Annotated in this window: 375 protein-coding genes, 7 tRNA genes and 1 pseudogene (2 of these 383 running past the window's edge); 169 read left to right on the top strand and 214 right to left on the bottom strand. The window is 42.6% G+C overall.

Annotation, left to right across the window (positions count from 1 at the left end; all coding sequences use genetic code 11):
- The 17 genes from EAH55_RS13110 to EAH55_RS13030 form a co-directional block, all read right to left on the bottom strand.
- Positions 1-3,702, bottom strand: partial view of a non-ribosomal peptide synthetase gene (locus EAH55_RS13110; RefSeq protein ID WP_121809994.1) — the start only. 10,551 nt of this gene lie to the left of the window's left edge; only the first 3,702 of its 14,253 coding nucleotides appear in the window; its start codon is at positions 3,700-3,702; its stop codon lies off the left edge, out of view.
- Positions 3,703-3,758: 56 nt separating this feature from the next.
- A complete protein-coding gene (locus tag EAH55_RS13105; RefSeq protein WP_121809993.1) occupies positions 3,759-10,052 on the bottom strand; it encodes a non-ribosomal peptide synthetase in 6,294 nt (2,097 codons plus the stop codon).
- A 34-nt stretch (positions 10,053-10,086) separates the two neighbouring features.
- Positions 10,087-11,709 carry an MBL fold metallo-hydrolase gene (locus tag EAH55_RS13100; RefSeq protein ID WP_121809992.1) on the bottom strand — a complete coding sequence of 541 codons (1,623 nt, stop codon included), beginning with the start codon at positions 11,707-11,709 and terminating at the stop codon, positions 10,087-10,089.
- Between the two features lie 2 nt (positions 11,710-11,711).
- Positions 11,712-12,431, bottom strand: a complete 720-nt coding sequence (locus EAH55_RS13095; RefSeq protein ID WP_121809991.1) for a thioesterase II family protein — start codon at positions 12,429-12,431, stop codon at positions 11,712-11,714.
- A 16-nt stretch (positions 12,432-12,447) separates the two neighbouring features.
- Positions 12,448-13,020: a WcaF family extracellular polysaccharide biosynthesis acetyltransferase gene (locus tag EAH55_RS13090; RefSeq protein WP_244228167.1), complete on the bottom strand. Its 573-nt coding sequence runs from the start codon at positions 13,018-13,020 to the stop codon at positions 12,448-12,450.
- Between the two features lie 42 nt (positions 13,021-13,062).
- Entirely contained in the window at positions 13,063-14,145 is a 1,083-nt protein-coding gene (locus EAH55_RS13085) for an acyltransferase family protein (protein ID WP_121809990.1), read from the bottom strand.
- 27 nt (positions 14,146-14,172) lie between these two features.
- The gene (locus EAH55_RS13080; protein WP_121809989.1) at positions 14,173-15,336 is read right to left on the bottom strand and encodes a glycosyltransferase; all 1,164 of its coding nucleotides are present in this window, start codon (positions 15,334-15,336) and stop codon (positions 14,173-14,175) included.
- A gap of 3 nt (positions 15,337-15,339) precedes the next feature.
- Complete coding sequence (locus EAH55_RS13075) at positions 15,340-16,467, bottom strand: glycosyltransferase family 4 protein (RefSeq protein WP_162996855.1); 1,128 nt, start codon at positions 16,465-16,467, stop codon at positions 15,340-15,342.
- Positions 16,468-16,570: 103 nt separating this feature from the next.
- The gene (locus EAH55_RS13070) at positions 16,571-17,956 is read right to left on the bottom strand and encodes a hypothetical protein (RefSeq protein ID WP_121809987.1); all 1,386 of its coding nucleotides are present in this window, start codon (positions 17,954-17,956) and stop codon (positions 16,571-16,573) included.
- Positions 17,957-17,967: 11 nt separating this feature from the next.
- Entirely contained in the window at positions 17,968-19,131 is a 1,164-nt protein-coding gene (locus tag EAH55_RS13065) for a glycosyltransferase family 4 protein (RefSeq protein WP_121809986.1), read from the bottom strand.
- A gap of 4 nt (positions 19,132-19,135) precedes the next feature.
- Positions 19,136-20,179 (bottom strand): glycosyltransferase family 4 protein, encoded by a 1,044-nt coding sequence (locus EAH55_RS13060; protein WP_121809985.1) that lies wholly within the window; start codon positions 20,177-20,179, stop codon positions 19,136-19,138.
- 48 nt (positions 20,180-20,227) lie between these two features.
- The gene (locus EAH55_RS13055; protein WP_121809984.1) at positions 20,228-21,349 is read right to left on the bottom strand and encodes a glycosyltransferase family protein; all 1,122 of its coding nucleotides are present in this window, start codon (positions 21,347-21,349) and stop codon (positions 20,228-20,230) included.
- 33 nt (positions 21,350-21,382) lie between these two features.
- Positions 21,383-22,351: a hypothetical protein gene (locus EAH55_RS13050; RefSeq protein WP_121809983.1), complete on the bottom strand. Its 969-nt coding sequence runs from the start codon at positions 22,349-22,351 to the stop codon at positions 21,383-21,385.
- Positions 22,352-22,358: 7 nt separating this feature from the next.
- Entirely contained in the window at positions 22,359-22,916 is a 558-nt protein-coding gene (locus EAH55_RS13045) for an acyltransferase (protein ID WP_167468585.1), read from the bottom strand.
- Positions 22,913-24,217: an MATE family efflux transporter gene (locus EAH55_RS13040; protein WP_121809982.1), complete on the bottom strand. Its 1,305-nt coding sequence runs from the start codon at positions 24,215-24,217 to the stop codon at positions 22,913-22,915. The genes EAH55_RS13045 and EAH55_RS13040 overlap by 4 nt, the downstream gene beginning before the upstream one ends.
- 83 nt (positions 24,218-24,300) lie before the next feature.
- Positions 24,301-26,634: a GumC family protein gene (locus EAH55_RS13035; RefSeq protein WP_121809981.1), complete on the bottom strand. Its 2,334-nt coding sequence runs from the start codon at positions 26,632-26,634 to the stop codon at positions 24,301-24,303.
- Between the two features lie 32 nt (positions 26,635-26,666).
- Complete coding sequence (locus tag EAH55_RS13030; protein ID WP_244228166.1) at positions 26,667-27,413, bottom strand: polysaccharide biosynthesis/export family protein; 747 nt, start codon at positions 27,411-27,413, stop codon at positions 26,667-26,669.
- A gap of 242 nt (positions 27,414-27,655) precedes the next feature.
- Here EAH55_RS13030 and EAH55_RS13025 point away from each other — a divergent pair, with 242 nt between their 5' ends.
- Positions 27,656-27,901 carry a hypothetical protein gene (locus EAH55_RS13025; protein ID WP_121809979.1) on the top strand — a complete coding sequence of 82 codons (246 nt, stop codon included), beginning with the start codon at positions 27,656-27,658 and terminating at the stop codon, positions 27,899-27,901.
- Between the two features lie 3 nt (positions 27,902-27,904).
- Here the strand turns inward: EAH55_RS13025 and EAH55_RS13020 are convergent, their stop codons facing one another.
- On the bottom strand, positions 27,905-28,294 hold the full coding sequence (locus EAH55_RS13020; protein ID WP_162996854.1) for a response regulator: 390 nt from the start codon (positions 28,292-28,294) through the stop codon (positions 27,905-27,907).
- 173 nt (positions 28,295-28,467) lie between these two features.
- Here EAH55_RS13020 and EAH55_RS13015 point away from each other — a divergent pair, with 173 nt between their 5' ends.
- Positions 28,468-28,689 (top strand): hypothetical protein, encoded by a 222-nt coding sequence (locus tag EAH55_RS13015; RefSeq protein ID WP_121809977.1) that lies wholly within the window; start codon positions 28,468-28,470, stop codon positions 28,687-28,689.
- A gap of 12 nt (positions 28,690-28,701) precedes the next feature.
- Here the strand turns inward: EAH55_RS13015 and EAH55_RS13010 are convergent, their stop codons facing one another.
- Positions 28,702-30,003 (bottom strand): WcaI family glycosyltransferase, encoded by a 1,302-nt coding sequence (locus tag EAH55_RS13010; RefSeq protein ID WP_121809976.1) that lies wholly within the window; start codon positions 30,001-30,003, stop codon positions 28,702-28,704.
- 831 nt (positions 30,004-30,834) lie between these two features.
- Between EAH55_RS13010 and EAH55_RS13005 the strand changes: the two genes are divergently transcribed.
- Together EAH55_RS13005 and EAH55_RS13000 are read left to right on the top strand one after the other, a co-directional pair.
- Complete coding sequence (locus tag EAH55_RS13005; RefSeq protein WP_121809975.1) at positions 30,835-31,365, top strand: UpxY family transcription antiterminator; 531 nt, start codon at positions 30,835-30,837, stop codon at positions 31,363-31,365.
- Positions 31,366-31,467: 102 nt separating this feature from the next.
- Positions 31,468-31,836 (top strand): hypothetical protein, encoded by a 369-nt coding sequence (locus tag EAH55_RS13000; RefSeq protein ID WP_121809974.1) that lies wholly within the window; start codon positions 31,468-31,470, stop codon positions 31,834-31,836.
- Positions 31,837-32,015: 179 nt separating this feature from the next.
- Here EAH55_RS13000 and EAH55_RS12995 read toward each other — a convergent pair whose 3' ends face one another.
- On the bottom strand, positions 32,016-32,582 hold the full coding sequence (locus EAH55_RS12995) for an inorganic diphosphatase (RefSeq protein WP_114937382.1): 567 nt from the start codon (positions 32,580-32,582) through the stop codon (positions 32,016-32,018).
- 845 nt (positions 32,583-33,427) lie between these two features.
- Here EAH55_RS12995 and EAH55_RS12990 point away from each other — a divergent pair.
- Positions 33,428-33,760 (top strand): helix-turn-helix domain-containing protein, encoded by a 333-nt coding sequence (locus EAH55_RS12990; protein ID WP_121809973.1) that lies wholly within the window; start codon positions 33,428-33,430, stop codon positions 33,758-33,760.
- Positions 33,761-34,040: 280 nt separating this feature from the next.
- Here EAH55_RS12990 and EAH55_RS12985 read toward each other — a convergent pair whose 3' ends face one another.
- The 3 genes from EAH55_RS12985 to EAH55_RS12975 are packed head-to-tail and all read right to left on the bottom strand — an operon-like array spanning position 34,041 to position 38,043.
- Entirely contained in the window at positions 34,041-35,636 is a 1,596-nt protein-coding gene (locus EAH55_RS12985) for an MFS transporter (RefSeq protein WP_121809972.1), read from the bottom strand.
- Positions 35,637-35,644: 8 nt separating this feature from the next.
- The gene (locus tag EAH55_RS12980) at positions 35,645-36,700 is read right to left on the bottom strand and encodes an HlyD family secretion protein (protein WP_121809971.1); all 1,056 of its coding nucleotides are present in this window, start codon (positions 36,698-36,700) and stop codon (positions 35,645-35,647) included.
- Between the two features lie 2 nt (positions 36,701-36,702).
- Positions 36,703-38,043 carry a TolC family protein gene (locus tag EAH55_RS12975; protein ID WP_121809970.1) on the bottom strand — a complete coding sequence of 447 codons (1,341 nt, stop codon included), beginning with the start codon at positions 38,041-38,043 and terminating at the stop codon, positions 36,703-36,705.
- Positions 38,044-38,104: 61 nt separating this feature from the next.
- Here EAH55_RS12975 and EAH55_RS12970 point away from each other — a divergent pair, with 61 nt between their 5' ends.
- Positions 38,105-38,923 carry an AraC family transcriptional regulator gene (locus EAH55_RS12970; protein ID WP_121809969.1) on the top strand — a complete coding sequence of 273 codons (819 nt, stop codon included), beginning with the start codon at positions 38,105-38,107 and terminating at the stop codon, positions 38,921-38,923.
- Here the strand turns inward: EAH55_RS12970 and EAH55_RS12965 are convergent, their stop codons facing one another.
- The 8 genes from EAH55_RS12965 to EAH55_RS12930 form a co-directional block, all read right to left on the bottom strand.
- A complete protein-coding gene (locus tag EAH55_RS12965; RefSeq protein ID WP_121809968.1) occupies positions 38,924-42,025 on the bottom strand; it encodes a DUF5107 domain-containing protein in 3,102 nt (1,033 codons plus the stop codon).
- A 9-nt stretch (positions 42,026-42,034) separates the two neighbouring features.
- Positions 42,035-45,019: a glycoside hydrolase domain-containing protein gene (locus tag EAH55_RS12960; protein WP_121809967.1), complete on the bottom strand. Its 2,985-nt coding sequence runs from the start codon at positions 45,017-45,019 to the stop codon at positions 42,035-42,037.
- Positions 45,020-45,197: 178 nt separating this feature from the next.
- Positions 45,198-46,211, bottom strand: a complete 1,014-nt coding sequence (locus EAH55_RS12955) for a c-type cytochrome (RefSeq protein WP_121809966.1) — start codon at positions 46,209-46,211, stop codon at positions 45,198-45,200.
- Between the two features lie 10 nt (positions 46,212-46,221).
- Positions 46,222-47,622, bottom strand: a complete 1,401-nt coding sequence (locus EAH55_RS12950; RefSeq protein ID WP_121809965.1) for an aryl-sulfate sulfotransferase — start codon at positions 47,620-47,622, stop codon at positions 46,222-46,224.
- A gap of 88 nt (positions 47,623-47,710) precedes the next feature.
- On the bottom strand, positions 47,711-49,231 hold the full coding sequence (locus tag EAH55_RS12945) for a RagB/SusD family nutrient uptake outer membrane protein (protein ID WP_121809964.1): 1,521 nt from the start codon (positions 49,229-49,231) through the stop codon (positions 47,711-47,713).
- 40 nt (positions 49,232-49,271) lie between these two features.
- Positions 49,272-52,382, bottom strand: a complete 3,111-nt coding sequence (locus EAH55_RS12940) for a SusC/RagA family TonB-linked outer membrane protein (protein WP_121809963.1) — start codon at positions 52,380-52,382, stop codon at positions 49,272-49,274.
- Between the two features lie 507 nt (positions 52,383-52,889).
- Positions 52,890-54,239: a Gfo/Idh/MocA family protein gene (locus tag EAH55_RS12935; protein WP_121809962.1), complete on the bottom strand. Its 1,350-nt coding sequence runs from the start codon at positions 54,237-54,239 to the stop codon at positions 52,890-52,892.
- Positions 54,240-54,263: 24 nt separating this feature from the next.
- Positions 54,264-55,574, bottom strand: coding sequence for a DUF3472 domain-containing protein (locus EAH55_RS12930; protein WP_121809961.1), 1,311 nt, complete (start codon positions 55,572-55,574; stop codon positions 54,264-54,266).
- 430 nt (positions 55,575-56,004) lie between these two features.
- On the opposite strand from EAH55_RS12930, the gene EAH55_RS12925 reads away from it, so the two are divergent.
- From EAH55_RS12925 to EAH55_RS12915, 3 genes are all read left to right on the top strand, one after another.
- Positions 56,005-57,036 (top strand): LacI family DNA-binding transcriptional regulator, encoded by a 1,032-nt coding sequence (locus tag EAH55_RS12925; protein WP_121809960.1) that lies wholly within the window; start codon positions 56,005-56,007, stop codon positions 57,034-57,036.
- A 75-nt stretch (positions 57,037-57,111) separates the two neighbouring features.
- Positions 57,112-58,197 (top strand): phosphotransferase enzyme family protein, encoded by a 1,086-nt coding sequence (locus EAH55_RS12920; protein WP_121809959.1) that lies wholly within the window; start codon positions 57,112-57,114, stop codon positions 58,195-58,197.
- 127 nt (positions 58,198-58,324) lie between these two features.
- A complete protein-coding gene (locus tag EAH55_RS12915) occupies positions 58,325-60,184 on the top strand; it encodes a DNA topoisomerase 3 (RefSeq protein ID WP_121809958.1) in 1,860 nt (619 codons plus the stop codon).
- 202 nt (positions 60,185-60,386) lie between these two features.
- On the opposite strand, the gene EAH55_RS12910 is transcribed toward EAH55_RS12915, so the two are convergent.
- The 12 genes from EAH55_RS12910 to EAH55_RS30875 all read right to left on the bottom strand — a co-directional run bounded on the left by EAH55_RS12910 (position 60,387) and on the right by EAH55_RS30875 (position 74,626).
- Positions 60,387-61,970, bottom strand: coding sequence for an arylsulfatase (locus EAH55_RS12910; protein WP_121809957.1), 1,584 nt, complete (start codon positions 61,968-61,970; stop codon positions 60,387-60,389).
- An 8-nt stretch (positions 61,971-61,978) separates the two neighbouring features.
- Positions 61,979-62,710, bottom strand: a complete 732-nt coding sequence (locus tag EAH55_RS12905) for a thioredoxin domain-containing protein (RefSeq protein WP_121809956.1) — start codon at positions 62,708-62,710, stop codon at positions 61,979-61,981.
- Positions 62,711-62,712: 2 nt separating this feature from the next.
- Entirely contained in the window at positions 62,713-64,593 is a 1,881-nt protein-coding gene (locus tag EAH55_RS12900) for an arylsulfatase (RefSeq protein ID WP_162996853.1), read from the bottom strand.
- Positions 64,594-64,613: 20 nt separating this feature from the next.
- Complete coding sequence (locus EAH55_RS12895) at positions 64,614-66,449, bottom strand: arylsulfatase (protein ID WP_121809955.1); 1,836 nt, start codon at positions 66,447-66,449, stop codon at positions 64,614-64,616.
- Positions 66,450-66,460: 11 nt separating this feature from the next.
- Entirely contained in the window at positions 66,461-66,937 is a 477-nt protein-coding gene (locus EAH55_RS12890; protein ID WP_121809954.1) for a hypothetical protein, read from the bottom strand.
- A 183-nt stretch (positions 66,938-67,120) separates the two neighbouring features.
- Complete coding sequence (locus EAH55_RS12885; protein WP_121809953.1) at positions 67,121-68,677, bottom strand: RagB/SusD family nutrient uptake outer membrane protein; 1,557 nt, start codon at positions 68,675-68,677, stop codon at positions 67,121-67,123.
- A gap of 24 nt (positions 68,678-68,701) precedes the next feature.
- On the bottom strand, positions 68,702-71,791 hold the full coding sequence (locus EAH55_RS12880; RefSeq protein ID WP_121809952.1) for a SusC/RagA family TonB-linked outer membrane protein: 3,090 nt from the start codon (positions 71,789-71,791) through the stop codon (positions 68,702-68,704).
- Positions 71,788-71,964, bottom strand: coding sequence for a hypothetical protein (locus EAH55_RS30880; RefSeq protein WP_154402336.1), 177 nt, complete (start codon positions 71,962-71,964; stop codon positions 71,788-71,790). Before EAH55_RS30880 ends, EAH55_RS12880 begins: the two co-directional genes overlap by 4 nt.
- A gap of 194 nt (positions 71,965-72,158) precedes the next feature.
- On the bottom strand, positions 72,159-73,301 hold the full coding sequence (locus EAH55_RS12875) for a formylglycine-generating enzyme family protein (RefSeq protein WP_121809951.1): 1,143 nt from the start codon (positions 73,299-73,301) through the stop codon (positions 72,159-72,161).
- Positions 73,301-74,266, bottom strand: coding sequence for a sterol desaturase family protein (locus EAH55_RS12870; protein ID WP_121809950.1), 966 nt, complete (start codon positions 74,264-74,266; stop codon positions 73,301-73,303). Before EAH55_RS12870 ends, EAH55_RS12875 begins: the two co-directional genes overlap by 1 nt.
- Positions 74,259-74,456, bottom strand: coding sequence for a hypothetical protein (locus EAH55_RS12865; protein ID WP_112574246.1), 198 nt, complete (start codon positions 74,454-74,456; stop codon positions 74,259-74,261). The genes EAH55_RS12870 and EAH55_RS12865 overlap by 8 nt, the downstream gene beginning before the upstream one ends.
- Complete coding sequence (locus EAH55_RS30875) at positions 74,453-74,626, bottom strand: hypothetical protein (protein ID WP_162996779.1); 174 nt, start codon at positions 74,624-74,626, stop codon at positions 74,453-74,455. The genes EAH55_RS12865 and EAH55_RS30875 overlap by 4 nt, the downstream gene beginning before the upstream one ends.
- 466 nt (positions 74,627-75,092) lie before the next feature.
- On the opposite strand from EAH55_RS30875, the gene EAH55_RS12860 reads away from it, so the two are divergent.
- Positions 75,093-75,704 (top strand): hypothetical protein, encoded by a 612-nt coding sequence (locus tag EAH55_RS12860; protein WP_121809949.1) that lies wholly within the window; start codon positions 75,093-75,095, stop codon positions 75,702-75,704.
- Between the two features lie 102 nt (positions 75,705-75,806).
- Here EAH55_RS12860 and xth read toward each other — a convergent pair whose 3' ends face one another.
- Complete coding sequence (gene xth, locus EAH55_RS12855; protein ID WP_114937356.1) at positions 75,807-76,589, bottom strand: exodeoxyribonuclease III; 783 nt, start codon at positions 76,587-76,589, stop codon at positions 75,807-75,809.
- 110 nt (positions 76,590-76,699) lie between these two features.
- Positions 76,700-76,891, bottom strand: a complete 192-nt coding sequence (locus EAH55_RS30870; protein WP_162996852.1) for a hypothetical protein — start codon at positions 76,889-76,891, stop codon at positions 76,700-76,702.
- Positions 76,892-77,014: 123 nt separating this feature from the next.
- Here EAH55_RS30870 and EAH55_RS12850 point away from each other — a divergent pair, with 123 nt between their 5' ends.
- From EAH55_RS12850 to EAH55_RS12825, 6 genes are read left to right on the top strand one after another with little or no spacing between them, the layout of a single operon-like run.
- On the top strand, positions 77,015-77,863 hold the full coding sequence (locus tag EAH55_RS12850; protein ID WP_121809948.1) for an ABC transporter ATP-binding protein: 849 nt from the start codon (positions 77,015-77,017) through the stop codon (positions 77,861-77,863).
- The gene (locus EAH55_RS12845) at positions 77,856-78,626 is read left to right on the top strand and encodes a hypothetical protein (protein ID WP_121809947.1); all 771 of its coding nucleotides are present in this window, start codon (positions 77,856-77,858) and stop codon (positions 78,624-78,626) included. The genes EAH55_RS12850 and EAH55_RS12845 overlap by 8 nt, the downstream gene beginning before the upstream one ends.
- Positions 78,627-78,638: 12 nt before the next feature.
- Complete coding sequence (locus EAH55_RS12840) at positions 78,639-79,046, top strand: GntR family transcriptional regulator (protein WP_121809946.1); 408 nt, start codon at positions 78,639-78,641, stop codon at positions 79,044-79,046.
- Complete coding sequence (locus EAH55_RS12835) at positions 79,030-79,770, top strand: hypothetical protein (protein ID WP_121809945.1); 741 nt, start codon at positions 79,030-79,032, stop codon at positions 79,768-79,770. The genes EAH55_RS12840 and EAH55_RS12835 overlap by 17 nt, the downstream gene beginning before the upstream one ends.
- Positions 79,771-79,787: 17 nt before the next feature.
- A complete protein-coding gene (locus EAH55_RS12830; protein ID WP_121809944.1) occupies positions 79,788-80,675 on the top strand; it encodes an ABC transporter ATP-binding protein in 888 nt (295 codons plus the stop codon).
- A gap of 22 nt (positions 80,676-80,697) precedes the next feature.
- Positions 80,698-84,336, top strand: a complete 3,639-nt coding sequence (locus tag EAH55_RS12825) for an ABC transporter permease/M1 family aminopeptidase (RefSeq protein ID WP_121809943.1) — start codon at positions 80,698-80,700, stop codon at positions 84,334-84,336.
- 200 nt (positions 84,337-84,536) lie between these two features.
- Here EAH55_RS12825 and EAH55_RS12820 read toward each other — a convergent pair whose 3' ends face one another.
- The 5 genes from EAH55_RS12820 to EAH55_RS12800 all read right to left on the bottom strand — a co-directional run bounded on the left by EAH55_RS12820 (position 84,537) and on the right by EAH55_RS12800 (position 92,984).
- Positions 84,537-86,165: an alpha-L-fucosidase gene (locus EAH55_RS12820; protein ID WP_121809942.1), complete on the bottom strand. Its 1,629-nt coding sequence runs from the start codon at positions 86,163-86,165 to the stop codon at positions 84,537-84,539.
- A gap of 74 nt (positions 86,166-86,239) precedes the next feature.
- On the bottom strand, positions 86,240-87,772 hold the full coding sequence (locus EAH55_RS12815) for a SusD/RagB family nutrient-binding outer membrane lipoprotein (protein ID WP_121809941.1): 1,533 nt from the start codon (positions 87,770-87,772) through the stop codon (positions 86,240-86,242).
- Between the two features lie 18 nt (positions 87,773-87,790).
- Positions 87,791-91,231: a SusC/RagA family TonB-linked outer membrane protein gene (locus EAH55_RS12810; RefSeq protein ID WP_121809940.1), complete on the bottom strand. Its 3,441-nt coding sequence runs from the start codon at positions 91,229-91,231 to the stop codon at positions 87,791-87,793.
- Positions 91,232-91,251: 20 nt separating this feature from the next.
- Positions 91,252-92,283, bottom strand: a complete 1,032-nt coding sequence (locus EAH55_RS12805) for a FecR family protein (protein ID WP_121809939.1) — start codon at positions 92,281-92,283, stop codon at positions 91,252-91,254.
- An 80-nt stretch (positions 92,284-92,363) separates the two neighbouring features.
- Positions 92,364-92,984: an RNA polymerase sigma factor gene (locus EAH55_RS12800; RefSeq protein WP_121809938.1), complete on the bottom strand. Its 621-nt coding sequence runs from the start codon at positions 92,982-92,984 to the stop codon at positions 92,364-92,366.
- A gap of 257 nt (positions 92,985-93,241) precedes the next feature.
- Here EAH55_RS12800 and EAH55_RS12795 point away from each other — a divergent pair, with 257 nt between their 5' ends.
- Entirely contained in the window at positions 93,242-94,270 is a 1,029-nt protein-coding gene (locus tag EAH55_RS12795) for a LacI family DNA-binding transcriptional regulator (protein WP_121809937.1), read from the top strand.
- 4 nt (positions 94,271-94,274) lie between these two features.
- Here EAH55_RS12795 and EAH55_RS12790 read toward each other — a convergent pair whose 3' ends face one another.
- On the bottom strand, positions 94,275-95,039 hold the full coding sequence (locus tag EAH55_RS12790; protein WP_121809936.1) for a DeoR/GlpR family DNA-binding transcription regulator: 765 nt from the start codon (positions 95,037-95,039) through the stop codon (positions 94,275-94,277).
- Between the two features lie 151 nt (positions 95,040-95,190).
- On the opposite strand from EAH55_RS12790, the gene EAH55_RS12785 reads away from it, so the two are divergent.
- The 4 genes from EAH55_RS12785 (at position 95,191) to EAH55_RS12770 (ending at position 101,655) form a co-directional block, all read left to right on the top strand.
- The gene (locus EAH55_RS12785) at positions 95,191-96,771 is read left to right on the top strand and encodes a glycerol-3-phosphate dehydrogenase/oxidase (protein ID WP_121809935.1); all 1,581 of its coding nucleotides are present in this window, start codon (positions 95,191-95,193) and stop codon (positions 96,769-96,771) included.
- Positions 96,772-96,826: 55 nt separating this feature from the next.
- On the top strand, positions 96,827-98,341 hold the full coding sequence (gene glpK / locus EAH55_RS12780; RefSeq protein ID WP_121809934.1) for a glycerol kinase GlpK: 1,515 nt from the start codon (positions 96,827-96,829) through the stop codon (positions 98,339-98,341).
- A gap of 25 nt (positions 98,342-98,366) precedes the next feature.
- Positions 98,367-99,095, top strand: coding sequence for an MIP/aquaporin family protein (locus EAH55_RS12775; RefSeq protein WP_121809933.1), 729 nt, complete (start codon positions 98,367-98,369; stop codon positions 99,093-99,095).
- Between the two features lie 664 nt (positions 99,096-99,759).
- Positions 99,760-101,655: a gliding motility-associated C-terminal domain-containing protein gene (locus EAH55_RS12770; protein WP_121809932.1), complete on the top strand. Its 1,896-nt coding sequence runs from the start codon at positions 99,760-99,762 to the stop codon at positions 101,653-101,655.
- A 175-nt stretch (positions 101,656-101,830) separates the two neighbouring features.
- Here EAH55_RS12770 and EAH55_RS12765 read toward each other — a convergent pair whose 3' ends face one another.
- From EAH55_RS12765 to EAH55_RS12745, 5 genes are all read right to left on the bottom strand, one after another.
- Positions 101,831-103,666 carry an alkaline phosphatase gene (locus tag EAH55_RS12765; RefSeq protein ID WP_121809931.1) on the bottom strand — a complete coding sequence of 612 codons (1,836 nt, stop codon included), beginning with the start codon at positions 103,664-103,666 and terminating at the stop codon, positions 101,831-101,833.
- A gap of 58 nt (positions 103,667-103,724) precedes the next feature.
- Positions 103,725-105,239, bottom strand: a complete 1,515-nt coding sequence (locus EAH55_RS12760; protein ID WP_121809930.1) for a RagB/SusD family nutrient uptake outer membrane protein — start codon at positions 105,237-105,239, stop codon at positions 103,725-103,727.
- 33 nt (positions 105,240-105,272) lie between these two features.
- Positions 105,273-108,626 (bottom strand): SusC/RagA family TonB-linked outer membrane protein, encoded by a 3,354-nt coding sequence (locus EAH55_RS12755; RefSeq protein ID WP_121809929.1) that lies wholly within the window; start codon positions 108,624-108,626, stop codon positions 105,273-105,275.
- Between the two features lie 110 nt (positions 108,627-108,736).
- Positions 108,737-109,675, bottom strand: a complete 939-nt coding sequence (locus EAH55_RS12750; RefSeq protein WP_121809928.1) for a FecR family protein — start codon at positions 109,673-109,675, stop codon at positions 108,737-108,739.
- A 48-nt stretch (positions 109,676-109,723) separates the two neighbouring features.
- A complete protein-coding gene (locus EAH55_RS12745; protein ID WP_162996851.1) occupies positions 109,724-110,332 on the bottom strand; it encodes an RNA polymerase sigma factor in 609 nt (202 codons plus the stop codon).
- Positions 110,333-110,517: 185 nt separating this feature from the next.
- On the opposite strand from EAH55_RS12745, the gene EAH55_RS12740 reads away from it, so the two are divergent.
- Both EAH55_RS12740 and EAH55_RS12735 read left to right on the top strand, forming a co-directional pair.
- Complete coding sequence (locus EAH55_RS12740) at positions 110,518-111,171, top strand: FadR/GntR family transcriptional regulator (RefSeq protein ID WP_121809926.1); 654 nt, start codon at positions 110,518-110,520, stop codon at positions 111,169-111,171.
- Positions 111,172-111,228: 57 nt separating this feature from the next.
- Positions 111,229-112,461 (top strand): MFS transporter, encoded by a 1,233-nt coding sequence (locus EAH55_RS12735; protein ID WP_121809925.1) that lies wholly within the window; start codon positions 111,229-111,231, stop codon positions 112,459-112,461.
- Positions 112,462-112,649: 188 nt separating this feature from the next.
- Here EAH55_RS12735 and EAH55_RS12730 read toward each other — a convergent pair whose 3' ends face one another.
- From EAH55_RS12730 to EAH55_RS12705, 6 genes are all read right to left on the bottom strand, one after another.
- Positions 112,650-113,420, bottom strand: coding sequence for a 3-keto-disaccharide hydrolase (locus EAH55_RS12730; protein WP_121809924.1), 771 nt, complete (start codon positions 113,418-113,420; stop codon positions 112,650-112,652).
- Between the two features lie 82 nt (positions 113,421-113,502).
- A complete protein-coding gene (locus EAH55_RS12725) occupies positions 113,503-115,467 on the bottom strand; it encodes a c-type cytochrome (protein WP_121809923.1) in 1,965 nt (654 codons plus the stop codon).
- A gap of 12 nt (positions 115,468-115,479) precedes the next feature.
- Positions 115,480-117,315, bottom strand: a complete 1,836-nt coding sequence (locus tag EAH55_RS12720; RefSeq protein WP_121809922.1) for a family 16 glycoside hydrolase — start codon at positions 117,313-117,315, stop codon at positions 115,480-115,482.
- Positions 117,316-117,591: 276 nt separating this feature from the next.
- Positions 117,592-119,211 (bottom strand): RagB/SusD family nutrient uptake outer membrane protein, encoded by a 1,620-nt coding sequence (locus EAH55_RS12715; protein ID WP_121809921.1) that lies wholly within the window; start codon positions 119,209-119,211, stop codon positions 117,592-117,594.
- A gap of 27 nt (positions 119,212-119,238) precedes the next feature.
- On the bottom strand, positions 119,239-122,418 hold the full coding sequence (locus tag EAH55_RS12710) for a SusC/RagA family TonB-linked outer membrane protein (protein WP_121809920.1): 3,180 nt from the start codon (positions 122,416-122,418) through the stop codon (positions 119,239-119,241).
- Positions 122,419-122,835: 417 nt separating this feature from the next.
- Positions 122,836-124,122: an esterase-like activity of phytase family protein gene (locus EAH55_RS12705; protein WP_121809919.1), complete on the bottom strand. Its 1,287-nt coding sequence runs from the start codon at positions 124,120-124,122 to the stop codon at positions 122,836-122,838.
- Positions 124,123-124,510: 388 nt separating this feature from the next.
- On the opposite strand from EAH55_RS12705, the gene glmS reads away from it, so the two are divergent.
- The 31 genes from glmS (at position 124,511) to EAH55_RS12550 (ending at position 161,445) form a co-directional block, all read left to right on the top strand.
- Positions 124,511-126,349, top strand: coding sequence for a glutamine--fructose-6-phosphate transaminase (isomerizing) (glmS, locus tag EAH55_RS12700; RefSeq protein ID WP_121809918.1), 1,839 nt, complete (start codon positions 124,511-124,513; stop codon positions 126,347-126,349).
- 310 nt (positions 126,350-126,659) lie between these two features.
- Complete coding sequence (locus tag EAH55_RS12695; protein WP_121809917.1) at positions 126,660-127,418, top strand: polysaccharide biosynthesis/export family protein; 759 nt, start codon at positions 126,660-126,662, stop codon at positions 127,416-127,418.
- A gap of 33 nt (positions 127,419-127,451) precedes the next feature.
- On the top strand, positions 127,452-129,764 hold the full coding sequence (locus EAH55_RS12690; protein ID WP_121809916.1) for a GumC family protein: 2,313 nt from the start codon (positions 127,452-127,454) through the stop codon (positions 129,762-129,764).
- A gap of 626 nt (positions 129,765-130,390) precedes the next feature.
- The gene (locus tag EAH55_RS12685; protein WP_112574281.1) at positions 130,391-130,951 is read left to right on the top strand and encodes a UpxY family transcription antiterminator; all 561 of its coding nucleotides are present in this window, start codon (positions 130,391-130,393) and stop codon (positions 130,949-130,951) included.
- Positions 130,941-132,239, top strand: coding sequence for a Vi polysaccharide biosynthesis UDP-N-acetylglucosamine C-6 dehydrogenase TviB (gene tviB, locus EAH55_RS12680; RefSeq protein WP_317127569.1), 1,299 nt, complete (start codon positions 130,941-130,943; stop codon positions 132,237-132,239). The genes EAH55_RS12685 and tviB overlap by 11 nt, the downstream gene beginning before the upstream one ends.
- A gap of 5 nt (positions 132,240-132,244) precedes the next feature.
- Entirely contained in the window at positions 132,245-133,684 is a 1,440-nt protein-coding gene (locus EAH55_RS12675) for a lipopolysaccharide biosynthesis protein (RefSeq protein WP_121809914.1), read from the top strand.
- Positions 133,681-134,856 carry a DegT/DnrJ/EryC1/StrS family aminotransferase gene (locus EAH55_RS12670; RefSeq protein ID WP_121809913.1) on the top strand — a complete coding sequence of 392 codons (1,176 nt, stop codon included), beginning with the start codon at positions 133,681-133,683 and terminating at the stop codon, positions 134,854-134,856. The genes EAH55_RS12675 and EAH55_RS12670 overlap by 4 nt, the downstream gene beginning before the upstream one ends.
- The gene (locus EAH55_RS12665; RefSeq protein WP_121809912.1) at positions 134,853-135,710 is read left to right on the top strand and encodes a glycosyltransferase family 2 protein; all 858 of its coding nucleotides are present in this window, start codon (positions 134,853-134,855) and stop codon (positions 135,708-135,710) included. Before EAH55_RS12670 ends, EAH55_RS12665 begins: the two co-directional genes overlap by 4 nt.
- Before the next feature lie 23 nt (positions 135,711-135,733).
- Positions 135,734-136,903, top strand: a complete 1,170-nt coding sequence (locus EAH55_RS12660; RefSeq protein WP_121809911.1) for a glycosyltransferase family 4 protein — start codon at positions 135,734-135,736, stop codon at positions 136,901-136,903.
- 17 nt (positions 136,904-136,920) lie between these two features.
- Positions 136,921-137,688, top strand: a complete 768-nt coding sequence (locus EAH55_RS12655; RefSeq protein ID WP_121809910.1) for a DUF2334 domain-containing protein — start codon at positions 136,921-136,923, stop codon at positions 137,686-137,688.
- Positions 137,689-137,705: 17 nt separating this feature from the next.
- Positions 137,706-138,950 carry a DegT/DnrJ/EryC1/StrS family aminotransferase gene (locus EAH55_RS12650; protein WP_121809909.1) on the top strand — a complete coding sequence of 415 codons (1,245 nt, stop codon included), beginning with the start codon at positions 137,706-137,708 and terminating at the stop codon, positions 138,948-138,950.
- Between the two features lie 8 nt (positions 138,951-138,958).
- Positions 138,959-139,549 (top strand): sugar transferase, encoded by a 591-nt coding sequence (locus tag EAH55_RS12645; RefSeq protein ID WP_121809908.1) that lies wholly within the window; start codon positions 138,959-138,961, stop codon positions 139,547-139,549.
- A 12-nt stretch (positions 139,550-139,561) separates the two neighbouring features.
- Positions 139,562-140,791 carry an O-antigen ligase family protein gene (locus EAH55_RS12640; protein ID WP_121809907.1) on the top strand — a complete coding sequence of 410 codons (1,230 nt, stop codon included), beginning with the start codon at positions 139,562-139,564 and terminating at the stop codon, positions 140,789-140,791.
- 26 nt (positions 140,792-140,817) lie between these two features.
- Positions 140,818-141,879: a glycosyltransferase gene (locus EAH55_RS12635; RefSeq protein ID WP_121809906.1), complete on the top strand. Its 1,062-nt coding sequence runs from the start codon at positions 140,818-140,820 to the stop codon at positions 141,877-141,879.
- Between the two features lie 28 nt (positions 141,880-141,907).
- The gene (gene asnB / locus EAH55_RS12630; protein ID WP_121809905.1) at positions 141,908-143,749 is read left to right on the top strand and encodes an asparagine synthase (glutamine-hydrolyzing); all 1,842 of its coding nucleotides are present in this window, start codon (positions 141,908-141,910) and stop codon (positions 143,747-143,749) included.
- A gap of 14 nt (positions 143,750-143,763) precedes the next feature.
- A complete protein-coding gene (locus EAH55_RS12625; RefSeq protein ID WP_162996850.1) occupies positions 143,764-144,495 on the top strand; it encodes a hypothetical protein in 732 nt (243 codons plus the stop codon).
- Entirely contained in the window at positions 144,492-145,409 is a 918-nt protein-coding gene (locus tag EAH55_RS12620) for a glucosamine inositolphosphorylceramide transferase family protein (protein WP_121809903.1), read from the top strand. Before EAH55_RS12625 ends, EAH55_RS12620 begins: the two co-directional genes overlap by 4 nt.
- A gap of 8 nt (positions 145,410-145,417) precedes the next feature.
- Positions 145,418-146,479 (top strand): glycosyltransferase, encoded by a 1,062-nt coding sequence (locus tag EAH55_RS12615; protein WP_162996849.1) that lies wholly within the window; start codon positions 145,418-145,420, stop codon positions 146,477-146,479.
- A 55-nt stretch (positions 146,480-146,534) separates the two neighbouring features.
- Complete coding sequence (locus EAH55_RS12610; protein ID WP_112574295.1) at positions 146,535-146,969, top strand: hypothetical protein; 435 nt, start codon at positions 146,535-146,537, stop codon at positions 146,967-146,969.
- 200 nt (positions 146,970-147,169) lie between these two features.
- Entirely contained in the window at positions 147,170-148,246 is a 1,077-nt protein-coding gene (locus tag EAH55_RS12605; RefSeq protein WP_121809901.1) for an NAD-dependent epimerase, read from the top strand.
- 80 nt (positions 148,247-148,326) lie between these two features.
- The gene (locus EAH55_RS12600; protein ID WP_121809900.1) at positions 148,327-149,457 is read left to right on the top strand and encodes a glycosyltransferase family 4 protein; all 1,131 of its coding nucleotides are present in this window, start codon (positions 148,327-148,329) and stop codon (positions 149,455-149,457) included.
- 26 nt (positions 149,458-149,483) lie between these two features.
- Positions 149,484-150,287 carry a phytanoyl-CoA dioxygenase family protein gene (locus tag EAH55_RS12595; protein ID WP_121809899.1) on the top strand — a complete coding sequence of 268 codons (804 nt, stop codon included), beginning with the start codon at positions 149,484-149,486 and terminating at the stop codon, positions 150,285-150,287.
- A 31-nt stretch (positions 150,288-150,318) separates the two neighbouring features.
- Positions 150,319-151,293, top strand: coding sequence for a hypothetical protein (locus tag EAH55_RS12590; protein WP_121809898.1), 975 nt, complete (start codon positions 150,319-150,321; stop codon positions 151,291-151,293).
- Complete coding sequence (locus tag EAH55_RS12585) at positions 151,290-151,796, top strand: GNAT family N-acetyltransferase (RefSeq protein ID WP_121809897.1); 507 nt, start codon at positions 151,290-151,292, stop codon at positions 151,794-151,796. The genes EAH55_RS12590 and EAH55_RS12585 overlap by 4 nt, the downstream gene beginning before the upstream one ends.
- A 27-nt stretch (positions 151,797-151,823) precedes the next feature.
- Positions 151,824-152,849, top strand: coding sequence for a GNAT family N-acetyltransferase (locus tag EAH55_RS12580; protein WP_121809896.1), 1,026 nt, complete (start codon positions 151,824-151,826; stop codon positions 152,847-152,849).
- A 25-nt stretch (positions 152,850-152,874) separates the two neighbouring features.
- The gene (locus EAH55_RS12575; RefSeq protein ID WP_121809895.1) at positions 152,875-154,827 is read left to right on the top strand and encodes a polysaccharide biosynthesis protein; all 1,953 of its coding nucleotides are present in this window, start codon (positions 152,875-152,877) and stop codon (positions 154,825-154,827) included.
- Positions 154,828-154,964: 137 nt separating this feature from the next.
- Complete coding sequence (locus EAH55_RS12570) at positions 154,965-156,452, top strand: PAS domain-containing protein (RefSeq protein ID WP_121809894.1); 1,488 nt, start codon at positions 154,965-154,967, stop codon at positions 156,450-156,452.
- A gap of 608 nt (positions 156,453-157,060) precedes the next feature.
- Positions 157,061-157,498 carry a helix-turn-helix domain-containing protein gene (locus tag EAH55_RS12565; RefSeq protein ID WP_121809893.1) on the top strand — a complete coding sequence of 146 codons (438 nt, stop codon included), beginning with the start codon at positions 157,061-157,063 and terminating at the stop codon, positions 157,496-157,498.
- A 198-nt stretch (positions 157,499-157,696) separates the two neighbouring features.
- A complete protein-coding gene (locus EAH55_RS12560; RefSeq protein WP_121809892.1) occupies positions 157,697-159,148 on the top strand; it encodes an MBOAT family O-acyltransferase in 1,452 nt (483 codons plus the stop codon).
- Between the two features lie 3 nt (positions 159,149-159,151).
- Positions 159,152-160,105: a hypothetical protein gene (locus tag EAH55_RS12555; protein WP_121809891.1), complete on the top strand. Its 954-nt coding sequence runs from the start codon at positions 159,152-159,154 to the stop codon at positions 160,103-160,105.
- A 215-nt stretch (positions 160,106-160,320) separates the two neighbouring features.
- A complete protein-coding gene (locus EAH55_RS12550; protein ID WP_121809890.1) occupies positions 160,321-161,445 on the top strand; it encodes an alpha/beta hydrolase in 1,125 nt (374 codons plus the stop codon).
- Between the two features lie 77 nt (positions 161,446-161,522).
- Here EAH55_RS12550 and EAH55_RS12545 read toward each other — a convergent pair.
- A tRNA-Pro gene (locus EAH55_RS12545) sits at positions 161,523-161,596 on the bottom strand.
- Between the two features lie 96 nt (positions 161,597-161,692).
- Positions 161,693-161,766 (bottom strand) — tRNA-Pro (locus EAH55_RS12540).
- A gap of 254 nt (positions 161,767-162,020) precedes the next feature.
- Between EAH55_RS12540 and EAH55_RS12535 the strand changes: the two genes are divergently transcribed.
- From EAH55_RS12535 to EAH55_RS12525, 3 genes are all read left to right on the top strand, one after another.
- Positions 162,021-162,458 carry a helix-turn-helix domain-containing protein gene (locus EAH55_RS12535; RefSeq protein ID WP_121810060.1) on the top strand — a complete coding sequence of 146 codons (438 nt, stop codon included), beginning with the start codon at positions 162,021-162,023 and terminating at the stop codon, positions 162,456-162,458.
- A gap of 50 nt (positions 162,459-162,508) precedes the next feature.
- A complete protein-coding gene (locus tag EAH55_RS12530; RefSeq protein WP_121809889.1) occupies positions 162,509-162,922 on the top strand; it encodes a VOC family protein in 414 nt (137 codons plus the stop codon).
- A gap of 107 nt (positions 162,923-163,029) precedes the next feature.
- A complete protein-coding gene (locus tag EAH55_RS12525; protein ID WP_121809888.1) occupies positions 163,030-163,563 on the top strand; it encodes a DinB family protein in 534 nt (177 codons plus the stop codon).
- Here the strand turns inward: EAH55_RS12525 and EAH55_RS12520 are convergent.
- Entirely contained in the window at positions 163,537-164,949 is a 1,413-nt protein-coding gene (locus EAH55_RS12520; RefSeq protein ID WP_121809887.1) for an MFS transporter, read from the bottom strand. The genes EAH55_RS12525 and EAH55_RS12520 overlap by 27 nt on opposite strands.
- 125 nt (positions 164,950-165,074) lie before the next feature.
- Between EAH55_RS12520 and EAH55_RS12515 the strand changes: the two genes are divergently transcribed.
- Positions 165,075-165,563 (top strand): Lrp/AsnC family transcriptional regulator, encoded by a 489-nt coding sequence (locus EAH55_RS12515; protein WP_114937292.1) that lies wholly within the window; start codon positions 165,075-165,077, stop codon positions 165,561-165,563.
- 174 nt (positions 165,564-165,737) lie between these two features.
- Complete coding sequence (locus EAH55_RS12510; RefSeq protein ID WP_121809886.1) at positions 165,738-166,829, top strand: pepsin/retropepsin-like aspartic protease family protein; 1,092 nt, start codon at positions 165,738-165,740, stop codon at positions 166,827-166,829.
- A gap of 27 nt (positions 166,830-166,856) precedes the next feature.
- Here EAH55_RS12510 and EAH55_RS12505 read toward each other — a convergent pair whose 3' ends face one another.
- The 7 genes from EAH55_RS12505 to EAH55_RS12475 form a co-directional block, all read right to left on the bottom strand.
- Positions 166,857-167,573 carry a LytR/AlgR family response regulator transcription factor gene (locus tag EAH55_RS12505; RefSeq protein WP_121809885.1) on the bottom strand — a complete coding sequence of 239 codons (717 nt, stop codon included), beginning with the start codon at positions 167,571-167,573 and terminating at the stop codon, positions 166,857-166,859.
- Positions 167,570-168,583: a sensor histidine kinase gene (locus EAH55_RS12500; protein ID WP_121809884.1), complete on the bottom strand. Its 1,014-nt coding sequence runs from the start codon at positions 168,581-168,583 to the stop codon at positions 167,570-167,572. The genes EAH55_RS12505 and EAH55_RS12500 overlap by 4 nt, the downstream gene beginning before the upstream one ends.
- A 56-nt stretch (positions 168,584-168,639) precedes the next feature.
- Entirely contained in the window at positions 168,640-169,059 is a 420-nt protein-coding gene (locus EAH55_RS12495; protein ID WP_121809883.1) for a c-type cytochrome, read from the bottom strand.
- A gap of 7 nt (positions 169,060-169,066) precedes the next feature.
- On the bottom strand, positions 169,067-169,621 hold the full coding sequence (locus tag EAH55_RS12490) for a YceI family protein (protein WP_121809882.1): 555 nt from the start codon (positions 169,619-169,621) through the stop codon (positions 169,067-169,069).
- The gene (locus tag EAH55_RS12485; protein WP_121809881.1) at positions 169,621-170,640 is read right to left on the bottom strand and encodes a metallophosphoesterase family protein; all 1,020 of its coding nucleotides are present in this window, start codon (positions 170,638-170,640) and stop codon (positions 169,621-169,623) included. The genes EAH55_RS12490 and EAH55_RS12485 overlap by 1 nt, the downstream gene beginning before the upstream one ends.
- A 235-nt stretch (positions 170,641-170,875) precedes the next feature.
- Entirely contained in the window at positions 170,876-171,676 is an 801-nt protein-coding gene (locus EAH55_RS12480; protein WP_121809880.1) for a hypothetical protein, read from the bottom strand.
- A gap of 51 nt (positions 171,677-171,727) precedes the next feature.
- The gene (locus EAH55_RS12475) at positions 171,728-172,555 is read right to left on the bottom strand and encodes a hypothetical protein (RefSeq protein ID WP_162996848.1); all 828 of its coding nucleotides are present in this window, start codon (positions 172,553-172,555) and stop codon (positions 171,728-171,730) included.
- A gap of 272 nt (positions 172,556-172,827) precedes the next feature.
- Here EAH55_RS12475 and EAH55_RS12470 point away from each other — a divergent pair, with 272 nt between their 5' ends.
- Both EAH55_RS12470 and EAH55_RS12465 read left to right on the top strand, forming a co-directional pair.
- The gene (locus EAH55_RS12470) at positions 172,828-173,019 is read left to right on the top strand and encodes a hypothetical protein (RefSeq protein WP_121809878.1); all 192 of its coding nucleotides are present in this window, start codon (positions 172,828-172,830) and stop codon (positions 173,017-173,019) included.
- A gap of 50 nt (positions 173,020-173,069) precedes the next feature.
- Positions 173,070-174,842, top strand: coding sequence for a tetratricopeptide repeat-containing sensor histidine kinase (locus EAH55_RS12465; RefSeq protein ID WP_121809877.1), 1,773 nt, complete (start codon positions 173,070-173,072; stop codon positions 174,840-174,842).
- Here EAH55_RS12465 and EAH55_RS12460 read toward each other — a convergent pair.
- The gene (locus EAH55_RS12460) at positions 174,837-175,478 is read right to left on the bottom strand and encodes a response regulator transcription factor (protein WP_162996847.1); all 642 of its coding nucleotides are present in this window, start codon (positions 175,476-175,478) and stop codon (positions 174,837-174,839) included. The two genes, EAH55_RS12465 and EAH55_RS12460, sit on opposite strands and share 6 nt — an antisense overlap.
- Positions 175,479-176,785: 1,307 nt before the next feature.
- On the opposite strand from EAH55_RS12460, the gene EAH55_RS12450 reads away from it, so the two are divergent.
- From EAH55_RS12450 to EAH55_RS12440, 3 genes are read left to right on the top strand one after another with little or no spacing between them, the layout of a single operon-like run.
- Positions 176,786-180,025 (top strand): SusC/RagA family TonB-linked outer membrane protein, encoded by a 3,240-nt coding sequence (locus EAH55_RS12450; protein WP_121809874.1) that lies wholly within the window; start codon positions 176,786-176,788, stop codon positions 180,023-180,025.
- Positions 180,026-180,055: 30 nt separating this feature from the next.
- A complete protein-coding gene (locus tag EAH55_RS12445) occupies positions 180,056-181,519 on the top strand; it encodes a SusD/RagB family nutrient-binding outer membrane lipoprotein (protein ID WP_121809873.1) in 1,464 nt (487 codons plus the stop codon).
- Between the two features lie 14 nt (positions 181,520-181,533).
- Positions 181,534-182,427: a BT_3987 domain-containing protein gene (locus EAH55_RS12440; RefSeq protein ID WP_121809872.1), complete on the top strand. Its 894-nt coding sequence runs from the start codon at positions 181,534-181,536 to the stop codon at positions 182,425-182,427.
- 253 nt (positions 182,428-182,680) lie between these two features.
- On the opposite strand, the gene EAH55_RS12435 is transcribed toward EAH55_RS12440, so the two are convergent.
- The gene (locus EAH55_RS12435) at positions 182,681-183,904 is read right to left on the bottom strand and encodes a CehA/McbA family metallohydrolase (protein WP_162996846.1); all 1,224 of its coding nucleotides are present in this window, start codon (positions 183,902-183,904) and stop codon (positions 182,681-182,683) included.
- A gap of 216 nt (positions 183,905-184,120) precedes the next feature.
- Here EAH55_RS12435 and EAH55_RS12430 point away from each other — a divergent pair, with 216 nt between their 5' ends.
- Together EAH55_RS12430 and EAH55_RS12425 are read left to right on the top strand one after the other, a co-directional pair.
- A complete protein-coding gene (locus EAH55_RS12430) occupies positions 184,121-185,056 on the top strand; it encodes a DUF5996 family protein (RefSeq protein ID WP_121809871.1) in 936 nt (311 codons plus the stop codon).
- Positions 185,057-185,160: 104 nt separating this feature from the next.
- Positions 185,161-185,409: a hypothetical protein gene (locus tag EAH55_RS12425; protein WP_121809870.1), complete on the top strand. Its 249-nt coding sequence runs from the start codon at positions 185,161-185,163 to the stop codon at positions 185,407-185,409.
- Here EAH55_RS12425 and EAH55_RS12420 read toward each other — a convergent pair whose 3' ends face one another.
- Both EAH55_RS12420 and EAH55_RS12415 read right to left on the bottom strand, forming a co-directional pair.
- Positions 185,410-185,964 carry a hypothetical protein gene (locus EAH55_RS12420; RefSeq protein WP_121809869.1) on the bottom strand — a complete coding sequence of 185 codons (555 nt, stop codon included), beginning with the start codon at positions 185,962-185,964 and terminating at the stop codon, positions 185,410-185,412.
- Between the two features lie 137 nt (positions 185,965-186,101).
- A complete protein-coding gene (locus EAH55_RS12415) occupies positions 186,102-186,650 on the bottom strand; it encodes a fasciclin domain-containing protein (RefSeq protein WP_121809868.1) in 549 nt (182 codons plus the stop codon).
- A 220-nt stretch (positions 186,651-186,870) separates the two neighbouring features.
- Here EAH55_RS12415 and EAH55_RS12410 point away from each other — a divergent pair, with 220 nt between their 5' ends.
- Complete coding sequence (locus tag EAH55_RS12410) at positions 186,871-187,101, top strand: helix-turn-helix domain-containing protein (protein WP_112574379.1); 231 nt, start codon at positions 186,871-186,873, stop codon at positions 187,099-187,101.
- Positions 187,102-187,206: 105 nt separating this feature from the next.
- Positions 187,207-187,599 carry a DoxX family membrane protein gene (locus tag EAH55_RS12405; RefSeq protein WP_121809867.1) on the top strand — a complete coding sequence of 131 codons (393 nt, stop codon included), beginning with the start codon at positions 187,207-187,209 and terminating at the stop codon, positions 187,597-187,599.
- A gap of 27 nt (positions 187,600-187,626) precedes the next feature.
- Here EAH55_RS12405 and EAH55_RS12400 read toward each other — a convergent pair whose 3' ends face one another.
- Entirely contained in the window at positions 187,627-188,238 is a 612-nt protein-coding gene (locus tag EAH55_RS12400) for a TetR/AcrR family transcriptional regulator (RefSeq protein ID WP_121809866.1), read from the bottom strand.
- Between the two features lie 55 nt (positions 188,239-188,293).
- Positions 188,294-189,841, bottom strand: a complete 1,548-nt coding sequence (locus tag EAH55_RS12395; RefSeq protein ID WP_121809865.1) for a DHA2 family efflux MFS transporter permease subunit — start codon at positions 189,839-189,841, stop codon at positions 188,294-188,296.
- A 244-nt stretch (positions 189,842-190,085) separates the two neighbouring features.
- Between EAH55_RS12395 and EAH55_RS12390 the strand changes: the two genes are divergently transcribed.
- Positions 190,086-191,774: a hypothetical protein gene (locus EAH55_RS12390; RefSeq protein WP_208644831.1), complete on the top strand. Its 1,689-nt coding sequence runs from the start codon at positions 190,086-190,088 to the stop codon at positions 191,772-191,774.
- Between the two features lie 68 nt (positions 191,775-191,842).
- Here EAH55_RS12390 and EAH55_RS12385 read toward each other — a convergent pair whose 3' ends face one another.
- The 3 genes from EAH55_RS12385 to EAH55_RS12375 all read right to left on the bottom strand — a co-directional run bounded on the left by EAH55_RS12385 (position 191,843) and on the right by EAH55_RS12375 (position 194,035).
- Positions 191,843-192,205, bottom strand: a complete 363-nt coding sequence (locus tag EAH55_RS12385; protein WP_114937495.1) for a VOC family protein — start codon at positions 192,203-192,205, stop codon at positions 191,843-191,845.
- A gap of 90 nt (positions 192,206-192,295) precedes the next feature.
- Complete coding sequence (locus tag EAH55_RS12380) at positions 192,296-192,742, bottom strand: GNAT family N-acetyltransferase (RefSeq protein ID WP_112574375.1); 447 nt, start codon at positions 192,740-192,742, stop codon at positions 192,296-192,298.
- Positions 192,743-193,051: 309 nt separating this feature from the next.
- A complete protein-coding gene (locus tag EAH55_RS12375) occupies positions 193,052-194,035 on the bottom strand; it encodes an aldo/keto reductase (protein WP_121809864.1) in 984 nt (327 codons plus the stop codon).
- A 176-nt stretch (positions 194,036-194,211) separates the two neighbouring features.
- Between EAH55_RS12375 and EAH55_RS12370 the strand changes: the two genes are divergently transcribed.
- On the top strand, positions 194,212-195,108 hold the full coding sequence (locus EAH55_RS12370) for a helix-turn-helix domain-containing protein (RefSeq protein WP_121809863.1): 897 nt from the start codon (positions 194,212-194,214) through the stop codon (positions 195,106-195,108).
- Between the two features lie 70 nt (positions 195,109-195,178).
- Here EAH55_RS12370 and EAH55_RS12365 read toward each other — a convergent pair whose 3' ends face one another.
- The 15 genes from EAH55_RS12365 to EAH55_RS12300 all read right to left on the bottom strand — a co-directional run bounded on the left by EAH55_RS12365 (position 195,179) and on the right by EAH55_RS12300 (position 213,895).
- Positions 195,179-195,853 carry a peroxiredoxin gene (locus EAH55_RS12365; RefSeq protein WP_121809862.1) on the bottom strand — a complete coding sequence of 225 codons (675 nt, stop codon included), beginning with the start codon at positions 195,851-195,853 and terminating at the stop codon, positions 195,179-195,181.
- Between the two features lie 21 nt (positions 195,854-195,874).
- Complete coding sequence (locus EAH55_RS30865) at positions 195,875-196,036, bottom strand: hypothetical protein (RefSeq protein WP_162996845.1); 162 nt, start codon at positions 196,034-196,036, stop codon at positions 195,875-195,877.
- A gap of 84 nt (positions 196,037-196,120) precedes the next feature.
- Positions 196,121-196,762, bottom strand: coding sequence for a Crp/Fnr family transcriptional regulator (locus EAH55_RS12360; protein WP_114937264.1), 642 nt, complete (start codon positions 196,760-196,762; stop codon positions 196,121-196,123).
- Positions 196,763-196,883: 121 nt separating this feature from the next.
- Positions 196,884-198,092 (bottom strand): FAD-dependent monooxygenase, encoded by a 1,209-nt coding sequence (locus EAH55_RS12355; protein WP_121809861.1) that lies wholly within the window; start codon positions 198,090-198,092, stop codon positions 196,884-196,886.
- A gap of 139 nt (positions 198,093-198,231) precedes the next feature.
- Complete coding sequence (gene ppsA / locus EAH55_RS12350; RefSeq protein ID WP_121809860.1) at positions 198,232-200,838, bottom strand: phosphoenolpyruvate synthase; 2,607 nt, start codon at positions 200,836-200,838, stop codon at positions 198,232-198,234.
- 136 nt (positions 200,839-200,974) lie between these two features.
- Positions 200,975-201,985 (bottom strand): phosphotransferase, encoded by a 1,011-nt coding sequence (locus EAH55_RS12345; RefSeq protein ID WP_121809859.1) that lies wholly within the window; start codon positions 201,983-201,985, stop codon positions 200,975-200,977.
- Positions 201,986-201,998: 13 nt separating this feature from the next.
- Positions 201,999-202,430 (bottom strand): MarR family winged helix-turn-helix transcriptional regulator, encoded by a 432-nt coding sequence (locus EAH55_RS12340; protein WP_208644830.1) that lies wholly within the window; start codon positions 202,428-202,430, stop codon positions 201,999-202,001.
- 124 nt (positions 202,431-202,554) lie between these two features.
- Positions 202,555-203,736 carry a GAF domain-containing sensor histidine kinase gene (locus EAH55_RS12335; RefSeq protein ID WP_112574367.1) on the bottom strand — a complete coding sequence of 394 codons (1,182 nt, stop codon included), beginning with the start codon at positions 203,734-203,736 and terminating at the stop codon, positions 202,555-202,557.
- A 148-nt stretch (positions 203,737-203,884) separates the two neighbouring features.
- Entirely contained in the window at positions 203,885-205,321 is a 1,437-nt protein-coding gene (locus EAH55_RS12330) for a DUF3863 domain-containing protein (protein WP_121809858.1), read from the bottom strand.
- Between the two features lie 21 nt (positions 205,322-205,342).
- Complete coding sequence (locus tag EAH55_RS12325) at positions 205,343-209,905, bottom strand: DUF3320 domain-containing protein (protein ID WP_121809857.1); 4,563 nt, start codon at positions 209,903-209,905, stop codon at positions 205,343-205,345.
- 163 nt (positions 209,906-210,068) lie between these two features.
- A complete protein-coding gene (locus tag EAH55_RS12320) occupies positions 210,069-210,842 on the bottom strand; it encodes a tRNA(His) guanylyltransferase Thg1 family protein (protein WP_121809856.1) in 774 nt (257 codons plus the stop codon).
- On the bottom strand, positions 210,832-211,278 hold the full coding sequence (locus EAH55_RS12315; RefSeq protein WP_121809855.1) for an AAA family ATPase: 447 nt from the start codon (positions 211,276-211,278) through the stop codon (positions 210,832-210,834). The genes EAH55_RS12320 and EAH55_RS12315 overlap by 11 nt, the downstream gene beginning before the upstream one ends.
- A gap of 207 nt (positions 211,279-211,485) precedes the next feature.
- Positions 211,486-211,572: transfer RNA gene (locus EAH55_RS12310), tRNA-Ser, on the bottom strand.
- A gap of 83 nt (positions 211,573-211,655) precedes the next feature.
- Positions 211,656-211,742 (bottom strand) — tRNA-Ser (locus EAH55_RS12305).
- Positions 211,743-211,825: 83 nt separating this feature from the next.
- On the bottom strand, positions 211,826-213,895 hold the full coding sequence (locus EAH55_RS12300; protein WP_121810057.1) for an HD family phosphohydrolase: 2,070 nt from the start codon (positions 213,893-213,895) through the stop codon (positions 211,826-211,828).
- Positions 213,896-214,009: 114 nt separating this feature from the next.
- On the opposite strand from EAH55_RS12300, the gene EAH55_RS12295 reads away from it, so the two are divergent.
- From EAH55_RS12295 to EAH55_RS12245, 11 genes are all read left to right on the top strand, one after another.
- Positions 214,010-214,867 carry an SPFH domain-containing protein gene (locus EAH55_RS12295; protein ID WP_121809854.1) on the top strand — a complete coding sequence of 286 codons (858 nt, stop codon included), beginning with the start codon at positions 214,010-214,012 and terminating at the stop codon, positions 214,865-214,867.
- A gap of 4 nt (positions 214,868-214,871) precedes the next feature.
- On the top strand, positions 214,872-215,399 hold the full coding sequence (locus EAH55_RS12290) for a hypothetical protein (RefSeq protein WP_121809853.1): 528 nt from the start codon (positions 214,872-214,874) through the stop codon (positions 215,397-215,399).
- A gap of 1 nt (position 215,400) precedes the next feature.
- Positions 215,401-215,574: an Arc family DNA binding domain-containing protein gene (locus tag EAH55_RS12285; protein ID WP_112574358.1), complete on the top strand. Its 174-nt coding sequence runs from the start codon at positions 215,401-215,403 to the stop codon at positions 215,572-215,574.
- Between the two features lie 235 nt (positions 215,575-215,809).
- On the top strand, positions 215,810-216,988 hold the full coding sequence (locus EAH55_RS12280; RefSeq protein WP_121809852.1) for an acetyl-CoA C-acyltransferase: 1,179 nt from the start codon (positions 215,810-215,812) through the stop codon (positions 216,986-216,988).
- Between the two features lie 99 nt (positions 216,989-217,087).
- Positions 217,088-218,014, top strand: coding sequence for a hypothetical protein (locus tag EAH55_RS12275; RefSeq protein WP_112574356.1), 927 nt, complete (start codon positions 217,088-217,090; stop codon positions 218,012-218,014).
- 217 nt (positions 218,015-218,231) lie between these two features.
- On the top strand, positions 218,232-219,614 hold the full coding sequence (locus EAH55_RS12270; RefSeq protein WP_244228164.1) for a POT-type proton-dependent oligopeptide transporter: 1,383 nt from the start codon (positions 218,232-218,234) through the stop codon (positions 219,612-219,614).
- Between the two features lie 113 nt (positions 219,615-219,727).
- The gene (locus EAH55_RS12265; protein ID WP_121809850.1) at positions 219,728-220,459 is read left to right on the top strand and encodes a polyprenol monophosphomannose synthase; all 732 of its coding nucleotides are present in this window, start codon (positions 219,728-219,730) and stop codon (positions 220,457-220,459) included.
- Between the two features lie 153 nt (positions 220,460-220,612).
- The gene (gene ruvB, locus EAH55_RS12260; protein WP_112574353.1) at positions 220,613-221,635 is read left to right on the top strand and encodes a Holliday junction branch migration DNA helicase RuvB; all 1,023 of its coding nucleotides are present in this window, start codon (positions 220,613-220,615) and stop codon (positions 221,633-221,635) included.
- Positions 221,636-221,664: 29 nt separating this feature from the next.
- Positions 221,665-222,867 (top strand): Gfo/Idh/MocA family protein, encoded by a 1,203-nt coding sequence (locus EAH55_RS12255; RefSeq protein ID WP_121809849.1) that lies wholly within the window; start codon positions 221,665-221,667, stop codon positions 222,865-222,867.
- Between the two features lie 17 nt (positions 222,868-222,884).
- Positions 222,885-223,763 (top strand): hypothetical protein, encoded by an 879-nt coding sequence (locus tag EAH55_RS12250; RefSeq protein WP_121809848.1) that lies wholly within the window; start codon positions 222,885-222,887, stop codon positions 223,761-223,763.
- A 109-nt stretch (positions 223,764-223,872) separates the two neighbouring features.
- Positions 223,873-224,766: a polysaccharide deacetylase family protein gene (locus EAH55_RS12245; protein ID WP_121809847.1), complete on the top strand. Its 894-nt coding sequence runs from the start codon at positions 223,873-223,875 to the stop codon at positions 224,764-224,766.
- 98 nt (positions 224,767-224,864) lie between these two features.
- Here EAH55_RS12245 and EAH55_RS12240 read toward each other — a convergent pair whose 3' ends face one another.
- Positions 224,865-225,053: a hypothetical protein gene (locus tag EAH55_RS12240; RefSeq protein ID WP_121809846.1), complete on the bottom strand. Its 189-nt coding sequence runs from the start codon at positions 225,051-225,053 to the stop codon at positions 224,865-224,867.
- Positions 225,054-225,063: 10 nt separating this feature from the next.
- Complete coding sequence (locus EAH55_RS12235; RefSeq protein ID WP_114937245.1) at positions 225,064-225,432, bottom strand: SpoIIAA family protein; 369 nt, start codon at positions 225,430-225,432, stop codon at positions 225,064-225,066.
- Positions 225,433-225,592: 160 nt separating this feature from the next.
- Here EAH55_RS12235 and queG point away from each other — a divergent pair, with 160 nt between their 5' ends.
- Positions 225,593-226,525, top strand: a complete 933-nt coding sequence (gene queG, locus EAH55_RS12230; RefSeq protein ID WP_121809845.1) for a tRNA epoxyqueuosine(34) reductase QueG — start codon at positions 225,593-225,595, stop codon at positions 226,523-226,525.
- A gap of 227 nt (positions 226,526-226,752) precedes the next feature.
- On the opposite strand, the gene EAH55_RS12225 is transcribed toward queG, so the two are convergent.
- Positions 226,753-227,778 (bottom strand): 3'-5' exonuclease, encoded by a 1,026-nt coding sequence (locus EAH55_RS12225; protein ID WP_121809844.1) that lies wholly within the window; start codon positions 227,776-227,778, stop codon positions 226,753-226,755.
- 125 nt (positions 227,779-227,903) lie between these two features.
- Here EAH55_RS12225 and EAH55_RS12220 point away from each other — a divergent pair, with 125 nt between their 5' ends.
- Positions 227,904-229,877 carry a DUF3857 domain-containing protein gene (locus EAH55_RS12220; RefSeq protein ID WP_121809843.1) on the top strand — a complete coding sequence of 658 codons (1,974 nt, stop codon included), beginning with the start codon at positions 227,904-227,906 and terminating at the stop codon, positions 229,875-229,877.
- A complete protein-coding gene (locus EAH55_RS12215) occupies positions 229,877-231,787 on the top strand; it encodes a DUF3857 domain-containing protein (protein ID WP_121809842.1) in 1,911 nt (636 codons plus the stop codon). Before EAH55_RS12220 ends, EAH55_RS12215 begins: the two co-directional genes overlap by 1 nt.
- On the opposite strand, the gene EAH55_RS31395 is transcribed toward EAH55_RS12215, so the two are convergent.
- From EAH55_RS31395 to mutS, 3 genes are all read right to left on the bottom strand, one after another.
- Positions 231,774-231,902, bottom strand: coding sequence for a hypothetical protein (locus EAH55_RS31395; protein ID WP_262707299.1), 129 nt, complete (start codon positions 231,900-231,902; stop codon positions 231,774-231,776). The genes EAH55_RS12215 and EAH55_RS31395 overlap by 14 nt on opposite strands.
- Before the next feature lie 47 nt (positions 231,903-231,949).
- The gene (locus tag EAH55_RS12210) at positions 231,950-232,516 is read right to left on the bottom strand and encodes a C40 family peptidase (RefSeq protein WP_114937240.1); all 567 of its coding nucleotides are present in this window, start codon (positions 232,514-232,516) and stop codon (positions 231,950-231,952) included.
- Positions 232,517-232,787: 271 nt separating this feature from the next.
- Positions 232,788-235,397, bottom strand: a complete 2,610-nt coding sequence (gene mutS, locus EAH55_RS12205) for a DNA mismatch repair protein MutS (RefSeq protein WP_121809841.1) — start codon at positions 235,395-235,397, stop codon at positions 232,788-232,790.
- Between the two features lie 313 nt (positions 235,398-235,710).
- Here mutS and EAH55_RS12200 point away from each other — a divergent pair, with 313 nt between their 5' ends.
- Positions 235,711-236,400, top strand: a complete 690-nt coding sequence (locus EAH55_RS12200; protein WP_162996844.1) for a hypothetical protein — start codon at positions 235,711-235,713, stop codon at positions 236,398-236,400.
- Between the two features lie 3 nt (positions 236,401-236,403).
- Here the strand turns inward: EAH55_RS12200 and EAH55_RS12195 are convergent, their stop codons facing one another.
- Entirely contained in the window at positions 236,404-238,338 is a 1,935-nt protein-coding gene (locus tag EAH55_RS12195; protein ID WP_121809839.1) for an LTA synthase family protein, read from the bottom strand.
- 232 nt (positions 238,339-238,570) lie between these two features.
- Positions 238,571-239,134, bottom strand: coding sequence for a KilA-N domain-containing protein (locus EAH55_RS12190; protein ID WP_162996843.1), 564 nt, complete (start codon positions 239,132-239,134; stop codon positions 238,571-238,573).
- 210 nt (positions 239,135-239,344) lie between these two features.
- Here EAH55_RS12190 and EAH55_RS12180 point away from each other — a divergent pair, with 210 nt between their 5' ends.
- Both EAH55_RS12180 and EAH55_RS12175 read left to right on the top strand, forming a co-directional pair.
- Positions 239,345-239,743, top strand: a complete 399-nt coding sequence (locus EAH55_RS12180; RefSeq protein ID WP_121809836.1) for a ribosomal maturation YjgA family protein — start codon at positions 239,345-239,347, stop codon at positions 239,741-239,743.
- A 1-nt stretch (position 239,744) separates the two neighbouring features.
- On the top strand, positions 239,745-240,515 hold the full coding sequence (locus EAH55_RS12175) for an oxygenase MpaB family protein (RefSeq protein WP_121809835.1): 771 nt from the start codon (positions 239,745-239,747) through the stop codon (positions 240,513-240,515).
- Between the two features lie 11 nt (positions 240,516-240,526).
- Here the strand turns inward: EAH55_RS12175 and EAH55_RS12170 are convergent, their stop codons facing one another.
- Positions 240,527-241,078: a sugar O-acetyltransferase gene (locus EAH55_RS12170; protein WP_121809834.1), complete on the bottom strand. Its 552-nt coding sequence runs from the start codon at positions 241,076-241,078 to the stop codon at positions 240,527-240,529.
- Between the two features lie 210 nt (positions 241,079-241,288).
- Here EAH55_RS12170 and EAH55_RS30860 point away from each other — a divergent pair, with 210 nt between their 5' ends.
- The gene (locus EAH55_RS30860) at positions 241,289-241,747 is read left to right on the top strand and encodes a hypothetical protein (RefSeq protein WP_162996842.1); all 459 of its coding nucleotides are present in this window, start codon (positions 241,289-241,291) and stop codon (positions 241,745-241,747) included.
- A gap of 66 nt (positions 241,748-241,813) precedes the next feature.
- Here EAH55_RS30860 and EAH55_RS12160 read toward each other — a convergent pair whose 3' ends face one another.
- Complete coding sequence (locus EAH55_RS12160) at positions 241,814-242,380, bottom strand: DUF6252 family protein (RefSeq protein ID WP_162996841.1); 567 nt, start codon at positions 242,378-242,380, stop codon at positions 241,814-241,816.
- A gap of 164 nt (positions 242,381-242,544) precedes the next feature.
- On the opposite strand from EAH55_RS12160, the gene ppnP reads away from it, so the two are divergent.
- From ppnP to EAH55_RS12145, 3 genes are all read left to right on the top strand, one after another.
- Positions 242,545-242,826 carry a pyrimidine/purine nucleoside phosphorylase gene (gene ppnP / locus EAH55_RS12155; RefSeq protein WP_121809832.1) on the top strand — a complete coding sequence of 94 codons (282 nt, stop codon included), beginning with the start codon at positions 242,545-242,547 and terminating at the stop codon, positions 242,824-242,826.
- Positions 242,827-243,505: 679 nt separating this feature from the next.
- Complete coding sequence (gene gltB, locus EAH55_RS12150; RefSeq protein WP_121809831.1) at positions 243,506-248,023, top strand: glutamate synthase large subunit; 4,518 nt, start codon at positions 243,506-243,508, stop codon at positions 248,021-248,023.
- Between the two features lie 3 nt (positions 248,024-248,026).
- Positions 248,027-249,505 carry a glutamate synthase subunit beta gene (locus EAH55_RS12145; protein WP_121809830.1) on the top strand — a complete coding sequence of 493 codons (1,479 nt, stop codon included), beginning with the start codon at positions 248,027-248,029 and terminating at the stop codon, positions 249,503-249,505.
- 136 nt (positions 249,506-249,641) lie between these two features.
- Here EAH55_RS12145 and EAH55_RS12140 read toward each other — a convergent pair whose 3' ends face one another.
- Complete coding sequence (locus EAH55_RS12140; RefSeq protein ID WP_121809829.1) at positions 249,642-250,064, bottom strand: SRPBCC family protein; 423 nt, start codon at positions 250,062-250,064, stop codon at positions 249,642-249,644.
- A complete protein-coding gene (locus tag EAH55_RS12135; RefSeq protein WP_121809828.1) occupies positions 250,061-250,399 on the bottom strand; it encodes an ArsR/SmtB family transcription factor in 339 nt (112 codons plus the stop codon). The genes EAH55_RS12140 and EAH55_RS12135 overlap by 4 nt, the downstream gene beginning before the upstream one ends.
- 278 nt (positions 250,400-250,677) lie before the next feature.
- Here EAH55_RS12135 and EAH55_RS12130 point away from each other — a divergent pair, with 278 nt between their 5' ends.
- On the top strand, positions 250,678-250,971 hold the full coding sequence (locus EAH55_RS12130) for a DUF3892 domain-containing protein (protein WP_121809827.1): 294 nt from the start codon (positions 250,678-250,680) through the stop codon (positions 250,969-250,971).
- 7 nt (positions 250,972-250,978) lie between these two features.
- Here the strand turns inward: EAH55_RS12130 and EAH55_RS12125 are convergent, their stop codons facing one another.
- On the bottom strand, positions 250,979-251,446 hold the full coding sequence (locus tag EAH55_RS12125; protein ID WP_121809826.1) for a CYTH domain-containing protein: 468 nt from the start codon (positions 251,444-251,446) through the stop codon (positions 250,979-250,981).
- Positions 251,447-251,533: 87 nt separating this feature from the next.
- Here EAH55_RS12125 and EAH55_RS12120 point away from each other — a divergent pair, with 87 nt between their 5' ends.
- The 6 genes from EAH55_RS12120 to EAH55_RS12095 all read left to right on the top strand — a co-directional run bounded on the left by EAH55_RS12120 (position 251,534) and on the right by EAH55_RS12095 (position 258,463).
- A complete protein-coding gene (locus EAH55_RS12120; RefSeq protein WP_121809825.1) occupies positions 251,534-252,514 on the top strand; it encodes a hypothetical protein in 981 nt (326 codons plus the stop codon).
- Between the two features lie 51 nt (positions 252,515-252,565).
- On the top strand, positions 252,566-253,528 hold the full coding sequence (locus tag EAH55_RS12115) for a hypothetical protein (protein ID WP_121809824.1): 963 nt from the start codon (positions 252,566-252,568) through the stop codon (positions 253,526-253,528).
- Between the two features lie 160 nt (positions 253,529-253,688).
- Entirely contained in the window at positions 253,689-256,412 is a 2,724-nt protein-coding gene (locus tag EAH55_RS12110; protein WP_121809823.1) for a carboxypeptidase regulatory-like domain-containing protein, read from the top strand.
- Between the two features lie 177 nt (positions 256,413-256,589).
- Entirely contained in the window at positions 256,590-256,994 is a 405-nt protein-coding gene (locus EAH55_RS12105; RefSeq protein WP_121809822.1) for a DUF1761 domain-containing protein, read from the top strand.
- A 100-nt stretch (positions 256,995-257,094) separates the two neighbouring features.
- Complete coding sequence (locus EAH55_RS12100; protein ID WP_121809821.1) at positions 257,095-257,958, top strand: aldo/keto reductase; 864 nt, start codon at positions 257,095-257,097, stop codon at positions 257,956-257,958.
- Between the two features lie 103 nt (positions 257,959-258,061).
- A complete protein-coding gene (locus EAH55_RS12095) occupies positions 258,062-258,463 on the top strand; it encodes a hypothetical protein (protein WP_121809820.1) in 402 nt (133 codons plus the stop codon).
- A 113-nt stretch (positions 258,464-258,576) separates the two neighbouring features.
- Here the strand turns inward: EAH55_RS12095 and EAH55_RS12090 are convergent, their stop codons facing one another.
- On the bottom strand, positions 258,577-258,867 hold the full coding sequence (locus EAH55_RS12090) for a YciI family protein (RefSeq protein ID WP_112574323.1): 291 nt from the start codon (positions 258,865-258,867) through the stop codon (positions 258,577-258,579).
- Between the two features lie 149 nt (positions 258,868-259,016).
- Between EAH55_RS12090 and EAH55_RS12085 the strand changes: the two genes are divergently transcribed.
- Entirely contained in the window at positions 259,017-260,183 is a 1,167-nt protein-coding gene (locus tag EAH55_RS12085; protein ID WP_121809819.1) for a galactokinase, read from the top strand.
- 115 nt (positions 260,184-260,298) lie between these two features.
- On the top strand, positions 260,299-260,829 hold the full coding sequence (locus tag EAH55_RS12080; RefSeq protein ID WP_121809818.1) for an RNA methyltransferase: 531 nt from the start codon (positions 260,299-260,301) through the stop codon (positions 260,827-260,829).
- 124 nt (positions 260,830-260,953) lie between these two features.
- Here the strand turns inward: EAH55_RS12080 and EAH55_RS12075 are convergent, their stop codons facing one another.
- Positions 260,954-261,631, bottom strand: a complete 678-nt coding sequence (locus tag EAH55_RS12075; RefSeq protein WP_121809817.1) for a GNAT family N-acetyltransferase — start codon at positions 261,629-261,631, stop codon at positions 260,954-260,956.
- A gap of 101 nt (positions 261,632-261,732) precedes the next feature.
- Between EAH55_RS12075 and EAH55_RS12070 the strand changes: the two genes are divergently transcribed.
- Entirely contained in the window at positions 261,733-262,392 is a 660-nt protein-coding gene (locus EAH55_RS12070; protein ID WP_121809816.1) for a YdeI/OmpD-associated family protein, read from the top strand.
- 76 nt (positions 262,393-262,468) lie between these two features.
- Here EAH55_RS12070 and EAH55_RS12065 read toward each other — a convergent pair whose 3' ends face one another.
- The 4 genes from EAH55_RS12065 to EAH55_RS12050 all read right to left on the bottom strand — a co-directional run bounded on the left by EAH55_RS12065 (position 262,469) and on the right by EAH55_RS12050 (position 265,502).
- Entirely contained in the window at positions 262,469-262,684 is a 216-nt protein-coding gene (locus tag EAH55_RS12065) for a hypothetical protein (RefSeq protein ID WP_112574318.1), read from the bottom strand.
- A gap of 140 nt (positions 262,685-262,824) precedes the next feature.
- Positions 262,825-263,376, bottom strand: coding sequence for a GNAT family N-acetyltransferase (locus EAH55_RS12060; protein ID WP_121809815.1), 552 nt, complete (start codon positions 263,374-263,376; stop codon positions 262,825-262,827).
- A gap of 22 nt (positions 263,377-263,398) precedes the next feature.
- Positions 263,399-264,550, bottom strand: coding sequence for a M28 family metallopeptidase (locus tag EAH55_RS12055; protein ID WP_121809814.1), 1,152 nt, complete (start codon positions 264,548-264,550; stop codon positions 263,399-263,401).
- 7 nt (positions 264,551-264,557) lie between these two features.
- Complete coding sequence (locus tag EAH55_RS12050; protein ID WP_121809813.1) at positions 264,558-265,502, bottom strand: hydroxypyruvate isomerase family protein; 945 nt, start codon at positions 265,500-265,502, stop codon at positions 264,558-264,560.
- A 359-nt stretch (positions 265,503-265,861) separates the two neighbouring features.
- On the opposite strand from EAH55_RS12050, the gene EAH55_RS12045 reads away from it, so the two are divergent.
- The 4 genes from EAH55_RS12045 (at position 265,862) to EAH55_RS12030 (ending at position 268,064) form a co-directional block, all read left to right on the top strand.
- Complete coding sequence (locus EAH55_RS12045; RefSeq protein ID WP_114937212.1) at positions 265,862-266,053, top strand: hypothetical protein; 192 nt, start codon at positions 265,862-265,864, stop codon at positions 266,051-266,053.
- Positions 266,054-266,165: 112 nt separating this feature from the next.
- On the top strand, positions 266,166-266,651 hold the full coding sequence (locus EAH55_RS12040; RefSeq protein ID WP_121809812.1) for a hypothetical protein: 486 nt from the start codon (positions 266,166-266,168) through the stop codon (positions 266,649-266,651).
- Positions 266,652-266,695: 44 nt separating this feature from the next.
- On the top strand, positions 266,696-266,893 hold the full coding sequence (locus tag EAH55_RS12035) for a hypothetical protein (protein ID WP_112574311.1): 198 nt from the start codon (positions 266,696-266,698) through the stop codon (positions 266,891-266,893).
- A gap of 310 nt (positions 266,894-267,203) precedes the next feature.
- Positions 267,204-268,064 carry a collagen-like protein gene (locus EAH55_RS12030; protein ID WP_121809811.1) on the top strand — a complete coding sequence of 287 codons (861 nt, stop codon included), beginning with the start codon at positions 267,204-267,206 and terminating at the stop codon, positions 268,062-268,064.
- A gap of 69 nt (positions 268,065-268,133) precedes the next feature.
- Here the strand turns inward: EAH55_RS12030 and EAH55_RS12025 are convergent, their stop codons facing one another.
- The gene (locus tag EAH55_RS12025) at positions 268,134-268,463 is read right to left on the bottom strand and encodes a YbjQ family protein (protein ID WP_112573541.1); all 330 of its coding nucleotides are present in this window, start codon (positions 268,461-268,463) and stop codon (positions 268,134-268,136) included.
- 242 nt (positions 268,464-268,705) lie between these two features.
- Here EAH55_RS12025 and EAH55_RS12020 point away from each other — a divergent pair, with 242 nt between their 5' ends.
- From EAH55_RS12020 to EAH55_RS11965, 12 genes are all read left to right on the top strand, one after another.
- Positions 268,706-269,197, top strand: a complete 492-nt coding sequence (locus tag EAH55_RS12020; RefSeq protein ID WP_121809810.1) for a D-glycero-alpha-D-manno-heptose-1,7-bisphosphate 7-phosphatase — start codon at positions 268,706-268,708, stop codon at positions 269,195-269,197.
- Between the two features lie 191 nt (positions 269,198-269,388).
- Positions 269,389-270,903 carry a hypothetical protein gene (locus tag EAH55_RS12015; protein WP_121809809.1) on the top strand — a complete coding sequence of 505 codons (1,515 nt, stop codon included), beginning with the start codon at positions 269,389-269,391 and terminating at the stop codon, positions 270,901-270,903.
- Positions 270,904-271,418: 515 nt separating this feature from the next.
- On the top strand, positions 271,419-272,270 hold the full coding sequence (gene hisG, locus EAH55_RS12010; protein WP_112573545.1) for an ATP phosphoribosyltransferase: 852 nt from the start codon (positions 271,419-271,421) through the stop codon (positions 272,268-272,270).
- 82 nt (positions 272,271-272,352) lie between these two features.
- Positions 272,353-273,639 carry a histidinol dehydrogenase gene (hisD, locus tag EAH55_RS12005; protein ID WP_121809808.1) on the top strand — a complete coding sequence of 429 codons (1,287 nt, stop codon included), beginning with the start codon at positions 272,353-272,355 and terminating at the stop codon, positions 273,637-273,639.
- A 129-nt stretch (positions 273,640-273,768) separates the two neighbouring features.
- The gene (gene hisC, locus EAH55_RS12000) at positions 273,769-274,815 is read left to right on the top strand and encodes a histidinol-phosphate transaminase (RefSeq protein ID WP_121809807.1); all 1,047 of its coding nucleotides are present in this window, start codon (positions 273,769-273,771) and stop codon (positions 274,813-274,815) included.
- A gap of 24 nt (positions 274,816-274,839) precedes the next feature.
- Positions 274,840-275,982 (top strand): bifunctional histidinol-phosphatase/imidazoleglycerol-phosphate dehydratase HisB, encoded by a 1,143-nt coding sequence (gene hisB, locus EAH55_RS11995; protein ID WP_121809806.1) that lies wholly within the window; start codon positions 274,840-274,842, stop codon positions 275,980-275,982.
- A 40-nt stretch (positions 275,983-276,022) separates the two neighbouring features.
- Positions 276,023-276,679 carry an imidazole glycerol phosphate synthase subunit HisH gene (hisH, locus tag EAH55_RS11990; protein WP_121809805.1) on the top strand — a complete coding sequence of 219 codons (657 nt, stop codon included), beginning with the start codon at positions 276,023-276,025 and terminating at the stop codon, positions 276,677-276,679.
- A 5-nt stretch (positions 276,680-276,684) separates the two neighbouring features.
- On the top strand, positions 276,685-277,434 hold the full coding sequence (locus EAH55_RS11985) for a 1-(5-phosphoribosyl)-5-[(5-phosphoribosylamino)methylideneamino]imidazole-4-carboxamide isomerase (protein WP_121809804.1): 750 nt from the start codon (positions 276,685-276,687) through the stop codon (positions 277,432-277,434).
- 135 nt (positions 277,435-277,569) lie between these two features.
- Complete coding sequence (gene hisF / locus EAH55_RS11980; RefSeq protein ID WP_121809803.1) at positions 277,570-278,325, top strand: imidazole glycerol phosphate synthase subunit HisF; 756 nt, start codon at positions 277,570-277,572, stop codon at positions 278,323-278,325.
- Between the two features lie 211 nt (positions 278,326-278,536).
- Positions 278,537-279,124, top strand: coding sequence for a bifunctional phosphoribosyl-AMP cyclohydrolase/phosphoribosyl-ATP diphosphatase HisIE (gene hisIE / locus EAH55_RS11975; protein ID WP_112573557.1), 588 nt, complete (start codon positions 278,537-278,539; stop codon positions 279,122-279,124).
- A gap of 99 nt (positions 279,125-279,223) precedes the next feature.
- Positions 279,224-280,135: a WD40 repeat domain-containing protein gene (locus tag EAH55_RS11970; protein ID WP_121809802.1), complete on the top strand. Its 912-nt coding sequence runs from the start codon at positions 279,224-279,226 to the stop codon at positions 280,133-280,135.
- Between the two features lie 387 nt (positions 280,136-280,522).
- The gene (locus EAH55_RS11965) at positions 280,523-283,816 is read left to right on the top strand and encodes a T9SS type A sorting domain-containing protein (RefSeq protein WP_121809801.1); all 3,294 of its coding nucleotides are present in this window, start codon (positions 280,523-280,525) and stop codon (positions 283,814-283,816) included.
- Positions 283,817-283,828: 12 nt separating this feature from the next.
- Here the strand turns inward: EAH55_RS11965 and EAH55_RS11960 are convergent, their stop codons facing one another.
- Together EAH55_RS11960 and EAH55_RS11955 are read right to left on the bottom strand one after the other, a co-directional pair.
- Positions 283,829-284,590 carry a C40 family peptidase gene (locus EAH55_RS11960; protein WP_112573563.1) on the bottom strand — a complete coding sequence of 254 codons (762 nt, stop codon included), beginning with the start codon at positions 284,588-284,590 and terminating at the stop codon, positions 283,829-283,831.
- 196 nt (positions 284,591-284,786) lie between these two features.
- On the bottom strand, positions 284,787-285,140 hold the full coding sequence (locus EAH55_RS11955) for a 4Fe-4S dicluster domain-containing protein (protein WP_091210659.1): 354 nt from the start codon (positions 285,138-285,140) through the stop codon (positions 284,787-284,789).
- A gap of 101 nt (positions 285,141-285,241) precedes the next feature.
- Here EAH55_RS11955 and EAH55_RS11950 point away from each other — a divergent pair, with 101 nt between their 5' ends.
- The 10 genes from EAH55_RS11950 to EAH55_RS11905 all read left to right on the top strand — a co-directional run bounded on the left by EAH55_RS11950 (position 285,242) and on the right by EAH55_RS11905 (position 294,875).
- On the top strand, positions 285,242-286,267 hold the full coding sequence (locus EAH55_RS11950) for an acyl-CoA reductase (RefSeq protein WP_121809800.1): 1,026 nt from the start codon (positions 285,242-285,244) through the stop codon (positions 286,265-286,267).
- A 119-nt stretch (positions 286,268-286,386) separates the two neighbouring features.
- Positions 286,387-286,590: a fructose-6-phosphate aldolase gene (locus tag EAH55_RS11945; RefSeq protein ID WP_114937198.1), complete on the top strand. Its 204-nt coding sequence runs from the start codon at positions 286,387-286,389 to the stop codon at positions 286,588-286,590.
- Between the two features lie 5 nt (positions 286,591-286,595).
- On the top strand, positions 286,596-287,276 hold the full coding sequence (locus EAH55_RS11940; RefSeq protein WP_121809799.1) for a cell division ATP-binding protein FtsE: 681 nt from the start codon (positions 286,596-286,598) through the stop codon (positions 287,274-287,276).
- A 195-nt stretch (positions 287,277-287,471) separates the two neighbouring features.
- A complete protein-coding gene (locus EAH55_RS11935) occupies positions 287,472-288,074 on the top strand; it encodes a nucleotide exchange factor GrpE (protein WP_244228162.1) in 603 nt (200 codons plus the stop codon).
- 126 nt (positions 288,075-288,200) lie between these two features.
- Positions 288,201-289,364 (top strand): molecular chaperone DnaJ, encoded by a 1,164-nt coding sequence (gene dnaJ, locus EAH55_RS11930; RefSeq protein WP_121809797.1) that lies wholly within the window; start codon positions 288,201-288,203, stop codon positions 289,362-289,364.
- A 320-nt stretch (positions 289,365-289,684) separates the two neighbouring features.
- Positions 289,685-290,827, top strand: coding sequence for an exo-alpha-sialidase (locus EAH55_RS11925; protein ID WP_162996840.1), 1,143 nt, complete (start codon positions 289,685-289,687; stop codon positions 290,825-290,827).
- 138 nt (positions 290,828-290,965) lie between these two features.
- Positions 290,966-291,625: a hypothetical protein gene (locus EAH55_RS11920; RefSeq protein ID WP_121809795.1), complete on the top strand. Its 660-nt coding sequence runs from the start codon at positions 290,966-290,968 to the stop codon at positions 291,623-291,625.
- Between the two features lie 53 nt (positions 291,626-291,678).
- Complete coding sequence (locus tag EAH55_RS11915; RefSeq protein ID WP_121809794.1) at positions 291,679-292,599, top strand: ABC transporter ATP-binding protein; 921 nt, start codon at positions 291,679-291,681, stop codon at positions 292,597-292,599.
- Complete coding sequence (locus tag EAH55_RS11910) at positions 292,592-293,845, top strand: ABC transporter permease (RefSeq protein WP_121809793.1); 1,254 nt, start codon at positions 292,592-292,594, stop codon at positions 293,843-293,845. The genes EAH55_RS11915 and EAH55_RS11910 overlap by 8 nt, the downstream gene beginning before the upstream one ends.
- Before the next feature lie 94 nt (positions 293,846-293,939).
- Positions 293,940-294,875 (top strand): Ppx/GppA phosphatase family protein, encoded by a 936-nt coding sequence (locus tag EAH55_RS11905; protein WP_121809792.1) that lies wholly within the window; start codon positions 293,940-293,942, stop codon positions 294,873-294,875.
- Here the strand turns inward: EAH55_RS11905 and EAH55_RS11900 are convergent.
- From EAH55_RS11900 to EAH55_RS11885, 4 genes are read right to left on the bottom strand one after another with little or no spacing between them, the layout of a single operon-like run.
- Positions 294,872-295,186, bottom strand: coding sequence for a hypothetical protein (locus tag EAH55_RS11900; RefSeq protein WP_121809791.1), 315 nt, complete (start codon positions 295,184-295,186; stop codon positions 294,872-294,874). The genes EAH55_RS11905 and EAH55_RS11900 overlap by 4 nt on opposite strands.
- Positions 295,186-296,583: a radical SAM protein gene (locus tag EAH55_RS11895; RefSeq protein WP_121809790.1), complete on the bottom strand. Its 1,398-nt coding sequence runs from the start codon at positions 296,581-296,583 to the stop codon at positions 295,186-295,188. Before EAH55_RS11895 ends, EAH55_RS11900 begins: the two co-directional genes overlap by 1 nt.
- On the bottom strand, positions 296,576-297,328 hold the full coding sequence (locus EAH55_RS11890) for a prolipoprotein diacylglyceryl transferase (RefSeq protein WP_121809789.1): 753 nt from the start codon (positions 297,326-297,328) through the stop codon (positions 296,576-296,578). The genes EAH55_RS11895 and EAH55_RS11890 overlap by 8 nt, the downstream gene beginning before the upstream one ends.
- A gap of 18 nt (positions 297,329-297,346) precedes the next feature.
- The gene (locus EAH55_RS11885; RefSeq protein WP_162996839.1) at positions 297,347-297,997 is read right to left on the bottom strand and encodes a carboxypeptidase-like regulatory domain-containing protein; all 651 of its coding nucleotides are present in this window, start codon (positions 297,995-297,997) and stop codon (positions 297,347-297,349) included.
- A gap of 174 nt (positions 297,998-298,171) precedes the next feature.
- On the opposite strand from EAH55_RS11885, the gene EAH55_RS11880 reads away from it, so the two are divergent.
- Both EAH55_RS11880 and EAH55_RS11875 read left to right on the top strand, forming a co-directional pair.
- The gene (locus EAH55_RS11880) at positions 298,172-300,157 is read left to right on the top strand and encodes a M1 family metallopeptidase (RefSeq protein WP_121809787.1); all 1,986 of its coding nucleotides are present in this window, start codon (positions 298,172-298,174) and stop codon (positions 300,155-300,157) included.
- Positions 300,158-300,599: 442 nt separating this feature from the next.
- Positions 300,600-306,974, top strand: coding sequence for a LamG-like jellyroll fold domain-containing protein (locus tag EAH55_RS11875; RefSeq protein ID WP_162996838.1), 6,375 nt, complete (start codon positions 300,600-300,602; stop codon positions 306,972-306,974).
- Positions 306,975-307,365: 391 nt separating this feature from the next.
- Here the strand turns inward: EAH55_RS11875 and EAH55_RS11865 are convergent, their stop codons facing one another.
- The 6 genes from EAH55_RS11865 to EAH55_RS11840 form a co-directional block, all read right to left on the bottom strand.
- Complete coding sequence (locus EAH55_RS11865) at positions 307,366-308,040, bottom strand: DUF4136 domain-containing protein (RefSeq protein ID WP_112573599.1); 675 nt, start codon at positions 308,038-308,040, stop codon at positions 307,366-307,368.
- A gap of 206 nt (positions 308,041-308,246) precedes the next feature.
- On the bottom strand, positions 308,247-308,819 hold the full coding sequence (locus EAH55_RS11860; protein ID WP_121809784.1) for a Maf family protein: 573 nt from the start codon (positions 308,817-308,819) through the stop codon (positions 308,247-308,249).
- Positions 308,820-308,961: 142 nt separating this feature from the next.
- On the bottom strand, positions 308,962-309,483 hold the full coding sequence (locus EAH55_RS11855) for a KdsC family phosphatase (RefSeq protein WP_112573603.1): 522 nt from the start codon (positions 309,481-309,483) through the stop codon (positions 308,962-308,964).
- A 97-nt stretch (positions 309,484-309,580) separates the two neighbouring features.
- Positions 309,581-309,823 (bottom strand): Fe-S cluster assembly protein IscX, encoded by a 243-nt coding sequence (gene iscX, locus EAH55_RS11850; protein ID WP_091171429.1) that lies wholly within the window; start codon positions 309,821-309,823, stop codon positions 309,581-309,583.
- 90 nt (positions 309,824-309,913) lie between these two features.
- On the bottom strand, positions 309,914-310,246 hold the full coding sequence (locus tag EAH55_RS11845) for a 2Fe-2S iron-sulfur cluster-binding protein (protein WP_091211301.1): 333 nt from the start codon (positions 310,244-310,246) through the stop codon (positions 309,914-309,916).
- Positions 310,247-310,265: 19 nt separating this feature from the next.
- Positions 310,266-311,048, bottom strand: a complete 783-nt coding sequence (locus EAH55_RS11840) for a Rossmann-like and DUF2520 domain-containing protein (protein WP_121809783.1) — start codon at positions 311,046-311,048, stop codon at positions 310,266-310,268.
- Positions 311,049-311,129: 81 nt separating this feature from the next.
- On the opposite strand from EAH55_RS11840, the gene EAH55_RS11835 reads away from it, so the two are divergent.
- Both EAH55_RS11835 and EAH55_RS11830 read left to right on the top strand, forming a co-directional pair.
- The gene (locus tag EAH55_RS11835) at positions 311,130-312,050 is read left to right on the top strand and encodes an alpha/beta fold hydrolase (RefSeq protein WP_121809782.1); all 921 of its coding nucleotides are present in this window, start codon (positions 311,130-311,132) and stop codon (positions 312,048-312,050) included.
- A gap of 29 nt (positions 312,051-312,079) precedes the next feature.
- Positions 312,080-312,787 carry a hypothetical protein gene (locus EAH55_RS11830; RefSeq protein WP_112573611.1) on the top strand — a complete coding sequence of 236 codons (708 nt, stop codon included), beginning with the start codon at positions 312,080-312,082 and terminating at the stop codon, positions 312,785-312,787.
- Here EAH55_RS11830 and EAH55_RS11825 read toward each other — a convergent pair.
- The 13 genes and pseudogenes from EAH55_RS11825 to EAH55_RS11765 all read right to left on the bottom strand — a co-directional run bounded on the left by EAH55_RS11825 (position 312,781) and on the right by EAH55_RS11765 (position 326,466).
- Entirely contained in the window at positions 312,781-313,491 is a 711-nt protein-coding gene (locus EAH55_RS11825; protein ID WP_121809781.1) for a phytanoyl-CoA dioxygenase family protein, read from the bottom strand. The two genes, EAH55_RS11830 and EAH55_RS11825, sit on opposite strands and share 7 nt — an antisense overlap.
- Before the next feature lie 10 nt (positions 313,492-313,501).
- Positions 313,502-315,964 (bottom strand): cytochrome c biogenesis protein CcsA, encoded by a 2,463-nt coding sequence (gene ccsA, locus EAH55_RS11820; RefSeq protein WP_121809780.1) that lies wholly within the window; start codon positions 315,962-315,964, stop codon positions 313,502-313,504.
- Positions 315,965-315,973: 9 nt separating this feature from the next.
- Entirely contained in the window at positions 315,974-316,384 is a 411-nt protein-coding gene (locus tag EAH55_RS11815) for a cytochrome c maturation protein CcmE domain-containing protein (protein WP_112573615.1), read from the bottom strand.
- 219 nt (positions 316,385-316,603) lie between these two features.
- Positions 316,604-317,056 carry a hypothetical protein gene (locus tag EAH55_RS11810; protein WP_162996837.1) on the bottom strand — a complete coding sequence of 151 codons (453 nt, stop codon included), beginning with the start codon at positions 317,054-317,056 and terminating at the stop codon, positions 316,604-316,606.
- A 195-nt stretch (positions 317,057-317,251) separates the two neighbouring features.
- Positions 317,252-318,688, bottom strand: a complete 1,437-nt coding sequence (locus EAH55_RS11805; protein WP_112573619.1) for a Glu/Leu/Phe/Val family dehydrogenase — start codon at positions 318,686-318,688, stop codon at positions 317,252-317,254.
- 152 nt (positions 318,689-318,840) lie between these two features.
- Complete coding sequence (locus EAH55_RS11800) at positions 318,841-319,050, bottom strand: CcmD family protein (protein WP_112573621.1); 210 nt, start codon at positions 319,048-319,050, stop codon at positions 318,841-318,843.
- A gap of 1 nt (position 319,051) precedes the next feature.
- Positions 319,052-319,735, bottom strand: a pseudogene (gene ccsA / locus EAH55_RS11795) (cytochrome c biogenesis protein CcsA); the annotation flags it as partial.
- 107 nt (positions 319,736-319,842) lie between these two features.
- The gene (locus EAH55_RS11790) at positions 319,843-321,027 is read right to left on the bottom strand and encodes a carboxypeptidase-like regulatory domain-containing protein (protein ID WP_121809778.1); all 1,185 of its coding nucleotides are present in this window, start codon (positions 321,025-321,027) and stop codon (positions 319,843-319,845) included.
- Positions 321,028-321,439: 412 nt separating this feature from the next.
- Complete coding sequence (locus tag EAH55_RS11785) at positions 321,440-322,813, bottom strand: di-heme oxidoreductase family protein (RefSeq protein WP_208644829.1); 1,374 nt, start codon at positions 322,811-322,813, stop codon at positions 321,440-321,442.
- Between the two features lie 8 nt (positions 322,814-322,821).
- On the bottom strand, positions 322,822-323,898 hold the full coding sequence (locus EAH55_RS11780; RefSeq protein WP_121809777.1) for an imelysin family protein: 1,077 nt from the start codon (positions 323,896-323,898) through the stop codon (positions 322,822-322,824).
- Positions 323,899-323,906: 8 nt separating this feature from the next.
- Positions 323,907-324,332 carry a QcrA and Rieske domain-containing protein gene (locus tag EAH55_RS11775; protein ID WP_121810055.1) on the bottom strand — a complete coding sequence of 142 codons (426 nt, stop codon included), beginning with the start codon at positions 324,330-324,332 and terminating at the stop codon, positions 323,907-323,909.
- Positions 324,333-324,343: 11 nt separating this feature from the next.
- Positions 324,344-325,585: a hypothetical protein gene (locus EAH55_RS11770; protein WP_121809776.1), complete on the bottom strand. Its 1,242-nt coding sequence runs from the start codon at positions 325,583-325,585 to the stop codon at positions 324,344-324,346.
- 197 nt (positions 325,586-325,782) lie between these two features.
- Complete coding sequence (locus EAH55_RS11765) at positions 325,783-326,466, bottom strand: heme exporter protein CcmB (protein WP_121809775.1); 684 nt, start codon at positions 326,464-326,466, stop codon at positions 325,783-325,785.
- Positions 326,467-326,559: 93 nt separating this feature from the next.
- On the opposite strand from EAH55_RS11765, the gene EAH55_RS11760 reads away from it, so the two are divergent.
- Complete coding sequence (locus EAH55_RS11760; RefSeq protein WP_121809774.1) at positions 326,560-327,045, top strand: methylated-DNA--[protein]-cysteine S-methyltransferase; 486 nt, start codon at positions 326,560-326,562, stop codon at positions 327,043-327,045.
- Here the strand turns inward: EAH55_RS11760 and EAH55_RS11755 are convergent.
- From EAH55_RS11755 to EAH55_RS11715, 9 genes are all read right to left on the bottom strand, one after another.
- Positions 327,042-328,970, bottom strand: a complete 1,929-nt coding sequence (locus EAH55_RS11755; RefSeq protein ID WP_112573637.1) for a hybrid sensor histidine kinase/response regulator — start codon at positions 328,968-328,970, stop codon at positions 327,042-327,044. The two genes, EAH55_RS11760 and EAH55_RS11755, sit on opposite strands and share 4 nt — an antisense overlap.
- A gap of 27 nt (positions 328,971-328,997) precedes the next feature.
- Positions 328,998-329,585 carry a chemotaxis protein CheB gene (locus EAH55_RS11750; protein ID WP_162996836.1) on the bottom strand — a complete coding sequence of 196 codons (588 nt, stop codon included), beginning with the start codon at positions 329,583-329,585 and terminating at the stop codon, positions 328,998-329,000.
- Positions 329,575-330,405, bottom strand: a complete 831-nt coding sequence (locus tag EAH55_RS11745; protein WP_208644828.1) for a CheR family methyltransferase — start codon at positions 330,403-330,405, stop codon at positions 329,575-329,577. Before EAH55_RS11745 ends, EAH55_RS11750 begins: the two co-directional genes overlap by 11 nt.
- A gap of 2 nt (positions 330,406-330,407) precedes the next feature.
- On the bottom strand, positions 330,408-333,863 hold the full coding sequence (locus EAH55_RS11740) for a response regulator (protein ID WP_121809773.1): 3,456 nt from the start codon (positions 333,861-333,863) through the stop codon (positions 330,408-330,410).
- Between the two features lie 87 nt (positions 333,864-333,950).
- The gene (locus EAH55_RS11735; protein WP_121809772.1) at positions 333,951-334,388 is read right to left on the bottom strand and encodes a hypothetical protein; all 438 of its coding nucleotides are present in this window, start codon (positions 334,386-334,388) and stop codon (positions 333,951-333,953) included.
- Between the two features lie 10 nt (positions 334,389-334,398).
- Positions 334,399-334,731, bottom strand: a complete 333-nt coding sequence (gene gldC, locus EAH55_RS11730) for a gliding motility protein GldC (protein WP_090524371.1) — start codon at positions 334,729-334,731, stop codon at positions 334,399-334,401.
- An 8-nt stretch (positions 334,732-334,739) separates the two neighbouring features.
- Positions 334,740-335,006 (bottom strand): hypothetical protein, encoded by a 267-nt coding sequence (locus EAH55_RS11725; RefSeq protein ID WP_091211280.1) that lies wholly within the window; start codon positions 335,004-335,006, stop codon positions 334,740-334,742.
- A gap of 9 nt (positions 335,007-335,015) precedes the next feature.
- Entirely contained in the window at positions 335,016-336,368 is a 1,353-nt protein-coding gene (locus tag EAH55_RS11720) for a DEAD/DEAH box helicase (RefSeq protein WP_121809771.1), read from the bottom strand.
- Between the two features lie 263 nt (positions 336,369-336,631).
- Positions 336,632-337,516, bottom strand: a complete 885-nt coding sequence (locus EAH55_RS11715; protein WP_121809770.1) for an NmrA family NAD(P)-binding protein — start codon at positions 337,514-337,516, stop codon at positions 336,632-336,634.
- Positions 337,517-337,597: 81 nt separating this feature from the next.
- Here EAH55_RS11715 and EAH55_RS11710 point away from each other — a divergent pair, with 81 nt between their 5' ends.
- Together EAH55_RS11710 and EAH55_RS11705 are read left to right on the top strand one after the other, a co-directional pair.
- Positions 337,598-338,014 carry a winged helix-turn-helix transcriptional regulator gene (locus EAH55_RS11710; protein WP_112573652.1) on the top strand — a complete coding sequence of 139 codons (417 nt, stop codon included), beginning with the start codon at positions 337,598-337,600 and terminating at the stop codon, positions 338,012-338,014.
- 103 nt (positions 338,015-338,117) lie between these two features.
- Positions 338,118-339,452, top strand: a complete 1,335-nt coding sequence (locus EAH55_RS11705; protein WP_121809769.1) for a dihydroorotase — start codon at positions 338,118-338,120, stop codon at positions 339,450-339,452.
- A 118-nt stretch (positions 339,453-339,570) separates the two neighbouring features.
- Here EAH55_RS11705 and EAH55_RS11700 read toward each other — a convergent pair whose 3' ends face one another.
- The 4 genes from EAH55_RS11700 to EAH55_RS11685 form a co-directional block, all read right to left on the bottom strand.
- Positions 339,571-340,026: a GyrI-like domain-containing protein gene (locus EAH55_RS11700; protein ID WP_121809768.1), complete on the bottom strand. Its 456-nt coding sequence runs from the start codon at positions 340,024-340,026 to the stop codon at positions 339,571-339,573.
- Between the two features lie 95 nt (positions 340,027-340,121).
- Entirely contained in the window at positions 340,122-340,544 is a 423-nt protein-coding gene (locus EAH55_RS11695) for an SRPBCC family protein (protein WP_121809767.1), read from the bottom strand.
- The gene (locus tag EAH55_RS11690) at positions 340,532-340,987 is read right to left on the bottom strand and encodes an EVE domain-containing protein (protein ID WP_121809766.1); all 456 of its coding nucleotides are present in this window, start codon (positions 340,985-340,987) and stop codon (positions 340,532-340,534) included. The genes EAH55_RS11695 and EAH55_RS11690 overlap by 13 nt, the downstream gene beginning before the upstream one ends.
- A gap of 122 nt (positions 340,988-341,109) precedes the next feature.
- Positions 341,110-342,057 (bottom strand): helix-turn-helix transcriptional regulator, encoded by a 948-nt coding sequence (locus EAH55_RS11685; protein WP_121809765.1) that lies wholly within the window; start codon positions 342,055-342,057, stop codon positions 341,110-341,112.
- Positions 342,058-342,111: 54 nt separating this feature from the next.
- On the opposite strand from EAH55_RS11685, the gene EAH55_RS11680 reads away from it, so the two are divergent.
- The 3 genes from EAH55_RS11680 to EAH55_RS11670 all read left to right on the top strand — a co-directional run bounded on the left by EAH55_RS11680 (position 342,112) and on the right by EAH55_RS11670 (position 344,552).
- Positions 342,112-342,552: a putative signal transducing protein gene (locus EAH55_RS11680; protein ID WP_112573664.1), complete on the top strand. Its 441-nt coding sequence runs from the start codon at positions 342,112-342,114 to the stop codon at positions 342,550-342,552.
- A 125-nt stretch (positions 342,553-342,677) separates the two neighbouring features.
- Entirely contained in the window at positions 342,678-343,688 is a 1,011-nt protein-coding gene (locus EAH55_RS11675; protein ID WP_121809764.1) for a N(4)-(beta-N-acetylglucosaminyl)-L-asparaginase, read from the top strand.
- Positions 343,689-343,802: 114 nt separating this feature from the next.
- Positions 343,803-344,552, top strand: a complete 750-nt coding sequence (locus tag EAH55_RS11670; protein ID WP_121809763.1) for a copper homeostasis protein CutC — start codon at positions 343,803-343,805, stop codon at positions 344,550-344,552.
- Between the two features lie 57 nt (positions 344,553-344,609).
- Here EAH55_RS11670 and EAH55_RS11665 read toward each other — a convergent pair whose 3' ends face one another.
- The 3 genes from EAH55_RS11665 to EAH55_RS11655 form a co-directional block, all read right to left on the bottom strand.
- Positions 344,610-347,450 carry a TolB family protein gene (locus tag EAH55_RS11665; protein ID WP_121809762.1) on the bottom strand — a complete coding sequence of 947 codons (2,841 nt, stop codon included), beginning with the start codon at positions 347,448-347,450 and terminating at the stop codon, positions 344,610-344,612.
- Positions 347,451-348,201: 751 nt separating this feature from the next.
- A complete protein-coding gene (locus EAH55_RS11660; RefSeq protein ID WP_121809761.1) occupies positions 348,202-348,414 on the bottom strand; it encodes a hypothetical protein in 213 nt (70 codons plus the stop codon).
- Between the two features lie 67 nt (positions 348,415-348,481).
- Positions 348,482-349,747 carry a metallophosphoesterase gene (locus tag EAH55_RS11655; RefSeq protein ID WP_121809760.1) on the bottom strand — a complete coding sequence of 422 codons (1,266 nt, stop codon included), beginning with the start codon at positions 349,745-349,747 and terminating at the stop codon, positions 348,482-348,484.
- Between the two features lie 828 nt (positions 349,748-350,575).
- Between EAH55_RS11655 and EAH55_RS11645 the strand changes: the two genes are divergently transcribed.
- Together EAH55_RS11645 and EAH55_RS11640 are read left to right on the top strand one after the other, a co-directional pair.
- Positions 350,576-351,436, top strand: a complete 861-nt coding sequence (locus EAH55_RS11645; protein WP_121809758.1) for a glycoside hydrolase family 16 protein — start codon at positions 350,576-350,578, stop codon at positions 351,434-351,436.
- A 110-nt stretch (positions 351,437-351,546) separates the two neighbouring features.
- Positions 351,547-351,747, top strand: coding sequence for a hypothetical protein (locus EAH55_RS11640; RefSeq protein ID WP_112573682.1), 201 nt, complete (start codon positions 351,547-351,549; stop codon positions 351,745-351,747).
- Positions 351,748-351,838: 91 nt separating this feature from the next.
- On the opposite strand, the gene EAH55_RS30855 is transcribed toward EAH55_RS11640, so the two are convergent.
- Entirely contained in the window at positions 351,839-351,985 is a 147-nt protein-coding gene (locus tag EAH55_RS30855; protein ID WP_162996835.1) for a hypothetical protein, read from the bottom strand.
- A 120-nt stretch (positions 351,986-352,105) separates the two neighbouring features.
- Positions 352,106-352,771, bottom strand: coding sequence for a Pr6Pr family membrane protein (locus EAH55_RS11635; protein WP_162996834.1), 666 nt, complete (start codon positions 352,769-352,771; stop codon positions 352,106-352,108).
- A 334-nt stretch (positions 352,772-353,105) separates the two neighbouring features.
- Here EAH55_RS11635 and EAH55_RS11630 point away from each other — a divergent pair, with 334 nt between their 5' ends.
- Entirely contained in the window at positions 353,106-353,261 is a 156-nt protein-coding gene (locus tag EAH55_RS11630; protein WP_154402324.1) for a hypothetical protein, read from the top strand.
- Between the two features lie 85 nt (positions 353,262-353,346).
- Complete coding sequence (locus tag EAH55_RS11625; RefSeq protein WP_121809756.1) at positions 353,347-353,835, top strand: VOC family protein; 489 nt, start codon at positions 353,347-353,349, stop codon at positions 353,833-353,835.
- Positions 353,836-353,881: 46 nt separating this feature from the next.
- Here the strand turns inward: EAH55_RS11625 and EAH55_RS11620 are convergent, their stop codons facing one another.
- The 3 genes from EAH55_RS11620 to EAH55_RS11610 all read right to left on the bottom strand — a co-directional run bounded on the left by EAH55_RS11620 (position 353,882) and on the right by EAH55_RS11610 (position 355,162).
- Entirely contained in the window at positions 353,882-354,097 is a 216-nt protein-coding gene (locus EAH55_RS11620; RefSeq protein ID WP_112573690.1) for a hypothetical protein, read from the bottom strand.
- 61 nt (positions 354,098-354,158) lie between these two features.
- Positions 354,159-354,566: a hypothetical protein gene (locus EAH55_RS11615; protein WP_112573692.1), complete on the bottom strand. Its 408-nt coding sequence runs from the start codon at positions 354,564-354,566 to the stop codon at positions 354,159-354,161.
- A gap of 20 nt (positions 354,567-354,586) precedes the next feature.
- Positions 354,587-355,162 carry an RNA polymerase sigma factor gene (locus tag EAH55_RS11610; protein ID WP_223818252.1) on the bottom strand — a complete coding sequence of 192 codons (576 nt, stop codon included), beginning with the start codon at positions 355,160-355,162 and terminating at the stop codon, positions 354,587-354,589.
- A gap of 235 nt (positions 355,163-355,397) precedes the next feature.
- Here EAH55_RS11610 and EAH55_RS11605 point away from each other — a divergent pair, with 235 nt between their 5' ends.
- Positions 355,398-355,877 carry an Lrp/AsnC family transcriptional regulator gene (locus EAH55_RS11605; RefSeq protein ID WP_112573694.1) on the top strand — a complete coding sequence of 160 codons (480 nt, stop codon included), beginning with the start codon at positions 355,398-355,400 and terminating at the stop codon, positions 355,875-355,877.
- A 7-nt stretch (positions 355,878-355,884) separates the two neighbouring features.
- Entirely contained in the window at positions 355,885-356,841 is a 957-nt protein-coding gene (locus EAH55_RS11600) for an EamA family transporter (RefSeq protein WP_121809755.1), read from the top strand.
- Between the two features lie 12 nt (positions 356,842-356,853).
- Here EAH55_RS11600 and EAH55_RS11595 read toward each other — a convergent pair whose 3' ends face one another.
- Positions 356,854-357,861: an ABC transporter ATP-binding protein gene (locus EAH55_RS11595; protein WP_121809754.1), complete on the bottom strand. Its 1,008-nt coding sequence runs from the start codon at positions 357,859-357,861 to the stop codon at positions 356,854-356,856.
- Positions 357,862-358,048: 187 nt separating this feature from the next.
- Between EAH55_RS11595 and EAH55_RS11590 the strand changes: the two genes are divergently transcribed.
- Entirely contained in the window at positions 358,049-358,258 is a 210-nt protein-coding gene (locus tag EAH55_RS11590) for a hypothetical protein (protein ID WP_121809753.1), read from the top strand.
- Between the two features lie 5 nt (positions 358,259-358,263).
- Here EAH55_RS11590 and EAH55_RS11585 read toward each other — a convergent pair whose 3' ends face one another.
- On the bottom strand, positions 358,264-359,184 hold the full coding sequence (locus EAH55_RS11585; protein ID WP_121809752.1) for a ChbG/HpnK family deacetylase: 921 nt from the start codon (positions 359,182-359,184) through the stop codon (positions 358,264-358,266).
- 303 nt (positions 359,185-359,487) lie between these two features.
- Between EAH55_RS11585 and EAH55_RS11580 the strand changes: the two genes are divergently transcribed.
- On the top strand, positions 359,488-361,068 hold the full coding sequence (locus EAH55_RS11580; RefSeq protein WP_121809751.1) for a PAS domain-containing protein: 1,581 nt from the start codon (positions 359,488-359,490) through the stop codon (positions 361,066-361,068).
- 55 nt (positions 361,069-361,123) lie between these two features.
- On the opposite strand, the gene EAH55_RS11575 is transcribed toward EAH55_RS11580, so the two are convergent.
- Both EAH55_RS11575 and EAH55_RS11570 read right to left on the bottom strand, forming a co-directional pair.
- Positions 361,124-361,585: a hypothetical protein gene (locus EAH55_RS11575; protein WP_121809750.1), complete on the bottom strand. Its 462-nt coding sequence runs from the start codon at positions 361,583-361,585 to the stop codon at positions 361,124-361,126.
- Between the two features lie 269 nt (positions 361,586-361,854).
- The gene (locus tag EAH55_RS11570) at positions 361,855-362,262 is read right to left on the bottom strand and encodes a hypothetical protein (RefSeq protein ID WP_121809749.1); all 408 of its coding nucleotides are present in this window, start codon (positions 362,260-362,262) and stop codon (positions 361,855-361,857) included.
- Positions 362,263-362,455: 193 nt separating this feature from the next.
- On the opposite strand from EAH55_RS11570, the gene EAH55_RS11565 reads away from it, so the two are divergent.
- Both EAH55_RS11565 and EAH55_RS11560 read left to right on the top strand, forming a co-directional pair.
- Positions 362,456-364,018: a M20/M25/M40 family metallo-hydrolase gene (locus EAH55_RS11565; RefSeq protein WP_121809748.1), complete on the top strand. Its 1,563-nt coding sequence runs from the start codon at positions 362,456-362,458 to the stop codon at positions 364,016-364,018.
- Positions 364,019-364,183: 165 nt separating this feature from the next.
- The gene (locus EAH55_RS11560) at positions 364,184-364,441 is read left to right on the top strand and encodes a helix-turn-helix domain-containing protein (protein ID WP_112573703.1); all 258 of its coding nucleotides are present in this window, start codon (positions 364,184-364,186) and stop codon (positions 364,439-364,441) included.
- A 390-nt stretch (positions 364,442-364,831) separates the two neighbouring features.
- On the opposite strand, the gene EAH55_RS11555 is transcribed toward EAH55_RS11560, so the two are convergent.
- Complete coding sequence (locus EAH55_RS11555; RefSeq protein WP_121809747.1) at positions 364,832-365,893, bottom strand: helix-turn-helix transcriptional regulator; 1,062 nt, start codon at positions 365,891-365,893, stop codon at positions 364,832-364,834.
- 297 nt (positions 365,894-366,190) lie between these two features.
- Here EAH55_RS11555 and EAH55_RS11550 point away from each other — a divergent pair, with 297 nt between their 5' ends.
- The 4 genes from EAH55_RS11550 to EAH55_RS11535 all read left to right on the top strand — a co-directional run bounded on the left by EAH55_RS11550 (position 366,191) and on the right by EAH55_RS11535 (position 370,407).
- Complete coding sequence (locus EAH55_RS11550) at positions 366,191-367,645, top strand: RtcB family protein (RefSeq protein ID WP_121809746.1); 1,455 nt, start codon at positions 366,191-366,193, stop codon at positions 367,643-367,645.
- Between the two features lie 177 nt (positions 367,646-367,822).
- Entirely contained in the window at positions 367,823-368,941 is a 1,119-nt protein-coding gene (locus tag EAH55_RS11545; RefSeq protein ID WP_121809745.1) for a GmrSD restriction endonuclease domain-containing protein, read from the top strand.
- A complete protein-coding gene (locus tag EAH55_RS11540; protein ID WP_121809744.1) occupies positions 368,938-369,597 on the top strand; it encodes an MAE_28990/MAE_18760 family HEPN-like nuclease in 660 nt (219 codons plus the stop codon). The genes EAH55_RS11545 and EAH55_RS11540 overlap by 4 nt, the downstream gene beginning before the upstream one ends.
- Before the next feature lie 66 nt (positions 369,598-369,663).
- Positions 369,664-370,407 carry an AAA family ATPase gene (locus EAH55_RS11535; RefSeq protein ID WP_121809743.1) on the top strand — a complete coding sequence of 248 codons (744 nt, stop codon included), beginning with the start codon at positions 369,664-369,666 and terminating at the stop codon, positions 370,405-370,407.
- A gap of 18 nt (positions 370,408-370,425) precedes the next feature.
- On the opposite strand, the gene EAH55_RS11530 is transcribed toward EAH55_RS11535, so the two are convergent.
- Positions 370,426-371,019, bottom strand: coding sequence for a dihydrofolate reductase family protein (locus tag EAH55_RS11530; protein ID WP_121809742.1), 594 nt, complete (start codon positions 371,017-371,019; stop codon positions 370,426-370,428).
- A gap of 416 nt (positions 371,020-371,435) precedes the next feature.
- Here EAH55_RS11530 and EAH55_RS11525 point away from each other — a divergent pair, with 416 nt between their 5' ends.
- The 4 genes from EAH55_RS11525 to EAH55_RS11510 all read left to right on the top strand — a co-directional run bounded on the left by EAH55_RS11525 (position 371,436) and on the right by EAH55_RS11510 (position 375,299).
- Positions 371,436-372,029, top strand: a complete 594-nt coding sequence (locus EAH55_RS11525) for an NUDIX hydrolase N-terminal domain-containing protein (protein ID WP_121809741.1) — start codon at positions 371,436-371,438, stop codon at positions 372,027-372,029.
- A gap of 224 nt (positions 372,030-372,253) precedes the next feature.
- Positions 372,254-372,433 (top strand): hypothetical protein, encoded by a 180-nt coding sequence (locus EAH55_RS11520; RefSeq protein WP_121809740.1) that lies wholly within the window; start codon positions 372,254-372,256, stop codon positions 372,431-372,433.
- An 88-nt stretch (positions 372,434-372,521) separates the two neighbouring features.
- The gene (locus tag EAH55_RS11515; RefSeq protein WP_121809739.1) at positions 372,522-373,964 is read left to right on the top strand and encodes a tetratricopeptide repeat protein; all 1,443 of its coding nucleotides are present in this window, start codon (positions 372,522-372,524) and stop codon (positions 373,962-373,964) included.
- Positions 373,965-374,165: 201 nt separating this feature from the next.
- Positions 374,166-375,299: a glycoside hydrolase family 76 protein gene (locus tag EAH55_RS11510; protein ID WP_121809738.1), complete on the top strand. Its 1,134-nt coding sequence runs from the start codon at positions 374,166-374,168 to the stop codon at positions 375,297-375,299.
- 93 nt (positions 375,300-375,392) lie between these two features.
- Here EAH55_RS11510 and EAH55_RS11505 read toward each other — a convergent pair whose 3' ends face one another.
- A complete protein-coding gene (locus EAH55_RS11505; RefSeq protein WP_114937126.1) occupies positions 375,393-375,728 on the bottom strand; it encodes a hypothetical protein in 336 nt (111 codons plus the stop codon).
- A 157-nt stretch (positions 375,729-375,885) separates the two neighbouring features.
- Between EAH55_RS11505 and EAH55_RS11500 the strand changes: the two genes are divergently transcribed.
- On the top strand, positions 375,886-376,041 hold the full coding sequence (locus EAH55_RS11500) for a lmo0937 family membrane protein (protein ID WP_114937125.1): 156 nt from the start codon (positions 375,886-375,888) through the stop codon (positions 376,039-376,041).
- Between the two features lie 117 nt (positions 376,042-376,158).
- Positions 376,159-376,479, top strand: coding sequence for a hypothetical protein (locus tag EAH55_RS11495; RefSeq protein WP_112573717.1), 321 nt, complete (start codon positions 376,159-376,161; stop codon positions 376,477-376,479).
- A gap of 22 nt (positions 376,480-376,501) precedes the next feature.
- On the opposite strand, the gene EAH55_RS11490 is transcribed toward EAH55_RS11495, so the two are convergent.
- Positions 376,502-377,188: a DUF2461 domain-containing protein gene (locus EAH55_RS11490; protein ID WP_121809737.1), complete on the bottom strand. Its 687-nt coding sequence runs from the start codon at positions 377,186-377,188 to the stop codon at positions 376,502-376,504.
- Positions 377,189-377,361: 173 nt separating this feature from the next.
- Here EAH55_RS11490 and EAH55_RS11485 point away from each other — a divergent pair, with 173 nt between their 5' ends.
- The 5 genes from EAH55_RS11485 to EAH55_RS11470 all read left to right on the top strand — a co-directional run bounded on the left by EAH55_RS11485 (position 377,362) and on the right by EAH55_RS11470 (position 380,596).
- On the top strand, positions 377,362-378,153 hold the full coding sequence (locus EAH55_RS11485) for an NIPSNAP family protein (RefSeq protein ID WP_121809736.1): 792 nt from the start codon (positions 377,362-377,364) through the stop codon (positions 378,151-378,153).
- 134 nt (positions 378,154-378,287) lie between these two features.
- Positions 378,288-378,452, top strand: coding sequence for a hypothetical protein (locus tag EAH55_RS30850; protein ID WP_162996833.1), 165 nt, complete (start codon positions 378,288-378,290; stop codon positions 378,450-378,452).
- 3 nt (positions 378,453-378,455) lie between these two features.
- Positions 378,456-378,938, top strand: a complete 483-nt coding sequence (locus tag EAH55_RS11480; protein WP_121809735.1) for a hypothetical protein — start codon at positions 378,456-378,458, stop codon at positions 378,936-378,938.
- A gap of 172 nt (positions 378,939-379,110) precedes the next feature.
- Positions 379,111-380,328, top strand: coding sequence for a cytochrome c3 family protein (locus EAH55_RS11475; RefSeq protein WP_121809734.1), 1,218 nt, complete (start codon positions 379,111-379,113; stop codon positions 380,326-380,328).
- A 43-nt stretch (positions 380,329-380,371) separates the two neighbouring features.
- Positions 380,372-380,596, top strand: coding sequence for a DUF4287 domain-containing protein (locus tag EAH55_RS11470; protein ID WP_121809733.1), 225 nt, complete (start codon positions 380,372-380,374; stop codon positions 380,594-380,596).
- Positions 380,597-380,598: 2 nt separating this feature from the next.
- Here the strand turns inward: EAH55_RS11470 and EAH55_RS11465 are convergent, their stop codons facing one another.
- From EAH55_RS11465 to EAH55_RS11440, 6 genes are all read right to left on the bottom strand, one after another.
- On the bottom strand, positions 380,599-380,934 hold the full coding sequence (locus tag EAH55_RS11465) for a hypothetical protein (RefSeq protein WP_121809732.1): 336 nt from the start codon (positions 380,932-380,934) through the stop codon (positions 380,599-380,601).
- Positions 380,935-381,362: 428 nt separating this feature from the next.
- The gene (locus tag EAH55_RS11460) at positions 381,363-381,608 is read right to left on the bottom strand and encodes a transcriptional repressor (protein WP_121809731.1); all 246 of its coding nucleotides are present in this window, start codon (positions 381,606-381,608) and stop codon (positions 381,363-381,365) included.
- 81 nt (positions 381,609-381,689) lie between these two features.
- The gene (locus EAH55_RS11455; RefSeq protein ID WP_121809730.1) at positions 381,690-384,071 is read right to left on the bottom strand and encodes a TonB-dependent receptor; all 2,382 of its coding nucleotides are present in this window, start codon (positions 384,069-384,071) and stop codon (positions 381,690-381,692) included.
- Positions 384,072-384,804: 733 nt separating this feature from the next.
- Positions 384,805-384,878 (bottom strand) — tRNA-Cys (locus tag EAH55_RS11450).
- 6 nt (positions 384,879-384,884) lie between these two features.
- Positions 384,885-384,957: transfer RNA gene (locus tag EAH55_RS11445), tRNA-Ile, on the bottom strand.
- Positions 384,958-384,970: 13 nt separating this feature from the next.
- Positions 384,971-385,044: transfer RNA gene (locus tag EAH55_RS11440), tRNA-Pro, on the bottom strand.
- Positions 385,045-385,464: 420 nt separating this feature from the next.
- On the opposite strand from EAH55_RS11440, the gene EAH55_RS11435 reads away from it, so the two are divergent.
- Positions 385,465-387,036 (top strand): TROVE domain-containing protein, encoded by a 1,572-nt coding sequence (locus tag EAH55_RS11435; RefSeq protein WP_121809729.1) that lies wholly within the window; start codon positions 385,465-385,467, stop codon positions 387,034-387,036.
- A gap of 913 nt (positions 387,037-387,949) precedes the next feature.
- Positions 387,950-388,633: a TIGR02117 family protein gene (locus EAH55_RS11430; RefSeq protein WP_208644827.1), complete on the top strand. Its 684-nt coding sequence runs from the start codon at positions 387,950-387,952 to the stop codon at positions 388,631-388,633.
- 87 nt (positions 388,634-388,720) lie between these two features.
- Here EAH55_RS11430 and EAH55_RS11425 read toward each other — a convergent pair whose 3' ends face one another.
- The 3 genes from EAH55_RS11425 to EAH55_RS11415 form a co-directional block, all read right to left on the bottom strand.
- Complete coding sequence (locus EAH55_RS11425) at positions 388,721-391,009, bottom strand: GH92 family glycosyl hydrolase (protein ID WP_121809728.1); 2,289 nt, start codon at positions 391,007-391,009, stop codon at positions 388,721-388,723.
- Positions 391,010-391,187: 178 nt separating this feature from the next.
- Positions 391,188-391,856: a basic secretory protein-like protein gene (locus EAH55_RS11420; protein WP_112573728.1), complete on the bottom strand. Its 669-nt coding sequence runs from the start codon at positions 391,854-391,856 to the stop codon at positions 391,188-391,190.
- A 327-nt stretch (positions 391,857-392,183) separates the two neighbouring features.
- The gene (locus EAH55_RS11415) at positions 392,184-393,215 is read right to left on the bottom strand and encodes a LacI family DNA-binding transcriptional regulator (RefSeq protein WP_244228161.1); all 1,032 of its coding nucleotides are present in this window, start codon (positions 393,213-393,215) and stop codon (positions 392,184-392,186) included.
- Between the two features lie 411 nt (positions 393,216-393,626).
- Here EAH55_RS11415 and EAH55_RS11410 point away from each other — a divergent pair, with 411 nt between their 5' ends.
- Together EAH55_RS11410 and EAH55_RS11405 are read left to right on the top strand one after the other, a co-directional pair.
- Positions 393,627-394,955: an APC family permease gene (locus EAH55_RS11410; RefSeq protein WP_112573730.1), complete on the top strand. Its 1,329-nt coding sequence runs from the start codon at positions 393,627-393,629 to the stop codon at positions 394,953-394,955.
- A gap of 2 nt (positions 394,956-394,957) precedes the next feature.
- Positions 394,958-396,115: a trans-sulfuration enzyme family protein gene (locus EAH55_RS11405; RefSeq protein ID WP_121809726.1), complete on the top strand. Its 1,158-nt coding sequence runs from the start codon at positions 394,958-394,960 to the stop codon at positions 396,113-396,115.
- Positions 396,116-396,174: 59 nt separating this feature from the next.
- Here EAH55_RS11405 and EAH55_RS11400 read toward each other — a convergent pair whose 3' ends face one another.
- From EAH55_RS11400 to EAH55_RS11265, 27 genes are all read right to left on the bottom strand, one after another.
- Positions 396,175-396,777, bottom strand: coding sequence for a hypothetical protein (locus tag EAH55_RS11400; RefSeq protein WP_121809725.1), 603 nt, complete (start codon positions 396,775-396,777; stop codon positions 396,175-396,177).
- Positions 396,778-396,927: 150 nt separating this feature from the next.
- Positions 396,928-398,319 carry an outer membrane beta-barrel protein gene (locus tag EAH55_RS11395; protein WP_121809724.1) on the bottom strand — a complete coding sequence of 464 codons (1,392 nt, stop codon included), beginning with the start codon at positions 398,317-398,319 and terminating at the stop codon, positions 396,928-396,930.
- 361 nt (positions 398,320-398,680) lie between these two features.
- The gene (locus EAH55_RS11385; RefSeq protein WP_121809722.1) at positions 398,681-400,021 is read right to left on the bottom strand and encodes a sigma-54-dependent transcriptional regulator; all 1,341 of its coding nucleotides are present in this window, start codon (positions 400,019-400,021) and stop codon (positions 398,681-398,683) included.
- Complete coding sequence (locus EAH55_RS11380) at positions 399,996-401,168, bottom strand: M20/M25/M40 family metallo-hydrolase (protein ID WP_121809721.1); 1,173 nt, start codon at positions 401,166-401,168, stop codon at positions 399,996-399,998. The genes EAH55_RS11385 and EAH55_RS11380 overlap by 26 nt, the downstream gene beginning before the upstream one ends.
- 6 nt (positions 401,169-401,174) lie before the next feature.
- On the bottom strand, positions 401,175-401,720 hold the full coding sequence (locus EAH55_RS11375) for a GNAT family N-acetyltransferase (RefSeq protein WP_121809720.1): 546 nt from the start codon (positions 401,718-401,720) through the stop codon (positions 401,175-401,177).
- A gap of 208 nt (positions 401,721-401,928) precedes the next feature.
- Positions 401,929-402,111: a hypothetical protein gene (locus tag EAH55_RS11370; RefSeq protein ID WP_162996831.1), complete on the bottom strand. Its 183-nt coding sequence runs from the start codon at positions 402,109-402,111 to the stop codon at positions 401,929-401,931.
- A 187-nt stretch (positions 402,112-402,298) separates the two neighbouring features.
- Positions 402,299-404,248, bottom strand: a complete 1,950-nt coding sequence (locus EAH55_RS11365; RefSeq protein ID WP_121809718.1) for a sigma 54-interacting transcriptional regulator — start codon at positions 404,246-404,248, stop codon at positions 402,299-402,301.
- Positions 404,249-404,252: 4 nt separating this feature from the next.
- Positions 404,253-406,565: a tetratricopeptide repeat-containing sensor histidine kinase gene (locus EAH55_RS11360; protein WP_121809717.1), complete on the bottom strand. Its 2,313-nt coding sequence runs from the start codon at positions 406,563-406,565 to the stop codon at positions 404,253-404,255.
- A 286-nt stretch (positions 406,566-406,851) separates the two neighbouring features.
- Positions 406,852-408,180: an ATP-binding protein gene (locus tag EAH55_RS11355; protein WP_121809716.1), complete on the bottom strand. Its 1,329-nt coding sequence runs from the start codon at positions 408,178-408,180 to the stop codon at positions 406,852-406,854.
- A 3-nt stretch (positions 408,181-408,183) separates the two neighbouring features.
- On the bottom strand, positions 408,184-409,101 hold the full coding sequence (locus tag EAH55_RS11350) for an eCIS core domain-containing protein (protein ID WP_121809715.1): 918 nt from the start codon (positions 409,099-409,101) through the stop codon (positions 408,184-408,186).
- Positions 409,102-409,108: 7 nt separating this feature from the next.
- Positions 409,109-410,092 carry a tetratricopeptide repeat protein gene (locus EAH55_RS11345; protein ID WP_121809714.1) on the bottom strand — a complete coding sequence of 328 codons (984 nt, stop codon included), beginning with the start codon at positions 410,090-410,092 and terminating at the stop codon, positions 409,109-409,111.
- On the bottom strand, positions 410,089-413,658 hold the full coding sequence (locus EAH55_RS11340; RefSeq protein ID WP_162996830.1) for an eCIS core domain-containing protein: 3,570 nt from the start codon (positions 413,656-413,658) through the stop codon (positions 410,089-410,091). Before EAH55_RS11340 ends, EAH55_RS11345 begins: the two co-directional genes overlap by 4 nt.
- Positions 413,655-415,115 carry a contractile injection system tape measure protein gene (locus EAH55_RS11335; protein WP_121809712.1) on the bottom strand — a complete coding sequence of 487 codons (1,461 nt, stop codon included), beginning with the start codon at positions 415,113-415,115 and terminating at the stop codon, positions 413,655-413,657. Before EAH55_RS11335 ends, EAH55_RS11340 begins: the two co-directional genes overlap by 4 nt.
- Before the next feature lie 8 nt (positions 415,116-415,123).
- Complete coding sequence (locus EAH55_RS11330; protein ID WP_121809711.1) at positions 415,124-419,530, bottom strand: hypothetical protein; 4,407 nt, start codon at positions 419,528-419,530, stop codon at positions 415,124-415,126.
- A gap of 18 nt (positions 419,531-419,548) precedes the next feature.
- Positions 419,549-422,260: a hypothetical protein gene (locus EAH55_RS11325; protein WP_121809710.1), complete on the bottom strand. Its 2,712-nt coding sequence runs from the start codon at positions 422,258-422,260 to the stop codon at positions 419,549-419,551.
- Positions 422,257-425,550, bottom strand: a complete 3,294-nt coding sequence (locus EAH55_RS11320) for a baseplate J/gp47 family protein (protein WP_121809709.1) — start codon at positions 425,548-425,550, stop codon at positions 422,257-422,259. Before EAH55_RS11320 ends, EAH55_RS11325 begins: the two co-directional genes overlap by 4 nt.
- An 8-nt stretch (positions 425,551-425,558) precedes the next feature.
- Positions 425,559-425,981: a GPW/gp25 family protein gene (locus EAH55_RS11315; RefSeq protein WP_112573749.1), complete on the bottom strand. Its 423-nt coding sequence runs from the start codon at positions 425,979-425,981 to the stop codon at positions 425,559-425,561.
- A 3-nt stretch (positions 425,982-425,984) separates the two neighbouring features.
- The gene (locus EAH55_RS11310; RefSeq protein WP_112573750.1) at positions 425,985-426,275 is read right to left on the bottom strand and encodes a PAAR domain-containing protein; all 291 of its coding nucleotides are present in this window, start codon (positions 426,273-426,275) and stop codon (positions 425,985-425,987) included.
- Between the two features lie 8 nt (positions 426,276-426,283).
- The gene (gene vgrG / locus EAH55_RS11305; protein WP_121809708.1) at positions 426,284-428,035 is read right to left on the bottom strand and encodes a type VI secretion system tip protein VgrG; all 1,752 of its coding nucleotides are present in this window, start codon (positions 428,033-428,035) and stop codon (positions 426,284-426,286) included.
- A gap of 6 nt (positions 428,036-428,041) precedes the next feature.
- Positions 428,042-428,713, bottom strand: coding sequence for a CIS tube protein (locus tag EAH55_RS11300; RefSeq protein WP_114937094.1), 672 nt, complete (start codon positions 428,711-428,713; stop codon positions 428,042-428,044).
- Entirely contained in the window at positions 428,713-428,898 is a 186-nt protein-coding gene (locus EAH55_RS11295) for a DUF5908 family protein (RefSeq protein WP_114937093.1), read from the bottom strand. Before EAH55_RS11295 ends, EAH55_RS11300 begins: the two co-directional genes overlap by 1 nt.
- Before the next feature lie 4 nt (positions 428,899-428,902).
- On the bottom strand, positions 428,903-429,361 hold the full coding sequence (locus tag EAH55_RS11290) for a phage tail protein (protein ID WP_114937092.1): 459 nt from the start codon (positions 429,359-429,361) through the stop codon (positions 428,903-428,905).
- A gap of 2 nt (positions 429,362-429,363) precedes the next feature.
- Positions 429,364-429,795 carry a phage tail protein gene (locus EAH55_RS11285; RefSeq protein WP_112573755.1) on the bottom strand — a complete coding sequence of 144 codons (432 nt, stop codon included), beginning with the start codon at positions 429,793-429,795 and terminating at the stop codon, positions 429,364-429,366.
- Positions 429,796-429,834: 39 nt separating this feature from the next.
- Positions 429,835-431,823: a phage tail sheath C-terminal domain-containing protein gene (locus EAH55_RS11280; RefSeq protein ID WP_121809707.1), complete on the bottom strand. Its 1,989-nt coding sequence runs from the start codon at positions 431,821-431,823 to the stop codon at positions 429,835-429,837.
- Between the two features lie 11 nt (positions 431,824-431,834).
- Complete coding sequence (locus EAH55_RS11275) at positions 431,835-433,289, bottom strand: phage tail sheath family protein (protein WP_112573757.1); 1,455 nt, start codon at positions 433,287-433,289, stop codon at positions 431,835-431,837.
- 18 nt (positions 433,290-433,307) lie between these two features.
- A complete protein-coding gene (locus EAH55_RS11270) occupies positions 433,308-434,492 on the bottom strand; it encodes a hypothetical protein (protein ID WP_121809706.1) in 1,185 nt (394 codons plus the stop codon).
- Between the two features lie 38 nt (positions 434,493-434,530).
- A complete protein-coding gene (locus EAH55_RS11265) occupies positions 434,531-435,208 on the bottom strand; it encodes a DUF4255 domain-containing protein (RefSeq protein WP_146750072.1) in 678 nt (225 codons plus the stop codon).
- A 327-nt stretch (positions 435,209-435,535) separates the two neighbouring features.
- Here EAH55_RS11265 and EAH55_RS11260 point away from each other — a divergent pair, with 327 nt between their 5' ends.
- Positions 435,536-436,132, top strand: a complete 597-nt coding sequence (locus EAH55_RS11260) for an FMN-dependent NADH-azoreductase (RefSeq protein WP_114937087.1) — start codon at positions 435,536-435,538, stop codon at positions 436,130-436,132.
- A 49-nt stretch (positions 436,133-436,181) separates the two neighbouring features.
- Here the strand turns inward: EAH55_RS11260 and EAH55_RS11255 are convergent, their stop codons facing one another.
- Positions 436,182-437,324: a metallophosphoesterase family protein gene (locus EAH55_RS11255; RefSeq protein WP_244228160.1), complete on the bottom strand. Its 1,143-nt coding sequence runs from the start codon at positions 437,322-437,324 to the stop codon at positions 436,182-436,184.
- A 111-nt stretch (positions 437,325-437,435) separates the two neighbouring features.
- On the opposite strand from EAH55_RS11255, the gene EAH55_RS11250 reads away from it, so the two are divergent.
- Positions 437,436-437,951, top strand: coding sequence for a protease (locus tag EAH55_RS11250; RefSeq protein WP_121809705.1), 516 nt, complete (start codon positions 437,436-437,438; stop codon positions 437,949-437,951).
- Between the two features lie 187 nt (positions 437,952-438,138).
- Here the strand turns inward: EAH55_RS11250 and EAH55_RS11245 are convergent, their stop codons facing one another.
- From EAH55_RS11245 to EAH55_RS11215, 7 genes are all read right to left on the bottom strand, one after another.
- Positions 438,139-439,074, bottom strand: a complete 936-nt coding sequence (locus tag EAH55_RS11245) for a sugar phosphate isomerase/epimerase family protein (protein WP_121809704.1) — start codon at positions 439,072-439,074, stop codon at positions 438,139-438,141.
- A gap of 3 nt (positions 439,075-439,077) precedes the next feature.
- Positions 439,078-439,935, bottom strand: coding sequence for a sugar phosphate isomerase/epimerase family protein (locus EAH55_RS11240; RefSeq protein ID WP_121809703.1), 858 nt, complete (start codon positions 439,933-439,935; stop codon positions 439,078-439,080).
- 121 nt (positions 439,936-440,056) lie between these two features.
- Positions 440,057-443,497, bottom strand: a complete 3,441-nt coding sequence (locus EAH55_RS11235) for a ThuA domain-containing protein (RefSeq protein ID WP_121809702.1) — start codon at positions 443,495-443,497, stop codon at positions 440,057-440,059.
- 516 nt (positions 443,498-444,013) lie between these two features.
- Positions 444,014-444,358, bottom strand: a complete 345-nt coding sequence (locus tag EAH55_RS11230) for a hypothetical protein (protein ID WP_112573764.1) — start codon at positions 444,356-444,358, stop codon at positions 444,014-444,016.
- 30 nt (positions 444,359-444,388) lie between these two features.
- Positions 444,389-446,350, bottom strand: a complete 1,962-nt coding sequence (locus tag EAH55_RS11225) for an OmpA family protein (RefSeq protein WP_121809701.1) — start codon at positions 446,348-446,350, stop codon at positions 444,389-444,391.
- A gap of 10 nt (positions 446,351-446,360) precedes the next feature.
- Positions 446,361-447,356, bottom strand: coding sequence for a PorP/SprF family type IX secretion system membrane protein (locus tag EAH55_RS11220; RefSeq protein ID WP_121809700.1), 996 nt, complete (start codon positions 447,354-447,356; stop codon positions 446,361-446,363).
- The gene (locus tag EAH55_RS11215) at positions 447,353-460,279 is read right to left on the bottom strand and encodes a gliding motility-associated C-terminal domain-containing protein (protein ID WP_121809699.1); all 12,927 of its coding nucleotides are present in this window, start codon (positions 460,277-460,279) and stop codon (positions 447,353-447,355) included. The genes EAH55_RS11220 and EAH55_RS11215 overlap by 4 nt, the downstream gene beginning before the upstream one ends.
- A 425-nt stretch (positions 460,280-460,704) precedes the next feature.
- Here EAH55_RS11215 and EAH55_RS11210 point away from each other — a divergent pair, with 425 nt between their 5' ends.
- Positions 460,705-461,373, top strand: partial view of an NACHT domain-containing protein gene (locus EAH55_RS11210; RefSeq protein ID WP_121809698.1) — the beginning only. The gene runs 1,926 nt beyond the window's last position; the window shows 669 of its 2,595 coding nt (coding positions 1-669); it begins with the start codon at positions 460,705-460,707; the stop codon falls past the right edge of the window.

Below are 461,373 nucleotides of genomic sequence, written 5' to 3'. Positions count from 1 at the left end.
TATCTGCAACCTGACGTATTGCTCCAATGATAAATGCTTATCCCGGTAGTATTTTGCGTCAGTTTGCTTTAATGTCCAGGTATTTGTTGGTTTTACTCGCTGATATCCCTCGCCATCCTGTTCAAAGATCACCGTGCGCAGTACTTCATGACGGTTCACAATTTCCCGAAACGTTTTTTCCAGTGCTTCGATATTTAATGTACCTGACAAATTAAATACCGCCGGTACATGATATTGAACGCTGCCCAACATCCTGTCGATAAACCATAAACGCTCCTGGCTGTATGATAGCGATATACGTTCCGGACGAGGCTGTGCAAGGATAGTGGCAACCACTTTTTGTTCCGCACGACCTAAGCGCGATGACAATGAACCGATTGTTGGATAATCGAACACCTCGCCAATAGAAAGATCTTGTTCAAAAGCTTTCCTAACCTCGGCTATCAACTTTACTGCCAATAATGAATGGCCGCCAAGTTCAAAAAAGTTATCGTTAATGCCGATTTCTTCAATCTCAAGGATATTTTGCCAGATTTCAGCAAGTCTGCTTTCAACCTTGTTGCGGGGAGCAATGAATCCGGCACCAACTATCTGCACTTCCGGATGAGGTAAAGCTTTACGATCTATTTTTCCGTTCGCGGTTAAAGGAATTGCCGGCAACTGCACAAGGTGCGACGGTAGCATATAATCCGGCAGATGCTCTTTTAGGTAGATATTCAATCCAACAGGATCAAATTTTGCCGATGGCACAATGTAGGCTACAAGTTGCTTATTGCCCAGTTTATCATCAAGGGTCAGGACCACTGCCTGGCTTACATACTTACTGTATTCAAGCACCAGGGCAACTTCGCCGGGTTCAACCCGGTAGCCTCGTATTTTCACCTGGTCGTCCATGCGCCCCAGGTACTCGATATTGCCGTCGGCACGCATAACTACACGGTCGCCGGTACGGTAGATTCTCGCACCTTCCCTGCGGTATGGATCTGCAATAAATTTTTCTTTGGTTAATTTAGGCAAACGGTGATACCCTTGTGCCAAGCCTCGGCCACCAATGTAAAGTTCGCCGGGAATGCCAATAGGGCAACGTTCCATTTCTTTGCCTAAAACGTAAACGATAGTATTGGAGAATGGACGACCGATTGGAATGCGAGAGCCCTCAATTACCTGACCGGATGCCTCGTATAATAATTTACCGATAGTGGTTTCAGTAGGGCCATAATGATTAACTACCCGGCAATCGCCATAACGGGCAATACGCTCTACAGATTCTTTAGGTAAAGTTTCGCCGCCAAAGATCAACAGTTTTGCAGGTAACAATGGCGCATCTGTTTCTGGTGACAGGGCTTTCCAGTGAGACGGAACAATCTTGATACAGTCGATCCGGTTTTCGGTAAAATAGCGATGGATCTGGTGTACATTGCTCACTATCTCCTTAGAGAAAACATGCAGCGTTCCGCCATAAATTAAAGAGCTGAACAATACTGTATTTCCGAGGTCGGTCGCAATGGTCGACATCAGGCCGAAGGTTTCGCAGTTGCTGATCTCCGTACGTTCGTTTAAGCCAGATACATAATCAACAAGGCTATCATGATCAACCAATACACCTTTGGGTTTGCCGGTTGAGCCGGAAGTATAGATCACATAAGCCAAATCATCGGGTGAAGGGAATATCTCGGGGTCATTTTCCGGTTCGAGGGAAAGCTCCCACTCCATATTATCCAATTCCAAAACCTTCTGGAACTGGGTTACTGAAGCAGTTCGATCTGCAAATTTGCTACTGCTTACGATAATCCCTGCCCGTGTATCATCCAGGATATGTTTTACACGATCAGACGGAAAATCGGTATCGACAGGAACATAAGCTCCTCCCGCCTTAAGGATTCCCAAAATAGCTACGATCATATCCAAACCGCGCTCCATATAAACAGGCACCAATACACCTGTTTTTACGCCGTAACGCTGCAGGTGATGAGCAAGTTGATTAGAGCGCACGTGAAGTTCGCGATAAGTCAGCGCCCTACCTTCAAATACCACTGCCTGTACGTTGGGATTTAGCAGCGCCTGGGCCAGGAATAATTCAATAATGGTTTCATTGGCGATATAAGCGCAATGGCTGCGTTCGTTTTTAAACAGCCAAAGTTCTTCCTTGCGGCTCAATAACTTCAACTTACTGATCTCCATATCGGGATTTGTAACCACAGAGATCAGCAACATTTCGAAATGTTTAACCATGCGCCTGATGCGCGCGGTGTTATAAAGATCGGTATTGTATTGTACGGCCCATTTTAAGCCGTACTTTGTTTCTGTTACAAAAAAGGTAAGATCAAATTTTACGGTCTTATGTTCGTAACCGTATCCTGACAATTCCAGATCGCCAAGGGTTATAGCCGGTACCTCGGGAGTGTTACCCAAAACCAACATTACCTGAAAAAGCGGGCTGACACCTGCTTCGCGCTCTTTCACAGTTGCTTCCACAACGCGTTCGAATGGTACATCCTGATGCGTAAAACCATCAAGCACTGTTTGTTTTACCTGGGCGAGCAGTTGATTAAAGGTATCTTCACCGTTTACCTGATCGCGAAGCGCCAAGGTATTTACAAAAAAGCCTATCAATTGCTCTAACTCCCGCTGAGGGCGACCGGCGATTGAAGTACCAACACAGATATCTTCCTGTCCGCTGTAGCGATAAAGTAATACCTTGAAAGCAGTAAGCAGGGTCATGTACAACGTTGCCCCGTTTTTTTGACTTAATTTGTGTAAAGCCCCGGTAAGATCACCACCAATATTAAAAGTTAATGTGGAGCCGTTGACAACTGTCCCTGATGACCTGATGCTATCGGACGGTAACTGTAACTGCTGAACATCGGCAAGTTTTTGCTTCCAATACTCCAGCTTGTTTTCCAGTTGCCGTTCGTAAACAGGATTACGTTGCCACAAGGCAAAATCAGCAAATTGCAATGGCAACGCGGGTAACTCAAGCCTTTCATTTTTAGAATATGCCTGGTACAAAGCGGCGATCTCCTGCACAAGGATAGGCATCGACCATGCATCACCGGCTATATGGTGTATGGTGACAACCAATATATGTATCCCGTTTTCAAGCTTGATCACATCGGCACGAAGCATATCATCGGCAGCGAGATCAAATGGCTTTTCAATAAGCAAACTGATGCGCTCTTTCAATGCTTCGGTACCGTTCACGTAACCACCCGAAAGATCACGGCCTAAGTGCCAGCCATCAGCAACCTTTATTTCCTGGTAAGCGGCCCCTTCTTTTTCCCTGATCACCGTGCGGAGTACCTCGTGGCGGTTAACGATGGTTTTGAAAGTATTTTCCAACGCGTCAACATCCAGATTTCCCTGTAATAAAAGCACTTCAGATAAGTGGTATTGCAGGCTGCCTTGTAACTTATCCACAAACCATAAACGCTCTTGACTAAATGATACCGGAATGCTCGAAACGGTATTTCTGTTAAACGGTATTATTTTATTATCAGCATCTGCATTGATATTCCAGCTGTCCTGCTTTAAGAAACTGATAATTGACTCTTTATTTTCCCTTATTTCGTCGATAAGCAACGGATCGACAGCAACGTTTTCAGGAACCTGAAGTTGCAGACGATCTCCGTTCAATATGATTTTTACATCATTTTGTTCGGCCAGGTATAAAATATCAATCGCTTTAGTAAACAATTCTTTCATGTACTACTTTCTTTGGAAAATCGGGGATTTGAAGAGGAAGGATCAGGTTTTTCGGCTTATATGTCAACTATCGTAAATGATGATGCTTGGTTGCTTGCTTTATTACTGTTACGGACGGTTATATATTTACTCAATTCGCCGATAGAGGCAAATTGAAACAGGACGCTGATGGGAATATCTATAGAAAATTCCTTTTCGATGTGGTGGACAACCCGCATAGCTAATACCGAGTGCCCTCCCAATTCAAAAAAGTTGTCATGAACGCCAATGGGGTTTACGCCGAGCAATTCCTGCCAGATTTTTGTTAACTGCTTTTCAACCTCGTTGCGAGCGGCTACGTAACCTTGCGCAGGCACTGCCGATAACTCCGCCTCAGGCAGGGCACGTTTATTTACCTTTCCATTAGTTGTGAGCGGGAAACTTTGCATTTGTACCCAAAAACGGGGCACCATATAACCCGGCATTTGGTTGTGCAGGTATTCCTGAATTTTTTGCTTATCAAGGGTAATATCTGCAACCACATATCCGGTTAAGCGGTTAATACCGTTTTTGTCGGGCCGGGCCAGTACAACAGCCTGGCTAATGAGGCCACTTTGTAACAATACACTTTCTATTTCGCCTAATTCAACACGATACCCCCTGATCTTAACCTGATCATCTACCCTGCCCCGATATTCAATGTTTCCATCAGCAAGCCAACGGCCGATATCACCGGTTTTATACATCAGTTTATTGGCGCCGGTAAAAGGATCTTTAGCAAACCTCTGGTTGGTTAATTCGGGCTGATTTAAGTAGCCGCGAGATACGCCAGCCCCGCCAAGCCATATTTCCCCAAATACACCTACGGGGTTCAGTTGCTGCGCCGGATCAAGGATATATGCTTTGCGGTTGTTTAAAGGTTTGCCTATGGGAATTATTCCGTCGGCATTAATTTCAGTTATAGGATAAGTTAAAGAGAACGTTGTATTTTCTGTTGGCCCGTAACCGTTTATCAGGTTCAGATCGGGGTACATCGCCCTAATCTTTTTGATATGCGGAACTGAAAGTTTCTCGCCGCCAACCAATATGGTATTTAATCCTTTAAACACTTCCGGCGCGTCATCAGCAAGTTGATTGAACCAGCTTGACGTGAACCACATTACTGTAACTTTATGCTTTGTGATCAGGTTTTTAAGCGTTTTGCTGTTGAACAGGTTTTTATCGTTACAAAGTACCAGTTTGCCGCCATTAAGCAGCATACTCCAATATTCAAATGTAGTTGCATCAAATGATGGGGAACCGGTTACGAGTAAAGTATCATTACAATCTGCTTCAAAATATCCCGCGTTTTTTACCAGGCTCACGATGTTGCCTTGCTCCACCATTACGCCTTTGGGCTTACCTGTTGAACCTGAGGTGTACATTACATATGCCAACTGGCTTGGCTCTATAACTGTATTTAAGTTTTCGTTGCTTGCGTTTGCTATTTCCCGGTTATTATCCAATTCGATTACCTGAACATTTATACCACTTAGATTTGCTTTACCTATGTTACCGGTTAAAACAATAGCAGCTTGAGTATCTTCAAGGATGTAGCTGATGCGTTCTTTTGGATAGTCCATATCAACCGGTACATAAGCTGCACCTGCTTTTAGGATACCAAAAATGCCTGCCATCATATTGAGGCCGCGTTCTATACAGATGGCTACAAATGACTCTTTGCCTATACCTTGCTTGATTAGATAATGCGCTATCTGGTTGGAACGCTCATTTAGTTCCCTATAGCTTACTGTTTCTCCTTCAAATACCAGTGCGGTTGCTTCAGGCGTTTTTACTGATTGCGCTTCGAAAAGACTGACGATATTTTCTTCTTTCGGATAGTTCGCTTCTGTTTCGTTAAATAAAGCTAATTGCAGCTCTTCTGCTTTGCTTAGTAACTGAAGTTTATTGATCTCGGTTACCGGTTGGATAATTACCGATGTTATCAACTGTGAATAATGTCCCGCCATCCTTTCAACCGTCGTAGCCTCGTACAGATCGATATTGTATTCTACCGCGATCCGGACCTCACCCTTAGTTTCTTCGGCATTAAAACTCAGGTCATATTTACTTGAATAGTCACCCGCGCGTTCACCTGTGACCTTGATATCACCTAATTCAAAGGTTGGGATAACTCCTGTATTCTGCAGCACAAACATCACCTGGAACAGCGGGCTCCTGCTTAGATCCCTTTCTTTTACTACCGCTTCTACTACTTTTTCAAACGGTACTTCCTGGTGGCTGTATCCCTCAAGCGTGGTTTGTTTTACTTTGCTTAGTAACGTTGCAAATGTTTCTTTGCCGTTTACGTTTGTCCTTAGTGCAAGCGTATTTACAAAAAAGCCGATCAACTCCGCTGTTTCTTCCCTGTCACGGTTTGCTACAGGTGTACCTACGCAAATATCTTCCTGGCCGCTATAGCGATAAAGTAATACTTTGAATATCGACAATAAGGTCATGTACAGCGTTGCCCCTTGTTCGAGACTCAGTTGCTGTAGTTTTGCTGTTTGCTCTTTATTTACGGTGAACTCATAAACCGATCCCCTGCTGCTTTGTACAGCCGGACGCATGTGATCGGTTGGTAGTTCCAATGTTGCGGTGCCTGCTAACTTTTCTTCCCAGTAACTTAGTTTGTGTTGCAGCTTTTCGGCGTTAAGATATTCTCTTTGCCAGATCGCGTAATCCGCATACTGGATCTCCGGAGCTTTTAGTTCCGGTGTTTGGTTTGTGTTATAACTGTTGTAAAGTTTGCTGAACTCAGTTACCAATAACGGCATCGACCAGCCATCTGCAGCGATATGGTGCAGTACCAATAACAAAACATATTCGTTCGGTGCTGTTTGGATCAGCTCCGCCCTCAGCATATCATCCTGTGACAGGTTGAACGGCCGGTTTACTTCTTTGCTGATATATGCTTGAAGCTCCCCCTGGTTAATCTCACTTTGTTTTAATATCCAGCCGTTGGCTTTGATATACTGGTGGCCTTGCCCTTCATGCTCCCTAATCACGGTACGCAGTACCTCATGGCGTTCCACCACTTCTTTCAACGCGTTTCCTAAAGCTTTGACATTTACATCGCCGGTTAATTTCAACACTGCCGGGATATGATATTGTACGCTGCCTTCCAGCCTGTCTATAAACCACAACCTTTCCTGGCTATAGGACAGTGGGATGTATTCCGGCCTTGGCTCTGCTTTCTGTATCGTGCCCTCTGCTGTGGTGTTCTCTACTTCCAGTTGCTTAGCCAATTCCGCAATAGTCGGATAAACAAAAAGATCACGGATCTTTAGTTCTTTGTTCAGTTCCCTTCTTATCTGCGAGATCACACGCATAGCCAGCAGCGAATGGCCGCCAAGCTCAAAGAAATTATCTTTTGTTCCTATTTTCTCTATACCAAGCAGCTCTTCCCAGATTTTTACTAATTGCTTTTCTGTAGTTGTTTCCGGTGCACTGTAGCTTCCTTCCTGGCTCGCTTCTGCTTCAGGTAATGCGCGTTTATCGGTTTTGCCGTTGGGGGTTAGCGGCAAGCTGTCCAGTCTTACCCATAACCTCGGCACCATGTATTCAGGTAACCTTTCGCCAAGATAATTTTGCAGTTCCTGTTTATCGTAAGCGGCGTCTTCCATTACCACGTAGGCGGTCAGCCTTTTGGTGCCTTGCTTATCCGCTTTGGCAAGCACTACTGCCTGCCTTACGTTTTTGTTTTGAAGCAATACCTGCTCTATCTCACCTAACTCGATCCTATAACCACGGATCTTTACCTGGTCGTCTATCCTACCCAGGTATTCGATATTACCATCCGGTAGCCATCTGCCCTGGTCGCCGGTTCTGTACAGTTTTGCATTTGCTTCTTCGTTATACTGATCTGCGACAAACTTCTCTTTCGTTAGTTCCGGCTGGTTCAGATAACCTCTTGCTACCTGTACACCGCCTATACAAATCTCGCCCGCTACACCTATCGGACTTAAATCTCCCTTTTTATTTCTGATATGAATACTTGTGTTAGCGATTGGCCTTCCAATAGTTATTATTTTATCTTCACGAACAGGCTCATCCGTAAGCGTTGCACATACCGTATTTTCGGTTGGGCCATAGGCGTTTATCAGCTTCACGCCCTGCGATTGGATATATCTCCCAACGCTTTCATTTAAAGCCTCGCCTGCTGAAACTATTGTTTTAACAGTCCCCAGTGAATCGGCTATAGCTTGTTGAAATGAAGGTGGAATTACCGCCAACTCTACTTTTTGCTTATCAAGCAGTTTTTTAAATTCCTCAACTGATAGTATCTCTTCTTTTCTGCATAACACCAAACAGCCTCCGCTCAGCAGCGTATTAAAAATTTCATAGCAGGAAGCATCAAAACCTATTGATGCAAACTGCAGCGTGCGCATGCCGGGTATCAGCCTTAAAGCTACCGCCTGACCTGCTGCAAGATTCACAACTCCCCCATGCTCAACCATTACCCCTTTAGGTTTACCGGTTGAGCCGGAGGTGTACATTACATACGCGAGTTGGTTTGGGTTTATAATAGTATTTAAATTTTCATCGCTTTGAATTGTTATCAACGGTTCATTGTCCAGTTCCACAATCATAGCATCCAGATCGCGCAGTACCGAACTGCCTGCGCTGCTGCTCAGGATGATCTTCGCTCCCGTATCACCGAGGATATAGTTGATCCTTTCCTTAGGATAATCGATATCAACAGGTACATAAGCAGCACCGGCCTTAAGTATGCCAAGAATGCCGGATATCATATCAACACCTCGCTCTATGCAAATTGCTACAAGGGTTTCGCTTCCTACATTTAAACCTTTTAAATAATTGGCTATTTTGTTTGCCCTTTGATTGAGTGACTCATAACTTATAGTTTCGTCATTAAACACAAGTGCCGTAGCCTCCGGGCTTAGCGCTACCTGCTTTTCAAAAGCTGCTATTATGTTTTTGTTTCCGGCTATATTTTCATCAAGTTCATGATCTGATGTACTGAATACCGATAACAGATCATGTTCCCTTACCGGCAGAATATCGATACCGTTGATGCTTTTATGAAGAAATTCAGGGAACTGGATAATGATATGAAAGATACGTTCGCCTAAAAGCTCTATTTCATGTTGGCTAAAATATTCATAACAAAACTGAATCTGCAATTGCAGACGCTGTTGTTTATGATAATCGCGCCAGCATAACTGCAGCGGTGTGCGTTCGCTTTCGTTGGCCAACCGCCAGATGCTTGATTCAATCGCTTCGCCAAAATTGATATCAAAGTCAAGTGGCTCATAGTTTACAATAACATCATACAAATTATCAACTGCCGAATTTAGCTTAAGCGCACGGCCTAAATCTTCTACCAGGTAATTGTAATGGCGATAATCCTGCTTTTGTGTGTTTATTATTCCCGCAAGTAAATCGGTTAAGGTTTGCCCTGAATCATATTCACCTTTAAAAGGAAGCGCTCCTGTAAAAATTCCAACCGTACTCCGTTGCTGTCTTGATCCGCGTTTGTGAACCGGCAAACCAAATACAAAATCAGTTAAAGGGGTAATTTTACCAAAATAAATAATCAGCGCCGCAATGGTTAACTGTTGTAAACTGGCATTGCAAACCAACTGAATATGTTCCAGTTGTATCTTTTGATTATCCGAAAGCTCGATACTATAGGTAGCACCTATTTTGCCTTCGCTATTATAAAGCGGGTACCTTTTCGCAAGCAGTTTTTCGGGCCTGGCGTCTATTTTACTCTTCCAGTAATCCCCATCCTTTTGATAGTTTTCTGAATGATAATATTCATTAGCGCGAATGGTCTCCGTTTGATAAGATGGGGCATTGAATATAAAAGGTTGCCCTGTAGTCAGCGACTCGTATTTTTTAGCCAGATATTGAATGCTTACAATAAAGCCATAGCCATCGGTAATTAAATGATGATATTTCATTAAAAACCAATACTCATTATCTGCAATCTTTATCAAATAATGCTCAAACGGAAACTTATCACGGGTTAAATCAAAAGGAGCGCTAAAAGTTTGGCGCATCCATATATTAGCTTCAGCTTCCGGATTGGCCTGTGTGCTAAAATCCGCTTCAATCAATTCGCAGGCATTATAATCGGTATTGAGCTGATAAACAAAATCTGGTGTTGTTAAATCAAAACTCATTTTAAAAGCATCAAAAACCAGCGGAAGCGAGCTCACCGTTTCGTGAAATTTTCCCACGTTCAAAGCGCCCTTTAATATGATATAGCCGCCAATATTATATTGCGCGCTATCCATATGTAAAAGTTGGTTTACGTAAACTTCCCGTTGGGCGGGATGTAATGGAAATTGAAGCCTTGACATGCTGCTGTTTTTCTAAATGCTTAAAGCCGAATGATTATTGCGCTATAAGGCTATCAACCTGCTTATTGTACAATAGCTCCTTTTCGCCGTAAAGGCGTTCGGCAATTATCCCCCGGTCTGTACATAGCTTTACCAGCTTATCTGATTGTACAATCGGGTTTGATTCGTCGGTGTATTTGATACTGCTGATAAACTCAACCCATGGCTCCTGACCCATGGCGTACACATAAGCCTCTTTAGGTTGAAAAATGTCTATAAGCGCCATTCCTTTATCACAATCGGAGCCGGCAAGGCGCCTGCTGCCATCCATATCCCTTGCCAGTTTCTTGGTAAGCAGCGGACCGTACAGCCATGTTAAAGGCGCGCCATCGCATTCCATACCAATAAAAAGCACATCTACATTGCCAATAAATTTGTGAACCAGCTCATATAAACGAGGTTCCACAATTCTTGAATCGGCCAGGAAGAGCAGTTTAAAATCGCCTATTTTTACCAGGTAGCAAGCTTTGGTAAGGATGTTCATATCGCTATGCTCTCCTATAAAAGGCAAACCGGTGATAATGGCATCGTTAAAATGAATGGTTTGCATTTCGCTGATATCCATAACATTGTTAAAGCCTATGTTATTGAACATCAACTTCAGATCTGGATCTTCCAGTTTACCGCTTGATGTACGGGGAACTATCAGGTTTTTGATTTTATGTCTTAAAGGCAACAGGGTTTCAAACAGGATATGATCCTGGTGATTGTGGGTGATCAGTACATAATCGATAGTATCCGGCAGGTCAACATCCGAAAAATGCTGAACATCCGAGCTATAACCATAATAACTAATCAGAGGGTCGACCAAAATACTGATATCCTTAGTTTCAACCAGGATACAGGCATGGCCAAAATAGCGCATCCTGATCTTGTCGCCGGTATATTTTTCGTAGGGCGGCGGCGGAGTTTCTGTAAAAAACGTTTTAAACAATGGCTCTTGCTCCGGCGTGATGCCGCAGATTTCTTTAATAGCCGCGTAGCTATTGGCTGTGCGTTTCATTTCGGCCAAAGCATCAATGCAAGCATGGTCAAACGGTACGTTCAAACTTAAAACATCCGGTTCGTTAAGGCGTGGTGTACTCAGGCAAAACGGGCGCTCATCGTTATTGGTGATCCACATGGCCAGGCTTTGCGAGCTTTTGTTATAAAACTCGCTTTGGTACAGCAATGATTCAAAAAACCGGAAACCGGGGTTGTTATTACGATCATAATACAACTCAACGTAACCTCTTAAAATATCGGGAACTTTTGTGTACAAATCTTCCAGACCATAGCCTGTTGCTTCAGCATCCAATAGCCTGTCTAATGTTTTTATCGCTTTGGCAAACTCAATAACTTTATTCTGTTTTTCAAGCGATTGGTCTTGCAATTCAGTCACCTCCTCAATTCTTCCCCCACCGAAATCCATGAAGGGGCCACCTTTCATTTTAGGATTGAGCACAGCATTGGCATGGATGGCCGGGGCCATTAAATACGATTCGATAATGGCCAAGTGCCTTCCAACTATATTCATGGCGGCTGTTGCCGGAGAGATCAGGTGACTCCAGGCATACCATTTGTCTACCAGTGGCTCCATTACCACATTGGGTTTCAGATATAATTGTTCCTCGTTCATGACTAAAATGTTTCTAATTGTTTAATCAGCTTTTCAGCGATAGCATTGATAATAAAAGCCCTATGCTGCATGATAAAAAAATGATCACCTTCCAACTGTATAAAGTCAACCGCAGGAATACTTTCATTTTGCCACAGCAAAACTTCGTCGGCTTTAAGATCTTCGTCTGTACCCGTAATAACCGTAAAAGGGATATTCAGTGGTTCGGCAGCTTTGTGGATATAGGTTTCGCTCACCTTAAAATCATTACGCAGAATTGGTTCAAGAAATTCCAGCATGGCATTGTCCTGCAAAATCTCGTCGGGCATGCCGCCTAATATGATCACCTCATCAATAAATTCTTTATGAGGATATAAATGAAATTTTTTTGTTTGACGCGATACTGCCGACGGGCCTGAAGCGCCGGTAATAAAGATATGTTTAGGCAACTCGTAGTTATACTCACGGATTTTCACCGCAAGTAAATAGGCCAGCAAACCACCCAGGCTATGACCATATATGGCATAATTACCTTTGCTTAGTATCGGTTTCAGTTGGTTAAACAAATCGTTAACCAGCGTATCGATATCTGCCGTAAGCTCTTCAAAAATCCGCGTTCCCCTGCCCGGGTATTCAAGAGTAGTAGCATCGAATATCGCCGAACTTTCGGCAAATAATGGCCTGTAAGAATACTTGTTTCCACCGGCAAATGGCAGGCAAACTAAGTTGATCTTTTCACTCATCTTTGCTGAAACTGTATTAATCGGTAATGCCTTTTCTCGCCCTTACAAAAGATGCCGGGTTTCCTGAGTAGATACTCCATTGCTCAAGGTCTTTAGTGGCAACAGAGTTAACAGTTAAAATAGAATGACTGCGGCAAACCACTCCGGGGCATACTACGCTTTTTGCGCCAATCCATGTACCATCATGAAGCGTGATCTTACCCAAGCGATATGGAAAATCTGCTTTCGTGTAGTCATGGTTACCGGTAAGCAGCATGGCATCCTGCGAAATACAAACGTTTTTCCCGATGCTCACATCTTCCAGGTTGTCTATCCAAACCGATTCGCCTATCCAGGTATGATCGCCAATGGTTAATCGCCAGGGGTTTTTAATTTTAACTTTTGTTTTGATAACAACACCATTGCCCACCTTTGAACCAAACAAACGAAGTAAAGCCACTTTCATTTTATAAGGCCAGGGAAACGCGCTGTTAAAGATGAAGTAGTTGATAAAATACCAAACGGTTACTTTTAATTTATTGCCGTTTTTATAATCGCCAATAGTAAATTTTGAAAGATCCGTTTGCATAGGGTAAATAGTAGTTTCCATTTTTCAATCAGCTATAACCGATTTAAAGAATATTTGATAGAATTATAATACAGCAAAGTCCGGCTCTTTAGGCGCCCGCTTTCTGTTAAAAAAATTCAGGATCAGGTTTTTGCAAGGCATTTCAACAGTAAAATACAAAACGCTGCAAAACGCTATGAGTGCAAGTGTGGCAACTATTAAGGCCGGCCATGTACCTATGGGCATCACAAACATTTTAAAGTAATTCATGAAGGGAGCCTGAAAAATATAGATACTGTAACTGATGTCACCTAAAAAAATTAATGGTTTTGCGCTAAAGAAGGTCGTATCTTTTTTCTTAAAGCTGGTGATGGCCAATATCATCACAAAATAAACCGGCGACAGCAAACCGTTGGCAAGTACATAATAGCCCGGTACGTAAAACTTAACCAGGAATACGATTGCGATACACAGTACCACCGTTATTAAAGAGTTTATTTGATTCCTGAAAAAACGTGCCTTTCTGTCAAGAAATACCTTACCGCATAACATCCCCAACATAAAAATTGAGATCAGGAATACAGGATTAAGGCGCAGTCCAGTAACAACCAATTTAGGAATGGTAGGCAAATGAAGTTCAGTTAAATATGATAAAACCAGCGTTAGGCAATAAGTAAAAATGAAATATGCCCAGGCCACTGTTTTGAACCTTTTCTCATTTTTGCGCATGTAGACGATAAGGAACGGGAAGAAAAGGTAGAAAAAAAATTCGCATGATATTGTCCAGCCCGGGGCGTTAAACGCGCCAACGTATAGCCAGCGTTCAATACCTAAAACCTCAAATATTAACCTGTATTTTACTGTAGGGGTATCAATAGTTTTAATGCAATAATGAAAAATAGCCTGTGCCAGCAACGCTAAAAAGTATAAAGGATAAATACGTGCAAAGCGCTTTACATAAAATTCTTTCCTCGCAAACTCGGTGTTTTCGCTTTTGAAATACCTCGCATTGGCAACAATCATGACAAAGCCGGAAATAAAGAAGAAAAAGTTAACCGCCTCGCCGCCATTGTAAGAAAAAAATGTAGGGCTGCCAAAGTGATACCAAACCACCATTATCGCGGCTATAAAACGTAAAATATACAGGGTATCGGTATTTCTTTCCATATCAATGTAATTGCGTTTGAATTAGTTTTAGCTGGCTACTATTTGTTGGTATATCTTTTCAATTTCATTTAAAGTGACATCGGTATCAAAGCGGCCTACGTTTATGAAACCCTTGCTAATGATCTCGGTACGTTGTTGTGCCGATGACGTTAAAACAGTATTTAGCAGGTTACTTGCGGTTTGCAACCATTCATTTAGATCAGCTGCGTTTTGAGGCTGACGAGGGATATAAAATGCCGCGTCTCCTCCTACTTCCGTCATGGGTGCTTCACCGGTTGTGATAACCGGGCATCCTGAAGCCATCGCCTCGGCAATGGGCCAGCCAAAACCTTCGGCAAGCGAAGGGAACAAAAGCACAGATGCACCAGCGTAAGCATTTCTTACAAAAAGGTCGCTTTTGCCCGAAAGCAAGTGGATATCATTTTTATATGGCGACTGGTCATATTCCGCCATAATTTTTGGATTAGGCGTCACACCTAACATCATTAGCGGCAACTTGCTATCGTTTTTAGCCCGCCAGGCATTGTAAATTTGGATTACTCCCACGCGGTTTTTATACCACTGATTACCTCCGATGTGCAATATATAGCCGCCGCTGAGATCAATATTTGTTTCCTTGCTTAACTGCATCCTCACAAGGCTTACTTCAGAAGAAGTAAAATCCTGGTTTAAACCGTTATATACCACTTCTGACACTGCAGGCTTTGAACCCAGCATCTGGTGCAGATCAGTTTGTGTTTTAACTGAAACCGAAATAAAGTTTTTGCCTTTACTATACCCACTGCGGATATATCGCTGATATTTTTTACCGCTATTTCCTGTTTTGTTTTCGGCAATCATCCCTAATGCGGATTGCTGCGCTAAAAAATCGTGGCAATGAATTACATGTGGTCGTTTAGCTACTAACGGGATCCATGGGCCAAGAGCGTGATCTGTAAATACGAACAGTGTTTCCGCTGGATAAGCTTTTAATCGTTTACGAACCTGGCCCGGGAACAGAATGTATTGATCAATATAGCCGAGCCATTTCTTTAGGCTCTTTGGTACGCCGAGATTATACAAGAAAGCCTCGGGTGTCCAAACTTCGGTTTCATGCCCACGTTGCTGCATGCCGTTAGTAAGCATGTTGGCAAACCGGGGCATACTCTGCGAACCTAAAAACGAAGGATGCGTGAAGAAAACGATGCGCATAATTTAAACAGATACAGCTTTGCGTTTGCTTTTATTAACCTTGTTTATCAAATCAAGCATGGAATCGCGGTGTGCGCGCTGCTGAAATTTCAGGGAGATCTTGCGTGAATGATCGCTGAATTGCTGGCGTAACTGCTGATCGTTGATCAGCTTTATAACTTTCTCAGAAAGTTCCTGGATATCACCAAAGTTATACACATAACCGTTCTTGTTTACCTGAACGTCATCGGTATCGCCGTAGCTGCCACAGGTGCTACTCAAAATTACAGGGCATCCCATGTAAATGGCTTCGCTTATAGCTAAAGAGTGCGGTTCGATGCTGGCTGGGTGTACGTAGGCATCAATGGCAGCGTAATATGCAGGCAGGCTTAACGGATCAACAAAGCCTGTGAAATGAGCTTTGTTAACCTTTAATTGTTCGGCTTTTTGCTTTAAACCATCAAGGGTTTTACCAGAGCCGAGGATGAACGCGTGCGCTTTTTGACCTTTACTCTCCAGATCGATCAAAAGATCTATCAGGTGTTCCTGGTTTTTCCAGGTTACCAGCTTACCTACTACAGCTATCACAAAATCTTCTTTGGGGATGCCGTATTGCTCGCGAATTTGACTACGTAAGGCAGCTTTGTTTTGGTAAGCATCGGCGTATACATCAACATCAATTGGGTAATGCATCCTGATAAATTTCTTTTCGGGTACACCGTAAAGTTTGAAATAGGCTTCATTCGCATCGCCAACGGTAAAAAAGTAGTTCACCTTGTTGTAATATTGCCTTAGCAAAAAGAATTTGGCCAAAAGTTTATACCATTTACGGCGCTGACGGTTTTCAGAATCGGTAATGTACACGATAGGCACATTATTGGCTTTCGCCCATTTGTGCGCCCTGCGCTGCACTTTTTGAAAATGCCCGTAAGTTATGATAGCGTCAGGATTGTAATTATCCAGTTCCTCGGTTATTGATGGGGCATCAAGCTCTTTTGTTGATGGCAGTACCTGTTCGCCATTCAAAAATTCATGATCAAATTCGTCTAACCGGAGGTTGTTCCAGGATATTTCCTGCCCGAAATTTTTGTCGACATATTTTTTATAGCCCAGCATCGAGGCAAAAAACAGCTTTACTTCAACATCCTTCATTTTTGTAAAGCTTATATACTGCGGACAAAAATGTTGGATTGGGTGGGATACAACTATGGCTACCCGAAAATTATTGTTTGACATAAGATTATAATGAGAATATCTATATCGCGAAAACCGATTCTGGTTCCGGCTTTGACACCTTTAGTTCTTTTTGTTGCTGCTCGTCGTAGTTTTTGATGATTACCACGCTGCCTATAGCCAGCCATAACCAAATGTTGAGTGGTGGGTTTCTGGCTACAACCCCAAACGAGGCAGTCATGATGATGTAGGCCAATAAAAATGAAACAACTATACTTAGTTCTTTACTCTTCATCTTTTGCCAAAGATTAAGGGCGAAGAAAATAAGGCCAATTCTAAACGCATACCAGCTTATGGCAAGGTACAATCCGCCCTCATAAATGGTTGTATCAAGATCGCTTTCTGTACTAAATCCTTTTGATTTCAGGTCGTTAGCGTAATAGCTTATCCTTTCTGATCCGTTGCTCATTACACCGAGGCCGTTACCAAACAGCACAGCAACAATGTCCTGTTCAAATACCCAGTTTGTCCAATTTAAAAAGCCATCCTGTACCCTGCCCGAGATCTCGTTGGTTTGCGAACCATCACCGTGGTCGCTTGAGCGTTCATCATACGCGGCAAAAAATTCGGGTTTAACAGCACGTATCCCCCCTAATAAAACCGCAAACGCTACAATGCCAACCAGTGCTCTTGTTATTATTTTTCCGGGCGCTTTTACCGCCGAAAAGGCCAGCCCGCCGACAAAGCAAAAACCGCAACCCAATACAGCGGTACGCCCACCTGTTATAAATATACCAATGATCAATGCGATGCTTGCAGCCACCAATAAAGCCATTTTTTTAAACCCGCTTTTCTCTTTAGTTTTATTAGGCCAAAAGAAACAAAGCGTTAAAAACGTACACACAAAATTCAGAAACCAGGAATATTGTCCTGTAAATGAAAACGTTGAACTAACCCTAAGGCGACCAGCAGCAGAAAAACCTTCCAATGAAGTCCCTTCAACGCTCATGTTTAACCAGTGAGTAGCCGGCAACGAGTTTTGTATGATAGCAACTACCGATGTAGGAACTAAGGATAGAGTAATGATCAGCACAAACTGTTTAAACTCTTCAATTTTATCGGCCGGAAAAGCGAAAGGCATCAGGACCCCCACAATCGGGAACAGCAGGTATTGCTTTAATCCAAAAATGCTTAAAAGAGCATCGTGAAAGAGGGTGAACAAAACCAGCGGAGCAAACACCATCAGCATTACTTTCCATTTTTGCACCAACCTGATGGTCAAGCCGGATAGTTTTGCATTTTTAATCAATACCAAACCAATAATGCATAAAATGTCCTTTAGGAAGAAAATAAGCATGCCTGCTGCCGGCACCAATTTGCGGACAACTCCCTCAAAAATAAGCACTAACACTATAACATATAGTAGTTGCTTACAGCGTATCCTTAATCTCTCCTGAGCTTTGTTCATGTATATTTTCTTTAAACCCTGGCGGTAAATACATCATTAAGTGATGCTACCAACAAACGCCCGGTTTCGTCCCAACCTTTAAGGCTGCCGGCTTTTTTAACCGCTTTTTCTTTCATAGCGTTATAAGCATCCTTGTCATCAGCAAGCAATTGCAGTTTTTCACGAATGCTGTTGCTATCTCTTATCGGCACTATAAATCCCTCTTCGCCATTAGTAATAATATCGTCTGCACCTGTATTGTCTGTAGCGATTATTGGCACACCAAATGATAAGGCTTCGCCTAATACCAAGGCGAGACCTTCTTCGATAGATGGCAGGCAAAAAACGCTCGCGCCTCTATATGCGGCATTAAGCTGCTCGCCTTTTAATATGCCGGTAAAAACCACACCTTCCGGTATTACTATATCATTTAAACCGTTGGGGTTATTTTCCGGGCCTACTATCATCAATTTTTTATGCGGGTGATCAAGCTGTTCAAAAGCTTTAATCAAATATCTCAAGCCCTTACGTACCGAAATGCTGCCGACGTATAAAACCACAAATTCCCTTTGCTCGTTTTCAGCATTTTCTATAATATCAGAAGTTAACTGACTAAAGCCGTAAGGCACCCTCAACAACATTTTTTCGGGGAAACCAGCTTGAATAAAGCTCCTTTTCACAAAATTTGACGGAAGTAATATGTAATCGGCCAGTTGGTATTCGGCTAAGCGCCTTGCCTTTTCTTTAGCATAAAACGGAACCCAGGGCAGCCCTAATGATTCATATTCTTCTTTCATTAAATCTTCCTGGTATTGCACGTGACTGTTTACGGCTTCCACTATAACTATCTTACCTTTTTTCTTGGCCGCTTTGCTGGTGTTTAACCCGCTCCCATTGTAGTACATGAAGATATCGGCTCCATCAAGATAACGCTTGCAGGCATTGTCTTGTTCAATTTTAGCCAGGTAAGCTATCTGCCGGCTAACAGAAACAGGAATCTTAGATCTTAAGCTAACCAGATAGACTGTTTGAAGAAAGTCTTTACGAACCAACTCGTCACCTAATTCGTCAAGCGCCGCCCGGGGGCTCAATCTTGAAAACCCACTTACAAACTTGTGCAGCACGCCAGCCTCATGAAGCATGCGTGCATAACGATAGTGGTGACTACTGTTAGGCGATGTATATATTACTTTCATGTTTTTAATTCACCGATGCTTCTATAATATCAAAGTACTGTTGAGCAACTACTTCGCTGCTATGCTCCTGTAAATGCTTATTTGCTGCTGCTTTAAGGCGTTGTTGTAAAGATGTATCTGTTAATACATTGGTGATTGAGTTTACCATATCATCAATATCCCCCCTCTTAAAAACTATACCTGCATCGCCAACCGCATCAGGCAGACCGCCACCATCAGAAACTACGGGGATACAACCACAAGCAAGACCTTCTAATGCTACTATGCCAAAGGGTTCTTCCCACCGTGATGGTACCAACAAATAGTTATGTTGATTTAAAGATGCCACCAATCTTTCGCCGGTTAAACTTCCTTCAAACGTTACCAGATCTTCAATTTCCAGATCTTTCACATATTGTCTCAGTTTGGCAAGATCTTTCCCTTCTCCTATAACGGTCAATGAAATATCGCCGAGGAGTTGATTTGCATGCTCCTGTTTTAATTTACTGATAGCCTCGATTGCCATGTCGGCCCCTTTGTCAGATACTACCCTTCCTAAAAAGACAAAGCGTTTAGTCCGCTGGGCTTCTGCGTTAGTCCTTACAAAAAGTTTGTCGTTGTAGGCGTTTTCTACTACTGTAGCTGCCGGCCAGCATTTTTTCCGGAGCGCATCACTTACTGTGATCACTTTGGTAGCCTTTTTAAGCCATGCATATTTGAGCCGTGCCTGCATTGATTTGGAGCCATCTTCATTACTAAGCCAGGTATTTAAAACCACTACCAACCGTTTGTTGAAAAACGCGGCAGGCCATGACAAGCGTAAAACCGGGCTATTTTCAAAAACCACATCAGCCCAGGCATGCTCACTTATTATCTGCAACAAGCCCGGGTTGCGAACAATTCTGTAAGGAAATTCTTTTGTTCCAGAGTCTTTTGTCCAGGTGAGCAGGTGTACAATTGCACCCTTATCGTGAAACGCCCCCGCTAAAAATTCGGCGTTAGCTTCCGTACCACCCAGATCAGGATAAAATTTATGGGTTATAAATAAAATTTTTAAAGGCTTAAGCATATTGGTTTTATTGCTTGGTAAACACGGACTATTATATCGCTATGATTATCAGCTTGCTTTAAACATTGTCAGGTACTGCCCTGCTACACTTTCCGGGTTGTATTTTTCAGAAAAACCGGTTTCCTGATTTATAAATTTTTCAATGTTATCAATCCTTTCCACTTGCTCGACCTCGGCAGTTTTTTGATCATCGGCAGCAATGTTATCTCTTAAAACTATAACCGGGCATTTATTGTAAAGGGCCGCGGCAATACTTCCGCTTTTTTCAAATAGTACCAGGGGATGATTGGCGAGGCTTACATCGCATAAACTGAAATAATCGGCAATATCCTGAGCATCCCATGTACCTAATACCTTCATCGGGATTTTGGTAGTTTGTGCTAACCGTTCAAACTGTTCTTCGATACCGGAGCTTTTACCTACATGAGTGATCACCAGCTTCTTTTTCATTTCCTGGTTAACATGCTGTGCTAAGCGGATAAGTTTTGAATCAAGCTGATCGCGATAGTGAAACCCACCAAAGAAGGTGGCCAAAACGTATGCCGAACGGCTACTTTGAACTTCGGCAGGCAACTGCTCATATATTTTTTTGCCGGTTGGATTGCCAACAGGCATATTACTGAATATTGGGATCTTATTGGCTTGGATACCCGCTTTTGCAAGGCAGTTTTTGTAAAACGAGTTTGATGTTGAAATACCGGCGGGCTTTAATGTTTTAATTAATGCCGATACTGCCCACCGTTGTAAAAAGCCTGTTATTTTATCTTTCCAGGTACTTTCGTTTGATTCTCCTATCCATATCTCGTGAAACATGATGTGGATCTTGGCCTTGATCTTAACCTTTTTGAGTTGCTTTACCAGGTTAAAGGTTATGCCCCTTTTTTCGAAAGAATAGCAAACGTATTGTAAGCTCAGCCAATCAGGATTAAAGTCATCTAATACGGTTTGAAAAGCTTTATAGCGTTCCTGCTCAGGCATTGATTTCGGGAGCCTTGTTATTCCGAAATTGTTGGTGCTATCTTCAGTTAACTCGTTTATATACCTGTCATTTAACGCCACCAGCATAACGCCATGACCAGTTTTACAAAACTCCGCTGCTAACCTTCTTACGTAATCTCCTACCCCATCAAGACCAGGCTCCAGCGAAGCGCAAACAAGTAAAATTTTCATATAACCGGTAGAATAGTATAAAAGGCTGCAGGTTTAGTTTCTCGTATAAAATCTGCCTATAAACGCACCCATATTTACAACGAGGCTTTTCCGCTGAACATAATTATTGTTGAATATTGAAATCGGATGATCAACACATTTCCAGTATTTCTTATCAACGCTTCTCGGGCTGATTCCCAAAAATGATTGTTTCAAAAATTTAATTTTCCATGGTTTGGGATTTCCTAAAGCATGAAGCATTAGTGTGGCACCTCCTTGCAGACCCATACCCTCTTTACCTACAAAGCTCACAACTCCGCTCCACGCTGCAATGGCTATGTTCAAAGCATCCTGATCAGTTTTACTGAAAGGCGCATAGTCGCCCGCGTGCTCTTTTGCAAGATTGGCTTCGCCAGGGAATGGCGCCCGGCTTAATCCGCCTATTACGGGGCCAATTTTTTCCTGGATCATTATCCAGGTATCAACTAAACCGATATCTTTTTTATTGACACCTATAAACCCAGAGTTTACATAAACATCTCGGCTCAGGTCAAGATCAATGTTAAACTGCCCGAAATACTTTTTCCAGGCCATTTTACGGGGATGGTTTGGAGGAAGTGGCGAATTCACATCCTCACAAACTGTAACACCAAAAGACACCCATTCTTCGTAAAAATCCCAGCTGTAATCTAAAATGATATCCGGGTCGAAATAAAAGATATTGTCCACTTGCTGTGCAGGGCCTTCAAAAAGCCACTTCAAAAAATCAGGTTTATAATTGGCTAAGTGGTAGCTGGTTTTTAGTTTAACAAAGTGGATGTTTATCTCCTCATTAACCTTATAAGTTGCTAATTGCAGATCGCCGAAAAGAGATGAATCTGTCGTTTTGGCCCAGGGAGGCAACTCGCCTAAATAACCGGCATAGATATCACCTTTAAAGCCATGTTTATAAAGTGAATTGACAAATGCCGCGACACCGAGGTGGTAATGTCCTTCAAAAAGGGTACAAATAACTGATTGCATAGGTGTTTTATCTGTTTTTTATAAAGCGGGCGGGTGTACCGGCCCATATCTGGTAATCGGGAATTGATTTGTTAACCAAAGAACCTGCACCCACAATACTACCCTCTCCAATAGTTACCCCCTGAAGGATAATACTATGCGCCCCAATCCATACATCGTTCTTTAAAATTATTGGTTTGTGTATCACAGGTTGCTGATTGATGGGTAAATCGCGCTTCATTTCGCGACCGGCATCAACAAATGTGGTATTGGCGGCTATCAGACAATCATCGCCTATTGTCAGTCCTAAGGTTATGTTAAAATCGCATCCATGGCCAATAAATACACGCTCTCCAATTTTCACAAAATTGGTTTCGGCAAATGGCTGTGGGGTTTTAAAAACAACGTCATCTTCAATTACACTTTCGGTTCCAACGCTGATCTTGTCTGGCCATTTACATTTTATTTTGCCTAATACTACCCCATTGTTAATCTGCATGCCTAAAAACTTATAGTACTTTTTCCGGAGCGATATACTAACATTGCTAAGTTTATGCCTCAGCATCGCAGGGTATCTCTGTTTCATGAAATGGATTGTTTGGGTAATTTAGACACCCTGTAAATGAAGTATATAATTAAGATTACAAAAGCAAGCAAAAAATCGACTATGGAAAACATCAACACATTGGTAGTTTTTGAAAGGTCCATAGTAACTACCAGGATTAGCTGGAATAATATGTTCACCGATAAGTTAATGACCGGCTTTATAATCCATCCGCGCGAAACCAATACCGAGTAAGTAACGCCTGCCAGCATAGTAAGGCAGCTTGATATGGTGAGTAATAAGATCTCAGTATTAAGGTTGGAATAACCTTTACCCAATATCCAGAGTACCTGTGCCGGGAATAGCATCACTATCGCTATAATTATAAAGCTGATAACAAAAAGCGCCGCTTCTATTTGTATAAAGCGTTGCACCAGCAAATTCTTTTTCTCGGGCAGGCGGGCAAAGCGCGGTACTACCAATGTGCTGAATAAAGTAGTAAATACAGTTAATACCGTAGTCAAACGGCTTAATGCCCCTACGTGCGCTATAGATTGTGTATTGCCAAAAACCGAGATTAACCAAATAGTGATCTGCCCGGATACGCAAAAGTAAATGGCGCCGGGCAACGACCGCTTTACAATGGCAAGTATCTCCTTTTCTACAGCAGGATCTGACTTTTGTTCTGGGTCTGCATATTCGGCCGAGATTTTACGTAGCCGGATATTGGCCCACATACGGGGTATACCGTTGCCCAGTATAGCTATATAGGTAAACGGAAAAACCAAAAGCGATCCTACCATCAGCACAAAACGGCCAAGCCCCGCAGATAGCTGATTTTTTTGGAGTTTGTTTATTCCCTGGTGAAGTTTCGACGCGGTTTCGAGCAATGTATCACTCAAGGCTGCAAAAAATGATGGAATGATCGCCAACACAATTAAACCCGAAGCAATAGGCGAAGCACCGTTACGGATAAGCAGGTAAAACAGGATTGGTAAAGAGATCAGCAAGCTAAACATGCCAAATATCTTACGGAGCTTAAGTCCGCTGGCTATTACGGTTCCCAGTTTCTGGCGATCTTGCCAAACCTTGCCCCCTTGCGCCATCACTCCTGATGAAATTCCGCCGTCGGCCAATACTGTCATTGTGCCGAGCATTGTATTGGCCAGTGTATAAAACGCGTATTCGGTTGTGGGTAGCAGCCTCACTATCAATATCCCGGTTACTAATCCCAGTAATTGTATAATTGCCTGAGCCGAGAACGTAACGGCGATAAGCTTAGTCCATTGCTGCCATTTAGCAAATTTATTATCGGCAACAACCTCGCTTGTTAAACTTTTCATATAGCAGGCGATGGTTTATGAAATTGAAGTATCAATTGCATATTTAAAAAGAGTTGTTATTATAAATAGATGGTAAGTGACAATTAAAACCGGCTCGCAAATTTTTTCATCCGGTTTTTCACGCTCTTTGTGGGCTCTTTTATATAGCTGTTTTTCTGGTAGATATAGCTATTGGCACTTTGTTCACTTTTTACCGCATTAAAGATCAGTTTCATGCGTGGCAGCTTGTTTTCTGCTTTTATTTCCCTAATAAACTCCAGTTCCTGGTTAGGGGTATAATCCTGGCGGATCACGTATAAGCAAAGATCACACATATGGGCAATGATCATGGCATCGGCCAAAATGTGAACCGGCGGCGTATCAATAAGGATATGATCGTACTTTAATTTCAGATTGGTTATCAGTTCTACCAATTGTATGCTTTCAAGCAACTCCGAAGGATTAGGAGGTATTGCGCCGCCGCAAATGATGTCCAAATCCTCAGAGATGCTTGAACGCTGTACGATCTGGGCCTGCGAGGCATTACCAATAATAAAATCTGTTACACCTGCTGCCGATGGATTTAAATTAAATCGTTTCGCAAGCGTTGGTTTTCTTAAATCCAATTCAAGAAGTACCGTTTTTTTCCCGGCTATCGCTAATACAGTTCCGAGGTTACTCAATACAAAACTCTTACCCTCGCCCTGCATGCTTGATGTAAAAATGGTGGTTTTGCCGGGGTTGTTATTGTTTTTATGCAGATAAGCCAATTTGGTCCGGAGATCGCGGAACTGTTCGCCGATAAAGGTTTTTTGATTAAGTACAACTATTGGCTCATCAGTTTCAGATTGTACAATTTCAAGCAAAACTGGCAACCCGGTGGCCGAAATTACTGAGCCTTTACTTGATACCTTGTTTTTTAACGCGGTACGACCATATACCATACCAACCGGGAATACAAGGCCTAATATCAATGCTGTAGCATAAACAGAACCCGGTATAGGTGTTGGCGGCCCCCCAACATGAGCTTGTTCAATTACCACCGCATCAGAAATTGTTGAGGCGTAATCCAGGCTGAGTTCTTCTTTTTTCTGCAGCAGATAGATGTAAAGATTTTCTTTAATACCCTGCATACGTTTTATGTCGCTCAAATCCCGCTCGGCGCCGGGCAACGCGCGAATGTTTGATTTAAAGCCTGTGCCAACATTTTGCAAACTTTGCAGGGTAGCTACTAATGAAGCCCTGGTGGTTTTTAAGTTTTCACGCAGGGAAACTCTCGTAGCGTTTATTTGCTGATTTATCGGATTAAACAAGGGGTTATTTTCAGGTAAGGTGGTTAGCAACTTTGTTTTCTCCATCTGCAAATCAGTAAGCCTGTCTGTTAATGATTGCAGGGTAGCATCAGAAAATCCGATAATTGAAGGCATTGTACCTTTACCATCGTTGGAGTTCAAATAACGCTCGATACCATCAAGCACACTAAGCTGAATTTTCAGATCGTTAACTTGCTTTTCGTTTGTTTGGGCATTACCTACGTATACCGATGACTGATCGGCTAATTCGGTAATTCCGCGCGCGCTTTTATAACCCTGGTATTTACTTTCTACATTATTTAGCTCGCTGGTGATCGATCCTAAACGCTCTTCAACAAACTTAATGGTATTTTGGGTCGATCTGCGTTTTTGCTCAACTGAAGCTGCCATATAAACCCTTATCAGGTCATCAATAATTTCACGCCCTCTTTCGGGCACTTCATCATCCAGTCTGAAAACAACAACCGAACTCTTGGCTATTGGCGATTCATGAATGGCGCCTTGGTAATAGCCAACTACATCATCTATTTCGCGTAATTTTATACGTACCGTTTTGCCGATGTACTGTTTAAAGTCGGCTGTTTTATCAAGCCTCCAGGTACCAAAGCTATTGGTAAGGTTACTTTGGAACGCAAACCTGATCAATTTGCCGTTAGGCTGTTTTATCAGGTATGTGCTATCGCTTTCAATTACAATATCAAATGTCGAATTCAATGAGCCTTTTCCGCGGCTTATTAATTTAAACTGAACCGGAGTATCAGAGTAAATATCCCTGTAAGAATAATACGGCGTTTTCTGAAGATATGTAACCCATAACTGCAGGTCTTCAACCACCTGTCTTGTAACGGGAATTGAACTCATGAGGCTCATTTGCTCATCTATGCCGGTTTGGTTTTCAGTTAAATTGATAGCTTCCAGGGCCGCTTTATTGGCTTCCTTTTGCTGATCCTTAACCATCACCTTGCCAAAAATCTGATAAACAGGCCTTTTATATTTTAAATAAAACACAGCAAGGCAAAAACATATAACAAAAAAGATCAGGAATAAAGGCCAATGAAACAATAACCGGTTAAAAAAATTACTGATTTTAGCCGATCCGGCATCATTTGAATTAGAAGCGTCCATAATATTTGAAGGTATATGTATATTTTTTGCAGTTATTTACTTACTTGTATAGCGATCAAGATCAATGATGCTATGGAAATCACAATTGGGAGTACTTTAACAAATGTGCTTTGGGTTGCAAATTTTGCTTTACCGGCTTCAACGTAAATCAAATCGTTGCTTTTGAGATAATAATATGGCGATTCAAATAGCCTTGGCGAAGTGAGGTCGATATTTATATATTTCCGTTTGCCGTCAACTTCCCTAACCAATAAAACATTTTTGCGATTGGCGGTAGCGGTAAGATCGCCGGCTTTGCTAAGCGCGTCGGTAATTGAAAATCTTTCGCCATCAACTGTAATCACATCTGGATGGGCTACATCGCCCAATACCGAAACTTTAAAATTGGTGAAAGCCAGTGATACTTCAGGCTCTTTAAGATACGGTAAAATTTTACCTTTTATGAGAGCGGCCGCGTCTTCAAGCGAAAGCTGACCTACTTTTACACCGTGTACCAAAGGCAACTGAATTTCACCGTCCTTATTTACCAGGTACCCGTCATTTGCCGACGATGCGGCACTGCTGCTACCGTCTTTACCCTTAGCCATAGTTACAGCTCCACTATTGAAGATAGCTGAGCCGTCTGAGTTTAGGCTTTTAACGCTTAATGATAAAATATCACCAGGTTGTATCGTCGGCGGAGAAAAATTGGTGATCTTATAAGCCATCTCCGGGTTCCTCTCAAGTCCCTGAAAGTAGCTATTCTCCTTATAGCTGGCGCATGACGTCAGCAATGCCATTAAAATTAAAAATGTTGTTAATAATTGATTTTTCATCATGATCGATTTAATTATTTCCTAAAAAAGACGGGCCACGGGTTTATCTCCGGGCGCTTGTGAAGAGTTAGCACAGCTCAAGCTGTGAACAGCATATGGATAGTTAATACAGTAACAATAAATGATTAAATAATTGTTGCAACATTATCCGGGGAGCACCGTATACACAATAAATACTTTTTATTCTTTACTCAAGCGTATTTGCAATGACTTTATCCCCTAAAAAGAAAATTTATTTAACTGACTTAGAACAAAATCTGACCTTTGAGGGCTTCCTGAAATCATATAAGGAAGCAAATGATAATATTATTGCTACCCTGTACGATATTGAAGTTTATGATTACACTTCATCAACACCGCTGTTTAGCTTAGCGGAGACAACCTTAACAAAAAGTAAGAGTAAAATCTATATCGAAAATGTTGCCTGCCTGAGCGCCGAGGCTTTGTGCTGATCCTTACGCAGGCTCTAATATTTTTTTGAGCGTAACCTTTGTCAAGGGTTTTATAATATAATCTAAAACAAAATCGTATTTTTTTGCCAGGGCCAGGTCCATCGGATCAATTGACGATGACATAATATAAACATCTATTTTCCTTGCTAAACCGGATCTTAGTTTATTATATTTATGAAGAAATGAGGAACCACTCATAATAGCCATATTAATATCAACAAATATCATATCGGGCAATTCATCGCTGTTACTTTTGTTTTTAATTAAAAACTCCAGAACTTTTGTTGCATCGAAATAATATTGAGTTACTGGCTGATATGATAGGTAGGTTTCAATCATTCGTTGAATTATGAAATGCTGAATTGGTTCATCGTCAATAAATATTAATTTCACACAGGTTAAGGTTAGGTTTTATATTATTTATTATTGAACAAGTATTTAGCTACCTGTTTCAGATTTTCATACCAATTAAAACGATCACATAGCATTAAAAAACAATCATTTTTCTTTCTATCTGAAAAAAGATTGCCATAAAATTTTATTTTCTTTGCGCCAATAATTAAACTATGAGTGAGCCCGTTACAAGAAAAATATATATCACCGATCTCAACACCGACCTTACCTTTTTGGGCGAGGTTAAATCCTTTGAAAAAAAGGATGAAAATGTCACGGTTTTATTGAATAATGTTACCGTGTATGAATATTCATCATCTAATTTTCTTTACTCCCAGCCCGAAATTTTATTATCAGGCCCCGCGTCCCGCTTTCACATTGAAGATACTGTGTAACTAATTTTAATTCTAATCCGCGTCCCTGTCCAATCTTAAATATGTAATTCCTTTCGGTTCGGGATATACCGTTTTCTGCATATTTGACATCATCCTTTTAATCACTTTGCTGATATTAAGATGATTTTCAGCATAGTCGCGGGCATTTAGCTTAATTTCAGTATTATCAGATGTACAGCAGTTAAATATGGCTGCCTTTAGTTGATCAATATCTTCTGGCGGGATTACAACCCCCATGTTGTTATCTTTTATAACTTCATACAAAGTGGTGCCCTGCTCTGCTGTTACCAGCGCCAGACCGCCTACAGCCAAAATGGTGGTCAGTTTTGATGGCATAACCAGGTCAGCGGCACTCTTTTTCTGCAAAACAAGATGCACATCGGCCATATTCAAAAAGCTGTTAAACAGATGACGCTCCTGCAGCGGAAAGAAACTTACGTTATCAAGTTGCTGCTGCTTAGCCCGCTGGATGAGTTTATCCTTGTGCGGCCCGGTGCCGCAAATAACAAATTTTATGAAACTTACCTGTTTAAGCTGTTCAGCTACATCTAAAATAGCTTCAATTCCTTGCTTCTCGCCAATACTGCCAGAATATAGTACTACTTTGTCATCCGCATCAAAATTCCACATCGATTTCAATTCGGCAGAATTAGCTATTGGGTAACAAGTGTCAGTATCAACCCAGTTGGGAAAAAAGGTGATCTCCCGGTTAGTTTTAACACTGATCTTTTTAAGCATGCCTTTTGAAATTGAGCTTACGAAATCTACCTTGTGCATGATAAATTTCTCCATCGCAAACAAAATTTTAAATGCTCTTTTCGATTTGAGCATGTTCAAATCGCGCGCAGCCTCAATTTGCAGGTCCTGAATGTGATAAATGATTTCGCCCCGTTTAAAAAACCGGTAAAACAAGCCTAAAAAGCCTAAATGAAAAGGCGGAGCTATACAAAATATATAATCATTCTTAGACTTAAATAACAAGGATATAAGCACAAAATAAGCCGACAGAAAAAAGGTAGCTTCGTGAATAAGTCGCTTCAAACCTCCAGGTTTTTCAGGTACATATAACGGGCACCTGTATACAATAAGCTTACCATCTTTGAGTACTTCACGTTTATAAAATTTATTGGTATATGGCGGTTGCACCTTCCAAAATGGATAGTAAGGAAAAGATGTTATTACAGTACATTCATAATTATTATCAACAAACCATTCAACCATATCTCCGGTATATTTTCCAATACCCGTCAATTCTGGAGAAAAGTTGATGCCTATAACTAATATCTTTTTGCTCGATGCGTTTGGCTTATTCATTTGATTAAGTTATCAGCGAGAGGGTTAAAAACCCCGGTTATTATTAAACTAAGTAATGCCAGAGCCCAATTCGTCTAAAGTTAATTCACGTTGCAGCCGTCCAAGATGCATACATCGGTATTCTGTATATCTAATTAAATTAACTTGGGTACGGTGGCTGCAGTAACTATCGGATTGGTTAGAGACATTAATTAATAATTGAGTATAGCTTCGCCATTTCGCTTACAATGAGCTATTTTCAATTAAAAACCACTGTGTCAGCTTATTAATTCATTATCAATGTTTAATTAAACATGAATTTTATTTAACACATTGATACAAAATTAGCCATATAATTTACTTTTCATCAACAAAACTGCCGATTGTTGTGAAATGTACAAAAGTGTGATATTATTCACATTCATGTAACAAACCAACCATCATTTACGTAAGGAAATCTCCTTCATTAAACAGGTAAAAACCAGTTTCCGAACAAACCCCCAATCCCAGGCAACTCCACATATCAACTTAACGAAAAAAGAAAATAAGCTTCCTTTTCTAACAACTATTAGTTAATTGACTTTTTCGCGTAACTAATTATTAATTTTTTTATTGATTTTGGGGTTCCCGGGTTAAAATGCGCTGCCGGCAACCGCCGATAGCTGTTTAAACACATCTTTAAAACATGTGTATTTTTTACACCACACTTTTTTCACAGTTTGAAAACAAATTATGAGGGACCATGCGAATTATTAAACTAAATGGCGATTTTTATGAAAATATTGCACTTGAATTGAAGAACATTTAGTTTGATCATCTACCTAATTATCAAACAAATAAAAATGCACTATAATGAAAAACGCTGTTATAATTAAACCTACACCTGCAAATTGGATGGTTGTGTACACAAGATCCAGATTTGAGAAAAAAATAGACAGAACTTTAAATGACAATCATATCACCTCCTTTTGTCCGGTGATTAAATCATTAAAAAAATGGGCCGACCGAAACAAAATGATAGAGACTCCATTATTTCCATCATACGTTTTTGTCAGGGCAAATGCCGGTGAACAGCTTAAAGTAAAGCAGGTTCCCGGAGTGGTAAATTTCGTTTCCTATTGCGGAAAACCTGTAGTACTAAACGACGAGGAAATTGACCGAATAAAATCAATAGTTAACAATTACTCAGAAGTTGAGTTAATGAGCATCCAAAATTTAAACATTGGCAACAAGGTTAAAATAAAGGATGGATTATTGTATAACTACCAAGGCGTAGTTACTCAAATTATGGGCAAAACCATATTGATGACCATAGAACAATTGAACTGCGTTTTAACAGTAAAGGTAAACGTAGATCAAATTTGTTTAAATGTTGCAAGTTAACTTCTAAAGACGTATTATTAACTTGCTTCTTATTTTTTATTATAGAACTTAATTAAAATTACGATTGCTATTAAGTAGTTCAAAACTCATTTTATAAAACTTATGGATTTGCACCATGGTGAAATAGTAGAGAAAGTGGTTAGGCGCAAAGGCTGCAGCATAAGCGAAATCGCACGATTTACTAATGTTAACAGACGTTCAGTTTATTACTGGTTTAATCAAAAATACCTAAAACCGAAAATCATATACAAAATAGGCCTTTGCCTAAAGCATGATTTTTCTGTTGAATTTCCTCATTTATTTACTGAGGGAGAATTTGACAATATTAAAAACCAAGGTTACACCCACGCTCCTGATTATCATGCAGATGAAATGGAGGATTCATACTGGCGGGATAAATACATTGAACTATTAGAGAAATACAATAAAAGCCTGCTTGAAAATTCAAAAAAGAAATTTAACCAGCGTTAATAATATACCTTGCTAAATTGATTAAACATCAAGCGGCGATCACTTATATAAATAAAAACAGAGCAAACAACGGTAATAACCTAAACTTATAAACCTAATTATACTAAACTGAAAATGCTTAATCCGGCAACCCAATTAATAAAGGAGCCGGATTAAGCATTTTTAGCTTTCAGTTATACTTAGCCGGCTACTTTAACTTCGTTTTGAGTCGATTTAAAGTTAACATCATATAACACCTGGCTATCTTCAATAACACGGTGTGCATAGCTAACACCCATCCAGCGCTCAACAGTTACATTTTTACCTTCTAAAACTTTGTAGTCTTTAAAGAAGCACTCAATCTCTTTAATAGTATGTGGAGGCAATTCGCTTAAATCATTTATATAATTTACTGACATATCATTATTAGCTACAGCAATAATTTTATCATCCTGCTCACCATTATCAATCATATGCATTACCCCTATCACCTTTGCTTCGATAATTGACATCGGAAAAACATCAACCGAGCATATTACCAATATATCAAGCGGATCCTGATCATCACAATAGGTTTGCGGAATAAATCCATAATTGGCCGGGTACATTACAGATGAAAAAAGCACGCGATCTAATTTTAAAAGGCCGGATTCTTTATCAATCTCGTACTTAGCTTTTGACCCTTTGGGAATTTCAATAACAGCGTTTACAACGTAAGGAACTTTAGGCCCCGTTGAAACTTCATGCCATGGATGTTGTGTATTCATTGGTAGTAATTTTAATATTTTAGTATTTTTTTTATGAAAGTACTAACATTTTGGCAATTTTATTGAAAAATCCCCATTCTATTTTTTATACACTTTATTGCTCAAATACTTCTCAACTCAACATCTCTTTCACTTTTAACTGACTTACAGCGCATTATAAAACAGTGAAATAGCCGAAAAACAAATTTGAGTACCAAAACAATATCGCTTTAGTGGTTAAAAACATCATTACTATTTCTATCAAAACTACTACTACAATATATATAAGGGGGGATAACTTCAAAATCTAAAGTTCCCCTTCAACAATTATATAGAAAGTTTGATCCAAAGATTTTCAAAGAAGCCTGATCTTCAGATTAATTCCATATTAATTAACTATTAATATAATAAGGACTAACAGAAAATATTATGGCACAGATTTTCATATTTTCAAAGAGCAGGCTAAACTTGTAACATTATTGTAGCATTTCGAGGATTAACTTCTCACTATTTCTTTTCCATCTAAACACGCCTATTTCAAAACCACTAAATGGGGAATAAATTTTCACACTATGTATACATTATTCCACACTTCGTGCGTAATTAAATACACGGAATTTTATTCACTCAAAAAACAAGGGAAAATAAATAATCTAAAAGTTAAAATTATTCTTAAAAGTTGGAAATCCTTTTTATTGTCCAACCAACATATTCTATCAATTTCGTCAAGATTAAATTTGGCGCACTGGCATAGAAGTTGCATTACATAGTCACCTGTCAATAGTTAGTAAACTGATTAACAACTAATTATTACTGGCACCTAAGCTTATTTTGATTAGTTTTTTAACTTTTTACAGCTAAAAATTATGCAAAAACATCACGGTCAGATTGTAGAGATACTCGTTAGAAAAAAAGGATTCAGTATTACCGAACTCGCTCAACACTCGGATGTAAGCCGAAGTGTGGTATATCAGTGGTTTAACAGAAAAGAATTAAATGCGGATATTATACACCGGATTGGCAGAATTGTAGACCACGACTTTTCAAAAGAATTTCCAGAATATTATCAGAAAAAAAACTCTGATATAATTGATCCGCGGAGTGGCGAAATGCGCCCCAATCAAAACAGGGTAAATATCTGGAAAGACAAATACATTGTTTTACTTGAGCAGTACATCCAGTTGCTATCTGCCGAATAAGTTAAATTAATTAATTGCCGCATTTAAATGTGTATTAAGCATTTAAATGCGCGTTAATTTTCACAGTTTCCCAAAAACCAAGTAAGGAATTCTGCTATCGTCCTGAGCCAGGGAAACATCTCATATATCCCCTCCCCGGCCCAATAATATGAATCACCAATACCGTACCGAAATATCCTTGCGGATAGTTCCGGTAACGGCAGTTGGCATCCTCATGAACACATATTACCAAAACACTTGAAAACCCGGTAAAGAGCCTGAAAAGCGAATAAGATATCGATTAATAAACAACAGGTGCTGGCTGGTTGGATTTAAGATTAATAATTGTCCGGTTGGCCGATGGGAATAAAACAACAATTAGTATAATAGCCAGCAACACCCAGCTGATAAACTGATAATAATCAACAGCAAAACGCAGCTGGGCTTGCGCGCTTATATTTCTGCTCAGCAAACCCTTGGCAATTTTCGCGGCCTGGTCTGCAGCTACGCCCTTACCGGTCAAGGCTTGTTTGTACACAGCCAGCTTTTGAACAGCAAGCGGATTTAACTGACTTAGCTGCTCCTGGAAACGATTGGCATGGTCATTTTGCCTATATAATTGAAAATAGTTAATTAGCGCAATACTGCTGCTAAACCCGGTAAAACGCATAAAAATGCCTACTGCCGAGCCTGTTGTACCATATTTAACCGGCGATGATGATATCACAAACAAAATAACCGGGGTCATTAACATACCAGCGCCCATGCCTTGTAATATTACCGGGATGATCAGATCTTCGGTATTAACCTGCGCCGAAAATACAAAACACATATACACATGAAAAGCCAACAGGAAAGTAAAGCCCAAAATGAGGATCTGCCGCAAGGGCTTCTTCATCAGTAAAAATCTTGATGAGATGGTAACACTAATAATAATAGCTGCAAGGTTATAAATAAGCAAATAACCAACGTGTATTGGGTCCATACCCATGGTGCTGCTCATAAACGATGTAGTAATCCCGAATGAGCCACGGCAGATATAAAACACAAACAGCAGTAATGCGGCCAGCACAAACTTGCGGTATTTAAATGCCTGGATATGAAAGTAAGGTCTTTTTGAACTGAGTTGCCTCACCACAAATACAAAAAATAATACAGCAATGGCTATTACACTGTAAAGGATACGGTTATCATCAAACCAATCATACTGCTGGCCATATACCATAACATAACCAACAAGACAAAGCCCCGCCGAGTAAATCACAAAGCTTGCCCAATCCAACTGATATAAAGGCAATTTACGATCAAGGCGCACATTATTCATGATGATACACATTAACGCTGCACCCGGCAAAAAGGAATAGATGGCGCATTTATATATCACATTAAAATTGAAATTATCAATAATAGATGCCGTAAATAAGGTTGACAAAGGCGATACGCAAAGCAGGATACAATAAACAACTGAATAGCCTATCTCCTTTGAGCGTTCGGTATGCAAGCGCGTAAACATCAGCGTTAGCGTGATGCTAAGGCTTGTACAGGTTAGCAAACCTTGTATATACCTGAAGATCAGAAGCACAAAAAAGTCGCGCACGTGATAACAGATATAACAGGTAGTAACCAGTAACAACACGCTGATGAGCAGGTACATTTTACTGGCGATATTTTTAAAAAAGCGCTTTTCCAACACTACAAAGCTTGCAGTTGCGGCGTATAGGATAATCATCGAAAACTGAGCGTCATTAGGGCTTATACCATAATAACCTGCAGCGGCGCTAACATTACTGATAGACAACGAAAACAAAATAATGCCTGGCAGTACCACCAACAGCAAGGTGATACGTATAAGCCACTCAGGTACCCAGGGTTTAAAAACCGGAATTTGATTGCTCATGATGGCTCTTAGTTTTTAGGTACAGTTACGCTGGCATTCATACCCGCGCTTAAAAAATCGACAGCCTTATTATCTATTTTAATTTTTACCGGGATACGCTGCGCTATTTTCACAAAGTTACCGGTTGAATTATCCGGAGGTAATAAGGAAAATCTCGAGCCCGTTGCCGGTGATAAAGAAAGGATCTCTCCTTTTATTTTCCTATCGGGATAGGCATCTGTAGTAATTTCAACACCCTCGCCTATCCGCATGTTATGTAATTGTGTTTCTTTAAAATTGGCTACCACCCAAAGGCCAGTTTCTTTATCAACTATATAAGCAAGCGTTTGCCCCAACTGAATCTGCTGACCAGGTTGGATAGTTCTTTTGCCCATTTTGCCATCATAAGGCGCAGTTACCACAGTGTAAGAAACATCAAGCTTATTACGCTGTAATACCAATTCACGACGTTTGATCTCCGACATTACCGGCGAGATCTGCGAGCGGCTATCATTTACTTTCGACAGTGATGCCTGGTAATTGTTCAAGGACGCCTGATAATCAGACCGGGCAACATCCAATGCGCTTTGTACATTTTCCAGTTGCTGCTTGGTAGCCGATTCAGCTTCATACAGCTTTGTGAACCGACCAAACTCTTGTTCGGCTTTTACTAATTTAGCCTTGGTTGCTGCTATCTGAACCTTATTGACTTCGGCAATTTTAGCAGCGGTCTCTACATTACTTTCCAACACGCTTACCTGTTCGCGTGCATTTTGCAGGCCAGCGCCTGCTTCTTCCTGCTGTATCTGGTATTCACGGTTATCAATAACGAGCAGAGTATCTCCTTTTTTTACGTCCTGGTTTTCGTCGTACCTTATTTCTTTGATGAAACCGCTTACCCTTGCTGTAATAGGATTAATATAGGCTTCAACCTGGGCGTCATCGGTTTCTTCATAGCTGTACAAGTGTACCAACGTTATAATACCCCATACCAATAAGCCAGCTGCAACTATGCCGGCTATCCACGTGGTTATTTTAGTTATTAACTTATCAGTTGCGGTATAAGTGTTTATATGTTTGTTCATGATTAAAGTTTCCCGGTTACGTTTTGTAATTGATAATATTGAAGTTGAGCGGCTATTCTGGCAGCAGCCAGATCAAAGCGGGTTTGTAATAACTGTGTATCCGCGTCAAGCAAATCGGTTATCAGCGATAGCTGGTTAAAGTAGGTATTGTTTATAATACGCCTGTTTTCGGTGGCCTGCTGCACATTAACCCGACTTACATCTACCCTGTTCAGCGCTTCCTTGTACCTTAGCCAGGCCTCATTAACCTGCTGACGTACGCCATCTTCTGTTTGTGCGTGCTCAATTTCCTGGCTTTCAAGATCGAGCCTTGCCACTTTTACCTTGTGGCTGTTATGATAAAATGAGGAAATAGAAAACGAAGCTTTTACCCCTGCAAAACCTAAACCGTACAAACTTGGCGAGTAGGGATAAAACAGGATCTGCGGGTAGCTATAATTATACGCCGCAAACAAACCTACTTTAGGCGATACGTTTGCTTTTACATTCTTTAACTTAAGCTTGCTTAGTTCGGTTTCCTGTTCAGAGATCTTAAGCTGATAGGCATTCTTCCCGGCATCGGTTAAATACTCGTCGTACGTTTCTTTGCCTGCTGTATCTAACTGAACAGCTTCAACCGGATTTATCTGCTGATCATCAGGCAAGCCTATCAGGATATTCAGTTTTTGATTAGCTATGGCCAAATCATTATCCAACTGAACCAAAGAGAGTTTCTGCTTAGAAAGTTTCAACTCCGCCCGTAGTACATCGCTCTTTAAAACTACGCCGTTTTTTTGAAGGGTTTTGATCTGCAAAAGCTGCTTTTCCTGCGCGGCGATATCTTTCAGTAACAGGTCTTTAAATATGATACTGCGCTGCATATCCAGGTAATAAGCCGCTGCGTGTAGCTTCACCTCCGAAAGGGTCAGCTTTTGCTGTTCCCCTGCGATGTTATTCTCGCGTTTGCGGGCGTCAATTTCAAGGTTAGTTTTATTACCGTTATAAATATTTAAATAAGCCTCGCCGCCTACAGTGTAGGTAGTATGCAACACAGGAAATTGAGTTGGTGCATTAAAAATACCGTTTTCGTAAACCGGCATATTGCTTACACGGGCATATTCGCCGTTAATATTAATCTCGGGCAGGCGCTCTGCTTTGGCATCTTTAATACCTTCGGCGCTACTGGCTACCTTCAACTGCTTAATTTGTACAGCTTTGCTGTTTGTGGCTGCTTTTTGCCAAACCTGTGCTATGGTTAAGGATAGGTTTTTGCTGCTATCGGCAGCGGGTTGTTGGGCTTTTAACGAAAAGGCCAACAACAAAACTGGCAACAAGGCCAGATAAAATTTACTATTAAAGTTCATGGTGATTTAATAGTACAAAGTTCGGCAGTTGTTAAAAGCTTATTTTATTTAAATTTGCCAAATGTTTATTCATTCCAGCCAAAACATAGACAAAGTTACCGCTGATAACTTTTTCCGGGATATTGATCAATATCCCGAATCCGTTTATGTAATTAACTGGAAAACAGAACGGAACTTCCCTAACCATAATCACAAAAAAGGTCAACTGATTTACATAGAAGGAGGCATCGCCTATATTCACTTAACCGATAAAACACTGGTTATCCCGGCAAGGCATTATGTATGGATTCCTGGCGGGATGATGCATTTTGTGGAAATGCACAAATCGGCAATTACCCGCACGGTTTATTTTTACTGGCACGATGATAACAGCAACCCGTTTTACACCAAAGGCGGAATCTATCCTATCAATAATTTACTATTTCAGATGCTCATTTACTCAGAGCGTTGGGATGGCAATGTATTCCCTGATGAACAGGCATTCCATTTTTTAGCGGGAATAAAGGCGATATTGCCGGAGATCAGCAAAAAATCTTTACCAGTGGCCTTACCTACCACTGATAACACCCGGATGCACCCCGTACTGGATTATATGAATAAAAATGCATTTGAGCCACTAACCCTTTCATCTGTAAGTGAAGAAACCGGCTTCAGCGAAAGGACACTTTCACGCCTTTTCCAATCAACCCTTAACACTTCGTTTTTGCAATATTTCAAATTGCTAAAAATGGTAAAAGCCATCGAGCTGATGCTGCAAACCGATATGTCCATGAGCGAGATCGCTTATAAATTAGGATACAATAGTTTATCTGCCTTTAGCGCTATATTTTACCAACTTACCAATATCAGGCCATCCGATTTTGCCAAGCAGTTGAGGTGATCACATCAAACGTTCCAGTATCCTGATGTTTGCATCGCTCACCTCGTTTTCCTTGGAAGCATTGCTTTCATAAACTTCCTTACACCATTTGATCACTTTATCATCCGCGTACTTTTGAATTTCGGAGTCCAACCAATTGATTGCCGCCGCATGGTCATTCAGCTTTTCAATGGCCCATGCTGTAACCAGATGATTGGGCGAAAGAAAATTACTCACTGTATTATCGATTTGAGGATTAAAGGCTGTTATTTTTTTCAGGTACTGTGTGGCTTCGTTAGTCTTACCCATTTTGATATAACACAGGTAACTCATCCAGTCCTCCAAACGCTCGTCAATATTTTCGGCGTATGGTTTACCTACCCCAAGGTTTGCAGGCCATTTTTTAGCGTCTGCAATATAGCTTAAAGCTGCTTTGTAATTTTTAGCATCTATCTTTTGAACCGCCTGCATCAACTCAGTTTCCCGGTATAACTCACGACCAATAGTAGCGCCTTCAAAAGGTAAGATATCAATGTGCGATAAAAGCTCTCCGCATTCTTTGTACCGCTTATTCAGGAGCAACGTTTTGGCGTAGAGCATACCAATGATGTAATTATCACGGTGCGATTTATAAAACGGCTCAACAGTAGTTAGTGCTTTAGCGTATTGCTTATTATTAACATAATATTCGCCAAGCAGCTTGTTATACCGCCAGCCTTTATCAAGTTTGGCCGCGGTATTTAAATCGATCAGAGCATTATCTCCCGTTTGCATTGCAGCCCGCGCTACATAGAAAGGTGCAAAATCTGGTTGGCTACCACATGCAGCAAACAACTCTTTACTTTCGTCAATCCGATTGCGGTCTTTGTAAAGCAATGCCAGAAAATACTTAGGCTTCCAGCTATTGCTTTGTTGCGCGGCCCATTGCAATACTTCCTCATCGCTGTTGCGGAAAGGAAATACAAATGCCGCCGTTGCTGCATTGGCTTTATTTAGCGTCTCACTAAATGGCTTTGCCTCTTTATATTGCAAAAACGCCAGTTTATAATGCACAAGTGCATTGGCAGGTGAAAGTTGTAAAACTTTTTCGCTTTCCTCTATACAGCCGTTGTGATCATACCAATCTGCCAGATCAAGGTAGCTTTCAATAGGCTGTTCGTTCCGAATCATTGAGGTAAATCCGTTTTTTGTAGCATCAGAGGGTTGCCATAAAAACTGCTCAAACCGGGCAAAATGATTAAGCGGTTCGTAAGCCAATATGGTGTCCAAAACCTGCTCGGCGTTTTTGCGCTCGTTTAAATGGCGGTAAGCTATGGCTTGCACCTGTAGCGAAGACACATCAAGCCTGTTAAAATCCAGCGCTTTCGAAGCAAATTCTAAAGCTTTTAGATAGTCGTTTTCTTTTAAATACAAACTGCTCAACGCTGAGTAAGCCGCATTACGGTATTCAACCGATAAACCGGCCATATCAAAACCATCTTTAGCATCAGCCACGTTACCCAATTGCGCATTAATAATACCATAATAGTAGTTTGCTCCGTCATCATTAGTATTGATGCTCAAGGCAGTTTTGGCAAAAGCCAAAGCTTCGGCATAACGCATATCACGGTACGTCAGTGCTGCCGATTGTACCAGCGCCGGTAAAAAGTATGGATCTTTTTTTAAGGCTGCCTGCAGTTTTTCTTCTGCTTCGGGGTACATTTTTTGATCCATGAACTCTTTGCCCTGGGTATATAAGCCATAAGCGCTGTTCCAGTCAAAATCCTTCGGCAAATCAACCGGGCGATTGAGGTTATCTGCCTCGGGCTTTGAATTATAGATAAGTTTATTAGTACCTAAAGTTACAAGCACATCCCCGGCATCAGCCTTAACCGAATCTGTAAATAATTGCAAGGGCTGTAATGTTACTTTTTTACTATAGATCAGCTTATCGCCCTGCTTTACCTTCAGGGTATCGGCTATTTTTTGAACCGGGTTAAAATACAGTTTCAACAAGCCGCCATCGGCCTTCACATTCAGCGCGCCATAGTTATTGGCCTGTACAAAGCCCTTGGTTTTGAGTACCGGGTACCAGTATTCTGTCCAGGTATCTGAAGTGCCAGGCGCAAAACCTTTGTGTTTAAAAGGCGTGAACGTGCTTTTAACTGCTGTTTGATTAAACAGCCTGCCCGATTGAATTTCAGAATACTGACCATCGTTATCAGTAAGCTGCTTTTCCCATATCATACCCTGATCTGACAGTCCCCAGATCCAGATCTTTTTGCCGGCTTTGTCCTCGTGACCACCATAGCGAGCCATACCAAAATCATCGTTATGCCAGTAAGCACCAAAAAAATCGGTGTACTTGCCAAACACATGGTATGATTTATAGCCACCAAAATTGTTATTATCATAAAAGGAAAGATCCTTTCCGTTCTGTTTATTGATGGGCCAATCGGCATACTCCCCCTGGTGACCGAGGTGTTTGGTGCCGGGGAAAATATATTCAAGTTTACCGCTGGTTTTGATCCCCGTATTCATCCAGTGGTAATAAGGCTGCTCAAGCGGTGTTGAGTTATGCCAGAATGATTTGGTAGTGAAATAAGCTCTATCTGCCGGAAGATTTACTTCCATTGTCCAAGAGGTATTGGTAAGCAGGTCAAGCACGCTGATGAAACAACTTACACTACCATCGGCATTTGTGCGGGTAAGGTAATCAACCGGGGTAACCGAATTTGGGGTATGCCCAATGATACCATAATTAGGTTCGATGCCTCCGCTTGTCCAGGGGCCGCGCATGGCAATATCCCTGAATTTCACTACATGGTTTTCATAAACAATTGGCTTACCTGTCGATTTTTCAACGGCCGACCAGATCTTGCCGCCTATCTGGGGTAAAATGGTTAACCTGATATACGTGTTTTCCAGCTCAATTATTTTCCACTCCTTTTGCACCGGTTTATCCGTAAATCCGTCGTAACGGAAATACGGATAAATATTGGTGAATGCCGGTATCGGATTAGGATCCGAAAACGGATAAGTGGTAATAGCTTTAGTATACTCGCGGATACTTGCCGTTTGCTGGGCAAAAGCCTTCAGGCCGCCAATGCAAAGGCATACGGCGATAAACCATTTTTTATTCATGTTTCCGTTTTATTTAATCACCAGCAACCACCCTTTGCCTTTTTCAACCGGGATCCTGTCATTCAGGCCAAATGTTTTGCCCGGCTGATAGCTTTTAATTTCCGGCGCCGTGATAGTCGCCTTAGCAGGATCGATGCCTAATTTTTTCCAGTCGATATTTAATTGAAAATCTGTATCAGCATCTTCCCAACTGGCAATGGCCACCATGGCAGCGCCATCCTTTTTATAAACGGTTGCTATAACCTTAGCTTTATCGGTTTTTACCGGGTTGTTGTCAACCCAGTAACCAATCATTTTGGTTCCTTTAATACCAAAATTATCCCAGGCTTTCCAAATCGGGCGCGGATCTGCGCCATCGCTCCATGGCATACGGTTAGTCATGCCGTAAACCATGCCACGCCATTTGTTACCACCACCCTGCAGCATCTCGCCCATTAAGCCAAACGGAATACCGCTCACTTCGGTCAGGAAGAAATCTGGATCGTTTTTCTCGTAATCGAAATACTCACCAAACCATAAACGGTTCAGATAAGGAAAATGCTCCATATACAGGTTGGCGCTGTTATTGAAACCATCGCTTTTATTGTATTGATTAGCCGAGTGCAGATCGATAATTCCCGGGTGACCATCTTTAGTCAATACACGTTTAATACGTTTCATGGTAACACGGTCAAAGGCCACATCATCCAGGTAGATACCATCGATACCTACGTTTTGGGTTAACCAATTCATACCCTCCACATAGTAATTATGCCAACGGTTCATGCCGCTGTTAATGATGGCAGCATCTTTAATTTCGGGTACAAACCATGCGGCTATGTAATCATCGCCCACGTGCTCCTGCAACCAGCTAAAGCCTCCGCCCTTACCCGGCGAATAAATTTCATGACCCAGGCTACGCAAAGCAAAAGTTTCATAGGCGTGGTTTGATAACTCGCGGATGGTATTGTAGATTTTCACCTTTAACCCGGCAGCATGGGCCGAATCATCATAGGCCTTCATTTTTTGCCAGGCAATAAACGGGTAATTGATAGTAGGATTTATTGCTGTAGCATGGTGAATATTGATAAGCGTTGCCCCCGCTTTTTTGATGGTATCAATGGGTTTATATGAATGATAAAACCTTGTAGCCCACTGAAAATCGGTATTAATGGTATGGAAAGGTGTTACCAACAGGGTAAAGTTATAATAGAGCTCATCGCCTTTTTTCAAGTCATGCTCGCCGCTGTAGTTATTAGCTAATACCGCTTTACCATCAAAGGCTACCTTAATACCGCCTTTGTTATCATTGCCCCATGAGGTTGGCAACAATAAAGGCTTTTGCAGGTAAAAATTGGTATTCAGCGGACGAACATATTTTTCATCCCGCAATGAATACTGCAAACCGCCGTTCACATTACCTATCCAGGCACCATCCTGGTTTTTATGGGCTACATCCCATTTCCACTCAAAGTTTTCGGGGCGATAACCTCCTTTTTGACCAAGGCCCATCATATATTTAGCAAAATCCTTTTTAAACGGGATATGCATGGTAACATCTTTCAGGCTAACGTTCTGCAGGGCTTTTACTTTTACAGTGTAAGCCATAAAGCCGTCAAACTCCAGCGAAGCGGTTACATCCATCCGCAAGCTATCGTTAGCGCTTACAGCAGTCCACTGCACTGTTCCGGCTTCTTTTTTGATGAACTGTACACCCTGGCTTTTCAGGTTTATTTTTTTGCCAGCGGCGTCGATAAAATGAAAGTGAATACCTTCGGTAAGCAGGTTGTTAGGCGTTGCCGCATATTCTGTCATTTCCGGCGTGAAATAAGTCTGGATCTGTTTTGGGAAACCGTCCTTATTCACTTCTACCTTACGGCCTAACAAACTAACTGTGTTGCCACTTATTTCAAGCGGGGTATACGGCGCGATGACCGTATTTTGTTGTGCCATGGTTGAGTTTAACCAACCCAGGCGGGTCATTTTATAAGGCTCACTTACGCCGCCATCTTTTGAAATTTTGTTATTTACCTTAACAGATAAAGTAATTGTTTTTGCCGGTTTACCGTTGATGCTGATGGTAGCCTTACCTGTATAAACCGAAGGCAGTATTGCGGCAGGCACATCTACCCCACACCATAAGGCCTGGATATCGCCTTTGGCTACGTTCACAACCTTAGTAAGTGGCTTAGCATCATAAGTGGTGCCGCCGGTATTGATACAAAACAGTGCCGAAGCCGGGATCACCTTACCGGTAGCAGATTTCAAATCGCTGAATGAAACCTGTACATTTTCAAGATTCTGTAACGCGTAAATACCCAGCTGAAATGCAAAGTTTTCGCCGCGGGCAGCTTCACCGGTATATTTACTTTGCGCACCAAGCTCAATCCAGCGTTGTGGCAAATCTTTGGTCATGCGGATGGAGTTCATCCTATCTTCCGGAAAAACTAAAAATGTTTCAGATTTGTGCTTATTCAGTAACGCTTCGGTTTCTGCTTTTGTAGCAATTACCTCCATTGGGTAAAAACTGTTAAAAGCATCTATCGACTGAAATTCTTTTACCGAAGCTAAAGGCGTTTGCTTGCTATTTACAGCACTTAGCCATTCGGCTGAGGCTGTATTTTCGGGTTTGAGATAAACACCTTTAGGATAGTTTGAGCGCCCCTCATTTTTATAAGGCATGTAATACACAAAGTAAGTACCCTTACCCGATGTTGGCTCAAAATACAGTTCACCGCTTTCACGGTTTACTGAACCAATTTTTACGTTGGTTATTTTTTGTTTGGTTTTAGCATCTTCAATAATGATCCGCTTGTTCTCGGGCTCATTATCCCTGCGCCTCCAGTTAATCACCGCTTTAGCCACTTTACCTGTACCATTAAAGGTTAATACCACACGATGGTTACCTAATGAATCGGCCAGCCAGCATTTATCGCAATTGGTATAAGGTACTTTTTGCGCCGAAGCCGCAAAGCCTGATAAAAGGAAAGTGATAGCTAAAAATTGTTTTTTCATGAAATAAATTTAGTCAGTCTTTTTATAATGTTGTTTCAGGAATTATAATTCCTAAAACCTCCGCCGCTTGGCTCTAGCCGAGTGGCAACTATTTTGCGACCCTGGTCGCCGTGTAGAGGCCAGAGGCCTGGAGATAGCGGTCACTCGGCTGGAGCCGAGCGACGGCACTTATTGTTTTTTAAATAGCAGGTGTTATCCCCTGCCCTTCCCAATAGTCAATGATCGGTTTATACGGCCCGTACTTATGCTGTTCTTCTGAAAAAGGATCTTTAAAAGGCCCTTTATCGTAATCAATTGCTTTTTCTTCGTAATGCGGATAATCAACTTCCTTCGTGGTTTTAGGCAATGGACGTTTATGCTTTTTATCGTCATTAACAAATGCGGCGATATCAAGCGCCTCTGCGTCGGTCAGGAAAGGTTTTCCTTCGGCGGTTTTATCATAAGGCATATTGCCTTTTAACCATTGCGCCAACTTAACCACACGGTGCATGCTTGAACCAGGACGATAAGCTAATAATCCCCATACCGGCGGATACTCGTAAGTTACATTATCAAAACGCATTTTGCCTTCGCCGTTTTTGGCATGGCAACGCTCGCAATTTTGAGTATATAAAACCTCGCCCCTGTCTGATGAAGCCGCTACATTGGGCAGCTCAACCTCCAAATTTTTTAAACCTTTGGTGGTTTTAGAAACATTTGACGAATCGCTCAAAAACTTAAGGTAAGCCATGATCGAGATCATCTCTTTTCCGTCCAATGGCAAAGGTCTACCCAGGTTAGGGCGCATTACGCAATTGTTGATACGTTCGGCTAAGGATAAAATTCTACCTTCTCGTGCGCGGTACTGCGGATAATCACGAAACGACCGTACCAGGTTAAAAGCGTATGGCCTTGTACCGGCATCGCGGTGGCAATTGGTACAATTCATTTTATTACCGGTATAATGACCGTTAATACCTTCGGGACCTATATAATAGGCAGTATGCAGCATCAGTTCGCGGCCATAACGTACGGCGTCACCATATTTACCGCCGGGCATTTTGCCGGTATCTACAGAAACAAGACTCACAGCAGCAGAATCAGCCTTATCCGCTTCTTCCGCTTTGCTTCCGCTGCATGATACCAATTGAGCAACATTTGCCAAAGCAAATAACAGCAACAGGAAAGTTATATATTGATATTTCTTTTTCATTTTTAATGATCTATGGTTTTAAATATGGATCAAGCTGTTCGTATTTGATAAAACCTGCACGGTAAGTTGGCACCGATGTTTCCATCGTCCATTGTAATACACCTTTATTATTTGCCAGTACTATAATGTGCCTTTTGGAACAGCAGACCAGCGTAGCAGTATCGTTAATCATGTAGGCGCTGCCCATTCTGCCGTTAAAAATTTCTTTAGGGAGTGTGATGTGCATGGCAATGGTCGAGGTTTGGTTTTTCTCATCAATTTTCATGGCGTATACTCCTGATTGGTGTTTTTCTACCCCGTTATCAAAAAACATCAGGTTTCCTTGTTTATTGATATGGGCAGCATGAGCCTGGGTAAAGTTGCAATCGGCAGGCATGGCAATAGTACCGCCTTTGCCAAACTTGTAAATAACTTTTCCGCTATGGGCATCAATTTTCCAGATCTGCCCGTTGTTGTAAAACGACATCAGGTAATTGCCGTCTGTATCATAGCTGAGGCTATTGGCATGCATCCAGTCTTTTTTAGTTTTCAGAATCTTAGGATCTTTCAGCGGATCCATCACATCAAATACGCTCCATTTATAAAGCTGCTTGCCAGTTTTGTCCATCACCATAATACCATCGCCGTTAATAGTATCCTGTTTGCCGCCGCCGATAGACGTGAGGTCCATTAAGCGCTGATCAACAAAAATGGTTACCAGCTCGCCTTTATCATTTTTCAGTATCTCGTGATGGATGGTTTGCTTGAAATCGCCCTGTCCTTTGGTAAGGTGCAGCAGCGTGTCGCCCAGCATATTGATCTCTAATATTTCACTGCCGTAGCTGGTAGGCTCATCGTTACGGCCCAAAATAGAGAGCAGCGTTCTATCCTTAGTGAAATTGATCACTTTAAAACCCAGCCTGTCAATCATGTGATACCACCTGATCTGCCCTTTGTTATCAACCAGATAAGCCACACCGGGAGCATAACGTTTGTTGATGAGCATCAAACCGTCATTAAACTGTGCCGGCAGCGAGGCTTTAGCGGCCGTTTTAGCGTGAAACTGTTCCTGTAAAAACAACGGCAGTTGATGCGATTTAAAAGTATGGGGTTTGCTCACCACGGTGTCGCCACCATCAACAGTTACAATATGATATGAGTAAGTAGTATCAGGCAAAATATTACAAAGCACAAGCTTATACGATGTACCATTTCCCGTAGTGGTCGACCGGTATTTTACCGGCTGCTTGCCCTCTATCCAGTATTCAGCATACAGATCAACAGGCTTGCTGGTCATAACCTCAAGCTTAATTTTCAACTCGTTGTTATTGTACAACCCTATATGAATTTCTTTTACAAGGTTACCGCCCGAGCAACCACAGATGATTGAAACTAACAATCCTGCCGCTAAAACTTTAAACCAATCCTTCATCACTAAATTTTGTAATACCGGTTAAACAGTAAAGAATATACAACCCATTAAAAGCTGTATACTCTTTACCGATAGTTGAATTTTATGCTTATTGCTGCCTGCCCGCGTTATTCAGGTTAGGGTTGATGTTAACCTGGTTAAGCGGATACGGGAAATACTCGTCGCGTGGCAACTGCACGGTATTGGTTTGACCAATACGTTTCAGGTAAGCGTTCACGATCACATCGTATTTTCCAAAACGTTTCAGGTCGGCCCTTCTTTTGCCCTCGTAATATAATTCCCAGCCACGTTCCTGCAATAAAGCATCACGGAAAGTAGCCTGGGTTAGATTACCCTGTACCAACAATTTGGCGTGTGACCTGCCTTTAACCTGGTTTACCAATGAAACAGCTTCGGCAGTTGGCCCGCCCAGTTCATTTAAAGCTTCAGCACGGCTCAGCAACACATCAGCATAGCGTAAAACATCAACACTATGGCCATCATAATAACTGTTTGCACCGTTAGGGTCAGCATATTTCATGGTTGCAACATCAGGCATATACAATACGCCATCCGGAGCGGTAGCACCCTGCGATGGAGCTTGTTTGTGCGTTAACCCGTCAACACCCTGATATTGGGTAAAAAACATTTTTTTACGGTCATCCTCATCGCCATAGCTGTTGTAGAAATCCCAGGTAACGGCGTAGTACTGCCACCTGTCGGTTAATACCGGATGGCTCAACGGGCCAAAATGGTTCAGTAACTCGGTTCCGTTAACGTTGGCATCGCTCAATACCGAGAAAATATTTTCAGAACACCAGGTGTTTGACTCTTTAAACAAACCTGAGTAAGACGGATACAGTTGGTAAATACCTAAATCCATTACCTGCTTAGTTAAATCAGCAGCTTTTTGCCATTGGTGCTCACGCAGATAGATCTTAGCTAACAGGAACATAGCTGCACCTTTGGTAGCGCGGCCAACGTCGTTACTTGTGTAAATATCACTTTGGGTATAATCGGCAGGCAATACGGTGCTTGCGTTTTGCAGATCGCCAATCATCAGCGCATCAACATCCGCTACCGGACTTGGCGGCGTTTGAGCTTTGTAATCAGGATTGGCTATATCTTTCTCGGTATTCAGGATCACCGGCCCCCATGAGTCGGTAAGATCAGAATATGCAATAGCACGTAAGAATTTCAACTCGGCCAAAAACTGGCTTTTTTGAGCAGCAGTAATGCTGTTCATTGCCGAAATGTTATAGATGGCATTATTAGCGTTGGCTACTAATTTATAAATCTGCTTGTAATCCTCAGCTATCAGGCCATTGGCCGAATTCCATTGCACCTGTGATAGTTGCCCCGGGTCACCTGCATAGCTGCAGTGGCCCACATCGGTAGTTAAATCGGTAAGGGCGAAATGCCTCACTGTCCAATAATCAAAGTTATCACCAACTGCCGGACCTTTAAGGCGGGCATAAACCGCGTTAACGGCGGCAATAGCATCCGACTTGGTAAGGAACGCGTTTTGGCTTGTTAAATTACTGTATATTTTAGGTTCAAGGCTGGTTTTGTTACACGAAAACTGCGTAATCACCGCTGCTGCCAGGAGTAGAATATTATATTTTTTCATTTGATTTAAATTTTGTTGATCCCTTGAATGGATACTTTCATTAATGGATAGATGCTTTTATACCGAATGTTACCGTTTTAAATGCCGGGAACGAGTTAAAGTCCAAACCCCCCGCTGTAGCCGACCTTAACGCTACCTGACCAGGGTGTGCATTGGTATCATCTGCATGTACGTTTGCTTCAGGGTCGGTGCCTTTATAACCTGTAATAGTCCACAGGTTTTGAGCTTCGGCGTAAATCCTGATGCCCTGCAGAATTTTCATATTCTGAAATAACGTGGCAGGGAAGTTATAAGCCAGCGTAAGCGATTTCAGGCGAACGTAAGAAGCATTTTCAACAAAACGGGAGTTTACATAGCTACCGTAGGTGCTCAGGTAATAACCTTCGCGCGGGATTGAAGTATTTTCATTTTTACCGGCAACAAACCTGTTTAATGCAGCAGCACCAGTGGTTGACTCTAATACCATAGCATTCATGTTATACAGATAGTAATCAAATGCTCCCTGGAAAAATATACCCAGATCGATGCCTTTGTAATGAAAATCGTTACCGAAACCTGCCATATAATGCGGGTTAGAATTACCCAGGTAGGTGCGGTCGGCCGGGGTAATTACACCATCGCCATTAACATCTTTATATTTAGGATCGCCTGCTTTTGAGTTTGGTTGCGGAGCATATTTTTCGCCGGTTTTTATAACACCTTCGTAAACATAGCCGTAAAGCTCGCCTAACTCAATACCAGGTACAACGCGTGTAAACTCCTGGCCCGAAACCGTACCGCTTGGGTTAGCCGTGTTAGTGCTTATTATTGAAACACCAGGGCCTAAATTCAATGTCTTTTGCTTGTTGTAGGCAAAGGTAACAGTAGTATTCCATGACAGGTCTTTACTGCGCAGGTTACTTGTATTTAGCGAAAGCTCGATGCCTCTGTTTTGAACGGCACCTCCATTGATGTATTGGGTTCCATTAGTGGCTCCCCATTGTGCTCCAATCGGAACCTGAATAAGCAGATCGGTAGTTTTTTTGCTGTAATAATCAATACTTGCATTGATACGTCCATTAGCAAAGCCCATATCTAAACCAATATCCAACTGTCTTGTTGCCTCCCATTGAAGATTAGGGTTTGCAAGGTTTTTGGGTTCGATGCCTGTTTGTAGCTGACCACTTCCGTTAAGTACTGTACTGTACGGCCCAAAGGTTGCAAGGTATAAACTTGCAGGAATACGGTCGTTACCGGTAACACCGTAGCTGACACGGGCTTTTAAATTAGAAAAAGTATTCAGATTTTTTATAAAATCCTCATCTGTTAATTTGTAAGCTACAGCACCAGCCGGGAAAAAGCCTGAACGTCTGTTTGAACCAAACTGTGACGAGCGGTCGTCGCGATAAGAGAACGACGCCAGGATTTTGTCTTTATAAGCATAATTAAACCTGGTGAAGTACGATGTAAGGAAACCTTCTGCCTTACTGCTTCCGTAGCCATTACTTAATGATCCGGCATTTAAATTATAGTACAGGAACGCGTCGGTTGAAAAGCCTTTTGCTCCGGAAAGTAATGATTCAGCAACATCTTTTTGGTTTGATGTACCTAACAACACGGTAAAATCATGGTCTTTTTTAATATTGAACTTATAGGTAAGGTAGTTTTCAGTAATCCATCTGAAGTTTGAATAGATCTGCTCTGCAGCCACACCACCTTGTTTTGCACCTGCAATTGTTGTTGTTGGCAGATATTGACCGGTAGTGGTTTGGTTGTATTCCGTACCGGCTGTAAGGTGATAAGTTAAACCGTTAATAATCTTATAATCCAAACCAACATTGGCATTAATTAATTTATTACCGCTGTTATTGGTTGGCTCCAAAAGGCCGGCCAACGCGTTTGTTTTTGTTCCCTGAGTAACATAATAATTGTAAGTACCATCGGCATTATAGGGTGCTACGTTTGGTGGTGCCGTAAGCAAACTAAACAACGGTGCGGTGATATCACCAGTGTACGATTGTAAAGTTGCTGTTGAGTTTGCACCGTAAAAATTAGCACTGATCTTGAGGTTTTCGTTTACGGTTTTCTCAGCACCAATCCTTGCCGTGTACCGTTCAAAACCGGTACGTTGCAATACACCAACCTGTTTTATGTGGTTACCCGCAACGTAAATCTTTGAATTCTGGTCGCCGGCGCTTAAGCTTATACTTTGGTTTTGAATGGTTGCATTGCGTGTAGCCAGTTTTAACCAGTTGGTATTAGCTACCTGAAAACTTGAAGGATATGGCTGTGGTTTACCGTCTTCAAGAGCGGTAGCATTTTGAATATCGGTATACTGCTGTCCTGTTAACAAATCGGGCTTATAAGTTAAATATTGGGTACCGCCTGATATATCGGCATCCAAAGAAACCTTTCCGTTTTTTCCTTTTTTTGTAGTGATCAACACAACGCCATTACCGCCTCTTGAACCGTAGATGGCGGTTGCAGACGCGTCTTTCAATACCTGAATATCTTCAATATCGTTGGGGTTAACCTGGCTGCCAACCTCGCTTATGAAACCATCTACTACATATAAGGGTGCCGTAGAAGTATTGATAGAATTACCGCCCCTTACAGTAATATTGATACCGGAACCGGGAGCAAAGCTGGTTTGTTGTACCTGTACACCTGCAGCTTTACCCTGAATGGCTTGGCCAATATTAGACGTAGTACCACCAAGGATCAGGTTATCACTTTTTATAGAACTGATTGAACCGGTGAGGTCGCCTTTTTTAACTGTACCATAACCAACCACAACAACCTCGTTCAGTTTGTTAAGGTCTTCCTGTAATGTGATGGCAACATCAGTTGAGTTGCCTATGGATACTTCCTGAGTTTTGAACCCAACATAAGAAACAACCAATACTGTTGAGTTACCCTTTAGTATAAGTTTAAACTTACCGTTTATATCGGTAGAAGTTGTGTTTTTAACCCCTTTTTGGGTTACAGTAGCTCCAATGATTGGGCCATCTTTATCTTTCACGCTACCGCTGATAGTTGTTTGCGCGTTCGCGAGTACGGGCAATAATAATAACAGGCAACAGCACATTACTTTAAAAAGGCCACTGATCTGCCTCCTTAAATAAATGCATTTGCTGAAGCCCTTGTCGGGGTTTGAGTAAATTTTAATCATACGTGGTGGTGTTAGTATTAATTAATTGTTAGTTTTCTGTTGCGATTTTGCTTTGTTTTTGAATAATGGAAATTAGAAATACAGGATTTTGAAAGCAAAAAAACGCCCCTCCAAACACAGCGCAAACGTTTGTTTTGCACGAATTTGAGCTTACGCAAACGTTTGAATCAAAGTATTTTGCAGCGATAAAGCCTAATTTTTGAAAGTTTTTGGAACGACAAACAGGATGAAAAGGATGTCAGCTCCGCCGATTCTGCGTATTTAGAGATTGCGCCCGAATATTTTGATTATGAGTGGGTTGAAGGCTGCTGTGTAATTGTGGGGATGAACGACCAAGCAATGGCATACTATACAGAACGGCTTTGCTTCCGTGCGATGGCTGCGTACCTTACAGCAAAGACATTTTTATTACTCTTTGCAGCGGTACCATTGATATTCTTTTAAAAAAGTAAAGCCCGGCTTTTGACCAGGCTAAACATATTACATGCAAAAAAATATAAACGATAATTAAAAGCCGCTGTCATCAAGCGCGAAGGTATTTTTGCGCTCTTTCCACTTGCCTTTGGTAAAATCAGGGAATGCTACGCTGGCATTGCCTTCTTTTAATGATTTGGTTGATAAAGGAGTAATTACACTCATGGTAACAGAATCATAAACATCGATGGGCGTTTGGCGTTTTTGCTTAACCGACTCAACAAAAGCGTTAAATACAAACCAGTCCATACCACCGTGACCCGCACCTTCGGCAAACTTTTCATATTTTTTCCAAAGTGGGTGGTCATATTTGTCAAACCATTCTTTTGCCGGATCCCATGAATCATCTTCTTTTGATTTATGGTCTATGTATACGCTTTTGTTCACGTCCATCCAAAGTCCTTTTGTACCTTGAACCCTGAAACCTAATGAATACGGGCGCGGCAGGTGCGTATCATGGCTCAGCAATACCGTTTCACCATTGGCGCAGTTGATCATGGTAGTGGTTACGTCGCCATTTTTATAATGGATCTTGGCATTCGGGTGACCGGGCGATAATTCCTCAACGTAGGCCGATAAACCACGCGCTTTTGAACTAAAGGATACAAGATTGGTAAACCGGTTACCTGCATTGATATTGGCATAATGCATACACGGACCAGCGCCATGCGTTGGATAGATATCACCATCTACATCAATATTAAACTGGGTGCGCCATTGTGCTTCGCTCAGTGCTTTAGGGCCAAACTCAACGCCGCCGCCGTAATAGCGCTTGCCATCGTTGAATAATACACCTCTCAAATTGTGCTGATAACCACCCTCTAAATGAACGATCTCGCCAAATAAGTCCTGGCGTGCCATGTTCAATGCCGCCATTACATCACGACGATAGCAAACGTTTTCAAGCGTCATGTACGGCATCTCTGTTTTTTCTGAAGTATTAACAATATCCCAGTGGTCTTCAACTGTAAGACCGGCAATTACTTCGCATCCTACATACTTTCCGGCTTTCATAGCGTCGATAGCTTGCGGATGGTGAAACTGCCATGGTGTGGCTATAATTACAGCATCAATATCCTTATGATCAAGCAGTTTTTTGTAGGCATCCAGTCCGCCGGTGTATTCTTTTACAGGTGCATGGCCTTTTTTGGCGATGTATTCGCGGCAAATTTTCAATGAGCTTTCCTGCGTATCGCAAATGGCTACGATCTCCACATCATCGCGAAGCAAACCTTCGGCAATATGGCTCATGCCACGGGCACCTACACCGATGTAACCTAAACGTACCTTTGCAGGTGCCGACGCAAACAGGCTTCCTGATGGTAAAATGCTAAAACCGGCGGCAGCTATAGCGCTGGTTTTCAGAAATTGTCTTCTTTCCATATATAATATTGAGGTTTTTGGGGCTTATTTATTGGGTAATTTTTCAAAATCAATTACAGGTTTCTTTCCTGTTGGCTCACGGTCATAAGGAGTTTTGAGCTGAATATATTTATTAAAGAAACCGCCGTTTTGCAGGTAAAATTTGTTGCCTTCTTTTCCTCCGGCGTAATCCTTACGGTAATTGGCATTTGCTGTAGCATCGCCCGTGTATATGGCATGTGTAAGCTCCTGCCAGTTGTTATCGTTATCACCTATCCATTGATTGGTAAAATACGCCCTGCGCACCTTATCGCCGTTTTCAGGTTCAAAATTTTCTACAAACGAATATAAATGCGTTAAGTAGGTAGCCTTTTGCGGCCGGGTGAAGCTGGCTATTAAGAACCATTTACCGGCTGATACATCTCTAAAATAAGCAGTATAAGTAGTGGTGTGCTTTACATTGTCAGGCTCAGCGCTTAACAGGAATGCATAGGCTTGTCCGGCTTTCCATGGGAAACGCATATAGCTTTGTCCGCCCGAACCTTCATTACCGAACTCGCCGATATGAACAGTGCTGCCGCTTTTTATCAATTTAATACGCATACTATCGGGGATGCTTTTAGGATCTTCGGTATTAAAAGGGCTCCATACCGAAAACAGCACCCGGCGTTCGGTAGCCGAGTTTACCTGCATACCAAAATATCCTTCGCCAAAACCATCGGCCATAAAATAAGAACCTATAACGTCCTGTCCTTTGGGTACTATAATCTCGTTATAAAACCATTTTACTTTATTCTCCTTGTCTGCCGCAACTGGATAGCGCAAGTGCACCGAAGGCCCCCTCCTGCCAAAATGGAATGAACTTCTTTTGGTAACATAAGCAATATCATTATCCGCCTTTTGCAGCGTAACTACCAAATCGGAAACATCAGCATAAACGGCTCCTGTTTTATTGATACCTTTAAGGCTTAGCTTTATATAACCGGGTTCAACATGTAGCTTTCCAAAACTAACGGTATCAAATGTTGCATTGCTTAGCTTTTTCACAAAAGCTTTTTTCCCTGCTGATAACTGCAATGTGCTATTGCCTTGCGGAACACGCACAACCAATGCAAGCTGAATATCCTGCGCAGCATTAAGCCTGAAATAGATATCTGCAGTCGATTTAGGACTCTTCAGACCGATTAAGCCTTCATCAGTGATAGTATCAGGAGCACTAACCCAGGCATTACCGCCAAGCGGAATTATATGACGCAATTTAGTTGCGTCAATACGTGCGCTTTGCGCTATAGCAAATTTACTGCTGATCGTAATAAATAATAGGGAGAGATAAAATATAGTCGTTTTCTTAATCATTTGGCTTATTAAGCTGGTACGGTTTTATAAATGTAATTGCATTAATGGCTTTAATAAAAAATAAACAGCGCAATTTTCAACGCAAACGTTTGAAAAATGGCCATAATTATCTTTTAAGTGGCATTAATTGAATAGCAGGCATTTATAGGTTTTGGCCTTCTCTTCAAAAAATGAAGACAAGCATCGCCCCAGGAGCGTTCATTTGTTCAAAACCTTCATCGCAGGCAGGCGCATTTATCATCAAAACAGATGATTCCTAACGCGGTAACGCCAATATTCAAATCTCCCTAACAACAGTTGAATAAGGTTTATAAATTAGCTGTCGGCAACGCAAAAGGTTACGCAAACGTTTGCAATTGGGCACTAAACGAATACAATTTGATAATAATCGCTTAACTTTAACTATAAAAACAACGTTAGCTCATAATTAATGCAAACAAAGCCAACTACAATAAAAGAAATAGCGCAAATATTAGGCATTTCGGTGTCTACAGTTTCAAGGGCCTTGCATGATCATCCAAGTATAGGACTAACCACAAGGGCAAAAGTTAAAAAACTGGCCGGCGAACTTAATTACGAGCCCAATCAAACAGCCATCTTTTTGCAAAAAGGCAAAACCCTTACTATCGGGGTTATATTGCCCGAACTTTCGGAAGCATTCTTTTCATCGGCCATAAGCGCCATTGAAGATACCGCCTATAAAAAGAACTATACGGTATTGCTAGCACAATCGCACGATGATGAGCAAAAAGAAAAGCAACTGGTTGAAAAAATGAAGAATCACCGGGTTGATGGCTTATTGGTTTCTGTAGGGAAAAACACATCCTCCTACCAGCATTTCGAAAATTTAAAAAAGTATAATATCCCCGTTGTTTATTTCGACAGGATCCCATCTATTCCCAACATTCATTATGTGGCCTGCAATATGGAGATTGGCACCATTGAAGCCGTCAGTTACCTTTTGAAAAAAGGCCACCGCGCCATAGGTATGATCAACGGGCCACAAACCATGGTAGCCACCGGCGAACGAAAAGAGGGCTACATCAAAGCCATGACCAAAAACAGGCTCAAGTATGATCCATCGCTTATAGTTTCCTGCGATTTGACAGAAGAAGGTACCAAGAAGGCTTTAGACGAGTTATTGGCCAGCAAACGCAAACCAACCGCTATTGTAACCTTTAATGATTATGTGGCACTTTTTGCCATAAAGCACGCGTCCAGGTTAAATATCAGGGTCAACCAAGATCTTGAATTTGTAAGCTACGCCAATTTACCGCTTATCAATTATATGGAAAATATTCCAGCAGCTTCAGTTGAGCAATTCCCTTATTTACAGGGGCAAAAAGCAACCGATATTCTGATGGACCTGCTGCATCACCAGGGCACAGGCGGCAACGAACCAAGCGCCTTTTATAAGGTGATTATTGAATCGCAACTGGTCGAAAACAAAAAACAAGACTAAATAAAAAACACTCAAACGTTTGCGCATGGCTATCGCTTTTCAATTAGCTATGTTTGAATAGTTAACAGCTATAATATGTTTAATGATATCCTTATAAATTTTGGATTAAACGTTTCTGAATATAATATTAAGTCCTTTGGTTCGGGCTTAATAAATCATACTTATAAAATAAGTGGTGCCAACCAGGCATTTATCCTACAGCAAATCAACGATTCGGTTTTTAAACACCCGGATCATATTGATAATAACCTTGCGCTAATCAAGCAATACCTTGACGAAACTAATCCGGGCTATTTGTTTGTTGCACCGTTAAAAAGCAAAACCGGAAAATCTATCATTCAATCTGCTGATGGCAAATTTTATCGCCTGTTTCCGTTCATTGAGGGATCGCATACGGTAAACTTTTTACAGGATACAAAAGAAGCCTACAGTGCCGCAGTGCAGTTTGGCAGGTTTACACGTCTTTTAAACCATTTTGATATCAGCAAGCTTGAATACACGCTTACAGATTTTCATAACCTGAAACTTCGGTTTAAGCAATTTGAGCAGGCGTTACAAACAGCTACTGAAGAAAAACTAAAACAAGCTGCTGCCGAAGTAGAAAAAGCACGTGCTTATATTGACATATTGCATACCTACAACCAGTTTACCGCAAACAGCGAAATTAAACTGCGCGTAATACATCACGACACCAAAATAAATAACGTACTGTTTGATGATAAGCAAAACGCCCTTTGCCTTGTCGATCTGGATACCGTGATGCCGGGTTATTATTTAAGCGATGTTGGCGATATGATGCGCACTTATCTTTCCCCCGCTAATGAAGAAGAAAATGATCTGGATCAGATCATCATCAGAACTGACTTTTTCAGGGCGATATATAAGGGATATATGAGCGAGATGGGCACTATCCTTACCGAAACCGAAAAGCAATATTTCATTTTTTCGGGTAAGATGATGATCTACATGCAGGGGCTTCGCTTTTTAACCGACTTTTTAAATAACGATATTTATTACGGCGCGCAATACGAAGGGCATAATTTAGTCAGGGCTAAAAACCAGTTCAAATTGCTTGAAGGTTATACTAATGCCGAACCTCAATTTAAAGAAATAATTGCCGGAGTTGATAAAGAATTACTGGCTACTACCGATGGCATTTAGCGCTTAGGTAACCATGCCGACCGGAACAATGTTACCAACAAACCTTGCACAACCCTCGCTAAATTCATACTTTCGACGCCCATATCAGCAAGCGCCGGTATAGGTCAACGCGTTGAGAGCAGGATTTATGAAAGTAATTATAGCCGAAAAACCATCTGTAGCCAGGGATATCGCCAAAGTTTTTGGGGCAACTACCAAAAAGGATGGCTATATCGAGGGTAAAGGGTTTACCTTTACCTGGGCTTTCGGTCACCTGTTACAGTTGGCCGCCCCGCAGGAATACGGCTATTACGGCTGGAGTGTTCAGCACCTGCCCATGCTGCCACACAAATTTAAACTCTCCATCCGCAAGGTAAAAACCAAAGATGGCGTGGTAGATGACCCATCGGTAAAAAAGCAACTTGATACCATCCAAAAGCTATTTGACGAAGCCAGCGAAATCATTGTGGCAACGGATGCCGGGCGTGAAGGTGAACTCATCTTCAGGTATATTTACTACTACTTGAAATGCAAAAAGCCCTTTAAAAGGCTCTGGATCTCATCACAAACAGATGAGGCTATCAAAGAGGGTTTCCGCAACCTGAAACCGGGAAGCGATTATGATACACTGTTCAATTCGGCCCATTGCCGTTCTCAGTCGGATTGGTTAGTGGGTATGAATGCCACGCAGGCCTTAAGCCTTTCGTCGGGCATTCGCGGTGCCGTGCTTTCACTGGGCCGGGTACAAACCCCTACCCTTGCCATGATCTGTTCGCGGTACCTCGAAAACAAAAACTTTGTTCCCGAAACATTTTACCAGGTTAGCATCCACCCGGATAAAGACGGGCAGGTATTTAAAGCCATATCGGCCGAAAATTATAAAACAAAAGAAGAAGCGCAGGCCGTACTTGACCAGGTTCAGGATGTTGAAGGTGGTTTTCCGCAGGGTGGCCATATTTTACAGGTAGAAGCCAAACCACGTAAAGAACCACCTCCTTTATTGCATGATTTGAGCAGCCTGCAACAGGAAGCCAATAAGCGCAAAGGTTTCACTGCCGATCAAACCCTTACCATCCTCCAAAACCTGTACGAAAACAAGCTGGTTACATATCCCCGTACCGGCAGCCGCTATATAGGTGATGATGTTTTTGCAGGCGTACCTGCGCTGATTGAAAAGCTGGAACAGCATCCGCTTTTTGGCAAACAAGCTACCGCCTTAGGCAGCGCCACGCTTAACAAACGAAGTGTAAACGCAAAAAAAGTAACGGATCACCACGCAGTACTCACAACCGGCGAAAACCCGCATCAACTTTCTGCTGATCAGCAGGCTGTTTATGATATGGTAGCCGGTCGTATGCTCGAAGCTTTTCACCAGGATTGCATTAAGGAGGTGACCAAGATTGTTGTACAATCGGGCGCGAAATTCAATGCCAGCGGAACGGTGATCCATACTGCCGGATGGAGGTCTGTATTTAACGATAAAGAAGACGATAAAAAAGACGAGGAGAACGCTACGCTGCCTAAAGTTGTACAAGGCGAAAACCTGCCGATAACCGCCAAAGCTTTGCTTGAAAAGCAAACCAAACCACGGCCCTTATACAACGAAGCCACGCTACTAAAAGCCTTGGAAACAGCGGGCAAAGAGATTGATGATGAAGAGCTACGCTATGCCATGAAGGATAGCGGCTTGGGAACTCCTGCGACAAGGGCTTCCATCATAGAAACGCTGATTAAGCGCAATTATATCATCAGGGAAAAGAAAAACCTGGTGCCCACAGCTACAGGCATCGCTGTTTACGAAGTAGTAAAAAATCAACAAATAGCCCAGGCCGAACTTACAGGAAATTGGGAAAAGCGCCTCGAGGAGATCCGTTCAGGAGCTTCAGTTACTGATTTTCAGAATGAAATTAAAACCTATACCCGCGCAATTACTTCTGAACTACTGGCGCAAGGTAAATCATTAAAAATCCCGGCTGCACAAACAACCGGGACTAAAGTTAGTACTTAGTAAGTTTTCAATACTTTAGCGCACATACTTCAGGTTCTCCACAAGGATTCTTCATGAAAGATCCCGCGCCCCATACGTCATTGCGAGGTACGAAGCAATCGCGAACTATACAGAGCTACCATACTTGTCGGGGATTGCTTCGTACCTCGCAATGACGCATTTTATAACTACTTCCTTTAACGGCGCAATCCTTTTATAATACTTATAACCCTTTAATAGTATTCCAATCAACAACGCCAACTTTTTTCGCCCATCCCAGATATTCCGCTTCCAGCGCTTTAACTTTATCTGGATACTTACCGGCAAGGTTGTTTATCTCCGACCGGTCAGCTTCCAGATCATATAATTCCCAGGGCTCACCAATCTCAGCGACTAATTTCCAGTGACCTTTTCTTATGGCCCTGCTGCCCTCATGTTCCCAAAACAAAGTTTCATTACCTGTATAAGATTTTCTTTTAAAAGCATTAACCAAACTAATACCCGCTAAAGGTGTTAGCTGCCTATTTTTAAATTGAGTTGGATACGATATGCCGGCAAGTTCAAGGCAGGTAGGCATCAGGTCAATCAAATGACCCGGGCTATCATTGGAGCTCATGGCCTTTATGTGCCCGGGATACCAGGCTATAAGCGGTGTCGCTATGCCTCCTTCGTGCGTGTTGCGTTTGAATAACTTAAACGGTGTATTGCTTACGTTTGCCCAGGGGATCTCATAACTGTCGATTGAATTTACAGAACCCGGCGAGCCATTTTTTTGAATTACGGTCGATAAGCTTTTAACTTCATCGGCACTACCTCCATTATCAGATGCAAACAAGACAATGGTATTTTTATCTTTTCCCAATTGCTTCAGTTTGCTCATGATCTCACCAATACAGGCATCCATGCGGTAAACCATGGCAGCGTAAATGGCCATACGGGTATCCCATTTATCTTTTTCTTCGGGAGATAGTGAATCCCATGCAGGCGCGCGTTTATCCCAGGCCGATAGCTGCCATTGTTTTTTGATAATACCTATTGCCAGCTGTTTTTCATAATGCTGCTTCCGTAACACATCCCAGCCTCTAAGGTATCGGCCTTTAAACTTCGCTATATCTTCGGGCAGCGCCTGTATAGGCCAGTGCGGGGCATTATAAGCTACATACATAAAAAAAGGCTTTTGCTGATCTTTGATCTCATCTAATGATTTAATCGCGAAATCAGTAATAGCTTGCGTCAGGTATTTCGAGGTATCACTTCGGGTGATCTCCCTGTCATTCAGCATAAAGGTGATCTTGCTGCCATCATTATACAACGGCGCCGAATTAAAATAACTGCTGCCGTTATTCAGCATGGTAAATGATTTATCAAACCCGCGGTTGTAGGCTAAGGCAGATTGCTGCAGCCCCACATGCCATTTGCCGGATACTATGGTATTATAACCGGCCTCATCTTTCAGCAACTCGGCAATGGTAGCGCTGTGTTCGTTTAAATACCCCTGGTAGGCTGGCGAACCTTTATATTTCACCATATCGCCAACCCCAGCCTGATGCGGATATAAACCGGTTAACAATGCAGCACGTGAGGGGCAACACCTGCCAGCATTATAAAACTGCGTCATTTTCAATCCTTCCCGGGCAAGCCTGTCGATATTAGGTGTGCTGATCTCTGAGCCAAAACACCCGATATCAGAAAAGCCCATGTCGTCGGCCAGAATGATGACCATATTGGGCTTTTGTTTAGGGACCTGCGCAAATGCAGGCCCCATGTAAAATATAGCGATAAGTAAGTAGCTGATTTTTTTAAGCATGGCTATGTTTATTTGCCGCTTGCCGCCAAACCGGTTTTGGCTTGTTCGGCAACTGCTTCAATTTGTGTGGTTGATGAAAAGCCCTGCTTTTTCCAAACTTCCTTGCCGTTTTTATACAATACCAGCGTTGGCAGTACATTCACTTTTAGCTCTTTGGCTAAGTTGGTATTGTCATAAACCTCAATACTGATCACTTTGGGCGTAAAAGCGGTATTGGCCTTTAGCGAATCAAGTACCGGTACCAGTTTTTTGCAGGCCCCGCAATACCTCGACCCAAAATCAACCAATACTAAAGATGATGATGCCGCCAGTTCATTAAACTGGGCTTTTGACAGCGACACACCTTTTTTTGTTGTTGAAATGATAGGATACCCCGAACCTATCCAGTTGGCCAAACCACCTGGCAATTCCTCAACATCCTTGAAGCCTTTAGCCTGCAACTCGCGTGAAAGCACGGTGCTGCGGCCATTTGCTATCGAGTAAACAAAAGTTGGCTTTTCCTTGCTCAAGCCATCCAGTTTTTGCTGATAATCTGCAGCTTTGGCATCAACATTTACGGCACCTTTAATATGGTTCTGCGCAAACTCTTCTGCCGAACGCGCATCCAGGATCTGCGGCTCTTTTGCTTGTTTCAATTTAGCCGCAAAGGCTTCAAGCGATAATAAAACCGGCGACTGCGCTTTTACCTCGCCAATGAAAACCACCAGTAGGGCAAGCAATACAATTTTTAAGCTTTTCATAATTAGTTGTTATTTTCGAGTTTATGGATCCTTTTATTGTTGATATCGTCCCTGTCAATAAAGGGATAGATATGGTTCTTTTTAGCTTCGGCATCAAACAGGTCTTTAAGCTCTTTCAGCTTCTCAGGATATTTTTTGGCGAGGTCTACACGCTCGTTAAAATCCTCGTTCAGGTTGTAAAGCTTCCAAACATCCTTATCGTAATCACGCTCAGGGATGGTTTTCTCTTTCGGGAAGTTCAGCAGGTCAACATTATCCGGGCGGTGCGCCGCCTCGGCTTTCCAGCCATCTTTGTAAATAGACCTCGAAGTAAAAATGTAATAGTATTGCTGGGTGTGCAATGTTTTTGCCTGCGCGTTGTTGAACGAGCTAAAGAATGATTTGCCCTGTAAGGTATCCTGCTTAATGCCTTTAACATACTCCGGTAATTTTAAACCCGCAGCCTCAATAGTGGTTGGGAATACATCAGATACGTGACTGTACTGGGTACGAATACCTCCTTTTTCGGTAATGAGTTTTGGATAATAAACAATGAGCGGGTTATGGGTACCACCTTCAGCGTCAGCGTCTGATTTCCAGTACTTAAACGGCGTATTGGCTGCCTGTGCCCAGCCCAAAGGATAATTGGTTGAAGCTTCTGGTGTGCCGATGGTTTCGTAGTCGCTTTCGTTCTTCTTAATATAATCTGCCTCAAGTGTTGTTGCAGCCGAGTTTTTTGGATCGATAACACCATGAACCGTTCCTTCCTTACTGGCCCCATTATCCCCTATCATCACAAAAACCAAAGTATTATCAAACTGACCGGAAGCTTTCAGGTAACTGATCACACGGCCTACCTGGTGGTCAATGTAAGTCAGATAACCTGCATAAACTTCCATGAACCTGGCGTACAATTTCTTCTGATCGGCAGGTAAACTATTCCAGGCCTGGATACGCTCGTTGCGTTCGGGCAATTTAGCATAAGCAGGAATGTAGCCGGCCTTCTTCTGGTTTTCAAAAACCTTTTGGCGGTAAACATCCCAACCCTCATCAAATTTACCTTTGTACAGGTCGCTCCATTCATGGCTAACCTGGTGTGGCGCGTGGGTAGCTCCAGGTGCATAGTATAAAAAGAAAGGCTGATCAGGCGCTGCTTTATGTGCGGCGTCAATGTAAGCAATGGCTTTATCGGTGATCTGCTCGTTCAGGTTGCGGCCATCAGGTTTGATATGAAAATTATCCTCCACCAAGTGCGGCGGGTTATACTGGTCGGTAGCCGATTCCAGGAAGCCGAAGTGATGGTCGAAACCCTTACCGGTTGGCCAGCGATCAAACGGCCCAACGGCGGTAGTATCCTCATCAGGCGTTACCCCCCATTTACCAACCGCGAAAGTACTGTAGCCGTTAGAGCGTAAAGCCTCGGCAATAGTTCCCTTATCTGGCGGAATGCGACCGTCATAGCCCGGAAAACCGGCAGCCGTTGATGCGTGGGCAAAATTACCCATATGTACATAATGATGATTACGCCCGGTAAGTAATGATGAGCGGGTTGGCGCGCAAATACCCGCCGTATGGAAATTGACATAGCGCAAGCCATTATTAGCCAGCGTATCAAAATTAGGCGTGCTGATCAAGCCACCAAAAGTTCCTGATGCACCAAAACCTACGTCGTCCAGCAAAATCCAGACAATGTTAGGTGCGCCTTTCGGCGCTTTAAGCGGTTTATTCCACCACTCTTTTGATTCGGCAAGGGTTTTACCTTCCACGCCCTTATAATTAGCGGGATCGATAGGCGCTATATTAGCCGGAGTTACCTTTACCTGCGGCAATTGCGCAAAAGCGGGCGCGCTCATTGCTACGGCTATTGCCGATAAGGCGACAATACGTTGATAAACGGATTTCATGATTGTAAATGGTTAATTGGTTACTTTTTATAGTTTTTGTGGATACGCTGGTGATACACATCATACCAGTCGATAAATGGATATAGATTGTTTTTTTGCGCCTGCGCTTCAAAAACAGCTTTAAGCTCCTTTAATTTTTCAGGATATTTTTTGGCGAGATCAATGCGCTCGTTAAAATCTTCGTTAAGGTTATAGAGTTCCCAGGTATCCTCATCAAAGCTTTTATCAGGTACGTTTTGGCCCACCTTGAAATCGCCCAATTCTACGTTATCCGGGTGATGCGCGGCTTCTGCCTTCCAGCCATCGCTATAAATCGACCTCGAACCAAAAATGTAATAGTGTTGCAAAACATGCTTTGATTTTGCCTCGGGATGGTCAAACGAATACACCAATGAAGTGCCCTGCAAGGTATCCTGTTTAATCCCCCTGATATATTCGGGCAGTTTAATACCGGTGTACTCAAGCGTAGTAGGCAATACATCAATCACATGGCCGTACTGGGTACGGATAGTCCCCTTATCTTTGATGCCTTTTGGGTAATAAACAATCAATGGGTTACGCGTACCACCTTCAGAGTTAGCATCCTGTTTCCAGTATTTGAACGGCGTATTGGCAGCCTGTGCCCAGCCCAGCGGGTAGTTGGTACTTGCTTGCGGCGTGCCGATATCTGTGATATCCTCAATATTGGTTTTCAGGTAAGCATCTTCTGCAACCAATTTGGGTGAGTTCTTTTTAGGGTTGATAACACCATGAACCGTACCTTCTTTACTGGCCCCATTATCGCCAATGATCACAAATACCAGCGTATTATCAAGCTGACCGCTTTGTTTAAGGTGATTGATAAGCCTGCCAACCTCATGATCGGTATAGGTTAAATATCCGGCATAAACTTCCATGAAACGGGCATACAGTTTTTTCTCGGCGTCGGGCAGTGATTTCCAGGCGGGGATCCGTGTGTTACGCTCAGGCAATTTTGCGTAGGCTGGGATAATACCTAACTTTTTTTGCCTTGCGATAACCTTTTCCCTGAAATCGTCCCAACCGCTGTCAAACTGACCTTTGTATAAATCGCTCCATTCGGTAGCTACCTGGTGAGGTGAGTGGGTAGCACCCGGCGCATAGTATAAAAAGAACGGTTTATCAGGCGCTACTTTATGCTGGCGTGTAAGGTAAAAGATAGCTTTATCGGTGATCTGGTCGGTAAGGTGGCGGCCATCTGGTGTTACGTGGGCATTGTCCTCCACAAGGTCGGGCTTGTACTGATCGGTTGCCGATCCTAAAAACCCGAAAAAATGATCAAAGCCCTTACCCGTAGGCCAGCGGTCAAATGGACCTGCATCGGTGGCATCCTCATCCGGCGTTAAACCGTATTTACCTACCGCAAAGGTGTTATAACCATTCTCGCGTAATACCTCGGCTATAGTTCCCTTATCAGATGGGATACGCCCGTCATATCCGGGGAAACCGGCCGACATGCTCACGTGCGAAAACCCACCTTCGTGAACGTAATGATGGTTACGCCCGGTTAATAAGGCCGAACGAGTTGGCGCACAAATACCCGCCGTGTGGAAATTGGTGTAACGCAGGCCGTTATTGGCCAGCGTATCAAAATTAGGAGTTTTGATGATGCCGCCGAAGGTGCTTGTAGCGCCAAAGCCTACGTCATCTAAAATGATCCACAATACGTTTGGTGCACCGGCGGGCGCTTTATGAGGCTCGGGCCACCACTCCTTCGACTCATCAAGCGTTTTACCCACCGTGCCACCAAATGCCGGTGCCTGTCCGTTTTGTGCTTTGGCTGTAAATGCTGCAAGCAAGCCAAGCGACAGGACTAATGTTATTTTCTTTGCTCTCATTGGTAAATAATTTATTCGGCGTAACTGGAGCGGAATTTCACGCCCCAGCGGCCATTTTCTTTGGTTAAAATGTATAATGATTCATAATGTCCTATCAGGCTGCCATCTGCCCGGAAGCGAGAAAAACGGGTATCAACATGCACCTTATCTGCCGATGCCTGTACAATGTTGCGACGATCCCACTGGCTGTGGTCCCAGCCAGCCTTTTGCAATTCGCCGAATACTCTGGCCGAATCCCGCAGACCGGCCTTTTCTAGCACCGACATCTTACCACCGGCCAGCCTGTAATGCGGAAACTGGTAAGTATCCTCCCATCCTTTCAGGTCTTTGGCATTGAAAGTGGCCATGTATTCGTCAAGCACCTGCAATACAGCCGCACTCACCCGTGGATCGATACCATGCGAGCCATTTTCTGTGGCGGCAGTTTGGGCCGATATCTTACTGATTAAGGCGACCAGGATGAGCAGGAACATTGCTATCTTTTTCATAATTTATCGGTTTTAAATTTCTTGCTCCCCTCTTGAGAGGGGGCGCGAAGACCTTGCGTTGGGAGGGGTGTGTTGTACGAGCGATAAGCCGCGTGTAGAATAACACACCCCTCCCCCCTCTCAAGAGGGGAACCGCACAGGCCATTGCCCGTATTCTTTTTAAAAGCTATTTCTATTACTTGTTTACTGCCAACCAGGGTTTTGGGTCAGCTTACCGTTACTATTATCAATTTCCTGCTGCGGTATCGGGAACAGGTAAAACTTGCCCTTGGCCCCTTTGCTCACGTTAGTTTTACCCACTTTAAGCAAGCTCGCTTCCAGGATACCATTACCTGAAGCATCCCGCTCGCGGATCAAATCAAACCAACGTTGATATTCAAACACAAACTCCAGCCTGCGCTCCAGGTAAACCGCGTCACGGAATGATGCCTGGTCAAGCCCGGCAAGATCATCAAGCCCTGCACGCCTCCTTACCCTGTTAACAGAGACATAGGCTTTGGCTGTAGGGCCGTTCAGCTCATTCTCCGCTTCGGCATGGATCAGCAGCACTTCCGAAAAACGAATGATGGGTACGTTTGCTCCTGATTCGGCCTCATTAGCGGCAACACTCGGATCGTAGTATTTATTAAAGAAAGGGATTGAATCATTAGCGATTGTAGCATCATTCAGCTTACCATACCACAGGTTGGTTGTAGGGCTTTGAAAACGGGTTACAAAGCTTACCCGCTTGCGCTTGTCATTGGCCGGGTACAGCTTATAAATACTGAAAAACTTATCTACACCGTTTGGCTTGGTAGCATCAGGCACCGAATAAAACACCACCTGATCGGCATAACTGCCCACCATACCGGGGATGCCGTTCAGTATTGATCGTGGCGCCTGGTTGTTACCCTGCCCCTGCGAATTTGATTTAAACTGCGCCGAAAAAATATGTTCTTTACCATTTTCAGATGCAGGCAAAAATACATCAGCATAGTTAGCAAACAGATCGTACCCATAGGGGCCGTTGATCACCGCCTCGGCTTGCGCCACAGCTTTATCCCACTTACGCTCAGTAAGGTAAACTTTAGCCAGTAAGGAATATGCCGCTCCGGCTGTAGCCCTGCCTACATCAGCACCGGTATAGTTATTAGGCAAATCAGTTGCAGCACTGGTTAAATCGGTTTCTATCTGCGTGTAAACTGTTGCCGCGGCTGTTCTTGGCACTTGCAGATCAGACAGGTTGATAGACGTTTGATCGTGAAGCACAAGCGGTACATCGCCATACAAACGCACCAGGTTAAAGTAGTAAAGCGCCCTTAAAAACTTGGCTTCGGCTACCAATCGCTTATTTAAGGTAGCATCAAACTTAATATCAGGAATGGTATCAATGGCGATATTGGCTTTTTTTATGGCTGCGTAATGTTGCTGCCAGATCTGCAAAATGCGCAAACCGGTTGCTGAATGCCCCAATACCGCCTGTGAGCGTACGTCAGCGTTGGTAGCGCCGGGGCCCGGACCTTCATCATCAGCCATAAAATTCATGCCCGTGTTAAAAAGTGTATTATATGGTGTTTGCACTGAATTAGCACCTGCATTGAGCAGGGAATAAGCCGCCGTAACAGCAGATACCGCGTCGGCCTGGGTTTTGTAAAACTGGCTCGCCGGAATGAACGACCGTGGATCTTCATTGAGTTTGGCACACGAGGCGGCACCAAAAGCAATCAACAAAACCAGGTATTTAATATTTTTCGTTTTCATGTTAAAAAAATCAAAGGTTATCGGCTACAGGGTTACGCCTATACCCACAATAAATGATTTGTTATTAGGATATGCTCCGTTATCAACTCCCGATGTAATGGCCGATTGCTCGTTACTGCTCACCTCCGGATCATAGCCGGTGTATTTAGTCCAGGTAGCAAGGTTTTGCGCATTTACATAAACCCTAACCTTTTTAATTGGCGACCGTGACAGCACAGATTGCGGGAAAGTGTAACCTAAGCTCAGGCTTTTGAGGCGCAGGTACGAACCGTTTTCGACAAACCTGTCGGATATGGTAGGTGCCGGATCCTGGTACGCGCTGTGCACATCGGTATTGGTGTTGGTTGGTGTCCAACGGTTAAGCAAAGTAGTGGTAGCATTGGTATAACCTGTGCCCAACTCCAGTACAGCTCTTTGCTGGTTGTAGATCTTATTACCATAAGAGCCTTGCAGGAATACGCTCAGATCAATGCCCTTGTATGAAAAGGTGTTGGTGATACCGCCGGTAAATTTAGGCTGCGAATTACCAAGGATCACCCTATCGGCAGCCTGTGTAATTTTACCGTCGCCATTGATATCCTGGTAGTTTTGGCCACCGGGTTGGGTATTAGCTGCCGGGGTAAGTACCGGGCCGCCAGCCTGTATAAGCCCATTGGTTTTATAACCGATGAATGAACCTATAGGCTCGCCAACTTTAATAATAGATGGTAGTGACGAATCGGGAATGAACTGGTTAACGCCGTTACCGCCAAGGCTTAATACTTTGTTACGGTTTACAGCAAAAACCAGGTTGGTATTCCAAACAAAACCGCCTGTAAGGTTGCGTGAATTAATACCAATCTCAAAGCCTTTGTTTTGCACCGATCCTACGTTTTCATACTGCTGTGGATTGGTGATTGCGGTGTTGGTAATGATAGTTAAACCGCTTGTGGCCGGTAGCGGCAGGTAAAGTAACAGGTTGGTAGTTTTCTTATAATAAATATCTGCTGTAATACTGATCCTGTCTTTAAACAAGCCCAAATCAAAACCAAAATCATACTGACTTGTCTTTTCCCAGGTTAGGTTAGGGTTATAAAGACTGTTTGGCGCAAAACCGGCAACTGTTGAGTTACCAAAATTGTAGCGATAGTAGCCTAATTGCGAATAAGACTGATAAGCCGGGATATCGCTGTTACCGGTTTGTCCGGCGCTCAGGCGTAATTTTAACTGGCTGATAGCGGTTACATTTTTCAGAAAATCTTCGCTCGAGGCGTTCCAGGCCACTGCTGCCGAAGGGAATGAAGCCCATTGATGACCGGGAGCAAATTTTGATGAACCATCGGCCCGTAGAGTTAAGGTTAACAGGTATTTGCTGTTAAAGCCGTAGTTTATCCTGCCCAAATATGATTTTAACGCCCATATATTTGATGACGAAGATGGCGCTATGGCAAAACCACTGCCTGATATAGAAGTAACGCTCCCGGAACCCAGGTTATTAAAAGTATCGTAATCGCTCACGAAACCTGACGAACCGTTGATAGAGCCCTCGGCCTTAAACTGCTGCTGGGTAAAACCTGCCAGTACATTTAATGAGTGCTTGCCAAACTTTTTATTGTAGGTAAGCGTGTTTTCATTAAGCCAGTTAAAGGAGTTAAGCGTACCTACTTCGCCAAGACCCGAGTAGCCCGAACCTTCATACACTGTAGAAGGCAGGTAGCGGTTTTGTTTATTGTCGATGATATCGATACCGGCCAATACCCTTGCGGTAAGGTTTTCGGAGATCTTGTAATCACCTGCAATGTTACCCAAAATACGGCTTGTGGTAGTTGTGTTGGTTTGATTATACAGCGTATTAATAGGGTTGCCATACGTACCCTCAAATATATTTTTCACAAAGAACGAGCCATCACTATTATAAACCGGGGTGGTCGGTGTCATCAATAAGATGGCGGGTACCACACCTTGAGGCGCTATCTGTGCGGTAGTGCGGCTACCTGTAATAAATGACGAGATCTTGAACTTATCGTTATAATCATGCTCCACATTTACACGACCGGCATAGCGCTCAAAATTGGTATTTTGCAGAATACCGTCCTGTTTAAAATAGTTACCGGAAAACGCCAGTCGGGTACGCTCTGTGCCTGAAAATATAGAAAGGCTATGATTTTGCGAAGTTCCCTTGCGGAAGGCGGCATCCTGCCAGTCGGTATTGGCATTGTAAGGATTAAGCTGGGCTTCGGTTTGGGCTGTTTTACCACTGTTCACCAAAGCATCGTTACGTAACGCCTCCCATTGCGGGGTGTTAAGCAATGATAAGGTTTTGATCACCTCTTGTTTTCCATAACTGCCGTCATAATTGATAGATGAAACACCTGCTTTGCCTTTTTTAGTAGTAATGATGATTACGCCGTTTGCACCACGCGTACCATAAATTGCCGTAGCCGATGCATCTTTTAACACTTCGATACTTTCAATATCCGAAGTATTGATAGAAGCCAGCGGGTTGATCTTAGGCCCATTGGTTACCCCCGCATCCGTAAGCGAATTGCTGTTTGAAGTCGGGAAACCATCTATCACATACAATGGCTCGGCAACAGCGTTAATTGAGTTTACACCGCGCACCTGCACAGTTACGCCTGCGCCGGGTTGTCCTGTTGCCTGTGTTACCTGGATGCCCGAAACAGAGCCCTGCAAAGCCCTGTCGAGCGAGGGAACCGGTTGCTTTAATGCAAGCGCGGGTACAGATGCCACCGAACCGGTAATATCTTTACGTTTCTGTGTACCGTAGCCCACTACAACTACCTGGTTGAGTTGTGTCTGGGCATCTTTCAGTTTAATTTCAACCGGGCTGCCATCGGCTATAAACTCCTTTTTTTCGTATCCGGTGAAGGTGATGATGAGCTTATACGGAAACTTCTGACCGGTAACAAAACTGAATTTACCTTCAATATCCGTTGAAACTACGTGTGTAGTGCCTTGAATTTTAACCACAGCGCCAGGCAATGGCTCGCGGGTTGCGCTATCTATTACACGCCCAACCAAATGTGAATTGATGGTAGGCTGGGTTTGCTGCGCGATTATCAACAGTGGAAACCCGATAAGCAACAGGAATGGGATTAATAAAAGTTTTTTCATGTCGACGGGTTTTTAAATGATGAAAAACCGGACGACTGATCAGCAACCGCGTTAAACGGCATATACAATTGCTGCGGATGAAAAGCATCCTCAATTATTTGCAGCGTAAATGATGCTGCCGGCAAGGTAAAGGGCAAAACATAGCCCCTCGCCTCGTTTGCAATATTTTGCATAGATTTGAATAGTTAAAATGACACCATTGAAACAGGCTCAACGCCAATCGATCCCTGTTTCGTTGTTTTAATGACCGGGGAAAAGCATCGCTTTTCCCTTATTTGTTTATGTACCTGTTATGATTATTTCATAGTCCTTTCTTTATTATGCCCGTTTTGGCAGGCGGATCAATTACTTAATTCGGGGTATTATTTTAGTTGCTCACACAGCGGAAACCAAGGTGCTCCATCCCGCTGTCTTCAGTAGTTTTCATGCGGCGGGATACACGGTATCCGGAACAATAACTATCGTTACACAAAAATGATCCTCCGCGCACTACCCGTTTTATAGCATAAGGCTCATCGGGATCATATGATTTTGAGGCTCCTTTAGGATTTTTAATCCCTGCCGGGCTGTTTACCGTTTTATAATAGTTGTTGTTATATAAGTCGGCACACCACTCCCACACATTACCGGCCATGTCATATAAACCATATCCGTTGGGCGCAAATGAACTCACCGGTGCTAAATAATAATAATGATCGCGCTGGGTGTTTTTATAGGGAAAACTTCCCTCCCAGGTATTTGCTTTCGGCTGGCCTTCATTCACTTTTTCGTTGCCCCAGGGATAGATCTTATCTTCCAATCCTCCCCTTGCGGCCCGCTCCCATTCGGCTTCGGTTGGCAAACGTTTACCGGCCCATTTGCTGTAAGCTACGGCATCGAACCAAGAAACCTGCACCACCGGATAATTATCTTTACCCTTGATGTCGCTGCCCGGCCCGTGTGGGTGTTTCCAGTTAGCTCCCGTTTTCCATTCCCACCACTGGCTGTAATCGTTCAGATTAACCTGGTGATCTGCCGGTACAAACACCAATGATGCCGGTACCAATAAACTATCAGCAGGTTTTTCGGTGCCTGGGGGCATTTGCTTTTTGAGCTCGTTCCAGTCAGGTTTGCGTTCGGCAGTGGTGATATAACCTGTGGCCTTTACAAATTTTCCGAACTGGGCATTGGTAACCTCGGTTTTATCTATCCAGAAACCATCTACGGTTACATCGTGCTTAGGATATTCATCAGGTTCAGCCTGTTGGTTATCCGCTCCCATTCTAAAAGTTCCGGCCGGTACCCATACCATCCCCGCATGGTTGGCATGGGTATTACCGGTATCAGGTAAACTAAGCGCCGCACCGCTTAGTCCTGCCGCTTTAAACCTGTTGGGAATATTCGATTCGCAGCAAAGTTTCTTTTTAGTACCGGGAACCGTGGCTACCGCAATACTCGCCACAGGTTTCGCCGGTTGTTTGCATGAAAAAAGCCATACGGTACTAAAAAGTATAAGTACAATCTTTTTCATTACGCTTTTACAGGCTGTAGTTGAAATGTCGCGTCAACCTGTTCAGCGTCAGGCTGAGCAGCAATATCAGGCCTATATAATTGATGCGGCTGCAATGGTACATCGTCTTTAACCATTGGACCGTCGGCAGCAAGCTCGCTACCAGGCACTTTTGATTTAAATAAAGGCCAGGCCAGTTGCGCATACCATTGATCACCTTCGTAATGTGAAATACCGTAAGCTTTAGGGTACTGGCGCGAGATATGGGCAGTACCGAAAATAATATCCCACCAAAAGAACATATTGCCAAAGTTGCCTTTATAATAGCCTACCCCATCATCGGTAGTGGCCGCATGATGCGCATGATGCGTAGCAGGAGTTGATATGGTACGCTCCAGGATCCAGGCCAGCGGGTGTAATATTTTATACTGATAAAATGGCTTATCCCACGGAATACTTGAATGCGCCAATGTGGTAATGGTTCCTTTAATACCTTTTACTACAATAGCTGGAATGCCCAAACCAAGATAAACCAAGGCCGCGGTTAAATATGTTTGCGAAAAGAACAATGTGTAAATGATATTTTGCCTGCTGGCCATGGCCATGCCCATATAAGATGCTGAATGGTGCGTACGGTGAAAACGCCATAACCATGGCACCTGGTGGTGCAGACGGTGATACCAGTACTGGGTCAAATCGTCGGCCACTGCTATAATGGCGCATCCCCATAAAAATGGTACCCAATCAAATGTGTTTTTTAAAGTTGGTAATATGGCAGGTAAAACCAACAGGCTATAGTAGGCAACCAGCGGTTTCACCACCAGTTTAGGGATGGTAAAGCAGGCTATATCCACCCACTTTTCATTTGTATTCCAGCGTTTTTTGTACAAGCCGAACGAAAATTCGAGCACGCCTAATACCAATACCAAAACGGAAAAACCATAGCCGTTAAGGTTTTCTATTATTTGTTTTATCTGGTTAATCATTGTCTTGTGAGTTTGAAGTTTTAGTTTTTACTGTGTTTTCTTGTTTGTGCTGATGCCGTTTCTTTTCCCAGGGGCGTTCGCCGGTGATGGCAAAAGTGGCAAACATGAGCACTATTGGTAATATGTACAGCAGCAGGCTCAGCAACGCGTTTTTTGCTATCTGTACTTTAGTTGCCTGCTCTAATTTCATGACGTGATATTGTTTTGAGGTTGAACAATTTGCGCTGTTTTAGCAGGGCTTTTTTCCAATAGCTTACGGCCCAGCCACAGCCCACCGAAAATGATGATAAAAGGTATGAGGGTTACTATAACACCTACCAACACCTTTTTCCCAATCAGGGAAACGTCGTTAATGGTCATAATGAACTTATTAAGTGATTAAATATGCAGGCAGTGCATAGCAATCCGCACAAAGCAGCAATGCCCGTTAAAAAATGATTGAATAAAAAGTAGGGATACCGTATGTATTTACACGGTTGTAGAGAAGGGAAAACCCTTGTATGCCATTAACAGCAACAACAAGAAAAAGAAAAAGCAGCAGTGTTTAACTGATAATTAGCAAGGCCGTATTTAAGTAAAAGTTCGGGTTGCATGGTGGGTGCTTTTAAATGATTTGATTATTGTGATTTATTTTCAGAGGCAAATGTATAAAAAGATTTCACAAATACTACTAATTCTATAGAATTTATATAAATAAATTCATTTTTTATTAAAACAGGCTCTTTTCAACGGTTACAGGCAGGTAAAAATGGAGAAATCGCCACATCACATTCCTTTTTCGAGCCTAAATTTGCAATTCCGCATAAAAGCGTACATTCATATCATTATGGATATAACTACCCTAATTGTCATTACCATTATTGTTTTCATCATCGCATTTTCGGCTTTTAGGTTGTTTGATGTTAAAAAGAAAAAGCAGAAACTTGAACTGGAACGATCTGCCAGGATTTTACCGCTATATAAAAAAGCGGAACCCCCCGTTGGCTTAACTGCCGAAGATGTGCTGCCCTTTGCTCAAAACCTGCTCACCCGTTATGATACCTTTTTGTATTTAAGGGAGCTTGACCAACTAAATCTGTTCCCACAAGAATACTATACAATTGTTAAAGGGGCCGAAAGTTCGCTGGCCCAGTGGCTGGAGTTCCCTACCGAGTTGGATGCCTCCCCTGATGAAATAGAACATGTTAAACGGGTTACTATTGATCTTAACGGCAGGAACAATTACATACACTATGAGGTGTTTAAGTTCCGGGTAACCCCGCCTCACCAGGCTGCCGAAAGCGGATGGATACTGGGCGTTGTAGGGCCGTTTTTTGACGACAGCAAACCTTATGATTTTCCTGCCGCAACTTTTAGCAGGGTAAGCAGCACTATAGATAAAGTTACGCCCGAAGAAGAAGTCAAATGGGTACACGAAAATATCGCCATGCGGAGGTAGATGATGATCTCAACACCAGTTATTCTAAGCGTTAGTGAACGCGCTTCTTTACCCAGACTTACGAAGTTTTAAGAACTTCGTAAGTCTTCAGGGCTCTTAAACTCATTCAGCATCCTTCAGTTCAATCCATACCGGTGCGTGATCACTTGTTTTTTCCCAGCCGCGTACATCACGGTTTACACCGGCAGCTACAAGCCTTTTATCCAGGTGAGGACTTAGTAAAAAATGATCAATGCGTAAACCGGCGTTACGGCCGTAAGCATCGCGAAAATAATCGAAGAAGGTATAAATTACCTCGGTAGGATATAGTTTACGGATGGCATCAGTCCAGCCCTGCTCTACCAACGTTTTAAATGCTTCACGGGTTTCCGGGCGAAAGAGCGCGTCATTTACCCAACGTTCTGGTTTGTAAGCATCAAGTTCTGTTGGCATTACGTTATAGTCGCCTGTTAATACCACAGGTTTATCCGCAGCCAGTAAACCGGCCGCATGGGTTTTAAGGCGTTCAAACCAACCCAATTTATAATCAAACTTAGGTCCGGGAGCTGGGTTGCCGTTAGGCAGGTACAGGCAACCAATGGTAATGCCATCAACAATAGCTTCAATATAACGGCTATGTTCATCGGTAGGGTCGCCGGGGAGTGCCCTGCATACCTCGGTAATTTGCTTATCCTTTTTTGCCAGTATAGCTACACCGTTCCAGCTTTTTTGCCCATGCCAGATGGCTTTATAACCGGCATCAAGAACAGCTTGTTCCGGAAAGTTTTCCTGTGGCGCTTTAAGTTCCTGCAAACAGGCAACATCCGGAGCGGTTTCTTGTAACCAGCGGAGCAAAACCGGCAAACGGCCATTTACCCCATTTACGTTATAGGTAGCTATTTTCATGACGCAATTTAAGGAGTTTAGGCTATATCATGTGCGTTGCAAAATATAAAAAGCGCTGCCACCCATGGCAAATGCTTGATTGCAATGACAATAAACAATATCAGGTTCCCTTATTTTTCAAACTCATCCGGATCTACTTCGGGCCGTTCTGGGTCAGGATCAGGAATTTCGTTCGGAATATTTTCGGGCGCTTCTTCGGGCATTTCCGGTTCTCCAGGATCCGTAGGCTGCCTGATCTCCGGACGTTCCGGATTTACCGGCATTTCATCCGGTTCGTTTGGCATGGTTTTCTTCTTCGACATATCTTATTAACTGCTAAGCATATAATTGGTTTTCAGAAAGATTTTTATCTGATAAAATACCTCTTGCATTTTAAAAATGTTTATTTACATTTGCAGTGTACTACCACACTAATACACTAAACCATGATTCAAATCAATAATTTGAATTTCAGCTACAACAGCAAGAAGCCCTTGTTTAAAAATCTAAACCTTTCATTAAAGGCGGGCCATATCTACGGTTTGTTGGGTAAAAACGGCGCCGGGAAATCAACCTTATTGAAAAATATTGCAGGTTTAGCTTTTCCGCAATCGGGCAAATGTCTTATAGACGGAACGGAAAGCTCAAAGCGGCTGGTATCTACTTTACAAAATCTTTATTTTATTGCCGAGGAGGTTTACGTACCTGCTTTAACGCCCGGGCAGTTTTTAGAGAGGACCGCCGGCTTCTACCCCGCTTTCAGTATTACCGACTTTTATAGCTACCTGAAAATACTGGACATTGACCCCGATTTGTTAATGACCAAAATGTCATACGGGCAGCAAAAAAAGATGATCATCGCTTTCGGGCTTGCTACCAATACCGGTGTACTCATACTTGATGAACCTACTAATGGCCTTGACATCCCATCAAAAGTGCAGTTCCGGAAATTGATTGCCTCGGTTTTAAATGAAGAACGCTGCATTATTATTTCAACTCACCAGGTAAGGGATTTAGATAGCCTTATTGATACCGTGTTGATTTTGGAGGACCACCGCATCGTAATTGAGAACTCAATAGATGAACTTACCGAAAAGCTGTTCTTCGGTGTTTTTAAAGACCTTACCGGAATGAATGTGCTGTATGAAGAAGATACCCTCATGGGTAAATACGCTATTGTAGAAAATACCGCCGGCAAGTTCGGAAAAATGGATCTCGAACTATTATTTAACGCTGCCACAACCAATAGCAGTAAATTATTAAACGTATTAAAACCAGCCACCCTCCATGAATAATTACTTTAGTCTAAAGCGCTTCTGGCAGTTGTTTATAAAACATACCGTTGAACACTACCGCGCCTATTTAATGTCGGCCTCGGTTTTGGCAGGTGTATTTTTGCTTGGCGGCTCGTTTATATTTTACATGATTCCTGGCCCAGTAGATGCCGGCTTTCAAATGGCATTATTCGGCGTACTCATGATCATAGCCGGGCCATTATTTACAAGCACTGTTTTTACTGATCTGGGCGATAAACGCAGGGCAATTCCAATATTAACCCTCCCCGCATCTCAACTCGAGAAGTTTATGGTTAGCTGGATTTATTCGTACTGTATATTTCTTTTGGTTTACACAGGCGTTTTTTACCTGGTATTATTTATACTTATAAATCTCAAGCCCTGGCCCGGGCATCAAATGGAAATACTCTCCCTGTTTCAGGATAAGTTTGTATTGGTAATGATGTTGTTTTCATTCCTGCATTCGGTCACGATATATGGCGCAATCCGTTTCGAAAAATTACACTTTATAAAAATAGGTTTTAGCTTTTTCATTTTTTATGCTCTGCTAATCCTTGTGAATTCGGTATTTGTGAGGTTTATCATTGGCAGGCCAATCAAGCCGGTAATGCCTTTTGCATTTCTGAATTTTGAGGATGGGGTAAACTTTTACTCCGTTGGTTTAAATGCACAGCAATCTGCCTGGGTTTTTATTGTGGTTCCCCTTATATCATTGCTGTTCTGGGTAGCGGCATATTTTAAATTCAAGGAGCAACAGGCTTAAAAAAAGACGATAATGGAATTTAAAGATAATGAAGCGATATACCTCCAGATAGCGGCTTTTGTAAGCGATCAGATCCTGATGGGCAAATGGCCCGCCGGACAAAAGATTCCATCGGTACGTGATATGGCCGTTGAACTGGAAGTGAACCCCAATACGGTCATGCGATCATACGAGTTTTTACAAGGGCTCGGCATTATTTACAACAAACGCGGCCTGGGCTTATTTGTAGCCGACGACGGTTTTGATAAGGTAAAAGCCTATCGCAAAGAAAACTTTGTACGTCAAAACCTGCCCGAACTTTTTAAAAACATGTACCTGTTAGGTATATCAATAGATGAAATCAGCCTGCAATATCAAAACTTTCAGGCGCAACAAAAAGATGAACTAAAACAGGCCAGCAACGATGAAAACAAGCAATAAATTTTTACTTACCGCGGTGTTATTACTGATAATTTCTATAGGTATATATGATCTTCAGCTGAAAGCGGAATATTTGAAAGGCGAGTATAAAAACCCCTACAACGGTTTTAGCAACCTAAATTTCAGGAATTTCAAGGTTGTTAAACTCGGTTCATCAACAGCAATTAATATTATGCTTGTAAAGGGCCCATTCAAAGTGCTTGCCGAACCTCAGGCTGTTGTGGAGTTCATGAAAATTGAGCAACGGCATGATTCGCTCTTTATAAGTGCCGCGTTTAAAGATAACTTTCATAACGTACAAGCTCCAAACGTTTTGTACATATCTCTTCCACAACTGGATGCATTTTATGCTGATGCAAAATACAAAGCTGGCAATACTCAAATTACCGACACCACGGCCGCACAAGACTTCAACTGGCGTGCTACTACTATCAGTGGTTTCAGTGGGGATAAACTCAATATTTACCAAGACCATGCCTCTACCATATTATTAAAAAACAACAAGTTTAATACACTAAATGCCATTATTGGTACAAGTGATCAAAGCGCGTCAAACCTATCCATTGAAACAGGCAACCAATTCGGAAAAACCAACCTCGATATCCGGAACAAAAGCCGCTTATGGATCAAGGACGACAGCCTCAGCAATATAAACTACAAACTTGCCGACAGCGCCAAACTTATCCTGAACGGCAATACAAGACAAATCCGCAACAACAAATAACCAAAACTTAGCAAATCATGAAATTAGTAATCAACTCGCTATCTAAAACATATGCCAACGGCGTACATGCTTTAAAAGATGTTTCGCTTACCCTTAGTAATGGGATGTTTGGCTTGCTTGGCCCAAATGGCGCCGGAAAATCATCACTAATGCGCACCATAGCTACCCTGCAGGAAGCTGATAAAGGCAGCATTTTTTTAGATGACCTGGATGTATTGAAAAACAAAACCGAAGTTCGTCAGCTGCTTGGGTACCTGCCCCAGGAGTTTGGTGTGTACCCCAAAATATCGGCCGAACGCATGCTTGACCATATTGCACAGTTGAAGGGCGTTGGCAATAATGCCGAGCGCAAAGACCTGGTACTACAACTGTTAGAAAGCGTGAACCTTTATAAAGACCGAAAAAAACACCTCGGCACCTACTCCGGCGGTATGAAACAGCGTTTTGGGATAGCACAGGCATTAATTGGCAACCCCAAACTCATTATTGTTGACGAACCAACCGCAGGCCTTGACCCTGCTGAGCGAAATCGGTTTTACAACCTGCTAAGTCGTTTAGGTGAAAACACCATTGTGATCCTCTCCACCCATATTGTTGAGGATGTAAGCACACTCTGCGCCAATTTCGCTATTATTTGCCAAGGCGAGGTGCTATATGCCGGCGACCCGGAAACCGCAGTAAATGAGCTAAACGGAAAAATCTACAGTAAGGTGATCACACAATCCGAACTGGGCTTTTATAAAGATGATTACCAGGTGATATCAACGCAGCTTAAAACCGGCAAACTTCACATCCGCGTTATCAGCGAAGCCGAACCCGACAACGGTTTTATCAGCAGCACCCCCAACCTGGAAGATGTATACTTCAGCAACATCGCTACACGAATAGATGTAGACACCATTTAAAACCACTATAAACCAATAGTTTATGTTTCTTAAAATATTTCTGTTCGAGATCCAGAATCGGGTCCGCAGGCCAGCCGTTTACCTGTATTTTTTGGCAGCACTCATATTTACGGTGTTTACATTTTCAACAGGCTCATTACCTTTGGGCGAAAAAGAGCACATTAACGCACCTTATGTGCTTGCCTTATGGTGCTCCGGCATCACCATGATGATCACGCTCGTAAGTTCCTCCATCATGGGGACCGCGCTATACCGCGATATTGAGTATAACACAAAAGATTATTACTTAACCTACCCTATCACAAAAACCGGTTATTTCTGGGGCCGTTACCTGGGTTCATTTGTTTTCATGATCGGCATAGCAACGGCAGTTATTATAGGCGCATTTATTGGCACCAAGCTTGGGCCTGCTATGGGGTGGACAGATGCCAAACAATACGGCCCCAATAACCTCATTTATTACCTGCACCCGTTTTTTACTATCGGGTTGCCTAATGTTTTATTCACTTCTTCGTTGTTTTTTGGCCTTGTGGCGCTCACCCGCAACGTAAAAGTGATTTATTTTGGCGGCATCCTACTGTTCTTGTTTTACTTTATCGCGCTATTTTTCCTTAACCACGTTAACAATCCAACAGTTATCAACCTCAGCGATCCCTTTGGGCTTAACGGCATCAGGATGCAAACAAACAATTCAAGCGCTCTTGAACAAAACACCACCTTATTTCCGGTAACCGGTACGTTTATGCTCAACCGTATATTGTGGGGAGGTATAGGGATAGTTGTTGTACTTTTCACCTATTTCCGGTTCAGTTTTGAGCGTTTCTTTAGCGGCCGGCGCGATAAAGCGGCTATTGACGAAGTGGGTGTTAAACCCAAGACCGCCATTACTATCAAACCTGCAGTTAGCTTTACCGGCAAATACAACAGGATCACTTTGCGTAACCTGATAAAGGTTGAACTATTGAACATTATCCGCGATAACTATTTCTGGATCATATTGCTGAGCGGCACTTTGTTTCTTGGTTTTGTACTCTGGCTTGGCAATAACATGTATGGCGTACCCGATTTTCCACGTACGGTTACCCTCCTGGCAATTTTTAATGATGCCTTTCCCTTTTTCATTTTCTTTATCATCATGTTTTATACCGGCGAAACCCTGCACCGCGACAGGGCTACCCGCTATGCATTTATCAATGACTCGCTCCCGCCCCCAAACTGGGTACTGAATGGCTCAAAGCTTATCACCTTATTGCTTATTGGCACCGGGCTATCTTTTATACCAATCATAACCGGCATTATTGTTCAATTATTAAAAGGCTATTATACCTTCAATTTGCCTGCCTATTTCATCTATATCGGTTACATACTACTGCCTTCGCTGCTGGAGATGGTTGTTTTTTGCTATGTAATGCACGTTATCATACATAACAAATTCGCGGCACATGGTATAGGCGTTTTTTTATGGGTGATAGTTTTCTTTTTGCGCAAAACAGGCATTTTTGATTATAACTTGTTGCTGTATTCATATACGCCATCTTCAGGTATATCTGACATGACAGGCATGGGCCATATGGCAACGCCCGTTAATTGGTTTAACCTGTATTGGTTACTATTTGCCGGATTGCTCATCATTGTTTCGGCATTGTTTTATTATCGTGGCGTAACCTCATCTTTTAAAGAACGGCTACGCTTATTTCCGCAGCGTTTTAATAAAAGCACGGCTTTGATCACCACGTTAGTAGCCATAGCATTTATAGCTGTTGGTGCATGGAACTATTACAACGTCAGCTTTTTAAACAGCTACCTCATCAAAAGCGAAAACACTGACAGGGCCGTGTTGTATGAAAAAACGCTGAAAAAATATGAGCGCCTGCCTCTTCCTAAAGTAACCAACATAAAAATGGAGGTAGAGCTTTATCCTGATAAACAGCAGGTATCTTCGCATGCATGGGTTACAATCACCAATAAAAACAAAGTTGCCATATCGCAAATGCTGCTGGATGGTGATGACCTTACCGCTTATTCGATTAAAAGCGGTGGAGTATCAGTCCCTTTTACAAATCCTCTGCTTTATCCCCGTGGGTTTTTCAACTGGTTCAGGCCGAAGGTTGATACCGCCGATTTTCGCTTATATCAGTTTACGAAACCATTGATGCCTGGCGATTCATTAACACTTGAAATTAATTCAGAAATAGTACCCAAAGGATTTACCAACGGCATGTATGCCGCGGCCCTCGTTAACAACGGCACATTTTTTAACGGAGGATTGCCTGGCCTGGGCTATGATGAAGATGACGAGTTAAGCAGTCCTTATGAACGCAAAAAAGCTGGGTTACCCGAAAAAAAGGAAGAAGAAATTCAGCAAAATAATCCTGTTGGTATCAACACCTTAAAAGCCGGCAGGGCAGCCGACCTGCTCAAGCTCGATATTACCATAGGTACTCTGGCCGATCAAACAGCTATTGCTCCCGGTAGGCTTGTAAAAAACTGGCAACAGAACGGTCGTAACTATTTTCACTACGTGCAGGATAAACCAGGCATGTATATGCCAATGGGTATCATATCCGAAAAACTGGCCGTAAATAAAGCAACCGTTCAGTTGGATCACAAAGTAAATATCGAGATTTACTATCATCCTGAACATAACACTAATATCGACAGGTACATCGCCGCGTATAAAGATGGTTTAACTTATTATAGCAAAATTTATGGCGATTATCCGTTTAACGATATCCGGCTGGTGGAAACATCTGTTTACGGCCCGCGGGATGCCTCTATGACAACGCTGAATACTTACGCCGAATACTTTGGATGGAATGCTGATTTCAGGGATCCTAACAGTTTTGATTATTGCTATGCCAATACTACAAGATTATTATCACAACAGTGGTGGCGTTTTCAGGTTGCCCCAAACAGTACTATAGGTAGCCTGGTAATACCAGAAGGGTTATCAAACTATGATCAACTGGTGATGGCCGAGCATAAATATGGCAAGGGTAACATGCGTTACACCGTGCTTGATCAGTTATGGTATTATCTGTTCATCAGGAGGCACCTTAATGAAAACGAGCATCCTTTAATAAAAGCCAATCAATGGTTTTTATGGGGAGGCAAAGCAAGCGTTGCCTTATATGGCCTGCGCGACCTGATTGGCGAAGACAGTCTGAACGTGGCGCTGCGCGAGTTTAAAAAGAACTATGCGTTTAAAACAGATGGCCCATTTGCCGGGGCCAACAATCTTTACCAATGTCTTCAAAAACATGTACCCGATTCGCTGCAATATTACCTTACAGATACCTGGCAAAAGATCACGCTGTATGATAATGGGGTAACCGAAGTAAGCAGTAAACCCACCGGTAATAAAAACGAATACAGGGTTACCTTCAAACTAAACATTGAAAAGGTATGGAAGGACGTCAAAAACATTGATATCCCGGCAGTAAACATGAACGATTATATTGATATCGGCATCTTTGGCAAGCAGGTTAAGGGTGCAAATAACCGAATGGTAAGCAACACCTTATATCTCAAAAAGTATAAACTGAAACACGGTCAACAACAATTCAGCATTGTGGTTAAAGGCCAGCCAGCTTCGGTAGGCGTTGACCCATTCAGTAAACTAATTGACAGAAACCCTAACGACAACATTAAAGACCTTTAAAAAAAGAGGCTGTATCACACAGCCTCTTTTAGTTTTATTCAGATACTTAACCGATATATAAATCTGGATTGAATCCACCAACAAAAGGGGGGTAACAGGGTTAACACAATTCGGGGTTAACATTTTTTAAAAATAACTAACAATCAGACAATTAAATATATTTAGTCGAAAAAATGTGTAACCCCCTTCTTATATAAATATTATGGCTTAAATAGTTTATTTTCCCCTTCAATTTCAACATTAGCCTGCTCAACTACCGCTTTGTATTCATAATCGGCTTTTAAAGGGAGTGTTGCTGCAAAAGTGCCATCGGCATTTATATTTACCCAGGCGCCCGGAGTCCATTTACCTGCATACAGTGTTTCAACCTGCCCATGATAAGGGCGATAATCAAACCGGGCCTTTTTTGCCGAGATGTTTTTATAATTCAACACTTTGCCTTTTAAGACGGCTCCGGCTTTCACTTTTAAACTTGCGCCGGTTTCAACTATGGCAGCTTCATTAAAAACCGGATTAACATTTTCTAATTTAATAACCACCGGGTTAGGCCAGCGATGATCGTCATAAATGCGTTGGGCCTTAACAACCGAAACTTCAAGCCCCTTATCGGTTTGTTTGTATCTGCAACTTACATCATCCGTTTTATATTCAATTACTTTACTATTTTGTCCCAATACACTCACCTGAGTTTTATCAGTGGCGATGGCAGAGCGGATCAGGAAAGTTTTCCGGGTCCCCTCCTTCCAATCGGCAGCATTGGTGACGATAGCGTAAAGCGTATGGCCATTTTTAGCGGTGAACCAAACGTCGCCTTCTTTACTTATTACCCAGCTTCGTACACTGTCAATACACTCGCGGTTAACAAAATACCATGCCGACATTTCGCGCAACCGTTCTTCCTGCTCAATGGGTAACGCACCATCGGGCTTAGGGCCTACGTTCAACAAAAGCGAACCACCCTTTGCCCTTGCTTCTATCAACAAACCTATCAATTGGCTACCCGATTTATACCTTTCATTAGTTGGCTGATATCCCCAGGCAGTACCCATGGTAATGCATGACAGCCATGGCTCATTGATCATGGCTCCCGGCATGATCTGCTCTGGAGTTTTAATAGCTCCACGGGTTATCAGCAAATCCGGCTGTAATTTCCAGCAGGTTTGTTTAACTACTTCTTTAGGATCGCCATCTATAAAAAGTACATCTATTTTACCGTAGTTAGTCATCAACTCCTCGCATTGTTTCCGGGTATAGTCGTCATATTCACGGCGGGTTTCCGCGTCCATCTTAACATCTGTACGGCTGATGGTAATATGATGATCTCGAAGAAAGTTAAAATCCTCCGGCGAAAAATAGAATCCAACCTGTAGGCCCGCTTCGCGTGTAGCATCAACGAACTCCTTTAAAAGGTCTTTTTTATACGGTGTATGAGTTATACTAAAATCTGTTGTTTTGGTATCCCACATACAAAAACCTGAGTGATGCTTAGTGGTAAAAACGATGTACTTCATCCCGGCCAGTTTAGCCAGGGTTGCTATCTGGTGCGGATCAAACTTTGAGGGATCAAAAGTTTTAGGCAAATCATTAAAATACCGGTTAACGTAATCATCACTTGCACCAACCAGCGAGTGACTGATCACCACCCCTAACTGGCTATCCATACTAAAATGGATAAACAAACCTAAACCCGTGTTTTTGAGCCACAGTTCACGTTCGGGTTTATTCAGGTTATAATTACTCGCGTTATCATCTTTAACCAAATCATTTTGTGCCGATGCGCTTTGAATACCGCAAAACAGCAGCAGGAAAAAAAAGTATTTCTTATACATTAAACATGGTTTAAAAAAATCAGGGAGAACCCCACGCTCTCCCTAAAACAACATCAACTAATCAAACTTCAACATTATTGTTTATCCCACCAGATCCTGGTTAAAAAATCATCGGGACCCTGGCGCGCGATTGCTGCCGCATATGATGCCGCGTTAAGGTTTTGCTCACCAACCGGGTACAACATTCTCCTGAATATTTTACCACCAGTAGCATTACCAACATAATTATTAGGCACCAGAGCCGGATAACCTGTACGCCTGTAGCTTGCAAAAACCTCCTGCGCATCAGGGAATATGCCAACCCAAAACTGGGTGTAGATCTGTTCCATTTTCTGATCAAGTGTACCACCTGTATTAAAAGGATGCGCGTTGATATACGAATTGATCTGCGCGGTGGTAATTGTGCCCGCACTGCCTGCAATAATACTCCATTGACGCATTGACGCGGCTATACCACTCTGGTACAATGATTCGGCAGTAGCGGCGGTATACCAGCCCCTTGCCGCGGCTTCAGATAAAAGGAAATAACTTTCGGCAGCGGTAAAAACCAATCTTGGAGAATTTAGCAATAATATGGTTTTAGGATTTGGTTCCGAATAGGTCACAAAATCAGCAGGCTTAGCGTTCAGACCAGATGACATGCCTTTCTGGATAGCGGAGGTAGTATCTGCCACACCGCCGTTCCATATAACAGATACCACTGCCAGACGAGGGTCTTTATTGGTTTTCAGATAGTTGATAAACACATCCTGGTATTTACCACCTTCGGTATTGGTAGAGCCGTTACCTGCTATATAATCGTTGTTGTAAAGATCAAGCGCTAAGGGGTTTTTGTTGATATCCTGTCCGGCGCCAACGTATGCTACTTTGGCCACATCGGCATCATCAAGAATAACGCCGCCGGCTATGGCTTTTGCAGCCCAGGTTTGTGCTTGTGCAATATCAACCTTAGTCATACGCATGGCACACCTGAGCATTAATGAGTAAGCAAATTTTTTCCATTTTACCGTATTACCGCCATAAATCAAATCGGATGCGCCAAAGGTAGTTTTAGTAGCATCAAGGCTCTGAGCTGCCTGGTCAAGCTCCTTCAATAAATCGGCATAAATATCTTTTTGGGCATCATAAGCAGGTTTATATACCGCCTGGTTATAACCCTGTGCGGCTTGTGAATAAGGGATATCGCCGTACAAATCAGTAAGACGGCTAAAGCAATACACTTTCCAGATCCGTGCTTCGGCCTGCAAATTCACCTGCGATGCATCGGTGCCAACGGCTTTCAATACTTCAACTAATTCATTGATCTCGTTGGGGTAAGCATTACTAAAAGCAGCTGCCGACTGTGGGCTCTGGCTCAAAACATATTTTGATCCGAAACCTGCTACATCGTTAAAACTGGTGGTGTATTGCATGGTTCCCAGCAAGAGGTCAAGCATGCGGGCGGTACCATCATACTGCGCTTTGGTAAAAATGTACTGTGGTACCGCTTTTGACGAAGCATCGGGGTTGACGTTAAGCGTATCGAAGTTTTTGGTACACGATTGTGTACCGATAATGCCAAGCATTACCAGTGAGCAATAAATATATTTGGTTAAATGTCTTTTCATCTTTTTCAATTTAAAGTATTAAAACTTAACAGCCAGGTTTACACCAAGTGAGCGTGTACGCGGCAAACCGATAGACTCGAATCCCTGCGCGTTACTGTTTGTAAAGCTTTGTTCCGGATCGAAGTTGTCTGTCTTTTTGTAGATAGTCCAAAGGTTCCGGGCAACGAATGAAATACTGGCCGATTGGATTTTAACTTTGTTTAAAAGGTTGGTTGGAAGAGCGTACGACAGGATAACCTGGCGGAGCTTAACAAAGCTGCCATCGTGCAAAAACAGGTCGGAGTATGTTTTATAGTTATCATAGTATGACCTTAAGCCGCTTACCGGCACCGTACGGGTATAAGGTGCACCTGTTTGATCAACACCATTCAACACCAGGCCATTTTCCCTGCCCGGCAATGTAGATTTCATTAACCCTAAACGAGTGGCGTAAACTTCCATTACCGAAAACACCTTGTTACCAAACTTACCATCAACCAGGAAGTTTAATGAGAAGCGCTTATACCTGAATTCGTTTGTTAAACCCATAGTAAGCGGGGCAACACTTTTACCGAGTTGCTGCAGCGGGGTTTGTACCGGCAAGCCTGTTGTGGCATTAAATACCACATTGCCTTGAGCATCCTTTTGCATGCGGGTACCAACCAGCATACCAAATGGTTTGCCTTCAATATTATCTAAAATACCCCAGTTACCTACCGAGGTAGCCAACTGAATGGTGTTAAGACCTGGTGCCAGTTTAACAACTTTATTATCATTGTAAGCCACGTTATAGCTTGTAGTCCAGGTGAAATTGGCTGTTTTTACAGGTGTGCCATTCAATAAAACCTCAATACCCTTATTGCTTACTTCGCCAACGTTCAGAATCACATTATTATAGCCCGATGTTGAAGAAATGGCCGTGTTTACGATATCGTTAGTTGTTTTACGATCATACAAGGTAACATCCAAACCTAAACGGTTCTTGAGCATCTGCAACTCAAAACCACCTTCAAACGTTGTTGAAGTGTAAGGCTTAAGGTTGCTGTTGGTGATGTTATTGCTTGTTACGTTTTGCAGCGGCTGTCCGGCGCTTGGCACGTTGCTGTAAGTAAGGTTGATAACATATGGATCGGGAGCACCGCCACCTACCTGCGCCCATGAACCGCGCAGTTTGGCCATGTTAAAAAACTCAGGAAGTTTAACAGCATCTGACAGGATAAAGCTGCCGCCAATACTTGGATAGAAAATGCTGTTACTTTTAGGACTAAGTGTCGAAAACCAATCTTTTCTGCCGGTGAACGACAGGAACACCAGGCTCTTGTAATCAAAATCGGCGGAGCCAAAAACCGAGTTGGTTACGATTTTGGCATTATACGGTGTTGTTGATGAAACAGCAAGGTTGGTAAAACTGTAAAAATAAGGGATAGTAAATTGCGAACCGCTAAACGTTAACTGGTTTGTTGTGTTTTTACGGCTGTTTACACCACCCAAAACACCCACGTTTAAATCGCTGATAATCTTAGTCCGGTAACTAACTGTAGCCAATTCGTTTGTTTCAGATACATCCGATTTGATACCGGCGTACTGACCATTGGGAGTATATAAGGTACCGGTTGGCAGTATGTTGGTGTAGTTGTAGTTAAAAAAGTCGCGGCTGATAGTTGCCTTAAAAGTAAGGTCTTTTATAGGCGAATAAATGATTGATCCCTGGCCTATAAAACGGTTCTTTACATCGTCCTCTTTATATTTATTGATCACAAAATATCCATTTGAGGCAATAGACGCATCATTCCATACCATCTCGTTACCCATGGCATCATACCCCGGTTTAAGCCAGCGAACATCGACCGTGTTGGCCACTTCAAGCGGTGTCCAGTTAGGGTTGCCCAACGCGTCGCCTGCGCCGGTACGGTTATGGCCTGTTTCAACGTTGTACTGGGCTAAGGCTTCAATTGAGAGCTTGTTGCTTAGCTTTCCGTTAAGTGCAAGGTTAAAGGTTTTCCGATCATAGGTGGTACCTGGCAAAATACCTTTACTGTTCAAATCAGCAGCCGAAAACCTATAGGTGAATGCTTCATTGCCACCTACAAATGCGAGGCTATTGGTATAAGTGCTACCTGTTTGGTAAAAGTTTTTAAGGTTGTTTTTCTGCGCTACATAAGGGTGTGCAAGCCCGTCGACAGCAACATAGTCGGTTGAGCCATCAATTTTCGCTCCCCATGAGCGTCTTCCGCTGGCTTGTGCGGCTGCCAGTGTGGTTGGTTTTACGCCACCGTCACCCTGTCCGTATTCATACTGATAATCAGGAAACACAGCAACATTATCATAGGTAGCTGTAGAGTTAAACTCAACCCCTACGCCTTTTTGGATGCGACCTTTTTTGGTGGTGATCAAAATAACACCATTTGCCGCCCTTGAACCGTAAAGCGCGGCAGCAGTACCACCTTTAAGCACGCTAATCGATTCAATATCATCAGGATTGATAGCTGCTATACCATCGCCACGGTCAACGTTGTTGGTGATACCGTTAACAGTTGCAGCACCACCCGGCACGCTGTTATCAATCGGCATACCGTTTACCACATACAAAGGCTGGTTGTCACCTGCAAGGCCGCCATTACCCCTGATCACCACGCGGCTTGATCCGCCGGGACCGGTTGATAAGCCAGCCGCATTAACACCAGCCACTTTACCGGTAAGCGCGTTGGCTACGTTATTTTCACGTGCCTGGGTAAATTCGGCACCCTTCACCTCGGTAACAGAATAGCCTAATGATTTTTTCTGCTTGCTGATACCAAGCGCGGTAACTACAACCTCATTAAGGGCTTTGTTATTTTGCGCGAGTTTAATTTGTAAAGGCGATGCAGGGTCGGTTACAGGCACTTCTTCCTGGTTATATCCTACATAGGCTACCACAAGGGTTAAAGGCTTACCCGCATACTTGTCTGGTATTATCAACTTAAAATTACCTGACAAATCGGTGGTTGCACCCACTTTATTATCCATTTTTAAGTAAACCGACGCGCCAATAACCGGCTGCCCATCGCCAGCATCAACAACTTTACCGGTTAATGTAACCGCTGCAACAGCCACATTAACATCCTTTACTGTAAAAATGGAAATCTGGTTATCATTTATCTTACGATAAGTTAGCTGGAAAGCAGATAACAATTGTTTTAAATTATCATCAAGTGTTAACTGGCTTATGTTGGTGGTTAAATTTACCGGTACAAACTTGTTATCAAGCAAACCTTCCTGGTAAGCTATCTGAACATTAAACTGTTTTTTCAAGTTATCGAGCGCGTCTTTCAGTAAAACCTTGCTTTCAACAGCCTGAGGTGCTGTATAACCGAAGCTTTTGGCGTGCACACGGTTGTTACTGGTTAATGCCATCTGGGCAAAACCGTAAACCGACTGGCCGAGCAAAACCATCAGGAAACAGCAACATCTAAAAAAATTTGATGAGTCGAGTTTTCGCATAAAATGTTTGTTTAGGGGTTTTAGTTTTGTTTAGTAATAGTGATATTTTTATCGGTGCGTATAATTTTTACAGGAAGCGTAGTAGAGATGGTTTCTATCAGCTCATCAACATTCGGCACATTTATCTCTCCTTCTATTTTGAGCGTGGTTAATTCAGGACTTGAAAAACTAACATGATAACCATAGTCATCGGTCATGATCTCGCTGATCTGCGCCAGGGTAGCGTCATTAAATAAAAGCTGGTGCTTTGTCCATTTGGTAATTTTTTCCGGAGCCGGGAGAAAAACGCGGGTAACGTTTTTCTTATAAGCATGGCGCACATAGTCGCCCGGCTTCATAATCAGCGATTGCTTTGCAGACACCGCGTCGACATAATCAAGCCTAATCTTTCCTTGCACCAGCCCTACATCAGTTTTATTGTGGCGGCTCCGTACATTAAAGGTTGTGCCCAACACTTCGATATTCATATCTGAGCAGTGCACGATAAATCGTTCGGCCGGTTTTATTGAATGGGGGTCTTTATTGATATGCTTCACATTAAACAAGCCCTCGCCGCTTATCCAAACCTCACGCGGATTTTTATCCCAATTGTCTTTGTAGCTTAATTTTGAGTTTCCGTTAAGCACAACGGTTGAACCATCGGGCAAGTTAACTGTACGCAATTCGCCAAAGGGGGTGTCTATTTCTTGCTGACGGACTTTAGTCAGCCACAGCGCGATACCGATAGACGATACCAGCAGTAACATCGCGGCAACACGCAGGTACCTGTTTAATGAAAACACCTTTGGTCGTGCCTGCTCGGTTTGTAGAGTAGTTGCTATCCGAAGCCAAACTTTCTCCTGGTTATTACTATTGGCAAAAACGTCCTGCTTCCGGTAAGTGGTGATGACTTTTGATGCATCCGCAATTATTTTTCGCTGACCGGGATATTGGACAGCTACTTCCTGCCATAATAAACCATCATTTGCAGATGGATTGATGACCGAACGAACAAAATCGTCATCTTCTAAATAATCGGCAAGGGTATAATTAATATATTTTGAGGTTAGCATTGGATATAAGGTTGTTATTTTACCCTTATAGACAGCACCCTATCCCAATTATCCCTACAAACTGAAAAAAAATTTATTTTTTAGCGATTATTTACGCAAAAGCACGAATACAGCGCTAAAACAATAGCCAATTTGGATACTTTAAGCACATCCTGAAGATTATCAAAGGCCTTATAGATCAATTTATAAGCCGAACTCACGTTAATTTCCATGATATCGGCTATTTCATCATAGCCTAAACCCTCATAAAAGCGGAGATATATGATTTCCTGCTGCCGCGGCGGCAATGTTTTTATATGAAACTTGATTTTTTTCTGTAGCTCCAGCTCCTCTTCGTCTGCAATGATCTGCTGATCGAATGAAATTTCGAAAGGAAAATTATGCTCAGCTTCGTCGTCCAGGTCAACAAAGCGCGATTTTGATTGCAGCTTGCGAAAAATAATGCTTCGCAGGGATTTGAAAAGATAGTTTTTTACCGAAACCGGGTTACCCAAACCTGCCCTGTTTGTCCAAAGCCTGATGAAAAGATCGTGTATGGCATCTTCAATTACGTTTACATCCCGTGTAAATTTGTATCCGTAATTATTGAGGATCTTAAAATGATTGTTATATAAGCGGGTGTAAGCATCCCAATTGCCTTCTTTAAAAGCAAGCCACGTAGCAGTATTATGATCGTCATGAACAATTTGTTCGTGAGACATAGCTTAACCAGGGGATAAAACGTTTTACAATTGAAATCAGGTACAATGTAGTAATTATAACAATTATTTTACATCAACTTCAAAAATCAATATCACAATTAATTAATCGGGACATAATCAATCAAAGGCCTGTCAATCTGTTGATATCGTTCATTAATTCTAACACTTAAAGCGCCGGCAAACATTTCGTTTAAAAAATAACTTAGTCAGTATTAAATGTTTTACTGATATTTAAAAACCGGTTTGCGGACTAAATTATGTTTGAATCAGTCACTATTAAGGATATTGCCAAGGCTTTGGGTGTGTCAACCTCAACCGTATCACGGGCACTGAACGGGAGCTATGAAATAGGTACCGAAACCAAAAAACTTGTCCTGGAGTATGCTGAAAAGATCAACTATCGTCCCAATCCTATCGCGTTAAGCCTTAAGGAGCAAAAAAGCCACTCTATAGGTGTAGTAGTATGCGAGGTGGCCAATGACTATTTTTCGCAGGCTATTAATGGCATCGAATCCATCGCTTATAACCGGGGCTATCACGTTATCATCACTCAAACACACGAGTCATTTGACAGGGAAAGCGCCAATGTAAAGCACTTGCTATCGAGGCATGTGGATGGTTTGCTGGTGTCATTAGCGGCGCAAACAACAGATACATCACAATACAAATACCTGCTTGACAAAGGATTTCCGATAGTATTTTTTGACAGGGCCGCTCCCGATCTGAATACGCACAAAGTAGTTGCCGATAATTTCCAGGGATCGTTTAATGGCACCGAAACATTGATTAATTCGGGTTTTACTAAGATTGCCCATCTTACCAATTCAAATAACCTGCTCATTAGCCATGAGCGTTTTGACGGCTATAAAGCAGCACTTGATAAGCACGGCATCGAACTCAGGCCCGAATACATTAAACATTGTAACCACGGTGGCATGATCCAGGATGAGGTTGAGCTTGTGCTTAAGGAGTTAATGGCATTGGATGATCGTCCCGAAGCAATTTTTATTGGTAGCGACAGGCTCACCATCAGCAGTATGTCGATATTAAAAAAATGGGGATTTAAGGTTCCGGGAGATATCGCCATTGCAGGTTTCACCAATTCGGATGTTGTTGAACTGTTTGATCCTCCTTTAACAGTGATCCGTCAGCCCGCTTTCCAAATAGGACAAATGGCAACAGAAATGCTTATCAAAACCATTGAAAGTAAATGGCCGGTTGAAGAGTTTACTACCGAAAAAGTGGATACGCAACTGATTGTGCGATCGTCATCAAACAACGCTTAATCTCCTAAACAACAGTAACCTTTACCCCTTTTTCTTCCAGCATATTGAGCATTACCGGGCTAATGCCACTATCGGTAATGATCTCATTGATTTGATCAAGCGCGCAGATCTTCGCCAGGCCCCGTTTGCCGAACTTTGTACTATCGGCCAGTACAATAGTAGTTTGGGCTGCGTTGATCATTTTTTGATTGAGCCTTGCTTCGGATAAATTGGTAGTGGTTAACCCTATTTCCGGATCGATACCATCTACCCCTAAAAACAGCACGCCGCATAGCATATCATCCAGCATCAGCTCCGCATAGTTGCCCGTTACAGATGATGAGGTATTACGCATTTGTCCGCCCAATTGAACAATATCAACCTGGGGATGTTGCAATAACTCAAGCGCTACCGGAAGGGCTGCTGTAACAACAGTAAGATGTTTATTAGGCTGCATAGCACGGGCCAACGCAAGCATGGTGGTGCCCGATGCTATGATAACCGAATCATTAGCGTCGATACGGGCGGCGGCCTCGAAAGCTATTCTCTTCTTCTCGGGGCCGTTCAGTTTTTCCTTTTCGGCTACCGGCCTGTCATTGGCGTATGGATTCGTCTTACTTGCCCCGCCATGCGTTCTGAAGAGCAGGTTTTTATCTTCTAAAAGTTTCAGGTCCTTTCGGATTGTAACTTCCGAAACATTTAACTCGCCACTCAAGTCCTGCACATTTACAAAACCATCTGTCTCAACTTTTTGCAGGATAAACTTATGCCGATCGGTATTTTTACTCATAAAGCTAAATTAAACAGAAAAACTGACTATAAATTTTAAAAGAGCCTATCGCTTCTCTAATACATCAAAAGTAACCAAATAAAATTATTTTATATTTCATTTAGTTTTATTTTATTTCGATTTTATATATTTGAATAAATATCGAAATAAAATGAATCCATTTACAAGAGAAGCTAATCTCGGGCACCTTACCAATACGGAAAAGATTTGGGACCTGATTATCATAGGCGGTGGCGCTACAGGACTTGGTGCTGCGGTGGATGCAGCATCGCGTGGTTTCTCTACTTTATTATTGGAACAGGCAGATTTTGCCAAGGGTACTTCGAGCCGGGCTACGAAACTGGTTCATGGAGGGGTACGCTACCTTGCACAAGGGGATATTGGATTGGTACGCGAAGCTTTGCGCGAGCGGGGATTACTATTAAACAACGCCCCGCACCTTGTAAAAAACGAAAGTTTTATTATCCCCAATTACAGTTGGTGGGATGGTGTTTTTTACACCATAGGCCTCAGTATTTACGATATCCTTGCAGGCAAGCTGAGCTTTGGCCGGGCAAAACATATCTCCAAAAAAGAAACTATTAAACGCTTACCCGGCATACAAGAAAAAGGCCTGCATGGTGGCGTTGTTTATCATGACGGACAGTTTGATGACTCCCGTTTAGCGATTAACCTGGCGCAAACTGCCATTGAGCAAGGTGCTACACTCTTAAATTACTTTAAAGTAAGCGGATTGATCAAAGACACGGATGGCAAAATTGCGGGAGTAAAAACCACCGATATCGAAAGCAACACCAATTACGAGCTAAAAGCTAAAACTGTAATTAATGCCACCGGCGTTTTTGTTGACGATGTACTTAAAATGGATACGCCCGAAAAGAAACCAATGGTTAGGCCAAGCCAGGGCGTTCACCTTGTACTCGACCGGTCATTTTTACCGGCAGAAGACGCCCTGATGATCCCGAAAACAGAAGACGGGCGTGTACTTTTCGCGGTTCCGTGGCATGAGAAATTATTAATAGGCACTACGGATACTCCTATCGACTCACACAGCCTTGAGCCCGTAGCCTTGGATGAGGAAGTAGAGTTTATTTTAAGGACCGCAGGCAAATACTTAACCAAAACCCCTACCCGTGCAGATGTTTTAAGTGTATTTGCCGGTTTACGGCCGCTTGCCGCCCCACAAGACGGATCGTCAAAAACAAAAGAAATTTCGCGGAGCCATAAATTGATTGTTTCCGAATCCGGATTAATTACCATAACCGGCGGCAAATGGACAACCTACCGCAAAATGGCCGAGGATATTGTTAACCAAGCCATTGAAATCGGGAGCCTTAAAAATGTGCCTTGTAAAACCGAATCATTAGCTATCCATGGCAGCAGGCCAAATCCCGATCGTAGCAACCCCATGTTTGTTTACGGAAACGACATTGAGAAGATACAGGCTTTGTATAACGAAAATGCTGACTGGAAAAACCCTGTTCATCCGGATAGTAGTTATACTAAGGGCGAAGTGATCTGGTCGGTACGGAATGAAATGGCAAGGACTGTTGAAGATATCCTGGCACGCCGAACGAGGGTTTTATTTCTAAATGCCCGCCTGGCTATCAAGATGGCAGCTGAAGTTGCCCGCCTAATTGCCGGCGAATTAGGAAAAGATGCGGTATGGGAAACGGCACAAATAAACGCCTTTAATGAAACAGCAAAAAATTATATACTAACACCGCATTAAATATCAATTTTAATGTGATATTCAATTAATAAACCAAGGTAAACCAAACCAAATTATGCAGGAATATATTTTAGCGCTCGACCAGGGCACTACCAGTTCGCGGGCCATAATTTTTGACCACGCGGGCAAGATCATTACTTCGGCACAAAAAGAATTTAAACAGTACTTTCCTAAACCGGGCTGGGTTGAGCACGATCCTAACGAGATTTGGGCGGGCCAGATCTCTGTAGCCGTAGAAGCAATAGCAAAAGCAGGATTAGGCGGCGGAAATATTAAAGCCATAGGCATCACCAATCAGCGCGAAACCACCATAGTTTGGAACCGCAAAACCGGCGAACCTGTTTACAACGCGATAGTTTGGCAAGACAGGCGCACCGCCGACTTTTGTGACAAGCTGAAACAAAACGGCCATAGCGATATGATCCGCGATAAAACCGGCCTGGTAATAGACGCCTACTTTTCGGGTTCAAAAATAAAATGGATTTTGGATAACGTTGAAGGTGCAAGAGCGCAGGCCGAAGCAGGCGAGCTGGCCTTTGGCACGGTTGACAGCTGGCTGATATGGCAATTAACCCGCAGCGAAATACATGCTACTGATGTAACTAACGCGGGCCGCACCATGTTATTTAACATCCGTACCCAGCAATGGGATGATGAGCTGTTGCAATTATTTAATATCCCCAAAAGCGTATTGCCCGAAGTAAAGCAATCGAGCGAACTATATGGTCATACTGCCAACAATATATTCGCGCAAAGAATCCCTATCGCGGGTATCGCCGGCGATCAGCATGCGGCCTTATTCGGGCAAATGTGTATTGATAAAGCCATGGTGAAAAACACTTACGGCACGGGTTGTTTCATGCTGATGAATATTGGCCAGGAGTTCATCAAATCAAAAAACAACCTGCTTACCACCATTGCATGGAAGATAAATGGCGAGATCACTTATGCTTTTGAGGGCAGTATTTTTATAGGCGGAGCGGTTGTTCAATGGTTGCGCGATGGTCTTGGCATCATTAAAACCTCGGCCGATATTGAAAAACTGGCTACATCCGTAAAAGATACCGCCGGCGTTTACTTTGTGCCCGCATTTGCAGGCCTGGGAGCGCCCTACTGGGACCCCGAAGTTCGCGGAGCAATAGTTGGCTTAACCCGCGGAGCGACTGCGGCACATATTTCAAGGGCGGCATTGGCATCAATTGCTTATCAAACCATGGATGTACTTAAAGCCATGGAAGCCGATGCAGGCATGGAAATTAAAGAGCTCAGGGTTGATGGTGGCGCTACGGCCAATAACCTGCTAATGCAATTTCAATCAGACGTATTAAACTGTAAAGTGATCCGGCCAGAGGTTACCGAAACCACAGCGCTTGGCGTAGCCTATATGGCCGGCTTGGCCGTAGGTTACTGGAAAGATATAGCCGAAATTCAGCATCTATGGGCAGTTGAGGCCGAATTTACTCCGGGTGATGACCTGGAAGAAGTAAAAACCGGCATAGCCGGCTGGGAACGCGCGGTGAGCACGGCCCAATGCTGGTCTAATTCCGGTCATCCTGTATCTGCTATTTAATATCCACGATTAAAATATTTTAAACATGTCACCATTTATAGCCGAACTGATAGGCACCATGCTCATGATATTATTAGGCGATGGCGTAGTGGCCAACGTAGTTTTAAAAGACACCAAAGGAAATAACGGCGGATGGATAGTGATCACGACAGCCTGGGGTCTGGCGGTTTTTGTTGGAGTAGTAGTTGCAGGGCCATATAGCGGCGCTCACCTTAACCCGGCTGTAACCATAGCACTTGCTATTGCAGGTAAGTTTGCCTGGGCGAACGTTGTACCCTATATCATTGCCCAATTTGCAGGCGCCTGTATGGGTGCTTTTTTAGTTTGGATCATGTATTATGATCACTTCAAACGCACCAATGATCCGGGCTCTATACTGGCGGTATTTTGCACCGGCCCCGCCGTACGTAATTATGTTTCCAATATCGCCAGCGAAGTAATTGGCGCTTTTGTGTTACTTTTCACCATCTTCTACATTGCCGGCGCAGAAATCACACCTGCTAAAACCCCAATTGGCCTGGGTTCTATTGGTGCAATCCCGGTAGCTTTACTGGTATGGGTGATAGGCTTGTCGTTAGGTGGAACCACTGGTTACGCCATTAACCCGGCCCGCGACCTTGGGCCTCGTTTTATGCACATGATACTCCCCATAAAAGGCAAAGGCACCAGTGACTGGGCCTATGCCTGGATACCCGTTATAGCACCGTTGGTAGGTGCTTCTATTGCGGCTATACTGTATCTTTCTATAAAGTAATAATCATATTCCCTATTCAGACTTTCGAAGTTTTAAAAACTTCGAAAGTCTTAGGACGCTCCATTTCAAGGCTCCTTCAACCTCCAAAATCACCGTTGTTCATTTCAGCCATTTTAATGGGTAATGAACGTTACTGTTCATATTATTCATTTAATTAATACTTAAGCTAAGAGCTAACAGGAATGGCGTTCATTTTAACAAGCACCAAGAATTACCGTGTATTTATATCCCCAAACCGGGATTTTAAGTAGAAAATAAGCAACAACTACGTCGAACGCCACCTCAATTTCGTTTACAAAAATCAAGCCATTACATTTTTAATTTTTTGTAAACAGAATTTTACAGCCTGTAACCCGGCTTTCCGGCGGGGGTACATTTAGAAAGTATAGCACAGCTACTTAGTGTATATTTTACAACCTACGTTTTTACCATTTGTAAAGTTTCCCTTCCCCTCAATTATACACTTTACTCCCCCTCGTTTTGAACCTTGCCCGGTCCGCGAAAATCCCTGGTGGCATGGCTTTCCTTTTGCAACCTACACTTCAAAAAAACACAACATTAACTAAGGTTTAATCAATACCGGCTGTCCCCCGGCCGCATTGATTAAACTTTTAAGCAAGACAAGCGAGCACGTTGCGAGTCTGGCTGACATGCGTAAAAACACATGAAATTTATCACTTTATTGGCGATAGTATGCCTATCGCCACAGTTCGCCCTGCGCCTTAAAGCGCAGGAGGGGGAACCGGTATTAATTGAGGACTTTGGGGCCGGGTCGGCTCAAATAGGTCCGAAAATTAATGACGGGAATTTTTCTACTACCTATAACTACATTCCATCACAGCCGGGTGAAGGCAGTTATACTATTGCCAACTCTACTACCGGCATGTACCCCGAATCGTGGCTGCAAACAGGCAATCATACGCCGGGTCAGCCCAATGGCTACATGATGATAGTTGATGCTACCAATACTATTGACGAGTTTTATAAAAGAACTGTTAAAACTTTGTGCCCCGGTACAACTTACAGGTTCAGCGTTTATGTGCTTAACCTGATGCAAACCGGCGGTATCAAACCGGATATTACTTTTTCCGTAACTACATCCCTCGAAACAAAAACCAACCATACCGGCCCAATAGATAACGGTTTAGGCTGGCTGGAATATAACATTACTTTTAATACCCCACCAACCGGCGGCGATGTAACCATCAAAATGACCAATAACGCCAGCGGCGGCTACGGCAATGATGTGGCCCTGGATGATATTTCGCTACGCCCCTACGGCCCTGCACTTGCTACCTATTTCGGAAACGATAAAACAGCCACAACAGCACAGGGATGCGCCGACGCGGATAAGGTTTACACTTTGAACGTTAGCGCTGCATCTGACCTACCTTACACCAATCCAGTGTATCAGTGGCAAATAAGTACACCAAACGGATGGATAAATATTCCCGGTGCCCTATCCGCCTCCTATACGCTTCATCAACCCACTGCCACCGGCAATTATCAGTACCGGGCATTGGTTGCTCAGCAAGGCAACATCAATTCGGCGCAATGCAGGTTAATTTCTTCGGCTATATCGTTAACTATTATCAATCCGGAACCAGTTACTGCGACTGCGAGCTCGCCGGTTTGCCCTGGCGAAAACATTTATCTTACAGCATCCACGGGTGATAGTTATAGCTGGACGGGGCCGAACGGCTTTACGTCGGTGCAACAAAATCCAGTGATCAACGGTGCAACCGCAGCCATGAGCGGGCAATACCATGTTACGGTATTTAAAAACGGGTGCTCAAGCGTTGCGCCCGCGGTTACGGTAAACATCAACTCACCTGTAATTGCAAGCGCAGGTGATAATAAGGCGATTTGTAAAGGCGAAAAGATCCAGCTTCATGCAAGCGGCGGAACATCCTATAAATGGTATCCCGCAACCGGCCTGTCAAACCCAAACATTGCCGATCCACTGGCCTCGCCCGATGAAACTACTACTTATACGGTTGAAGTAACCAATAATAACTGCAAAGCCAAAAGTGCCGTAACCTTAACTGTAAACCAGGGGCCCGGAGCTTTTGCCACCGCCACACGTGAAGTTATCAAAGGCGACAGGATTCAGCTTCATGCCCAGGTAAGCGGAGAGAATGTTTCTTATTATTGGACGCCTAATGAAAACATCAGCAATACCACCTCATTAGAACCCTTTGTATTTCCGACCAGCAGCATCACCTATATTTTGCATGTTTTGCAACCCGGATCCTGCAACCTGGAGTCTAAAGCGGCTGTTGAGGTAAAGGTTATTGATAAATTCACCATCCCCAACACTTTTACGCCTAATGGCGATGGCATAAACGACACCTGGCAAATAGACGCCCTTGGCGCTTACGATAACGCCATTACACAGGTTTTTAACCGATATGGAACAATTGTTTACAATGCCAAAGGCTATACAAAACCCTGGGACGGAACATATAATGGGAACAGGCTACCTCCGGGGACTTATTATTACAAGATAGATCTGAAGAATGGCACTGTTTACTCCGGATGGGTGCAGATTATCGGCTGATCAATCCCTATCTGTTAAATCTAAAACCATGTCATTGAGCGTAGCGTAGCAATCGCACGGAAGCATAACCGCCCTGTATAGCATGCGATTGCCTCGTCGTCCCTCCTCGCAATGACATGGTTTTAGAATAGTTTCAAATTATCATTCAATACTTAAAGCTTCCGATATGGTGTCACTATTGCAATAAAGCCTTAATCTTATTAAAGATCTCTGTATTGCTGTAAACTCCCCTGAAATCAAGTGAGTGGGGGCCGTAGCTAAATACCGGAACCGGGGTGCCGGTATGATCATTGGTGCTGAAATCGCCCCATACATAACCGTTATTGATACTACCGTCAAGCAGGGTTAAGCCGCCTGTTTCATGATCGGCAGTCACAATTACCAGGGTTTCGCCGTCTTCATCGGCAAATTTCAGGGCATCGCCAACTACGCGGTCGAAGTCCGCATTTTCGGTGATCACCTGTTTCAGGTTATTGGCATGACCGCCATGGTCAATCTGTGAACCTTCAACCATCATAAAGAATCCTTTGGGAGCATTTTTAAATGTTTGGGTTACTTTATTAAATGCCAGCGAAAGGTAATTCCCTCTACCCTCCATTTTTGGGCGGGTTACGCTATCATCCATCAATGCCAGAATTTTCGGGGCCGAACTGTTTAAAAATCCATTGAAGTTACGGATAACCGTATATCCCCTCTTCTTCATCTTATCAACAGGACTTTCACCATTAACCGGCCAGATAAAATCTTTATATGATGAGCCTAAGAAAATATCAATAGGCGATGAAGTAATTTGATTAGCGATAGCTGTAGAATGACTCCGCTCCAAATCATGCGCATAGAACGCTGCCGGAGTCGCATCCGTTAGTTCGCAAGCTACGATATCAGCAGTCTTTTTACCTGCTTCCGCGCTGTAATCGGCCAATGATTTCAATGGTTTCCCCGACGGATCAACACCTACGGCTCTATCGTTAGTTTTCTGACCAGATGCGAAAGCAGTTGCCCCGGCGGCAGAGTCGGTAATATAAGCATCGGCAGAATTAGTTACCGAAAACCCGATATTCAGCATCTGAAAAATATTCAATTGTCCACGATTGGCCGTATAGGTTGAATAAATCTGTGCTAAACCCATACCATCGCCAATACACAAAATGATATTTTTTACTTTTTTAACCGCGCCGTCCGATTTATAAGTTGGTTTATAAATGGTGTACGCTTGTGGGGCTGTGTATTCACTTGTCGGCTTTTTGTTCAGGAAATCACCAAGCTCCTCTATTTTATCGGTACCAATTACATCCACGCCTAAACGGATAAGGGCCAGCCAGCTGCTTTTGGTATCCGGAGTTTCCCAAAAACGGACCTTTTTACCGGAGTTATGTACGCTATCAATCCCGGCTTTTATCCTCGCAATCTCTTCGTTATTTAATACACCTTTGCCATTCCAATGAATATATTTACCAAACGGAAAACTTACCAGCCCGATCTTTTTCCACTGTTCAGGTGTAAAGCCATTCATATGGTCTACATCAAAAGAGATCCAGGCCGGGTAATTGGTCATCTCAGCTGGAGGCGGTACCGCACCTGTCATAACTATCGATAATCTGCCCGGGTGACCTTCATAATCAAAATACTGCTCAAGCGGCTTTAACTCTTTAATCACCAGCGGCAATACTGCTTTATGATCTTCCTTAATTTCAATAAGCAGCCTTACATGGCGTTGCTGATCTCGTTTTAGCTTTTCAATCAACGGGTCGATGTACAAGATCTTTAACGACCGCTTGGCATCGATCTCTTTTTTATCGTGTGCCACCATCAGTTGCCCGTTAACTGCATAACAGTCGGCCTCGATAGAACCGAAACCTTTTTCATAGGCCCGATAAAAAGGGATGTTGTTTTTGTAATCGTTATGGGAATGCGCGTCGGCTACGGTGTAGTTTTTAACCTGCGCGTTGGCCGTCAGGCCAGCATTTGCCAGCAGCGCCGCCAGCGTAATTAGGGTAGTACTTTTTTTCATTGGGTATAGATATAGCAAAACCGGGCAGTGCCCGGTTTTGTAAGTTTCAATATGTCAATTACCAGCCGGCATTCTGTTTTAGCTGGCCCTGGCTTATCTGAATATCCTTTGGCGGAATTGGCCAAACGTTATCCCTTGCCGGATCAAAGTTACGAGCTTTCCACACAACTGAGCCATCCGAACCGTGTAACGGTTTTGCGTAAATTGCCTGCGCATCGCCCCAACGTACCAGGTCGAAATTACGATCACTCCACTCACCTGCCAATTCAACACGACGCTCATGTTTCAGGTTAACCATGGTAGCATTGGTAATTGGCTTTAAACCGGCACGCACACGTACAAGGTTAAGGGCGGCATCGCCGTTTTTACCCTGCATAATCTGCGCTTCGGCTTTGATCAATAAGATCTCAGCATAACGCAACAACGGTACGTTTAAGTCTGTAGATGGCTCATCGCCGTTAGGGCTTACATGGATGCCACCAGCATAGCTAAACGGTTCCATATATTTATTGAACTGGTAACCGGTTAAGCTGTTGCTTTTACCACCGATTGGGTAAGTATAAGTTTGACCAAAATACTGGAAGCTATCGCCTTTTTGCAGAATAGTAGCCGGAAGCCTTTTATCACCTGCCTCAAACTCATCAACCAATTCTTTTGTTGGCTGGTAATAACCGAAGCCATTATATAAACCCCAGCCTTTATTTTCCAACATAGCCCCTGGCAAAATGCTTTGACCATTCAGGTTACTTGCTACCGACCAGATATACTCAGAGCTATAGTTATTAGCAATCTTGAATACATCGGCATAATTGTTTAACAGTGCATGTTTACCACTCAGGATAACTGAATCCGCATATTTTTCAGCATTGGCATAATCTTTTGCATGCAGATAGGTTTTAGCCAGGTAAGCATAGGCAGCAGTTTTATGCGCGCGACCGTAATCGGCGGTACCCAATTTATCGAAATAAGGCAATAAAGAAGCTGCTTTTTTCAAATCGGCCTCGATATAAGCGTAGTTATCTTTTACTGAAGCTAACTGGGCTGGGAAAGCCAAAGCATTAGTGCGGTTTTGCAAAGGCGCCCCTTGCTTGCCCGAACCATATAAATCCGCAATTTCAAGATGCATTACCGCATGAACAAAGTAAGCCTGGCCCAAAATAAAGTTTTTGGTAGCTGCATCCATGTTAATGTTCGGCACATTATTGATTACGTCATTGGCACGTTTCATCACCACAAAGTGTAGCTGCCATGGCGCGTAGATACTGCTTTCATTACCTGTACAGATAAAGTTTTTGATATTTTCCCTGTCGGCAGATGTACGGCCTACAACCATATCATCGCTGGCATTAATAAACCAAAAGAAACCGCGACCATAAAGGTCTTCACTGTTACTTTGTTTTTCGTATAAACCATTGGCTGCCGCCTGGGCATCAGCAGCAGTTTTCCAGAAGTTAGTACTCGTTGGCGTACCAGTTGGTTTAATATTATCTAAAGTGCCTTTTTTACAGCTTTGGGCCAGTGCAATAACCATTACACCCATTAAGCCTTTGCTAATTATATTTTTGAATTTCATCTCTGTATCTTCTTAATTGTGGTTCCTGATTTTTTATAAGCCTACGTTAACACCTATTAAAATAATCCTTGCCTGTGGATACAAGCCTAAATCAACGCCGTTCTGATTGATACCAACTTCCGGGTCAAGACCTGTGTATTTAGTAAATGTGGCCAGGTTTTGCGCGTTGGCAAAAACGCGGGCACTACGTACGCCAATTTTAGTCATTAGCGCTTTTGGCAGTGTATAACCGAGGGTTACGTTTTTGATGCGCATGTATGAGCCATTCTCAACATAAAAATCAGACACGTTACCAAAGTTGCCATTTGCATCACTTGCAGATAAGCGTGGGATATTGGTATTGGTATGAGTTGGGCTCCATGCGTTTTTAGCATCGGCCAGCAGGTTATAGTTTTGGATAGATGCGTTTAACCCGGTGTACTTAACAGCGTTGAAAAGCTTATTACCTGCAATACCTTGTAAAAACACGCTCATATCAAACGGACCGTAGCTAAAGTTTGCGGTAAAACCGTAGCTGAATTTAGGAAATGGCGTACCCAGGTAAGTTTTATCAGCCTCGGTAATTTTACCATCGTGGTTAAGGTCCTGGAATTTGATATCGCCTGCTTTAGCGTTTGGCTGGATCAGGTTACCTGAGGCATCTTTATAGTTATTTACCTCATCCTGCGACTGAAACAAGCCTGCTGTTTTTAAACCGAAGAAAGAATACAATGAGTAGCCTTGCTGCAACCAAACCGGCACCAGGTTATCCCTTACTGTTGGGCCAGAAAGGATAGTTTGCTGACCTGGAAGTATGTTATCAATTTTGTTTTTGATATATGATCCGTTAGCTGCCAGGTTATAGCGGAATTCGCCAACAGCACCCTGGTATTTAACCGCTAACTCAATACCCCTGTTTGTGATCTGACCACCGTTAACAAACGGAGGGTTTGACACACCGTAAACCGCAGCAACCGGCGGCTGGAACAGGAAACGGGTATTTCTTTTCTGGAACACATCAGCAGTAACGTTGATCTTACCGTTCATCAAACCTAAGTCAAGACCGATATCTGTTTGAGTTGCTTTTTCCCATTTAAGGTCAAGGTTAGCCAAACCATCAACAGCCGAACCTGTGATGGCGGCAGCCGGGCTACCTAAATAACCGGCAGTTTTAGTTAAAGAAACCGAAGTTGGGAAGCTTGGCAAACCTGCAAGGTTACCAGACTGACCGTAACTTGCCCTTAACTTAGCAAATGATACCAATGCATCTGTAGGAAAAAATGATTCCTTGCTGATTAACCAGCCTGCAGATACACCCGGATAAACCTCAGTTCGGTTTTTGCTTGTCAATAATGAAGTAGCATCACGACGGATGATACCGTTAATGAAGTATTTACCGGCGTAATCGTAACCAATCCTACCCAGGTATGAGATCAAAGCAGATTCGTTTTTATTACCCTGCAACGGAACACCTGTTGGGTTAAGGCTACCGTTGATGATGTAACGATAAGCAGGATCTTCGCTCAGGTAATTATCAGTATTTACGCTAAAAAACTCCTGGGTATCATTCTGGTAGGTATAACCTGTCAAAGCACTTATGTGATGGTTACCAAAAGTCCTGTCGTAGTTTAAAGTTTGCTCGGCAAGGATAGTGCGGGAATTATATTGCTCCTGGAACAGGAAGTTATCAAAGAATTTCTTGCCTGGCTCCAAAACCCTTGTGCTAAAGTTTTTGATGGTCTCCAGATTTTTGGTTATGCCAAGGTTCGAGCGAAATTTCAAACCTTTGATCAGGTTTATTTCAACATAAGGATTGATATTGAAGCTGTTTACCGCATCGCTGTTATCCAAGCGTTTTAAATAGGCAACCGGGTTAATAACGTCGCCATAAGAACCTGCGTACTGGGCAGGCACACCACCAAAGCTACCATCGGCATTGTAGATAGAAGCATTTGGCGGATAGAATATAGCTGATAAGATTGCACCGGTATAGGCGCTGGTTGTGTTAGCACCCTGACCATTGTTGTAAGAGTATGACATGCTCTCGCCAATCTTCAACCAGTTATTGATCTGGTGATCAGAGTTTACGCGAAAGTTATAACGGATAGCGTTGGTATTTAACAGGATAGCATCGTTTTTACGATAACCGCCAGATACATAAAAGTTAGATTTTTCTGTACCGCCGCTGATGTTCATGTTATAATCCTGGATATAACCTGTCTTGAACAAAGCGTCTGTCCAGTTGGTGCGTGTTACACGAGAGTCTGGGTTTACAGTACCATCAAATGCAGGTAAACGGGTTTTGCCCGCATTATCATAAGCAGTGTTTATCGCATCTGCATAATCAGCTGCATTTAAAGCCTGTAATATTTTCAAAGCGTTTTGTACGCCGCCTTTAGCAGTAATGTCAAGGTTAGTTTTACCTTGTTTACCACGTTTAGTAGTGATCAAAATTACACCACCAGCAGCTTTAGCACCGTAGATGGCAGCATATGAATCTTTCAACACGTCGATAGATTCAATATCCGATGGATCGATAGGGCCGCCATTGTAAATAGTACCATCAACAACCATCAGCGGGCCTTCATTATTGAAAGAGCTTTGACCACGTAACCTGATACTCGGGCCCGAAGTTGGGTCGCCACCTTCGTTCAAAACTGTAACACCAGCAATTTGTCCCTGCAGCATTTCGGTAACCGAACCTACTGAACGATCTTTAACATTGGTTACTTTCAATGAACCTACAGAGCCGGTTACGTCGGTATTTTTCTGCGTACCGTAACCTACTACTACTACAGCGTTAAGACCGGTAACATCAGCATCCAAAGTAATGTTAAGCGGAGACAGACCGGCGACTACTTCGCGACTTTTGTAGCCGATAAAGCTGAATACCAATACTTCGCCTTTTTCAACGATAATTTTAAAATTACCATTAACGTCGGTTGAGGTAGCTGCAGTTGAAGTTTTGCTGCGTACAGCTACACCGGCAAGCGGGCCATCCTTATCGGTCACTGAACCGGTTACTGTAATTTTTTCGGGCGCACGCACCACCTTTTTATGCGAGATGATGATAGTGCCGTACTTTTCGCGGTACTCCAATTGCGTGTTGGCAGTTAATGCGTTAAGTACATCTTTTAATGGCTTGTTAACAAATGAATTTGCCTTTACTTTTACCGCGGCCACATCATCCATCTTGTAGTTAAATGCAACGGTATTTACCGCTTTTTTGAGTTTCTCGAGCGATGCATCCATGGTTTCATCGGCAAACTTTACGGTTACCGGCTGATCCATCAGCGACACGCTACGCTCGGCGAGGGCGTGAACGGGCAATAATGCCGTCAGGGTTGTTACCAGCAATAAAATTGCTGAGATTAATCTTCTTGAAATCCGGGTTAAAGATTTTTCCATACATTTGTTTTTAAAGTGATTAGTAACTGCCTGTTGGCTTTTAGTTTTGGCAGCTACACTTAATTGAGCCAGTGCCTGTTGGAGCAGGCATTGGTTTTCCTTTTATATTGTTATTTAATATTTACTGTATCTCCGTTTAACTTATACTTTCGGCCGTCAATAAACTGAAGTATATCCAATACCTGCCTGATATTCAGCTTATTTGAAAACCTAACCGAGTAGTGCTGTTGCGCCAACCGTTTTTCGTTGTATTTAAAGTTTACGCTATAGCGGTTTTGCAGGTAAACCGTAATCTCCTTAAATGATGTATTGTCAAGTATCAGCTCATCATGCATCCAGCTCAGAGAATGATCGGCCGTTAGCTCCTGGCGAGTAAAGCTTTCATGCTGCTTATTATAGGTTACCTGCTGGCGCGGCGTATAAAAGCCTAAGGTATGGCGCTGATCATGCACCTCTACCTTACCAGTATTCACGTAAACCTGCAGATCGGGCAGCTCTTTATAAAATTTGATATTGAATGATGTACCTAATACCTGTGTAGTAACCTTAGCCGTATGCACCATGAATGGCCGCTTCACATCGTGCTTTACATCAAAAAATGCCTCGCCGTTAATAAGCGTTACTTCTCTTTTTGAATCACTGAAACTAACAGGGAATTTTATGGATGTACCCGCGTTTAACTGAACAGTTGTGCTATCGGGCAACATGATCTGTTTCATGCTGCCTTTTGGCGCAGTGATTACCTGGTAGGCAATCTGCTCATTTTTATGGGTAGCTATTTTTGAATAGAATAGGCCTGCACACACGGCCACTAAAACAGCCGCTGCAACTTTTAACCATGTAGTATTTAACCTACGGACCTTGCCCTTAGCTATGGTTTGTTTTTCTATACGTTCCCAAAGCGGCTGCTTCAGGTTTTTAATATTGTTACCGGTGTTGGTGTCCGTATCAAGTTCATGCATCATTTGTTGTAAAAGCTGCAATTCCTCGTCGGTACATTTACCGGCTTTAAACTTATTGAGTAATCTTTTTATTTCTTTTTGATTCACCTAACAGGGGCTTTATACTTGTTAAGTGATCGAACATGGGAGAGTGTACTATAACTTTTTGAAAAAAATTATCAGCAGCAAAAATCTGCTGTAATTATCAAAAGGGATAACATCGTAATATTTCTGAACAGACTTTTTCAGCCTGCTTAAAGCATTGCTGATCTGGTTGCGTACGGTTTGGTGCGATAAGCCTAAAAACTCGGCAATTTGCGGCCCGGTCATATCCTGCTCACGGCTGCACAGGTAAACCTGTCGCATCTTTTCGGGCATATCTTCTATTTCCCGGTTTATCAACAGGTGTAATTCGGCAAGGGAAAGTTTTTGATCGGTACTGTGTTCGTAAGTTTCCTGCAATTCTGAAACATCATCTAATGAGCGGGGCTTTGTGCTTTGCTTTTTATACCACTTATAGCTCATGTAATTAACAGAAACCATAAGATAAGCCTCAAGCGCGCCATTTATCTGGATGGTATCACGATTTTTCCATATGGAAAGAAACAACTCCTGTACCATATCCATTGCTTCATCCTCGTTTTGTGTTTTCTTTAATGCGAAGGCAATTAATTTATCAGCATAACGCTCATAAATTTCTCTGAATGCCCCATCGTTACCGCCCTGCAGTTCGAGTAGAAGTTGTACATCCGAATATTGTTTCACAAGGGGTATTTTTATGGGATCAAAGTAACGGCACGAATGTTAAGCTAAATTTAAATATATATTAATGCTTTAGAAAACGGCGGTTACTAATTGGTACTATTTTTTCACAAATAGATTTTGACCCCAAAATAACTTTTATTTCTCAAACAAACTTATACCTTTGCAATTCATCTGATGATTTACAAATGAGTAAGATTATTAAAAGGTCGCTGGCTGAGGAGATTGCTGAGAAACTGAAGGAGCAGATAGCTGATGGCAGATATCAAATAAATGATAAATTACCTACCGAGCCCGAGCTTATGGCCGAGTTTGGTGTTGGCCGCTCAAGCATCCGCGAGGCAACAAAAAGCCTGGTACAATCTGGCCTGCTCAGGATCCAGCAGGGTGCAGGAACTTTTGTAGAGCGCACAACTGTTAACCCCGAGCCCATGGAAGCCCGTATAAAACGCGCCCGGTCGCAGGACCTTGATGAGGTAAGGCAGTTACTGGAGATGAAAATAGCCGAAAAAGCAGCTATAAACCGCTCACAGAAGGATATCTTTACCATGAAAAGCCATTTGGAAACCCGGAAAAGAACTGCAGAGGCCGGGCTATTGGAAGAATGCATTGATGCCGACGTTAAATTTCACATAGCTATTGCGGAAGCGTCAAAAAACGAGATCCTGAGCGATTTGTATAAGACTGCAGCCGTCCATTTAAAAAACTGGTTCACCGAAATCCACCCAGATACACGCATTTTTATCGACACACAGCACCTTCATGAAAAGCTTCTGAAAAATATTCTCGATTGCGATTCAAAACAGGCCTGGAATACAGTCGTTGAAATTCATCAACATTAAAAATTTTCATTAAATTCATCTGATGTTATAATGTTTTATAATTTAATCTATCACTAAATGGAATCTACATCGCCAACAATTACTACCACCGAACCTAAAAAATTGGTTCAGCAAACTGTGTATTCAATTTTGTTTACTATAAGTCTGGCTCATTTTATTAACGACATGCTACAATCGGTTATACCATCCATATATCCGCTTATCAAGCAACGTTTCAGCCTAAATTTCACTCAAATAGGGCTTATTACCTTCACCTATCAAATTACAGCGTCTATTTTACAACCCTTTGTGGGGCTTTATACTGATAAAAAACCAAAGCCTTACTCGTTAGCCATGGGCATGGGTTTTACGCTATCGGGCTTGCTGCTGGCCTCTTTTGCAAGCAATTTTTATATTATGTTGATGGCGGTAAGTCTTATCGGCATTGGCTCATCCATATTCCACCCCGAATCGTCACGGGTTGCACATTTAGCATCGGGAGGTAAAAAGGGGCTGGCACAATCTATTTTCCAGCTGGGCGGCAACGCTGGCAGCGCTGTCGGCCCGCTGCTGGCAGCTCTTATTGTAATCCCTTACGGACAATCAAATGTGATTTGGTTTTGCCTTATCGCCCTTGCCGGAATCATGGTTTTACTGCGTATAGCTAAATGGTACGCCGAGCATTTAAGCCTTAAAGCCAAAAACAAAAATGCTAATGAAGTCTCACCACTAAATCTATCAAAAAGGCGGGTAGTATTTTCATTGGGGGTTTTACTGGTACTTATCTTCTCCAAATATTTTTATCTGGCCAGCATCACCAGCTATTACACCTTCTTCCTGATCAATAAATTTCATTTGAGCATTCAGCAATCGCAAATTTATTTGTTTATGTTTTTAGGTTCGGTAGCGGCAGGGACACTTTTCGGCGGGCCATTGGGCGATCGCTTTGGCCGTAAATACATCATCTGGATCTCAATATTAGGTGTAGCTCCCTTTACAATGCTCCTGCCCTACGTATCCCTATTTTGGACAGGCGTTTTATCGGTATTCATCGGCCTCATCCTGTCATCTGCATTTTCAGCTATTTTGGTTTATGCGACGGAACTGGTACCTGGAAAAGTTGGGCTGATAGCGGGTTTATTCTTCGGTCTGGCCTTTGGAATGGGCGGTTTAGGTTCAGCAGTATTGGGTAAAGTTGCGGATATGACCAGCATTAACTATGTATTTAAGATCTGCGCCTATTTGCCACTGATAGGCATTTTCACCGGCTTATTGCCAAATATTGAAGGAAAGAAAGCAGTGAAAGGCTAAGGCTAAAAATGCAAAGGCGATGCAATCGCCAACCATATTAAGCGCCGGTCGCAAACGAGTGCAAGATGAGAATTTAAATTAAACGTCATTGCGAGAAACGAAGCAATCCCCGATTAGCAAAGCGGCTATGCAAGTCTCTTTGTACGGTTTGGGATTGCTTCGTTCCTCGCAATGACGTTTTTTTTAATTTATAATTCCCTCACCCAAATATTACGATAGCTAATTGGCTCGCTTTTATCGCCATGCGCTTGCAATTTAATTGGCGAGGCACCATGTTTACGATATTCAGGCTTACCTATATAAGGGGTATCTCCTATTAATGAAGTATTGTTTTGAACCAGCACGCCATTATGAAGTACGGTAGCACGTGCTGCCGATTTTAACGAACCATCTTCGTTAAAACGCGGAGCCGTCCAGATCACATCATAAGTTTGCCACTCGCCGGGTTTACGGCAGGCATTAGCCAGGGGAATTGCCTGTTTATACAAACTCCCCACTTGCCCGTTCACGTAGGTTTTATTGTTGTAATTGTCCAGTACCTGTAACTCGTAACCACCTGCTCCCCAAGGCAGGGCCGCCAGGAAAATACCGCTATTTCCACGTGCCTGACCGCTACCGGTAATGTTTGAAGGGATGCGGTATTCTATATGCAACTGAAAATCCATGAACTTGCGTTTGGTTTGAATATCCCCCGCGCTTTTATCAACGGTGATTATTTTATCCAACACATTCCATTTATGGCTTGATGTGGAATCATTTGTGGCTACCCATTCATCAAGATTTTTGCCATCAAACAAAACAACAGCGTCAGACGGGGCATCACCCAAAGTTTTGCCCGGTGTAACCACAGCAGGCACCGGCGACCAGATCTCGGTATCTTCCGGCTTTGCATTTTGCTGCGCGAATGCAGCTATTGAACTACCTGCTAATAAAGCAGTGAAAATAATTTTGTGTTTCATTGAACTTTATATAAAACATTAATATCAAACGATAATTAACCAATTGCTTTAGGCTTTCGGCCTTCAGCTTTAAGCTTCCCTACTATTTAGCCAGCGATTTAATCCATAAAGCTATCTTGCGGGCTTCGTCCTTAGGCACCTGCGGCATTGGAGGCATTGGCGTTGAATAATCAGGCCAATGTTCCGGTTTTGGATTATGAATTAATTGAATCAGCTCGGCCACACTGTATTTCCGTTTTGCAACATCAACATAAGCCGGCCCTACTTGCCTCTTTGTAGCATTATGGCATGATAAACAAGTATTTTTCAATAAAATAGGTTGTATCTCAGCATAAGTTGGAATTGCATTTAATGGCGCAGCAGGTTTTACTACTGTACCTTTCTTCCCAGCAACCCCCTTCTTTAAATCGGTCGAAGCTGTTGCTTTTGCTGAGTTTACAGTACTCACCTCGCTCATTGAAAGTTTTTGTCCTTCGGGGATGTTATTCAATGTATAATATGCCGTTGGATGCACTAAATTGAAATAGTTCTCTTTATCACGAATAGCAGCAAGCGTGATGGTGTGGATATAATATTTCCGGAGGTTATTTACGATAAGGCGGGCTTTTAAACCATCTTCCGATACTTTAACACCAGCTATAGGGCATTTTTCCGTATTTACCGGCGGGCTGCCATATACACCATGATATTTATAGATATAACTTTCAACAGAATAGGAAGCAATATCTTCAGCCACTTTTTTATCAACCGGTTTGGTAAACTCTATCTCAAAGCCATCGGGCATGGCACGGATGGCGCGCATCTCAAACGGAACTTTGTTATTCCATACCAAACGCTGTAAACCCATGGTAGCCTCCCCTGCCGATCCCCAACCGCGATTGGTTTCGCCTGCCGCTAATGAACCATCAGGTAACCAGGCCAGTCTCACAATGCCCGACTGAAAACCACTTCTAAAAGCCCAGGCTGCACCCTGATATTCGCCATTAACTTTCTCCAAAAAGATCCTGTCGACCATACTTTGGCCCTGGTCACATATCAGCAACTGACCGGCAAAAGGGCCAAACGCGCCTTCCGGAATTTTAACAATCTCAGAATTGGAAATACCTAATATACCGTGTGGCAACCAAACGGCAGGTAACTGCAATTCGGGAATTTCCTTTTTAGCCTCAAATTCGGTTTTAAATTTTTCATTCACTACATCCTGCGGTTTAACCGGTTGCCCGCTTTTGTCAAACTCTATCCGCGGGTTATTTTTGGCGAAGAACTGTTCGGAAGTAAGCTTAAGCGGAGAGTTAGGCAAGCCTGTCCAAACGAAACTTGAGGGGTGCCCCATAAACGCGCCTTTTTTAATTGGCATGATACTACCCGAGCCTACCCAATCGCCCTGGTTATCGGCATACCAAAGTTCGCCATCAATCATACTGATACCGCATGGCGAACGGAAACCCGCCGCCCAAGGTGTAACGGTGCCATCTTCCTTGATATTTAAAGCCCAGCCGCGCCATGGCACAAAGCTTTTCGGATGCCACCAATCTGGCGGAAAGCCAAGGTTCAGGGTAACAAAAAACGAACCATCCGGCGCTATTTTAGGGCCAAAGCTGTATTCATGGTAATTACCGGATAAGGGCCAGGCATATATCGTTTCAAAAACATCGGCTTTGCCGTCCATATTGGTATCAACCAGTTTGGTAAGTTCCCCACGCTGAACCACATATAAAGCACCATCTTTCCATGCTGCCCCCAACACCTCATGCAAACCCGAAGCAAACTTGCGGAAGAAAGGATGTTGGCCTGTAGGATTTTCGACCATAAAAATATCACCACGGCGGGTGGTTACAGCCAAAGTACCGTTAGGCAAAGTACACAAACCGCCAACCTCCAGTATAGTACCTTCGGGTGCGGGCACTTTCATGATCTTGAAAAAATCATCCTCTTTAGGCGATTCGGCCTGGGCGAAGGTATTTTTAATATCGCTTAACAGCGCTGTAATTACAAGTGTAAAAAGCAATGCGCCCCTGTTTATCATTTGTTTTAATGTATTGTTCATGATGTGGGCAGCTTAAAAAATGATAGAATAGGTTAATTTCTTTTGGATGGGAATGACAAGTTCCTGCTTCCCTCCCGCATCACGAACAACTGCCTTGGCTCCCGCCGCATCATCAACACGGATATAATAGGATTTATCATCAATGGCATACAATCCATTGCCAAGCGCTTCGATATTTCCTGAAGCGAGATGATAAACCAACCCATCAACAGCATTAGCAAGCGTAATTTCCCGGTGTATTCCCTTCCCCTTATCCATTATGCTGCTGGCATCAGTTACCGAAGTGCCATAAATGTTGTATTTAAATGCAGGAACATCATCGGCATTTAACACATAGCCTTTAGGCCGGTATCCTGTGCCAACAGTATCCAATGCCCAGGCGGCGTTTGCATCGCTCAGCTTTTCAATAGCAGGTACGGGCTTGCCGAGATATTGAACCGAGCCGGCAGGACGTGATGAACCATCGCCCCTGTCATGCCACATGGGTGTAGCATCTAAAAAGCCGCCGCGCCAAATCTCTACAATCATTCCCTTATCCAGATCGTAGGTATAATGCAGCAATTCGGGGCTGCCCACATTTACGCCATGTGTAACCCTGATACCGCCCGGTAAATCAGAGAAACTGCGCAAAATGGTATTTGATGTAGCATTAATCAATATAGGATCAACAGGATCATTGTTACTTACATTGGCATCGCTTAACAGATACTCCCGTACACCCGGCCCCGCAACAGTAAGCCCCAATGCCGGTTTAGCCCAATCCACAGTTTTTGAATAGAGTAGTTCAAATGGATGATCGCCGGGCTGCAATTGTATTTTCCCGTCGCCCCTGTTTTCTGTTAAAGTAACTGCATCGCTACCGTCAATACGAAATATGCCCTTTCCTCCCGGTACACTCAGTTTAAAGGCGTACTCGCCCGCTTCTTTAATTTGAATATTGCCAGTGTAACGAATTAAAAAATCATTATTAAGCTTGCTTTGGTTTGATGATAATACAGGAGAAGTCCCTTCAGACTCGGGTTTTAGTTTTTTATAACTATCGCCTGCTATTTCACCGCTTTTATAAACCCAATATTTGAGGTTTGATAACGTTGGGTGCGGCTTATCGTAACTGGTAATCCTTATATTACGGAAAGCTACCGGCCCATGATCACCCTGTAAGCGCAGCGGACCAATTGCTGCTTCCTTATTATCAAAAGCGCCTCGGGTTGGCCCGGCAAGCTCCACATTATCCTGGATCAAAACGCCATTTAACCAAACATAAAGCACTTTAGCATTACTGATCTTTTGGCCATTACCATCAAAGCGAGGTGCCTGAAACGAAATTTTTATATGCTGCCACAACCCCGGCGCGCGGCTGGCGTTTTGCCGTGGCGCATGCCCATCATAGCCTTGCTGCCCCTCGGGTTTACTATCGTCCCAACGTTCATAAATACCGCCATTATCTCCCGATTTTGGGTTTACCGTCCCCCAGCTATCCAGCAGTTGAATTTCGTAACGCCCCTGTAAATAGATACCCGAGTTAGAGCCCTTGGCCATCATATAATCAAGCTCAAGGTCGGCATCACCATAAACCGTTTTGGTAAACAGATCTTTCGCACCCTTTTTGCCGGGTAAGTTTACCAGTATCCCATTGCCATCTTTTGTAGTTAACACTTCATCTTGTGTGATATCGGCCTGTGCATTGGCCGCTACCTTCCAGTTTGATGATGGATTATCGAAAAAAGAGAGATCATTAAGAGGAACAGCATTTTGCGCCATGAGTTGCTGGCAACCCAACAGGCAAACACACGCTATCCAAAACTTTTTCCGGCTGGGGAGTTTAGGAGATTGATTAAAGCAATGCATTGGTTTTGAATTATAATATGGTTTATTGGTTGAGGCGCATGGTAATGTCAGCCTCACATTTGTAACGCAAGATAATTAATTTACGCAATCGATTACGAATAATATTTTATCAATACCTGATTTAATTTTTACTGACATCTTCTAATCTAATTTACAACATCTTAGGCTCCATTATCGTCCAATCAACTGCCACTAACTCTCTTCATCAGCAAAGCTTAAAATACAAAGCGGGTTTCTTCCGGTTGGAAGAAACCCGCTTTCTTAAATCAGGCCTTATTAATAACCTGGGTTTTGAGTCAAATTAGGATTAAGCCCTATCTCAAACTGAGGGATTGGATATAACTCACGACCGGTAGGTATAGTTACACCATACACACTCTTCACAAAATCTGTTGCCACACCGGCTCTTCTCAAATCGTAAAAAGTTGAATACTCGCCGGATAGTTCGTGCCTGTATTCACTGTAAACCATCTGTAGCGGATCAGTCACTACTTTACCATCGCTAATGAAAGTTAAAGGAGCCGAACCACCAAACGCACGGTCACGAACTTGTTTTAGCGTAGCCAAAGCACCTGCAGCATCGCCTGTACGCGCCTGGCACTCAGCTTTACTTAGCAAAACCTCACCAAAACGTAACAGGGTTTGGTTTTGAGCACCAAATATAGTTTGATCACCTGAGTTACCTACCAATGTAGGATCGCGCCAAAACTTTTCATTATAATAACCGGTTCTTAACTGCGTGTTATCAGAACCTACCCATGGGCGAGTTTTTGTACCACAAGTGTTGATGATCTTACCGTCATCGCCGGTATATTTTGCCTTTATAGCCGGATCCGTACTGGCAAAGCCAGATATAACCAATGGGTATGATTTAATACCACCACGGGCTTTGATACCCGGGCTTGGGTTTTCATCACCAGGGCCAATTACAGTTGCCACCCTGCGCAAATCCCCATCCTGAAATGAACTTGCTAATGCCGAGTTAGCGTAATCATAACCAAAGTTGGTTACTTCTTCGGGCATACCAAAGGTGCTGATCCAGGCTACCTCGTTACTTGCGCCCCAGCTCTGGGTACCGGCAACGTCAAACTGTACTTCAAAAAGCGACTCGTCATTATTTTGCTTATCGTATTCATGTACGTCGATAAAATTAGGCAACAGAGAATATTTGCCAGTTAGCTGATTGTATGAAGCTAAAGCATCAGCATATTTTTTAAGCCACATTTGCGCCGCACCCAAATAACCTAAAGCAGCCCCCTTGGTAGCACGGCCTTTTTCAGAATCGGCCAGTGCTTCTTTCCATGGCAACAAACCAGCTGCAGCTGTCAAGTCAGATACCACTTGGGTAAACACCTGATCCTGGGTACTTCTTGGTGTTAAACCCTGGTTGGTACCGTCTTTTAACTCTAACGGAACGCCACCAAAGCTTGCCGCCAGGTAATAGTAGGTCATACCGCGTAAAAAGTAAATTTCGCCGGTAAGCCTGTCTGCAAGGGCGGCGGTCAATACACCATCAGCCTTCATTTTTGCAATGATAGGCAGCGCCGAGTTTGCACGGGCTATACCAACGTAGGCACGTGTCCAGAAAACCTCAATAGCGCCGAAGGTTGATGGGATTGCATAGGTATTATAAAACCTGTCGTTACCCCAGTTGAAAAAATCATGTGATTGGAAATTAGCGTAATACCAAAGTGATTTCTTTAAAAGGTCGGCATTTTGATAGGTATCATAGATAGCATTTACAAGGGCTATGCCATCAGCAGGCTTATCAAACAAAGTTGTAGCCGTAGGATGCTGCGAATCGGTTTGATCCAGAAAGTTTTTCTTACAGCTTAATGGAAGCAATACTGCCAGTCCAACTGAAAGTACGTATATATATTTCTTGTTGAATTTCATTTCTTTACTGTTATGTTAAATGTTGAATTAGAAAGTTACATTTAAACCTAAGGTGTAAAACTTTGATGAAGGGTAAGTACCTAAATCGATACCTGAACCTGTTGGGTTGGTAATAGTAGCGCCCGTAATTGGATCGGTACCGGTGGCCTGCCCAATTTCCGGATCAAGACCGGTGTACTTGGTAATGGTGAACAGGTTTTGAGCCGCTATATAAAACCTGATTTTGGTAACGCTCATTTTTTTGGTAAGTGCCGCAGGTAATGTATAACCGAATGTAACGTTTCTTAAACGCAGGTAACTGCCGTTTTCAACATAAACGCTTGATGCAACGTTATTTGCGCTAACATCATCATTGTAGGTAGCCCTTGCAAAACGATTTGAAGGGTTAGTTGGCGTCCAGCGGTTTTCATAATACTGTTGGCTAACGTTTTCAACCCCCACAAAGCCCGGTGCCTGGAAGCTTTCCAGGTTACGCTCCTGGTAATTGAAGATCTTATTGCCATAACTACCATAAAAGAACGCGTTAAAATCGAAGGCTTTGTATGAAAGGTCGATATTGAAGCCGCCATAAAATTTAGGGATTGGGCTTCCTAAGCTGGTACGGTCATCAGCCGTGATCTGGCCGTCGCCGTTGATATCTTTGAACTTACGATCGCCGGGCTGCGTAGTTGCCACCTGGTAATGACCTGTAGGTGATTTTGCGTTCAGCGCGTCAATCTCGGCCTTGCTTTGGAATATGCCCAATGATTGATAGCCATAAAACTCACCTACCGGCTGACCAATATTGGTTTCGCTGAAAGTTGACCAGCCGTTTGCCGGAAGCGGCAGGTTAACCAGGTTGGTAATAAACTGGGTGTTCTTATTTATGCTAACCAATTTATTGCTTACAGTAGTGATGTTTAGCCCCAAGCCGTAATTAAAATCTCTGATTGTATGCCTGTAGTTTAAAGCAAACTCAAAGCCTTTATTGCTGATACTGCCGGCATTTTGTGTTGCAGATGTAAAGCCGGTTTGTGCAGGAGTAAGCAGGTTTAACAAGAAATCTTTCGAGTCTTTTTTATAATAATCAACCGTTAAGGTTAAGCTGTTGTTCAGGAAAGCGATATCCATACCAATATCGGTTTGTTTGGATGTTTCCCATTTTAAGTTAACGTTATCAAGGTTGGTAAGTGCTAACCCGCTCTGATAGATTTTGCCAAAAGGGTAACCAACGTTTGAACCCGAAGTAGCCGGACCACCAGAAGTGTAACGTGCCAAATACTGGAACAGGCCAATGCTTGACTGGTTACCAACCATACCATAGCTGCCACGGAATTTCAGATCAGAAAGCCAGTTAACATCCTTCAAAAATGATTCTTCTTTGGCTTTCCAGGCTACTGAACCCGAAGGAAAGGTACCGTATTTATGCCCGGTGTAAAATTTAGATGAACCATCGCGCCTTACAGTAGCTGTAAGCAAATATTTATCGGCAAACTTATAGTTTAACCTTGCAAACTGCGATGCCAGCGAGTAGGTTTGCTGACCGCCGTAAGCAACAAGATTTTGCACCTGGCTTAAATCCCTTATAGAATTACTTGGCAGATTATTACCGCTGCCACCTATTTGCCTGCCGGTGTTTTCCTGCTCAGATACACCACCTACAAAATCAATGGCATGCTTGCCAAATGTTTTGCTGTATGATATGGTATTTTCCCAAAGCCACTCAAATGTGTTGCTTGCATTTTGCGAGTAAACGCTCAGCTGATTAGCACCACCTAAATTGTATTGCTCGCTTGACCTGTTATCTTCAGGCTGAAAATAATAGCCAGAAAAATCGCTGGTGTTGATACCTAAATTACTTTTGATTTTCAATCCGTCAAATATTGTTGCCTCTAACGACGTTGAACCTAAGAAGTAGTTCTGTAAGTTTTTGATATCCTGTGTTTCGATAGAGTAAACAGGGTTATTCCAGCTTTTGGTGTAGATGTTTACCGGGTTAAAGAAACCATAATTACCTTTTGAATCCTTGATTTCGCTGGTAAGTTTATTGCCGCCATCAAGCGTTGGGATCAACTCACTTAACTGCGCCAACGAACCTGTTCCGAATGGATTTTTGGTATTTTGCCTTGAGAATTTGGCACTTGTTGATGATTTTAACCAGCTGCTGATATTGTAGTCGATGTTCATGCCCAGGTTGATCCTTTTAAAAAACGAACCAAGTACAATACCTTTCTGATCATAATAACCTGCTGAAAAAGCTGATTGAATTTTATCATTTCCCCCACGGATGGCAAGGTTATAATCTTGTTTCAAACCCTGACGGTATACGGCATCCTGCCAATCCACATTATGCAAAGCTGAAGGGTTGCTCCATTCAGGCAATTCAGTAAAGCCTTCGGCAGCGTGCACTTCATTTGCCAGGGTAGCCCACTGCTGCGCATTTAGTACTTTGTATTTTTTAGGTTCAGACTGCAGTGAAGCATAAGCATCTAATGACACCTGCACGCCGTCTTTTTTTCCTTTTTTGGTGGTGATGATAACAACGCCATTTGATGCCCTTACACCATAAATAGCAGTAGCCGATGCATCTTTCAATACGTCCATAGAAGCAATATCATTGGGGTTGATATTGTTCAGGCCGCCTGTGATAGGGTAACCATCCACTACATATAAAGGATCATTATTGCCCAAACTACCAATACCCCTGATCTGCACGCTAACACCACCACCCGGCGCGCCATCATTATTGGTAACCTGTACACCAGATGAACGGCCCTGTAAAGCCTGATCAAGCGCAGTAACAGGAACTTTAGCAATTTGATCTGCCGTAACCGAACTCACCGAACCTGTTAAATCTTTACGTTTGGTGGTACCGTAACCCACAACTACAACCTCGGTAAGGGTTTTATTGTCGGGTACTAATGATACGTTTATAACCGATCTCCCATTTATCGCAACCTCCTGGTTTGTGAAACCAATAAAGCTAAAAACAAGTGTTTCGTTGCTGCCGGCGGTTATTGCGTAAGTACCATCAGGTTTTGAACCTACGGCTTGTGTGCCTCCTTTTACCTTAACGGTAACACCCGGCAAAGGCAGCCCGTTATCTGAGCCGGTGATTTTTCCGGTTACCTGTTTACTTTGAGCATAACCTGAAAAACTTATCAGCGCAAGCGATAAGTTTAAACAGATGAAGGCCACAACGTTTTTGATGTGTAGTTTTCCTCTCATACATTTTACTTTAAATTGTTAAAATTGGTTTGTTACATAAAATCACTTTTTGACAATTATTGAGATATGATTTTATGCTAAGTAAATGTAGCTTCCGTGTTACAATCGATTGTAATACAATATGAGTGGTTTTTTGTACTAATTTAACACAATCAAAAAAACGGTAAATAATTTTATAAAAATCTAATTATCAAATAATTAAAAAATATAAATCAAATAACAAGCCAATATATTATCGTTTTAATGATAAAATAATATCTGCCATTGTTAAAATCGAACTATTCAATAAATGTTATTTTAACAATAAAATAAGTTTTTAACCCAAGTGGTTTCTCCAAACACCATCCCTACTGTCAGCAATAAAAAAGCCCTCCGGTATAACCGGAAGGCTTAACAATATTTTGATTTTACAGGCTGTTATTTAAGCTTTACAAAATAGATCCTGTTACGGTCGACAGTGTTGGTGGCAGGCAAAATTTTAGCTGCAAAACCATTCTTACCATTATCAATAACACCGAAGTCATCATCGTTTGATATGGCAAGGACATTACCCGGTAATAAAGCCAAACCTTCGGCTTTATCATGTGGGTAAACGGTTGGCAAATCTTTTAACAGGTCAAGCACCTGCGTTTTAGTAACCGGAGTGATACCGGCCGCTTTCAAACCAGCTTCGTCATTAAGCTCCTCAACGGTTTTACCATTGTATAGTTTACCATTGGCGCCGTTTGCCGGGTCAGAAATATCAGAAGCATTGCTCAAATCAATTTTAAACACTTTTTTAAATGTGGCAGGATTGGTTGGCGCGCCGCCAAAATTACCATCGCGTTCAACAGTTAAAAATGTTGTGGCGTTAACAGCGGTAATATCACTTACACCTGTTAACGAAACGTTGTCCATAACATAAGCGTATTGCTTTGTAGCACCTGAAACAATATCAAAAGTCAGGATCCTTAATACAGTTGAGTTGGCAACTTTTGCTTTAGACGGGTTATACATTGGAGATTGCATCATGCCAACCAGTGTTTTGCCATCAGGCGTAATAGCCAAACCTTCCATACCTCTATTGGCCCTGCGTGTGGCAAACACGGCGGGAATTTTACGGCCGCCGGTTCCGGAACCATAAGGGTTGATGCGCTCAATGGTTTTACCGCTGGCGTCAAAATGTACGATATGCGGACCGTACTCGTCACTAATCCAAAAAGTGCCGTCGGCAGCCAATACCAGGCCTTCCGAATCAATACCATCGGCACTGGCCGCTAACTGGTTGCCGCTAAGATCAAAAGGAACCTCGCCGGAAGCTCCCATACCTGCAGGATTTGGCAAGCCATTCAGTTTCCCGCCATTGGCATTTTTAAGTTCGATGGTTTGTTCCAGGATCAGTTTACCATCTATTAACCTGAATTTGCCTATCTGCGGATCGAAATCGGGTTTACCGATGATGATTGAATTTGCAGTTTGCCCGGCAACATTCGAGCCGCGGTCTGTAAGCAGATAAAATACATCTTTCTGATTGGGATCGGCCGCAACTGCCGAGCCGAAACCACCATTATACACCTTTACACCATCGGCAGTGGTAAAAAGTACAGCCGGATTTTGCGCTTCGGCCATATCGGGGTAGCTGAATGGATTTATTTTATTATCGTCATGGCAGGAAGAAAGGATCACCGCAGAAGCCGCGATGACGCTGAGTAATTGTTTTTTCATTTGATCTGTGATTGATTAACTTCTACAAAAGAACCCGCCTCGTGTAAACCTATTGTTAATTTTATAACAATAATTTAACCTAAAAGACAAATTATATATAATTCCTACAGTTTCAGGACTGATAGTATCTCTAACTGATCGATCATCAGGTTAGTGACAAGTCGCTAATTCGAAGCTGCCGGATATCCCCCCAATAAGCCTGTAACTACTGGCAATCAATTCAAAATGTAAAGTAATTTATATCCTTTTACAGATTAATCGTGTAAAATTCTGACAGATTTACAATTTCCGGTCAATCAGCCATGGGCCTTACTTTATTGATAGTCAATTAAATAATTTTACTTACCAAGTAACAAAAAACTTATTTACCATTTAAAGCCCTAAAACTATGTGCGGAATTGTTGGTTACATCGGATCGAGAGATGCGTGGCCGGTTGTGTTAAACGGCCTCAAACGATTAGAATATCGTGGTTATGATAGCGCCGGTATTGCTATCATTAATGATGAAGGTTTCAGTGTATATAAAAAAACCGGGAAGGTAGCTTGCCTTGAAGAGTTTACCACTGATAAAGACAAAAGTGGTCGGGTTGCCATAGGCCATACCAGGTGGGCTACACACGGCGCCCCTTCTGATGCCAACTCGCACCCACACAGTTCAAATGATAACCGTTTACACATTATTCACAACGGTATCATTGAAAATTACCTGATCCTTAAGGAAGAGCTCTTGGCCCGCGGGCACACTTTTAAAAGTGAAACAGATACCGAGATCCTGATCCACCTTATTGAGGAGATCCAGAACATTGAACAAACAGATTTACTTGAGGCCGTTCGCTTAGCATTAAATACCGTGATAGGTGCTTATGCCATCGTTATACTTGACCGGGAAAATCCCGACCGGCTCATCGCCGCCCGCAAAGGCAGTCCGCTGGTTATAGGCGTTGGCCAGGGCGAGTATTTTATCGCTTCAGACGCTACCCCTATTATTGAATACACCAAAAATGTGGTGTATTTAAAAGACAACGAAATCGTACTTGTTAAACCCGACGGGCTCTTAATAAAAAAACTGGATAACGTTGAGCAAACCCCATTGATCCAGGAGTTGGAGTTAAAGCTTGAATCATTGGAAAAAGGCGGTTTTGAGCATTTCATGATGAAGGAGATCTTCGAGCAGCCACGATCTGTACGGGATTGCATGCGCGGTCGCATTTTCCCACTCGAGGGCAAAGTAGAGTTGGGTGGCATTAAACAATATACCGATAAGCTCAAAAATGCGGAGCGGATCATCATCATTGCCTGCGGTACCTCATGGCATGCCGGCCTCACAGGCGAATACCTTATTGAAGAATACGGACGCATTAAGGTTGAGGTTGAATATGCATCTGAATTTAGGTACCGCAACCCTATAATCACCGACAAGGATATTGTGATGGCCGTATCGCAATCGGGTGAAACCGCCGATACATTAGCCGCCATTGAGATTGCGAAAGAACGGGGCGCCACAATTCTGGGGATTTGCAATGTTGTTGGCGCATCAATTCCGCGTGTAACCGATGCCGGGGTTTACACTCATGCCGGTCCCGAAATTGGTGTAGCGTCAACCAAAGCCTTTACGGCACAGGTTACCGTTTTAACTTTAATTGCTTTATATATAGCACAGCATAAAGGCACTTTAACTCCTGCCAAGCTCACCAATATGCTAACCGAGCTTGATACCATACCCGATAAGATCCAATTGCTGCTACAGGATAACGATTTGATTGAAGGCATTGCAACTAAAATAAAAGATGCGCCTAATTGCCTGTTTTTAGGTCGAGGGTTTGGTTTTCCGGTAGCATTGGAAGGAGCTTTAAAATTAAAAGAGATCTCCTACATCCATGCCGAAGGCTACCCCGCCGCCGAAATGAAGCACGGCCCTATCGCGCTGATTGACGAGCAAATGCCGGTAATTTTCATCGCCACCAAAAACTCATCGTACGAAAAAGTGATCAGCAATATCCAGGAAGTTAAGGCCCGCAAAGGAATAGTAATAGCTATTGTTACGCAGGGCGATGTCAAGGTAAAAAACATGGCCGATTACTGCATTGAAATACCTGACGCCGACGAGGCTTTCTTACCGCTTTTGGCCACCATCCCTTTACAACTGTTATCATATCATATAGCTGTGAAACGAGGCTGCAATGTTGATCAGCCACGTAATCTGGCTAAGTCAGTTACTGTAGAATAATTCATATCAATTAACCAAACAATCCGTAAAAAAAAGCAGGCTTAGGTCTGCTTTTTTTATTTACAATTCCTTTGTATTGTAACCCAATTGTATGAAAAATGTGGCCGAAAAAACCACAAAAAAACACTTTTTTCTCAACCCTTTACACATGCTTGCAAGAGCGCTTTACAGGTTCTGTAAAGGTTAAGATACAGGTTTACAAAAAAGCGGCAATCGCCCAAAAGCGTATACTATCAATACCCAAATAGATAAATTTGATTAATCAATTTAACCAGTTGAAACCAGTTTCCTAACCTTCTAAACTATTGAGATGAAAAAATTTAACACATACTGTTTTCTTGCAGCCTTACTGTTGATGACCGGGTGTGCCGCTAAACGCGACCTCGTTTATTTCAGTAACATGGCTAACACAGGTGCAGTAAATAATAACATGGGCGGAGCAGTAATTATTCATCAGAAAGACATTATAAATGTAACTGTTAACAGCTTAAACCCCGAATCAAATTTACTTTTTAACGGAAACAAAAATGCTACAACGGGCAATACCTCAACCCGCGGCGGATATAAAGTAAATGAAAATGGCATCGTGAATTTACCCCTTATAGGCGACTATAAAATAGAAGGACAAACCATTGAAGAGGCCCAGGCCGAAGTTGCAAAAAGGTTATCGGCCTTTGTTAAAAGCCCGGTAGTTGATATCCAGCTTTTAAACTTTAAAATAAGTGTAATTGGCGAGGTAAACAAACCATCAACATTTGTGATAACTGATGAAAATGTAAACTTACTTGAAGCATTAGGAATGGCAGGCGATATGACAGTTTACGGAAAAAGGGACAACGTGCTGGTGATCCGTACCGAAAACGGGCACAAGACCATGAACCGCCTTAACCTTAATAAAGTTGAATCAATGGATTCGCCTTATTTCAACCTTAAACAAAATGATATTGTTTACGTGGAACCTGATAAATCAAAAGCAGTTGAATATAGCCAGAACACACGCCTGGCACCTATAGTAGTAGCATCAATATCAGCCCTGGCTGTATTGGCAGCAGTACTTTTAAGAAGATAAAATACAGTTTTAGTGATACCTAACATTGGTGATATGGATAACAATTTTATTTTGAGAGAGCCTCTACCAGGCAACAAATTCAGGAACAATCTTACGCCTTATTTAAGCGGCTGGTATTTATTCCTGATCAGTATGGTTGTCTGCATAGCTGCCGCATGGACTTACTTAAACTATGTTACCCCCCTATACAAAATAACAAGTACCCTCCAAATACCTGACGATAAAAAGGGCGACGGTATTCTAAAAGCTACCGCTTTCAGCGACCTGAATATGTTCCAGGAAACTAAAACCGTTGACAATGAGATGGAAGTTTTACGGTCAAAAGACCTCATATACAAGGTTCTATCAAAACTCCACATGGAAACTTCTTTTTTTGACGAAAGTGGATTTACGACAAAAGAGCTTTATGGAGTTGAGCGGCCTTTTACTGTCACCATAAACCAGATCAACAAAATCGGGTATGCAAAAAAACTGTACCTGCAACCATATACGCAGGATAAATTTGTGCTTAAGGATGAAAACAAGTCCTGGATCTACAGCTATAACCAGATGATCAGGCATAAAGATTATTCGTTCAAAGTAGAAAAAGGCCCGGCACGCATTGATAGCGAAACTCCAATACTAATTCAATTTAAAAACCTCACCAATCTGGCCTCGTCATATAGTGCAGGGTTACTGCAAGTTAATCCGGTTATTAAAGAATCAAATACATTAACGTTAAGCCTGGTTGATGCCGTACCTGAAAGAGGTGTCGATATTTTAAACAACATCATATCAACTTACAACGCCGAAAATGTTGTTAAGAAAAACGTTACTGCGGTAAATACCATATTGTTTATCGATAAAAGGTTAAACGATCTTGAACACGACCTGTCATTTACCGAAGGCGATATCGAAACTTTCAAACAACATAATGGTGCTGCAGAGATCAATGCAAGTACACAGGTAAACATTACAAAATCTGCAGAGTATAACCAGTTAATTGAAGAATCAAACACGCAGTTGGGTATAATAAAATCCATTGAAACTTATTTAAAAAGCTCGGCTAATCAATATAATGCGGTACCCAGCACCATGGGATTAAAAGACCCCTCATTAAATACGTTGGTTAGCCGTTTCAACGACTTGCAATTGGAGCGCAACCGTATGCTTACCAGTGCTAATCTTGAGAACCCGCTTGTGCAAAACCTAAGTAACCAGATATCCGCGTTACGCGTTAATATCCTGGAAAACCTTCAAAACATTAAGAAAGGGTTTGCTATCAGCCATAAATTACTTAGTGATAATTCTGCACAGTATGATTCCCGGATCCGCTCTGTTCCGTCAATTGAACGCGGGCTTTTACAACGCAGCAGGGAACAAGGTGTAAAAACCAATTTATACCAATACCTGCTCCAAAAAAGGGAAGAAACAGCATTGTCGTTATCAGCTACAATTCCGTCATCACAATTGATTGATAAGCCTGCCGCTAACCCAACAGCCGAATTTCCTAAAACGCAGCTCACCTATCTATTCGCAATCATAGCGGGCTTATTTACACCGGGTATTTTCATCTTCATGAAAGATAAACTCAGCGTAAAAATTAAAGATCAGTCCAGCCTGCTGAATATACAGGGTGTAAAAATATTAGGCGAACTATGCCACAACAACGAAGACAAAAACTCGGTGGTTATATCAAACGGAAGCAACACCAATATTTCAGAACTGTTCAGGTATATCAGGAGTAATATCGGTTTCCTTAACCAGGGCACACAACACAAAACCATACTTGTCACATCGTCTATGAAAGGCGAAGGTAAAACCTTCTTCAGTATCAATCTCGGCTTAACACTGGCTATGCTCAATAAACGGGTACTGATCATGGAGTTTGATTTACGTAAGCCCGATCTGCTCAAAAATATTAACCTGGAGCAAAGCCTTGGTATAAACGATTTCTTAACCGGCAATACCAATTCTCCGGCCGATTGCGTACAGGTTTATAGTGAATCTGAAAATCTGTTTGTGATGGGCAGCGGAACCAAGACGATAAACCCGGCCGAACTACTATCAGATAAAAGGCTCGACCTGCTTTTTAAATGGTGTAAAACCGAGTTTGACTATATCGTGCTTGATACTTCGCCGGTTGGTGCTGTTGCCGATGCTTTTAGCCTGGCAAAATATGCAGAACTGAGCATTTACATTGTACGATATAACTATACCAATACAGAGCAATTAAGTATCCTGAGAGATATTTACGACAATAAAAAACTAAATAATGTTATGGTAGTGTTTAACGATGCGAAAAAAGAAAACCGCACGGCTTACGCCTACGGCAGTTATGGATATGCATCGGCCTATGGTAGCTGATAGCGGCCTCTTAACAATAGCATAAGACTGATGCAATTTGTATCAAATTTAGTTTGACCGTTTTTATTTAAATGCCAAGGCTCCATGTGACTGGATTGGCGGAGCCACAAGCGACGTAAGTTGCAGATGTTTTGAAGAAGCAATCCGCGTAAAACCGGAGGAATATTATAAACCGACAGTTCGACCATTTTTTACCAACCGCCTAACCATGTGACTGGATTGGCGGAGCCGCAGCCGACGCAAATTTTAGCTGAGACAAATAAAATATCAGGTAAAAATGGGAGAATATTTTAGCCGATAGTTCGATATTTTTTACAAACCGCCTAACCATGTGACTGGATTGGCGGAGCCATAGCCAATGCAAGTTGCAACTGCGACAAAAAAAACAATCCGGGTAAAACCGGCGAATATTATAAACCTTTAGTTCGATTATTTCACCAACCGACCAACCATGTGACTGGATTGGCGGAGCCACAGCCAACCAGGCTTGCAGCTAATAATTGAAGCAACCAGGCCAATAATTTTCAACTACCATACCTCTGCACAATATCATCACCCCTGCACATGTGAGTGAGTTGGCGAAGCTATAGTAGGCCTTAAGTACCCGATCCAACTTTATTCACTTTATGGAAACCCAATCAAGAGTAGCACATCGCATGACAAACTATCGTGAAAAAAAATGGCTTGTAATTTACACCAAGCCCCGATGGGAAAAAAAGGTGGACAAGCTTTTAAAGCAAAGCGGCATCGAATGCTACTGTCCTGTGAGGGATGTAGTAAACCAATGGTCCGACCGGAAGAAGGAGATCAGCGTCCCACTGTTTAGCTCCTATGTGTTTGTTCATGTCGACGCCTATGAGCAGTCGCGGGCGCTTTATATCATGGGCGTATTAGGTTTTGTTTACTACATGGGCAAACCTGCCATAGTTAGGGACAATGTTATTGACGAGATCAGGGCGAACCTTATACGCTATAAAGATATGGAGATTATAAGCCTCCAGAATTTATGCATTGGCGATACTGTAACTATAAAAGGTGGAGCCCTTGTAAACCAGATGGGTAAAGTGCTGCAGATTCAGGGCAAAAATGTTTTGATGGTTTTTGAAACCATCAATTGCGCCTTAGTAACACGAGTTTCAATCCAAAACTTATCAGTTCATAACATCAGCGGAAATCATGAAAATTGAGAATTACCAACCTAAATTAGGCATCATCGGTCTTGGTTATGTAGGCCTGCCCCTGGCAGTTGAATTTGCAAAAAAATACAAGGTCATTGGCTTTGACATTAATGTGAACCGCATTAATGAGCTCAAATCGGGTATCGACCATACCCTGGAGATAGACTCCGAACAATTAAACGCGGTAATTACCCCTGTTTGCACAACCGCTACCGGGTTATACGTTACCGATGAAGTTGAAAAATTAAGGCAATGTTCTGTTTACATTGTAACAGTGCCCACCCCGGTTGATAAAAACAACCGCCCTGACCTTTCCCCATTAATTAGTGCCAGCCGCGTGGTAGGCAAGGTTTTAAAAAAGGATGATATTGTAGTTTACGAATCTACCGTATACCCCGGAGTAACAGAAGATGAGTGTATGCCTATACTGGAAAAAGTATCGGGCTTAACCTTTAATGTCGACTTTTTTGCAGGTTACTCACCTGAAAGGATCAATCCTGGCGATAAGCTGCATACCGTATCAAAAATCAGGAAGATCACTTCTGGCTCCACTCCTGAAGCCGCAGAAACAATCGACAAACTTTATCAATCGGTTATTACTGCCGGCACATTCAAGGCTCATTCTATTAAAGTAGCTGAAGCAGCCAAAGTAATTGAAAATGCTCAGCGCGATATTAACATCGCCTTCGTTAACGAATTAGCAATGATCTTTAATAAATTAGGCATAGATACCCATAAGGTATTGGAAGCGGCAGGTACCAAATGGAACTTCCTGAATTTCAGGCCCGGTTTGGTAGGCGGCCACTGCATAGGTGTTGACCCTTATTACCTGGCCCAAAAAGCCCAGGAAGCAGGTTATCATCCTGAAATTATCCTGGCCGGTCGCCGCATCAACGACTCGATGGGCGCTTATGTTGCCGATCAGTTTATTAAACAAATGATTTGCCGGGGTACTTCTGTAACCGATGCCGAAGTGCTGATACTTGGCTTCACCTTTAAAGAAAACTGCCCTGACGTAAGGAATACCCGCGTAATTGATATAGTAAAACGTTTGAGAGAATATAAAGTAAAAGTGCATATCCATGATCCGTGGGCCAACGCGGAACATGCTAAAAAAGAGTATGGCATCATCTGCGAAAACGGTGAATCAAAAACCCGTACCTATGATGGTGTTTTACTTGCAGTTGCCCACGAAGAGTTTAAAGAACTGGATGTGAAAGCGCTTTGCAAACCAAATGCTGCACTATACGATTTGAAAGCATTTTTACCAGAAAATGTTGCTAACGCCCGGCTTTAAACATCATGGACTATAAACAAAGAGCCGTATCAGGCATAGTATGGGCCTTGTGGCAGCAACTAAGTTCAAAAGTAGTAAGCTTTGGAATATCCATATTCCTTGCCCGGATCCTGGAACCATCACAATTTGGTTTGCTGGCTATGCTGTCGCTTTTCATTTCAGTAGGCAACAGCCTTTTGGATGGTGGCTTAACAGCATCGCTGATCCGCACAACCGATGCCAATCAGCGAGATTACTCAACTGTATTTTATTTCAACATTATCGGTAGCAGTATTCTTTATCTATTGCTCTTTTTAACGGCACCGCTTATCGCCGCTTTTTACCATCAGCCGTTGTTAACTTCAGTAGTGCGCGTATACACTTTAATTTTAATCATAAACGCGTTTTTTGGAGTACAAAGCACCCTGCTGGTTAAAGACTTGAAATTTAAAAAACAAACCAACATTCAAATCCCTTCGGCAATTGGTGGCGGCATTTTAGGTATCATACTCGCAGAATTGGGATATGGCGTTTGGAGCCTTGTTTGGATGGGTTTATGCACTTCTTTTTTATCAACAGCTATACACTGGATTACGTCAGACTGGAGACCGGCCTTAATATTTGATAAAGCGTGTTTTAGAAAACACATCCACTTTGGCTACAAAATGACGCTATCAGGGCTAATTGATACTGTTTATCAAAACATCTACCTGATCATTATCGGTAAGTTCTTTTCGGCCACTCAGCTTGGCTACTACAGCCGGGCCGACTCGATAAGCCAGCTGCCCATCAGCAATATATCGGCAGCTATAAATAAGGTTACTTACCCCATGTTCGCGGAGATATCAAACGACCCGGTACAGTTAAAAAACGTTTATAAAAGACTCATGCAGCAGGTAGTGTTCTGGAATGCGCCGGTGCTCATTATGCTGTGTATCATTGCCAAACCACTATTTCACATTTTATTAACAGACAAATGGTTGCCCGCTGTTCCGATTTTCCAGTTATTGTGTATAGGAGGCATCATGTACCCGCTGCACTCATACAATTTAAATGTGCTAAAAGTAATGGGGCAAAGCGCGTTGTTTTTAAAATTAGAAGTTGTCAAAAAAGTTTTAAGTGTCATCGGTATCCTGTGCTTTATCCCCTTCGGCATTTATGGGCTGCTGTATTTCCAGCTATTTTTTAATGTGATTGCCTATTACATTAATTCCATTTACAGCGGGCGTTTAATTAATTACCCTGTAACCGAACAGATAAAGGATATCTTGCCTACAGTAGCATTAGCCGGCGGCATCGGCCTATGCTGTTATTTTCTTGATAAGCTCCTGATCAATGATTTTTTCATCCCTACTATGCAAATTGGCATATTACTCATAGTATTTACCGCGGTTTACTATGGAGCCAGTTTATTAATTAAGCTATCTGCTATTAAAGACTTTAACCAATTAATCCTAAAACGATGATTCCTGTAACCAAACCATTTCTTCCTTCGGAAAAGGAATTCAGAGCTTACGTAAAAAGTATCTGGGAAAGACAATGGCTCACCAACAATGGCCCGCTTGTAAACACACTTGAGTTAAAACTAAAGCAATACCTGGGTGTAAGCCATATGCTGTTTGTTACAAATGGTACAATAGCATTACAGTTGGCTATTAAAGCGCTTAATATAAGCGGGGAAATTATCACAACGCCATTTTCATTTGTTGCCACTACAAGCACTATTGTATGGCAAGGCTGTGAGCCGGTATTTGTGGATATTGATCCGGGTACGCTAAACATCGATCCATCTAAGATTGAAGCGGCAATTACTCCAAGAACTACAGCAATATTAGCTACACACGTTTTTGGTAACCCTTGCGATATTACAGCTATACAAGCTATTGCCGATAAGCATAACTTAAAAGTGATATATGATGCGGCACATTGCTTTGGCACTTTTTATAAAAACCGCTCGGTGTTTGAATATGGCGATATCAGCGTAACCAGTTTTCACTCAACCAAATTATACCACACCATTGAAGGTGGCGCAGTGTTTACCCAGGATCCGGAATTGTTAAGGACGATGGCTCTGATGCGTAACTTCGGTTATTCAGGAGTAGATACCTTCTCTGAGGAAGGGATCAACGCAAAAAACAGCGAATTCCATGCGGCAATGGGCTTGTGCAACCTGCGCCATGTTGATGAAATACTTAAGAAAAGGAAGTATTTGTATGAGCAATATCTGCAGCGTTTGAGCAACCTGAACGTTCAGTTCCAGAAACTTGAAAATGAGCAGGATTACAACTACGCATACTTCCCTATTATTTTTGAAAGTGAAGCACTGATGCACCAAAGCAAGGCAAAGCTTGAACTGGCCCAAATTTATTGCAGGCGGTATTTTTACCCTTCACTATCATCATTGCCATACGTAAAAAATCAGCCTATGCCTGTTTGCGATTCCATTGCATCAAGAATAGTTTGTTTGCCGTTATACCACACCCTTTCCCTTTCCGACCTTGATCTCATTTGCAGGCTATTGCTTCGCGCGCAGAATTTCGATAACAATGTTAAGCCGAAACATTTTGGCTCCCTGGTTACCGACAAAATTGAATCTGAAATAAACGTGACAGTCGTGAACGTAAATGGATCTGTATGATTGATGAAGAGGTAATGGTGAGTATCTGTTGTATTACTTACAACCATGAGAACTTTATAGCCGAAGCTATCCAGAGCTTTTTGATGCAAAAAAACAACTTTAAGTTTGACATCATCATTGGCGACGATTGCTCATCGGATAAAACACAATCAATAATTAAATTTTATTCGGAAACCTATCCTGGCAGGATCAAGCTCATCTCCACTCCTACCAACTCGGGACCACATAGAAATTTAATTAATTGTATTACACATTGTAAGGGAAAATACATAGCACTTTGCGAAGGCGATGACTACTGGACAAACGAGTATAAGCTGCAAAAACAGGTAGACTTTTTAGAAAACAACGCCGATTTCGTTATCTGCTGCCATTATCATAAGGTAATAAATATCAACAATGAAACGCTTTATGTGCACCCCAATCCCAAACCACTGGTACATACTTATACAGATCTGTTGGCCGGGAAACAGGAAGAAACAAAAACAGCAACCGTAGTTTACCGTAATACTCCCGAAACCATAAGGCTATTTTCCAAGCCCTGGTTTTTTGAATGTCACGCCGGCGACAAAATGTTTAAACTATGGGCTACTCAACGTACCGGCGGCAAAATTTATGTAATACCTGAAGTAATGAGTTGCTATCGAAACCATAAAGGTGGCATTTGGAGCATGATAAATACCAGGGTGCGTATGGAAATGGTGATCAGCGATTTTAACCTGATCATCAAAAACTTCACCTACTCTGCCATCGCAAAAAAAAAACTGTTACTGCTTTATATTAAACGCTATCTGCTTTTTGAATTACAAAACAAACGGTTTCGTAAAGCTTACGATACATTAAAATATCTGCTATAACTGCCAGCGCATTTAACACAAACATGAACATACCAGCCGCCCCCTTATCAAAACCCGTTCTGTTTTTCATTATCCCCTCACTGAAAGGTGGCGGGGCAGAAAGAGTTATCATATCGCTCGCTAATTACTTTAATAAAAACAACTTTCAGTCGGTGCTTATTTCTTTAAACAATGATGTTCCGGCATATGAAATCGACAACGATGTTAAAGTATTTTATTTAACAGATAGGCAGAAGAGCAGATTTGTAGACCGCGTTTATCATATAACAGAAACTTTTTATAAACTCATAAAACTATCACGAACCCTAAAGCCGGTATGTACTTTATCATTTATTACATCGGCTAACATCTGGACCGGTATTACCTGTTCATTAACCCGTGTACCTTACATTGTTTCTGAACGTACCTCACCAGACAGGAGTGTTAACAGTTTCACTTATTGGCATAAACACCTTGCTTTATTTCTTTATAAAAGGGCGGCAGCAGTTGTTGTAAGCGCTAAAGGTGTTGAAGATTGCTTGCTTAAAGACAAGGATTTTAAAAGCCTGAGCAACATTGATCGTATTACCAATGCGGTTACCATTTTTCAGCCCGCTTCAGATGAAAAAGTACACAACCGCAGGTTTATTTTAGGCGTTGGTCGCCTGGCTTATGTAAAAGGTTTTGATATCCTTATTGATGCTTATGCAAAAACAGGCCTTGAGGATATTGATCTGATAGTTGTTGGCGACGGCGAAGAACGCGCGACCCTGGTAGAACAGATTGCTAAACTTGGCTTGAAAGACCGGGTACTGTTACCGGGCAGCCGGAACAACCTGCAGAACTATTACAGCCAGGCCGAAATATATGTACTACCATCGCGCAATGAAGGCTATCCTAACGCATTGGTTGAAGCCATGAGCTTCGGTTGCCCATCTGTTGCTTTTGACTGCAACTTTGGCCCTGCCGAGATCATTGCGAATAACGAAAACGGCATATTGGTAAATAATGGCTCTGTAAAAGGTTTAAGCGATGCCATAGCACGCCTTGCCAGCGACCAGGTTTTAAGGGATGAACTCGGCAGTAAAGCGCGCATTATATCACAAACCAATCACCCCGATAAAATATTGGGCGAATGGGAAGCCTTGATCAAAAAACATGCTGCCACATCGGCTATAACAGCTCAGATAGCAAGCAGCCAACCAGCTTTGTAACCCCCTATCATTAAAATATGTTACAATATTTAATTCGTTTAGATGATTTGTGCCCAACAAATAATCTCGCCAAATGGGATCGTTTTTTTAATTTATTTGACAGATATGGCATAAAGCCAATTATAGCAGTTATACCTGCCAACAGGGATCCTAAACTCCAGGCCTGCGGTAATTTCAACCCCTATTACTGGCAACTGGTACGCGAACTTCAGGATAAAAATTATGTGATAGGTATGCACGGTTTTGATCATTATTATATCAATCATAACTCAGGCCTGCTAAAAATGAACAACCGGTCGGAGTTTGCCGGTGTACCTTTAGAAACCCAGAAAGAAAAAATAAGGAAGGCCTCCCAGATCTTCAGACGCGAAAACGTTCATCCTTCTGTTTTTATAGCTCCGGCACACACCTTTGATCGTAATACATTGCTGGCCTTACAGGAGTACACCAATATTAAAATAATAAGCGATGGCTTGCTCAGATCGCCTTATGTAAGGTTTGGTTTTAATTGGGTGCCTGTTCAATTATCAGAGGTTGAACAAAAAACAAAATACACCTGGACATTCAATTATCATCCTGAAACCTGTTCGGCCCGAACATTCAACGAGCTTGAAATTTTTATTGAAAAAAACCATCAGCTTTTTGTATCACTGGATAATCTGGATTTTTCAAGCTACACCCTGGCAAATGCCATTTTTGAAAAATACTGCATTTATAAAAGATTAGCACGCGATTATGCTCAAAAAGCACTCGCTTTTATGGAACGGATCCCTGCCGGAAACTAAACCTATTTAAACCCGATATGAAAATTTCATTTGCGCCACCTTACATTGATCAGGCTGTTATAAACGAGGTAATGGATACCCTTACTTCCGGCTGGATAACCACAGGACCGAAAGTAGCCGCTCTTGAACAGCATATGAAGCAACTTACCGCTTCAGACGCGGCCATTTGCGTGAATTCCTGGACATCAGGCGCCATACTAATGTTAAAATGGTTTGGCGTAAAAGCGGGCGATGAAGTAATTATTCCTTCTTATACCTATTGCGCTACCGCTTTAAGCGTATTGCATTGCGGAGCCACACCGGTTATTGTTGATGTTGATGATGAATGCTGTATTTCAGCAACAGCCGTAGCCAAAGCCATAACCACAAAAACCAAGGCAATTATTGCTGTTGATATAGCAGGCTGGCCTTGCGACTACGAACAACTAAAAACTATTATCAACACGCCGGAAACTAAAAAACTCTTTGTTCCTGAAAGCCCCAAACAACAGCTTTTAGGCAGGATCCTTTTAATTTCAGACGCGGCACACTCTATAGGTGCAACCATAAATGAATTGCCTGCTGCAAAATATAGCGACGTTTCGATATTTTCATTTCATGCGGTAAAAAATGTTACTACCGCAGAAGGTGGTTGTATCTGCATTAACCTGCCAGCCAATTTCAACGCAGCCGACGAGTATAAATATTTAAAGCTTTATACGCTTAACGGCCAAACTAAAGATGCCTTTACCAAAAGTAACGGTGGCGGCTGGAAATACGATATCCTGTTTATGGGCCTCAAGATCAATATGCCCGACATTTGCGCGGCAATAGGTCTTGGCCAGCTCAAAAACTACGACGCCAAACTGCTTCCTATGCGCAAACGTGTTGCCGCAATATATTGCGACAGCTTTAAAGCCATGGACTGGTTTATTGAACCGGCATTAAAAAATGAGCAAAGGGAATCATCTTATCACCTGTTTGCTCTCCGGATTAAAGGCATAACAGAAGCTCAGCGCGATCAGATCATAGATATGATCATGGCCGAAGGGATCATGGCCAACGTGCACTTTACCCCGCTACCCATGCTAACCCTATTTAAAGATCTGGGTTATGAGATTTCTCAATACCCATCAGCATATGCGCTTTATGCCAATGAGATCTCGCTGCCTATTTATCCGCAACTTACCGATGAGCAGATAGATTTCATTATTATAACCGTCATCAATTCGGTTAATGCTGTTTTGGAAGTGTGTAAAGAACCTGCAAAAGTTGAATTATAAATACCATTATGCTTAAACGGCTTTTTGATATCAGCTTTTCACTTTTAGCGCTGATTATTTTGTCGCCCCTGTTTCTGCTGATAGCCATTGCTATTAAAATTAATTCAAGAGGGAGCGCGTTTTATAAACAAGCCCGTGTTGGTAAAGATGGCAATGAGTTTTACTTGTTTAAATTCAGGACCATGTTTGTAAACTCAGACAGGGCCGGCCTGCTAACCATAGGCAGTAAAGATTACCGGATTACCGGCGTAGGCTACTGGCTCAGGAAATATAAGCTTGACGAGCTGCCACAATTACTAAACGTACTGATAGGCGACATGAGCTTTGTTGGCCCCCGCCCCGAAGTACGCAAATACGTAAACTTATATACCCCGGCCCAGTTACGGGTATTAAGTGTTAAACCGGGTGTAACAGATTGGGCATCTATCAAATACTTCGACGAAAATGATATCCTGGCTGGTAGTGAAGATCCTGAAGATATGTATATCAGGGTGATAGTACCGTCAAAGATTAGCAAAAACCTCGAATACATTGACAACCAGGGCATTTTAATGGATGTCAAAATAATACTATCTACCATAAAACGAATTTTTCAATAGTATCATTTTATCATGCTGCTTAAAAAAACGCTCTTTTATAGTTTAATGTTCTTCTATCTGTATACACTTGCCTTTGGCATTTTCATGACAGATACTTTAAGGATACCAGCGCCTGTAATTTTTTGCATGCTGTTATTCTTCGTGCAAAAGCCACTGCTGGATTTTGGCTATTACAACGAGTTGATACTTATATTAGTAGGAACTTTTTTGTATCAGGTAGTTGGCCTTAGCAATTATATCACCTTTTTTGCCATACAGCTTACCGTCATACCTTGTTCCCTGTACTTTAACTACTTTGTAGGATCAAATAAAACACGTTATTATTCTTCTATATTGATGTTCTTAATGCTGTTGGCAGGCTCTATGGTCATCATGATATTAGATCATAGTATGGCAAGCACCATTGATCCTATAAGGAGCATGTTATTAGGCGAGCCGGTTAAACAAAGTCCCGCTGGTTTAGCAGTAACCCAGTTTAACTTCGGGTACCAGGTGGTAGCAATTAGTACTTTTACTTTCATTGCTTCATGCACTACTAACCAATATGTTATAGTAAGGCTTTTAGTTTTAGCAGCCGGCATCATTTGTATTTACCTTGGCATGAACCGCTCGGCATTTATAAGCTTTGGCGCTGCTGTTACCTTGTTTTTGTTCATTTATTATCGTTATAAAGCGGTGTTCCTGGTTGCCGCCACCGTAATTATATGCTTCGGCCTTTATACTTATGTATTAAAGGATAACATGGATGAGAAAAACAACATCTTATCCAAAAATCAGGCTAAAGAAGCCAATGACTTTAACCGGGCCGATATGGCAGCGGAAAACCTTAAAATATATGCCGACTATCCTTTTGGCCTCATATTTTACGGCAAAACCTGGGACGAGGTAACTTATCGTAATCCCCTTTTTACATTCGGCCTATCATCGCACAATGCTTACCTGATGTTCATTACAGTGCTTGGCCCATTTTTAGGGCTTGGGATACTATGGGGGGTGTATTATAAAACACTCCGCTTGTTTTGGCAAACTATTAAAAACATAAAAAAGAAAAGCAGCGCAATTTATGTGGCGATATTTTTCACTTTCATAGCCCTCTCGTTAAACGCGCTATCGCACAACGGATGGCTGATGAGTGTAGATGGACCAACCATATTCATTTATTTCGCTGTATTACACTTCAACAAATTAAAAGATCCAATAAAAAAGACTGAACTGGTGCAGGAGGAAATGGCAATCGCCTAAAACTTGATCCTAATTTTTAACTTATAATGAGAAAGAAGATTTTCCTCGTCCTCAGTTCGCTTGGCGCGGGTGGTTCCGAGCGCGTTTACTGGTTGCTATCCCAATACTTTAACAAACCCGATTATGAAGTAGTAGTAGTGCTTTTGAACGGAAACATCTGCAGCTTTTCGAAAGAAATAGCAGGCATCAGGTTTTTGGACCTGAAAACAATAAAAGCTTCACGCTCATTTTTTAAACTTCGGAAACTGCTGAAAGATGAAAAACCATATGCGGTTTTCTCTACTACCGATCATATCAATATACTGGTAGCTTTTGTTTCGATATTTGTAAAAGTACCTCAATTAATAGCCAGGGCATCAAACAACCCGCAGCAAATGAGGCAGTATTATGGATTTAAAGCCCGCTTTTACAATTATTTTTCAAGGTTTCTGTTTGTGCGCTTTAACACTATAGTTTGCCAGTCGGAAGAGATGAAGCAATCAGTTGCACGGCTTTACAACATCAACCTAAACAGGCTCATAGTTATCCATAACCCGGTTATTATAACCAACGTTCTGAAACCTCAGACCCAGGTATCTGATTTAAAAAGGCTGATAGCGGTTAATCGCCTGATCAAAGAAAAAGGGGTGTTCCGTTTGCTGGAGGTTATGAAAGCGCTACCTCAAAATTATGTATTAACTATAGCCGGCGATGGCCCTCTGATGAATACATTAAAAGAAGAGGTAATAAATACCGGGCTCAACGAACGTGTAACTTTTATCGGCGAGATCAAAAACGTTGCCGAAGTTATATCTAAGCATGATTTACTGGTTTTAAGCTCCTTTACCGAGGGCTTTCCAAATGTAGTACTTGAAGCATTATCTGTTGGCGTTCCGGTTGTTACCTTCAGGGTTGGCGGAGTTGATGAACTGATCAGGGAAGGCTTCAACGGATTTATAGCAGAACAAAACGACCTTCGCACATTACAACAACAAATTATCCGCGCCTGCAGTCAAACATGGCAACATCCTAATATCAAGGCGGATATCAGTGAACGCTTTGGGCTTAATAAAATAGGCCTGGCATACGAAACATTACTTGCTAATTAACTAACTATTAACTTATTCCCCCTTTTGTATGTGCGGCATTTATGGATCAACTGTAAGATATGACGATGATGTCATATTTCAAAAATTAGCTCGGGCAGATTTCAGAGGGCCTGATTATTCCGGGTTTGAACACAGCGGTCTGGTTACTTTAGGTCATAACCGCCTGGCTATTGTGGATCTGGATCACCGTTCAGATCAGCCATTTACCTACAATCACCTTAAAATTGTATTTAATGGCGAAATCTACAATTACAAAGCCTTAAGAGTAAAATTAACCGCGTTAGGTTATAGGTTTACTACCGATTCGGACACAGAAGTAATTACCGCAGCTTTTCTTGAATACGGCGAAAACTGCGTTAATCATTTTAATGGCATGTTTGCCTTTGTTATTTATAATACCATCACTCATCAGCTTTTTGGCGCACGCGACAGGCTGGGTAAAAAACCATTTTACTATGCACATTGCGGCCTCGACTTTGAATTTGCCAGTCAGCCATCGCAAATATGCATAGGCCGTAATGTTACCCTTAATGAGCAGGCTATTAATGAATACTTTATATGGGGTTATGTACCTGAGCCTAAATCTGCATGGAACGAAATTCAAAAATTAGAGGCAGGGCATTCATTCTCTTTCGATTGCAATACCGGCATTTTTAGAGCTAAAAAATACTGGGAACTGGATTTAATGCACGCCGAACATTATGAAGGCTCATACCAGGAAGCCCAGGCCGACTTAACCCGGCTAATAACCAATGCGGTTGACATCCGCATGCACGCCGATGTGCCGCTGGGTGTTTATCTTTCGGGTGGTATCGACTCCTCATTGGTTGCTTCACTTGCCGCTAAAAACTTTAAAAACGTCAAAACTTTCTGCATAAAATTCAGGGAAAAAGGCTTTGATGAAAGTGTATTTGCGGCAAAGATCGCGGCACACCTGCAAACAGATCATCATACCATCGAATGCAACAAAGAAGAAGGCCTCGAACTAATTGAAAGCTTCGGTAGGTATTACGATGAACCTTTTGCCGATTCAAGCGCCATCCCTACCCTGCTGTTAAGTAAATACACCAAAAAACACGTTACCGTAGTTTTAAGCGGGGATGGTGGCGATGAAAGCTTTTTGGGCTATAGTCGTTACAAATGGTTTAGCATGGTTGACCAGCTTTTTAAATGCCCGCTGGCTGTACGTAAAAGGCTGGCAGATTTTATCAGTATATCGCCTAACTACAGACATAAATTAATTGCGCTGGGTATTTGTAACCCTGAAATAAAATCACTTTACGGGCTTATGCTTGGCGGGCTTGAATACTCCTGGCTTGAAAATCCCAATGTTGGCTTGCAGGTACCATTCATGGATATCTGGTCGTCAAAATCAACAAGTGTTCTACAGAAACTATCCGCGTTTGATACCAAAACTTATTTAAACGGCGATATAAACACCAAGGTTGACCGCGGCACAATGGCCTTTTCATTAGAAGCAAGGGCACCACTGATGGATCACAGGGTAGTTTCGTTTGCCCAAAATCTGCCCGATAGCTATAAATTTAAATATGGTGTACAAAAACGGATCCTGAAAGATATTTTATACCAGTACGCGCCGGCACAACTGTTTGACAGGCCAAAATCGGGCTTCACCATGCCGCTCAACCACTGGTTTAAAAACGAACTGAAAGATCATGTTATGGATAATCTTTCAATAAATGAGCTAAAGAATATCCCGGGCATTAACGTACAGAAATCATTTGACATGATAAATGATCACATGAGCGGCAAATGGAACAGGGCCACGCAGATCTGGAAGTTGCTTGTATTTACCCAATGGCTAAAAAATCAAAGTTCAAACCCAATATCAACTTACCAGGTAGCTTAAAACTTACTAACCCTATGATCCAAATTAACAACCGTGCTATGCGGATAGTCCCTTATACAGTTGTATGGTTTGCCGCGAAACCCAATTTATGGGGATGTTTTTTGAAGTATTATAAACAAAGTAAAAGCAATGAAGAAGTTCCGGGATATCGCAGGGAAGATTTTTATACCAAAGTTATCAACATAAATGAGCCCTTACCTGCCATTGAAGCTAACTTTGATAAAAACACCAATTATGAAATACGCAGGGCTGTAAAAGATGGCGTAACCACCGTGATGGGTACCAGCATTAAAAAGTTCATTGATTTTTACAATGCTTTCGCCGTTACCAAAGGATTAAAAAATCTTACCAAGAGCTTTTATAAATACAAACCTCATGTGTTTATAACCAAAGCCGTTTACCAGGATCAGGACGTTGTAATGCACGCCTACATCCGCGATAATGGCTCTCAACGGGTAAGGCTGCTGCATTCGGCATCATTATTCAGGAATGAAAACGACAGCCAGCTGAGGGCTGTAACGGGAAGAGCAAACCGCTTGCTGCACCTTGAAGACATCCGTTTTTTTAAACAACAGGGATTTAAAATTTATGATCTGGGCGGTTATGCCTATAACACTTCAGATACTGAGCTTTTAAAAATAAACAAATTCAAAGATAGTTTTGGTGGAAGCCTGCTGCAAGAAACCGACTATCTGCCTATATCACTCACACTCCTGTCATTTCTAAAAAAAGTATTCCGACTATGAAAGATCTTTTCACCAAGCTTAATTCTGTTATTCATAAATTATTCAGCTATGATAAATGGAATATAGGCTACATCATACAATCTCCCGAAAACCTAATCCTAACTCAACAACTCAACGGTAAAATTAATTGGCTGTCAGAAGATAAAGCAGATTACGCTGCCGATCCTTTTACTGCAAATATAAATGGCCGTGTGCACCTCTATTACGAGGAGCTTAATTTCTGGAAGGGACGAGGCGAGATCATGATGACGGACGATATGCATTTTAAAAACAAGAAAAAAGTAAATGGTATCATGAAAGATGATATTCACCTCTCATACCCTTATATGTTCACCGACTCCGACCAACTGTATTGCATCCCGGAAACAGCAACAGCCAAACAGGTCTCGCTGTATCAAATTGATATGAACAACCCATATAAATTTGAAAAAATAAGGGTGCTGTTAGAAGGCCAGGCATTTGTTGATAGTTCCATCATACGTTATAACAACAAATACTGGCTTTTTACCAGCGTTTCGGGGCAACATGGTGTATTATACTTGTTTTATGCAGATAATCTTGATGCCCCATTTAAAGCTCACAAACAAAACCCTATAAGGGTAGCTTCAAATGTAAGCCGTTCTGCCGGTCGGCTGTTTATTGTGGGGCAAAAACTTTATATGCCAAGCCAAAACCCTAAAAGGTGTTATGGTGGTTCGGTAATGATCAACGAAATAACCACCATCACCGAGTCTGATTTCCAATATCACACAGCATTTGAATTACTACCCCAGGCTCCTTATGATGAAGGCCTGCACACCATAAATTTTGAAAACGGTTTGTTGGTTGTTGATGGAAAACGAAAGGTATTTAGCGCCATGGGGCCGTTCAAAAAAGTGTTCAGAAAAATCAAAAACCTTAGTAAGCATAACTAATGTCAGAGATGAAGCCAAAATTACTTTTTGTTTCAATCACCGATCAGGCAAACGGAGCCGAAAATATACTATTACAAGCGGCCAGTGCCAGCAATGCCGGTTTGCTATTTTTAAAAAAAGCAGACAGCGGAGGTTTAAGCATACCTGATGACCTGCAAGCCGAATATGTAAGTACAGGTAGCGTGTTAAGCGGCTTTTCCGGATTGATCAAAAGCTTAAGTCCTTACCGTACAGATCATATTGTTTTTAGTACCCACCCGTATTTAAACGCCTATCTGGGTTTTTTAAAGCGGATTGGATATTTAAAATCAAAATTGATAGTAAGAGAATGTTCATCTGTTTTAACCCGGTATAGTGGCATAAAAAAATGGAGCTACAAAGTTGCGTACTGGTTTGGCTATCCGGGTGTAAACCTGGTAGTATGTCAAACGGGAAGCATGCGGGATACATTTGTTGAGCACCTTCCGTACATTGATGAGCACAAGGTTATCATTCAGAAAAACCCGATTGATATTGAACAAAATTTAATAAAAGCCAAAGCAGCGCTGCCGCCGGCAGATGCAAAAGCCGAATTCATTTGCGCCGCCGGCCGACTCATCCCCGAAAAAGGCTTTGACATACTGATCATGGCTTTTGATGAAATTAAAGCAGCGCGCCCAAATCTGAAACTATTCATATTGGGTGAGGGCCCGGAACAAGGCGCTCTCGAAAACCTGATTAGCGAATTAAAGTTAAAAGACCGTGTTATATTGAAAGGCTGGGTAGCTAACCCGATGCCCTATTTTAAACAGGCCAAAGCCTGTGTGGTATCATCAATAAAAGAAGGTTTCCCGAATGTGTTATTACAAATGATGATCCTGAACCCTGTGGTGATAAGTACCAACTGCGCAGGAGGCATCGATGAAATCCCAGGAATTTACCTTGCCGAAGCCGATAATGTCAATTCATTAACAACAGCTATTAACACTGCCCTAAACACTAAAAAGCATAATAAGGACCTAATAATGCAATATGTAGAAGATCGTACCCCCGAAGTTTTTATCAAGTCAATACTTAATGCTCTGGTATAACCTCCCCCACCTATACAAGTAGCGCAACAACTTTAACTAACTAAATAAAATTAATATGAAAACAATTATCAAATCCATCCGAAATGTTGTGTTGCCTATAATAACAATTGTAGCTATTGTGGCTTCGATGAACGGCTGTAAAAAAGGAGCGCAGCCAATGCCAACAACACCCACAACTACCAATGTAGCCCCACAGGATGAAACCATCAAAACAATAAGTTTGATAGGCTTAAGGGTAGACAGCGGTTTTTGTTACAAAATTGGTTACGATCTGCCCGAAATTGGCGATTCAAATACCTCGCCAACCGTATCAAAACTCAGGCTGTTTGAAAATGGCGTTGAGCTTGGGCCAGCCCATTCTAACCACAATGATATCCGCAATTTTGGGCTGGGGCAATTTAGTCACTGGGGCAACACCCTGTATTTCTCAACTTCAGACAATAGCGATCCGCTAAAAAACGGGAGGAAATACACGTATTCTATGAAGTAAGATTTATCTGCTCACATTCAAAACTCTCGCAATTTGGTACACTTTTTACTCAGATAAATCTAATTGCATCTACCTACTATTTTCTTATTCTTTTATGCAGGCATCTACCTGAAACCTGCATAAGCGTTCGCGCTTCTCTTTAACCAGTAATCAACCGCCTTTTCTCAAAAGGCTTCATTTAAACCTAATTTCACTCATTTATGAAAATTTTAATCACCGGCACAGCGGGGTTTATTGGCTATCATTTAACCCAAAAATTGCTAAAACGCGGCGATACCGTTGTTGGTATCGACAGCATTAACGATTACTATGATGTAAATCTAAAACATGCCCGCTTGCAGGATGCCGGTATCAAAGTATCTGATATTGTTTATAACAAACCGGTTGTAAGCACCAGCTATCCTAATTACACTTTCGTAAAACTGGACATAACCGACAAGGAAAACCTTGAACAACAATTTCGGGATCATAAGTTTGACGCGGTTTGCAACCTGGCTGCCCAGGCAGGGGTACGCTATAGCCTTACCAACCCTGAGGTTTACATCGACTCGAACATCAAAGGCTTCCTGAACATACTGGAGTGCTGCAGGCATTTCAGCATTGATCACCTTGTTTACGCAAGTTCGTCAAGTGTGTATGGTTTAAACAAAAAAATGCCTTTCAGCGAGCATGAAATTGCCGATCATCCGGTTTCACTGTACGCGGCATCCAAAAAAGCTAATGAAATGATGGCGCATACTTACAGCCATTTGTTTAACCTTCGTACCACAGGATTGCGCTTTTTTACAGTTTACGGGCCATGGGGCCGGCCGGATATGGCTTTGTTTATTTTCACCAAAGCAATTTTGGAAGGTAAACCTATCCAGGTATTTAACAATGGCAACATGCTGCGCGATTTTACCTATGTAGATGATATCGTTAACGGCATTATTCATACCATTGACCAACCTGCAGAACGCAATTATCTGTGGAACGCTCAAAACCCAGACCCGGCTACTTCATCTGCTCCATTCAGAGTATTCAACATTGGCAGGGGTGCACCTGTAAACCTGCTTGACTTTGTTACCGAAATTGAGAAACAGGTAAATAAAAAAGCAATCAAAACATTAATGCCAATGCAGGATGGCGATGTAGCCGAAACCTGTGCCGATGTTTCAAATTTAGATGAAATGCTTGGCTACAAACCTGAAGTTTCTGTACCTACCGGCGTAGAGCGATTTATAGCGTGGTATAAAATGTACTATAACATCCAACCCGAACCGGTTCTTGTTCACTAAAAATGCCGCTTTTGTTTAGTGCATGGTCATTTGAGCAGCATTAACCTTATCTCAATTCAATCATTGCTTATTATACTGTTATGACAAGCAAAAAAGTGCTGATAGCCTGCGATTCAGCAAAGTCGCTTATTGATTTCAGGGGCAAATTAGTTGAACTGATGCGAAAAGAACATACAGTGTATGTTTTTACTCCTACCATACCAGCTGATCAACGTGCAAAACTTGAATTACTAAACATCATTATTTTTGAAAACAAGCTGAACGGCAGTAACGTATCTGTTTTGTCCGATCTGCAATATGCATACAGGCTTTACCGGCTTATTAAACAGTTAAAACCGGATGTTTTTTTTCCTTATACGCTTAAACCGGTTATTTACGGAACACTTGCGGCAAAACTGGCCGGCGTACAAAAAATAACCCCTATGCTTTCGGGCCTGGGTTACAACTTTGTAGCCGGAAACACAACTGCCATAAGCAAAATTACCCGTACGCTGCTTAAGCTAAGTCTCAGAAACAGGCCGGGCTTGTCTGTCATATTTCAGAATAAAGATGATGTTCAAACCCTGCTTGATTCCAAAATAATAACTGCAAAGCATCAAACCAGTGTTGTTAACGGCTCGGGGGTTGATTTAAACCACTACACCCCTACTCAGCCAGATATTAATAACATAAGTTTCATCATGGTATCCAGGCTCATCAACGCTAAAGGGATCCAAGAGTATTTTGAAGCCGCACAAATCGTGTATTTAAAATACCCACAGGTAACCTTCAAACTTATAGGGCCTTATGATGACAATGTTGATGCCATTCATCCCGCTTTATTTGAAGAGATAAAGCACAGAAGTGTGATCGATTACCTGGGAGCCGTTGATGATGTAAGGCCGTATTTAAGTAGTTCATCGGTTGTTGTGTTGCCATCATATTACCGCGAGGGCATTCCCCGCTGTTTGCTTGAAGCCATGGCTATGGCCCGCGCCATTATAACCTGCGATTCGGTTGGATGCCGGGAAACGGTAGAAACATCTGCTAATGCCAACGGCTTTTTAATCCCCGTTAAAAACACAACCGAGCTGGTACGCAAAATGGAGCACTTCATAACCAACAATCAGGATATCAGCAGTTTCGGACTTAACGGACTGGCATTGGCCAGGGAAAAGTTTGACGTGCATAAGGTAAACGCCAGGATGATGCAGATTATGGAGTTAAACTAATTTACTGGAAATCAATAATACGATACATGAGAAATAGAGTCAATTACGGAGACAGGCATTTCGAAGATTTCCGCGTCGCGATACGTGATTACGGATGGGTGATTTTTGAGAATGCCTTAGACAGCGATTTTGTTGCGAAAATTAATGAGGACCTGAAAGAAGCATATGTTAAACGACGAGCCATACAGGAAAAAAATGGGATAAGTGCAAATATGGCGGGTACGCTTCATCACCTTGTTGAAAAAGACAATTTCAGCCTGCCCTTTATTGAAAAAATGTATTGTGCCGATGAGATAGCTCATTTTTTAGGCGGTAACTATATACTAAATGGCTTTAATGCTGTAATACATTCACAACAGCAGCAACCTTATGTAAGCAACATGCACCGCGATGTACGCACTTTTATGGGCGATACCAAGCTACTGATGCAGATGATAGTTACGCTTGATGATTTTACTGAAGAAAACGGGGCTACCTATTTTTTATCAGGATCTCACAAAACAGATATCAAGCCTAACGAAGGCTATTTCTTCCAGGCGGCAGACAGGGCCATAGCTCCAAAAGGGAGCATCATTCTATTTGATTCTAACATATGGCACGCCGCGGGGGAAAATAAAACCATCAAACAGCGCCGGGCATTAACACTGGGATTTACACGTCCGTTTATTAAACCGCAGATGGATTACCCAAGGATGTTAGGCTATGATTTTATTGATAAGCTTAGTGCCGATCAGCGGCAGGTATTGGGATACAACTCACGAATTCCTGAAAACCTTGATGAATATTACCAGCCGGTCCATTTAAGAATGTATAAAAGCGATCAGGGATAACAACTTTATTTTTCAAAATCAATTTACAGTCATGCAAAAAAATAAGGCCGCTGTAAAACCCATAGGTGGGTATTTAGAGCTGGAATTGCCCAAAGGGAACGAATACTACCCCGATTTGGTTCATTTAAACACAGGGCGTAACGCGTTAGAGTACATACTGTTGCAAAAAAAATATCACAAAATTTATATTCCCTATTTTACGTGCGATGTCATACTGGAGCCCATTGTAAAATTAGATATTCAATATCAGTTTTATCACGTTGACAAACAGTTAGATCCCATCATTGATTTTGAAATTGAACCGGATGCGAGCTTCCTGTACACCAACTACTTCGGGATAAAGCAGGAAAAAATAGTGGAGCTCAGCCATAAAATCAAAAATCTTATAGTTGATAATTCGCAAGCCTTTTTTTCTGAACCACTTCCCGGTGTTGATACATTTTATTCCTGTCGTAAGTTTTTTGGTGTTCCTGATGGCGCTTATTTGAGCATTAAAAGAAAGCTTGCAAAAAAACTTCCGGTCGATAATTCGACACTCCGGTTTTCGCACCTGATAAAAAGCATTGATTCGGGCATAGAATCGGGCTACTCCGACTACGTTAACAACAATAAGGATCTGGAGAATAACGAGATCAGATCCATGTCGTTATTGACCCGTAAAATGCTTTCAAGTATCAATTACAATGAGTGTGTATTTGTGCGGCAACGAAACTTCAACTTTTTGCACAAGCACCTTGCCGAATATAACCTGCTTAAGTTTGATGCTACGGATGAGCATACCGTACCAATGGTTTATCCCTTTTTAACAAACGATAAGCATCTGAAAGTTCACCTGATACAAAAAAGAATCTACGTTGCAACTTATTGGCCTAATGTGTTTAAATGGACTAAAAAAAACACTACCGAAAATTTTCTCGCGCAGTGTCTTGTGCCACTCCCAATTGACCAACGTTATGACCTCCAGGATATGTTCAATATGTTAAATATTCTAAGACTTTTTTTATGACCATTTCAGTTTACATACGCCCCCTTGTAATAGAAGATGCGTCCACATCTTACGCCTGGCGCAACGACCCGCTAATATGGGTTTATACAGGTTACAAACCAACTCATTACATCAGTTCAGAAATAGAGACAGCCTGGCTGCGCGAAAAACTGGCCAGGCCTGATCAGCTCAGGTTTGCTATTTGTGTTAAAGAGCTTAATACCTATATCGGCAATATCCAGCTATTGGACATCATTGATGGCCACGCGGAACTGCACCTGTTTATCGGCAACAAGCTTTACTGGGGTAAGGGAATCGGGTACCAGGCAACTGTACAAATGATTAAGTATGGTTTCTTAAATAAGGAACTGGATGAGATTTATTTAAAGGTGCACCCGGCCAATATTGCAGCAATATCAGTTTACGAAAAAGCCGGGTTTGAAATTACAGGTAAAGTAAATGACCTGATTACCATGAATATCACTAAAAGCAAATTTGTACATCTTCAAAATCAAGAGGCTTAATATCACCATTTCCTAAACTTTAATTCAATGATCAAGATGCTTACCCTCCTCAACAAAGAGGAATGGATTTCTTATGTGGGCAATTCGGCCGAATACGATTTTTATCATACATGGCATTACCATTCACTGGAAACTGCCGGTGATCCGGTTCTTTTTGTATATGAAGAAGCAGATACATATATAGGCTTCCCGTTGCTGCAGCGAAGGATTCCAGGATCTGATTACAGTGACCTAACCTGTGTATATGGATTTTCCGGCCCGTTCTCAAATCAAAAAATTGATGAGATCGACGAAGCGTTGATGGAAAACTTTAAAACTGCTTTTAGCAATTTCCTTGTAAATGAAAAGTATGTATCTGTTTTTGTAAGGCTGCACCCATTTTATAAGCAACAAAAATTGCTTGACAAATTTGGAGGCGTTCACGAAAACGGCAAAACCGTTGTATTTGACCTTTCACTAAGCCTTGACGAGCAGCGTAAAAAGTATAGGCAATCAACCATGGATGCTATTAAACATGCATGGAAAAGAGGCTTTAGGGTTGAGGATGAAACCAACGCCGCCGGCGTAAGCACCTTTGTTGAAATTTATACCGAAAACATGAAACGGGTTGGCGCCAATAGCTACTACCTGTTTAATGAGAAATACTTTTCGGAAATATTAAACACCTCCGAATATGAAGCCCGTTTATTAACGGTTTACTATAACGACATCCCCATTGCAAGCACTATAATAGCATTTACTAATGGTATTATACAAGCTCACCTGGTAGGCACCCGCGCAGAATATCTGCATCATAGCCCAACCAAATTCCTGGCCGATTCCATAACCCAGATAGGCAGGGAAAAAGGCATGAAATATTACAACCTGGGCGGCGGCCTTGGTTTCAAAAACGACAAGCTTTTTGATTGGAAATGTGCTTTCTCCGATCTCCATTTTGACTTTCAAACCTGGAGATATATTGCCAACCCAGAAGTATACAAAAAGCTTTTACAGGATAAAGGTATCGAAGAAACCACCGAGGTGGATTTTTTCCCACTATACAGATACGCTTAAATGATAATACCTAAATAAACCAGTTATGATATACCTCAAAAATTTATTATTCCAGGAAAAATTCCATTCAAGATGGCTGATCCTGGTAATTGACCTAATGGTGGTTTTGTTATCATTATGGACATCCTTATACTTTAAAAACCGGCTTCAGTTTGATCCCATCAGCCTTTATTACATGACGTTTTACTGCGCCACCGCGGTAATGGTTTTTATGATCATGAGAATTCATACGTGTATTATCAGGTATTCCAATACACGCGACATGATGAGGATTTTGATAACAGTGATGGCAAGCAATATTACATTCCTCGTTTTCTATCATGCATTCTTCTCCTTCTATCTTAAAATAGATGTAAGGGGCCTGGTGGATGTACTTCTGATCAACTTTTTTATCACCTCATCCATGCTGATGTGCATGCGCATTATTATCAAGGATGTGTTTAAATTCATTGAAGCCACAAGCTACAAAGTTGAAAAAGAAAACGTGTTGATTTACGGTTCAAACGAACCGTCTATCCTGATCAAAAATGCCCTCGAAGCTCAAAAAGGGTTTATGCTGAATGTTCAAGGGTTTATTGACAACGGTGTTGACAGGGTATCAAAAATCATTGAACAAAAGCGGGTTTACCCAATAAAATCAATTGAAAGCTTAAAAAAACGCTTTGATATTAAATCACTACTGATAACCTCCGAAGACATAAAAGTTGACGGAAAAAGAGTAGCAGTTGAAAAATGTATTGAACTGGGCATAAAAGTTATTGTTGTGCCTTCATCAGATCAATGGATTAACGGGAAACCTAATTTAAACCAGTTTCAGGATTTAAAAATTGAAGACCTGCTTGAGCGAAAACCCATAAAGATCTGTAACGAACATATATTAGGTGAAATAAAAGGCAAACGCATCCTGATTACCGGAGCCGCAGGTTCGATAGGGTCAGAACTGGTAAGGCAGGTGTTGATGTACAACCCGGAGTTTGTAGTATTGTGTGACAGGGCCGAAACCCCGCTGCATGATATACAAATGGAAATTGAAGATGGGCTTTACGGCAACCGCACTCGAATTTTTATTGCGGACATCCAAAATACCGGCCGGATAAATACGCTGTTTAATACGTACAGGCCTCAGATTGTTTTTCATGCGGCGGCTTATAAACATGTACCTATGATGGAAAACAATCCAACTGAGGCTATTTTAACCAACGTATGGGGCACAAAAAACCTGGCCGATATATCCATTGAATATAAGGTTGAAAAATTTGTAATGATATCAACCGATAAGGCGGTACGCCCTACCAATATCATGGGGGCTTCAAAACGCATTGCCGAAATGTATATTCAATCGTTAAACAACCTGTTGTTTGAGGATCATTTTTTCAATAGCGACCCTGCAAAGGGTAATCAAACCAGGTTCATCACAACCCGTTTTGGCAATGTTCTTGGTTCTAACGGATCTGTTATTCCTCGTTTCAAAGCGCAAATTGAAAAAGGCGGCCCTGTTACCGTTACCCATCCGGATATTACAAGGTATTTTATGACAATACCCGAAGCTGTGCAACTGGTACTTGAGGCCGAGGTAATGGGTAAGGGCGGTGAAATATTCTTGTTTGATATGGGCGAACCGGTGAAAATTGCCGATCTGGCAGCCAATATGATCAAGATGGCCGGCCTTGTACCCGGAAAAGACATACAAATTGTTTACACCGGACTTCGTCCCGGTGAGAAATTATATGAAGAATTATTAAATGCCGAAGAAGAAGTTATACCTACTTATAATAAGGATATTAAGATCTCAAAAAATATCCCGGTTAGTTACACTAAAATCAATAATCTAATAAAAGACCTGTTGGAGCTTAACCTGCATAACGAAGTTGATTTGATGGTTTCGAAAATGAAGACGATACTACCAGACTATATCAGCAATAACTCGCAGTACGAAAAGCTCGATATAAAATTGATTGATAAACACATGGTCAACTGATTTTTTGTAATTTTTATATTACCAATATCTAATGTTATCAATAATAATTTGCAGATTTAAGCAAATTATAACCCAAAGACTCATCTGCCCAAAAGATGGGTAAAGCCGATGAGTAATATTTTTTAAGAGGGAATCTTATGTCCTTTGACCTGAATTCTGATTTTTTTGAGATTGCATTCAACGTGTCCGAGCACACAGAGGCTATGCTTGCTTATTGGGATAAAAACCTGATTTGCCGGTATGCCAATAAAGCTACGGCCGATTGGTTTGGCATTACGCCAGACCATATGATCAATAAATCGCACCTTTCAGAAATTTTAGGAAGTTTATTTGATGCACAAACGCCATACATCAATGCGGCATTGGATGGCAAAATACAGGTTTTTGACCAGGTAATTCACTTGTACTCGGGTAAAGCTAAAAATGTGCGTGTAACTTACCATCCAGATTACGTTGATGGCAAAGTAAAAGGGTTTTACGCGCATATGGCCGATATCAGCCCATTAAATAACCACCAGGCCGATGAAGAAACAGGAATTGAGCTACCGGAGTTTTTAACCCAAAATGATCAGTTGCTTGAAAATGTTGCTAAAACGCTAAATGAAAACCTATTTACCGGCTTTCCAAGTATCTCTGCCCTTGCAAAAAAACATTTTGTATCCGAGTCAAAACTAAAACGGGATTTTAAGCAAAGTTTCGGAAGAACAATCTTTTCGTATTACAGGTACCTGCAAATGGAGATAGCTGACAGGTATATCCGGGAAAAGCGCTGCAATAAAAACCAGATGGCGGTAATGCTTAATTTCTCCAACCCGTCAAATTTTTCGGCATGTTATCATAAATATCTGGAAGAGAAATTAGCAGACCAGGAAATTACCGAGCCTAAAAAAGAAAACATAAACCATTACACAACGCTGATTGATGACGCACCGATAACCATTGCAATGTTTGATGCCGAAATGCATTTTATTGCAGCTTCAAAAAGCTGGGTTGCCGAATACAATCTTCAGGATACAGATTTCAAAGGAAGAAGTATCTACGAAATACTACCCGACACAAAAAAGAAATGCGAAAAGCAACATCTTCATTGTTTAAAGGGCAATATTTATCAGTGCGATGGCTTGTTATTAAAAAAGAACAATGGCATTCGCAGCTGGTTAAAATGGAATATTTACCCGTGGTTCAATGTAGCCGGAGCGGTTGGCGGATTATGCGTACATACCGAAGATATTTCAAAAGTTAAGGCTATTGAAAAAGAGAATGAACGGGCTGCTAAACTTTTAAAAAGGGCTGATACTTTTTCAAAAATAGGCACCTGGACCAGGGACATGCTTACGCATACCACCCAGTGGGATAAGGTTATACAAAACATTCTTGAACTACCCGACCATTTTGTGCCTGATATAAAAGCAGCCTGGAAATTTGTAAAAGAAGGCAAAAGCCAAATTCTGGTTAAAAAAGCTTTAAAAAACTCATTAAGGTATGGGGCCCCCTTTGACATTGAGGTTGAAATGATAACTGCCGGCGGCAATTTAAAACGAGTTAGGATTATTGGGTATCCCGAACTTCAGAATAATAAGTGTCAAAAGCTATCAGGAATACTTTTTGATGTTACCCCTCTTTAATTATAAAAGCTATCATTATTTAATACAATTCTTTGACCGCAAGCGCCTAAATACCCGCCATTCATCGTTGTACAAAAAACTTTTTAGCTATTTGGTGAATGTTACGAATTAATGGGCATTTGCGCTTTTATCACCAGTATTTTATCTTATTTTGAAATTCTTTACACTTTACAGAAATCAAGATATAGTAAAAATATATTCGATCTGTAACAGTTTAATAACTTAACTATCACTCACAAAAAAAATGCACAAAATGGATAGACAAAAGACACTTTATAGCTGATAGGTATCAAAAAGCATCAATCAGCGCCTTTTACAGGTATAATTTGACCTTTTATAGGTTGAAATAAGAATGGAAGTATACATATTTTTATTACGTAAACATCAAATCAAAAGTTTCAAAAAAATTACAATTTGTTTACTGGGGTAGAAAAGTAGGGAAAGAAATATTAAACCAATGGACAACCTAAACCTAATATCATGACTCGAAGAAAACCAAATTGGATATTTATGGCCATAAATATCTGCAAGTAACCCTGCAATTTTATTATAACCTAAATAACATATGCTAACCAACTAAAATTGACAACCTAATCGAATCCAATCTTATGCACAGCAAAGTTTATTACCCAGTTAGCTCATATATCAATAATGATCAAAGATCTATTGGTATTAATGACACTCAAGATTTACATTTTGGTAAAATTGTAGAGCGAATTGTGAGGCGTGACCACATGGGAATAAGTGAAATCGCCCGGAAACTGAATGTTAGCCGCCGAACCTTGTATAATTGGTTCAACACCAAGAGGCTAAGCTTTGATATCATTTGCCAGATAGGCATTGTTATAGAGCATGATTTTTCAAAAGAATTTCCGAATGAATTTGCCATGAGGTTTAATTCACAAAGTGCCGAAAAAGATATTGAAACTCATGAGGCAAAAGATGCACCTCTTGATGCAATATACTATTGGATGGACAAATACATCAAGCTGCTTGAAAAATTCAACGAAGCTTTACGCAATGATAACACGGTAAAACTTGATTAATAATCACCTGCTTTTTAATCATTTAAATATTGATAAAAACATACTTTCTCTTTTAACGCACCAATAAGTTAGCCGCTATAAAAAGCAGCCGGCTTATTGCTGCTTTCGTTAATACAGCTACCCCTCCTGCGCCCTGCCACTGTATCTGCAGATTTTTCTTAAACAACCCTTTTAGCTGATCCTATAATTTCACGTACCATGCTTTTCAATTCGTTTGGGTTCGGAATATTTCTGATAGTAGTATTCGCGCTTTATTGGTTTGTATTTAACCGCAAATTGCAACAGCAAAACCTGTTGCTGATGGCGGCAAGCTATTTCTTTTACGCTTGCTGGGATTGGCGCTTTCTATTTTTGCTGATATTTTCAACCCTGCTTGATTATTTCACAGGCTTAAAAATGTACCAGGCAAAAAGCCAAAAACTCAGAACTTTTTGGCTTTGGTTAAGCATAACAATAAACCTGGGCTTTTTAGGCGTTTTTAAATATTACAACTTCTTTGCAGCTTCACTGGCAGCTGTATGCGCGAATATCGGCATTCATTTAAACCCGCTTACACTGAATGTTATCCTGCCTGTCGGGATCTCCTTTTACACCTTCCATGGCTTATCCTATGTAATTGATGTTTTTAAAGGCCGTATTAAAGCCGAGCGAAACTTTATCGACTATTCATTATTCGTAAGCTTTTTTCCGCTTTTAGTAGCCGGCCCTATTGAGCGTGCCACACATTTGTTGCCTCAGGTAAAAGCACCAAGAAAATTTGATTACCAGGAAGCCATTAACGGCCTAAGACAAATACTTTGGGGCCTGTTTAAAAAAGCTGTCATAGCCGATCAATGCGCCGACTATGCTAACCTGATATTTGCCAACAGCGCCCACTATTCGGGAAGCACGCTGGTTTTAGGCGCCATATTTTTTGCGTTCCAGATCTATTGCGATTTTTCGGGCTATTCAGACATGGCCCTGGGCATTGCCAGGCTTTTCGGATTCGAACTGCTCAGAAACTTTGCATTCCCTTATTTTTCGCGGGATATGGCCGAGTTTTGGCGCCGGTGGCATATCTCGTTATCATCATGGTTCAGAGATTATTTGTACATACCACTTGGGGGCAGCAAAACCGGAACCTGGCTCAAGGTACGCAACACCTTAATAATTTTCCTGGTGAGTGGCTTCTGGCATGGTGCCAATTGGACGTTTATTATCTGGGGGCTTCTGAACGCGTTATTCATTCTCCCCTCCATCCTGTTAAAAACCAACCGCAATCACCTCGAAATTGTTGCTAAAGGCAAGGCCTTGCCAACGGCCCGCGAGTTTATGCAAATGGTGATCACTTTTATACAGGTTATTTTCGCGTGGATCTTTTTCCGGGCAGACAGCGTCACACAGGCGTTTAAATACATTGGTAGCATCTTTTCAAAATCGCTTTTCTCTGTACCTCAATTGGATGTTAGCAGAGAGCAATTGCTTGAAGTTATCCTCCTTATTATCACCTTTATTATAGTGGAATGGCAGGGCCGGGAAAGCCAGTATGCCATAGAAAAATTAACCTGGCTAAGGAGAAGGGGCTACAGATTAGCATTTTATTACACACTAATCATCGTGATATTTTTATTTACAGGTAAAGAGCAGCAGTTTATTTATTTTCAGTTTTAAGCCATGCACCGCTTTTTAATTAAAACCCTAACATTTGCCTGCGCGGGCTGTTTGCTCGTGTTGGCTATAGCCTTAATTCCGGGTTATCTGGTAAGTAAGCTTTCGAAATTCAACATAAAAAAAGACGATACTATCGTAATCTTTGGCCATTCGCATTCTGAGTGTGCATATGACGACACGCTTATACCAAAGCTCACCAATCTTTCGCATTCGGCTGAATCTTATTTTTACACCTTTCAAAAGGTTAAAAAATATCTGTCGCAAAATCCGCAGATCACAACCGTTTTAATTGAGTTCTCCAATAACCAGATTGCTCCTAAAATGGACGACTGGACATGGGGATATACCTATATGTCGAACATGTTCCCACAATACGCATCATTTATGGGAGTATCAGATTTTAAGGTACTTGCTCAACACAATTCAAAATACTTCATGAATTGTATAGGTATAGCTGCCCGTAGCAACCTGATTAAGGCTGTTTCATTTAATTACAACTATACCGGAAAAACGGGAGGTTATTTTAAAATAGAAGGTACCAAACCATTGCCGGCGACTAATCCCGCAGGGCAACACATTAAAGCTTCACCAAATGAAAGCACGATCTCAACAACTAATATTCAATACCTGAGGAAAATAATAGACTATTGCAACGGCATGCACAAAAACGTTTTCCTGATCAGGAGCCCTCAGCATCCACTATATGAATACAGAAGTAATGAGGCTGAGTTTTCGTTGATCCGCCAACGTTATTTCAGCGATATAAAGTTTCTTGACTTCAATAACTTTCCGCTAAAAAATGATGAGTTTGCCGATTTTGGTCATTTGAATTATAAAGGAGCTATCAAATATTCGACATACATAAAACAACAGATCATGAACGGAATGCTTGCTCCTCCCCCAACACATTCCGTAAAATCGTTTGAAAACAGGCAGTTGGTAACCTTTAACCACTAATAATCAACAACAAACAACTAAACTATATTGACGAGCCCGGTACAATTGCATCGGGCTTTTTTTACACCCATTTGCTATTACATCAACATTTATTCTCAAACACGGCTTTTATCACCTTTACGAAAGTAAATCGGTAGGCTAATTAGTAATATTCGGCTACAAATTTTAATTTTAAACCAACCCTAAATAATCACCCTTTCATAAATCAAACCAAAATGAGGCTAATTAAAATATGCAATCGCCCCTGGGTGTTGGGTATATTATTTTGCACAATATGGAGTGTAAACCCAATCATAGCCCAAATACCAATCCGTGACCCGCATACCCCAGGGTATGTTACAGCTACGGAATTACCGGATGGAACCAACCCCTCGCCAAATGCTAATGGGAATTTTATTATCGGCCCTACTCATAATCCCGCGCCGGAATCAGTGGTACAAGCCAATGTGCCGCAGGGCACGATATACCGGTTTACCATGAACTCGAAGGAAAGTAAAATTTATCCGGGTATAACCAGGGAGCCCAATACATTTGGCACGCCAGATCCGGCTAATCCCGTCAAACTTATAGTTACAACAAGTCACCCAGCTCCATATGCCCGCCAGGTAGCGGTTTATGTTCCTAAACAATATGTCCCCGGTACTGAGGCTCCATTCATCATTGGCACTGATGGGCCCGACGACTTACTATTCACGGTCCTGAACAACCTCATTGCCGAAGGAAAGTTGCCACCAATGATTGCTATATCAATCGGCAACGGTGGTGGCGACGCACAGGGTAGCCAACGGGGCCTTGAATATGATACTATGAACGGCAGATATGCAGAATTTGTTGAAACTGAAGTGCTGCCACTTGTAGAAAACAAATGCCAGGTAAAATTAACCAAAGACCCGGATGGCCGTGCCACTATGGGTGGCAGCTCCGGCGGATCATGTGCCCTGATCATGGCCTGGTTCCACCAGGAATGGTATCACAGGGTGCTCACCTATTCGGGCACCTACATTAACCAGCAATGGCCCTATAACCCGGAAACACCACATGGTGCCTGGGAATTTCATCAGCACCTGATTGCCAGAAGCCGGCCAAAGCCATTAAGAATCTGGCTGGAAGTGGGCGATCAGGACCTTCTTAATCCAAATGTAATGCGCGACGGGATGCATGACTGGGTACTTGCAAACGAAAATATGGCCAAAGAACTCGCGGCTAAAAACTATCAATATCAGTTTATTTTTGCGCGCAACGCCCATCATGTAGACAATAACGTCAGAAAACAAACACTTCCGGAAGCATTAGAATGGCTTTGGAGAGATTATCATTCGGTAAACGCGGCAAAATTATAACTGAACTGATTCGTTTATAAAGTCTTATAAAACAAAAAAGCTCTGACTTTCGTCAAAGCTTTTTTGTTTACCGGTAGTCGGGATGGCAGGATTCGAACCTGCGGCCTCCACATCCCAAATGTGGCGCGATACCGGGCTACGCTACATCCCGTTTGGCTTTCGCCGGGTATTATGATTCTTCCAATCAGAAAATAAAACCCTCTAAACTTTCAATTTAGAGGGTTTTTGACACTTGGTATCGCTTTTGTCGGGATGGCAGGATTCGAACCTGCGGCCTCCACATCCCAAATGTGGCGCGATACCGGGCTACGCTACATCCCGTCTCCCTGATTGGGTGTGCAAAAGTAGGATTTTAAATCAAGTTGCAAAATTTTTTTTGAAAGATTTTTCAAGTATTCATATAATCTACTCATTAACAAAATATTGCCCTAAAATAAATTTTGTGTGATTTTTCAGGCGAAATAAAAGCCTTCCTTCCATCATATAATTATCCATGAATTTTGGTTGATTTTCAATATTGCAATGAAAGGGCCATTGCGCGCAATAACCAAATAAAAGCCGATATTTATATTCAGATGATTGAACGACTACCCAAAATATATCTTTACCGCAGACTTGTGCAGGCCAAATTGTTCATTGATAAAAATTATCATGAAGCTATCGACCTGAATGACATTGCCGACGAGGCATATTTTTCCAAATTTCATTTCATAAGGCAGTTTAAAAACATTTATGGCAAAACGCCGCATCAGTACCTCATTAAAGTAAGGATTGAAAATGCCAGCTTGCTCTTAAAAAAGAATATTCCGGTCGCTGATGTTTGTTATGCGGTAGGTTTTGACAGTATTACTTCCTTTTCGGCTTTGTTTAAAAAGGTCACCTCCTGTTCACCTGCAAATTATCAGCAGGCTGAGTTAAAAAGGCAAAATGAAATGCGGCAGTCGCCCCTTAAATTTATACCGTCCTGTTTTGCCGGTGAAAAAGAATGGCTGCAAAAACGCAATTTTCAATAAGCTTCATTCTTTAATGATCTCGATTTTTGGTTTATCAAAACAAAACACAAATGATAACCAAAATGAACCATGTGAGCGTATTTGTGCTTAACCAGGACAGCGCTTATGACTTTTACGTAAACAAACTGGGCTTTAAGGTAAATACCGACGCAGCAATGGGTCCCGGAATGCGCTGGCTTACTGTTTGCCCTCCGGAGCAGCCCGAATTGGAAATATCGCTCATGGCCATAAGTGAAGGCATGATGTTCGATTCATTGGCAGCGCAGCAAATGCGCGAATTAGTACAACGCGGCACCTTCGGATTTGGCGTTTTTGAATGTGATGACCTGATAGCTACTTATGAAGAGTTAAAAGCCAAAGGGGTTGAGTTTACAAAAACCCCCACTAAAGAGTTTTACGGCTTTGAAGCTCTGTTTAAAGACGACTCGGGTAACTGGTTTTCATTGGGTGAAAAGAAAAGTTAGTTATTCATTTTGCGCATGGCGCAAAACCACCCCAATTATGGCACAAACGCCAAGGTTCAAACTTTGATTTTGGGCGGAGATTTGTATCAATCAATCTTTAAAACGTCATGGAAAATCAAACCACCAACCACCAAACTGATGCCCTTATCAATTTACTGGCAGTATTTGAAGATACTGCCAGTAATATGTTATCAACCGTTGCTTTATTTAATGAGCAGCAAATAAACATAACACTTTCACCGGATAGCTGGACAGCCGGACAAATAGCTGAGCACGTTTTTAAATCTGCATCACAACTTATCCCTGTACTTAACGGAGCCGGCAAGCCCGCAGAGAGAGACCCAGACGAAAAGGTAAAAATGATTAAAGACCTTTTTCTTGATTTTGAAGCTAAGTTCAAATCCGCGCCTGGCATATGGCCATCAGACGGGCCTCATCAAAAAGCAGGGCTTATCGATTTATTACAAACAGCTATCTCCCAGGTTAGAGAGGTTATTAACAGCAAAGATCTTTACGCGATCAGCACAGAACTGGTAGTTCCTTTCTTCGGCGAACTTACCCGGCTGGAGTGGCTGTACTTGATTTGCTATCATACCCAAAAACACATCCACCAGTTAAAAAACATCAGGCAAGCTTTGTGATTTTGGCAGGGTTACAGGCACGCTCTTAACTTTTAAATTTACAAGGTAAATAACAAGCCACAGCAAACCTATCAGCGCGTATACGCAAAGAATAATAAGCGATAAACCACTTACCGAAGCACTCTGGTTACCTTGTTGCATAAACAGCGTAAGTATTGACAAGCCAACTCCTGCACCTAAAAAGTAAGTGGTAGTACCCAGGCTTGATGCCAAACCGTAGTGTTGTTTAGGGATATTTTTTACAGCGAGCACAGATAAACTTGTAAAACAGATGGTCATGCCCAAACCGGATATAAAAGCGGCCGACAACAGCAGCAAAGGGAGCGAATAGCCTGCAAATACCGCGCAAACTAAAACCAGTCCGCCGGTTAACATGCAGCACATCCCCAGTAAGCCGGTTTGCTCGGTTGTGAGGCGTTTCATAATGCCCGGCAGCATAAACTTGGCCACAAGTGCCGACAATAAGCTAAAAGGCACCAGCAGCAAACCAGACTTTGCCGCATTATAACTCATATCCTTTTGCAATAATTGAGATATGATAAACAGGTACCCGGTAAAAAAGGCCCCCAGTAAAATGAATACACCATTGGCGGTAATAACCGATGATGCTTTAAAAACCGATAGATCAATAAGCGGATTCGCACGACGGGTTAAACGGACGTAAAGCAACCTTGTACTAACCATTACACCCAAAGCGCAAAGCAAGATCATGCTAAGTTGTTGTTTAATATCGCCCAGCTGATGTACGCCATAGCTTAGCATCAACAAGCTAATTACCAATAAAACGCCCGAAAACAAATCGGGAGAAGGTTGTTTTTGTTCAGAAGTATCATTGGCCAGGTAAAACCAACCTACAATGATAATAACGGCCAGCACAGGCACATTGATCAGGAACACCCAATGCCATCCCATGTAGGTACTGATAATTCCGCCTACCGAGAGGCCAATACCCGAGCCAACTGCCGCGAACGAGCTAAAAATCCCGATTGCTTTGCTCCGCTCCCGCTCTTCGGTAAAAGTATGCGTTATGATAGAGAAGGCTGATGGCATGATCAGCGCCGCCGCTAAACCCTGCATCGCCCTCGATAAACTAAGAAACATAAAGGTACCGGCCAAACCCGCGCCCAGGGATGTTAACAGAAACAGGACAGCACCTGCTATGAAGATCTTTTTTGGCCCCACAACATCCGATAGTTTGCCGCCAATAATCAGGAAGCCGCCATACAGCAAAACATATAGCGTTTGCAGCCATTGAACCTGGTCGTTGGTTACCAGAAACTGCTTTTGGATAGCGGGAATGGTGAGGTTGATAATAGCGATATCAAGCGCTTCAACAAATATGGCCAGGGAGGCGATGATGAGGATCTTGTTCTTTTGCAGCGACATAATTATATTTTTTGTCCTTTCAAAATTAGATCAACGGAAATTAATAACATTATTTATTATAATTTTGGAACACAATAGAAAATAAAAGCATCACAAAAGAACAAACATTCTATTAGCCCCTTCATATGGCCTATCAAACAGAACAAGAAAAAGCTGGTATCCAACTCGACGAAAAGGATTATGAAATATTACGATTGGTTGAACGAAATGCCAAACTTACAGTACGGGAGATTGCGGTAAAGATTAACTTAAGCCCTACTCCCACCCATGAACGCATTAAACGCCTTGAAAAAGCCGGAGTAATTAAAAACTACACCGCTATTTTAGATAAGCGGCTATTAAACAAGCGCATTATGGTGATTTGCATGGTAACCCTGCGCGAGCACAGCCGCAAAGCGGGCGCGGATTTCATTAACGCCGTACTTGAATTTGACGAGGTGATAGAGTGCTATAATATCTCCGGTGATTTTGATTTTATGCTCAAGATCGTGTCTGAAAGCATGGATAGCTACCACTCTTTTTTTGTAAATAAACTAAGCGAGGTAAAAGGAATTGGCCATTCAAAAAGCACTTTTGTAATGGATATCATTAAAGAAACCAACCATTTACTTTAGTTACAGGCAATAGCGACATCCGCTAATCCGTTTATATGTCCGGATAATTAATCGGTTCAACATTATGTTTTATCGATTCATTGGCCGGCTTATCAAATCGTTATCATAATTTTAAGCCAACTAAAACTGCTATTTTATCGTATTTATTACCAACCGGGTTTATAACGGATATATATGACTACAAAACATTTACTGCTTACGTCTAAAATTATAGGTTGCATATTAATAACTACTGTTTTTTTCTCGTGTAAAAAAGAAAAAACTGTAGTTCAGCCACAAATAACTCCTGTAACATTGGGTTTATATGAATATGCCAGCGGTATAAACAAACGGATATTTTTACCTGTTACACTCGTTGGAACCAAGGCTGTAACCTATTATACCGTATTTGATACCGGTTCATCGGGCATGACGCTTGATGCAACTGACATTATACCTGCATCTATGATCACCTCATCGGGCTTCCAGTTTACCGGAGACTCTACTGTTGTAAATGGAATTACAATAACCAGCACCAAAGGCACAATTAGCTTTGGAGATCAGCTAAGTTCAACTAAAGAATATGGCAACTTAGCCTACGCCAACATTACCATAGGTGATGCGCAGGGCAATCTTGCGTTAAAAAGGGTACCCTTTTTTTTATATTACAAAATAGTTGATGAAACAGGAGCTAAACTGCCTGCTCACGCCAGCGATGTTTTTGGCGTTGGCCCCGGCACAAGCTATGTAACCAGTGAAATTCAAAGCCCTTTAAGATATTTCAATACCGGCACCAACCTCACCAGCGGGTTTAAATTGGCTACGTTAAACAAAAGCTTATTTTCAACCAGCGGTACTTATGTAAGCAACCTTTTAACCATCGGACTAAACAATAGTGATCTTTCATCAGCCGGATTCATCATGCATCCGCTTAGTTATTCGAACAGCGGTGGCTACTCACCTAATATCCCGGCAACTATAACGTACAGTGGCAAAACTATTTCCGGGCAAATCCTGTTTGACACAGGCACACCTTCAACCACAGTTATTGAAGACAGGCTGGCAACTACCTCAACAGGCAGCCTGCCCGCAAATTCAACTGTTACAATAACCACCAACCAAGGCTTTGTTTATACCTATACAACATCAAGTACAGGCAATCTTACGGAGGTACAAAATCCTAATAATACCGGAGATTATCGCACAATTTTCAGTCTCGACTTTTTCATTAGCAATGAATACCTAACTGATTACAGCAACCACCAAATCGGCTTGAAAAACAATTAAGCATTAACTATTAAAATGCAGGCCATATTATCTTTTAAAAAGCCTGCCTTTTAAAACCTTATCCATTACCTCGTCATAAAAGCTTTGCCCAACGGTAATTTTAGTCCCATTAAGATTAAGCATATTACCCTCGATGTTACTGATCATGGTTGTATTAACTATATAACTTTTGTGTACCTTAATAAACTTATCAACCGGCAGCTTTTCTTGTAAGCCTTTGATGGTTAGGTATACTATAAGCTTTTTATTCAAGGTATATAGTGTTACGTAATTAGCCATGGCTTCAATATAAACCAAGTCGTCATATTGCACCCGCTCAATTTTGCCATCGCACTTAACATAAAAATGGTCGGCTTCATTTTTTTCGGGCGATGCCTGTTGCTTTAATATATACAGATCAAGCGCTTTTTGTGAAGCCTTCAGAAAGCGTTCAAGCGAGAATGGTTTTACGAGATAATCAACCACAGCCATTTCAAATCCCTCAAGTGCATATTCGCCGTAAGCTGTTGTCATGATCACCATGGGCAATTTTACCGCCGACCGCAGAAATTGAAAACCATTCATCTTTGGCATATTCACATCAAGAAAAATCAAATCGATATCCAGTTTATTGATCAGGCCGGTGGCTTTAAGCGGATTTTCGGCCGTACCCGACAATACTAAAAAGTCGGCCTCTTCAATATATTCCTGCAGCAACTTACGTGCTATTGGCTCGTCATCTATAATCAGGCATTTAAGTATCATACGTTCTGCAGTACTAAATTTATTTCAAAACTATCGCCACTATCGGTTATATCAAGCTTATGTTTTTCAGGGTACAGGATCTCCAGCCGCCGTTTTGTATTGGCTATCCCCAGGCCCGATGAATGTTCATCCCTGCCTGCAAAACTATCTTTAGTATTATACACTTTAAAAATCAGCTTTTCTTCCTCCTGCTTCAGGCTTATATCCACCTTATTTATTCTCCCTTCGTTAAACCCCACGTATTTAAAGGCATTCTCCACAAACGCTATAAATAACAGGGGCGCTACAAAAGCTTGTCCGTTAATATTATCTGCGTAAAAACTCACATTAACCTCTTCATCAATTCTCCCTTTTTGAATAGCTATGTAATTTCGGATATAGTTGATCTCGCGGTTCAAGTCTATTTGCTCTACATTACATTCGTATAATTGGTAGCGCAGCATTTCCGAAAACACCAGCAGCATATCACGTGCATCCTTATTTGATTTATCGATATGGGCATAAATCGAATTAATGGAGTTAAAAAGAAAATGAGGGTTAAACTGCGCCCTTAAAAAATTAAGTTCATTGGTGGCTTTCTCCTTTTCAATCTGCTCAATATAAACCTGCGCCCGCATTTTTTCAATCACCATTTGAGCTCCCAGGATGCAAAGCACCCAAAACAGGATATTAACAAATGAGTCGGCAAAAACAGAAACAGCATTAAACCGGGCATTCATATTAAATAAGTGTACCGTAACCCAGGCCGATACCGGAACCCTCAGAAGCGCTGTGATCAATATTCCCGTTAAAAAAACAAGACCGAATTTTATGTATTGCTTTTTATTAAGCAAATACGGAATTGCATAAAGTGTGTTGAGGTAATAATTAGCCGAAATAAATACGAGGTAACAAAACTGAATGGTTATGGCATGAGTTAACACCAGCGTACCGTTCCTGAAAATAAAAATCCAGAAAAGGTACGCCAGCAGCCAAAATGCGATGTGATATACTACTTTGTTGAATTTCAATTTTTCAAGGTTATTTAATCAGTTTATCATTCAAAGCTTTATAAAGCAATTTACAATTAATTATTGCCCGTGGCAGCATCAGGAAATGGCTGACCTTTATGACATGTAATACAGGAAACTACCAGCGCCTGGTTGCCTATGCCAGGGTGTTTAAGCTTAAAATACTTTTTATTGATACCGATGGTCATGCGCATCATTTGCCGGGTAATTTCTTTTTCGGGCTTCGCGTCGCTTACAAAGTCCAAACCATGGCCATCTTTAGCGTTGGCATGGCAAAAGCCACAGGTAACACCAAGACCATCCTCAAAATCATCGGCCATGATGCTTTGCAAATCGTGCGAGCTGATATCCCTTGGCAATACTTTCAGGTTTTCATAATGCACAGGCTCAGGTTTGTTAGTTATTGCCGCGGTACAGGTCACCGAAGCACCTAATACCACAATAACGCAAAGCTTTCTATTTATTTTTACTTCCATAACTTCTTTACCCTTTCCTTGCTGTTACACTGATATCCACCTCAAGTTCATCGGCAATGGTGCTTACACCGCCTATCCCAAAATCTTTCCTGTTTATCTTAAATCCCCCTTTAAAAACATAACCGTCGGCAGCAGGTGTGGCCGAAAAAGGGAATGATACCTGCTTTGCCTTACCTTTTATAGTTAGCACTCCCGTTAGCTGGTACATTCCACTTTTATTTAATTCGGCCACTTTTCCCGAAACCAACCTGATTTTGGGAAAATTCTTCACGTCGAAATAGCCTTCACCGCGCAGGTGCTCATCACGTAAACTATTATCGGTATTTACTGATGACGCGTTGATACTTACATCAAAACTGCTGTTAGCTACGTTTTGGGGATCAAAATTGATGTTACCGTCAAACCCGCTAAAAGCGCCATCAACATCAAATCCCAGGTTTTTAATGGTAAATTTCAAACCTGAACCCTGCTCAATAGGCTTATACTGAGCTTTACTCTCTGTCGCTAAGCCGATCATCAGTAACAGCAACAACAAATTCCTTTTCATCCTATACTTTTTCATTATTTCTGTTCAGTCGTTTTTTCAGCATCAATCAATGGGATATCAGTGATCGCAAGCGAGTGATCATGCTCCACATAGTTTACACTGGTCAATCCTAAAAAACCACGAAGCTTTTCTGCTGGTACCTTCATAGGGCCGGGCGATGCCGCGCTGCCCGGAGCGGGCTGAGGAAATGCCGTTGAATTGGCCGTATGAAAAGTAATATTACCTTCAACCTTTTGAATCGTTTGGTGAATATGCCCGTTCAATACCGATACCGATCCAAAGCGTTTAAGTAAGACCAGTGCCTGCGCACTATCATCGGTACCCCAACCCCATTGCGGGTAAATAGCCCAAAGCGGAATATGCGCGAACACAACTATTGGCGTACTGTTGGATAGCGGCTTCAGATCATTCTCAAGCCATTTTAGCTGAGCAGGTCCGATGTACCCTAAGCCCCCGTCAACATGATTGGTTACATTTACCAGGCCAATAAAATGCACACCATGCGAATCAAAACTATACCAGCCGTCGCCTAAAGTACCTTTACCATAGCGTTCAAGATATAGCTTACCATTATCGGTAACATCATGTTCGCCGGGTACATAAAATATCTTTTCGGTTTTAACAGTCTTCAATGATTGCTCAAGCGTGTCAAATTCATCGGCCTGCGCCAGGTGCGACAGATCACCAGTGTGCAATACAAATGAAGGTACGCTGGGCATATTGTTGATCTTGGCTATCGTGGCGTTCAGCGTACTTACCACGTCAGGATTGGCGGCCTTATTAAACCCGATATGACTATCGCTGATCTGCACAAAACTAAAATCAGATTTGGGTACTATTAACCCTTTTTTGAGCCCACCGGTAACCCGGTCAATCATTTGGCTCATCCCATATGACTTCAGCACCCCGCCAGTCATCATCCATAATACGCCGGTACCGGCCCAGGCCATACATTCAAGAAAACCACGGCGGTCTATTCCATCGTTACCGGTATTGTGGTCTGAGTTTTCATCAACATGAAAGTGATTTTTCATATAGTTGTTTTTTTTGTCTTTAATGAATTACAGCACTAAAGAACACAAACAACTCCCCCTGGCACAGTATTTTACATGAACCCACACAATTACTTGATGAACACGATTTAAGGGCGATATCCGGAGGTTATCCTGCTGCCAATTCGTTGGCCGAAACATTGGGTATTAAATAACAAAAGGCCGCTGCAATGGATGCAGCGGCCTTTTGTTATTTGATTCAATTTTGAATCAATATTTACTTTTTATTACAGATTTCGGTAACAGCGGTACGGCGTGTAGCAGTATAAACTACGCCGTTTACCATTTCGTACCCTGTAGAAACGCTTTGTGAGTAGCGCTTTAAAATAATGCCCGTATTGTTATCAATAAGTATCGACCCGTTGATGCGACTGTTTAAGCTCCCCCCCAAAACTGATGTTTTATAAGTAACTACTGTAGTTTGCCCGTTAATGGCATAAACCGTATAATTGGTTTCGGCCGATGATGTGGTGGCTTTCCATGAATAACCCTTTTTTAGTGTAACATTAACCGGAAAATCAACCATAAATTGCAATGTGCTACCTGGCGATAAATGCTCTGGTTGAATCCCCGCAAATGATAAAAGTGTATCATTTGCCGTTACAGGCCTTTTTAAATTAGTGATCTCGCCTTTATTATTTACTGAAACTACAGCAGCGCTATTTACAATTTTCTGCAGGCCAACCTGGATAATAGAATTTGGATCGGCAGGCTTACCTGAATGATATATCAGGTTCTGGTTCATGGCATTAATGGTATCAACAAGCTTATCGGTTGTAATAGTAAAAGACACACCCTTTTCAGAAGCATCCGTTACCTTGTAAGTTTTGGCTACTATCGAAACCGAGCCAACATGAAGGTTTTGGCTACCACGTTGTAAAACACAATTTGATTTTGTAATTACCTGCCTTTGAAACTCATCTCCCTGTTTAAACCTTACCTGCGCAAAGGTAATACCACTCGCAAAGGCCAGTATAGCAGCTAATATATATTTTAACACAATTGGGGTACTTTTCATTTTAGCGTTTTGTTATAATGCCCTTAAATGCCTGGCATTACGTCATAACTGTTATTTTTTCCTGTTCGAATGGGATTTGCCTCTTGCCTTATCTTCCTTTCCGGTTGGCACAGCCAATTTAAATCCGGTATTTTCAGGAATTTGAGGGATAGACCATGGATTAATATCGCCCGTTGGTTGTAAAACCGGCATCGCATCCGTTATCTCTGGCATCACTGGCACCGGAACTTTTATCATATTTATTTTTCCGGATACTGTTGGTTCAACTGAAGCCGGTGGCAATTCGGGCGATTCAGGTAAAGGCAGATCTATCACCTGCGAAAACTGAAGATCCTGCATAGCTTGCTTTGGCAGATGCGGGGTTTCGGGAGCTTCAGGTGTGGGTATTTTCGGCAATCCAGTACCAACTCCATCAATATTAGGCTGACCTGGGACGTCAACTACTGGTGGATTTGTGCCAATTGCAGCCAGTGCAGGCGCCTGAGTTGCGGAAACAAACGGCTGCGAAACCACAGGAATATCTGTAAGTGTAAGCACAATAGGTTTGCCGGCCGAACTATTGCCCGGTGTATTTCCTTTGTTTATTGTACCCGGTACTAACGGAGGCGGCACATTCCAGTCCGATTGATTATTTCTGTTTTGGGCAATGGCATGATCCATGCCTCCCAATACAGCAACCAACCCGACCAAAACTGATAGCAATCTATTTCGCCGCCTATTTTTCTTCTTTTTTTGGACGATGTATAACATTCGCATTTTTGTGTCTTTCTGCAGAAAGCGATCGTTTTTAAAACAATCAGTGAGTATTATTTTATGAATATTCTTGTTAACTAAATCAAATTTTAAGCGATAGCTGAGGAGTAAAATCACATCAGGCATATCGGTTTGTTTATACGGACAAAGCCACCAATAAAGTTAATCGTTTTTATTAAATCGCTGTGTTCAGCGTCCAATATAAACCTATTGCATAGCTGTTGTAATATCCTCAGTAAAACTAAGCTTTATCCTGCTATACCAAAATACCAACTGCTTTGTATTGTGTGAGGTTTAGCAGCTCCATAAAATTGTATCATCAAACACCACAGTGAATTTTGTACCTCCCCTAATGGTTTTGATATTAACAGTTTTGTATCACCTAAATTAAAAAAATCATGGAAAGTAATTTAAACTACCTTGTGGGCTTTATTTCTATAATTTGCATGGGGCTATCAACCATGTATAAGCTTAAATTAAACAAGCTGCAGGGAACGGGCCGAATCCCTAACATTATCAGTGCAAGGCACCGTCAAATTGTATTTTTTGTATTAGCCGTTATGTCGGCCCTGATAATACTTATAGCCTGATTGCTGATCAACATCAAATCGTTATCTTTAACCGGGACCAGCAACCGGCTATGAAATACTTTTTATTCTTTCTGCTTATTTTAACTGTAATTCCGTGTTCCGGTCAAAATATTGATAGTTTAAAAAAGATTGTTTTCAGCAACGCATCGCAGCAAAAGCGTTTAGCGGCAGCTACCCGATTGGCCTCCTACCCGATTGAGCAAAATCCGGATGAAATTATCACGGTTGCCAAAGCTGGTTTAAATCTGGCCAATAAGCTGAACAATAAAAAAGCGATTGCCCTGCTATCCCAAACTTTAGGAAAAGCCTATTATCAAACCAACTCGTATGATTCTGCCGCTTACTATTACAATACAGGTGCTATTATACTTGGTAAAACAAATGAGCAGTATATTTTAACAAATGACTACAGCAGGTTAGCTAAAGCCTACGTTAAACTAAAAAACTATGATAAAGCGATTGAGTTTTACACGCTGGCTGTTTCATATGCCCCCCAAACCGGCGACCGTAACGAACTGATGCAAGCTTTAAACCAACTTGGGGAGGTATATGAAGCTAAAAATAATTATCGGGAAGCTTTAAACTACTTCAGGCAGTCTTTTGATATCAAAGACTCTTTAAACCTTGTAAAGCAAACAAACCAAAACACTTCCGAAACATATAGCCATCAATTTATGGGCGATGTTATGGGGAGTATCAGGCAAAGCCAATCGGTGCAGGAAATTCTAAAAACCATCGATATCAAAAAATCATTAAATGATACCCTGGCACTTTCAATAAATTATTTTAACCTGGGCGTACTTTATAAAAACAAGCAACAATATGGGCAATCTCTTGATGCTTTAAAAAACTGCCTGCAGTTTGCCACCCAAATAAATTATGCCGACATGCAAAAAAGTGCCACGAATGAGTTGGCTGACCTGTATGAACGAATGGGAAATTATGAACAGTCGCTTATTTATTTAAAAAAGCATGCAGCAATTAAACCAACAAGCAGCAGTACTGTTGATGAACTACAGGCAAAATATGAAATAAGGCAGCGGGAAGACCAGGTGCTACAACAGCAGTTTGAAATTACAAAACGGAATTACTGGATGGCAGGTACAGGAATTTTCATACTGCTGATGTTATTTTCAGCTTTTTTCTACTACAAACAAAACCAGTTAAAACAACGCAATATCGCGATGCAAGCAATCATTGCAACCGAAGAAAGCGAAAGACGCAGAATTGCCCAGGATTTGCACGATAGTGTGAGCCAAACTATTTCGGCAGCCAAGATCAATCTCCAGGTTATTGGCAGCGAATTACCATTTATAAATAACGAACAAAGAAACCGTTTTGAAAAAGTGATCACTCTTGTTGACTATGGATTTAAAGAGGTAAGGACAATATCGCACAATATGATGCCCTGGGCACTACATAAAACGGGGCTTGCAAAGGTAATTAAACAGTTTATCGAAAATATCAGGAACGACAATATCACAATAAACTTTTTCAGCAACGGTTTTGATTCACCTTATGACGATACCACCGAAATCATCTTATACCGGGTACTGCAGGAAAGCGTAAACAATGTAATGAAACATGCCCAGGCCGATAGGCTTGACATTTCATTGATTAGAAACGACGAAAGTATCAGCCTCACCATTGAAGATAACGGCAAAGGGTTTGACACAACCAATCCTGACATTTTTAAGGGGATGGGGTTAAATAACCTGCGGTCGCGGATTAATTTTTTAAATGGCAAGGTTGAATTTGATTCGCAGGTTAACAGGGGAACGCTTGTATCTGTCTACATCCCATTCACTAAGAAAAACTCATAAATTATATTGTATTATAAAGCGGTTAAGTTCAACCGGGTTTTTCAGGTTAAGCTTCTGCATAATATTTTTACGATGCGTCTCGACAGTATAGATACTTAGGTGAAGGTGATCTGCCATTTGCTGATTGGTAAAATTCTGCTTTATAAATTGTAAAAGTTCAGTCTCTCTCTTGGTAAGCTGAAATTGTTTCAAAAAAGGATCCGTCTCGTTAAGCGATGAACTAACTGCAGGTTGTTTATACGGAAAGCAAAGCTGCCCCCCTGCTACCGATCTCATCACACTTAACAGCTCTGCCTTTTCGGCATTTTTGAATAAGTAGCCATTAGCGCCTTCGGTTTTTGCCTTTTCAATCAGATGCTCTTCATTATAGGTAGAAAGCATGATCACCTTAATTTTAGGATAATAGTCCTTTATCCGCTTAAGCACTTCAAAGCCGTTAATGCCTGGCATATTGATATCAAGCAATACAAGGTTAGGCGTATGGGTATGTAACAAGTGCAGCATTTCCTTTCCATTAGCTGCAACACTTACAACTTCAATATCCGGCTCGCCCTGTAATAACATACGTAAACCGTTTATGAATAAGGTATGATCATCGGCAATGATTACTGATAGTTTTTCCAACGTATTTTCCATCTTTAAATTCACCATAAATCTATACTTTATCCTGATCCTATAAAATACCAACTGCTTTGTATTGTACCCCCGCGCAACCATTCATAAAATTGTTTATATAAAGCAAGCCGGAATACATATAGAAACAAGGGCCCGCCAATACCAAATAAACCAATTACCTTAAACTATTAACCTAAAAAGTAATGCAGTTTTTTGTTAGCACATTTATTATAATGCTGATTTGTATAATCGCATTACTAAAGGATGAATCTTATGACAACGGTGTAAGTTTGCCAAGGTCTTCAAATAAACTCCCAAGTCCGGGGAAGCACCGGTTAACAAAATGTAATAATGTATCAAATACAACTCTGGCGATAGCACCTCAGTTAATTATTGATAAAAACGAATCACAAACCGAGGTATTTGCCACATTATTGACGGAAAAATTCAGCAAGCCTTCTGCATTGAGCAAAACAACAATACCAACAAAAAGTAACATTCACCTCCATCTAAATGGTCAAAAAGATGCTAATCTGGCAAATATATTCTGCTTTCCATGCGGATTGAGCCTGTTTGCGCCCACCGACAGTTATTTTAACAAGTATCTTAAGGAGTTTCAGCATTAACAAATGACAATTTCAGAGCGAGAAGCACCTCATGTTATCAATCGCCTGGCTTCTTTTTAAATCCAAATGAATAAAAATTCATTATTTTTTTGATTAAAAACATGCTGATAACAATAATTTAATTATTATTTATCATTTAAAAATAAAAAATAATCAATAAATAAAGTTTAAAAAAATATAAAAAATACTAATTAAATAAAATCAAAACACTACAAGTCAATGACTTAAAAAAACATATATTTTATTTAACTATTATAAGATAAAAGGTTTTACCAATAAATTTATAACAAGGCGCCAAGTGTCACATTTTTTTTACCAAAAAATATTATTATTTTTAAAAATCAGAAACACACAATTTTAGCTAACCATTTATTTTATCTTAAATCGTAAAAAAAGGACACATTTTACAGCTTATCACCTTAATATTTTTCATAACAAGGCATTTATAAGCAATTTTCTTCTTATTTTTATTTGCAACCCCACGCAATAGCTTCAAAAATTAAAATTCACACAAAATTTATATGAATTTTATATGAAGAATTTAAAAAACTACTCATTTTTAGTGGTTTTGAAACAACGTTTTATCAAAATTTTTATAAATATTTTAATATACAGGAGGAATATTAAACTTTTTTCAACTTTTTTTTCATTTTATTACAAAAATTGTAGTTTTGGGTATTAACTAAAACTGATTTTTTAACAATGAAAAAACTCCTACTCGCAAGCTGGTGTTTGTTCATGCTATTTATTAGCGTGGTACATGCACAAAACAAAACGGTTACCGGCCGGGTAACTTCAAAAGACGATGGACTACCGCTACCAGGCGTGTCCGTGAGAGTTGTAGGTACCACTCTTGGTACACAAACAAATGCAGATGGTAAATTCTCTTTAACTACCCCAGCATCTGCAAAATCATTAAGCTTCAGCTTTATCGGTTTTACATCAACAACAGTCGAAATTACTTCGGCTCCTTTGGATGTTAAATTATCAAGCAGTGCTAACAAATTATCCGAAGTGGTAATTACCGGTGCTTACGGTACTAAACAATCATCACGTTCGGCATCGTATGCTGCGCAGGTAGTAAAGTCAGACGCGTTGAACACCATCCGTCAGCCTAACGTTAACAACGCGTTAGCCGGTAAGGTTGCCGGTGTTCAGGTACGCAGCCAATCGGCAGCGGCGCTGGGCCGTAACACCAACATCAGGCTACGTGGTGCTACTGGCTTTGGTAGCGGTAACAACCCTTTATATGTTGTTGACGGTACAATTATGCCAAACGCCGACGATTTGAGCAATGACGACATCGACAACATCAGTATCCTGAATGGTCCTGCTGCATCTGCACAATTCGGTTCACAAGGTGCTTATGGTGCAATCGTTATCAGTACCAAAAAAGGTAAAAAATCAAAAGGTGTTGGTGTTGAGCTGAACCTTGGCGCTAACTTTGACAAGGCTTACATCCTTCCAAACTACCAAAATACTTATGGCGGTGGTGCTTCTGCCGATTTCATCCAGTACCACTGGAAAGATGGTGATCCTGAAGGATGGAAAGCGTTAGATGGCAAATACTATCCGGATTACACCGACGATAGCAGCTGGGGGCCTAAAATGGTTGGCCAGGAGTATATTCCATGGTATGCTTGGGCCGCAGGCACCAAATACTCTTTCAAAACAGCAAAATGGACACCTCAGCCAGACAATGCTAAAGATTTCTTCCGTACCGGTGTAGCTTTAAACAACAGTGTTGCATTCACCAAAGCTGCCGATGATTATAACATCAGGATGTCGTACAATAACCAGCATACTACCGGTATAGTACCTGAAACCTGGTTAAATAAAAACAACTTCACCCTGAACGCCAACTTTGATCTTAACAAACACCTTACAGCAGGTGCAAGCATCAACTATTCTGGCACACAACTTCATGGCCAAATTAGCGACGCTTATGCAAGTGCATCAAGCGGTTCATTCAACTCATGGTTCCACCGTGATCTGGATATGGGCATCATGAAAGAGTTACAGGACCTGAAATCTCCGGACGGAACTTATGTAAGCTGGAACCACCAGAACCCTAACTCATACGATGCATCTAACCCAGGCGCGTTTTATGGCGGCAACTACTGGTATAACCCATATTTATGGCAAAAACAGTGGCAAAATATGAACACCCGCGATCGTTTGTACGGAAATATCTATTTACAGTACAAAATCAACAACGATTTGAGCTTTAAGGTTACCTATCGCCGCAACCAAACCAATACCTGGAACGAAAACAAAATTTCGTCAGAAATTCAGGCAAGCGGTACCCAAACAGGTCAGAAAGCAACCTATGGTACTTCAAACACTTACTCAAACCGTGAAAACTATGAAACCTTGCTTAACTACGACAAGCAAATCAAAGATTTTCATGTGAATGTTAACGCCGGTAGCGATTTCTATAATTGGAGCTACAAAGATAACGGTGCTAATACCAACAACGGTTTAAGTGTTCCGGATCTGTACACCCTTGCTAACTCTGTTGACCCGATCAGCGCAAGCAACAGCAGGATCCAGGAGCAATACCGTGCAGTATTTGCAAAAGCTTCTGCCAACTACAAAAGAATTGTTTATGTAGATGCGACTTTACGTAACGACTGGTTCTCAACCATTTCTACAGTAAACGATGCAAACTCAGTATTATCAAAATCATTCGGTGGTTCATTCGTATTCAGCGAAGTATTGCCTGAATTTAAAGATTGGTTGAGCTATGGTAAAGTAAGGGGATCATGGGGCCAGGTACCATTAGCGTTAGGTACATCAACCGAAACATTTGGTGCTTACAGAAACAACACCCTTTATGGTATTGCCGCAAACAAATGGAATGGCTCTTTATTACAAGGTGGCCCAACTCAGTTTGTTGACCCTGCATTACATGGTACTACCACTACTTCAAAAGAGATTGGTTTGGATTTAGGTTTCTTTAACGACCGTTTAACTTTTGGTGCTACTTACTGGGCTGCTGATGATAAAGACATTCCACTGGGCTTAGCAGTTAACGCGGCCAGCGGTGTATCATCAATCCTTACCAACGTAGGTTTGATCAAAAGAAGAGGTCTAGAGATCACCGCAAGCGGCACTCCTATCAGGTTGCCAAACTTTAGCTGGACCATCAACACAAACTTTGCCCAGTTGCTTGACAACACAGTAGTTGAAATCAGCAACAAATATGGTGTTGACCGTGTGCAGGTTGCAGGTGTTTGGGGTACAGATATGCCATACCTGATCAACCAAAAAGGTAAATGGTGGGGCCAGATCTACGGTAACGGTATCAAACGTAACTCTGCCGGTATCCCTATCCTGACTTCATCTGGTGCTTACATCAATGATCCTAACGTATATTTCGGAAGCGCGTTACCTAAATACACAGGTGGTTTACAAAACACATTCACTTTGTTTAAAGACTTTGTGTTAAGCGCAAACATCGATTATCAGTTTGGTGGTAAATTCGTTTCATTATCAAACCGTTGGGGCCAGTATAGCGGCTTAACTGCTAACACTGCAGCACTTAACGATAAAGGAATGTCGGTACGTGACCCTGTTGCTGATGGCGGTGGTGTTAAAGTTACCGGTGTTGATGCCAACAACAACCCTGTTACTTACTACGTTGACGCAAAATCATACTACCAGGGTTTAACAAACAATAAAACTTACGACCCTTATGTATACGACCTTACTTTCATCAAACTTCGTGAGGTTGCTGTAGGTTACAACCTGCCAGTCAAGAAATGGGGCTTAGGCAATGTATTCCAATCAGCGAGGATTGATTTAACCGGTCGTAACTTATTGCTGATTTATGCTAAATCAAAAGATTTCGACCCATCAGAGATCAGTGCGACAGAAGGTGAAACTGCTCAGTACCCAGGTACAAGAGGTATCGGTTTCAACTTAAAAGTAACATTCTAAGCGATTAAGGATTATTAGATCAACAACAAAATGAAAAAGATATATCTATATACATTAGCAGGCGCGTTTACCTTTTTAGGCGCGGGTTGCAACAAGCTAAAGGATTTTGGCGACGTGAACAACAATCCGGCAGCAACAGTAACACCAATCCCTTCGGCCTTGTTATCAAACGTTGAAGCAAGCTTAGGTGGCTATGGCTCAACCGGTACCGAAGCAATAAGCGGCGGTCAGTATGCTCAATATTTTACCGAAACCCAGTACTCAGGAACATCATTATACAACCTGCCTCAAAACGGCTTTACAGGCAACTATGCTGGTAACCTGAACAACCTGCAATTGGTTATTAACCAAAATCCTAACAAAAACATGGTTAATGTTGCTAAAATATTGCAGCAATACATTTTCTGGATTGTAACCGATTCATGGGGCGATGTTCCTTACAGCGAGGCTTTAAAAGGCTCATCAAACATTTTGCCTAAATACGATACACAGGAAACTATTTACAAAGGCATCCTTACCACTTTAACAGATGCTATCAACTCGTTTGATTCATCGCCAATAAGCGGCGACATCATTTACGGAGGCGATGTTGCATCATGGAAAAGAATGGCAAACTCGCTTAAGTTGCTTGTTGCAGTTCAAATGTCAAATGTAACCGCTTCTTCTTCTGTTGCATCTGCAGCGGCAAGCGAAGCCATTACTTCAGGCGTAATAACTACTAACGACCAAAACTTCAAGCTTCAGTTTCCAGGCGGCAACTACAAAAGCTCATGGTGGAACCTTTACAATGGTCGTAAGGACTTTGCAGAAGCAAAAACCCTTACCGATATCACCGCCTCAACCAGCGACCCTCGTCAGGCTGCATTTGGTGGCGAAAGTGAAGTTGTAGGTAATGTTAACACATCAAGCATTGGCGTACCTTACGGTTTAGCACGTTTAACTGTGACTGCCTTTACCGATGCAAACCCTAAATGGGCCCGTATTTTACGTGGCGACTACAGGTTAGAGAACGGCTATGTAATGTTGATCAGCGCTGCTGAAACCTGGCTGGCCCGTGCCGAAGCTGCGAACTTAGGCTGGATTTCAGAATCAATTTCTGCTAACTACAAATCAGGCGTAACCGCATCATTTGACCAGTGGGGAGCAGGCACACCGTCAACTGCTTATTTAAACCAGTTCCCGGTTACCGATACCAAAGATGCTGATATTACCCACGCCCAGGTTAAAAACATATCAACCCAAAGGTGGATTTCAAGCTACCCTGACGGACATATGGGCTGGAATATCTGGAGAAAAACAGGCTGGCCATCTCTTACCCCTGCCCCCGATGCTACAAATTCATCTAAAAAGATTGTTCGCAGGTTTGTGTACGCCACAAGCGAATACAATACAAACGGCGCTAATGTGAACGCTGCAGTTGCAAGACTAAGCGGTGGCGATAGCCAGGATTCACGCGTGTGGTGGGATACAAGGAAAGACAAGGACAACAACTAAAACATTGACACAACATGAAAAAGAATATATTTAATAAATATTTGCTTGTTGCCGGTATCGCGTCTGTAGCCATTTTTTCTGGCTGCCGCAAGGAAACAGCTGCCGATAAAGTAGGCGGACAGGCTGCTAACAATGGTCTATCATTTATCGGGTTCCCTGACGGACTTGAGCAAGCCCATTTCTTTGACCCGTTCACAGATGTTAAAACTGTTGACGTTTTCTCGATCAAACGCGACGCAAAAAGCGCTGCCGATCTTCAAAAAGATCAAACTGTGGTTTTGAAATCAGTTCCTGATGCCATCGACAAGTACAATGATGACAATGGTACTGCATATGAATTACTTCCAACAAGCCTTTATACAATAAGCAGTACTAAAGTTACTGCTACCACTTCGGGTAACCTTAACGCTAAATTTGCGCCAGGCGATTTTCAAAACTACTTTACCATTAAACTGGACGGAAGCAAGTTTGACCTTAGCAAGAAATATGCCCTTGCATATGTAATTAGCGATGCTGCAGGTTTGACTATTCACGCTGCAAGCAAGGACACGCTGTATACGTTTTTTGCAATCAAAAACAAGTATGATGGTGCGTATCATTCAACAGGTACTTTCCACCACCCTACAGCAGGCGACCGTGCTATTGACAGGGATAAAACGCTTACTACAGCAGGTGCTACCGCAGTAAGTACTGAAATTGGTGACATTGGCGGTTCAATGACATTAACTGTAAACGAGGCTACTAACGTAGTAACTGTTTCTGGTAATGTTAGCGCAAGCCAACCATTAATTCCGGTTCCGGGTAAAACAAGTACATATGATCCGGCTACCAAAAGCTTTATCTTAAATTATCAATATACCGGAGGCGGTGGTTTCCGTGTTATTGAAGAAACGATAAAACACAAATAATATAACAGCACATAAAGAGCCGCTTGCATTACACAATGCGGCTCTTTTTATACCCTGTAACATCATAATGATTTAACAATGATGTACCACAACCTTATCTGTAATTAAACAAATCCGTATTGAAACGGGTGATTTAATGATTAAATATTAGACGCCTACACTTTTAACTGCAGCTTCGTTCTTTTAGTTAATAGTTACAATAAAAAACCGTACACAGTAAGCTCGTGTACGGTTTTCTTTTTTTTAAAGATTATTAAAAATTGGGGTCGAAGTTAAAACAGATCGGGTTTGATAATCCCACCATATTCCCGCTCAATGCTGCCGATTGCGGTACCTGTGGGTAAGGTGTAGCCGGCCCTTCAACCGTAACCCTGTAATAGGTACGGCCTTTTAGTGCAGGCGTATCAGTAAACTCAACAGCAGCTGCTTTTCCATCTATTTTAAGTGTGCTGAACGGGTTGCCATTTTTTACAACATTAACGGTATAAGTGGTATCCTTAATGCTGTTACCGGTTAGCTGAACTTTAAATTTTACTGGCTTACCGGTTGCTTTTACATTATCTCCCATCATCATATCCATTTTATCGTCGCCATTTAAATCGGCATAAAACTCAACACGTGGCGCATAAGGATTTGAACTGATGGATACACGGCCGTTGGTTAAGGCGTCGATAACGGCTTGCTTGGTACTCGCTGTCGCGAATACCCAAGTAGTAGGTGTACCTGCATAATTGGCTTTAGCCTGGTAAGTATTGGGGCCTGGTTTTTCATCGCCTACGGGTACGCCGTGATGGGCATCGCTCCCTCCCCTTCCGGTTAGTTTTCGGCCCGACGACAGCATATCGTCCCAGATCATGATGGCGTTGGCGTTCTTTGACCAGATAGCCGAGTTCCATACTTCGATAGAGTTAACCATATCGTACGAGTATCCAAAATGATCTTTACCGCTGGGGTGATTGGCCGACAAGTGGATCCCCAGGCTATTTTTTATCCGTCCAACTACTGTATCACGCTGATCGCGTACATCGTATAGTTTTTGATGATCGTAAGGCTTGGCCGAAAATGCGTTACCATGACCGCGGGTGGTTGTCCATTCGGCGGCGTACAACAATAGCACAGAATCTGATTTGAATTCGGGATCAACCCAGGTATTGTGTGCTATGTCGCCCTCTACATGGTTATCATGATCGGTAATAGCCAGAAAATCGATACCCACCAGCTTACAGAATGCTATGATCTTGCTGATTGAATTATTTGATGATTCTTTACTGTGCCTGGAGTGCATATGCAACTCGCCTTTAAGCCATACACCATTGCTCAAACTGGCAGGCGGCGGCAATGTACCCAATGGCTTGGGAGCCCATGGATTTACGTGAGTGGATTGTGCTAAGGCCGAGCCATTGATGCAGCCGGCCGCCATAATCAGTAAACCGGTTTTAATTAACAGCCTGAATTTTCTGTTAGTTTTTAGTACCATAAGTAGTTTGTTGTCGAATAGTTATTTTGTATTTCGGCAGCCAACTTAGTCCAATCATGTTAGCTGACCGTTAACGGGCACAAATGATATAAAAATGTGACAGTGGAAGTAAAAACCGAAACGCCGGTTTTATTTTTATTTGATTAACAATCATCGATAACATCCGCAAAAACATTAGTAATTTAGAGTTAACCGATTTAACTCAACAAACTACCTATGAGCAATCCGATAACAACACGCTGGCCAAAACTTGACTATCATGACCTCAAAGACACACTTGCAAGTGTGCATATGTGGACCCAGATTATTGGTAAGGTGAGGCTAAAACAAATGCCCTGGATCAACCATTCATGGCAGGTAACCTTATACGTGAGCCCTACCGGTCTTACCACTGGGAGCATGCCTTTTAAAAGCGGTGTATTTCAAATAGATCTTGATTTTATCAACCACACGCTTAACATCTCCACCAGTACCGGCGAAAAACGGTCATTCGGGCTTGGAACAGGTAGTGTAGCAACCTTTTACAAAACATTAATGGAAAATATCAGCTCGGTTAACGCTGAGGTAGAAATATACGCGGTGCCTAATGAGGTTGACCCAGCTATTCCTTTTGCCGAAAACCATACGCCTTGTCAATATGATGCTGCCATTATGCATGATTACTGGCAGGCACTGGTCAGGATCCATAATGTTTTTACCGAATTCAGAGCGGGATTTCAGGGTAAAAATAGCCCGGTACATTTCTTTTGGGGAGGATTTGATTTGGCTGTTACCCGTTTTTCGGGCAGGCCAGCACCAAAACACCAGGGCAGCATGCCTAATATGCCTGCCATAATAATGCAGGAGGCATACTCGCAGGAAGTAAGTTCATGTGGTTTTTGGCCTGGTTCCGACGCTTTTCCTCATCCGGTATTTTATTCTTACTGTTACCCTACTCCGGAAGATTTTGGCACACAGCAGGTATCGCCTCCCGAGGCATTTTACAGCGGCGATATGGGTGAGTTTTTATTGACTTATGAAGTTGTTTCCGGCTCCGACAATCCCGAAAAAACATTGCTTCAGTTTTTACAATCTACCTATGATGCTGCAGCTAAAACAGGTAATTGGGATAAAGACCTGCAATGCGATCTGTCGGCATTAAAGAACGCATGATATAAAAGATAAATTCTGGGTGGCACTGAGCAACGGAAACACATATCATCATTTGCTTTTTTGCTGATAATCACTTAACTTTAAATAGCAATAATTATTTGATTATGAGCCAATTTCCAGACCCCGACGAAACACCTACCCCCGACGAGGACGGACAAAACATACCCGATATCTGGGATATTAAAACATCGGGGAAAGGTCGTGTAGGTAGATTAGATACCAACTTTGAAGAGAGTTTGCCATGTGCCGATGATAGCGAACCTTATGTAGAAGGAGATTTTGGAACGCCCGATTTATGGGACGGAAATGACCTCTCATCATCCGACCAGGCAGATTACGCTGAAGCAGAATAATCAGGAAGCTATATTAGCAATGCCAAAAGCAATCCCCATAACTATGGGCGAAAAAAATATTGCCCTAAGGCAAAGTACATACATCTTCCACCGTCGATCATTCTTTTTGGTATTTTCTTCAATCCGTTCCTTAAAATTGATGATCTCCACTTTATAAAAAGCTAAAAGCCGGTCATCATCCTTCAATCTATCGTTGAAAAAGCCAATATTGAAATATGCTTCAGGGTTTGTACCAGGCAAAAGGTATTCGCTGGGAGTTACGCTTTCTAAAATAAATATCAGGCCCAGTATCAAAAAGTAAAATATACCTACTATTGCCGTAAACAGCAAAGTATCTAAATGAGGGGTATCCTTCCATTTTCCGATAGCATACGCTACCAGACCAATCAAAACACCGGACACCAGCGTTAACAACCCGTTCGAGCGTTCATAAATCCCTTTTGCCGTTTCCATAGTGTAGTTATATGATTTTTCGGCCTGATCAAAGATGAATTTCGCATCTTCAAGGGTTAATTTATTGAGCCAGTCTTTCTTTTCCTTCCAGAAGTTTTCCATAAGGGTACTTTTACCCTAATTTAAATTTATTTTGTCGTAATTCATCCAATATCAATCAAATACAATCAATCCTGCATAAAAAAGCCCGGCGCTTTAAAGCAACCGGGCCTGGGTTATTTAAAACTCTAAAACTTTACTCAGTTGGGCATTAATACCGTATTAACAACATGAATAACACCATTTTTTTGAAATACATCGGCAATCGTGATCCACGATTTACCGCCTTTTCCATCAACAAGGTATAGCTTTTTGCCTTTCGCCATAACGGTAAGTGTACCACCTGCTACTGTTTTTAATTCGGCTTTACCCATACCGGCTTTAACTTTAGCCCACAACTCTGCCGAACTTAAACGCCCTGCTACCACATGGTAAGTAAGGATCTTGGTTAACATTGCTTTATTTTCCGGTTTCAACAAGGTTGGCACGGTTTCCTTTGGTAGTTTATCAAATGCCTCATTAGTTGGTGCAAAAACGGTAAAGGGGCCCTCGCCTTTCAGTGTTTCTACTAAACCGGCGGCTTTAACAGCGGCAACAAGCGTAGTATGGTCTTTTGAATTTACCGCGTTATCAATAATATCTTTAGTTGGGTACATAGCAGCGCCACCTACCATTTTGGTTTGAGCGTTGGCTTTAGGGGCTACTGCAAAAGCTACTAATGCAAAGGCCGCGATGATCAGTTTTTTCATAATTTATATTTTAATTGATTTGGTAAGAACTACGAGGCACTTCGTCAGGCAGATTCGAACCCATCAATAAATCAACACAAATTACTGACTATCAAATAATTAACAACACCCCATTTTAGAGTACGATTAAAGTACAAAATCTGACTGTTTATTAACCTTTCCCCAATCCGAAGCATTTGTAATTACGTTTATCAATTAAACCATCCACCCAAAAAAAGAAATGCTTACCGAAAAACTTATAGCCAACAGGATCCGTGCAGTCAGGGAAGAAAAAAATTACACCCAGTTTTACGTAGCTTACAAACTCAACGTATCCCAAAACACATTCAGCAAAATTGAGCTGGGCAACGTTAAGTTAACGCTGGCCAGACTTATTGAAATAGCCAAAGTTTTAGAAGTTGACCTGATAGAATTTTTGAGAGAAGAGTCGCTATATATTATTGCAAGATAGTTATTACTATTTCCCAGCAGTTTCCAGTTTATTTATAACCGATATTTTTAAATATAAATTTGATCATTAATTTTCGATAAATTCAGCCCGGGTTATAAATCATTCATGAAAACTACAACGCTGATTTGCCGGGTGCTGCTCGGTTCGCTTTACCTGATCTTCGGGCTCGACTACTTTTTGCACTTTATACCTTATCAGCCGTTGCACACCGGTAAAGCAGGCGCTTTTATAGCCGGTTTAAAAGGCACAGGTTATTTTTATCCCATGCAAAAAGTAATACAGATTGTAGGCGGCTTGTCATTGATATTTAACCGCTATGCACCTTTTTCGGCCGTGGTATTGTTCCCCATCAGTTTAAATGTACTGCTATTCCATACCTTTTTAGTACCATCGGGATGGTTAATGGGCGTTACCCTTGTAGTTCCGAACTTGCTGCTGGGCTATGCTTACCGAAAATATTACAGCGGCATGTTTACCATGAAAGCGGTTGGCGAATAGCAGATGTGTAAATACAAGCTTAAATCTTTACTCTCTTTTTAATATCTGTCCAATCCAAATCGGGATCAGTTTTTTCCGTTCCCTCATCATAGCCTCAAATTCGGCACCGTTGAAATAACCTGCTTCCAGTTGTTTTGGGCGCGATAGGAATGGAAAAACAATCATACCTGTAATATTCCACATCAGGTTAACCGGGTGAAATTTGATAACACCATCGGCCTGCATTGCGTAAAGCTGTTTAGCAAATACGGAATTAGTTAGCGTTTTAAACTTTTCAACCATCGGCAAATTGGTTTGCCCGGCAAGTACCTCGTTTATCATAAAAAAGGGGAAATCCGGATTTTCCAGAAGCTGATCAATATAGTAGCCTACGCAGGTTTCTATCTTTTGAACGGCCGTGGTAGTTTCGTCATTTAAAACCGGCTCAATTTTATCAAAAAGCTTTTTAATGGTTTCATCCATGATAAATGCGAAAAGGTTTTCCTTACTGCGGAAGTAATAATTAACCGACGCCACGTTGGTATTAGCCTCCGTAGCTATATCTCTTACAGTTGTAGCGAGGAACCCTTTTTTGGTAAAGATTAACCTGGCTGCATTCAGTATTTTCTCTTCAGTTGATATTTCGGCGGTTATTGTCATGGATGATATATGTTTTCAAATTTAGTCATTCAAAAACATATATCATCCGAAGGATTTAATGTGTATCAGCAACCGCCTTTTGACCTTTCACAATCGGCGCTAAAAATATCAGCGGAATAGCGGCCAGCATCACCCAGCCAACCACAATGTAAGCGTCATTATAACTTAGCAATGTACTTTGCTTGTTAACCGTACCGTCAATAGCGGCATAAGCCATTTTTGAAGCATCAAAAAATGATTTGCCCTTGGCCATAAACCCATGCAACAAAGCATTATACCTATCAGTGAAATAATTGTTATACGGATTAATATTGGATAAAAGGTTGTTACGGTGCGTAGCCACACGGATATGGATCAGCGTATTTAAACCGGCAATCCCAAACGAGCCCCCCAGCTGACGCATCATATTGTTTAGGCCCGTACCCTGACCTATCTCCGCCCCTTTTAAGCCACCTATCGCGATAGTAGTAAGCGGAACAAAAAGCAAGGATAAACCAATACCCCTGACGGCTAAAGGCCAAAAGAAATCGCCGGTACCAGAGGCCAGTGTCGAGCCGCTCATAAACCAGGAGAAAACAAAGAACAATATCATGCCAAATACAGCCATAAACTGCGCTGGCAAACCTTTGTTAAGCATAATACCCACAAAAGGCATCATCATAATGGTAAACAAACCACCGGGCAACAAGATCTCGCCGGTTTGTTGTGCCGAAAACCCAAGCAGGTTTTGACAAAAAACAGGGAACACGAACTGTGATCCGTACAAACCGACACCCAATATAAACGAGGTAACCATCCCAGCCGAAAAGCTTCGGTGCCGCATGATCTTGAAGTTAACAATAGGATGATCTGTACTTAACTCTCGCCATAAAAAAAGCAGCAAACCAATAACCGCGGTGCAAGTAAGTACGATGATATAAGTAGTGGCAAACCAGTCCTCATCCTCCCCTTTTTCCAATATCGTTTGTAAACTGCCTACCGTAATGGCCAGCAAGACAATTCCCCACCAGTCAATAGGTTTATCCTTCCCATCGCGGGAAGTTACCTTTACATACATCACCGTAAATATGGCCGCCAGGATCCCTACAGGTATATTCACATAAAAAATCCAGCGCCAGGCAGCATGGTCTGTTATGTAGCCACCAATAGTTGGGCCTATGGTTGGACCAACAACTGCTCCCAACCCAAATAAAGCCGTAGCAGTACCCAGTTGTTCGGCAGGCCATGTTTCAATAAGGATAGCCTGTGATGTTGAAAGCAAACCGCCACCTGCCAAGCCCTGCAAAATCCTGAAAACAACAAGCTCTGTTAAGCTATGGGCATTACCGCATAAAAACGAGGCGATTGTAAATACAATAATGGAGGTTAAAAAGTAATTTTTACGCCCGAAAAAGCTGCTCAACCAGCCTGACATGGGCAAAATGATAACGTTTGCCACGCTATACCCGGTAACTACCCAGGCAGCATCTGTTATGGTGGCCCCCAGGTTACCTTGAATCTGAGGAATAGAAACGTTAACTATGGTGGTATCTATTAGTTCTAACAATGAAGCGATAATTACCGTAATGGTAATTATCCACTTTTTAAATCCTGACTCGGCCATTTGATAAAAGTTTTGTGTCTTAAATAATAGGGCAAAATTAATCAATCGTTTGATTAAAACATTTGTTTAAAACATAGGCATAGTTTTATTACGCTTTGGTGACAGGCAACTTTAAACCGAACTGTTATAAGACAGTTCAGGACAGTTGAGCTTTTTGTTATAAATAGCTTAGCTTACCATTGTAGGCTTTAACCAAGGTTATTTTATAACCCTATTATTGTTAACTAATCGCGCCACCTTTGCCATGAAAAACTATTCCAATATTTTCATAATTATTATTGCCGGTATTTTTTGCATCTGTATATCAGGTTGGCTTCCCTCCTACGGCCAAACTACTCCTGCAAAAGAGCCTTCGACACCAAGGATAGTTAACATCGTTAATTTCATTCGCTTGCTTGAACCACGTGACCCGGCTATTACCGAAGATGTGCTTTATCAAACCGTAGTAAAGCAGGTGGAGATCATGAAAAAATATAAACTTGGCGGCACGTTCCTTTTACAGTATGATGCGCTGATTAATCCCCGGTATCAGAAACTATTAAAAGCTTTACCTCGCGATTCATTTGAGATTGGTGCGTGGTGGGAAATCCCTCAGCCGCAAGTTGAAAAGGCAGGCATGAAATGGCGTGGCCGTTACCCATGGGATTGGCGAGCGAACATTGGTTTCTCTACCGGTTATACCCCCAAAGAGCGCGAAAAACTGATAGATGTTTACATGACCGATTTTAAAAAGATATTTGGCTATTATCCAAAATCTGTCGCTTCCTGGTTTATTGATAGCTACAGCCTGGAATACATGTACCAGAAATATCATATTGTAGCATCGGCCAATTGCAAAGACCAATATGGTACAGATGGTTATACCTTATGGGGAGGTTACTGGAACCAGGCCTACTATCCCAGCAAAATTAACTCATACATGCCTGCGCAAAACGCTGCCAACCAGATTCCGGTGCCTATTTTCAGAATGTTAGGCAGCGATCCGATCCGTCAATACGATAACGGGCTTGGTACAACACGCCAGGGGGTGGTAACACTGGAACCCGTTTATAAATTTGGCGGCGGCGATGCCGATTGGGTAAACTGGTTTTTTAAATCATTTACCGATGATAAGGCACTCGGCTTTAACTACACGCAAGCAGGTCAGGAAAATTCTTTTACCTGGGATGCTATGGCCAAAGGTTTTGAAATCCAGATGCCTTTGATTGCACGCCTGAGGGATGAGCACAAGATCAGGCTGGAAACCATGGAAACATCAGGCCGCTGGTTCAAAAAGCAGTATAAGGTAACACCTGCTACATCATTTACTGTAAGCCATGACCTTGGGGAAAGTGAATTGAAAACCGTTTGGTTTAACAGCCGTTTTTACCGCGTTAACCTGTTATGGGAGAAGGGCAATCTGCGTATCCGCGACCTTCACTTGTTTGATGAAAACTTCCCATCAGTTTATACCAAGCAGGTAGCCACATCAAACGAATGCACCTTTTTCACTTTGCCGGTGATTGATGGTTATATCTGGAGCAAACCCGATCAGATTGCCGGGCTGAGGCTTAAGGCTTTAATTAACGGCAATGAAGTCCTTTTGGCCGGAAAAGACCCGGTTTATACCCATCCCACATCCGGTAGCTTACATATATCATGGCCCCTAACAACCATTAAAGGCGCTTTGGAGATAGACCTGAACGAAAAACAATTATCCATGAAACTGGTAAGCGCACAGGCTAACAACTGGTATTTTGACATGACTACCGCCGCAGGAATAAAATTGCCTTTTGAAAGCATCAGGGATAAGCAGATCAATTGCCGCTTTGAGGAAACACCATATGCTTTTAAAGCAATAAAAGGCACTTTTTCCGAACCAGGAAACGGAACAGCATTTCGACTAAAACCTCAGGGCAATAATATCGTTCTCGATCTGTCGTCAATTAAATAATAATAGTAAAAGCTAATGGATAGCTTTAGGCTTTACGCATTCCGCTTTAAGCTTGTATACAAGCTTTCTTAAAAGAACTCGCCAAAATGCCAGAGTATGCCGGAGGGATCGTGCAGAAAGCATTCCCTCCCCCAATGATCTACCCTGATGGGAGTTAATCGCACACCCGCATATTTGGCAGGGAGGTTTAAGGCTACCAATTCGTTCCAATAGCGATCAACGTCATCCACTTCTAAAAAAAGCATGGTGTTATCTATCCAGTCTTTAACGTAGGCATTCTGCAGATAAAAAGCGAGCTGACCGGTCTTAAATACCGACATACCGGCATCCAGTACAACCTCTTCAAAACCCAGATCACGATAAAAACTGCGGGATATTTCAAAATCTTTAGCGCCGATAAACGGTCTGAGCGATGTTGCCTTGTGTTGCATATTTGCAGCTTTAATATTGGCTGATGCCGGTTAACAAATAATTGAAAACTAAATTACCTGATTATTGCCGGTTTTCATAATTGCCCATTGTTAAAGCGTTAATTCAAATACACAATACTCCTCATTTCTCCCTACGTAGGTAAAACCTAACCTTTTACAGATATTTACTGCTTTTGTATTATCAGCATTTACCTCGGTACGGCATTTTTTAAAGCCTTTTAGTGTTAAATCTTTCACTGCAAATTCAACAAGCCTGCGGCCATATCCCATCCGTTTAGTTGATGGGTCTATGATCAGCATCGAAATAAATCCAATTTTATTAACGTAATCGTTAGCATAATAAGCTAAAAAACCAAGTAAGGCATCCTGTGCCATAATGGTTATGATAGATGCCCTATCAATAAGTTTGTCAATGTAACCATCCAGATCCCCCACTTCAAACAAACCACTTTCGTCGTTGATCATGAGGTTCATCAGATCATAAATTTTCGGTTTAAGGTAAGAGCTTTGTTCAATCATAATCGGTTCAAATTTCATTTAGTGAAAAAATCATTTAAAATCGGTTATATCAGCTCAGGGGAGCGGCAACAATACAGAAACGTTAATATCCGGATGGTATATTAACAGGGTACAGAAATCAATAGTAGCGATGTAAAGGTGACTGATATTTAGATTATGAGCCTAATTTATAGGTCTGCTTTTAAACAAACAAGGAATATAAAACAATAAGATTAAATTGTAAACACGCTGCATACATGCTTTACAGTATTTGTAAACCGGTTTCGCAAAAACAGAAGAGGCATGAAGTATATCCCTCATGCCCCGCTCCGGTAATTTAATTATAAATTATTTTCCAACCCTCTTTTGCAAATGCTCGGGGTAGCGTGCGCCCTCTATCTTAATTTCTGAGGCAGCTTTTTCAATTTGGCTCAGGTCGTCGGCGGTTAATAGTATATCTATAGCGCCAAGATTTTCTTCCAGGCGGTGCAATTTAGTAGTTCCGGGGATAGGAGCAATCCATGGCTTTTGAGCCAGTAACCAGGCCAATGCTATTTGAGCAGGAGTAGCTTGCTTTTCCTGCGCTATTTTGGTAAGCAGATCAACCATTGCCTGGTTTGCTGCCCTTGCATCCGGAGCAAAACGTGGTACAATGTTTCTGAAATCTGTTTTATCGAAAGATGTATTCTCATTGATAGCACCTGTTAAAAAACCTTTCCCAAGTGGACTGAACGGAACAAATCCAATGCCTAACTCTTCCAGCAAAGGCATTATCTCATCTTCAGGTTCGCGCCACCATAACGAGTATTCGCTTTGTAAAGCCGCGACCGGCTGCACCGCGTGTGCCCTACGGATTGATTGAGCACCGGCTTCCGATAAACCAAATTGTTTAACCTTTCCTTCCTGTATCAGATCTTTAACTGTCCCTGCAACATCCTCAATAGGTACATTAGGGTCAACACGATGTTGATAGAACAAGTCTATACGATCTGTTTTTAATCTTTTAAGCGATGCTTCAGCAACCTCCCTGATACGTTCAGGACGACTATCCATACCATCTCCCGGTTTGCCATCTTTAAAACCAAATTTAGTAGCTATAACCAGTTTATCGCGGTATGGCGCAAGCGCCTCACCCAAAAGCTCTTCGTTTGTAAAAGGACCATAAGCTTCTGCCGTATCAAAAAAGGTAACGCCTTTTTCAACCGCGGCATGCAGTAGTTTAACAGCATCTTTTAAATCGGTTGCCGGGCCGTAACCAAAGCTTAAACCCATACAGCCTAATCCCAGTTCGGATACCTCGAGGCCGCTATTACCTAATTTTCTCGTTTTCATATATTTAGTAAATTAAATAGATCATCATTCTAATTAACAACACAAAGGTGGGATGTATTTTTAAAGCAACTGTTATACCAATTACTGTATTGCTTACCAATATCACTGATTAAGACATTAATATAAGGCAAACCTTAAAAGAAGGTTTAACTTTGATATAATTGAAAGGGATAGTTATGGAAAATATCATTAAGGTGGACACGATAAGCCAGTTCAACGCGCTCAATAACCATGAAACGCTTCATCCGCTTATCAATATTGTTGATCTGTCGAAAGCAGATATACGCCTGAACCGCCGCGTCAACTACAACTTTTATACTGTATTTTTAAAAGAAATCAAATGTGGCGATCTGAAGTATGGTTGCAATTACTATGACTACCAGGAAGGGTCGTTGATATTTGTCGGCCCCGGACAAGTGATAGGTCAGGAAGACAATGGTGAGTACTATCAGCCAAGAGGCCAGGCATTAGTTTTTCACCCCGATTTGATCAAAGGCACATCGCTTGGCCGCCATATCCAGGATTATACCTTTTTTTCGTACGATGTACACGAGGCGCTGCACTTATCCGAAAGTGAACGAAAAATCATTATGGATTGCTTTGAAAAGATCAGATACGAACTTGAACATGCTATAGACAAACACAGCAAAACCTTAATCGTAAGTAATATAGAATTGTTCCTGAATTATTGTCAACGTTTTTATGACCGCCAGTTCATCACCCGTGACCTTGCACATAAAGGTGTATTACAAAGGTTTGAAAACTTGCTGGATAGTTATTGGACATCAGATAAACCAACTACCATAGGTTTGCCCTCAGTTGGTTATTGCGCAGACCAGCTAAACCTATCGGCCAATTACTTTGGCGATCTCATCAAAAAAGAAACCGGAAAATCGGCCCAGGAGTATATCCAATCAAAAGTAATTGATGTTGCCAAGGAAAAGATATTTGACACCACTAAGTCGTTGAGCGAGATTGCCTATGGTTTAGGCTTTAAATATCCGCAGCATTTTACACGCCTGTTTAAGCAGGGTGTAGGGTACTCGCCTATTGAATACCGCTCGTTAAATTAATATTTCAATACAAAGAGCGCATGTTCGATTTAAACGTGCGCTCTTTGCAGATGGATTTTTCTTTATAGGATCAATTCATAACAGTTTCGCCGGGTTGCGCCACTATGCGCAGGTAAGGCTTAACAGTTTTCCAGCCGTTGGGAAATTTTTCTTTGGCCTCTTCGTCAGATACGGCAGGCACAATGATTACATCTTCACCGTTTTTCCAGTTTACCGGTGTAGCTACTTTGTAACCTGCTGTTAGTTGCAACGAATCCAGCACACGCAATATCTCATCAAAATTGCGGCCTGTAGCCATTGGATAGGTAAGCATCAGTTTAATTTTTTTATCCGGGCCAATGATAAACACCGAGCGCACAGTTTGATTGGTAGCAGCAGTGCGTCCCTCTGAGGTTCCTGGTTCATCGGCAGGTAACATATCGTATAATTTTGCTATAGCCAGGTCAGAGTCGCCTATCATGGGATAGTTTACAGCATATCCCTGTGTTTCGTGGATATCTTTTGCCCATTCGGCATGACGACCAACCGGGTCGACACTTAAGCCAATCACTTTACAATTACGCTGTTGAAATTCGGGCGCAAGTTTTGCCATGTAACCCAGTTCGGTAGTGCAAACAGGGGTAAAATCTTTAGGGTGCGAAAAAAGAATTGCCCAACCATCCCCTATCCAATTATGAAAATTGATAGTTCCTTCAGTTGTTTCTGCCTGAAAATCGGGAGCTGTGTCGTTTAATCTGATACTCATGATGCTTATAGTTTTAAGTGGTTAAAAAATAAATTGATCGTCTTTACAGGTCGCAAGGTTTACAGAGCCAATAAAACGAATAAGTTTTACAAGCATATTCATGCAAAAACCAGCAGGGATTTTAAATCCTGTAATTGGTTTTACATTAAAACTTACGGTAGGTTGAAGGGCTTGTGTTTTCATGGTCTGTTGCTTTTGACATAACAAAGATGCAACAGAAAGCAGGGCATATTTTGTAACAAAGGATACAATTGCCTGTAACAAAAGTTACAATTCGCTCAATAATTTGATCTGATTGTAGTAAAGCAGCAATTTATTATCTGTTTCCAGTTTCTTCAGCAGGCGCGATACAACAACCCGGCTTGTCCCCAGATCGTCACCAATTTGCTGATGGGTTAAGTTGATGAGCGAAGAACCAGTTGTTTTAGCTTTTTCTTTGAGATAATTAACCAGCCTGTCATCCAATTTTTTAAAAGCTATATCATCAATACTTTTCAGGATCTCGGTAAAGCGGTTCAATATGGTTTGCATTACAAAGCGTTTCCAGGTTGGGTATTTTATCATCCACCCGTCCATCACATCCATCGGTACGCAAAGCAATTCGCTGTCCTCCTCGGCAGTTCCCCTAATCACACTGAAATGCGACATCATACAGCAGGTAAATGTCATGGCACAGCTCTCGCCCTCTTTAACATAATACAGCAGTATTTCCTGCCCCTCGTCATTTACACGACTTACTTTGAATGTACCGCTTAACAGCAGCGGAACCGCACGAATGGTTTGCCCCGGGTTAAGCATGGTATCGCCGCCTTTTACATTCATCAGCATAGAACTGGCTTCAAGTTCGGCTAATAATGCGGGTTCAAATGTGGTTTCAAACTTTTTAACGGCGGCTTTTACATCAAACATTGTCATAGGTTTTAGGAAACCAAAATTAGTTAATTTATCGCATTTTAGGAGGGTAAGGGCCGTTGTGTGAAGTAAATTGTATAAGTAAAATCAATAAAACAGATATCGCGAAATTTCAGTATTAACACACTGTATCAGCTAAGGCTCCCGTTTGTTCATAACTGGGTAGAACGATGGCATTTGCGGCTTTTAATGGCATTTCGATCATCATATTTTTCCAGGGGGTATGAGGGAGTATTTTCCATATCTTACGGCTCATCCATAGTTTGAACCTGGTTTGCGGTACAAACCATTCGGCCCCTTCTGCCAACTTCTGGCATGCAGTTGTTAAGGGACGCATTTTTGTTTCATAGTTCTTAAAGGCAATCAAATGATCTCCGGCTGAGGCTTGCAGTTCGCCTGCCAAAATGTAGGCACCAACTACGGCCATGCTGGTACCCATACCCGACATTGGCGATGCGCAATAACCGGCATCTCCCAACAACACAACCCTGCCTTTGCTCCAGCGATCCATCCTGATCTGGCTTACCGAATCAAAATAAAAATCGGGTGCTTCATCCATCAGCTTCAATAGCTGCGGCACCTGCCATTGTTCAGCACTAAAACGGCTACGGATCATTTCTTTTTGCTGCGCGAGATCCCTGTAATTATAGTCGAGCTTTGGCGATGCGAAATAAAATGAAGCCCGGGCTTCGGTATCTTCTCTGGCACTAAACACGCCAACTCTTTTTCCTAATGTACCATAGTATAAACCTGCCATCTCTTTTAAGTTCATAAAATTGGGGGTGCTAAAAATGGCAAAGTAAATATTCAGGTGGTGCATAAACCGCGATTCTTCGCCAAAAGTCAGGGCCCGTACGTTGGAATGTAATCCATCGGCACCGACAACCAGGTCAAAACGCCGCGTTTCGCCGTTGCTAAAGCTTACATCAACGCCATCGGAATCTTCTTGTAGAGCGGTGATGCTATTGTCAAACAGGTATTCGGTATCATTTTTTGTCGCTTCATAAAATACGCCCGCCAGATCTCCGCGCATGATTTCCAATTCGCCACTGGTGAAAGCATCGGGCATACTGGCCAACTTTTTATTATTTTTATTTACGATAGTGATTTTACCAGCGCGGGTTTCATGTTTTCTGATAGCATCGATCAGGCCCATTTGCTCCAAAACCTGAATAGCAGGCCCGCGAAAATCAACAGCGTAGCCACCAGGCCTGATGCCGGGCGCACGCTCAACAATGGTTACTTCAAAGCCATAGCGATTGAGCCAGTAAGCCAAGGCAGGCCCGGCAACGCTGGCGCCTGAAATCAATATTTTATTTGCTTTCATGGCACCAAAACTATGGTAGAGCTATAAGCAGGGCAACCACAAACAGGTCAAGCAATAAGGTTAATCGGTAAAAGCATACTTTTTAACGGTGAAGTTTATTGCTGCCCGTCTCTTATCCTTTTCCCTTTACTATTTCGACTCACAATATCTCTACAAATCCATCCGTTCCGTTCACCCTGATCCGCTGCCCGTCTTTGATTAGTTTGGTGGCATCCTCAACACCCACTACTGCCGGTAAGCCATATTCGCGGGCTATAACAGCGCCATGGGTCATCAGGCCGCCAACTTCGGTAACAAGGCCTTTTATGGATACAAATAAGGGCGTCCAGCTGGGATCAGTAAACGTGGTGATCAATATATCGCCTTCTTCCAGGTCGGCATTTTCCATGTTTAAGATAACCCGCGCCCTCCCCTCAATAACCCCGGCAGAAACAGCTAAACCAACCATAGCTCCAACCGGAAAATCTTCACGGTTATACTTACCCGAAATAATTTCACCATCGGAAGTAATAACCCGCGGCGGGTTTAGCTTTTCATGCAATTGCTGCTCAATTTTGCGTTGATGGATAAGTTCATAATCCAGTTTGCCCACGCTTATAACTTCTCTAAACTCTTCAAAACTGAGGTAATAAATATCCTCTTCCTGGAGTATAATACCGGCTTGCACCAGCAGTTCGGCTTGTTTCAGCAATGCCTTCTTATAAACCCACAGCCGGCTAACTATGCTATATTTTGGATATTCGCGATACCCGGCAAAATTCCGGATCAGCCCAATCATTTGTTTTGTTTCTTCGGCCTTTTGCTCTCCATCCGGCAATTGTTTCAATCGCCCCATCAACTCCTGCTCTTTTTTCAAGGCCCCCTGCATTCCCTGTTCAAATTTTTGTTTGCCGGAGTCGGGTTCAAAGTTTTTAATATTATTCAGGATCATCGGGACAAGCGTAACGGGCTTTTCCATCCAGCGGGCTTTGGTGATGTCAATTTCACCGGCACAGCGCATTCCGTATTTATCAAGATAGGAATTGATGGCAGCCAAGGATTCTTGTCCTCCGTTAAGCATCACTAAGTCGTTAAAAAAATCATCTTTCGCATGTTGCAGATAATTAATTACTTCCGGGTAAGGACGAATTACATCGGCAACATCCAATAACTCAAGACCCATTTCTGAGGTGATATTGTTTGCTACCGATTGTGAAAGTATATCTGCGGCATTCTTTTCCCCCAACCACTCCTGCATTTTTTCATTGATCCATAATGCAGCATTCATGCCAGTCATAATAGCTGCAATGCTTTGCGGGGCAAATAGTTCTTTCCTCATTTCCTGAAGGTCTTCCAGGATAAAATCAAACAGATCGGTTCCTGACTTAGCCTGAATAGTTTGCTTTAATGTAGCCAAGGATGACTGACTGCTTCGGATCAATTCGGCAGCAATTGCCGGGTCATTAGCTAATTGCGGCGGCTGTGCCCAGGTTGCCGCAACCTGTTTGCTTTTAACTGTATCTTGTTGCTCTTCCGGTAAAACCTTTACAACATCACCACGCTCTATAATTGTTGTCACCGCATCTTTTATGAGCGGATCATGCTGCGCCATCGCTTTTAACAAAGTTGCCCGACCCGTTGCAGAAGCCAGGCTATCGGTTACATCAACAAACAATCTTCCACCGGCTTTATACATAGGCCGGGCCGCTGTTAACTGCCATAAAGATAGCCCTAAAGGCTTCATAGCATCAGTCATCATTTGCTGGTGACCGACAGATATAAAAACATGATTTCCTACGTCGTTAATTTCAGGAACAGGATATAATGTGGTAATCGGCCTGCTTTGTACAATGTAGAAAGTATCATTAGCCAAGCACCATTCAATGTCCTGTGGGTTGTTGAAGTGTTTTTCGATTTTTCTGCCGATGGTATTCAGTTGCAAAATTTGTCTATCCGTTAATACCTGATCATGCTGCAACTCAGATTCAATACTTTGCTCCTCGGTACCGCCATCTTTTAATGCATAAACGGCCAGCTTCTTAGCCGGGATTTTTTTGTCGACGACACTGCCATCGCGCACTTTATAGTTGTCGGCATTTACCAGGCCGGATACCAGGGCCTCTCCGAGCCCAAAGCCCGCATCAACAGAAATTATTTTCCGGTTACCGTTAACAGGATCGGCAGTGAATAAAATCCCCGAAGCATGTGGAAAAACCATCTGCTGAACAACTACAGCAAGCTGTACTTTACGATGATCAAAACCGTTTTGGATACGATAGGTCACCGCCCTATCGGTAAATAACGATGCCCAGCACTTGTTGATGTGTTTAAGGATAGCGGTCTTCCCAATGATATTTAAATAAGTATCCTGTTGCCCGGCAAAAGAGGCCGTAGGTAAGTCTTCCGCAGTGGCACTTGAACGTACAGCAAAGGCAGTGTTTTCATCAAACTTTGAGAGATAGCAGGCGACTTCTTCAGCTACAGCTTCGGGAACAGGTACAGTTTCAACTACAGCCCGAATCTTTGCGCTGATCTCATTAATAATTCCTCTATCATCGGCTTTGGCATGTGATAGCTGACTTAACAGATCACTAAACTCCAAATTGTTTTCCGTTATGATTTTATAAGCTTCCGTGGTAATGCAGAAGCCGTCAGGTACTTCGATTTCTCCAATCCCCGACAGCTCGCCCAAATTAGCCCCCTTGCCGCCAACCAAGGCAAGTTTTGAAATATCTGCATCCTGAAAACCGATCACATAATAGCCCATATTTTTCCTGTTAGCTTGATTAATAAGCCGAAAATAATGAGCCAGTGATAACTTTTACAGGCTTTTGAAGTATATTTTTTCATACGCAATAAGCATGCAAACAACACGTTATCCTTACAACGAAGCGTAAAAAATCTTAAGCCAATTGAGCAATAGATGAGGCAAATCGTGGAGACCGCATACTGTTCAATGCTTCATTAATCAAAGCTTTACCAAATAGTAATTGGCCTTTGTAAGCAGCAAGGTTTATCTCTCCTGTGCCTAATTTTTCTTTTACATTTTTCAGGCTGATGCCCTCCATATCCGGATCATGAACTCCATTGCTATTTGACATATATGCCAGTTTAAACATTAACATTGCATAAACCAGCCTGCATATTTGTCGCATTAAAAAGAACCTTGCTTTATGATAATTTGTTAAACCATCGCCAAAGTAGCTTTCAAGGAAAATATTTTCGTGCTCGTCATTAGAAACATAAAAATTTGCTGTTATAGCCAGGTCAACGTAGCGGTCGTTTGTAAAAGCTGCGTCCCAATCAATAATCCATATTTTTTCCCCATCAAAAACCATGTTGTTAGGGTTAAGGTCAATATGACTAAAAACTTTATCAGCATCATTCCATGGGTAATGTTTTCTAATTTCGTCGTAATAAGCAAAACCCTCATCAAAGGCCGCTCCCGTTAACATTCCCGAAAGTTTAAACTGAGCGATAAGCCCATCCACAGTATCTACTAAACTATTCCCGGTTGGCAATGCAGTCAGCCCGTGTATGCGTTTGATCGTTTTTCCGATTTCGGGCAACAACACTTCGGGCGACTTATAAACAGCCTGCAATGGTATGTTTTTTATAAAGCCCGTAATGGTTACCCCTGCTGCCCTGTTTAAATAATGAACCGGCGGGGCGATACCCGCTTCAGCAGCAACTTCCATACAGCTGATATTTTGACCATCAACAACTACGGGAGAGCTATCTGTTTTTAAAATGTAGGGTTGATCGTTAACCACAATTTTAAATACTGAGGATGCCGATAATCCGCCAGCTAATAATATTATTTCCGTTACTGTAGTTGTACCAAAAGTCTGTAATAACGCGCTTTCAACTGCTAATAAACTTGAAACAGGGATAATGGAATTTAGTGTTTGCATTTGTAACAGGTAATTAGGTGATATTACCGCCAAGTTTGGCGAGGATATTTGTTAACGAAGTAATATCTTTTGATTCTTTAGCAGGCATAATTTCAAGCGCAAGGGTGTTGGCTGTCTTTTCGGCATCAGTAAACAATTGCTTGCCGGCAGGGGTAAGTACTACATAACTTACTCTTGCATCACGCTCATTGGCTTCACGCGTTACCAATCCTATTTTTTCCATTGGCAACAGCATGCGTGTTATCCCGGAAGCAGTTATTCCGATTTTATCGGCTAAATCTATTCTCCGCGCCTTTCCCTCTTCCGATTGCTGCAAAAGATAGAGAATCACAAATTCGGTAAATCCGATGCCATGCATATTCAGGCGGTCAAATCTGCGGGCTATGACGGCTTGCACTTTTGCAAGGTTTATTAGTGTTTTGAGTGATGGATTAATCATTAACATATACTTGACTACTCAATGATTTTACAAGTATAAATATATTTCGGCAGATCACCGCGGTTAAATATTCATTAGCATGAAAATTAAAAAGATTCGATTATGACAGGTACCAATTCCGACACCTTATTTATACCGGCAATGTGAACCAGAAAGTGCTGCCCCTGCCCTGCTCACTTTCAACACCAATTTCGCCGCCGTGCTGTTTAACAATTTCAGAACTTATATATAAACCTAATCCAAGACCGGCCTGCGGAGCGCCGTTTTCAGAACGGAAATAGCGCTTAAATATATGTGGTAGCTGATCAGGATCAATGCCTGGCCCTTTATCCGACACTTCAATGCGAACATGATCAGACAACCGGGAAATCCGGATCAAAATGATCCTGGAGTCCGGGGCATATTTCATTGCATTTTCTATAAGGTTAACAAGTACCTGTTCTACCCTTTCCTCATCAGCAACAACCCGAACAGATAAATCACCTTCAATATCCAGCTCGTGTTTACCCGAAACCTTAAGCAAATCACAACAATGATTAATGAGTTTGCCTAAATCAAAATATGTTTTGTTTAAACTGTATTTACGCGCCGCAAGCCTGCTGGCGTCAAATAAGTCGTTTACCAGGAAAGCCAATTTGTTTACGCTCCTGTTGGCCTGCTCTATCATTGCTTTTTGCAGGGCAACCGCGCCTTCATCCTGGTGGGTATGTAAAATCTGAACCGCAGCTTTTAACGCTGTCACCGGGGTGCGCATCTCATGGCTGGCTACGGCAATAAATTCGTCCCGCTGCTGAAGCAAAGCAAGGTTTTCAGACCTTAGCTGTGTTTGTTCCATTGCCACATCCGCAAGCTTTTTTAATAGCTTTCTTTCTTTTTCGGTAAGCGAGCGGGGCTCCATGTCAATTAAACACAATGTACCGATGATAAAACCATCTGGAGTAATGATGGGCGCTCCGGCATAAAAACGGATTCGCAGTTTGTCTACAACATAAGGGTGATTAACAAAAAGTTCATGTTGATGAGTATCCTCAACCAGGAGCAGGTCGGGCTGCAAAATGGCTACAGCGCAAAAACCTTCATTACGGCTTACATATTGAATACCGTTCAGGCCTACTTCGGCTTTAATAAACTCTGTATCAGAATTTAAAAACGAAATATGACTGATTGGGCATGAGAACAATTCGCATGCAAGCTCACATATACTATCGAAGGCTTTTTCGCGGTGTGAATTAAATATCTGATAGCGTTCAAGCGCGGCAACTCGTTCCGCATCATTATCCGGTATCAGGTTAATTCCATAAACGTTGTCCATAAAGCGGTTATAGGTTTCTCAAAAGCTAATATATTATTTATTAATTAAAATACTTCATAAAATACTTAACAAACACACTACACAATTTTGATTCCTTTTAAAAACTTCGATTATTCTGTGAGGCAGCAGGAATCCAAACTTAATTCTCCTATTTAAACAAGCCCGGATAATACCTGGCAATCATATCTTTTTCGTCATTCTTCAGGTCTGATAATAAAACCGGTGTATCCTGGGGCCTTACGCCTTTCTGGTTGATCCGGTTCATCAGGCTCCAGTCTTTTACCGGCTTTTCTGGCGATGGATCGGCAGGTTCTTTTGCAGGCAGGTCGTAGCGCGTAAAGTCTACCACCATTTCTGGTGTGTTTTTGTGCCAGTTCCTCAGCGTAGCCAGGCGAAACTCCTTGTTCATATACCACTTGATTTCCTGATTGCCCCAGGAGTTGCCAATGCCCAATCCCCTTTCTTCAAACCTATAGTTCCAGCGGCTATTATCCCGGTATTGGTTGCGCCATAGTTCGCCATACTCTCCAAAGGTTACGAATTTCACATCAGGCCAGCGCTGCACTGTGGCACTTGTCCATTTCTCCAATGCCCGGTAAGCCAATGTATCGTCCCAGTTTTTACGTTCGGCTATTTTAACCAGGGCGGCTTCCCAGATGTTGGGGATCCAGCCGAAACCGTTAAGTTCAAACCCGCGGTCAAAATGTATAGACTGCGTATGCATTACCGAAAGATGCCCAATTTCCAGCCCCCAATCGCCATAACTCTCTATCGGGCCAACACCACGGCGACTTGCCGCGCCATTAAAAGGTGTTGTCCCCCATACATTTCCGCTTTGGAGCGCGCACAAAAAGTCAACACTCCAACCATCCAGGTTTACACAATCGATAAAATCGCTTTTACCTTGTGCCGGTTTACAAAAATGTTCTTTTGATGGGTAAAATGGGTAAGATGGCGATCCATCCGCACCGCCGCCATCCGTTTCGTGCTGGCTCCAGATCACTGCATGCGCCACATGGATATTTTCCTTTTCGGCCAAATAAGCCAGGTTATCAGCAGATAAAAAACCTCCCATTACGCTTTTGGGGCGGTATCCTTTACCAACCATGGCAGTGATACGCTGCAATGCCTCGGTCATCTCCTGGTTTACACGGTGCCTGGGCAGGTACATTGCCGGAAAATAACCCGGAAAATAAGAAACCTCATCGCCGTATTTAAGCTGGCACTCCGCGGCATAATTGCGGATATCCACATAGTTCTGGCGTTTATCTTCAAGCGCGTTTAAAGTAAAGCCCCAGGTTAGCCGCCCTCCGGGTACGTTTTTCGCAAAGGTTTCCCTTAAACGCTGCACTACTTCCAGCGTATGCGCAAAACCTTCGTCGCGCTTGATCAGCTTCACATCCCGCGATACTTCCCAAGGTGAAGTCCTAATCATGATACAGAAGGTTACAAAGCGATTGCCCATCAAAGATGTAGGAGGATTGCCGGTCAGAAAACTAAACGGATCAGCTTTTCCGATTAAGGGATTAGCCAATACCGCGGCACCTCCAAGTAATGTATTCTTAAAAAAAGTTCTTCTTTCCATTTAGCAGAAATATAGACCGGCTTATGCCAGCTTCAGGTTAACGCCTTCAAAAGTTAAGATCCCTGACTGAATTGTTTTTCCTATCGCTTCAGAAAGTTGCTGACGCATCTCTTCAGTAAGCCTGGCAAAGCCCAATTGTTTGGCCACTAACGGTATAGCGTCTTCCTCGGTAATTGAAATAGCACCACGCACTACATCCCTGATGGCCTCATAAATTTCTTCGGGCGCTATCAGTGCCAGCTTTTTATAGGCAGATGGCAACTTACTCCGGTCGCGAACAACGGGCCGTTCCATTTCCGGCGTCCACAAAAACTCATCTTTAACAATCACCCGGCCTTCATCTTTAGCCTGTTGCAAGGCCTGCGTTAACGTATAACGGATCCTTGAACCCATTTTAGCTATCCCGGCTGCTTCGGTGATCCGCTTTGCCATTTCATCGAAATGAACCGGGCTTTCTACCTGTACAACCTCCGAGATCCAATTCCCCAATTCGGCGAAGGTATACAGTTGAAACTCGTCGCGAAGATGTTCAATATGAATGTCCGCCAACTTGTATTCCTTAATTACAGGGGCTGTTTCGACTGCGGCTTCCCGGCGAATCTCATCCGGTAAAATATCGGCCTCCACATCATTGCTTTCCGTTGAATGTTTAGCTGCTTCAATGGCGCTAAGTAAGCGGTTTAATTCGCGTGACGGATTACGGTACCAGTCTGTGCTCCAAACCTGGTATAAGTTCCAGCCAAACAGCTCCAACACCTGCCCTCTTAAACGGTCGCGATCAGTTGCTGATGCCGCGCTGTCATAAGCCTTACCATCGCATATGAGCCCTAAAATGTAGCGACCAGGGTTTTCAGGATCAACAACAGCCAAATCCAGGTAGAAACCCGGTGAGCCCACACGGTCGCGTACAATGTGGCCGGCTTTTTTGAGTTGATGTGCTACTTCTTCTTCAAATGGTCTGAGTTCTTGCGGGATAAATGCCTCAGGCTTATCAAATTTGGCGTGCTGCGCAAAATACAGGAAGCTTTTGAGTGCGCGGATACCGAAGCGTGCCGACTCACCGAGCTTGATGTCTTCAGCAGTGATATTGGTAAACACTTCGCAGCGCATTTTGGCCCTTGTAATCAAAACATTTAACCGTCGCTCTCCGCCTTCATTATTCAGCGGACCGAAGTTCATGGGTATTTTGCCATCTTCCGTACGGCCATAGCCAATACTGATCAGGATCACATCCCGCTCATCGCCCTGTACATTTTCAAGGTTTTTGATAAAGAACGGTTCATCCGGTCGCCCGGTAAAAAAGCTTTCCGTTGCAGGGTTAGCCTTTCGCTCAATTTCAAGCGCCGCCTGTATAGCCTGTGCCTGGGCTGTGCTGAATGCAACTACACCAAGACTTTGTGCAGGATATTTGCCGGCATGAGCTATCACCGCTTTGGCTACAGCCTGTGCCTCTAAGGGATTGCTTCGGGTTTTGCCACGATCATAAATAGCGTCGGGCAAATGATTAAAACGCAAGCCGAGGTTTTGTCTTGAACCCGGGCTTGGAAATATCACCAGCTTATCCTCATAAAATTCATGGTTAGATAACGTGATCAGCGATTCGTGCTGGCTTCTGTAATGCCATTTGAGCATGCGGGTAGGAGCTCCCTGCCCGTCGCACATCCCCAAAATACTTTGCATATCCGCCGTAACATTCTCTTCCTCCTCAATATCGGTATTCAGCTTATCAAAAAAGCTGGTTGGAGGTAACTGACGGGTATCGCCAACTACCACCAATTGTTTACCGCGGGCAATGGCTCCGATAGCATCTACTGGACGTACCTGGCTGGCTTCGTCAAAAACAACCAGATCAAAATCTATAGCGCCCGGCGGCAAAAAGTTGGCTATAGACATAGGGCTCATCATCCACACCGGTTTAACAGCCTGCATGGCTTTGCCTGCTTCTTCTACCAATTTACGGATGGGCATATGCCGCGCTTTTTTGTTGAATTCCGTTTTTAGGGTATTTACCTGCCCACCGGCGCCGTTTTTGGGCAAACCTTCCCAATGCCTAAGCGCCACTACTGCCCTGTTATAATAAAGATTAACCTGATCAAGCTTTTTGAATTTGGCGATAACCTCTTCATGGCTGGCCCGCTCGAATTTGGTGATCTCCGGACTGGTTCTGAAAGCCTGCTCTATCAAATATTCATACCAGGTTTTCTGTAGGCTGATCTTTAACAAATCCCTTGCTTCGTCCCAGTTTGCGGCAAGTGTGGTCAGGAACGATAAGCCTTCTTTTTCGGCCTGCGCACATAGCTGGTTCCAGTCGATAGCCAATTGCAATTCTCCAAAGTGCGCTATCCAGCTTTTCCATGTATGTTCCTGCTCTGCATAGGTTTTCGGGAACAGGTTTAGTTTTAATGCAAGCAATGCCTTAACCCGCTGCTCACTGCTCACTTTTAACGCGTTACGGAGCTTGCTTAGATAATCGGCCGCTATTGCAGGCGATTCGAGTTTACTTAGATAGCTTAATAAAACCGGATCGTTGATGCACGCCAAATAGTTAGCTGCCGCGTGTAACGACTGCCAATCCGAACGTTGTTTAAGCCAGCGGTTGCCAAAAAGGCTTAGCGCAAAGGCATCATATTGCTGTAATTGATTTTCCAGCCTACGTGCTTCTGAAATGGCATCTACCAATTTAAGTTTTTCGGAAGCATCATCCGGTAAGGTAATTTTCAATAAAGATGCCAGTTGCTGTTTACTCTTGCGATAATCGCCATTGAAGATTTTATACCATTTATCGCCATAGCTAACAATATTACGCCGGATCTCAAGGATATCCTGCGACCATGCTTCCGCTACAAAAGTGTCTTTATAATGCCGGTATAAATTTTCAAGTTCTTCGCCTGTATCCAGCAACTCTTTGATATCAGCAGCCTTGGTACGCCAGACAGGGTCTGTAATATTTAGTTCTTTCAAATCTGGTGCCGAAGCTGCCTTTTCCAACAGCGCTTCTAACGCGGGGATTCCTTCATCTGTTAAGGGAACTGTGAAACCTGTACCTGCATGGATACTATTCAATAAGCTTAACAATTCGCTTACTGCCAGCTGCGCTGCCTCTATATCTGATAAAATTGTTCCCTTTTCGTGCGGGAGCAACACCATCAAACCGGTTCCGTAAAAGATCAGGTTGGACGGCGTTCCGATATCTTTAAGCCGAGCCTGTATCCGGTCGGCCCATTCTTCAGCCAGGCGAACTTTTTCGGCGTCCCAATCTGCCATGTTTTCGATAGGCAGCTTAATCAAGTTGCGGCCGGCGGCAAGTCCATCAATCTGCAATAAGAAGCCGATGACCTGCTGCGCGGTTAAACCGCTTCCGGAAAGCTGATTGTTGATTGCCCTGCAATAATCATTAAGCTCGGCCCGGTAAATCTCCAGCATCCTGATCTCCAGTTCCAGTTTGGCAGTTTGAGGTTTGCCGAGATCCATAACACGCTTTATTTCCTGCAGCACATCACGTTTATTGGTTTTATGGCTGTGCAGTTCAAGACATACCGTACCCAGATCAATATTATCCAGCCTTCGTTTTACTACATCAAGCGCCGCCATTTTTTCGGCCACGAATAAAACTTTCTTCCCCTGCCCCACGGCATTGGCAATAATATTAGTGATAGTTTGTGATTTACCTGTACCCGGCGGCCCCTGTATCACCAGGTTACTGCCTTCCTGTACCGCCAGCATTGCCATTAACTGAGAGCTATCAGCATCAACCACCCTAAAAAGTTCGTTAGCTTTGGTATCAGCATCAAGGTCCTGCTCATCCTCCGGTACATCTTCGTGAAACCCGTTATCCAAAAGCGCCTGCACATTGAGATGGTTTTCGGGCTTTACAGCTTTTGGCCATTGCTCGGTATCCAAATCATTATAGATGAGAAATTTGCCGAAGGAAAAGAAGCCAAGCTCAATGGCGTCAGGTTTAACCGACCAATTAGCTTGTTTCCCAATATGCGACCGGATATCGGCTATATAATCGTTAAAAACAAACTCTTCATCATCTGGCATATCGGGTATCGTGATATTGAAATCACTTTTCATTTTGGCCTGAAGGGATAGGTTTGCACCAATCTCGGCACCGGTATAACGTAACCGGAAACGTTCCTGGGCGCTTGACCGTTCCAAACTTACCGGCACCAACACCAGCGGTGCCGAGCGCAGTGTTTCGGGATCACCGGCATCACACCAATGCAACATGCCTAAAGCAAGGTATAACAGGTTAACGCCTTGCTCTTCAATGCTGGTTCTTGCAAAATAATAGGTATTTAGCAACCGAGTCTGGAGCTTTTGCTCATCCTCGTCGGTTTGCAGCCGGGTATCCTGGTATTTGGCCTCATCCTCCGGAAAAAGCTGCCCTTCCTTTAGCGCCAGAAAGGTCATGGCCTTTTGCTGCCTTACTAAAATATCATAAACATATTCTGCTTTTTCATCTGCGATATGTACGCCTTTACCTTTGGTGAGCTTATAATTCAGCAAAGGGTTCCGAAGCCCCAGGTCAAGCAATTCCTTCCTGGAGGATGCTAACCGGGACTGTATAGTTTCCTGCATATTTTCAAAGCTAATAAAAGGACTGTAATTTTTAAACTCCTGAGAACTGCGATGCGGTGATGATTTGTAACAATATCTATGCCTTATAGAAGATATCTGTAAACGAGCCGGGTGTTACTTTTTTAGATCAAGGATGCTTGACCTGCTATTACAACCTCAGTATTTATGATTTACTTTCATACCTCTCTAAAAGATCCTGTATAAATTCATTATACTCTTCACGCATCGGCAGCTCGAAATCAGTATGCAGAATACGTTTATCAACCAATACATATTCATTGGTCTTGGGATTAAACCCTTCTTTTTTTACATCTGTCCAATAAAAACCCATTCCTCTTTTTTGCCAGGCAGGAACATTATTAAAATTGATACCATATTGAAATAATAATTCGTTCTTGGCAGCAATACTCATACCTTCAATTTTAGAAGTGGCCTCCTTTACGGTATGGTTATCTTGTCTCAAACGCCAGTAGCAATGAGCATTCAAGGCATTCCTATGTGCATCTTCATTACGCCACCTAAAATAATCCTCTACCAATTTTTTATTGGGAAGCTCAGAAATACGACAGTCAAAAGCTCCTAAATCTCCCAAACCCGCTGAAAACTTAGCACTGGCCTCGCCTGCCAATACGGAGATATACTTCCTGGTTTTTCGCCCAAAAAGATTTTCGTCGGGGTGAAATAACAGTGATATTTCGTCACTTTGTGTATAACCGTAAATTACGTTGAAACCGCAATTCATGAGATGCTTTACAGTTTCAACCATGAGGTCACGAAACCTTTCATCAAAAGGTGCTTTAAACTGATGTACTTCTTTAGTCAACCGGGTAAAGCCCCGCCCATCAATTCTGGCTACGATATACATTTCAGGTAAAACGCAACGGTCCTGTGAGGTTTCATAAACCCTCATTTTAACATCCAGATCATCAAATTTCATTTGACCATGCTTTTATAGTAAATGTATTATTCTCAGTTGTTACATAAAATAACTCGTCGAAACCTTCGTCAACAGAAGGCAGGGTCAACCGCTTAAAAGTTCCTCTTATTCCAATTTCGGGGATCTTCTCTTTGCCGGAACGTTGGTTATTACGCTCCAACGCCTCAACCAACTTTGATTGGAAATAGTATCCGGTTACCTTGAACTTATTTGCTTTTGCAATAGCAATATATTTTGCCCTTTCTTTTAGAGTTGGATTGGTATTATCCACAACAAACGGATGACTGGTGGAAATACAGGTTTCGATAAACCTAAGTTCCTTATTTCTGGTATTTAACTGATCTAAGGAGATTCGGATATGCGTTTTAAAGAACCTTTCTTTGAAGAAAGTAGTTTTTCCTGTTGCCTGTATACCACAAAATATTACTGCTTCCATTTTTCTAAGGGTTCAATTTTATACATGCAAAAGAATTCTCAATCAAACATATAATACCTTTTTTGATATTTTAAGTTGTACTAAAATAAAAAAAGCCAGATAAATCATAAATCTATCTGGCTTCAATTTTATTTCGCTTCAACAATTCTCTTATACGCTTGCCACTGGCGGATTTCATCCGCCGTAACACGCCTCGGTGGGCAAAGGCGGAGAGAGAGGGATTCGAACCCTCGGTACCGTTTCCAGTACGACAGTTTAGCAAACTGTTCCTTTCGGCCTCTCAGGCATCTCTCCGGGTTTCACTATCTACAGCGCCAATTAATTTAATGCTATAATCGTGACATCATAAATAAAAAAAGCCCTCTTTGGGCTTTTTGCGGAGAGGGAGGGATTCGAACCCTCGGTACCGTTTCCAGTACGACAGTTTAGCAAACTGTTCCTTTCGGCCTCTCAGGCACCTCTCCGTTTTGCTTTTCAGCTATGTCCCGTTTTTCAGGGACTGCAAATATAGTAATTCAAGCCTCCCGTCAAAAAAAAAAATCATTTTCTAATAATCTATCCTAACGTGATAAATACTCATCAGCATCCGCTTAAAAATAGCCTTAATAGTTTCAATATCTTTTAAAGTTATATTACTGTCTTTCAACTGATTTTGATCAAGCTTATATTTTATAATCCGATCAACCAGCACACTGATCGATTCCTCGTCCGGTTCTTTTAACGAGCGGGAAGCGGCCTCAACCGAGTCGGCAAGCATCAAAACAGCCCCCTCTTTGGTGAAAGGGATAGGCCCGGGATAGCGAAAAATGTTCTCGTTGATGAATTTTTCAGGGAAATTTTTCAACGACGACTGGTAAAAATAGTCGACACGGGTATTACCATGATGGGTACGTATAAAGTCAATCACTACCTCAGGCAAATTGGCCTTGCGCGCCATTTCGATACCCTTGCTTACGTGGCGAATGATGATCTGCGCGCTTTCCTCATAAGGCAGCTTATCATGGGGGTTAAAGCCCGAGCTTTGGTTTTCGATAAAGAACAGCGGGTTCTCCATTTTGCCAATATCGTGGTAAAGCGCCCCTGCCCTAACCAGTAGTGCATTGCCGCCAACAGCATAAATAGCATTCTCGGCAAGGTTAGCTACCTGTAACGAGTGCTGAAAGGTACCCGGAGCATTAAAGGCCAGCTCACGTAATAACGGCGCGTTGGTATTGGTAAGCTCAATGAGCGTAATTTCTGATGTGATAGCAAATATCTTCTCAAACAGGTAAATAAGCGGATAAGCCAGGAGCGTAAGCAATACGCTAACCACGAAAGGCAAAAAGTCCATCCAGTCAATATTCATGAAATCACCTTCGCGGATAAAGGTGATGCCTAAAAACGCGACAAAATAAGTGAAGATGATGATCACCGCCGAGATCAGGAACTGTTCCCTGCGTACCAGGTTTTTAATACTATAAATAGATACCATGCCCGCCGTAATCTCATAATAGGCAAACTCAAAGCTATTCGGCACAAAAAAGCCGGCTATCAGTACCACCAATAAATGAATTTCAAGTGCCAAACGGGTATCAAACAATATGCGGATAATGATTGGTACAATACAGTAAGGAATATAATACAGATTGGTAGGAAACTGCAGTTTGATAGCGAGCGATAAAGTGGCCAACATGGCAGTAATTACCAGTAATATCAAACTTACCAGCCTGTTATCGGCATAAATATCCTTACGGAAAAGGTAAAGGAAAATCATAAGTAATGACAACGCGATAGCTACCAGGAAAAACTGCCCAAGCAATACCAGGTTCCGGTTGCCATTAACACGGGCATTATCCTCAAAGGCTTTTTTAAATGATTCCAGCTTTTGATAAACGTCATCATTAACTACCGAGCCTTTATAAACTATCACCTCCCCTTTTTGCACCATCCCCCGGGTTACCGAAAGGCCGTCAACAACTTCTTTCTCCAGTCTTGAGGTAAGGTTATTATCATAAGCAAGATTATTTTGAAGACGGTTACTGATCAAATCGAGCAGGAAAGCCTTGTCCAGATCGGTATGTTTACTTAGCACCTTATCACAATAAGCCTGTGCTTTTTCTTTAGTGAAAAGCTCGTTGGTGTTTTTATCAGTAGCAACATTTTTATCCAATATTCTTATGGGATAATTTTCTGTGCTTTGCTGGTATTTTGCATTCGGTTTAAAAACACCGGTTTGATAAATTTCTGTAAGCAGATCAACACCTGCAGCAATATATTTTGGTTTTAGTTTATCGTTAATACCCGCATTATGCCATTTGATTTCCAGATCGGCCTTGAAACCATCTATCTGCTGGTTTTGCATAGCGGCATCTAACTGGTAAATTGGCGTTATACTTTCCAGTGCCGACTTCTGGTCGGCCATGATTTCCTGGGGTGTTTTTAATATGGCAAAATTATAGGGCGATACCAGGTCTTTTTGGTTCCAGATCCTGCCCTTTTCGTGTTCATAGCTAAATTTTGCCTGCTTCGGTAAAAAATAAACAATGAGTATGACACTGAGCAGCATCATCAAAAACTTAACATTACGGGCGTATTTGCGCAGTAAAGCCTTTTGGCGCGAAGTGGATAGTTTTGCCATGTAAATAAATAACCTGCCAAAAATAATATAAGTTTCTGTTATATGCAGTTTTTCTTGCTTTTGCGAAAACAAATTTGATATCTTTGTGATATCACTTTAAAATCAATTTAAATCATGAATCCTGAAAAAACAATCAACCCGCCATCCGGCTTTGCCGTATTCTTTATATTTCTGGCATTGCTGGCAGTAGCCGCATTTTGTTTTTGGGCTGGCGAAGAACCTATTGGAGCAATATTAGCTATCGTAGGTTTCGTTTTTCTGCTCCCGGGACTTGTTGTCGTTAACCCAAACGAATCAAAAGTGCTTACCCTTTTCGGCAAGTACCTGGGCACTGTAAAAAAGGACGGCTTTTTTTGGGTAAACCCGTTCACCGTAAAAAGGAAAGTATCGTTAAGGGCTTTTAACCTTAACGGCCAGCAACTAAAGGTAAACGATAGTATTGGTAACCCTATTGAAATTGCGGCCGTTATTGTATGGCAGATCAAGGATACCGCTGCCGCCGTATTCGCGGTTGAAAATTATATACAATATGTAAACATCCAGAGCGAGGCCGCGGTGAGGCATTTGGCCAATTCTTTTCCTTATGATAACCTGGAAGATGAAAACGCTGCCATTACCCTGCGCGGCGGTGCGGAACAGGTAAGTACCATGTTAGAGAAAGAATTAAATGAAAGGCTTGATCGTGCCGGCATTGAGGTATTGGAAGCCCGCATCTCCCATTTGGCTTATGCTCCCGAAATTGCACATTCCATGTTACAGGTACAACAAGCCTCGGCCATTATTGCTGCACGTAAGCTTATTGTTGAAGGCGCGGTTGGTATGGTTGAAATGGCACTGAACAAACTATCTGAAAAAAACATTGTAGAACTTGATGAAGAACGCAAAGCGGCTATGGTGAGCAATCTGCTGGTTGTATTATGCGGGGATAAAGCTGTTAATCCTGTTGTTAATACCGGCACTTTATATCATTAATACTATGGATCAGTTCAGAAGTTTTGATCTTTTGCGTGTACAGGAACTACCTGTTTTAAGGCATGGCTTTTGGCGACCATGGTATGAGCTTACTGATGGGCAGTTTAGCTATGGTAAGCTCACCTATACCGGCGCTTTAAAACGGAATTGTATACTTGAAACGGCAAAAGGGAGCTGGATGGTAAAACGCAAGAGCTGGGTAGGTAGAAAACTTATAATTGAACAGCCCGACGGCATGGAAACGGGCTTAATAACACCTGAGATCTGGAGCCGCAAGATCACATTGGAATTAAACAACGGCCTTACGGCTACATTTTATAATAAAAAGATCCTTTCACGTACCTATACCTGGGTAAACGAACAGCTGGGCGATATACTAAGTGTTGAAACCAAGCTTTGGAGCAGAAAACAACCTTTTATTATAAAAATCGATCCGGATATGATCAAAAAAGTACCAGAACTACCTTTACTGGCTTTACTGGGCATAAATTTAGTTTTGTTAAAACAGGCCGAAGCAGCGGCCACAAGTTGATATGGCGGAGAAGAAAGCATTTGTATTACGTATTAATCCGGATATGTTGAAGGAGATTGAAACCTGGGCTGCCGAAGAATTCAGAAGCACCAATGGCCAGATCGAATACCTCATGCAACAAGCCCTGCTTGCCCGTAAAAAGGGAACTAAGAAGAAAAAGGAAGGTGGTGATTAGTGGCAGTAGCAGAGGCAGTTTGCAGTTATTAGTTTGCAGCTCCGACGTTTAATACTTTTATCCTATCGAAATAAACTGCCACCATTTCTCAAAAACTGCAACTATCCAATACTACTATCCGATTTAAAAAACTGCAACTGCCGCTGAAAAACTGCAACTGATTTTTATTATGCATGCATAGTATTTTCTTTCATCCAAATCACTAAATTTGCCCACCAATTTTAATGAGGGACACATGAAAGAAGTAGTAATAGTAGCGGCTACACGCACACCTATAGGCAGTTTTGGAGGTAGTTTGGCAGCCATAAGCGCCACACAGCTTGGTGCTGCGGTTATCAAATCGGCAGTAGAAAAAGCGGGTTTACGGCCCGACCAGGTGCAGGAAGTTTACATGGGCAATGTGATGTCGGCCAATGTAGGGCAGGCACCCGCCACTCAGGCAGCTATTTTCGCGGGGCTCCCCTACTTGCCTGCTACAACCGTTAATAAAGTATGTGCGTCGGGCATGAAAGCCATTATGCTGGCTGCCCAAAGCATAGCCATAGGCCAGAATGATATTATAGTAGCCGGTGGTATGGAAAGCATGAGTAATGTGCCTTACTATCTTGATAAAGCCCGCAACGGCTATCGCTTAGGCAACGGGCAGATTATTGACGGGCTGGTAAAAGATGGTCTTTGGGATGTATATAACGACTATCATATGGGTTCGGCAGCCGAACTTTGTGCTACCGACTGCAACATCAGCCGCGAAGAGCAGGATGCCTACGCTATATTATCTTATCACCGCGCTCAGAAGGCCCAGAGCGATGGCAAATTCAAAGACGAAATTACCCCTGTTGGTCTTAAAGATAAAAAGGGGGACATCACCATGTTTGCCGAAGACGAGGAGCCTAACACAGTAAAGTTTGATAAGATCCCAACCCTAAAACCGGTATTTAAAAAGGACGGTACTGTTACAGCCGCAAATGCATCAACCTTAAATGATGGCGCTGCCGCGGTAGTACTCATGAGCCGTGAAAAGGCTGATGAACTCGGCATAAAACCGCTTGCCAAAATAGTCTCTCACGCAGATGCGCAGCAAGCGCCGGAGTGGTTTACAACCGCGCCATCAAAAGCTATTCCGCTTGCGTTGCACAGGGCCGGTCTTCAAGCTTCGGATATTGATTTTTTTGAGATCAATGAGGCCTTCTCTGTAGTATCAATAGCCAATAACCAACTTTTAAATCTCGACCCCGAAAAGGTGAACGTTAACGGCGGAGCTGTTTCATTGGGGCATCCTCTTGGTGCCTCAGGTGCCCGGATCATTGTAACGCTTTTACACGTATTAAAACAAAACAACGGCAAATACGGCGCGGCCGGCATTTGTAATGGTGGCGGCGGCGCGAGCGCAATGGTTATCGAAAATTTACGTTAATACCCTAAAACTTATATAATTGTAAGGTATAACAGCTTTCATAAAGCTTGTTTTATACCCGGCACTGATATAAATAAGCTCACCTAATTAATTAAAATAGTGACAAAAAAAGCGCTTCTGACTGCATTTTCAATATTACTTTGTCTGCAAAGCTTTGCACAGTATTATGATGAGGGTACCCGGCTAAAAAAGCTCAACGAGTACCAGGATAGTCTGGCCAAACTCGGCAAAAAAATTGTGAATGATGAAAATGATATGGAGCGTAAAAATGCCAATTATCAGTTCATCAAAACATTGGTACAGGCCTTAAAAATCAATAACTCTTTCCTGTTCCCCTTTGATTCGCTCAAAAGCATAAGTATTGTTAACTCGCCCGATAACCGTTTTCGTATCCTGAGTTGGCATGTCATCAACCTTGATGGCAGCTACCGCTTTTACGGTACAGTACAAATAAATACCGGCGGCGCGCTTAAAATGTTCCCGCTTGAAGATTATTCACCGCTTCAAAAAAACCCGGAAGATTCCGTAACCGATAGCCATAAATGGTATGGCGCCCAATATTATAAAATAATGCCGGTGTATGGTCCTAAACCTTACTACGTATTATTAGGTTGGAAAGGTAACACTGTAAAATCCACCAAAAAAGTGATCGATGTAATCTCCTTTAATAACGGTGTACCTGAATTTGGCATGCCTGTATTTAATGGTAACGGCAAAACCCGCGACAGGGTGGTATTTGAATACGCCAGGCAGGTATCTATGCTATTGCGGTATCTCCCCGAACAAAATCTGATTGTTTTCGACCATCTTTCGGCCCCCGATGGCAGGAGCAAAGATAAACCCGAAACGTTTGGCCCGGATCTGAGTTACGATGGCTATAAACTGAAAGAAGGGCGCTGGACTTATGTAGAAGACCTCGACATGCGTAATATTTCCAGCGGAGAATCTTCAGCTACCGATACGGAATATGTTGATCCTAAAAAACAAGCGGCGAAAGATCGCGCACTCGTGCCAACACGTCATTAAGAAATTAAATAACAGCAATAATCAAAAATTAACCATTTTGTTACATAAAGTATCCCACTTTCGGTATTAAATTTTGGTTTAGAAGATTTATATTACCTTTAGCAAATTTTTAAGTTAACTGATGCAAGAAAAAACTGCTCCCCTAAAATCTCGATTCCCCAAGAGCGTCCCTTACATTATTGGCAACGAAGCCGCAGAACGTTTTAGCTTTTATGGCATGCGTTCCATACTCACCTTATTTTTGGTAAAACAATTCTTTAACCCTACCGGGGCTCAAGCATTGGCTCAACAGGCTGATGCCCATGCCAATAAATTGAATCACTTATTTGTGATGGTGGCCTACGCTTTGCCATTTGTAGGCGGTATGGTGGCCGACTGGTTTACCGGTAAATACAAACTCATCCTTTATATTTCCATGGTGTATTGCCTTGGCCACCTTTTGCTGGCTATGTTTGATACCAGTCTTAGCGGTTTCGAGATAGGTATGCTTGTTGTAGCTATCGGCGCCGGTGGTATCAAATCGTGCGTTTCGGCTAACGTAGGCGACCAGTTTGATGCCAGCAATCAAGATTTGCTATCAAAGGTTTACGGCTGGTTTTACTTTAGCATAAACGCGGGCTCTATGCTATCTACTGTTGCTATCCCTACTATTTACAAATATTATGGCCCTAAATGGGCTTTCGGCATTCCCGGCATATTAATGGGTTTGGCGACTGTTATATTTTTCATGGGCCGCAAAAAATATGTAAAAGTGCCTCCGCAGGGCGTAAACCGAAACAACCTGGTGTTTATTACATGGTATGCACTTACCAATTTGAGTAAAAGGAAACCTGGCCAATCATTCCTTGATATTGCTAAAGAAAGTTATGATCCGGAACGTGTTGAAGGAGTTAAAGCGGTATACCGCGTAATTGCCGTATTCTTTTTTGCATTGGCGTTTTGGGCTGTTTGGGACCAGTGCCTTTCAGAATGGACGCTTTATGCTGCAAAAATGGATCGTAACATTAATCTCGGTTTTACCTCATTCCAGATAGAACCGGGCTCAATGTCTACATTTAATACTATTTTCCTTCTGCTATTCATACCACTCTTTAACTATCTGATTTATCCTAATTTAGATAAGATCGGATTAAAAACAACACCTTTACGCAGACTTGGTGCCGGATTGGTTTTAACTGCATTATCATTTGTTGTTATTGGTTTTACCCATGTTAGTATTGATAATGGTGGCGCACCTTCCATGTGGTGGCAGGTACTGGCCTTTTTAATATTATCAGCTGCAGAAGTATTGGTATCAATTACCGGCCTTGAATACGCTTATACCCATTCTCCAAAATCAATGAAAAGTACCATGTCAGGTATTTGGTTCCTTGTTGTTTCATTCGGAAACCTGATCACCGCCCTTGTTAACGGACTTATTGAAGATGGCGGCTGGTGGGCTAAAAACCTGAAAGGCGCTAATTATGAATGGTTTTTTGTGACCTTTATTTGTGTGTTCATCATCATATTCCTGTTTGTTTCTCCGCGCCTTAAAGAAAGAAACTACATTACAGATCCGTACGAGGAAAACCAGGTTATTGCCGACACGAATAATCTTTAAAATATTAAAACAAGAAAAGGATAGCGCAAGCTTTCCTTTTTTTTTGTTTTGATGCCCTTTAAATTGATTAATTTCGCACCCTAAATATTACCTAATTTTCAAAATACTGTTCAGTGCCCGATAGCGTTGTAATCATACCTACCTATAATGAGAAGGAAAATATCGAGCGGATGATCCGCAAAGTATTTTCTCTGCCTCATGATTTCCATATTCTGATCATTGACGACGGATCGCCCGACGGTACGCCCCAGATTGTAAAAAGTTTACAGCCCGAATATGACGGACGCCTTTTTATTGAGGAACGTGCGGGTAAACAAGGACTGGGTACCGCCTATATACACGGTTTTAAATGGTGCATTGCCCGCCATTACGATTATATTTTTGAAATGGATGCCGATTTTTCGCATAATCCGGATGATCTGCTGAAATTAAGGCAAGCCTGCATTGATGGTGCCGACGCCGCTATTGGCTCACGTTATGTAACCGGTGTAAACGTGGTAAACTGGCCAATGAGCAGGGTACTCATGAGTTACTTTGCATCCGTTTATGTACGTTTTATAACCGGTATGAAAGTGCAGGATGCTACCGCGGGTTTTATGTGCTACAAACGTAAAGTACTGGAAACCGTACAACTTAATAAAATCAAATTTGTGGGCTATGCCTTCCAGATTGAGATGAAATATACCACCGTTAAACATGGCTTTAAGCTTGTTGAAGTACCCATCATATTTACAGATCGTACTGCAGGTACCTCTAAAATGTCAACCAGTATTTTCCGCGAAGCATTTTTGGGTGTTATCCAAATGAAGATCAACAGCATTTTCAGGAAATATCCGGAAGGATGATTTAATTTCGGATTTGGGAATTGTGATTTCGGATTTATTTTTGATTATTCAGGATAAATTCGGAATCATTTTTTTTGTAAAGATTTTAAAATAAACATCCGAAATCGAACATCCGAAATTCGAAATCAAAAATAAATACTAATTTCGTTGGCAATGAATGAGCATCTTGATCCTAACCGTGAACGCCTCAACAATGCCGAACGTGATATTGAAAAAGTATTACGGCCTCAGCAATTTGAGGATTTTACCGGTCAGCATAAAATATTAGCCAACTTAAAGATCTTTGTACAGGCAGCCCGCCAGCGGGGCGAGGCGCTTGACCATGTATTGTTGCATGGCCCTCCGGGTTTGGGTAAAACTACCCTATCACACATTATTGCCAACGAAATGGGCGTCGGTATTAAAATCACTTCGGGTCCTGTTTTGGATAAACCAGGAGATTTGGCAGGCTTGCTTACCAACCTGGAAACAGGCGACATCCTTTTTATTGACGAAATTCACCGTTTAAGTCCGCTGGTTGAGGAATATTTATACTCGGCCATGGAGGATTTTAAGATAGATATTATGCTGGAGAGCGGCCCCAATGCCCGCTCGGTACAGATCTCCCTTAATCCGTTCACATTGGTTGGTGCCACTACCCGTTCGGGCTTGCTTACCGCACCGTTAAGGGCCAGGTTTGGGATCAACTCCCGGTTAGAATATTATGATGCAAAACTGCTTACCACCATTGTATTACGTTCGGCATCGATATTAAAAACTCCTATTACCGATGAGGGCGCGTATGAAATTGCCCGCCGGAGCCGTGGTACCCCACGTATTGCCAATGCGCTGCTTCGCCGCACACGTGATTTTGCCCAGATTAAAGGCAACGGCAAAATTGATACTGAGATTGCTGAATATGCGCTTAATGCCTTAAACGTAGACAGTCACGGCCTTGACGAAATGGACAACAAGATCCTGTTGACCATTATTGATAAGTTTAAGGGCGGCCCTGTTGGCTTAAAAACTGTAGCCACAGCAGTTGGTGAGGACGAGGGCACCATTGAAGAAGTTTACGAACCATTTCTGATACAGGAAGGCTTTATCATGCGCACAGCGCGTGGGCGTGAAGTTACCGAAGCCGCCTACAAACATCTGGGCAAGATAAAGCTGGGGGGAAATCCATCATTATTTTGATATAAAACCTACATACATCGCCACCAATCATGAAAACCAAATTAAAACTACTGTTAACTACAACTGCGCTTATTTTAAGCGGTATAGGCATTGCATCGGCGCAAACAACACCTCCGCAACCGGTTCCTGCACCTACTCCTGCCCCAGCAGTGACTTTACCTGCCGACTCAGTTAATAAAGCCAAAAAGGATACGGTACCGGCAGTTCACAAACCTGTGCCTACTTTAAAAGTGGGCATAATGGGTTTAAACCACGATCATATTCACCTGATATTAAGTGAGTATCGTAAAGGCAACGTGAATATTGTAGGTATTGCCGAACCCAACAAGAAGCTTTGGGAAAAATTTGGCAAAGCATATAACCTGCCCGATTCCCTGTTTTTTGAGGATCTGAAGAAAATGTGTATTACCCGCAAACCTGCCATTGTATTAGGTTACAATGAGGTTGGCAAACATGTTGATATTGTGGAAACCTGCGCGCCTTTGGGTATTTCTGTTATGGTTGAAAAACCTTTGGCAGCTACCCTTGAACAGGCTAAACGCATGGAATTCCTGGCGCTCAAATATTACGTTAAGGTATTAACCAACTATGAAACTACCTGGTATCCATCGTTCCAGGATGCTTATAATACAGTTAAGCTGGATAGCGTAGGCATGATCCGCAGAATGGTAGTTCATGACGGACATCAGGGTCCTCGTGAAATTGGTTGCAGTGAAGATTTCCTGAGCTGGCTTACCGATCCTGTTCTGAATGGCGCAGGTGCGCTTAACGATTTTGGCTGCTATGGTGCCGATTTAATGACCTGGCTAATGAAAGGCCAGCGCCCAATAGCGGTAACCGCCATTGCAAGGCATTACAAACCCAACGTATACCCCAAAGTTGAAGATGACGCCACTATAATAGTTGAATACGCCAATGCCACCGGACAAATAGAGGCTTCGTGGAACTGGCCTTTCAGCATTAAGGATATGGAGATTTTTGGAGCTAAGGGTTATATTCATGCTTTTGATAAGGATAGCGTGGAACTAAAAGTTAATAACCGAGTGCGAGGCTATAAAGCAACACCGCTTGTTTCGCCTGCCGACGCACCTGTTGCATATTTTACTGCCGCTTTGCAAAATCCGCTCAGAAACCCTGATGACCGTTCATCATTAAAATATAACATGATAGTGATGCAGATCCTTGATGCTGCTAAACGATCGATAAAAGAAGGTAAACGCATCGTATTATAACAAACACAATAGGGCCGATGAAACATATAACGATACTACTGTTATTATCCTCGGCCCTATTTGGCTGTGGAGGCAACAAAGACAAAGCTTCACCTAAAGTTTACCCCACAGTTAGTTATTTAAAAATCAAACTGGATGCTGCCGGTCACCTACCGGCTAATCCCTATATCCTAAGATTTAAAAATGATAAAAAGGAGATCGTTTTTTGCGGCGTCAATCACCTGCCGGATAACAGCGATACCAAAAATCCCATGTTTACGGAGATAGAAAAAGCCTTTTTTGAATTTAAGCCGGATGTTTGTGTTAATGAAGGTGGTGATGTATCTAAAAAAGTTTTCACCTCAAAAAAAGAAGCCATACAAAAGGATGGCGAAATAGGGCTTACTAAAATTCTTGCCGACAGCCTTAAAATAAATACGGTTAACGGCGATATGACCGATAGTCTGGAATTTAGGGAACTTTTGAAAAGGTACACTACGGGTGAATTTTTAGCTTATATAGCTACTGAACGTTTTATGTGGGGACAACGACCGCCTATTACAGATAGCTCAGATTTTAAAGCAAATTATGCCAAATTCATCCAGGGCTATATTATGAAAACCGGAGCGATTAAGCTCTCTCCATCCGAGCAAACGCTTGAATTTTACGAAGCCAGCTATCAAAAACTGCTTAGCCGTCCGTTTAAACTGGAAGAATTAGAACCTACTAATCCGTTTGACCCAAAAGGAAAGTTTCAGCAAATTGGCAGGGCTTCTAAAGAGATTAGGGATCAAAACCTACTTCGTACCATCGACGGCCTACTTAAGACACACAACAAGGTATTTGTAGTTTTTGGCGGATGGCATTTACTTACCTGCGAGCCCGGTCTGAAACAGATTATCAACAGCAACCGGTGATATTACCCCACTTAAAGTATTGATTAATTTTATTTACATGTCTGGGCTTGCATGTTATATAATTATTAATTTAGCCGCCGTTAATTAAGGAATAAAACCAACCTATAATATGATAAAACAAACATTAGCCATGCTGGCTCTTTGTGCTTTCGGTGCTGTTTCATGCCAGTCAAAGCCATCTGATAAATCAACTACTGTCAGCCCGGCTACTGAGGCTCCGGCAACTACTAATAATGCTGTTCCGCAAGGCGATGCTGCCGCGATTTTAGCTCGGAAGCAGGTACCAATCCTTTGTTACCACCAAATCCGCGACTGGAAGCCCACAGATTCAAAAAACGCTAAAGATTACATAGTACAGGTTGCGGCTTTTAAAGAGCATATTAAAATGCTTGCCGATAGTGGTTACCACACCATACTGCCCGATCAGCTTTATGCCTACCTTACCAAAGGTGCGCCGCTGCCTAAAAAGCCTATCATGCTTACATTTGATGATACCGATCTGGATCAATTCACCATCGCCAACCCAACTCTTAAAAAATATGGTTTTAAAGCGGTTTATTTTGTGATGACCGTATCATTAGGCCGTCCGCATTACATGACCAAAGAGCAGGTAAAACAACTATCTGACGAAGGTAACGTTGTTGCCAGCCACACCTGGGACCACCACCGTGTTGACCGTTATTCACATACCTCAACCCTGAAAATCATTGGTAAAAACGGCAAAATAACGAATCGTCCGGTTGATGATTGGGTTACCCAGATTGAAAAACCAACCAAAACTTTGGAAGAGATCACAGGTAAAAAAATGGATTACTTTGCTTATCCGTTCGGTATCTGGAACAAAGCAGCTTTGCCTGAATTACGTAAACGTGGCTTTAAAATGGCTTTCCAATTGGCAGATAAACGTGACCAGACTGATCCGCTGATGACCGTACGCCGTATCCTGGACAGCGGTTACTGGAGCACTAAAACCCTGAGCAACAGCATCAGGAATAGCTTTTAGCGCCCCTGCCCCCTAAAGGGGGAGTGTTCGGAGAATATTTAACAAAAAATGCCCGCTTTTTAAGCGGGCATTTTTTGTTTCCTTTTTGGGGACGGGGTTTACAAATCCTCCCCTGCCGGGCCCTGCCCCTTGTTTGATGACGGCATTTTACTAATATCCTTTTCGTCCGGTGCTAAATGAACAATTTCGGCTATTATGGTATCATCGCCGGTGTTTTCACCTAACTCATCGTTGTGCAGGTCCGAATTATCATTATTCATAGCTGCAACTTTATCTATTGTTTCCATAACGATATATTTATTTAATTCCCGTTACCCATTTTACCGCTTCATCCAAATCCTCCAGCCGGTAGCCGGCAAACTTGCCCGGTAAAATATATTTAAACAGGTGGCTGAATTCGCGCACGCCATCCTGGTCAGTTACTACTGCAACCTTGTTCCAACGGGTAAAATACTTAAGGCCAAGCCTGACATTGCCACACCAGGCACCTGCCGTAAAATTTTTAATATTGGTTTCCAGCACCAATAAAAAATTTATCCGTCCGGTTTGTCTTACCTGCTGCTCAAGCAAAGGCTGTAAAGCTCTTTCGTAATCATCTACATTAACGTGGCCAACTGCATGTATCCCTAACACATGCGCAGGCAAATATCTTATATGCTCAAGCATGCCATAAATCCGTATTGCTTATAAGTTACAAAAACTGAACCAATAGTGATTTTATAGCCAAACGGAGTATTAATACCCTTTTATAGGTACGTAATACCGCTCAACATATTGCGATATATCGTAGCGGCCATCAATTTTAATTTGTACTATCTTTGCAGTAATGCAGCAAAACAAGGCCACATATAGCCAACTTATCAAAAACGAAGCACAAAAGCTTGGTTTTTTATTTTGCGGCATAGCCAAAGCTGAATTTCTGGAAGAAGAGGCCCCACGCCTCGAAGCCTGGCTCAATAAAAATATGCATGGCGAAATGGCCTACATGGAAAACCATTTCGATAAACGCCTCGACCCGCGGCTACTGGTTGATGGGGCAAAATCGGTTATATCATTAGGTATTAATTACTATACCGACCAGCGCCAGGATGACCATTTGGCACCCAAAATTTCCAAATATGCTTACGGCATTGATTACCATACTGTAATTAAAGACAAACTGAGGCAATTACTGCAGATCATCAACGAGCAGATTGGTGAAGTAGGTGGCCGCGCGTTTGTTGATTCGGCACCGGTGCTTGATAAAGCCTGGGCACGGAAAGCTGGCATGGGATGGATTGGAAAAAACAGCAACCTGCTCAACAAAAAGGCAGGGTCGTTCTTTTTCCTGGCCGAACTGATCATCGATCTTGAACTGGAATATGACATAGCCCCTACCGCCGATCATTGCGGCACCTGTACCAACTGTATTGATGCTTGTCCTACGGATGCCATCGTAGGACCCTATGTGGTTGACGGCAGCCGTTGTATCTCCTATCTAACCATCGAGCTTAAAAACGAGATCCCGCAGGAGTTTAAAGGTAAAATGGACAACTGGATGTTTGGCTGCGATGTTTGCCAGGATGTTTGTCCCTGGAACCGCTTCTCTGTTTTGAACACCGAGCCGGCCTTCAGCCCCCACCCCGATCTGCTGCACCTGAAAGCTGCCGACTGGCAAGACATCAGCCAGGATATTTTTCAAAAGGTATTTAAAAACTCGGCCGTTAAGCGCACAAAATTTAGCGGTTTGAAAAGGAATATTGATTTTTTGAAAGGCTAAAGGCTAAAGGCTAAAGGCTAAAGGCTAAAGGCTAAAGGCTAAAGGCTAAAGGCTAAAGGCTAAAGGCTAAAGGCTAAAGGCTAAAGGCTAAAGGCTAAAGTGGAACGAATTCACGAAGCTAAGGTTTCATGATATTATCAACAAAAACCCTTGCATAAATTCTTGCAAGGGTTTCAATATTAAATTCTGAAAATTCTTTAATTCTGAAAATTCTGATTCAGACGCTATCAGCCTTTCTTAAACTTTAAGGCTAATTGAGCAAGCATATCGTCGTTAACGGGCTGTGCAGGCTCATCTTTCTTTTTGTAAGGTTTGTTCTGATATTGTTGATTTTTGGTATGATCGGGCTTGGTATATTCTTTTTTCTGGTACTCTTGCTTTGGAGCTGCAGGCTGTTGATCGGCCGGTTTAGGCTGTGCCGCTTTGTTAGCCTGGCGTTCGGCTGTTTTCTTAGCGTTCCAGCGGGCATGGATCTCCTCGAGTTTACGTTTGGTATACAACGGAAAATCGCCCTGCATCATCCATGAATAATAGCTTGGTTCGGCAGTTAACACGTCCTCCACACGTTTGCCTTTGTGCTTACCAAAGTTTATCAACTCTTCACCCTGCTCGTTGTACACCATTCTGCCGGCAAAATCAACGGGTTTGCTCAGGTTGGTAAATACATGTAAAGCTTCAACATCGCCAACAACAGGAACTACTTTATTTCCTTTCTTATCTTCCCACTCCACGTTTTCATAACGTTCTATCTGTGCCAGCAAAACCTCCATGGTTGCACGGGTATCAGCCTCGGCCGAGTGTGCATTTTCAATTACCTTATTGCAATAAAATTGGTAGGCAGCCTTCAAGGTACGCTGCTCCATCTGGTGGAATATATTTTGCACATCCACAAAATGACGTGTATCCAGGTTAAAATCTACTCCCGCACGCAGAAACTCCTCCATGATCATCGGGATATCAAACTTATTAGAGTTATATCCGGCCAAATCGCTATCGCCAATAAAATCGGCAATTTCCTGGCCAAGCTCTTTAAACTGTTTTTCGTTTTGTATATGCTCGTCGTAAATACCGTGTACCAGCGACGACTCCAGCGGAATTGGGATGCCCGGGTGAACACGCCATGTTTTAACCTCCTCGCTACCATCGGGATTAAGCTTGATAACCGATATTTCAACTATGCGGTCGGCACCGATATTGGTACCAGTTGTTTCAAGATCGAAGAAAGCGAGGGGGCGTTTTAATTTTAATTTCATTTGTAAGTGTTCAGAGATGCAAAGGTCGCAAATGTCCTAAAATTAATCAGCAGAATAAATTTTTTAATTTATTTAATATACCAATTTATTATTTAATTTCATTATCCCTAATTATCACAATTTGTATGAACAGATTTTTTGTTATTCTTCTGATTTTTATCGGCTTATCAAATTGGGCTTCGGCACAGGATTTTGAAACCGGGGTAAGCAACGATGAAATTGAAATGGCCAAATATGATAAAGATCCTCAGGCCAATGCTGTTTTTTTAAATGAATTTGGTAATACCCGTATTGATGAGTATATGGACCACATCAGGCTCATCCATACGTATCATGCTAAAATTAAAATTTTCACCAAAGAAGGCCTTACCCACGGCACCATCGAAATACCGATCCATAACGGCGATAACTCAGCGGAGGAAGTTAATAATGTTACCGGTTTTACTTACTATAAAGACGATAACGGTATCATCCAAAAGGCAGAATTTGAATCTAAAAAGGTATATACGGTTAAAGATTACAAATACGGCAGCACAGTAAAATTTGCTTTACCTGCGCTACGCCCGGGTTGTGTTATTGAGTTTAAATATGAACTTATATCACCATACTGGGACCATTTCAGAGGATGGACATTCCAGGATGATATCCCTAAAATAAACTCACAATACGAAGTACATATCCCCGGCTTCTGGAACTTTAACGCGTCAATACGTGGTGTATTGAAGTTAACCAAAAGCACCTCGGAAGTTGAGCGTGAATGTTTTTCATCCGGCGGCTCAAAAGCCGATTGTTCTCATATCACTTATAATATGAAGGATATTCCGGCCTTTGTTGATGAAGACTTTATGACCGCGCGTAAAAACTTCCTATCGGCCATTTATTTTGAGCTGGTTGAGTTCACCAATCCTTATACCAGTGTTAAAACGGTAGTAACCAAACAGTGGAGCGATGTAGACCGTCAACTAAAAATAGCCGATGAATTTGGTTCGCAGGTAAAACGCATCAGCCTGCTTAAAGAACGGATAGCATCTGTTATAGCAGGTAAAACCGATGAGCTTGACAAAGCAAAAACCTTATATGCATGGATAAAAAGCCAGATTAAATGGAACGATTATATCGGCATTTATAGCAGCGAGGGTGAGAAAAAGGCATTAGATACTCACTCCGGAAGTATTGCTGATATCAACCTTACACTGATTACCGCCTTGAACGCAGCCGGTCTTAATGCCGAAGCCGTATTACTTTCAACCCGCGACCATGGCATGGTGAATACACTTTATCCGGTACTAACCGACTTTAACTATGTTATAGCGAGGCTAACTATTGGCGAACAAACCTACCTGCTTGATGCTACCGATCCGTTACTTTCATTCGGCTTACTGCCACTTAAATGTATCAATGATAAAGGCCGGGTTATCAGCATGACCAAACCATCGTACTGGATGGAATTAAGCACACAGCAAAAAGCCGCGACAACGCACATGTTCGATCTTACGCTGCTTGATAATGGTAAGCTGAAAGGCAGCATCGTGAATTATTACAAAGGTTACGATGCTTATGAGAAACGTAAAGCCATTAAAAAATTCAATAGTATTGATGAATATGTTGAGGACTTTGACGAGAAACAACCTAAGCTAAAAGTACTTAAATCAGACATTACAAATCTCGACAGCCTTGAAAGCCCTTTAAGGGAAACATTTGAAGTGGAGATTGACGCTTTTGATAATACCAATCATGACAAACTTGCATTTAACCCTTATTTCTGGGAAAAACGCACTACCAATCCGTTCAAACTTGCCGAGCGCGACTATCCTGTAGACTGGGCTTACGCTTCTGATAAACGCCTGGTTTTGGTAATGCACCTGCCGGCTCAGTACACTGTTGAAACCCCGCCGCAGGTTGTAGCCTATTCTTTACCAAATAAGGGAGGCATGTTTGCCACAACGTTTGAAAACCAGGACAATAACACCTTTACATTTTCAAACATTACACAGTTTAATAAGTCGGTTTATGATCCGGCGGAATATCCTTACTTGAAGGAGTTGTTTAATAAGATCATCCTTACCGAAAAAGGTGATATGATCTTCAAGAAAAAATAATGAAAGCATTTTTAAGTACACTGTTTATACTTTCGGCAATAACCTGTGTAAAAGCGCAGGACAACTATGATGTATCACTCATTTCGAAAGACCTTTTGCCTTATGCCAGTTCGGTTGTACGGAACGAAGAAATAACAACAGAGGTCCGCGACCTTGACAATGTGTTGCTCCACGTAAAAAGGGCTATAACTGTTTTTAATAAAAACGGAGACGAGGATGTTGAAATTGGCATCTGGCATAATAAAAGCCGTATCATAAAAGATGTTAAAGGGATAATTTATAACCAGTACGGAAAGCCGGTTAGTAAATTCAGTGAAAGCGATTTTGATGATGATAACAGCCATGACGGCTTTTCTCTTTTTACCGACGTCAAAATCAAACATTATCGCCCGTTGGTAACCGATTATCCTTACACAGTTAGCTATGAATACGATGTAAAATCCAAGCAAACACTGGAATTTCAGGACTGGCAACCTAATCCATCAACCGGAGTAGCTGTTGAAAAAAGTTCGTATACGTTTATTTGCAAGCCCGATTTTAAGATCAGGTATAAAGAAGTAAATACACCCTCCAAAGTAATCATAGGTAGCAATAAAGATGGGCTTAAAACTTACACATGGCTGGCAGCTAATTTAAAAGCTATAAAGTACGAACCGTTTAGCCCGCTTCGCACAGCAAACTTAAGCTACGTTAAAATAGCACCCGAAAAATTTAGCTATGGCGGTATTCCAGGCTCTTTCACCAACTGGAAAGAGCTGGGCATGTGGCAATACGAAAAGCTTAATGCAGGCAGGCAGGTTTTATCCCCACAAACCGTAAGCCGGATGAAAGAGCTTACCGGTGATATTGCCGATCCAAAGCAAAAGGCCCGCAAAATTTATGAGTATATGCAGAGTAAAACGCATTATATCAATATTTCAATTGGTATTGGCGGTTATCAGCCTTTTCCTGCATCAGATGTTGATCAACAAAATTATGGCGATTGCAAGGCTTTAGTTAATTATACACAGGCGCTATTTAAGGCGGTAGGTATCGATTCATATTACTGTGTGGTTGAGGCGGGCAGCGCCAAAGTTGGTATGTTTCCTGATTTTGCCAGTATGGATCAGGGTAACCATGTTATTTTGTGCCTGCCATTTAAAAGCGATACCACTTTTTTAGAGTGTACCAATCAAAACATGCCTTTCGGCTTTTTAGGCGACTTTACCGATGATCGTCTCGTATTTGCCTGTACGCCGGAAGGAGGCAAACTAATACATACACCAAAGTATACCGCCCAGGCTAACATGGAACAGCGCACCGCCGCATTTACTATTGCCGACGACGGCGGCCTTAAAGGTTCAATCACCACTAACTTTAAGGGAGCCAATTATGAAGACCGTGACCATGTAATTTATGAATCGGCAAAAGAGCAGGTAAAGGACCTCAAAAAGATTTACCCAATAAACAACCTCGAAATTGAAAGCGCTGATCTGAAACAGTTTAAAACCGCGCAACCATATACCACTGAAAATCTGAAGATCTCGGCAAGTGATTATGGGTCTGTAGCCGACGGAAAGATCATTTTTCTGGCCAATCCTGTCAACAGGTTAAATACCCCGCTGCGTGAGGTCCGTAACCGCCGTAATGATGTTTATATTAACAGAGGGTATACCGACGAAGATGAGATCACCTATACCCTGCCTGCGGGCTATAAAGTTGATACCCGGCCAAAAAAGGTAAGTATTGAAAAACCCTTCGGCAAATTTGAATCAAGCACAACGGTGAACGGGGATAAATTGATTTATAGCCGCAAGATGCAGCTTATTGATGGCACCTATAGTAAAGATACCTATCAGGCACTTGTAGATTTTTATCAATCAATAGCCGATGCTGATCACGATAATGTAACCCTTATTAAAGGTAACTAAATATTACAATGCCGAGGATAATGCCAATAACCATGATCACGTAAAGCATGATCTCGGTACCGGCAAAGCGTTTGTATTTAGTCCAGAATGAATAATCTTGTTTTTTATCGGCCATGATGGTGCAAAATTATTGAAATTACCACAAAAATTGAACGGGATTATTTAGTTCATGCTGGTGGTAACATTTTCAATTGACCCGGCCCTTGAAAAGTATTTGTATAACGATGGATCGCGAAGTTTTACAATGATCACTCCCCGGCGTGAGCTGGCGTGTACTACATAGCCATTCTGAAGGTATACGCCTACATGGCTGAACTGCTTACCGTCGAAATCAAAAAATACCAGGTCGCCTTCCTTTAGCTCATCCTCGTATTTGCGTTTTATTACGGTGATCTGCTTGCTGGTCATACGGGGAATGGTGATACCGTAAACCTGTTGCTCCAGTAAAAAAGTTAACCCGGAACAATCAACGCCGTCTTTATCAAGACCGCCGAACTTATAAGGAGTACCCATCCACTGATCAATAAAGGCATAAAGGCGACCATTTTGAATATCCCCCCTGCTTACTCCCATAATTTCAGAATATTTTGAGGCGATATCAGGCGAAGGGTTAACCACCTCACCCGGCTGGCCGCGCATTGCGGCCTTACGCGAGTGACATGAACTTAATATAAATGGGGAAAGGAAAAATATAAACAAATAAAAACTACGGCGCAGGTATATGCTCATGAAGTAAAATTAGCTTTAAAGTTTATTGATGTTATACAGATGTTTTTAACATATCAACACGATGTGGATGTGCAGATATGTAGATTTCAGATGTGCAGATGTTGGAAACAAATCTTCTCTTCTCCTGTTAGTCATTGCGAGGCACGAAGCAATCCCCGAAAAGCAGAGCAGCCATGCAAGTTTCTCTGTATAGTTCGGGATTGCTTCGTGCCTCGCAATGACGCTTTTTCGTCTGCACATTTGCACATCTGAAATCTGCACATCCAAACCATCAACTCTTCACCACACGCTGTATCTCATCCAGTTTCATCAGCGCTTCAACTGGGGTAAGTGTGTTTACATCGAGGTTATTTAGTGTATCGCGGATTTTTACCAGTACCGGGTCATCAATAGAAAACATCTGCATTTGTACAGCCTGTTTCTGTACCTTGCGGATACTTTCTTTGATATGTTCGCCGCCGGTGCGTTCGTTTTCCAGTTTCTTTAAGATTTCGTTGGCACGGGAAAGTACTTTTGATGGCATGCCGGCCAGTTTTGCAACGTGAATACCGAAGCTATGCTCGCTGCCACCGGGTACCAGCTTACGCAAAAAGATAATCTGCTGGCCAACCTCTTTTACCGATACATTAAAGTTTTTAATCCGATTAAACGAATTACTGAGTTCGTTCAACTCATGATAATGCGTAGCAAAAAGCGTTTTAGCCCTCGCGGCTGGATGATTATGCAAATACTCGGCAATTGACCAGGCAATAGAGATACCATCATAGGTTGATGTACCACGACCAATCTCATCAAGCAGGATCAGGCTCCTGTCGCTCAGGTTATTGAGGATACTGGCTGTTTCGTTCATCTCCACCATGAACGTCGATTCGCCGGACGAAAGGTTATCCGATGCGCCTACCCTTGTAAATATCTTGTCCACCAACCCAATGGTTGCAGCCTTAGCAGGTACAAAACATCCCATCTGGGCCATCAGTACAATTAAACCGGTTTGCCTTAACAAGGCCGATTTACCTGCCATATTGGGACCGGTAATAATGATGATCTGCTGGGTTTCCGAATCGAGGTATACGCTGTTGGTAATGTATTCCTCGCCTATCGGCAGGTTCTTCTCAATAACCGGGTGGCGGCCGCCGGCAATATCAAGTACTTTACTTTCGTTTATCTCCGGTTTTACGTAGTAGTTTTTAATGGAAATGGTGGCGAAGTTGAGCAATACATCCAAACGGGCTATGAGCTGGGCATTAAGCTGGATAGGTTTAATATATTCGGCAAGCGAATACAACAAGTCATTGTATAGCTGAGTTTCAAGTGCCAGAATCTTTTCTTCGGCACCTAAAATCTGCTCTTCATATTCTTTAAGTTCCGGAGTGATGTAACGCTCCGCGTTAACCAGGGTTTGCTTACGGATCCATTCGGTTGGTACCTTATCACGATGACTGTGCGTAACCTCCAGGTAATAACCAAACACATTATTGAACGATACTTTAAGTGATGGAATTCCGGTTAACTCTGCTTCACGTTTCTGAATCTCCAGCAGGTAACCTTTGCCGCCAAAAGCGATTTTGCGTAACCGGTCAAGCTCTTCATTAATCCCCTCGTTCATTACCGAACCTTTTACCAGCATTACCGGCGGCTCGGGGTTCAATTCGCGTTCTATCTTTTCACAGATCAGCGTGCATGGATTTAACTGCTCGCCTATGGCACGCAGCGGTGCGCTTTCCGATGATTCGGCAATACGCTTGATGTACGATATTGCTGTTAAAGCCTTTTTCAATTGGCAAACCTCGCGCGGATTAGCTTTTTGAAGGCCTATCTTTGAAATCAATCTTTCCAGATCACCTATCTGGCGCAGGTACTGCAATAACTCTTCTCTCAACTCCTCGTTGCCAATCAGGTATTCAACCACACCTAAACGGTCGTTAATAGCTTTGATCTGCTTTAACGGCATCACAATCCAGCGGCGCAGCAAACGTGCCCCCATTGGCGAGCAGGTATGATCAAGCACATCAACCAGGGTCATGGCATTTTCATTGGCCGAACCTACCAATTCCAGGTTACGGATACTGAACCTGTCGAGCCATAGGTACCTGTCTTCCTCTATCCTGCTGATGGCCGAGATATGCCCAAGGTTGCGGTGCTCTGTTTCATTAAGATAATGAATGGCGACACCGGCAGCAATAATGCCTAAATTCAGCTTATCGATACCAAAACCTTTTAACGATTTAACACCGAAATGCTTAAGCAATGTTTCATTGGCATAATCGCCGCTGTAAGGCCACTCATCAAGGGCATAGGTATAAAAGCGATCGCCATAGGTATCCTTAAAATCGCGTGTGCGGCTTTTAGGATAGATCACCTCACTGGGCGAAAAGCTTTGCAGCAGTTTATCAATATAATCGCTGTTACCCTGCGCGGTCATGAACTCGCCTGTCGAAATATCAATCAAGGCAATACCGATGCTATTTTTTTCAAAATGAAGCGATGCCAGGTAGTTATTGCTCTTTTGGTGCAGGATGTTATCGTTAGTAGCTACACCGGGTGTAACCAGTTCGGTTACGCCACGCTTAACAATGGTTTTGGTAGTTTTAGGATCTTCCAGCTGATCGCAGATGGCCACACGTTGCCCTGCCCTTACCAGTTTAGGCAGATACGTATCCAGTGAATGGTGCGGAAAGCCGGCAAGCTCAATATGTGTAGCGGCGCCGTTTGCCCGGCGGGTTAGTACTATGCCCAAAATGCCGGCAGCCTTTACGGCGTCTTCGCCAAATGTTTCATAAAAATCGCCCACCCTAAACAGCAGCAAAGCACCAGGGTACTTTACTTTGATAGCATTATATTGCTGCATTAAGGGGGTTTCTTTGGTAGTATCTTTAGCCAAGCGGTTACTCCTTCTGTTAATCGGGTAAAGTTAATGCATTGGCAGGTGTTTTAGGGCATTGTTGAAAAGTTGAGGTGGTGTGGAATATATGGGTAAAACAAACTATCCGCCTTATCTTACTTTTGAAAACTTATAATCTATTTCATAATAAACACTAAACCTTATGCGCAAAAAAATCACATATAAACTAACAATCTCTTGCATATTTATTTTAATACCAATGCTGGCAAGTGCGCAAAATATATACAGCGCTTTACACCTAAATGAAGAACGCGACTATAAAGGTACCCGACCTAAAAAAATAACTGAAACCATGACATTTTATAGAAACAGGGGTAACAGCAAAAACAAGAGCATAAAAAAGTTTGATAACGCTGGCATGCTTGTAACAGAAGAACGCTTTGACGATGATAACAAACTTAATTTAAGACTTGCCCAAACCAATGACACCACCAACAGGTTGATTTTATCAAGTACTGCGGAAAGCTGGACTGCCTTAGGCGTGCAGAAACACATGATAACTTACCAATACAACAATCAGCATTTTTTGGTGCAGATCATCTACCAAAACATAGCGGGCAATGTATTTGAGCATTACGAAATTGTAAATAATGAACGTGGTAACCCTGTGGAAATTTCGGGTTTTGCAGCTGACGGTAGCCCTTACGGTAAAGAAACGGCGAGCTATTTATATGACAAGAATAAAGTAATTACCTCTGTGATAAAACCGGATGGCACCATCTTGAATACAGATACCTCAACAATCAATTTTAAGAAAAACATCATAATGCCAGATGAAGGTATGACGTTTAATCCACAAGGCGATTTAGTAAGCTGGATAAGAAAAGATTACAAAGGAAATAAAAACTATTTTGAAGCCACATTAACCTATGATTCCCGCGGCAACTGCATTAACGAAACAGCTTACGAAATAAGTACCAAACCAAACGGCGAGCATAAAAAACAACTATATTCTGATAAAAAAAGAGAATATACTTATTAATTACTATTTCGCCACCAACTTCCCGTTCACAATCCTGTCTGCATAATCCTGGATCAGGGCCTTACAATCCTGCATACCTTTTTGCATTTCAGCGTTAGGTTGTGCGGTCATCAGGTTTTTCTCCAACCCTTTATCGCTCACATCAAAAATGCCGGTGAAGTTTTTGCCGTCGAACAAGTAAGTATAATTGCCCTGCATAAACTGGTAAATATTACCCGTTGAATTGATCACCTTGGGCTGTTCATCGGGCAAGTTACTTACCAGGCTCCTACCCCATGACCTGAAAGGTTTGTTATAACCTATGAGGTCAACAACTGTTGGGTAAATATCCATTTGCGAAGCCAAATCGGTACGTACACCTTTTAAGTTATAGGCGTTATTGGCACTATAAAAAAGGATAGGTACGGCAAAGCGGTTAACCTGTTTACTGTATTCGGGATAATAGGTCTGGCTGGTATGATCAGCAGTGATCACAAAAATGGTATTATTGAACCATGGCTGTGTTTTAGCGTAATTAAAAAAGATTCGCAAAGCATTATCCGTATATTGAACGCATTTATCAATAGCCAGCGGCCCTCCTTTAAACCTTGCTTTATACTTTTCGGGCAACTGATAAGGATCATGCGATGAAAGGGTGAAAAGCGTGGCCATAAAGGGCTGTTTCTGCGCGCTAAGTGTGCGACCCATGAACGGGAAAAAGTGCTCGTCCCAAATACCCCAGATACCGTCAAAGTCTTTATCATCATTATACTCTGTACGGCCATAATAGTGCTTGTACCCTAAAATACTACCAAAACCCTGAAAACCCATCGAACCGTTAGCGGCACCATGGAAGAAAGAGGTCTCGTACCCCATATTATCACAAATGGATACTACCGACTGGATTTTTTGCTTGGCGTATGGTGATGATGTAAATGCATTCTGAAACGAAGGAATACCAGCTATAACCGACGATACCGCATGAATAGATTGCCTGCCCGTTGCATAAGCATTGGTAAATATCAGGCTGCTGTTGGATAATGAATCTAAAAACGGTGTATATGATTTAAAGCCCGGTATATTAACATCGCGGTTCATGCTGCCCCAATATTCGCGGGCCATGCTTTCCAATATAATGATCACCACATTGGGTTTATTAGCAGGTTTAGTATTATATTGTTTTACGGGTTTTATGTTGGTGTTGATGTAGGCCTCATCCGCCCAATGCTGAAGCTTATAATTATTGGTACCCAGCGTACGAAAAATAGCGAAGGGCGTATTTAACACGATATCGCCCTGGTTAGGCACCGTGATATGCTTATAGGCATCAACCATATTAATTGGCCTTGTGCTATGGGCAAAATCACCACGAATCCCTCCGATAACCAGTGCAAAGATCAACAAAAAGGAAACTACAGATGATGAGAAATATACCTTCTTATCAGTCACCTTCGCGGATTTCAACTTTACACGTCCATACAGCCAGATCCAGCAAACAGCACACAGTATAAATATGGTTACTACATACCAATAGGCTTCAGAAAAATGAGTGAACAATAGTTTCTTGTTATTCTCATCGGCAAGTACATCAAGTGTAGCTTTGGTTGAACGCACCTGGCTGAAGCGGTAGTAAATAATATCAACAAAGTTGGTAGCGTACGCGAGTAAATTGGTAACAAAGTACAGGATGGCCATCCCTTTTTGAAATTTAGGCCGGGTATTAATAGTTAGCGGCAAAACGCTAAGCAAAATAAACAGGCTATTGATATAAAGCAGCGCAGTGGTATCAAAGGCCATACCGTAGTAGCATAACCTGAGCAGTGCCCAAAAGCTATCAACAGCAAACAGGTGCGTATTAAATGCAAAGAACAGCACCCTTGCAATAAAATAGAATAAATACCCCAAAAACAGCCTGTATAAAAGTACTTTATATTCGGCCAACCTTAATTTACTTTCCATGAAAAACACGTTGCTTTTAGTTTCCCCCAGGGACTGATCGGCAGGAGATGATCAAACCCATTTGCGCCGGGAGCTAATAAAAAGCGAAAGTAAAAAAAATAGGATTACAATTATTTAATACTAAATCAACAGCGATTTAATGACATTAAATTGGCAAAACGGAGTTAGGTATATTGCCGAAAACGAAAAAGTAAATCGGAGAAGGCTGCATGCCTTCTCCACAAAATAATAATTAAATAGCCTTTAACTGCCTATACTGCCTTAAAGTAGCCTGATTATTTCGTTTGATCCTATAAGGCAGCTTTTTCAGTTTTTCCTGCAATAACATATACGATTGAAAATCTGCATTGCCTTGTAATTTTTTCACCAGCTTTTCCAGTTGATCTTCAAACTTTACAATTTGCTTGTAGGCTTCATTATTATCTCGCAAATTGGGTAGAAACTCCCGTATGGTACTGTAAACCCAAACCTCAAATTTAGGATTTAGCCAGCCGGCAAATTTCAATGCCAGGATCTCGCACATCCATAAACCATCTATCTTATTTACAAATATCATCGATTCCAGATCGGTCTGACTATCGGCATAGCTTCGCTCTTCGTTTGCTTCATTAAAAGGTAAAGGCAAATTTTTCAGTTCTTCTATAAAATCTTTGGTTTGCTTCAACTTTAAAAACTCGGCCGGATTTTTTCCGAATATTTTGCCCATCTCCGTGGCATTTATCATCAAATCCTTATCGCTTATATCAAACTCAATAACCTGATTATTAAATTCAAACTCAAAAACTGCGTTTACCATATACCTGCTTAAATTAAAATACAAGTATACCAGTTGCAATTTAAAAACTATAAAAATTAGCATTCAAGTTTTAAACAATCATAAAAGACCACAAAAGTTAGCAGCTCAGATAAAAAACAGCCATCCCCCAAGGATAAAAAATAGGTTTGCCGATTGCGGATATAAAAACATTTATTAACTTTAAAATACAAAGTACTTTTTAAAAACCAAATGAAATTAAACAAAACATACGCCATCTTAACTTTACTACTTTTTATAATTGAAGTGTTTATCGGTGTATACCTACATGATGACCTTATCCGCCCTTTTGGCGGCGATCTTTTAGTGGTTATCCTTATTTATTGCTTTGTAAAAAGCGTGATCGATATCTCCTGGATTAAAGCTGCAATCGGTGCGTTGTTCTTTTCTTACATAGTTGAAATTTCCCAGTACTTTAACTTACTTAAGCACCTTGGTTTACAAAACTCAAAATTGGCTGCCATACTACTTGGGCAATCATTTTCATCGGGAGATATACTTTGTTATACTGTGGGCATATTTATAGTAATAATAGCCGAACTATTTTACAGGCAGGCCAAAAACAACTTATCAAAAGCTAACATTATATAGTATGGAACTTTTTGTGGATGAACATTCGATAGTGCGCAGGATTTGGGGCAAGGCAGATACCATCCTTTTTATTTTTGCAGGCGCGGCTGCCGAGTTTGCTTTAAACAAGGCGGTCGACTGGCTTTATTTTACAGGTAAGCTTCCGGCAGACCCTTTGGGCCGTCTATTCAGCACGGTGGCTTATTCCCGGCAGATTCTCTTTTCGGAGCGTGAAGCAGCTTTGAAGGCTATCGATAAAATAACTGCTATTCACAAAGGCGTTGAAACATCTCGCGGCTCCCAAATACCTGACTGGGCCTATCGTGATGTATTATTCTTACTCATAGATTTGTCAATCCGCTCGTATGAATTATTGGAAAAACCCTTAAGTGTAGCCGAAAAAACCGAAGTTTTTAACGTTTTTAAACAGGTTGGTGAACGGATGCATTTAACAGGTTTGCCTGCCGATTATCAGCAATACCTGCAAATGCGCGGGGAGCATCTTGAAACCGACCTCATCAATAGCGCTTTTACCATCGATTTGTATCATCAATACAGAAAACATCTCGGTTTGGTTCGTTATCAGATCCTGAAACAGGCGCAATTGCTTACTGTACCGGCACAAGTTAGCCAGCAACTACCGCTGGGCAAAACGGCCTGGCTTTGGCCAGTATTAAAAGTATATAAGGCTACAAAGAACCTTAAACCCGGGAAGTTTTTACGGGACGCCCTTCTCCCTGCACAATACAAAATCCAGATCCAGGGAATGGATCGACCTTATGCTTTTGGCTGACCCTAACCAGATCAAAGAGACCTGATCACCCGGCAGGGGTTCCCAACAGCCACTACATTTGCAGGAATATCTTTGGTAACCACGCTTCCGGCACCTATGGTGGTGTTATCGCCAATAGTAACACCCGGGCATACAATTACACCGCCACCCAGCCATACGTTATTGCCAATGGTGATGGGCGCGGCATATTCGGGGCCTTTTATCCGCTCCGCAGCTATGACGGGGTGATACGCTGTATAAAGCTGTACATTAGGCGCAAGGAAAACATTATCGCCAAAAGTAACACGGGCGCAATCCAGTATGATGCAGTTGAAATTCAGAAACAGGTTATCGCCGGCCGTGATATTAAAACCATAATCGCAGTAAAACGGCGACTGGATATCAATATTACCCTTAAAATTTCCCAGCAATTGTTTTAGCAGGGCAGTTTTGGTTTCCTTGTCGTCATAACTGGCAGCATTATATTGAGTAAACAGTTGTCGCGCTTTTGAACGGGCAGCTACAAGCTCAGCGTCGCCGGCGTTATAAAGCTCGCCGGATGTCATTTTTTCAAGTTCGGTCATAGGTAATTGATTTGCAGGTATATTGCAAATATAAAATCTTGCTGTTTAAACCGGCGATACATTAATCATTTTCAAATACCGCAATAATATAACAAACGGCGAATCAACGATATCGGCCACGGCAGTCACATTCATTTCAACTTTTTAAAACCCTTCCCCCTCTACTATGTTATATTATTAGTTAACTTTTCATAAATAAAAAGAAAAAATATGAAAAATCTAAGAATAGCAACAGCCGCTATCGCCCTGTCGTTAGCCGGTTCATTTGCATTAGCCAACGGCCACAAGTCTCAAAATAATGGCATTTCAATAGCGAAATACAACATGGCAACCGATACCGTGCCAGGTAAAAATAAAAAGAAACCAAAAACACCGGATCCAACCCCAAAACCAACAGATCCGGTGCCAAATCCAGCACCTACACCAACGCCTACAGATCCGAACCGTGTACCGATGCCAGTGCCAACACCGACACCTGCTCCTACACCAACGCCTACCCCAAGCCCATCACCAACACCTAATACACCAAACCCGGTGCCTCAGCCAAGCACACCTAATATGCCAACGCCGGCGCCAACCCCAAGCCCGACACCTAATCCGTCGAGCCCGACTACACCAAGTCCAACACCTAATCCATCAACCCCAACAAACCCCAATCATTATCAATAAGGAGATCAAAATAAAAAGCCCTGAAGCATAAATACTTCAGGGCTTTTTATTTTATTATTTGATATCTTATTGAGCGCTTTGACCAAACGTATAAGGTAAATTAGTGAACGTTCCACTTGCAATCTGAGACGTTTCAATAGATTCAATAGAACCATCCTGATTATAATTCACTTTCTTAGTGGTCATGCTATATGTACCTGTTATCAAGTTTTTGGTTGGATCAATAGCGGTAATTATAATAGATCCAGATCCCGATTCAACAACACCAACCTGGTCATATTCCACCCCACCTGCCGAAGTAAAATAAGCCATCTGTACCCTTTTGGTAGCATCAACCTTATAAGTGGCGAGTGGAAAAGTGTTAACATTGGTAGCAGTTGCATCACTTAATGTAATGGTCCATTTTACTCTTTTCAGGTCGGCAGTACCTACCACATTAAATGATTTTGTTTTAGCCTCAGTATCATAAGTTATCGTAGCGGTAACATCATCCGGAATCCACGATGTACCGTTTATAGTAGCAGCAAGTATTTGGTCGGAAGTAGTAGAAGCAGAAGTAACAACGTCCTTTTTACAGCCCTGGAATATTATAGCTGATAAAACGAACAGCATTAATAGTTGGATTTTCCTCATATATAAATTTTATGCAAATAACGATGTTTAGGAAGTAATAATCACAACCGAAATTACTTTTTTCACATATTTTAACATTCGCCAATGCGGCGGCTTTCAATAGTTAAGCCCCAATTATAATACAAATCATTTTATTTAACCATATTAGGCCGAAATTTTTAAACATGATCAACGTAAACGAATATTTTGAAGGTGCCGTGAAATCACTGGCATATACTACCCCTCAGGGTCGCTCAACCATCGGCGTTATTGAACCCGGCGAATATGAATTTGGCACATCAAGCCATGAAACCATGACCGTAATTGAAGGCAGCCTTGAAGCCCAACTCCCTGGCCAAAACCAATGGCAAACTTTTATAGGCGGACAAACATTTGAAATTGAAGCCAACACCTCCTTTAAAGTAAAAACAGAAGTACAGAGCTCTTATTTGTGTACTTATAGGTAGGTTGTGGCGTATGGTTCATAGATCATAGTTCATAGTTGATGCTCATTGTTAACTAAAGGTAATTACTCCACAATAGAGCTTATAAGGAAAACTTATCCAATTGATATTCAGACTTACGAAGCTTTCAAACTTCGTAAGTCTTTTAGTAACTAAAATTCCATTAATTCCTTAATTCTATAAATTCAGGTTCAGACAATTAAACCATTCCTTTATTTACCTTGCAAAATGTGATGTGTACCTTCGGCACAAAAAATTCTTCGAGCATATTTCACAAGGCTTTTGCATCTCAATTGCTTTCTGCCGTTTATTCCTCAATTAATCCAACCCTCAACCATCATTAGTGAACCGCTAACTACGAACCGATCTCCCAATTCCTACTAATCATATAGAAAAACACCACAAAATTTAATTTGGTTATAGCTAAAAAGTCAGCTTTAATAAATGTATTGCACAAGTTTGGTATAACTTTATATTGATTCTAAATAATTTTTTTTGTACTTTCATTTTGTACATCATAATATTTATCTCTTTTTGTTGAGATAATGTTAAATAATTATGATTTAAATAATTGATTTTTTAGAAATCTTTAAAAATTACCGTAAATTTTATAATTTATTTGAGTTTTGGTAACTTCGTGGTTACACCCCTTATAAATATTATAAACGGTTTAATTTAAACAATGGATCAAACTGATAGCCACCAGGGTCTTTACAGACCGGAATTTGAACACGATTCGTGCGGAACGGGATTTATAGCCAATATAAACGGTCATAAAACCAACGAAATCATCGATAACGCGTTGACCATGCTTGAAAACATGGAGCACCGTGGTGCGTGCGGATGCGACCCCGAAAGCGGGGACGGAGCGGGTATATTGATACAATTACCCCATGAGTTTTTAATGGAAGAATGCTCAAACCTTGAGATCAGCCTGCCGGAACCCGGCGAGTATGGTGTAGGTATGATTTTCTTACCCAAGGATTCGGCCCAGAAAAAGGCCTGCCGTACCATTATTAACAATGCAATTGAAAAATTAGGCTTGCAAAAACTGGGCGAGCGTAAACTTGTAGTTGATTCGTCGGTTATTGGCGAAACAGCCCGTCAGGCCGAGCCCGATGTTGAGCAAATTTATATTGCCCGTCCGCATCATATTACCAATGCCGATGATTTTGAGCGTAAGTTATTTGTGCTCAGAAGGTATATCAACAAAACCATTACCGAAACCGTAGCCGGTGCTTCTGAAAATTTCTATTTTACATCATTAAGCTGTAAAACAATTATTTACAAAGGCCAGCTTACTACTTACCAGCTACGTAAATACTATTCAGATCTTTCTGATCCGCGTATTGCATCTGGCTTTGCCATGATCCACTCGCGTTTTTCAACCAATACATTCCCATCATGGAAACTGGCTCAGCCATTCCGCTTAATTGCGCATAACGGCGAGATCAACACCTTAACAGGTAACTTAAACTGGTTTTACGCCGGCTTAAAATCTTACGCTTCATCATACTTCACTGCCGAAGAGATGGAGATGTTATTACCGGTGATTGATAACAACCAGTCTGACTCTGCTTGTTTGGATAATATTATTGAAGTGCTATTGCATTCAGGCCGTTCATTACCACACGTAATGATGATGCTGGTACCTGAAGCGTGGGATGGCAACGAAGCAATGGATCCGCTTAAAAAGGCATTCTATGAGTTCCACGCTACCTTGATGGAGCCATGGGATGGCCCTGCAGCAATTACCTTTACCGATGGTAAACTGGTAGGCGCGTTGCTTGACCGCAATGGCTTACGTCCGCTGCGTTTTGTGGTAACCAATGATGGCCGTGTTATCGCTGCTTCTGAAGCAGGTACTTTAACTATCGACGAAAGCACCGTTTTACGTAAAGGCCGTTTACAGCCAGGTAAAATGCTATTGATCGATACCGAAAAAGGCCGCATCATCACCGATGAGGAGATCAAGAAACAGGTTGCATCACAGCAACCTTACGGCCGCTGGCTTGAAAATTATAAAATTAACCTGAGCGAGCTTTCTGAACCACGTTTGGCTTTCGCTAACCTATCTGAAGCTTCTGTGTACCGTTACCAGCAGGTATTTGGTTACAGCCGCGAGGATATCGACACCATCATTAAGCCAATGGCGCTTGATGGAAAAGAACCTGTAGGTTCAATGGGTACCGACGTACCATTGGCTATCCTTTCGGACAAGCCCCAGCACCTGTCAAGCTACTTCAAACAATTCTTTGCGCAGGTAACCAACCCGCCGATTGACCCAATCCGCGAGCGTTTGGTAATGAGCCTTGCTACCTTCATTGGTAACAATGGCAACCTGCTTGATGAGGATAAAATGCATTGCCATTGCGTGGTATTAAAACACCCGATATTGAAAAACCACCAGTTAGAAAAACTGCGTAGTATTGATACCGGTCTGTTCCACGCTAAAACACTGCAAACATACTTTAAAGCTGATGGCCTGCCTGGTTCATTGGAAAAAGGTATTGCCCGCCTTTGCCGCTACGCCGAAGATGCCGTTGATGACGGCTTCGAGGTATTGATCCTTTCAGATCGCGCGGTTGACTCTGAGCATGCCCCTATCCCTACCCTATTGGCTGTTTCAGCCGTCCACCACCACCTGATCCGCAAAGGTCGCCGTGGTGCTGTAGGCCTGGTTGTTGAAACCGGCGATGCATGGGAGGTACACCACTTTGCCTGCTTACTGGCCTTTGGTGCTACTGCCATCAACCCGTACCTGGCGCTTTCAACCATTGAAACACTTAAGGACAATGGGAGCCTTGAAACCACCTACGATATCAAAAAACTGCGTAATAACTACGTTAAATCTATTAACGATGGCTTGTTGAAGATCTTCTCAAAAATGGGTATCTCAACACTGCAGTCATACCACGGCGCTCAGGTATTCGAGATCCTTGGTTTGAACAAAACCGTTGTTGACAAATACTTCCACGGTGCAGTAACCCGTATAGGCGGTTTAGGCCTTGACGAAATTGCCCGCGAAGCACTTTGCAAACACAAAATGGGCTTTGAAGCTAAAGGTGCTGATAACCTGTTGCCAGAGGGTGGTATTTACCAATGGAAACGTCGTGGTGAAGCCCACTTGTTTAACCCAACCACTGTTCACTTGTTGCAGCATGCAACACGCAGCAACAGCTACGAGGTATATAAAAACTATGCTAAGGTAGTTAATGAGCAAACTGAAAAGCATTTCACCATCCGTGGCCTGCTTGACTTCGCGCACCACCGCGAATCAATCAGCATTGATGAGGTTGAACCTGCTGAAAGCATCATGAAGCGTTTTGCTACAGGCGCCATGTCATTCGGCTCTATCTCCCACGAAGCGCACAGCACTATGGCTATTGCCATGAACCGCATTGGTGGTAAAAGCAATACTGGTGAAGGTGGCGAGGACGAAATGCGTTATGACAAATTGCCAAACGGCGATTCATTACGTTCGGCTATTAAACAAGTAGCATCAGGTCGTTTCGGGGTAACTTCAAACTACCTTACCAACGCCGACGAGTTACAGATAAAAATGGCGCAGGGCGCTAAACCAGGCGAAGGCGGTCAGCTGCCAGGCCACAAGGTTGACGACTGGATCGCTAAAACCCGTCACTCTACTCCGGGTGTAGGTTTGATCTCGCCTCCGCCGCACCACGATATTTACTCTATCGAAGATTTGGCACAACTTATCTTCGACCTTAAAAATGCCAACCGTGCTGCCCGTATCAACGTTAAGTTGGTATCAAAAGCAGGCGTAGGTACTATTGCTGCCGGTGTTGCCAAAGCACACGCCGATGTGATCCTGATTGCCGGCTATGACGGCGGTACCGGAGCATCGCCAATAAGCTCTATCAAACATGCGGGCTTACCATGGGAGCTTGGTTTAACCGAAGCACACCAAACATTGGTACGCAACAAACTCCGCAGCCGTGTGGTATTACAAACAGATGGTCAGTTGAAAACCGGTCGCGATTTGGCTATCGCAGCCCTGATGGGTGCCGAAGAATGGGGTGTAGCTACAGCTGCCCTTGTTGCAGGCGGTTGTATCATGATGCGTAAATGCCACCTGAATACCTGCCCTGTAGGTGTTGCCACACAAGATCCTGAATTACGTAAGCTATTCTCGGGCAAACCTGAGCATATCGTTAACCTGTTCCGCTTTATGGCTGAGGAGTTACGCGAGATCATGGCCGAGCTTGGTTTCCGTACCATTCATGAAATGGTTGGCCGCGTACAGTTCCTGAAAGTAAAAGATAACCTGCAAAGCTGGAAAGCCAAAAAGATTGATCTTAGCGGTATCCTGCACCCGGTTACCAACACCAAAGGCATGACCTTGTACAACAGCGAATCACAGGATCATGGCATGGCCAATATCCTTGATTGGAAACTGGTTGAAGCTGCTAAACCTGCTTTGGAAGATAAAACACCGGTATTTGCATCTTTCGATGTAATTAACGTTGACCGTACAATCGGTACCATGTTATCAAACGAAATCTCGAAAGTTTATGGTTCGGCAGGTTTACCTGACAATACTGTTAACTTCAAATTCAAAGGTTCGGCAGGTCAAAGCTTTGCTGCTTTCACTACTAAAGGCGTTTCTTTTGAGTTGGAAGGCGAAGCTAATGACTACGTAGGTAAAGGCCTTTCGGGCGCACAGATAGCCGTATATCCGGCAGCTAATGCAACCTTTGTTCCTGAAGACAACATCATCATCGGTAACGTAGCCCTTTACGGTGCTACATCGGGCGAGTTGTTTGTAGGCGGTATGGCCGGCGAACGTTTCGCGGTACGTAACTCAGGTGCTACCACAGTTGTTGAAGGTATTGGCGACCATGGTTGCGAGTACATGACCGGTGGCCGTGCACTCATCCTCGGTAATACAGGCCGCAACTTTGCGGCTGGTATGAGCGGTGGTATAGCATGGGTTTATAATCCTGAAGGTACTTTTGCAGAAAACTGTAATACCGAAATGGTTGACCTTGACCCGCTAACCGCGCAGGATGAAGAGCAGATCCTTACACTGTTGCGTAAACACATCTCTTTAACAGGCAGTAAGCTTGCACAAAAGATCCTGAACAACTGGAACGAAGCATCAACCCAGTTCGTGAAAGTGTATCCAAGAGAGTATAAAAAAGTATTAGAGAAATCACAATATCAAACTATAGGCTAAGAAATGGGAAAACCTACAGGATTTCAGGAGTTTAATCGCGAACTTCCATCAAAAGTTCCGGCTACTGAACGCGTTAAGAACTATAACGAATTTGTTAATTTATACACCGAAGAGAAGCTTAACCAGCAATCGGCAAGGTGTATGAATTGCGGTATCCCTTTCTGCCATTCGGGATGCCCTCTGGGTAACATCATCCCTGAGTTTAACGATGCAGTGTATCGTAAAAACTGGGAAGAAGCTTACCACATATTATCATCAACTAATAACTTCCCTGAGTTTACAGGCCGTATCTGCCCTGCTCCGTGCGAATCTGCATGTGTGTTAGGCATCAACAAGCCGCCTGTTGCTATCGAGGAAATTGAGCGCCATATCATTGAGATCGCTTACGAGAAAAACCTGGTAAAACCAACTGCTCCGCTTGTTAAAACAGGTAAAAAAGTAGCGGTTGTAGGTTCAGGTCCGGCAGGCCTTGCAGCTGCAGCCCAGCTGGTGAAAGTTGGTCACGCCGTTACCGTTTACGAACGTGACGACCGTGCAGGCGGTTTATTACGCTACGGTATCCCTGACTTTAAATTGGAGAAATGGGTAGTTGAGCGCCGCGTTGAAGTAATGGAAAAAGACGGCGTTGTATTTAAATACAATAGCGAAGTTGGTGTAAACGTAGCTGCCGACGAACTGGTACGTAACAACGATGCCGTAATTTTAGCAGGCGGCTCAACCATTCCACGTAACCTGAATATTCCGGGCCGCGAGCTAAAAGGGATCCATTTTGCGATGGATTTCCTGAAACAGCAAAACAAGCGCGTAAGCAATATTGATGTTACTGTTGAAGAGATCATAGCAACTGGTAAAGATGTTGTAGTAATTGGCGGTGGCGACACCGGATCTGATTGTGTGGGTACTTCAAACCGTCAGGGTGCAGCATCTATCAAGCAGTTTGAGGTGATGTTTCAGCCACCGGCCCAGCGTACACAACACATGCCATGGCCAACTTACCCAATGGTACTGAAAACTACCAGCTCACACGAGGAAGGTGCCGACCGTTTCTGGGGTGTTAATACCTTAGAGTTTTTAGGTGACGAAGAAGGCAATCTACGTGCATTGAGAGTAGTTGACGTTGAATGGGAACAGGACTTCATGGGCCGCCCGGTAAAATTCCATGTAGTTGAAGGCTCTGAGCGTGAAATCCCTTGTCAACGGGTATTCCTGGCAATGGGCTTTTTACACCCGCAGCATGATACCTTCATCAGTCAGCTTGGTGTTGAAATTGATGACCGTAAAAATGTTAAAGCCAAAGAAGGTGTTTACCGTACCAACGTGAGCAAAGTGTTTACAGCAGGCGATATGCGCCGCGGACAATCACTGGTGGTTTGGGCTATATCTGAGGGCCGCGAAGCAGCCCGCAAGGTTGACGAGTTTTTAATGGGACACTCTTTACTGGAAAGCAAAGATGCCGTTAACCAGTTTGACCAGGTGTTTTAATGCCAAAGTCTGGAGGTTGGCAATAAGCGATTAGCTGGCCTGCCTCCTTATCATATTGTTTTAATTATAAAGCCGGGCTTTTGCCCGGCTTTATTGTTTAGCTTCTATTTTAAATAGCACCCTGCTATTGTAGATACTACTTCTCCAGATACTCTTTAAGCGAGATACCGGTGATATGTGTCCAACCGGCAACAAAGTTTTCTTTTTTGAAGGCGTCTAACGGAGGGAAAGTTTCGAGCCCGCGGTGGGTGAGCACTAATTTTGTACCCTCACCTTCAGGGGAAAGTTCCCAGGTAACTTCCGAATCACCTTCGTAGCCATCGTATCGCCAGGTATAGGCTATGGTTTTGCCTTCAACAACTTTGGTTACACGGCAAAGGTGAAGATATTCCTTAATACCGTCACCGCCGATAAACTGAAACTCAAAACCTACTTCAGGTTTAAATTCTGCCAGGTCAAAATACCACTCTTTCATTTTTTCCTTAACGGTAATTGCCTCCCATACTTTTTGTATAGGTGCCGCATAAATCCTTTCAATAACAAATGGTTGTGTGCTCATAATTTATTGTTTTTTTGGTTATCTGTATTTTGTTCATTGGTTAAAAAAACGTCAAGGGCGTCCAGTTTCTGAGTCCAAAACTGGCGATATTGTTCGGCCCAGTCGGTAACTTGTTTTAGCTGTTTCAGGTCGGCCTGGCAGTAGCGCTCCCTCCCCTGCTGCTTAATAACAAGCAAACCGCATTCAGTTAATATTTTGATGTGTTTAGATACAGCCGGCCTGCTGATATCGAAATTATCGGCAACGGCATTAAGGTTCATTTGCCGGTAAGCAATCAAATTAATGATCTCGCGCCGGGTAGGATCGGCAATCGCCTGGAAAACGTCTCTTCGCATAATGAGCAAGCGGCCATATGAAACCGTTCGGTTACAAATTTAAATGAAACCTTTTGGTTACACAATAGTTTTCTCATCTTTTTAGCGATACAGAGAATACCTTATTGATAATCTGCATTTTAAACCATTACATTTTAATATTTCATCTCGTTATAAAGGTATCAGCACCTATGCAATAGGTAATTTTACGTAGTGAAAATTGGGTGATAACACCTATTTCTCCGTTTTGTTTTTTGCTATATTTTTATCGCACCTGAACATTTAATGTAAATAACACAATGGCAGTACGTATAGTATGTATAAAAACAGATACCAAACCACATCGTAACCCTTATGTGGCCATAGATTCGCTTGAGTGGATTAATGAAAGGATCAACGTAAAGGGCCTTACCGAACGGGCAAAACTTTACGACTGGATAAAAAATGAAGACGGCGACGCTTATATCATAGATAGCAACGGCAATAAAACCAGCCTGATTCCGGCAGTTTGCCCCGATGGTAACAAATATGTTAAAACGGTTACCGACGAATCAGAACCCGACTACCTATTGGGCCTGCCCGAATGTGCCTGAAAGCCTGTTACCAGTTTTTGAAGGGATTTACGCTTAAAAAGGAGTTATAATATCGCTTATCACCGGTTACTTCGATAGTTACCCAGGGAGGCAGTTCAAATTTTTCATCCTCGCTATCAAGTTCGATCTCGGCCATGAGCAGGCCCTGATTATCGCCTAAAAACTCATCAACTTCCCAAAGCTTACCAGCGTAGTTGATGTTAAAGCGATATTTCTCTAATTCAGAAACTGCAAAATTATCCAGCAATTGCACGCCGTCTGCCGCCGGGATGATATATTCAAACTCGCTGCGGCTAAAACCGGCCGAGCTTCCTTTTATAGTGATATACCCCTCAGCATCAGTAACTCGGATCCGGATAGTTTTCTTTTCATCGCTAAAAATATAGCCCTGCCTGAAATGCATAGGTTCGGGCTTTGCTACTTGCTGCCATTTTTCGTGATCTACCAAAAACTTACGTTCTATTTCAATTGCCATCAGATTGTTTTTTCAGTCTGCAATTTTAGCATAATTTAACATTTAGGAGTAGTTAGATATTGTATATTTATATTATATCAAACCTATATGCTTACCGCTAAACCTATTACAAAACTAACCTGCATTGTATTGACTTTGTTTTGCCTTGGCTGTAAACACCGCAACATTGTTAAGCACAACGGCGAAAAGGACCTAATCTCGTTCAAACCAGTCTTTGGTATCAGCTATACCGAAATAGCCCGGCGCACTCAAAACGGGCTTTCATTCAATAGCTTTGGCTACCAGTTAGAGCCGCAATGGAAAATGCAATTTGTTTCCAATGATTCAACCAGCATTTATAGTCCAACAAAAAAGCAGTTCATTAACTTCCCGCTTACACGTGGTTACGACTCCATTTTTAATACAGCCCGTACCTGGCTCAAGGTTAAAACCATGACAAAAGACAGCATGATCATCGAGTTACTTAACGCCTACGCAGACTCAGTTGATACCCGGGGTGCCAAAGTTTACATGATCTTTTATGCAGATAATTATATCAAAAATATACTTCGTGGTGATATAAGCCTATGCAAAAGTCCCAGCCGGAGAGATAGCGTGTATATACAGCGGCTGACCAATGCAGCTGATAAAGACTTTGAAAAAGGCTTTGCAGCCACGCAACCAGTTGAACTTAGAAGCAAAAGCTCGTCAGTTACTATCAGCAAACGCCATACAGAGCCAACCATGCTCAATAACTTCGATACTTCTTATGATTACATGAACCCCGAATTTGACATTACTGTCAATAATGCCTACTCAAATTTCTATTATTCATTTTCCATATTTGTTGATCCCATCGGACAAATGCATTACGGTAAACCGCTAACTGTATTTTTGGAAGAGAGCCGCCGAATTAGTTATACTCATCTGTCAAAAGCCGTCATGGAGAGTTATCTTAAATATTACCTTAATTTGATCCCCGGTAAAACGCTTGGCATAACACACACAAGTGAGATAGCTGTTCATGTTACCGGGAGGGTCGGATCTGAAAAGCTTCAAAAAAGTTCATTACTATCATCGTTGCCCTAATTTCCCTGCTTTTTTTAACCGTTTATTGAATTATCTATATCTTTAGCGGCAATGCTACTCATCAATCTGAAAACGTTAAAAACAGCAGCATTCGGGCTGCTCATCATATTATCTGCATTTACTTTTGGCTGCGGTGGCAACCAACCGGGGCAAAAGAAAAGAGAACTTATTTCTTTCAAACCCTACAACGGCATCAATTATTCCGAAGTATCAAGGCGTCAGCGCAACGGGCTTTCATTTAACGAATACGGTTACCAGTTAGAGCCGCAGTGGAAACTGAAATTTGTTTCAGACGATTCTGTGAGCATTTTCAGTCCTACTAAAAACGCGTTTATCAATTTCCCGCTTACCCGAGGGTACGATTCTATCTTTAATGCAGCCCGTTCATGGTTAAAAATAAGGCAGATCAACAAGGACAGTATAACCATGGAGATCCTGATCCAAAAAGGTGATTCTCTTGACGTTAAAGGTACCAAAGTGTTCATGCGATTTTTTGCTGATAACTATGTAAAAAACGTTTTGCACACCGATACAACTACACTTAGAAAGCCAAGCCGTGCCGATACTTTATTTATCCGCACACTGGCTGCAAAAGCGACGGCCGATTACACCAAGGCCTTTTCAGCGAGGCAACCGGCCGAACTAACCAGTAAAAGTCCCCTGGTTACAGTTTCGCGCCGCACTACTAAACCCGATATCCTCAACAATTTCGATAACTCTGACGATTACCTCGATCCCAATTATGATATCGTGATCAAAAATGCCTATAAGGATTTCTATTTTTCCTTCACCATGTATATTGATGATAAAGGCAATTTGTATTACGGCGCTCCCCTTGTTGGGTTTAACGGCGACCAGGAAAGAGAGGCTGACTACATCCACACATCCAAGGCTGTTATGGAAAGCTACTTTAAGTTTTATCTTAACGTAAAACCGGGCACAACCTTAGGAATAATTCACTCCAGTATGGTTTCAATACATGTTGAAGGCAAAGCTAAAAACCACACTAAGTAACAATTGTGCTATTTTGTATAGGCATATAGGTTTTAGCGTTTAACTTTCGCCAATGGGTTATAAAAACACATTTGTAAAAAAGTGTTAAATAAACCGGAGCCAAAAATGCAATACGGCTAAATGTTTATATTAGCCCCTGTTACTCCTTTAACTTATATTGATGATCATACGTCGATTTTTACTCCTATTATGCCTGTTAACTGCCTTTGGCGCATCTGTTTTTGCCCAGCAGGATAGCATCCCACTAACTACCATAATCGAAAAAACAAGCAAGTTTAGCAGCAACTACCCTATCGAAAAGGTTTATCTGCATACCGATAAACCTTACTATGCTGTTGGCGATACCGTTTGGTTTAAAGCCTATGTAACTATTGAAAAGCACCAGCCTTCGGCGCTGAGCCGTATCGTATATGTCGATCTGATCAACAACCGGGATTCGGTAGTTGAAAGTCAGCGTATCGCGGTTAATAATGGTTTTGCAAGCGGTAACATTGTGCTCAATGGCGATACTTATAAGCAGGGGGCCTATCGTCTGCGCAGCTACACCAACTGGATGCGTAATTTTGACCCTGATTATTTTTACGACCACACTTTCAACGTTGGTAACGCCATAGATAACCAGGTACGTACCAACATCTCGTATAAAAGTTCAACAAAAAGAACAGGCGTAAAGGTTGACGCAACCATTCTTTATAAAGGATCAGATAATACGCCTTATGCCAACAAAAAGGTAAGCTGGCAACTGATGAAAAATGGCGACCCGGTAAGCAAAGGCCGTGGCACTACCGATGATAAAGGCGTATTATTGGTAGACCTGCCCGAAAGCCAGGCCGACGTGATTACCGGCGGTATCCTGGTTACCTCTATTGATGTCGGCGACCGTAAAACCATCAACAGCAGCTTTTCTATGCGTACAGCAGTTAAGAGTTATGATGTGCAGTTTTTCCCGGAGGGTGGTCAGTTAACCAACGGTATCCGTACTAAAGTTGCCTTTAAGGCCATTGCCTCAAGCGGTTTAGGTGTTGATATTAAAGGAAATATAGTTGACGATAAAGGCACAGAAATTGCACAGATCAGCAGCGCACACTTAGGTATGGGCGTATTTGCCTTAACCCCTGACATCGAAAGATCATACAAAGCCAACATCACTTTTCCTGACGGCTCGCAGGCAAGTTATAATCTGCCACGCGTACAATCTATGGGGATAAACGTTGCGGTATACAGCAACGATCCGGCTAACTTAACTGTGAAAATATCGGCGAACGACCTGTTTTTTCAGCGTAAACAAAACAAAAGCTTTTACCTGGTAGCACAAAGCGGAGGCGTTATTTATTATGCCGCGCAAACAGTGTTGCAAAGCACAGTTTATTCGGCTAATATCCCTAAAAGTAAGTTCCCTACAGGTATTGTGCAGGTAACGCTGTTTTCTTCTGGCGGATACGCTTTATGCGAGCGAATAGTATTTATTCAACATAACGACCAGATGAACCTGGCCCTGAAAACAGATAAACCTTCGTACAGTACCAGAGGTAATGTAAAAATCACTGTATCAGCAAAAAACAATACCACACCGGTTGAAGGCAGTTTTTCGGTAGCGGTTGTTGACGATGGCACTGTACCATCAAATGAAGACGCGGAATCGACCATATTAAGTAATATGCTGCTCACTTCCGATCTGAAAGGCTATATCGAAAAGCCAAATTACTACTTCAACAAACCAGATGACGAAAAACTGGCTAACCTTGATATTTTAATGCTCACCCAAGGTTACCGCCGTTTTGATTATGAAGATATTTTGGCTGATAAAAACCCTCCTATTTACCTGATGCCGGAGCAAGGCATTGATGTAACGGGAACCTTAAGGACCAATACCGGCCTGCCGGTTGCAAAGGGAAGTCTACGTTTGTTGATCCCGGATAAAAACTTCTCAGCAGAAACGATAACCGACATGTCGGGCAATTTCAAATTCTCAAACATTAATGTGCCCGATACTTCAAAAATTACCCTTAGCGCGCGTAATAATCCCAACGGGCGCAACATGGTAGTATCTGTTAATGGCGAGGCTTATCAAAAGCTAAGCAAAAACAATAACATCCCGGAAGAGATCCTGAACATTGACAGTACCTTCCGTCCTTATCTGCAAAACAGCTATAAACAATATCAAAGCTCACGTACCATCAAAGAGATTGTGGTAAAATCGACCAAAATTGTAAAAAAAGCAAGCCATGCTGATTACGGTACGTTTGCCGGTTTAGCAATGCAGGCCGATCACGAGGTATCAGCACAACAATTACAGGGATGTCCTTTATTGCTGAACTGTTTATCAACCATGGCAATGGGCCTTACTTATATCGACAACAACTTTTATATCACCCGCGATTATAATTCAGGCAGCAGGACACCGGTGCAGGTATACGTAGGTAGCTTACCTGTTGACGCCAACTTTTTATCAAGCATGGCATCAAGCGAAGTAGAGTCTGTTGAGATCTTTTTAAATGACGGTGTAAGTGGTATTAACCGTACAACCCAAACCAAAGGTGTAATGGTGATTAACAAAAAGGTTGTTAAAAAAGAAAAGATCACGCTTGCTCAACTACAGGAGTTGATCCCGAAACAGAATGTGATCACTTTTGCAGTACAGGGTTATACCAAAGCCAAAGAATTTTACTCGCCTAAATATGATGTTACCAAACAAGGCACACTTGGCGGCGATTTACGCAATACCATTTACTGGAAACCAAACGTGATTACCGATAAAGCAACCGGTACCGCCACTATCAATTTCTTCAACAGCGATCAGCGTGGCTCATACCGTGCCATAATTGAAGGCATTGATGCTGAAGGCAATATAGGTCGCAGCGTGATACATTACAACGTTAAATAGTACATCGCAAATTTCATAAACAGATTTCCAAAAGCCCTGGTTGTTGAAAGCAACCAGGGCTTTTCATTTAGTATATATGCGAAAGTTTTGACAATGCAAAGCTTTGGCTTTCAGCGTTCCGCTTTTAGTTTCTAATAGTTTATATTAGTACAACCAATTAACTTAAATTATCTGATCATGAATTTTCAACTTATCAACTGGCTGGCCGTTTTGGTTGCAGCATTATCCGCATTTTTAGTTGGCGGGATCTGGTATTCCCCTGCCCTGTTTGCCAATGCCTGGATGGCCGATAACAAACTAACCACCGCCGAGCTTCAGGCATCCAACAAAGTCCGGGCATTTGGCTTTACGGCCTTTTTCTCCATTATAATGGCAGTAAACCTTGCCATGTTTTTAGCCGATGCAAAAACCGATCTGGCCTGGGGAACCGCGGCCGGTTTTCTTGCCGGTATCTGGACATTTTGCGCTATAGCCATTCACAGTTTGTTTGAGCTTAAAAGCTGGCGGTTAATATTCATAAACGGCGGTTATAGCGTAGTATCATTAACCCTCATGGGATTGATATTAGGTGCCTGGAGATAACGGCCAGATATAAATGAAATGACATTTGTGTTATACATTCCATGAACAATACCGGTGTTTTTTAGTTGAACTTTACAGTAGTAAACCAAAACACATTACCATGGCAAGCACAACAAGTTCATTTGAAAAAACATTCACCATTGGTGGCGACATTACTATCAATCGTTTGGGTTACGGCGCAATGCGCATTACCGGACCGGGCATTTGGGGACCGCCTAAAGACAAGGAAGAAAGCATCCGTGTATTAAAGCGTGCTGTTGAGCTGGGTGTTAATTTTATTGACACAGCCGACAGCTATGGGCCAAACGTATCGGAAGAATTAATTGCCGAAGCGCTGCACCCATACCCTGCCGACTTGTTAATAGGCACCAAAGGCGGCTTGCTGCGTACCGGACCTAATGAATGGCCTGTAGATTCATCGCCCGAGCATTTAAAAGAAGCCCTGCAAGGCAGCTTGAAACGCCTGAAAGTTGACCGTATCGATTTATACCAATTACACCGTATTGATCCTAAAGTACCTGCCGAAAAATCATTTGAGTTTTTACAAAAAGCGCAGCAAGACGGAAAAATCAGGCACATAGGCTTATCAGAAGTAAGCGTTGCGGATATTAAACTTGCACAGCAATTTTTTGAAGTCGTATCTATCCAAAATATGTACAGCGTTGATAACCGTAAATGGGAGGCAGAACTGGAGTATACCCACGATCATAACATCGCATTTATCCCCTGGTTCCCGCTTGGTGGCGGCAATGTACAGGGCGAAGCGATATTAAACCGGATTGCTGCCAAACATGGCGCTACCCTGCATCAGATTGCTTTGAGCTGGCTGTTGCACCATTCACCCAATATTTTGCTGATCCCGGGCACCTCGAGCGTTAAGCATTTGGAAGAAAACATGAAGACCGCCGATATTCAGTTATCTGAAGATGATATAGACATATTGAACACCTTGGCCGACGCATAATATAAACGCTTGAAGAATGAAAAATTAAAAGGATGTCAGTAATTTGGCATCCTTTTAATTTTTGAAATAAATATCAAAAGGTGTCATTACCTATGAATATCGAATGAGAAGCAAAGAAGAAATACTAAATAGTTACAATACCACCGGCACAGATGGATTACCCGAAATATCTGCCGGAGACCTGCTTAATGCTATGGAAGCTTATAAACAGGAATGGGCCGAAGCAGCTTTTGCAGCAGCACGACAGCAGGATGCTTCAGGTAATTATACATTCAACAATTACGCCGAATTTATCGCCAATATAGAAAAAGACACAAAACCGGTGGATGAATTTGGTATAACCCTGGCCGCCGTAGCCGATAGCATTGTTACCAACTTTTTGCCTGATGATGAATCGGTAACCGAATTTGACTTTAACTTCACCATGCAGGGAAAGGACTACACCGCTTTTTACACCAAAGATACTCAGGGATACTGGAAGATGAGCCGCTGGACAGAGCAGTAGCATTTAAAGATATGTCATTGCGAGCGAAGCGTGGCAATCGCACGGAAGCAAATTCGCTCTGTATAGCATGCGATTGCTTCGTCGTTCCTCCTCGCAATGACATTTATTGGGACCTACAAATCCGCCACTTTAAACGGCTTTACATCAACGCTTTCCCAAACCCGTTGTGTAATATACGGATCGTTCTGCTTCCAGGCCTCCAGCTCTTCCAATGATTCAAACTGTACTATCATAGTTGAGCCCACCATTTTCCCTTCTTCATTAAGCATGGCCCCGGCCACAATTAAGTTACCACTTGCTTTAAGTGCTTTCGCGCCATCAACGTGATGCGGACGAGCGGCCATGCGGCGGTCAAATGCTTCAGCATCTGTATAATCATATGCGGTTACAAGGTATTGTTTCATATGTACTTTTTAACTGGTTAAACAGGTTTTATCAAGGCCGAATATCTGCAAAACTATCCCATTAAAATAAATTAAAAATTAAATATAATTTATAACTGTAAACTTGACAATTTTTACAATATTTGTTTTCCGAAAAACCAACCTGAATAATGAAGAATAATTTGCACCAGGAATTTATTAAGATCTTTAACAAAGAAGCAGACAACGCGTACTTTTCGCCGGGCCGTGTAAACCTTATTGGCGAACATATTGATTATAACGGCGGTTTGGTTATGCCATGCGCTATTACTTTTGGCACTTATTTGCTAACCTCGCCTAATGAGGACGGTATTTTCCGCTTCAGAAGTTTAAATTTCAGTGAACAACAAGATATTCCACTGCAACTTCATTATGAAAAAACCGGCGAAAACTGGTTTAACTTCCCTATCGGTGTAATTAACCGTTTTGTTAAGGACGGACACCCGCTAAAAGGCCTGGATATGCTATTTTATGGCGATATTCCAATCGGTTCCGGATTGTCATCATCAGCCTCTATCGAGGTGGTGACTTCTTATGCTTTAAACGATCTGTTTAACAGCGGCTATGATAAGCTTGACCTGGTAAAACTCTCTAAAGATGTAGAAAACAACTTTATTGGTGTTAACTGCGGTATTATGGACCAGTTTGCTGTTGCCTTCGGTGAAAAAAATAAAGCCCTGATGCTTAACTGCGATACCCTGGATTACCAGGCGGTTGATAGTAACCTCGGCGATTATGTTTTGGCCATTATCAATACCAATAAGCCACGTAAACTGGCCGAATCAAAATACAACGAACGCGTACAAGAGTGCCAGGCAGCCCTGATGGCCCTGCAACAACAGCTGGATATCAAATACCTTTGCGAGATCAATAGCGCCACTTTTGAGCAATATAAACACCTGATCACCGATCCGGTTGTATTAAAACGTGCCAAACACGTAATTGAAGAAAACGACCGCGTAAAATTGGCTGCGACAGCCCTTGCCGCCAATGATGTAGCCGAATTTGGCAAGCTAATGTACTCTTCTCATGATTCTCTGCGCGACTTATACGAAGTAAGCGGTGTTGAATTAGATACTGTTGCCGAATACAGCAAAACCAATCCTGACGTGGCCGGTGCACGTATGACAGGTGCAGGTTTTGGCGGTTGCGCCATCGCCCTGGTAAAAGGCGATGCTTTTGATAAATTCAGCAAAGAAGTAACCGAATATTATACGCAGAAAATAGGCTACGCCCCATCTGTTTACAGCTCGCTAATTGGCGATGGCGTAGGCGAACTGGTTTCGGAACTTAACTAAACGCTTTTTTAGTATTTTTGCCATTGGTTCATAGTTAATAGATCATGGTTCATGGCCTGTTATTAAACACAGGTTGGCTATGAACTATAATCTATGAACCATGGACTAAAAAAATATGCGCAAATTAAAATTAGATGAGCTGAACCGGGCTACGGTTGATGAATTTAAAGCACAGGATAAATTACCAGTTGCCGTAGTATTGGATAACGTGCGCAGCATGCACAATATCGGCTCCATCTTCCGTACATCTGACGGTTTTGCTGTAGAGCAGATCTGCCTTTGCGGTATCACCGCTCAACCTCCCCACCGCGAAATTGAAAAAACCGCTCTCGGCGCAACCCAATCTGTCAACTGGACCTACTACGAAACCCCCTTACAAGCCGTTGAACAATTACGTAGAGATGGTTACAAGATCATAGCTATTGAACAGGCCGAAAACAGCACCATGCTTCACGAATTTCAACCGGCTGAAGATGGCAAATACGCCCTTATTTTCGGCAACGAGGTAAACGGCGTAAGTGATGAGGTAATGCAGGTCATCGACGGATGTATCGAGATCCCCCAGTTTGGCACCAAGCATTCTTTTAACATCGTAGTATCGGCAGGTATTGTACTTTGGGACTTTTTCGCCAAGATGGCGATATAGATAACAATTCGCTCTCCCCCGTCATTGCGAGGCACGAAGCAATCCCAAACTATACAGGGCGGACCTCCTGCAAATCGGGGATTGCTTCGTGCCTCGCAATGACGTTGTAAACCATAAAAAGAGGTTACTTCTTCAACACATAAAACGACATTTCCTTTCTCGTTACAAAACCGAGCTTTTCGTATACTTTAATCGCTCTTTCATTTTCAGATTTAACATGCAGAAAAGGGATTTCAGAAGCTGCTTTAATCCGCTTAGCCTGGTTCATCAATAGCTTCCCCGCATAACCGCGACCGAGGTAATCTGGATGGGTACAAACAGCGCTGATCTCGGCATAAGGTGTGGGATTTAACCGCTGACCGGCCATCGCTACTAACTTATCCCCATCAAAAATGCCATGGTAGTGTCCAAACTCTATTGTTCTTTCAATAAAAGGACCTGGGTTTGTTAGCTGCGTAAGTTCAATCATTTGCGGCACATGCTGTTCTGTAAGTGGTAACAGGCCTTTATCGGAAAAATCCGCGGGTATTTCTCCTTCAAAAACCATCTGAAGACATTTCAGATAGTTTACTATCGTCCACTGCTCGGGGATTACAATATCATGAGGGGCAATAAAAATAAAATAGCTTTCAAAAGGGATAGTACCGTAAAGGGTATTAAAATTTTCGGCAGATACTTCAGGTATTCCAACAAAGGGAGAGATCTCCTTAGGGAAATATTTAGCTATATCGTTTCCGCCTGCAAGCAATCTGTTACCCGTGTTAAGCGCGCTCCAGGCGGGATTATCAAGTACATGTTCCATTAGGGCAAAGCTATTAAAAATACCCTGCTACAGGGTTTAGGCCTGTCATTCAATTTTAATTTAATGCTTACATTAGCTTTATCCATTACTAAAAGCTTATTATGAACGCCCTCGCTAAAAAATTCCTGATCAAACCAAATTCACGCTGGCTGATCCAAAACGCGCCCGCTGGTTACCTGGATAGCCTTAATACCCTACCCGATAATGCCAATCTTGTTTTTAGTGCCGAGGGCGAATTTAATGGCATCCAGCTATTTGTAAAAAACAGCGAAGAGCTAATATCTGAGCTTAAAGTAATAACTCCATTGCTAAAAGCCGACACGGTTTTCTGGATCATTTATCCCAAAAAAAATTCGGGGATCCAAACCGATCTGGAAATGATGAGCAGTTGGGATGCTCCCGCTCAATATGGACTTAGGCCAGTAGCCTCAGCGGCTGTTAACGAAGTGTGGACGGCATTACGCTTTCGCCCTGTTGAAGCTGTAAAGGTTTCTGAAGGGCGTAATGAAGCCGTTCGCAATAACGAGCACAGCGCTTATATTGATGTAGACAATAAAATTGTTACCCTGCCTGATTATGTACAGGAAACGTTAGAACAACATCCAGGCGTACTTGATTACTTTCAATCGCTCGCTTATAGTCACAAAAAAGAATATGTGCTCTGGATCCTGACTGCTAAACAGGAGAAAACCCGGCAGGACCGTTTAGTGAAGATGGTGGATATGCTGCAGAATAAAAAGAAAAATCCTTCGGATAAATAGAAATACTTAGCAGATCATAACATAAATCGCCCAGCACTTTCAGCAAATACAGGGCGATTTTATGTTTTACTTTTATTTACCAGCCTGAGCCTTTTTTAGCGTTACCATTTTTGATATGCTCTTCGGCAGTAGCTTTACCCATAATGGCAGCCATCTTGTTACCTGCACTGTCAGTTCCTGTCGCAATGTATCTACCCGATTTTACATCGATAACTGGATTGATCATCGGTACATTTTTAGTCTTTGTTTTCACTGAATAAGCGGTAATACCACTTCCTTTTTCTGTTGCCATGATAAGTTTCTTTTGTTTTTTAATGTTAACCCCATTTAAACTGAATTGTTTTCAGCACAGGTATAATTGGTTTCTATGCGTAAACATGCATCATTTTTTTTTAATTAAAAATAGCTGGCATAAATAATTTGTTAACAGATTTAAGTTTGTGTTAATAACGAATAAATCATGGTATCGTTGAAACGACCGTTAAACAAATGATCCTCTTTAAAATAAGCTTCCTGAACAAATTTATTTTTAAGCAACAATTTAATTGAGGCGACATTACCGGGGCTAACACGAGCCTCTACCGAATGTAGCTTGAGTACATTAAAACCATAATCAAGAGCTGCCGTTACAGCTTCCTGCATGATACCCTGCCCCTGGTACACCGGGTTCAAAAGATAGCCAATTTCGGCACGGTGATTGTTTTTCTCTATCCGCCAGAAGCCTATACTACCTATATATTTATTACTGTTTTTCAGGCAGATACACCAGGTAATACCATCATTTTTGCTCAATAAGTCTTCTATCACATCTATCAACCCAACAGCATCACCGATAGTTTTATTTAACGGACGGCTAATGTACTGCATCACCGTTTCGTTTGATCGCATTTCAAACAGATCTGCCGCATCATCGTAAGTAAAACGCCTCAGCACAAGGCGCTCGGTTGTTAAAACCGGAAACGGGTTAAAGTTTGGGTTAAGCATAAATGAATACTATTGGTAAGGGCTAACGGCCACCGGCAAGTCTACTGTTAAATTTAACTATCAGGTTAAAAAGTTCGGTGTATTTATTGAGCGGTAGTGTGGGGCTGATGTCAAAAACATCATGATAAGCCTTTATACCGCCCAAAGTGTAAATAAAAAATGCAGGTACGCCTTGTTCGGTAAAAAAATAATGATCGCTGTTGGCAGCCTTGCCACGTGATGCCACTTTAACAAAGTAATTATTTTCCTTATTGATTTGCTGCATCACAGCAAACTCTTTTGGATAAACGCTGGCATTTACCACAGTTATGCCATCAACACCAGTTCCGTTAAGATCAAGGTTAATCAGGAAACGAATATTTGTAAGCGGAATAAGCGGGTTTTGCGTAAAATACTTTGAACCCAGCAAACCGGCCTCTTCTCCCGAAAAACAAATAAAAGCTATGCTATATGGCAAAGGATGCTTGGCATAATACCGGGCAAGCCCCATAAGTTCAGAAATACCGCTTGCATTATCATTAGCACCAGGGAAATAGGTTTTATCGCCCATGCCGCCTAAATGATCATAGTGCGCTGTGACCATGATAACGGAATCCGGTTTAGACGTCCCCTTTACAATACCGCAAATATTGGATGTTTTGAAATCTGTTATCAGCTTGTTTTCTATGGCAACATTAAGCGTTAGAGGAGTTTCCTTTATTGCTTTTTTATCAATTTGGATTATTGTATAGTCAAGAGTCCGCCCCTCAACCGACCATGTAAGCTTATCTTCCAGCGATAAAACAATCCTGTTTTGCTGATCGACAAAATGGGTACTGTCTTTTTTAATCAGTTGCCCTGCCCCCATCACACCACGGCTATCAGGCGAAACAATAAAATCTTTCCCAGGCCTCAGTTGTACGCCATTTATAGCAAGTTCCATTTTACCCGGGAAGATATTAACAGGATAGCTAAACTCTTGCAGGTAGTTTTTACCATCCATAGGCTTTACGCCGTAGCGCTTTAGTTGGGCAGATAAAAAATCTGCCGCTTTATGAACGCCATCCTTTGTATACCCCCTGCCCCAGAAATAGGGCGAGGTTAATGTATCAACCATTTTGCGGGCAAAAACGGTATCCTGGGCAAAAAGCGTGTTCGAAATAAAAAGAAATACAAGGGCAAGTTTAAATTTCATCAGCTTTCTAAATAAAGCTATCAGCCTCGCGGTAAGCTTTAATCAATGCAAGCTCTCCTTCTTTTCCCGCTCCGGCCGTGCCGTGCTCCATGCCCATTACACCTTTATAGCCTTTGTTATAGATGTGTTTAAAGATGTTTTTATAATTAACCTCGCCGGTTCCAGGCTCTTTACGACCAGGATTATCTCCTATCTGGTAATAGCCTATCTCATCATAAACCAGGTCAAGCGTTGGGATAATGTTTCCCTGGTTGCGCTGAACATGGTACATATCATACAAAATCTTGCATGATGGGCTTCCTACAGCTTTGCAAATGGCATAAGCCTGGTCGGGCGTGCGCAAAAACAGGTCGGGATTATCACTTAAGGGTTCAAGCACCATAATAATGCCGTGCGGCTCCAGTATAGCTGTCCCCTTTTTGATGGCTTCAATAACATTACCCGTCTGCACACCGATAGGTAGTTTACGCGCAAAATCACCGGGAACAACGGTAACCAACTTACTGCCTATACGCTTGGCTACTTCAACAGCTTCCTTGCATGAGGCAATAAACTTTTCAACCTGGTCGGCAGCGCCTGTTGCCAGCATGTTGCTGTCATTACCCAGGCCTGGCTGTACAAATACGCCCATGGCCATACCCAGCTTAGCCAGCGTATCGCCTATCTTTTTTTGCTGATCAGCCGGCCGGCCGCTCATACCGTTATCCTCAATAGCGCGGAAACCCTTATCGTAGGCAAATTTTATCTGTTCAATAAAATCATCACCGGCATGATTTTTAAACATACCATCATGAATACCGTAGTTAAGGTTAAAAGGTTTATCTCCGGCTATTATGCCTGCTTCGCCGTTAGGTTCGGTACACCCGGTAAGCGTAGCTGCTTTTAAAACACCTGTAGTAAATAACGAGGCCCCGGCTAATACCGAGCTTTGAACAAAATTTCTGCGTTTCATGAGGGTTATGTATTGGTTTGCGGCCTAAATATAGCACCTATGGTTTATTTTAAACGATGGAGGCAGCTGTTTTATAAGATTTTTTAACCAATTCATTACAACCGGTTAAAGCACCACAGTTAAAAATTCGCCTATTTTTATTATCTTTGTGTATAAACGGCAAATTTTTAAAGCTATTCCAGCTTACAGCGCCCAGCTATTTTGATGCTGATCTGTTTTATTCCCTGCTGATACCGTTGCTGCCCGGAACTTAACTTAAAGATCATTTTTTACGCTCACTGAAACAGGTATTTATTGTCTGGCCCGGCCTTTTTATTGCTACACGGAATAGCTATTATTTAACTTAATTAATCATAATTATGGCTAAATCGCAAGCAACATTCATGAAAAAACAACTGGAAAAAAATCGCCAGAAAAAAAAGGAAGATAAAGAACAACGCAAACAGGAACGCAAACAAAACGCCGGCGGAGGCGATCTTGAAAACATGCTGGCCTATGTAAATGAATTTGGTGAAATTGTGTCAACACCTCCCGAAAAGAAACAGGCATAGTGCTCTTTAAAAAAGTTACCTCATCAGAGTATTGTAACTATTTAGTGGCTGTCGCCTGAGTGATTGAACCTTTTATTATTTTAATTGTCATAACAAAAAATCACCCACAGTTATGAAATTTCAATTAGGCTTTGTTTCCTTTATCGCCCTAACCATTGCCTCTTGCTCAGGCAATCGTGCCACCAACGATACCGATACTACAATTAAAAAGGAAGACACGGCCATGGCCAATGCCCCCGATGCTCCGGCAGTAAATATGGAGTATTGTTTTTATGCCACTGAAGGTAGCGCCAACCAGGACACTACAAAAGTTAATCTGCACATAAACGGCAACAAAGTTACCGGCGATATGGATTGGCTGCCTAAAGAAAAAGATGCCCGGAAAGGTACATTAATGGGCAATTTAACCGGTAATGTTATCAAAGCGTTGTGGACCTACGGCCAGGAAGGCAGCACAGATACGCTGAGTGTTGAATTTCAGCTCAGGGGCACCAACCTTGCGCAAAAGCCTTATAAATACGATACTAAAACCGGCAAGCAGCAAACCAACAACGCCGCCGATTATTCGGTAATTTACAACATGAAAAATTGTCGTTAATTTAAACGCTATTTATAAATTAGCTCAAAAATAAAAGGGTCAATATGGAAAAGCGCGAAACCAGCATACTATACCTTGTATTGGGTTTATATACTTTAATGATAAGCTGGTACTACAACCACAGCGTAATTTTACTTATTATCCATTACGTGTTTTGGCCGGTTTATCTTATATACGAATTACTGATCGGTCATCTTGCCCATGGCATGTGGAAAACCATCCCGCTATCATACTTCAAATAAGGTATTTTAAGTATAAAGAAGAAAAGCACGCTGAAACTATTTTCAGCGTGCTTTTCTTCTTTATAGCGATAGGTTTAGATAGTTTTTTTATCTGCTGTTACCATAAAAACCACTGATAAACTGTGCGTTGATACCGAAAACCAGTAACGTTAAATTACGCGGTTTAATTGGGTAAATGTGCGTTTATGATAGCGTAACTCTCCTATTTCTTTTTTTGGGCGAGGTAAACAATTTTGGATTATGCTAACGGGAGCAGAATTAATCAAGCTGCCGAAAGTTGAATATTCAAACCCATTTTATCTACATCCACATGAAAAAAATCAATTACCTGTTAATCTCATTTATTGTACTTTTTGTATTTGTGCAAGCCTGTAAAAAAGGCGATGTTGGCCCGGCCGGAGCAAAAGGTGATACCGGTGCAACCGGCGCTGTAGGTCCTGCGGGAAGTGACGGCAGCGTTATCTATAGCGGTACTACCGCCCCTACTGCCACTATTGGTAAAGAAGGCGATTTCTACCTCAATACCTCAAACGGCTTGTTATACGGCCCTAAAACAACAGCAGGCTGGGGAACTAATTTCTCTTTAAAAGGCCCCACAGGTACGGCGGGCACCGACGGTAATACCGTATTAAGCGGCACAGGTGCTCCTGCAGCTACGTTGGGTAAAGCCGGTGATTATTACCTGGATAAAAACAATTATTCGTTATATGGCCCTAAGGTTGGCTCAACATGGGGAGCTGCATTTAGTTTGCGCGGGCCTGCCGGTACGGCCAATGTCATTTATTCGGATTGGGTATATGCCAAAAACTTTCGTGATAGTACCATCGATAACAGTTTGATGCACGTTGCGGATATCCCGGCCAACGATCTTACAACCGAAAATTTGTCGCACGCCCTTATACAAGTTTACTTTACCTACGGTGGTGGCGTATTTCCACTGCCTCACCTAACCTATGCAGGCAACAAGGCCAGCGTCATCAACTTTGCACCCCGGTTTAAGCATTTTAATATTACCCGCTATACACTTGATAATTCAAATTCGGTAAACCTTAGCACCGTATTACAATATCGTTATGTGATCATTCCGGGTGGTGTGGCGGCATCAGTAGCCAAAAATATCGATATCAATGATTATGAGTCGGTACGCAGATACCTGCGCATCAACAATTAATAATACTTTCAATAACCTTAACCCTCACTAAACCAACCGGGAGCGATTGTCGCTCCCGGTTTTTATATTTTAAATCTTTTCAACTACTACCGCTGTTCCGTAAGCCAGTACTTCGGTAATACCCTGCATTACTTCATTCGCATCGTAACGCATGTTAATAATGCCATTAGCACCAATAGCCTGAGCATGTTGGATTAGCAGTTGATAAGCTTCTTCACGTGCGTTTTCGCATAGCTCGACATAAATGGAAAGCCTGCCGCCAAATAGCGACTGAAAACCGCCTGCGATATTACCCAGGGCGCTCCGGCTCCTAACCGTAATGCCGCGTACAACGCCTAAATGCCTGGTAACTTTGTACCCTTCTAAAGATGTGCTTGTTGTAATAAGTGATGTATCCATTTTAGTTTAAGTTTGTGGGACAGGCGTTTAACCCGCCCGATTTTTATTTAGATGCAGTATCCTTAACGATATTACGAGGTTTTGTGTTTTTATTTTTTGAGATTGGTTACGGGCGTTTAATTCGGGGTCAGACAGCGACAAATCCATAAATCCTTTTAATCCAGGTTCAGACAAAACCATGAGCTATGCAATATCAACTATAAACTCAAAAAAACACTACCTTTGCCGAAAATTTAAAATCAATGCCTGATAAAGTTAAAGCTGTTTTTTTAGATCGTGATGGTGTGTTAAACCAGGAAATGGGCGATTATGTACGCCGTTTTGAGGATTTTCATGTACTTGATAACTTTGATGCCCTTAAGACCTTGCAAGACCGTGGTTATATGCTGCTTGTAGCAACCAACCAGGGTGGCTTAGCCAAAGGCTGGTACACAGAAGAAGAACTGGCAAAAATGCACAACCATCTGAAACAGGTTTACCAGGATCACGGCGTTGAAATTACCGACTTTTTTTACTGCCCACATCATCCCAACTTTACTGGTGACTGCGATTGCCGCAAACCAAAACCGGGATTGTTACTGCAAGGAATAGCCAAATACAATATTGATCCGTCGCAGTCATACTTTATAGGCGACCGTGAACGTGACGTTGAAGCAGGCACTGCCGCAGGCGTAAAAGGCATCCTGATTGACAGCGATCAGCCTATAAGCACCGTGCTTGATCAGATAGCATAAGCTAAATAATCTCTTAACAACGTCATTGCGAGGCACGAAGCAATCCCAAACTATCCAAGGCAAAATGCATATCGGGGATTGCTTCGTGCCTCGCAATGACGGTTTGGAAAGTGCATTTTGACCAAAAATAAAAGCCTCTTCCTTAAAACATTTTCTTCTCTCCTGCTTTTTACCAATATTTATATCATACTATGCAAAAAAGCCGTTACCTAAAAAATCTTGATGCTGTTATAGCCGCCCTTGTTGGCTGGTTTATTTTGAGCTTGTTTTTCAGGTATAGCGGAGTAGGTGTTTCGCCGGATAGTATCATGTACACCAGCGCGGCCAGGAGCTTTAAAAACCATGGTAACTTACTTACGTTTAACCATGTTCCCATTGTCGACTTCCCGGTTTTTTATCCGATTTTTCTTGGTATACTTTCATTTATCACGCAGATAGATCCGGTCAAGTTTGGCGCGATAATGAACGGTATCATGTTTGCAACACTGATATTCACCAGCGGGTGGATCATGGAGCACTTTGTACCTGCATCAAGAATTTATAAATGGTTAATGCTGGCGGCCATTATTCTGAGTCCGCCATTGTTGCAGGTTTATTCCTATTTATGGTCGGAAACGTTATTTATCCTCGAGATCCTGTTTTTCATCGTTGCCTTCCGCGAGTATCTGTTAAAACATACCCTTAAGGCACTTATAGTGGCTGCTGTTATAGCGGCCGTAAGCTGTATCACCCGGTATGCGGCTGTAACTATTGTGGGTACCGGCGGGCTTCTTTTATTGCTGGACAGGGTATTGCCTTTAAAAAAGAAAATCGTTCATATCATTGTTTACGGAATAATCTGTATCTCATTATTAGTAAGCAACCTCGTTTTCAACGCCTTTGTAACAGGGACAACAACAGGCCCGCGCGAACCATCTATTACGCCTTTCAGCAAAAACCTGTATTACTTCGGCACCGTAATGTGCGATTGGATGGGCCTAACGCCTAATCAATATTGGGCCGCCACACCTTTGGCTATCATTATTTTCCTGGGTTTTATCGCTGCACTCGCGTTCAATTATTTTCGCCGCAAGATTGATAGCTTCGAGAATTTGGCAATTACTTTCGCGTTGGTTTACGGGGCTTTTATCGTGTTATCATCTACCTTTTCAAGGTACGAGCGAATTAACCATCGCCTGTTATCGCCATTATATATCTCTGCATTATGGGGATATACCAGTTGGGCCCTGCTCCTGCTTAAAAAGATAAGCAATTCCACAACCCGGCGTATTGTTAGTGCTATAATGATTATACTGATGCTGGGCTTTATTACCAGCGAGTTTTTGATAGACAAGGCTCGTTATCAAGACCAGGTTGCAGATGAATATGGCAATCCCGGATTTACCGACGAAAGCTGGATCGACTCGGAGTTTGCCAGCTATTTGCGTGGTGGAGATCAAAGCCTGTTTAAGCCCGGAGTAAAAATTTATACCGATGCTCACGAAGCGGTTTACTTCTTCTCGGGCATGTCATCGTACCTGGTACCTCACCGTTTTTTCACAAAGGATATTGATAAGTTTTATAAGGCGAAACACTATTACCTTATCTGGCTCAATGTGCTTGAGAATCCTGAACTCATCAATTTAAAAGATATTCAGAAAGTTAAAAAGCTAAAACTGATCAAGGATTTTGGCGAAGAGGGCGGTATTTATGAGTATGAGGAGTAGTCAGAATCAGGATTTACAGAATTTTAAGATTTTCAGAGTCGTATATAATCAATGCTGCTAATTATTTAACTCTCCCACCGTTGTTGGTGTTGTCACCAACAACTATGCGCTGCGTATAAAGGCTTTGTTGATTCTTGATAAGATACGGGAATAAATTGTTGGTGACAACACCAACAACGGCGGGGATATAATTTCATCTCTCGAACACTTGTATTAACAATGGTAAGCCTTTCAACAAAATTAAATTCTAAAAGCGCACTTAATCCGGCAGAAAACTTCCCTAAAATTTCAAGTATCGCTGCACTTTTTCACATTAAATTTTGATTTAAAAAACATCTCTCTATATTTGCGCAACTAATCTATAGTTTTACTATACAAAAAATGAACGGTCTCGCACTACATCATCTTCATCTCCACCATCACCACTCTGTGGTGATAAGATAATGTATGTTTCTACGCGAAATAACAACCTCCGTTTATACTCTTTTTTATTATAGTTTCTTAAAACTTATTTTGTGAAAACACTTAAAATAGCTATCCAGAAATCTGGCAGGCTCAACGAAAAATCTGTTGAATTATTAAAAAATTGCGGCTTAAACTTCGAAAACTATAAAAGCTCGCTGATCTCTCCGGTATCTAATTTCCCTTTAGAAATTCTTTTCCTTCGCGATGATGATATTCCTGAATATGTTCAGGATGGCATTGCCGATTTAGGAATTGTTGGCGAAAACGTGATCCAGGAAACCGAAGTTGAAGTAAGCTACCTGCAACGCCTTGGCTTTGGAAAATGCTCGCTTAAAATAGCGGTACCAAATAACAGCGATATCAATTCACTGGCCGATTTACACGGCAAAGCAATTGCTACTACCTACCCTGCCATTTTAGGCAAATTTTTAAAAGAACAAAATATTACTTCAGATATCCGTACCATTTCCGGTTCGGTTGAAATTTCACCGGGCTTAGGTCTGAGTGATGCCATTTGCGACCTGGTTTCAACCGGTGGTACACTAAAAAGCAACGGATTGAAACCTTTTGCCGATGTAATGTCGTCAGAAGCTGTACTGATTGGAAGCAAATCCATTGCGGAAAGCGACCTGGTACAAGAGCTAATCCAACGTGTACAATCTGTTTTACGCGCTAAAGAGACTAAATACGTAGTGCTAAACGTTGAAAAGCAGAACCTTCCGGCTGTTATTGCTTTACTACCCGGCGTAAAAAGCCCATCAGTAGTACCATTGGCCGAAGAAGATTGGGTAGCCGTACACACCGTAATCCCGGAGCGTGATTTCTGGGACCGCATAAGTCAGCTTAAACAAGCCGGCGCACAAGGCATTGTGGTGATGCCTATTGAGAAGATCATTTTATAGTAGTTGGCAGTGGCAGTTAGCAGTTTGCGCTATGGTAAATTGCTAACTGTTGTAAACTGCAAACTGATAACTGCAAACTGGTATGAAGACATACAACTATTCAGAACTTTCATCCGCCGATATTCAGAAGTTGGTTCAACGCAATGTTGACCCGGCCAATGAGATCAGGACCATTGTTGAGGACGTGATCACCAATGTGCAGCAGCATGGCGACAGTGCCTTGTTTGACTACGCATTGAAATTTGACAAGGTGGAACTGAGCAAGCTTTATCTTGAAAAAGCAGAACTAGAAGAGATTGCCAAAGCGATATCCGCAGATCAGAAAGCTGCCCTGGAAACGGCTTACAGCAACATCTATAAATTTCACCAAACGCAGTTAAAAACCGAAGACAAGGTTGAAACTATGCCCGGCGTAACCTGCTGGCGCGAATTACGACCAATTGAAAAAGTTGGCTTGTACATCCCCGGCGGTTCGGCAGTATTGCCAAGTACTTTTTTGATGCTTGGTATCCCGGCAAGGATAGCAGGTTGTCATGAAATTGTGGTTTGTTCGCCTCCGCAAAAAAACGGCAAGGTAAATGCCTTTATCGCTTATGTAGCACTGATGCTGGGAATAGATAAGATCTACCTGGTTGGTGGTTCGCAAGCTGTAGCAGCTATGGCTTACGGAACTGCAAGTATCCCTAAAGTTGATAAGATCTTCGGTCCGGGTAACCAGTTTGTAACCAAAGCTAAAACCATTATCCAGTCAACTACCACAACGGCTATTGATATGCCCGCGGGGCCGTCAGAAGTTTTGGTTATCGCCGATGAAACCGCAATTCCTGCATATATCGCTGCCGATCTGCTGGCACAAGCAGAGCATGGCATTGATAGTCAGGCAGTCTTGGTTTGCACCTCTGCCGATATTGCCCAAAAAGCTATCGCGGAAGTAGAAAAGCAATTACCTGTATTGCCTCGCGCTGAGATAGCTAAATTGGCTATCGATAACTCTTATGTGGTGATTACCCGCAGTCTGAGCGAAGCCATGACTTTCAGCAATCAGTACGCGCCGGAGCACCTGATACTTGCTACCGGAAGCTGGGAGCAGATCACAGGAAGCATCATAAATGCAGGTTCGGTATTTTTAGGTAATCTAACACCAGAAAGCGCGGGCGATTATGCATCTGGAACCAACCATACCCTGCCAACCAGCAGTTATGCAAGGGCTTATTCAGGCGTATCCGTTGATTCGTTTGTGAAAAAGATCACCTTCCAGCACATTACCCGTGAGGGAATCAATAACATTGGCCACACAGTTGAAGTTTTGGCCGAACTGGAAAGCTTGCATGCGCATAGGAACGCGGTAAGTGTGAGGCTAAGCAATTAATAATAATATTAACACTACATGTCATTGCGAGGAGGAACGACGAAGCAATCGCATGCTATACAGGGCGACCATGCTTCCGTGCGGTTGCCACGCTATCGCTCGCAATGACATCATTTATATGAACAAACAATGTTCGACATTAATAATATACTCAGAGAAAATATAAAACGCCTTGTACCCTATTCATCTGCTCGTGATGAGTACCAGGGCGAAGCAAGCATCTTTCTGGATGCAAATGAAAACGCTTTCGGATCGCCTTTAGATCAGCAGTTTAACCGCTATCCGGATCCTTTACAGTACGACCTGAAAAAACGTATCACCGAAATAAAAGGGGTGCCACCACGCAATATTTTTGTTGGCAACGGTAGCGATGAGGCTATCGATATCCTGTTCCGCAGTTTTTGTAATCCGGGAGTTGATAATGTGATCCTGGTACCGCCTACTTACGGCATGTATGAGGTATCAGCAAACATCAATGATATTGAAGCCCGTAAAGTAAGCCTAACTGAAGATTATCAGCTTAATTTAGAAGGCATTGCCGAGGCTGTAGATAAAAACACCAAACTGATCTTTATTTGCTCGCCAAACAACCCTACCGGCAACTCTATTAACCGCGACGATATTCAAACCCTGTTGGCTAATTTCAACGGCATTGTCGTAGTTGATGAAGCTTACATCAACTTCAGCAGGCAAAAGTCATTTATCCAGGAACTTACCGAATATGCCAATCTTGTGGTAATGCAAACCTTATCAAAAGCATGGGGTTTGGCTGGTTTACGCGTAGGGATGGCCTTTGCCAGCGAAGAGATTATTGAGGTGATGAACAAGGTAAAGCCGCCTTACAATGTTAATGAATCATCGCAGCAACTGGCTTTGGCAGCTTTAGCCAATGTAGGTCAGGTAAACGAATGGATCAAAGAAACCCTTACACAACGCGACAGGTTAGTATTACAATTGAAAGATCTTGAATTTGTGCTGGATATATATCCGTCTGATGCCAACTTCATCCTTGTAAAAACAACCGATGCCAACTGCATTTATGATTACCTGGTAAAACAAGGCATCATCGTGCGCAACCGCTCAAAAGTTGAGCTTTGCGAGGGTTGCCTCCGCATAACCGTTGGCACTCCTGATGAAAACACTGTTTTGTTAGATACCTTACAAAATTTCAAATAAGGTAAAATCAATAATTATATTTTGATGAGTAATTTACAGAAAATATTGTTCGTTGACCGCGACGGCACCCTGATCAAAGAACCGGCTGATGAGCAAATTGATTCATTTGCCAAGCTGGAATTTTATCCAGGCGCATTAACCTATCTGCCTAAAATAGCTAAAGAGCTTGATTTTGAACTTGTAATGGTTACCAACCAGGACGGATTAGGCACTTCGGTTTACCCCGAGGATACCTTTTGGCCTGTTCATAACTTTGTATTGCAGGCATTTGAGGGCGAAGGCGTAAAATTTGCCAACCAGATCATCGACCGTACTTTTGCCCGTGACAATGCCCCCACCCGCAAGCCGGGCACCGCGCTGCTTACGCAATATCTTGATGCGGACAAATACGATCTAAAAAACTCATTCACCATCGGCGATCGTAAAAACGACGTATTACTGGCTAAAAACCTGGGCGCGAAAGCAATCTGGCTTAACAATAACAGCAACCTTGGAGGAAGCGAATTTTCTGAGGCCGATCATATCGATGATGTTATCGCTCTTGAAACTACCGACTGGCAGAAGGTATACGAGTTTTTAAAACTCGGCCAGCGGGTATTTGAGCATCGTCGTGCTACTAAGGAAACCGATATCCACATCAAAATAAACCTTGATGGTAAAGGGGATGCCAAAATATCAACCGGCCTGCACTTTTTTGACCACATGCTTGATCAAATTGCCCGTCACGGCAGTATCGATCTGGAAATTACCGCAAAAGGCGATCTCCATATCGACGAGCACCACACCATTGAAGATACCGGTATTGCTTTAGGCGAAGTATTCGCTACGGCCTTGGGTAACAAAATGGGCATCGAACGTTATGGTTTCTGCCTGCCAATGGATGATTGCCTGGCCCAGGCAGCTATCGACTTCGGTGGCCGCAACTGGATAGTTTGGGATGCCGATTTTAAACGCGAAAAAGTGGGTGATGTGCCAACCGAAATGTTTTACCACTTCTTCAAATCGTTTAGCGATGCCTCAAAAAGCAACCTGAATATCAAAGCCGAAGGACAAAACGAACATCACAAAATTGAAGCTATATTTAAAGCCTTTGCCAAGGCAATAAAAATGGCCGTAAAACGTGATGTAGATAAGATGGTTTTACCAAGCACTAAAGGACTGCTGTAAGAGCCCCCCAAGCCCCCTAAAGGGGGAGCAACTAATTAACATGAAAACACCAGATCAAAATAATAAAAAAAGCCTCGCAGAGGCACCCCCTTCAGGGAGCGGGGGGGGCATCGGCATTATCCTATACGGAGCCGGAAACATATTTTCCCTTACTGCTGCTTTAGAGCGCTTAGGTATCCCTTATGGCTTTATCAACAGCGAAGAGGATTTTGATAAATACGACCGCTATATTATTCCGGGGGTTGGGCATGCCGGTGCGGCCATGAATAAGCTTAAGGCTACCGGACTGGTACCAGCCATTAAGGCGTTAAAGAAACCAACCCTGGGTATTTGCGTAGGGATGCAGCTGCTTACCTCTTATTCAGAAGAGGGCGATTCTAACTTATTGGATATCATTCCGGTTAAAACTTTAAGGTTTGCAGATAGTGCAGAACACAAAGTACCGCACACCGGTTGGAACAGGGTTTACCCCGAAAAGGAAAATCCATTATTTGAAAATATACCGTCAGGTTCACACTTTTACTTTGTACATTCATACTTTATTGAGTATGATAAAGCATACACTTTACTGGCCGCTGACTATGGAAATCAATTTTCGGCATCAATTTGGCTTGATAATTTTTATGGCGTACAATTCCACCCGGAAAAGTCGGGTGAGTTTGGCGAAACATTGTTAACTAATTTCTCAAAAATATAAAGGATATGTACATTATTCCTGCCATTGACATTTTGAACAAGAAAGTAGTCCGTCTTCGTGAAGGCGACTATGCACAGGTAACCGAATACGATGTTACCCTTGAAGAAATGATTGAGCGCTACCAGAGCAACGGCACCAATTTCATCCACATCATTGACCTTAACGGTGCTAAAAACGATTTCAGCAATCAGCAATATCTGTTTGATGTGATCCGTAAAACAGACATGAAGGTGCAATATGGCGGCGGTATCCGCAGTATCGAAAAAGTAAAAGAACTGATAGACGCCGGCGTTCACCGTGTAATTGTTGGTACGCAGGCGCTTACCAATCCTAATTTCCTGCCCGATTTAAGTAAAGAAATTTGCGGCAAAGACAAATGCTCCGACCAGGTAGTTGTTGCTATCGACGTACTTGACGAAGTTATTAAATATTCAGGCTGGATGGAAAGCTCCCCCATCAAGCTAATGGACTACGTTGATAAATGCCTGAACTTAGGTTTCTTCCGTTTCCTTTGCACCGACATTAACAAAGACGGTAAACTTGGCGGCGCCGGCATCGAATTGTACGAAAAACTGCTCGATCATTCACCTTTCATCAAACTTATCGCATCTGGTGGCGTAAGCTCTATGGGCGATATCGAAAAGCTAAACCGCTTAAAAGTTGAGTCGGTAGTAGTGGGCAAAGCGATATACGAGGGCCACATCACCATTGAAGATGTGAAACACTGGAACCTGGACGCGCTGATTTCGATATAGCCCCCCAGCCCCCTCATTAAAAACCTGTACACCTCATGTCATTGCGAGCGATAGCGTGGCAATCGCACACCATACAGGTCGGACTTGTATAGTTCGCGATTGCTTCGTTCCTCGCAATGACATATTTTAATAAGCATGCTTGCAAAAAGAATTATCCCCTGTCTTGACGTTAAGGACGGGCGGACTGTAAAAGGCGTCAACTTTGTTGATCTCCGCGATGCCGGCGACCCGGTGGAACTGGCCTGGAACTACTCGAACCAGGGAGCCGACGAGTTGGTATTTCTGGATATTACAGCTACCGTTGAACGCCGCAAAACTATGGTTGAGCTGGTAAAAGCCGTAGCCCGGCAAATTAATATTCCGTTTACTATAGGCGGTGGCATCAATGAAATTGCCGATGCAGACGCCTTGCTGATTGCGGGAGCAGATAAGATCTCCATCAATTCGGCGGCTGTACGTAACCCCAAACTGATAGATGAACTGGCTGCCGCTTTTGGTGTTCAGTTTGTAGTAATAGCCGTTGACACCCGCAGCATAGGCGATAAAAATGTAGTTCACTTAAATGGCGGCAGGTTGCCTACAGAACGTCAAACGCTGGAGTGGATCCTGGAAGCCGAAAGCCGTGGCGCCGGTGAAATTCTGCTTACCTCTATGGACCATGACGGCACTAAAGGCGGTTTTGATAATGGCTTGCTAAAAATAGTAAATGATGCTGTTCATATACCGGTGATTGCTTCAGGCGGAGCAGGTAAAGTTGAACACTTTGTTGATGTTTTTGAAAAAACTAACGTCGACGCGGCATTAGCAGCCTCAGTATTTCACTATGGTGAGATATTGATACCTGATTTGAAGCGAACCCTGCAGGGTAATAAAATAGAAGTACGGATCTGATAAACTGATAACTTTGCAGCTGCTGTCTGAAGTCTCTGACTTCAGACGACTATGTTTGTAGTCTTCAGACTACAGTAAAGCACCTGTTAAAGCGAAAAACTGTATGTAGTTACAAACTACATACATAGCTAATTCGAAGTCAGAGACTTCGAACAGCATGTGAAACTTCAGACTATAGCAAAGCGGCAAAATTAATTTGAATTAGGACAAAATGAACATAGACTTTGAAAAAACCGGCGGACTTGTCCCCGTAATTATACAGGACGAGCAAACCCTTGAGGTATTGATGCTGGGTTATATGAACCAGGAAGCTTACGATAAAACTGTACAGGAAAATATCGTCACTTTCTATTCACGTTCAAAAAACCGCCTGTGGACCAAAGGCGAAACCAGCAATAATTTCCTGCATGTAAAAAGCATCAGCATTGATTGCGATAACGATACCTTGTTGATCAAAGTTAAAGCGGATGGCCCTACCTGCCACACAGGCTCACGCAGTTGTTTCAACACCGAGTTTAATCAAAACTTTATCCTGGAGCTGGAAAATATCATTGCCGACAGGTATGAGAATCCTGTAGAAGGATCATATGTGAACAAACTCCGTAATAAAGGTCTTAATAAAATAGCCCAAAAAGTTGGCGAAGAAGGCGTAGAAACTGTTATAGCAGCCCTGGCTGAAACAGAAACCGACCTGATCAATGAATCATCAGATCTTGTTTTCCATTTATTGGTGCTACTACGCGAAAAAGGTTTGACCTTAGAAACTATCGCTAAAAATTTAGAATCGAGACATAAGTAATTTTGTTCATGGTTGATAGATCATAGTTCATGGCTTAATTATCTAACTAATTAGCTATATCAATACTATGAACTATTAACCATAACCTATGAACCAAGAATGATCACCGTACAAAAAACTGCCGAGCTTACCGGACATACCAACCCTATATTCACGCTTGAGCTTTCGCAAAAGCCTGGAATATTGTTTACGGGTGGCAACGATAAGGGATTGGTTGAATGGAGTCTGAAAGATTTCTCTTTCATTAAGGTGATGTTTCCTGTTAACGCGTCTATTTATGCCATTCATTGCCCGGAGGGCTATCCATTAATGTTTGCCGGTTTGCGCAGTGGCGAGGTCTTGGTATTCGATTTTATCCAGCAAAAATTACTTAAGCCCTTAAGACATCATCGCAAATCCATTTTCGACATCAAATCGGCTGTTAAAAAGGATGAACTGTTAATAGCCTCAGAAGATGGCACGGTATCCGTATGGAGCCTTAAAACGCTTGAGATGGTGCATAGCATCACCGTGTCTAAAGACACTGTACGGTGTATTGCTGTTTCTCCGGACCAAAAACAGGTAGCATTTGGCTGTCGCGATAACCATATTGGTGTTTATGATCTGGAAGATTATACAATAATAAAAGCACTCCACGGACATACTATGGCTGTTTTTTCGATAGCCTACAGTCCTGATGGAACTTACATCGCTTCAGGTGCACGTGACGCCCAGGTTAAGATTTGGGATAGCAACACCTATCATGAAATAAAGAATATCCCCGCCCATCTTTTTGCCGTAAACCATATCCTATTCCACCCTACCCTGCCTTATTTTGCTACTGCCAGTATGGACAAAAGCATCAAGATTTGGGGATCAGATGATTTTAAACTTTATAAAAACATCAGCAGGGAAAAAGGCTATCCAAGCCATGTACTTTCCATCAATAAATTATCCTGGGCCGCTCCCGATCAATTGCTTTCTGTAAGTGACGACAAAGCCATCATCAACTGGGAAATTAAATTTGAATAAAACCCTTCGCAACGCGGCTTTTAGCAAGCTGTTAAATGAGACATTTTTATTTCTGCTGTAAATATCATTACCGCCTAGCCTCCCTATTTCTCTATCAAACCACAACTTAAATTTATTAAGGTTTTTGCTATTAAAATCCATGTTCAAACGCTCAATAATAGTATTAAATAACATATTTTACAGATTAAAAACGCAATTTTAAATACTTAAAACAGCCGCTTCGTTCATTCCTATTTTGTTTATTCATTTTATTCATTCGCTAAAATCAATAACATTTATAGCGCATTAATCGTAACTATACGTTGATACTCCCCTATTCATAAAAGCTATTACCAGCCAGCCATATAGCCTATAGGAATATAAAAAATAGTATCAAAATGTATACTTATGAAAAATAAAATCATCCTGATTCTATTTTTATTTCTTAGCTCGGCTGTGTCAGCGCAAAATACCTGGAACCCTCCACTTATTGGAGGATCAACAAGCTGGACAAATAACAGCAATTGGAGCGCGGGCCACTTTCCTCTGGCAAGCGAGGATGTTGTAATTAATCTCGCTTTACTAAATGCCTCTCAACCGGTAATCGCCAATGGTACCGCGGCTGTATGTAAGTCACTTACATTTAATGCGGTTAATGGCTTATCGCTTACAGTTAATGGCACCTTAACTGTTTCCGGAACAGGAGCCGGTACAATCACCCAAAACCCTCCAACGGTATCTTTGCTTGGTCTTGGCGGCACAGTTGTTAATACAATTACCGGTACCGGTACCGTAACATGCTCGTCACTACAAGTTGGCAATACCAACTTTTTAAGTGTAGGGGCGCTTACAAGCAACCAGGTATCTTTAATATCCACCGTTAACAGTTTACAAATATCGGGCGATGTGAATATCTATGGGACAACCAATGCTGTTTTAGGCGTGGGCGTTTTACAAAATAACAACTCTGCCTTTTATGTACGTGGTGGCACAACAACAGTTGGCGGACAATTATATACCAATACCTCCGTTTCGCCAACGGGTATCTCCTTAACACTTGGAACGGCAGCAACTGCCAATATCTATGTCGATGTACCTTCGGGCTCCTCGCTTAACCCGGTACTTAAATTAACTAATGCAACTCCTATTAAATCGGGAAGCAACGCAGCATCAATAGACTTTTATAGCAACGGAGGTGGATCAGGAACCTGTACGGTTGAATATGCCGGCAGCGGGCAAACCGTATATACCGAAAGTACCAGCCAACTTGATATTAGCCCTACTGCCTATCAAAATATAAACTTTTCGGCAACTGGTACCAAAACCATAAACTCCGGCGACCTAACCATTTACGGCGACTGGAACTCAGCATCCACGTCGGGTAAGGTTGACGCGATAACCAATAACCCTAATGTTTATTTTAAAGGTGTCACCGAGTCGCTTACCGATGCCGGATCTGACGGAGGCAATGGTGTGGTGTTCAAAAATGTATTTGTTCAGAATAGCGGCACTAAAACCATGTCGGGGGCCGGTAAGTTTTCCGTATCATCATTAGGCATATTAACCATGGCAGGTACTGCAACTCTTGCCACCGGGGGAATATTGACTTTAATCTCCGACGCATCGGGTTCGGCAACTGTAGCAAGCATTCCGTCGGGCACAGCCATTACCGGCAACGTAAATGCACAACGCTACATAAATGGCGGCTCAGGTCACCGTGGATACCGGTTGCTTGCATCGCCAATAAATAACGGATCGGGAGCGTTTACGCTGGCTTACCTTAAAGCCAACGCTTATGTAACAGGTACAACTTTGGCTGCAGGTGGTTTTGATCCTTCACCTAATGCTAACAATCCAACCATATATTTTTTCAGGGAAAACACAGCCCGCTCAATTTCGAGTTTTACAAGTGGTAATTACCGGGGACTAAATAATATAAACTCTTCACCATATTCATTTGATAGCGAATCAGGGACTTTTACGTTATACTCGGGCAATGGCTTTTTATTCTTTTTCAGGGGAGACAGGTCAACAACCATAGCACAGGCCACGGTGGTATCGCATATCCCTGAAAACACCACATTTACCGCTACAGGCTCTTTAAACCAGGGAAATATTACGGTTAAACACTGGTATACAGGCACTACATCGTTACTATATACCAATACTACCGGAAGCAGGGTACAAGGCTATAACCTGGTTGGTAACCCATATGCAAGTACCATCAATTTTGAAAAACTGAATCGTAAAGGGGTATCTGGTGGCAACGCCGATCCTTCTTCATCAATCTATATTTCCGGACAAAAAGCGCAGGTCTATACTACTGTAACAGCTAATATCCCCCCGGTTTTGTCGATGTGGGTCTATAATCCTATCAACAAACAATATGAAAGTTATCAGCAAAATGCCAACCAAATAACAGCAGTTGCTGATACCACAACCACAATTAATCCAGGGATCCAAAGCATAAGCGGCGGAGCGGCCAGTAACATGATTGCCAGTGGACAGGGCTTTTTTATCAGAGCTACGGCAACAGGGCAAACTATGGCTTTCAGTGAATCGGCCAAAACAAATACGCAACCGCCTTTATCAGGTACTCTTAACAAAATATTAAGCATACCTGACGGGAAAACCCCATTGGCCCTGATGAGCACTAAACAAAGCAGTTTTGCTGCCTCGGAACCAGCCCCCTCAAACCAACCTATATTGCCGCTGATCAGATTACAGCTTATCAAAGACTCTTTAAACATGGACGGGATAGCTATTGTCCTTGTCAAGGATATTTCTCCCGCCTTTGATAAAAACAAAGATACCGAAGATCTGGGGGGCAGCGGCGCTCTCGAAAGCTTATCGGCATTATCAAGCGACAGCGTGCAGGTTGCTATCCATCGTCGTCCTCTGCCGGGTAAAACTCAGGAAACAATCCGACTGCTTGCCGATGCCACCGCGTCCGGCCCTTATAAACTTAAATTAACCGATTTAAAAGATCTTCCCGACCTGTATGACGTTTGGTTAAAGGATAGTTTTTTAAAAGATTCGGTGAATATCAAAACACAGGCGGAATATAACTTCAACATAGACAAAAGCAACACTGCTACCTTCGGCACCGACAGGTTACAGCTTATTGTACGCCAAAATCAGGCACTCATGGTACACCTACTTAGCTTTGACGCTAAGAGAATAAATGAAAGCGCCCAGGTTACCTGGTTTGCCGAAAACGAAGCCAATTACACCACCTACGTTGTTGAAAGAAGTACTGACAACGGTAAAACCTTTGATCAGGTAGGCACGCTGAATTCAACCGGGGCAAAAAGCTATTCGCTTAATGATAAAACGCCGGCCCAGGGCCTTAATCAGTACCGCTTAAAACAAATTGATTTAAACGGCGATGCAACTTACTCAAAAATTGCCCCGGTAATGTTTACCAATAAACCGCAGAATACGCTGAGCGCCAACATGAACCTTTACCCCAATCCGGCTACTGATGTTATTCATGCCGAAATGCAATTTAACAATGGCAGTGCCATCAAGTATAAAATAAACATCACCAACAGCGAAGGGAAGCTAATGGCTACCGCTACATCATCGCAAGCCAACTGGCAAAATAATGTAGCAAGCTATGTACCCGGAACTTATATTATGCAGGTTGTTAACAGCAATGACAATACTGTTGTCGGGTTTAAAAAATTCATTAAGAAATAAATCCGGAGATCACTAAAAAAAGCGCCTGATCCCGCAAAGATTGTGGGTATGCTTCTTCAACTCAAGCGAGTATATGCCATCTTCATTGATGGTATCAATTTTAACTTTACCTGAAGCGTGAATAATATGCTCATTATTGAGCATGATGCCTACATGTGTTACGCGTCCTTCGGCATTATCAAAAAATGCCAAATCGCCAAGCTTTGCATCCTTTATCGCTTCAACCTTTGTGCCCTCTTTTACCTGCATGCTGGCGTCACGCTTAATCCTGAGGCCTTTAAGTTTATAAACTACCTGTGTAAAGCCCGAGCAGTCGATCCCAAAATGAGTCCGCCCCCCCCACAAATAGGGCGAGTTCAGAAATGTTTTGGCAGTAGCGGCAATATCTTCGGGTTCGCCAACCTTACCAATAATTTCAAAACGATCATTGCCAATCCTACAAGATGTGCCTTCCAAAAAAGCGAGCGAGCTGCCTGCTGGTAAATAAACAATACTGTTATCGCTTATTTTCCAGGCTTGGGTAACGGCCTGGTAAGTAAGTTGCGAAGGATGGCTTTTTATATGCTTATACGCTAAATGACCAAGCATAGCAAATTGTAAACGGCCTATCCATCCCACATACCCATCACTTTCGGCAATGATCTTAACCCAGTTAGTTTGCCACTCGGTTATTTCAAATGCCTCGCCAAATAATAATTGCGACACCTGCTCACTCCGTTCATTGGGCTCGGCCCTGAGCGGAATTACAGCAAGGTTACATATCCCGTACTCCATAGTTCTGTAAATGTCAAATAAACAAAAATTTCGCGCGTATTTTTAAACTATACACAGTTAACATTTAAATATGATGTTACTTTTATAATTGGTATTTGCTGCTCTGGGGTAAAAGCTTTACGATAATACAAAAAAAACGCTAAACAAAAAAGGGATATGCAATGCACATCCCCTTTAATATTTTGTAAGGCTTATACTATTCGTTCATGTGCAGCCAATCTTTTTTGGCAAGCAGTTCTTCTTCCGTTTCGCGGATATCTTCATCATCAACACAGCAATCAACCGGACAAACGGCAGCACACTGAGGCTCATCATGGAAACCCACACATTCGGTACACTTATCAGGTACTATATAATATATATCGTCAGATAATGCAGCTTGTGTTTCTTCAGCATTCAGGGTATTACCATCGCCAAAATCAATAATCCCTTTAAGGCCTGTCCCGTCGCTAAAACGCCAGGCAGCTCCTGCATCATAAATAGCATTATTAGGGCATTCCGGTTCGCAGGCCCCGCAGTTTATGCATTCGTCGGTGATTTTAATCGCCATATTTCTAAATATCTAATAATCTCAATTAACTTTGCCTGCAAATTGCAAGCGTACAAATATAACAAAAAAAGGCTTTAAGGGTTTATTCCCCTAACATATATATGTCAAAAATTAATCTAAAAACCTCAATAAATTCATTTTCGGAGTTGGGCAGGCAATTGCGAACTCCAGATGCTGCGTTAAGTGCCCTTATCGAAAACGAACAATACCACAATGCCTGGTTTACTCCGGCAAGCGTTTTGGAAGCTGTAACAGCCATTGGTAATATGCTTAACGAAGCTGATCTGAACACCTGGCTTTCAAAATATAACCTTGAAACGGACAAGGCCCCAAAAAAAGTTGGACTTATCCTGGCGGGCAATATCCCGCTGGTGGGTTTCCATGATGTGCTTTGTGTTATAGCTTCAGGTAATAAAGCGCTGATTAAAGCTTCATCCCAGGATGCCAGGCTTATCAAAGCTGTATTGGAAAAACTGGCAGCTATTGATCCCACTTTTGCAGATAGCTTTAGCTTTGTTGACAGGCTGGAAGGCTTTGATGCCATCATAGCTACGGGCAGCAACAACAGTTCACGTTACTTTGATTATTATTTTGGCAAAGTGCCTAATATCATCCGCAAAAACCGCAACAGTATTGCTGTACTAAGCGGCAATGAAAGCGCCGAAGACCTGTTTAACCTGGGCCATGATATTTTAGACTATTACGGACTTGGCTGCCGAAACGTATCTAAAATATTGGTACCTGAGGATTACGACTTCACTTTCTTTTTTGAATCGATAGAAAACCATAAGGCTATCATTAATCATCATAAATACAACAACAACTACGATTACAACAAATCTATTTACCTGGTAAACGGAGACAAACATCTTGACAATGGTTTTTTAATGGTGAAAGAAGATGACAGGCTGACATCTCCGCTGTCAGTATTGTTTTTTAATTACTATCACAACGCAGCAAATGCCGAAAACATCATCAATGAAAATGCCGAAAACATCCAGTGCATTGTAAGCACGCTCCCTTTACAGGTGAATAACCAGGTAGTTGGTTTTGGCCAAAGCCAGCAACCCAAATTATGGGATTACGCCGATGGTGTGGATACGATGGAATTTTTGTCAAGTCTTTAAATAAATAATACCTTTGGGAAGGACGGTCATCATTTCATTAGGTCATTAAGTCATTGAACTATTTGCAAAGCAAAAAAATGACTTAATGAGCAAAGCAAATGACCCAATGACACAATACGATGTATATCATAAAAGTTAAAGGTGTTGCCAAAATACCCGATTATGTGCAACTGCGCGATGATAAGTTTACGCTGTTGGCTTATTTCAGGGTTGACAGGCCGGATAAATCGCTTGACAAAGTTGGATTAGGCGATAAAGCCAACGAGATCATGAATATTATCAAAGACCTGCCGTTTGGGCAGATCTTAAAATTAGAGCTATAAAAACGATGATAGGAAATTCTATAATAAAACTAAACAACGTTGATATCTTTCAACAGGCGCACCTGGTACTTTCAAACGTAAATTTACATGTTGACAAAGGCGATTTTGTATGGCTGATTGGCCAGACAGGATCAGGAAAAAGTAGTCTGCTGAAGGTAATTTATGGCGATTTAGGAATAAAAGCCGGCACCGGCCATGCCTGTGGTTATGAACTGAGCAAGCTGCCAAGCCGCGATATTCCTTACCTGCGCCGTAAATTGGGTATAGTTTTCCAGGATTTCCAGTTACTTACCGACCGCACCATTGAGCAAAACCTGAACTTTGTGATGCGTGCAACCGGTTGGACCGACAAAAAGCTAATTGCCGACAAAGCTCTTGATGTACTTGAAAAAGTTGGCCTGCGTTCAAAGTTAAAGAAAATGCCTCATGAGCTTTCGGGTGGCGAGCAGCAGCGTGTAGTTATAGCACGTGCTTTGCTGAATGACCCTGAAATAATACTGGCGGATGAGCCGACAGGTAACCTCGACCCTGAAACATCTGAAGAAATTGTTATGCTGCTTAAACAGATCAGCCAATCGGGCACTGCTGTACTGGTGGCCACTCATGACTATCACATTATCCGCGCTTTTCCATCACGCATTATCAAATGCGAAAATGGCAAAGTTTTGGAAGATGTGGAGATATAGAACGAACCATGATTTTTAGGATTTAAAGATAGCCCTGATGTACAAAACTCAAGGCCATCTTTAACTCATGCGAATCATGGTTTTGGTTTGCCCATTTGGCGGTTCGCCTGTCACCCTTGCTTAAAATTACATCATCCCACTGACAGCTTGACTGCTTTGCAGCTATGGCAGGATACTTGATTGGCACTACTCGCTATGAAATTTAACGATATGTTGAAGAAAAAGAAGAAAGAAAATACGGATAATACAGAAAATATAAACGAAGTGGATAACGAGCAATTACAAAACGAAGGGCAGGATAACGCCCAGGAAACAGAAGCTACGGCTACAGAAACTGCAGCAGCCCCTACTGCCGAAGAAAAACTGAAAGACGAACTGGCACAGGCTAATGACAAGTACTTGCGTTTATATGCCGAATTTGATAACTTTAGAAGGCGTACCATTAAAGAACGCGAGGAAGCCCGCAAGACTGAAGGTAAAGACGTTATTGTGGCTTTATTACCTGTACTTGACGACTTTGAACGCGCACAGCGTGCCATGGATAAGGCTACCGAAGTAGCTCCTGTTAAAGAGGGTGTTACTTTGATACAAAACAAGCTGAAAAATATTTTAGGCCAAAAAGGCCTGAAAGAAATGACATCGATAGGCAATGCCTTTGATGCCGATCTGCATGAAGCTATCACCAACATTCCGGCTCCTACCGATGACCTTAAAGGCAAGGTAATGGACGAAATGGAAAAAGGCTATACTTTGAATGATAAAGTGATCCGCTTTGCTAAAGTGGTAGTTGGAGCGTAACTGATTTCGGATTTGGGACTTTCAATTTCGGATTTGTCCGAATGTGATAGTCTATCCTGATCTTACACAATATTAAATTATAATAAATCCGAAATCTGAATTTCGGAATCCGAAATTTTTAAAATTATGGCTAAGAGAGATTATTACGATGTGCTTGGAGTTGCAAAAGGTGCAAGTGCTGATGACATAAAAAAGGCATATCGTAAAATGGCTATTAAATATCACCCTGATAAAAACCAGGGCGATAAAGAAGCGGAAGAAAAGTTTAAAGAAGCTGCTGAAGCTTACGAAGTACTAAGTACTCCTGAAAAACGTCAGCGTTATGATCAGTTTGGTCATGCTGCCAACGCGTCATCGGCCAATGGCGGCGGTTACGGTGGTGGCGGCATGAATATGGATGACATATTCAGCCAGTTTGGCGATATTTTTGGCGGCGGCAGTCCGTTTGAAGGGTTCTTTGGCGGTGGCCGTCAAAGTGGTGGCGGTGGCAGGCGCGTAGCCCGCGGCAGCAACCTGCGTATTAAAGTGCGTTTAACACTTGAAGAGATTGCCAATGGCGCCGAAAAGAAAATCAAGGTTAACAAACAGATCATCTGTAAAACATGCGACGGCTCGGGTGCTAAAGATAAATCATCATTCCAAACCTGTAAAACTTGCGGCGGCTCGGGAGCAGTGCGCAGGGTAACCAATACTATATTGGGCCAGATGCAAACTACCAGCACCTGCCCTACCTGTAACGGCGAAGGTTCAACAATTTTGTCGAAATGTACCGTTTGTCATGGCGATGGCGTTGTTCGTGGTGAAGAATTGATCACCATCCAGGTGCCTGCAGGCGTTAGCGAAGGTATGCAGCTGAGCATGAGCGGCAAAGGTAACGCTGCTCCTCGTGGTGGCGTTCCCGGCGACCTTATTATACTGATTGAAGAAGTGCCTCACGAAACTTTGAAACGCGATGGCAACAACGTGATTTATGATTTACATGTAAACTTTGTTGATGCAACTTTAGGTACATCTGTTGAAGTGCCAACTATTGACGGCAAGGCCAAAATAAAAATTGATCCGGGAACACAAGGTGGCAAAATTCTGCGCCTGAAAGGTAAAGGTTTACCAGAAGTAAACTCATACCACCGCGGCGACCAGCTGGTGCACATCAACATCTGGACGCCAAAAGCACTGAGCCGCGAAGAGCGCGAAATATTGGAGAAACTGCAAGGTTCGCCTAACTTCAAACCTAATCCGGGCAAAAACGAAAAAAGTTTTTTTGAACGGATGAAGGAATATTTTGAATAATCTTTTAAGGTGAAAGGATAAAGGCGAAAGCTGAAAGGTATATGCAACGCCCGGAGTATTATTACTTCGGGCGTTTTTGTTTTTGCAAGTTCAAGCGTCCGCGCTTGAACTGTTATTCATTTGAGCGTCCACGCTCACGATGCCGACAGAGGTTCTTTTAAAGTAAGCGTGGACGCTTACTTTAAAATCAGGTTCAAGCGAAGGACGCTTGAACCTGCGTAAAAAGACACTTGAACCTGTGCTAAAACTTTACAAAAGCATTTGAGCCGGCAATTCAATTTTTACTAACCGGATAATTTCCGTTAATTAGGGCTATGCCCGTGAAATTCAAATTACTCTTCTTTACCTGTCTCTTTTTATCCATTCTTAATACTCGTGCCCAAACCCCATCCGTCAGCAACAACTACCAAACCGAAGCCGGCGTACCCAGGCTAAACATTGAGCGATCGATGATCTACTCGCCGGATAAGGAATGGCTGTACAATCATCATGCATCTATTATCCATTTTAAAGACCGTTTTGTAGCCATATGGAGCAACGGGATGATTGATGAAGATTCGCCGGGGCAAAGGGTGGTTTATGCTACTTCAACAGATTTTGAACACTGGTCGCCATTGAGGGTATTGGCTTCTCCGGGCAAAATCAATGATACACTTACTGTACTTACCGCTGCCGGGCTTTATCAATACAAGGGAACTTTAGTGGCCTATTACGGCGATTATGATAAACATCGTCAAAATACCCACCTATGGGCTAAAACCAGTATAGATGGTGAGCATTGGAGCAAACCACTTGACATGCACCTGCCCGTTGTACCCAATCACGGCCCGGAAATGACAAACAGCGGGCGATTAATTATCAGCGATAATTTCACCTTTCCTTACACCGATGATCCGCGCGGGCTTTCGGGCTGGAAACTCAGCAGCTTTTATCCCGATTCACTTTATAAGCAGGATAATCCGGCTATGTTTTATACTCCTGCCGCAAAATCAAGCCTACCACCACTTTGCGAAGGATCATTTTTCCAAACCGATGATAACGTTTTGCACATGCTTTTAAGAGTAACCGGCAAAGGCTGGAAAGGACATTTGTGGCTTACCGAAAGTAAAGACAATGGCAAAAGCTGGTCGCGCCCTACAGAAGCGCCATTTTCTGATAATGACAGTAAATTTCATTTCGGCAGATTGCCGGATAAGCGGTTTTATTATGTAGGTATCCCGGATACCTTACACCATTACGACCGGAATCCATTGGTGTTATCGCTTTCAAAGGATGGTAAATCATTCGATAAAAACTACATCATTGCCGACGAGCTTTATCATCTTAAGAAAGAAGGACTTTGGAAAGGCGGACAATATGGCTATCCGCATACAATCATTTATAAGGGTGATATGTACGTGATTATATCCCGGCAAAAGGAATCTATCGAAGCACTAAAGTTCGATCTAAATCAACTCAAATAGATAGGCTGCAAATTAGAGATATTAAAAATGGCGTATTTGTTTTTATTCAAATACGCCATTTTTTTATTTCAATAAACAACCTAAACCATAATTGGGGTTTGGGTATATTTATACGCATAATTTAAACCTACCCTGCTCATGAAACCAACCCGTGATACCGCTTATCTCACCATTGCTACATCAATTATCGGTGCGTTGATACAAATACTAATGCTACCAATGCAAAATCTACTTTTTAAATTTCCTGATAATTTCAAGTACCTGATATATTTCATCCCTTTGTTATGCTTCATTTGGTTAGTGGTATTTATGATAGGTATCGTAAAATACACCAATGAAAAACCTTTTGTATTTAACACCTTTATCATTTACTCAATTTTCAGCTCGCTCCAAGGTGCCGCCAGCATTACAATGAACTTTTTCCATGTACCGGTACAGTCAATGCTCATGTTTTATCAAGTTACAGCTATCATTAAACTGCTGATTGTAATAGGCTTTATTGTTGCTACATTTAATTTAAGTCCTACTCAATTCAGGTCACCTCTCCGTTTTTTTGCACTGAGCGAGTTATTTATCATGTTATTTTATATTGTAATGCCACCACTGCTTACTTTAACAGGAGGTAGCAATTATGTCGGGTATATAAGATATTTGGCCCTTATAAATCTCATCATTCCGGCAGCGGGCATTTACATAGCGGTAACCGCTTTAAATGTTATTAATAAACAGCAATGGCAAAAACCGTTTTACGAAATGGATAAACCCGACTGGCCGCCATATGATAAACCCGGCCTGTAACTTTTTTTGCTTACCTTCATCTAAAAGCAAAACAGATACATAAACCTTAACAAATGCTAAGCATCCGCAATATTGTTAAACAATACGCCGGTCACCGGGCCTTAAGCGATGTAAGTTTGGAAGTTGAGAGCGGACAGATATTTGGTCTGCTGGGGCCCAATGGCGCCGGTAAAACTTCACTTATTCGTATTGTTAACCAAATAACCGCACCTGATTCGGGCGACGTATATTTTAACGGCGAAAAACTTAATCAATCGCATATTGAGCGTATAGGTTACCTGCCTGAAGAACGCGGCCTTTATAAAAAGATGGAGATAGGCGAGCAGATGATATACCTTGCACGTTTAAAAGGCCTGAGCCGTGCCGAAGCCCAAAAGCGCCTGAAATTCTGGTTTGAAAAGCTGGAAATGGAAACCTGGTGGAAAAAGAAGATCGAAGAGCTATCAAAAGGGATGCAGCAAAAAGCCCAGTTTGTAGCCACAGTGTTGCATGAACCCGATCTGATCATTTTGGACGAACCTTTCAGTGGCTTTGACCCTGTAAACGCCGAGTTGATTAAAGATGAGATTCTGGAACTCAACAAAAAAGGCGCAACTATCCTGTTCTCTACCCACCGTATGGAATCAGTAGAAGAGCTTTGTGATGCCATAGCGCTTATCAATAAATCGCACAAGATCCTGGACGGCAAGGTTAAGCATATCCGCAACTCATACCGCAACGAAACTTATTTTGTTGAATATGAAGGTCCGCGGATAGCATTTGATGGCAGCCAGCCTTTTGAATTGCTTGATGAAACCCATAGTGTGGATGATAGCCATACCATCAAAATAAAACTTAGTGGGCAAAACAACTCAAACGATGTTTTGCAGTACCTGATTCCTAAAGCCAGGGTAAATATGCTGCAGGAGGTAATACCCAGTATGCATGAAATATTTATAGAAAAAGTTAACCTAAACTCGGCCGGTCATGAATAAAGTATTACTCATTATACAGCGCGAATACCTGACCCGGGTACGCAAAAAATCATTTATCATTATGCTGTTTGTAGTACCGGCATTGATATTTGTAATGGGCGTGGTAATAAAAATGGTGGCCGAAAACAGTGATAAACTATCCTCACTACAAACGGTTAACGTAATTGATAAAAGCGGCAGCTTCGCCAATAAGTTCCACGATGTAACTAACGTGAAGTTTACCTATGCCTTAACCGATTTAAAATCATCTAAGCAGTTACTGAAGGATAGCGAGGGTATCTCTATTTTGTATATACCTGCAAATTATATGCAAAAGGATTCGGTGCAGATCTTTTCAAAAAAGAAAGCCTCTATCCCCCTATCTGAAGAAATTGAAAAGCAAATCAGCGATATCGCTTTTTCAAACAACCTGATCAGCCACCATATTGATACAGCTCTTTTAAGTAGCATAAAGCGGACTAATATATCAGTGAATGCTATTGAAATTTCAGACAAAGGCGATAAAAATGCCAACATCGGCCCCAATATCTTAATTGGTATAGCCTGCGCCATCCTCATCTACCTATCGTTATTTATATATGGCGGGCAGGTAATGCGCGGGGTTATTGAAGAAAAAACCAACCGTATCATAGAAGTGGTAATATCATCAGTAAAGCCATTTCAATTAATGCTGGGTAAAATCATTGGTGTTGGTTTAGTTGGCTTAACACAATTTAGCGCCTGGATAATCTTATCCGTCATATCCACTAAAATAGCCGGTCATGCTTTTAGCTCGCCGGCCAGCCCCATGACTAACGCGCTCGCCGTATTGCAAACCATTCCGTTCGGTTATATTATGGGCTGCTTTATATTTTACTTTTTAAGTGGATATCTGTTTTACGCCGCCCTGTTTGCGGCTGTAGGGTCAGCAGTTGATAGCGAGACAGAAACTCAACAGTTTATGTTTCCAATCACCATGCCTTTGCTGTTTACTTATATATTATCGGTATCGGTACTTTTCAGGGCTCCAGATAGCCCGTTGGCTGTATGGCTGTCTATGATCCCTTTTACTGCCCCTGTAGCTATGATGGTGCGTATCCCATTTGATCCGCCGCACTGGCAGGTAGCTATTTCTATGGCTTTAATGGTTGTAGGCTTTTTATTTACCACTTACGTTGCTGCCCGCATTTACAGAGTAGGCGTATTGATGTATGGTAAAAAAGCAAGTTATAAAGAACTGGTTAAATGGTTTTTTTATAAAGAATAGTTTGATTTCGGATATCGGATGTTCGATTTCGGATTTACAAAATAAAATCCCCGGGAATAATTAAACAATTTCGGGGATTATTTATTTTAGCTGCATGACTAAACGCGTTGCAGTAATGGATCTGGGTACAAATACCTTCCATTTGTTGATTGCCGAAGGAGATATAAACAACTACTGTGAAATTGTACACATTACCGAAGCCGTAAAAATTGGCGAAGGCGGTATTAACAAAGGGTATGTTGTACCTGAGGCTTTTCAGCGTGGTTTAAATACCATGCAGCGTTTCCATGAGCTCATTGAAGCCAACCATATTACCGACGTGAGGGCTATAGCTACATCGGCCTTGCGAAATGCATCCAACGGAAATGATTTCATTAAAGAGGTAGAATCAAAAACAGGCATTGCCATTGAAATTATCGATGGTGAGCAGGAAGCCGGTTTCATTTACAATGGAGTAAAGTTAAGCGGTTGCTTATCAGCAAAAAACTCATTGATCATGGATATTGGTGGCGGCAGTGTGGAGTTCATATTAGGTAATACTGATAAAATTTTGTGGAAACAAAGTTTTGAAGTAGGCGCCGCCCGGCTCATGAACCAATTTCATCACACCGACCCTATCCCTCCGGCATCCATCGAAGCCTTAAATTTATACCTGGAGGACAAGCTGAATGATTTATTCGTTGCCATATCAGGCATTGAAATCGATTCGCTTGTTGGCTCATCAGGCTCATTTGAAACGTTCGCCGGGTTGATAGAAACCGACAAGGCAAAATCATTTGATTTAAAGAATATTAAGCACTATGACTTTGAGGAAGATGAATTGTTGACCATAACCAACAAACTCATTTTTTCGAGCCATAAAGAACGGGCAGGCAATCCGGGCATTATCCCGGTCCGGATTGATATGATTGTAACGGCATCATTGGTTACCCGTTTTATCATGCACACGTTGGACATCCATAATGTAAGTTTGTGTACAAACTCATTAAAAGAAGGCGTTTTGGCGGGGATGTTGACAGGAGCCAATTAAAGCCCGCTGACGTTTATCAAGCCTACGCATGTCGAGAAGCCAATAATTAAAACCATTAGCGCGCTTAATAGCCACACCCAGCTTCTTTTCATGATAGCAAATATGATACAGGCAAAAAACTGAATGCCGATAAAAAACATATCAAAAATAAACCCGCCATCTTTACTTGTAACCGCACAAATAACGGTGTAAGCCGCAAATACCAGCAGGTTATACCCCACTATTTTCATTGCTGATGGCTTCTTTTCTTCATGATTACCAGGGGCATCATTGCCGCCTTGCGATGTTACGTTATTGTTGTCAGCTTCCATCACGCTAAAATTTCTGTTCTTAATTGTTCCAGGTATTCCCGCTTATCGTCGCGGTAAAAAATGTTCATGGTTTCAAAGGGGATAATCTGCATATCCTTGTTTACGATATGCACACAGGATTTTTTGACGGCCCGCACATCAAAGTTATGCGCGTCAATAAATTGCATAATGATTACCCTGAACAGGTTATCATAGCCCAGGTTAGGTGCATCTATTTCGGGCAAACAGCATAACAACGAATGCAGGTGCTCTTTAGCCTTATCTACCGAATTACCCGTACTGAACATATTAAGAAGATGCCCTTTCAGGCGTTCATCATTTTCGTATACTATGGTATTTTTTGAATTATCCAGCAGATCATCCGGGTTAATCATCCGGGTTAGCGGGATCACCTCACCTCCCAGTTTAAGGGCATAGCCCATCACCAAAGCATCCGGATTACACGGTACGGGGATCAGGTCGTTTTTGTTGAACACATTGGTTTGTTTCAATATGGCATTCCGCACCTCGGTCATGGTATACCTGTCGGTTTGGGTGTTGAAATTCTCTATCCGGCCGGCTTCCTGCGTCGGCTGCAAAGTTACACCCCGTACACAGGGCTGCTTCAGCGCATATTCAATAATCTGCCCTATCTCATCGGTATTAAGACCTTTTTGCAGGGTAACAACCAAAGTAGTGGAGAGATTATATTTATTAAGATTTTCAATAGCCTTTTGTCTTACTTCACGCAAATCCTCGCCTCTCAGCTGTTCAAGGGCTTCCTTTTTAAACGAATCAAACTGCAGGTAGATCTCAAAATCGGGCATGTAACTGGCCAGGCGTTTCACAAAAGCCTCATCCTTAGCTATACGAATGCCGTTGGTATTTACCATTAAATGCTTAATGGGTTTTGTTTTGGCTATATCCAGGATCTCAAAAAACTGAGGATGCACAGTAGGCTCTCCTCCGCTAATCTGCACCACATCCGGCTGACCTTCATTAGCAACAACAACATCCAGCATCTGCTCAATTTCGGCTAAAGTACGGTGCCTGCCATAAGTAGGCGATGACATGGCATAGCACGTTGGGCAGCTTAAATTGCACCTGTCTGTAACCTCAACAACCGTAAGGCAGGAATGCTGCTCATGATCCTGGCAAAGACCGCAATCATAAGGGCAACCATAATGTGTTTTAGTATTGAACTTCAGCGGCATTTCACTCCGCTTGGCATAGTTGCGGCAGTTTTTATAATATTCAATATCCGTGGCAATCAGTACCTTTTCAAAACCATGCTCACGGCAGTTTTTAAGCATGTAAACCTTATCATCTTCAAAAACAATTTTAGCATCAACCCGGCGCAAACAGGTAGAGCAAATGCTCAGCGTAAAATCATAATAAATATATGGGCGTTCAGGCATGGTTTATAAACAGTTTTTTAGGATGTAGAAATACTTTATAATAATACAAAATACCGGCAATAGAAACTAACTGAATTACCGACAAGCCGAAACTGAAAAAATAATCGGGTTTGATAAACTCTACCAGGAGCCTGAAAATAAGATAGCTTGTCATAAATACTTTAAACCTTGCGCCATCGGCAAACTGCCGTTTTCGCTCTATAAGCTTCAGCACAACCCAAATCATCAGCCAAAATATAATTTCATAAAGATTGGTAGGGTGCCTGCGGATACCGTCGCCAAAATCGATAGCCCATGGCAAGTTTGATGCTACTCCATAGGTGCCATCCTCCAGCCCGGCCAAAAAGCATCCCGTACGCCCGATAACCATAGCCAGGATAAGGGGGTAAACCATCAGATCGCCGGAGGAAGCTGTTACACCCAATTGCTTTTTGGTAAGCTCAACCCCTATCAGCCCGCCAAGCATGCCGCCCACTATGGTTTTGTTGCTCATAAAGTAGATAATACTGAAATGCGAGAAGAGCAAAGCCGGATTTTCAAAAACACCTACAAGGTGTGAGCCGATGAACGCGCCTGTCGCCGCGCCAATAAAAATAATTAACCGGTGATGCGCAGAGATCTTATCAGTGGTGTGTTTACGCAGCCAGACATAGTATTGATAGCCTAAAAAGTACGATAGCGTTTCGCAAACAAAATGTACCGGAATTGATGACCGGCCTAAAGGGATATTTACTGGAAACTGCAAGTTTAGCTTTTATATGCACTAAAATATGCTTTTTATTTTACGCCAGATCCTTTTTGGTAAAGAAGCCCTTACATAAATACCGCCGGCTACAACAGTTTGCCAACGGGTATTTATTAGATCCTCAGCCATGGTTATCACAAAGTTCGGTTTGTTAATGATATCTGCAATTTTGAATTCCTGTGATACATAACCGATATATGATACCCTGAGCGTATCGTTTAGTGATGCAGCAGCAAGTTTAAACCGTCCCTCAGTATCTGATATTACTCTTGTCGCTTCTCCTTTTATGGAGATAGTAGCTCCTGGCATAAGTGAGTTCAGATCTTTAATAACTCCGTTAATAATAAACAACCTTGCAGTATCCTGCTGTAAAACCTTATTTTTTAATAGCCGGGGCCCTTGCTCGGTTTTATTTTGAGCTTTTGCCTCAACTTTGGTTATCGGCGTTAAAAACAAAAGCGACATAACGGTTAACCATGTCTTCCAATTTTGTTTGGGTGCATTCCACAATTTATTATTGATGGCACTTAACTGCTCCATATTCAAACGGCCGCAAACATTACCACTTCTTGCCAGGTAGTTGATCACATCCTGGTTGCTCATCACTGTAAAGTCAATCACCGTTTTGCAGCAATGACCGCAATAACGGCCATTGCTAACGGTTGTCATCTGTTGCCACTGTTCATGACAAGGTTTAGGTATGCTGACATGTGGAATAGGGCCCATTTTACTAATTTGCCTATAGGATGCAGTTGTCAGCATAATTCCATAAACCGTTTTAACTTTTTTATAAGATTATTTTTTACAGGCATCCTTTGTATATTGGGTGCTTAAATAAGCAGCATGAAATTAAGATCTATCGGCATTGGTTTAATGTCGGTTTTAGCACTTGGCGCGTCGGCGCAAAAAAGGAAACTCAATCCTAACGATACTTCATCAAACTATAATCCGGCAGAGGCTTTCAGGCCTATGTTTTATACCGAAAAAGGTAACGACTTTCATTCGCCAAACGGCGCTCCCGGCCCTAAATACTGGCAAAACCGGGCCGGCTACACCCTTAAAGTTAAACTTGATACCGCAAGCAAAACCATAAGCGGTACTGTTGTGATCAATTACACCAATAACAGTCCGGATGCCCTGCCATACCTTTGGCTGCAACTTGATCAAAACACATACAAACAAGATGCCCGCTCTAACTTTTTCACAGACCATTCGCCCGCTGCTGATCAGCATACCAGTGGTTACCAGATAGAATCCGTATCAGTTGATTATGGTGATGTGGTTAAACCTGTGCCCTTCGTAATTTCTGACGCCCGTATGCAGGTTCGTCTTGCACACCCACTGCAAAAAGGGACCATCAAACTGCGTATTAATTATCACTATACCATTCCCGGTGCTTTTGGTGGTCGTACCGATTATTGCGATACCAAAAATGGCAAGATCTATGAAATTGCCCAGTGGTTTCCGCGGATGTGCGTTTATGACGACAGTCATGGCTGGGATACCCTCCCGTTTTTAGGCAGCGGCGAATTTTATCTTGATTACGGAGATATAGATTATGCTGTTACTGTACCATGGGATATGATCGTAGCCGGATCGGGCGAATTGCTTAACCCTAAAGAAGTACTTACCGCTAAACAGATTGCCCGATTAGATCAGGCGCGAAATAGCGATAAAACCATCATGATCCGCGATTTGGCAGAGGTTAACGATCATGCCAGTCGCCCGGTTAATAAGGGAACACTTACCTGGCATTTTAAAATGCTTAATACGCGTGATGTTGCCTTTGGCGCATCAAAGGCTTATATATGGGATGCAGCAAGGGTGAACCTGCCCAGCGGCAAAAAGTCATTGGCAATGAGCGTTTACCCAGCCGAAAGTTACGGCAACGACGCCTGGGGCCGGGCTACCGAATACCTTAAAAAATCAATAGAATATTTTTCGGAAAAATGGTTTGAATACCCTTACCCTGTTGCCATTAATGAGGCTGGTATTGCCGGCGGTATGGAATACCCCGGTATAGTGTTTGACGGCATTACCGATAAAGGCAGCGTACTGTATTGGGTTACCGCGCACGAGATTGGCCACAACTGGTTCCCTATGATCGTAGGATCAAACGAGCGCCGCTACGGCTGGATGGACGAAGGCCTGAACACCTTTATAGATATCTACGCTTCCGACGCGTTTAACAAAGGAGAATATGCGCCTAAACGCGATAGCGAATATGCACCCGGCGGCGGCAACCCGGCCGATGAGATAATTCCGGCCATGCTTGACCCGCAATCACCGAGTATCATGACAGCCCCAGATGCTATTCCCGAAAAGTACCGCCATCCGCTCACCTACTATAAACCTGCTTTTGGCCTGGTTTTATTACGTGAACAGATTTTAGGGAAAGACAGGTTTGATTACGCATTTAAAAACTATATTAATCAATGGGCTTTTAAACATCCACAACCCGATGATTTCTTCAGGTCGATGGAGAATGGTGCCGGTGAAGACCTATCCTGGTTTTGGAAAGGCTGGTTTTACAATAACTGGTCAGTTGATATAGCGCTCATTGATGCTAAATATGCAGGCAGAGACGCGTCAAAGGGTATCACGATAAATGTGGTGAACAAAGAACAACTGCCAATGCCATTTACTGTAGAGGTAAAATTTAAAGACGGCAGCAAAAAACGCTTTTACCTGCCGGTTGAAACCTGGCTGCAATACAAACAGATAAACTACACACTGCCTACCACACAGGAAGCCGAATCGGTAACTATTGATCCCGATGCTGCCCTGCCCGATCTTAACCGAGGCAATAATAGCCAAAAGGTTAAATAACCTTCTCTCCTATGCCGGGTGCTCCGCATTACAGATGGAATACCCGGCATATTTTCCAGTGATATCTTCACACTCTCTTTTCAAAAAGCACAGCCACATTGTAAATATTTGGCTACCGTGCTCAATTATTAGCATCAACAACAAAAATTAACACTCTTTTTAGGAATACTCTTAAAAAATCTATCAATTATTGAAATTTTAAAATCTCTACCAGTAAGCTAATAACATGCTTATTGATTAAAAGCAAGGTGGAAATTATTCCCCAATGTGGGTAAATTATAATTAATAATTAACCACACTTTTATTTTCATTTTCATAACAAAACCTCAAATCCAAGCCATCATTTTCAACGTAAGTGCCTTATTGAGTGAAATATTGTAGTTTCGTCGCGTTTTTATTGAATTAGCATCATTATTGCAATTGCTCCCTAAAACCTATTAATTTGAAAGCACAATTACTCCGCGTTTTGTTTGCCGGCTACCTGCTATGCCTGTTCAGTACTGTTGCGGCGCAGGAAGTGCAGTTTACCGCTGCAAACCAGTTTTATTATAATCCTTATGATGATAATAATATTGGCAGCGTAGGTTACTTAAACCCATTAGCCAAAACCATTGTACTTACTTCAACTACAAGTACAACTTTCAATAATACCATTGCTTTAACATCTGTTGCCGGCGTTAATCAAAAAAATAACATTTACGGCTCAATTATAGCTCCTACTCTTGACAGAAATCTTAACGACTACGATTACGAATGGACTTTCCTTTATAAAAACAATTCGTCTACCTCGCCCATCGAACCTTATGATAACGGCCAAAAAACCGGGCCAGCAAATACAGGAGATGCAGCGTGGCAGTATTGGCTAAGTGCCAGTACCTATGACCAAACCTCCCAAACAATCCAGGGGTTTTATATGACACAGGTAGGAACAAACATGATCCTCCGTTACAGAAATACCCAGTATGATATCCAATCTTTAATTACGTTTCCTATTACCAATAATGTTGTCTGGTCAATAAAAGTGCAACGCCTAAATACCGGTAAATGGTCTGTTTGGGCCAATCCTGTTTCGGGCTCCAGCAATGAAGCAACAACATATGTCGGCACATCAACACAAAGCAATTTAAATACTTACTCCTATAGCATATTAGCTACTACCGATTTACGCACCACCGGTAATAATTTTTATTGGGATAACTTAAAATTGTACACCCGTCGTATGACAGTTACAGGTGTAAGCTCTGCCAGTAACGGTATCATACAGCCTCCATTTTATGCAGGGCAAACAAATGTTGTAACATCAGGCATTCAATTAAATATCAGGGGAACTTATACTATTGCCGATATTAATTTTGGCATAACTCCTTCCGGAAGTACCAACATTAACGCATTTTTCACTAACGGACGTTTGTATAAATCCATAGACGATACTTACACCACTACAAGTGATAATTCGTTATTGGCTACAGTAAATATAAACAGCCCGACGATGCAGTCCGCATCTATTAATTCGGGTTCAGGCGATCCAAATTACAGTTCCGGAAATTCAGACGGCTCATTGACCCGTGTAGCCGATTATTTTTTAGTGGTAGATGTGCTTTCGTCTCTAAATTATGGCAACCCAGCTCCGTACAACACCTACACTCAAACCGGCGCGGTACAAATCCGAACTACCGATTATACCAACCCAACTTATAACGGTTATACCAATAACTCAACTACCGGTAATAATATCGTATCGTTCACAAACGTGGCCCCTCCTACTGCGTCTTCAGTATCACGCTGCGGTGCCGGGCAGATAACTTTGACAGCTTCAGGCGGCTCTCCGTCGGGTGGTACCTATAAATGGTACACTGCCGCTACCGGCGGTACTGCAGTGGCAAGTACAGCAAGTTATTCGCCGACTATAACAACTACAACTACATTTTATGTTACTTATACTTCGGGCGGCTCAGAAAGCCCTCGTACTGCAGTTACAGCAACCATTAATCCCATAGTTAGTTCGCCGGTTTCTAATGCCGCGATTTCGTATTCATTCAGCGGTAATACAAAAGATGTTTCGGGCAATCAAAATGATGGCGTACTTGAAAATGCGCCTACCTTAACCACCGATAGGTATGGTTTCGCCAATAGTGCTTACAGCTTTAATGGCAGCACACAATGGATGTCATCAACAACGCAAATTGCCGGTCCTCAAACGTTTACCATGAGTTTGTGGTTTAAAACCACAACAACTTCGGGCGGGAAGCTTATGAGCTTTAGTGATGGCCAAAACGTATCAGCTTCAGGCGGTTATGACCGTCATCTATATATGACCAACAGCGGGCAGCTGATCTTTGGTGTTTATAATGGCGCAACGCGTACCGTAACTTCGACCTCAAGTTATAACGACGGCAACTGGCACCACGTGGTAGTTACATTTGGAGCAACATCCGGTATAGTGATGTATGTAGATAACACCAATGTTGGATCATTGGCATACTATGCGGCCGAAACCAGGAATGGTTATTGGAAAATAGGCTTCGATGATTTGGGAGGTTCATGGCCGTCGGTCCCTACCAGCAAATATTTTAATGGTAGTATCGATGATGTGGCCATATACAATACCGAACTTACAAGTTCAGCAGTTAGCGCACTTAATGATGTTAATCAGATAGGCAGCTATACTCCCGTTTGTGCCGGCAGTCCTATCAGCATTTATGCTCCAACCATTACCGGTGCTACCTATAACTGGACAAGCCCATCAGGTGCTACTTATCAGGGTAACCCGGGGGTATTTTCAAGTGCCGCAGCGGGTAATTATACCTTAACAGTAACCGGCGGGCCGGGCAGCTGTTCATCAACTGCGACTTATACTCCAACAGTAACCAGCTTACCTGGCAGCGTATTTACAGCCACATCTCCGGTTACTGTTGTTACGGGCACTTCTACTGTTACCCTTACAAGCACTTATGATGCTACCGCAACGTATACCTGGTCATTTGACAGCGGCACGGCAACAGGCAGCACACAAGCCGGATACAGCGTTTCATGGCTTACCTCGGGTACTAAAACCATAAGCCTGACTGTAACCAAAGGCTCATGTTCAAGCACAACAACCCAAACCGTGGTTGTCGGCCTCGCAGGCCCTACAGTAAGTGGCACAACTCTTTGCGGTGCGGGGAGTACAACACTTACAGTAACCGGAGCAATTGCCGGGGTTACCTACAACTGGTATATTGACAATACAACAACCACCGCCCTGCAAAGCAGTACTTCGGCAAGTTATACGCCATTTGTAGGCGGCACTACAACTTTTTATGTTTCGGCAACCTCCGGAACAACAACCACACTGCGCACCGCAGTTACGGTTACTGTAAATCCAAAAGTATCATCATCTATAAACAGCCCGATGTTAAGCTATCCGTTTGAAAGTGGCAGTTTAACGGACTGGTCGGGGTTAAGTAACAACGGCACTCTGCAAGGCACTACGCTGCCAACTACAGTAGCCGACAGAAATGGCCTTGCCAATGGTGCTTACAGCTTTAGCGGAACAAATGCAAGCCCGCAATATATATCAACGACTACGCAGTATGTTCCGCTAATTTTTAGTTACAGCATATGGTTTAAAACAACCGTTGCGGGCGGCAAGCTAATAGGCATAGGCGGGAATCAAACAGGTAGCAATGCAACGCAAGACCGTAACCTGTATATGAATGATGCAGGCCTGTTATATTACGGTGTTTACAACGGGGGCACTGTAACTATCAATACAACCACGGCTTACAACGATGGGTTATGGCACCATGTTATTGTAACCGATGGGCCTACCAATGGTATGCGTATATATGTAGACGGCACTCAGCAAGCATCAACAGCTACTTATACAGTTCCGCAGCAAATTAATGAGTTTTGGCGCATTGGAGGTGATAACCTGCAGGGTTGGCCAAGCCGTCCGTCAAATGATTATTTTGTTGGTATACTTGACGATGTGGCTATTTATAACCACGAACTTTCTGCTTCAGAGATCACATCAAACGATATGAACCTGTACAAGTTCTCGGCAGGTTACTGTGCTAACAACCCCTTAACTATTACCGCCCAAACAATGCCTGGTACGCCAACTTACAGTTGGGTTGATAATGCAACTCCAAGTATCACAGGAAGCGGTAACCCGGTTACATTTAGCAAAGCCACAACTACTAACTACACGCTTACCACAACGGTGAACGGTTGTACCCAGAACACAGCCATCGTAACACCAACCTTACAAACTTATACCTGGACCGGCTTGGCGGGAACCACAGCGGTAGGCACCGATAACAACTGGACTAACACCTCAACAGGTATTGCTGGCCAAGCGCCTAAACTGGATGGCACCGAAGCCATTATTATAGGTACAGCTTCAACCGGCTTTTATCCGGTTTTAACAGCGAATAAAAGCGCTTATACACTTACCGTTAATAGCGGTGCCAAACTGGATCTGGGAGGATTTACATTAAGCGTAGGTTGTAATATATTCAACAGCGCCGGCGGCACACTTACTATGGGTACCGGGACCAATTTCAACGCCTCTGGTATTACCTGGAATGGGGTATCACCAAATACCAATCAATCATTTACTGGTTCAAGTACCGCAAGCACATCGCAATTAGGTAATATGACAGTAAGCAACACAGTTACAGGTGGCAATGTAACAATAACTGCAGGCAAGCTTGATCTGTACAACGTACTTACCATGACCAGCGGTAACCTTATTGTTAGTTCCCCGGCTACAGTTACATTAAAAAGCTTAGCAACACAATCGGCTACTGTAGCCGCCATACCTTCTGGATTAACCATTACCGGTAACTTTAGTGTAGAAAGATATATCGCCGGTGGCACCTCAAAAAGAGGTTACCGCCTGTTAACCTCGCCGGTAAATAATGGCTCGGGTATTTATACCGTTAACTATTTTAAAAACAACGCATATGTGACCGGAACAACAACTACCTCCGGGGGATTTGACCTTTCGCCAAATGCCAACAACCCAACTATATATTTCTTCAGGGAAAACCTTGCATCGTCAAATACAAGTTTCACAAGCGGAAATTACAGGGGGCTTAACAATTTAAACAGCGCACCAAACTATGCGTTTGATGGAGAATCTGGCACATTTACTTTACCTGTAGGTAATGGTTTTCTATTCTTTTTCAGAGGCGACAGGTCTGTAGCCAGTATAGCAGCCGAAACTGTGGCAAGCTATGTACCAACAGGAACCACTTTTACCACTACCGGCACTTTAAATACCGGTAATATCACCGTTAAGCATTGGTATAGTCAGGCTTCTACGTTAATGTACAGCACTACCACAGGCAGTAAAGTATCCGGTTATAACCTGGTTGGCAACCCTTATGCAAGTACCATAAACATTGAGAAATTTAACAGGCAATCGGTACAGGCTAAATCCTCTATTTATGGAGGGGGCTTCCCGGATGAATCAGGAGCTACCTTAAGCAGCCCGCTTAAAATATGGGTGTTCAATCCAGTAACCAAACAATACTCAACTTACGAGCAAAAGAAAACAGCAATTGCTTCGGCAGATACAGTTTCAAATGTTAATCCCGGCATATCAAGCGATGGTTTTGCAAGTAACATGATAGCAACCGGCCAGGGTTTTTTTGTACGCGCAACTGCTACCGGACAGACATTAACCTTCAGAGAGTCGGCTAAAACAAATACACAACCAAACACCGGTTCGTTAAATGCTATATTAAGTACCCCGGACAGACCGGTTTTGGCTTCAACATCTAAACTTGCAAGCTTTGCAACTATGCAACCTCAGGCAGTTAACGAGAGTGATGCAGAACCAAGGCTCCGTTTCAGGCTCATAAAAGATTCGGTAAATGTTGATGCCGTGGTACTTGCGCTCGATAAAGATATCAGCCCACTGTTTAATAAAGAAAAAGATGCCGAGGATCTTGGAGGTAGTGGCGCTCTGGTAAGTTTGTCAATATTTTCTGCCGATAGCCTAAAAGCCACCATCCATCGCAGGCCTTTCCCACACAAACAACAGGAGGTAATTCCTCTATTTGCTGATGCTACTGCATCAGGCCCTTACCAGTTAAAACTATCTGATTTGACGGATCTACCGGACATTTATGAAGTTTGGTTAAAAGACGCCTTAACCAAGGATTCGTTGGATATCAAAAACAACCGCACTTACAACTTCAATATTGATAAAGGCAATGCGGCATCATTTGGTAAAGACCGTTTTTCAATTGTTTTACGCCAGGATCCGGCGTTGGCCTTAAAGTTGATTGATTTTACAGCTGTTAAGGTTATAGCGGCCGCAAAAGTAACCTGGACAGTTAAAAACGAAGCCAACTATACAACCTTTGTTGTGCAAAAAAGTACCGATAACGGAACAACATGGCAAAATATTGATGTGATTCAATCAAACAGTGCCGGCAGCTACAACTATACCGATGTTAACCCGGTTAAAGGGCTTAATAAATATCGTTTACAGCTTACAGATCTTAACAATGATATTAGTTTTTCAAAAGATGTTTCGCTGATGTATGCTAATATCAGTAATACTATAGCTAATAACTGGCTTTCTGTTTACCCGAACCCAACAGCAGAAAGTATTAACATTAAAATATCGCAACCAAACGCCTCATCTAATTATAATATTGAAATAACTAACAGTAGTGGTATAATATTAAAATCAGTAAATATTACTGAACTTTACTGGAAAAACAATGTAAGCAGCTTCGTTCCAGGAACCTACATCGTTAAGGTTATCAATAACAAAACCAGACAGTTAGTTGGGGTAAGTAAATTTGTTAAATTATAATAAAAGATACTGTGAGTATGATTAAGAAAATATTTCCAACTACCCTTATTTTCATGTTGGCGACATTAAGTTGTTTTGCCCAGTTAGAGTCTCCTTGTGAACCTACGGATAATGATTCGCCTTGCCCGCTTGACACCTGGGTAGTTGTTTTAGCAATTGTCGCATTTACATTTGCGGTTATACATTTATATCGCAAACAGAAAGCTATTCAGGCATAAATGTTAAGGCGGGCCATAAGCTGAGTGTTGTCAAAGTCACTTTTACAGTAATTAAATAAAATCGAACATTTTATCCAATTGCTGTATGGCTATTAAACCCATAAACAAAAATACCTTCTGACTTTACGCCAGAAGGTATTTTCATTTAGTTCAATAAATCGATCAGCAATTTTTTAAGCCTTTCTCATTGGTACCTGGGGTTGCTGTACCTGGTTAAGGTTCAGTTGTTCGATGATACCGTTAACCACTTTTGGTAATTCCTTTACGGTTCTTTGCGGATTGTGTAGTTCGCCTACACCAAAGCCGCGCCATACTAATTTGCGCGATCTGGCATCCATAATGTCAATGATTAGCGTACCTTCTTTATAAGGTACCCGGGCATAGCCACCACCACCGTAGCCATAGCCGTAACCATAAGGATATCCCCAGCCCCAGCCACCGTAGCCATAAAACGGACGATAGCCCCAGCCGCCGCCCCAACCCCAGCCAAATCCTAAGCCAAAACCAGGATAGCCGCCATAGTAGGCTGGATAATAAAACTCAGTTTTCATTCCCCTACCGGTAACGGTAGTATAACTCACCATTAAATCGGGGTTGCTTTCCTGAAATTTCAATCCTTTGTTTTCCAATGCAGAAATAGCCGCGTCCTTAACTCTTTCATCAGCCACTTCCTTTTTTACAACTGCGCCGGCTTTATTGGTCATGGTTGCAGGAGGTAGCCAGGCAAATGTACGGTAAGCGGATAAATCTGTTTTGTTTCGGGCTGCGGTGTAATAATTGTAGCTGCTGCATGCAGACAGAGTGGCCACCAGCAGTAACACCAGCCCTGTATTAATAGTTTTTTTCATGACAAATTACTCCCTTTATTTAAATCATTAGACTGTGCCGGAAATAAAGGTTTAATTTAAATAATTATTTATTTAAATATGCCGGGAAACCCCGCTTTATAAAAAAGTAACGATGTTTAGCAAAGATGTCACGACGAGCAAAGCTAAATTATAAAGGCATGAGGAAGGAAATCGGTGTGCGGAAAGCCCACTTAAACGATATCGAATTATTTATTTAACGCGATCAGTTGGGCATAAACCTTTTCGGTGGGTAAACCAACAACATTGGTGTATGACCCATCTATGCGTTCAATAGCTATCAGGCCAATCAATTCCTGGATACCGTATGATCCTGCTTTATCGAGCGGCTGATACTTATCTACATAATTGCCGATCTCAGCATCCGAAAGCTTGCGGAAGAATACTTCGGTAAGGTCGTAAAAATTATTATACCGCCCTTTATACAGCAAGCATACACCGGTAATAACCTGGTGCACCCTGCCAGATAATCTTTGCAGCATTTCAATAGCATGCTCACGGGTTTCGGGCTTGCCCAATATCAACCCATCAATACAAACTATGGTATCGGCGGTAAGCACAACCTCATCCCCTACCGTTTCATCAAAGGCTTCAGCTTTTTTACGGGCGATATGCAAGGCAACTTCAGGCGGGGTCAATCCTTCGGGAAAGGATTCATCAACATCTTTAAGTACAACCCTGAAATCAATATCCATAAGCCGGAGCAGCTCCTGCCGCCTTGGTGATTTTGATGCGAGAATTACGTGTGGGATGTTTTGCATGTGTTTTTAGTTCATAGTTGATGGTTCATAGATCATGGTATCAGCGGGCACTGTTCATAAAAAATTCACATATAGCATTTGTCTTACTGATTGCCATACGTCAATGGCTATGAACTATGAACCATAGCCCATGAACCCAACCCTACCAGCTATAGGCCTGCTTGCTCATCCATTTATCCTGGACTTTGAGCACTTTTTCGATAATATCGCGGGCGCAGCCTTTACCACCACCATAAGGAGATACGTAAGCACTAACGGCTTTGATCTCTTCAACGGCATCGGCAGGGCAAACCGGCAGGCCGGCGAGTTTCATCACTTCAAGATCAGGAATATCATCGCCCATGTACAGTACATTTGTAGCTATGATACTTTTTTCTTCAAGATAGATCTTAAATCTTTGAGATTTAGTATGTGTACCCATGTAAACATCCTGGATCCCAAGGCTATTTAAACGGTACATAGCACTTTTTGAGCGGCTGCCCGATATGGCACAAACATTATAACCACATTTAACAGCCAATTGCAGCGCATAGCCATCTTTAATGTTAAACGCGCGGCTTTGCTCGCCGGTGTCTGTTACAAAAACAGAGCCATCGGTTAAAACGCCATCCACATCAAAAATGAGAGTAGTAATATCTTTTAATTTATTCAGGAATGATTCCATTGTTGTAATTACAAAAATTCTTCGGTTCAAGAGTTGTTAGCTACGATCAACCGTTATTTGTAAACTGAAAACTGCCAACTAAAAACTGCCAGCTGAATTACTGATTATCACGCCACTCGTATACCCAAGCCGACTGGATCTGCTCAAGATGGCCTTCGTTTGATTCGGCACGTGTACCGGCAAAATTAGGAAGGCTTAATACCCACTCCAGCAGTTCGGTAAAACGGATCCGGTATATTCTTGATTCGTCAAAATCATCACCAAACTTTTCATAAAGTTCAATAGCAATATCTTCATAATCATTCCAATGAATTGGCAAGGCAAATTTATTGTCGCTCATTTTTATTGATTTTACGTACTAACTGGGGTAACACTAATACGCTGTAAGTTATACGTTTTATTTATTGTTTTAAACGGATCAAAGCAAATATTAGTGGCCTAAAAACTGCGATTGATCAGGCAGGGTAACTTCAATGTCGCCATCAACAATCACACACTGGCAGCCCAAACGCGAATTGATACGCGGGTTAACAGCCCTGTCAATAAAATCCTCTTCCTTATCGGATATCTCCTGGATGTTATCCATCCCTTTGTTTACGTAAACATGGCAGGTGCTGCATCCGCAAACACCACCGCAATTGTGCTGTAGTTCTATGCCATTCTCCAGGCATACGTCTAATACAGATTCTCCCTCGGCAATAGGCAACTCAACGCTTTCGTGCCCTTTTTCCTCGAAATTGACCTTTATTTTATAAATGTTCATTTAAGCAAAAGTAACAAAATTACTCGTCTGCCGTAAGCCCTTTATTGTTTTTGATAATACCCTGACTTAATAAAGTATAAACTTCCTGTAACATAGGCATATCACTCAACAACTGCATATGAGCGGCCATTGTACCTGCATCATTCCGCACCGCCGGACCGGTTTGCACATCGCGCGGTTCCTGCTCAAGCACCTTCTGTGCCGTCTCCAAAATCAACGGGCGCAACAGATCAAACTCCAGTTGATGCTGTGCCAGCAAGTCCTGTGCTACGCTATATAGATAGTTAGGGAAGTTACAAGCAAATACCGCTGCCAAATGTAATATCCTGCGCTGCGCAGAGCTTACTGTATATACATTATTGCTAATGGTAAATGCAAGTTGCTTTAAATCTGCAAGGATGGTATTGTTGGCCGCTTCAAGACAGAGCGGGACAGATCTGAAATCGAGCTCCTTTATCTTGCTAAAGGTTTGCAGCGGATAAAAAACGCCTGCATTGGACGTAAAAGCCAGTAAAGTGCTCAACTCGGTTGAACCGGAGGTATGTACTATTAACTTTTGATGCGCCGACAATGCTTCAGCAATTGTTGCTATGGCATCATCCTTAACCGAAACAACAAATAATCCCGTGTCCGGATTGATATCGGCAAGATTATCTATGGCTTCGGCACCAACGTGATAGGCCAGTAATGAAGCGTGTTGAATATCGCGGCTATAAACCTGGACAATGCGGTGCCCGGCATTTTTAAACGCGGCTGCCATGTGTGTAGCAACGTTGCCGGAGCCAATTATAGTAATGTTCATATATTCTTTACAATGAATAAATTATTTAACTATCTGTAGTATAAATATTTCTGTACTTTAGAAACCAACATCTACTACCGCATGAAAATACTTAAAGTAAGCATCATTATTGTGATATTTCTTGTCGGGGCCGCGTCATTAATACTTTACGGCTTCTACAGATATAACAATAAAGAAACCAAAACCTTAACCGATGCCGAGCGCAAAAACATTACCGGAAGCTTCATCAAATTAAGCGAGGGGATAACTCATTACCAGCTGGAAGGACCGGACAGTGCCGAAGTAGTTATACTTGTCCATGGATTCAGCGTGCCTTATTATATATGGGATCCTACCTATGACTTTCTGATAAAAAAAGGTTACCGGGTATTACGATATGATATGTATGGTCGTGGCTATTCGGACAGGCCCGATGTTGCTTACAACCAGGAGTTTTACAACACACAGTTATTTGAGCTTATTAAGGAGCTTAAGTTAACAGGAAAAATAAATTTAGCCGGAGTGTCGTTCGGTGGAGCAGTAGTAACTAACTTTACCTGCGCCCACCCCGAGCTCATCAACAAGGTAATCCTTGTCGACCCGGTATATGAGCAAAAAAAACCTACAGCACCACCGTATTTTACATTGTATAATGAAGCCGTAAATTCTGATGAACGCGCAAACGGGCAAACCTCCGATTTCCTTTATCCAAAAACTCATCCGGGATGGACGAAACTATACTTACCCCAAATGACTTATAAGGGCTTCAGAAACGCCCTGGTTTCAACCATGTATAACTATAACCAAAACGGTAAACAAAGCAACATCTGCCTAAACAGCACGGGTAAAAACGTTTTGCTGATATGGGGCAAAGCTGACAAAACAGTATTACCGCGTTTCGCCGATTCTATCCGCAGCGTACTAAAGACCGACTTCTTTCCTGTTGATGGCGCGGCACATTTACCTATGATTGAAAAAGCCGATACGGTAAATGCTAAGATACTTTCGTTTTTGAAGAGGTAGCCAATCAATTTAATCTGTAGTTTTAGCAGATGAAATTTAGATTGATTACGTGTTTACTATTATTGATAAACCTTGCCTGTTACGCAAATGTCAATTATCATTCAGCTGATTCCACAATACATAAAAAGATTAAACACGCTCAACGAAAAATTGTATATCATATAACATATCCGCGTGAAAGCATCAAGGGCTATAAGCCTGAATTCGACAATTGCTTCTATACAAACAGATTTACTGCTGCCCAACGGTTAAAGAAATATCCGTTTTCAGTTGCAACTAAAATTTTAGCAATATCATATGTTGGCCTGCCAAAAAATCCCAATATAATTATTGATTCGGCAGGTTTTCCTAAAACATCAGAAGAGCCTGATAGCATCGGAGGCATTATTATAGAAAATGGCCACTTAAGATACGACAATGTTAAGCAGGCGAAAGTCTTAACGCGTGAACAACTTGAAAAGTTCTCTGATATTATTTTCAACTATGGCTATAGCGGTATGAAAAACTACCTGATAACAGCCCTGCCAGGTTGCTTCGAGCCACGCAATTCGATCGTATTTCTTGATAAAAATGATAATGTAATTGACCATCTTGATATTTGCTTTGCTTGCAAGGCGAGTGAGTCCGGTTCAGAACAAATAAATGTAGGAACAGATTGTAAACAGAAATACGATATGTTGAAAGCGTTCTTCATAAATGTCGGAGTACCTTACGGAACAAGGAAGTACGATCAATAAATCTTTTCCGCCCAATCAATTCCCTCAGCAAGCTTTGCCTTACTAAATTCAATATGCATTACCCTTCTCTTTTTTTTAGTAGTACGGTTTGAGGCGTGCATAAGCAGCGGTCGCATGACCATGATACCGCCTGCTTGTACGTTGCAGCTTACTTCAGTTTCCTGCTGCCAGTCGATATTTTCGGGACGATAGACTTCCTTAAGATGTGAACCCGGTAACACCTTCAAGGCGCCGTTGCCTTCGTCGGTATCATCCAGGTGAATGCGGATGGTAAAATTATCTTGTAGGATACTTAATGGCGGCTGCACTGCAAACTGGTTATGCTTAACCGTCCACGGACCGTAACCGGCAATGTTAACTCTTTTATCAACCGAAACGGTTAAATCCTGATGCCAGGTCACAAACCAGTTAGATGCTTCGGGTTTATCAAAATAAATGGATTTAACAGCGAAATATCCGTCGCCAAACAACTGCCGTAAGCAGGTCTTTAATTTATCCGTAAAAATCAGTGGGGATATTTCGGGTACAGCTTTTAAAAACTGCCTTATGGCAAACAAATCGTCAGTTTGCCTGAACAGCGGACCAGTCTTATCTGCATGCTCAATAGTGGAGATGATTTCGTTTACTTCAGCATCAGTATAAATATGTTCAACAACAGAAAAACCGTGCTGAGCTATTTCATACTGATGCCTGATAAAATCCATTTAATAATAGTTAAACGGTTTTAAGCTCTTTATTACGCCTTTGAATAGAAAGCAGGAAGCCGATCACCATAATGATTGTACCACTCCAGAAGAAGTTGATATATGGGAAGCTGATGGCGCGCATCACTATCCACGGGCGTTTATTTTGTGGCTGCTGGTAAACTGTGATCTCCACTTTTTTATTCTCAGGGTTGATTCTTGAGAAACGCAGTTTTAAACCGGCATCGTCAACCTTGCGTGCAAAATCAAACACGTTACCGCCTCTGATCATGAATACTGGTTCGGCGTTATAAACTTTACCATCGCGACCATGCACTTCAATATTGGCACCTATAGCCACATCATTGGCAGTAAGCGGAATATTTTGAACTGTTGCTTGTTTATTTAATGACTTAACTATCATGAAGCCATCACGGTACCTGATGGTATCGCCTATGGCTACCTCATGGGCTACCGGCTCATCATAGTTTTTATCGTCGTTACCTTCGTCGTGGCCAGCTTCGCCCTGCATAGCAAAACCTTCGCTTGGGATAGCTGTAACGTGGGTATAAAGGTCATTAAACAGGTAATGCTTGGTATCCGGCGATGAAGCCATCCCCGCATCACGACTGGCCTGTACTTTTGGTTTCAATACAAACTCCTCAACCACCTTACCGGTGGCATCTACCTTTTTATAATTCACCCTGTAAAAATGGTACGGTGATGATATCGAGTCGCCAAGGTAAGTAACCGTATAATCGCCCATTTTAACCGGGGTGTTTTTGTAGATCATAATATTTTCGCGGGCATTACCGGCTTTAGCATCAAAGCCCTGTACGTTAACTACGCCGCTCGCGTTTTCAGATACTATTTTACTGGTACCAGCCGCTATGATTGAACCAACCAAAAGCAGGCCAAAACCGATGTGAGCTACAGCTGCACCTGCCAGTTTAAATTTACCTCTAAATGCGTCGGCCAAAACCTTGCCGTTAGCAATTACCGAATAAACGGAACCGCACATCATTAGGTTAAATACAAAGTTAAGACGGTAAACACCGGTTAAGTAAACAACAAGCACGGTAACCAATATCGCGAAAACGAAGTAAACTCCGGTGGTAATGAAGAACCTGGTAATATCTGTTTTTTTGTATTTCAAAAATTGGGTAAAACCGGTTAGCAATGTTATCACAAATGCAAAGGATGCCTGGATCACGTTATAATGCTTAACAGCATCGGCAGGTGGTGCTATCTTGGTGCCAAACATAGCGTTCCATACGGGTACCGATGTTACCACAATAAGGTGGAAACATGACAAGCCTAAAAACACGGCCCCCACAAACATCCAAAACTCGCGTGAGTATGTTTCTTCATCTTTTTTAGTGATAGGCAATTCCTTCCATCGCCATACCAAAACAAAAATTGAGAGCGCAAGGAATATCAGGATACCTATAACCAGTTGCCAGAACATACCTAAATCGGTAAAGGCATGTACCGAGCTCTCGCCCAGGATACCACTCCTTGACAGGAAAGACGTATACCAAACCAACACAAAGCTGATCAGCACCAAAAAAGTAGCTGTAAAATACGAGTGACCGCTGTTTTTATAAACAATGAGTACGTGCAAAGCCGCCACTATAGTTAACCATGGGAAAATAGAACCGTTTTCAACCGGGTCCCAGGCCCAGAAACCACCAAAGTTTAGTGACTCGTACGCCCAGAAAGAGCCCATGATAACACCCGTACCCAATATCATAGAACCAAACAAAGCGTATGATATAGCAGGTTGAACCCACTCTTTATAACGTTTTTGCCAAAGCCCTGCAACCGCGTAAGCAAACGGAACAATGATAGAAGCAAAACCCAGAAACAATGTTGGTGGGTGAATAACCATCCAGTAGTTCTGGAGTGATGGGTTCATGCCTTGTCCGTCTTTTATAAAATCAAGATAGTTTGGCTGTGAAAATATTGGCGCTTCGATGCCCGAATTGCGTAACAGCAAGAATGGCGAGCTACCGATACGTTTGCCAAAAATATCGATACCCAGCACCATAGTAGCTAATAACACCTGTGATAGAGCGACAACCGTCATCACCGGGCGCTCCCATGATTTGGCTTTAACAATAAGGATATTACCTAAAACACCTTGCCAGAAAGCCCAAAGTAAAAACCCTCCCTCTTGTCCGTTCCAGAAACCTGATACCAGGTAATAAACAGGCAACGAACGCGAAGTATAAGCCCAGGCGTAATGATATTCAAAATAATGATTGTAAAGTACATAGAACAGGCAGGTACCCATTCCTACAATGGCGACAGAGTTTACATAAAAGCCTAAACGACCTAAACGTTGCCAGCTGCTATCAGCCTTTCCGGCATCATCAGTAGTGGCAAAATAATAGCTAATAAATGACAGCAGGGCTGCACCAAACGAAAGAACAATAAAAAACTGGCCGATCTGCCCCGGTAAAAGGTGTTCGCCCTTAAAAACTGTATTCATCAAAAATGATTAAATGCTGGCTTGCTTAGCCTTTACTTCTGTAACTTCTAACTTATCCTGTGTGTATTTGGATGGACATTTCATCAGGATCTTGGAGGCGTGGAACTCGCTGCCAACCATCTGGCCGGTAAGTACCAGTTGTTCCGAGCGCTCAAAATCTTCGGGTTTGGTACCCGTAAAAACAACTTTACGCTCCTCGCCTTTATTATCTTTCATATAAAATGAAAAATAATTGGCATCCTTAGTTGCGTCATAAACCATTTCTTTTCCCTTGCTGAAATGACCTATTACATGCAGTTCGCTGCTGGTTTGCTGCGCTTCGGCAAAGGTAGCATAGGTGCTTGAGCTTGAATAAACACTAATGATAACCGCTATAGCTACAGCGATAACAACAAGACCAAAAATTGCACTTTTTTTCATCCGCGGTTTATATAATTAAAATAACGATTTGCAAAAATACAAAACGTGAAGCGAATAATGTTTATTACAAGACATATGTATTATTTAGAATCATTCTTGATAGATTACAGGAAGCGTCATCGTGTTTTGGCGATGCCTTCGGCCCGGGCTTTTCGTTCATACGCCTGTGGGCATTACGCTCGTGGGCCGGTATCCGCTGCAATCCCTATCGCGGATAAGTTAATCTTTTACGAATTTGGTGTCTTTCATAAGATAATACCCTAAATACCCTTTGCTTACTGTAAGCAAAATGTATGAAGACGTATCAACCTGTTCATTATCTACAGCGGTTACATTCTTCTCAATCCCCCCAAATTCCACTTCGGCAGATGCCCGGCTTCTCGAGTGCTCATGATGTTTATGCCTGATGCTAACCTTAAAAACCTGTTGTTCCTTATCAGAAAAAAAATCATTTAAAAGCAATGGTAAAGCAACGACTATTGATCCCGAGAAAATAACACCTGCCCAAAAAACTTTCATATCCTTAACAAGAAAAACAGATACTATCAAGCCTGACAGCCCCCACACAAACAGTACGGGTAAAAGCTTAACAAACGTATCATCAAGTTTGTCGAGCGCGTAAAAAAAGGATACAACCGATACACCCCAAAAAGCAGATTCTGCTATTTTCAATCTTATGGTTTTTAACTGGCGCTCTTTATTTTTTTGTTTTTGCTGATTTTTAAATTTTAGCGTCGTCTTATACACGCAATAAAGATGCAAAAACTATTCAAAACATCATTCTTATGTTCTATGACCTATTAAAACAAAACGAGGCGGGCTTTTTTCAAACCCACCTCGCTATATATAAAACTATTAAATCCTTAATTATGGCCAAATACCCAAATTCTGATAAGATACCGCTATTTTGTTAATAGCGCCAACCATGGCTGCATTACGCAAGGTACCGATATCAGGATTACTTTTATAGATCTCCCTGATCTCGTGGTATGAGCGGATCATGGTATCTTCCAACCCTGAATTTACCAGTTCTAACTCAGATGCACCTTTGATAATAGTTGAACGTTGGATTGGAGTTAAAGCAACACCGGTAATTCCTTCAACCATGTTTACCAGGTTCAAATTAGAGTTTTCTTCAAACCTGCGGTTCATACGGCCAAAAGCTACGTGGCTCAGGTTCTTCAACCATTCAAAATAAGATACGGTTACACCGCCAGCGTTCGCAAACATATCGGGTACAATGATACCGCCGTTGGCATAAAATATAGCCTCTGCTTCAGGTGATGTTGGGCCGTTTGCGCCTTCAACAATGATCTTAGCCTGGATATTGCGGATGTTAGCTTCGGTGATCTGATTTTCAAGGGCGGCAGGCACCAGGATATCGCATGGCTGCTCAAGGCCTTCCATGGTATTGGTAAACTCTTGTATTGCAGCAGCGTAACCTAAAATAGAACCGGTAGCTTTGCGATGCTGGAATACAGCTTCGATATCTAAACCGTTCTCGTTATAAATAGCACCTTCAAACTCACACAAACCAACTATTATCGCGCCCATTTCTGACAGGAACTTGGCGGAGTAATAGCCTACATTACCAAGACCTTGCACAATTACTCTTTTGCCAGATAAACCCGGCAACAAGCCAATCTTTTGCATATCCTCGCCAACGCTCACACACTCGCGGGTAGCTATAGCCACACCACGACCGGTTGCTTCCCTTCTGCCGGCAATGCCGTGCAGGGCAATAGGCTTACCAGTTACAGCACCCATAGCATCCAGTTGGCCAGGGTTCATGGTAGCATAGGTATCGGCAATCCAGCTCATTTCACGCTCGCCCGATCCATAGTCTGGTGCGGGCACGTCAATGCTGGGGCCGATAAAGTTCTTTTTAATTAATTCTACAGTGTAACGACGGGTGATGTTTTCAAGTTCGCTTACGGTGTAGTTTTTAGGGTTTATTTTGATACCGCCTTTGGCGCCGCCGAAAGGAACGTTAACAATGGCACATTTATAAGTCATTAGCGCGGCGAGGGCCATCACCTCATCCTCGTTCACCATTTCGCTATAGCGGATACCGCCTTTGGTTGGCGACTGGTGGTGCGAATGCTCAACACGCCATGCGTCAATTACCTCAAAGCTGTTTCCTTTACGGATAGGGAAACGGAAGCGGTAAACACTGTTACATGATTTAATTTGATCAAGCAGACCTGCATCGTGTTTGGTGAATTGTGCAGCGTGATCGAAGTTTTTACACACGTCGCTGAAGAAGTGTGTTTCTTGGTCGGCAATCAAAATATTCGTAGCCATAACTATTGTATAAATATTAATCTCTTAAAAAAGTGAGCAAATTTGGTACAATTTTTATCAATATTGCAAATATTTCTTAGTTAGTGTGCCCTATACACCATCAAACACCGCCCCGAATAATATGTTTAAATTGTTTAAACATATTATTTGAACTACTTTTCGTTTTCGACTTTTTTTAATCTGCGGTCTATCGAAAACAGGTAAAGGGCCAGGCCAACAAAAATTATGGAAATAGTTACCACAACTACGTAAATTTTTCCCGACTGGCGCAGGGCATCTGCCATTTCAACCTGCTGCCCCTGCTGCGCGAAAACAGCGGTACAAAACGTAAGCAGTAACAATAAAAGCGTTAATTTCTTCATCTTAATTTATAGCGTTCTTCTTATACTCAATTAAACGGATGCGGTAACGGATAGTAGCAATCCAAAGGGCAATAAAGCTCCAGCCCAGCATGGCCGGGTAAAAGGCTATCTTCATGCCATTATCAAGGTCGTATTTACCAAATGCAGGGTTACCACCGCTGCCCGGGTGCAATGAATCTGTTAAACGAGGCAAAACAAATATCAATACAATCATGATCGGAAACGCGAATATGTTGTAGATGGCCGAGATCTTGGCACGTTTCTGCTCCTCATCAATGGAGTTACGAAGTACCAGGTAAGCACAATACAACAAAAACGCGATAGCAGCACTATTTTGTTTAGGGTCGCCGCTCCAAAATTCGCCCCAGGTATATTTTGCCCACAGCATGCCAGTTAAAAGGCCTAAGCTGTAAAACAGCAGTCCGGTATTAACACATTCAACAGCGGCAAGGTCATGCTCTTCCTTACCATCCTGCAAATACTTTATGCTGAAATAAACCGATACAACAAATACCGTTAGCATCCCCATCCACATAGGTACGTGGAAATACAAATTACGGATGGTTTCGTGAATAATTGGTAGTCTTGGCGCTTTGAAAACCAAGCCGGTGTAAAAGGTAGATAGCACCAGCAAAACAGCCGCCACTTTCCACCACGTTTGATAAATAAACTTCATATTAAATTGTGCGGTAAAGGTAGTGAAATTTCATTGTCATTAAGTCATCAGGTCACTGAGTCATTATTCACACAAATAAAAAAATGACCTAATGATGCAATGACACAATGACTAAATCAATCCCCCGGCTCATAATCAACCGGCAGTAAATCGCCGAGTTTGGCTTTCGACCATGAACCTTCATATAACGGGCTTGGGCTTGAAACCACAATACCATTCATATCAAAAGCAATATAACCAGAGTATTTGGTCATGATACTGGTTTCGTAGTTGGGCATATCCAGCGGGTGGTAAACATCCTTAAACTCGGTGGTTTCCTCGCGTTTGGTATATACAACGTATAAAAAGTGCGGAAAAGTCAACGCGTAGATCCCATCTTGCGGTGTTTTGCGCAAGATCTCAAACTCCTGGTAGGGCAGCTTGGCCAGGTTTTCGCGATACCATTTAGTCATTTTCGACAAATTGTAATACCTCATTGCAGAATCACGCGGGCCGTCACGGTATTTCTTCATCTTCTGCATCAGTACAGCTTCCTCAGGCCGCTCAGGATTAATTTGCCTTGTAAAATCATGTGCTTCAAAGCCTTCCTCTTTTAGTTTCCCCTTATAAAGCGAACGGTAAAAATGTTGGGCCGAGCCGTAATAAGCCTGCTCTCGTTTCTGTTTCCAAAGCTTTTTCTGAGCAGCGCTACCAGGCAGGTTCTCAAATAGTGCACTTCCCGAGTAAGATATAGTATGCTCTATAGCATCATACAAAAAGCTTTTTAGCAAAAATTTGGTACGATAACCCAGCGCCAGGTTTTCAACCACCAGAAACTCATCGCCTGATGCTTCAAGCTGCTGCTTTCCCCTGTGATAAATAATATTAAGGATATGCGGATTGGTAACCTTGCACTCTTTGCCATTTTCGGTATCGCCCACAAATTCCTTGCGGAACAATTCGTAATTCTTTTTCCAGTCGGCACTGCTGCTGATCACAACCTCGCGCAGCATTAACACTTTCTGATTAACCTCGATGCTCAGCTTTGCAGGCTCGCGACCGACCAATACAGTTGTGGAATATTCTTCAATACTTACACCGGTAACTACCAACTGGTATTGGCCTGGCTTTACGCCGGCCAGTGTAAAAGTACCGTCCTCGGCAGTAGAAGTGCCGTACGTGGCATTATTTAAAAATACGCTGGCATTGGCTACCGGGCTTTTAGAATCTGCCCTAATTACCTTACCTGTAATAGTACCGGTTTGTGCCGAAACTATGAGCGGGCATATAAACGCGATAAGTAAAAACCAATAAAAACGCATTAAATAAAATTAGGATATTTTTTCAATCTACTAAAAAACACATTTTTTATGAACGGTTAATGAATTGTTGTTGTATAATTTTTGTTGCGGTGGGTTTTCCTTTAAACAGATTTTCTTGTGCTCGTTTTTAACGAGTGCTTAACGTGGGTTAGCGATTGTATCGCCTTCGCTTACGTTAAAAACTACAAGTGTTGGGAAGATGAGGGATCGCTGGGAATGTCAACATAAAAAATATGTCATTGCGAGGAGGAACGACGAAGCAATCTCGTAGCTATGCAGGTTGGGCATGCATTGGCTACGAGATTGCCACGCTTCGCTCGCAATGACGTGGATTTCAAAACTATCCAGGCGGTAATAAAAAAAGCGGCATGAATTACTCCATACCGCTTTCCAAATAACATAGAGAATAATATTACAAGCTTTTCAAAAAGCTCAGCATAGCGTCTCTGTCTACTTTTGATAAGGTACTGAAGAAAACTTTTGAAGATTCCGCCTCGCCTCCATGCCACATAATGGCTTCGGTAATGCTGCGGGCACGACCGTCATGAAGGTAATAGCCGGGGTAATTAACCTTTTCAAACAATCCCAAACCCCAAAGCGGAGCTGTACGCCATTCCTGCCCGTTAGCTAAAAAGTCGGGACGATTATCCGCAAGGCCAGGGCCCATATCATGTACCAGCATATCCGTGTAAGGATGGATCACCTGGTTTGACAGTGGCTTGAAAGCTACGTTTATCCCCGTTGTAAGGGTTTGACGATGACAACTTTCGCACTTGCCTTGTTTAAATAATAACTCGCCTCTTTTATTGGTAGCATCGGTAACATCACGACGGGCCGGAACCGCGAGCGTAGCGGCATAAAATCTCACAGCATTTAATGTACTATCGGCCAATTCGGGATCATCCTTTAGGCCATCATATTGAGATTGACCAAAGGAATTCTCAACCGGGAATATCTTATTGGTAATGCCGATATCCTGATTGTAAGCAGCAGCTACTTGCGTAAGTAACGATGCGGTGTTAGCTTTCCAGCCAAAACGCCCCAGCTTGCGCGATTGTGTAGCAACATCCCAAACGTAATTGGCATGCCCCTTTATGCCGTCGCCGTTTGCGTCGTTTGGATCGGCCATGGCAACGATGGTGCTTTCAGGAATAGCTTCCAGCAATCCTAAGCCATACATTGGCGGCGCCAAACGTGGCGATAACATATATCCTGCCGAAAGTGCTGTGTAAAGGTTTGTTAAAGTATAAGTAGGCGTACGCAAGGCATAGGCTTCACCATCCGGAAAGTTATATATCACATCATTGTATGCAATGTTAACCTTGCACTCAGGCGTTTTTCCAAAAACAGCTTTATCCTGCAACTGCAAACCGTACCCAGGGGCTGCAAGCGGACCTCCATGTTCATCGGTACCCGGAATACTGATGCGCACCAGGAGCGACGAATTTGATTCGCCGGCTGTTGGTAAGCCTATCCCATCGTTATGATGACACGAAATGCAGGAGTTATTATTGAAGATGGTTCCCAAACCCGGATTAATAGGTGCGGGCGCGGTAACAAAAATCTTGCTAAATGCCGCGTCGCCCAGGCCATGAACCTCAGCATCATAGCCAGAAAGTCCCGGGAACATATTACCAAACGAGTGCGAGGTAATATCAAACACAGTGGCATCACCTCCCGATAAACGCTCGTCATATCTATCTGCTGAGATTTGAGCCGCTTTCTGGCATTTTGCCAACAGCAGCACCAAAAGCACCAATGCGCCTATTACGCTTAACTTCTTCACCTTTAAAATTAGTCCTTAATATTAGTTTGTATAAATGTGGTCAAATCACCTTCAAGTGTGGCTTGCAGAGTTGCAAGGGCAGCCTGACTGTTTGATATTTTATCGCGGTTATCATAAATAGCTTTTTCAAAAGTTGGGGTAATCAAAGCCATTGACGATAAAGCAGTTTGTATTTGTGTTTTGATCTTAGTATCTAAAGCCAGGTTTTTTGAAGCAACCAAAGCGCTTAAGCTCGTTGTGCCTTTGGTACCATTATAAGTGGCGGTATAAACATTAAGTACACCTTGTATATTATTTATGAAATCGGTAGTAGTATTGTGCGAGTATGATGACTCATCTTTAGTCGAATCTCTTTCAGTGAAAGGTTCAGCCATTTTACCAGTACCTACTTCTTCGCAAATGCCCGCCATTTGAGTAACAATGGTAGTAAACAACTCTTTGCGTGTTTTAAAGGCTGTACTTCCATTTCCGGCAGTAGTAATTTTGGCTGCATAATTATCACCCGAAGCTGCCCAGCTATTCATAAGCGCGGTAGTAGTATTTAGCAAACTTTGAGAAGTAAACTTCAGATAATCTTTTTGGCGGGCTGTGATATCAGCGGCTTTTCTTGTACCACCCGGGCCAAATATAATGTACTCGATACCGTGGAAACCTTTGGAGAAACCATCAAGACCGTCTACATAAGACAACGTTATAACGTCTGAACTTCCTATTAAAGCATCCACATCCGTTCTGTTCAAAGGCCAGCTATCCATAGTTGGGTCATAGTTTTCATCTTCAACCGGACCAAACAAAAAGCCCTCGGCCTGCTCCCATGGCTGGCGGGTGTTTTTCCAGGCTACACGGGCAGCGGTTAGGTTAGCATCGGTGGGCGTTGCTAAAAACGTAGTTATTGATGTGTTTAATAAAGTAGCTTTTGCCTGAATATCAACGTAGTTTGGATTACCAACAACGCTAACAAACTGGGTTATTACTTCCTGCTCATCAACAGCAGTTGTCTGGGTTCCGCCTGGGTTATTATCTTTTCCACAGCTGCTTAAAGCGAGGATAGCAGCACATGACAGACCAAGTAAGGTATTTTTCATAGTAAAAATTAAGTTAGATGAATTATGATTTGATTTGATATTACTTCTGTTGTGTACTTTTTAAGCGGCCGCTCTGCAGGGCCGGTAGTTACCTGGCCTTCATTGTTGAAGGTGCTACCATGCAAATCGCATTTATAGCCATTGTTGCCAACAGGCGTGAGCTGGTTATCAGCATGAGTACATTTTAACAGCAATGCGGTATAAGTACCGTTAGCTTCTTTTTTTAAACCGATGTTATAATACTGGTTTTTAGGCTGGATCAATTGAAAATTAGTTGTGCCGAAAATAGTTTCCGGAACAGTTACCGTGTTGTTGGCCACAGCCGTTTTATAAACAGGCAGAGTAGCGCAGCCTGATAACGAACTCACCAGCATACCCGCACCTACAGCAAGGCATAAGGAGCATGACTGTTTTACAAAATCTCTTCTATCCATGTTGTTTAAGTTTAAAATGAATATCCAACACCCAAGTTTATCAAAGTATTGTTGGTTTGGTATGGCAATGCCACCGGACTTGGGTTCACTATCAGCGCCGGGTTTTGTGCACCGGTATGCGCCAACCGTACATCTCCCTTCACTACCACGTTACGAAGCGGTAGATAAGTTAAACCGGCTACCACAAAATTTTGATTAAGGGTTTGATCGGTTATACCGTTTGATGGGATGCGGTAATTAAGATCGAGCTTTTCATCACGCACAAAAACAATTAATTGCGGAGCGTTAAGTTTACCATAGTTGCTGCGGTAAAGCAGATCGTATCCTATTTCAGCATAGGCTCCGTAGGCTGCCTTTGGCGTATTGCTGGCATAGGCCCTGTTGATCTTGTCGGCATCTTTAATTGAAAGGATAGTGCCCAATACTTTTACTGAAAAGCCTTGTCCGTTATACTGGATATCGCCCTCACCCATGGCAACCGGGGTACCAAATACGCCCGAGTTTAAGCCAAGACTATCCGCCTCTGTTTTACGAAGACCCACGGTACCACCATAATAGCCTGATAACTGGGCTTTAAAACCACTTTGATAATACTGAAGCGCACCTGTAACTGCAAGGTTGGTGCCAGTAGCGTTACGGCCTTCAAACCTTCCGTCAACAATACCCGTTCCGTGTGTGAAGCCGCCCGCGCTTAAGCCGTTCATCAATCCAATTGAATAGTTAATTGGGAAGTTATTTAAACGACCATAAAAGCCAACACCTAACTCGCGCCAGGTTGCCGGGATCACCAGTGTTTCAACATAGTTACGCTCGTTACCGTTGAAGGTGGTTGGCAAGTGGTTCTCGTTCAGGATGCCTATCCTCGGCAAAAACAAACCCGCAACGATGTATTGATTGGGGTTAAGGTTAAACTTCAGGTAAGCCTGCTCAATAGTGATTTCACCGCCGGGTTGACCTCCATTTACTTTGGCGTCTTCCAGCTCGGTTTCAGAAAAGAACGAGATCTTATCGCTGAATTTGTGACCAACGAACAATACGAAGCGCTCAAGATCGACCTTGGCTGTACGGTGATTGTTATTGTACTGGTAAAAAGCATTGCCATAACCACCAATGGTAGTATTTGATAAAAGCGAGCTCTTAACAGTATTGTTGTTTAAAGAATCTTCGGCAGTTGAGTTATTGGGCTGTTGCGCCAACACTGTGCCTGAAATAAGAAAAGAAAGTATGACTAAAGTAAGGGTTTTAGCATGCATTGTTATCTGGTTAAGTCGGCGACAAAAGTAATTACTAATTTAGACTTAATCCAATTAAAATCAAATTAGAAGAAAATGTGAAAAACAGAGCAAAAATTTGCCGTCTCGCAGCAAGCAAAGGCATATCCGGCCAGAAACATTAGCTTAAAACAGGATCAGAAAAATTCAGAATGATTAAAGAGCTGCCAATAGAATAATTAATCGCGCCACAAATAAGGGAAGAGTAACAGTGCCGTGGCTATTACGATAGCATTGATAGCGCATAAAACACCGATGTTTCCATAAAAGAAGCTCCGGTCTACCCCATCCATCGCACTTTTACTTAATTTAATAAGCACCAGTATCACAGGAATGATAACCGGAAAACTCAAGATAGCCATAAGCGTACCATTATTACCTGCTTTAGAGGCAATGGCCGAGATCATGGTAAAAACAGTTGAAAAACTAACGCTCCCGAGCAACACCGCCAGGAAGTAATAAAGCAGATCGCCAATGGTATTTGGGAAAAAGACCTTATAAATCACTAAAGCTAATATGCTTAATAAAGCCATCAGCAAAATGTTATAAATTGTTTTTGATAGAATAATAGCCTGCGGACTTGCTATGGAATAATAATAAAGCAACCTGCTTTTACTCTCCTGCAGAAAGCTTTTGGCAATCGCGTTTACCGACGCAAACAGCATAATGATCCAGAACAATACGTTCCAAACTATAGGATAGCCGCTGCTATTTGAAAAACCCGGATTTAAATTAAGGGAGATATAACAAACAAAAACTGTTGAAACCACATAAAGCAAAACGCCATTAAAAGCATATTTTGACCGCCACTCGAGCAAAATTTCTTTTTTAAGCAGATACCAGGTTTCGTTAGCAAGTTTCATGACCGCAAATGTAATAATTACCCGCGAGTGACGGCGGGCATTTGACAAGCTAAAAAAATTAGCCTAATTTTGATTACAACACACCAATTACCCATGCCCATAGCCTATTTCCGCACACCAGTTGGCATTGCCCGTATTACCGAAGAAGATGGATTCATTGCATCAGTATCCATAAGGGATGAGGAATATGATATTGAGCCTGCTCCTACCGGATTGCTGCAAACAGCTATCGACCAGTTGAACGAATACTTTGCAGGAACACGCAAGGATTTTACCTTTCCGATAAAACAGCAAGGCAGTGAGTTTCAGCAACAGGTTTGGGACGAGTTGCTGCGTATTCCTTACGGTACAACCATTACTTATGCACAACAATCCAATCAAATGAATAATCCGCTGGCTATACGGGCCATAGCGTCTGCCAATGGCCGTAACCACCTTTGGGTAGTTGTGCCCTGCCACCGGGTAATAGGTTCAGATGGCAGCCTTACCGGGTATGCCGGCGGCGTGTGGCGCAAAAAATGGCTGCTTGAACATGAGGCAAAAGTATCAGGTGTTGGGCAAACCAAACTTGATTTTTAAGCGTCAACCCTTAACAATCTCGATATTTTTTCGTGCAGCTGATATGGCTGAAATGGTTTTGAAAGAACATCGTTCATGCCTGCCGACAAAGCTTCCTGCTGTTCATGATCATAACTTGCCGCCGACAGCGATATGATAGGTATGCTCCGTTTAGGCTCCTCAAAATCAACCCGGATAGTTTTGGCTGCCTGGTAGCCGTTCATTTCGGGCATATGGGTATCCATCAAGATAATGTCGTAATCTTTGTTGTTAAGCTTTTCAATAACCTTACGGCCGTTATCCACCATTTCTACCTCTACATTCCAGTCCTTCAATATCTTAGAAAGCATAAACTGATTCACCATATTATCTTCGGCCACCAATACCCGCACATTATTGAAAGGCGGCAATACTTTATCAGTTTTTGGGGTTTGCTTGTCTTTAGGTTTCAGGCTTATGGTATACCAGTTTACAAAGTTAAAAGTGCTGCCTCTGCCTACCTGGCTGCTCACCGTAAGTTCGCCGCCTTTTAATTCGGCAAGTTTTTTAACTATGGTGAGTCCCAAACCGGTACCGCCATATTTACTTACCGTGTCTTCCTCGGCCTGCTCAAACGATTCAAAGATCCGGTTAAGCCTGTCGGCCGGTATCCCGATACCTGTATCCTCAACACTGAACTTTATTTTTACCTTATCATTATGTTTTTGAAGTACGGTAATCTTAAGCTTCACATATCCCCTTTCGGTAAACTTAAGGGCATTGCTTAGCAGGTTCATTAGTATCTGGTTCAGGCGTAATGAATCGAGCATGAGGTATTGCGGTACTTCTTCTTCAATATCAAGCAAAAACTCGATGTTATTCTCATCCGCCTTAAACTTAAGCAGGTTGAAAACAGAGTTTACGATATCATAAACGTTGTTTGCAGTACGAACAATGCTAAATTTACCTGCTTCGATCTTCGAGATATCCAACACATCGTTTATAACTCCTAACAACGATTTAGATGAAGTATCCAGCAGATCAAGCATCCCCTTTTGCTGATCGGTAAGGCCTGTTTTACGTAAAAGAGAGGTAATACCTATAATCCCATTAACAGGGGTGCGCAATTCGTGGCTCATATTAGCCAAAAAGGTTTCTTTTACCTTTTTGCTATACTCGGCATTTTCTTTTGATTTAATTAATTGCTCCTGGTAACTCTTTTGCGGAGAGATATCACTGATGTTCAAAAAGATGATCTTATTCCGGTAGGATGCGCGGCATTCTATCCAGATCACTCTTTTATCAAAAGTTTCAAACTTAAACTCAAAAATGGCATAACTCAGGTTGTCCTTGATAATCTCACCCAGCTTTTTACGAAATGCTGCCCGATGATCATCAATAGCCAGGTCAACGATACTTTTACCAACAAGCTCGTCGGGCCTGAACCCCATTATTTTCTCGACAGTTGGGTTTATATTTACGATGCGAAGACTTTGTGCATCAACCGAGGTAATGATATCGGCCGAATTTTTTACGACAATGGCATAATCCTGCAACTCATCATTTTTCTGCTTGATTTCTGCCTGTGTGCGGGCCAGTTGCACAAACGAATCAACCTTGGCCGATGTAATATAGGGATCAAGCGGCTTATATAAATAATCAACAGCTCCGGCGCCAAAACCTTTAACGGCATATTTGGCCTCCTTTGAAATAGCTGTAACAAAAATAACAAGGATATCTTTGGTGCGCGGATTTGACTTAAGCATTTCAACCAGCTCAAAACCATCCATCTCAGGCATCTGAACATCAACCAGCGCGATAGCTATATTGGTTTCCCAGGCTATCTTGAGGGCTTCATTGGGTGATGTGGTAGAAAACATTTTGATGTCATCCCGCTTAAGCAAAGCCTCAAGAGCGATGATGTTCTCTTCTCTGTCATCAACTATAAGAATATTAACAGGGGTCATTTAATATTAATTAGGGGTCGGTGATTGTTACGATAGTAAAAGCTTAAAAATCTCATCCTGTGTCAAAATATAGTCGGCTGCTCCCAGGTTAATAGCCGACCGTGGCATTTCAGGCATTTCTGCGTCAGCGGGCTCCTGTGCTATAGTGAGCGCACCACTTTCGCGCAATTTCAGCATACCACCTGCACCGTCCTGGTTGGCACCTGAGAGTAATATGGCAGCGCATTTATTGCCATAAACCTCGGCCGCGCTTTCAAAGGTAACATCTATCGATGGCTTTGAATACCAAACCGGCTCCGAAACATCTAAACTAAAATATCCCCCATCCTCAATTAACGTATGATAATTGGCCGGGGCTATATACATGGTATTCGTTTTAAGAATATCCTTATCTTCAATTTCGCGCATGTACATACGGCTGTTCTCGGCAAATAGTTTTTCTATTTCGCTGAAAAAATTTTTTTTCCTGTGTATGATAAGGATTACGGTTTTTCCCAGTTTTTCGGGAAGATCTTTTATGATCCGAAACAAAATTTTGAACGAGCCCGCCGATCCGCCAAATAAAACTATTTGGGCGTCATGCCACCTCTCCAGTAATTTATTATCAGGTCCCAACTTTTTGATAGATATTTTCCTTTTGGTTGATCACCTTAAACTTACTCTTGAACGAATCGGACCGGATAGTTTCTTTGCTGCCAAGACACAAATACCCCAGCGGACAAAGGCTTTTATAAAACAGATCCAGGATCCGTTCCTGCAGAAACGTTTCAAAGTAAATAAAAACATTTCGGCAGCTTATCATCTGAAACTCATTAAATACGGTATCAGAGATCAAGTTATGTACCGAAAACAACGTATTCTGCTTTAATTCATTGTGTATTGATGCGGCATCATACAAAATGGTAAAATGATCGGTGATTGAACCTTTTAAACCAGTATACTGATAGTTTTCGGCATAGCTTTTTATATTACGCAAACTGTAAATACCTTTACGTGCTTCCCGTAAAACCTCGGTATTAATATCTGTACCGTATATAAACGACTTTTTACCTAAACCGGCCTCGTTTAATAATATGGCCATAGAGTAAACCTCTTCGCCTGTTGAACAACCCGCACTCCAAATTTTTACATGCTGATAGGTTGAAAGATATGGCACAACCTGCGTGTTAACTGCTTTATAAAACGAGGGATCGCGGAACATCTCGGTTACATTAACCGTTATCTCTTCCAAAAAGCCCTGAAAAAAATCCACATCGTTAATAAGTACATGCTTAAGGTCATAAAACTCAAACTTATTAAGCAGCATGATGCGGGTTAACCTCCTTTTTAGTGATGCTTTGGTATAACCCGAAAAATCAAACCCATGAACTTTTCTTACAATATCAATAAGTTCCTGGACCTGTGCATTTGATATGATTCCCTGCGCTGTATCCATAATTAACTTTCAAGCCACAACTGCATCAACGAAATCAGCCTGTCCATATCAACCGGTTTGGTGATATAGTCGTTGGCGCCGGCCGCTATACATTTTTCGCGGTCGTCTTTCATTGCTTTTGCAGTTAATGCTATTACGGGCAACTTAGCCCATTTGTTTTGCTTACGGATATGCCTTGTGGCCTCATAGCCATCCATTTTAGGCATCATGATATCCATAAGCACAATATCTATATCTTTTATTTCCTCAAGCTTGGTTATAGCTTCTTCCCCATCGTTCGCAATCTCTACATTAAGGTCATAACTTTGCAGTGCGCTGCTCAGCGCGAAGATATTACGCATATCGTCATCAACAATAAGCACCTTTTTGCCTTTTATGGCATCCTTGCTCTTGGTTATAATCTTAGGCTTAGCCGGAACTGCCGGCGAGGCTTGTTGTGGCTGTGTATTTGAGCTTTCGCTAATTTTGTTCAGGAACAGGTTAACCTCGTCAATCAGCCTGTCGGATGATTTGTTGGTTTTAACCACCATGGCGTTTGCATAATGCATCAATCTGTTAACCGAAGTTTTATCAAGCTCCATAGCAGTGTTGATAATAACCGGCAATGAAACAAAACGGTCAACCTCTTTGATCTTATCCAGCAAATCCAAACCTGAAATATCAGGTAGGTTAAGGTCAAGGATCACGCACTGGTACTCATTTTCATGCAGCATCCTGAATGCCGATTCACCATCAAATGCCTGATCGACAGTGATGCCCTGGCTTTGCATCAGGTCTTTCAGGGCCTGGCTTTGGGCCTTGTGATCTTCAACCAGCAGGATCTGTTTAAACCTGGTACCGCTTTGTACCATAATATCGGCGAAAAGTTTATCCAGTGTTTCGGTATTGATCGGCTTCTTCATGAAGTTAATGGCACCTTCCCTGCGCACACGGTTTGCAGCAGCATCTCCGGCCGACATCAAGTGGACAGGGATGTGCATCGTATCCTCATCATTCTTTAACTCTTTCAAGATCTGCCAGCCATCTTTACCCGGTAGCATGATATCCAATATCACGGCATCGGGCTTGGCTTCTTTAACAATTTCAACTGCACGGGTGCCTTCATAAACCATTACCGATTTATAACCATGATCACGAGCGTAATCCTGTAATATGTTGGCAAAGTTTTTATCATCCTCAACAATTACTACTAAAGGCTCCCTGCCTGGTTCGCGTTGCGCGGCTTTAACCGGCGCTAAAAATTCAGCTGTTGCTTTAAAGGTTTCGGCTGTCGGCAATATTACATCCTCACCTGTAGCCACCAGCTTAGCCTGGTAAGGTACTGTAAGTACAAACTCGCTACCAATTCCCGGCTCACTGCTCAAGGTTATGCTGCCACCCAAAAGGTAAGCAAGCTCTCGGCTTATTGATAAACCTAAACCCGTACCACCATATTTACGGCTTGTTGAACCATCGGCCTGTTGGAATGCCTCAAAAATAACTTTCTGCTTCTCGGCAGGGATCCCGATGCCAGAGTCTTTTATAGCAAAGCTGATAGTTCTGTCGTTAACTCCCGGCCTGACATTTATTGAGATCGAACCGTTCTCGCCGGTAAATTTAAACGCGTTACTTAACAGGTTCTTGATCACCTGCTCAATACGCACCTTATCCGTAAATATGGTTTGCGGCAGCTCATTGCTTATGTTAGTTGTGTAATGTATCTTTTTGTTGCTGGCCACTTCGGCAAACAGCATTTCCATATCGCCAACAATATCGCTTACCTTAATATCCTCATTCTGCATATCCAGTTTGCCCGATTCAATTTTTGAAAGGTCAAGGATATCATTGATCAAGGTTAACAGGTCGTTACCTGCGTTGAAGATAACGCTGGCATATTTGATCTGATCTTCAGACAGGTTTGCCGGCTTATTATCTTTCAGGATCCGCGCCAATACCAGGATACTGTTAAGCGGTGTACGCAGCTCATGGCTCATGTTGGCCAAAAACTCCGATTTATATTTACCCGTAGTTTCAAGCTCATCAACTTTAAGGTTGATAGCCTGACGGGCCTCTTCAATGGCCTGGTTTTTTTCTTCCAGCAGGCTGGCTTTTTCTTCCAGTTCCGCATTTGTAGTACGCAGCTCTTCCTGTTGCACACGAAGTTCTTCTTCCGAAGCCTGAAGTTCTTCTGTTTTTTGAACCAGCTCTTCGTTGGTAACACGTAGTTCCTCCTGTTGCGCTTCCAGTTCTTCGGCCTGTTGCTGGGTTTCTTCGTACAGGTCGTGCATAATGGTACGCGCCTGCGAAGTGTTAACGGCAATAGCAATTAGGTCGGTAACTGCAGTGATGTATTGTTTATCGTTATTTTCAAGCTCGCCGCTAAAGGCAACTTCCATCACGCCTTTCAGCTTTTTATCAAAGAAGAAAGGAACAATGAAACTTTCTGATAATTCGGACCTGATAATAGATGATGACAACTCAAGCCTGTCGTTCACCCTGCCTTTGATTACCGCCGACTTACCATCTTTTGCCACCTGGCCTAACCAGCCTTCGGCAAGTTGTACCGTTTTTTTCAGGAAGTCGGGGTTTTGGAACGCATATGACGCGTAAAGCTCCAAACGGTCTACTGATTCGTTATACAGATACAGCGTACCCGCTGCGGCTTCCGTGTAATTACAAACCTCAGATATGATGTTACCGGCAAGTTCTTTTTCAACCTGCTGGCCCTGCATTCTTTCGTTAAGCTGACTTATACCTGTAAGCAGCCAGTTTTTAGCTTCGTTATCCGCAAGGACCTTCTCCAACTCAACATTGGCAACCCTAATTTCTTCCTCAATCTTCTTTTGCTGATCAAAAGTTTTTTGAATATAGAAGAACAGTAACAAGATAATGAACAGGAAGATTAATGAACCACAAGCGATTACGATTTTAGCAAATGTAGAAGCCTCCTGCGAACTTTCTTTCCTGTTGCCAAGCAAGCGCTCTTCAGTATTGGTCATATGGTCAATGAGCATACGGATCTCATCCATATTTTCCTTGCCATTTAAAAACATATTGCGCTGTACCATATAATCAAGCCCCTGGCTTTCGCGGGTTTCGATATTGGTTTTAAGAATCAGCAATTGCTCTTTTACCAGTTTGTTTATCGAATCGACACGTTTAACCTGTACAGGGTTATCCCTAACCATGTCCTTTAAGGCATTCAGGTCATCAGCTATTTTAGGTAACGCGGCGTTGTAAGGATCAAGAAATACCTTTTTGCTGGTAGCTCCGTAACCGCGCATGCCCGTTTCTGCATCAACCAATTCCTGTAATAAACCTGTTGAGGTATGGATGACTTTTTGAGTGTGCTCAACCCAGGAATTATCCTCCTCAAATTGGCGTAAACTGTTAAACGACAGGATGCCAACTATAAAAACAAGGATAATTGATACCACAAAGCCCGCTAAAACCTGCTGGCGGAAAGAAAATTTCAACATTAGGTATTTGTATTAATCTGAATTACAAATATGTTTAAAAAAGCTGTAATGTAAAAGTTACAGCTTTTTTTAAACGGGATGGGAATATTAATTAGCTGTAGCAGTATCGGCAGCGGCAGATATAAACGTTTTTGGCTTACCACTTAAAGCACCAATTAATGCCAAAACCGGGCCGGCAAACATTACATACCACCCCCATTGAAATTTAAGCTGGCTGGTTAAAAACTTGTTGATGCCCTTGAACGGAATAAAGCTGAAAGCCGAATTTACTTTCATGATAGCTGCGCCAAGTAGCAATACAACAAGTGCTACTGATAGCCAGGCAGCTACACGCATTATCTTAGCCTGGTTAAGGAACGAAACAATGATACCAATAACGGCTACCAGTAAAAGCACCAGGCCATAAGGCTGATTAAGCTTATAAATATTCCAACTGGTTACATGGAATACCCGCAACAGCGGACAATAGGTTGCCGCAAATAGCAGGGCAAAGCCTACAAATGATAAAATTGAGCTAAGGCGCATATTTAGGTTGTTATTTTTGTGTGATTTCCATTTTGTCGGCAAAGTGGGCACAATAGTCACGCAGGTCCTCTACGATGTTTTTTTCACCGGTTGCGCGTAAAAAACTGTCGCCCATGGTTTGCAGGGTTTCGTAGAAAAAGCGTTTCATTTCGTCAACAGGCATATCCTTTGTCCATAGGTCGATACGCAGAGTGTTTTTATAGCTCTGATCCCACAGGGCAAGCATCATTGACTTTACAGGCAATGCTTCTTTATTGGTTGAATCGGTTGATTCCCAAAGGATATGTTCAGGAACGTTATTGTCATCAAGCGTAACGGTCAGCTTTATTTCAGCGGTTTTCATTTCAAGTTTTATTTAACAAGTAAGAATATAATTATAACCAGAACGATGAAGAATGTCTCCACCATCCATATTTTTTTGGTTTCGATAAAAAAGTTGCGGAACATGATGTCAATCACGAATACTACAAAAGCAAACAGCAAAAAGATCCAGCCAATGGTTCCTCCCCAATGTTCAAGCGGACGCCCTGCAATACCTGCTCCATAAATAAAAACATAGGCTGCCACCGCTACCAAAAACGCGGTAAAAAAGTTTAAAGGGGTAAATCTGAATTTCATTGATTGGGCTTAGTGTCGTTTTTTGCTTTTAGATGACCGGCCTGAACCTTGCCTTGCAGCTTTTGAGCCATATTTAGCTTTATCCTTATTGGCATCAAACTTTTTACGCTGATTGAGTGATTTCTTTTCGTGGAAAGCTCCTTTAAAATCAGGATCTTCCTTACGTTTTTGCATATCTATCTCCCGGGCCTGATCCTGACGCTCTTCATAAGGGGTTTCCTCTATGAACACATCATCGGGAATATTATCAACAGGGATAGTTTGCTTGATCAATTTTTCAATTTTGCGGATATAATACTCTTCAGAAGGCGTAGCGAAGGTAATAGCCTCGCCTGACTGCAACGCGCGACCTGTGCGACCGATCCGGTGTACGTAATCTTCATAAACCACAGGTACATCGAAATTGATCACATGGCTTACATCGCTCACATCAATACCGCGTGAGGCCACATCAGTAGCCACCAATATCTTTACATCATCATTTTTAAACGAGTTGATAGAGTTGATGCGTGTATTTTGTCCCTTATTGGCGTGAAGAACTTTTACTTCCTCTTCGCCAAACTTGCGGGTCAGGAATTTAAAAACATCTTCGGCCACTGCACGCGTTTTACAAAAAACGATCAGTTTGGTAACCTCGCCTTCAGTATCGAGCAGCTTTTTAAGCAGATTTATTTTGGTTTTGATATTGGGTACATGATACAAGTGCTGATTAACCGTTTGCGCCGGAGTAGCCTGCGGAGTAACCTCAATAACCGTCGGGAACTCCAGGAAGTTAGCCGAAAGCTGGTGCACTTTCTCGCTCATAGTAGCCGAGAAAAGCAGGTTTTGCCTTTTTACGGGCACTACCTCAAGTATTCGGTTAATCTGGGGCATAAAGCCCATATCCATCATCTTATCGGCTTCATCAAGTACCAATACCTGCAGCGGCTTGGTCATGATGTGCCCGGCAAGGTAAACATCCATAAACCTGCCTGGCGTAGCCACAATGATATCAACGCCTTTTTTTATCTGCTCAATTTGAGTTTTAGGACCGATACCTCCGTAAAGTAAAACAACCCGCAGGTCGGTGTAAGTTGCAAATGCTTTGATGTTTTCCTCAATTTGCATGGCCAGCTCACGGGTTGGCGAAATGATGAGCGCACGGGCATGTTCGCCCTGGGCGTATTTCAACTTCATGAGAATAGGCAAAACGTAGGCTGCCGTTTTTCCGGTGCCGGTTTGTGCTATGCCCATTACATCCTGCCCGTTCATTATCGGCGGAATAGCTTTTTGCTGTATAGGCGTAGCTTCGGTATAACCGGCGTCGGCTATCGCGTTTAAAATTTGCCGGTTAAATTTAAAATCTTCAAAGGTTACTGCCATGCCGCAAAGATAGGCTTTTTGTTGAAGTAGGAACAATGCCCGGAAAACACGGCGGTGTCAGGATTTTTTTTAGAAGCAAGATAGCAGGAATCAAGAAACAAGAAGGGTGTGTCGGAGTGACAAGGATTCAGGAAACGATAACGATATTAAAAACCATATCATCGCGAGCGAAGCGTGGCAACCGCATGCTATACAGAGTCGCTTTGCTTCCGTGCGATTGCTTCGTTCCTCGCAATGACATGGTTTTTACCTACCTGCTTGCATTAAGCATTATAAACCGCTGCAAATTCCTTTGCAAAATCATGCAAACTTACTTTACCCTTAGCGGCCGGTTTATGCTTATCATAATCCTCCCAGATTTTCGCGCTTCTTACAGCGGTGCCCATTTCAACAAAGTTGCGGGTCATTTCGGGTGGAACACCTGCCTGTAGCAAGCCCTCTGCAAGTTGTTCATCAGTAAATTCAACCCATGGTAAATTGGGGTTACCAATGGCTTCACCTAAAACAGCTGCCGCATTACCTGGAGTCGACTCATCGCTTACAATATAACGAACACTTTTGCCGGTAAAGTCCTGCTGCAGTTCTTCGGCCACTGCCGCGGCAATATCTCTGGGATGTACCATGATCAGTCTTGCATCTGCCGGATAATTTGAGCCGATAATGCCCTGATGCTTGATGAGCGGAATGTTACTGTAAAAGTTGATATAAAAGAACGGTGCACGGATAAATTTGATAGCTACTCCGTCAAGTTCGCTCAAGATACCTTCCACATCATGGATCCCTTTTATCGGGCCCACACCACTATCCAAATGCGCGCCGATGCTGCTTAACACGACAACTTTTTTTATGCCCGAACGCCTGATGGCTTCGGCATAACTTTTACCGGTTTCATTTTGGTATGCCCTTAAACTTTCGGCGGTGAAGCTTGGTGGCACCATGGCGTAAAGCGCATCGGCACCTGTAAAAGTTTCAGTCAAAAAATCGGCATCGGCCAGTGAACCAATTGCGGCTTCTGCGCCCAGTGCTTCAATATCTGCTACTTTATCGGCACTGCTGCTTATTACTGTTACGCTATGGCCTGCGGCTACTAAAGTTTGTGTTAATGGTTTGCTTATATTACCTGTTGAACCTGTTACTATAATTTTCATAATGTGTTTTGTTTTTATTGAAAGCAAAGGTATTTTTGTACTTACTTTTTTACAAGTACTTACCCTAAAGTATGTATCATCATGACTGCGATAAAAGAAAGCTCGACCATACAGGAAAACAAACAGAATGCTTTTAAGGAATGCCCGGTAACTTATGTGATGGAGCGGATAGGCGGCTATTGGAAACCGATCATTTTATTTCATTTGCTCACCGGTAGTAAACGTTACAGCGAGTTAAAAAAATCGATCCCGACCATTACCGAAAAAATGCTGATCCAGCACCTGAAACAACTGGAAGCCGATGGCCTCCTGATACGGGAAGCCAAGCCGGTTGTACCACCTTACGTAACCTACCGGCTTAGTGAAACGGGCATGGGTTTAAGGCCGGTGATGTACGCCATGTCTAAGTGGGCAGTTGAGGATAGTGAGGTGAGCGGCAACCCCATTTACCGGAGCCTTGGGGAGTTCCCAAGCGAGGAAACTTTTGCCGAAATGTAATTGATGTTTTAAGCCGAAACTTACGAAGTTTTAAAAACTTCGTAAGTTTGACCTACTGAAAAATAAATCCGAAATCGAAATCCCCAAATCCGAAATCCATAATATGTCTACAATCTTAATAAAAGCAGCCACTATAGTAAACGAACACAAACAATACGTTGCCGATGTATTGATTAAAGATGGTTTGATAGATCGGATCGACTCAGTAATCGATCAGCAAGCCGACGAAGTGATCAATGCCGAAGGCTTACATTTGCTTCCGGGTTGCATCGATGACCAGGTACATTTTCGTGAGCCGGGCCTGACTTACAAAGCCGATATTTATACCGAATCGCGTGCTGCCGTAGCCGGTGGTATTACTTCATTTATGGAGATGCCAAACACGGTTCCCAATACCTTAACCCAGGAACTTTTGGAAGACAAATACCAGATCGCCTCGCGAAATTCGCTGGCCAATTATTCGTTTTTCATGGGTGCTTCTAACAACAATTTAGATGAGGTTTTGCGCACCGATACCAGCAATGTTTGCGGCATAAAAGTATTCATGGGATCCTCTACCGGAAACATGCTTGTTGACGATCCGCACACGCTCGAAAAACTGTTTGCGCAGTCACCAATGTTGATCGCTACACATTGCGAAGATGAGGCAACAATTAAGAGTAATCTTGCACACTACAAACAACTGCTTGGCGAAAATATTCCGGTGCGTTTGCATCCAAAAATCAGGAGCGCCGAGGCTTGTTATTTGTCATCATCAATGGCTATTGAGCTGGCAAAAAAACATAACACCCGCCTGCATATTTTACATATCTCAACCGAGCGAGAGACGCATCTTTTTGATAACACAATACCGCTAAAAGATAAGCGTATTACTGCCGAAGCATGTATCCATCACTTATGGTTTACCGATGCCGATTATGAAACAAAAGGCAACTACATTAAGTGGAACCCGGCAGTAAAAACCGAGGCAGATCGCGACGGAATTTTGCGGGCCGTACTTGACGGAAGGATTGATGTTATTGCTACCGATCATGCCCCGCATACCATTGAAGAAAAAGAGCAACCTTACCTGCAGGCCCCCTCTGGCGGGCCACTGGTTCAGCACGCTTTACCAGCCATGCTTGAGCTGTATCATCATGGCAAAATCAGCCTTGAACAAATAGTAGAGAAAATGGCGCACAACGTTGCTACACTTTTCCAGATAGAAAAACGTGGTTTCATCCGCGAAGGCTACTGGGCCGACCTGGTACTGGTTGATCTGAACAAACCATGGAACGTAAATAAGAACAATATCCTGTATAAATGTAACTGGAGCCCGTTTGAAGGCAATACATTCCGCTCGCAGGTGGCCTATACATTGATATCAGGAAATCTTGCTTACGCCAACGGAAGTCTTATTGAAGGTAAAGCCGGCAAGCGGTTGACTTTTAACAGATAATATCTTTTATAATTTATAGCTAAAAAAGGGTTACAGAAAATTCTGTAACCCTTTTTTTTGATAATTGGCACAAGTCATCTCTGCACCAGAAATGCCACCAATAACGTGAATGGCAATATCAATTCACCCCAACAAACACTTCAACCTCTGCATTCGACGGATCCTTTGACCTATCGCCATAAACGTCAAAATCGGCCATATACCGTCTGTCGATATTGCTTGTCCAGATCTGATGCCAGGTTTCGCCTACAGCCTGTGGCAGCGCGCCTTTAGCTACATACCGGTTGTAACTTCCGGGAGGTACCGTTATGCAAATCAAGCCTTCGGGAATATTATCTTTTGTGGCAACCCTGCAGCCAAGTACCGTGGTATAAAAGCCGTCCTTGTCGCTTTCATAATCGGTATAAACACAATAAATCTCATCACTAAGGCGGTTCACTACCTGTTGCAAAACATGTTCACTCATAAACCAGTTCCAAAGCCCACTAATGTCTTTCATCGCCTGCCCGTTCTGATTTGTGGTACGCACCGAAATCCCGACTAAAAAGAAGCCTTTTATTGTTGCTTTATCCATAAATGGAGTCATTACTATTTGTTATATCTATTTATAATTAATTTTTAGTCAAATAATTATATTAATTATATAAACTATCTATTTAATTTTGTAAACTACTCTATCAACTTCCTCAATTCTTCGAAAAGCCCTTTCCAGTTTTGTTCAGAATGTGCTTTAGCTTCTTCGTTTTTCACGTTATCCTGGGTAACAGTAAGCTCTGTTTCACCGTTATTTTCGGTAAGGTTATAAGTGATGTTGGCGTAGTTTTCGGGCTTATCTTCGGTATCGCTCATGCTGCTCCAGTAACTATATTTCACAAAAGTGCCCGGATCAATATCCAGTATCGTTCCGTGGTCTTCGTATTTATGGCCATTCCATTCGCCGCTGAATTTAATGGGCTCCCCTACCCTCCAGCTTGTTTCCAGATTGGTGCCAAAAAAGTATTCTTTTACCATGGCCGGATCTGTTAATCCCTGCCAAACTTTGTCGATAGGTGCTTTAAATTTCACCCGCGCATTTACTGTTAGTTTTTCCATAGTGTAGCTTTATTTAATAGTGGTTTATCTTCGGTTATCATCTGCTCTTTTATCTTCTCAAAATCCGCGCCGGGAACTTCAAAAAACCCAAATCTGAAGTTATAACCCCATGCTTTTTTATTGGTGATAAAATCGAGCTCATCAATCATTTGGGCGATGGGAGCCTCGGCACATTCGTAGTAATTTACGTTGCGGCGATATGGGGTAAAATCAATGGCCATTTGTTTTTGGTAGATATCCTCATCCCTCACCTGGCCAATGGCTGTAAACGCCTGCAGAGGCTCATCGCCGTTCATTTTTTGCTTAGGCGAATACACCGCTACCCAGTCACCAACTGCCATACGTTTAAGCGGTGCAAGCTTGCCATGATTAGCCTGAATAAAGCCCCCGGAAATACCGCGGCTAATGTGATCTTTTGATACAACAACTATCCAATGTTTCATAAGTGTATGGTCTAAATTACCGGCAAAAACATAACCAATAAAGGTCCCGTCATTGCTATTATGAAACAAAGTAACAGCGCGCTGGTGACAGCCTTATGTCAGCAGGAAAAAAAGAATGAAAATTATTTTATTTTTTGGGCGATGGTAGAGGTGATTTCGCGCACACGTTGCAGCAGGGTATCAGGTTTGATGATCTCCGCACGATCACCAAAGGTCATATACCAACGGGCAAAACCTTCCAATGAAATAGTCAGAAAGGTCATTTCAATTTTGTTGCCGATAGTTTTTTCAGATACAAAACCGCCGTAGTATTTTTGATGGTCAAGGTAACTGTGAATTTCTTTATCAACTTTTATCACCACCTGCTCAAGTTGTTTTTCGCAGGCCATTTTATCAATGTAATCTTTTAATGTAGGGTGTTTGCTATTGACGTAACTTTTGTCGGTAACCAACAGTTTTTTGATGCGGTCTATTCTGAAATCGCGATAGTCATTACGCAGGCGGCAATAAGCTATCAGGTGCCAGAAACTATCCAGGAAAAAAACGCCTACCGGTTCAACTTCGCGCTTAGTATTTTCTTGCGAGTGGGCAGCGAAGTAATCAATACACATGATCTTTTTGCAAACTATGCAATCTAAAATAGTTTGGATGTGATCAATATTTCCAGCGCGTTTCTGGCTATGACTTTTCAAAACTTCAATACTGCCGTCAAGGTTTTCCAAAGCATCTTTTTCAGACGATTTCAGAATAGCCCGAACCTTATACATGGCAGATTGGTATTGCGCCATGGTAGATGTATCGGTAAGCTTTTCAACAAACTTTTCGGCGGTTAAAAACGCGGTAGCTTCCTCGCGGGTAAACATAACTGGAGGCAGACGGTAACCGTCCATTATGGAGTAACCAACACCGGCTTCACCTATAATGGGGATCCCTGCTTCTTCAAGTGTTTTGATATCGCGGTAAACTGTGCGAAGACTTATTTCGAACCTTTCGGCTATATCACCGGCCTTTACTACCCGGCGTGATTGTAATTGGATCAAAATAGCTGATATTCGGTCGATGCGATTCATGGCGTCCAAATTAAATAAAAAACAATTTACCTTTGATCAATATTTATCTACAATATGGCTGCTGAACCCGAAGAAAAGATCATAACATTTGAAACCTATTACGATGTGATGTTAGCGCACATCATTCGTACCAAACTGGAGGGCTATGGCATCCCCTGTTTCATCGCCGATGAAAATACCATAGGTTCAAATCCGCTTTACAACCAGGCGGTGGGTGGCATTAAACTAAAAATATTTGAGCGCGACCTGGAACGCTGCCGTGAAATTTTGGCTGCGGAGGGCGATCTGCATGACCAGGACCATATAGAAATTGATGACGAAACCCTTAACGCCGTTATCTGCCCATACTGCGGCTCAACCAACGTACGCTATGGTTCCGCAACCGAAAAACGGGTTCACTGGCTAACAGCCATCATATCATTTTTGATGATGATATTCCCCTTTTACAGCCGCAAGGCCTGGCATTGTTTTAACTGCCAGCGCGATTTTGAATAACACCTTTAAGTCATAAGTTCTAAGTCTTGAGTCAAAAGTCTTCAATTTTATAACTGACGGAACCTTGACTTCGAACTAAAGACTTCCGACTTAAGACTTAAGTCTGTTTTTTATATATTAGCGCTATGTACAACCGCCGTAAGTTCATCAAATTATCGGCTGCAGGTGCTTCACTTGCAGCGCTTTCTCAATCTGCTATAGCAAAAACTGTCATATCCAAGCCCGAGGGCGGTTATCCTATCGTAATCTCCACCTGGGATTTTGGTATCATTGCCAATAAAGGAGCATGGAAAGTATTATCAACAGGAGGCCGCGCTCTTGACGCTATTGAAGCCGGAGCACGCATCCCCGAAGCAGAAGACATTACCAACCATACCGTAGGCAGAACAGGTTTACCAGACCGCGACGGGCACGTTACCCTCGACTCCTGTATTATGGACGAGTTCGGGAACTGTGGCTCGGTAGCTGCCATGGAAGATATCGCCCACCCTATTTCTGTAGCCAGATTGGTGATGGAAAAAACCCCTCACGTAATGCTGGTTGGCGAAGGCGCAACCCAGTTTGCTGTTGAGCAGGGCATGAAAAAAGAAAAACTTTTAACTCCGGAATCTGAAAAGATCTGGAAAGAATGGCTTAAAAAAGCTCAATACAGCCCCGTAATGAATATCGAAAACGGAGGCAAGCCTGGCAATAAATACAACCACGATACCATTGGCATGCTGGCTATTGATGCAAAAGGCAATATATCCGGTGGTTGCACTACCAGTGGTATGGCCTTTAAACTACATGGCCGCGTTGGCGATAGCCCAATCATTGGTGCAGGTTTATATGTAGATAATGAAGTTGGCGGCGCTACATCAACCGGTGTTGGTGAAGAAGTGATCCGTAATGTGGGCAGCTTTTTGGTTGTCGAACTAATGCGTCAGGGTTTATCACCTGAGAATGCATGTAAGGAAGCTGTAAACCGCATTATCCGCAAAAAACCCGAGATCGCTAAGAAAATCCAGGTTGGCTTCTTAGCTATCAACAAAAAAGGCGAATATGGTGCTTACGCTATACAAAGCGGTTTTTCATACGCCGTTTGCAATGCACAACAGCAGGACCTATTAATACCAGGAAAGAGTTATTATAAATAAGTTCATAGATCATGGTTAATGGTTCATAGTTGAAATAATTATAAAGAATAGATTTTGCTATGAACCATGATCTATCGACTATGAACTAAACAGTGAACTAAAAGAAAAAAGAACATGCAACCCGTATCGCTCGAAGTTTGTGCTAATTCGGTAACATCGGCTCTGGCGGCCCAGGAGGGAGGCGCTGTACGTGTTGAACTTTGTGAAAATTTAAAGGAAGGTGGCACCACCCCATCGCACGGTACCATTTTAATGGCCCGTAGCCTGCTCCATATTAAGCTATATGTACTTATTCGCCCCCGTGGAGGTGATTTTTTGTACAATGATATGGAGTACCAACTCATGATGGCCGACATCAGGTATTGTATTGATGCCGGATGCGACGGCGTTGTGATCGGTATACTTAATGAAGATGGCGCCATAGATATAGAACGCTGCACCGAAATGGTACGCCTTGCCCGTCAATGGGGACTTGGCGTAACCTTTCATCGTGCTTTTGATATGTGCGCTGATCAGCATAAAGCCCTTGAAGAGATTATTGAAATGGGCTGTGAACGTGTCCTGACATCAGGAGGTAAAAGTACAGCTATTGAAGGTGCAAGCAACTTAAACCGACTTGTTGAACAAGCCGGAGACCGGATCAGCATTATGCCCGGTAGTGGTGTAAGTGAAGCCAACGTAGCCGATCTGATTCATTTTACCGGGGCAAAAGAAGTTCACTCATCTGCCCGGATCAAGGTACCCAGCAAAATGAAATTCCATAACGATCATATTATGATGAGCGCCGAAGCAGGCGATGAATATAGCATTGATGTTACCGGCGTTGACCGGGTTAAGGAATTGATAAGACTGGCGAACGGTTAAAAAAAAGATTCAGGATACAAGATATCAGGATGCAAGACTGGTATCTTGTAAAGCCTGTTAAAAGAAAGTTACCGGCAACACTAACTCAATCCTGTTGCGGCCGGTCCCGCCAAAGAAATCCTCATCCAGCAACCTGCTGTACCTGATACCGAATGTGATACTGTTTTGATTAAAGAATTTGGTATCGAAATATAGCGTCCCTCCTGCCGAGCGGAAATTTTGTTTAAAGCTGCTGCCATCGGTAAAAAAGTTAGCGGCATTAGCATGGGTATAATCAAAAAATAAGGCTGCGCGCAGTCGTAACAGGTAAAAAAGGTTACCAAAGCCGGCATCGGGGTAAGCTATCGGCAAGTGGTAGGTTAATCCTACCTTATTCATATTGTCGAGATTTTCGGCAGTATACCCCTTAGAGAAAGGGAAATCATTAGAGAAACTGATCACATTATCTTTTCCCTTTTGCTGATGGGCCAGGCTGATCACGAAGTTGTGGTTCACAAATAAACCGGGGAAATAAAAGCTTCCTGTAGCTAACAACTGTGTTGCGCCGGAGCCTGATACTGCCGATTTATAGTTAACGCCAATGCTTTGCGCAAACCGGGGGTAGATATTTTTTTGTGCCTGTTGAGTTTGGTTACTAAAACTGACATAGTTATTCAAATAACTGTATGACCTGTCAGAAAAGCTGTTTTTGTAAGCCTGCTGAAAATTTATACTGTTAAAATACAGATCGCTGCCAAAAGTAAGACCTGTTATACGCTTACCCTCGCTAAAGTTCAACGGTACTCGCAAACCGCCATGCACAGCGGTTTCGTTCCAGTAAACATACTGTCCTTTATAAAAACTTCGTCTGTCAAGCGTGTAATCTGCCCCTGCAGAAATATAGGGGAACAATGCCCCGTAGATGGCATCAAAGCCAAATTGCTTATACCCTTCATTAGTGTTATAGTCAAAAGACAGCTCCGATTGAAAAGTGTTCAGCACGTTTTCGCCTGTGATAGCGAACGAATAATTAGGGTCGCTGATGTTAGGGATAATGCTGTGAAAGTTAAACAAACCATGCGCTTTTGAATAATTGGTAACCGGCAATGGTTTATTAACAATACCTGCAACCAGATTGGCGGCCGAATCTTTTTTTAGCGCTGTGATACCCAGATCGGGCAGGTAACGTGCATAATCACCTCCGGCGGCTATCCATTTCAGATCTTTTTTATTAGCCTGATTTATTTGATAACCATCGGCAGTAAAGCCAACCCAGGCCAGTTTACCATCACTTACCGCCGGTTGATAATAGCCTAATCCCGTATAATTACCGGTAGGCAGCATCTCGAAAATGCTTCTATTATTAAGCATCATCACAAACAGGCGGTCGTTTTTGCCATCAGTCTGGGTAAAGTACAGCGTATCTTTTTTTATGGCGATAAAGCCTATCGGGCGGAAACTTAGCGGCGTTATATAAGCTGTTTTACCCGTAGCAATCTCTGTAAGCGCTATCCCCATTTTTCCCTCCTTATTACGGGCTGCCGAGATCAGTTTATCATCGCCATAAAACTTTGGATAGGTATAAAATAGCCCCAGAGGGTTCGGAATTTCTGTTTCTACTTTTCCTGCGGTATCTAAAATATGGAGCTGGCTTTTACCAGATGGATCAACCTGCACGGCAACTATACGCTTACCGTCAACATTGAAAGCGGGCGAAAAGTATTTTGCTTTTGAAGTGATACGATGCTCCTGGCCTGTTTGCGCATCAAGCAATATCAGCTCACTATAATTACGATAGCCCCAGCGTAAATCAGGTCGGTATGATGCATAAACAACTTTACCGTTGTTATAATCAAAATAGCTATCCAACGAATAAGAACGAGTACTGAGTTTTACTTCCTTATTGCCGGTTTTTATAACGAAAGCGGGCAAATGATCATAGGTACTTTCGGCGTAAACAATTGTGCTGTCGTTCACAAACGCCGGGTACTGCCTGTTGGCATCAAAATGCGTTCTTCGTTGGGCAGCGGGCTGGGTATCATCTTCGGCAAATTGTTGCTTAAAATAGCTGAACCCATTATTTGAGAAAGATTGGAAACTCTCGCCGGTATATTTTTTTACAGCCCATTGAAAAGGATAAAACCCTCCCCGATAAGCTGCAGCATCGTGCGTCACGTTCTTCCACAATTCGCTGCCATATTTTTCGCGACCGTACGCCACCATCATATAGCCAAGCGGATAATGATCGGGTACATAATCGCGGTACGAGCCATTGCGGAGTTTCATATAACTGTAGTTTTTGCCGGCAGCCCATAGCGCACGATAGCCGGTAAAGAAATAAGGCAGCCTTCCCCTGCCTTGTTCGCTCACCAGGGTTTCGTTAAATACGGCATCCCCTTCAAAAAACCAGTTAGGTACAGACAGGTCGTTACCCAACGCCTGCCCTCCCTCGCCAAAAATTATGCGGAGAAAGCGCGAAAGGCCTACATTAAAATTATTGTATTGCTGCACATGCCTGTACTCATGAATGGCCAGTTGCTGCGGCCATGGCAAACTGCCTATTTCAAAGCTGTTTTGATCGGGCGTTAAAAAAAACTCGCTCCTAAAAGGGGCTAAACCCACATAACCATTGGCTACGGTAGTTTGATTCTGCAATACAATACTAATCTGCTTTTGTTTAGAGCCAATTGTTGGCCTTACCAAACGGTTCATTTGCTGAACAATATTGGCCACTCTTAATCCCGCAGAATCCAATCCAGCCGGAAATATTACCCTGGCGGGCGGGGTGTTTACCTGTTTCCACTTTATTGAAGGCGGGTTGCCACCAAACACCTGCGCCTTTGATAGTGTAGCAGAAAATAACAGGGCAGGAAGTATTAATTTTTGAAGTGTTTTATAACCGGTAAACAGATGATTCATTGAGGGTGAAAGTAAGTACAAATTGCTACTTAAACAACAAAGCACTTACACAACGCTTATTAATTAAAACTGGTATAAAACAAAAAACACCCGTCAGGCAGACGGGTGCAAGACAAGGTTAAGGTTTAGGTTTTAAATATGTTTCAATGTTACATCGGCAACGTTAGCAGCCGGTTATAAGCAATGGCATTTTTGTATGCGTACATTTTAACCAACATCTAAATGTCGCTATTAAAAAACATTGCCGCAATCCGTGAAAACACGGTATTTTACATGGGTGTATTAACGGTAAAACGTTTTTAAAAACTAACAAGAGGCCGTTTAACTGCACTTTTGATTCCTGAAAACTTAAGTCTTTCTTTTTTTGGCAAAAAACAATCACTAAATTTCATTGTCGAAACAATATATTAGTAGTCCAATGAACATTGTACAGAAATTGAGACTGCGCGGATTCATCCTGATACTTTTTAGTATCGGAATTGCATACATAGGCGCAAAACATCACTTCTCCACAAAGCAACCGGGACATACCTGGGGCAGTATTTTGATGATGTTATCCTTTCCACTTATTGTGATAGGGCTGTTACCTTTTATAGCAATCAGAAGTGGTAAAAATTATTATAAAAAATATAGGCGTAGATACTAATCCTACTATTCAATTTTAGCGAGCCGACAAACCATTGTTTTATTCTGTTAAATGGTTCGGGCTATTGCAATAAAAAACCCAGTCATTTACTACCGGGTTTGCTATTTATATTTTAATTACCTTATCACTTTTTCTTTCGGGTGGTTTAAGCTGATCGGGTTTGGGGATATGTTTTACAATGTAAATCAGCGTATGGGCCATAGCGGTCACAGCCTTAATACCGAAATGCACAAAAGGCCTCATCACTTCCCAGGCATTACTGCGCTGTTGCACTTCCGGACCACGTTTACCTATTCTTTTCATGTCGTTGGCTGCCATAATTTTAATTTTAGATATGCTAAAGCGTATAAAAATCGCGCCGCAATTAGCACCCAACCTTTTAAGCTTACGTAAGCTTCTTCTTCAGCTCAATAACGGTAACCTCCGGCCAAATACCCAACCGGCCCGAAAATGCCAGAAAGCCGAAACCGCGATTTACATATAGATAACGGTTCTTTTCGTTGGCAAGACCTGCCCAATCAAGATAGCGATACTTTACAGGGCTCCATCTAAAACCTGGGATCTCTACACCAAACTGCGCCCCGTGGGTATGTCCCGAGAGCGTGAGATGAATGGTGGTTGGATTATACCGCACCTGCTCTTCCCAGTGGGTAGGATCATGCGACAACAGTATTTTAAAAGCATCTTTGGGTACACCCTGCATTGCTTTATTCAGATCTCCTACCTGTATAAAACCCCTACCCCAGTTCTGGATCCCGATGAGCGAGATAGTTTGCCCCCCTTTCTCGATAGTTACATTCTCATCCATCAATAAGCGATAACCTAACGCTTTATGGTGTTGCTTAAGCTTATCCAGGTTGGCAGCTTTCTCCTGTTCGCTGTTCCATACGATATAATCGCCATAATCATGATTCCCTAAAATAGAAAACTGCCCGTAAGGAGCTTTGATCTGTCCAAACCTATCGATATAGGGTTCAATTTCTGAGGCCGCGTTATTCACCAGATCGCCGGTAAAAACAAACAGATCACTTTTTTGAGCTTTTGCCAGATCGATACCACGCTGCATCGCCTCTGTATTGTCAAAACTGCCCGAATGGATATCAGAGAGCTGCGTTATGGTAAATCCGTCGAAGGCCTCCGGCAGGTCTTCAAAATAAAGTGTGGTTTTATGCAGCTTGTAATCGTATTTGCCTTTAAACATGGCATAAAAGAACGAGGTAAATGGCACGGCAGCTACAAGCACCGCTATCTCGCTGATAAATTTGCGCCTGCCGGGGAAAGCTGATTGCCCGTTGGCACTTCCAGAACCGCTGATCTTATTGAAAATCCCGACGAAGAAACGCCCAAGATCACCAAGGGAAAGTATAATTATAAAAACCAGTTTGGTGATAAAAAAGGTAAGGAACAGGCTCAGCATCCACTCGTGAAAAGGACGCATTCCGTTTGCCGTAGTAAAGGCGCCAAAGCCCAATAAAAACAAAACAGTTACACCTATCGAAATGATTAAATATCCCCATAAAACAATGCTTCGCCACAGGTTTGATTGCCAGTCGGTAGTTAGGGTTTTAAGGCCTGAGTGAACATACCAGTCAAACAATAAACTAATTAACGCAATAATTGCAAGTACTTTTAAAAAGCCACTACTGTGCATATAAATATGTATAAGACTGCAATTTAAAAAAGTAAAGGTAATTGAAGCGTAAAATTGCGCCGGGTGCAGGACTGGCGCAGAAATTATGTCAGTAAAAAGAAAAACTGGGATCTATGAAGGAGGAACAACATCTCCACCGTATCATTGCGAGGAACGAAGCAATCCCCGAATGGCGGGTAAGGACTATTGTTGTAATGAACTTACATCGTCGCGCTATTGGCCGCACCATAGTCGTTAACTTAAGCCGATGGTGGGGGGGTTAACAGGGTTAACAGAAATTCATTTATTTCTACACAAAACACTAATAATCAATCATATAAGTAAACGCAGGGGTTAACTCTAAATCCACTGCTTAGCTAAACTTAATCTACTAAATTTTAGGAATTTACTCCATGCAAAAATAGAGACCGATAACCAATAGTACTTGAATACAAATTACTACAGCAAGTCTCGTAAAGCCATTTATTCTCAAGGGGCCGAATACATAAACTATCCAGGACAATAAATATATAGCCGCAGCCAGGCCAATAATTATTAAAAGATTTGGGCCTTCGGGATCATTGAAAAAAACGAACAGCACTCTGGAGCAAACCAGGGCTGTTACCGCCAGTATTATTAACGAAACCTTTTTTGACCTGAAATATATGCTTGCAGTATTATTACCCATGGGCCTTAAAATGAGTATTTGCATAAATATAATTAATATCAATGTATCCTTTAATTTTAAAACTGATACATCACTGTAAAATTATGATCTCAATTGGTAAATACTAAATTCGTACCAACCAATTTGTATACTTTTAAACCCACATCTCACATCATCAAAAAATGAAATTAAAACATCTGTTGCTATCGGCAACACTTTTAACAGCATCGCAGGTATTTGCACAAAAGCATACCAAAACCGATACTGTTTTCTTCGAAGATTTTAACAAACCGGCCCTCAACCTCAGCAAATGGAACGTTGAAGTTACGGGCAACACGGTTAATGATGAACAGCAGGCCTATGTTGACTCGGCCGCTACCATTTATATGATTGATGGGAAAGACGAAGGGGCTACAAACGGCGCTTTAGTATTGAAGGCTCTTTATCAGCCTGGCTTTACCAGTAAGGAACAACGCAAATATGATTTTATTTCCGGCCGTATCAATACCCGGGCAAAAATGGAATTTACATACGGTACAGCATCATGCAGGATGAAAATGGCCTCAGGTGCGGGTTTATGGCCGGCATTTTGGGCGCTTGGCAACGGTAAATGGCCCGATTGCGGCGAAATTGACATCATGGAAACCGTGGGCGACTCAAGCTGGGTTAGCCATGCACTGCACGGCCCTAACTATTTTGGCAATACCCCGCTTGCAAAACGCGTATTTTTCCCGGCAGGTATTGACGTTACGCAATGGCACATCTATTCTGTCGACTGGTCGCCGGAGAGCCTTATTTTTAAAGTAGACGGCAAAGTTACCTACACCGTTACCAAAGCTATGGTTGAGAAATACGGGCGCTGGGCTTTCGATAACAAAAAATTCATCATTCTTAATTTCGCGTTAGGGGGCGGTTATCCGGGTGGCGTTAACAAGGTTACCAAGCCATATTATGGTATATCGGAAAGCTCGGTCAACAAAATAAAAGCAGGAGAAGCCAAAACTATTGTCGACTGGGTACTGGTAGCTAAAACCGCGAATTAATATTGTTGACACATTTGTAAAATAAAGGTTATTTAAATTTTACTTTCGTAAAACACAAGGTAAATTTTATTGCCATATTTTTGAATTATCAAAAAACAACATCATCTACCATGGCAATATTAACCGTTCAAATTCCCGACACAGAGATTCTTACACTATCAAGTATAGTTGAACAAATATCAGGCAGTATCATTAAAGTTACTTCTGAAGAAGATATTAATCACGGCGACTGCATTTTGCATAAAGACGACCTTTTTATTAAAAACAAATTGGAAAACAACCTTCACCACAAACACCTTTGGAACGATTGATTTTTCGATAAAAAGCCCCGGTTTTTAATCGCCATAAACAAAACAGGCCATGCTGATAAAGTATGGCCTGTTTTGTTGTATTTACTTTTGTTTAGTTGTGTATAACTACACGTTCGTGTACCCGTACCCTGTCGTCATGACGATGCCTGCGACGTTCACGGTACTCGGTCGAACAGCTTGTAAAGCCCATGGCTGCTAATATCAACAACGCAATTGAGCGTGAAACAATGGTTTTCATAGCAAATGATTTATTTTTTAAATAGATATATTTATTTACCCACTTATCATGCCATTAGGGTAATATCATAGCTGTAGTAAAAGGAATGTTACAGTGAAGGTTTCTGACTCAGGCACTAATTCAGGATTTGCGTTTTACCATGATCCGGTTGATCCAAACAAATAAAAAGCCAACGAGCAGAAAAGCGATAAGCATAAATAAGGAGTTGATTGCAACCTGGGGAATCCCTAATTTATCAACATCAAGAAACGGATAAGGATACAAATGACTTATGCTTCCGCGAATAAATATATACACCGAATAGATGAGGGGAAACCAAAGCCAGCTTAAAGCTTGTGTCCATTTTAAATTTGCCTTTGGCATATAGGCTAACCAATAAATTACAAACAGCACCGGATTTACTGAATGCAGCAGCTCATCGGCAAGCTTGGATAACCCTGTAGGATGCCACAAATTGCGAAGCACCAGGTTATAAACCAGGCCTACTATGGTAATGTATAAAGCAATAGCACTGAAAACATGGGGTTGGAAAAAGTATTTCCCTAAACGGCTGTTAATATTAAATAAAGCCGTCATGCTCAAAGCAGCAAGTAAATTGGTAAGGATGGTGAAGAAACTAAATAACTGCACCAGCGTACCCGCAAGGGTTCTTCCTGTTTGCAAATAATTGGGGATGGCTATCCCAATTTGCAGAATTAAAGCGAACCATAAAACGCTAACAGTAGCAATATGCAACCATTTACCGCCGGTAACCGTATAATTGTTATATAATTTATCTTGCTCCATAGCTATTTTACAATGTTTAAATTTATCATAAACATCCCGGTAAAATAAGATCAAAATAAATATTACCCCAAAACATATAATAAAATGCAAGGGTGAGTAACCTAATGCTTTTTTTATACGTAATATATTTTTATGGAGGATTTTATTCTAAATTAGTATAATATTAACTTTTTTGGATAAAATACGATAAACACCTTCATTAAGTTGAACGACCTGATAACTAATCGCAATTAAAAATTAATTAAACGCCAGATGAAGTATGAGGGGTTATGTAAATATACCAGGGTCGGTTAATTGCAACTGCTGCAAAGTTTGCGGTGCAAGGCCAATAATTGTGCTGATAAGAGATGTTGGATATGTGGTAAAATGCCCCGTTGATGACAGCCATTACAAGACCCATGCGGGCCTTATTGATATTAACGACTGGAACGTACACAACAGCGAATGTATTAATCACGAAGAAGAAAAACTGATATTCAGTTTTCATTGAATGTATTTATGTAATTTATTTGTGCACTGTTAAAACCACGATGTTAAACCTATATATTTAGGCCAATAAATTACCAATCCTAAATATGACATCGTTATCAACAATCATTAAAACAGCTAAAATAACTATACTGCTGCTTGCAATAACTGTGCTTTTGCCGGTAGCCTGCAAGGCGCAAACCGGCACCGATATCTCGCCTGTGGTTGATCACATAGCCATCACCACCAGTAACCTTAAAAAAAGCACTGAGTTTTATACCAAAGTACTGCATCTCAAAAAAGTTGACAATCCCTTTGCTGATACCGTACATCAATGGTACAGCCTCGGCAACAATGTAAAACTCCACGTTATTCAGGCCGAACGCAACGAAAAACAAGTTAAAGGAGTGCACCTTTGCTTTACGGTTTCATCGGTAAAAGAATTTGCAAAAAGCCTTGAGAAAATGAATATCCCCTACTCCAACTGGAAAGGCGATAGTAAAGAACCAACTTTTCGTGGTGATGGTGTACTGCAATTATATTTCCAGGATCCGGATGGTTATTGGATTGAAATAAACAGCCCGGCAAAGAAATAAGCCGGGCCGTAAAACAATCACTTAAACTAAAACTTTTGTGCCTGGTTCAATATTCAAGTTCCTGGCAATGGATGCCTGCTTTTTGCAACAGCGATTCGATAAAACGGGGTGAAATATCTTTAGCCTCTATACGTAAAATATTATCACAATCTTCCAGGTCAAAGTTCCATTGGGCTATGGCGGGCACTTTGGTTAACAGATTTTGTACCCGGCTCACCTGCCGTTTTTGTCGTACGCTTGTTGCAAATACCAGTACATCCATTATAATTTATTTTTAAGGTAGATAAAATCTCAAACCTTCCGCGAAGGTGTTACTATAAAGCTTATTCAGCTGTCTTTTCTTCGTTAGCTGTAGTTTTAAAATTATCCCAATCGCGGTCAAACCTGCCATAACCATGGCCGCGACCTTTCCATCCGCACATACGGTCTTCCCATTGGGCACGAAACTTTTCCCTGTCTTCGGGGCTCATGTTTTTAAAACGCTCGGCCATACGCCCGCGCATCCATGGTGCGCCGCCTCCGCCTTTAGGTCCGCCTTTGCCAAAGCCAAACAATATCTTACATAGTATAAATATGCCCATGGCCTGCCAGTAAGTGATTGCCGTTACATGCAAAATATCGGGCAATAAATGATTCCAAAGCTGCATCACAACAAAGCTGATAACAGCCAGGCAGGCAATCACCCCAAGTGGGATGAAGAAAAATCGCCTTTTATAAAAAAATGGTTTCATGTTATATAATGTCTTAATTTTTAATATTCTGTAATTTCCTGGTAAAGCTGGGCAAGCCGTTTGCGTAAGTGTAATACCGCATATCGTTTTCTTGATACCAGCGTATTGGTATTTAGCCCGGTACGTTTGGCAATTTCCTCAAAGGGGATATCTTCAAGCTCATGCCAAACAAATACCTGTTTTTGTTCTTCGGGCAATTCATCCAGCGCAAAAAATAACTGCTCCCAAAAAAGGTTGCGCAAATACTCGGTTTCAGGAGTAGTAGCTTCAGTAAGGAGTATGGCTTTAAAGTCCGGTGCCTCATCGTCATAATCCTCATCATCGGCCAGCATATCATCAAGCAGGGTTTCCGTCTTTTTTTTATGCTTGTCAGTTATTTTGTTCCGGGCCACCCGGTATAGCCAGGCGCTGGTTTGTTCAATCGGTTCAGAATTAATAACAGCGCTAAACTGGTACCAAACGTCCTGTAATATATCCTCGGCGTCGGCATCGTTTTTTACCCTCCGGCGAATAAATCCCAACAGGCTTTTACCATACGATGCTATTGTTTGTATGATGTGGCTGTTTTTGTCCTGGGGCATTATCGCTGTTGTCAATTTCTTTTCCTTTTAAAGATAAAGACGATTGTGATTTAAAAACATTTTAAATTTTTTGAAAAAATTTTCAGTAAACCTAAAAACCTCTTTTCTATTGCCAGGAGCAGGGTTATACCGCTTATCAGCAACGCAAATCAAAACGATGTTTAAACACAATAAATATACTTTTGTTGAATTAAATTCATTTAAATAAAAAATATTTGAATTTTATTCAATTTATCACGAATATTACTGTATGATTAACGAACCGGAAATTATTTTAGATAAAACCGATCTGCAAATTTTACGATTGATGCAGGAAAATGCCCGTATCTCCAATGCCGATCTGGCCCGTGAGCTTGGCATGGCCCCATCAGGCATACTGGAACGTGTAAAAAAACTGGAACAAAAAAACGTGATCCAACAATATACTACCCGTATTAACCCGGCAGCCCTGCAGCAAAAAATGCTGGCCTTTATTTTTATGAAAGCTGCAGATGGCCCCGGAAGTGATGCTACCTCGAGCGAATTGGCCAAAATTCCCGAAGTGCAGGAGGTACACCACATAGCCGGCGACGATTGCTACCTGATAAAAGTACGTACCTATGATTCAGCTTCGCTGATGAACTTAATGCGTACCCATTTTAGCAAAATCCCCAATATCCTGAGTACCCGCACTACCATAGTACTCGAAACCAAAAAAGAACAACAACAATTGGTTATACCCGAAAAATAAATACGCCATGACACCCACAACCACAAAATCTGCATCACCTGTATTAGTTGTTATAGCCTTCGCCATCGTTTATATTGTATGGGGTTCTACCTACTTTTTTATAAAAATGGCGGTCGCGGGCTTTCCGCCGTTGCTGCTGGGAGCAATGCGTTTTTTTACGGCTGGCTTGTTGTTAATGGCATGGTGTGCTATTAAGGGTGAAAAGATCTTTGTAAAACAAAATATATTGCATGCCGCGGTAAGTGGGTTTCTGTTGCTGGTGATAGGTAACGGCGCGGTAATATGGGCCGAGCAAACGTTGCCGAGTGCCATGGTGGCCATTATGGTAACCTCGCCACCAATTTGGTTTGTGTTGCTTGATAAACCTAACTGGGGCTCCAACTTTAAAAGTAAAAGCACCATCACCGGACTTATTATTGGCTTTATAGGCGTAATACTCTTATTTCGCGATCAGATTGAGGATGTATTAGGATCTGCAAACGGAGCATCAAAGTTACCGGGAATGTTATTGCTTTTATTCGGTACGCTTGGCTGGGCTTCGGGATCATTATATTCAAAACATTATAACACAAAAGGCTCGGTATCTGTAAACACAGCATGGCAAATGCTTGCGGCCGGCGCATTCTTTTTACCGGCAAGCTTCTTAAACAACGAAGTGGCAAGAGTTCAATGGAACAGTATACCTGCACAAAGCTGGTACGCATTAGCCTACCTGATTGTATTTGGTTCGATAGCCGCGTTTAGCGCTTATGTTTGGCTTTTGCAGGTTAAACCTGCTACCCAGGTTGGCACATACGCCTATGTTAACCCCGTGATAGCAGTATTACTCGGGGTAATTTTTGCCGGCGAACGCGTAACGCTAATACAGATTGTAGGATTAGTTGTGATATTGAGTAGTGTATTATTGATCAATTTATCGAAATACAGGAAAGCGAAAACCGGGGAATTGGCAGTTGCGAAGTGACGGGAGTTTTAATTAACTCTCCCACTTTCCAAATTCAAAATATTTACTGATGCTGATACCTACCTTGCTGCCAACCGGGTATTTACGCCTGTCATAATTAAGCACTCTTAACGTGATACCTTCTTTCTCGATAACAAGCTCTTCAAAAAAACCTTTAAACAATACCATCTTAACCAGCCATTTACTGCCAAGGCTGCTTATTTTAACGTGCTCGGCATAAACTACTACAGCACCACGTTTACTTTTTATACCGCAAACTTTCGCCTGGGTTGAAGTGAGGTGAGTGCAACTTGCCAAAATTTGGGCTGTATACAATAGCTTAGGCGAATGATACAATTGTTCGGGAGTACCATTTTCTACTATCTCCCCTTCTTTTAGCACGATCAGTTCATCGGCCATGGAAAGAATTTCCGCGGGATCATGGGATACTAATATTACCGTAACTCCCCAATCCTTTACAATATACCTGATATCGTGCTGTAGGGCTTCGCGATAGGTAGCGTCAACCTGGTTAAAAGGCTCATCAAGCAGCAATACTTCAGGGCGACTTATCAGCGCTTTGGCTATAGTTACCCGTTGCTTTTCGCCTCCGCTTAATTTTCCAAAAGCCATCTCCCTGATGGGGTAAATATTTAATAAATTTAACGCATCTGTAACCAAATGAATGGCCTGGCTTTGATCGCCATCCGGCAGACCTTCACATACCGTGTCCCACACCGATATACGGGGATCAAGATCAGTATCATTTTGAGTTACCATCCGCATAACTTCGTGTGCATGCTGCAGCCCATTCGCCCTGCTCAATACCTGTTCTTCCTTAAAAAACACTTCACCGTGATCTGGTTCCAATGTGCCGTAAAGCAGGTTTAACAATGTAGTTTTACCACTGCCACTTTCGCCAACTATAGCTGTTATTTTTCCTTTTGGAATAAAAATGGTAATGTTATTAACCCCCGAAGACTTATCTCCAAAAAAGTTTTTGGTAACCGATATGGTTTCCAGTATCAAATCATCTTGCATTTACGATCTACGGCGTTAATTTTCAGAATATTAGCGAAAGTACAACTCGCGGCGCACAATTCCGGATTCAGGCTTCTAATCTAAAAAAAAGTTAAACGCAAAAAAACTTTATGTACCCTCCAATTAACAACTGCAAACAAATAACTATAAAAAGCTATTTGTTTAAAAATAACCAAATTATAAAACCATGAACAAAACTATCGGAATCCTGCTCATCATTGTAGGTGTGGCCATGCTCATCTGGACGGGCTTTACTTATACTAAAAAAGAAAAAATCATTGACGCCGGCCCTATACAGGTATCAGCCGATAGGGAAAAGACTGTTAACTGGCCACCTTACCTTGGCGGTATACTTGTTATAGGCGGCATTGTTATAATCGCTGTTTCAAAAAAATAAAGGCGTTATTTATTATCCGCTGCTGTAAGAACACTAATATCCTTGCCAGCAAGTAACTGGCCGTAATTAATAAGCTGAAACTTTTTGCCAATCATCGCCGCAAACTCGGGAGATAACAAAGCGTTGAGTTCTGTTTGGCGGTGTACGCTTGTAAGTGGCTTGCCATCCTTCGAGTTCATCATATTGCTGTTCATATCAACCAGTACATCCATTTCGGGGCTGGGCGTAGCGGTGTGCAGCACCATCATGTTTGGTTTATCAGGGTTTAAGTTGCTTACATAAGCTAAAAAAGCCTCCTTTTTTGTAGCGATAGGTTCGCCCCACATCTCCTTATAGGTTTCGCCGAAATAAGTTACGCTGCTTAAGGTTGATATGGCCAGCTTGTACTTGCGCGCCAGTTTTTCTGTGAGGGCACGCAATTCGGGTGTAGAGAGCATAATACCCATATGCGGATCGATGTAGGTTATTTTTAATCCGGAAGCCTTGGCCCTTTCTATTTGTGCCGATAATTCGGTTTCAATTTCGCTCAGCTTATAGCCGCTTTTAGCAAACGCCCGTGTTGATTGAGGAAAATACCCGTTTGAATCAACCAGGCTTGGCACTGCTGTGCGCCCTGTTACCGGCCCCCAGCGGTAGTTTTTCCACTCGGATGTGAGCGTGAGATGAACGCCGACAGTAACATTTGGATATTGCTTTAATATTTCAACAGCCTCCTGGTACCATGGGCACGCGAACTGAACCGAAGCCGATAAGGGCATGCCGGTTTGCGCGGCCTTGAGCATGGCCATATTTACAGAATGGTTCATGCCGATATCATCCAACCTGACAAGCAAACGCGGAAGTTTACTATCCGTTTGCTGGGCCGATACCTTGCTAACAAAAGCACTACCAATAAGAATAAATGCTAATATGACTATCCTTTTCATAATTTTACACGATCAAGAAATGTTAAATGTCAGATAAACAGAAAAGAGCGCTAATAATTGATTGCTATAAATATCTCATTATGAACATCAACGGCAACAATTAAATTAAATTCCATAGTACATTGTTACACAACTCCCCAAAAGCACGTACAACCTATATGTTTATTTAATATTTTAGTAAACTGACGGTACCACATCTATGCCTTATTTTTTACCAGATTCGCAACTCGCGTTTGATACTCCGCGTCGTTTACTGCACTATAGCTGTAGTTCAACACACATTATAATATCAAGAAAAAACTGATGCAGATCTGGCAGGCCTATAAAAGCATCATTACCAAAAACTGCTCGGGCGATACTTCTCAATTGCATGGTTTACATTATTGGAGCAACAAATTATTTGCTACCATGATGCTATACCTGTTTCCGCTATTTCTTTTTGCACTGGTACCTGGCGTTTATATGAGCGTCATTAGCCATCTGTACGCACTTGCCGGGTTTGATATATTTATTGTTGTGAGCATTACAGCTTCGGTGTTATTGCCGGGCATGAGTGTTAAGGTGCGCAAATCATGGTTTATAGGTTTATTATACCTCCTTGCGGTTGGTTTACTTTATTACCTTGGCTGGTATGGCCCGGGATTATTGTATTTATTAGCGCTTACAATTTTCTGCCTGCTGGTTTTTCATGGTGAACATCCTTTTTCTACAGTTTACGCCAATACAGCCATTTGCGTATCGGTAGCCTTTTGTATCCATTTCAATTTATTAAAAAACGGCATTAGTTTACAATATTCTCTGGGGTCATGGATAGCGGTATCCAGTAACCTGATCATACTATGTATTGTAGTAGCCATATTGTTGCCAATGTTGTTTAATGGTTTACAGCAAAGCAATAACCGTTATGAAACGGTTGCACAGGCCACCAGTGATACCATTTGGGATTGGGATATAGCTAACGATACCATTTTATACAACTATGGTATGAGCCGGACATTTGGCCATCAGTTAACCGAGATTAGAGACGTGAATAAGTGGCTTAAAAATAGACTTCACCCTGCCGATCTGCATTTTATTAACAAGCAAATAAAGAAGTCTTTGGCAAACGGAGATACGTTGTTGCAGTTAAGCTACCGTTTTTTATGTGCCGATGGCAAATATAAACACGTATTTGACAGGGCTTTTATTGTAAGAAACTCAGATACCGGTGTTGCTGTAAGGGTTATTGGCGCCATGCAGGATATTACCCGCCAAAAAGAAGAAGAGCAATGGCTCAGGCTTACAGAATCGGCATTACGTTACGCTACCGACGCCGTATTAATTGTTGAGGCCGAGCCAAACAACGACCATCAGCGAAAAATTGTTTATGTTAACAAAGCTTTCACCCATATAACAGGATATAGCAAACACGAAGTTACCGGCACATACATAGATATTTTATTAAAAACAGACCATCTGCTTCAAAAAACAGCCACAAATTACGCTGCTGAACAAAACCAGAGCTTTGAAGTTGAAATTATAAGCCATAAGAAGAATGGCGAACGCTATTGGAGCCACAGATCAGCATCGCCGGTTAAGGATAGCTCTGGCGCTACAACCCACTGGATATTGATTGAGCGGGACGTTACCATGCTAAAAGACCATATCGACGCCGTAGAGAAACAAAACATCCAGTTAAAGGAAATTGCATGGACACAAGCCCATATTGTACGTGCTCCTGTTGCCCGGGTTATGGGGCTTGCCGATTTATTGAGCGACCATGTTGCTCAAAACCCTGATGCCGCCGAGCTGCTAAAATTTCTCACTATATCAGCCAATGAACTTGATAATATAGTAAGAGCAATCATCAAAAAGTCAGAATGGGTGAAAGGCGAAAGCTTATGAAGTTTTTCACTTCATAAGCTTTCAGTACTATGATAAGATTTGGCCGGTAATGCTATTAAGCCGAAACCAGGTCGGGATTATGATTTACCTGGCTTATGGTTAGCGCCTGCTGAATGTTTAGCCCAGCACCTAGTTGATCTGACATCCATTTTTGAATGAGGGCGTTCAGCGTGTTTAGCTGGCTGGCATAAGCATCGGGATTGATACCTTTTAATTTAGCGAGATACCCAACGGCGTCGGCTATTTTTTGCTCATCTGTTTTGCCATCTTCCTGCACTGCCCAATTCAATTCGGTTACAATTTTAGGAAGCCATAATTTGATACCATTTACAATTACTGCTGATGGTGGCACCAGCGTCTCAAGGGTGGCTTCCAGGAATTGCCCGGCCTGGCTTGCTTCAAGATTTTTAAGAGTATTGGCTACTTTGTCGGCCACGGTGATAATTTCATGCACAGCGCCCGAAGCGTTGTGAAACAGGGATTTTACATGGTCCCAAAGGTTTGATAAAAAAGACATAGGTTGTAAATTAAGGTTTATATAATTTGATTGTTGATTAGTTCGCGCTGATATTCCGGATCAAGCTCATCTATTAAAAAAACAAATTAATAGTAAGCCCGGTAGACTTTAATTAGAGAAGATAAAATTGAAGATAAAAATCCCCTGATTATATAGTGTTTATACGCGTTTAACGTTCGGTTTTTACGCTATTTAAGGTCTATAAAGCCCTGTTAATCATTCAACAAACAATAAATTACAATTACCAACAAGGCATTAAATCGTTATCATTATATACCGGCAAGCATATCATTCTCATTTGAAGACCGCCTTTCGTTCGTTGTTTGCTGATCCTCGTCAAATACCGAATATGGGGAACCCGATTCCGGAACAGGTGAAACAGGAGGCTCTGATGTAGGTTGAGGCACCGTAGGATTAGGAGGCGTTGGGTTATTTAAACCTGCTTCCGGCCCGGTAGACCCAGTTTGGCTGTTATCATTTTTACCGAAGTAATAACCAATAATAACCCCAACAAGCCCGGTGAACGCTCCTGATATTTTTGAAAAGTAGGCGGAGAACTTTTCAAGGTCAAATGACCGGATCCCCAGAACCGGATATATAACCGCTACTACTGTTAAGCAGATATATGTACCGATAATTACATAAGCAATAATGGTTCGGGGAGTCACATCTTTCATGACAAGTAGCTTATTATAAGACTAATATAAATTTTATTTTTCATTTTTCACTATATTCAAAACAAATTAAAGCGATACAGAGGTAAAGCATATTAGCAGCCTCGGGGAAAAGCAACTTTAATCCCATTCGCTCTTTTCGGCTAAACGCAGATTATCAAGCTAAACCCTTATATTTAATTCTAAAACCTTCACTATGACTCATTTAAAACACCTTTTCATTTCCGGTGCATTGCTGCTTGTCCATGCCGGTAGCTATGCCCAGCAGGACGTTGTTGACACGGCAACTTTCAACCGTATCCGTAAAGCGGAGCTTAGCAGTTCACAAATTCCACAAATAGCGCATTATTTGACCGATGTTTCGGGTGCGCGCCTAACCAATTCGCCGGGTTACGCCCGTGCAGCAAGCTGGGCGGTAGCCACCATGAAAAAATGGGGACTGGCCAATGCCGCTACCGAACGCTGGGGTACTTTTGGAAAATCATGGGAAGTACAGGATTTCAGCATGATGATGCGTACGCCATATAATGCCCAGATCAGGGCATATCCAACTCCATGGAGCCCAAGCAGTAAAGGTCAGCTACAAGGCGGGGTTGTGGTGATTACGCCAACACAGTCCATGGATACTACCTATTTGAGTAACCACGCTACAGAATACAAGGGCAAATTTGTACTGGTCACCGGTACCGCAGCCGATCATAAAAAGAATTTTGAACCATCGGCAGAAAGACTGACAGACACTGCTTTGGCCAATCTTAAGGACACTTATATGGTTCCGAAGGGAATAATTAACATGTATAATGACCGCATGAAGGTTTTTAAAACTGCCGACATGATACTGAAAAACGCCGGCGCTTTGGCGTTCATCAGCGCCGGTCGCAACAATGTAAACGGAACCGTTTTTGTGCAGGGTTATTATGGCTACAAATTAACCGATCCGGAAACTATACCCCAATTGAGTATCGCACTGGAAGATGCGCAAAAAATAAAACGCTTACTTCACTCCGGCCAAAAAGTGGAGTTGGCTATGAGCTTTACCGGCAAATCATCTTCCGAGGATACCAATGGCTATAACGTAGTGGGCGAAATTCCGGGTACCGATCTTAAACTAAAGTCACAGCTCGTGATGTTGGGCGGTCACCTTGATTCATGGCAAGCGGCCACCGGTGCTACAGATAATGCCGCGGGTTGTATTGTAATGCTGGAAGCCGTACGCCTGCTCGATTCGCTGGGCCTTAAGCCGAAGCGCACCATCCGCATAGCGCTTTGGAGTGGAGAAGAACAAGGCCTGCTGGGCTCGTTCGGGTATGTTAAAAATCATTTTAGGGATGCTGTTAAGTTTACAGTAAAACCTGAACAGGCGAAGGTATCGGCTTATTTTAACCTTGATAACGGTACCGGAAAAATCAGGGGCATCTACGCGCAAAGTAATGAAAAGGTGAAGCCCATTTTTGAACAGTGGTTAAAACCTTTTAACGACCTTGGCGCTACCGCGGTGACTTTGGCCAATACAGGGTCAACCGATCACCTTTCATTTGACTGGGCCGGCATCCCTGGTTTTCAGTTTGTGCAGGATCCTATCGACTATGAAACCCGTACCCACCACAGCAATATGGATGATTATGATCACCTGATGATTGACGATCTGAAACAGGCCGCAATCATCGTAGCATCATTTGTATATCAGGCCAGCATCCGCCCCGAAATGTTACCAAGAAAGCCACTTGAAAACGAAACCTTTGTTTTTGATGGTTTTTAGGAGATAAACATCATCAGTCTATATTAAAAACGGGCCATAAGGATAAAACCTTATGGCCCGTTTTTATGGCCGGTATTTTGTTTGATATTTCTCTTTTTGAGCATTCCTAAATCTATCGCCGCGAAAATATCGTAATTATATAAATATTACACTATTAAGAAACAAATGAAAACAATTGCCGTGCCTCGTGCAGAGATCAAGATCAGGCTTAAGCTGATCACAGATAATATCAGGAAGCTAAGGGAAAGCAGGAACTATTCGCAGGAGTATATGGCCGGTAAGCTTCGCATTTCTCAAAATACTTATAGCAAGCTTGAACTTGGATATACAGCGCTGACACTTGAACGGTTGATATTAATTGCGGCAATACTGGAGGTTAGTTTGATAAGTCTCGTGATTACACCAGACAACAGGCCCAATTAGATGAGCGTTTTCAGCAAGCCCCGCTTAAGTCACAGGGCCTGCTCATTTGAAGTGTTAAAAATCAGGAACGATTAGCATTTAGCGGTTTTAGCACTCGCCGTTGTTCGGCTCTTTTGCTCAGCCAGCATTTTACAAATGCGTTAATCATAATGCCCATAATACAGCAGGCAACCAATACGTAAATAATCAGGATGTGTTTTGGCATTTCAGTTTACAATTTCCTAAATGTAACAGGTTTGGTACATAATCTGCAAGCATTTTCAAAAATAAAGTTTCGACTTATCGGGTACAAAAGTCAATTTCTCGATTTCGGAATTCGGATGTTCGATTTCGGATTTAGCTGGGAATAATAATTGCATTTTCACTCCCCTGTTTTTTTCACTGCAATATTTACGAGTTCAATAAACTACTCAAATTCTTCCCCTGCGGAATCGGGCTATCACCGGTATAGTGCTCCAATGATTTTCGGTACAAGTCTTTCATTTGCTTAACCAATATCCGCGGACCAAGCACTTTCAATTTAGGCCCGAAGCCAAGCAGCTCGCGTTCAAGCTCAAAATTCATGACCACTTTTATGCTGAATATCGTCCCATCTACTGTAACCTTCAGTATCTTTTGGGTGTGATGTAGAGGCTTAGTGATAACGTAAGGCGCATTTTTATCATCTACCCAAAAGGTAATTTCAACATCGCGCTGCCCTGCCGACTTCGTTACACCCAGTACATCATTATAGTAAGTAGCCAGGTTCACCTGCGTATTTTCAATGTATTTGTCGGCGTGTATCTCAACGGTCTGGATCCTGTCGAGCGCCAGTGTAAGCAATTGGTTATTCCTTACATGCGTTACGCCCAGCACAAACCAACGGTTACGATATTCCTTAAGTAAATAAGCGCTGAAACAAAATGTACTGGCCTCTCTTGCCTTAAACGATTGATATGTGATACACAGCGTATTTTTAGCCACAATAGCCTTGCGGATGACCTCAATCCACTCCAACCCCTTCAGGTTGTCGTTTTTTTCAAAATCTACCACCGGTACGCTATGTGTTTTCTGGCTGTAGATCTTGTCTTCCAGTTTGGTAACCATTTCGTTAAGGTCGGCAAAATGCCCGAGGCCTTTAAACTGACCAAGCAAACCGGCTACTTCGCTAAGCACCTGCATATCCTGGTTGTTAAGTGGGATGTTATTGATACTGTAATTCTTATCCGAGTAGGTATAATATTTTTTCTCAACCACCACAATGGGCGCTTCATAGCCCAGCTTATTGCTGCGCATCATCTCAATATCGGCCTGAATGGTACGGCGGCTCACGCCGCTATCTATCCCCTGGTATTCATACAGGGCCTCGGAGCAGGCTTCAATCAGGGCATCAAGTGTCCATTGTTTGCGGCGGTTCTGCAGGCAACTATCAATGGTTCTGTAGCGGATAAGGGCATTACGGTTAACAGGCATATTTTGATTTGGGATTTCGGATGTTCGATTTCGGATAATTGATCACCCGTCATTGCGAGGAACGAAGCAATCCCAAACTGTGCAGGGTGACCTTCATAGCCGCTCTGCCTGGCGGAGATTGCTTCGTACCTCGCAATGACGGTATATTAAAGCGCATCATTTTTTTTATAATATTATCAAATTATTTTTCACTACGCAAATACATTGCGCAGTTGCAATTTTACTTTGTATCATTAAATAACAAAAGCAGCCGATTTAAGAAACCCCTCCGCCAATTGGCGGAGGTTTTAGAGCGCTATGGAAAAGATAAAAATAAGCAACAACGAACTTACCGCATTAGGTATTAACGACGTAAAAATATTAGAGAACTTTAGCCGTGTGGCCAACGGTCTGTTAAAACATGGTGTAATGGACAAGGAACAAATATTGGCAAATCTTGAAGCCCTTATTGACGACCCGATGCCTTATGCCCTTAAAAAAGGCGGTAAATTTAAAAACCTGGCCGAAGCCGTGATCGATCTTCGAAAAGAAGGAAAATTTCTGAAACAGCCCCGAGCCACCTTTGCCTTAAAGCAGGAGATAGCCGATTTCCCGGTATATGGTATTGAACATATTGAGGTTGGCGCCTTAGCGCAGATGAAAACTGCCGTTAAACTGCCTATAGCTGTTGCAGGTGCCTTAATGCCCGATGCACACCAGGGATACGGATTACCGATTGGTGGCGTATTGGCTACAACCGCCAACACAATTATCCCATTTGCGGTTGGGGTGGATATTGCCTGCCGTATGTGCTTAAGCATTTTTGATTTGCCCGCAGCTGTTGTGGATACTGAAAATGACATGCTTAAAAGCCTGTTGCTTAACCATACTCATTTTGGTATTGGCGGTGTTACCAAAACGCATTTCGATACTTCGCTGTTCGACCGCCCTACCTGGAGCGAGACTAAAACAATACGTAACCTGAAGGATAAAGCTTACGCCCAGTTAGGTACATCAGGTACGGGAAACCATTTTGTGGAATGGGGCGAACTTACCGTTGCCGAAGGTGCGCTTGAGGGGATTCCGGCGGGTAATTATCTTGCCTTGTTGTCGCACTCGGGTTCACGAGGCTTTGGAGGTAATATTGCTGATCATTACTCCAAAATTGCCATGAGCAAAACCAAGCTTCCGCAGGAAGCCAAACATTTGGCATGGTTAAATTTAGATAACGACGAAGGCCAGGAATACTGGATTGCCATGAACCTTGCCGGCGATTATGCCAGCGCAAATCACCACGAAATTCATAATAAAATTGCCCGTGCGCTTAATCTTAAACCGATTATGATGATAGAAAACCATCATAACTTTGCCTGGAAAGAGCAACTTGCCGATGGTACCGAAGTGATGGTACACCGAAAAGGTGCTACACCGGCCGGCGAAGGCGTGTTAGGTATTATTCCGGGAAGTATGAGCACACCGGGCTTTGTGGTACGCGGTAAAGGCGATGCGACTTCCATCAACTCAGCGTCGCATGGCGCGGGCCGTTTAATGAGCCGAAGCGCTGCCTTCAAAACTGTGGACCCGAAAGCGGTTGCCGCTAACCTGGTAGATAAACGCATCACGCTGATTGGCTCTGATCTTGACGAAGCCCCAATGGTGTATAAAGATATCCATGCCGTAATGGCCGCCCAGCACGATTTGGTTGATGTGTTAGCAAGCTTTCAGCCAAGGATTGTGCGTATGGCAGATGCTAAGGAGAAACCGGAGGATTAGCCCCCGGCCCCCTAAAGGGAGAATTTGTATTTTAATTTAGACGCTTGCTGAAACCGGGGCTTACCATTTAAATTAATCACTTGGTCTGTTTACGTGCGAAAAAGAAAGAATAATATATTTCATAACAGAAAATATTAAATTATTCATATGTTTAAAACAAATAAACCTTAATAACACATGAGTTTAATCAAAGAAATAGACGATAAGAAAAAAGAGATTTCAACCGACGGATACCCCATGTCTATAGGCGAATTAATTTCTTTATATAAAGAAGACGCGCTTGACGTTCATCCAGAATTTCAACGTTTCTTTAGATGGTCAATATTGCAAAAATCAAAATTGATAGAAAGTTTACTTTTAGGTATTCCGATACCGTCAATTTTTGTTTCACAAAGAAAGAATGGAGTATGGGATGTTGTTGATGGACAGCAACGTCTTTCTACAATTTTAGAATTTGTTGGTGAGTTGAAAGATTTGGATGGAAATTTACTACCGCCAAGTACATTAGTCAAAACAACATATCTACCCTCTTTGGATGGAATGACGTATAAAAGTGGCGATGACAATCACAGATTCAGTCAAGATTTACAATTCATCTTCAAACGTGAGAAACTTGATATAAAGATAGTTAAGAGAGAAAGCGACGAAAATGTCAAATATGAATTATTTCAAAGATTAAATACTTTAGGATCTAAGCTTTCCGACCAAGAGGTTAGAAATTGCCTATTGGTCATGATTAAACCTGATTTCTACGAATGGTTGATCGAATTGGCTAAATTTGACCCATTTTTAGAAGTCATATCGCTCGCAGACCGTCTTATTGATGAGCAGTTTAATGTTGAACTTGTTCTTAGATTTTTAATCTTAAGAAATCTTGAACTTAATGATATAAAAAGCACTCAGGACTTAGGCGTTTTTATCACAGATAAAATGATAGAAATGTGTCAAAACCCCAATTATAATCGCCAGGAAGAACAAGAAATTTTCAAATTCACATTCTCGTTACTAAATGAAATATTAGGAAGTGACAGCTTCAAAAGGTACAATTCCCAAAAGAGTAAATTTGAGGGAAGCTTTTTGATCTCAGGCTTTGAAGCCGTGGGTATTGCTCTGGGTAGAAATTACGTAATGTGGCAGAGTACTACTATTGATTCAACAATCAAAACTGAATTTATTAACAAAGTGCAAAGCATCTGGATAAACTCTGATTATCAAGCCAGATCCGGCACGGGAGTAAATGTAACAAGACGAGTTCCCTATATTATCCCTATTGGCCAGCGCATTTTAGTACCATGAATATCAGAACTAAAATTGACCTAAAGGACACTTTAGATAAAGATTTTGGATGGCGAAAACTTGAACTTTCACAGGTATTATTATCTGTAAAAGGCTCAATCGGTAAAACAAAAAATGTAGCACTAAGAACAGCCACATTACTTTTATATGCTCACTGGGAAGGATTTGTAAAGTGTGCTTGCACTGCTTATTTAAATTATGTTAAGAATCAAAGTTTAGCATATAAAGATCTTCCAAACTACTTAATTGCATTATCATTAAAGCAAAAATTAGTTTTATTCGAGAATACGAACAAAGCAACAATTCATACACAACTCATAGATTACTTAAAGAGCTGTGATAATGATGTCGCTATTATTGATGATTCTAATGCAATTTCAACTGGCTCCAATCTAAAGTCAACCATATTAAAAGAAATTCTCACAACAATTGGAATTGATTATACTCCATTCTCCTTAAAAGCAAATTTGATAGATGAACAATTATTAAACTATAGAAACACCATAGCTCATGGAGAATTCCTAAAAATCGATGAGAAAGAATACATCAAATTGCACGCAGAAATCTTTTCTATGATGACTTCTATTAAAACTTCGATTGAAAATGCAGTTGCTTTAGATCTATTTAAAGTAAATCGTTCAATTGCTGCTCCTTAAATTTCGGCATAAAGATGCATCTATATGCCATCCTAAGTAAGTCGCAATCCCTATCTTTACCATACCATGCAAGCCAAACCTTTTCTTAAAGAGATCCAACTAAAACGTGATATGGTGCCATCTTTTGATGCCTATCCGTTTCAGATCCCGGCTATCAGGAACCTGCATTCGTTAAAGTTTCACCCTGATGTTACTTTTATTATTGGCGAAAATGGTTCGGGGAAATCAACACTGATTGAGGCGATAGCTTTACAGATGGGTTTTAGTACCGAGGGCGGTTCAAAAAATGCGCAGTTTCAAACGCATAGTAATTCGTCGCAACTTTTTAATTATTTAACCGGTATTAAAAGCTTCAAAAAACCGACTGATTATTTTTTCCTTCGCGCCGAAAGCTATTACAATTTGGCCACGTACATGGAGGATGTTTACGAGGATGACCGGCGTAAATTTAAGGAGCAATATGGTGTAAGCTCATTACATGAATGCTCACATGGCGAATCGTTCATGGCTACGCTCACCAACAGGCTTACAGGCAATGGGCTTTACATATTTGACGAGCCCGAGGCCGCGTTGTCACCCAACCGGCAAATGGCTGCCTTGTCGCTCATCAACACGCTTGTACGCGAAAATTCACAATTCATTATTGCCACTCACTCCCCTATTTTATTAGCCTACCCGGGCGCCACCATTTACCAACTGGATGACTCGGGCATTAAGCGGGTACAATACGAGGAAACGGAGCATTACATGGTTACCCGGCATTTCCTGAATAACCATGCCGAAATGACCCGCATCCTGTTTGGTGAATGAGTGACTTCCTGAATTAATTTACGCACCAAGGTTACCTGTTTTGACTTCACCGGCCCGCTTATAATTAGCTACAATCACACCACTCGGCGTAACGGTGCTTTCTGTTAACTCCAGGGTCATCGGCAGGGTTTCAGGGCCGTATATGCTTTTTCCTTTACCAAGAAGCACGGGGTAAATCTTGAGCCAAAGTTCATCTACCAGGTCATGCTTCAGTAGTAGCTGAACAAGCTCGCCGCTACCCCACACCTTTAAATCCGAACCCTCTGAGTTTTTAAGTTTTTTAATATCCTCTACATTGGTAAGGAACACGCTATTGTTCCAGTCAGACTTATCTTTTGTATTGGACAGCACATATTTTGTTACGTCATTAATTCCCGGCCAATAATCGGCGTGCTGAGGCCAGTAGCTCTCAAAAATATCGAATGTTTCCCGGCCTAAAAGAATATCTGTAGCCCCCATCTGTTTCTGCATGATCTTGCCCGAAACTTCGTCGGTAAAAGGGGCTGACCAGCCGCCGAATTTAAAATTGCCTGATGTGTCCTCCTGCGGACCACCGGGTGCCTGCATTACGCCATCTAATGTAATGAATGTTAAAACGATTATCTTTCTCATAAGATTTGCCTCCTGTTATAGGTTTGTGTTTATAATTTGTTTTTGTTACAATACAAATCTCAGGAATAAGAAAACAACCGCTACGGTGTATATGCGACCAATAGTAGGGCAAATGCGACGAATAGTAAGCCGCTAAAGAGAATTTCCCGAAGTGAGATTTTGTAAAGGTGTAACCCCGGAGAGATTCAAACTCTCGACCCAAGAATTAAGCACACAGAAGTCTTTATAAATTTGGAGTGTGCCCAGAACGAGATTCGAACTCGTACATCTCTGAACCACATACTGGCTGGTGCGGTCAGGAGAACCGCATGGTTTAAAATTACAAAATTCCTTTCATCTGCAAACAATCATAACCAATGATTTTATAATTTCTTTATCCCGGTTATATAAGCTGTTAGCTATATTGCGGGCACTGTATGAAAAAGAACTATATCGACCTGCTTGAAAGTATATACGCCCTGGCTCAAAGCGGCATCAGGTACACGAAAAGCCCTTTTGACATGGAGCGCTACCAAAAACTACTTGAGATAGCTACCCAGGAATACAGCGAATTTACCGGCCTCGAAACCGAAGTTTTAAAAGAGCGCTTTAACAATGACCTGGGATATGCAACCCCGAAAGTAGGCGTTAATGGAATCTTGTTTGATGAACAGGGCCGCATACTGGTTGAACACCGTAGTGATGACTTTTTATGGGGATTGCCCGGTGGTTGGGTTGATATCGGTGAAGACCCGGAAACGGCCATTAAACGTGAATTTTGGGAAGAAGCGAAACTTGTTGTTGAACCCGTTGAGCTAATACAATTTCTGGCTGTGCCAGCCGGGAGGTTTGGACAACCTCATAGCTCCTTACAGGCGCTATACCTTTGCAAATACATCAGCGGCAACATCGAAATATCGTTAGAAAGCCTTGAGATAAAGTTTGTTGATCCGGCCGAGGTAACCAACTGGCATAAAAACCACGGGGAGCATGTACAGGCCGCGTTACGTCATCTAAAATCGCGGATTTAAAAAATCTTTCTGCCATATACTCTCCTTAAAACAGGCTATATTTTTCCTCTTTTGCCTCTTGCATCCTCATCAAATTCTCAAAGCGGCAAAATAATAGGCTATAGCATCACATCATTTTCACATAATGCGTAAAAATTTGATTATCAGTAAAATATAATTGTATATTTATATACCTGATCAATTAACAATTAACTGGTTTCAAACGGATTTTAAACTTTAAAGTCATGAGCGCATCAACCAAAGCATTTGACAAAAACACTTCAATGGGTTTTAGGGACAAAAACACCTCAATGGGATTTGCTGATAACGAAACAGGCCTCGAGCCGGAAAACGAAGTTACTGACGGATTTGCCGGCCCTCCTGAACCAGAAGATGCAGCTGAAGAACCTTCAATGGATAGTTAAATAACTATTTTAATAAGCCGATACCATTACCCCGTATATCTTTTATCCCCGTTTATTAAAACGGGGGCTTATGCTTTATAAATAATCTATGCTGAACCACATACAAAAGGTGATGGCTTGCGTATGCTTTTTCACGGGCATCGCGATAAATACCTACGCTCAAAAAAAAACACTAAACCAATTAAGGCAACAAGCCGATCAGCATAAAAATGACACAGCAGGCGTTGAGCCCTTGAGGCAATTAAGCCTGCAATTGCAAGCTACCCGCCCCGATAGCGCTTTGATGTACGCACAACAAGGACTTGAACTGGCCCGCAAATTCTCATTTAAAAAAGGCGAAGCCGACTGCATGAACCGCCTGGGCGTAGTTTTATGGAAAAATGGCAAGTACGACCGCGCCCTCTCATTTTTACTTAACTCCCTAAAAATCCGCGAAGAAATCAACGATCGCCTGGGTATTCTAAAAAGCCTGAGCGATATAGGCATTGTTTATTCCGACCAGATGGACAACGTAAAAGCTCTGTCCTATCATTTTAAAGCTAAAGCTGTTGCCGAAGAATTGCACGAAACCGCCCGCCTCGGTATTATCCTGGCCAATATCGGCAACTGCTATATCAAACTTAACAAAGTTGATTCGGCTTTAAATTATGAGATGCAGGCCTACACCATAAAACAAAACCTTAAGGATACGGCCACCATGCCCAACACCTTATCCATTTTAGGCGACATCAATTATAAAATGGGGCATACCGCCCTTGCCTTGGATTATTACCGGGTAAGTGTAAATTACGCTGTTAAAACCAACGATCAAAACAGCCTTGCCGACAGCTACAACAGCATAGCACAGCTCTATAAGCAAACCGGCGCGCCCGACTCAAGCGTATATTATGCCTCGTTGGCCCTTAACGCGGCAAAAAAAGCGGCATATCCTGAAGGCATTTTCCATGCCAGCAACCTGCTTACCGATGTATACCGGGGCAAAAATGATCACCTCGAACTGCAATACCTGAAAACCTCCATCGCCGCGAAGGACAGTATGTTCAACGCCGAAAAAGTCAAACAGATCCAAACGCTAAGCTTTAACGAAGCCGCCCGGCAGGAGGAAATTGCCGAAGAAAAGCACCGAGAAGAAGAAGCCCGGATAGTTAACCTGCAACTGGTTGGCATAGCTGTATTTATACCCACGTTTTTCCTGATTGTGCTGCTGCTTAGTAAAAGTCGCACCCACCGCAAGGTTATTGAATTTATGAGTGTATTATCCTTGTTGCTCGCTTTTGAATTTATTACCTTATTCATCCACCCTTTTGTACAACGCATCAGTAATCACTTACCTGTGCTTGAGCTAATCATTTTAGTATGTCTTGCATCGGTACTGGTGCCATTTCATCATAAGCTTACCCATTTTATGCGCGAACGGCTGGTACATGGTCATCAACAGCATCATCATCCATCAGCCCCTGCATCTACACCTTTATCCGAGAAAAAGGAAAGTAAAACGCATGCCACCAAACGCAAACCTGCGCAAGGTTAAAACTGCAACTTAATATTCCTCTTTTCAAGTCCGTCTTCTCGGTTAAAATGCCGGTTAAAAATTGGGTTAATGATTTTTTATAGGTTAAAACGCCATCAAGCAGCGTTTTTTTAACCTATAATTGCCCCGCCTATAATAAACAAAAGCAAATCTTATCTCGCTACCAGCCAAGCCAATTTTACTAACCTACATTTATAAATTATGAAAAAAACAATCTACCTGTTACTCCTGAGCTCTTTTATTACCGCGGTAAGCTGCAGTAAGGGAAAGGAAGTTACACCTGCTACTACCAAGCCCGATACCAATACCCCTACTCCAACCGATAACAGCACCGGCTTTAGCAGTGCAGATGCTGATCTTGCTTATACAGCGTTCAATAATGCCTTTTATGATTCAAACAATAAGCTTTATTTCAGCACCACCAAAAAAGACGGCGTAGCCGCTATATGGACACAGGCTGTTTACTGGGATATGGCCATGAATGTTTATGAACGCACCAAGGCTCCGGCGCAACTAACCCGGATCAGCGATATATACCAGGGAAACTACAATCATTACGATGGCTACAACTGGAACAATACTACCGTTTGGTTTATTTATGATGATATGATGTGGTGGGTAATTGCTTTGGCCCGCGCTAACCAGCTTACCGGTAATGCTGCTTATCTTGATAAAGCAAAAGCAGGGTTTGAGCGGGTATGGAATGGCTCATATGACCCGGTAGACGGCGGTATGTTCTGGGATTTTCAGCACAGCGGTAAAAACTCGTGCATCAATTTCCCAACTGTTATAGCGGCCATGAAACTGTATAGCATCACCAAAGATGCATCATACCTTGACAAGGCTAAATCCATCTACACATGGTCAAAAACCAATTTAGTTGACGCATCTGGTAAAGTAAACGACAATAAAATAGGCAATAACCCGGCCGGTGGTCAGGATTATACTTATAATTCGGGCACAGCCATCGGCGCGGCCATGGCGCTATACAAACAAACCAACGATGTAGCTTACCTGAATGATGCTAAACTATATGCCGATTATGTTAAAAACAACCTGTGTACCAACGGCATACTTCCTGCCGAAGGCGATTTTAACGAACAGGGTGTGCTAAAAGCTATTTTTGCCCAGTATATAGTACAGTTGATAAATGATGGCGGTCAAAGCCAGTACTTGAGCTGGATACAGACCAACGTCAACACAGGCTGGAAGAACCGCGACGCCCGTAATCTAACTTACCGTAATTATGCTGTAAGCACACCTACCGGCGATATTCAGTCGTACGAAGCCAGTAGTATTGTAACCTTCATGCAGTTGATACCGCCAACTAAATAAAAAAATAACTCTTGTTATTTACAAACAGAGGCGCAAGGATTTTCCTTAGCGCCTCTGTTCATTTTTATGGGAGTAATATGTGAACATCTAACTTTAAATCGTCCATAATTGTGGCGTGTCCCTAAAATGATTGATCTCTTCAATCACATCCACTACTTCGTCGTATGATAGCTCGTGTTCGCCATCAGCAAAATAACTAAACACTTTGCCCGGCTGCTCAAAGCTGACATACCCGAGATAATCAGGATTGGTTTTCTTATTTGGCAGCAAAAGCCTGTCGGGTTGGTTTAGCCTGGCAAGAATCGAGTCATCGCGCCGGAAAATACTGTAGGTATAAGTTAAAAACGGGTGCCCGTCGGCATGCGCCTCACTTTCGGGCATGATTACAAGTGACAGGTTATTGGCGGTGGTTACGAAAAAAGGTTTCATAATGCAGGTTTATCCGCAAAATATAACAATAGGGATGCCACAAAACACATTTCGCTAAAATTAATTCACTGTCAGTATAAATAATATTTTTACATAAAGAATGATTTATGGCATGGTTTTTAAAGTAGTTTATATAACAAACTAAAAACATCAAACTATGAGATCACTATTGTATATCATCGCGGTAATCCTGATTATAGGATGGGCGATCAGCGTTTTTGCCTACTCGGCAACAGGTTTAATACATGCATTATTGGTAATTGCCGTAATTTCATTTTTACTGGGCATTATCAGAAACCCATCAACTGTTTAATGCTAAAACTATCTTATAAATTAAACTGAGCGCGGGCCATATGCCCGCGTTTATTGTTTTGAAACATGCCACACAAACCCCGACGACATTTGTTAATAAGATAATAAACTTACTATCATGGCATTATCCGACGAAGAATTCAGGGAAGAATATAAACCGTTGCATATCCCCGCGCATTTCGATACGCAGGATACCCAGCAAAACAAAGCTATTTACGCGCTGGCCCAGATTGGCGAAGGTACGGCAGACAGGGTATTAAAAGAGCTGGAAAGCCTGCAGCCCGGCATTGTAAATGAGCAGCTTACCGCTCTGGTTAAAACCACCCTGGCCGACCTGTTTAACAAAGGCCTGCTCAAAGGCGAAGAGCATAACGGCCAAATGCACTACAACCTCAGCAAGATCACGGAAGCTAACGACGGGTCAACCGGGCATAAGTAAGTCGCCCCCATAAAGGGTTCGGCTAATCCTCTTCCCCGTTTAAATTTGCGGTGAGCACATCACTCATGTAATCAAAAAACGGGCGCATACTTTTAAAAGTGTCAGAAGCCTGTTTTACAAAATCCGGACTTAAAGCTTCGGCGTCGGTAAAGCGTCGTCTAACTAAAAACTGTTTATACCTCAAAAGCTCAATGGCATCATCATCGGCGGCGTAACCTTTGGGGGTTGTTTTAAGCTGCTCTCCCTCCAACACACCAAAAACAGTTTTAAATTCCTTACTGTTTATGATCTGCTTTAAAGGCGATGGATCAAAGGCGATATCGTCGCGGATCCGTTTAAGATCAGGCGTGTTAGGCGCCCAAAAACCTCCTCCTATAAAAGTATTTCCCGGTTCCAGGTGAAAATAGTACCCACCCCTGCGATGTTTGCCTGCACGTTTAAAACCGCCGCTCCAATTGCTTTTAAAAGGTGTTTTATCTTTTGAGAAACGGATATCGCGGTAAATACGGTGCAGCGCCTTTTTTGCGGTAGGCGTTTCAATTACGTCATGCGTATTAACCAAATTCAATAACCCTTCAGTAAAAGTCTCCACATATTCCAGTTGCAGCTGATAAGCTTCTTTATTTTGTGCAAACCATTCGCGGTTATTGTTCTGTTTCAGTTGCCTCATAAAATCGAATACAGAGGCGGGTAATAATAGCTGGCTCATAATAAATAGATGATCTGCAAAAGGCAGGTGACCAAATTAGAGAAATTTGCAAGCCGGCCAAAATCAGATGCCTTTGTATTACAATTAGATGATGCTTTCGTTTTCAAAAACATACAACAGCCGCGCCGCATTTTTGCCGAAAAGCCTATCTTAGCCAAACAATTAAACCTCCTATGAAAAGGCGCTCCTTTGTTAAATCAACCCTGTTAACCGGTGTAACCGCAACTGTTTTACCCGCTATGAGCAACGCTACAGAAACCGCCCTTAAAACTACCGAGTATTATGAGCTAAGAGTGTACAACCTCAAAAGTCCGGAACAACAAAAGCTTGTTGAAGATTTTTTGAGAGATACCGCTATACCGGCGCTTAATCATTTGGGCGTAAAACATGTAGGCGTATTTACTGAAATGAAACCCGAAAGCCAAACCAGGCTTTTTGTATTGATACAATTTAACAGTATCGCCCATTTCAACTCGGTGACAGAAAGCTTTGACACCGATGCCCAATTACAGGCTAAAGGGGCGGCCTATCTGAACGCCCCGGCTGCATCCCCCGCTTATGAGCGTATTGAAAGCTCATTATTAAAAGCATTTGTACACATGCCACACCTGGAAGTGCCGGAAAATAAGGCAAGGATTTTTGAATTGCGACAGTACCAAAGCGCCACCGAGGCCGCCGGGAAAAAGAAGATTGAAATGTTTAACGAGGAGGGCGAAATAGATGTATTTAAACGCCTCGGTTTCAAACCTGTTTTTTGGGGCGAAACGGTTATCGGTCCGCAAAGGCCTAATCTTACCTATATGATCACATTTGATGATATGGAAGCAAAAAGCGCCCATTGGAAAGCCTTTGGCAGCGACCCTGAATGGAAAAAGATCAGCGCCGTACCCGAATATGCCGATGCACTGTTGGTTAATAAAATAACTTCAACTATGCTGGTACCTACTGCGTATTCGCAGATATAATTTTTTTCGGTGTTATTTTTTCAGATTTACGGAGTTTTAAAAACTTCGTAAATCTGTTATCTGATGCTAACCAAGCGCCCCTTCTCTAATTTTGCCTTAAAGCTTATTTTTTCATAAATTTGATTAGTCACAGTATGGACAAAAACAAGCAAACACTTAGCGATGCTGAAATTGAACTCTTAAAAGAAGGGTTGAAACGAAGCTATAAAGAACGTTTTGAAATGGCTACTCGTTTATACAAAATACAGCAAACCATGAGCAAAGCCTCCATAGTGCATAAACCATTTATCAGCAAATAATTTGTGGATGTATTTGACGAAGAAATATTAAGTTTTTGGAAAGCGCTTCAGGACTTTAACGTTCAATATATCATGGTTGGCGGATTCGCCATCAACCTTCATGGCTATCAGCGCTTTACCGGAGACCTTGATATCTGGATAAAAGACACCCTTCAAAACAGACAACAACTACGCAAAGCTTTCATAGGTTGCGATATGGGCGACTATCCCATGATAGAATACATGCAATTTGTACCAGGCTGGACTGACTTTCAACTTAATAATAGCCTCAAATTAGATATTCTAATTGACATGAAAGGTTTAGAAGGTTACACGTTTGATGAATGCCTGGACATGGCCTCAGTTGCAGAAATTGAAGGTGTACAAGTACCGTTCCTGCACATCAACCAGTTGATAGAAAACAAACGTGTTATAAACAGACCGAAAGACCAACTGGATATCATAGCTCTCGAACAGATTCGTAAATTAAGAGACGGAAACAACTAACCCCCCGAAATCGAAATTCCCAATTCCGAAATCCCACATCCTCCCCTACATCACCTCTACTACCTGTTTTAGCATTTGTTTTATATAAATATTGATTTAAATTGGAATTAGATTTTACCGGGTTTCCCAAAAAATCAAAACCAATTTATAACCAGCCAGATAACCGTAAACAATGCTCAAAAAAAGATACTCTTTTTTAGCTCTTATTGCTCTTATACCCTTAAGTTTCATTTTAACCCAGTGCTATAACTCAACTCCTGCCGATCCGAGGGGCGAAATTTACGCCGGATCTGAGAGTTGTAAAAAATGCCATAGTGATGTTTACAGTTCCTTTCTGCACACCGCGCATTTTCAAACATCGCAGTTGGCTAATATTCATAACATCCGGGGCAGCTTTGCCAAAGATTCCAATACGTTTGAGTTTGGCATGGGCCAGAAAATAATAATGAAAAAGCGCAATGACAGCCTTTACCAGGTTGGTTATCTCAACGGAAAAGAAACCGAAGCCGAACCTTTTGATGTTTCCATTGGCAACGGCAAAGCCCAAACCTACATGTATTGGAAAGGCAAAATGCTTTATGAACTACCGGTATCCTATTTTGCGACTATCCATAATTGGGCCAATAGTCCTGGTTATTTGCCCGATCGTATGAATTTCGGTCGCCCTATTTTGCGCAGATGCCTGGAATGCCATAGTTCGTACGTAAAAGAACTTCCGCCGCAGGCTGGCGATTTCGGCTTTGAAAAAGCTTCCCTCATTTATGGTATCGATTGTGAGCGTTGTCATGGCCCTGCAGCCAATCACGTTAACTACCATACCGACAACCCCGATGATAAAAAGGCAAAATATATTGCCACTTACGCATCATTATCGCGCACGCAAAAAATGGATGCTTGCGCGGTTTGTCACTCGGGCAATAAAAATATCCCGCAACGCTCATCATTTGAGTTTGAAATGGGCGATACCTTGCTAAAAGACCGTACCCAACCGCGTGTAATACCCGGCAGCAATATGCCCGACGTTCATGGTAACCAATATGATTTGCTGATAGCCAGCAAGTGCTACACCATGAGCAAAATGGATTGTGGTAATTGCCACAACCCACACGTAAGTCAGCCTCAAAGTATGGTAACCTACACGCAAAAATGTCTGAGCTGCCACAGTGAGGCTAATCATAATTTTTGCAAACTGGCACCGCAAATGGGTACGGCTATAAAAACATATTGTATTGATTGCCACATGCCAAATAAGGCATCAAACGTGATCAGGCTCGAGGCTGCCCAAAGCAAAATGAAAGTGCCGTATATGGTGAGGAGCCATTACATTGGCATTTATCCGGAGGAGACCAAAAAGATTCTCGATTTTGTAAATGGCAAAAAAGGGGTGTAATTTTTGTATTTGTAATTTTAAATTTACTCAAAACATAACCACCATGTCATTCCAGGGATATTTAAAAACAATAAAAGAGAAAACGGGCAAAGGGCCGGCCGATTTCAGGCAATTGGCCGAAGAAAAAGGTTTTACAAAAAATGGCGACCTGCTTGCAAAAGCCGGCGACGTCACCAATTGGCTTAAGGCAGATTTTGAACTGGGGCATGGTCATGCCATGGCTATTTACGCTTTATTGAAAGGGATTAAGAACGAAGACAGCGAGTAGACTTAGTGCCAGTCATGGCCACAAAACCGGCATTGCCTGGCGAGAGGTGTACGGGCAACTTTACCACATATCTCACATCTGTTAAAATACACTTTATCAGGATGGTTTTTCAATGCATTTTCAGCAGCCCTTAATCGAAGCTGCTCGTAACCATCATCCAGTAATTTTAATATTTCCGGGTCTTCGGTAATCCTTTTATTTTCCAGGTACCATCGTTTACGTAAATTATTTCCGTTGATTTCGCCCACATAGAAATGGTGTTTCAAAGCAATCAGCTCCGGCTCACTAATCAGGCTATTGAAATGACTTATTATATAATCTACTTCCTCTTGAGTCATCAAGGATAAAAGTACAAATCCAACATCAATTATAGATCACATAATACAATCTGATAGCGATCAGGTATATCGATATCAGCTCTCCTTTAATACAGGCAGCCCTTTCCCCGGGCGAAAGCGTTTTATGGGGTATGAAAAGATATTTAAAAACTGAGATGAGGTTTCTTTTTACGGTAGATAATGTTTTCATGTTGGCTTTGCTTTCGGTTGATGCTTTTTAATTTACACCACCCATTGCCAAACAGAGGCCAAACACATATCACACTAAAAATCAAATACTTAAATAAAAACAACACTTATTTACAATCACTATATTTCGCAATATTACTTAGCAACGTCGAAATTCAGTGATTACCAATGCCTTCACACCCTTATTCTTCGGAGGTGAATAACAGGATTTAACCAGGTGAAGCCAACCTGATATCTTGTTAAGCATTTGAAGATATGTATTGGTATAAAGCTTTCCGGTCAGTTTTAGGTACTTTGGCAATAATTCCCGCATCCTCCATCCGCTTTAAGTGTCCGTAAATTGAGCCTATACTAAAAGTAGCCCCGTTAGCTTTCACATCCAACCAAATGGTTTCGGCATCCACAGGCTCCCGGTGATCCATCAGGTATTTTAAAATAACCTGTGATATGGGTCGTAACTTTATTTCATTAATCAAATCATGCATAGCAGGTGCAATCAGGCATTAGTGTTTGGTTATTAAAAAATACCGGCCAGAGATTCCTCTCCGACCGGCGTGTGATAAAGGTTAAAACTTAAATGAAGCTGAGGCAATCAGCTGGCGCAAAGGCTGCGGATTAGCTGTAAACGACGGCGACCAGTATTTTTCATTACCGATATTATTGGCAGCAATCCCCAAACGCCATTTAGGCTGTTCATAAAACACGATAGCATTCACCAGTACAAATGACGGGATCACGATGGTATTGCCCAGATCATAATAGCTTTTTTGAGCATAGTTACCACCTACGCCAAAACCAAAGTCCTGCAGTAAAGTGCCAGGTTGAAATTTATAGCTACCCCAAAAATTGGCCACATTTCTTGGCGTACCGGTTACATCCTTACCCTCGCCGGATGTAGCGCGGATGTATTGATTTTTGTTGTAAACATATCCCGCAATGAGGTTAAGGCCCTCTACAGGGTTAGCAACAATGCTTACCTCTGCTCCCTGGCTTTTTTGCTTACCGTCCTGATAGGTAAAATTGGCGTTATCGTAACGCAAAGCGTCGCGCACATCAATGTTGTAGTAACTTACCGTTGCCGAAAGCCTGTTATTGGCTGTACTTACTTTAACACCACCTTCCCATTGAAAAGCATGTTCCGGTTTCAAAACAATTCGCGTACCGTCGGGCTGCACAATTGGGCCATTGTTGGTAAAACCGCTCATGTAATTACCAAAAATGGATACCTGGTCTTTAACGGGTTGATATATTAAACCCAATTTTGGGGTAAGTGATGTTTGGCTATATCCACCATTGCCTTTAAGCTGATACCGGTCGACACGTAAGCTAACCAGCGTCATCAGCCTGTCTGTAATATTTACTAAATCAGAAGCGTAGGTAGCGTACTGGTTAAATTCTGAAGGATATAATCCGGTAAAGCCATTCTGAATAGCTTTATCAGCCAGTGGTTGCGTAACAGGGCCGTATGATTTTGTAATGTCGATAGTATCGATAGTGGCGCTGGCATAGGTAAAATCGCTTTTGGTGTGAATATAATCCAGTCCCCAAACCAGACGGTTACGGACCTTGCCGATCTTGAAATCGCCTTTTAAATTATGCTGAACATCTGTATTGATGGTAGTAATAGGGCCAAATAATGAGATTCCGCGTTCTATGAGCGTAGGGCTAATGAATGTTGGATATGCCTGGTAGCTTTTGGCAACCTTTTCGTTGTTTACAGAGATATTGGTTTGCGATGTCCAGCTATCATTGATCTTGTATTTAGCCTCAAAATATGAACGGAAGGTATTGGTCACAGCGTTGATCCCATCGCTGTAAAGTGAAGTGCGATAATCTAAAGGGTTTTGATTAATGTTGGTGATATTCAACCCGGTGTACCGCATATAAGGCACACGGGTAAGATCTTCGTGGTAAATTTCCAGATCGGCCGACAAAGTAAGGCGGTCATTTACCTTATACAACAGGCTCGGGTCGATAGTAAAAGTGTTGTTATGGCCGTTTACGAGGTAGCTTTGTTGTTTGTTTACAGCGGCATTAACACGAAATAATGCGGTTTTTTCCTGGTTAAGCGGGGTGTTAATATCGGCAGTAACGCGGTTTAAACCCCAGCTTCCAGCCGAATAGGTGATCTCACCTTTCGTTTCCGCAGTAGGTTTCTTGGTAACCATATTGATGGCACCACCATAAGATGATACCGTGTTGCCAAACAACGTAGCCGACGGGCCTTTTAACACTTCAAAATGATCAACATTCACCGGATCAACAGATGAGCGACCGGCCGCTATGAACTGGATGCCGTTTCGGGCGGCAATCTCGGCCGTAAAACCCCTCAAGGTAATACTGGTGCCACCAGCCGGATCAATAGATGGAACAGCGCCGGGTACGTTTGATAAAGCCTGAGATATATTTACGTTAAGCTGATCTTTTAGCAACTCGCTGGTTACAACGTTGTAAACCTGAGGATTCTCGAGGTTTTTAAGCGGAAGCTTGGCAACATCGTCGCTTTGCTGACGGCTAAATTTGTTAATCTTTTTGCCCGATGTTACCACCACTTCCTGCAATTGCTGGTTATTTTCGGTAAGGGTAAAGTTAACTTCAATAGTTTCGCCGGCTTTAACCTCAACCGTTTGGTTTTGTGTGTTAAGCCCAATATAACTGGCAACCAGGGTATAAGTACCCGGATTGATATTGTTTATGGTATACATACCATTAGCGTTTACATGGGTACCTTTACTGGTGCCTTTAAGGGCCACGTTCACAAACTCACCAGGCTGCCCGTCTGACGTGACAACTTTACCCTTAATTGTACCATGCGGGGTTTGGGCCTGCGCAACACTGCTAATAAGCAGTAACACAAGGCATCCCAGCCATTTTAGCGTATTGTAAATATTAACTTTTTGTAATGGATTGAATGTAGAAGGTTGACTGCATAGTCGGGAAGAATTCATAGTTTTGTTTAGAATGATTAATTAGATTAAAGGATCGGTTAACATTTACCCGGTGTGAAGTTTGGCGACCAGGCACCGGGGCTTTTTTACTTTCAGGCTATAACCCTACCTGAAAGGCTCATCTCATTAAATCTTTATACTTAGCTCTGCTTCTTTTTACCTATAACTAATGGATAGGCAAGTTGAATGAAGTCGAAAAAAGTAAAACTGCCACGTTGAAGTTTATTCATTTGCAAATTGAAATATTAAAGGATCGGTTAATTGCTGCCCGGTGTAAGGTTTGGCGACGGACACCGGGTGGTTTAGGATTGGATAGATTTTTCGCCCCGATTCAGGAACAAATGACCTGGAATTAAGCAGACATCTTATTTTGATGAAAAACCGGGGCGATATTACTTCAAGCAGTGGATTCATAACGGTAACAGATGAGTAATTGACTACAAAGAAATACTCTATTTAGAATAAATCCAAATAAAAATAACAATACATTTATTTACAGCTATTTACACGGCATTCTTTCAAACAATACAACACAGAAAACAATCGCCGATTGTTCAAGGATAGAAGATATCATTCAACAATTAAAACAGCAACCATAAAACAAAAAAAGACAAAAAATACCAATATAAATACTATTAAATAAGTATTTAATAACAAAAACAACTGATCGCCGCACAGGATATCCAACAATCAAATCCGCTGCGTATTGTAATTACGCATCAATAAAAAAGAGAGGCCGGTACAAGATTCGAACTTGCGAGCATTCCTTTTGCAGAGGACTCCCTTGAACCACTCGGGCAACCGGCCATGTTGTGGAAATAAAAGGACTTGAACCTTTAACCGACACCGTATAAGGGTGCTGCTCTTACCATTGAGCTATATTTCCAGCTGTAAATCAGTAGGGTAACCCGTACTCGAACCGGGAGCCTCCACATCCCAAATGTGGTAATCTGACCAATTGATATACTACCCTGTAAAGCAAAAAATCCCCTTAGTTTTTATCTAAGAGGATTTCTCAATGTTGTTATATACTTACTATATATACATAGCTATCTCCTCTGATAAATCAGTATGGGTGATGGACATGATATACATATTGTTGTTTTCATGATGCAATTATACAAACAATATTTAAATTAAAAAATAATTATGAAAAATATTTTTCTTAACAACTATTTGAACCTTGATTCGTAGGATTAAAGGATTACTTGAGTAGAACCCTAAAGCGACATTTAATCTTCTGAATTTTCACAAATCATTAAAGCATCAAGTCCATCTTTTAATCCTACGAATCAAGGTTTAGAAAAAAATAAAAATATTTTTCACTGCGCAAATACACTGCGCAGTAACATCTAACCTTTGTATCAACAAAACGAAATAAAGGAGGTTCAAAATGAAATTCAACCTGTTAAGCAGAGTAAAAACCAAAACGACAAATCATGAAGGAGCGAAAGCCTTTACCATGAGTGCCGAATTGGAATTGTACACCATGGTAGTAACCTGGAGCTTAAACAACACCTTTTATGAAAAAGACCAGGTACGTATGGAGCGCCTGCGCAACCTGATAGCTAAATGTAACCCGGTATTTGTTGGTAAACTGGCAGTTTATGCACGTACCAAAATGTATATGCGTTCGGTACCGCTGGTGTTGGTTACCGAATTGGCTAAGCTGCACTCGGGCAACGATCTGGTTGCCCGGGTTACCGACGGGGTTATCGGTCGCGCCGATGAAATCACCGAGTTACTGGCTTGCTATGAAACATTAAACCAGCGCAAGGGCACTAAAAAGCTCAATCGTTTGTCAAAGCAAATGCAAAAAGGTTTATCACAAGCGTTTAACCGCTTTGATGAATACCAGTTTGCTAAATATAACCGCGATGGCGCTATTAAAATGCGCGACGCTTTGTTCCTGGTGCACCCACGTGCCAAAGACGATTTGCAGCAGCTGATCTTTAACAAGATTGCAGCAAACGAACTGCAAACGCCTTACACCTGGGAAACAGAACTCTCGGCTCTTGGTCAGCTGAATTTTGACAGCGCCGAAGCCAGGGCAATAGCGTTCCGCGCCAAATGGGAAGAGCTGATTGATAGCGGTAAAGTTGGCTATATGGCCTTACTGCGTAACCTGCGCAACATACAGGATGCCGGCGTAAGCTATGCGCACTTTAAAAAAGTATGCACAACATTAGCCGATGGCGAACAGGTGGCTAAAGCCAAACAGTTCCCATTCCGTTATCTGGCGGCTTACCGTGAGTTGATAACTCCTGCATCGGCAGTACAAAATATTGCGAGGGCAGCCAAAGCAGCTATAACAGGCAACAAAGGCTACACCGGCGAACTGCTGGACGCTTTGGAAAAAGCAGTACAGGCAAGCGCCGCCAATATCAGGGGATTTGATGAAAACACCCGGGTAGTGCTGGCCTGCGACGTATCAGGATCAATGCAGAAACCTGTATCAGCAAAGTCAAAAGTGCTGTTGTATGATATCGGTTTGATGCTGGCCATGTTGCTGCAGTCTCGCTGCAAAAATGTGGAAGTGGGTATGTTTGGCGACCGTTGGAAAACCATTGCCATACCATATAACAACATATTAGGCAACGTACAGGAGTTTTACCGCCGCGAAGGCGAAGTGGGCTATTCAACCAATGGCTACCTGGTTATCCATGACCTGAGTACCCGCCGCGTAGTCATAGACAAGGTAATGTTATTTACCGATTGTCAGTTGTGGAACAGTAACGGTGGCAGCAACCACATCCAGGAGCAATGGGTTTATTACAAAAAACACGTTGCGCCAAAGGCAAAGCTATACTTGTTTGACCTGGCTGGTTATGGCCAGGCGCCATTGCAGCTATTGCAAAACGATGTGTACTTAATAGCAGGCTGGAGCGATAAAGTTTTTGATGTGTTAGCAGCAATTGAAAACGGAAGCACAGCGCTGGATATCATTAACAAAATAGATTTATAAAACGTGTAGGGACGCTAACATCCCTGCACTTAAAAAAATAAAGATGCCGTTTGCCTGGCGTTACTTCGTCCAAAGTTTAATTACGCGGGCTGCTTATTGCTCTTTATAAAGAAGGTGTCGTTTATAAGTGTTACTTCGATTTCCATTCCTGAAACGTCGGTTTGAGTCCGGCCCCGAAAGGGTAGTTTAGACGAGTAGAACGCAGTGTAAGCAAGCACTTATAGCTTATTACCCTTCTCTTTAAAATATAAAAAATAAAATAAGGTGCCGTAAACAAGTACTACTTCGTTTAGGGACGTTAGGGTCGCCGGTTCGATCCCGACCCGCTGGTAATGGCGGTAGCTCAGTTGGTAGAGCATAATGCAGAAAATTTGTTGACCATTGCCCTTATTTTTAAATGAACAACAGGTTAAAGTGTCGTAAACAAGTATTACTTCGCATTTTAACCCCAGGGTCGCCGGTAAAAATCCGGCCTTTAGCCAAAAGCTAAGGTAGCTCAGCAGATCAGAGCATGGGACAACCGAAACACTTGTTGCTTGTTGCCTTCAATCTGTTGTTCATCATTTTCTTTTACCTAAACCTGTTGCAATCAGGAATAAAGATGCCATTGGTAAGCGTTACTTCGCACCCTTAATGCTATACCCGCGCTTGCTGCCCGTTGCTCTTTATTCCCTGATTTTTAAACAAAGACACAAATCCCTTCGGGGATAAGTAATGAAAGATGCCGTAAGCGGGTGTTACTTCGATGGTTGAAAACGTGTAGCAATACATGTAGCCAGGTTCGAATCCTGAAAGCCACCTGTTGCCTTTTGCTCTTTCATTTTTAGCTTTTAGAGAGCCCAATCTACCTATAGGGTCACCTTCTGCTGTTTCCAGTATTAATTAAGGTAAACCAAACCTAAAAACCTTAATTATGAAAACCATTAAAAAAATTGCAAAAGTAATTTTAAGATTCGTGCTGGGCTTTGTGGCGTTTGTACTGCTTTACATCTTTGCGGCCTTTATATTCTCTGTATGGAGCGTTAAAAAAGAGGCAAAAACCTCAAATGATGTAGCCATTTATATCCTAACCAATGGCGATCATACAGATATCGTTGTCCCGGTAAAAAATACCGTTACCGATTGGAGCAAGGAAATAAGTTATCAAAATACTATAAGCAGGGATACCACAGCCCGATATTTAGCTATAGGCTGGGGTGATAAAGGCTTTTATCTGAATACCCCTACATGCGCCGACTTAAAATTCAGCACGGCGTTTAAAGCGGCGTTCGCTTTAAGTACATCGGCCATTCATACTACCTATTATCAAAGCATGCCTGAAAGTAACGATTGCAAACAGATCATGATCAGCAATGAGCAGTATAAGCGGCTGATAGCTTTTGTGGATGACAGTTTTAAAAGAGATGCCGCCGGCAACGTCATCAACATAAAAACAAATGCCAATTATGATAAAAACGATGCGTTTTATGAAGCACATCGTAAATATAATATGTTTTACACCTGCAATACCTGGGCCAATAACGCGCTAAAATCATGCGGCCAAACGGCCTGCATATGGACACCGTTTGACAGGGGCATTTTTTATCATTACAGATAAATAAAAATGATTAAACAAAAAGGGCTCTCCAATGCGGAAAGCCCTTTTTTAATTTCGAAATCGGAAATCCGAAATCAAAGTCAATCTCTACTTGTGCTTCGAGCTCATGTAAAAAGTGATTTCGCCACCGTTCATGATCTCGTCATGGCTGATAAACAACTTGTCAAGCGGCTTACCGTTCAGTACCATTTTTTGCACGTATACATTTTTAGGACCTTGATTTTTAACGTTTACGGTAAACTTCTTACCGTTATCCAGGTTGATAACCGCATGGTCAACAGCCGGGCTACCGGTTGAGTACTGGTCAGAACCTGGGGCTACCGGGTAAAAACCAAGCGAGGTAAATATATACCATGCGCTCATCTGGCCGGTATCATCGTTACCACCCAAACCATCCGGGGTTGGCTTGTACATCATTGGCAAAATCATGCGTACGCGTTCCTGTGTTTTCCATGGTTTATGTGTCCAGTTATACAGGTAAGCCACGTGGTGCGATGGCTCATTACCATGCACGTAGTTGCCGATAATACCGTCGCGGGTGATATCTTCCGTTTCGGCAAAATATTTATCAGGCAGGTTCATGGTAAACAATGAATCGAGGTAACGCACAAAACGTTTATCACCGCCCATCAGCTTGATCAGGCTTTTAGGGTCTTGCGGAGCGAACAGCGTATAGTTCCAGCTGTTGCCCTCAATAAAGCCTTCGTTAATGGTGCTCAGCGGATCAAACTTAGTTCTGAACGAGCCATTGGCCAGCTTAGGGCGCATGAAACCTATCGAGGCATCATAAACATTTTTATAGTTTTCAGAGCGTTTGATAAACTCTTCATAAATATCATTCCTGTTCAGTTTTTTGGCAAGCTGAGCAATTGCCCAATCATCAAAAGCATATTCAAGGGTTGAAGATACAGATACACCGCTTTTTTCGTCAGGGATGTATCCTTTATCCATATACTCGCCAATACCTTCATAATCGCGGTGGCGGGCTGTAGCAACGCAGGCATCAAGCGCTTTGTTGGCGTCAAAATTCACATTACCTTTTATAACGGCATCGGCAATTACAGCAACGCTGTGGTAGCCACTCATACACCAGTTTTCGTTACCCGAGTTTGACCAAACCGGCAACATGTGCTCCGGGCTCTGATCAAAGTGAGCCAGCATTGACTGGATCATGTCTGCGTTTCGTTTCGGCTCAATAATGTTGAATAACGGGTGCAAAGCTCGGTAAGTATCCCAAAGCGAAAATGTAGTATAGTTAGTGAAACCATCTGCCTTGTGTACATTTTGATCAAGACCTTTGTATTGGCCATCAGCATCCATGTACAACGTTGGGTTGATCATGGTATGGTACATGGAGGTGTAGAAGTTCAGTTTGGTTTCTTTGCTTCCGGCAATCTCTATTTTATGCAGTTCCTTTTCCCAAAGCTGCTGACCATCATTCTTGATCTTATCAAAGTCCCAGCCTGGCGCTTCGGTGCGCATGTTGTTCATCGCGCCATCCATGCTTACAGGAGATATGGCAAACTTGATCTTGATCTTCTCCCCTTCCTCGGTTTTAAAATCGAAGTAAGTACGGATCTGTCTGCCTGCGATTTCAGGGAAGTTTTTAGTTTGATTGAATTTACCCCAGAAACCACCGTATACTTCGCGTTTATCATACTTTTTATAGCCATGCTGATAAAAAGGTTTTGAAAAACTCATGGCAAAATACAACGTACGGGTACGTGCCCAGCCATTGGTTTGGCGGAAGCCAACAACAGTTGAATCGTTAACAACCTTAAGGTAAGTCCATACGTTTTTATCAGGATAGTTATAGATACCCGCCATCAGGTCAAGAATGATATGCGACTGATCTGACTTAGGAAAAGTATACTGGTGGAAACCAACCCTTGCAGTGGTTGTTAGCTCGGCCGTTATATTGTTATCATCCAGCCTTACTTTGTAGTAGTTAGCAGCGCTAACCTCATTCTGATGCGAAAATGCAGAACGATAACCGCTACCCGGTTTATCTGCAGTACCCGGATTTAGTTTAAGCTGGCCCACAGTCGGCATAATTAAAAAATCACCCAGATCCGAGTGACCGGTACCGCTGAAATGGGTATGACTAAAGCCGACTATCGTTTTATCATCGTATTGGTAACCCGCACAGTATTTATACACATCGGGATTATAGTGACCGTCTTTTTCATAGCTGGCCGTATCCGTTTCGGGGCTTAATTGCACCATACCAAATGGTACAGTAGCACCAGGATAAGTATGCCCCATACGTTGTGTGCCTATAATGGGATTAACATAATCAACCAGCTTTTCTGTTTTTGTTTGGGCCTGTGCATATGCCGCCGACCCTATTAATAACGCTGTAAGTAATTTTTTCATTTGTACTATTAAGTATATCCTTGTTCCCGGCTACGCCGGAAAAATATTCATCATCACCGGCCCTCCTGTTTATTTACATTACAGCCTTTAGCTTTTTTGTGATAAGGCAGCTAATTTATATAAAACACAGTGCCAATTGTGGTTTAGCTACATTTGTTACACAACAAACATAAACGTTTTAAATAGCAGGGTTTGCTGCATAGGCAGCCCACAATTCGTCGACAGTTTTACCGGTAAGATTTTTCCAGCTATCGTTTGTGTAAGTATGGTCGCGCAGTTGCTTATCCAGTTCCTTAACCAATCCTGGTTTAAAGTTTTTTTCTGTCCATACCAGGAAACGGGCGGTTATGCGGTAAGCATTATCATAGTTTTGGGTTGATTTAAAGGCAGGTAACGCCCATTTTGCACCGGCGTTATCAACTCCAAATTTAAAACGGACATAGTCGGCAATGCCTTCAGTTAACCATCCGGGACCAACGCTGTTACCGTAAGCCTGCACAATATGCATTACTTCGTGCGTAACTACATCAATGTCGCCAGGATGTTTAGTCATGTATTTAGCGCTGAATACTACGGTATCATTCCCGGTAGCCGCTACGCCATCATAGGCGGTGTCGATAACAAAAGTTACCTTTTTAGATGTGTTTTTGTTGTACTCTTTTGCCAGTTTAGGATATACCTCAAAAAAGGTTTTGATCAGCTTGTCTTTCAATTCGGTGCTGAAGGCAGCATCCTTATTAATGAAAGTTACCTGGTACCCTTTTTTCTTGAAAACTTCCTGGGCATTGGCTTTGGCGCCACAACATGTTGCCCCAATTAAAAGTAGTGGAATAAGTATTTTTTTCATGAATTGTTTTGGTTTTTGCGCGTGATAGTAGGTAAAACCGTCCAAATATAGATAAAACGTTTTATCATTAAAAACACAATCCTTTGTAATATTATTATGTATTTTTTTATCAGGTCAAAATAAACGCCTGTTGCTCTTCAAACAACAGGCGTCTTTATTAATTAAACAATATTAGTAAAAAAGAACTATGAAGCACTTGAACCCTCAGGAGATCATCTCCCCCTTCGCACTACCCAATTCAGATCAGTGCATTATTCAAATGTAGACAATTAAAACGTTTTACCAAATGATTTTCACAATATTTGTTTACCAATACTAAACTCCCTGTTACGCAGAGACCTTAGCTAAGGTTGATCCCCGCTCAATCAATTTAGACGGAATCTGCAAATCGATTTTTGAAGCATCAAGCTTGTGTGTATTGATTTGCGCCATCAAAATGTCAATTGCCGATTTAGCGATATCATAAGTAGGCTGCTGTATTGTAGTAATACCCGGCGGATATAAACTGAACACTTCATTATCATCAAAGCTGATTACCGCGATATCTTCAGGGATACGAAGCTTAAGATCCTTAATGGCCTGCAAGCCCATGGTACCCAGATAATTGGTGGTAAAAAAGATAGCATCCATCTGCTTTTGCTTTTCAATAAAGGCTTTTATGGCTTCCACCCCTTCATTCTTATCCATATCAAAAGGGATTTTCAAAAGCATTTTGCTACTATCCTTCAGCTTATTATCCTTTAAAGCCGCTTTGTAGCCCAGGCTACGGTCATTAAGCTGGATAAGGCCCAGATCGGCCGTCACCATGCCTATATTTTTATAGCCTGATCTTACAAAGCAATCAACGGCGTTATAGGCACTTGCAAAATTATCAACCAGTACGTGCGGGATGTTTGTTCCGGGAAAATATCCATCTATCAGTACTACCGGCTTTTCATTGTCAACCAGGTTCTGGATATCTTTTTCCAAACCTTTCATTGGGGTAATAATATAACCATCAACCAGTTGCTGGCTTAGCATCCGGATCATGTCCTTTCCCTTTTGCAGGTTATTGTTGGTGCTGCAATATATAATGCGGTATCCGCCTTTTTCGGCTTCCTCTTCTATCACCTTCGCCATCTCCCCAAAAAAAGGACCGCCAATGCTTTCTACTATTAACCCTATAACTTTGGAAACACCCGTACGCAGACCAACGGCCATACGATTAGGTTCATAACCGTTTTTTTGGGCTACATCCAATATTTTTTTGCTGATCTCTTTGCTAATACGGCCCTTTCCATTCAAAACAAATGAAACAGTGGTTATTGACGTATCGGTAAGTTTGGCTATATCCTTAATGGATATCTTTTTTTTCATCATCGTTTCTCAAATTCAGGTTTAAGGTTTAGAAAGCCCGCCACTTTAAATATTTGTCAATTTTATGCCTGATCTAAAGTCAGTTAAAAATCGGAGATCTTACTAAAAATCTCGCTTTACTCCATCTTTTCAATCAAAAAAGGCAATTTTATCCATCTAACTGCCAATATTTTAGCTATTCAATATAAACATTTAAAACCGGCTGGGTAAATATAGCTTATGACTTCCATTTTTAATCTTTTCAACAACAATTTGTTACAAAACAATGAAAACAAGCAATAATTGTCAGATACTATAGCTAAATATTTTTTAAAGAAGGAATTCAATAAAAGCTTTTACAATGCCCGGAGCTAACGAATTTATGCTACATTTAAATTTTGTGTTTCCCTTAATTAATTGGTATTTTAAAACTACATGAGCATAACGCCAAAACTCAACCGTTTTGATCTTTCAATGATTGTTGTGAGCCTTGTGATTGGCATGGGCATTTTCGCGGCGCCTGTCGAAGTGGCTAAAAACTCAAGCACTCCTCTTTTGTATTTCGGGGCCTGGCTACTTGGTGGTGCAGTGAGTTTATGTGGGGCACTTACCTTTGCCGAAATTGGTGCACGCTACCCTACTACCGGTGGTTTTTACAAGGTTTTTTCGTACTGCTTTCACCCTGCTTTTGCTTTTATGATTAATTGGGTACTGGTAATAAGCAACGCCGCGTCGGTGGCTGCCGTAGCACTTATAGGTGCAGAATATATTAATCCTGTTATTATGCCCCCAAGCCTTCAAAACGATACGGGCATCAAAATCATGACCATAACATCGGTGCTTATTTTGTACATCATCAATTACCTGGGTATTAAGATGAGTGCCCGTACCCAAAATATACTTACCCTTTTTAAAATATGCATGATCTTGATTTTGTGCGCCGCCGTGTTCAAAGGCAATATCCATACCGCCAAAGAAGTTATCGCATATCATAATAATAACAATATAAGTGCGTTCGGATTAAGTTTGGTGGCTGTATTTTTCACCTACGGCGGCTACCAGCAAACCATAAATTTTGGAGGCGATATTATAAACCCGAAAATCAATATCCCCAAGGCTATATTTTTTGGGATAGCCACCGTGATATCATTATATATGCTTATCAACTTTGCCTATTATTCTGTTCTGGGAATTAGCGGTCTTCAGCACAAGACCACGCTGGCGGCAACACTTGCCGGGGTTTTGTTTGGAGCGGCTGGATACAAAATAGTATCTCTGTTAATGTTTGTTTCGGTGCTGGCTTTTGTTAATGTAAATATCATGGCCAATCCGCGTGTTTACTATGCCATGGCCGAAGACGGCATATTACCGGCACGCTTTAAACGTGTAAACAGCCAAACCCAGGTACAGGAATTTGGACTTACCTTCTTTGTCGGTGCCGTACTCATCATCCTGTTTTTTGCCAGCTCGTTTCAAACCATATTAAGCTACGTGATGTTTTTTGATACTGTAGGCCTTTCAACCGCAGCTATTACGATCTTCATTTTACGGCGTAAAACCAAGCAGCTTAATAATACCGGTATATATGTTATGAAGTGGTACCCAGTTATACCTATCATATTTATTACCACATATTGGTTTGTTACCATCAGCATTTTTATTGAAAATCCGCAGGCTGCTTTGATATGCATCAGCGCATTTATAGCAGGCCTTATTATATACTATATCACAAAACGAAGCCAAAAACCTATTACTACACTTTAATTATGGATTTGTCATTTATTTTAAATGAACTTGGGGAGGAAAGAGAGAACTATTTTAACGCCGTTTCGCCACCCATTATGCAATCAAGCAACTTCAGTTTTAAAGATGTTGCAGGGCTTAGGGAGGCTATGAATGATGAATTTGAAAGCAGCTTGTACTCAAGGGGTCAAAACCCAACACTCAATATACTCAGAAAAAAACTTGCCGCGTTAGACGGTGCCGAAGACGCACTTTTGTTCAGCAGCGGCATCAGCGCCATTAGCATCCCAATCTTGTCCCTGCTGAAATCGGGCGATCATATTATTGCAGTGGATAACCTGTACAGCTGGACAATTAAACTTTTCAAAGACTTTTTACCCAAATTTGGCATCACCACCACATTTATTGACGGAACAGTTTTTGAAAATTTTGAACAAGCGGCAACTCCGCAAACCCGCTTAATTTACCTCGAAAGCCCCAATACATTTTGCTATGCGCTACAGGATATCAGAAAAGTGACCGGCTTCGCAAAATCAAGAGGTATCATAACCATGATCGATAACAGCTATTGCAGCCCCCTTTATCAGCAACCCATATCAATGGGGGTTGATTTGGTTGCGCAATCGGCAACAAAATATATTGGAGGGCACTCGGATGTGGTAGCCGGCGTACTTACCGGTAGCAAGGCTTTGCTTAAAAAGCTTTTTGAGCATGAATTCATGAATACCGGCCCTGCATTGTCCCCTCATTCGGCATGGCTGCTTTTGCGGGGCTTAAGGACCCTCCCGCTTCGTTTGCAACGTAGCTTTGAAAGCACCCGGATCATCACAGAATGGCTTGCAAACCACCCGGCAGTGCAGGAAGTGATCTGGCCGTTCAGTCCACAGTTTCAACAAGCCGATCTCGTAAATCAACAAATGCAGGGCTGTGGCGGTTTGTTTAGCCTGGTATTAAAAAACAGCACATTCAATAAAATTGAAACGTTTTGTAACAGCCTGCAGCATATCCTGCTGGCAGTTTCGTGGGGTGGCCACGAAAGCCTTGTTGTGCCGGCCATAGCATCATTTAAGAAAGAGGATTATTCAACCAATAACGGTCATCATCAATTAATACGGATGTATATTGGGCTCGAAGATCCGCACTATCTGATAGCAGATATCAAACAGGCTTTAGAACAATAAACAGCTCCCGGCCTCGCGCCGGGATTGCTGTTTGGTTTGGAAAATCAATAGTTAATTATTTATAAGGATGCGTGTTGAGTGCCCTTTGCATGTTGATGCTCAAAATACAGGTATTTGATCTGGTATTCCCGGTTTAAGCTGTCATAAGCCATCAAATCGGCATCACCGTGAAAGTAATTGCGGATGCTGTACCTGAAATCATTTTGTCCGGGAAAACTCCTGTACACGTTTGCTATAGTTAGGTTTAAAACCGGCGTTGTAGTATCAGTACTATAGAAATAAGTTTCGGTACGTGAATAGCCTTTACCTTGTGGCATTAGCTGTACATGGGCATAAAGCGGGAAGCCTGCCGTATCAATCACCTCGTACGCCTCGTTTTGGTAAAGCCTGTAATCCTTACCTTCATAGCGGTAGCCAAATATTTCGCTTTTTGCTAATCTAATCTTTTTGTCCCCAGAAAGAATACTAATGCGGCTACCACCTAAAAAATCGTTAAGTTTTAGCTTTTTTCCAGCTTCAGGCTCATAGCTCAATTTGCCTGATTTGTAATCCTGAACAGTTAAATAAATACCTGAATTGGCATCTGTATTTTGTGCCATAAGGCAATTTGCCTGTATACCGATCACCATCATGACGATGATCATTTTAATTGAATTTTTCATTTTGTTTACTATTTAATTCTTGAAATTAAGGGCATAAAAAAGCCGGGCGGCAAAACCCGGCCTCCAACCTTTACTAAACCTACCCTTACAATCCAAACGGGATAAGTTATCGCGGTTTTAAAGTACGTTTATATGATACGCCCACTGTGCTTAAAAGCGCACCAGCAGGGCTGCTATGAATCTCGTTTCAGAATTTACCAGATCGGGGGTAAAATTAGTTCCGGATAGCGGGGTAGTATTATAACCATCCGGAGAGGTAACACCACCGTGACCGGCAAAGTAAGGCACATCTGCATGACGGTGTACAACTTCCATCCTGAAGGTAAGGTAATCGTTAGGCATTAAATCGACTGTGGTTGAATAGTCATAAGCATGAAATTTATCACCAGGATTAGCCGAGAACGGATGTGTACCAATTGCGCCGGTACCTACTGCCGGAATTGGGTTTGCATCGCCTGTCGGGTAAAGCACCAGGTAACGGCCAGGGTTATTCATTACACCACCACCTATAGTCCAGCCTAAATGGCCGTTAGCCATCACCATACGGTTGTAAAACATAGCACTTGCAAAGTATTGGGCAGGGCCTTTAACCGGGTCAGATTTAAAGCCGTTAACACCGTCTCCTTTCTCATCGCCAAGGTCGCCGGTTAAAGAGAAAGCCATGCTATTTACAAACGTATTTTTGTTTTTATAGTAACGAACCTCTACGCTATTATCAGTATGGAAACGTTTACGGCCCGGTTTGTCCTGAGTATCGGCACCGTAGTAGTTATTGGTTAATACCTGTAACCATTCTTTTGGGCGCCAAAGAATTTGACCACCAATACCTGGTCTGCTGTTAAACATGCCATATGATTGCCAGCCGTTGATAAGCCAAGGCTCAATTTTCAGTTTATCCGATACAAAGATTTGTACACGAACGCCGTTAAAGAACCACGGTGTATTGTCGCTTGTAAATGATGGCTGATAAGCCCAGTTCTCGGCATTATAGTATGAGAATAAACCTACGTACGACATGAACAAGCCGGCATCAACGTTAATACCATTCAGCACGTTGAAGTGATAACCGGCGTTGGCCTCGCTCAGGTAGCGGTAGGCTGTTGTGAGGTCGAACTGCCCGCGGGTAACACTAAAATCGTTACGGGGCACCACTGTGGACCGGGTGCCGAACTGCGTGAGTACGCTGGCCCGCACGTTATCGTAGTGAAAATCGCCGCCAAAGGCAACTGTCGAAATTTCAAACTCATGGTCGCGTGCCAAAGCGGTTGAACCAACTACGGTATGGTCTACTGGGTTATTGTTTGAAGCGGTATAGTTAAAATCAAGCAGGAAACGACCGGTGAAATATTTGGTATCAAGTAAAGCTTTGTGACGGCGGTCGTTACCGTTAAGCCAGGTAAAATCGCCAAAAGCAAATGGCTCGGGTTTGGTTTTTACGGTGTCTTTAACAATGATGCTGTCTTGTAATGATGCAGCGTTTGCCTGGGCATAGGCTAAAAGAAGTGTAAGGCCTAAAGCAATAAATAAGAGAAGTTTTTTCATTTTGAATATGATATTATTTGTTCGCGGCAAGGGCGGGTTGCAGTGTTTAATTTTTTTTGCCCCTACCTGCGTTAATTATGGCACGCCTGCCAATTGCTATACCAAAGCGGCTGCAATATTTTTCGCCGATTTGATTATCAGCCTTTTAATTATTTTGTCTTTATTTTTTGATGAGCGGCATCTGAATGATCCTTTTCATTTTGAGAAGGTGGTTTTCTCATGGTGATTGGGAGGAAAGAGATGATCACGGGCGTCATGCTGAACTTGTTTCAGCACCCCACAGGATAGGTGGGCGTTTTGCTTAGCACGTGAGGTGTTGAAACAAGTTCAACATGACCATGATTTTAATTGCTCATAAGTATCAGTTCATAACAATGTGATACTCTTCAATTTTGCGGTATAGGGTAGCTAAACCAATCCCCAATACCCGGGCCGCTTCCGATTTATTACCTTTTACATATTTCAGGATCCTGCGGATGTGATGGCGCTCCACACTGTCGAGGTCAAGCGCAACCAGGTCGTAATAGCCGCCGTTATGAAATTCATTAGGTAAAAGCTTGGGAGTAAGCAGGGGTTCATCCATCAGGATAATAACCCGTTCAATTACATTTTTAAGCTCGCGGATGTTACCGTTCCATTTGTGTTGATTGAGCAGCTTAAAAAAGTTCTCATCTACGTCGGGCTGCTTTTTCTTCACCTTGGCCGAATAGAGTTTGATAAAATGCCTTGCGAGCACTTCTATGTCCCCTATCCTATCCCTCAGGGGCGGCAACACGATAGAAAACCCCGATAGGCGATAAAACAGATCCAGCCTGAAATGCCCCTCTTCCGATTCTTTTTGCAGATCGCGGTTGGTGGCCGCAATAAGCCGCACATTTACCTTTACAGTCCGCGTTTCTCCTATTTTTATGAAAGTACCGTTTTCAAGCACACGTAACAGTTTGGCCTGCAGGTCGTGGCTCATTTCGCCAAGCTCATCTAAAAATATGGTGCCGCCGTTGGCTTCTTCAAATAAGCCCTTCTTGTCCTTCAGCGCCCCGGTAAATGCACCGGCTTTGTATCCAAACAGTTCACTCTCCAATAACTCTTTACTAAAGGCACTGCAGTTAACAGCAACAAAGGGTTTGTCTTTACGCAGGCTTTCGTAATGAATAGCTTCGGCAAATACTTCTTTGCCTGTGCCCGTTTCGCCCAAAAGTAAAACGGTGGCATCCGTCCGGGCTACTTTCCTCGCCAGTTCAACAGCTTCAAGTATCGCCGGCGACTGCCCTAATACTATCGGAAAACCATGCAGGGTTTCAACCTCATTTTGTAGTTCGTTGATATGATATTGCAGGTTAGCTTTATCGAGCGCCTTACTTACCAGCGGTATGATCTTATCATTATCATCGCCCTTGGTTAAATAATCAAAAGCCCCGTTTTTGATAGCCAAAACCCCATCACTAATGGTGCCGAAAGCCGTAAGGTTAATGATCTCGATGTAGGGTTTTATTTGTTTGATGCGCTGCACCAACTCGACACCATTGGCATCCGGCAGTTTTACATCGCTCAAAACTACTCTTACATCCTCGCGCTCAATAAGGCGCAAACCTGCTTTAGCATTGGGAGCCTGAATCACATGATAGCCCTCCAGTACCAGGATGCGGGCCATTAGTTCGCTGAGCTTTACCTCGTCATCAATTATTAATATGCTTGATTTCATTTTTGTATTTGTTTGGATTATTGATGAGCATCAGCGGCAGCGTTTCAAGCAGCCTTACATATAAATTGATGCCCTTCTTGATCTCTTCGAGGTAGATAAATTCATCGGCCGAATGCGAACGGGCCGAGTCGCCAGGGCCGATCTTTACCGAAGGGATAGATAGCCAGGCCTGGTCAGATGTGGTAGGTGAAATATAGGTTTTGCAGCCAACCGCAATCCCGGTTTTAACAATAGGATGTTCGGTAGATACCGACGATGCCCCCAGTGAACCAGGGCGAGGGTTCACCTGGCATGATACATTGCGCCTAATGATATCAACTATCTCGTTTTGCGAAAAGGTATCATCATGCCTGATATCTACTGTAAACTCGCACCTGCCGGGCACGATATTATGCTGTGAACCGGCTTTGATGGTGGTAACCGTCATTTTTACCGGCGCAACTCCTTTCAATTGCTGCGGAAACTGGTAAAGGCTAAACCATTCCAGATCTCTTAAACATTTATGTATGGCATTATCACCTTCCTCGCGTGCGGCATGACCAGGGCGACCGTTACTTATACAATCAATAACCAGGTTACCTTTTTCGGCAATTGCCATTTGCAACAGTGTTGGCTCGCCAACTATGGCCAGTTCGCAACCGCCCAACAATGGCAGTATTGATTTGATCCCGTTTTCGCCAGAGTTTTCTTCTTCCGCCGTAATGGCAAGGCACAAGTTAAAGCCAAGGCCATGGTAGCTATAAAAATGCAGGAAAGCGGCAATGAGCGATACTACGCAACCGCCCGCATCATTGCTTCCGAGGCCATAAAGTTTCCCTTCGCTTATTTCCGGGCAAAACGGATCTTTTGTGTACCCCTCGTTTGGCACAACCGTATCCATATGAGAGTTAAGCAATATTGTCGGTTTAGTTTCATCGTAGTATTTATTAAAGCACCAGATATTGTTTCCCAGCCGTTTTACCTTTACCGAATAATCCAGCAAATGCTGATATATAATATCCGCAACCGCTTCTTCATTGCCGCTGAACGACGAGGCTTTGATCATATGCTGCAACAACACAACAGATTCGCTGAAGAAATGCGGGTTCAAAGGAAGCGTATGCCCTACTAAGGAGGTGACAGGTTGCTCATTCAATGTTTTTATCATAGGAAATTAGTTTAGTTGAGGATCGAATAACATGGCGGTACACAAGCAATTGCAACGGTTTTTACTTTGCAGCACATCGTAGTTAACACAACTTTTGCAGGCATCCCAAAAGCGGGGCTCTTGTGCTACTTCGCTGTAGGTTACCGGCTCAAAGCCAAGACGGGTATTCATTTTCATGATGGCCAGCCCAGAGGTAATGCTGAATATCTTTGCTGTTGGATATTTACTGCGCGACAGGTTAAATATCATGTTCTTGACTTCGGAGGCTACACCCTGGTTACGGTGCTGCGGCGAAACAATCAGACCGCTGTTTGATACAAACTTCCCATCGTCCCAGGTTTCGATATAGGAGAAACCTACCCATTCGCCATTTTCGGTTACAGCGACTATAGCTTTACCCGTGTCGATCTTTTCTATTACTGAGGCTGCCGATCTTTTAGAAATACCCGAGCCTCTTGCTATAGCCGAGCCTTCCATTTCTTTGATGATCTGATCGGCGAACACTACATCGGCCGGGATAGCAGGCCTCACAATAATTCGTTCATCTTCCATTTTATATGTTTATTTCAGTTACCCGCACGGATTTGTTGAATAACTGTACATACCCCAATGCCAAAAGAATGCCCGTTGTGGCACAGGCATGCCATTTATAGGTTTAGGCTGTGTAAATGAAGATTTTAGTTTCGGGAAAGAGATGAGCGCATAAAAAAAGCCTATCAAAATGAAAGGCTTCTATTTTCAAAACAAGTTAATTTACCGTTTATTCAACCGGCTGAGGGTATTCCGGGCTCTTTTTAAAATGCTCCAGGTAACCGTTGGGATTAACAGCAAACCCGCTCATTTCAGTTTTTGGAGATACTTTTTTCTTTTTCGGGCCGGTGATTGAAACAATGATAACTGCTAATAAAGCGGTTATTTTAAGTATGATATAAAACGTTGTCATAGCTTTTAGCTTAATGATAAAAACCGGCAATAAACCAAACCTATGCCAAAGGGCTATAAAAGTGCTCAAAATGCGCTCAGCATATTAAAAACGCGTATCCCCGCAACTACTATCCTATCATTTTGGGAGATATAAATTATCAAAATGATAAAGCACTGAAAATGAATACATTTTTTTTGATCGATACCTACTCCCATTTCTTAATACCCAGCTTTTGCATTTTTGAATGCAGTGTTGATGGCGGCAAACCTAATTTAGCCGCAGCCCCATCCTTACCACTTATTTTACCATTGCAGCGCCTCAATACATCTAAGATATGGTCACGGGCATGTTCGTCTATCGTTTTCAACCTGTCGGCTGCGACTTCAGCGTAAGCAGGGCTTTCCTTTTTCCCCTGAAGTTTGGGCAGGTAGGCATCTTTTATCAGCGGGCCATCAGTCAGCAATACACTTCGCTCAATAAAATGCTCAAGCTCGCGCACATTGCCCGGCCAGTGATAGTCAAACAACTGGTTCATCACATTAGGAGATATGCCTGTTATTACCTTACCGCTTTTTTGTGCGTATCGGTCTAAAAAATGACTGGCCAATACAGGAATATCATCTTTGCGTTCTCTTAATGGAGGGATTATGATAGGGAATACAAACAACCTGTAATACAAATCGAGCCGGAAACGACCTTCCTCAACTTCTTTTTCCAGGTTGCGGTTGGTGGCAGCCACTATACGCACGTTAATTTTAATAGGGCCTTTACCACCAATACGTTCTATTTCCTGTTCCTGTAAAACACGTAATAGTTTAACCTGCAGTTCGGCAGGCATTTCACCTATTTCGTCCAGGAAAATGGTTCCACCATCGGCCAGTTCAAATTTGCCGGTGCGTTTTTCAACAGCTCCGGTAAATGCGCCCTTTTCATGCCCAAACAATTCCGACTCAATCAAAGTGGCCGGCATAGAAGCACAATTCACCACCACTAAAGGCTTACTTTTACGAAGCGAAAGGTAATGGATACTTTTTGCAATCCGTTCCTTACCGGTTCCGCTTTCACCCAAAACCAATACTGATGTATCAAGCGGGGCTACTATAGCAATATGATCAAGCACGGTAAGCATCTGGTGGCTTTTACCTATAATATCCTTAAAACCAACCGCTTTATTTTTTTCGCTTATGCCATTATCAGCCTGTTTATCAACTTTATTTATTGATGGCTCAAGTGCATCAAACGGAATGATCTCTTCTATCGCCATTAATAACGACCGGTGCAGGCGATCCAGCAAAATCAAATGGTCATTATTATAACAATCTGTTTTGCGGCTGTAAAACGAAAAATGAATCACATTACCGCTTGAAGTAAGTAAAGGCAACCCTAAAAACGATTGCATATTAAAAACCTGGGCAATAACTTTTTTTAAAGGGAACTGCGGCCAGATCTTAACAAAATTAGTGGCATTGTAAAAGTCGGCCTTGGTGATCAGCGGACTGTCACCCTGCATTTGTTGCAGTTGCGACCTGTTGATTTTTGTGATGTTTAAGAATTCATCCGTACCTATCATCTGGTACTCATCAAAGCCGGTGCGTAAAAATGAGAGCGCATTATCAGGAAAACCGCTGCCGTTTTTCATGGTAATGGTTAAATAATCAAAGGGCATATGCGGCTGAATGCTCATGGCTATTTTCAGCAGCTTTTGCTTCCAGTTTATTGTTTCGGCAACAATGTTTTTGAATACCTGCTCTAATGCCTGTTCCTGGCGTAATTTTGATTCAATGCTGTTTTGATGCCTGTAAAAAGCAACATCAAGGGTTATCAGTAATTCTTTTTCGCGAAACGGTTTTACCAAAAAGCCGTAAGGCTGTGTTGCCTTTGCCCGCTCAAGAATACTCTCCTGAAAATTGGCCGACAGGTATACAAAAGCGATATTTTTTGATGTTAGGATTTTGGCCAGGTCAATTCCATTCTGGCTTCCTTTTAAAAATATATCAAGCAGTACCATTTCAGGCTTTTGCTCTTCAATGATCTCCAGTGCTTCGGGTACAGAATCGGCAATGCCGCAAACTTTGTAACCGGCACGCGTTAATATTAATTTCAGGTCGTATGCCACCAGCGATTCGTCCTCGACTATTAATATTTTCTTATTCATATAATTAGTTAGCTACAAAAGTTTTTCGTTCAATATTGCTCAACTGCTTCTCTGCCCTAAATTCAACAGTAATCAAAGCACCACCACAATTCTCCATCTTAAAATAACCACCCAACTGCTTGCTCAACGCCTTCATCATTTCCATACCCAACGAGCTTGCTTTCTGTATATCAAAATCAACAGGCAAGCCTATTCCGTTATCAGCTATGGTGAGTATAATGGTTTCTTCGGCAAGGCGTAAGGCTACCTTTATTTCGCCACACTGAGATGGGAAGGCGTATTTAATGGCGTTTGTTATGGCTTCATTTAGTATCAGGCCCACGGGTACAGCCTGTGCAACATCAAGCTTTATGGGTTGTACCGTTTGTTCAAAACGGATTCCTTTATCGCCCGGGTTGTAACAGTCGGCCAGGTAGCTGATCAGCTCATTAATATAAACCGACATATCGATGTATGACACATCCGAGTTACTATACAGCTTTTGGTGTATCAGCGCTATGGCCTGCACCCGATTCTGGCTTTCGCGAATGGCCGCAAGTGCAGCGTTATTCTTTAAAAATGCCGATTGGGTGTTCAGCAGGCTCATTACAATTTGCAGGTTGTTTTTTACCCGGTGATGCACTTCCTTCAGCAGCCAGTCTTTTTCATCTAACAGGTCATCTTTTTCACCGAGCAGCTTTTGCAGCGATAAGTTCTGATTGTTGATCTCGGTTTGCTTTAATTGTAGTTGCAGGTTGCTCCTCTGTTTATGCCTGTATCCGCTAAATGCCAGGCCGGCAATAATAATAAGCATGGCCACACCACCGAAGGTAATGTTACGCTGCGTGTTTACCTTTTGGAGTTCATCGCGCTGGCTCTTGTTTTTAATTTCCAGGTATTTAATTGATTGCTTGTTCTCCTTGGTTTTATTGGTGATCTCAAGTTCTTCAATCTGTTTATTTTTTATGGCATTAAACAGCGAGTCATCAAGGCGTTTGTGGATCTCGAAATGTTTTATTGCAGATACATAATTACCGGAAGCCGAATCAACCCGAAACTGCATACGATGGATCTTGGTAAGGGTGATAGGCCTTATTTTATTTGACGGCAATGAGAGGATCTGTTTGGTATACACACCCGCTTTTTTAAACTGTTGGGTAAGCAGATAAAAGCCGGCCATGGTTTCATTGTAGTGCACAAAATCGGTCACCATTTGCTCGTTGGTGGTATAAAAGTCTTTACTAAAATTAGTGATCTTATATACCTCCATCATTTTCAGATAATACAGCTCGGCCTTGGGGTAATCTTTCAGGGCAACATAGATATTGCCAAAGGCCTCGTACATATCAACCTTTTGCGCCAGTATCTTTGGCGGCACATCAATTACAGCCTGTTTCAGATACGCAAGGGCTTCTTTAGGCCTGTTAGCCGTAATAAAGTCGTATATAATAAGACTCAGGTAGCCGTAAAAATCCTCGTACTGCTTTCTTTTCTTTAGGATGTCGGCCGATTTAATAATGTAAATAAGGCTTTGATCATACTTGTTAAGATCGGCGTATACCAGCGCAAGCTTGGCATAATAAAAATCGGCCAAGGCAGTGTCGGCTGTAGCGTTCATGCTTTTTATTACCTCGTGCCGATATAAAAGTTCGTTGTGCAAATCAACCTTTTGCTTGCTTAACTCGGCAAGGGAGTGATAGGTATAATGAAGTTTTTTATATCCTATCGCTTTATATTGGGCCAATACCTTAAGCAATTCCGTTTCGGCCAGATCAAGCTTTTTTTGATTAAGATGGATATCCGCTATGTTTTTGCTCATATCGGCCGCATCCAGTTTGTGGCCGGTTTCCTGAAATAAATTCCGGGCCTGTTCATAACTGTTAATTTTATCCGGAACGGCAAGTGCATTATCTATAGACAGGTCATCACCTAAACGGGCCCAGGTTTTGCCCTCATTATATTTATCGCCCACTTTACGATAATAGTTAACCACCTCCATAAAAATGGATTTGCCCTGTTTCAGGTCACCTTGCTTTAAATATGCCGCCCCTTTAAGCATCATGGCTTCATTAAGCCATTTTGCCGAATGAATGGCAACACACATTTGTATAGCTTTATTAAAAGCAGTGATCCCGCTATCCAACACTTCTTTGTGCTCGCCAATTTTGTTGAGATAATAGCTGCCCAATTGTATTTGCAGCTTAATGGTATTGGTGTCGGATTTATTTTTTTGATTATCGAGGTTTAGCTTAATGGTAGCAATGTCCATCTTTTTTTGTCCCAAAGCTGTTGAGCCAAAAAACATGACAATAAAACATATTGCTACATATTTAAACATACACCACGTATTTTATTGTACTATAGACAATTAAAAGTTATACCATAACAAAATCACCTCCTGTGAAAGCCACGGAATTACAATAGGCGATGATTTGCTAATTTATTCAATATAATGCAAACCGCACCATTAAGTTGAAAGCTAAATTTTCGTTAATACAGGAATATCAATGGTACCCAAGCAATGATAAAAATCACAAATGTATCCAATACCATCAATGTACATTTTATGGATTCGGTTGTACAAACTATGGATTACAATGGGGTCTTTTGTGCCGAACCGGATTTTACCAAACCCGGTTCTCTTTGGTGTATTCGCGCTCTATGCCTTCCAGTATTAACTCTGATGAAATGCGACTTTCCTTGCGGGCCAGCATTTGTAAACAGGCGAATTGTACCACATTTAAAATACCGGAGCCACTGAGCTCATATTTACGGGAGATTTGTTCAAGGTTGATATGCCCGTTAAGGTTTGCTTTTGGCGGGAATGATTTTTGCCAGATAACGTACCGTTCATCGGCGTTTGGCAATGGGAAGTTAATAACGGATTGAAACCGGCGCATAAAGGCCTCATCAATGTTATTTTTAAAATTGGTTGCCAATATTACCAGGCCGTTATGCTGCTCTACCCGTTGCAGCAGGTAAGATGCTTCCTGATTGGCATATTTATCATGCGCGTCTTTAACATTGGTACGCTTGCCAAAAAGGGCGTCAGCTTCATCAAAAAACAGGATCCAGTTTTTGTTATCGGCCTTTTCAAATAATTTAGAGAGATTTTTCTCGGTTTCGCCTATAAACTTAGATACGATCATGGACAGGTCGATCCTGAATACCGGTTTGCCGGTGTATTTACCAAGCAACGAAGCTGTAAGCGTTTTTCCTGTTCCCGGCGGGCCATGGAATAGGGCACGGTAACCAGGTTTTAATTTACGTTCCATCCCCCAATCGGTCATTAATACCTGCTGATAGTTCACCCAGTTTTCCAGTTCGGCAATTTGTTTACGGGTAGTATCGTTCAATACCAGATCATCCCAGTTGTAAGTAGTTTCTAAATGCTGGGCCGGAAAATTCATGCTCAGTTTTGGAATAGATTCAGTACCACTGATCAAAAGCTCAATATACTCAGGCTGTAATATCAACCTGCCCGATAAAGCAGGCTCACCATCCGGTACATCCTCCAGGTGCAAAATATGTAGTTTGCCAAGTTTACCCTGATGATGAAACAGTTGGGCAACTTCTAAACGCTTGTCTACATCATTGCCGGCTAAAACAAAAACTGCAGTTTGGCCGGTTGGCAAAAAGCTACGCCCGTTTCGGCTCCTGACTCCCCCTATCTGCTGAAAATCGCCCGATTCGCGTATGTAGGGTTGGATGATCTCATCAAAAAACTCAACCTGCACATGCGGAGCTAAAGCCATCATCAGTATAATAACCTCGTTGCTGCTCAGGTCATGATCATCAATCAATTTTTCAAGCACACTACCGTTACGCTCAAGCTTGGGAAGCAGCGGTGGTAAATAGGTTGTATCATTCCCAAATACAGTTTGCAACCGGGCTTCAATACACCCTGCCGTATACTGCAACAGCGCTTTTAATTGTGTGGTATTAGTATTCATGATTTATTTACGCGGACCGTTTTGCTGAACAACATGGGTTAACTCGTGCGCCAGCAGGTTCATACCCGCTGTACTTTCGGGATCAAACTTGCCCGCATTAAAGTAAACATCATTACCATGTGTAAAGGCCTGGGCTTTTGAGAGGTTACAAAGCTCAACAGCCTGCTGGCCGGTATGGATCTTTACCTGCTCAAAATTGGCATTCATCTGGTGCTCTAACTGTGCACGTACCTTTGCAGGCAGAGGACTGCCACCACCTTTGCTTGCATCCAGCAACCTGTCAAATTTGGCCTCGTTGCTTTCGGGTTTACCTTCTGTTTTTTCTACGCCACCGCCTTTTTCCTCTTTCTTTTGTGCCGCAGCCTTATCATCTTTCTCTTCACCTTTTTCTTTTTTCTGCGGCTTACCTTCGTCTTTTTTATCTTCTTCGCCTTTTTTCTGAGGTTCTTTGTCTTTTTTATCCTCTTCTTTTTTCTGAACCCCTTCCTTATCTTTCTTATCCTCTTCTTTTTTCTGAGGTTCCTTATCCTTTTTCTCTTCCTCTTTCTTTTGCGTCGGCTTTTCCTCCTCTTTTTTCTCATCCTTTTTCTGTGGCTTACCTTCCTCCTTCTCATCCTTTTTTTCTTTCTTTTGGCCGGCCTTAGCATCCTTTTCCTCATCAGCACCTTTTTTCTGAACGCTCTTTTGCCCCATCCGTTGTGATGAATTAGCGGTTGCCTGCTGTGCCATGGTTACCTTGTGCGCTACCGCGTCGGCTTCCTGCTCAAGGGCCGAGTCCTGGTTTCCATCAATCTTTCTTGCCTGAAAAAAAGCATCGCTATCCTGTTTGCTTTTTTCGCGGCTGCCATTAAAGAAGGGTTTTTCGGCTTTATCCGCCTGTTTCTGACTAAGCGGCTGGCGTGTATTTTGGATGTATTTCATAGGTGGTTTAGTTTAAATTCATTAACAGATCCAGTTGCTTTTTGGCATGGGAAGCCCATTCGCCGGGATCATTCAGCAAATCTTCAAAAACCTGTTTCGCCTTGTCCCTTTCATTTAAATTGGCCAATGCTATACCCAGGTATAGCTTCCCTTTCTTATTTTCCGGATATTGTCCAAGCAAGAGGTTTAAATGTGCCAATGCCTCGTCAAAACGGTTAAGTCCCAGACAAAGCACCCCTAAATTCAACCTGATCTCCTCATGTTCGGGATGATATTCCAAAATGCGCCCGTACTCGGCAGCACCCTCACTTAACTGGCCGCTTTGCAGGTAAGCAACGGCCAGGTGATTACGTACCGCGATATCTGTAGGGAACAACATTAAATACCTGATGAGATACCCGGTAGCCATCGAATAGTTTTTTAGCATAAGCTGGGCCAAACCTCCTGTTTGCAATGCCCGGCTATTCTGCGAATTTTCCGACAAAACATAATCGGCCATTTCAAAAGCTTCATCATACCTACCGGTTGATAAATATACCTGTGCCAGGCCCATCAATAAGCTTAAACTTGTAGGATTAAGCTCAACCGCTTTAAGCCAGCAGGTTTCGGCGCTTTCCATATCTGCCGACAGCATGTACAGTTTAGCCAGCCCCTCCCAGGCCTCAAACTGGTCGGCTTTAAGGCTGATAGTTTGCCTGAAAGCTTGTAAAGCCTTATCATACTGGCCCAGCAAAACCTCGGTATTGGCCAGGTTTAGCCATGCCGAAGTATTTTGATTATCAATCTCCAGAGCACGCTCAAAAAGTGGCCGCGCTTCTGAGAATTTATTTTGCTGATAAAACAACATCCCGCGGTTATTGAGCAGGGTAACGTTTGGCTCGTTTAAATCTGCAGCTTTTGCATAATAAGCCTCGGCAGCTTCAAAATTGCCGCTTAATTGCTGCATAGCACCAAGATTTATCAATTCGGTTAGTTGACTTTGGTTGCTCATAACATTTCTTCTTTAACTTTATCTGCTATACCACCTGCTATATCAGAAATGCTGATTTCAGGATAGGTAACTTTAATATCATCAGTTTTCACATCAAATGGTTCGCCGTCTTTATAGTGGATTGGCAGCGAAACTTTCACCTGCAAATCCGGGCCGTAACTAAATGATGCCAGGTTTTTAGTCCACTCTTTGGAGATGTCGGTAACCCAAAGGTCAAGCTCGGCTTTAATGAAGGCATTTACATCAAACGTAAACTTAGGGTGCACCTCGATCTCGCCAAGGGCATTAAACTCAAAACCTGTTGTCGGCGACCATGCCAGGTCTGCCGCGGCACTTGCCTCTCCCTCCAATCCCAAACCACCAACTATCTGGATACCACCGGTAACACTGGCCGGACCGATACTCAAACCAATACCAAGCGCGGCTTTTAGTTTAAGGCCTGCGTGTGCCGGGATCACAAATTTTGCTCCACCGCTGATCCGGGTATTTTCGGGGTGCGAAGGATTAAATTCTATCTGCCCGAAAACGTCCTTCAATTGGCCGGGGCCGACAGCAGCGTCAAAATCAAGACCACCATCAATAGTGGCTACGATACCTATGCTCTTAGGCCCAAGCGGGATGGCGAATATTGGGATCTGGATAGTTGGAACTTTAAACAGCTCTTTATTGATACTCTTTTTAGGGAACACATCAACTGCCGAAGGAAGGTCTAAGCGGCCAACAACTTCAATTTCGCCAGCTGGGGTTACCCTTACACTCGCCGAAGCCTGCAGCCAGTCGGTAACTTTAAGTGTTAATTTACCCGAGCCATAGGCGGTAAACTTATCGCCTGCAGGGCCCGATGGTGTGCCATCAGCAGCTATAGCACGATTGGTTGCACCAACAGTCACCTCGCCCGATACCCTATCAGCAGCATATGATGCCTTACCCTCAATGGTCAACGCCCCATCGTCATAAGATATCGACAGTTCGGTATTGATCTTCGGTATTTTGGGAATAGCTTTACCGTTGGCTTTTACATGGTAAATTTCATCAGGGCCGCGGGTAACTTCAACATTACCACTACCACTCTGAATACCCGGCATGTTTTCGTCAAGTACAAAGCTGCCTCCTATAACTAAGGTTTCGTTACCGTAGGTTACGTGGATCTCCGCACTTTTTACACCCTTAATATCCGGCTCGGCAGTACCAGAGGCGTTAAATATGCCTTTCGCGTAATCAATTTTTATATGTGCCGATTTAAGGCCTTTTATCTTGCCTGCAGGAATGCCTATATCTCCCGATGCACTAAATTCGCCATTGCGGTATGCTGCCTTTATTTGTGCAGGATTAAAGGTTTTCGAGTCAAAATCAAACGAGCCTTCAAGCGCGAATTCACCTGAAGTATTGGCCATAGCACCAACCTTACCTTTACCAAGTTTCTTTATTTCAAAATTAGCTTCGCCCTTTACGCCGATGCCTGACGTGGCAGCATAAACTTCGAGCGACGTATTGGTAATTTTAAAAGGCGGCGGAACTTTGATCTCGCCTGAATTAAATACCTTACTTATTTTAATGCCGTCTTCATTAAAAATAATATCAATTGCCGAGCCGCCTATAAAAGGGACGTCGGTATTAATCTTACCGAACCCAATCAATCCGTTCTCACCGATATCCAGTTCTGTTATCACTATCGGGCTTAACCCTTTAGCCTTTAAATCAGCACTTAACGCCTGTTTAACGGCAACTCCGTTTAATCTACCACCGTATATACCTGGCACAGGTTCAATAGGTTGTGTTGTTGATATCCCGGAAACAAACGCATTATTCATGAAAACCTCAATAGTTGCCGATCCTTTTGAACCCGCACTATTGATTGTATTATCGTCTTTATCTTCGTAGGATATTTTCTGTATTTTCAGGTTAGCGCCGTTTCGTTTAATTTGCCCAACCTGTACGTTAACATCTTTCTCTGTTGTTTTACCCGCGTCAGGTGCCCATTTAATATATTTTGTTACGCCATATCTTTCACTTGTTATCAGTGAAAGGTTAGTATTATCAACAAGTTTTTTTCTCGCTTTATCATTCTTCGAAAGAAATGCAAGCTTTTTAAGATGGTCACCGGCTTCAATCTGACTTAGCTCCCATTTTTTTCCATCGCCACTCATACTCAAGCCACCGTCCAGTTTGCCTACCGTAATGGTATATTTATCAATAACTTCCGTGGCGCTTGGTTTAATTTGCCCATCCGGCATGGTAGTTATAGCGTTTAATGCAGCGTCAACCCTTGTTGTTATTTCGCTATGAATATTTGAACCCGATGATCTGTTTGATCCTGCCTCAAGCATCCAAAGATTTGAAATACCATCTTTGCCGCCTAATTGCAACTCCACTTTATGGTCAACATCATAGCCATTATTTATATCATGTCCGTTCTCATCCCAAAATGGCCGCGCAAAAGAAGCTTTAAGCTGAGTGACCGGACCGGTGAATAAATGCTTAAGATTGGTTAGTTTTTTTTCAGACTCAAGCGTCATAAAAAAAGTTGGTTCGTTTACTTCTCCGGGAATCTCAGCAGCTTTCTTAGCGTTAAAAATATTATCAAAACCGGCTCCCTTAGTAGCAGCGTCGTTCCAGTCGGCAATGTGCTTTCCTGACCTTTCTGTTTTTTTAAATGAATAGTTGGTAGTTGACCCTGGCATAAGGCCAAGTTTCAAAGTTGGTATTTTTATTTGCGGCACAAAAAGTGATTCTTTTGATGCCGTAGTATCAATCGGATTTTCAGCAGTCGCAACCTGACCAATATTACCTGAAATATCGCCTTTGGTTGCTTGGCGCTGTATCTTCTTTTTAACCCCATTTCCACCCTGTTGTACCGTATGCGTTACCTCATGCGCCAATAAATGCTGCCCCGATTGACTTTGCGGATCATATTTACCGGCACCGAAATAAATATCGTTACCATGGGTAAAAGCCTGCGCTTGTAAATCATTACTTAACCCGGCCGCTTCGCTGTTATTATGGATGCGCACCCCGCTCAGGTCTGCTCCCATGGCGCCTTCCATTTCCTCGCGGGTATTTGTTGGTAACGGTTCGCCGCCGCCTTTGCTATTTTCAATCTTTTGCTGGGTTTGCGGCGATACATCCGGCACGGGCGATTGGCTACTTCGCTTTAATGTATTTCCTTCATTTGGGTCGCCGTCACTTTCAAAAATGGGCCGGCGCTGTAATTCTTTATCGGCCCCGTTCTGCTCTTTTTCCTGTTTATCTTCCTTTTTATCTTCTTTCTTTTGTACGGCGGAAGTAGTGGCAGGAGCAGTTGCAGTAGCAGGCGCAACGTTAGCTACGGTTTTAGGCTGATTAATATGTTGAACAACTTTATCTGCTACCTGGTCGGCCTGCCTTTCAAAATTATCACCGGGTTCATTCACTGTCATTTTGCGCTGCAACTTGTTACCTTCGAAAAAGGGAGATTCCTGGATGGTATCGTGAGCGGCCGAGAAAAAAGTATCTTTCCCTGCAGCTTGCCGGTTAGCGGGCTGGTTTTGTTTGGAGTTTGCAGGTACTGCCTTTTGCTGTGTTTTCATTGCCATTCCACATAAAAAGGTTCATCCATCCAGGGCAGTTTAATTACACCTATACCCCAGGGCAGCGACGAAAGCAGGATATCCAGATCTTTGCGCTCCACAATAAGGCGGGCAGGTTTTTCGGCTTCAATAAGCTTACCGTTACGAGTCAGGAACGCATCGCGCAAACCACCAGGCGACGTATTTTTTAACGCTTTCCAGTATTTAATTACCGTGCGGAGCATATTATCTCCTTCTTCAAGCATACGCTGCGGAATTTCAACTTCACGCGCTAATATTTCGTTGGCGGGCCACCGGCATAAAAACTTTTCAAAATACAGGTCATATTCAAAAGCGCCTGTATTACCAGTGCCTAAATAATGCAGCAGGTGAACAGCCAGTTGCCTTGCGGGCAGGTCAACAAAATCGTTATCATGCAGTAAGCCAAAATCTTTGAAAAAATACTCCAGGAACGGATGGAGTATTACCAAACCAGCCTGATTTACATAGGCCCCTTCAGTTTCCTCGTCTTTTGTCAGGTTCGTTTCTGAATTATCGGGTGTTGCTGTTGGTTTAGTTATTCGTAAAGCAGGTTTACTTTCTGCTGTTTGAATTGCCTTATCTGCTATTTGAACAAGACTGGTTGCAGAGGTCGAAGAAAAAATCTTTAACTCGCCAGTTATTAAATCGATTAGCTTTTTCAGGATCCCATCGGGTAATACATCATACCCTGTGCGCAGGTGAAGCATGTGCAAAAGCTTTTCTATGACAGCACTGTATTCGCTACCCGGCTCTGATAGCAGCCTATCATTATCGTTAGGAGATTGGCGGCTTATGGAATCTTTAATATCATTGATAAGCGAATCAATCCCTGTTTGATATATACGCACATCAACCTTAAGCAAAACTGCCACCAGCTGTTTAATAAATACCATACCAAACTGACTGAACAGCCTGCTTATTGCGGGTTGACTACCTTTAAAAAGATTGATAAGTTTTAGCCTGTAAGTCGCGTCACTTATTAAAAGGCCGGACAGTTTACTTAACCAAACATCTTCCTGCTGCAACCATTCGGTTGTGGCTACAATGTACCATGGGAGCCTGCCTGTATTAAGGAAATAAACAAGCACATTAAAAACCTGCTGTTCGTCGGTTAGCGACGAATAACTGATCGCCTCATCGGGCTCATCTCCGTCAGGGATCATGTTGGGGTTTAAAGCTGGCTCAAGCGCTTTTGATAAACTTTGTTGCAGTTGCTCAAAAACTTCTTCCAGCTTACCTTTTCCCAAATCAAGATCAAGCCTATCTACCATAACATGGGCAGAAACATCCATACCATCCAATAACTGCTCCAGCTTTTTAAGTAATACCTGTTCAAAGTACCGCACGGCTTCGTCCTGTGCCTTTTGGGCGGCATTACGGTGCGGTACTTCAATATCAAGTATCAGCTTATGGATAATATGCGCGCTCCTTCCCATAGCTCAATCTATTTAACAGTACCCGGATCAGTTCCCGGTTCTTTTTTGATGATTATCTTCGGGTCTATTTTAGGCGTCACTGTCGGTGCAGGCGTTGCGGCCGGCGTTACTGTCGGGTTAGCTTTAATCGTAGATGTATCCACTTTCGGCGTTACAGTTGTTGGCGCTGGTGTTACCGGTTCAACCTTAGGTGTGGCAGCCGGAGTTACTACAGGGCTCGTTTTAACTGTAGTTGTAGCTGTGTCTACTTTCGGTGTTACAGCTGGCGCCGGTGTCGCTGCAGGCGTTACAGCCGGGGTTGTTTTAACCGTGGTTGTATCCGTTTTCGGCGTTACAGTTGGTGTCGGTGTTACCGACGGCGTTACTGCAGGTATTTCTCTAACAACTACAGGAGGCACATTGGTAGCTACCGGAGGCACTGTCGCTGTTGTTGGCGAGGTAAGCACAGGCGGAACAGTAGTAACTACTGGCGGATTAACAATTATCGGCGGTAAATTGGTTAATATAGGTGTAGAGGATATAGGAGGTAAAGCAACCGGCGGAGTTGGTGTAAACACAGCGCGGCATTTTTCAAACTTACCATTTACAGCCATAAGCGTAATAATCGTACTACGGCCACGAGGGAACTGGCGCATATCAAACACTTTTACAGTATTTACATCATTGCTGGTGGTGCCATCATCAAATGTCCAGGTAAATTTAAAGCTACCCGGGTTAGGCGTGTTATTAGTTAAAGTAACAGTAGCAGCAGCTTTTTCATTGTCCATAGTCACTTTATAGCCAAACGAAGCCTGCGGATGTTCGTGAATCATGAGCGTACATCCCGGAACCGGCTTGCCATTCACCATAAAGTCGTTAATAGTAACATCATAAGGACCGCTTGAAGGATCAACAACCCATTGACTGCCCAATAATTTCACAGCAGCTCCGGCAATTTTCGATGTAACAACTCCATTTGCAGGCTGTACGGTTGTGAAGTTAATATTGCCTCCGTCAGAGCAAACTTCGCTGGCAGCTAATGTCAGGTTTACAGGTTCTTCAGGAATCTGTACGGTGATTGTTACCGGTTCAACATCGGTACAGTCATTGTTATTAGCCGATAAAGTAAATGTAAGTTTACCATCAGGGAATTTCTGGCGGAGATCGGCATACAGGTACGTAACGCTATCATCCGGGGTGGTGAGGTTAGCATGTACCTGACCATCAGGCATTGTCCAGGTATAAGCAAATGTATCGCCTGTTGCCTGGTTTGTTTTCGCAGATAGTTTAATAGTAACCCCTACAGAAGCTGCATCTGTACCACCTGCCTGGGCTGCCGGGGTTACAGCAGGGTGTTTAAACACGGTAATAGTGCAATCTGTAGGCTGATCATTTACTGTAAATTTGATCTGCTGTCCAAATGTGCCATCTTTAACCTTGGTTGTATCAAAATAGTTTACAGCATCTTTAGTTACAACGGTGGCTTCAAAACCGGCTGCAGCTTTTATAACCCCATCAGCCGGACTTACTTTAAATTGCAGCAGGCCTTCATCAGAGCAAGCCACAGCTTTAGGCAAGCTGAGCCCTACCTGCGGCTTAGGCATAATGAATGCCACAGGCGGACAATCTGAGCAACACATGTACGGCAGGCAGAAATCAGCAAACACAATATCCTGAGGCACATCCGGGTTGGCTACCGCAGCCCTCAATTTACCCAGGTCAACAGCTAAGGCCTGGGTTTTGCTGATAACATCAGCCTCTATGGTAGGCGTAAATTTACGGGGTGATTGTACCTGGTAATATTTTACTGCTGCAGCAATATCCTCAAAATTGGTATTTTGGGCAATGAAGGTCATCGCGTCATTATCACTGGCAAAGCCTTTCACAAACTGCGGGTTGGCCTGAAGCACTTTCAACCTGTCATCAATTGGAATTGTGGTAACAGGAGTTGGGTTAGGCTTGGTCATGGTAGTAGCATAAACCATTACAAAGGTTCCCCCGGCAGGTACACCGGCCAGGTGCTCTAACCCGGTATGATTTGCGGCGTAGGCCGAAAAGGTAAGCTGGGCCAGAAGTTTGGCTTTACGGTCCTGTATCTCTTTTAAAATAACTGCAAGTGCCTGGCCTGCGCAGCAATTTTCAGATAAGCGCCATAATTGCAATTCGTAATCATCTTCATAACCCTTTCGCACATAATCGGCTTTAGCAAAAATCAAGCGGCTTCTTTGAGTTGCGTCTTTTACTTCGCTGCACAAGTCATCTATCCGGGCCGAGAAGTTACTGATAGTGTCATCGTCAATATCAACCAGCCTGTCGGGCAGCCACTGGCTAATATTACGCGTACCGGCAATTACACGTACCGGAATATCTACAGCGATGGCCTGCTCATACGAGCCTGTTGCCGATGTATCAATAGTTTTGCCTGCAGCATCTGCATAATCAGAAATACTTACGGCGCTGCCCTGGCGGCGGATCTGATCCAGATATGAACCAACACTATCCTTCGCTACGTTGATATTGTTATCAACCGCATTGATGCCGCCATTAATCAGAATATTGCTTATACTTTTATTAATTGCAAGTTCATTGGTTATCTGCATCCGGGCGCTTGGTACGGCAGCTGCCGTTTCAACTAATTTGGATGCGGCAGCCATCCGCACTTTGGTAGCGCCGGTAGTTGTTGCAGCCGTTGTATCGGTTGTCTTAACGTCGTCGGCTAATGACAATGTCTGTTGGGCTGCCTGGGCCTTAATCTCGTCGGCAAGTACATAGCCCGTTTTGGTATCAAAGCTGGAAAAAAACTTGCTTACATCACTGTAAAGGCAGTTTTGTTCGGCCTGAAATGCCCGCAATGTAGCTTCCAAATCATTAAACTGGCAGGCGTAATCATCAATATTAATATCGCTAAGCGTTACATCTCCAAGCCTGATCGCAACCGCATCAAACGGCAAATTGCTGTCCTGCCTGATCTTATCTACCGCGGCAAGCGCTTCAGTGTATTTTTTGCCGATATGCCCTTCTATCCTGAAAAAATTATTGGAGTCGATGCCGTAACTTAAGGGATTTACCACCATGTCATTGGCCGGAGAATAGGCAGAAGCATTATACCCCAGGATCAGTTTATCTGTCCCCTGCAGCCAACGGTTATAGCTCCACTTTTGAGCCAGATCAACCGGATTGCCGTAATAAAAAGGAATTGCCCGTGCCTCTAAAGGTTTGCTGTTATCTATAGATGGCGTTATTTTTACCACCGGGCTTGCAGGTAGCGAAAATCCACTGCTCATAGTATTCAACCTGTCCAGCAGGTTAAGGGCAAGGTTCAGCTTATCTTTATTGGCGCTGACTGCCGGCGAAGCATAAAATTTATGACGATACGGTGTAGGTTTAGCCGTCGGCGTAGTATTCAGTGCGCCCAACATGATATGTTTTGGAAAGGCATAAATATTAGGGCAACACTGATAAATGATATCCGACAGCAGGGCACGTAATTCGTTATACCCGGTTAGCAGATCTTTATAAAAATCATACAGGTATTGAGCCTGCATTGGCGCGGTAGCATTGCTTAGCGTAGTATTGATATTGGCAACAATGCTGGTTATGGAGTAAACAGATTGCGGATCGAGCGCGAATTTGAAAGTATTGTAAAGCGTTTGAACTGCGCCTGATAAACCGGCCGCGCCATCATTGGCAATTTTTGAAAAAGCCGCTGTAAGTGCCGATGACGAAGCTGTGGTTTGTGTATTAAAGAACACCCTTTTTGCAGCCAAAACAGGTGCGTCAAAGTACGCGTTGTAGGCGTTAAAGTATTTTTTGTAGATATCATCATAAATAACCTCCGAACCGGTTTGCTCAATAATCTGGTTCATATCGGCCTGAGATACCAGTAATACCTTGGGTTTAGCCACCTGTTTACGCCCCTGGTTATCGCAATCAATTGCTGTACAGGCGTCGGGATCTTTAGAATAATATTCGAGGTAAAGCAGACCGTACATTTCAGTAAGATCTTTTGTCGCCTTCGATTTAAAATCAGTTAAAGCAAAGCTATCAGCCGGAAAAGCACCTTTATCATCAGGAATAACCAGTTCCCATAAAGCCATCTGCGCGGCATCAGTACCTAAAGGATAAAACGGCGGGTACTTGATCAGCGAATTATCATACGCCCTGAAGTTTTTATATGTCGTTTCGGGCATGTAAAGCAAGTCGCCGTCGGTAGTTACGCCGCAGCCTTTACCAATTGTTATGCCGTTGGCATCGCCTTTAAAGCTAAGGCCGCACACCAAACCAACACCAATTAAACAGGTACGGGTAAGGCGCTGCTGATCTTCAAAAAACTCTACAATATCGTTCAGTTGCTTGGCTGTAAGCACCTGGCTATCAACAAAGGAGTTATACTCTAAAGTTATATCGGTGAGCTTTATGTTGGTTACTGGTGGCATGGCTTTGTCATTTAGGTTTTAACTGTTATTTTTTGTACCGCCCTGCAAAGTGCCAAGGCTGCTTTTGTTCAATATAATCGGGTTGGTTTCCTGGGTATCGTCATCGCAATCACTTAGCTGGCCCTGCTGATAAACGGTGTATAATTTTTCAAGTACATCTATGAATTTGCTGTTCAATACCGGGTCAATTGGCGTATCGGTACTTACGGCTATGTGTTTGGCGGCAAGCCAATCTTTATAAACAGCCTCAAATCCAACCATCTGATCGTGGCCTATGAAGCAGATCCGCGGTAAAATGTGAGCTGGCGTTTCCGTGCGGATAAGGCGCTCTGCATAAGTGCGGAAAGCGGTATTGCGCAACCTGACACTGTATCCCGGCAGTATTACACAAATGCGGAACGAGTATGGGTCAAGCGGTTCGCAGTATACTCCGTTAGGATCAAGGCAAACCGGCATAAACTGGTGATGGGTACTGTCATCGCCGGTGTAATCAAATGGCGGACGCAGCAGTATATTTTCAATCACATACATGCCCTCCATCTTGAAATCGTTTTGCATAAATTTGATAATAAACGCGATCTCTGTTTCGATGGAAGCGGCGCTAAATTCCATATCATTAAGCGTAAGCAGCGTACCTGCCGAGTTGGCTATGTTATATACATATTTACCCGCTGTAGGCCCCGGACTCAAACGGTAGTTTTCCCTGTCGCAGGCCAGCACGGATACCAGCCCCAGATCTTCATAGGCATCAATTTCCTTGAGATAGTTGGCATTACCTTTAAATTTCACTACACCAAGCTGCGATATTGTCCAGTTGTAATGCAGGGCATCGGCCTTAAACAAAAGGTAATCTTCAACACTAAGTTGCTGCATTTTATAATTGGAGAAACCCAGTAACATCGAGATCCGTTTTTCCATGCCCGATACATTCACCAATTGCTGATCGGGAGTTTTGGCATTATACAGGTCCATCCCACTGCCCCGGCAAATGCTCATCTGGTCATAATCTTTTAAAAAGTTAACCTTATGCCTGATGATATTCCGCTGGTAATCCTCGCCATAAATACGGTACATTAAAAACACATATTCATTAAACTGCTCGGCGAAACGGGCAAGCAAATGATCTAAAAATTTATTTTTCCTTTCGGGATAATTGTCCTGCCCGGTTTCCTTAATTACATCATCGACTGTTTGCTCCCATTGAGCATAGCCATCTACAAGTTTTTCTACATCGCGGATGCCGTTTACCGTATTACTGAAATAGGTTTTGCGGATACTGTCATCAGCCGTAAGCAAAATCCTGGCGTTAGAAAGCTGGGCGAAGTAATTAGCCAGTACCTGGTCATAAAACAACAAATATCCTTTAAGCTGCAAGGCCAGCGAACGCTGTTCGGTTGTGGCGGTATCGGGTAGGCCCAGAGGCGAAATGCCATAATTTTCGGGAAACTGGTTTTGCAGGGTTTCGTAGTGAGCTATGTCGCGATAATCACCCTCGGGTACCGGCAAATCAACTATCTTTTTAGCTTCAACGCTGTCTTGCCAGTCTTTACGTAACTGGTTAAGGTCGGCTTGAGCTTCAGCCTTTTTAAGCTCGATAGGTACTACATCCTTGTAAAAGGTGAATGACGAATTGGTTTCGCACAAAACGGGTTTATGACCATCCTGTATGCAAAGCAGCCATTCGTTTGATTTATAGATCTTATCGGCAACCTCGCTTTGCGGCGCTGTACAGCCGCAAAAGCCAAAGGAAATGCGTTTCACCAGCCGTACGCCGTCAATCTCCATAATAATACGGTACAGATCAGACAGACGCACCTCCGTCCGCAGCTGTGAAGCTGCAAGCTCGGAAGGAATGATGAAACCTTGTTTGGCAAATTTGGTATCAATGCCCTGCAAGTTTTCAAAATCAAGCACCGGACCTTCAAATATCTCATCAGGCTGCATGCCTTTGTCAAGCAGTTCCTGAAGCAGGTAAAAAGTAATATCAGGTGTAAGGTATTGTTCAATATTGAACATGATCGTAGCCCAGATCATTTCAGGATCGGCCTGGGGTTGCAGTTCAATTTCGGCGCAAATAACTATTTCCTGGTTTTCAACCGCTTTTACCTGGTCAAGGTCTTCGCATAACTCACGAAAATAATGATATACCGATTTTATTTGTTTGATGATATCATCCTGTTTGGCTTTGATCTTTGCGGCATCGCCATTAAGTTCAGGAAAATCTTCAAAATCTATCAGGATATCGTTTATGCCCTTTAAATCAAACTTAACCTCTTTACCGGTCAAGGCGTCTTCGCCGGGCTTTGCGTAACGAAGCAGAGGTTTGCCATCTGGCTGTTTATAATTAGCTATTATGCTATGGGGCGATTTTTTAATCCACGCATTACGCACACCGTCTATCCGTACAAAGAGCTGACGGTAATCATCGGGTGTAACCGGGTAACCGGGCAGTATTTTTATTGCAGATAAGAACTGCTCATGCATACTGGTGGTGTTGTCATGATCAACCGCTAAAATATTTTCAACCGGCAGCGTAATACGATAGTTAAGATCGGTAAGCGCATAGCAAAGCATTTCGAGCGTTGTAATGCCGGGATCATGCACGTTATAATCCGACCAGATAGCGCTGGCCAGGTCGCGGATATGCTGCATGCCCTCGGTGCGCAAAGTATTATACTCGGGCCCAAGGCTGGTATCAATTTGTTTCGGTATGGTTAACTGATCAATCATGGGCATGTAGGTATGGTTTTGGTATCAATTAGATGTTGCTTGGCCGATACAAGAATGGCCTTTGAATTGCCTGCCTCCAAAACATCGGGGTTTGCGGGCCCCGATGCTGTGAAGTACATCTTAAAATCGGTTATATAATCAACATAGGTCAACTCTTCAATAAAGCGGATCACAACGCTTTTGTACAAGGTGCCGCCAAAATCAATATCCGCATTGCGGTTGTAAGCCCAGGGCGACAGGTAATTGATCAGATCGGTATTCAGTTTTGCGGCATACAGATTTTCATCCAGCCCGAAATAAAACTTCACTTTGAAATCAAGAACCACCTCTTCATAATCGGGATTGATAGCCAGCAGATCAACATGCATGGAGTTTAAGCCCGACAAATATTTAGTGATCTCGCTCAGTGTATTTTTGCTTACACGGGGCTTAAATGGGTCAAAACTGATCTGGTTGCGGATATCGGGAATAGCTACTACCCTCACGCTGCCGGGAGCTACTTCTATATCATCATTGGTATGGTTAAGGCATTTCACCCTAAAAACCTGCGGAAACTGCGCCATTACCAGGTGTTCATAATCCCAGATGGTAATTGCACGATGTTTGTGCCTCAGGCGCTCGCTTACCCTCAAACGGAAGGCATCGTCATTTTCCGGAAGCAGACCACCAAAGGAAGCATAAGGTTGCGTAACCGATTTGATCTGTGGCAGCCTGTCAACCAGTTTACTGATAGTGGCTGCGGGCAACCCCGCTTCAAGGTGCGAAAGTTCATTATCGTTATCGGCAAACTGAGCTTTGGCAGCCTGGATATGTACATTGATGAACTTGCAAACCGAATCAATTGTAACCGCGGTTGGCAGCTCGACCCCAAGCCAGGTAAGGCTTTGGTTTAAGAAGGTATTGTTGGTTGTAGCCCCATCGGGGATCAAGAATTTGATGATCCCGGAGCGTAAAAAATCATTGGTATCATCGCTGATGATATTATTTTTATCTAAAGCAAGCCATTCATTGCCTGATAAATAATACCACTTAGGCTGAATGGTATCCGTAAATGACGGGGCAAGCGCGTCTTCGCTTCCCTCGGCCACCTGGAAAAGAATACTGGCTACCGAACCGGTTGCAATGCCTGCAATACCCAGGTAAAAAGCTGCAAGATCAGGAGCCTGCGGTATTGCTGTAATATTACCGTCAATAAGACCATGAAATTGTTTCTTCAGAAAAGCATGTTGCTCGGCCTGGCCAAAGGGCGTCTCGTGAAAAAACTGTACGTTATGGTTTACATAGTCGGCTAACAGCGTTGCATTATTATTACTGCCGGTAAGATTGTCAATATCGTTTGAAGCAAATGCCTTGTAATCTATAGTAAGCGATCCTATTTCGGGTGTATAAGGTACCGACGGTATAATTGATGTACCATCTTTTTTGATCATGGCCGCCGCAAATAGCTTAGGGTATTCGCCATGTAAAAAGTCGCGGTCTAAATTAATGCGGATATAATTGTCCTTAACTCCGGCCGAAAAGTTTTCGGTTTGCGTTTGCACCTGCGTGGCAGTTTGCTGAAAGCCTATAAAACCCAGCGTAGGAAAAAAGAACTGCATCGGTTGCACATATTGTTGTACAAGCGCTTTTTCGGCTTGTGCACCACCTCCATAGTTAAACGCCCCGGATACATTGAAGTAAAGATATTGATTAACAAAATGCGGGGCTTGATTTGCGGGCTGGGGTACACCATCCGGCTTTAAAGTAAACGAAGGATCGAGTACGTCGATTGTGCTGCCACCTCCGGTAGGAAACCAGTCGCCATCTTTTATATATGAAACCTTAGCCGTAAAACTGTCTTTACCGGTTATTACCCTGCCTCCAAAATCGGTTGTGGGCGAGTTGGCAACAATGGTATAAGCGCTCGGTGTAAAAGAGGGACTTACAAAGTCGGCACGGTAAGCATTATAATAGGTTTCTATCGGATCAGGAACACCTTTCCAATTAATTTGAGGTGTAATTTCTGTCCATTGTTTCTGAAATATCTCGGTATTACCAATATATAGGTTTGAATGGATCTTAGGTACAGCGCCAAAAGCGAGAAACGGCTTTGACGGATCTACCTTACCATTGTCATTTTCAACAGCGAGGTTTTTCATGCCTGTTACTTCCACCTCTATTTTCACGTCGTTAAGCCTGGCTTTACTTAATGCCTGATAAACCGGATAAGCCTTATCCTGAACGCTCATTAACAGACGGATTACAGGAAAATCTGTTTTGTAATTTTCTTTATGAATGGTTTGATCATAAGGCACTATAGCCTTGGCCTTTGGCGGTACATTTAAGGTAATAACCAATTTTTGCTGACTAAGCGTTGTAGGTACCTTTAAAGAAAAATCGGCCTGAAGCCAATCCTTTTCAGAGGTTAAGAAAACTTTGAACTGTTGTGCTATTAACGCCGGGTCGAAAGAATCAAGCCCGGTAAAGTTAAGTGTTAGTGTGATGGTACGATCTCCCTCGCTCAGCAGCAGTACTTTTGAGGCGAAAGCAAAACCCATTGAGGCGGTTGGCCAGCTTTGGCTGCCAAAAGGATTCCATTTAGGTACATCATCCTTAAAAGGAGTGCCCAAACCATCCGCAGAAAAGGTAACGTCGGCATAAGCTACCTTATTATCTGCCGGTGATTGATACCAGCTTTTCATAGCAGCTATAGTGGCACTATTTACGGCCAGTTCGGCGTTGGTTTTAAAAACAATTGGTTTAGGCTTTTGACTCTTATCTTTTCCTGCGTCAAGTGCTGTATCCTGCGGTAAAAGATAGCCTGTAAGGTTGCGGGCCAGTTCAAATATCACATGCACCTTATCCGGAACTTCGGGGCGGTTACGTAACTGCAATACCCGTTTAAAGTAAAAATCAAGATGGCGGCCGGTGAACTGGTTCAGCGCGTCTTCCGAGTGCTGCAACAGCATAATGAAACACATAAACAGCGCCAGGTGCGGCTCAACATCGCTTTTGATGCTCGAATCGGGGAAACCCAGCCCGGCATTTTGCATTTTAACCTCAACCTGTTTTAAAAAATCCTGCAGCGCTTTTTTATCCTGAATAAAAAATGGTTTCCAGTCGCCCTGCGGATAGTTACTGTCTTTGAGGGTATAGTAGTTTATCTTTTCGGCATAAGCAGCCGCAAACGTTAGCCAATCTTCCATGCCCAATTCTTCAATTGGGGCGCTGGCTGGGTCAAGCGCTTTCAGAAAGCGCTGTGACTGGCTTGAGCCATCACGTTGAAGCGGATTTTTATCGTTACAGGCCATGGTTTTGGTTATGGGTTGGTAGTTATGCTGGTAATATCATTCTTATAATAAGGGAACACGTAGTTGTACCTTGAATTGGTGGTACGCACGGTGTAATTGAGCTTAATAAGCAAAATCCCTTCATTATCCATACTGCTGTCAACCTCGGTGCTGTTAAGCGTTATCCTTGGTTCAAAGTACAATACGGCTGTTTCAATCAAATCTTTGATATAGGTTTTGAGGGTGAGGTTAACCGCCTCAAAAACCACTTTCTGTAAATCGCACCCGAAGGTTGGCTGCATAATGCGTTCGCCTAAACGGGTGGTGAACAATATGCCAAGACTACTTTCAATATCGGCCTCGTCGGTAAGCATTTCAACTTTGCCGGCAGCCTTGTCAAAGCTTGGCGGGAAGCTCCATCCCCTGCCTATAAAAGGTATTTTTGGTTCCATTGCTCAGCCTCCGATTATTACTGTTGGGCAGCCTAACACTATCGATCCGCCGTGGGCTGTGCTATCGCCCATGCGGGCGGCGGGTTTCCCCCCTATCAGCACCGTTGCCGAGCCCATGATTATTGAATCGGGCGGGCCCACGCAGGTACACATATCGCCAACACATACCGCGGGCATGCCACCAATGAGCACCGTTGGTACCCCCGGCCCTATCACCGGCCCGCCTACATGAGGCACAATGCCTGTAACCATCGGGCATACGTGCATATCGCCTATCCGTGCTGCTGCTCCCATTTTTGTTATTAGTTTATTTGTACTATTGAACCTTTAAGCGCCGCCGTGCCGCTTGATTTTACCTCAACACTGGCCGAGCCCTCGGCCGATAGCGCGGTGTTGGCTTTAAGGCCTAAATTCATTCCCTCGGCATTAAAATCCTGCTGGGCTTTAAGTACCAGTTTCCCCTGGGTTTCGATGGTTATGCCATCGCTGTTCATTTTTATCGAATTATTGTTCTCGTCCTTTAACTCTATCGCTCCGGCGTCCTCGTCCATGGTGATCTTTTTCCCGGCAGGTGTTTCGATGGTTACCGATTTTTTATCGTCATCAAAAACAAGTTTCATTTTACTGCGGGTTACAAAGCCCTTTTGGTTGTTGGCGTCGGCGGCGGTTAAAGGAGCGTTTTTACTGCTGCTGTTGAGCATACCAAGCACTACCGGTTTGCGTGGATCGCTGTTAAGAAAACCAACTACCACTTCGTCGCCCACTTCGGGTAAAAAGAAACTCCCGCGGTCTTTTCCGGCATCCAATGTAGCTACGCGGGCCCAGATCCCCTGATCATCCGGACTGATCACCGGCATACGTACCAGGATGCGGCATTCGCCATCGGGGTCGCTTTCCAACTGGGTAACCACCCCTATCTGCAAACCCGGAACCGCTTGGATTAAAGCCGAAGCCGGTTTAATACTGGTTTCAAACTTTTCGGTAAACCATTGTGGGTCTAAACCAAACTGCGCCTCAAGCTGCCAGTCGCCGGCAGATACATGATGCTGAATGTGACTTACAAAGGCATTGCCGTTAAACCTGTCGCTCAGGTTGCTCAGCTTAATGATCATGCCCGGTTTAACCGTATGAATACCTTTAAACTTTACCCTGCCCCGCACTTTTGAAAGTACCTGTTTTTGTTTGAGTGCTGTTGCCCAGGCCTGCAGCTCAGGCTGTGAAAGCTTGCCACCGTGGTTCAGGTGATAATTACTTTCACTGAACACCCCGGCCAGGTCATCGCTTGACAGGTTACCATTCAACTCGCCAGATGGCGGGTTTGCATCAACCTTCTCAATTTCCTGCGATGCGGGGTTCCAGGTGCGGCCGGTTATGGAGGGGAACTGAATGCGCGAATCAATTTCGGCATCCAACTCCAGCATGGTGGCTCCAAATGATAATTCTATAACTGCGCTGCCGCTTATTTCGGGTTTTTTGATGGATAAGGCATTATCATCCGTATAAACCAGCATCCCGTTTATTTCGGCCCGGCCGGTTATAAAATCCCAATCAGTAGCCTCATATTGTACCAGGTCGCTACTGGTAATGTTCATATCGGCAATATCAGCAGTTACACCACTGTAAGTACTGGCAACTGTGTTTATAGCATCGCTATCCTTCACGTTTTCGCCAAAGTATTTGCTGTGGCGGGCCAGGGTCATGGCAATAGCTTTGTCGCGGCATTCAATAACCAACTGCGAGCCGCTGTTGCGGAGTTTGATGCTGTGTTTAATAACCACGCCTTTAAACAACGTATAGTTATCTGATTCATAACCACATAGTATCTCAATGTTTTTTCCCGGTATAAATAAGTCGCCGTTGCTGGCATCAAACTTTTGTGCCGAGGTATCGCCATCAATGAGCACCAGTTTAGCTGCAGCAATACGGTTTATGCCCTTATCAATTACAATAGCCTCCACCTGCATGGTGCGCGGTATCTCGGTACCCTCAATTTTTACAATGTGGGTAACAACGGTAGCGGGCCGGGTGGTTTCTATGGTGCGGCTATCTGCCATGGCTTGTTATTGATTTAATGGTGGAAACTTGATCTTGGTACCTGTTTGCAGGTATCTGAAATCGTTGAGGCTGTTTGCCTGGGCTACTTCTATGTAATACTTTGAGTCGCCATAGATCTGGTAGCAGAGCAGCGGCAGGGTATCCCCTTCATTTACTACCCGTACTTTGGTTAAATCAGGCGATTGGGCGTTTTCCTTCGCTACCCGCTTTTTATCCTCAACCGAGCCAATGAATGTAGCTTTTACAATGGCCCTCAGCGGTCGGCCCTGGTTATCAAACAATTTATAGCTGATATCCATGGTTTCCAAAGCGCCATCAAACTGAAGCGTGCCCCAGTAAATGCTTACAAACCTTGGCCGGTGCTTATCGCCCTGGTACTCGATGATTAGTTTTTGCAGGTTATCGATATCTTCGTCAACCCCCAAATCGCCAGCTGTAGCACCGTTTATAACACCAGTACGGTCAAACATCAGCTCAAAATCCATCTTCTGCGGCTCGATCTTGGAAAACTTGGGCAGCTTGCCCGATGTTCCCTGCGCCTGCTTGTCAGAGTATTTGATCTCGATCTTCTGGCTGTAGCTTTCGGGGTTAACCTGTACCGTCATGGAGCCTTCTTCATTCTTGCTCTGCGGATCGGACCAGGCCACGATCTTCATTTTGGTTACATTATCAGGCATCAGCGTTCGTTTTTATTTTTCAAAATCTCCAATATCTGCTCCACGCATTCGGCAATGATCTCGTCTTTATCACCACCTCCTCCGCCTTTTGCACCACCGCCTCCACCACCGGCACCTGAATCCTGCTCGGCAGGGCTTTGGTTTACGCTCACGCGGATGTTCAATTCTCTGATCTCGATTGGCATAACATCAGGTTTGAAGGGTGTAATACTGGTATTGCAATTCAAAACTTTCAATCGCGATACTGTTCTGCTCGGCGTTCAGATCGCTCAGGCTCCACTTTTTGGGCCAGGCCTGCACTACATTCCACGTTAAAAGCGGGTCATGCTCTTCATTAAGCAGGCTTACGGTAAGGTCTTTAGGTTCGATAATAAAATTATTGAACACGTTATTACACCAATCCATCAGCAGTTTCGATTCGGTGATCAAACCCCGTTTCAGCACCAGTGCCGGAAACTTGGCCCTCACCGGCAGTGCATGTTCAAAACGGTTTTCGCCACCTTCCTTTTTGGATTCTGTTTCCATCTCCATAGATAGGCCCGATACGTTCTGAAAGCGGCTGTCGATATCTTCATCGCCAATGCCCGTAAACACCACCTTAAAGTGAAAGCCTAAAGGCGGATAACCCGATTTAGCGTCGAAGGCCATGATTAGCCGTTTTTAATGGTTAAACCTTCATGTGCAACCTCAAGCGTTTCAATTGCGGCTTCGTTGGCATCGGCCTTTAAATCGGCAGATTGGATCTTAACAGGGAAAGCGTTTTTAACCGACCAGGTAACTACCGGCTGATGCTCTTCATTAAGCAGGTTAATGGTAAGGTCGCGGCGGTCTATCTGGTTTAGTTTTACGGTATTCATCCAGTCATAAAACTCGTTGTCGTTAGCAAATGTGCCGCGTTTTAGGGTGATGTTACCGAATTTGCGCATGCCAGGCATCTTTACCTTGTTGTATTCCTTACTGCTACCTTCGCGATATTCAATCACTTCGGTTTCTATCTGTAATCCGGTTACTTCGGTAAAACCGATGCGTGTGCCACCCCAGTCAACCTGGAAATGGAATTTGGGTAGAGGATAATTTGCCATTTTATTTGTTTTAAAAGAAATTCAATTGATTTGATTTAATTAACTCTCCTGCATTTTGTGCGAAAAGCGAAGGATGATGAACTCAGCAGGCCTTACTACAGCCATACCTATTTCAACTATCATGCGACCTTCCAGAATATCAAGCGCTGTCATGGTTTCATTAAGGCCAACGTGAACAAAAAACGCGTCTTCGGGCTTAGCGCCTTGTAAGGCACCTGCACGCCATTGCAGCGTTAAAAAGTTCTGGATCATTACCCTAACCTTAGTCCAGGTGTTGGCATCGTTATTTTCAAATACAAAAGGATAGGTTGCTTTTTTAACCGATTCTTCAACCATGATGAAGAAACGCCTAACCGGAATGTAACGCCATTCGTTATCATTACCTGTTAAGGTTCGCGCTCCCCAAACCAGCGTACCGCGGCCTGCAAAAGCTCTGATAGCATTGATTGATTTACCGGTAGCGGTAACGTTCATGTCGTCCTGGTCGCTGTTGTCAATTTTTACAGCAGGCCCAATCACATTGTTCAGGCTCACATTGGCAGGTGCTTTCCAAACACCGCGTGTGCCATCAACATTGGCATAAACCCCGGCTATTGCTCCCGATGGAGGAATGGTGCTCATCTTAAGCGTTACCGCCGAGTTGGCTGCACCGAAGAATACGTTACCTGAAAACAGCGCCTGCTCGGCCAGGTTTTCGTAAAACAGAGCGCCGTTAAGTAAACCGCCAAAACCTGTTAAAATGGTAGCGACGGTATCGCTCAGTGCCTGTACAATTGAAAGCGCACCGGCAGCATCTTTGGTAAAATTATCAGCGTTGGCAGCTATTGCTGCATAGTTTGAGTTGGCAACCCAGGGCGTATTATCCAATACCGAATAAACAGGTGTTGGGTTACGGCCGGCAGTTGTGTTAGCGGCTACCTTCGCGTTTTTTTCGTAAGCAATAAGGGTGGTAATAGCTGCTTCAAGTTTCGGATCTTTGCTTAAGGCATCAATGTCCTTGCCATATAATGTGGCAACAGGTGCATCCTTAGCTTTTTTACCGGCTGTTACTATTGCTGCCAATAAATCCAGGTAGCTGGTTAGCTGTACATCCGGAGTTACGTTTTGAGCAATGTTGTTGGCCAGCGTGGTTAACTTGGCGTTTACAGCGTCAATACCATTTAACCTCAGCGCGGTTGCATCTGCCGCGGCGCTAAAAACAAAGCTTATTACTTTATCGGTATCTTTAATTGCATTTTGCAGATTGGTTACCAAAGCCTTTTCAGCAGGACTTTTCGAAAAGCTATCGTAATTGGTGATCTTTACCGATGGAGAAACATTATTCCAGAACTCCAATTGCCTGAAATCTACATTAACATCGTAGCTTGTGATAATCCATGGATAATAAGCCGCGCCGTAATTAAGGTTATTGATGCCTATTGAGCTGCGGAAATTATCTATAGGCTTATTGGTAACATCCTGGCGCTTATCCCCCTGCAGCACGTCAAGTATCGAAAACCTATCCTGCATAGTGGCGCACAGGCCCAATGCCTTGGTTTGCAAATTGCTGAAGGCAACAAGGTCAGGGTTACCAGCCGCAATCAGCTCAACCGCGTCGGGAAACAGGATGAGTGTTGGTTCATCTTCCGCTGTAAGGGTATCAATGCCTCCCGATATTGGCGGCGCAGTTACCGCAGATGAAAAATCACCAACAGAAACGATATAACATGGGCCGCCACCGTTATCAAAATACTGTCTTAGCGATACATACAGATGAAACCGTTTGTCTGGTGCTACGCCCAGGATCTGTCTGTTACCAGGGTTAACAGTAACTTTAATGGTAGCCGGTACATAGGCACCGCCAAATAAGCTTTCAAACTCCAGCAATGATTTTATACGGGTTGGTACATTCGCCAACGATTTACCTTCGGGTGTTAATGCAAAGGCGGTAAAGCCAATAAAGGCTGGTATAGCGGTTTCAACCTGGGCAACTGATGGCGGAAACAGTGCAATTTCCTGCACGTAAACTCCGGGTGTTTTATAAGCCATGACTAATTGATTTAAGATTGAACCATTTTATGACTGAAGCGAAGAATAATGAACTCTGCCGGGCGAACCACAGCCATGCCCACCTCAACAATGAGCCTGCCTTCCAGTATATCAAGCGAGGTCATGGTTTCGCCAAGGCCAACGTGTACAAAGAATGCGTCTTCGGGTTTCGCGCCTTGTAAGGCACCCGCGCGCCATTGCAGTATTAAAAAGTTGGCTATCATGCCGCGTACCTTCGCCCAGGTGTTACCATCATTGGGCTCAAATACAAAGGGCTGGGTTGAGTTTTTAACCGATTCTTCAACCATGTTAAAGAAACGTCTTACCGATATGTAGCGCCATTCGTTATCGTTGCCTGCCAGCGTACGTGCTCCCCAAACCAATACACCTTTACCAGAAAATGCCCTGATAGCATTTACCGATTTACCGGTACTGGTAACGTTCATATCTTCCTGGTCGGAGTCATCAATTTTCACCATTGGTGCCACAACCATGTTCAGGCTTACATTTGCCGGGGCTTTCCAAACACCGCGAGTGTTATCAACAGAAGCATACACGCCCGCTATTGCTGATGCCGGAGGTAAAATAACCGAGAACAGGCCGGTTTGCTGTTTGATATAGTTATACAGATCGCTGTTTATATGGTAGATGGAATTGGCTGTATTATTGTCATCACGCAGCACTGCCGTAGCCGGAAAATCTGTAGCGGTAACGCCTGTGCCTGTGACAATCAGCTGCTTGCTTTCATCGCTGAAATAATTGATACTGGTTTGCAGCCATGGATAATATGCAGCGCCATAACTAAGGTTATTAACCCCTATAGCTGTGCGGAAGGCGGTTGCGATATCGCCAAAAGCTTTTTTACCTTTATCGGCAACAGCTACGTACGGATCAATAAGCACAACCCTATCCTGTAAAAATGCAGCCTGGGCCAGTGCAGCGGTAAATAATCCGTAATAATCTGCCGGGGCGGTAAGCGTTGCAGCGTCGGTAAACAGCAGGATGGTTGGCTCATCTTCCTTCTGGACAGCGGCAAGCGCGTTGGTAAGCAAGGTTTTGTCAACCGCAACAGCCGCGCCTGTTTGCCCTGCCGATACGATATAGCATGGGCCACCACCATTGGCAAAATAAAGCTGCAGGCAATAGTACATCCTGAATTTCAGTGCTGCATAGGGATCATCAACCGCGGCATCAAATGAAAACACACCCGCCGCTTTCTTGATTTTGATACCTGTTGCTGTACCGGTTGTGGTGAACAAGGTATTTTCGGCAAAACCAAAGATCTGCTCATATTCCTTAAGCGATTTGATCCTGACAGGGTTGTACTGCAGCGACGCCCCGTTATAGCTAATGTTTTGTGTGTAGCCTATAAAGGCCGGGATAGCCGTTTCAACCTCGGCTACCGATGGAGGTAGGAGCGGAATTTCTTCCACATAAACACCCGGAGTTTTGTATGTTGTTGCCATGTTACTGTTTTTTACTTCCTAAAAAAATATGTCTGAAAAAATCTGGTTGGTTTCTGGTTTTATGAGCGATGCCGTAGCATTGGGCAAATCATCGGCAGTAAGCTTATTATTTTTGTCATTCACCTTTACCGATATAAAACCCTGCCGTGTAAGCGGCAGCGCGTTAGCACTTATGGAAGCCGCTCCAAACATAGCGCCTACGTACCGCCAATAGGTCGACCGGTTTTTGAACCTTAAGCTAAATACCGGCGCCTTCAGCGTTGTATCTGCCTGCAAAAGGTTATATACGGCGTTACTTGTTTTTACACAGATATCAATAAAAGCCCAGGCCGATGCATCCGTACTATAATAAAACGGAAAATCGTCGGTGTAACCGGTATCGGCCAGATGAGCAGTATACAAGCCCTCAGGCAAGCTGCTCATATCTGCTTTAATAATATTCAGTTCACCGGTTTCTAAACTGGTAGTTACATTTACCACGTTCCCCTGCCTGTCTTTTATCGTAAGAGCCGGGGTTTTGCCGGCTACCGTTACCTGGTAGATGAATACCCTTCCACATTGTCGGATCAGGTCGGCACCGCTTGCATAGCTCAATGGTTTACCACCCACCAGCGTATCGGAGATCCAGTTGCCCGCAGGGGTAGCTCCGGCAGTTGGGTCCAGGTTATTTTTTTTCTGGGCGATGAATAACTTAGTCGGTGTAGCCTGGTTATCAACCAGCATATCTCCCGGGTAATAATCCGTAGCCGCTTTATACACATTGGGTGTGGCGGTTAAAAAAGGCGATACACGTGGCGACAGCGACGGATCATTGGTAAAAAAGTACACCATGCCGTCTGGCGCTTTTAACGGCAGCGAACTATAATTGGCAAACAACCCATCGTTTATAGCTACGCTGAAGCTAAACACCATATTATCTGCCGGAACTATCTGCGGTTGCTCCTTAGTTCCGTTTAAAGTATATGGGATACCAGTGATAATACCGGTTTCTGTTTGCTTATAAACCACGTGCAAACCAGCAAACTTTGCCCGGGTAGCTTTGGTAGGCGTTACGCTCATGAAACTGCTTATGTCGTAACGCTCCAGCACAGCCAGGCGCGCATCGGCACTAAGCGTGTCAAAGAGCGTGGCACCGTCATCAAGGTGATAATGATGACTGATGGCAATCTCAAACAGTGTTTCGTAGTTCAGGTCCAGTACCATCGGGTTATAATTTATTGGTTAATCGCCCGCACTAATCTTCAACTCAGTTTATCGCTTAGTTCTATCTTTTTAATGATACCACGTGATTCGGTTACGTTATCGCGCAGTATTTCAACCAGCCGTACACGGTATAGTACATAGGGAAATTGTTTACCGCCCAGCGTGCTCCATAGGTAATTGGCTTGCTCAAATGTGGGCGAGTAAATGTCAAGTATGAGGCGAAAATCGCCGAGGCCAACTTTTGTAGTCGGACTGTTTTGTTGGGTAAAAGTGTTCTTCCCCTGAAAAAACTCGACGATGTGCGACAGGAAGATCAGGGATTTTTCGTAGGAAGAGTACAGACAAGCCGAGAACAAAACATATAAGTTAAGGTACATAGGCGCGTTGCGGTAGTTGATATCATCGCCGTTACGTACATAATTGGGCATGTTTTTCATGGTAAACTCCTCGGAAAGATTTACCAGTGTTACCAGGATATTTTCCAGCCCCTTGATCTCATCATCGCTCAGATGAGCCACATTTTTGAGCTGGGTAAAAGTTGAACTGAGCCCGCTGTTTCCATCGGTTGTTTTGAGGTAGTTGTTCAACTGCTCAGTTAAAAAACTTAACGTTTGGTAAATCATGATAAATAGATGTTTATAGGTTGGCTGCAGTTTGGCTGCTGATGTTATACCAAAGTTGGGCATCTCTGTTAAGTAACGTGCAAGTGTACGCACGGTAATTGCCGCGTATTTCTACGTAATCGCCCCGCGTATAATTACGTGGTAATGAACAGGTTAAAACAACACAAAACCTTTAAATTTCAATAAAAACGAACTTTTACCGGCGAGCGGCTGGGAGTAAAAAAGATCGTGCCATATAATCGGCGCAGTTTGATCAATTCAGAGCCGTTATCAAACAACACCAAACCTATCTAATTGATGTTCAAACAAATAAATTCAATTCAAGATACTACTATCCTAAAGGATATCGGTATCCTTTAGGATAGTAGTATCTTTTTGATAGTAAAGTAAAATAATTTTGCTTCCACAAAATTCAGAGCAATGAAAATATTACATCTTATCAGCAGCCCTCAGGGCGAAGCATCATTCAGCGTAAAATTAGGCAATGCCATTGTTAACGAAATTCAATCGGCACATCCGGATAATACTTTAACTACCCACGATTTAACCGCTACGCCATTCCCTCACCTGGAAGAAGCGCACCTTACTTCTTTTTATACCCCCGAAGAAAAAAGGACACCAGAACTTGTTGAAGCCGTTAAGCACTCGGACGAGGCGATTGCCGAGATAATGAACGCCGATGCTATAGTTATCGATACACCGATGTACAACTTTGGCATTCCATCTACTTTAAAAACATGGATAGACCATATAGCCCGCGCAGGTAAAACTTTCAGCTATGGCGAGAAAGGACCTGAAGGCCTGGTTAAAAACAAGAAAGTGTACCTGGCCATTTCATCTGGCGGTGTATACTCAGAAGGTTTTATGAAAGCTTATGATTTTACCGAACCTTATTTAAGGGCGGTTTTAGGCTTTATGGGCATGACCGATATTAAAACCTTCAGGGTTGAAGGCGTAAAAATGCCGGGCTTACAGGAAACGGCTTTAGATAAAGCCATACAGGCTATTGAACTTTAACTACAAACAAAAACGGGAGGCTAAACCTCCCGTTTTTGTTTTATACTTTTCAGATCCTGACTGTAAAGCTGTCAGTCAAAACAGCAGTATGTTCATCTTCATCCACTACGGTATAATACCCCCCGCTCAAGACTAATCCCCTGTTATCGCGCTCAACGGCAATCTTTAAAAAGCCATGTTTGGTATCGCAGTTACTTTCGAGGCGTACACCATCAAATCGCATATCATCGGCTGTAAAACCATCATTATCTGTCAGGGCAATAGAATGCAATTCATCAAAGCCTCCTGTACCGGCGACAATATAGGGCATTACCGTTAAATCGGCATATTGCTTACTGAAACGCTGGTAGTTATGCACGTGCCCGCTAAAAACAATATCGGGGCGGATGCCGGTCTCCTCAAAAACACCTTCCAGAAAATCGATCATCGGCAAACTGGCACCATGATTAATATCTGCCGAATAAGGAGCATGGTGCATGCAAAGGATAACGGCTTTGTCCGGCCGCTCCATATCTGCATATCTCAACTCCTCCAAAAACCAGTCGCGCTGTTCGCGGGTAACAACTCCGTATTTAGGTACATTGGTATGTAAACCGATGATAGTTGCCAGCGGGGTGTCCATAGTCCAGTATATATTGGGCTGAGGCATACTTTTACGGTCAATCCTTCGGCTCAGCATTACCTGGCGCGAAACCGTATCACAAAACACGGTAGTAAAAGCATCAAGGCTTTGATACGGCATGGCGGCAGCCGGATTTACATCGCTGTCGTGGTTACCCGCAATAGCGAATATAGGTGCGGGGTACAGACTGTAAGGTTCAAAAAACTGATCGTAATAGTTTTGAGCTTCGCCATAATTGTAAACAACATCGCCCAAATGGTATAAAAACTTAGGCTGCTCCTTACCCGAAATCGTTTCATACTGTGCAGCCATTAAGCCTGCTATCCGCCTTTGCGAACCGGGATTGCGAATGCTACCGGTATCCCCCACCATATGAAAAACCATTTTATTACCGGCCAGATCTGATATTACATCCTGTACCGATAAATGATACGGATAAGAGCCCGATGGCTCCGGCAGGGGTTGAAACTTATAGCTATCATCCGGCTGATCTTTTTTGATAACCGGGCTGGTATGTTTTAATGAAGAAATTAAAGCCATTTGCTCCATAATACCTGCAAAAATAAGCAAGCTATATTAAGGCAGGGTTAAGTTGTGATAGATATTGCAGGAATCGCAGAAAGACTATAAGAGTTTATTCAGCTATCCAATCTTTTGCCCCTGAAGGCTTAAATTTGCAGCATGAAAAACTACAAAATAATCTTATCTGCAGCGTTACTAACCTTATCGGCATGTAGCGTTAACCATGTAAAAAACACTTCTGCCGGTTCCGATTCTGCTAAAAATGAAAGCCCTGCTGCAAGCCCAGGCCTGTTTGCCAAAATGCAAATAAAGCCAACCATTAAAATCGGTGAAGCTGTTGAACTTAAATTCACGGTTTATAACGATGCTGATACCGCCCGTCAGTTTTGCAAATGGCATACGCCGTTTGAGCCGCTTATGAGCAAATACCTTGATGTGAAAGATGCAAGCGGTCAGGAAATGTTATACAAAGGAGCCATGGCCAAAAGGATAATGCCGCCACCGGCCAGCAGCTATATCAAAGTAAATCCAAAGGATAGCCTGTCAGTAACTGTCGACCTGTTAAAGGCCTATGATATCAGCAAACCATCAAAATACACTGTAATTTACGTAGGACAAAATATGAGCGGCCTTACGGTGAAGGATAGTATTGAGTTTGTTTATGGGGAAAAATAAGAAGTTCCCTCTAAGCGAACTATCGACTCACCCGGTCTGCGCTTCGCTGGACCACCCTCTCTCCGGCTTCGCCGCAAAGAGGGAAAGAAAATAAAAAACAAAATCCCCTCTTTACGCTTGCGTAGAGAGGGGTGACGAGCGCAGCGACGTCGGGGTGAGTCAATGCAGCGTTTAATCCATCTGGAGATCAAGCAGCCACTGCCTTCATCTTCGCCAAGGCTGTTTTAGCTACCGTTAAAGCATCCTGAGCGTAATAACTTTTATTAAAAACCTCGAACGAGATCACCAGCGGCCGTTCGGGGTTTTTAACTATTTGCAGGATTTGTTTAAGTGGCGCAATACCATCACCACAATAGATCCTATCCGGTTCAGAGATCTGCTCCGGACTGATCCCTGCCGGATAATCATTTACATGAAAAATATCCAGGGCATGGTGACCAACATAATTCAAACTCTCTACTGCCGATTGACCTTTAAAAATATGGAATACATCAAGCAAAATACGGGCGTTGGGGTTACCGCATTGCGTAGCCACATAAAGTACCTGGCTTATATGCTTGAGATTCTGCGAGCCGCCCCACATCTCTAACTGGGGCATAACGCCGGTTTGTTCGCCCATTTTGAGGATGGTAAGGTAGCGCTCCGTTACTACATCCAGGTCAAGCACCGGGCCTTTGGTCATACCTGCGGATGGGGCCGCTATGCGCTGACAACCTATTTTAGCCAGCATGTCCATTTCCTGCTGCAATTGTTCCAAACCCTTTTTCCGGGTTGCTTCGTCATCAACCAGCCAGGGGGCGAAGCCAATGGCATCTTCAATTTTAAGTCCAAGCCCGTCGATGATCTTTTTAGCCTCGGTTACAGAACCGCCACCCTGCAGATAGGTTTGCAGCGTATCTATCCAGATTTCAACGGAAGTAAAACCCGCTTTGGCGGCTACTTCAAGTTCCTTAACAAAACCAAGGTTATGCCCGCGAATGGTGCTCATGTTTAACGAGTAAACAAAGCCATTGCCAGTTTTGGGCGCAATGGGAGCCGAAGTTGCACTGGCTTCGCTTAAAACAGCTGCACCTGCCGTTAACCCTATTGCTTTTAACACTTGCCTGCGGTTTAAATTGCTCATATATTAATCTTTTAAACCTTTCAGATAGGCGATGGTAACCGGTAACTGCTCGCTGTATGACGGACTTTCATCCTCGATAAAATAATGTTTAATGCCCGCCTTTTTCGCAGCTTTCAGCACTTCGGGAATATCAATTTGACCGGTACCTAAGGCTACATCATTTTTAGTATCGGTGCCGCCAGTTAAATCATTAGCTACTCCCTTGCGGATATCTTTCAGGTGCATCAGTTTCATGCGCGAAGGATATTTATTGATAAGCGCGGCTGGATCCTGCCCGCCGTGGAATGACCACAAGATATCAATCTCAAACGAAACATATTTTGGGTTGGTGTTTTGAGCGATATAATCGAACAGCGTACCATCATTGTAAGGGCCAAACTCATAGCCATGATTATGATAGCAGAAGGTTAAGCCGGCTTCGCTCAAGATCTTACCCACACGATTAAAATCGGTAACAGCTTTTTTGGCGTCATCCAGGGTAAACTCCTTACCATGCGGAATCCAGGCAACCATCACATACTTTGCTCCCAATATTTTGGCCAGCTTGATCACGCTTCCCGGATCATTTACAATAGCATCGTATCCTGCCCCTGTAGATGGGATACTAATTCCACGATCATCGCACATCTTCCTGAACTCTTCGGGCGGCATGCCTTTGGGGCCTTCACCTTCAATTTCGGTGATGCCTAATGACTTGATTGTATCCAGTACAGTAGTTGTTGCTTTAGGCATACTGCTGCGAAATGTGTAGGCTTGTACACCAATAGCACCGGTAAACAACGGTTTGTTTTGTGCCGATGCTTTGTTTTGCCCCAAGGCCATAGCGGCTGAAAGAGCAATAAATAAGATTGATTTTTTCATGTTTTAATCAGGATTTAAAAAAGGCGTCATTGCGAGGTACGAAGCAATCGCGAACTATACAGAGCGGATCCGCCTATTGGGGATTGCTTCGTACCTCGCAATGACGTGGTTATGAATAAGGCTACTCAACAAATTGAATATCCTTCAGATTTAAAATACCATCACTCGGTTTAGAATGTTTTATAGCGAAGAAATATACATCGTGCTTTCCACTTACAGGCTTGCTTAACGCTCCGGTAACTTCGCCGGTTTTATCCCATGCACCTGTGGTTTGATAAGCTACGGAACTGATCACCGGCCCGGCCTGCGAATCTATCCTTACTTCAATCTCACCATCATAATCTTTTGACGCATATTTGTAGGCAAACTTACTGATATTGCTCAGGTCGATATTTCTGAACAGTACATACGATTTATGATTACCTGCCGACAGATCGTCTTTAAATCTGTTAAAGCCTTTCAATTCATCAGCATAAACAGCCTTAATTGCCGAATTACGCAAAACCACCATATCTCTAGCTTTCAGCGGACCAACAACTTTACCGCCTTTATCCGTATATGATGCCAACAGGGTGTATTCGCCACGCGGCTCAGCATTATTAAACTTTAAGTTAAGCGTGCCGGTTAAAGGTAGCGGCAATACAGGGTTCTTTTTATCGGTAAGCGAAAAAATGTATTTCACAATTTCCTTTGTATCGGCATTTGATAACTGCGGATGCGCGCTCATCACATGTTCGGTACCCCAACTACCTGCACCTCCTGCTATTATCTTTTTAGATAACTGATCAAGAGCTCCCTTCTGCGCTTTGTACCTGTTGGCAATTGCCAAAAAGCTTGGCCCTACCGCGGTTTTATTAATGGTATGGCACGATTTACAATCGCTGTTAGCAATGAGCCCTTTACCCGGATAGCTAACCTCGGTAGTTGATAAAGCAGTTAGGTTTTGCGTAGTACTATTGGCAGATGGCTGCGGATTATAAATGTAAAATAGCTTTACCTTTTTAGGGTCGATTTTGCCATCCTCCTTATCAGTAACCACCACATGATAGCGGAACGGTTTGCCTTTCCATATAAATGATTTATTGTCGGTACTGGCTATAGTAACTTCAGGTTTGGTATTGCCAACCCTTACAATTACAGTGTCGCGACCAGTTAAGCCGCCCCTGTCGGTCACTTTTAAAATAGTTTTATAAACGCCCGGTTTTGTAAATGTATAGCTGGCCGAAGGTGTAGATGCCCCAAACGTTTTACCATCAAACAGCCACTGATAAGTGATCTTATCATCGTCGTCCAGATCTTTACTGTTTTGACTGCTGAAGCTCACCTTAAGGGGAGCCTGCCCTGCTATTTCCTTTTTAGCCGGAAACTCTTTTACTTCGGAGGTCAGGAACTTCATCCTGTTGAATTTATTGAAAGCAGCGGTATCTGAGATGCTGGCTTTAGCAATCGGGGCACGGTTGCCCGTGTTATACTCGATCTTAACCAAACGAGCATCTTCATTTTGAGCACCATAGACTGAGCCATATTCAAGCATATATAAAGCACCATCGGGGCCAAATTGCATATCAATCGGGCGGCGGAAATCACCGTTGGCAGGCATAAATGCTTCGTTACGCAAATAGTTCTCGTTTTGGTCAAAACGGAGATCAATCACCCAGTTGCGCATCCAGTCGGCCACAAATAAGGTACCGTCATAATACTCGGGGAATTTATTAGGGTTTTTGACGCCCTTATCAAACTCATAAAAATCGCCGCCTATGGCACAGCGACCGCCCATACCAAGCTCAGGAAACTCATCCGAAGCTGCATAAGGGTACCAAATCATGGCCGGCATGGCGGGTGGCAGCACATTTAAACCGGTATTATTGGGCGAATTATTTACAGGTGCTTTAGGATCAAAATTTGGCCCAGGTTTGGCGTTCACAAAATCCCAGTGCGAGTACGCAAAGTTATTTCCCACAAAATAAGGCCAGCCGAAGTTGCCCGCTTTACGTGCCTGGTTAAACTCATCATACCCGCGCGGTCCACGAGGCGAATCATTACCTGCATCCGGCCCTATCTCGCCCCAATATAAAACGGATGTTTTAGGATTTACAGCGATACGGTAAGGATTACGGCATCCCATTACATAAATTTCGGGCTTGGTTTTAGCTGTACCCTTGGGGAAAAGGTTTCCTTCAGGAATAGTATACGTACCATCAGCTTCCGGGTGGATACGCAGGATCTTGCCTTTAAAATCATTAGTATTACCCGCGCTGCGTTGCGCGTCAAGGCTGTAATGCTCCGTACCGGGACGTTCATCCAGCGGCGCATAGCCGTCTGATGGAAATGGGCTTGAGCTATCACCTGTAGACAGATACAAGTTTTTATCTTTATCCCAGGCCAATGAGCCACCGTGGTGCGCGCCACTTACTTTTTGTACAGGCACTTTAAACAGGATCTTTTCTGATTTCAGGTCAAGCACATCCGCCGGGCTGAGCTTAAATCTGGATAGCTGAAAATTAAGCGGCTCAATGGTTTGTCCGGCGGGCATATAATAGATATAAACAAACTGGTTCTTTTCAAAATCGGGGTCGAGCGTAAGGCCAATAACGCCTGTGCCACCCTCATAAGTAATTGGGAATTTATGGATCACCTTAAACTTGTTGGTTTTGGTATTGTAAACCGAGAAGTTTCCCATCAACTGGGTAAAAAACACGCGACCGTCTTTGGCAGCAGCCAGTTCCATAGGCGAGGCAATGTTGCTCACCAAAACAGTTTTCACAAAGCGGGTTTGGTCAGGCGCTACTTTGGAGTACGATTTGCTATAATCAAGCGGTTTACCATTGCCCATGGCGTATTTGATACCACCAAGCAATTGCCCTAAAAACAGCGGATCGCTGTAACTTTCATCGGTATGACCACAACCGGTATAAAACGCCCTACCGCCATCAAATTCATGATACCAGGTTATAGGGTGATTGGCTCCGTTTGTACCTCCGTCGTACGTGTTTTCGTCAAGGCTTGCCAGTACGTGGATACCACTGTAAATAGATTTGTAATTATACCATTCGTCGGTACGCTCCCAACGTGTGGGCAAATTGGCTGTAGCCGGCTGGCTTTTATCCGTCACATCAATAGTTGCCTTACGGATATTGGAATTGTTAGGATGGCTTGAAAAATAAGCGCCAACCAGTTTGCCGTACCAAGGCCAGTCGTACTCGGTATCGGCAGCGGAGTGTACGCCCATAAAGCCACCTCCTGCCTGTATGTAACGTTCAAAAGCGGCCTGTTCAACAGCGTTAAGTACGTTGCCTGTGGTACAGTTAAAAATTACAGTCTGGTATTTTTTAAGGTTATCGTCGGTAAAATTGGCCGAATTGGTAGTGGTATCAACATCGAAGCCATTCTCATCGCCTAATTTTTGGATGGCCGCTATCCCAAACGGGATACATGAATGGTGCCAGCCTAAAGTTTTTGAAAATACCAGCACGCGTGGCTTATCAAACGGCTTTTTAAAGGAATAAAGCAGGAAAGTTAATCCTGTCAAAAAAACGTAGGTGAGTTTTGTTTTTAATGACATGTTTGAGGTTATTATTGGTTTACGTTTTATGAACAGTCATAAAAGCGGCATTATCCCCTCGCCTTGCTAAAAGGATTTATGTACGAGGCAAAAACATATAAAATGCTTGGTGCTAAAAGGGCTGTTCAAATAATTGGCTTACACAATAATAACTATTTAAAACATTCAGTGTGTATTAATTACACTTTATTTTTACCGGGGATTGGTTTGTAATTGAATTGTTACGGCTGTGGACAAAGCGAATACACAAATGCAATTGTACACCAATTTAAATCATTGCCGTTGACTTTAGTCAACGGATTGGCCGACAATATAAGTGGCTTTAGCCAAAACACCGGGAGATGGGGCTGAAGCCCGATTATTCGTTTCTTTTTTTACCGTTGACTAAAGTCAACGGCAATGAATAAAATTTCGATAAATACTGACAAAACAACGAACCCCACAGACATTTATCCGCGGGGCTCGTACTAACCATTACAACCCAGGGCACATTAACCTAACATATGCCCTTTATCTTTAAATGCCTGGTGCTACATCATCATAGTACTCAGGTATTATGGCTTTCTGAATCAGGGTATCCCTGTGTTTTTCGAGTAATTTTTTCCACCAGAACTGGTATTTACGGGGGTACACTACCCTATCTTTATAATCACGTTTACAAAGGCCTTCATACGAAAGCAATTTATTCATAACCTGGCGCGAATGATCAACCACCATGTGCGACTTGGGTGTATATCCCATAAGCCTGTTGATCTCCCTGTTGGCTTTGCCAAGCAGTATCAGCTCAAAAATTTGAATGTGAAAGGTTGAAAATCCTTTTGTTCTTAAAAACGGGCGGTGAAATGTTGCTGACTCTTTCATAAAAAATAGCTTAGGTTAATAAATCCATGATTACTCTGTTTTTACAACTGTAAATTCTGTGCGTCGGTTAAGTTGCCTTCCGGCAGGATTATCCTTGCCATTAGGTAATGAGTTTGGCGCAACAGGCATACTCTTTCCATATCCTTTTGCATAAATGCGTTCGCTGGTTATTCCCTGACTTATAATGTAATCCACGCATGATTGCGCCCTCGCCTGCGATAGTTTGAGGTTGTATTTCACGCTACCTATCGAGTCGGTATGCGCACCGAGCCTCACAATTATTTTAGGGTTATCTTTCATGATGGTAACCAGGCTATTGAGCACCGTTTTAGATTCGGGCCTTAGCGTTGCCTTGTTGAAATCGTATAAAATATTATTGATCACAATAGGCTTATCCTTTTCAAAAGCCTGCAGGCAGATCTCGGCGTTGTACAACGTATCGTTGCTCATTTGCCCGCTTGCCGGGATAGGCAATATTTTAGTGAAGTAGCCTGTTTTTTCGAGCTTTAAATTATATGGTCTTTTTGATGTTACCTTAAACGCATACTTGGCGTCGGTGCCAGTGGTTAATTCCTTTAGCGTTTGTTTTGCCAGCGAGTCAATAAAGCTCACTTTAACACCTGCCAATGGCTTGCGGGTTTCGCAATCGGTAATTATGCCGGCCAAAATAAAGCTCTTGTTATGCACTTCAAACAGGTTCAAACAGCAATCCGATTCTCTGTCCGAGCTGATGTACCATTTGCTGGCATCTTTGCTATCTGGCATAAAATACAGGTCGTCCTTGGCCGAGTTCATAGGATAGCCCATATTTACCGGTTTGCTCCAATTCCCTGCATCGCCTTTGCTTTCAAAAAAATCAAATCCGCCTAAACCTGTAAAACCTTTTGAGCTGTATATCAACCTTTTTTCATCGGCATTATAATATGGGGCTTGTTCATCACGATCTGTATTGATGGTACTGCCCAGGTTTACCGCGTTTGTGGCTTCACCGTCATCGCCCAGATCACTTACCCAGATATCATCGCCGCCAAAACCGCCAGGCTTATTTGAAACGAAGAACATCCGTTTGCCATCAGCTGTAATAAATGGCTGTATGGCGTTGTAACCATCGGCATTAACATTACTGCCCAGCTTGTGCAATGGCGACCAGATGCTATCCTGTTTTTGGGTAAAATAAATGCTATGATAAACTTTGGTACCTTCCTTGTACCAACGGGTAAGGTACATTCGTTTACCATCCGGCGTTAATGAAGGCGTGCCGTATTCTGTTTCCTTCTTGGCATCATTATCCTTTAAAGTAATTACCTGCGGTTTAAATTGGCTCGCGGCATTGGCCGTATAAATACGGTTGATATGCTTTTTATCATCCTTAGCAAAGCGCGATGAGGTAAACATGAAATTATCGCCGGTTTGCAGCAGTGCATAATCCGATCCATCAGAGTTCCAGTCGCCTTTGAGTTTTACGGCTTCAAGTAATTGCGGATACTTGTACTGCTCCTTAGCAAAAGTGCAGTTAGCAATTTCCTTGTTGGCGATAGCCTTGTATTCGTCGGTTTTATCATACCCGGCGTTAAACTGCTGCAACTCTGTAATTGCATCATCAAAGCGCTGTATAGCGCGAAGGCATACCCCATGCCAAAGCCTGGTTAAAGGATAAGTGGCCGCATCCGGGGCATCAACTGTCTTTTTGTACCAGCCTTCGGCCTCAATATAGTTTTCATACAAACGATACGACTCTGCAAGACGATAGCTCACGTAAGTAGCATCAGATGGTTTATCTTTTTTGGGCGCCTTATTCATGGTTTGAAACGGCACCTCCTTGTTTTGCAGAAGGTGCATACCTTCGGCAACCTTACGGTAATAAAAGGCGGCTTCGTAATAATCCTTATCCGCAAATGCCCTATCGCCCAGGTTACGAAAATCCTTACCGTACTGGCCAAAGCAGGTTAAAGTAATGGCCGATAAGAAAATAGTTATAATTATAGCTCTCATAGTTAAGCGATTAAAGCCTTGGGCAAACAGGTTCCGGCTCCTGTATACGTTTGCGGAATATATAGCTCAGCGATAGTTCAAAGCCACCATTACCACCTGTGGCACGGTTTAAGGACGATGTGTTTACATCATAACTGGCGCCTATAATCAGGCTTTTTACGTGGTAACCTACATCGGCAACAGCGGCATCTTTAAAGCGGTAAAGAAAGCCTAAAATGAGCCCGTTATCGTTCTGAAATTTAAATTCGGAGTAGGCACCCAGTCCTTTTATGTCAGCATATTGCTGTTTGATATAGACAGCGTTTGGAGTCAGGTCGAAGAAATCAGAAGCCTTGATCTTTAAACCACCATGAACGGTGTACCGGATCGGGATTTTCCCACCGGCATTTGCAGAAAAGGCATCTTTAGGCCTTGATAAGTGACCAACACTTACACCGCCGAAAGCGTTAACATCTTTAAACGGGTCACCATCATAGTAGAAAATACCGGCGTTGGCGTCAAATACGGTGCTGTTAGTGGTATTGAAGTTTTCAAAACTTGGCATGTTGGGATCAAAACCGCCTATGGGGCTGTACTGACTGCCAAATTGCAGCTTGTTCATATCAAAACTACGATTGATGATACCGGCCTGTACACCAAAGCTTAAACGCTGGTTGCCATCGGCCGAAATAGAGATCGCGTACCCCAAAGCACCGTAAGCACTCAGGTAATTGAAACTATGCCCGCCCGATGACTGGTCGAGGATATTGACACCAAGGCTCAGCTTATCGGTTGTACGCATATCTGCAGATATAGCCGCTGTTTGGTAGGCATTATTTATAGTTGCCCATTGGCTTTTAAAGTTTGCATTCACACGCGAATCGCCGTTGATAACTCCGGTTAATGCAGGGTTGAGCCATAACGGGTAAGCGTAGTATTGTGAAAAATGCGGATCAACCTGAGCTGATAACCGCCCTGCTACCACAATAAGAAGCAGCAGGGTTACAATTGTGATTTTATTTCTCATCGTAGTAGATTGATAGTTCCTTTTCTTTTGATCACTTGTCCGTCGTTAAGTGTGGCCTCAACATAGTATACATATACACCCACCGGCTGCGCCTTACCCTTATAGGTTCCATCCCATCCGGCCGACTGATTGGTAGATTTAAAGAGCAATCCACCCCACTGATCATAGATTGACATATTCATGCCTTTTATCACGGTGCCAAATACCAGGAACGTATCGTTATTGCCGTCGCCGTTAGGGCTAAAGGCATTAGGGATAAATATGCTGTTGCCAAGCGGATTGGTGGTAGTACCTGTTACCGCTGCCGAATTATCGCTCAGCTCGCAACCTGATGCACCCAGAGCCCTCACCACAATGGTGGCACTTTGCAACGGCTGAAGGTTATCAACCTTGAAGGTAAGCGCTGTGCCTACACTGCTAAACGTTGAGCCATTGTTCAGGCTTATTTCATATCCGGTAGCACCGGTTACTGCTGCCCAACCAAAGGTTATGCTTACCGCAGTGGTTTCCGTAACGTTAACTGCCGGTGTTGCAAGCTTTTGCAATACCTGTACGGTTACCGATGTACGTGTGCCGGAGTTACAACCACCGCTGTTTGATGCCTCGGCATAATAAGTGGTAGTTTGATTAAGTGCCGGTGTAGTATAGCTATCCCCGGTAGCCAGTGCTGTTCCGCCTGTTGCATTGGCATACCACTTAATGGTAATGTTGGCAGTGCTGTTAACAGTAAGCGTAGCCGTGCTGCCAGGACAAATACCCGCGTTTGGCCCGTTCACTGTTGGTGCAGTTGGAGCGCCAAGTATGGTTACCGTTGCCGATGCTCTTGACGTTGAACTGCAGCCCGTACCGTTCACTGCTTCTGCATAATAAGTTGTACTTGTCATTAACAAAGGCGTAGTAAAGTTTATTCCAGTGTAAACCGGTGTACCGCCAGTAGCCGCTGTGTACCAGTTGTAGCTAAAGCCCTGTTGTGGGTTTGAGATACTTAACAGCACCTGCGAGCCACCGCAAGCAGTAGGCGTGCTGTTAACCAGCAGCGGTGTTGATGGCGGTGCTGAAATAGTTACCTGAACAGTTGCTGCTGATGAGCTTGCACATGATCCGTTGCTGGCATCAACATAGAAGGTTGTATTTGCCTGGATCGGATCAGTTGTATAGGTTGAACCGGTAAACAGCAGGTTAGTACGTGCCGCGTTGCTGTACCATTTGTAAATAATATTCGCCTGCGGCGATTTTACCGATAAAGTAGCTGTACTTCCGGCGCACACAGGCACGTTGGCCAGTGCCGGTATCGGTGCATTTGGCTGCGGCACAATGACCACATTCACCGCCAGCCTTGCAGAAGCATTACAGTTTTGACTGTTTGATGCCTGTACATAGTAGGTTGTATTAGCCGATAACACCGGTGTTGTAAACGCTGTACCGGTATAAAGCGAGCTACCGCCAGTTGCCACGTTATACCAATTGTAGGTGGTGCCCGCATCAGGATTGCTGATGTGGATTATAGCCGCACTGTTTTGACATACCGACAGATCTGCCGCCACAACCTGCGGTGTTGGAGCCGTGGTATTGCCAATGGTTACCTGAACCGCGGTACGTGTGGTTGACGCACAGCTGCCGTTACTTACAGCTTCAACATAATAAGTTGTAGCGGCGGTAAGCGGTGGCGTAGTGTAAGTTGCGCCGGTAAATATTGGCGCACCGCCGGTTGCAGCCGTATACCAGTTAAAGCTTACGTTAGCTGTTGTACTGGTAGCGGTAAGCGCTATGGTACCACCCGAACATACGGTGGTATTTCCGCCCCCCTGCGCGGTTACCGTTGGCGCGGTTGGTATTTGATTAACGTTGATACTTACCGATGTACGATCTGTTGATGTACAACCAGTGCTGTTTACCGCTTCGGCATAGTAAGTGACATTACCTGCCAGTGCCGGTGTATTGAAGCTGGTTCCTGTAAACAATGGTGCACCTCCCGTAGCTGCGCTGTACCAATTGTAGGTAAAGCCTGCTTGTGGATTAGAGATATTGAGTGTTACAATGCTGTTGATACAAGTTTGTACTGTGCTGCCATTAGCAATTACCGGAGCAGACGGTGCTGCCTGGATGCTCACCTGGGCAATGGTTAAGTTAGCACTTTGGCAACCTGAAGCATTTACCGCGGCAACGTAATAAGTTGCGTTAGCGGTAAGCGGACCAGTTACATAGGTTGTGCCTTCAAACAGTTTTGTAGTTTGAGACGCCGTGCTGAACCACTGATAAGTGATACCGGCCACCGGCGACTGGATCTTCAACGTAGCCGGCGAACCTGAACAAATCTGTACATTGTTGCTGGCGAGCGCCGGATCTGCCGGCAGCGGGTTAACAGTAACATTTACCTGTGTTCGGGCTGAAGCATTACAGTTACCGGCCTGAGCCGCTTCTACATAATATGTTGTATTAGCCGTTAATACCGGTGTATTAAATTGTGTACCTGTGTATAACAGTGTACCACCAGTTGCGGCGGTGTACCAGCGGTAAACCACACCTGTTACAGGATTAGCAATGCTCAGGCTTGTTGATTCGCCCTCACATACGTTTAGACCGCCAGCATTGGCCTGCACAACCGGAGCAGTAGGTATCGGCTGCACCGTAATATCCGCACGGGCGCGGGTTGGACTTGTACATCCTGAACTGTTTGATGACTCCACAAAGTAGGACGCATCGGCAGTTAAATTATTAATAGTAAATATCGGACCAGTAAATACCGGCGAACCGCCTGTTGCAGCTGTGTACCATTTATAGGTTAAGCCGTTAACAGGGTTGTTAACGCTTAGCGTTGCGCTGCCACCGCTGCATACATTAGTAGTAGCCGCGCTTAGTACCGGTACGGTAAGCGTATTGGTAACTGTTACATCAACCGATGTACGTGCACCGTTACTTGAACAGCTTGTGGTAGCATTGGTTGCCTGTACATAATAAGTTGCGTCCTGTGTAAGAGCTACTGTAGTATAAGTATTACCGGTAAACAATACTGTGCCGCCGGTAGCACTCGCAAACCACTGGTAGTTAACACCTGCAACAGGGTTAAGTACGGCTAAAGTAGCGGTACTGCCCGGGCAAACCTGCACGGTACTTGCTTGTACACCAGGAGCAGCCGGACGAGGATTTACCGTAATTGTAGCTTTGGTACGCGATGGGCTTACGCAACTGCCGTTAGTAATCTCGGCATAATAACTAACTGTAGCAATTGGTGTCGCCTGGTAGTTAGCACCGGTGAATACCAGGGTTCCACCTGTCGGCGCATCATACCAGTTTACGGTTGCACCGGCAGCATTGGTTACCGATAGTGTAACCGCATCGCCAGAGCAAACAGATACCGCGTTTTGTGCGAGTATTGGATTTACTGGTGCCGGTGTTACGTTTGCAGTAGCCGCTACCCTGTTAGGGTTAGGACAGCTGTTTGATGTCCGGCTGCTTTCTACGTAGAAAGTAGTTGTTGCATTCAGGGCAGCAGTTGTATAATTATTGCCGGTGTGCAGTAAGGTTCCGCCAACCGCGGCTGAATACCATTTATAAGTAACACCTGCAACAGGATTAGCTACGGTAAATGTAGCAGTACCGCCTGCGCATATATTGTCCGTTTTAGCATTAAGCTGAGGTATCGGAACCTGCTTGGTTGCGTAGTAAATATTTAATGAGTTAAATAGTGATACGGTTGTGGTTAACCTAACCTCCACGGCATTGTAAGCAGCTTTCGGCACAAATTTCACCAAAGCTGTTTGACCGCCTGCAAGTATGGTTACCTTGATGAGCGTGCTGCTCAATGCAATCCTGTCGTTATTATCGGTATTGCCATTAAACGAACCTATCTGTAACTGACCTAATACACCAACTGATGCCAGGTTAACCGGTACTTTTATTTTCACAGTTACGGTATCTCCGGCAAGGCCCGCATCACCAAAAATCAATTTCTGGCCTACGTAGCCAACCGCGCCAACACCGAGGGTAAGCTGGCTAAAGTTGGTAGTATCCGTATCTACCGAGTTATCGGCACCGGTAACACCGCACAATAAGCAGGCAACGCCACTGGTACTGTTGGTTTGGGTGGATGCAAAATCGCACGAGGTTGAGAATACAGGGTTAACAATTACGGTAACAGGTGTACGCGTTGTGCTGATACAACCTGTAGCATTTGATACAGCCTCAACATAATAAGTAGTGTTGGTGGTTAAGGCGGGAGTTGTAAACGTTGCTCCTGAATGAACCGGAGTACCACCATTGGCCGTGCTGTACCAATTAAAGGTAACATTAGCAGTAGTCGAAGTAGCTGATAGCTGAGCTGTTTGACCAGATGTGATCTGCCCGCCAACCGGAACTACAGTAATGGTTGGAGCAACCGGCGTTGGGTTAACAATAACATCTGCCTTGGCGCGATTGGCGCTTGTACAAGTGCCAGTAGCAGCTTCAACATAATATGATGTATTAGCGGTTAAGGCCGGAGTAACATATTGGGCGCCTGTATGTACTGGCGTACCACCTGTTGCTGTTGTATACCAGTTAAAGGTAACACCAGGCTGCGTTGACGAAGCTGTTAAAGTAACTGTTGAACCTGAACAGGTTTGGGTACTGGCTTGTGACACTGTCGGATCAACAGGCGTTGCAGTCACATTAGCCGTTACTTTGGTGCGGGCACTACTGCTGCACTGGCCCGCGTTTGCTGCCTCAACATAATATGACGTGGTAGCAGTTAAAGCCGGAGTAGTAAAGCTGTTGCCTGTAGTTATAGGTGTACCACCTGTAGCCGAAGCATACCAGGTATAGGTAACACCGTTAACCGGAGTTACGGCAAAAGCAGCAGGCTGACCGGCACAAACCGTTGTATTAGGAACTGCCACAACCGGAGCAGCAGGTGGCGCGGTAACATTTACCTGTACCGGCGTACGAACAGCCTGCGAACAACCATCGGCAGTACGGCTGGCTTCAGCATAGTATGTTGTGGATGCGGTTAAAGCCGGAGTGGTAAAGGTAGCACCTGTGAATACCGGTGAACCACCTGTAGCCGAAGTATACCATCTTACGGTTACGTTTACCGGAGCAGTAGCTGTAAGTGTAGCCTGTGTGCCTGAACAAGCCGAAACAGGTGACGCGGCAATAACAGGAGCAGGAACTGATTGTGAAGCGTCGTAAATATTCAGGCTGCTGAACACACCTGCGAGGGCGGCGTTCAACCTTACTTCTACCCTGTCAAATGTATGGGCTGCTTTAAAGGCAATCCTGAAACGGCTGGTACCACTTAATAATTGAATATTGATCAGTGAACCATTTACACTGAAGTAATCATTATTAAATGTCGCGCCGTTGTAAGTACCTATTTGAATTTGAGACAGTACACTAACACTGGCCAGCGTTCCCGGAACTCCTAATTCCACTATCACACTATCACCTGCAATACCTGTATTGGCAAAGCGCAGGGTTTGGCTGGCATAAGCGTTAACCAATCCAACCGGAACCAGTAATTGCGAGAAGGTATTTCGATCCGCATCAACAGATCCGGCAGCATTCAATACACCACAGCCAACACACAGTAAACCGCTGGTGGTATTAGTTTGGTCGATGGCAGCATCGCAAGGTACAGGATTTGAACCCTGTTGATTTACAGTAACTATACCGGTTGCCCTGGTAGCCGATTTAACACCGGTTGCAGGAATTGATGCTTCAGCATAATAAATAGTATTGGCAAACTCTGGCGGCGTTGTATAAGTAGCGCCTGTAAAGATACTTGTACCACCTGTTGGTGTAGTAAACCAGTTAAACACAGCGCCCGGCGTAGTTGATGATGCGGTGAATGCAGTAGTCTGACCCGGACTAACAGTTGTAGTTGGCGGATTTACACTTACGTCAGGTATCACAACAGGCTGTACATTGATGATTACAGGGGTACGGGTAGCGGACACGCAATTACCCAGTGCTGTGCCAGCATAATAGGTTTTAGTAGCAGTTAAAACCGGGGTAACATAAGGATTACCGGTGAATACCAGGTTGCCACCTGTTGGCGCGTCAAACCATTGTATGGTGGCGCCATTGCTGGCCGTTGCATTTAAAGTAGCTGTCTGTCCGGCGGTGATAGTTACATTTTGAGCGGTAACTGTTGGTGCAGGCGGAGCATCGTCAACAATAACATTTACCGGGAACCTCACGGTTGATGCACATGAACCACGGCTGTATTCCACATAATAAGTGGTATTGGCATTTAGAGCCGGAGTGGTGTATGATGCACCTGTATGTACTACAGTTCCACCTACCGGTGCATTATACCAGGTAAATGTTCCGTTAGCAGGTGATGTAATATTAATAACCGCACTGCTGCCTTTACAAATTTCAGGGGCTGTTGGGTTAAATACCGGCTGAGGGAATTGCTGAGCAGCATAATAGATATTTAGCGGCGTAAGCAGGCTTGCAACACCTGAATTTATTTTCACGGTGATGCGATCATATGCTCCCGTTGCCGGAATATAAACAGCGTATTTATTTGAGCTACCTGCAAGCAGGTATACTTTTATTAAAGCACTGTTAAGCGCAAGCGTTGAAGTTGGAGTAGCTCCGTTAGCCAGCGTCACCTGGATATTACCCAGAACGGCGGCACTTAATAAACCGTTAGGATTTTGTAATACCAGCTTAATAGTATCACCTGCAAAACCCGGCTGCTGGAAACGAAGTTCCTGCTGAGCATATCCCCCCAGTAAACCGGCTAATACGTTAATGGTTGAAGCGGTTGTGGTGTCGGCATCGGTCGCGAGTAATTCATTAGTTACACCGCAACCAATACAGATGCCGTTTACAGTAACAGTTTCCTGGTTTGCAAATGTACATGGGGCATTAGTATTGATTGTTACGTTGATAGTTATCGCTGTGCGGCTTGCCGAAGTACAACCGGTGCTGTTAACCGCGCTTACGTAATAAGTAGTATTGTTGTACAACAACGGTGTCTGGAAGGTGGTACCCGTAAATACCGGCGAAGCAGCATTAGCTGATGTATACCAGTTATAGGTAACACCGGTTTGTGTATTGGTAACGCCAATAGTTGTTTGTTGTCCGGCAGCTATTGAAGTATTATTTGCTGATAGAGTTGGATTGGCAGGAAGCGGAACAACGGTAACATCGGCTTGGGTACGTTGCGCACTGGTGCAGCCGCCTGCGTTTACAGCCTCTACATAATAGCTTGTATTATTGTGTAAAGCCGCTGTTGTGTAAGTCGGTCCTGTAAATACAGGCGTGCCACCGGTCGCTGTGGTATACCAGTTATAGGTATTTCCGGCAGCAGGGTTGGTTACCGCTAAAGTTGCAACACTGCCATCACAAATGCTTACGCTGGTTGCGTTAAGTGCCGGCGCTATTGGCGGTGGGGCCAAAGTTGCTGTAACCTGGGTACGGGTAGTGCTGATACAGCTCGTACCTGAAACTGCTTCAACAAAATAGCTTGTGGTTGCATTGATAGCAGCAGTTGTAAAGCTGTTGCCTGTATGTATTAGGGTGCCGCCTGCTGCTGCAGAGTACCAGTTGTAAGTTACCCCGTTAACCGGAGTTACATTAAACGTTGCAGTTTGGCCTGTACATACAGTTACGTTTGGAGCAGCCAAAACTGGCGCTGTTGGTATTGTTACAACATTAATATTAACAGGGGTACGTACGGCCTGGGTACAACCATCAGCGGTACGGCTTGCTTCTGCATAATAAGTTGTAGATGCGCTTAAGGCCGGGGTTGTAAAATTAGCACCGGTGCCAACAGCGGTACCGCCGGTTGCTGATGTATACCATTTTACAGTTACGTTTGCAGGAACTGTAGCTGAAAGTACTACTGGCGCGCCTGAGCAAGTTGTTACTGGCGAAACAGCGATAACCGGAGCCGCTACAGATTGCAAAGCATCATAAACATTAAGAGCGCTGAATACGCCTGCCAAAGCGGCGTTGAGCTTAACCTCTACCCTATCGAAATTGTGAGTTGCTTTAAAAGCTACCCTGAAACGGCTGGTAACGCTTAACAATTGAATATTGATAAGCGATCCGTTTACGCTAAAGTAATCGTTATTGAAAGTTGCACCGTTGTAGGTGCCTATCTGGATCTGTGAAAGTACGCCTACACTGGCCAGCGTTCCCGGAACGCCTAATTCAATAACAACGCTGTCGCCGGCAAGGCCTGTATTGGTAAACCTTAAAGTTTGGCTTGCGTAAGAGTTAACCAAACCTATAGGTACATTTAATTGTGAGAAGGTATTGCGATCTGCATCAACAGCACCTGCAGGGTTTAGCACGGCGCATCCAACACATAATAAACCGCTGGTAGTATTGGTTTGGTCGATAGCCGCGCCGCAAGGAACAGGACTTGATGCCTGTTGATTGATAGTTACCGCGCCTGGTGCTCTTGTAGCTGATTTTACGCCGGTAGCCGTTACAGTAGCTTCGGCATAATAAGTGGTGTTAGCAAATTGAGGCGGAGTAGTATAGGTAGCACCTGTAAAAATGCTTGTGCCGCCGGTTGGTGTAGTAAACCAGTTAAAGGTTACGCCCGGCGTAGTTGATGAAGCAGTGAACGAAGTTGTTTGCCCTGCATTAAGTGCAACGGTTGGCGGTGTTACCGATACGGTTGGTATTACTATCGGCTGTACCGTAATGTTAACCGGTGTACGGGTTGCTGATACGCAGCTGCCCAAGGCAGTACCTGCATAATAAATTTTGTTAGCCGTAAGTACAGGAGTTACAAACGGGTTACCTGTGTGAACCAGGTTACCTCCTGTTGCAGCATCATACCACTGTATGGTTGCGCCATTGCTGGCAGTTGCATTCAAAGTAGCTGTTTGTCCGCTGGTTATAGTAACGTTTTGCGCGGTAACAGTTGGTGCTGCCGGTACATCATCAACCAAAATAGTAACCGGGAACCTTACAGTTCCGGTACATGTACCACGGGTGTATTCTATATAATAAGTTGTATTGGCATTTAAAGCCGGAGTTGTAAATGATGTACCTGTATGTACAACGGTTCCGCCTGTTGGGGCGTTATACCAAGTAAATGTTCCGTTGGCCGGCGAAGTAATATTTACAACCGCGCTGCTGCCTTTACAAATTTCAGGAGCAGTTGGGTTAAATACCGGTTTCGGGAATTGCTGCGAAGCATAGTAAATATTAAGCGGTGTTAAAACACTTGCAAGGCCAGAGTTTATACTTACGGTAATTCTGTCATAAGCGCCGGTAGCCGGGATATAAACCGCGTATTTGTTTGAGCTACCTGCAAGCAGGAACACTTTTATCAACGCGTTATTAAGCTGGTAACTTGCAGTTGTGGTGGTACCATTGGCAAGTGTTACGCCGATATTGCCTAAAACGGCAGCACCTAACAGGCCGTTAGGGTTTTGCAATACCAGCTTAATGGTATCACCCGCGAAACCGGCCTGTTGAAAGCGCAACTCCTGTTGAACATTTCCACCTATCAAACCGGCTAATACATTGATTGTTGAAGCTGTGGTGGTATCGGCATCGGTAGCTAAAGCAGGATTAGTAACGGTACAACCTAAACAAAGTCCGTTTACTGTTGGCGTTTGCTGATTGGCAAAAGTACATGGCGCATTGGTGTTGATAGTTACGGTAATGGTAACAGCTGTACGGTTTGCCGATGCACAACCTGTGGCATTTAAAGCGCTTACATAGTAAGTTGTATTGTTATATAATAAAGGTGTCTGGAAGGTAGTACCGGTAAACACAGGCGCACCGGCGTTTGCTGATGTGTACCAGTTATAGGTAATGCCAGCTTGTGGACTGGTCACGCTGATACTTGTTTTCTGCCCGGCAGCTATTGAACCATTTGCCGCAGCCACGGTTGGATCAGCAGGAAGCGGCGTAACGGTAACTGTTGCCTGGGTACGTACGGCACTGCTGCAACCACCTGCATTTACAGCCTCAACATAATAAGTTGCATTGGCTGTTAGGGCCGCGGTAGTATAAGTAGCCCCGGTGAATATGGGAGTCCCCCCGGTTGCGGCCGTGTACCAGTTATAAGTGGTACCCGCCACGGCTCCGCTTACAGATAAAGTAGCCACACCGCCACTACAAATAGTAACATTGGCGGCGGTAAGTGTTGGCGCAACCGGCGGCGGTGTAATATTAGCGGTTACTTTGGTACGGGCAGCACTTGCGCAGCTTCCGCCGGCAACCACTGCTTCTGCATAATAGCTGGTAGCCGCGGTTAAAGCAGGCGTAGTAAAGCTATCGCCGGTGTGCAATAAAGTACCGCCGGTAGCGGCGCTATACCAGTTTATGGTAACGCCGGCTACACTGGTGGCGGTAAACGTAGCGGTTTGCCCTGAACAAACGCTAACAGTATTGTTGGCTATAACCGGTGAAGCCGGCACAGCATTTACAGTAACAGTTACTTTAGTTCGGTCCGACTCGTCGGTGCATCCACTCCGCATGGCGGCAACGTAATAGGTTGCCGAAGCTGTTAAAACAGGTGTTGTAAAGGCAGCCCCGGTAAATACCGGCGATCCGCCTGTTGCTTGTGTATACCAGTGAAACACGGTATTAGGTACAGCCGTAGCAGTAAATGTTGCTGTGGTACCTGTACAGATCTGGGCATCGTTTGATGCTACATTATTTATTTTGATTACCGGTTTGGCAATTAATCGTTGTATCTCATATAAATCAAGGGTTGATAAAACGTTGGCAATACCACCTAATCTTAACTGCACCCTGTCAAAAACTTTGCCTGGCACAAAAGTGATCACCACTTTGCGCCGGTTATTGGTAAGATCGAGTAAACGAACCTGTAATAATGAGGAACTTAAAAAGGTTTGATCATTATTATCTGTATTACCATAAAAAGTGTTTACTGATGAACCTGCCAGTAAACCTACCTGCAGCAAAGCCTCAGGCACCGAAAGGGTTAACCTTACCGAGTCGCCAATTACTGATGGGTTTGAAAATATTACGGTTTGCTGTGCATAAGCTCCTAACAGGCCTACACCCGCATTTAAAGTAGATGCGGTATTCAGGTTTCCGTCGATGGCATTTTGCGGATTCACAACTCCACCTACATTAAGACCTAAATTCAGTAGTGCTGAAGATATGCCGTGCAGCTCATCTATAGCAGTATTACATACGGCAGGACCTGCCGTGGTTACAAATCCCTCATATAAATATAAGCTGCTCAGCGCCCCTACCAGGCCGCCGTTTAACGTAACCCTTATACCATCATAAGCTTGTGTAGGTGCAAAGCTCAATTCAACCTGGTTGTTATTGCTCAATACCGATACAAGTGTTGCCGCCGAAACAGGAGAGCCTACAGGTGTATTACCATTATAAGCCTGTAAAGTTACCCCTCCAAGAGCTGTAAGACTAAGTAGATTATCCCCGGTACCTAATTTAACAGAAACCGGTGTTCCGGCTGGTTTGGTACCACCGGGAAATGTAAGCGTTTGATAAGTTTGAGCAGCAACACCTACGGTTACATTTAAGGTAGAATAAGTTTGCAGGTTGCCATCAGCTGCGTTACCCGGATTAGTTACCGTACAACCAAGGCATAATAAACCACCCGCCCCTGGTTGCTGCGTATTGGCATAAGTGCGCACTCCCGACGGATTAACCGGTGGCGTAGGGGTTGTAGATCCTACAGTAAGTGAAATTTTTGTCCGTTCTGATTCATCGGTACAACCTGTGCGCGAAGCCGATACATAATAATCGGTAGACGCTGTTAGCGTTGGTGTTGTATAACTCGGGCCTGTTGCAACTGCTGATCCGCCTGTGGCCTGGGTATACCAGTGAAAAGTAGTGTTGGCAACAGCATTTGCAGTAAGCGTAGCGGTTGAGCCCGAATTAATCTGGGCGGTTACACCCAGCGCATTATTAATTTTTGTAACAGGCCTTGGTATCAGTCTAACAGCCTCATAAAGGTCAAGTGTTGATAATACGTTAGCTACGCCCCCAAGTGTAAGCTGCACCCGGTCAAAAACATTCGCGGGCGCAAACGTTATAGTAACCTTGCGCCTGTTGTTGGTTAAATCGAGCAATCGCAGGTTTAAAAGCGATGCGTTTATTGCTGTTTGATCATTATTATAAGTATTACCCAGATAAGTTGCTACCGAAATGTTCGAAAGCAGCCCCACATCTATTAACGATTGAGGGATTGACAAGGTCATTCGTACCGAATCACCAATTACCGATGGGCTTCCATATATGATAGTTTGCTGGGCATATGCCCCAAGCAAACCTACGCCCGCATTTAAGGTAGATGCAGTATTAAGATTACCGTCGATAGCATTTTGGGGATTTGCTACACCGCCCACATCAACTCCCAAACCCAATAAGCCTGATGATATACCATGTAATTCGTCAACTGCAGCGCTGCAAATACCGGCGCCTGTACCTGTAGTAAAGGCATCATATAAATAAGTACTTGCCAAAACACCGGCAAGGCCTCCGTTAACAGTTACCCTGATACGATCATAAGCCTGGGCTGGGGTTATACTAACCTCAACCTGGTTGTTATTACTTAGTGCTGTAAGCAACGTAGCCACTGCTACCGGGGTACCAATGGCTGTATTTCCATTATATGCCTGTAAAGAAACGCCTCCAAGTGCGGTAAGCGTCAGCAATTTATCCCCCGAACCTAATTTAACTGAGACAGGAGTACCGGAAGGTTTAGCGCTTTGAAATATTAGTTCCTGGTAGGTTTGTGCAGCTACACCAACAACAACATTTATTGATGAAAATGTTTGAACATTCCCATCTGCCGCATTGGCTGCATTTAGCACGGTGCAGTTTACGCAGGCAACGCCTGTTGCACCATGTTGCTCGGATGTGGCATATGTCCGTTGTGCTTTCGCATATTTAATATTAAACAATGCCAATAAAATAAATAACACCCAAAAAGCGTTCTTGTTAAAGGCGAGGTTTCTCATAAGGCATAGATGTTTGAAATGAACTCCGTAAAGCTAAATCACGCCTATGCAATACGAAAAAGGCTTTTCATTCATTAAAAACCATTCTGGTCATATCATTCAGTATTCATGCAGGTCTGTTCATTCTGTTTTCTGCATTCATTTTCTGTTCATTTTATTCATTCAGCAAATACAACCTAACGGAATATCATTTTTAATAAAATATAAATCCATTTTCAATTAACATACGTATTATTGATTAAACAAAATATGTGAAAATATTTGTTTAGCCATGTATTAACAATATCCCGTTACCCCAGGGAATTGCTTGAACCTTTTACAATATTTTAAATAAGTTTTCAAGATTACTTGCTGATACTGTTTGCGCTAATTTGTTCGACTGACTGACGTATATAGTTAATATATTCACTCTAAAACCTTTACCTATGCATCTATTTTCGACTTATCATTTTGATCTGTTAAAAAAAGAACTAACGGAGAAAGCGGGTATGGCCTACATTACCCCTGCCGATTGCAAGGCCTTATCATTAATGCTGTTTGGCAAAACCCAGAAAAGCATTAGTGAAACTACGCTTAAACGTATTTTTGGATTTGCCTACAGCAAGTTTACCCCATCATTATTCACCATGAACGCGCTGGCTGAGTTTTGCGGTTATACAGGTTGGGATGCATTTTGCCAAAGCAAGCAAAAGACAGTTGTTAAAAAAGAAAGCCATGTATATAAACCTGGGAAGATAACGGCCAAAGCAGACAGGATCACCAATTTCACTTTGCAAACCCAGATCAATCATTCAGGGATACCGTTCCAGTATACCATTCCCCGGAATTTTATTAATGAACAATTGTCCATATTTATGCAGCAGCCTTATACAGCCACTGTGTTTACAGCTCCGGCAGGCTATGGCAAAACAATTGGACTATGCCATTGGGTAAAAGATTTGATAAAAGCCAACACACAAAAAGATGAAAAAGACCTGATACTGTTTTTTAACGGTAACACGCTCAATTCATCGCTCCAAAACATCCATCTTAACCATTGGCTGATGGGGCTTATTGGCCTGTCGCCAGATGAAGACCTTGACGGCCTTGCAGAA

It is taken from the genome of Mucilaginibacter kameinonensis, assembly GCF_003675385.1.
Lineage (GTDB): Bacteria > Bacteroidota > Bacteroidia > Sphingobacteriales > Sphingobacteriaceae > Mucilaginibacter > Mucilaginibacter kameinonensis.
The sequence above is the reverse complement of the archived record's forward strand: the minus strand, read 5'-3'. Positions and strand labels throughout refer to the sequence as shown.

Bases quoted from the DNA above. Each gene is read 5' to 3' on its own strand.
- EAH55_RS11425 (WP_121809728.1), bottom strand. From the start codon at position 391,009: ATGAAAAAATTACTTACAGCGTTATTAATAGGGTCGGCGGCATATGCA.
- EAH55_RS12245 (WP_121809847.1), top strand. From the start codon at position 223,873: ATGATAAAACAAACATTAGCCATGCTGGCTCTTTGTGCTTTCGGTGCT.
- EAH55_RS11845 (WP_091211301.1), bottom strand. From the start codon at position 310,246: ATGAACATTTATAAAATAAAGGTCAATTTCGAGGAAAAAGGGCACGAA.
- EAH55_RS12105 (WP_121809822.1), top strand. From the start codon at position 256,590: ATGAATTTTCAACTTATCAACTGGCTGGCCGTTTTGGTTGCAGCATTA.
- EAH55_RS13060 (WP_121809985.1), bottom strand. From the start codon at position 20,179: ATGCTTAAGCCTTTAAAAATTTTATTTATAACCCATAAATTTTATCCT.
- EAH55_RS12790 (WP_121809936.1), bottom strand. From the start codon at position 95,039: ATGAGTAAAAATACCGATCGGCATAAGTTTATCCTGCAAAAAGTTGAG.
- EAH55_RS12290 (WP_121809853.1), top strand. From the start codon at position 214,872: ATGGATCAGTTCAGAAGTTTTGATCTTTTGCGTGTACAGGAACTACCT.
- EAH55_RS12120 (WP_121809825.1), top strand. From the start codon at position 251,534: ATGCTTACCGCTAAACCTATTACAAAACTAACCTGCATTGTATTGACT.
- EAH55_RS12385 (WP_114937495.1), bottom strand. From the start codon at position 192,205: ATGCAACACAAGGCAACATCGCTCAGACCGTTTATCGGCGCTAAAGAT.
- EAH55_RS11955 (WP_091210659.1), bottom strand. From the start codon at position 285,140: ATGGCGATTAAAATCACCGACGAATGCATAAACTGCGGGGCCTGCGAA.
- EAH55_RS11765 (WP_121809775.1), bottom strand. From the start codon at position 326,466: ATGAAACTTGCTAACGAAACCTGGTATCTGCTTAAAAAAGAAATTTTG.
- EAH55_RS11965 (WP_121809801.1), top strand. From the start codon at position 280,523: ATGAAAAATAAAATCATCCTGATTCTATTTTTATTTCTTAGCTCGGCT.
- EAH55_RS12575 (WP_121809895.1), top strand. From the start codon at position 152,875: ATGATATACCTCAAAAATTTATTATTCCAGGAAAAATTCCATTCAAGA.
- EAH55_RS12635 (WP_121809906.1), top strand. From the start codon at position 140,818: ATGAGAAAGAAGATTTTCCTCGTCCTCAGTTCGCTTGGCGCGGGTGGT.
- EAH55_RS11985 (WP_121809804.1), top strand. From the start codon at position 276,685: ATGTACATTATTCCTGCCATTGACATTTTGAACAAGAAAGTAGTCCGT.
- EAH55_RS13015 (WP_121809977.1), top strand. From the start codon at position 28,468: ATGAGTGAGCCCGTTACAAGAAAAATATATATCACCGATCTCAACACC.
- EAH55_RS12075 (WP_121809817.1), bottom strand. From the start codon at position 261,631: ATGGAACATGTACTTGATAATCCCGCCTGGAGCGCGCTTAACACGGGT.
- EAH55_RS11910 (WP_121809793.1), top strand. From the start codon at position 292,592: ATGAATAAAGTATTACTCATTATACAGCGCGAATACCTGACCCGGGTA.
- EAH55_RS11545 (WP_121809745.1), top strand. From the start codon at position 367,823: ATGAGTTTAATCAAAGAAATAGACGATAAGAAAAAAGAGATTTCAACC.
- EAH55_RS11945 (WP_114937198.1), top strand. From the start codon at position 286,387: ATGTATATCATAAAAGTTAAAGGTGTTGCCAAAATACCCGATTATGTG.
- EAH55_RS12740 (WP_121809926.1), top strand. From the start codon at position 110,518: ATGAGTAAGATTATTAAAAGGTCGCTGGCTGAGGAGATTGCTGAGAAA.
- EAH55_RS12490 (WP_121809882.1), bottom strand. From the start codon at position 169,621: ATGAAAAAGTATAGGATGAAAAGGAATTTGTTGTTGCTGTTACTGATG.
- EAH55_RS12395 (WP_121809865.1), bottom strand. From the start codon at position 189,841: ATGGCCGAGTCAGGATTTAAAAAGTGGATAATTACCATTACGGTAATT.
- EAH55_RS12445 (WP_121809873.1), top strand. From the start codon at position 180,056: ATGAAAAAGATATATCTATATACATTAGCAGGCGCGTTTACCTTTTTA.
- tviB (WP_317127569.1), top strand. From the start codon at position 130,941: ATGAAAATTGAGAATTACCAACCTAAATTAGGCATCATCGGTCTTGGT.
- EAH55_RS12215 (WP_121809842.1), top strand. From the start codon at position 229,877: ATGAAAGCATTTTTAAGTACACTGTTTATACTTTCGGCAATAACCTGT.
- EAH55_RS12560 (WP_121809892.1), top strand. From the start codon at position 157,697: ATGCTTTTCAATTCGTTTGGGTTCGGAATATTTCTGATAGTAGTATTC.
- EAH55_RS12640 (WP_121809907.1), top strand. From the start codon at position 139,562: ATGCTGCTTAAAAAAACGCTCTTTTATAGTTTAATGTTCTTCTATCTG.
- EAH55_RS11300 (WP_114937094.1), bottom strand. From the start codon at position 428,713: ATGCCTGATAATGTAACCAAAATGAAGATCGTGGCCTGGTCCGATCCG.
- EAH55_RS12845 (WP_121809947.1), top strand. From the start codon at position 77,856: ATGAATAATTACTTTAGTCTAAAGCGCTTCTGGCAGTTGTTTATAAAA.
- EAH55_RS12940 (WP_121809963.1), bottom strand. From the start codon at position 52,382: ATGATTAAAATTTACTCAAACCCCGACAAGGGCTTCAGCAAATGCATT.
- EAH55_RS13090 (WP_244228167.1), bottom strand. From the start codon at position 13,020: ATGGAAACTACTATTTACCCTATGCAAACGGATCTTTCAAAATTTACT.
- gltB (WP_121809831.1), top strand. From the start codon at position 243,506: ATGGATCAAACTGATAGCCACCAGGGTCTTTACAGACCGGAATTTGAA.
- EAH55_RS11235 (WP_121809702.1), bottom strand. From the start codon at position 443,497: ATGTCATTAAAAACAAAACTCACCTACGTTTTTTTGACAGGATTAACT.
- EAH55_RS11410 (WP_112573730.1), top strand. From the start codon at position 393,627: ATGAGCATAACGCCAAAACTCAACCGTTTTGATCTTTCAATGATTGTT.
- EAH55_RS11935 (WP_244228162.1), top strand. From the start codon at position 287,472: ATGAAATTTAACGATATGTTGAAGAAAAAGAAGAAAGAAAATACGGAT.
- EAH55_RS11400 (WP_121809725.1), bottom strand. From the start codon at position 396,777: ATGAAAAATTCAATTAAAATGATCATCGTCATGATGGTGATCGGTATA.
- EAH55_RS12890 (WP_121809954.1), bottom strand. From the start codon at position 66,937: ATGAAAAAGATAGCAATGTTCCTGCTCATCCTGGTCGCCTTAATCAGT.
- EAH55_RS12440 (WP_121809872.1), top strand. From the start codon at position 181,534: ATGAAAAAGAATATATTTAATAAATATTTGCTTGTTGCCGGTATCGCG.
- EAH55_RS12365 (WP_121809862.1), bottom strand. From the start codon at position 195,853: ATGAGTATCAGATTAAACGACACAGCTCCCGATTTTCAGGCAGAAACA.
- EAH55_RS12505 (WP_121809885.1), bottom strand. From the start codon at position 167,573: ATGATACTTAAATGCCTGATTATAGATGACGAGCCAATAGCACGTAAG.
- EAH55_RS12975 (WP_121809970.1), bottom strand. From the start codon at position 38,043: ATGAACTTTAATAGTAAATTTTATCTGGCCTTGTTGCCAGTTTTGTTG.
- EAH55_RS12425 (WP_121809870.1), top strand. From the start codon at position 185,161: ATGAGCCAATTTCCAGACCCCGACGAAACACCTACCCCCGACGAGGAC.
- EAH55_RS11960 (WP_112573563.1), bottom strand. From the start codon at position 284,590: ATGGAGTACGGGATATGTAACCTTGCTGTAATTCCGCTCAGGGCCGAG.
- EAH55_RS11885 (WP_162996839.1), bottom strand. From the start codon at position 297,997: ATGACAACCGTTAGCAATGGCCGTTATTGCGGTCATTGCTGCAAAACG.
- EAH55_RS12085 (WP_121809819.1), top strand. From the start codon at position 259,017: ATGAAGAATAATTTGCACCAGGAATTTATTAAGATCTTTAACAAAGAA.
- EAH55_RS11590 (WP_121809753.1), top strand. From the start codon at position 358,049: ATGAACAAAACTATCGGAATCCTGCTCATCATTGTAGGTGTGGCCATG.
- ruvB (WP_112574353.1), top strand. From the start codon at position 220,613: ATGAATGAGCATCTTGATCCTAACCGTGAACGCCTCAACAATGCCGAA.
- EAH55_RS12475 (WP_162996848.1), bottom strand. From the start codon at position 172,555: ATGCCTGATGTGATTTTACTCCTCAGCTATCGCTTAAAATTTGATTTA.
- EAH55_RS11720 (WP_121809771.1), bottom strand. From the start codon at position 336,368: ATGGCAGTAACCTTTGAAGATTTTAAATTTAACCGGCAAATTTTAAAC.
- EAH55_RS12225 (WP_121809844.1), bottom strand. From the start codon at position 227,778: ATGAAATTAAAATTAAAACGCCCCCTCGCTTTCTTCGATCTTGAAACA.
- EAH55_RS11285 (WP_112573755.1), bottom strand. From the start codon at position 429,795: ATGGCAAATTATCCTCTACCCAAATTCCATTTCCAGGTTGACTGGGGT.
- EAH55_RS12325 (WP_121809857.1), bottom strand. From the start codon at position 209,905: ATGCAGGAAACTATACAGTCCCGGTTAGCATCCTCCAGGAAGGAATTG.
- EAH55_RS12315 (WP_121809855.1), bottom strand. From the start codon at position 211,278: ATGGAAGCAGTAATATTTTGTGGTATACAGGCAACAGGAAAAACTACT.
- glmS (WP_121809918.1), top strand. From the start codon at position 124,511: ATGTGCGGAATTGTTGGTTACATCGGATCGAGAGATGCGTGGCCGGTT.
- EAH55_RS12800 (WP_121809938.1), bottom strand. From the start codon at position 92,984: ATGTCTCACGAACAAATTGTTCATGACGATCATAATACTGCTACGTGG.
- EAH55_RS12955 (WP_121809966.1), bottom strand. From the start codon at position 46,211: ATGAAAAAGAAATATCAATATATAACTTTCCTGTTGCTGTTATTTGCT.
- EAH55_RS12995 (WP_114937382.1), bottom strand. From the start codon at position 32,582: ATGAATACACAACATCCATGGCATGAAGTTTCAACGGGGCCTAAAGTT.
- EAH55_RS12015 (WP_121809809.1), top strand. From the start codon at position 269,389: ATGCAAAAAAGCCGTTACCTAAAAAATCTTGATGCTGTTATAGCCGCC.
- EAH55_RS12110 (WP_121809823.1), top strand. From the start codon at position 253,689: ATGATCATACGTCGATTTTTACTCCTATTATGCCTGTTAACTGCCTTT.
- EAH55_RS13065 (WP_121809986.1), bottom strand. From the start codon at position 19,131: ATGAAAGTAATATATACATCGCCTAACAGTAGTCACCACTATCGTTAT.
- EAH55_RS30860 (WP_162996842.1), top strand. From the start codon at position 241,289: ATGAAAAATCTAAGAATAGCAACAGCCGCTATCGCCCTGTCGTTAGCC.
- EAH55_RS12600 (WP_121809900.1), top strand. From the start codon at position 148,327: ATGACAAGCAAAAAAGTGCTGATAGCCTGCGATTCAGCAAAGTCGCTT.
- EAH55_RS11905 (WP_121809792.1), top strand. From the start codon at position 293,940: ATGACTAAACGCGTTGCAGTAATGGATCTGGGTACAAATACCTTCCAT.
- EAH55_RS11355 (WP_121809716.1), bottom strand. From the start codon at position 408,180: ATGAATACTAATACCACACAATTAAAAGCGCTGTTGCAGTATACGGCA.
- ccsA (WP_121809780.1), bottom strand. From the start codon at position 315,964: ATGAATACAGTTTTTAAGGGCGAACACCTTTTACCGGGGCAGATCGGC.
- EAH55_RS11710 (WP_112573652.1), top strand. From the start codon at position 337,598: ATGACTGCGATAAAAGAAAGCTCGACCATACAGGAAAACAAACAGAAT.
- EAH55_RS11880 (WP_121809787.1), top strand. From the start codon at position 298,172: ATGAAATTAAGATCTATCGGCATTGGTTTAATGTCGGTTTTAGCACTT.
- EAH55_RS11420 (WP_112573728.1), bottom strand. From the start codon at position 391,856: ATGAAAAAAATACTTATTCCACTACTTTTAATTGGGGCAACATGTTGT.
- EAH55_RS12610 (WP_112574295.1), top strand. From the start codon at position 146,535: ATGAAAACAATTATCAAATCCATCCGAAATGTTGTGTTGCCTATAATA.
- EAH55_RS12775 (WP_121809933.1), top strand. From the start codon at position 98,367: ATGTCACCATTTATAGCCGAACTGATAGGCACCATGCTCATGATATTA.
- EAH55_RS30850 (WP_162996833.1), top strand. From the start codon at position 378,288: ATGGACAAAAACAAGCAAACACTTAGCGATGCTGAAATTGAACTCTTA.
- EAH55_RS12460 (WP_162996847.1), bottom strand. From the start codon at position 175,478: ATGGAAAATACGTTGGAAAAACTATCAGTAATCATTGCCGATGATCAT.
- EAH55_RS12420 (WP_121809869.1), bottom strand. From the start codon at position 185,964: ATGGAAAACTTCTGGAAGGAAAAGAAAGACTGGCTCAATAAATTAACC.
- EAH55_RS11690 (WP_121809766.1), bottom strand. From the start codon at position 340,987: ATGAAACATTGGATAGTTGTTGTATCAAAAGATCACATTAGCCGCGGT.
- EAH55_RS12400 (WP_121809866.1), bottom strand. From the start codon at position 188,238: ATGACAATAACCGCCGAAATATCAACTGAAGAGAAAATACTGAATGCA.
- EAH55_RS11345 (WP_121809714.1), bottom strand. From the start codon at position 410,092: ATGAGCAACCAAAGTCAACTAACCGAATTGATAAATCTTGGTGCTATG.
- EAH55_RS12985 (WP_121809972.1), bottom strand. From the start codon at position 35,636: ATGAGCAATCAAATTCCGGTTTTTAAACCCTGGGTACCTGAGTGGCTT.
- EAH55_RS12615 (WP_162996849.1), top strand. From the start codon at position 145,418: ATGAAGCCAAAATTACTTTTTGTTTCAATCACCGATCAGGCAAACGGA.
- EAH55_RS12810 (WP_121809940.1), bottom strand. From the start codon at position 91,231: ATGCGAAAACTCGACTCATCAAATTTTTTTAGATGTTGCTGTTTCCTG.
- EAH55_RS11865 (WP_112573599.1), bottom strand. From the start codon at position 308,040: ATGAAAAAAACTATTAATACAGGGCTGGTGTTACTGCTGGTGGCCACT.
- EAH55_RS12470 (WP_121809878.1), top strand. From the start codon at position 172,828: ATGGAAAGTAATTTAAACTACCTTGTGGGCTTTATTTCTATAATTTGC.
- EAH55_RS12060 (WP_121809815.1), bottom strand. From the start codon at position 263,376: ATGCTTAACCCAAACTTTAACCCGTTTCCGGTTTTAACAACCGAGCGC.
- EAH55_RS30855 (WP_162996835.1), bottom strand. From the start codon at position 351,985: ATGAAAACCATTGTTTCACGCTCAATTGCGTTGTTGATATTAGCAGCC.
- EAH55_RS12410 (WP_112574379.1), top strand. From the start codon at position 186,871: ATGCTTACCGAAAAACTTATAGCCAACAGGATCCGTGCAGTCAGGGAA.
- EAH55_RS11310 (WP_112573750.1), bottom strand. From the start codon at position 426,275: ATGGGAGCAGCAGCACGGATAGGCGATATGCACGTATGCCCGATGGTT.
- EAH55_RS12375 (WP_121809864.1), bottom strand. From the start codon at position 194,035: ATGAAAACGAGAAAATTAGGTAATAGCGGCCTCGAGGTATCCGAACTG.
- EAH55_RS12095 (WP_121809820.1), top strand. From the start codon at position 258,062: ATGAGAAGCAAAGAAGAAATACTAAATAGTTACAATACCACCGGCACA.
- EAH55_RS12535 (WP_121810060.1), top strand. From the start codon at position 162,021: ATGATTGAACGACTACCCAAAATATATCTTTACCGCAGACTTGTGCAG.
- EAH55_RS12250 (WP_121809848.1), top strand. From the start codon at position 222,885: ATGAAACATATAACGATACTACTGTTATTATCCTCGGCCCTATTTGGC.
- EAH55_RS12960 (WP_121809967.1), bottom strand. From the start codon at position 45,019: ATGAAAAAACAATTTTTAGCTATCACTTTCCTTTTATCAGGCTTTGCG.
- EAH55_RS11250 (WP_121809705.1), top strand. From the start codon at position 437,436: ATGAAAAACTACAAAATAATCTTATCTGCAGCGTTACTAACCTTATCG.
- EAH55_RS12220 (WP_121809843.1), top strand. From the start codon at position 227,904: ATGAACAGATTTTTTGTTATTCTTCTGATTTTTATCGGCTTATCAAAT.
- EAH55_RS12835 (WP_121809945.1), top strand. From the start codon at position 79,030: ATGAAAACAAGCAATAAATTTTTACTTACCGCGGTGTTATTACTGATA.
- EAH55_RS12175 (WP_121809835.1), top strand. From the start codon at position 239,745: ATGGAACTTTTTGTGGATGAACATTCGATAGTGCGCAGGATTTGGGGC.
- EAH55_RS30865 (WP_162996845.1), bottom strand. From the start codon at position 196,036: ATGAAAACACAAGCCCTTCAACCTACCGTAAGTTTTAATGTAAAACCA.
- EAH55_RS11855 (WP_112573603.1), bottom strand. From the start codon at position 309,483: ATGGAATCATTCCTGAATAAATTAAAAGATATTACTACTCTCATTTTT.
- EAH55_RS13010 (WP_121809976.1), bottom strand. From the start codon at position 30,003: ATGAATAAGCCAAACGCATCGAGCAAAAAGATATTAGTTATAGGCATC.
- EAH55_RS11775 (WP_121810055.1), bottom strand. From the start codon at position 324,332: ATGGATAGAAGAGATTTTGTAAAACAGTCATGCTCCTTATGCCTTGCT.
- EAH55_RS12405 (WP_121809867.1), top strand. From the start codon at position 187,207: ATGAAAACTACAACGCTGATTTGCCGGGTGCTGCTCGGTTCGCTTTAC.
- asnB (WP_121809905.1), top strand. From the start codon at position 141,908: ATGTGCGGCATTTATGGATCAACTGTAAGATATGACGATGATGTCATA.
- EAH55_RS12765 (WP_121809931.1), bottom strand. From the start codon at position 103,666: ATGAAAAAAAGTACTACCCTAATTACGCTGGCGGCGCTGCTGGCAAAT.
- iscX (WP_091171429.1), bottom strand. From the start codon at position 309,823: ATGAGCGACAATAAATTTGCCTTGCCAATTCATTGGAATGATTATGAA.
- EAH55_RS12280 (WP_121809852.1), top strand. From the start codon at position 215,810: ATGAAAGAAGTAGTAATAGTAGCGGCTACACGCACACCTATAGGCAGT.
- EAH55_RS11555 (WP_121809747.1), bottom strand. From the start codon at position 365,893: ATGCCTGTTAACCGTAATGCCCTTATCCGCTACAGAACCATTGATAGT.
- EAH55_RS12140 (WP_121809829.1), bottom strand. From the start codon at position 250,064: ATGAGCACACAACCATTTGTTATTGAAAGGATTTATGCGGCACCTATA.
- EAH55_RS12565 (WP_121809893.1), top strand. From the start codon at position 157,061: ATGCACAGCAAAGTTTATTACCCAGTTAGCTCATATATCAATAATGAT.
- EAH55_RS13025 (WP_121809979.1), top strand. From the start codon at position 27,656: ATGACTTTATCCCCTAAAAAGAAAATTTATTTAACTGACTTAGAACAA.
- EAH55_RS11640 (WP_112573682.1), top strand. From the start codon at position 351,547: ATGGCAATATTAACCGTTCAAATTCCCGACACAGAGATTCTTACACTA.
- EAH55_RS11275 (WP_112573757.1), bottom strand. From the start codon at position 433,289: ATGGCAACAACATACAAAACTCCGGGTGTTTATGTGGAAGAAATTCCG.
- EAH55_RS12695 (WP_121809917.1), top strand. From the start codon at position 126,660: ATGAAAAAATTTAACACATACTGTTTTCTTGCAGCCTTACTGTTGATG.
- EAH55_RS11825 (WP_121809781.1), bottom strand. From the start codon at position 313,491: ATGGATTTTATCAGGCATCAGTATGAAATAGCTCAGCACGGTTTTTCT.
- EAH55_RS12590 (WP_121809898.1), top strand. From the start codon at position 150,319: ATGCAAAAAAATAAGGCCGCTGTAAAACCCATAGGTGGGTATTTAGAG.
- EAH55_RS11380 (WP_121809721.1), bottom strand. From the start codon at position 401,168: ATGATAAAAACATTGAATGAGCAACCTGTCACCTCCTTAGTAGGGCAT.
- EAH55_RS12860 (WP_121809949.1), top strand. From the start codon at position 75,093: ATGGATATAACTACCCTAATTGTCATTACCATTATTGTTTTCATCATC.
- EAH55_RS11805 (WP_112573619.1), bottom strand. From the start codon at position 318,688: ATGGCTACGAATATTTTGATTGCCGACCAAGAAACACACTTCTTCAGC.
- EAH55_RS30875 (WP_162996779.1), bottom strand. From the start codon at position 74,626: ATGACCATTAACGACGTTTCCCTGATTGGGAAAAAGGTGTTGGTAGGT.
- EAH55_RS12065 (WP_112574318.1), bottom strand. From the start codon at position 262,684: ATGGCAACAGAAAAAGGAAGTGGTATTACCGCTTATTCAGTGAAAACA.
- EAH55_RS11495 (WP_112573717.1), top strand. From the start codon at position 376,159: ATGGCATTATCCGACGAAGAATTCAGGGAAGAATATAAACCGTTGCAT.
- EAH55_RS13000 (WP_121809974.1), top strand. From the start codon at position 31,468: ATGGATTTGCACCATGGTGAAATAGTAGAGAAAGTGGTTAGGCGCAAA.
- EAH55_RS13030 (WP_244228166.1), bottom strand. From the start codon at position 27,413: ATGGCATTGCTGACGTCATGCGCCAGCTATAAGGAGAATAGCTACTTT.
- EAH55_RS11615 (WP_112573692.1), bottom strand. From the start codon at position 354,566: ATGAAACCATTTTTTTATAAAAGGCGATTTTTCTTCATCCCACTTGGG.
- EAH55_RS11685 (WP_121809765.1), bottom strand. From the start codon at position 342,057: ATGAATCGCATCGACCGAATATCAGCTATTTTGATCCAATTACAATCA.
- EAH55_RS12285 (WP_112574358.1), top strand. From the start codon at position 215,401: ATGGCGGAGAAGAAAGCATTTGTATTACGTATTAATCCGGATATGTTG.
- EAH55_RS12430 (WP_121809871.1), top strand. From the start codon at position 184,121: ATGAGCAATCCGATAACAACACGCTGGCCAAAACTTGACTATCATGAC.
- EAH55_RS11460 (WP_121809731.1), bottom strand. From the start codon at position 381,608: ATGCATGATTTGATTAATGAAATAAAGTTACGACCCATATCACAGGTT.
- EAH55_RS11735 (WP_121809772.1), bottom strand. From the start codon at position 334,388: ATGCGCCTTAGCTCAATTTTATCATTTGTAGGCTTTGCCCTGCTATTT.
- EAH55_RS11745 (WP_208644828.1), bottom strand. From the start codon at position 330,405: ATGGATACAGCGCAGGGAATCATATCAAATGCACAGGTCCAGGAACTT.
- EAH55_RS12830 (WP_121809944.1), top strand. From the start codon at position 79,788: ATGAAATTAGTAATCAACTCGCTATCTAAAACATATGCCAACGGCGTA.
- EAH55_RS12190 (WP_162996843.1), bottom strand. From the start codon at position 239,134: ATGGTAAACGCAGTTTTTGAGTTTGAATTTAATAATCAGGTTATTGAG.
- EAH55_RS12335 (WP_112574367.1), bottom strand. From the start codon at position 203,736: ATGGACAACGTTTATGGAATTAACCTGATACCGGATAATGATGCGGAA.
- EAH55_RS12675 (WP_121809914.1), top strand. From the start codon at position 132,245: ATGGACTATAAACAAAGAGCCGTATCAGGCATAGTATGGGCCTTGTGG.
- EAH55_RS12770 (WP_121809932.1), top strand. From the start codon at position 99,760: ATGAAATTTATCACTTTATTGGCGATAGTATGCCTATCGCCACAGTTC.
- EAH55_RS11705 (WP_121809769.1), top strand. From the start codon at position 338,118: ATGTCTACAATCTTAATAAAAGCAGCCACTATAGTAAACGAACACAAA.
- EAH55_RS12115 (WP_121809824.1), top strand. From the start codon at position 252,566: ATGCTACTCATCAATCTGAAAACGTTAAAAACAGCAGCATTCGGGCTG.
- EAH55_RS12665 (WP_121809912.1), top strand. From the start codon at position 134,853: ATGATTGATGAAGAGGTAATGGTGAGTATCTGTTGTATTACTTACAAC.
- EAH55_RS12620 (WP_121809903.1), top strand. From the start codon at position 144,492: ATGAAAGATCTTTTCACCAAGCTTAATTCTGTTATTCATAAATTATTC.
- EAH55_RS11370 (WP_162996831.1), bottom strand. From the start codon at position 402,111: ATGACAACGTTTTATATCATACTTAAAATAACCGCTTTATTAGCAGTT.
- EAH55_RS11595 (WP_121809754.1), bottom strand. From the start codon at position 357,861: ATGCAAGATGATTTGATACTGGAAACCATATCGGTTACCAAAAACTTT.
- EAH55_RS12660 (WP_121809911.1), top strand. From the start codon at position 135,734: ATGAACATACCAGCCGCCCCCTTATCAAAACCCGTTCTGTTTTTCATT.
- EAH55_RS11520 (WP_121809740.1), top strand. From the start codon at position 372,254: ATGAGCGCATCAACCAAAGCATTTGACAAAAACACTTCAATGGGTTTT.
- EAH55_RS11645 (WP_121809758.1), top strand. From the start codon at position 350,576: ATGAAATTAAAACATCTGTTGCTATCGGCAACACTTTTAACAGCATCG.
- EAH55_RS11620 (WP_112573690.1), bottom strand. From the start codon at position 354,097: ATGGATGTACTGGTATTTGCAACAAGCGTACGACAAAAACGGCAGGTG.
- EAH55_RS11500 (WP_114937125.1), top strand. From the start codon at position 375,886: ATGAGATCACTATTGTATATCATCGCGGTAATCCTGATTATAGGATGG.
- EAH55_RS12320 (WP_121809856.1), bottom strand. From the start codon at position 210,842: ATGAAATTTGATGATCTGGATGTTAAAATGAGGGTTTATGAAACCTCA.
- EAH55_RS11550 (WP_121809746.1), top strand. From the start codon at position 366,191: ATGGAAAAGATAAAAATAAGCAACAACGAACTTACCGCATTAGGTATT.
- hisH (WP_121809805.1), top strand. From the start codon at position 276,023: ATGAAAACACCAGATCAAAATAATAAAAAAAGCCTCGCAGAGGCACCC.
- EAH55_RS11330 (WP_121809711.1), bottom strand. From the start codon at position 419,530: ATGCCACCAGTAACCAACATAAAGCTCACCGATATAACTTTAGAGTAT.
- EAH55_RS13050 (WP_121809983.1), bottom strand. From the start codon at position 22,351: ATGCAATCAGTTATTTGTACCCTTTTTGAAGGACATTACCACCTCGGT.
- EAH55_RS11790 (WP_121809778.1), bottom strand. From the start codon at position 321,027: ATGCGTTTTTATTGGTTTTTACTTATCGCGTTTATATGCCCGCTCATA.
- EAH55_RS11385 (WP_121809722.1), bottom strand. From the start codon at position 400,021: ATGAAATCAAGCATATTAATAATTGATGACGAGGTAAAGCTCAGCGAA.
- EAH55_RS12730 (WP_121809924.1), bottom strand. From the start codon at position 113,420: ATGAAACACAAAATTATTTTCACTGCTTTATTAGCAGGTAGTTCAATA.
- EAH55_RS11700 (WP_121809768.1), bottom strand. From the start codon at position 340,026: ATGGATAAAGCAACAATAAAAGGCTTCTTTTTAGTCGGGATTTCGGTG.
- EAH55_RS12530 (WP_121809889.1), top strand. From the start codon at position 162,509: ATGATAACCAAAATGAACCATGTGAGCGTATTTGTGCTTAACCAGGAC.
- EAH55_RS11950 (WP_121809800.1), top strand. From the start codon at position 285,242: ATGTCAAAAATTAATCTAAAAACCTCAATAAATTCATTTTCGGAGTTG.
- EAH55_RS11340 (WP_162996830.1), bottom strand. From the start codon at position 413,658: ATGAAAACACAGCAAAAGGCAGTACCTGCAAACTCCAAACAAAACCAG.
- EAH55_RS12990 (WP_121809973.1), top strand. From the start codon at position 33,428: ATGCAAAAACATCACGGTCAGATTGTAGAGATACTCGTTAGAAAAAAA.
- EAH55_RS11695 (WP_121809767.1), bottom strand. From the start codon at position 340,544: ATGGAAAAACTAACAGTAAATGCGCGGGTGAAATTTAAAGCACCTATC.
- EAH55_RS12930 (WP_121809961.1), bottom strand. From the start codon at position 55,574: ATGATTAAGAAAACGACTATATTTTATCTCTCCCTATTATTTATTACG.
- EAH55_RS11515 (WP_121809739.1), top strand. From the start codon at position 372,522: ATGCTGAACCACATACAAAAGGTGATGGCTTGCGTATGCTTTTTCACG.
- EAH55_RS12550 (WP_121809890.1), top strand. From the start codon at position 160,321: ATGAGGCTAATTAAAATATGCAATCGCCCCTGGGTGTTGGGTATATTA.
- EAH55_RS12145 (WP_121809830.1), top strand. From the start codon at position 248,027: ATGGGAAAACCTACAGGATTTCAGGAGTTTAATCGCGAACTTCCATCA.
- EAH55_RS13075 (WP_162996855.1), bottom strand. From the start codon at position 16,467: ATGAAGGATGTTGAAGTAAAGCTGTTTTTTGCCTCGATGCTGGGCTAT.
- EAH55_RS12980 (WP_121809971.1), bottom strand. From the start codon at position 36,700: ATGAACAAACATATAAACACTTATACCGCAACTGATAAGTTAATAACT.
- EAH55_RS12370 (WP_121809863.1), top strand. From the start codon at position 194,212: ATGGAAAATATCATTAAGGTGGACACGATAAGCCAGTTCAACGCGCTC.
- EAH55_RS11625 (WP_121809756.1), top strand. From the start codon at position 353,347: ATGACATCGTTATCAACAATCATTAAAACAGCTAAAATAACTATACTG.
- hisIE (WP_112573557.1), top strand. From the start codon at position 278,537: ATGAACATAGACTTTGAAAAAACCGGCGGACTTGTCCCCGTAATTATA.
- EAH55_RS12605 (WP_121809901.1), top strand. From the start codon at position 147,170: ATGAAAATTTTAATCACCGGCACAGCGGGGTTTATTGGCTATCATTTA.
- EAH55_RS11665 (WP_121809762.1), bottom strand. From the start codon at position 347,450: ATGAATCATCTGTTTACCGGTTATAAAACACTTCAAAAATTAATACTT.
- EAH55_RS11465 (WP_121809732.1), bottom strand. From the start codon at position 380,934: ATGACTCAAGAGGAAGTAGATTATATAATAAGTCATTTCAATAGCCTG.
- EAH55_RS12815 (WP_121809941.1), bottom strand. From the start codon at position 87,772: ATGAAAAGACATTTAACCAAATATATTTATTGCTCACTGGTAATGCTT.
- EAH55_RS12880 (WP_121809952.1), bottom strand. From the start codon at position 71,791: ATGAAAAAACTTTTATTAATCCCATTCCTGTTGCTTATCGGGTTTCCA.
- EAH55_RS11680 (WP_112573664.1), top strand. From the start codon at position 342,112: ATGGCTGCTGAACCCGAAGAAAAGATCATAACATTTGAAACCTATTAC.
- EAH55_RS11860 (WP_121809784.1), bottom strand. From the start codon at position 308,819: ATGCAAAACATCCCACACGTAATTCTCGCATCAAAATCACCAAGGCGG.
- EAH55_RS11755 (WP_112573637.1), bottom strand. From the start codon at position 328,970: ATGACCCCTGTTAATATTCTTATAGTTGATGACAGAGAAGAGAACATC.
- EAH55_RS11800 (WP_112573621.1), bottom strand. From the start codon at position 319,050: ATGAAGAAATTAACGCTTTTATTGTTACTGCTTACGTTTTGTACCGCT.
- EAH55_RS12570 (WP_121809894.1), top strand. From the start codon at position 154,965: ATGTCCTTTGACCTGAATTCTGATTTTTTTGAGATTGCATTCAACGTG.
- EAH55_RS12080 (WP_121809818.1), top strand. From the start codon at position 260,299: ATGCGCAAATTAAAATTAGATGAGCTGAACCGGGCTACGGTTGATGAA.
- EAH55_RS11320 (WP_121809709.1), bottom strand. From the start codon at position 425,550: ATGGCCTGTAACGATAAAAATCCGCTTCAACGTGATGGCTCAAGCCAG.
- EAH55_RS12970 (WP_121809969.1), top strand. From the start codon at position 38,105: ATGTTTATTCATTCCAGCCAAAACATAGACAAAGTTACCGCTGATAAC.
- EAH55_RS12200 (WP_162996844.1), top strand. From the start codon at position 235,711: ATGACATTTTATAGAAACAGGGGTAACAGCAAAAACAAGAGCATAAAA.
- EAH55_RS12160 (WP_162996841.1), bottom strand. From the start codon at position 242,380: ATGAGGAAAATCCAACTATTAATGCTGTTCGTTTTATCAGCTATAATA.
- dnaJ (WP_121809797.1), top strand. From the start codon at position 288,201: ATGGCTAAGAGAGATTATTACGATGTGCTTGGAGTTGCAAAAGGTGCA.
- EAH55_RS12885 (WP_121809953.1), bottom strand. From the start codon at position 68,677: ATGAAAACGAAAAATATTAAATACCTGGTTTTGTTGATTGCTTTTGGT.
- EAH55_RS11230 (WP_112573764.1), bottom strand. From the start codon at position 444,358: ATGAAAGAGTCAGCAACATTTCACCGCCCGTTTTTAAGAACAAAAGGA.
- EAH55_RS13035 (WP_121809981.1), bottom strand. From the start codon at position 26,634: ATGGACGCTTCTAATTCAAATGATGCCGGATCGGCTAAAATCAGTAAT.
- EAH55_RS11505 (WP_114937126.1), bottom strand. From the start codon at position 375,728: ATGAAACCTTTTTTCGTAACCACCGCCAATAACCTGTCACTTGTAATC.
- EAH55_RS12625 (WP_162996850.1), top strand. From the start codon at position 143,764: ATGATCCAAATTAACAACCGTGCTATGCGGATAGTCCCTTATACAGTT.
- gldC (WP_090524371.1), bottom strand. From the start codon at position 334,731: ATGAAAACCGCTGAAATAAAGCTGACCGTTACGCTTGATGACAATAAC.
- EAH55_RS12135 (WP_121809828.1), bottom strand. From the start codon at position 250,399: ATGCGAAGAGACGTTTTCCAGGCGATTGCCGATCCTACCCGGCGCGAG.
- EAH55_RS12595 (WP_121809899.1), top strand. From the start codon at position 149,484: ATGAGAAATAGAGTCAATTACGGAGACAGGCATTTCGAAGATTTCCGC.
- EAH55_RS12760 (WP_121809930.1), bottom strand. From the start codon at position 105,239: ATGAAATTCAAAAATATAATTAGCAAAGGCTTAATGGGTGTAATGGTT.
- EAH55_RS12710 (WP_121809920.1), bottom strand. From the start codon at position 122,418: ATGAGAGGAAAACTACACATCAAAAACGTTGTGGCCTTCATCTGTTTA.
- EAH55_RS11715 (WP_121809770.1), bottom strand. From the start codon at position 337,516: ATGAAAATTATAGTAACAGGTTCAACAGGTAATATAAGCAAACCATTA.
- EAH55_RS12450 (WP_121809874.1), top strand. From the start codon at position 176,786: ATGAAAAAACTCCTACTCGCAAGCTGGTGTTTGTTCATGCTATTTATT.
- EAH55_RS11770 (WP_121809776.1), bottom strand. From the start codon at position 325,585: ATGCATGCTAAAACCCTTACTTTAGTCATACTTTCTTTTCTTATTTCA.
- EAH55_RS12495 (WP_121809883.1), bottom strand. From the start codon at position 169,059: ATGGAAGTAAAAATAAATAGAAAGCTTTGCGTTATTGTGGTATTAGGT.
- ppnP (WP_121809832.1), top strand. From the start codon at position 242,545: ATGATCAACGTAAACGAATATTTTGAAGGTGCCGTGAAATCACTGGCA.
- EAH55_RS11570 (WP_121809749.1), bottom strand. From the start codon at position 362,262: ATGAAAGATGTGACTCCCCGAACCATTATTGCTTATGTAATTATCGGT.
- EAH55_RS11215 (WP_121809699.1), bottom strand. From the start codon at position 460,279: ATGAGAAACCTCGCCTTTAACAAGAACGCTTTTTGGGTGTTATTTATT.
- EAH55_RS12300 (WP_121810057.1), bottom strand. From the start codon at position 213,895: ATGGCAAAACTATCCACTTCGCGCCAAAAGGCTTTACTGCGCAAATAC.
- EAH55_RS13100 (WP_121809992.1), bottom strand. From the start codon at position 11,709: ATGAACGAGGAACAATTATATCTGAAACCCAATGTGGTAATGGAGCCA.
- EAH55_RS11600 (WP_121809755.1), top strand. From the start codon at position 355,885: ATGACACCCACAACCACAAAATCTGCATCACCTGTATTAGTTGTTATA.
- EAH55_RS11225 (WP_121809701.1), bottom strand. From the start codon at position 446,350: ATGAGAGCTATAATTATAACTATTTTCTTATCGGCCATTACTTTAACC.
- EAH55_RS12925 (WP_121809960.1), top strand. From the start codon at position 56,005: ATGCAAACAAAGCCAACTACAATAAAAGAAATAGCGCAAATATTAGGC.
- EAH55_RS12840 (WP_121809946.1), top strand. From the start codon at position 78,639: ATGGAATTTAAAGATAATGAAGCGATATACCTCCAGATAGCGGCTTTT.
- EAH55_RS11245 (WP_121809704.1), bottom strand. From the start codon at position 439,074: ATGAGCAATTTAAACCGCAGGCAAGTGTTAAAAGCAATAGGGTTAACG.
- EAH55_RS12390 (WP_208644831.1), top strand. From the start codon at position 190,086: ATGAAAAACTATTCCAATATTTTCATAATTATTATTGCCGGTATTTTT.
- EAH55_RS11895 (WP_121809790.1), bottom strand. From the start codon at position 296,583: ATGCCTGAACGCCCATATATTTATTATGATTTTACGCTGAGCATTTGC.
- EAH55_RS12055 (WP_121809814.1), bottom strand. From the start codon at position 264,550: ATGAAATTTAAACTTGCCCTTGTATTTCTTTTTATTTCGAACACGCTT.
- EAH55_RS12025 (WP_112573541.1), bottom strand. From the start codon at position 268,463: ATGGATACATCACTTATTACAACAAGCACATCTTTAGAAGGGTACAAA.
- EAH55_RS12650 (WP_121809909.1), top strand. From the start codon at position 137,706: ATGAAAATTTCATTTGCGCCACCTTACATTGATCAGGCTGTTATAAAC.
- EAH55_RS12070 (WP_121809816.1), top strand. From the start codon at position 261,733: ATGAACGCCCTCGCTAAAAAATTCCTGATCAAACCAAATTCACGCTGG.
- EAH55_RS12685 (WP_112574281.1), top strand. From the start codon at position 130,391: ATGGAAACCCAATCAAGAGTAGCACATCGCATGACAAACTATCGTGAA.
- EAH55_RS12905 (WP_121809956.1), bottom strand. From the start codon at position 62,710: ATGAAAAGCTTAAAAATTGTATTGCTTGCCCTACTGGTGGTTTTCATT.
- EAH55_RS12555 (WP_121809891.1), top strand. From the start codon at position 159,152: ATGCACCGCTTTTTAATTAAAACCCTAACATTTGCCTGCGCGGGCTGT.
- EAH55_RS12090 (WP_112574323.1), bottom strand. From the start codon at position 258,867: ATGAAACAATACCTTGTAACCGCATATGATTATACAGATGCTGAAGCA.
- EAH55_RS11900 (WP_121809791.1), bottom strand. From the start codon at position 295,186: ATGGAAGCTGACAACAATAACGTAACATCGCAAGGCGGCAATGATGCC.
- EAH55_RS11490 (WP_121809737.1), bottom strand. From the start codon at position 377,188: ATGAGCCAGCTATTATTACCCGCCTCTGTATTCGATTTTATGAGGCAA.
- EAH55_RS11260 (WP_114937087.1), top strand. From the start codon at position 435,536: ATGAAAATATTACATCTTATCAGCAGCCCTCAGGGCGAAGCATCATTC.
- EAH55_RS11405 (WP_121809726.1), top strand. From the start codon at position 394,958: ATGGATTTGTCATTTATTTTAAATGAACTTGGGGAGGAAAGAGAGAAC.
- EAH55_RS13055 (WP_121809984.1), bottom strand. From the start codon at position 21,349: ATGAAAATTTTACTTGTTTGCGCTTCGCTGGAGCCTGGTCTTGATGGG.
- EAH55_RS11760 (WP_121809774.1), top strand. From the start codon at position 326,560: ATGCCCATAGCCTATTTCCGCACACCAGTTGGCATTGCCCGTATTACC.
- EAH55_RS12735 (WP_121809925.1), top strand. From the start codon at position 111,229: ATGGAATCTACATCGCCAACAATTACTACCACCGAACCTAAAAAATTG.
- EAH55_RS13080 (WP_121809989.1), bottom strand. From the start codon at position 15,336: ATGCGCATCGTTTTCTTCACGCATCCTTCGTTTTTAGGTTCGCAGAGT.
- EAH55_RS11290 (WP_114937092.1), bottom strand. From the start codon at position 429,361: ATGGCCTTCGACGCTAAATCGGGTTATCCGCCTTTAGGCTTTCACTTT.
- EAH55_RS11970 (WP_121809802.1), top strand. From the start codon at position 279,224: ATGATCACCGTACAAAAAACTGCCGAGCTTACCGGACATACCAACCCT.
- EAH55_RS12035 (WP_112574311.1), top strand. From the start codon at position 266,696: ATGGAAAAGCGCGAAACCAGCATACTATACCTTGTATTGGGTTTATAT.
- EAH55_RS12655 (WP_121809910.1), top strand. From the start codon at position 136,921: ATGTTACAATATTTAATTCGTTTAGATGATTTGTGCCCAACAAATAAT.
- EAH55_RS11605 (WP_112573694.1), top strand. From the start codon at position 355,398: ATGATTAACGAACCGGAAATTATTTTAGATAAAACCGATCTGCAAATT.
- EAH55_RS11660 (WP_121809761.1), bottom strand. From the start codon at position 348,414: ATGGCAGCCAACGACATGAAAAGAATAGGTAAACGTGGTCCGGAAGTG.
- EAH55_RS30870 (WP_162996852.1), bottom strand. From the start codon at position 76,891: ATGTCGAAGAAGAAAACCATGCCAAACGAACCGGATGAAATGCCGGTA.
- EAH55_RS11920 (WP_121809795.1), top strand. From the start codon at position 290,966: ATGAAACCAACCCGTGATACCGCTTATCTCACCATTGCTACATCAATT.
- EAH55_RS12715 (WP_121809921.1), bottom strand. From the start codon at position 119,211: ATGAAATTCAACAAGAAATATATATACGTACTTTCAGTTGGACTGGCA.
- EAH55_RS12755 (WP_121809929.1), bottom strand. From the start codon at position 108,626: ATGGAAAAATCTTTAACCCGGATTTCAAGAAGATTAATCTCAGCAATT.
- EAH55_RS12875 (WP_121809951.1), bottom strand. From the start codon at position 73,301: ATGAAAAAGATTGTACTTATACTTTTTAGTACCGTATGGCTTTTTTCA.
- EAH55_RS12465 (WP_121809877.1), top strand. From the start codon at position 173,070: ATGAAATACTTTTTATTCTTTCTGCTTATTTTAACTGTAATTCCGTGT.
- EAH55_RS12360 (WP_114937264.1), bottom strand. From the start codon at position 196,762: ATGTTTGATGTAAAAGCCGCCGTTAAAAAGTTTGAAACCACATTTGAA.
- EAH55_RS12355 (WP_121809861.1), bottom strand. From the start codon at position 198,092: ATGAAAGCAAATAAAATATTGATTTCAGGCGCCAGCGTTGCCGGGCCT.
- EAH55_RS11560 (WP_112573703.1), top strand. From the start codon at position 364,184: ATGAAAACAATTGCCGTGCCTCGTGCAGAGATCAAGATCAGGCTTAAG.
- hisD (WP_121809808.1), top strand. From the start codon at position 272,353: ATGAAGACATACAACTATTCAGAACTTTCATCCGCCGATATTCAGAAG.
- EAH55_RS11540 (WP_121809744.1), top strand. From the start codon at position 368,938: ATGAATATCAGAACTAAAATTGACCTAAAGGACACTTTAGATAAAGAT.
- hisF (WP_121809803.1), top strand. From the start codon at position 277,570: ATGCTTGCAAAAAGAATTATCCCCTGTCTTGACGTTAAGGACGGGCGG.
- EAH55_RS11655 (WP_121809760.1), bottom strand. From the start codon at position 349,747: ATGCACAGTAGTGGCTTTTTAAAAGTACTTGCAATTATTGCGTTAATT.
- EAH55_RS11530 (WP_121809742.1), bottom strand. From the start codon at position 371,019: ATGAGAAAGATAATCGTTTTAACATTCATTACATTAGATGGCGTAATG.
- EAH55_RS12950 (WP_121809965.1), bottom strand. From the start codon at position 47,622: ATGAAGGATTGGTTTAAAGTTTTAGCGGCAGGATTGTTAGTTTCAATC.
- EAH55_RS11365 (WP_121809718.1), bottom strand. From the start codon at position 404,248: ATGAATAAGAAAATATTAATAGTCGAGGACGAATCGCTGGTGGCATAC.
- EAH55_RS13070 (WP_121809987.1), bottom strand. From the start codon at position 17,956: ATGAACAAAGCTCAGGAGAGATTAAGGATACGCTGTAAGCAACTACTA.
- EAH55_RS11580 (WP_121809751.1), top strand. From the start codon at position 359,488: ATGCAGATCTGGCAGGCCTATAAAAGCATCATTACCAAAAACTGCTCG.
- EAH55_RS12125 (WP_121809826.1), bottom strand. From the start codon at position 251,446: ATGGCAATTGAAATAGAACGTAAGTTTTTGGTAGATCACGAAAAATGG.
- EAH55_RS11430 (WP_208644827.1), top strand. From the start codon at position 387,950: ATGAAAACCATTAAAAAAATTGCAAAAGTAATTTTAAGATTCGTGCTG.
- EAH55_RS12270 (WP_244228164.1), top strand. From the start codon at position 218,232: ATGCGTTCCATACTCACCTTATTTTTGGTAAAACAATTCTTTAACCCT.
- EAH55_RS12255 (WP_121809849.1), top strand. From the start codon at position 221,665: ATGAAAACCAAATTAAAACTACTGTTAACTACAACTGCGCTTATTTTA.
- EAH55_RS12645 (WP_121809908.1), top strand. From the start codon at position 138,959: ATGCTTAAACGGCTTTTTGATATCAGCTTTTCACTTTTAGCGCTGATT.
- EAH55_RS12480 (WP_121809880.1), bottom strand. From the start codon at position 171,676: ATGAAAAGTACCCCAATTGTGTTAAAATATATATTAGCTGCTATACTG.
- EAH55_RS13095 (WP_121809991.1), bottom strand. From the start codon at position 12,431: ATGAGTGAAAAGATCAACTTAGTTTGCCTGCCATTTGCCGGTGGAAAC.
- EAH55_RS12380 (WP_112574375.1), bottom strand. From the start codon at position 192,742: ATGAAATTTGAACCGATTATGATTGAACAAAGCTCTTACCTTAAACCG.
- EAH55_RS11535 (WP_121809743.1), top strand. From the start codon at position 369,664: ATGCAAGCCAAACCTTTTCTTAAAGAGATCCAACTAAAACGTGATATG.
- EAH55_RS12050 (WP_121809813.1), bottom strand. From the start codon at position 265,502: ATGAAACGCAGAAATTTTGTTCAAAGCTCGGTATTAGCCGGGGCCTCG.
- EAH55_RS11280 (WP_121809707.1), bottom strand. From the start codon at position 431,823: ATGGCTTATAAAACACCCGGAGTTTACGTGCAGGAAATTGCACTGTTT.
- EAH55_RS11575 (WP_121809750.1), bottom strand. From the start codon at position 361,585: ATGTCTTTTTTATCAAACCTTTGGGACCATGTAAAATCCCTGTTTCAC.
- queG (WP_121809845.1), top strand. From the start codon at position 225,593: ATGCAGCAAAACAAGGCCACATATAGCCAACTTATCAAAAACGAAGCA.
- EAH55_RS11510 (WP_121809738.1), top strand. From the start codon at position 374,166: ATGAAAAAAACAATCTACCTGTTACTCCTGAGCTCTTTTATTACCGCG.
- EAH55_RS11740 (WP_121809773.1), bottom strand. From the start codon at position 333,863: ATGTTGAAATTTTCTTTCCGCCAGCAGGTTTTAGCGGGCTTTGTGGTA.
- EAH55_RS12865 (WP_112574246.1), bottom strand. From the start codon at position 74,456: ATGAAATTAGAGCAGGCAACTAAAGTACAGATAGCAAAAAACGCGTTG.
- xth (WP_114937356.1), bottom strand. From the start codon at position 76,589: ATGAAAATAGCTACCTATAACGTAAATGGGGTAAATGGCCGTTTGCCG.
- EAH55_RS31395 (WP_262707299.1), bottom strand. From the start codon at position 231,902: ATGGCCGATAAAAAACAAGATTATTCATTCTGGACTAAATACAAACGC.
- EAH55_RS12520 (WP_121809887.1), bottom strand. From the start codon at position 164,949: ATGTCGCTGCAAAAGAACAAGATCCTCATCATCGCCTCCCTGGCCATA.
- EAH55_RS11295 (WP_114937093.1), bottom strand. From the start codon at position 428,898: ATGCCAATCGAGATCAGAGAATTGAACATCCGCGTGAGCGTAAACCAA.
- EAH55_RS11435 (WP_121809729.1), top strand. From the start codon at position 385,465: ATGAAATTCAACCTGTTAAGCAGAGTAAAAACCAAAACGACAAATCAT.
- EAH55_RS11335 (WP_121809712.1), bottom strand. From the start codon at position 415,115: ATGGGAAGGAGCGCGCATATTATCCATAAGCTGATACTTGATATTGAA.
- EAH55_RS30880 (WP_154402336.1), bottom strand. From the start codon at position 71,964: ATGCAAAATATTGCAAACGAGGCGAGGGGCTATGTTTTGCCCTTTACC.
- EAH55_RS11220 (WP_121809700.1), bottom strand. From the start codon at position 447,356: ATGAGAAATAAAATCACAATTGTAACCCTGCTGCTTCTTATTGTGGTA.
- EAH55_RS12920 (WP_121809959.1), top strand. From the start codon at position 57,112: ATGTTTAATGATATCCTTATAAATTTTGGATTAAACGTTTCTGAATAT.
- EAH55_RS11415 (WP_244228161.1), bottom strand. From the start codon at position 393,215: ATGATGAAAAAAAAGATATCCATTAAGGATATAGCCAAACTTACCGAT.
- EAH55_RS11940 (WP_121809799.1), top strand. From the start codon at position 286,596: ATGATAGGAAATTCTATAATAAAACTAAACAACGTTGATATCTTTCAA.
- EAH55_RS11565 (WP_121809748.1), top strand. From the start codon at position 362,456: ATGACTCATTTAAAACACCTTTTCATTTCCGGTGCATTGCTGCTTGTC.
- EAH55_RS12515 (WP_114937292.1), top strand. From the start codon at position 165,075: ATGGCCTATCAAACAGAACAAGAAAAAGCTGGTATCCAACTCGACGAA.
- EAH55_RS12720 (WP_121809922.1), bottom strand. From the start codon at position 117,315: ATGCATTGCTTTAATCAATCTCCTAAACTCCCCAGCCGGAAAAAGTTT.
- vgrG (WP_121809708.1), bottom strand. From the start codon at position 428,035: ATGGCAGATAGCCGCACCATAGAAACCACCCGGCCCGCTACCGTTGTT.
- EAH55_RS11670 (WP_121809763.1), top strand. From the start codon at position 343,803: ATGCAACCCGTATCGCTCGAAGTTTGTGCTAATTCGGTAACATCGGCT.
- EAH55_RS12030 (WP_121809811.1), top strand. From the start codon at position 267,204: ATGAAAAAAATCAATTACCTGTTAATCTCATTTATTGTACTTTTTGTA.
- EAH55_RS12100 (WP_121809821.1), top strand. From the start codon at position 257,095: ATGGCAAGCACAACAAGTTCATTTGAAAAAACATTCACCATTGGTGGC.
- EAH55_RS11840 (WP_121809783.1), bottom strand. From the start codon at position 311,048: ATGAACATTACTATAATTGGCTCCGGCAACGTTGCTACACACATGGCA.
- EAH55_RS12020 (WP_121809810.1), top strand. From the start codon at position 268,706: ATGCCTGATAAAGTTAAAGCTGTTTTTTTAGATCGTGATGGTGTGTTA.
- EAH55_RS12825 (WP_121809943.1), top strand. From the start codon at position 80,698: ATGTTTCTTAAAATATTTCTGTTCGAGATCCAGAATCGGGTCCGCAGG.
- EAH55_RS12415 (WP_121809868.1), bottom strand. From the start codon at position 186,650: ATGAAAAAACTGATCATCGCGGCCTTTGCATTAGTAGCTTTTGCAGTA.
- EAH55_RS13040 (WP_121809982.1), bottom strand. From the start codon at position 24,217: ATGAAAAGTTTAACAAGCGAGGTTGTTGCCGATAATAAATTTGCTAAA.
- EAH55_RS12210 (WP_114937240.1), bottom strand. From the start codon at position 232,516: ATGAGCATATACCTGCGCCGTAGTTTTTATTTGTTTATATTTTTCCTT.
- EAH55_RS12330 (WP_121809858.1), bottom strand. From the start codon at position 205,321: ATGGAAAGAAGAACTTTTTTTAAGAATACATTACTTGGAGGTGCCGCG.
- EAH55_RS12585 (WP_121809897.1), top strand. From the start codon at position 151,290: ATGACCATTTCAGTTTACATACGCCCCCTTGTAATAGAAGATGCGTCC.
- EAH55_RS11455 (WP_121809730.1), bottom strand. From the start codon at position 384,071: ATGAATTCTTCCCGACTATGCAGTCAACCTTCTACATTCAATCCATTA.
- EAH55_RS11815 (WP_112573615.1), bottom strand. From the start codon at position 316,384: ATGAAAAAAAGTGCAATTTTTGGTCTTGTTGTTATCGCTGTAGCTATA.
- EAH55_RS12510 (WP_121809886.1), top strand. From the start codon at position 165,738: ATGACTACAAAACATTTACTGCTTACGTCTAAAATTATAGGTTGCATA.
- EAH55_RS11270 (WP_121809706.1), bottom strand. From the start codon at position 434,492: ATGGTACTGGACCTGAACTACGAAACACTGTTTGAGATTGCCATCAGT.
- EAH55_RS11375 (WP_121809720.1), bottom strand. From the start codon at position 401,720: ATGGAAGATGAACGAATTATTGTGAGGCCTGCTATCCCGGCCGATGTA.
- EAH55_RS12945 (WP_121809964.1), bottom strand. From the start codon at position 49,231: ATGAAAAAATATAATATTCTACTCCTGGCAGCAGCGGTGATTACGCAG.
- EAH55_RS13005 (WP_121809975.1), top strand. From the start codon at position 30,835: ATGAAAAACGCTGTTATAATTAAACCTACACCTGCAAATTGGATGGTT.
- EAH55_RS12965 (WP_121809968.1), bottom strand. From the start codon at position 42,025: ATGAATAAAAAATGGTTTATCGCCGTATGCCTTTGCATTGGCGGCCTG.
- EAH55_RS12690 (WP_121809916.1), top strand. From the start codon at position 127,452: ATGGATAACAATTTTATTTTGAGAGAGCCTCTACCAGGCAACAAATTC.
- EAH55_RS12935 (WP_121809962.1), bottom strand. From the start codon at position 54,239: ATGGAAAGAAGACAATTTCTGAAAACCAGCGCTATAGCTGCCGCCGGT.
- EAH55_RS11485 (WP_121809736.1), top strand. From the start codon at position 377,362: ATGAAAAGGCGCTCCTTTGTTAAATCAACCCTGTTAACCGGTGTAACC.
- EAH55_RS13085 (WP_121809990.1), bottom strand. From the start codon at position 14,145: ATGGAAAGAAATACCGATACCCTGTATATTTTACGTTTTATAGCCGCG.
- EAH55_RS12170 (WP_121809834.1), bottom strand. From the start codon at position 241,078: ATGACCGAACTTGAAAAAATGACATCCGGCGAGCTTTATAACGCCGGC.
- EAH55_RS13045 (WP_167468585.1), bottom strand. From the start codon at position 22,916: ATGAAACAGAGATACCCTGCGATGCTGAGGCATAAACTTAGCAATGTT.
- EAH55_RS11525 (WP_121809741.1), top strand. From the start codon at position 371,436: ATGAAAAAGAACTATATCGACCTGCTTGAAAGTATATACGCCCTGGCT.
- EAH55_RS11835 (WP_121809782.1), top strand. From the start codon at position 311,130: ATGAAAATACTTAAAGTAAGCATCATTATTGTGATATTTCTTGTCGGG.
- EAH55_RS12340 (WP_208644830.1), bottom strand. From the start codon at position 202,430: ATGTTAATGATTAATCCATCACTCAAAACACTAATAAACCTTGCAAAA.
- EAH55_RS12785 (WP_121809935.1), top strand. From the start codon at position 95,191: ATGAATCCATTTACAAGAGAAGCTAATCTCGGGCACCTTACCAATACG.
- EAH55_RS11725 (WP_091211280.1), bottom strand. From the start codon at position 335,006: ATGAAATTCAGATTTACCCCTTTAAACTTTTTTACCGCGTTTTTGGTA.
- EAH55_RS12240 (WP_121809846.1), bottom strand. From the start codon at position 225,053: ATGGAAACAATAGATAAAGTTGCAGCTATGAATAATGATAATTCGGAC.
- EAH55_RS11350 (WP_121809715.1), bottom strand. From the start codon at position 409,101: ATGAAATACATCCAAAATACACGCCAGCCGCTTAGTCAGAAACAGGCG.
- EAH55_RS12820 (WP_121809942.1), bottom strand. From the start codon at position 86,165: ATGTATAAGAAATACTTTTTTTTCCTGCTGCTGTTTTGCGGTATTCAA.
- EAH55_RS11360 (WP_121809717.1), bottom strand. From the start codon at position 406,565: ATGTTTAAATATGTAGCAATATGTTTTATTGTCATGTTTTTTGGCTCA.
- EAH55_RS12915 (WP_121809958.1), top strand. From the start codon at position 58,325: ATGAAAGTAATTATAGCCGAAAAACCATCTGTAGCCAGGGATATCGCC.
- EAH55_RS12525 (WP_121809888.1), top strand. From the start codon at position 163,030: ATGGAAAATCAAACCACCAACCACCAAACTGATGCCCTTATCAATTTA.
- EAH55_RS11830 (WP_112573611.1), top strand. From the start codon at position 312,080: ATGAAATTTAGATTGATTACGTGTTTACTATTATTGATAAACCTTGCC.
- EAH55_RS11315 (WP_112573749.1), bottom strand. From the start codon at position 425,981: ATGGAACCAAAAATACCTTTTATAGGCAGGGGATGGAGCTTCCCGCCA.
- EAH55_RS12435 (WP_162996846.1), bottom strand. From the start codon at position 183,904: ATGGTACTAAAAACTAACAGAAAATTCAGGCTGTTAATTAAAACCGGT.
- EAH55_RS12795 (WP_121809937.1), top strand. From the start codon at position 93,242: ATGTTTGAATCAGTCACTATTAAGGATATTGCCAAGGCTTTGGGTGTG.
- EAH55_RS11675 (WP_121809764.1), top strand. From the start codon at position 342,678: ATGTACAACCGCCGTAAGTTCATCAAATTATCGGCTGCAGGTGCTTCA.
- EAH55_RS12295 (WP_121809854.1), top strand. From the start codon at position 214,010: ATGAATCCTGAAAAAACAATCAACCCGCCATCCGGCTTTGCCGTATTC.
- EAH55_RS12040 (WP_121809812.1), top strand. From the start codon at position 266,166: ATGAAATTTCAATTAGGCTTTGTTTCCTTTATCGCCCTAACCATTGCC.
- EAH55_RS12725 (WP_121809923.1), bottom strand. From the start codon at position 115,467: ATGAACAATACATTAAAACAAATGATAAACAGGGGCGCATTGCTTTTT.
- EAH55_RS11780 (WP_121809777.1), bottom strand. From the start codon at position 323,898: ATGAAAAATACCTTACTTGGTCTGTCATGTGCTGCTATCCTCGCTTTA.
- EAH55_RS12705 (WP_121809919.1), bottom strand. From the start codon at position 124,122: ATGAAAAAACAATTACTCAGCGTCATCGCGGCTTCTGCGGTGATCCTT.
- EAH55_RS12345 (WP_121809859.1), bottom strand. From the start codon at position 201,985: ATGCAAACACTAAATTCCATTATCCCTGTTTCAAGTTTATTAGCAGTT.
- EAH55_RS11325 (WP_121809710.1), bottom strand. From the start codon at position 422,260: ATGATTGATCAGTTAACCATACCGAAACAAATTGATACCAGCCTTGGG.
- EAH55_RS11585 (WP_121809752.1), bottom strand. From the start codon at position 359,184: ATGAAAAGGATAGTCATATTAGCATTTATTCTTATTGGTAGTGCTTTT.
- EAH55_RS12195 (WP_121809839.1), bottom strand. From the start codon at position 238,338: ATGGAAAGTAAATTAAGGTTGGCCGAATATAAAGTACTTTTATACAGG.
- EAH55_RS12670 (WP_121809913.1), top strand. From the start codon at position 133,681: ATGATTCCTGTAACCAAACCATTTCTTCCTTCGGAAAAGGAATTCAGA.
- EAH55_RS12045 (WP_114937212.1), top strand. From the start codon at position 265,862: ATGGCTAAATCGCAAGCAACATTCATGAAAAAACAACTGGAAAAAAAT.
- hisC (WP_121809807.1), top strand. From the start codon at position 273,769: ATGTTCGACATTAATAATATACTCAGAGAAAATATAAAACGCCTTGTA.
- glpK (WP_121809934.1), top strand. From the start codon at position 96,827: ATGCAGGAATATATTTTAGCGCTCGACCAGGGCACTACCAGTTCGCGG.
- EAH55_RS13105 (WP_121809993.1), bottom strand. From the start codon at position 10,052: ATGTCAAGGCTTCAATTTCCATTACATCCCGCCCAACGGGAAGTTTAC.
- EAH55_RS12850 (WP_121809948.1), top strand. From the start codon at position 77,015: ATGATTCAAATCAATAATTTGAATTTCAGCTACAACAGCAAGAAGCCC.
- EAH55_RS12235 (WP_114937245.1), bottom strand. From the start codon at position 225,432: ATGCTTGAGCATATAAGATATTTGCCTGCGCATGTGTTAGGGATACAT.
- EAH55_RS12870 (WP_121809950.1), bottom strand. From the start codon at position 74,266: ATGATTAACCAGATAAAACAAATAATAGAAAACCTTAACGGCTATGGT.
- EAH55_RS11470 (WP_121809733.1), top strand. From the start codon at position 380,372: ATGTCATTCCAGGGATATTTAAAAACAATAAAAGAGAAAACGGGCAAA.
- EAH55_RS11915 (WP_121809794.1), top strand. From the start codon at position 291,679: ATGCTAAGCATCCGCAATATTGTTAAACAATACGCCGGTCACCGGGCC.
- EAH55_RS11240 (WP_121809703.1), bottom strand. From the start codon at position 439,935: ATGAAAAAATCAATCTTATTTATTGCTCTTTCAGCCGCTATGGCCTTG.
- EAH55_RS12580 (WP_121809896.1), top strand. From the start codon at position 151,824: ATGATCAAGATGCTTACCCTCCTCAACAAAGAGGAATGGATTTCTTAT.
- EAH55_RS12130 (WP_121809827.1), top strand. From the start codon at position 250,678: ATGGCAGTACGTATAGTATGTATAAAAACAGATACCAAACCACATCGT.
- hisB (WP_121809806.1), top strand. From the start codon at position 274,840: ATGAGTAATTTACAGAAAATATTGTTCGTTGACCGCGACGGCACCCTG.
- EAH55_RS12895 (WP_121809955.1), bottom strand. From the start codon at position 66,449: ATGAGAGCAAAGAAAATAACATTAGTCCTGTCGCTTGGCTTGCTTGCA.
- EAH55_RS12900 (WP_162996853.1), bottom strand. From the start codon at position 64,593: ATGAAATCCGTTTATCAACGTATTGTCGCCTTATCGGCAATAGCCGTA.
- EAH55_RS11635 (WP_162996834.1), bottom strand. From the start codon at position 352,771: ATGGAGCAAGATAAATTATATAACAATTATACGGTTACCGGCGGTAAA.
- EAH55_RS11395 (WP_121809724.1), bottom strand. From the start codon at position 398,319: ATGAAAAAACTTCTCTTATTTATTGCTTTAGGCCTTACACTTCTTTTA.
- EAH55_RS11475 (WP_121809734.1), top strand. From the start codon at position 379,111: ATGCTCAAAAAAAGATACTCTTTTTTAGCTCTTATTGCTCTTATACCC.
- EAH55_RS12910 (WP_121809957.1), bottom strand. From the start codon at position 61,970: ATGCTTAAAAAAATCAGCTACTTACTTATCGCTATATTTTACATGGGG.
- EAH55_RS12485 (WP_121809881.1), bottom strand. From the start codon at position 170,640: ATGAAAAATCACTTTCATGTTGATGAAAACTCAGACCACAATACCGGT.
- ppsA (WP_121809860.1), bottom strand. From the start codon at position 200,838: ATGGGCTATTATGTGATCGGTTTTCAGGATGCAGATATTTCAAAACTT.
- EAH55_RS12805 (WP_121809939.1), bottom strand. From the start codon at position 92,283: ATGCTAACCTCAAAATATATTAATTATACCCTTGCCGATTATTTAGAA.
- EAH55_RS12180 (WP_121809836.1), top strand. From the start codon at position 239,345: ATGAAATTAAACAAAACATACGCCATCTTAACTTTACTACTTTTTATA.